The organism is Pontibacter russatus (assembly GCF_009931655.1).
GTDB classification, from domain to species: Bacteria; Bacteroidota; Bacteroidia; order Cytophagales; family Hymenobacteraceae; genus Pontibacter; species Pontibacter russatus.
Window position 1 is genome coordinate 3,874,998 of the sequence record NZ_CP047984.1, and the last position, 461,373, is coordinate 4,336,370.

357 protein-coding genes, 5 tRNA genes and 4 pseudogenes (2 of these 366 running past the window's edge) are annotated in these 461,373 nt (G+C 54.9%); 203 read left to right on the forward strand and 163 right to left on the reverse strand.

Going from position 1 to position 461,373, the window contains the following annotated elements; all coding sequences use genetic code 11:
* The 7 genes from GSQ62_RS16155 to GSQ62_RS16185 all read left to right on the forward strand — a co-directional run.
* Window positions 1-220 carry the 3' portion of a Gfo/Idh/MocA family oxidoreductase gene (locus GSQ62_RS16155; protein WP_161890465.1) on the forward strand. 905 nt of this gene lie to the left of the window's left edge, so only the last 220 of its 1,125 coding nucleotides appear in the window; its start codon lies beyond the left edge, outside the window; its stop codon occupies window positions 218-220.
* 302 nt (window positions 221-522) lie between these two features.
* Entirely contained in the window at window positions 523-2,388 is a 1,866-nt protein-coding gene (locus GSQ62_RS16160) for a glycoside hydrolase family 2 protein (RefSeq protein WP_161890466.1), read from the forward strand.
* Window positions 2,389-2,468: 80 nt separating this feature from the next.
* Window positions 2,469-3,575, forward strand: coding sequence for a glycoside hydrolase family 43 protein (locus GSQ62_RS16165; protein WP_161890467.1), 1,107 nt, complete (start codon window positions 2,469-2,471; stop codon window positions 3,573-3,575).
* 41 nt (window positions 3,576-3,616) lie between these two features.
* Window positions 3,617-4,699, forward strand: a complete 1,083-nt coding sequence (locus GSQ62_RS16170; protein ID WP_161890468.1) for a glycoside hydrolase family 43 protein — start codon at window positions 3,617-3,619, stop codon at window positions 4,697-4,699.
* A 40-nt stretch (window positions 4,700-4,739) separates the two neighbouring features.
* Entirely contained in the window at window positions 4,740-6,353 is a 1,614-nt protein-coding gene (locus GSQ62_RS16175; protein WP_237586697.1) for a family 43 glycosylhydrolase, read from the forward strand.
* An 82-nt stretch (window positions 6,354-6,435) separates the two neighbouring features.
* Window positions 6,436-7,653, forward strand: coding sequence for an aldose epimerase family protein (locus tag GSQ62_RS16180; protein ID WP_161890469.1), 1,218 nt, complete (start codon window positions 6,436-6,438; stop codon window positions 7,651-7,653).
* A gap of 325 nt (window positions 7,654-7,978) precedes the next feature.
* On the forward strand, window positions 7,979-8,653 hold the full coding sequence (locus tag GSQ62_RS16185) for an HAD family hydrolase (protein ID WP_161890470.1): 675 nt from the start codon (window positions 7,979-7,981) through the stop codon (window positions 8,651-8,653).
* Between the two features lie 82 nt (window positions 8,654-8,735).
* Here GSQ62_RS16185 and araA read toward each other — a convergent pair whose 3' ends face one another.
* From araA to GSQ62_RS16210, 5 genes are all read right to left on the reverse strand, one after another.
* A complete protein-coding gene (gene araA / locus GSQ62_RS16190) occupies window positions 8,736-10,241 on the reverse strand; it encodes an L-arabinose isomerase (RefSeq protein WP_161890471.1) in 1,506 nt (501 codons plus the stop codon).
* A gap of 83 nt (window positions 10,242-10,324) precedes the next feature.
* Window positions 10,325-12,199, reverse strand: a complete 1,875-nt coding sequence (locus tag GSQ62_RS16195; protein ID WP_161890472.1) for a sodium:solute symporter family transporter — start codon at window positions 12,197-12,199, stop codon at window positions 10,325-10,327.
* 123 nt (window positions 12,200-12,322) lie between these two features.
* A complete protein-coding gene (locus GSQ62_RS16200; protein ID WP_161890473.1) occupies window positions 12,323-13,024 on the reverse strand; it encodes an L-ribulose-5-phosphate 4-epimerase in 702 nt (233 codons plus the stop codon).
* Window positions 13,025-13,159: 135 nt separating this feature from the next.
* The gene (locus GSQ62_RS16205) at window positions 13,160-14,878 is read right to left on the reverse strand and encodes a ribulokinase (protein WP_161890474.1); all 1,719 of its coding nucleotides are present in this window, start codon (window positions 14,876-14,878) and stop codon (window positions 13,160-13,162) included.
* A gap of 92 nt (window positions 14,879-14,970) precedes the next feature.
* Window positions 14,971-15,681, reverse strand: coding sequence for an NUDIX hydrolase (locus tag GSQ62_RS16210; RefSeq protein WP_161890475.1), 711 nt, complete (start codon window positions 15,679-15,681; stop codon window positions 14,971-14,973).
* Window positions 15,682-16,162: 481 nt separating this feature from the next.
* Here GSQ62_RS16210 and GSQ62_RS16215 point away from each other — a divergent pair, with 481 nt between their 5' ends.
* The 3 genes from GSQ62_RS16215 (at window position 16,163) to GSQ62_RS16225 (ending at window position 22,193) form a co-directional block, all read left to right on the forward strand.
* Window positions 16,163-17,371, forward strand: a complete 1,209-nt coding sequence (locus tag GSQ62_RS16215; RefSeq protein ID WP_161890476.1) for a DUF4861 domain-containing protein — start codon at window positions 16,163-16,165, stop codon at window positions 17,369-17,371.
* Window positions 17,372-17,697: 326 nt separating this feature from the next.
* A complete protein-coding gene (locus tag GSQ62_RS16220; RefSeq protein ID WP_161890477.1) occupies window positions 17,698-18,648 on the forward strand; it encodes a UTP--glucose-1-phosphate uridylyltransferase in 951 nt (316 codons plus the stop codon).
* Window positions 18,649-18,857: 209 nt separating this feature from the next.
* Window positions 18,858-22,193, forward strand: a complete 3,336-nt coding sequence (locus GSQ62_RS16225; RefSeq protein ID WP_161890478.1) for a UTP--glucose-1-phosphate uridylyltransferase — start codon at window positions 18,858-18,860, stop codon at window positions 22,191-22,193.
* A 240-nt stretch (window positions 22,194-22,433) separates the two neighbouring features.
* On the opposite strand, the gene GSQ62_RS16230 is transcribed toward GSQ62_RS16225, so the two are convergent.
* A complete protein-coding gene (locus GSQ62_RS16230) occupies window positions 22,434-23,576 on the reverse strand; it encodes a DEAD/DEAH box helicase (protein WP_161890479.1) in 1,143 nt (380 codons plus the stop codon).
* A gap of 418 nt (window positions 23,577-23,994) precedes the next feature.
* Between GSQ62_RS16230 and GSQ62_RS16235 the strand changes: the two genes are divergently transcribed.
* The 4 genes from GSQ62_RS16235 (at window position 23,995) to GSQ62_RS16250 (ending at window position 29,927) form a co-directional block, all read left to right on the forward strand.
* Window positions 23,995-25,026: a quinone-dependent dihydroorotate dehydrogenase gene (locus GSQ62_RS16235; RefSeq protein ID WP_161890480.1), complete on the forward strand. Its 1,032-nt coding sequence runs from the start codon at window positions 23,995-23,997 to the stop codon at window positions 25,024-25,026.
* 338 nt (window positions 25,027-25,364) lie between these two features.
* The gene (locus tag GSQ62_RS16240; protein WP_161890481.1) at window positions 25,365-27,971 is read left to right on the forward strand and encodes an FtsK/SpoIIIE family DNA translocase; all 2,607 of its coding nucleotides are present in this window, start codon (window positions 25,365-25,367) and stop codon (window positions 27,969-27,971) included.
* Between the two features lie 24 nt (window positions 27,972-27,995).
* Entirely contained in the window at window positions 27,996-28,640 is a 645-nt protein-coding gene (locus GSQ62_RS16245) for a LolA family protein (protein WP_161890482.1), read from the forward strand.
* Between the two features lie 234 nt (window positions 28,641-28,874).
* Window positions 28,875-29,927: a J domain-containing protein gene (locus GSQ62_RS16250; protein WP_161890483.1), complete on the forward strand. Its 1,053-nt coding sequence runs from the start codon at window positions 28,875-28,877 to the stop codon at window positions 29,925-29,927.
* Window positions 29,928-29,945: 18 nt separating this feature from the next.
* On the opposite strand, the gene GSQ62_RS16255 is transcribed toward GSQ62_RS16250, so the two are convergent.
* A complete protein-coding gene (locus tag GSQ62_RS16255; protein ID WP_161890484.1) occupies window positions 29,946-30,344 on the reverse strand; it encodes a hypothetical protein in 399 nt (132 codons plus the stop codon).
* 123 nt (window positions 30,345-30,467) lie between these two features.
* Between GSQ62_RS16255 and pyrF the strand changes: the two genes are divergently transcribed.
* The 9 genes from pyrF (at window position 30,468) to GSQ62_RS16300 (ending at window position 38,790) form a co-directional block, all read left to right on the forward strand.
* A complete protein-coding gene (gene pyrF, locus GSQ62_RS16260; RefSeq protein ID WP_161890485.1) occupies window positions 30,468-31,295 on the forward strand; it encodes an orotidine-5'-phosphate decarboxylase in 828 nt (275 codons plus the stop codon).
* A gap of 746 nt (window positions 31,296-32,041) precedes the next feature.
* The gene (locus GSQ62_RS16265; protein WP_161890486.1) at window positions 32,042-32,269 is read left to right on the forward strand and encodes a hypothetical protein; all 228 of its coding nucleotides are present in this window, start codon (window positions 32,042-32,044) and stop codon (window positions 32,267-32,269) included.
* A complete protein-coding gene (locus tag GSQ62_RS16270; protein WP_161890487.1) occupies window positions 32,254-32,568 on the forward strand; it encodes a type II toxin-antitoxin system RelE/ParE family toxin in 315 nt (104 codons plus the stop codon). The genes GSQ62_RS16265 and GSQ62_RS16270 overlap by 16 nt, the downstream gene beginning before the upstream one ends.
* Window positions 32,569-32,632: 64 nt before the next feature.
* Window positions 32,633-33,094, forward strand: a complete 462-nt coding sequence (locus GSQ62_RS16275; RefSeq protein ID WP_161890488.1) for a YehS family protein — start codon at window positions 32,633-32,635, stop codon at window positions 33,092-33,094.
* A gap of 38 nt (window positions 33,095-33,132) precedes the next feature.
* Entirely contained in the window at window positions 33,133-34,416 is a 1,284-nt protein-coding gene (locus GSQ62_RS16280; protein WP_161890489.1) for a DUF2851 family protein, read from the forward strand.
* Window positions 34,413-35,699, forward strand: a complete 1,287-nt coding sequence (locus GSQ62_RS16285) for a hypothetical protein (protein ID WP_161890490.1) — start codon at window positions 34,413-34,415, stop codon at window positions 35,697-35,699. Before GSQ62_RS16280 ends, GSQ62_RS16285 begins: the two co-directional genes overlap by 4 nt.
* Before the next feature lie 59 nt (window positions 35,700-35,758).
* On the forward strand, window positions 35,759-36,394 hold the full coding sequence (locus GSQ62_RS16290; RefSeq protein WP_161890491.1) for a NeuD/PglB/VioB family sugar acetyltransferase: 636 nt from the start codon (window positions 35,759-35,761) through the stop codon (window positions 36,392-36,394).
* A gap of 244 nt (window positions 36,395-36,638) precedes the next feature.
* Entirely contained in the window at window positions 36,639-37,607 is a 969-nt protein-coding gene (gene trhO, locus GSQ62_RS16295) for an oxygen-dependent tRNA uridine(34) hydroxylase TrhO (protein WP_161890492.1), read from the forward strand.
* A gap of 325 nt (window positions 37,608-37,932) precedes the next feature.
* On the forward strand, window positions 37,933-38,790 hold the full coding sequence (locus GSQ62_RS16300) for a nucleoside phosphorylase (protein ID WP_161890493.1): 858 nt from the start codon (window positions 37,933-37,935) through the stop codon (window positions 38,788-38,790).
* Window positions 38,791-38,942: 152 nt separating this feature from the next.
* Here GSQ62_RS16300 and GSQ62_RS16305 read toward each other — a convergent pair whose 3' ends face one another.
* Window positions 38,943-39,242 carry a hypothetical protein gene (locus tag GSQ62_RS16305; RefSeq protein WP_161890494.1) on the reverse strand — a complete coding sequence of 100 codons (300 nt, stop codon included), beginning with the start codon at window positions 39,240-39,242 and terminating at the stop codon, window positions 38,943-38,945.
* An 86-nt stretch (window positions 39,243-39,328) separates the two neighbouring features.
* On the reverse strand, window positions 39,329-40,339 hold the full coding sequence (locus GSQ62_RS16310; protein ID WP_161890495.1) for an acyl-CoA reductase: 1,011 nt from the start codon (window positions 40,337-40,339) through the stop codon (window positions 39,329-39,331).
* A gap of 113 nt (window positions 40,340-40,452) precedes the next feature.
* Between GSQ62_RS16310 and GSQ62_RS16315 the strand changes: the two genes are divergently transcribed.
* Window positions 40,453-40,803 carry a 4Fe-4S dicluster domain-containing protein gene (locus tag GSQ62_RS16315; RefSeq protein WP_161890496.1) on the forward strand — a complete coding sequence of 117 codons (351 nt, stop codon included), beginning with the start codon at window positions 40,453-40,455 and terminating at the stop codon, window positions 40,801-40,803.
* 280 nt (window positions 40,804-41,083) lie between these two features.
* Window positions 41,084-43,720, forward strand: coding sequence for a valine--tRNA ligase (locus GSQ62_RS16320; RefSeq protein ID WP_161890497.1), 2,637 nt, complete (start codon window positions 41,084-41,086; stop codon window positions 43,718-43,720).
* A gap of 107 nt (window positions 43,721-43,827) precedes the next feature.
* Here GSQ62_RS16320 and GSQ62_RS16325 read toward each other — a convergent pair whose 3' ends face one another.
* The 4 genes from GSQ62_RS16325 to GSQ62_RS16340 form a co-directional block, all read right to left on the reverse strand.
* Window positions 43,828-44,427 (reverse strand): hypothetical protein, encoded by a 600-nt coding sequence (locus GSQ62_RS16325; protein ID WP_161890498.1) that lies wholly within the window; start codon window positions 44,425-44,427, stop codon window positions 43,828-43,830.
* Between the two features lie 160 nt (window positions 44,428-44,587).
* The gene (locus tag GSQ62_RS16330) at window positions 44,588-45,103 is read right to left on the reverse strand and encodes a hypothetical protein (RefSeq protein WP_161890499.1); all 516 of its coding nucleotides are present in this window, start codon (window positions 45,101-45,103) and stop codon (window positions 44,588-44,590) included.
* 182 nt (window positions 45,104-45,285) lie between these two features.
* Complete coding sequence (locus GSQ62_RS16335) at window positions 45,286-46,632, reverse strand: dihydrolipoamide acetyltransferase family protein (RefSeq protein WP_161890500.1); 1,347 nt, start codon at window positions 46,630-46,632, stop codon at window positions 45,286-45,288.
* A 148-nt stretch (window positions 46,633-46,780) separates the two neighbouring features.
* Window positions 46,781-48,040, reverse strand: a complete 1,260-nt coding sequence (locus GSQ62_RS16340) for a competence/damage-inducible protein A (protein WP_161890501.1) — start codon at window positions 48,038-48,040, stop codon at window positions 46,781-46,783.
* A 66-nt stretch (window positions 48,041-48,106) separates the two neighbouring features.
* Between GSQ62_RS16340 and GSQ62_RS16345 the strand changes: the two genes are divergently transcribed.
* Both GSQ62_RS16345 and GSQ62_RS16350 read left to right on the forward strand, forming a co-directional pair.
* Complete coding sequence (locus GSQ62_RS16345) at window positions 48,107-48,841, forward strand: DUF4197 domain-containing protein (protein ID WP_161890502.1); 735 nt, start codon at window positions 48,107-48,109, stop codon at window positions 48,839-48,841.
* Window positions 48,842-48,999: 158 nt separating this feature from the next.
* Complete coding sequence (locus tag GSQ62_RS16350) at window positions 49,000-50,280, forward strand: erythromycin esterase family protein (protein ID WP_161890503.1); 1,281 nt, start codon at window positions 49,000-49,002, stop codon at window positions 50,278-50,280.
* Between the two features lie 175 nt (window positions 50,281-50,455).
* Here GSQ62_RS16350 and GSQ62_RS16355 read toward each other — a convergent pair whose 3' ends face one another.
* The 7 genes from GSQ62_RS16355 to GSQ62_RS16385 all read right to left on the reverse strand — a co-directional run bounded on the left by GSQ62_RS16355 (window position 50,456) and on the right by GSQ62_RS16385 (window position 57,959).
* Window positions 50,456-51,421, reverse strand: a complete 966-nt coding sequence (locus GSQ62_RS16355; protein ID WP_161890504.1) for a calcium/sodium antiporter — start codon at window positions 51,419-51,421, stop codon at window positions 50,456-50,458.
* Window positions 51,422-51,551: 130 nt separating this feature from the next.
* Window positions 51,552-52,259, reverse strand: a complete 708-nt coding sequence (locus tag GSQ62_RS16360; protein WP_161890505.1) for a YebC/PmpR family DNA-binding transcriptional regulator — start codon at window positions 52,257-52,259, stop codon at window positions 51,552-51,554.
* Window positions 52,260-52,476: 217 nt separating this feature from the next.
* Window positions 52,477-53,109, reverse strand: coding sequence for an ABC transporter ATP-binding protein (locus tag GSQ62_RS16365; RefSeq protein ID WP_161890506.1), 633 nt, complete (start codon window positions 53,107-53,109; stop codon window positions 52,477-52,479).
* A complete protein-coding gene (gene lpxA / locus GSQ62_RS16370; protein ID WP_161890507.1) occupies window positions 53,099-53,890 on the reverse strand; it encodes an acyl-ACP--UDP-N-acetylglucosamine O-acyltransferase in 792 nt (263 codons plus the stop codon). Before lpxA ends, GSQ62_RS16365 begins: the two co-directional genes overlap by 11 nt.
* On the reverse strand, window positions 53,887-55,281 hold the full coding sequence (locus GSQ62_RS16375; protein WP_161890508.1) for a bifunctional UDP-3-O-[3-hydroxymyristoyl] N-acetylglucosamine deacetylase/3-hydroxyacyl-ACP dehydratase: 1,395 nt from the start codon (window positions 55,279-55,281) through the stop codon (window positions 53,887-53,889). The genes lpxA and GSQ62_RS16375 overlap by 4 nt, the downstream gene beginning before the upstream one ends.
* Window positions 55,282-55,461: 180 nt before the next feature.
* A complete protein-coding gene (gene lpxD / locus GSQ62_RS16380) occupies window positions 55,462-56,490 on the reverse strand; it encodes a UDP-3-O-(3-hydroxymyristoyl)glucosamine N-acyltransferase (protein WP_161890509.1) in 1,029 nt (342 codons plus the stop codon).
* Window positions 56,491-56,726: 236 nt separating this feature from the next.
* Window positions 56,727-57,959: an HD domain-containing protein gene (locus tag GSQ62_RS16385; protein ID WP_161890510.1), complete on the reverse strand. Its 1,233-nt coding sequence runs from the start codon at window positions 57,957-57,959 to the stop codon at window positions 56,727-56,729.
* Window positions 57,960-58,150: 191 nt separating this feature from the next.
* On the opposite strand from GSQ62_RS16385, the gene porX reads away from it, so the two are divergent.
* The 3 genes from porX to GSQ62_RS16400 are packed head-to-tail and all read left to right on the forward strand — an operon-like array spanning window position 58,151 to window position 61,380.
* Complete coding sequence (porX, locus tag GSQ62_RS16390) at window positions 58,151-59,713, forward strand: T9SS response regulator signal transducer PorX (protein WP_161890511.1); 1,563 nt, start codon at window positions 58,151-58,153, stop codon at window positions 59,711-59,713.
* Entirely contained in the window at window positions 59,706-60,152 is a 447-nt protein-coding gene (gene tsaE / locus GSQ62_RS16395; protein WP_237586706.1) for a tRNA (adenosine(37)-N6)-threonylcarbamoyltransferase complex ATPase subunit type 1 TsaE, read from the forward strand. The genes porX and tsaE overlap by 8 nt, the downstream gene beginning before the upstream one ends.
* Window position 60,153: 1 nt before the next feature.
* A complete protein-coding gene (locus GSQ62_RS16400) occupies window positions 60,154-61,380 on the forward strand; it encodes an alanine dehydrogenase (protein WP_161890512.1) in 1,227 nt (408 codons plus the stop codon).
* Between the two features lie 192 nt (window positions 61,381-61,572).
* Here the strand turns inward: GSQ62_RS16400 and GSQ62_RS16405 are convergent, their stop codons facing one another.
* Window positions 61,573-62,472: a flavin reductase family protein gene (locus tag GSQ62_RS16405; protein WP_161890513.1), complete on the reverse strand. Its 900-nt coding sequence runs from the start codon at window positions 62,470-62,472 to the stop codon at window positions 61,573-61,575.
* Between the two features lie 566 nt (window positions 62,473-63,038).
* On the opposite strand from GSQ62_RS16405, the gene GSQ62_RS16410 reads away from it, so the two are divergent.
* From GSQ62_RS16410 to GSQ62_RS16515, 23 genes and pseudogenes are all read left to right on the forward strand, one after another.
* Window positions 63,039-63,821, forward strand: coding sequence for a polysaccharide biosynthesis/export family protein (locus tag GSQ62_RS16410; protein ID WP_161890514.1), 783 nt, complete (start codon window positions 63,039-63,041; stop codon window positions 63,819-63,821).
* Between the two features lie 11 nt (window positions 63,822-63,832).
* Window positions 63,833-66,169, forward strand: coding sequence for a GumC family protein (locus GSQ62_RS16415; protein ID WP_161890515.1), 2,337 nt, complete (start codon window positions 63,833-63,835; stop codon window positions 66,167-66,169).
* Window positions 66,170-66,335: 166 nt separating this feature from the next.
* Window positions 66,336-67,793, forward strand: coding sequence for a lipopolysaccharide biosynthesis protein (locus tag GSQ62_RS16420; protein ID WP_161890516.1), 1,458 nt, complete (start codon window positions 66,336-66,338; stop codon window positions 67,791-67,793).
* A gap of 149 nt (window positions 67,794-67,942) precedes the next feature.
* Window positions 67,943-68,950, forward strand: a complete 1,008-nt coding sequence (locus GSQ62_RS16425; RefSeq protein ID WP_161890517.1) for a glycosyltransferase family 2 protein — start codon at window positions 67,943-67,945, stop codon at window positions 68,948-68,950.
* Between the two features lie 189 nt (window positions 68,951-69,139).
* Window positions 69,140-69,970 carry an ATP-grasp fold amidoligase family protein gene (locus tag GSQ62_RS16430; protein WP_161890518.1) on the forward strand — a complete coding sequence of 277 codons (831 nt, stop codon included), beginning with the start codon at window positions 69,140-69,142 and terminating at the stop codon, window positions 69,968-69,970.
* A gap of 131 nt (window positions 69,971-70,101) precedes the next feature.
* Window positions 70,102-70,998: a glycosyltransferase gene (locus GSQ62_RS16435; RefSeq protein WP_161890519.1), complete on the forward strand. Its 897-nt coding sequence runs from the start codon at window positions 70,102-70,104 to the stop codon at window positions 70,996-70,998.
* Between the two features lie 17 nt (window positions 70,999-71,015).
* Entirely contained in the window at window positions 71,016-72,167 is a 1,152-nt protein-coding gene (locus GSQ62_RS16440) for a glycosyltransferase family 4 protein (RefSeq protein ID WP_161890520.1), read from the forward strand.
* A 56-nt stretch (window positions 72,168-72,223) separates the two neighbouring features.
* Entirely contained in the window at window positions 72,224-73,438 is a 1,215-nt protein-coding gene (locus GSQ62_RS16445) for an O-antigen ligase family protein (RefSeq protein ID WP_161890521.1), read from the forward strand.
* Between the two features lie 1,855 nt (window positions 73,439-75,293).
* Window positions 75,294-77,255 (forward strand): T9SS type A sorting domain-containing protein, encoded by a 1,962-nt coding sequence (locus GSQ62_RS16450; RefSeq protein ID WP_161890522.1) that lies wholly within the window; start codon window positions 75,294-75,296, stop codon window positions 77,253-77,255.
* Window positions 77,256-78,047: 792 nt separating this feature from the next.
* A complete protein-coding gene (locus tag GSQ62_RS16455) occupies window positions 78,048-80,867 on the forward strand; it encodes a Kelch repeat-containing protein (RefSeq protein ID WP_161890523.1) in 2,820 nt (939 codons plus the stop codon).
* Window positions 80,868-81,326: 459 nt separating this feature from the next.
* A pseudogene (locus GSQ62_RS21185) lies at window positions 81,327-82,595 on the forward strand (Kelch repeat-containing protein); the annotation flags it as partial.
* 39 nt (window positions 82,596-82,634) lie between these two features.
* A complete protein-coding gene (locus GSQ62_RS20895) occupies window positions 82,635-83,774 on the forward strand; it encodes a T9SS type A sorting domain-containing protein (protein WP_237586708.1) in 1,140 nt (379 codons plus the stop codon).
* Between the two features lie 367 nt (window positions 83,775-84,141).
* A complete protein-coding gene (locus GSQ62_RS16465; protein ID WP_202621794.1) occupies window positions 84,142-88,698 on the forward strand; it encodes a malectin domain-containing carbohydrate-binding protein in 4,557 nt (1,518 codons plus the stop codon).
* A gap of 601 nt (window positions 88,699-89,299) precedes the next feature.
* A complete protein-coding gene (locus GSQ62_RS16470) occupies window positions 89,300-94,762 on the forward strand; it encodes a malectin domain-containing carbohydrate-binding protein (RefSeq protein ID WP_161890526.1) in 5,463 nt (1,820 codons plus the stop codon).
* Window positions 94,763-95,065: 303 nt separating this feature from the next.
* Window positions 95,066-95,872 carry a hypothetical protein gene (locus GSQ62_RS16475; RefSeq protein ID WP_161890527.1) on the forward strand — a complete coding sequence of 269 codons (807 nt, stop codon included), beginning with the start codon at window positions 95,066-95,068 and terminating at the stop codon, window positions 95,870-95,872.
* Between the two features lie 387 nt (window positions 95,873-96,259).
* Window positions 96,260-97,342, forward strand: coding sequence for a glycosyltransferase family 4 protein (locus GSQ62_RS16480; protein WP_161890528.1), 1,083 nt, complete (start codon window positions 96,260-96,262; stop codon window positions 97,340-97,342).
* A gap of 155 nt (window positions 97,343-97,497) precedes the next feature.
* Window positions 97,498-98,610, forward strand: a complete 1,113-nt coding sequence (gene wecB / locus GSQ62_RS16485) for a non-hydrolyzing UDP-N-acetylglucosamine 2-epimerase (RefSeq protein ID WP_161890529.1) — start codon at window positions 97,498-97,500, stop codon at window positions 98,608-98,610.
* Between the two features lie 122 nt (window positions 98,611-98,732).
* Window positions 98,733-100,625, forward strand: a complete 1,893-nt coding sequence (locus GSQ62_RS16490) for an alginate lyase family protein (RefSeq protein ID WP_237586712.1) — start codon at window positions 98,733-98,735, stop codon at window positions 100,623-100,625.
* Window positions 100,626-100,629: 4 nt separating this feature from the next.
* Complete coding sequence (locus GSQ62_RS16495) at window positions 100,630-101,898, forward strand: glycosyltransferase family 4 protein (RefSeq protein ID WP_161890530.1); 1,269 nt, start codon at window positions 100,630-100,632, stop codon at window positions 101,896-101,898.
* Window positions 101,867-102,511 carry a sugar transferase gene (locus GSQ62_RS16500; protein WP_161890531.1) on the forward strand — a complete coding sequence of 215 codons (645 nt, stop codon included), beginning with the start codon at window positions 101,867-101,869 and terminating at the stop codon, window positions 102,509-102,511. The genes GSQ62_RS16495 and GSQ62_RS16500 overlap by 32 nt, the downstream gene beginning before the upstream one ends.
* A 118-nt stretch (window positions 102,512-102,629) precedes the next feature.
* Window positions 102,630-103,271 (forward strand): NeuD/PglB/VioB family sugar acetyltransferase, encoded by a 642-nt coding sequence (locus tag GSQ62_RS16505; RefSeq protein WP_161890532.1) that lies wholly within the window; start codon window positions 102,630-102,632, stop codon window positions 103,269-103,271.
* 10 nt (window positions 103,272-103,281) lie between these two features.
* Window positions 103,282-104,433, forward strand: coding sequence for a DegT/DnrJ/EryC1/StrS family aminotransferase (locus GSQ62_RS16510; RefSeq protein ID WP_161890533.1), 1,152 nt, complete (start codon window positions 103,282-103,284; stop codon window positions 104,431-104,433).
* 825 nt (window positions 104,434-105,258) lie between these two features.
* Window positions 105,259-106,956: a polysaccharide biosynthesis protein gene (locus GSQ62_RS16515; RefSeq protein ID WP_237586722.1), complete on the forward strand. Its 1,698-nt coding sequence runs from the start codon at window positions 105,259-105,261 to the stop codon at window positions 106,954-106,956.
* Window positions 106,957-107,069: 113 nt separating this feature from the next.
* On the opposite strand, the gene fahA is transcribed toward GSQ62_RS16515, so the two are convergent.
* The 3 genes from fahA to GSQ62_RS16530 form a co-directional block, all read right to left on the reverse strand.
* On the reverse strand, window positions 107,070-108,341 hold the full coding sequence (fahA, locus tag GSQ62_RS16520) for a fumarylacetoacetase (protein ID WP_161890535.1): 1,272 nt from the start codon (window positions 108,339-108,341) through the stop codon (window positions 107,070-107,072).
* A 183-nt stretch (window positions 108,342-108,524) separates the two neighbouring features.
* On the reverse strand, window positions 108,525-108,794 hold the full coding sequence (locus GSQ62_RS16525; protein ID WP_161890536.1) for a NifU family protein: 270 nt from the start codon (window positions 108,792-108,794) through the stop codon (window positions 108,525-108,527).
* A 5-nt stretch (window positions 108,795-108,799) separates the two neighbouring features.
* Entirely contained in the window at window positions 108,800-109,903 is a 1,104-nt protein-coding gene (locus tag GSQ62_RS16530) for an Mrp/NBP35 family ATP-binding protein (protein WP_161890537.1), read from the reverse strand.
* A gap of 221 nt (window positions 109,904-110,124) precedes the next feature.
* On the opposite strand from GSQ62_RS16530, the gene GSQ62_RS16535 reads away from it, so the two are divergent.
* From GSQ62_RS16535 to GSQ62_RS16555, 5 genes are all read left to right on the forward strand, one after another.
* On the forward strand, window positions 110,125-110,625 hold the full coding sequence (locus GSQ62_RS16535) for a hypothetical protein (RefSeq protein WP_161890538.1): 501 nt from the start codon (window positions 110,125-110,127) through the stop codon (window positions 110,623-110,625).
* Between the two features lie 94 nt (window positions 110,626-110,719).
* A complete protein-coding gene (locus tag GSQ62_RS16540) occupies window positions 110,720-111,247 on the forward strand; it encodes an O-acetyl-ADP-ribose deacetylase (RefSeq protein ID WP_161890539.1) in 528 nt (175 codons plus the stop codon).
* Window positions 111,248-111,460: 213 nt separating this feature from the next.
* Window positions 111,461-113,365, forward strand: coding sequence for a DNA primase (dnaG, locus tag GSQ62_RS16545; protein ID WP_161890540.1), 1,905 nt, complete (start codon window positions 111,461-111,463; stop codon window positions 113,363-113,365).
* Window positions 113,366-113,720: 355 nt separating this feature from the next.
* Entirely contained in the window at window positions 113,721-114,989 is a 1,269-nt protein-coding gene (locus tag GSQ62_RS16550; RefSeq protein WP_161890541.1) for a bifunctional 3,4-dihydroxy-2-butanone-4-phosphate synthase/GTP cyclohydrolase II, read from the forward strand.
* A 618-nt stretch (window positions 114,990-115,607) separates the two neighbouring features.
* The gene (locus GSQ62_RS16555; RefSeq protein WP_161890542.1) at window positions 115,608-116,267 is read left to right on the forward strand and encodes a hypothetical protein; all 660 of its coding nucleotides are present in this window, start codon (window positions 115,608-115,610) and stop codon (window positions 116,265-116,267) included.
* Window positions 116,268-116,277: 10 nt separating this feature from the next.
* Here GSQ62_RS16555 and GSQ62_RS16560 read toward each other — a convergent pair whose 3' ends face one another.
* Together GSQ62_RS16560 and GSQ62_RS16565 are read right to left on the reverse strand one after the other, a co-directional pair.
* The gene (locus tag GSQ62_RS16560; RefSeq protein ID WP_161890543.1) at window positions 116,278-117,048 is read right to left on the reverse strand and encodes an ABC transporter permease; all 771 of its coding nucleotides are present in this window, start codon (window positions 117,046-117,048) and stop codon (window positions 116,278-116,280) included.
* Window positions 117,048-117,944, reverse strand: coding sequence for an ABC transporter ATP-binding protein (locus tag GSQ62_RS16565; protein ID WP_161890544.1), 897 nt, complete (start codon window positions 117,942-117,944; stop codon window positions 117,048-117,050). The genes GSQ62_RS16560 and GSQ62_RS16565 overlap by 1 nt, the downstream gene beginning before the upstream one ends.
* Before the next feature lie 122 nt (window positions 117,945-118,066).
* Here GSQ62_RS16565 and GSQ62_RS16570 point away from each other — a divergent pair, with 122 nt between their 5' ends.
* The 5 genes from GSQ62_RS16570 (at window position 118,067) to GSQ62_RS16590 (ending at window position 122,041) form a co-directional block, all read left to right on the forward strand.
* Window positions 118,067-118,813, forward strand: coding sequence for a DUF72 domain-containing protein (locus GSQ62_RS16570; RefSeq protein ID WP_161890545.1), 747 nt, complete (start codon window positions 118,067-118,069; stop codon window positions 118,811-118,813).
* A 175-nt stretch (window positions 118,814-118,988) separates the two neighbouring features.
* On the forward strand, window positions 118,989-119,618 hold the full coding sequence (locus GSQ62_RS16575) for an HAD family hydrolase (protein ID WP_161890546.1): 630 nt from the start codon (window positions 118,989-118,991) through the stop codon (window positions 119,616-119,618).
* 40 nt (window positions 119,619-119,658) lie between these two features.
* Entirely contained in the window at window positions 119,659-120,243 is a 585-nt protein-coding gene (locus tag GSQ62_RS16580) for a DUF3267 domain-containing protein (protein WP_161890547.1), read from the forward strand.
* Window positions 120,244-120,656: 413 nt separating this feature from the next.
* Entirely contained in the window at window positions 120,657-121,448 is a 792-nt protein-coding gene (locus tag GSQ62_RS16585) for a YdcF family protein (protein ID WP_161890548.1), read from the forward strand.
* A gap of 179 nt (window positions 121,449-121,627) precedes the next feature.
* Window positions 121,628-122,041 (forward strand): Dabb family protein, encoded by a 414-nt coding sequence (locus GSQ62_RS16590; protein ID WP_161890549.1) that lies wholly within the window; start codon window positions 121,628-121,630, stop codon window positions 122,039-122,041.
* Between the two features lie 57 nt (window positions 122,042-122,098).
* On the opposite strand, the gene GSQ62_RS16595 is transcribed toward GSQ62_RS16590, so the two are convergent.
* A complete protein-coding gene (locus tag GSQ62_RS16595; RefSeq protein ID WP_161890550.1) occupies window positions 122,099-123,856 on the reverse strand; it encodes a M14 family zinc carboxypeptidase in 1,758 nt (585 codons plus the stop codon).
* 350 nt (window positions 123,857-124,206) lie between these two features.
* Between GSQ62_RS16595 and GSQ62_RS16600 the strand changes: the two genes are divergently transcribed.
* From GSQ62_RS16600 to GSQ62_RS16610, 3 genes are all read left to right on the forward strand, one after another.
* Window positions 124,207-124,920, forward strand: a complete 714-nt coding sequence (locus GSQ62_RS16600) for a carboxypeptidase regulatory-like domain-containing protein (RefSeq protein WP_161890551.1) — start codon at window positions 124,207-124,209, stop codon at window positions 124,918-124,920.
* Window positions 124,921-125,056: 136 nt separating this feature from the next.
* A complete protein-coding gene (locus GSQ62_RS16605) occupies window positions 125,057-125,269 on the forward strand; it encodes a hypothetical protein (protein ID WP_161890552.1) in 213 nt (70 codons plus the stop codon).
* 82 nt (window positions 125,270-125,351) lie between these two features.
* Window positions 125,352-125,576, forward strand: a complete 225-nt coding sequence (locus GSQ62_RS16610) for a hypothetical protein (RefSeq protein ID WP_161890553.1) — start codon at window positions 125,352-125,354, stop codon at window positions 125,574-125,576.
* Window positions 125,577-125,991: 415 nt separating this feature from the next.
* Here the strand turns inward: GSQ62_RS16610 and GSQ62_RS16615 are convergent, their stop codons facing one another.
* The 3 genes from GSQ62_RS16615 to GSQ62_RS16625 are packed head-to-tail and all read right to left on the reverse strand — an operon-like array spanning window position 125,992 to window position 128,302.
* Window positions 125,992-127,155, reverse strand: coding sequence for a glycoside hydrolase family 43 protein (locus GSQ62_RS16615; RefSeq protein WP_161890554.1), 1,164 nt, complete (start codon window positions 127,153-127,155; stop codon window positions 125,992-125,994).
* 42 nt (window positions 127,156-127,197) lie between these two features.
* Window positions 127,198-127,653, reverse strand: coding sequence for a DoxX family protein (locus GSQ62_RS16620; RefSeq protein ID WP_161890555.1), 456 nt, complete (start codon window positions 127,651-127,653; stop codon window positions 127,198-127,200).
* Between the two features lie 40 nt (window positions 127,654-127,693).
* Window positions 127,694-128,302 carry a mechanosensitive ion channel protein MscS gene (locus GSQ62_RS16625; RefSeq protein WP_161890556.1) on the reverse strand — a complete coding sequence of 203 codons (609 nt, stop codon included), beginning with the start codon at window positions 128,300-128,302 and terminating at the stop codon, window positions 127,694-127,696.
* Between the two features lie 118 nt (window positions 128,303-128,420).
* On the opposite strand from GSQ62_RS16625, the gene surE reads away from it, so the two are divergent.
* A complete protein-coding gene (surE, locus tag GSQ62_RS16630; protein ID WP_161890557.1) occupies window positions 128,421-129,197 on the forward strand; it encodes a 5'/3'-nucleotidase SurE in 777 nt (258 codons plus the stop codon).
* A 151-nt stretch (window positions 129,198-129,348) separates the two neighbouring features.
* Here surE and GSQ62_RS16635 read toward each other — a convergent pair whose 3' ends face one another.
* The 10 genes from GSQ62_RS16635 to GSQ62_RS16680 all read right to left on the reverse strand — a co-directional run bounded on the left by GSQ62_RS16635 (window position 129,349) and on the right by GSQ62_RS16680 (window position 140,695).
* The gene (locus GSQ62_RS16635; protein ID WP_317164381.1) at window positions 129,349-129,651 is read right to left on the reverse strand and encodes a GIY-YIG nuclease family protein; all 303 of its coding nucleotides are present in this window, start codon (window positions 129,649-129,651) and stop codon (window positions 129,349-129,351) included.
* A gap of 143 nt (window positions 129,652-129,794) precedes the next feature.
* A complete protein-coding gene (locus GSQ62_RS16640) occupies window positions 129,795-131,063 on the reverse strand; it encodes a TonB family protein (protein WP_161890558.1) in 1,269 nt (422 codons plus the stop codon).
* 192 nt (window positions 131,064-131,255) lie between these two features.
* Window positions 131,256-131,744 (reverse strand): energy transducer TonB, encoded by a 489-nt coding sequence (locus GSQ62_RS16645; RefSeq protein ID WP_161890559.1) that lies wholly within the window; start codon window positions 131,742-131,744, stop codon window positions 131,256-131,258.
* Window positions 131,745-131,860: 116 nt separating this feature from the next.
* Window positions 131,861-133,276, reverse strand: a complete 1,416-nt coding sequence (locus tag GSQ62_RS16650) for a TonB family protein (RefSeq protein ID WP_161890560.1) — start codon at window positions 133,274-133,276, stop codon at window positions 131,861-131,863.
* Complete coding sequence (locus tag GSQ62_RS16655; RefSeq protein WP_161890561.1) at window positions 133,260-133,658, reverse strand: BlaI/MecI/CopY family transcriptional regulator; 399 nt, start codon at window positions 133,656-133,658, stop codon at window positions 133,260-133,262. The genes GSQ62_RS16650 and GSQ62_RS16655 overlap by 17 nt, the downstream gene beginning before the upstream one ends.
* Before the next feature lie 143 nt (window positions 133,659-133,801).
* Window positions 133,802-135,223 carry a RagB/SusD family nutrient uptake outer membrane protein gene (locus GSQ62_RS16660; protein WP_161890562.1) on the reverse strand — a complete coding sequence of 474 codons (1,422 nt, stop codon included), beginning with the start codon at window positions 135,221-135,223 and terminating at the stop codon, window positions 133,802-133,804.
* Window positions 135,224-135,242: 19 nt separating this feature from the next.
* Window positions 135,243-138,374 (reverse strand): SusC/RagA family TonB-linked outer membrane protein, encoded by a 3,132-nt coding sequence (locus tag GSQ62_RS16665; protein ID WP_161890563.1) that lies wholly within the window; start codon window positions 138,372-138,374, stop codon window positions 135,243-135,245.
* 305 nt (window positions 138,375-138,679) lie between these two features.
* Window positions 138,680-139,285 (reverse strand): histidine phosphatase family protein, encoded by a 606-nt coding sequence (locus GSQ62_RS16670; RefSeq protein ID WP_237586724.1) that lies wholly within the window; start codon window positions 139,283-139,285, stop codon window positions 138,680-138,682.
* A 47-nt stretch (window positions 139,286-139,332) separates the two neighbouring features.
* Window positions 139,333-140,073, reverse strand: a complete 741-nt coding sequence (locus tag GSQ62_RS16675) for a hypothetical protein (protein ID WP_161890564.1) — start codon at window positions 140,071-140,073, stop codon at window positions 139,333-139,335.
* A 34-nt stretch (window positions 140,074-140,107) separates the two neighbouring features.
* Window positions 140,108-140,695, reverse strand: coding sequence for a GNAT family N-acetyltransferase (locus tag GSQ62_RS16680; protein ID WP_161890565.1), 588 nt, complete (start codon window positions 140,693-140,695; stop codon window positions 140,108-140,110).
* Window positions 140,696-140,937: 242 nt separating this feature from the next.
* Between GSQ62_RS16680 and GSQ62_RS16685 the strand changes: the two genes are divergently transcribed.
* From GSQ62_RS16685 to GSQ62_RS16740, 12 genes are all read left to right on the forward strand, one after another.
* Entirely contained in the window at window positions 140,938-141,642 is a 705-nt protein-coding gene (locus GSQ62_RS16685) for an SDR family oxidoreductase (RefSeq protein WP_161890566.1), read from the forward strand.
* A 46-nt stretch (window positions 141,643-141,688) separates the two neighbouring features.
* On the forward strand, window positions 141,689-142,807 hold the full coding sequence (locus tag GSQ62_RS16690) for an NAD-dependent epimerase/dehydratase family protein (RefSeq protein ID WP_161890567.1): 1,119 nt from the start codon (window positions 141,689-141,691) through the stop codon (window positions 142,805-142,807).
* A 74-nt stretch (window positions 142,808-142,881) separates the two neighbouring features.
* Entirely contained in the window at window positions 142,882-144,939 is a 2,058-nt protein-coding gene (locus GSQ62_RS16695) for an NAD-dependent epimerase/dehydratase family protein (RefSeq protein WP_161890568.1), read from the forward strand.
* 2 nt (window positions 144,940-144,941) lie between these two features.
* Window positions 144,942-145,952, forward strand: coding sequence for an MDR/zinc-dependent alcohol dehydrogenase-like family protein (locus tag GSQ62_RS16700; protein ID WP_237586726.1), 1,011 nt, complete (start codon window positions 144,942-144,944; stop codon window positions 145,950-145,952).
* Between the two features lie 2 nt (window positions 145,953-145,954).
* The gene (locus GSQ62_RS16705; protein ID WP_161890569.1) at window positions 145,955-146,998 is read left to right on the forward strand and encodes a Gfo/Idh/MocA family protein; all 1,044 of its coding nucleotides are present in this window, start codon (window positions 145,955-145,957) and stop codon (window positions 146,996-146,998) included.
* Window positions 146,999-147,035: 37 nt separating this feature from the next.
* Window positions 147,036-148,106, forward strand: coding sequence for a glycosyltransferase family 4 protein (locus GSQ62_RS16710; RefSeq protein ID WP_161890570.1), 1,071 nt, complete (start codon window positions 147,036-147,038; stop codon window positions 148,104-148,106).
* Window positions 148,107-148,194: 88 nt separating this feature from the next.
* Window positions 148,195-149,337: a CgeB family protein gene (locus tag GSQ62_RS16715; RefSeq protein ID WP_161890571.1), complete on the forward strand. Its 1,143-nt coding sequence runs from the start codon at window positions 148,195-148,197 to the stop codon at window positions 149,335-149,337.
* A complete protein-coding gene (locus tag GSQ62_RS16720) occupies window positions 149,327-150,433 on the forward strand; it encodes a CgeB family protein (protein WP_161890572.1) in 1,107 nt (368 codons plus the stop codon). The genes GSQ62_RS16715 and GSQ62_RS16720 overlap by 11 nt, the downstream gene beginning before the upstream one ends.
* The gene (locus GSQ62_RS16725; protein ID WP_161890573.1) at window positions 150,430-151,530 is read left to right on the forward strand and encodes a CgeB family protein; all 1,101 of its coding nucleotides are present in this window, start codon (window positions 150,430-150,432) and stop codon (window positions 151,528-151,530) included. Before GSQ62_RS16720 ends, GSQ62_RS16725 begins: the two co-directional genes overlap by 4 nt.
* Window positions 151,531-151,654: 124 nt before the next feature.
* Window positions 151,655-152,470 (forward strand): TIGR04290 family methyltransferase, encoded by an 816-nt coding sequence (locus GSQ62_RS16730; RefSeq protein WP_161890574.1) that lies wholly within the window; start codon window positions 151,655-151,657, stop codon window positions 152,468-152,470.
* Window positions 152,471-152,601: 131 nt separating this feature from the next.
* Window positions 152,602-153,165, forward strand: coding sequence for an NUDIX hydrolase (locus GSQ62_RS16735; protein ID WP_161890575.1), 564 nt, complete (start codon window positions 152,602-152,604; stop codon window positions 153,163-153,165).
* Window positions 153,166-153,447: 282 nt separating this feature from the next.
* Window positions 153,448-154,032 (forward strand): nitroreductase family protein, encoded by a 585-nt coding sequence (locus GSQ62_RS16740; protein WP_161890576.1) that lies wholly within the window; start codon window positions 153,448-153,450, stop codon window positions 154,030-154,032.
* A gap of 64 nt (window positions 154,033-154,096) precedes the next feature.
* On the opposite strand, the gene GSQ62_RS16745 is transcribed toward GSQ62_RS16740, so the two are convergent.
* On the reverse strand, window positions 154,097-154,792 hold the full coding sequence (locus tag GSQ62_RS16745) for a TIGR02117 family protein (protein WP_161890577.1): 696 nt from the start codon (window positions 154,790-154,792) through the stop codon (window positions 154,097-154,099).
* A gap of 160 nt (window positions 154,793-154,952) precedes the next feature.
* Here GSQ62_RS16745 and GSQ62_RS16750 point away from each other — a divergent pair, with 160 nt between their 5' ends.
* From GSQ62_RS16750 to GSQ62_RS16770, 5 genes are all read left to right on the forward strand, one after another.
* A complete protein-coding gene (locus GSQ62_RS16750; protein WP_161890578.1) occupies window positions 154,953-157,514 on the forward strand; it encodes a M14 family metallopeptidase in 2,562 nt (853 codons plus the stop codon).
* A 392-nt stretch (window positions 157,515-157,906) separates the two neighbouring features.
* Complete coding sequence (locus tag GSQ62_RS16755) at window positions 157,907-159,475, forward strand: outer membrane protein assembly factor BamB family protein (RefSeq protein ID WP_161890579.1); 1,569 nt, start codon at window positions 157,907-157,909, stop codon at window positions 159,473-159,475.
* A gap of 458 nt (window positions 159,476-159,933) precedes the next feature.
* Window positions 159,934-161,370 carry an SLC13 family permease gene (locus GSQ62_RS16760; RefSeq protein ID WP_161890580.1) on the forward strand — a complete coding sequence of 479 codons (1,437 nt, stop codon included), beginning with the start codon at window positions 159,934-159,936 and terminating at the stop codon, window positions 161,368-161,370.
* A gap of 95 nt (window positions 161,371-161,465) precedes the next feature.
* Entirely contained in the window at window positions 161,466-161,648 is a 183-nt protein-coding gene (locus GSQ62_RS16765; protein ID WP_161890581.1) for a hypothetical protein, read from the forward strand.
* A 488-nt stretch (window positions 161,649-162,136) separates the two neighbouring features.
* Window positions 162,137-162,907, forward strand: a complete 771-nt coding sequence (locus GSQ62_RS16770; RefSeq protein WP_161890582.1) for an ATP-grasp fold amidoligase family protein — start codon at window positions 162,137-162,139, stop codon at window positions 162,905-162,907.
* Between the two features lie 20 nt (window positions 162,908-162,927).
* Here the strand turns inward: GSQ62_RS16770 and priA are convergent, their stop codons facing one another.
* Complete coding sequence (priA, locus tag GSQ62_RS16775) at window positions 162,928-165,459, reverse strand: replication restart helicase PriA (RefSeq protein WP_161890583.1); 2,532 nt, start codon at window positions 165,457-165,459, stop codon at window positions 162,928-162,930.
* Window positions 165,460-165,932: 473 nt separating this feature from the next.
* Here priA and GSQ62_RS16780 point away from each other — a divergent pair, with 473 nt between their 5' ends.
* The 6 genes from GSQ62_RS16780 (at window position 165,933) to GSQ62_RS16805 (ending at window position 171,267) form a co-directional block, all read left to right on the forward strand.
* Entirely contained in the window at window positions 165,933-166,403 is a 471-nt protein-coding gene (locus tag GSQ62_RS16780; protein WP_237586729.1) for a thioredoxin family protein, read from the forward strand.
* Between the two features lie 29 nt (window positions 166,404-166,432).
* Complete coding sequence (locus GSQ62_RS16785; RefSeq protein WP_161890584.1) at window positions 166,433-167,482, forward strand: FAD:protein FMN transferase; 1,050 nt, start codon at window positions 166,433-166,435, stop codon at window positions 167,480-167,482.
* Between the two features lie 5 nt (window positions 167,483-167,487).
* Window positions 167,488-167,715 (forward strand): DUF4266 domain-containing protein, encoded by a 228-nt coding sequence (locus tag GSQ62_RS16790; RefSeq protein WP_161890585.1) that lies wholly within the window; start codon window positions 167,488-167,490, stop codon window positions 167,713-167,715.
* Window positions 167,706-168,917, forward strand: coding sequence for a DUF3570 domain-containing protein (locus GSQ62_RS16795; protein ID WP_161890586.1), 1,212 nt, complete (start codon window positions 167,706-167,708; stop codon window positions 168,915-168,917). Before GSQ62_RS16790 ends, GSQ62_RS16795 begins: the two co-directional genes overlap by 10 nt.
* Window positions 168,918-169,323: 406 nt before the next feature.
* Window positions 169,324-169,902 carry a phosphatase PAP2 family protein gene (locus GSQ62_RS16800; RefSeq protein ID WP_161890587.1) on the forward strand — a complete coding sequence of 193 codons (579 nt, stop codon included), beginning with the start codon at window positions 169,324-169,326 and terminating at the stop codon, window positions 169,900-169,902.
* A gap of 798 nt (window positions 169,903-170,700) precedes the next feature.
* Window positions 170,701-171,267: an HdeD family acid-resistance protein gene (locus tag GSQ62_RS16805; RefSeq protein ID WP_161890588.1), complete on the forward strand. Its 567-nt coding sequence runs from the start codon at window positions 170,701-170,703 to the stop codon at window positions 171,265-171,267.
* A 396-nt stretch (window positions 171,268-171,663) separates the two neighbouring features.
* Here the strand turns inward: GSQ62_RS16805 and GSQ62_RS16810 are convergent, their stop codons facing one another.
* From GSQ62_RS16810 to GSQ62_RS16845, 9 genes are all read right to left on the reverse strand, one after another.
* A complete protein-coding gene (locus tag GSQ62_RS16810) occupies window positions 171,664-174,327 on the reverse strand; it encodes a cation-translocating P-type ATPase (RefSeq protein WP_161890589.1) in 2,664 nt (887 codons plus the stop codon).
* A gap of 246 nt (window positions 174,328-174,573) precedes the next feature.
* Window positions 174,574-174,966: a VIT1/CCC1 transporter family protein gene (locus GSQ62_RS16815; protein WP_161890590.1), complete on the reverse strand. Its 393-nt coding sequence runs from the start codon at window positions 174,964-174,966 to the stop codon at window positions 174,574-174,576.
* Window positions 174,909-175,088 (reverse strand): VIT1/CCC1 transporter family protein, encoded by a 180-nt coding sequence (locus tag GSQ62_RS21190; RefSeq protein ID WP_394351357.1) that lies wholly within the window; start codon window positions 175,086-175,088, stop codon window positions 174,909-174,911. Before GSQ62_RS21190 ends, GSQ62_RS16815 begins: the two co-directional genes overlap by 58 nt.
* A gap of 121 nt (window positions 175,089-175,209) precedes the next feature.
* A complete protein-coding gene (locus GSQ62_RS16820) occupies window positions 175,210-176,352 on the reverse strand; it encodes an efflux RND transporter periplasmic adaptor subunit (protein ID WP_161890591.1) in 1,143 nt (380 codons plus the stop codon).
* 4 nt (window positions 176,353-176,356) lie between these two features.
* Complete coding sequence (locus tag GSQ62_RS16825) at window positions 176,357-180,727, reverse strand: CusA/CzcA family heavy metal efflux RND transporter (RefSeq protein ID WP_161890592.1); 4,371 nt, start codon at window positions 180,725-180,727, stop codon at window positions 176,357-176,359.
* A gap of 19 nt (window positions 180,728-180,746) precedes the next feature.
* Entirely contained in the window at window positions 180,747-181,226 is a 480-nt protein-coding gene (locus tag GSQ62_RS16830; protein ID WP_161890593.1) for a hypothetical protein, read from the reverse strand.
* A 411-nt stretch (window positions 181,227-181,637) separates the two neighbouring features.
* Complete coding sequence (locus GSQ62_RS16835) at window positions 181,638-182,936, reverse strand: M20/M25/M40 family metallo-hydrolase (protein ID WP_161890594.1); 1,299 nt, start codon at window positions 182,934-182,936, stop codon at window positions 181,638-181,640.
* Window positions 182,937-183,305: 369 nt separating this feature from the next.
* Window positions 183,306-183,869, reverse strand: coding sequence for a GNAT family N-acetyltransferase (locus tag GSQ62_RS16840; protein ID WP_161890595.1), 564 nt, complete (start codon window positions 183,867-183,869; stop codon window positions 183,306-183,308).
* Between the two features lie 123 nt (window positions 183,870-183,992).
* A complete protein-coding gene (locus GSQ62_RS16845; RefSeq protein ID WP_161890596.1) occupies window positions 183,993-185,723 on the reverse strand; it encodes a GMC oxidoreductase in 1,731 nt (576 codons plus the stop codon).
* Window positions 185,724-186,701: 978 nt separating this feature from the next.
* Here GSQ62_RS16845 and GSQ62_RS16850 point away from each other — a divergent pair.
* Entirely contained in the window at window positions 186,702-187,673 is a 972-nt protein-coding gene (locus GSQ62_RS16850; RefSeq protein WP_161890597.1) for a toxin-antitoxin system YwqK family antitoxin, read from the forward strand.
* A gap of 206 nt (window positions 187,674-187,879) precedes the next feature.
* Entirely contained in the window at window positions 187,880-188,788 is a 909-nt protein-coding gene (locus GSQ62_RS16855; protein ID WP_161890598.1) for an acetoacetate decarboxylase family protein, read from the forward strand.
* A gap of 320 nt (window positions 188,789-189,108) precedes the next feature.
* Here the strand turns inward: GSQ62_RS16855 and GSQ62_RS16860 are convergent, their stop codons facing one another.
* The 4 genes from GSQ62_RS16860 to fabG form a co-directional block, all read right to left on the reverse strand.
* Complete coding sequence (locus GSQ62_RS16860) at window positions 189,109-189,780, reverse strand: pseudouridine synthase (protein WP_161890599.1); 672 nt, start codon at window positions 189,778-189,780, stop codon at window positions 189,109-189,111.
* A gap of 25 nt (window positions 189,781-189,805) precedes the next feature.
* Window positions 189,806-190,405, reverse strand: coding sequence for a GNAT family N-acetyltransferase (locus GSQ62_RS16865; RefSeq protein ID WP_237586731.1), 600 nt, complete (start codon window positions 190,403-190,405; stop codon window positions 189,806-189,808).
* A gap of 389 nt (window positions 190,406-190,794) precedes the next feature.
* Window positions 190,795-192,873, reverse strand: a complete 2,079-nt coding sequence (locus GSQ62_RS16870) for a vWA domain-containing protein (RefSeq protein WP_161890600.1) — start codon at window positions 192,871-192,873, stop codon at window positions 190,795-190,797.
* Window positions 192,874-193,373: 500 nt separating this feature from the next.
* A complete protein-coding gene (fabG, locus tag GSQ62_RS16875; RefSeq protein ID WP_161890601.1) occupies window positions 193,374-194,120 on the reverse strand; it encodes a 3-oxoacyl-[acyl-carrier-protein] reductase in 747 nt (248 codons plus the stop codon).
* A 244-nt stretch (window positions 194,121-194,364) separates the two neighbouring features.
* Between fabG and GSQ62_RS16880 the strand changes: the two genes are divergently transcribed.
* The 8 genes from GSQ62_RS16880 to GSQ62_RS16915 all read left to right on the forward strand — a co-directional run bounded on the left by GSQ62_RS16880 (window position 194,365) and on the right by GSQ62_RS16915 (window position 204,971).
* Complete coding sequence (locus GSQ62_RS16880; protein WP_161890602.1) at window positions 194,365-195,702, forward strand: peptidoglycan DD-metalloendopeptidase family protein; 1,338 nt, start codon at window positions 194,365-194,367, stop codon at window positions 195,700-195,702.
* A 719-nt stretch (window positions 195,703-196,421) separates the two neighbouring features.
* The gene (gene lpdA / locus GSQ62_RS16885) at window positions 196,422-197,816 is read left to right on the forward strand and encodes a dihydrolipoyl dehydrogenase (protein WP_161890603.1); all 1,395 of its coding nucleotides are present in this window, start codon (window positions 196,422-196,424) and stop codon (window positions 197,814-197,816) included.
* Between the two features lie 342 nt (window positions 197,817-198,158).
* Window positions 198,159-199,277 (forward strand): fatty acid desaturase family protein, encoded by a 1,119-nt coding sequence (locus GSQ62_RS16890; RefSeq protein ID WP_161890604.1) that lies wholly within the window; start codon window positions 198,159-198,161, stop codon window positions 199,275-199,277.
* Window positions 199,278-199,522: 245 nt separating this feature from the next.
* A complete protein-coding gene (locus GSQ62_RS16895) occupies window positions 199,523-200,641 on the forward strand; it encodes a fatty acid desaturase family protein (protein ID WP_161890605.1) in 1,119 nt (372 codons plus the stop codon).
* Between the two features lie 211 nt (window positions 200,642-200,852).
* Window positions 200,853-201,383, forward strand: a complete 531-nt coding sequence (locus GSQ62_RS16900; protein ID WP_161890606.1) for a GNAT family N-acetyltransferase — start codon at window positions 200,853-200,855, stop codon at window positions 201,381-201,383.
* 72 nt (window positions 201,384-201,455) lie between these two features.
* Entirely contained in the window at window positions 201,456-202,442 is a 987-nt protein-coding gene (locus GSQ62_RS16905) for a YpdA family putative bacillithiol disulfide reductase (protein ID WP_161890607.1), read from the forward strand.
* 70 nt (window positions 202,443-202,512) lie between these two features.
* On the forward strand, window positions 202,513-203,163 hold the full coding sequence (locus GSQ62_RS16910; RefSeq protein ID WP_161890608.1) for an NAD(P)-dependent oxidoreductase: 651 nt from the start codon (window positions 202,513-202,515) through the stop codon (window positions 203,161-203,163).
* Between the two features lie 467 nt (window positions 203,164-203,630).
* Window positions 203,631-204,971 (forward strand): DEAD/DEAH box helicase, encoded by a 1,341-nt coding sequence (locus GSQ62_RS16915; RefSeq protein ID WP_161890609.1) that lies wholly within the window; start codon window positions 203,631-203,633, stop codon window positions 204,969-204,971.
* A 203-nt stretch (window positions 204,972-205,174) separates the two neighbouring features.
* On the opposite strand, the gene GSQ62_RS16920 is transcribed toward GSQ62_RS16915, so the two are convergent.
* Window positions 205,175-206,074 (reverse strand): DMT family transporter, encoded by a 900-nt coding sequence (locus GSQ62_RS16920; protein ID WP_161890610.1) that lies wholly within the window; start codon window positions 206,072-206,074, stop codon window positions 205,175-205,177.
* Between the two features lie 70 nt (window positions 206,075-206,144).
* On the opposite strand from GSQ62_RS16920, the gene GSQ62_RS16925 reads away from it, so the two are divergent.
* Both GSQ62_RS16925 and GSQ62_RS16930 read left to right on the forward strand, forming a co-directional pair.
* The gene (locus GSQ62_RS16925) at window positions 206,145-207,299 is read left to right on the forward strand and encodes an AI-2E family transporter (RefSeq protein ID WP_161890611.1); all 1,155 of its coding nucleotides are present in this window, start codon (window positions 206,145-206,147) and stop codon (window positions 207,297-207,299) included.
* Between the two features lie 86 nt (window positions 207,300-207,385).
* Window positions 207,386-207,907: a hypothetical protein gene (locus GSQ62_RS16930; RefSeq protein WP_161890612.1), complete on the forward strand. Its 522-nt coding sequence runs from the start codon at window positions 207,386-207,388 to the stop codon at window positions 207,905-207,907.
* A 93-nt stretch (window positions 207,908-208,000) separates the two neighbouring features.
* Here the strand turns inward: GSQ62_RS16930 and GSQ62_RS16935 are convergent, their stop codons facing one another.
* Window positions 208,001-209,299 carry a serine hydrolase domain-containing protein gene (locus GSQ62_RS16935; protein ID WP_161890613.1) on the reverse strand — a complete coding sequence of 433 codons (1,299 nt, stop codon included), beginning with the start codon at window positions 209,297-209,299 and terminating at the stop codon, window positions 208,001-208,003.
* A 224-nt stretch (window positions 209,300-209,523) separates the two neighbouring features.
* Here GSQ62_RS16935 and GSQ62_RS16940 point away from each other — a divergent pair, with 224 nt between their 5' ends.
* The 3 genes from GSQ62_RS16940 (at window position 209,524) to GSQ62_RS16950 (ending at window position 213,980) form a co-directional block, all read left to right on the forward strand.
* Window positions 209,524-210,792 carry a replication-associated recombination protein A gene (locus GSQ62_RS16940; protein ID WP_161890614.1) on the forward strand — a complete coding sequence of 423 codons (1,269 nt, stop codon included), beginning with the start codon at window positions 209,524-209,526 and terminating at the stop codon, window positions 210,790-210,792.
* A 291-nt stretch (window positions 210,793-211,083) separates the two neighbouring features.
* Window positions 211,084-212,847 carry a signal peptide peptidase SppA gene (sppA, locus tag GSQ62_RS16945; RefSeq protein WP_161890615.1) on the forward strand — a complete coding sequence of 588 codons (1,764 nt, stop codon included), beginning with the start codon at window positions 211,084-211,086 and terminating at the stop codon, window positions 212,845-212,847.
* A gap of 317 nt (window positions 212,848-213,164) precedes the next feature.
* The gene (locus tag GSQ62_RS16950) at window positions 213,165-213,980 is read left to right on the forward strand and encodes a purine-nucleoside phosphorylase (protein WP_161890616.1); all 816 of its coding nucleotides are present in this window, start codon (window positions 213,165-213,167) and stop codon (window positions 213,978-213,980) included.
* 161 nt (window positions 213,981-214,141) lie between these two features.
* Here GSQ62_RS16950 and GSQ62_RS16955 read toward each other — a convergent pair whose 3' ends face one another.
* From GSQ62_RS16955 to GSQ62_RS16990, 9 genes are all read right to left on the reverse strand, one after another.
* Window positions 214,142-214,963 (reverse strand): DUF4249 domain-containing protein, encoded by an 822-nt coding sequence (locus GSQ62_RS16955; RefSeq protein ID WP_161890617.1) that lies wholly within the window; start codon window positions 214,961-214,963, stop codon window positions 214,142-214,144.
* Window positions 214,963-217,074 carry a TonB-dependent receptor gene (locus tag GSQ62_RS16960; RefSeq protein ID WP_237586733.1) on the reverse strand — a complete coding sequence of 704 codons (2,112 nt, stop codon included), beginning with the start codon at window positions 217,072-217,074 and terminating at the stop codon, window positions 214,963-214,965. The genes GSQ62_RS16955 and GSQ62_RS16960 overlap by 1 nt, the downstream gene beginning before the upstream one ends.
* Window positions 217,023-217,286, reverse strand: coding sequence for a carboxypeptidase-like regulatory domain-containing protein (locus GSQ62_RS20905; protein ID WP_237586735.1), 264 nt, complete (start codon window positions 217,284-217,286; stop codon window positions 217,023-217,025). The genes GSQ62_RS16960 and GSQ62_RS20905 overlap by 52 nt, the downstream gene beginning before the upstream one ends.
* 708 nt (window positions 217,287-217,994) lie before the next feature.
* The gene (locus tag GSQ62_RS16965) at window positions 217,995-219,866 is read right to left on the reverse strand and encodes a M61 family metallopeptidase (protein WP_161890618.1); all 1,872 of its coding nucleotides are present in this window, start codon (window positions 219,864-219,866) and stop codon (window positions 217,995-217,997) included.
* Window positions 219,867-220,118: 252 nt separating this feature from the next.
* Window positions 220,119-220,625 (reverse strand): hypothetical protein, encoded by a 507-nt coding sequence (locus GSQ62_RS16970; RefSeq protein ID WP_161890619.1) that lies wholly within the window; start codon window positions 220,623-220,625, stop codon window positions 220,119-220,121.
* A gap of 189 nt (window positions 220,626-220,814) precedes the next feature.
* Window positions 220,815-221,570 carry a toast rack family protein gene (locus tag GSQ62_RS16975; protein ID WP_161890620.1) on the reverse strand — a complete coding sequence of 252 codons (756 nt, stop codon included), beginning with the start codon at window positions 221,568-221,570 and terminating at the stop codon, window positions 220,815-220,817.
* A gap of 39 nt (window positions 221,571-221,609) precedes the next feature.
* On the reverse strand, window positions 221,610-224,009 hold the full coding sequence (locus GSQ62_RS16980) for an ABC transporter permease (protein ID WP_161890621.1): 2,400 nt from the start codon (window positions 224,007-224,009) through the stop codon (window positions 221,610-221,612).
* Between the two features lie 99 nt (window positions 224,010-224,108).
* On the reverse strand, window positions 224,109-224,828 hold the full coding sequence (locus GSQ62_RS16985; protein WP_161890622.1) for an ABC transporter ATP-binding protein: 720 nt from the start codon (window positions 224,826-224,828) through the stop codon (window positions 224,109-224,111).
* A 238-nt stretch (window positions 224,829-225,066) separates the two neighbouring features.
* The gene (locus GSQ62_RS16990) at window positions 225,067-226,317 is read right to left on the reverse strand and encodes an efflux RND transporter periplasmic adaptor subunit (protein ID WP_161890623.1); all 1,251 of its coding nucleotides are present in this window, start codon (window positions 226,315-226,317) and stop codon (window positions 225,067-225,069) included.
* 304 nt (window positions 226,318-226,621) lie between these two features.
* Between GSQ62_RS16990 and GSQ62_RS16995 the strand changes: the two genes are divergently transcribed.
* Both GSQ62_RS16995 and GSQ62_RS17000 read left to right on the forward strand, forming a co-directional pair.
* Window positions 226,622-228,004 carry a sigma-54-dependent transcriptional regulator gene (locus GSQ62_RS16995; protein ID WP_161890624.1) on the forward strand — a complete coding sequence of 461 codons (1,383 nt, stop codon included), beginning with the start codon at window positions 226,622-226,624 and terminating at the stop codon, window positions 228,002-228,004.
* On the forward strand, window positions 227,994-229,376 hold the full coding sequence (locus GSQ62_RS17000) for a sensor histidine kinase (protein WP_237586737.1): 1,383 nt from the start codon (window positions 227,994-227,996) through the stop codon (window positions 229,374-229,376). The genes GSQ62_RS16995 and GSQ62_RS17000 overlap by 11 nt, the downstream gene beginning before the upstream one ends.
* A 114-nt stretch (window positions 229,377-229,490) precedes the next feature.
* Here GSQ62_RS17000 and trxA read toward each other — a convergent pair whose 3' ends face one another.
* Window positions 229,491-229,799: a thioredoxin gene (trxA, locus tag GSQ62_RS17005; protein ID WP_161890625.1), complete on the reverse strand. Its 309-nt coding sequence runs from the start codon at window positions 229,797-229,799 to the stop codon at window positions 229,491-229,493.
* 278 nt (window positions 229,800-230,077) lie between these two features.
* Between trxA and GSQ62_RS17010 the strand changes: the two genes are divergently transcribed.
* Genes GSQ62_RS17010 through GSQ62_RS17030 form a run of 5 tightly spaced genes read left to right on the forward strand, consistent with a single transcriptional unit; the run spans window position 230,078 to window position 232,299 of the window.
* Window positions 230,078-230,398 (forward strand): hypothetical protein, encoded by a 321-nt coding sequence (locus GSQ62_RS17010; RefSeq protein WP_161890626.1) that lies wholly within the window; start codon window positions 230,078-230,080, stop codon window positions 230,396-230,398.
* Entirely contained in the window at window positions 230,398-231,066 is a 669-nt protein-coding gene (locus tag GSQ62_RS17015; RefSeq protein ID WP_161890627.1) for a hypothetical protein, read from the forward strand. Before GSQ62_RS17010 ends, GSQ62_RS17015 begins: the two co-directional genes overlap by 1 nt.
* Complete coding sequence (locus tag GSQ62_RS17020) at window positions 231,063-231,377, forward strand: histidine kinase (protein ID WP_161890628.1); 315 nt, start codon at window positions 231,063-231,065, stop codon at window positions 231,375-231,377. The genes GSQ62_RS17015 and GSQ62_RS17020 overlap by 4 nt, the downstream gene beginning before the upstream one ends.
* A complete protein-coding gene (locus GSQ62_RS17025) occupies window positions 231,353-231,868 on the forward strand; it encodes a sensor histidine kinase (protein ID WP_161890629.1) in 516 nt (171 codons plus the stop codon). Before GSQ62_RS17020 ends, GSQ62_RS17025 begins: the two co-directional genes overlap by 25 nt.
* Before the next feature lie 11 nt (window positions 231,869-231,879).
* The gene (locus GSQ62_RS17030; RefSeq protein ID WP_161890630.1) at window positions 231,880-232,299 is read left to right on the forward strand and encodes a response regulator; all 420 of its coding nucleotides are present in this window, start codon (window positions 231,880-231,882) and stop codon (window positions 232,297-232,299) included.
* 60 nt (window positions 232,300-232,359) lie between these two features.
* Here the strand turns inward: GSQ62_RS17030 and GSQ62_RS17035 are convergent, their stop codons facing one another.
* Entirely contained in the window at window positions 232,360-233,607 is a 1,248-nt protein-coding gene (locus tag GSQ62_RS17035; RefSeq protein WP_161890631.1) for an MFS transporter, read from the reverse strand.
* Between the two features lie 131 nt (window positions 233,608-233,738).
* Here GSQ62_RS17035 and GSQ62_RS17040 point away from each other — a divergent pair, with 131 nt between their 5' ends.
* Window positions 233,739-234,044, forward strand: a complete 306-nt coding sequence (locus GSQ62_RS17040; RefSeq protein WP_237586739.1) for an HNH endonuclease — start codon at window positions 233,739-233,741, stop codon at window positions 234,042-234,044.
* Between the two features lie 164 nt (window positions 234,045-234,208).
* Here the strand turns inward: GSQ62_RS17040 and GSQ62_RS17045 are convergent.
* A pseudogene (locus tag GSQ62_RS17045) lies at window positions 234,209-235,668 on the reverse strand (nicotinate phosphoribosyltransferase).
* Between the two features lie 148 nt (window positions 235,669-235,816).
* Here GSQ62_RS17045 and GSQ62_RS17050 point away from each other — a divergent pair.
* Entirely contained in the window at window positions 235,817-236,887 is a 1,071-nt protein-coding gene (locus GSQ62_RS17050; RefSeq protein ID WP_161890632.1) for a DUF6687 family protein, read from the forward strand.
* 204 nt (window positions 236,888-237,091) lie between these two features.
* Window positions 237,092-237,955 (forward strand): universal stress protein, encoded by an 864-nt coding sequence (locus tag GSQ62_RS17055; protein WP_161890633.1) that lies wholly within the window; start codon window positions 237,092-237,094, stop codon window positions 237,953-237,955.
* 46 nt (window positions 237,956-238,001) lie between these two features.
* Here the strand turns inward: GSQ62_RS17055 and GSQ62_RS17060 are convergent, their stop codons facing one another.
* The 9 genes from GSQ62_RS17060 to GSQ62_RS17100 form a co-directional block, all read right to left on the reverse strand.
* A complete protein-coding gene (locus GSQ62_RS17060; RefSeq protein WP_161890634.1) occupies window positions 238,002-238,394 on the reverse strand; it encodes a hypothetical protein in 393 nt (130 codons plus the stop codon).
* Window positions 238,395-238,844: 450 nt separating this feature from the next.
* Window positions 238,845-239,690 carry a thermonuclease family protein gene (locus tag GSQ62_RS17065; protein ID WP_161890635.1) on the reverse strand — a complete coding sequence of 282 codons (846 nt, stop codon included), beginning with the start codon at window positions 239,688-239,690 and terminating at the stop codon, window positions 238,845-238,847.
* Window positions 239,691-239,759: 69 nt separating this feature from the next.
* Window positions 239,760-239,939: a hypothetical protein gene (locus tag GSQ62_RS17070; RefSeq protein WP_161890636.1), complete on the reverse strand. Its 180-nt coding sequence runs from the start codon at window positions 239,937-239,939 to the stop codon at window positions 239,760-239,762.
* A 123-nt stretch (window positions 239,940-240,062) separates the two neighbouring features.
* Window positions 240,063-243,710, reverse strand: a complete 3,648-nt coding sequence (locus tag GSQ62_RS17075) for an AAA family ATPase (protein WP_161890637.1) — start codon at window positions 243,708-243,710, stop codon at window positions 240,063-240,065.
* A gap of 139 nt (window positions 243,711-243,849) precedes the next feature.
* Entirely contained in the window at window positions 243,850-245,076 is a 1,227-nt protein-coding gene (locus tag GSQ62_RS17080; protein ID WP_161890638.1) for an exonuclease SbcCD subunit D C-terminal domain-containing protein, read from the reverse strand.
* Window positions 245,077-245,201: 125 nt separating this feature from the next.
* Entirely contained in the window at window positions 245,202-245,603 is a 402-nt protein-coding gene (locus GSQ62_RS17085) for a rhodanese-like domain-containing protein (protein ID WP_161890639.1), read from the reverse strand.
* A gap of 112 nt (window positions 245,604-245,715) precedes the next feature.
* Window positions 245,716-246,021, reverse strand: coding sequence for an ArsR/SmtB family transcription factor (locus GSQ62_RS17090; RefSeq protein ID WP_161890640.1), 306 nt, complete (start codon window positions 246,019-246,021; stop codon window positions 245,716-245,718).
* A gap of 372 nt (window positions 246,022-246,393) precedes the next feature.
* Window positions 246,394-247,425: an alkaline phosphatase D family protein gene (locus tag GSQ62_RS17095; RefSeq protein WP_161890641.1), complete on the reverse strand. Its 1,032-nt coding sequence runs from the start codon at window positions 247,423-247,425 to the stop codon at window positions 246,394-246,396.
* A 450-nt stretch (window positions 247,426-247,875) separates the two neighbouring features.
* Complete coding sequence (locus GSQ62_RS17100; protein ID WP_237587153.1) at window positions 247,876-249,480, reverse strand: catalase; 1,605 nt, start codon at window positions 249,478-249,480, stop codon at window positions 247,876-247,878.
* Between the two features lie 463 nt (window positions 249,481-249,943).
* On the opposite strand from GSQ62_RS17100, the gene GSQ62_RS17105 reads away from it, so the two are divergent.
* Window positions 249,944-250,798 (forward strand): hypothetical protein, encoded by an 855-nt coding sequence (locus tag GSQ62_RS17105; RefSeq protein WP_237586741.1) that lies wholly within the window; start codon window positions 249,944-249,946, stop codon window positions 250,796-250,798.
* A gap of 145 nt (window positions 250,799-250,943) precedes the next feature.
* On the forward strand, window positions 250,944-251,435 hold the full coding sequence (locus tag GSQ62_RS17110; protein WP_161890642.1) for an META domain-containing protein: 492 nt from the start codon (window positions 250,944-250,946) through the stop codon (window positions 251,433-251,435).
* A gap of 275 nt (window positions 251,436-251,710) precedes the next feature.
* On the opposite strand, the gene GSQ62_RS17115 is transcribed toward GSQ62_RS17110, so the two are convergent.
* Window positions 251,711-252,136 (reverse strand): helix-turn-helix domain-containing protein, encoded by a 426-nt coding sequence (locus GSQ62_RS17115; protein ID WP_161890643.1) that lies wholly within the window; start codon window positions 252,134-252,136, stop codon window positions 251,711-251,713.
* A 345-nt stretch (window positions 252,137-252,481) separates the two neighbouring features.
* On the opposite strand from GSQ62_RS17115, the gene GSQ62_RS17120 reads away from it, so the two are divergent.
* Complete coding sequence (locus tag GSQ62_RS17120; protein WP_161890644.1) at window positions 252,482-252,763, forward strand: hypothetical protein; 282 nt, start codon at window positions 252,482-252,484, stop codon at window positions 252,761-252,763.
* A 536-nt stretch (window positions 252,764-253,299) separates the two neighbouring features.
* Window positions 253,300-253,518, forward strand: a complete 219-nt coding sequence (locus GSQ62_RS17125; protein ID WP_161890645.1) for a hypothetical protein — start codon at window positions 253,300-253,302, stop codon at window positions 253,516-253,518.
* Window positions 253,519-253,721: 203 nt separating this feature from the next.
* On the opposite strand, the gene GSQ62_RS17130 is transcribed toward GSQ62_RS17125, so the two are convergent.
* Window positions 253,722-254,006, reverse strand: a complete 285-nt coding sequence (locus GSQ62_RS17130; protein WP_161890646.1) for a GNAT family N-acetyltransferase — start codon at window positions 254,004-254,006, stop codon at window positions 253,722-253,724.
* Window positions 254,007-254,201: 195 nt separating this feature from the next.
* Here GSQ62_RS17130 and GSQ62_RS17135 point away from each other — a divergent pair, with 195 nt between their 5' ends.
* The 6 genes from GSQ62_RS17135 to GSQ62_RS17160 all read left to right on the forward strand — a co-directional run bounded on the left by GSQ62_RS17135 (window position 254,202) and on the right by GSQ62_RS17160 (window position 261,865).
* Window positions 254,202-255,434 carry a Bcr/CflA family multidrug efflux MFS transporter gene (locus GSQ62_RS17135; RefSeq protein WP_161890647.1) on the forward strand — a complete coding sequence of 411 codons (1,233 nt, stop codon included), beginning with the start codon at window positions 254,202-254,204 and terminating at the stop codon, window positions 255,432-255,434.
* A 211-nt stretch (window positions 255,435-255,645) separates the two neighbouring features.
* Window positions 255,646-257,166 (forward strand): gluconokinase, encoded by a 1,521-nt coding sequence (locus GSQ62_RS17140; protein WP_161890648.1) that lies wholly within the window; start codon window positions 255,646-255,648, stop codon window positions 257,164-257,166.
* A 97-nt stretch (window positions 257,167-257,263) separates the two neighbouring features.
* Window positions 257,264-258,580 carry a gluconate:H+ symporter gene (locus GSQ62_RS17145; RefSeq protein ID WP_161890649.1) on the forward strand — a complete coding sequence of 439 codons (1,317 nt, stop codon included), beginning with the start codon at window positions 257,264-257,266 and terminating at the stop codon, window positions 258,578-258,580.
* 448 nt (window positions 258,581-259,028) lie between these two features.
* The gene (locus GSQ62_RS17150; RefSeq protein WP_237586743.1) at window positions 259,029-259,562 is read left to right on the forward strand and encodes a gluconate 2-dehydrogenase subunit 3 family protein; all 534 of its coding nucleotides are present in this window, start codon (window positions 259,029-259,031) and stop codon (window positions 259,560-259,562) included.
* A 7-nt stretch (window positions 259,563-259,569) separates the two neighbouring features.
* Window positions 259,570-261,282: a GMC oxidoreductase gene (locus tag GSQ62_RS17155; RefSeq protein ID WP_161890650.1), complete on the forward strand. Its 1,713-nt coding sequence runs from the start codon at window positions 259,570-259,572 to the stop codon at window positions 261,280-261,282.
* Between the two features lie 37 nt (window positions 261,283-261,319).
* On the forward strand, window positions 261,320-261,865 hold the full coding sequence (locus GSQ62_RS17160; RefSeq protein WP_161890651.1) for a toxin-antitoxin system YwqK family antitoxin: 546 nt from the start codon (window positions 261,320-261,322) through the stop codon (window positions 261,863-261,865).
* A 102-nt stretch (window positions 261,866-261,967) separates the two neighbouring features.
* On the opposite strand, the gene GSQ62_RS17165 is transcribed toward GSQ62_RS17160, so the two are convergent.
* Window positions 261,968-262,204 carry a DUF3820 family protein gene (locus tag GSQ62_RS17165; RefSeq protein WP_161890652.1) on the reverse strand — a complete coding sequence of 79 codons (237 nt, stop codon included), beginning with the start codon at window positions 262,202-262,204 and terminating at the stop codon, window positions 261,968-261,970.
* A 23-nt stretch (window positions 262,205-262,227) separates the two neighbouring features.
* Window positions 262,228-262,692: a GNAT family N-acetyltransferase gene (locus GSQ62_RS17170; RefSeq protein WP_161890653.1), complete on the reverse strand. Its 465-nt coding sequence runs from the start codon at window positions 262,690-262,692 to the stop codon at window positions 262,228-262,230.
* 234 nt (window positions 262,693-262,926) lie between these two features.
* Here GSQ62_RS17170 and GSQ62_RS17175 point away from each other — a divergent pair, with 234 nt between their 5' ends.
* Complete coding sequence (locus tag GSQ62_RS17175) at window positions 262,927-263,730, forward strand: NIPSNAP family protein (protein ID WP_161890654.1); 804 nt, start codon at window positions 262,927-262,929, stop codon at window positions 263,728-263,730.
* A gap of 187 nt (window positions 263,731-263,917) precedes the next feature.
* On the opposite strand, the gene GSQ62_RS17180 is transcribed toward GSQ62_RS17175, so the two are convergent.
* The 3 genes from GSQ62_RS17180 to GSQ62_RS17190 form a co-directional block, all read right to left on the reverse strand.
* The gene (locus GSQ62_RS17180) at window positions 263,918-264,766 is read right to left on the reverse strand and encodes a sugar phosphate isomerase/epimerase family protein (RefSeq protein ID WP_161890655.1); all 849 of its coding nucleotides are present in this window, start codon (window positions 264,764-264,766) and stop codon (window positions 263,918-263,920) included.
* Between the two features lie 72 nt (window positions 264,767-264,838).
* The gene (locus GSQ62_RS17185) at window positions 264,839-266,389 is read right to left on the reverse strand and encodes a PD40 domain-containing protein (protein WP_161890656.1); all 1,551 of its coding nucleotides are present in this window, start codon (window positions 266,387-266,389) and stop codon (window positions 264,839-264,841) included.
* A gap of 299 nt (window positions 266,390-266,688) precedes the next feature.
* On the reverse strand, window positions 266,689-269,145 hold the full coding sequence (locus GSQ62_RS17190) for an LEA type 2 family protein (RefSeq protein ID WP_161890657.1): 2,457 nt from the start codon (window positions 269,143-269,145) through the stop codon (window positions 266,689-266,691).
* 320 nt (window positions 269,146-269,465) lie between these two features.
* Here GSQ62_RS17190 and GSQ62_RS17195 point away from each other — a divergent pair, with 320 nt between their 5' ends.
* The gene (locus tag GSQ62_RS17195; protein WP_161890658.1) at window positions 269,466-271,658 is read left to right on the forward strand and encodes a M3 family metallopeptidase; all 2,193 of its coding nucleotides are present in this window, start codon (window positions 269,466-269,468) and stop codon (window positions 271,656-271,658) included.
* A gap of 207 nt (window positions 271,659-271,865) precedes the next feature.
* Here GSQ62_RS17195 and GSQ62_RS17200 read toward each other — a convergent pair whose 3' ends face one another.
* Window positions 271,866-272,351, reverse strand: a complete 486-nt coding sequence (locus tag GSQ62_RS17200; protein ID WP_161890659.1) for a GAF domain-containing protein — start codon at window positions 272,349-272,351, stop codon at window positions 271,866-271,868.
* Between the two features lie 466 nt (window positions 272,352-272,817).
* Between GSQ62_RS17200 and GSQ62_RS17205 the strand changes: the two genes are divergently transcribed.
* On the forward strand, window positions 272,818-273,312 hold the full coding sequence (locus GSQ62_RS17205; protein WP_161890660.1) for a DUF4168 domain-containing protein: 495 nt from the start codon (window positions 272,818-272,820) through the stop codon (window positions 273,310-273,312).
* A 134-nt stretch (window positions 273,313-273,446) separates the two neighbouring features.
* Here GSQ62_RS17205 and GSQ62_RS17210 read toward each other — a convergent pair whose 3' ends face one another.
* Both GSQ62_RS17210 and GSQ62_RS17215 read right to left on the reverse strand, forming a co-directional pair.
* Complete coding sequence (locus GSQ62_RS17210; RefSeq protein WP_161890661.1) at window positions 273,447-274,886, reverse strand: glycoside hydrolase family 30 protein; 1,440 nt, start codon at window positions 274,884-274,886, stop codon at window positions 273,447-273,449.
* A gap of 90 nt (window positions 274,887-274,976) precedes the next feature.
* Window positions 274,977-275,573, reverse strand: a complete 597-nt coding sequence (locus tag GSQ62_RS17215) for a pseudouridine synthase (RefSeq protein ID WP_161890662.1) — start codon at window positions 275,571-275,573, stop codon at window positions 274,977-274,979.
* Between the two features lie 199 nt (window positions 275,574-275,772).
* Here GSQ62_RS17215 and GSQ62_RS17220 point away from each other — a divergent pair, with 199 nt between their 5' ends.
* The 3 genes from GSQ62_RS17220 to GSQ62_RS17230 all read left to right on the forward strand — a co-directional run bounded on the left by GSQ62_RS17220 (window position 275,773) and on the right by GSQ62_RS17230 (window position 278,292).
* Window positions 275,773-276,498 carry a hypothetical protein gene (locus GSQ62_RS17220; RefSeq protein ID WP_161890663.1) on the forward strand — a complete coding sequence of 242 codons (726 nt, stop codon included), beginning with the start codon at window positions 275,773-275,775 and terminating at the stop codon, window positions 276,496-276,498.
* A 1-nt stretch (window position 276,499) separates the two neighbouring features.
* The gene (locus tag GSQ62_RS17225) at window positions 276,500-277,171 is read left to right on the forward strand and encodes a hypothetical protein (RefSeq protein ID WP_161890664.1); all 672 of its coding nucleotides are present in this window, start codon (window positions 276,500-276,502) and stop codon (window positions 277,169-277,171) included.
* A 149-nt stretch (window positions 277,172-277,320) separates the two neighbouring features.
* On the forward strand, window positions 277,321-278,292 hold the full coding sequence (locus GSQ62_RS17230) for an aldo/keto reductase (protein ID WP_161890665.1): 972 nt from the start codon (window positions 277,321-277,323) through the stop codon (window positions 278,290-278,292).
* Between the two features lie 145 nt (window positions 278,293-278,437).
* Here GSQ62_RS17230 and GSQ62_RS17235 read toward each other — a convergent pair whose 3' ends face one another.
* Window positions 278,438-281,356, reverse strand: coding sequence for a malectin domain-containing carbohydrate-binding protein (locus tag GSQ62_RS17235; RefSeq protein ID WP_202621795.1), 2,919 nt, complete (start codon window positions 281,354-281,356; stop codon window positions 278,438-278,440).
* 1,093 nt (window positions 281,357-282,449) lie between these two features.
* Here GSQ62_RS17235 and GSQ62_RS17240 point away from each other — a divergent pair.
* From GSQ62_RS17240 to GSQ62_RS17250, 3 genes are all read left to right on the forward strand, one after another.
* Window positions 282,450-282,938, forward strand: coding sequence for a hypothetical protein (locus GSQ62_RS17240; RefSeq protein ID WP_161890667.1), 489 nt, complete (start codon window positions 282,450-282,452; stop codon window positions 282,936-282,938).
* A 970-nt stretch (window positions 282,939-283,908) separates the two neighbouring features.
* Window positions 283,909-286,212, forward strand: coding sequence for a PAS domain-containing protein (locus GSQ62_RS17245; RefSeq protein WP_394351334.1), 2,304 nt, complete (start codon window positions 283,909-283,911; stop codon window positions 286,210-286,212).
* Between the two features lie 17 nt (window positions 286,213-286,229).
* Window positions 286,230-286,646 (forward strand): response regulator, encoded by a 417-nt coding sequence (locus GSQ62_RS17250; RefSeq protein WP_161890669.1) that lies wholly within the window; start codon window positions 286,230-286,232, stop codon window positions 286,644-286,646.
* Window positions 286,647-286,700: 54 nt separating this feature from the next.
* Here GSQ62_RS17250 and GSQ62_RS17255 read toward each other — a convergent pair.
* The 5 genes from GSQ62_RS17255 to GSQ62_RS20915 form a co-directional block, all read right to left on the reverse strand.
* A tRNA-Leu gene (locus GSQ62_RS17255) sits at window positions 286,701-286,784 on the reverse strand.
* Between the two features lie 13 nt (window positions 286,785-286,797).
* Window positions 286,798-287,331, reverse strand: a complete 534-nt coding sequence (locus GSQ62_RS17260) for an iron-sulfur cluster co-chaperone HscB C-terminal domain-containing protein (RefSeq protein WP_161890670.1) — start codon at window positions 287,329-287,331, stop codon at window positions 286,798-286,800.
* Between the two features lie 134 nt (window positions 287,332-287,465).
* Entirely contained in the window at window positions 287,466-287,756 is a 291-nt protein-coding gene (locus GSQ62_RS17265; RefSeq protein ID WP_161890671.1) for a putative quinol monooxygenase, read from the reverse strand.
* Window positions 287,757-287,897: 141 nt separating this feature from the next.
* On the reverse strand, window positions 287,898-288,260 hold the full coding sequence (locus GSQ62_RS20910) for an SAM hydroxide adenosyltransferase (protein ID WP_237586745.1): 363 nt from the start codon (window positions 288,258-288,260) through the stop codon (window positions 287,898-287,900).
* Window positions 288,215-288,673 (reverse strand): SAM hydrolase/SAM-dependent halogenase family protein, encoded by a 459-nt coding sequence (locus tag GSQ62_RS20915; protein ID WP_237586753.1) that lies wholly within the window; start codon window positions 288,671-288,673, stop codon window positions 288,215-288,217. Before GSQ62_RS20915 ends, GSQ62_RS20910 begins: the two co-directional genes overlap by 46 nt.
* 100 nt (window positions 288,674-288,773) lie before the next feature.
* Here GSQ62_RS20915 and GSQ62_RS17275 point away from each other — a divergent pair, with 100 nt between their 5' ends.
* From GSQ62_RS17275 to thiL, 4 genes are all read left to right on the forward strand, one after another.
* Window positions 288,774-289,814, forward strand: coding sequence for a PhoH family protein (locus GSQ62_RS17275; protein ID WP_161890672.1), 1,041 nt, complete (start codon window positions 288,774-288,776; stop codon window positions 289,812-289,814).
* Window positions 289,815-289,984: 170 nt separating this feature from the next.
* The gene (locus GSQ62_RS17280) at window positions 289,985-290,413 is read left to right on the forward strand and encodes a GNAT family N-acetyltransferase (RefSeq protein WP_161890673.1); all 429 of its coding nucleotides are present in this window, start codon (window positions 289,985-289,987) and stop codon (window positions 290,411-290,413) included.
* Window positions 290,413-292,533 carry a ComEC/Rec2 family competence protein gene (locus GSQ62_RS17285; RefSeq protein ID WP_161890674.1) on the forward strand — a complete coding sequence of 707 codons (2,121 nt, stop codon included), beginning with the start codon at window positions 290,413-290,415 and terminating at the stop codon, window positions 292,531-292,533. The genes GSQ62_RS17280 and GSQ62_RS17285 overlap by 1 nt, the downstream gene beginning before the upstream one ends.
* A 171-nt stretch (window positions 292,534-292,704) precedes the next feature.
* Window positions 292,705-293,757, forward strand: coding sequence for a thiamine-phosphate kinase (thiL, locus tag GSQ62_RS17290; protein ID WP_161891497.1), 1,053 nt, complete (start codon window positions 292,705-292,707; stop codon window positions 293,755-293,757).
* A gap of 264 nt (window positions 293,758-294,021) precedes the next feature.
* On the opposite strand, the gene GSQ62_RS17295 is transcribed toward thiL, so the two are convergent.
* From GSQ62_RS17295 to GSQ62_RS17330, 8 genes are all read right to left on the reverse strand, one after another.
* Window positions 294,022-294,573 (reverse strand): hypothetical protein, encoded by a 552-nt coding sequence (locus tag GSQ62_RS17295; RefSeq protein WP_161890675.1) that lies wholly within the window; start codon window positions 294,571-294,573, stop codon window positions 294,022-294,024.
* Window positions 294,574-294,866: 293 nt separating this feature from the next.
* On the reverse strand, window positions 294,867-296,111 hold the full coding sequence (locus tag GSQ62_RS17300; RefSeq protein ID WP_161890676.1) for a hypothetical protein: 1,245 nt from the start codon (window positions 296,109-296,111) through the stop codon (window positions 294,867-294,869).
* Between the two features lie 74 nt (window positions 296,112-296,185).
* Window positions 296,186-296,476 (reverse strand): hypothetical protein, encoded by a 291-nt coding sequence (locus tag GSQ62_RS17305; RefSeq protein ID WP_161890677.1) that lies wholly within the window; start codon window positions 296,474-296,476, stop codon window positions 296,186-296,188.
* A 71-nt stretch (window positions 296,477-296,547) separates the two neighbouring features.
* Window positions 296,548-296,838: a hypothetical protein gene (locus GSQ62_RS17310; protein WP_161890678.1), complete on the reverse strand. Its 291-nt coding sequence runs from the start codon at window positions 296,836-296,838 to the stop codon at window positions 296,548-296,550.
* Between the two features lie 52 nt (window positions 296,839-296,890).
* On the reverse strand, window positions 296,891-297,157 hold the full coding sequence (locus GSQ62_RS17315; RefSeq protein WP_161890679.1) for a hypothetical protein: 267 nt from the start codon (window positions 297,155-297,157) through the stop codon (window positions 296,891-296,893).
* A 117-nt stretch (window positions 297,158-297,274) separates the two neighbouring features.
* On the reverse strand, window positions 297,275-297,613 hold the full coding sequence (locus tag GSQ62_RS17320) for a YrzE family protein (protein WP_161890680.1): 339 nt from the start codon (window positions 297,611-297,613) through the stop codon (window positions 297,275-297,277).
* 82 nt (window positions 297,614-297,695) lie between these two features.
* On the reverse strand, window positions 297,696-298,004 hold the full coding sequence (locus tag GSQ62_RS17325) for a winged helix-turn-helix domain-containing protein (RefSeq protein ID WP_161890681.1): 309 nt from the start codon (window positions 298,002-298,004) through the stop codon (window positions 297,696-297,698).
* A gap of 7 nt (window positions 298,005-298,011) precedes the next feature.
* Window positions 298,012-298,635 carry a hypothetical protein gene (locus GSQ62_RS17330; RefSeq protein WP_161890682.1) on the reverse strand — a complete coding sequence of 208 codons (624 nt, stop codon included), beginning with the start codon at window positions 298,633-298,635 and terminating at the stop codon, window positions 298,012-298,014.
* A gap of 764 nt (window positions 298,636-299,399) precedes the next feature.
* Between GSQ62_RS17330 and GSQ62_RS17335 the strand changes: the two genes are divergently transcribed.
* From GSQ62_RS17335 to GSQ62_RS17345, 3 genes are all read left to right on the forward strand, one after another.
* A complete protein-coding gene (locus GSQ62_RS17335) occupies window positions 299,400-302,822 on the forward strand; it encodes a ThuA domain-containing protein (protein WP_161890683.1) in 3,423 nt (1,140 codons plus the stop codon).
* 317 nt (window positions 302,823-303,139) lie between these two features.
* Window positions 303,140-303,730 carry a DsbA family protein gene (locus tag GSQ62_RS17340; protein ID WP_161890684.1) on the forward strand — a complete coding sequence of 197 codons (591 nt, stop codon included), beginning with the start codon at window positions 303,140-303,142 and terminating at the stop codon, window positions 303,728-303,730.
* A gap of 200 nt (window positions 303,731-303,930) precedes the next feature.
* On the forward strand, window positions 303,931-304,290 hold the full coding sequence (locus tag GSQ62_RS17345) for a DUF1801 domain-containing protein (RefSeq protein ID WP_161890685.1): 360 nt from the start codon (window positions 303,931-303,933) through the stop codon (window positions 304,288-304,290).
* Window positions 304,291-304,349: 59 nt separating this feature from the next.
* On the opposite strand, the gene GSQ62_RS17350 is transcribed toward GSQ62_RS17345, so the two are convergent.
* Window positions 304,350-305,252 (reverse strand): cation diffusion facilitator family transporter, encoded by a 903-nt coding sequence (locus tag GSQ62_RS17350; protein WP_161890686.1) that lies wholly within the window; start codon window positions 305,250-305,252, stop codon window positions 304,350-304,352.
* Window positions 305,253-305,375: 123 nt separating this feature from the next.
* On the opposite strand from GSQ62_RS17350, the gene GSQ62_RS17355 reads away from it, so the two are divergent.
* The 4 genes from GSQ62_RS17355 to GSQ62_RS17370 all read left to right on the forward strand — a co-directional run bounded on the left by GSQ62_RS17355 (window position 305,376) and on the right by GSQ62_RS17370 (window position 309,855).
* Window positions 305,376-306,056: a response regulator transcription factor gene (locus GSQ62_RS17355; RefSeq protein ID WP_161890687.1), complete on the forward strand. Its 681-nt coding sequence runs from the start codon at window positions 305,376-305,378 to the stop codon at window positions 306,054-306,056.
* Complete coding sequence (locus GSQ62_RS17360) at window positions 306,056-307,450, forward strand: HAMP domain-containing sensor histidine kinase (RefSeq protein WP_161890688.1); 1,395 nt, start codon at window positions 306,056-306,058, stop codon at window positions 307,448-307,450. The genes GSQ62_RS17355 and GSQ62_RS17360 overlap by 1 nt, the downstream gene beginning before the upstream one ends.
* 135 nt (window positions 307,451-307,585) lie before the next feature.
* On the forward strand, window positions 307,586-309,157 hold the full coding sequence (locus GSQ62_RS17365) for a SulP family inorganic anion transporter (RefSeq protein ID WP_161890689.1): 1,572 nt from the start codon (window positions 307,586-307,588) through the stop codon (window positions 309,155-309,157).
* Window positions 309,158-309,201: 44 nt separating this feature from the next.
* A complete protein-coding gene (locus GSQ62_RS17370; RefSeq protein ID WP_161890690.1) occupies window positions 309,202-309,855 on the forward strand; it encodes a carbonic anhydrase in 654 nt (217 codons plus the stop codon).
* Window positions 309,856-310,048: 193 nt separating this feature from the next.
* Here the strand turns inward: GSQ62_RS17370 and GSQ62_RS17375 are convergent, their stop codons facing one another.
* Complete coding sequence (locus tag GSQ62_RS17375) at window positions 310,049-310,657, reverse strand: porin family protein (protein ID WP_161890691.1); 609 nt, start codon at window positions 310,655-310,657, stop codon at window positions 310,049-310,051.
* A gap of 220 nt (window positions 310,658-310,877) precedes the next feature.
* A complete protein-coding gene (locus GSQ62_RS17380; protein WP_161890692.1) occupies window positions 310,878-311,744 on the reverse strand; it encodes an SWFGD domain-containing protein in 867 nt (288 codons plus the stop codon).
* Window positions 311,745-312,252: 508 nt separating this feature from the next.
* On the opposite strand from GSQ62_RS17380, the gene GSQ62_RS17385 reads away from it, so the two are divergent.
* On the forward strand, window positions 312,253-312,654 hold the full coding sequence (locus GSQ62_RS17385) for a hypothetical protein (protein ID WP_237586754.1): 402 nt from the start codon (window positions 312,253-312,255) through the stop codon (window positions 312,652-312,654).
* A 261-nt stretch (window positions 312,655-312,915) separates the two neighbouring features.
* Here GSQ62_RS17385 and GSQ62_RS17390 read toward each other — a convergent pair whose 3' ends face one another.
* On the reverse strand, window positions 312,916-315,372 hold the full coding sequence (locus GSQ62_RS17390; protein ID WP_161890693.1) for a type IA DNA topoisomerase: 2,457 nt from the start codon (window positions 315,370-315,372) through the stop codon (window positions 312,916-312,918).
* 257 nt (window positions 315,373-315,629) lie between these two features.
* On the opposite strand from GSQ62_RS17390, the gene GSQ62_RS17395 reads away from it, so the two are divergent.
* From GSQ62_RS17395 to GSQ62_RS17410, 4 genes are all read left to right on the forward strand, one after another.
* Window positions 315,630-316,457, forward strand: a complete 828-nt coding sequence (locus tag GSQ62_RS17395; protein ID WP_161890694.1) for a metallophosphoesterase family protein — start codon at window positions 315,630-315,632, stop codon at window positions 316,455-316,457.
* A gap of 9 nt (window positions 316,458-316,466) precedes the next feature.
* Window positions 316,467-317,081, forward strand: coding sequence for a hypothetical protein (locus GSQ62_RS17400; RefSeq protein WP_161890695.1), 615 nt, complete (start codon window positions 316,467-316,469; stop codon window positions 317,079-317,081).
* A gap of 157 nt (window positions 317,082-317,238) precedes the next feature.
* Window positions 317,239-317,460, forward strand: coding sequence for a DUF2905 domain-containing protein (locus GSQ62_RS17405; protein WP_161890696.1), 222 nt, complete (start codon window positions 317,239-317,241; stop codon window positions 317,458-317,460).
* 158 nt (window positions 317,461-317,618) lie between these two features.
* Window positions 317,619-318,383 (forward strand): YdcF family protein, encoded by a 765-nt coding sequence (locus GSQ62_RS17410; RefSeq protein ID WP_161890697.1) that lies wholly within the window; start codon window positions 317,619-317,621, stop codon window positions 318,381-318,383.
* A 113-nt stretch (window positions 318,384-318,496) separates the two neighbouring features.
* On the opposite strand, the gene GSQ62_RS17415 is transcribed toward GSQ62_RS17410, so the two are convergent.
* From GSQ62_RS17415 to hemN, 4 genes are all read right to left on the reverse strand, one after another.
* Window positions 318,497-319,735: a TlpA disulfide reductase family protein gene (locus GSQ62_RS17415; RefSeq protein ID WP_161890698.1), complete on the reverse strand. Its 1,239-nt coding sequence runs from the start codon at window positions 319,733-319,735 to the stop codon at window positions 318,497-318,499.
* A gap of 497 nt (window positions 319,736-320,232) precedes the next feature.
* Window positions 320,233-321,264, reverse strand: coding sequence for an LLM class flavin-dependent oxidoreductase (locus GSQ62_RS17420; RefSeq protein WP_161890699.1), 1,032 nt, complete (start codon window positions 321,262-321,264; stop codon window positions 320,233-320,235).
* 249 nt (window positions 321,265-321,513) lie between these two features.
* Window positions 321,514-322,047, reverse strand: coding sequence for a CopD family protein (locus GSQ62_RS17425; protein ID WP_161890700.1), 534 nt, complete (start codon window positions 322,045-322,047; stop codon window positions 321,514-321,516).
* 158 nt (window positions 322,048-322,205) lie between these two features.
* Window positions 322,206-323,582 carry an oxygen-independent coproporphyrinogen III oxidase gene (hemN, locus tag GSQ62_RS17430; protein ID WP_161890701.1) on the reverse strand — a complete coding sequence of 459 codons (1,377 nt, stop codon included), beginning with the start codon at window positions 323,580-323,582 and terminating at the stop codon, window positions 322,206-322,208.
* 163 nt (window positions 323,583-323,745) lie between these two features.
* Here hemN and GSQ62_RS17435 point away from each other — a divergent pair, with 163 nt between their 5' ends.
* Both GSQ62_RS17435 and GSQ62_RS17440 read left to right on the forward strand, forming a co-directional pair.
* Complete coding sequence (locus tag GSQ62_RS17435) at window positions 323,746-324,867, forward strand: alanine racemase (RefSeq protein ID WP_161890702.1); 1,122 nt, start codon at window positions 323,746-323,748, stop codon at window positions 324,865-324,867.
* 2 nt (window positions 324,868-324,869) lie between these two features.
* Window positions 324,870-325,739, forward strand: coding sequence for a glycoside hydrolase family 25 protein (locus GSQ62_RS17440; protein ID WP_237586756.1), 870 nt, complete (start codon window positions 324,870-324,872; stop codon window positions 325,737-325,739).
* A gap of 174 nt (window positions 325,740-325,913) precedes the next feature.
* On the opposite strand, the gene topA is transcribed toward GSQ62_RS17440, so the two are convergent.
* Window positions 325,914-328,373 carry a type I DNA topoisomerase gene (gene topA / locus GSQ62_RS17445; RefSeq protein ID WP_161890703.1) on the reverse strand — a complete coding sequence of 820 codons (2,460 nt, stop codon included), beginning with the start codon at window positions 328,371-328,373 and terminating at the stop codon, window positions 325,914-325,916.
* A 164-nt stretch (window positions 328,374-328,537) separates the two neighbouring features.
* On the opposite strand from topA, the gene GSQ62_RS17450 reads away from it, so the two are divergent.
* The 10 genes from GSQ62_RS17450 to GSQ62_RS17495 all read left to right on the forward strand — a co-directional run bounded on the left by GSQ62_RS17450 (window position 328,538) and on the right by GSQ62_RS17495 (window position 340,718).
* Window positions 328,538-329,032, forward strand: a complete 495-nt coding sequence (locus GSQ62_RS17450) for a SixA phosphatase family protein (protein WP_161890704.1) — start codon at window positions 328,538-328,540, stop codon at window positions 329,030-329,032.
* 118 nt (window positions 329,033-329,150) lie between these two features.
* Window positions 329,151-329,897, forward strand: coding sequence for a ParA family protein (locus tag GSQ62_RS17455; RefSeq protein WP_161890705.1), 747 nt, complete (start codon window positions 329,151-329,153; stop codon window positions 329,895-329,897).
* Window positions 329,898-330,046: 149 nt separating this feature from the next.
* A complete protein-coding gene (locus GSQ62_RS17460; protein WP_237586759.1) occupies window positions 330,047-334,327 on the forward strand; it encodes a HAMP domain-containing protein in 4,281 nt (1,426 codons plus the stop codon).
* Complete coding sequence (locus GSQ62_RS17465; RefSeq protein ID WP_161890706.1) at window positions 334,327-334,926, forward strand: chemotaxis protein CheW; 600 nt, start codon at window positions 334,327-334,329, stop codon at window positions 334,924-334,926. Before GSQ62_RS17460 ends, GSQ62_RS17465 begins: the two co-directional genes overlap by 1 nt.
* Before the next feature lie 37 nt (window positions 334,927-334,963).
* Window positions 334,964-335,338 carry a response regulator gene (locus tag GSQ62_RS17470; protein ID WP_161890707.1) on the forward strand — a complete coding sequence of 125 codons (375 nt, stop codon included), beginning with the start codon at window positions 334,964-334,966 and terminating at the stop codon, window positions 335,336-335,338.
* Window positions 335,339-335,749: 411 nt separating this feature from the next.
* Window positions 335,750-337,390, forward strand: coding sequence for a chemotaxis protein CheA (locus GSQ62_RS17475; protein WP_161890708.1), 1,641 nt, complete (start codon window positions 335,750-335,752; stop codon window positions 337,388-337,390).
* A 34-nt stretch (window positions 337,391-337,424) separates the two neighbouring features.
* Window positions 337,425-338,081, forward strand: a complete 657-nt coding sequence (locus tag GSQ62_RS17480) for a chemotaxis protein CheC (protein WP_161890709.1) — start codon at window positions 337,425-337,427, stop codon at window positions 338,079-338,081.
* Between the two features lie 30 nt (window positions 338,082-338,111).
* The gene (locus tag GSQ62_RS17485) at window positions 338,112-338,927 is read left to right on the forward strand and encodes a putative phage abortive infection protein (RefSeq protein ID WP_161890710.1); all 816 of its coding nucleotides are present in this window, start codon (window positions 338,112-338,114) and stop codon (window positions 338,925-338,927) included.
* Window positions 338,928-339,119: 192 nt separating this feature from the next.
* Window positions 339,120-340,223, forward strand: coding sequence for an agmatinase family protein (locus GSQ62_RS17490; protein ID WP_317164382.1), 1,104 nt, complete (start codon window positions 339,120-339,122; stop codon window positions 340,221-340,223).
* A gap of 162 nt (window positions 340,224-340,385) precedes the next feature.
* The gene (locus GSQ62_RS17495; RefSeq protein WP_161890711.1) at window positions 340,386-340,718 is read left to right on the forward strand and encodes a phage holin family protein; all 333 of its coding nucleotides are present in this window, start codon (window positions 340,386-340,388) and stop codon (window positions 340,716-340,718) included.
* Window positions 340,719-340,812: 94 nt separating this feature from the next.
* Here GSQ62_RS17495 and GSQ62_RS17500 read toward each other — a convergent pair whose 3' ends face one another.
* Window positions 340,813-341,148, reverse strand: coding sequence for a four-helix bundle copper-binding protein (locus GSQ62_RS17500; RefSeq protein ID WP_161890712.1), 336 nt, complete (start codon window positions 341,146-341,148; stop codon window positions 340,813-340,815).
* Between the two features lie 169 nt (window positions 341,149-341,317).
* Here GSQ62_RS17500 and recQ point away from each other — a divergent pair, with 169 nt between their 5' ends.
* Window positions 341,318-343,456 (forward strand): DNA helicase RecQ, encoded by a 2,139-nt coding sequence (gene recQ, locus GSQ62_RS17505; RefSeq protein WP_161890713.1) that lies wholly within the window; start codon window positions 341,318-341,320, stop codon window positions 343,454-343,456.
* A 108-nt stretch (window positions 343,457-343,564) separates the two neighbouring features.
* Here the strand turns inward: recQ and GSQ62_RS17510 are convergent, their stop codons facing one another.
* Window positions 343,565-345,127, reverse strand: coding sequence for a S8 family serine peptidase (locus GSQ62_RS17510; RefSeq protein WP_161890714.1), 1,563 nt, complete (start codon window positions 345,125-345,127; stop codon window positions 343,565-343,567).
* Between the two features lie 523 nt (window positions 345,128-345,650).
* Here GSQ62_RS17510 and GSQ62_RS17515 point away from each other — a divergent pair.
* The 3 genes from GSQ62_RS17515 (at window position 345,651) to GSQ62_RS17525 (ending at window position 348,227) form a co-directional block, all read left to right on the forward strand.
* Entirely contained in the window at window positions 345,651-346,439 is a 789-nt protein-coding gene (locus tag GSQ62_RS17515; RefSeq protein WP_161890715.1) for an XRE family transcriptional regulator, read from the forward strand.
* Between the two features lie 184 nt (window positions 346,440-346,623).
* Window positions 346,624-347,343, forward strand: a complete 720-nt coding sequence (locus GSQ62_RS17520) for a pirin family protein (protein ID WP_161890716.1) — start codon at window positions 346,624-346,626, stop codon at window positions 347,341-347,343.
* Window positions 347,344-347,447: 104 nt separating this feature from the next.
* A complete protein-coding gene (locus GSQ62_RS17525) occupies window positions 347,448-348,227 on the forward strand; it encodes a TIGR02757 family protein (RefSeq protein WP_394351336.1) in 780 nt (259 codons plus the stop codon).
* 556 nt (window positions 348,228-348,783) lie between these two features.
* On the opposite strand, the gene GSQ62_RS17530 is transcribed toward GSQ62_RS17525, so the two are convergent.
* Together GSQ62_RS17530 and GSQ62_RS17535 are read right to left on the reverse strand one after the other, a co-directional pair.
* Window positions 348,784-349,368 carry a hypothetical protein gene (locus GSQ62_RS17530; protein WP_161890717.1) on the reverse strand — a complete coding sequence of 195 codons (585 nt, stop codon included), beginning with the start codon at window positions 349,366-349,368 and terminating at the stop codon, window positions 348,784-348,786.
* A gap of 281 nt (window positions 349,369-349,649) precedes the next feature.
* Window positions 349,650-350,117, reverse strand: coding sequence for a YhcH/YjgK/YiaL family protein (locus GSQ62_RS17535; protein WP_161890718.1), 468 nt, complete (start codon window positions 350,115-350,117; stop codon window positions 349,650-349,652).
* Window positions 350,118-350,305: 188 nt separating this feature from the next.
* Here GSQ62_RS17535 and GSQ62_RS17540 point away from each other — a divergent pair, with 188 nt between their 5' ends.
* From GSQ62_RS17540 to GSQ62_RS17555, 4 genes and pseudogenes are all read left to right on the forward strand, one after another.
* Entirely contained in the window at window positions 350,306-352,705 is a 2,400-nt protein-coding gene (locus GSQ62_RS17540) for an endonuclease MutS2 (protein ID WP_161890719.1), read from the forward strand.
* A gap of 345 nt (window positions 352,706-353,050) precedes the next feature.
* On the forward strand, window positions 353,051-353,401 hold the full coding sequence (locus GSQ62_RS17545) for a transposase (RefSeq protein ID WP_161890720.1): 351 nt from the start codon (window positions 353,051-353,053) through the stop codon (window positions 353,399-353,401).
* Window positions 353,402-353,598: 197 nt separating this feature from the next.
* Window positions 353,599-353,832 carry a hypothetical protein gene (locus tag GSQ62_RS17550; protein WP_161890721.1) on the forward strand — a complete coding sequence of 78 codons (234 nt, stop codon included), beginning with the start codon at window positions 353,599-353,601 and terminating at the stop codon, window positions 353,830-353,832.
* Between the two features lie 835 nt (window positions 353,833-354,667).
* Window positions 354,668-355,890, forward strand: a pseudogene (locus tag GSQ62_RS17555) (IS256 family transposase).
* Window positions 355,891-356,042: 152 nt separating this feature from the next.
* Here GSQ62_RS17555 and GSQ62_RS17560 read toward each other — a convergent pair.
* From GSQ62_RS17560 to rlmD, 3 genes are all read right to left on the reverse strand, one after another.
* Window positions 356,043-356,978: a glycoside hydrolase family 43 protein gene (locus GSQ62_RS17560; protein WP_161890722.1), complete on the reverse strand. Its 936-nt coding sequence runs from the start codon at window positions 356,976-356,978 to the stop codon at window positions 356,043-356,045.
* Between the two features lie 275 nt (window positions 356,979-357,253).
* Window positions 357,254-357,622 (reverse strand): hypothetical protein, encoded by a 369-nt coding sequence (locus GSQ62_RS17565; protein ID WP_161890723.1) that lies wholly within the window; start codon window positions 357,620-357,622, stop codon window positions 357,254-357,256.
* A 144-nt stretch (window positions 357,623-357,766) separates the two neighbouring features.
* Window positions 357,767-359,179: a 23S rRNA (uracil(1939)-C(5))-methyltransferase RlmD gene (gene rlmD / locus GSQ62_RS17570; protein WP_262886634.1), complete on the reverse strand. Its 1,413-nt coding sequence runs from the start codon at window positions 359,177-359,179 to the stop codon at window positions 357,767-357,769.
* A gap of 204 nt (window positions 359,180-359,383) precedes the next feature.
* Between rlmD and GSQ62_RS17575 the strand changes: the two genes are divergently transcribed.
* Window positions 359,384-360,190, forward strand: coding sequence for an SDR family oxidoreductase (locus tag GSQ62_RS17575; protein WP_161890724.1), 807 nt, complete (start codon window positions 359,384-359,386; stop codon window positions 360,188-360,190).
* A gap of 72 nt (window positions 360,191-360,262) precedes the next feature.
* On the opposite strand, the gene GSQ62_RS17580 is transcribed toward GSQ62_RS17575, so the two are convergent.
* Entirely contained in the window at window positions 360,263-361,000 is a 738-nt protein-coding gene (locus tag GSQ62_RS17580) for an SH3 domain-containing protein (protein WP_161890725.1), read from the reverse strand.
* Window positions 361,001-361,070: 70 nt separating this feature from the next.
* On the opposite strand from GSQ62_RS17580, the gene GSQ62_RS17585 reads away from it, so the two are divergent.
* Both GSQ62_RS17585 and GSQ62_RS17590 read left to right on the forward strand, forming a co-directional pair.
* Window positions 361,071-361,146, forward strand: a tRNA-Lys gene (locus GSQ62_RS17585).
* 141 nt (window positions 361,147-361,287) lie between these two features.
* Window positions 361,288-361,363 (forward strand) — tRNA-Lys (locus GSQ62_RS17590).
* A gap of 127 nt (window positions 361,364-361,490) precedes the next feature.
* On the opposite strand, the gene GSQ62_RS17595 is transcribed toward GSQ62_RS17590, so the two are convergent.
* Both GSQ62_RS17595 and GSQ62_RS17600 read right to left on the reverse strand, forming a co-directional pair.
* On the reverse strand, window positions 361,491-362,855 hold the full coding sequence (locus GSQ62_RS17595) for a hypothetical protein (protein ID WP_161890726.1): 1,365 nt from the start codon (window positions 362,853-362,855) through the stop codon (window positions 361,491-361,493).
* 82 nt (window positions 362,856-362,937) lie between these two features.
* Window positions 362,938-363,696, reverse strand: a complete 759-nt coding sequence (locus GSQ62_RS17600; RefSeq protein WP_161890727.1) for an ABC transporter ATP-binding protein — start codon at window positions 363,694-363,696, stop codon at window positions 362,938-362,940.
* Window positions 363,697-363,996: 300 nt separating this feature from the next.
* Here GSQ62_RS17600 and GSQ62_RS17605 point away from each other — a divergent pair.
* Window positions 363,997-364,078: transfer RNA gene (locus GSQ62_RS17605), tRNA-Leu, on the forward strand.
* Window positions 364,079-364,203: 125 nt separating this feature from the next.
* On the opposite strand, the gene GSQ62_RS17610 is transcribed toward GSQ62_RS17605, so the two are convergent.
* The 5 genes from GSQ62_RS17610 to GSQ62_RS17630 are packed head-to-tail and all read right to left on the reverse strand — an operon-like array spanning window position 364,204 to window position 372,455.
* Complete coding sequence (locus GSQ62_RS17610) at window positions 364,204-365,775, reverse strand: NFACT RNA binding domain-containing protein (protein ID WP_161890728.1); 1,572 nt, start codon at window positions 365,773-365,775, stop codon at window positions 364,204-364,206.
* Window positions 365,776-366,537, reverse strand: a complete 762-nt coding sequence (locus tag GSQ62_RS17615) for an MBL fold metallo-hydrolase (protein ID WP_161890729.1) — start codon at window positions 366,535-366,537, stop codon at window positions 365,776-365,778.
* Complete coding sequence (locus GSQ62_RS17620; RefSeq protein WP_161890730.1) at window positions 366,534-366,809, reverse strand: hypothetical protein; 276 nt, start codon at window positions 366,807-366,809, stop codon at window positions 366,534-366,536. Before GSQ62_RS17620 ends, GSQ62_RS17615 begins: the two co-directional genes overlap by 4 nt.
* Window positions 366,810-366,839: 30 nt before the next feature.
* Complete coding sequence (locus tag GSQ62_RS17625; protein WP_161890731.1) at window positions 366,840-367,217, reverse strand: response regulator; 378 nt, start codon at window positions 367,215-367,217, stop codon at window positions 366,840-366,842.
* Between the two features lie 3 nt (window positions 367,218-367,220).
* The gene (locus GSQ62_RS17630) at window positions 367,221-372,455 is read right to left on the reverse strand and encodes a PAS domain S-box protein (RefSeq protein ID WP_237586760.1); all 5,235 of its coding nucleotides are present in this window, start codon (window positions 372,453-372,455) and stop codon (window positions 367,221-367,223) included.
* Window positions 372,456-372,988: 533 nt separating this feature from the next.
* Between GSQ62_RS17630 and miaA the strand changes: the two genes are divergently transcribed.
* The gene (miaA, locus tag GSQ62_RS17635) at window positions 372,989-373,912 is read left to right on the forward strand and encodes a tRNA (adenosine(37)-N6)-dimethylallyltransferase MiaA (RefSeq protein ID WP_161890733.1); all 924 of its coding nucleotides are present in this window, start codon (window positions 372,989-372,991) and stop codon (window positions 373,910-373,912) included.
* A gap of 153 nt (window positions 373,913-374,065) precedes the next feature.
* Here the strand turns inward: miaA and tamL are convergent, their stop codons facing one another.
* The 3 genes from tamL to pfkA all read right to left on the reverse strand — a co-directional run bounded on the left by tamL (window position 374,066) and on the right by pfkA (window position 382,846).
* Complete coding sequence (tamL, locus tag GSQ62_RS17640) at window positions 374,066-376,441, reverse strand: translocation and assembly module lipoprotein TamL (RefSeq protein WP_237586761.1); 2,376 nt, start codon at window positions 376,439-376,441, stop codon at window positions 374,066-374,068.
* A gap of 24 nt (window positions 376,442-376,465) precedes the next feature.
* Entirely contained in the window at window positions 376,466-381,586 is a 5,121-nt protein-coding gene (locus GSQ62_RS17645; protein ID WP_317164404.1) for a translocation/assembly module TamB domain-containing protein, read from the reverse strand.
* A gap of 288 nt (window positions 381,587-381,874) precedes the next feature.
* On the reverse strand, window positions 381,875-382,846 hold the full coding sequence (gene pfkA / locus GSQ62_RS17650) for a 6-phosphofructokinase (RefSeq protein WP_161890735.1): 972 nt from the start codon (window positions 382,844-382,846) through the stop codon (window positions 381,875-381,877).
* A 305-nt stretch (window positions 382,847-383,151) separates the two neighbouring features.
* Here pfkA and GSQ62_RS17655 point away from each other — a divergent pair, with 305 nt between their 5' ends.
* Together GSQ62_RS17655 and GSQ62_RS17660 are read left to right on the forward strand one after the other, a co-directional pair.
* Window positions 383,152-383,580 (forward strand): TerB family tellurite resistance protein, encoded by a 429-nt coding sequence (locus tag GSQ62_RS17655; RefSeq protein ID WP_161890736.1) that lies wholly within the window; start codon window positions 383,152-383,154, stop codon window positions 383,578-383,580.
* 8 nt (window positions 383,581-383,588) lie between these two features.
* Window positions 383,589-383,927, forward strand: coding sequence for a hypothetical protein (locus tag GSQ62_RS17660; RefSeq protein ID WP_161890737.1), 339 nt, complete (start codon window positions 383,589-383,591; stop codon window positions 383,925-383,927).
* 57 nt (window positions 383,928-383,984) lie between these two features.
* On the opposite strand, the gene GSQ62_RS17665 is transcribed toward GSQ62_RS17660, so the two are convergent.
* The 6 genes from GSQ62_RS17665 to GSQ62_RS17685 all read right to left on the reverse strand — a co-directional run bounded on the left by GSQ62_RS17665 (window position 383,985) and on the right by GSQ62_RS17685 (window position 389,739).
* On the reverse strand, window positions 383,985-384,611 hold the full coding sequence (locus tag GSQ62_RS17665; RefSeq protein ID WP_161890738.1) for a hypothetical protein: 627 nt from the start codon (window positions 384,609-384,611) through the stop codon (window positions 383,985-383,987).
* 49 nt (window positions 384,612-384,660) lie between these two features.
* Complete coding sequence (locus GSQ62_RS17670; RefSeq protein WP_237586762.1) at window positions 384,661-385,848, reverse strand: SLC13 family permease; 1,188 nt, start codon at window positions 385,846-385,848, stop codon at window positions 384,661-384,663.
* On the reverse strand, window positions 385,845-386,417 hold the full coding sequence (locus tag GSQ62_RS20920) for an SLC13 family permease (RefSeq protein ID WP_237586763.1): 573 nt from the start codon (window positions 386,415-386,417) through the stop codon (window positions 385,845-385,847). The genes GSQ62_RS17670 and GSQ62_RS20920 overlap by 4 nt, the downstream gene beginning before the upstream one ends.
* A gap of 165 nt (window positions 386,418-386,582) precedes the next feature.
* Window positions 386,583-387,782: an aspartate aminotransferase family protein gene (locus GSQ62_RS17675; RefSeq protein ID WP_161891504.1), complete on the reverse strand. Its 1,200-nt coding sequence runs from the start codon at window positions 387,780-387,782 to the stop codon at window positions 386,583-386,585.
* 411 nt (window positions 387,783-388,193) lie between these two features.
* Entirely contained in the window at window positions 388,194-389,177 is a 984-nt protein-coding gene (locus GSQ62_RS17680) for an aldo/keto reductase (RefSeq protein ID WP_161890739.1), read from the reverse strand.
* 133 nt (window positions 389,178-389,310) lie between these two features.
* Entirely contained in the window at window positions 389,311-389,739 is a 429-nt protein-coding gene (locus GSQ62_RS17685; RefSeq protein ID WP_161890740.1) for a Dabb family protein, read from the reverse strand.
* Between the two features lie 305 nt (window positions 389,740-390,044).
* Here GSQ62_RS17685 and GSQ62_RS17690 point away from each other — a divergent pair, with 305 nt between their 5' ends.
* Window positions 390,045-390,233 (forward strand): hypothetical protein, encoded by a 189-nt coding sequence (locus GSQ62_RS17690; protein ID WP_161890741.1) that lies wholly within the window; start codon window positions 390,045-390,047, stop codon window positions 390,231-390,233.
* Between the two features lie 49 nt (window positions 390,234-390,282).
* On the opposite strand, the gene GSQ62_RS17695 is transcribed toward GSQ62_RS17690, so the two are convergent.
* Complete coding sequence (locus GSQ62_RS17695; RefSeq protein WP_237586764.1) at window positions 390,283-391,353, reverse strand: MBL fold metallo-hydrolase; 1,071 nt, start codon at window positions 391,351-391,353, stop codon at window positions 390,283-390,285.
* 278 nt (window positions 391,354-391,631) lie between these two features.
* On the opposite strand from GSQ62_RS17695, the gene GSQ62_RS17700 reads away from it, so the two are divergent.
* The 3 genes from GSQ62_RS17700 (at window position 391,632) to pepE (ending at window position 393,043) form a co-directional block, all read left to right on the forward strand.
* Window positions 391,632-391,862: a hypothetical protein gene (locus GSQ62_RS17700; protein WP_237586765.1), complete on the forward strand. Its 231-nt coding sequence runs from the start codon at window positions 391,632-391,634 to the stop codon at window positions 391,860-391,862.
* 84 nt (window positions 391,863-391,946) lie between these two features.
* Window positions 391,947-392,207 (forward strand): hypothetical protein, encoded by a 261-nt coding sequence (locus GSQ62_RS17705; RefSeq protein ID WP_161890743.1) that lies wholly within the window; start codon window positions 391,947-391,949, stop codon window positions 392,205-392,207.
* A 116-nt stretch (window positions 392,208-392,323) separates the two neighbouring features.
* Window positions 392,324-393,043 (forward strand): dipeptidase PepE, encoded by a 720-nt coding sequence (gene pepE, locus GSQ62_RS17710; RefSeq protein ID WP_161890744.1) that lies wholly within the window; start codon window positions 392,324-392,326, stop codon window positions 393,041-393,043.
* 73 nt (window positions 393,044-393,116) lie between these two features.
* On the opposite strand, the gene proB is transcribed toward pepE, so the two are convergent.
* From proB to GSQ62_RS17740, 6 genes are all read right to left on the reverse strand, one after another.
* Window positions 393,117-394,208, reverse strand: coding sequence for a glutamate 5-kinase (gene proB / locus GSQ62_RS17715; protein ID WP_161890745.1), 1,092 nt, complete (start codon window positions 394,206-394,208; stop codon window positions 393,117-393,119).
* 193 nt (window positions 394,209-394,401) lie between these two features.
* Window positions 394,402-395,262, reverse strand: a complete 861-nt coding sequence (gene proC, locus GSQ62_RS17720) for a pyrroline-5-carboxylate reductase (RefSeq protein ID WP_161890746.1) — start codon at window positions 395,260-395,262, stop codon at window positions 394,402-394,404.
* Window positions 395,263-395,929: 667 nt separating this feature from the next.
* Window positions 395,930-398,083 (reverse strand): xanthine dehydrogenase family protein molybdopterin-binding subunit, encoded by a 2,154-nt coding sequence (locus tag GSQ62_RS17725; RefSeq protein WP_161890747.1) that lies wholly within the window; start codon window positions 398,081-398,083, stop codon window positions 395,930-395,932.
* Between the two features lie 12 nt (window positions 398,084-398,095).
* Window positions 398,096-398,545, reverse strand: a complete 450-nt coding sequence (locus tag GSQ62_RS17730) for a (2Fe-2S)-binding protein (protein WP_161890748.1) — start codon at window positions 398,543-398,545, stop codon at window positions 398,096-398,098.
* A gap of 179 nt (window positions 398,546-398,724) precedes the next feature.
* Complete coding sequence (locus GSQ62_RS17735) at window positions 398,725-399,543, reverse strand: hypothetical protein (protein WP_161890749.1); 819 nt, start codon at window positions 399,541-399,543, stop codon at window positions 398,725-398,727.
* A gap of 55 nt (window positions 399,544-399,598) precedes the next feature.
* Window positions 399,599-402,028, reverse strand: coding sequence for a TonB-dependent receptor (locus GSQ62_RS17740; protein WP_161890750.1), 2,430 nt, complete (start codon window positions 402,026-402,028; stop codon window positions 399,599-399,601).
* Window positions 402,029-402,271: 243 nt separating this feature from the next.
* On the opposite strand from GSQ62_RS17740, the gene GSQ62_RS17745 reads away from it, so the two are divergent.
* Together GSQ62_RS17745 and GSQ62_RS17750 are read left to right on the forward strand one after the other, a co-directional pair.
* Complete coding sequence (locus GSQ62_RS17745) at window positions 402,272-403,060, forward strand: membrane or secreted protein (RefSeq protein WP_237586766.1); 789 nt, start codon at window positions 402,272-402,274, stop codon at window positions 403,058-403,060.
* 385 nt (window positions 403,061-403,445) lie between these two features.
* On the forward strand, window positions 403,446-404,438 hold the full coding sequence (locus GSQ62_RS17750) for a hypothetical protein (protein ID WP_161890751.1): 993 nt from the start codon (window positions 403,446-403,448) through the stop codon (window positions 404,436-404,438).
* Window positions 404,439-404,512: 74 nt separating this feature from the next.
* Here the strand turns inward: GSQ62_RS17750 and GSQ62_RS17755 are convergent, their stop codons facing one another.
* From GSQ62_RS17755 to GSQ62_RS17765, 3 genes are all read right to left on the reverse strand, one after another.
* A complete protein-coding gene (locus GSQ62_RS17755) occupies window positions 404,513-405,220 on the reverse strand; it encodes an SIMPL domain-containing protein (protein ID WP_161890752.1) in 708 nt (235 codons plus the stop codon).
* Window positions 405,221-405,381: 161 nt separating this feature from the next.
* Window positions 405,382-405,744 carry a hypothetical protein gene (locus GSQ62_RS17760; protein ID WP_161890753.1) on the reverse strand — a complete coding sequence of 121 codons (363 nt, stop codon included), beginning with the start codon at window positions 405,742-405,744 and terminating at the stop codon, window positions 405,382-405,384.
* Between the two features lie 66 nt (window positions 405,745-405,810).
* On the reverse strand, window positions 405,811-406,089 hold the full coding sequence (locus tag GSQ62_RS17765) for a hypothetical protein (RefSeq protein ID WP_161890754.1): 279 nt from the start codon (window positions 406,087-406,089) through the stop codon (window positions 405,811-405,813).
* Window positions 406,090-406,285: 196 nt separating this feature from the next.
* On the opposite strand from GSQ62_RS17765, the gene GSQ62_RS17770 reads away from it, so the two are divergent.
* Window positions 406,286-406,357: transfer RNA gene (locus GSQ62_RS17770), tRNA-Glu, on the forward strand.
* A 169-nt stretch (window positions 406,358-406,526) separates the two neighbouring features.
* On the opposite strand, the gene GSQ62_RS17775 is transcribed toward GSQ62_RS17770, so the two are convergent.
* The gene (locus tag GSQ62_RS17775) at window positions 406,527-407,537 is read right to left on the reverse strand and encodes a transposase (protein ID WP_161890755.1); all 1,011 of its coding nucleotides are present in this window, start codon (window positions 407,535-407,537) and stop codon (window positions 406,527-406,529) included.
* A 33-nt stretch (window positions 407,538-407,570) separates the two neighbouring features.
* Between GSQ62_RS17775 and GSQ62_RS17780 the strand changes: the two are divergent.
* A pseudogene (locus tag GSQ62_RS17780) lies at window positions 407,571-408,793 on the forward strand (IS256 family transposase).
* A gap of 600 nt (window positions 408,794-409,393) precedes the next feature.
* On the opposite strand, the gene GSQ62_RS17785 reads toward GSQ62_RS17780, so the two are convergent.
* The 3 genes from GSQ62_RS17785 to GSQ62_RS17795 all read right to left on the reverse strand — a co-directional run bounded on the left by GSQ62_RS17785 (window position 409,394) and on the right by GSQ62_RS17795 (window position 412,695).
* Window positions 409,394-409,987 carry a class I SAM-dependent methyltransferase gene (locus GSQ62_RS17785; protein WP_237586767.1) on the reverse strand — a complete coding sequence of 198 codons (594 nt, stop codon included), beginning with the start codon at window positions 409,985-409,987 and terminating at the stop codon, window positions 409,394-409,396.
* A gap of 437 nt (window positions 409,988-410,424) precedes the next feature.
* Window positions 410,425-410,970: an SAM-dependent methyltransferase gene (locus GSQ62_RS17790; protein ID WP_161890757.1), complete on the reverse strand. Its 546-nt coding sequence runs from the start codon at window positions 410,968-410,970 to the stop codon at window positions 410,425-410,427.
* A gap of 300 nt (window positions 410,971-411,270) precedes the next feature.
* The gene (locus GSQ62_RS17795) at window positions 411,271-412,695 is read right to left on the reverse strand and encodes an APC family permease (RefSeq protein ID WP_161890758.1); all 1,425 of its coding nucleotides are present in this window, start codon (window positions 412,693-412,695) and stop codon (window positions 411,271-411,273) included.
* Between the two features lie 366 nt (window positions 412,696-413,061).
* Between GSQ62_RS17795 and GSQ62_RS17800 the strand changes: the two genes are divergently transcribed.
* Window positions 413,062-413,277, forward strand: coding sequence for a hypothetical protein (locus GSQ62_RS17800; RefSeq protein WP_161890759.1), 216 nt, complete (start codon window positions 413,062-413,064; stop codon window positions 413,275-413,277).
* A gap of 953 nt (window positions 413,278-414,230) precedes the next feature.
* Here GSQ62_RS17800 and GSQ62_RS17805 read toward each other — a convergent pair.
* Entirely contained in the window at window positions 414,231-416,855 is a 2,625-nt protein-coding gene (locus GSQ62_RS17805) for a T9SS type A sorting domain-containing protein (RefSeq protein WP_202621796.1), read from the reverse strand.
* 1,011 nt (window positions 416,856-417,866) lie between these two features.
* On the opposite strand from GSQ62_RS17805, the gene GSQ62_RS17810 reads away from it, so the two are divergent.
* A complete protein-coding gene (locus GSQ62_RS17810) occupies window positions 417,867-418,856 on the forward strand; it encodes an IS110 family RNA-guided transposase (RefSeq protein ID WP_161890761.1) in 990 nt (329 codons plus the stop codon).
* A 19-nt stretch (window positions 418,857-418,875) separates the two neighbouring features.
* On the opposite strand, the gene GSQ62_RS21195 is transcribed toward GSQ62_RS17810, so the two are convergent.
* Window positions 418,876-419,094 (reverse strand): ATP-binding protein, encoded by a 219-nt coding sequence (locus GSQ62_RS21195; protein ID WP_394351358.1) that lies wholly within the window; start codon window positions 419,092-419,094, stop codon window positions 418,876-418,878.
* Window positions 419,095-419,477: 383 nt separating this feature from the next.
* Here GSQ62_RS21195 and GSQ62_RS17820 point away from each other — a divergent pair, with 383 nt between their 5' ends.
* From GSQ62_RS17820 to GSQ62_RS17835, 4 genes are all read left to right on the forward strand, one after another.
* Window positions 419,478-420,416, forward strand: coding sequence for a hypothetical protein (locus GSQ62_RS17820; RefSeq protein ID WP_161890763.1), 939 nt, complete (start codon window positions 419,478-419,480; stop codon window positions 420,414-420,416).
* Window positions 420,417-420,420: 4 nt separating this feature from the next.
* On the forward strand, window positions 420,421-421,965 hold the full coding sequence (locus GSQ62_RS17825) for a phosphatase PAP2 family protein (protein ID WP_161890764.1): 1,545 nt from the start codon (window positions 420,421-420,423) through the stop codon (window positions 421,963-421,965).
* A gap of 360 nt (window positions 421,966-422,325) precedes the next feature.
* Complete coding sequence (locus GSQ62_RS17830) at window positions 422,326-422,520, forward strand: hypothetical protein (protein WP_161890765.1); 195 nt, start codon at window positions 422,326-422,328, stop codon at window positions 422,518-422,520.
* Between the two features lie 266 nt (window positions 422,521-422,786).
* Complete coding sequence (locus GSQ62_RS17835) at window positions 422,787-426,272, forward strand: PAS domain-containing protein (RefSeq protein ID WP_161890766.1); 3,486 nt, start codon at window positions 422,787-422,789, stop codon at window positions 426,270-426,272.
* Between the two features lie 777 nt (window positions 426,273-427,049).
* Here the strand turns inward: GSQ62_RS17835 and GSQ62_RS17840 are convergent.
* The 9 genes from GSQ62_RS17840 to GSQ62_RS17880 form a co-directional block, all read right to left on the reverse strand.
* A complete protein-coding gene (locus tag GSQ62_RS17840; protein ID WP_161890767.1) occupies window positions 427,050-428,000 on the reverse strand; it encodes an alpha/beta hydrolase in 951 nt (316 codons plus the stop codon).
* 1,051 nt (window positions 428,001-429,051) lie between these two features.
* Window positions 429,052-429,273: a hypothetical protein gene (locus tag GSQ62_RS20700; RefSeq protein ID WP_202621797.1), complete on the reverse strand. Its 222-nt coding sequence runs from the start codon at window positions 429,271-429,273 to the stop codon at window positions 429,052-429,054.
* Between the two features lie 333 nt (window positions 429,274-429,606).
* Entirely contained in the window at window positions 429,607-431,040 is a 1,434-nt protein-coding gene (locus tag GSQ62_RS17850; protein ID WP_161891507.1) for a TolC family protein, read from the reverse strand.
* Window positions 431,033-434,239: an efflux RND transporter permease subunit gene (locus GSQ62_RS17855; RefSeq protein WP_161890768.1), complete on the reverse strand. Its 3,207-nt coding sequence runs from the start codon at window positions 434,237-434,239 to the stop codon at window positions 431,033-431,035. The genes GSQ62_RS17850 and GSQ62_RS17855 overlap by 8 nt, the downstream gene beginning before the upstream one ends.
* A gap of 26 nt (window positions 434,240-434,265) precedes the next feature.
* A complete protein-coding gene (locus GSQ62_RS17860) occupies window positions 434,266-435,354 on the reverse strand; it encodes an efflux RND transporter periplasmic adaptor subunit (protein WP_161890769.1) in 1,089 nt (362 codons plus the stop codon).
* A gap of 355 nt (window positions 435,355-435,709) precedes the next feature.
* A complete protein-coding gene (locus tag GSQ62_RS17865; protein ID WP_161890770.1) occupies window positions 435,710-436,072 on the reverse strand; it encodes a hypothetical protein in 363 nt (120 codons plus the stop codon).
* A gap of 137 nt (window positions 436,073-436,209) precedes the next feature.
* The gene (locus tag GSQ62_RS17870; protein WP_161890771.1) at window positions 436,210-437,439 is read right to left on the reverse strand and encodes a PepSY-associated TM helix domain-containing protein; all 1,230 of its coding nucleotides are present in this window, start codon (window positions 437,437-437,439) and stop codon (window positions 436,210-436,212) included.
* Window positions 437,440-437,646: 207 nt separating this feature from the next.
* Window positions 437,647-438,873, reverse strand: a complete 1,227-nt coding sequence (locus GSQ62_RS17875) for a DUF4374 domain-containing protein (RefSeq protein WP_161890772.1) — start codon at window positions 438,871-438,873, stop codon at window positions 437,647-437,649.
* A gap of 52 nt (window positions 438,874-438,925) precedes the next feature.
* Window positions 438,926-441,331 (reverse strand): TonB-dependent receptor, encoded by a 2,406-nt coding sequence (locus GSQ62_RS17880; protein WP_161890773.1) that lies wholly within the window; start codon window positions 441,329-441,331, stop codon window positions 438,926-438,928.
* Window positions 441,332-441,813: 482 nt separating this feature from the next.
* On the opposite strand from GSQ62_RS17880, the gene GSQ62_RS17885 reads away from it, so the two are divergent.
* The gene (locus GSQ62_RS17885; protein WP_161890774.1) at window positions 441,814-442,251 is read left to right on the forward strand and encodes a hypothetical protein; all 438 of its coding nucleotides are present in this window, start codon (window positions 441,814-441,816) and stop codon (window positions 442,249-442,251) included.
* Window positions 442,252-442,721: 470 nt separating this feature from the next.
* Here GSQ62_RS17885 and GSQ62_RS17890 read toward each other — a convergent pair whose 3' ends face one another.
* Window positions 442,722-445,040 (reverse strand): FdhF/YdeP family oxidoreductase, encoded by a 2,319-nt coding sequence (locus tag GSQ62_RS17890; protein WP_202621798.1) that lies wholly within the window; start codon window positions 445,038-445,040, stop codon window positions 442,722-442,724.
* Between the two features lie 62 nt (window positions 445,041-445,102).
* Complete coding sequence (gene fdhD, locus GSQ62_RS17895) at window positions 445,103-445,960, reverse strand: formate dehydrogenase accessory sulfurtransferase FdhD (protein ID WP_161890775.1); 858 nt, start codon at window positions 445,958-445,960, stop codon at window positions 445,103-445,105.
* 817 nt (window positions 445,961-446,777) lie between these two features.
* Here fdhD and GSQ62_RS17900 point away from each other — a divergent pair.
* The 4 genes from GSQ62_RS17900 (at window position 446,778) to GSQ62_RS17915 (ending at window position 454,258) form a co-directional block, all read left to right on the forward strand.
* Window positions 446,778-448,166, forward strand: coding sequence for a c-type cytochrome domain-containing protein (locus GSQ62_RS17900; RefSeq protein WP_161890776.1), 1,389 nt, complete (start codon window positions 446,778-446,780; stop codon window positions 448,164-448,166).
* Window positions 448,141-451,413: a DUF1553 domain-containing protein gene (locus GSQ62_RS17905; protein ID WP_161890777.1), complete on the forward strand. Its 3,273-nt coding sequence runs from the start codon at window positions 448,141-448,143 to the stop codon at window positions 451,411-451,413. Before GSQ62_RS17900 ends, GSQ62_RS17905 begins: the two co-directional genes overlap by 26 nt.
* A 13-nt stretch (window positions 451,414-451,426) precedes the next feature.
* A complete protein-coding gene (locus GSQ62_RS17910) occupies window positions 451,427-452,869 on the forward strand; it encodes a DUF1501 domain-containing protein (protein WP_161890778.1) in 1,443 nt (480 codons plus the stop codon).
* Window positions 452,870-453,310: 441 nt separating this feature from the next.
* Window positions 453,311-454,258, forward strand: a complete 948-nt coding sequence (locus GSQ62_RS17915; RefSeq protein WP_161890779.1) for a sugar phosphate isomerase/epimerase family protein — start codon at window positions 453,311-453,313, stop codon at window positions 454,256-454,258.
* Between the two features lie 714 nt (window positions 454,259-454,972).
* On the opposite strand, the gene GSQ62_RS17920 is transcribed toward GSQ62_RS17915, so the two are convergent.
* A complete protein-coding gene (locus GSQ62_RS17920; protein ID WP_161890780.1) occupies window positions 454,973-456,337 on the reverse strand; it encodes an NAD-dependent succinate-semialdehyde dehydrogenase in 1,365 nt (454 codons plus the stop codon).
* Between the two features lie 181 nt (window positions 456,338-456,518).
* On the opposite strand from GSQ62_RS17920, the gene GSQ62_RS17925 reads away from it, so the two are divergent.
* The 7 genes from GSQ62_RS17925 to GSQ62_RS17955 form a co-directional block, all read left to right on the forward strand.
* Entirely contained in the window at window positions 456,519-457,073 is a 555-nt protein-coding gene (locus tag GSQ62_RS17925) for an RNA polymerase sigma factor (RefSeq protein WP_237586768.1), read from the forward strand.
* Window positions 457,066-457,896, forward strand: coding sequence for an anti-sigma factor (locus tag GSQ62_RS17930; protein ID WP_161890781.1), 831 nt, complete (start codon window positions 457,066-457,068; stop codon window positions 457,894-457,896). The genes GSQ62_RS17925 and GSQ62_RS17930 overlap by 8 nt, the downstream gene beginning before the upstream one ends.
* Before the next feature lie 139 nt (window positions 457,897-458,035).
* Complete coding sequence (locus GSQ62_RS17935; protein ID WP_161890782.1) at window positions 458,036-458,758, forward strand: DUF2064 domain-containing protein; 723 nt, start codon at window positions 458,036-458,038, stop codon at window positions 458,756-458,758.
* A 180-nt stretch (window positions 458,759-458,938) separates the two neighbouring features.
* Window positions 458,939-459,274, forward strand: a complete 336-nt coding sequence (locus GSQ62_RS17940) for an arsenosugar biosynthesis-associated peroxidase-like protein (protein ID WP_161890783.1) — start codon at window positions 458,939-458,941, stop codon at window positions 459,272-459,274.
* A 15-nt stretch (window positions 459,275-459,289) separates the two neighbouring features.
* Window positions 459,290-460,345, forward strand: coding sequence for an arsenosugar biosynthesis radical SAM (seleno)protein ArsS (gene arsS, locus GSQ62_RS17945; protein WP_161891510.1), 1,056 nt, complete (start codon window positions 459,290-459,292; stop codon window positions 460,343-460,345).
* Between the two features lie 110 nt (window positions 460,346-460,455).
* Window positions 460,456-460,971, forward strand: coding sequence for a rhodanese-like domain-containing protein (locus GSQ62_RS17950; protein WP_161890784.1), 516 nt, complete (start codon window positions 460,456-460,458; stop codon window positions 460,969-460,971).
* Window positions 460,964-461,373, forward strand: the 5' portion of a protein-coding gene (locus GSQ62_RS17955; RefSeq protein ID WP_161890785.1) for a TIGR04282 family arsenosugar biosynthesis glycosyltransferase. Its footprint extends 187 nt past the window's final position; the window shows 410 of its 597 coding nt (coding positions 1-410); the start codon lies at window positions 460,964-460,966; the stop codon falls past the right edge of the window. Before GSQ62_RS17950 ends, GSQ62_RS17955 begins: the two co-directional genes overlap by 8 nt.

Below are 461,373 nucleotides of genomic sequence, written 5' to 3' on the forward strand. Positions count from 1 at the left end.
CCAGCACCTGTCGTTCATCCAGGGGGCCGGGCACGGGGGCTCGCACCCGCACCTGGTGCATGAGTTCGTGAGCGCTTTAGTGGAGGGGCGGGAGCCCTATCCCAACGCGCGGCAGTCGGCCAACATCACCTGCGTGGGCATCCTGGCCCACGAGTCGGCCATGCAGGGCGGCAAAATCATGCAGATGCCCGACTTCACGCTGGAAAGGGGCCGCGCGTAGCGGAACTCCAAAGTAAACAGTCTTCAGGAATTAGATTAGGGCCGGATCAATTCTACGCCTCATCGTGTATGGGGCCTATATATGCTGCATTTGCCTGCAGGCACATATGTTAATCCTGCTTATACTTACCCCAGCTTTGCTGCCTATATGGCAATGAAGCTGGGGTAAACAATTTTATAAGGCTCTGTCTGTAGCTGTTAACCCATGCCGCAGGAGAGAAGCAAAGCCGGTACATACTGCATTATCTGGAACTGCCACTGGTAAGCGCTGGACTAAGCAAAAAAGAATGTTTATATTTCGATATGAGAAAAAGCTATATATGCTTTCTGATTTTCCTGTTGCTGCAAACAGCCGCAGCACAGGCACAAAACACAGCTGGCTGGAGCATGGTGGAGGGCAAAATCGCCTCGCCATGGGCAGAAGAGGTAAACCCGGCCAAGCCCCTGCCCGAATACCCGCGCCCGCAGATGGTGCGCGAGAACTGGCAGAACCTGAACGGACTCTGGAACTTTGCCATTGTGCCGAAAGCGCAGCAGGAAAGCATGCCCCGCACCTTCCAGGGAAAAATACTGGTGCCCTATGCCATTGAGTCGGCCCTGTCCGGGGTAGGCAGAACGGTGGGCAAAGACAGCGTGCTCTGGTACAGCACCAGCATCAGCGTGCCCGCCAAACTGCGCCGGCACAACGTGCTCCTGCACTTCGGCGCCGTGGACTGGCAGGCGGAAGTATATATAAACGGCAAAAAGGCGGGCACCCACGAGGGCGGCTACGATCCCTTTTCTTTCGACATCACCCCGCACCTGAAAAAGGGCAGCAAGCAGGAGATCGCCGTGCGCGTGTGGGACCCCACCGACGACGGTCCGCAGCCGCGCGGCAAGCAGGTAAAAAAGCCGGAGGCCATCTGGTACACGCCCGTAACCGGCATCTGGCAGACGGTGTGGCTGGAGGCGGTGCCCAAGACCTATATAAACGCCACCCGGCAAACACCCGACATCGATAAGGGAACGCTGACGGTGGCGGCAGAGGTGGAGAACCTGCAGGCAAACGACAAACTGCGGGTATCGGCCTGGGACGGGAAAAAGAAAGTGGCTGAGCAGGAGGTAAGCGCCACCGCACCAGCCGTGCTTTCGGTAAAAGAGGCAAAACTGTGGTCGCCGGAGACCCCCTTCCTATATGACTTGCAAGTGGCCGTGGTACGGAACGGCAAAGTGCTGGACGAGGTGGACAGCTATTTCGCCATGCGCAAGATCAGCATGGCACCCGACGCAGACGGCGTGCAGCGCATGCTGCTCAACAACAAGTTCGTTTTTCAGTACGGCCCGCTGGACCAAGGCTGGTGGCCAGATGGCTTGTATACGGCGCCCACCGAGGAGGCCCTTGTCTTCGACATCGACAAAACAAAGGAGATGGGCTTCAACATGATACGCAAGCACGTGAAGGTGGAGCCCGCCCGCTGGTACTACCACTGCGACAAAAACGGCATGCTGGTGTGGCAGGACATGCCGAGCGGCGACCTGGGGGCCCGCTGGGGCAACCATCCCGGCATAGAAGGAGAAGGCCACGACATGGACCGGACGGCGGAGTCGGAGAAGATTTTCCGCACCGAGTGGGCTGAGATAATGGAGGATCTGCACAACTTCCCGAGCATCGTGGTATGGGTGCCGTTCAACGAGGCCTGGGGGCAGTTCAAGACAGCGGAAATCACCAACTGGACAATGGAGAAAGACCCCTCGCGGCTGGTGAACAGCGCCAGCGGCGGCAATTTTCATTTTGTCGGCCACATCATCGACCTGCACAACTACCCCGAGCCCGTGATGCCGCGCGCCAACCTGTTCGGGGAAAAGCAGGTGATTGTGCTGGGCGAGTTCGGCGGTCTGGGCCTGCCGGTGGAGGGGCACACGTGGCAGCAGAAAGACAACTGGGGCTACCAGAGTTTCAAGAACGCAGACGAGTTGTTTGAGCGCTACGATTCCTTCACCGAAAAGCTAGAGGACCTGATCAAAAAGGGCCTGTCGGCGGCGGTATACACCCAGACCACTGACGTGGAGATAGAGACAAACGGCCTGATGACCTACGACCGGGAAGTGATAAAAATACCGGCTGAGAAGCTGCGGGAAGCAAACAGCAAGTTATATAACCCGAATCTGGTGCAACTGAAGCAGGAGTAAGGCCCGCGATTGTGCACCCATATACCAATGCCTCACTATTTAGACTGGTATATATGGCTCCCCTGAAAATATACTGTTAAATGAAATTTGCGAATAAAAAATCAACCTGTATAAACAAAGCGTTCGCGGCACTGCTGCTCTGCCCGCTCCTGCTGGCTGGCTGTACCACAGCCGTCACGCCGGTAAAAGAGCAGGAGGCCAGCCAGCCAACAGCGGAGGAACAGTACTTCACCAACCCCATCGCCGATGGCGCCGACCCGTGGGTGTTCAGGAAAGACGGTGCGTATTATTTCTGCAGCGCGGGCAATGGGGGCATCTATGTTTCGAAATCTGAGAAGCTGACGGAGCCGGGGGAGAAAGTAAAGGTCTGGGAAACGCCCGATACCGGCTGGAACCAGAGCAACGTGTGGGCACCTGAAATGCACTTCCTCGGCGGCAAGTGGTACATCTATTACGCCGCCGCTAAAAAACCCGGAGGCCCTTTCATATACCAACGGTCCGGTGTGCTGGAGTCAGAGTCGGACAATCCATTCGGCCCCTATATAGACAAAGGCATGCTCTACACCGGCGACAGCATCCAATATGAGAACTCTGAAGCGAATTGGGCCATCGACCTGACGCCGATGCAGCTCAATGGGCAGCTCTACGCTATCTGGTCGGGCTGGGAAAAAAATGCGGACACAGACAAAACGAAGCAGCATTTATATATAGCCTCCATGCGCAACCCCTGGACGATCAGCAGCAACAGGGTGCACCTCTCCTCGCCGGTGGAGCCCTGGGAGACGGGTGGACCGCTGGATTTGAACGAAGGGCCGCAGGTGCTGAAACACAAAGGCAAGGTGTTCATCATCTACTCCACGCGCGAGTCGTGGCTGAAGGAGTACCGGCTCGGGCAACTGGCGCTTTCCGACACCCTGCTCAACCCGATGGAAGCGGCGCGCTGGCAGAAATCAGGCCCTATCATGCTGGGGACAGAAGAGGTGCTGGGCGTGGGGCACTGCAGCTTCACCACCTCGCCGGACGGTACCGAGCATTGGGTCCTCTATCATTCCAAAAAAACCGAAAAACCGGGCTGGGACCGCAACATCCGGGCGCAGCAGTTCTTCTGGACCACGGACGGCTTCCCTTACTTTGGGGAGCCCGTACCGGCCGGGGTGCTTTTGCCGGTGCCGTCGGGAGAGGAGTAGGCAGGAGATTGTGCCTTAACTGCTTACAGCATATCAAACCTATGAAAAAGCTATACGCCCGCTACAGCTTCCTGCTCCTTCTCGGCTTCGGTGCTGCTGCCTGCCAGCCCAGACAGCAGACAGCTACTGCTCCGGAGGCTGCGGCCAGCACTGTAGAAACCGCTGTTGCCGGTACCTATACAAACCCTATATATGCCGCTGACTTTGCCGATCCGACTGTTGTCAGGGCGGCGGATGGCTTCTATTATGTCTATGGCACCAACACCGAGGTGAACGGCGAAACGGTGAACATCCAGGTAGCCAGGTCGGAGGATTTGGTGGAGTGGGAGCATGTGGGAGACGCACTTCCCGTCAAGCCAAGCTGGGCTGACAGGGATTTCTGGGCGCCGCACGTATTCTATGATTCCACTAAGCAGTCCTATTATTTATATTACTCCGGCGAATCAGCCAGTGAGACTGTGGGTAAGTGCTTGGGAGTGGCCACGTCCAAAAGTCCGGCAGGCCCGTTTACGGATAAGGGTGAACCTTTGCTCTGCGGGGAAAGCTTTGAGAGCATCGATCCCATGGCCTTCGACGATCCGGCCACGGGCAAAAAGCTTTTATACTGGGGTTCAGCCCATTTACCCATTAAGGTGCAGGAACTGACAGACGACAGGCTGAGCTTTAAACCGGGTACCAAGCCGACAGAAGTTGTACAGGCCATTCATAACAACGACCCGGCTAATTACCAAAACCTGGTGGAAGGTGCCTGGGTCACCTTCAGGGACGGTGACTACTACCTCTTTTACTCCGGCGACAACTGCTGCGGCGACAAAGCCCATTATGCCGTGATGGTGGCCCGCTCCCGGAATGCCACTGGCCCCTTCGAAACGCTGGCGGAGGCGACCGGAAAGGAGAACAGCGTGATACTGGAACTGAACGACGAGTGGATAGCCCCCGGACACAATTCCATCGTGACAGATGATGCCGGCCAGGACTGGATCGTATACCACGCCATCGACGCGGACAAACGGAACGGCGGGCGGGTGATGCTGATGGACAAGATTGTTTACAGGGACGGCTGGCCATATATAGAAACCGGCACGCCGTCCGTAACAGCACAGCAGGCACCTGTGATAGAGTAACCTGATTTTATATATGCAGATGATACAAAACTCCATACGAATGAAAAAACAATCCCTGCTCTTGTGCCTGGTCGGGCTGCTGGCTTTCTCCTGCAGCAGCAGCGACACCACCAGCCAACCGGATGCTGTAGCCACTGCAGACACCACTGCTACGCAAACCATCACCTACACCAACCCCGTGCTGCCCGGCGATTACGCCGATCCGTCCGTGGTGCGCGTGGGGGATGATTACTGGGCAACGGCCACTTCCTCGGAATGGGCGCCCCTGTACCCAATCCTGCACTCCAAAAACTTGGTGGACTGGGAAATCGTGGGGCACGTATTCCCCGACAAGCTGCCGGACTGGGCGGACGCGCATTTCTGGGCGCCGGAGATTGCCTATGAGAACGGGAAATACTATATCTACTACACCGCCAATAAGAAAGGCGGCAACCTCTGCGTAGGCGTGGCCAGCTCCACGAGCCCCACAGGTCCCTACACCGACCACGGGCCGCTGGTTTGCCAGGAGGCGGGCTCGATCGACGGTTTCGAGGTGCGGGACAAGGACGGAACACTGTATTTAGTCTGGAAAGAGGACGGCAATAGCCGCAACCTGCCTACGCCTCTATGGGCCCAGCGCATGAACGAGGAGCGCACCGAACTGCTTGGCGAGAAGTTTGAGATGTTCCGCAACGAGCCCGGCACCTGGGAGGGAGGCCTGGTGGAAGGTCCCGCCATTGTGCGCCACGGCGATTATTTCTATACCTTTTATGCCGGAGACAAGTGCTGCGGGCGCGAGTGTACATACGGCGTGGGCGTGGCGCGGGCTGAAAGCATCAAAGGGCCGTGGGAGAAATACGGGCAGAACCCCATCATGAAGCAGAACGAGGCGTGGAAATGCCCTGGCCACGGCACGGTGGTGTCTGACGGAAACGGCAACGATTATTTCCTGTATCACGCCTACAACACCGACAGTTTTGTATATGCCGGACGGCAAGGTTTGCTGGACCAGATCCAGTGGGGCGAAGACGGCTGGCCGCATTTCGAGAACAATGCTCCGAGCATTACGGCAACGATACCGGCCCCGGGAGCAGCGACAGCCATAACGGAACAGGACCTGGACATCAGCGAGGAGTTTAATGCCGATGGCCTTTCCGACACCTGGCAATGGCCCGTCACGCAGGACCCGCAGTATACTTTCAACAATGGACTGCTGGTGCTGAATGCCTCTCCCGATAAAATAGGAACGGTGCTGGGCAAACGCACCATCGACGGCGACTACACGGCAACCGCTGCCCTGAAAAGCAGTGATTTGCAGGGCGGTACCATGGCGGGCCTCACGGCCATCGGCGACAGCGACAACGCGGTGGGTATTGCCCTCAGCGATGAGCAGATTGTGCTTTGGGGCATGAAAGGAGGCTCCCTTTCAACCATCGCCCGGGCAGATGCCCCCTCAGAGGAGGAAATGGTGCAACTGCGGCTCACGGCAGAGGAGGGCGACCAGTTGCAGTTTGCCTGGAGCGCCGACGGCACCACCTGGCACCCCCTGAACGAGGGCAAGGCCGTGGATGCCTCGTACCTGCCGCCCTGGGACCGCGCCGTGCGCGTAGGCCTCACCGCCAAAGGCCCCGCTGCCGCCACTGCCGCCTTCGACTGGTTCCGCGTGGATAATTAGGGAACCGGGTATTGGCAGGCTTTACCGGATTAATGCTTACCTTGAAGTGAAAATCATCTATTCCACAACGCCCAGAATCTATATGAAAAAAAGAAACCTTAGTAAAAAGCTTTTACTGTTAACTTTGGCGGGAAGTATCGGGGCCTCCGGCCTGAGCAGCTGCTCGAGCCAGGAAACGAACGAGGCCGAAACCGAAACCACAACGGCATCAAACGAACAAGATAGCATGGAAATCAAATCAGAGCCTTTCGGCAAAACAAAGGAAGGAGAAGAAACGACCCTGTACACGCTGACGAACGAGAACGGCATGCAGGTGCAAATCACCGACTACGGCGCTACCATCACCTCGGTGCTCACCCCGGACAAAGATGGGAAAATGGGCAACGTGGTGCTCGGGTTTGATAGCCTGGCAGGTTATATGAGCCCGGAGTACCTGAAGAGCGGGCCTTATTTCGGTGCCATTGTAGGCCGCTACGGCAACCGCATCGCCAAAGGCAAATTCACGATTGACGGCCAGGAGTATACGCTGGCCAAGAACAACGGCGAAAACCACCTGCACGGCGGCATCAAAGGGTTTGACAAAGTAGTGTGGGAGGCGGAGCCACTGCCGGAGCAGAACGCCCTGAAACTAACTTATGTGAGCCCTGACGGCGAGGAAGGCTACCCAGGCAAGCTCACCACCACCGTTACCTACACCCTCACCGACGACAATGAGATAAAAATTGACTACGAGGCAACGACAGACAAAGCCACGCCTGTCAACCTGACGAACCACAGCTACTTTAACCTGGCGGCTGGCCAGGCCGGGGACGCGCTGGACCATGTGGTGACGCTGAATGCGGACAAATACACGGTAGTGGATGAGTCGCTGATTCCGACGGGCGAGCTGCGCGATGTGAAAGGCACTGTGATGGATTTCACTTCCCCGCATGCCATTGGCGAGCGCGTGAACGAGGTGGAAGGCGGTGGCTACGACCACAACTACGTGCTGAACGGCGAGGATGGCAATCTGAAAAAAGCCGCCACCGTATATGAGCCTACGAGCGGACGCGTGATGGAAGTGTTCACCACCGAGCCCGGCATCCAGTTCTACTCCGGCAACTTCCTGGACGGCACCATTACCGGCAGCGGCGGCAACACCTACAAGAAGCACTACGGCTTTGCCTTGGAGACGCAGCACTTCCCGGACTCTCCGAACCAGAAGGATTTCCCGTCAACCATACTGGAGCCGGGCGAAACCTACGAATCAACTACTGTATATAAATTCTCGGTAAGAGACGACGCACAGGCCGCGCAATAGCAGGCAAGTTGAACATCAGCTATATATAAAAAGCCGCTCAAGCAGACAGCCTGAGCGGCTTTTTATATATAAGGGCAGCGAGTCGGGCCATCTGATAACAAAGCAGAACCGGCACCTGTTAAAAAGCAATAACTCTGGGGTGCAGCAGCCCCGACATATGATAAACGCAATCGCCTGCTGCCGGACTTTTGGCTTATATCGCTGATACAAACTTAAAGGTATAGGGTATATGTAATTGACTTTGTCCCACTTTGAAGAGCGATAAAGTCAGAGATGTAAAAGCATAGTAGAGTTTTGCAGGCATATATAAATCAAGAATAACAACATGAAGCATACGAAAACCGCGTTCCTGTTCGACCTGAACGGAACGGTGATAGATGATATGGAGTACCACGCGGAGGCCTGGCACGAGATACTGACAAACGACCTGGGCGCCGACCTGACCTGGGGCGAGGTGAAGAAGGAAATGTACGGCAAGAACAGCGAGGTGCTGGCCCGCATCTTCGGCGAAAACCATTTCTCAGACAAGGAAGTCCAGCAGTTGTCTTTCAAGAAGGAACAATATTACCAGCAAGCCTATAAGCCGCACCTGAAGCTCATCAACGGGCTGCATGATTTTCTGAAAAAGGCTGCCGCGCACGATGTGAAAATGGCCATTGCCTCGGCTGCCATCACCGACAACATCAATTTTGTGGTGGACAACCTGGATGTGCGGCAGTATTTTGACGCTTTCGTGAGCGCAGACGATGTGACAACGAGCAAGCCGGACCCGGAGACATTCTTGGAAGCGGCCAAAAAGCTACACGCAGATCCGGCGGATTGCATTGTATTTGAGGATGCCCCGAAAGGCGTGGAGGCGGCGCAGAATGCCGGCATGAAGTGCGTGGTCATCACCACGGCCCACCCCAAAGAAGACTTTAAACAATACGAAAACGTGATTGCCTATATAGGCGATTACACAGATCCCTATATAACCAATTTCTTCTCAGTGCAGGAGTAGAGGTATATATGGCTTGAAGTAAAACAGCAGCAGCGGACTTTAGAGCCCGCTGCTGCTGTTTTATATATAATTGCCGCCTATCTCAGAACGTGCAGTTCACCTGGTAATATACCTCGCTCCAGCGCAGCTCGTTCTGCAGTTGGCGCAGACGGGTGTCTTTGTCGATGACCACGGATTCAATGCCAGCCATGTCAGCGAAATCCTGCAACTGCTCGGAAGTCAGGTTTTGGCTGTAGCAGGTGTGGTGTGCGCCTCCGGCCAGTATCCAGGCGGCGCAGCCTGTTTTCATGTCCGGGTACGGCTTCCAGAGCACGCGGGCTACAGGCAGATTTGGCAGGTCGTGCTGCGGCTCCACCGCCTCCACCTCATTCACCAGCAGCCTGAAGCGATTGCCCATGTCAATGATGGAGGCGTTCAGCGCCGGGCCACCGGCCACGTTAAACACCAGGCGCACCGGGTCGGCTTTGCCGCCGATGCCCAGTGGGTGTACCTCGCACGAGGGCCTGCCGCTGGCGATAGACTCGTCAATCTCGAGCATATGGGAGCCCAGCACCAGCGCGTTGTTCGGGTCGAAGTGGTAGGTATAGTCCTCCATGAAAGCGTTTCCGCCCGGAAGGCCGCTGCCCATCACTTTCATGGCGCGCACCAGCGCAGCCGTTTTCCAGTCGCCTTCCCCGGCAAAGCCATAGCCCTGGCCCATCAGGCGCTGCGCCGCAATGCCCGGCAACTGCACCATGCCGTGCAAATCCTCGAAGGTGTCAGAAAAGCCTTTGAAGTTGCCATCCTCCAGGAAAGTGCGCAGCCCGAGTTCTATCCTGGCCGCATCGCGGAGTGCATTATATTGGCCGCCACCCTTGCGCAGCGCTTCCACCACGGCATAGCGTTCCTCATACTCCTGCGTCAGCGTGTCCACTTCTCCGTCGCTGATTTGGTTGATGAACTGGACCAAATCGCCGATGCCGTAGGTGTTGACGGAGAAGCCAAACTTCATTTCGGCCTCTACTTTGTCGCCCTCGGTTACGGCCACGTAGCGCATGTTGTCGCCGAAGCGGGCGAACTTGGCGCCCTGCCAGTCGTGCCAGCCGCAGGCCACGCGCGCCCAGGAGCCGATTTGCTCCAGCACCTCGGCCTCCTGCCAGTGGCCCACCACCACCTTGCGGTTCATGCGCAGCCGCGACACGATGAAACCGAACTCGCGGTCGCCGTGCGCGCTCTGGTTCAGGTTCATGAAATCCATGTCGATGGAGTTCCACGGAATGTCGCGGTTGAACTGGGTGTGCAGGTGCAGGAGCGGCTTCTTCAATATCTTCAATCCGCCAATCCACATTTTGGCGGGGGAGAAGGTGTGCATCCAGGCCACCACGCCCACGCAGTTTTCGGCCACGTTCGCATCCTGGCAGATGCGGAAAATCTCCTCTGTCGTCTTCACCACGGGCTTAAACACCACCCGTACCGGCACCTGCCCGGCCTGGTCGAGGCCCTGCGCGATTTGCTGTGAGTGTTCTGCTACCTGGCGCAGCGTCTCCTCCCCATATAGATGCTGGCTGCCCGTCACAAACCAGATTTCGAATTGCTTTAAGTCTACCATATATAAAGTGTATTTTTAACAATAATTGGTAAAGGCAAAAAGAAGGCGCTGCAGCAATTAAGCTACAGCGCCCTCTCTTAAAATTAATACCACAGGAAGTAGTAAATCAAACCGATGATAAGTATTACGCCCGCTGCACCGATGTTGAACGGTGTGCCGGTGTTAAAGAGCACCGGGTCCGACACAATGGCTTTCGGGTCGGAGAGCGGCATCTTGGCGTTGGTGTACAGGATGATGCCAATCATCGCGAACAGCGCCGCCAGGAAGAAGAGCGACTCAATGCCGTAATAACTGTACTCCGGCGTGTAAACGATAGCGGCAATCAGTGTAATTATAGCCAGCACGAAGAACACATAGGAATAACCCGCAATTTTGCGCTGCCTGCTCTCTGGCGGAAGCGGCGACTTCACTTTAACGCCCTTCTCGGCAAAGCTGATGACGGAGGCGATGAGGCATAGGATGATGAACACATAGCCCATGCGCAGCAGGAAAGGCATATCGGGGCTGATAATCTTGAAGACGATACCGGCCGGGATGGTGGCGATGGCCGTCCAGAGGGCGGCGTTGGCGGTAATCTGTCGCCAGAAGAGCCCCATGCCGAACACGGCTACCACACCCGGGTATATATAGCCCGTGTACTCCTGTATATACTGGAACACCTGGTCGAGCGAGCTGAGCTGTGGCGCCACAATGGCGGCAATGGCCAGGGAAACAATCGCCACTATCCTGCCCACGCGCACCAACTGGCGGCTCGAGGCATTGGGCTTAAAGTAAGGGTTATATATGTCCATCGTGAAGATGGTGGCGGTGCTGTTTACCATCGAGGCGAGTGAAGACACAATGGCGGCGGCCAGGGCGGCAAAAGCAAGTCCACGGATACCGGACGGCACAAAGTTTTTCAACAGCCAGGGGTACGCCTCATCCGACTTGTCGATGGTGCCGATTTCTGCCACGGTTTTTCCTAAGATAGCGGCAAGTTCCTCCGGGGTGTGGGCGTTCAGCAGCACGTAGGCGGCTATGCCCGGGATTACCACGATAAGCGGCATCAGAATTTTCAGGAAAGCGGCGAACAAAAGCCCGCGCTTGGCCTCGTTGATGCTCTTGGCAGCCAGCCCTTTCTGGATGATGTACTGGTTGAAGCCCCAGTAGCCCAGGTTGGTGGCCCACATGGCACCGGCAATCACTGCAATTCCGGGTAAATCAATGAAAGCGTCTTTTTGTCCTCCCGAGCCATCCGGCACATAAATCCTGCCTTCGGGTATCACCATGGTAAAGTGGTCGCGCGCCCGGTCGTAGAGGTTGAAGAGACCGGCCATTACACCGTCCCCGGCACCCACGGCATCCAGAGCAAGGAAGGTGGTTACCAGACCACCGCCTACCATAAACACCACCTGCACCACATCCGTCCAAGCTACGGCTTCCAGGCCGCCATAGATGGAGTAGATGGCGGAGAAAACCAGCAGGCCGATGATGCCATACTGGAGCGGAATGCCCATGATGCTCTCCATGGCAAGCGCCCCCAGGTAACTCACCGAGGTCAGGTTCACGAACACGTACACCAGCAGCCAGAAAACGGCGAACGCCGTGCTCACACCCCGGTTAAAACGCTGGTTCAGAAACTGCGGCATGGTGTAGATGCCCTTGTCGATGAACACGGGCAGGAAGAATTTAGCTACCACAAGCAGCGCGATGGCCGCCATCCACTCATAAGCCGAGATAGCCAGGCCAATGGCAAAGCCCGACCCCGAGGTGCCGATAAAGTGCTCGGCAGAGATGTTGGCCGCAATAAGGGAGGCGCCCACCGCCCACCAGGTCAGGGACTTGTCGGCCAGGAAGTACTCTTCAGATGTTTTCTCCACACCACCCTTGGTTCTGGAGACCCAAAGCCCCATGAACAGGATGGTAACAGCATACAGGATAAAGACTATGTAGTCTAACGTTGAGAATCCGGAGGTCATGTAGAAGTAGCGTTATAGTTTAGTTCTTTAAATTTTTTTAAGATATGAGAAAATATTCATTTCTCGCAATTTTCCTTTTCAAACCTTTTTTCTTCCCTTTTCAACAGCGGAACAGGGTGGCCCTTACTGCTGCCCGTAGTAGGAGTCGGGGCCGTGCTTGCGCTCGTAGTGTTTTTTAATGAGGGAGTCCTGCAGGCGCGGGGCGTCCGGCCTGATTTGCTCGGTTAGAAATGCCATGCGGGCCACCTCTTCCAGCACGGCGCTGTTATATACCGCCTTTGCCGCCGTCTTGCCCCAGGTAAACGGCGCGTGGTTGCCCACCAGCACCATCTCTACCTCCTCATGACGCATGCCTTTCTCCCGGAGGCAGTCCATTATCTGGAAGCCCGTCTGGTATTCGTAGTCCCCCTGTATCATCTCATCGCGCATGGGCGGCGCGCAGGGAATGTCCACGGTGTTGTGGTCGGCGTGCGTGGTGCCATATAGGGGGATATCGCGCTGCGCCTGTGCCCAGGCGGTGGCGTAGGTGGAGTGGGTGTGCACGATGCCCCCGATGTTCTCCCAATGCTTGTACAGCACGGCGTGCGTTTTGGTGTCGGAGGAGGGTCGGAGGCTGCCTTCCACGGTGTTGCCGTCAAAATCCACAATCACCATTTGCTCCGGAGAGAGAGCCTCGTACGGCACACCGCTTGGCTTGATGGCGAACACGCCCAGGCTGCGGTCGGCGGCGCTCACGTTGCCGAAGGTGAACAGCACCAGGCCCAGTTTGGGCAGCTGCATGTTCGCTTCGTAGGCTTCCTGTTTGATATGTTGGTATTGGCTCATATATAAAAGGACACAAGTATCAGGTATCAAGACACAAGACTCTTTGTATTGCGTCTAACTTATTCTAAATGATTTATGATGTGTGATGCTTCTATGGCGCGTGCAGTTCGATGCTGTCAGGGGTTTATATATGTTTTATCGCACCACTTTTTCCTGCACATCTGTTACCTGCGCCGTGGCCGGAGGAATCAGGTTTTCGATGGCCGCGCCGTGTGCTTTGTATTGCTCGTAGCGCTTGGCATATATGGCGGCGCGGGATGCGTCGGGGAAATACTCGGCATCAAAGCCCTGGCCCATGGCCTCCATGGCGTCTTCCACTCTACTATATATACCCGCAGCCGTGGCGGCAAACATGGCGGCCCCAATGGCGCAGGTCTGTTCTGATTTATGGATGCGGATCGGCATGTTCATCACATCGGCCATCATCTGCATGATAAAAGGCGACTTCTTCGCCACGCCTCCCAGTCCTATCAGCCCTTTTACCTGCACGCCCTGCTCGTTAAACCTGTCCACGATTTTCTTAGCGCCGAAACAGGTGGCCTCCACCAAGGCCCGGAACACGCGCGGTGCGTCACTGCCCAGGCCCAGGCCGAGGATGGCGCCCTTCAGCACCTGGTTGGCGTCCGGTGTCCGGCGACCGTTGAACCAGTCGATGGCAAAGGCGTCTTGCTCCGTGAGTGGCAACTGGGCCGCCTGCCGGGTAAGTTCCGGTATGATGCTGTCTGAGATTTCCCGGTAGAGCGCGTCTGCCGTTTCTTTGGATATAAGCTGCGACTGCGACAGCAGCTGCTGCAGCGGCCAGAGCAAAAGCTTTCTGAACCAGGCGTAGGTATCGCCGAAGGCCGACTGGCCCGCTTCGAGGCCCATCATGCCCGGTATCACGGAGCCGGGCACCTGGCCGCAGATGCCGCGCACCAGTTTGTCCTCCACCTCCGCGACAGGAGCAACCAGCATGTCGCAGGTCGAGGTACCCATAACCTTGCTCAGGTGGTAAGGCTCCACCTGACCACCCACGGCACCCATATGGGCATCAAACGCGCCCACGCCAACTATTACTTCTGTACTCAAACCCAGACGGTCGGCCCATTCCTGGCTCAGGTGTCCGGCGGCTTTGTCTGAGGCATAGGCATCTTTGAACAGGCGATCGGTGAAACCCTGCAGCAGCGGGTCGAGGGAGGCGAAGAATTCATCCGGCGGCAGGCCCCCGAACTCAGCGGCCCAAAGCGACTTGTGGCCGGCGGCGCACACGCTGCGCTTCATCTGCCTCACGTCGTTTCCGCCTGTCAGCAGGAACGGAACCCAATCGCAGTGCTCCACCCAGGAGTATATGGCCTCCCGCACCTGCGCGTCCTCGCGCAGCACATGCAGCAGCTTGGCCCAGAACCATTCCGAAGAATAGATGCCGCCCACGTACTGCAGGTAGTTGGTGTCGAATTTGGTGGCGTGCTCGTTTATCTCGGCGGCCTCCCGCACCGAAGTGTGATCTTTCCAGAGCACGAACATGGCGTTGGGGTTTTCCTCGAAACCCGGGAGCAGGGCCAGCGGCGTGCCGGTTCTGTCCACGGCCACGGGTGTGGAGCCGGTGGTGTCCACAGAGATGCCTTTTACGGCGGCAGCCACGCTTGCCCCGTCTTTGCTGACGCACTCCCTGATGGTCTGCTCCAGGCCCTCCATATAGTCCAGCGGGTGCTGCCTGAACTGATTGGTGCCGGCATTGCAGAAGCGCCCCTGCTGCCACCTTGGGTAGTAATAGACCGAAGAGGCGACTTCTTCGCCGTTTTGTGCGTTTACCAGCACGGAGCGGACAGAGTCTGTTCCGTAGTCCACGCCAATCACATACGATGTATCTTTCACAGGCAGGTTGTAATTAATAGGGTGTCAAATTAACACTTATCGTGAACTATAAAAAATTCCGGCCTAGATTTTCTGGCGGATTCCCGGAATATTCATGGCATCAGAAATTTTTCGGGGTTGGGGATGAATTTAAGGAAAGCCTGAAAGTTGTTGAGGTACTTGCCCTGGTCGAGTTTGAAGAAGAAAGCGCCCTTCTTCGAGCTGTCTTTGTCCTTGTCTTTCTGCTTCACAAAAAGGCCGGTGGACAGCAACTTCCGGTTGAAGTTCCGCTTGTCGAAGGTGGTGTCATACAGACCCTCGTACAGCGCCTGCAGTTGCGGCAGCGTGAATTTTTCGGGGAGCAGCTCAAACAGGATGGGGTGCAGCGCCGCTTTGTAGCGGAGCCGGTTCTTGGCCATCTCCACCATCTTTGAGTGGTCGAAGATAAGCTCGGGCATTTCCTTCAGCGGGAACCACTCCGCATGGTACTCCTTGCTCAGCTGTTTCTCATATTTCTGGATATCAAGCAGGGCGAAGTACGCGACAGCAATCGTTCTTTCCACCGGGTCACGGTCCGGGTCGCCGAAGGTGTGGAGCTGCTCCAGGTACACATTCTTCAGGCCCGTGAGGTCCGCCAGAATGCGGCTTGCGGCGTCGTCCACGCTCTCCTTCGGCTGCACAAAGCCGCCCATCAGGCTCCACTTCTTCTTCTCGGGCGCAAAGCCCCTTTGGATGAGCAACAGTTTGTAGCCCTCGCCGTCGAAGCCGAGAATGATACAGTCTACAGCGACGAGGAGCCGGATTTGTCCGGAGTATTTCAACATATAGGGTTTTAAAATTTTAGCAAAAACTGTAAGCCATGGCCAAAACTAAATGATAATCGGGTTTCAACCAGCTTTCAGAACAGTTTATATATGCCTGGGCCGTCAACGGGCGGCACCAGGAATATCATCCGTTATTTGTGTTAATTTAACACGTATATCCAATATATAAAATACCAGGGCGAAATTCAGGAGAAATAAAACAGCCGGGGCATATATAGCCGCGGCCAATTTCCTGAATCAACGGGGATATGTGAAGGTAGAATTAAAGTTATATATAGGTTAGCAGACAGAGGCATCAGCTATCGCGGCACAAATTTTCAAGTAATATTTTGCTGACATACAACGGCTTGTGGCGGATGTGTTTTTGTTGATGGTGTTAGTTATGTTTGCCCGGGCGCCTGGATTAAAATACAAGCTGAGACGGCGTTTTAAAGCAACCGCCGGAAAATTACTTAACTTCACCTTGAAGACTAGACACTGCATGAGCAAAAAGATAAGAAACTGGGTCGGCATATGCTTCGCCGTTGCCGTGATTGCCGCCTGCCAGCAGCACGACAGCGCCGCCACCGTCACCGTAAAAAACCACCTCGACATGCCGTGCACCGCTGAAACGATCAGCATTCCGGTGCAGAAGATAGGGGCGCTCGTGCAGGCGTTCGGGGCGGAGAACATCTTGATCAGGGACGGCGCGACAGACAGCGTGCTGGTGAGCCAGGCGCTGGATGCTGATGCGGACGGCACCGTGGACGAAATCCTTTTCCAGGCGGATATAGCGGCCAACGCTGAGAAGGCATATCGCGTGACAGGCGCAGCAGATGCGGCGGCGCAAAGGCCGCAAAGTGACAGAACCACGTACTCCCGCTTTGTGCCGGAGCGCACCGACGACTATACCTGGGAGAATGACCGGGTGGCCTTCCGGACATATGGCCCTGTGGCGCAGCAACTGGTGGAGCAGGGCAAGCCCGGCGGCACCCTCACCAGCGGCATCGACGCCTGGCTCAAGCGCGTGCCATATCCTATCATCAACAAATGGTATAAAGGGAATCAGGAGGAAAGCGGCTACTACCATATAGACCACGGCGAGGGCTACGACCCTTACCACGTGGGCAAAAGCAGGGGCATCGGCGGCATTGGTGTGCTGGAAGATGACTCGCTTCACGTCTCCAAGAACTTCACGGGGTATAAAACTATCGCCGAGGGACCCATCCGCACCGTGTTTGAACTGACGTACGCGCCGTGGCAGGCAAACGGCCGAACGATTACCGAGACGAAGCGTATCAGCCTGGACCTGGGCAGCAACCTGAGCTGTTTTGAGGAACACCTACAGAGCGAAGGGCCGGTGCCCGATTACACTGTTGGCATCACGCTACACGACAAAAAGGGTGAGGTAAGCGCTAACCCAGCGCAGGGCTGGTTCCGCTATTGGGAGCCGATGGACAGCGCGATGCTGGGAACCGGCATTGTGCTGGCACCCGCTGACGTGCAGGCCTACAATGACCACCGCGTGGACGCGCAGGACCAGAGCCATTTATATGTGCTCACCAAGCCAAGAGACGGGAAGCTGACGTATTACGCGGGTTTCGGATGGTCCAAAAGCGGGCAGTTCGGCACAAAAGAGGAGTGGGACGCATATCTGGCTGACTTCGCCAGGCGCCTGGCCTCGCCGCTGGAGGTGACGTTCGGGAAATAAATACAATCCATATATGCTTTTTCTATAACTCAAGTTGCGATATATAAACTCCCAGAATTCTGATAACCGGAGACCTCCCCCTCCCAAGAGGGAAATAATGTACCCGTTTCTGATAAGATTCCCCTCCTCGGAGGGGTAGGGGCATATCTCAACGGCAATAGTAAATCGCAACTTGGGTTATAGTAATCATATCGCGTCAGAAAAACCGGAGATAACTTGAAGCTAACGAGGAAGCGGGGGCTGTGCCGTTCTTATTTCCTCATATATGTCCTATCTTCGAACGCTGAACTTCACATATATATCATCTGACACATCCTATATATACCATGAGAATAAAAAAGGCTGTCATTACCGCGGCTGCCCGTGGCGAGAGACTGTACCCGGTGGCGGACACCATTCAGAAGGCCATGCTCCCCATCATCGACATCGACGGGTTGCACAAGCCGGTTATCCAGATAATTGCGGAGGAGGCGTTTGCCAGCGGCATTGAGGAACTTTGCGTGGTGTGCGCCCCCGGCGACGGGCAGCGCTATATAAGCGCCTTCGCCTCGCTGCGCGATAACCTCCTGAAATCCTACAAGGGCGTGGACTGGGCCAGAGAGGAAGCCGGGAAAATAGACCAGTTGCTGAGCCGCGTCCGGTTTGCGGAGCAGCAGGAGGCGCTAGGGTATGGTCATGCCGTGTACTGCGCCCGCGAGTTTGTGAACAACGAGCCTTTCCTGCTGCTGCTGGGCGATTATCTTTATATATCCAACGTGCTGCAGAAGCGCTGCGCCGCCCAACTGCTGGAGCTTGCCGCGCAGGAAAACTGTTCTGTGTCGGCAGTAAACCCGACCATCGAACACCAAATAGGCCGCTACGGCACGCTCACCGGCAAGCAACTGCCTGGCAGTGCCGGCGTGTACCAGATTGAGAAAATTATCGAGAAGCCTTCTTTGAGCGTGGCGGAGCTGGAGTTGCAGACGCCTGGGCTGCGGGTGGGCTACTACCTGTGCTTCTTCGGGATGCACGTTTTCACACCCGCTGTCTTTGAGATACTGGAGAAGTACGTGGCCCGCGATGGCGGGAACATCCTGCTGACGCCGGCGCTGCAGGAGCTTGCCGAAACTGACAAATACCTGGCGCTGGAGGTGAAGGGAAACCGCTACGACCTGAGCAAGAAACTGGGCTGGCTGCAGGCGCAGATAGCTCTGGGGCTGGCTGGCCAGGCGCACGACGAGACGCTGACTTCTATGGTGGACCTGCTTGCCGAAGCCAACAGCCGGAAATCTTTTTAAGCATTTTCAGAAATAAAATGCGGAGGAAATGACCCACCCCCAACCCCTCCTTGTAGGGGTATAAAATTACACGTGCAAAATTCCTCTCCTTGGAGGGGAAGGGGTGGGTAAAAGGCTTGTATCAACGGCTGATAGCACCTGAAATAAATCATTAGAGAATGCTGCCCTAAATCAATGGGCTATATATAGTGCTGCAAGGAAAAAGCAACATGAACATCTTTATCCAAACCATTACCGCTACGGACGCCGCCTCGCGCAACCGTTCCTTTTTCGAAATCAGCCGGAAACTGACGGCGAAAGAGATGCTGCTGGCCCTGCGCGAACTGGACACGTTCCGGAAAGCAACGCCTAACCTATATGAGAAGGTGAGAGCCATTCTCTTTTTATATGCCGGTTACCGGTTTTTCCTGATGGAGGCGAAAGAAACGCCCACAGTCGGGAAAATCGCCTACGCCGGTTTCGAGGACCTGCTGGCCCGCCGCTTCGAGCATGCCATCGCCACCTTTCTGCACGAGCTGGATAAAAATGGGCCGAATGCGGCGCTGTTCAGCGCCCTGGCCGACAGCTACCACCAGTTATCGTTCCAGATTCTGGCCAACCAGGTTCGGAAGAGTGTGCGCTCCAGCAAGGGCAACCAGTGGATGTTCCGGGTGGGGCACCAGGAGGAGCACCCCATTCGCATCCACCCAAAGCTGCTGGAGCGACAGGACAACTCACTTTTTTACCCCATCCTGCACGAGCACACTTCCGTGCGCATGGACCTGACCCACAGCGGCTGGTCTGACATTTTTTTCCTGGGGATGGATTACCCGGAGGGCGCGCGCGTCGTGAACGTGTCGATCGATTTGGGTGTTTTTGGCCGCGACAAGGACATCCGGCCGCCGCTGCACAGTTATGTGCGGGTCATTCCGGAGCCGGTGCTGCGCCTGACGAGCATTGATCTGAACACCTCCAAAGACGTGCATGACCTGGCGGATCTCTTCAACTTCGGAAACGACTATCTGAGTCTGGTGAAGGCGGGTATCATCGCCTCGGGGCTTATCCCGCCATCGTTTGAAGGAACGAACCAGTCCTTGCCGGAGATACTGGCGCGCATCGTGGCCCCCGGCATGGGCATCGAACTGGTGACCAAAGTAAATGATATCCCGAAAGGCTCCCGCTTTGCTGTTTCTACCAATTTGCTGGGCTCCATTATCAGCCTGCTCATGCGTGCCACCGGCCAGACGCAGAAGCTGGAAGGCGGTTTGGAAGAAAGTGAAAGGCGTTTGGTGGCCTCGCGCGCCATTTTGGGCGAGTGGATCGGAGGGTCCGGCGGCGGCTGGCAGGACTCCGGGGGCGTGTGGCCGGGCATCAAAGCCATACAGGGCACGTTTGCGCAGGAAGGCGATCCAGAATATGGCATCAGCCGGGGCACGCTGCTGCCGCGCCACCGCGTGCTGCAGGACGAGGAAGTACACCTGGAGATAGGCGAGAAGATCATGCACTCGTTGGTGCTGATGCACGGGGGCATGGCCTCCAACGTGGGTCCGATTCTGGAGATGGTCACCGAAAAATACCTGCTGCGGGGGGAGAGGGAGTGGGCCGCCCGGCAGCAGACCAACCAGATATTCGACAACATCCTGGGCGCTATCCGGGAAGGCGACGTGCAGAAACTGGGTGCCAACACAGCCCGGAACTGGGAGCAGCCTATCAAAACGATCATCCCGTGGGCATCGACCTATTTTACCGAGCAGATCATCTCTAAGGCTAAAAAAGCGTTTGGGGAGGATTATTACGGTTTCCTGATGCTGGGTGGTATGTCCGGTGGCGGCATGGGCATGTTTGTGAACCCGGAGCGCTACGAGGCCTATAAAACAGGCGTGCTGGAGATACTCCGCCAGACCAAAAACGAACTCTCTGACGCGCTGCCCTTTGCGATGGAGCCGGTGGTCTATAACTGGAGCATCAACCCGAAAGGCACCTGGGCCACGCTGCACACCGGGAACGAGGCGCTGATGCCGGAGCAGTACTATGCCATCCACGTGTCGGAACTGGTAAAAAAGGATGCGGCCGCCATCTCCTATATACGCCGGGCCGAGATCGATTACTTCACCACGTACTGCGAGCAAAACAACTTGGCCTACCCGCTGCTCCGCACCATCGTCAGCAACCTGTTTAAAGTGTCGGACCCAACCTCGCAGGGCAACCGCAGCGCAGAGAACGAGAAAGCGGGCCGTATCAAAAAAGAGAATGGGTTCGACTATATACAGCACGAGGACATCCGGGAGGAACTGCAGAAAGGCCGTATTGGTTTGTCGCGCAACCGGCTGGCCGCGGAGACAACAATAGAGGATGTGCGCCCGCAGGATATGGTGCAATTGGATGAGTTAGCGGCCTCCGGAAAGACGGGTGAAGAAGCCATCAGGGCAGGGAAAGTGGCCGTAATGAGCCTGGCGGCAGGCGTCGGCAGCCGCTGGACCAAAGGGGCTGGGGTGATAAAGGCACTGAACCCGTTTGTGGAGATAGAGGGGGAGCACCGCAGCTTTCTTGAAATACACCTGGCCAAGACCCGGAAAGTGGCGCAGATATATGGCGCGAACATTCCGCATATCGTGGCCACCAGCTACCTGACGCAGGCGCCCATCCGGAAGCAACTGGAGAAGAGCGGCAACTTCGGCTACGAAGGCAGCATATACCTGTCAGAAGGTCGCTCGATTGGGCAGCGCTTTGTGCCGATGGAACGCGATCTGCGGTTTATGTGGGAGGAGATGCCGCAGGAAACGCTGGATGAGAACAAGCAGAAAGTGCGCGACGCTGTGCGCCAGAGCATGATCAACTGGGCCAAATCCAAAGGCGAAGGCACCGATTATGTCGACAACATCGCGGCGCAGCGTTTCTCGCCGCTCGGCCACTGGTACGAGGTGTCGAACCTGCTGCGCAACGGCACCCTGGCCCGGCTCCTGCAGGAGCAGCCGCAGCTGCAAACCATCATGCTGCACAACATCGACACGCTGGGGGCCGACATCAATCCGGCGGCGCTGGGCTATCACCTGGAGTCGGGGAACGCGCTGACCTTTGAGGTGGTGCCGCGTCGCATCGAGGACAGGGGAGGCGGACTGGCCCGCGTGAACGGCAACGTGCGCCTGCTGGAGGGCCTGGCGCAGCCCCGCGAGGAGGACGAACTGAACCTGAGCTATTACAACTCCATGACCACCTGGATCCAGATCGATCCGCTGCTGAAACTTTTCGGACTGACAAGGGAGGCGCTGCAGAAAGGAGATGAGGCGCAACTGGCGAAGGCTGTCCGGAGCGTGGCGCACCGCATCCCGACCTATGTCACCATCAAAGACGTGAAGTACCGCTGGGGCCACGGCCAGGAAGACATATATCCGGTAGCGCAGATCGAAAAGCTGTGGAGCGACATGTCGGCGCTGGCTGATGTGAAGTGCGGCTATATCGCCGTGCCACGGCACCGGGGCCAGCAAATGAAAGACCCTGCCCAACTGGATGCGTGGGTGACCGACGGCAGTAAGGATTATGTTGCCTCACTGGGTGTCTTTGCGTGAGGGCGGTTGTAGGTTGCTGATTGTTAAATGGTTGATTCTTTGCCCTGATTCATAGTGATATATTGAATATAATATATGGCGCGAGCGTCCTCCAGGTTTCTGGTCAGGCGAGGATTTTATATATGGCCTTTTGCTGGCGCAAGCTTGTAGTTCGTGCATCACATATAGTGACACGAGCTACAAGCTCGCGCCAGCAAGATGGCAGCTAATTTCACGGCTTAAGCCAGCTTCCGGCCCATTTCAGGAGCCCTGCAAATCCAGATCGTTTGTTTCCAGTATTTCGACCTGCCGGCCCATCTTCTTTTGAATGATGCGGAAGTGGTGTCTGTCGTCAGGAGTTAGCAGGGATATGGCTTCGCCGGTGGCTTCGGCGCGCCCAGTGCGACCAATGCGGTGTATATAATCCTTCGGAGAGCGGGGCAGGTCGTAGTTAATTACGTATGGCAGCTGCTGGATGTCGATGCCCCTGGACACCAGGTCGGTGGCCACTAGCACGGGCAGCTTCCCCGACTTGAACCTGTTCAGCGCCTCTGTCCGGGCTCCCTGGCTTTTCTTGCTGTGCATGGCCGCCGCCTCTATGCCGTTTTTGGTAAGCTTCGCCACCAGGTTGTCGGCGGTGCGGGTTGCGGACACGAATACCAGCACCTGCGGCATGTTGCCCTGCCGGATGAGGTAGCGCAGCAGCGGGCCCTTCCGTTCCGGTGTCACCAGGTAGGCCAGTTGCTTTATCTGCTCCAGGGGCTGTGCTTCTTCTTGAATCTCAATCCGGACCGGCTCGTGCAGCTGGCCTTTTATGAGCTGCTCAATTTCATTTCCCAGCGTGGCAGAGAACAGGATGTTCTGGCGTTTCGCGGGCAGGAGACTGAGAATCTTGTTCACTTCCTCCTCAAATCCCAGGTTCAGCATTTTATCCGCCTCGTCCAGCACCAGCGTCTCCACCTCCGATAAATGCACCGCCTTCGAGGAAAGCAAATCCAGCAGCCTTCCCGGCGTCGCCACCAGCACCTCGGTGCCTGAGAGCACCATCATCTGCGGGTTGATGGACACGCCGCCATATATGGCCAGGGTCTTTATTCTTCGGGGGAGGTGGGAGCTGAGTCCTTTAAACACCTCCGCCACCTGCACAGCCAGTTCGCGCGTGGGTACCAGCACCAGCGTGTTGATATACCTGTTCCGGGATTGTGGCGTATTCTGAAGCTTTTCCAGGAGCGGCAGCACGAAACCGGCTGTTTTGCCGGAGCCAGTTTTGGCGATTCCCAGCACATCCTTCCCTTTCAGAATGGCGGGAATGGCCTCCTGCTGAATAGGATATGGCTGCGTATACTGCTGTTCGGCGACAGCCTTTAAAAGTGGGGCGGATAAACCTAGGGATGAAAACGACATGCGATGCTATTGAGGATACACGTATATGACTGCTGCGGTGCAAAGATACCACAATTACAGGCAGCAGCGGCATGGGTGATAAATGGTGGCGTGCGATATGTATTGCTACTTATATATGATATTCGTGAGCTCAGCTGCAGTTGCCTGTCAAAGCCGTCAATGAACTGTCTGTGTGTCCTGACGCACTTGAATTTCTCAGAAGCAGCAATCATTGAGTACGACGATGCTGTGCTTCCTTGTAGAGAGCTGAGTCGCAGGGATGTATTGACTGTCTCAAAAGCAAGGGTGGAGTGGGGAGTATAGGTGAATCAAACTAAAACAAGGCCTAAAACTGCACTTATATAATTTCTCATTTCCCGGGCGCACTTTGGCCGAGGTTTCTATCTTTGCAGGCAACATCTAACCAAAGCCCACGACCGTGTACAAAAGCCTCCTGCGCCCGCTCCTGTTCCAGCTCGACCCCGAGAAAGTCCACTACCTGACCACCGATGCGTTGCGCGCCTCTATGAAACTGCCTTTTGCCCGGAGCATCAGCCAAAACCTGTTTCAGGTGCAGGACCCGAGGCTGGAGCGCGACTTGTTCGGCCTGAGGTTTCCGAACCCCGTGGGGCTGGCCGCCGGCTTCGACAAAGACGCGATGCTGGTGGATGAGATGGGGGAACTGGGCTTCGGGTTCGTGGAGATAGGCACGCTGACGCCCAAAGCGCAGCCAGGCAACGAAAAGCCGCGCCTGTTCCGGCTGCCGCAGGACCAGGCCATCATCAACCGCATGGGCTTCAACAACAAAGGCGTGGACGCCGCCGTGGAGCGTCTGCGCAGGCGGAAGAGCAACATCATCGTGGGCGGTAACATCGGCAAGAACAAAATCACACCCAACGAAGAGGCCCTGAACGATTACCTCTACTGTTTTAAGGCGCTCTATGACGTGGTGGATTATTTTGTGGTGAACGTGAGCTCGCCCAACACCCCGGACCTGCGGGCGCTGCAGGACAAAGAGCCGCTGAAAAGGCTGCTGCTGGCGGTGCAGGAGCAGAACAGCAAAATGCCAAAACCGAAGCCGCTGCTGCTCAAGATAGCACCGGACCTGAACATGGCCCAACTCAACGACATCATCGAGATTGCCACTGAAACAAAGCTGAGCGGCGTCATTGCCACCAACACCACCGTGAGCCGGAAGGGCCTGCTAACACCGGAACAACGGGTGACGGAGATAGGAATGGGCGGCCTGAGCGGGAAGCCGCTAACACAGCACGCCACCCAGATCATCCGGCACCTGCGCACCTTCCTGCCCCCCGAGATCCGCATCATCGGGGTGGGCGGCATCATGACGGCGGAGGATGCGGTGGAGAAACTGCAGGCGGGCGCCGACCTGGTGCAACTCTACACTGGGTTTATATATGAAGGCCCCGCGCTGATAGGCAAAATCAACAGGAAGTTGCTGAATGGGTAAATGGTTGAATGGCTGAATTGTTGAATAATGGATTAGCTTCCTCAGCAACTAAGCAAAGCGACAAATTCTGCATGATTTTTCATAGCTTGATATTGTGTGTGTTAGTACCTTGTCAGCGGGACAGCGTCATCCAAATGAGGCTAACGCTGTCCCGCTGTATCAACCCAACTAAAAACCACACAACCATTTAACCATCCAGCCATTCAACTATTTGGCCATATAGCCCTCCAACGATTAAGCAGCCAGGCCATCCCCAAATTAGCCTTCTAACTATTTATCCATTCCCGCCGATTCTACCCAAAAAAATGTAAATTTGGGTCTTAACTTTAGTCAGGGGTATGGCCAAGAACACTTACAGAGACGAAGCGCTGCACACAGCGCGCAAGAACGAGGTGCGGGGTAAGAATGAGCCACGCAAAGCGAATTTGCCAAAGGGGGAGAAGCCGAAAAAGCCGAAGCGGAGCTGGAAACTCAAGATGCCGAAGATGCCCAGTTTCCGGATCGGGTTCCTGCACGACCGCCGCTTCAAACTGGCCATCGGCTTTACCTTCCTGCTGCTCTCCTTCTTCCTGACCATCGCGTTTGTCTCCTACCTGTTTACCGGCAACGCCGACCAGAGCGTCGTGGAGTCGGTGAGCGGCACCGGCCTGAAGCAGTCGGGGCAGGAGGCGGAAAACTGGCTGGGCCTGGTGGGGGCCTGGGTTTCGCATGTGTTTATATATGACTGGGTGGGCATTGGCGCTTTTTTCTTCATCCCGGTCCTGTTCTTCGCCGGTCTCGGCATTGTGTTCAAGCGCGTGAACATCTCCATGACCTACATCATCGGGCTTTGCAGCTTCTCCATGCTGTGGACAAGCCTCACCCTCGGCTATATCGTTTTCGCGTCGGCCACCATTGATCGGCTCGGCTTTCTGGGTGGCGGCATCGGCGTGGAAACGGCCATTTGGCTCGACAGCCTGATTGGCTGGGGCTCGTGGCTGCTGCTGGGCTTCCTGCTGCTCGTTTTCCTGGTCGGCTTCTTTAACATCACCAGCATCAACTGGGGATTCAAAACCGCTGCGGCAGACGAAGACGCCAATGGGGAAGCTACTTCAAACAAATACGCAGATTCTTTGGGTGACGTGATGGGCACCAATGCCCGGGGCATCAACCACAACGCAGACCCGACGGCCTCCCTGGAAGCAGAGAATGAAGAAGAGGAAGATGAGTTTTTTGATGAAGAGGACGACGAGATAAACCGGGCGCTGGAAATGGAGCTGAACTCTATTCCACCCAAAAATGAGACCACGCCCGCCAAACCGGCTGCCCCAACCCTGGAGCTGGATATAGAAACCACTGATGAGGTAGAGTTAGAGGACAGCTTCGAGGAAGAGTACGAGGAGGAAATGGAACTGGAGATTGCCGAAGTGCCGGAGGAAGCCGAGGCTGTTGCGGGCGAGAACTACGACCCCACCCTGGACCTGGCCCGTTACCAGTACCCGCACATCGACCTGCTGACCGACTACGGCGCCAACAAGATACAGGTGAGCAAAGAGGAACTGGAGGCGAACAAAGACAAAATTGTGGAGACGCTCGGCCACTACAACATCAGCATCGCCAGCATCAAAGCCACTATCGGACCGACGGTTACGCTCTACGAGATTGTGCCGGACGCCGGCGTGCGCATCTCCAAGATCAAGAACCTGGAGGATGACATCGCCCTGAGCCTCGCGGCGCTCGGTATCCGCATCATCGCCCCGATTCCGGGCAAGGGCACCATTGGTATCGAGGTGCCGAACACGAAAAAGGAGATGGTGTCCATCAAGTCGATTCTGGCGACGGAGAAGTTCATGAAGAGCGAGATGGACCTGCCGATCGCCTTCGGGAAGACCATCACCAACGAGGTGTTCATCACCGACCTGGCGAAGATGCCGCACCTGCTGATGGCGGGTGCCACCGGCCAGGGGAAGTCTGTTGGCCTCAACGCCATCCTTACCTCGCTGCTCTACAAGCGGCACCCCTCGCAGCTCAAGTTCGTGCTCGTGGACCCGAAGAAGGTGGAACTGTCGCTGTTCAACAAAATAGAGCGCCACTTCCTGGCCAAGCTGCCCGACAGCGAGGAGGCCATCATCACCGACACCAAAAAAGTGGTGAACACACTGAACTCGCTGTGTATGGAGATGGACATGCGCTACGACCTTTTGAAAGACGCCGGTTGCCGCAACCTGAAGGAGTACAACCGCAAGTTTGTGGAGCGCAAGCTGAACCCGAAGAAAGGCCACCGCTTCATGCCGTTCATCGTGCTGGTGATAGACGAGCTGGCCGACCTCATGATGACGGCGGGCAAAGAGGTGGAAACGCCGATTGCCCGTCTGGCGCAGCTGGCCCGCGCCATCGGCATTCACCTGGTGGTGGCCACGCAGCGCCCGTCCGTGAACGTGATCACGGGTATCATCAAGGCGAACTTCCCGGCCCGTATCTCCTTCAAAGTGACATCAAAAATAGACTCCCGCACCATCCTGGATGCCGGTGGCGCTGACCAACTGATAGGCCAGGGCGATATGCTCTTCTCCATCGGCTCTGACATGATCCGCATTCAGTGCGCTTTTGTGGATACGCCGGAGGTAGACCGCATCTGCGATTATATAGGAGACCAGCAGGGATATGACGATGCTTACCTGCTGCCGGAGTTTGTGGGCGACGAGAGCGGCAATGAGAAAGCCGATTTCGACCCGTCGAACCGCGACCCGATGTTTGAGGAAGCCGCCCGTATTATTGTGCAGCACCAGCAGGGAAGCACCTCGCTGCTGCAGCGCCGCCTGAAGCTTGGCTACAACCGCGCCGGCCGCCTGATTGACCAGTTGGAGTCTGCCGGGGTGGTGGGCGCGTTTGAGGGAAGCAAGGCCCGCGAAGTTTTAATTCCGGATGAATACAGTTTGGAACAGTTATTGAATACGCTGGGGTAGAACTGTAACCAAGTACCTTTACACATGAAAAAGCTATTCTCACTACTGCTGGCCGCCCTCCTTTTCGTGAACCTGGCGCAGGCGCAGCAAGACCCGAAGGCAGGCAAGATTCTGGATGCGATGAGTCAGAAATACGCGGCGATGAAGGCTTTTAAAGCCGATTTTGCCCAGACGATGGAAAACCCCTCCGCCAAAGTGAAAGAAACCATGACCGGAAACATCCTGGTGAGCGGCGAGAAATACCGCCTCGGCGTGAGCGGGCAGGAGATCATCAGCAACGGGAACCTGATGTGGACATTCCTGAAAGACGCCAACGAGGTAACCATCACCGAGAGCGACGACGAGGCTGAGGCGATGGCGCCGAGCAAAATTTTCGACATGTACAAGAAGGGCTACAAGTACGCCTACGCCGGAACGGAGACGATGGACGGTGCCAAATACGATGTGATCGAACTGGCCCCGGAAGACCGCAAAAACCCGATTTACAAGGTGCGTTTATATATAAACCAGAAAGACAAAGCCCTGAAAAGCTGGGAGATGTTCCGCAACAACGGCAGCCGCTATATCTACACCATCCAGAACTTTGAGGCGAACCCGACGCTTGCCGCTGACGCCTTCACCTTCAACAAAGCAAAGCACAAAGGCGTGAACGTGGTGGATCTGCGTTAGATTGATCGTTCAGCCATATATAAAAGGAGGGCTGCCCATATATGGGCAGCCCTCCTTTTATATATGGCAAGTATGCACTTTATATAGGAGGCACATGGCGCAGGTGCTTGAAAAGCATATCGTTATAATAAGGTTTCTGTAAAATTTTCAGACCTGCCCTGCCCTATATAAATCTGGGGCAGTTTTATTGCTAAATAGAAAATGCCAGACAAAGACAAACATACGGAAAGGCTTGTGCCGCAAATAACAATTCAGGAGAAAAGCCCAGTTTCGAAGCTGCAGCGGCAGTTTAACAGCAAGATTAAGAAAATCAACTCCCTGAAAAAGAACCTGGTGGAGCGGGAGGCGCTGGTGGTGCAGGCGCGTGCGCGGGTAGAGACGGAGCTTCGGCCCCTGGTGGAGCAGCTGGTGGAGAAGCGGATAGAGCTGGTGAAACTGCTGGACAGGTCATATGGGCTCTCTGTTTTCAGAAAGCGGGAAAAGGATAAGATCGCCTTCCTGATCGAAGACATCTCCTATAGCCTGATTGAAACTCACGGGGTGGAGGAACTGATCCAGTTGTACGACAAATACGCCGCCATACCGCATGCCGACGCGGTGAGGCAGGCCGAGGAAGACGCCAGGGAGCTGACGCAGGATATGTTCCGGGGCGTATTCGGGCTGGAGGTGGAGCTAGACGATCTCAATAATTTAAATCAAATAGAGGACAAGATTCTGCAGCAACTGGATGCGCAGGAAAGGGAGCGGGCGGAGAAGAAATCGGCGCGGAAGAAGACGAAGGCGCAGCTGGCGAAAGAGGAAAAACGGAAGGCCGAGTTGCACAACATCAGCAAGGCCAGCCGCCGCGTATATACCGACCTCGTGAAACTGCTGCACCCGGACAAAGAGCAGGACGCAGCGGCCAAAGCCTGGAAAGAAGAGGCCATGAAGCAGATAACGCGCGCCTATGAGCAGGATGATTTTTTCGAGCTGCTCCGGCTGCGGATGGAGCATATACCGGAGCAGGACAAAAACCCGGACAAGCTTCCGGAAGACCAGCTGAAATATTACCTGAAGCTGCTGAACGAGCAGGTGCAAGACCTGGAAGATCAGCAATATGCCTTTTTTAATGGTCCTGACGCGAGCCTATACCACCAGTACTGCGGCCACCCGAAGCAGATGGATCAGAAGTTCGGTACGGCTAAAAACGACCTGAAAAAGGAGCTGAAGCAGCTGAAGCAGGACCTGCAAAACCTGGAAGAGCCTGCTTACCTCCGGGCCTTTCTAAAGGAGCTGCGTTTTAGCTGAGGCGGCTTTATATATAACCTATTGCACTATGAGTGTTTTGGTGATGTAGGAATTGTCGTCTTGCCAAAACTTCAGGGTATAGTTTCCGGGACTTTCTGGCTTGAAAGTATAGATGACCTCCCTTGTGAAGATGGCGTCGGCGCACACTTCCCCACGGTATTGCGGATAAACTTTTACCAGAAGCGATTGGCTATCCTTGGTCACGTCAAAGCTTCCGAATTCGCCACAGCCGTTGTTCACTAAAAAGTGAATAGTTATCCCGGTGTTTTCCCCGGCTTCAATCGTGTCGGTGGGCACAACTACCTGTACGATGGGGGCAGGGGCTGTTGTCCGCAGAGCCTGCACATCTTCCTCCTCTTTGGAGCAACCAAAGCAAAGCGTGGCGAAAAGGGCGAAAAGTAGTGTGAGGAGTTTCATATAGAAGGCTTTGTTAGATAGACCCGCATCCGGCAGATTTAGTTGCAGGCCCACGAAACTCGACTTATCTTTTCGCGGGCCGCCCCAAATGTATATTTTTGTACGAACCTTAGCCCCGAACCCATGACACGAGCGCAGCTTTTCGAGCAGATACTACAGAAGAAATCCTACCTGTGCGTCGGCCTCGACACCGACCCCCGCAAGTTGCCGCAGCACCTGCTCGACGCGGAAGACCCGGTGTTTGAGTTCAACCGCCAGATCATTGAAGCCACCGCTGACCTGTGTGTGGCCTACAAACCGAACATCGCCTTTTATGAGGCGCAGGGACCGCAGGGCTGGGTGAGCCTGGAAAAATCACTCAAAGTCATACCCGACAACATCTTCACCATTGCCGATGCCAAGCGCGGCGATATTGGCAACACTTCGGAGCTATATGCCCGCGCTTTCTTTGAGACGATGCAGTTTGATTCTATTACCGTGGCTCCCTATATGGGCGCCGATTCGGTGAAGCCGTTTCTGGTGCAGGACGGCAAGTGGGTGATTCTGCTGGCGCTCACCTCCAACACCGGCAGCCAGGACTTCCAGATGCTGCGGCTCGGGGACGGCAACGAAGAGTACCTGTTCGAGCAGGTGCTGCGTATCAGCGCAGGTTGGGCCACCGCCGACCAGATGATGTACGTGGTGGGCGCCACGCAGGCAGAATACGTGCAGCGGGTTCGGCAACTGGTGCCGGAGCATTTCCTGCTGGTGCCGGGTGTGGGCGCGCAGGGCGGCAGCCTCGCAGAAATATCGCGGCTGGGCATGAACCAACAATGCGGCCTGCTGGTGAATGCCACCCGCAGCATCATCTACGCCTCCTCCGGCCCCGACTTTGCCGAGAAAGCCCGCGCGGAAGCCCTGGCGATGCAGCAGGAGATGGAGGCGCTGTTGGAGGAACTGGTAGTGAAGTAGGGGTTTGTTAGTGTTTGAATGAGGAGATAAAACCGTAGTGGATTTTTCCGTTGGTCATACAGTCTAAATCACCACTCTTTATTATATTGTTATGAATATATACTGTGGGTTGGAAGGTAGACGAACTTCAAGATGTAAATGAAAAAGAAGCTATATAAAGAAAACGTTGCAGTAAGATATAGGCAACAGTTAACAGTAACACTGAAAATTAATGATGCTTTTTTTAGCTTTATTTTTCGTATGGATACCAACCTTTATAGTACCACCGGCTCATAAATATTTAAGAAATAAGATTGTCTATATCTGTTGCATTGTAGTAGCAATCTTAATCTTCAGTTTATCCGTGGCGAATTATAGCCAAAATATTTCACCTATCGAGAAGTCACACATTCCATTATACATAAGCCCATTAGTCTTTTTAATTTTGTACAAAATATTTGATATGATAGTGCAAAGAAGACTTAATAGGCATATGTATTTTTGGATGAAGTACATGAGAAACAAAGAATCCTTGGAGCAAACTAGGTTTGAGTGGTTACTTCAAATGGTACTTGTATTTGTTCCTATGATTTGTGGTGCCATCTGGCTATTATTTTTTGAGTAAGATTGTTAAAAGAAGCGATACTGCTAACAAGGTGCAAAGTTCAGGTTCGGCTACGCCCCCCTTCATTACAGTACGGACACGTTGTGGCACAAAGCGAATAAAGAACAGCTTTGTTAACGTATATATAGATAAAAACAAAAGGATGAACCAGCTAAAGAATAACATAATTGATAAGATTAATGGGCTTGATGATATTAATGTGATCAATGCATTGAATAGTATCTTAGACAACATCAAGGCCCCTGCGGTTCAGAAGCTGCAAACAGGAGAAAAAGAGTTAGTGCTGCTGGGGTTGGAAGATTATAAGAAAGGAAATCTTATTGATGATGCTGAGTTAAGAAAAGAAGAGGATAAATGGCTAAACGAGTAGTCTGGGCAGAATCAGCCAAAATTGGGAGAAGATTAATTCTGGAATATTGGGCTAAAAAGACAGGAAACAAGAGGTATAGCCAAAAACTTGCGGAAGATTTCAACGAACGAATCGATTACCTTAAAGAATACCCAGAGATCGGAAAGCAAACCGACATGTCAGACATCAGAACTACGGCCTGCTGGCACCATTCGATCTTCTACTTAAATGCTTCCGATAAAATTGTGATTATAGGCATTTACGACACCAGAAGAAATCCTGTAGAAATAGTGGAAGATATAAAAAAGCACATATCCTAACCTCAACTTTAAAGTATTCACTTTTCCTCAACTTCCTTGCCTCTTCCTCATAACAAAACTTACAATGAACAATAACGATATACTCCGCCGCGTCCGGTACACCTTCAACTTCAACGACTCCAAAATGATAGAGCTTTTCGGTTCGGGTGGGCGTGAGGTAACGCGGGCCCAGGTCAGCGACTGGCTTAAAAAGGAGGACGACCCGGAGTGCCAGGAACTGGATGATGAACACCTGGCGGCTTTCCTGAACGGGCTGATAAACGACAGGCGGGGTAAAAAGGAGGGGCCACAACCGGAGCCGGAGAAGAAGCTGAACAACAACATCATCCTACGCAAGCTGAAGATAGCCCTCAACCTGAAGGACGAAGATATCATCAGCATATTGGAATTGGTGCGGTTCCGGCTGGGCAAGGCTGAGCTGAGCGCCTTTTTCCGCAACCCGGGCCATCCCCACTACCGCGCGTGCCAGGACCAGATCCTGCGGAACTTCCTGCACGGCATGCAGCTGAAATACAGCGAAAGCTAGAGTTAATCAGCCCCGATAATCCATTCCACAACACCCAAGTGAAAGAGGACTTCCTGCACTACATCTGGCAGCACCAGTACTACCATAAAGCGGCCCTGGCTACTACCGCCGGGGAGCCGTTGCAGGTGCTGCGCGTCGGGTTTTACAATACCGACGCCGGGCCAGACTTTCAGGAGGCGCTGCTGCGGATAGGGGAGGTGGAGTGGTCGGGGAGTGTGGAGGTGCATCTGAAAGCCTCGGATTGGCATCGCCACCAGCACCAGCACGACCCGACATACGACCAGGTGGTGCTGCATGTGGTATGGGAGGCGGACGCCCCAGTCCGCCGGATGGACGGTACCCTGGTGCCTGTGCTCAGCCTGCAGGGCCGCGTGGACCTCTCGCTGGGACACACCTACCAGCGCTTGCTGCAGGCCAAAAGCGCCGTGCCCTGCGCCGCCTTCTGGCCCACGGTGCCGGAAGTGACGAAGGCGCTGATGCTGGAACGGGCCCTGGTGGAGCGGCTGGAGGCCAAAGGGCAGGAGGTGCTGCAAACCTTCCGCAGCTACAGCAACGATTGGGAACAAACCGCTTACCACACCCTGCTGCGCGGCTTCGGCTTCAAAACAAACCAGCAGGGCTTTGAACAGCTGGCGAAGGCTTTGCCGCTGCCGGTGGTGCGGCGGCACCAGCACAATCTCCCGCAACTGGAAGCATTGCTGTTTGGGCAGGCAGGTTTTTTAGATGAATCAGCGGACATATATAAAGCGCAGCTACAGAAGGAGTATGCCTTCCTGCGCCACAAATACACGCTGCAGCCGGTGCCGCGCCCTATATGGAAATTCCTGCGCATGCGCCCCGCCAATTTCCCAACGGTGCGGCTGGCCCAACTGGCGGCTGTGTTGCACGGGCAACAGGCTTTCTTCTCAAAGCTCCTCGCAGCAGATACTGTAAAACAGTTTGAGATGCTGTTCAAAGCCCCTGTCTCCGCTTACTGGCGGCAACACTACCACTTCGGCAAATCCGCCAAAGCCTTGCAGCAAGGCATTGGGAAGAGCAGCGTACACAACCTCATCATCAACGTGGCGGCGCCCTTACTGACTGCTTATGGCTTATATACCGATGATCGGGCCTATATAGAAAAGGCTATCGCCTTACTGGGACAACTCCGCGAGGGGAGCAACAAAATCACGCGCCTGTACGAGGAACTGGGCTGGCAGGCCAAATCCGCCGCCGACAACCAGGCGGCGCTGGGGCTATATAAGCATTATTGCGCACCGGTGAACTGCCTGCGCTGCGCCATCGGCCACAAGATTATGAAACAAAACAGCTCCGCCGCGTGAGTCTGCTGGTGTATATGCTGAACCTGCTGCTGCTCGGGGCGCTGGTGTGGGGAATGCGGCGGCAGCAGTGGGCACAGGCAATCAAACCCTTCTTTTTTCCCGCGCTCCTTTTCAAGATGGTGTGCGGGGTGCTGCTGGGGTGGTTGTATACCTATTATTACCAGAGCGGCGACACCACAACCTACCATTATGCCTCGATCACCCTCTCAGACTATGCAGTGGGCAACCCTGCGGCTTACCTCCGGCTCCTGTTCCTGAACGAGTTCGAGAGCGAGGCTTTCAGGGCTACCATACCGTTTAGCAGCTTTCCCGGGTTCTCTAACTCTTTTTACTTTATCAAACTGCTGAGTGTGCTTAACTTTCTGACGTTCAGTTCTTATTATCTCAACGCTTTTTATATATCCCTTTTCAGCTTCTGGGGCGTAGGCCGGTTGGCTGCCGTGCTGATGCAGGCACCGGGCAAAGTGCCGAATGCAGGCGTGGTGGCTTTTCTTTTCTTCCCGTCAGTAGTGTTTTGGAGCGCCGGTTTGTCGAAAGACGCGCTGATGTTTGGAAGCATGTGCTGGGTAATCGCTTTTGCGTTGGATGTCGCGCATGGGTATCGCGTCTCCTTCTGGCAAATACTCCTGCTGCCCGTTCTATTGTATATCTTCGTCAAAATCAAACTGTTCTTTGCCGCCGTCACGCTGCCGCTGCTGCTTTTATATATCCTCGTTAAAAGAGGGGCAACCGTTATTCCGGCGCTGCGGCGGCCATCGGCACAGCTGGCTATATATGGCTTTACTTGTGCAAGCGGTCTGGTGCTGGTATATATGCTGCAGAAATTCCTGCCCGTGGCCTTTCTCCTGGAGCAGAGCGCACACAACTATAATGCTTTGCTGGAGCGCTCGCTGCACGGCCCGCATATGGTGCTGGAGAATCTGGAGCCAACCATCAAAAGCATGGTGGTGCATTTTCCGGAGGCTTTGCTGAGTGCCATATACCGGCCATTTATAGGCGAGGCCTGGGAGCCATTATATATACTGATTGGGCTGGAGAACCTGCTGCTGTTGCTTTTAACGGGGATGGCGGCTGCCTCTTTATTTAAAAATACGGGTATCAAAATCGAGGTGCTGCATGTGCTGCTGCTCCTGCTGGTGCTGCTGCTTGGCGGCATAGTGGGGTTGACCACCCCCAACTTCGGCTCACTCAGCCGTTACCGAATCGTGTTCCTGCCCTTCCTGGTGTATTTGCTGCTCCAGAACCGGTTCGCACAGCGCCTGCTGCGGCGGGTGGGGCTGTAGCAGGCGCTTTCAATCTCCCTTACAAATGTGTACCTTTGCGGGCTAATGAAGCTGTAGCTATGCAAAATCCCGTTATCATATTAGGTGCCCAGCAACTGGGCACTGCCGCGTTAGATGCCTTTAACAGCAACAGTGTGATGGTGTACTGCTTCCTCGACGACAACAGCAAACTCCGGCAGGAGGAGGTGAACAACGTGTCGGTGATGAGCAGCACGGAAGACAACGAGTTCCTGAAACTGATAGGCAACAAGTGCGACGTGTTTGTGGCCGTGGAGGACACAGCCGCCCGCAAAGGCATCATCAAAATGCTGAAAGAGGAGTACAAGGTAGTGCCGGTGAATGCCATCCACCGCTTCAGCGCAGTGTCGGAGCATGCCTGGCTGGGGCACGGCAACCTGATTGGCGCCGGGGCGATCGTGAACAACAACGCTAAAATCGGCAACTACTGCCTGATTCAGTCGAGGGCTCTAGTCGATGCGAAAGCGGAAATCGGCGATTATGCCCAGATCGGGGCTGGCGCCATCATCAATTCCGAAGTGGTGGTGGAAGAAGGCGCTTTCATCGGCTCTGGTGCCGTGGTCGTGTCTGGCGTGAAGATTGGCAAGAATGCCCGGGTGGGGGCTGGTTCGGTGGTAGTGGCTGACGTCCCGGCCAAAGCCACGGTATTCGGTAACCCGGCTGCGCCTGTAAAGTAAACTTTTCTGTCGGCAAAAGCTGTTGCGTTGTAAAACTGATGAACGTCATTTTGAAGCCGAAGCGCATCAGCTAAATTTGTTGTAAAATTGTGTATTGCTGGTTGTTAGTTGTTGAACGATATGAATTTGAAGTTCAATACAGCAATTTAACCATATAGGCATTTAACAATCAACAATAGACAATCAACATCCAACTACAAACAACCAACAATCAAAACTAACACTTAGCTGAAACTAAGCCGTTATGAGCAAACCCTATCACATCCTGCTTTACTACTGCTACTCGCCAATAGCAGACCCGGAGACATACCGGGAGGAACACCACCTGCTGTGCCTGGAGCTGAACATGCTCGGCCGCATTATCGTCTCCAACGAGGGCTTGAACGGCACCGTGTCGGGGCTGAAGGAAAACTGCGAGCAGTATATGCAGGCCATGAGAGCCGACCCGCGCTTCGCCAAAACCGATTTCAAGGTAGACGAGTCGGAGACGCACGCGTTCACGAAATTGCATGTGCGCACCAAAGCCGAGATTGTACACTCCGGCCTGCTGCACGTGGACCCGAACGTGCGCACGGGCGTACACCTGTCGCCGAAAGAGTTCAGGGATATGAAAGACCGCGAGGATGTGGTGGTGCTGGATGTGCGCTCGGATTATGAGCACAGCGTGGGCCGTTTCAAAAATGCCGTGACGCTGGACATCGAGAACTTCCGCGAGTTTCCGGAGAAGGTGGGAGAACTGAAGGAGAAATACAAAGACAAGAAGATACTGACCTACTGCACTGGCGGCATCAAGTGCGAGAAAGCGAGCGCTTTCCTGCTGGAGCAGGGCTTCGAGAACGTGTACCAGCTGCACGGCGGCATCATCAAGTACGGCATGGAGGCGGGCGGCGAGGATTTCGAGGGCAAGTGCTACGTGTTCGACAACCGGGTGGCCGTGGAGGTGAACAAGGTAAACCCGACTGTCGTGTCAGAGTGCCACGTGTGCGGCACCAAAAGCGACCGCATGGTGAACTGCGCCAACCCGGTCTGCAACCTGCACGTGCCCATCTGCGAAAAGTGCGGCTGGGAACTGGACGGCGCCTGCTCCCCGGAGTGCAAGGAGCACCCGCAGAAACGCCCCTACGACGGCACCGGTTACTACCAGAAGGAGACGAACGGCTATAATCCGTTGAAAGGATTTAACCGCCGCAAGAAATCCGACGTACAGGTTTAAGCACTCCAGAAGAATATAGGAAAAGCGTGTGCCTGTGGGTGTACGCTTTTCGTTTATATAGACGTTAGCGTTTCCAACCACCCCTGCCCCCTTGTCTAAGGAGGGGAGTCTGTTTTTAGTTCAGAAGAAGCATACGTTCTATGGCTATTTCCTTCTCTTTCTATATAGGATGCATGTTTCAAAAATTGAAGCAGTGCCTTCAGTATATATGAGCTCCCTCTCCTGTTTTGGGGGTAGGGGCCTTGATAAAAGGAGAGGGTTGGGGTGAGGTATAAGGAGGGGTAGGGGTGGTAGATAACCATCAATATTTTTAGCAACAAAAACCATGGCTGTCATTCCGGAATCAGAACTGATCATCAACCCGAACGGGACCATCTACCACCTCAACCTGCTGCCGGAGCACATCTCGGACACCATCATCACAGTAGGGGATCCAGACCGGGTAGCGAGGGTAAGCAGGTACTTTGGTGAGATAGAAGTGGCGGTGGAGAAGCGGGAGTTTATCACCCACACCGGCTACTACAAAGGCAAGCGCCTGACGGTGATCTCCACCGGCATGGGCACCGACAACATCGACATCCTGATGAACGAACTGGATGCCCTCGTGAATATCGATTTCCAGTCGCGGGAACCGAACGAGGACAAAATCAGGCTGCGGATTATACGCGTGGGCACTTCCGGCGCGCTGCAGGACACGGTGCCGCTGGGCAGCCACCTGGCCTCACACACCGCCGTCGGACTGGATTCGCTGATGGAGTTTTACCCGCTGGAGCAGCGCGAGGACGAGCTATATATAGGCAGCGCGTTGCAGGAGGCGCTGGGGCTCAGCTTCAGGCCCTACTGCGTTTCGGGGTCCGACAGCCTCATTAAAAAGGTGGCCTACGATATGATTCCGGGGAACACGCTCACCTGCCCCGGCTTTTACGCCCCGCAGGGCCGCGTGCTGCGGGCAGGGCTGCGCCACCCGGATTTACTGCAAACCTACCGCAACTTCCGCCTGAACGACTACAAATTTACCAACTTCGAGATGGAGACGGCCGGTTATTACAGCCTGGGCCGCCTGCTGGACCATGAGGTGCTATCCCTGAATGCCATTGTGGCCAACCGTATCTCCAAGACCTTTGCCGCCAATGCCGACGAAGTGATTGACGACCTGATTTTAAAGGTGCTGGAGCGGGTGTAAGTGTCGCCGGTTTGGCGCTGAGGTATATCGATATATAAATAGCCACAGCTTACCGGAAAAGAAGCGTCCGGTAAGCTGTGGCTATTTATATATCGATGGCAAACAGCTTAAAATCTGAAAAAAATACAGAAGCTATTTACCGCTGCTTCCGGCTAAAAGAACTCAATCCCGATGATGGAGGTGATCGGAATGGAGCATCCCGCCTTCAGCGTCATGTATTTTTCGTCCACGGCCCACACCGTGGTATCCACGCGCTTGCGTTCGCCCTCTGCCGTCTGAAACGTTATCTCTACTTTCCCGTGGTAGACATTTCCGAGGGAGGTGGCGCGGTTCAGGTCCCACATGCGCTTCTTCCGCGCCTCGGGGTCCGTTAATATGTCATGCTTGCTGAAGTGGAAAGACGGGATTTCTTCTTTCTCCACCAGGGGGACGGGGTTTGTTGTTGTTATCATGTAAACCTTATGCTGAGTGTTCAAACACTGTTTCAATATAGTAAACGTAAAATACATTTACTAAAGGTATGCTTGAATAATCTTTTTTACAGCTTCTGCAGGAAGTTCAGCGTATCCACGCCATCAGCGTAATCCCACACCATCGGGCGCTGCGCCTCACCAAGCGGAATGCTCCCCTCCAGCCAGCCGTGCGCCGACACCACCACCTGCGTTTTGTCTTTGATGGCGTTCAACTTGTGCCGCAGGTCGGTTAGCGAGGCAAAGGTGTCGTAGAACAGCACGGAGATGGGCGACACCAGCCCCTGGCTCTGCTGCACCAGCATAAACCCGTTGTCGAAGTGCGGCACGCGGTTCACGAGCAGGATGGATTTATTGTAGTCGTAGTTGTTCTGGTATTTGTGGTGGTCCAGCAGGTTCTTGCGGTGGGCGTTCGCCTCGAAAAACTTGTCAAACGTATAACCCTCCGGCACCAGCACCTTCGACACGTTGCGGCAGCCAAGGCCATAATAGCGGAATGTATCCTCCCCGAGTGCCTGCAGGTCATCCTTTTCCTCGTGGCCCGTCAGGATGCCGACGCTGCTGCGGTTCTTGCGGATGATGTGCGGCCGTTTGGCGAAGTAGTACTCAAAATAGCGGGCGGTGTTGTCGGAGCCGGTGGCGATGATGGCATCGGCCTCTTTCAGCAGATGTACAAACTCAAACTGGTTGGCGAAGGCGGGCTCAATGCCCACCAGCATGTCTGCAAGGCGCTTCATTAGCGGTTCGTCGGCTGTGCTGGGCTTCGCCAGCAGGTAGTGCCCGCTCAGCAGCACCGCCAGAAAATCGTGGAAACCCACCATCGGGATGTTGCCCGCCATTACCACGCCAACCTTTTTAGGTGTAACCTGTTTGAGGTGATAGGGGTAAAGCCACTCACGGAGGTAGCGCTCGTCCAGCATCAGGATAATGCCGTCCAGGGCCTTGGAAACGTTTTCCTCTGTAAACCAGGTGTTGCGCGACATGGCCGCCTGCGCCCACTCCTGCCGTTCTTCCGGGGTTAGTCTCTGCAGTTGCTTTCCGAGTTTTGCAAAAGCTTCAATCCTGTTTTCTAAAGTCATGGCAAGCGCGTGGGTTAAAAAATTATTTGATAAGGAGGCGTAATGTTCCTAATTTTGTGGATAAATAAAAGAAGATATACAAAAGTAAAAAAATATATACAGGAGATACGACTATGGCTATAATGATAACCGATGAGTGCATAAACTGCGGTGCCTGCGAGCCGGAATGCCCTAACACTGCCATATACGAGGGTGGCATGGAATGGACGTGGGGCGGGGGCACTGAACTGAAGGAAGTGGAAATCGACGGGGGCGAGATTATCCCAGGCGATGCGCCGCAGCCGCCCATCTCAGACGAGTTTTACTACATCGTGTCAGATAAATGCACCGAGTGCATGGGCTTCCACGAGGAGCCGCAGTGTGCCGCCGTTTGCCCCGTGGACTGCTGCGTGGACGACCCCGACTACCGCGAGACAGAGGAAGAACTGCTGGCAAAGAAAGACTGGCTGCACCAGGCCAGCTAAGCTGTTGCCCTATTGAGTTGAAAAGCCTGCCTCACCGCAGGCTTTTTTGTTGTCCGAATCAGGACTTCTAGGATTAACAGATGAGCAGGATTTTCAGGTATATAACTGCCGGGAGCGCCCTGTTTGATTTACAATTAGCTTAGCTGACTAAGCGCTGTAGGCTCATGAAGAGGTTAGTGGATATATAATCCTGAATCCTGAAAATCCTGATGCAGACAACAACCAGCCCCTGACAATCCACAATAAATTGCTAATTTTACCATCCAAATAGCCTTGTACGATGTCGATCTCAACCAAATATAACCCCCGAGAAGTAGAGCAGAAGTGGTATGACAGCTGGATGCAGCGCGGCTTCTTCCGCTCCGAGCCGAATCCCAACAAAGAACCCTATTCCATCGTGATTCCGCCGCCCAACGTGACGGGCGTGCTGCACATGGGCCATATGCTCAACAACACCATCCAGGACGTGCTGATCCGGCGCGCGCGCATGCAGGGCAAGGAAGCCTGCTGGGTGCCCGGCACCGACCACGCCTCCATCGCCACCGAGGCCAAGGTGGTGGCGATGCTGAAAGAGCGTGGCATCAGCAAGAAAGACCTGACGCGCGAGGAGTTTCTGGCCTACGCCTGGGAGTGGAAAGAAAAGTACGGCGGCATTATTCTGGATCAGCTGAAGAAACTCGGAGCCTCCTGCGACTGGGACCGCACCCGCTTCACGATGGAGGACGATATGAGCGCCGCTGTGATCGAGGTGTTCGTGGACCTGTACCGCAAGGGGCTTATATATAGAGGCGTGCGCATGGTGAACTGGGACCCGCAGGGTGGCACGGCGCTGTCTGACGAGGAAGTGCTGCCGAAGGAGACGATGGCCAAGATGTACCACCTGCAGTACGAGGTGGTGGACGGCGCAGCCTCAGAGCCGACCTATATAACTGTGGCCACCTCCCGCCCCGAGACCATCATGGCCGACGTGGCCGTGGCCGTGAACCCGAACGACAGCCGCTACACATACCTGCACGGCAAAAGTGTGCGCATCCCCCTGCTGGGCAGGGAGATCCCGGTTATCCTGGACGAATACGTTTCCATCGACTTCGGAACCGGGGCCCTGAAGGTAACGCCCGCCCACGACCTGAACGACTACGAACTGGGGCAGAAGCACCGGCTGCCCACCATTGATATTCTCAACAACGACGGCACCCTGAACGAGCACGCCAGGCTATATGTGGGGCAGGACCGTTTCGCCGCCCGCCGCAACATTGTGAAAGATTTGCAGGAAGCGGATCTGCTGGTGAAGGTGGAGGAGTACCAGAGCGTGCTGCAGACGTCGGAGCGCACCGGCGCCGTGATTGAGCCGCGCCTGTCGATGCAGTGGTTCTGCAAGATGGATGCCATGGCGGCGCCTGCCCTGGAGGCCGTGCTGAACGACGACATCCGCCTGTACCCGCCGAAGTTCAAGAACATGTACCGCGCCTGGATGGAGAACATCCGCGACTGGTGCATCTCGCGGCAGCTGTGGTGGGGGCAGCGCATTCCGGCGTTCTACCTGCCCGATGGGGCCTTTGTAGTGGCCACCACGGCTGAGGAGGCATTGGAACTGGCGCGCAGCGAAAGCGGGAATGACCAGTTGCAACTGGCAGACCTGCGCCAGGACGAGGACGTGCTCGACACGTGGTTTTCGTCGTGGCTGTGGCCTATCTCGGTGTTCGACGGGTTCAAAGACCCGGACAACAAGGACATCCTCTATTACTACCCCACCAACGACCTGGTGACGGCACCGGAGATTCTTTTCTTCTGGGTGGCGCGCATGATCATGGCGGGGTATGAGTTCCGGAAGGAGATGCCGTTCAAGAACGTGTACCTGACAGGCATTGTGCGCGACGCGCAGGGCCGCAAAATGTCGAAGTCGCTGGGCAACTCGCCGGACCCGCTGGACCTGATCGAGCAGTTTGGCGCGGACGGCGTGCGCGCGGGTATGCTGTTCAGCTCACCGGCCGGAAACGACCTGCTCTATGACGAGAAGCTGGTGGAGCAGGGCCGTAACTTCACCAACAAGATATGGAACGCCTTCCGTTTGATAAAAGGCTGGGAGATAGACGAGCGCCTGCCGTGCCCGAACGAAACCGCCATCAGCTGGTTCGAGTCGCGCTTCAACGAGGCCTTTGTGCAGATCGAGGACCATTTCAGCAAGTTCCGCATCTCGGATGCGCTGCTGGCCATATATAAACTGGTGTGGGACGATTTCTGCTCCAACTACCTCGAGATGATAAAGCCAGCCTACCAACAGCCGATCGACAAGCGCACAGTGGAGGAGACCGTGCGGCTGCTGGAAGACGTGCTGAAAGTGCTGCACCCGTTCATGCCTTTTATCACAGAGGAGATATGGCACGAGCTGAAAAAACGCTCGCAGAAAGAGTACCTGATTGTGGCGGCCTGGCCGAAGAAGGACAAGTTTGACAAGGACATCATCCAGAAAATGGAGCACGTGCTGCAGGTGGTGGGCGCTGTGCGCAACATCCGCAACTCCAAGAACATCCCGAACAACAAGCCGCTCGATTTATATATGAAAGTGGCCAGCCAGGAGAATTATATGGCTTTCCTGCCCATCCTGCGGAAACTGGCGAACCTGCACGAGGTGCAGTTTGTGGAGGAGAACCTGGAAGGCGGTGCGATAAGCTTTATCGTGGGCAGCGACGAGTTCTTCATCCCGATGGAGGGCAGCATTGACGTGGCCGCCGAGCGCGAGCGCCTGACAAAGGAGCTGGAGTACACCAGGGGTTTCCTGGCCTCCGTGGATAAAAAGCTGAGCAACGAGCGCTTTGTGAACGGCGCGCCGGAAGCAGTCATCACCGCCGAGCGCAAGAAGAAAGCCGACGCCGAGGCCCGCATCAGCGCCATCGAGCAAACGCTGGCCGCGCTGTAACTGATTTCTGTATTCTCAAAACATCCGTGGCCGCTCTCATTCAGGGGGAGGCCCCGGATGTTCTATATATAAAAGGAGCCTGAAGCGGCGGGATTTATATATGCCGGTTATTTTACCGTCCCGTTTTCGCCTATAAGGCGCTGCACCTCGTTCATATATCCCGGCAGCACATCGGTCAGGCCTTCTTTCTTTTCAGCATAATTTATCGCTACCTCTTTCTCGCCCAGCCGGTACGCCAGCAGGCCCTGCGCCGCCTCCGTCAGGTAAAAAAGTTTGGCTGGTTCCGCGTCCGTGGAAACGATATAGGTCCGGAAGGTGAAGTCGTTGGTGATGCGTTGCTGCGTGGGCGTGCGGTTGTCGAGGTAGCGCTGCGTGATGACGGTGTCCAGCTGGATGTTGCTTTCGATCTGATAGATGGCGCGGATGTCTCCCTGCTCAAACTGCCATATATCCACCCGGTGTTCTCCGATAATTTCGCTGCTGTGGGTGGCATTAGACAAATCGAGGCTGGCGGCCAGCTGAAAGAGTTGCAGGTCGCTGGCCACTGTCTGCACCGAGGGCGTCTGCGTGCTGTTGTCGCTGATAAAGTAGCGGCTGTCTTTGGTGAGCAGGGCGATGTCTTTTTCGAGGTCCTGCTGCAGGTGCAGCGCAGTAGCCAGCAGGTAGGGGAGCAGCAGCGGAAGCAAGGCAGAAAGGGAAGTCAGCATAAGCTATATATAGTTTCCTTTCTGTTACTCAAATGTTGTGCCTGTTGTTCCGGTAGCCCTTCACCCGTGTGGTAGCGGTCAGATGCGGAAAATGTTTGTCAGCGGTTAATCTGTATACAACTTACCTAGCCATATATAATTCAGCCGCCTTATATATCCTTTACAGGCGCGAGTTGTCTACCACGGTCCAGTTGATGTTGCCGTTGTTGACAGTGTACTTCAGCAGCATATAGCCACCGTTGTGGCCGTCTTCGTAGTAGGCCATGGCGTAGCGGTCGTTCAGGATGCGGCTGTCGCGGATGGTCATGGTGCCGCCCATGGTGCCCTCCACCGGAATCAGCCTGCTTTGCTTGCGGTTCAGGTCGTTCAGCAGGTCCGTTTCCGGGTTCTGCAGCCCCTCGCGCTTCAGGCGCTGTATATCCGACTCGCTCAGCGAGCCCAGCTCGTCCACGAAGGCGGCACCGCCCGGTGGCACCAGCTCCATCGTGTCGGGCGGCGGCACCATTTCCTCCAGCGAATCCACAGACTCTGCTTTCTGAGACAGTTCCTCGTTCATTTCTTCGATTTGCCTGTCGGCAATGGCCAGGCGGCTTTCTGCCTCATTCTGCTGCCAGTAAAAATACAGGGCCAGGAAAAGGAAAAGGCCCGCCAGTATCCAGGGGAATAAGTTTTTCATAGGTTCGTGATGATTGGTGCTACGGGTTACATATAGTTCCGGGGAGTGAAGATAGGCAATGAGCAGGTTTGCGGAGGGGGAGGCGCCAAAATAAATTTTACGCTGGCCTATATATGAATCGCCTGCCCCGTTTCGGAGGCAGGCGATTCATATATAGCAAGACACCTTTATCATTATCCTGGTTATACCGTCCGGCTCATGTCGAAGTTCTCGAGGTAATCGGCCACGCGGCGCACGAACATGCCGCCCAGCGAACCGTCCACCACGCGGTGGTCGTAGGAGTGCGACAGGAACATGAAGTGGCGTATGCCGATTAAATCACCTTGCGGCGTCTCAATCACGGCGGGCTTTTTCTTGATGGTGCCTACCGCCATGATCGCCACCTGCGGCTGCATGATGATGGGTGTGCCCATCACGTTGCCGAACGAGCCCACATTCGAAACCGTGTAAGTGCCGCCAGACAGGTCATCCGGCGTCAGTTTGTTGGTGCGGGCGCGGTTCGCCAGGTCGTTCACCTTCTTGGCCAGGCCGTTCAGGTTCAGCTGGTCCGCGTTTTTGATGTTCGGCACTATCAGGTTGCCGCTTGGCAGGGCCACGGCCATGCCAATGTTGATGTCCCTGTGGCGGATGATGTTGCCCCCGTCCACCGAAATGTTTATCATCGGGAAATCCTTGATGGCTTTGGCGATGGCATCGATGAAAATCGGCGTGAAAGTCAGGCTCTCGCCCTCCCGCCTTTTATATTCGTCTTTCCACTTGTTGCGCCAGTTCACAAGGTTGGTCACATCGGCCTCCACAAACGAGGTGACGTGCGGCGCCACGCGCTTGCTCTCCACCATGCGGTCGGCAATCATCCGGCGCATGCGGTCCATCTCGATGATTTCGGAGTTGCCGCTATGCGAGGCCGCTGGCTTCACAGCTGCTGGCTGAGGAGCAGGTTGCGGCGCTGGTGCCGCTGCCTCTGCTGGCATTGAAGGAGAGCTTTGCACAGGCGCTGTGGCCTGCTGAGGTGCCTCAGCGCGGCTTTCTACATAGGCCAGGATGTCTTTCTTCGACACGCGCCCCTCCTGGCCGGTACCCGGTATATACTCCAGCTCCTGCATCGAAATGCCCTCTTCGCGGGCGATGTTGAGCACCAGCGGCGAGTAGAACCTGCCCGTGGCAGGCTGATCCAGCCGGGCTACAGGTTCAGGGCGTGCAGTGCTTTCGGCTGGCGCGGGGGCGGCATCGGTAGCGGATGGCGTTGTTTCGGCGGCAGGAGAGGCGGAAGCATCCGTATCCTCGCTGTTATCAGTAGCGATGATGGCGATGGGCGCGCCCACGGCCACCACGTCGCCCTCCTTCACGAGTATCTCCTTCAGCACGCCTCCCTCCAGGGCGGGCACTTCGGTGTCTACTTTGTCTGTGGCTACCTCCAGCACCGATTCGTCCTGCTCAATGGTGTCGCCTACGCGCTTGAGCCATTTTAGAACGGTCCCTTCCATGATACTCTCGCCCATTCTGGGCATTACCATTTCTACAAGTGCCATATATGTTGTTGTTCGTTAATCAGTTAGCGCTTCCAGGGCGGGGAAAAAACGGACAAAGCACTCCAGCTTTAGACCGCTGTATAAAGTGAGTGTTCACTTATTTTATATGCTCCCGCCCCAAAACCTGAGCAAAGTTAGGAATTTTAGCCTATTCCTCAACGGCGGCCGTCAAACTTTGGCGCACCAGGTTCAGCACTGCCATTGCGGTGTATTGTATGTTCAGCAGGCGGTCCTTGTTTAAGTGGAGTAGCTTTGCCACGGTCCTGTCTTTGTCGGCATACGCAATCCAAACGGTGCCGACGGGCTTCTCTGCCGTGCCGCCGCCGGGTCCGGCAATGCCGCTGGTGGCCACGCCGATGTGGGTGCCGAACTTTTTCCGCACATTCTCGGCCATCTCCCGCACGGTGGCCTCGCTCACGGCGCCATGCTGCTGCAGGGTTTCCGGCATCACGCCAAGTTCCCGTGTCTTCACCTCATTGTGGTACGCAACTACGCTGCCCTGGTAATAGGCCGAACTGCCGCTGACGCTGGTGATCAGGTGCGCCAGGTAACCGCCCGTGCAACTCTCGGCGGTGGCAATGGTCAGGCTCCGCTCTTTCAGCAGCTGTCCGACGGCTTCTTCCAGGCTCACCTCCCCATAGGCGTATATATAACCGGGGATGATCTGGGCCAGCTTCGCTACCTCGGTCCGCAGTTCCTGCTCCAGCGCTGCCGCCTCAGCGCCCGTACCGGTCAGGCGGAGGCGCACGCCGCCCAGGTGCGGCAGGTAAGCCAGCTTTAGATGGGGCGGCAGGCCGTTTTCCCAATCTTCCAGCCTGGCCGCCAGCGTCGATTCGCCAATGCCTGCCGTCTGCACTACCTTATGGATGATGTGCGGTGTCTTGAAGTACGCTTTCAGTTGCGGCAGCACGGTGTCCGTCATCATGCGCTTCATCTCAAACGGCACCCCCGGCATCGAGACAAACACTTTCCCCTCCCGCTCAAACCACATGCCCGGCGCGGTACCCAGCACATTCCGGACGGGGGTGCAGGCCTCCGGCAGAAAGGCCTGCTGCCGGTTCAGCTCCATCACCTCGCGGCCACGGTGTTTGAAGATCTCCGTCACATCGGCCAGCGAGGGTTCGTGCAGTTTGAGGGTGGTCTGGAAGTAATCGGCCAGCACGTGCTTGGTCAGGTCGTCTTTGGTGGGGCCGAGGCCGCCCGTTAGCAGCATAATGTCCGCTCTGGTGCGGGCGGCATCCAGGGCCTGCACAATGTGGTCGGCGCTGTCGGAAACGGAGGTGATCTGCTTCACCCGGACGCCGATCTTCGTTAATTCTGTGCCCAGCCAGGCAGAGTTGGTGTCCACGATCTGGCCGAAGAGGATCTCGTCTCCGATGGTGATGATTTCGGCGGTAACGGCTTTCATGTTTATTTTGGTCTGATTTATGCGTAGGTTTGAAAAACTGCTTCAAGCTAAAGATGTTCCGCTGATATGAAAAAATTACTTTACACTTCTTTTGTCGCCCTCACCCTTGCCGCCTCTGCCTGCACCGTGGCCGAGGTGCAACGCACTATGGATGAGGTGCTGGCCGGCACCGCCACCGGCGCCCCCCTTACCCGCGACGAGGTGGCCTCCGGCCTGAAGCAGGCGCTGGAGGTGGGCATCCGGAACGGCGCTTCCCAGGCTTCCCAGACAGACGGCTACTATGGCAACTCCCTTATCCGCATTCCTTTCCCGGAGGATGTGCAGCGCGTGGAGAACACATTGCGGAAGGTGGGGCTCGGCAACGAGGTCGATAAATTTATCCTGACGCTGAACCGTGGTGCCGAAGACGCCGCCCAGAGCGCCGTGCCGATTTTCGTGAGCGCGATCAAGCAACTGACCATCGCGGATGCCTGGGCTATTCTGCGCGGCGACAAGGACGCGGCCACGCAGTACCTGAAGCGCACCACCTCGCAGCAGCTCTATGAGGCCTTTAACCCGGTGATGGTCAAGTCGCTGGAGAAAACAAACGCCACCCGCTACTACACCGACATCGTGAACCAGTACAACAAGATTCCGCTGACGCAGAAGGTGAACCCGGACCTGGACGACTACGCCACGCAGAAAGCCATTGACGGTCTTTTTGTGCTGGTGGCGCAGGAAGAAGCCAACATCCGCGAGAACCCTTTTGCCCGCACCACCGAACTGCTGCGCCGCGTGTTTGCGAAAGAAAACCAGTCGTAAGCCAAATTCATATAGAGCCTGTCTTAGATAGGCTGTAGTCCCGCTTTGCTCTAACGGAGCAGAGCGGGGCTTTTTTTATGGAACATAAAGTGCACATTAAAAGTACAATACAGCAAATTGCGTAACACAGCCCCAGCGCAAAACTAGCGGATACTACTATGGAAAACAGACACTTTAACTACACCCGGCTTACGAAGGAGAGGGACCTGGACGTGTTGCTGGAGGAGATCGGCGACGCCCGGGTGGTGATGCTGGGGGAGGCATCGCATGGCACCTCGGAGTATTATACCTGGCGCACGGCCATCTCTAAAAGGCTTATCCAAGACAAAGGCTTCAACTTTATTGCGGTGGAGGGCGACTGGCCCGAGTGCTATGCGGTGAACCGCCTCGTGAAGGGCTACCAGAACGCCGGTAACAGGATTGCGGATGTGCTGCAGGTGTACAAGCGCTGGCCCACCTGGATGTGGGCAAACTGGGAGGTGGCGGCGCTGGTGGAGTGGCTGCGCGACTTCAACCACCTGAAGAATGTGCCGGAGAAAGCCGGCTTCTATGGGCTGGATGTGTACAGCCTTTGGGAGTCGCTGGACCAGATACTGAGCTACCTCGAAAGAAACGACGGGAAAGCCGCCGAGGCTGCCCGCACCGCCGTCAACTGTTTCGAACCTTTTAACCGCGACCCGCAGGTATATGCCCAGGCCACTGCTTTTGTGCCCACCGATTGCGAGAAGGAGGTAATTGAGATGCTGCAGCGGGTGCAGTCGCAGCGCACCTATAGCGATGACCCGGAAAACGATTTCAACACGAAGCAGAATGCGCTGGTGGCCGTGAACGCAGAGAAATACTACCGGGCCATGGTGCGGGGCGGGGGCAGCTCCTGGAACGTGCGCGACAGCCATATGATGGAGACCCTGGACCGGCTGCTGGAGTTTCACGGGCCGGAGTCGAAGGCGATCGTGTGGGAGCACAACACCCACATCGGGGATGCCCGCTACACCGACATGGCCGACGACGGCATGCACAACATCGGCCAGCTGGCCCGCGAGAAATACGGGCGGGCGCGTGTGAAGCTGGTCGGTTGCGGCACTTACCAGGGAACCGTTATTGCTGGCAAATCGTGGGGGGCGCCTATGCAGAAGATGGACGTGCCGCCCGCTGTAAAGGGCAGCTGGGAAGAGATGCTGCACCGCATGGGCACCGACGACAAAATCATCCTTTCCAGAGACCTGCGCGATGCGCCGGAACTGCATCGGCGCATTGGTCACCGGGCCATCGGGGTGGTATATGACCCCAAGTTCGAGGCTTTCGGCAACTACGTGCCCACCGTTATTCCGGAGCGGTACGACGCGTTCCTCTATTTCGATGAGACGGAGGCGGTGCATCCGCTCCGCATGAAAACGAGCAGTGGCAAAGAGCCAGACCTTTATCCCTGGAACTATTGACTTAGAGCGGCTCGGCCGCCTTAAATCGATTACGAGTTACGAATTCCGAATTGGGGAAAAAGTATGGGTTTGATATACAGCAATTCCGCAGCTATACGAACACATGAACCACTAAAGGGTAAATATGGGCTTTATCAAAAATTCTTAATTCAGAACTCGTAATCCGGAATTAAACTTATCCTCTCATCACCAGGTAGGCGATATAACCCATGTAGACAAGCAGGAAGGCGACACCGTTCTGGCGGTCAATCGTGTTTTTCCGGCCGATCGGCATGACAAGGATGAGCAGGGTGCTCGCAACTATCATCATCACAATGTCCGAATTGCTCATCACGTTAAAAGGCAGCGGGCTGATGAGGGCACTGACTCCCAGAATGAGCAGCAGATTAAAGATATTGGAGCCAACCACGTTACCCACCGCAATGTCGATGTTGCGCCGGTAAGCAGCCGTGGCAGAGGTAACAAGCTCCGGCAGCGAGGTGCCGATGGCGACTACCGTGAGTCCGATGAACGATTCGCTCAACCCTAGCGACTGCGCCATATATACAGCGCCATCCACCACCCACTTCCCGCCCAGAAATAAACCAAGAACTCCTAATAGTATCAATAGCACCGACTTGCCGATGGATATTACCGGGGGCTCCGTTGTATGCGCCAGCACCTCCTCTTTGTTTGTTTTGGCGACATGGTATATATAAGCCATGAACAGCACGAAAAAGAAAAGCAGTATCCCCCCGTCCAGGCGGCTTATATATAACTCCTCACGGTTATGCAGGAGGGTGGCGTTGGCCAGAAAACCCACCAACAGCGTCGCGATCAGGGAAAAGGGGAGTTCATTCAGAATGGTGGCTTTGCGGATGGGCAGCGGGCAGATGATGGCGCTAACCCCGAGGATGAGCAGCAGGTTGGCTACATTGCTGCCGAAGACATTGCCGATGGCCAGTTCCGGCTGCCCCTGTACGCTTGAGAGCACACTAACGATAAGTTCGGGCATGGACGTGCCGAGGGAGACGATTGTCAGCCCCACCACCATGTCGGAGGTGCCGAATCGCCTGGCAATGTTCGTGGCACCTGTCACCAGCACCCCAGCCCCTTTTATCAACAGGACAAAACCAAGTACAAAAAGGAAGGATAGGAGCATAGCAGGCGATCAGTGAATCCGGCATGTTTTATTTGGGTATGCCAGGTGAGTGAAAGCTTAAAAAAAATGGCTGCCCTAGCCTGAGCACCGGGCAGCCATATATGCCGCAAGTTGTCGGTAGCCTGCGGGACTACTGCATGTTGTGGTAAACCGCCTGCACGTCGTCGTCTTCCTCAAAACGCTCGATCAGGTTCATCACTTCCTCTTCCTGCTCCTCCGTCAGCTCGGTTCTGGTGGTGGGGATGCGCTGCACATCGGCGCTGATGACCTCCAGGCCTTTCTCCTCCAGTCCTTTCTGCATGTTGCCGAACTCCGTGAAAGGCGTCTCGATGATGATTTCGCCCTCGTGCTCATATATCTCCTCCGCTCCGAAGTCAATCAACTCCAGTTCCAGTTCCTCCAGGTTAACGCCCTCCGCCGGAATCTTAAAGATACCCTTGCGCTCAAACAAGAAATCCAGCGAGCCGGTTTTGCCCAGCGTGCCGTGGCCTTTGGAGAAATGCATGCGCACATTGGCAACGGTGCGGTTCAGGTTGTCGGTGGCGCACTCTACCACTACCGCAATGCCGTGCGGGGCATAGCCCTCATATACCACCTCTTCATAGTCTTTCTCTTCCTTGGACGACGCTCTTTTGATGGCCGCCTCAATGCGGTCTTTCGGCATGTTCACGCCTTTGGCGTTCTGGATGGCCGTACGCAGGCGGGAGTTGGTGTCGGGGCTCGGGCCGCTCTCCTTCACCGCCATCGCTATCTCTTTGCCGAGGCGCGTGAACGCCTTCGACATTTTGTCCCAACGTTTAAACTTCCGGGCCTTTCTGAATTCAAATGCTCTTCCCATGGTATGCGTTACGTGTATAGTACAAAGTTAGGCAGCCTCCGCGAAAATTGGTAGTTTTTGGTTGTTGATTGCTGGTTGTTGATTGTCAAATAGCGGAACTGTTTGATGGCTATATGATTGAATGGCTAGATCACTCCTTCTAACAATTTATCCATGGAGCAATTTAGCAATCATCAATCAGTAATTTATCAATCTACAACTAACAATCAGCAACCGTCTACTTTCTGGCTGGCGGGTGATAGTCTGTAATGAGCAGGCGCTGCTGGCAGAAGCTGTACTCGTGCTGGATGTTGGAGCCCACGATAATGAGGCGGTTCTCCTGGTTCTGCGCCACGTGCTCCTGATACCAGGCCACGCCTTCCTGGTCCAGGTTGGTGGTGGGCTCGTCGAGCAGCAGCAGCGTTGTGTCGGAGTATATGGCCAGGCCCAGTTTCAGGCGCTGCTTCATGCCGGAGGAGAAATCCTTCACAAACTTGTTGCGGGACTTCTGCAGGCCCATGCGGTCTACCAGGTCAGCGTGGGAGAGGGCGTGGCGCAGCGGCTTGAAGCGGGTGTGAAAGTCAATGAGCTCCAGCAGGGTGAATTCCTCGACCAGCTCCAGATAGGGGGCCGTGAGCGAGAGGTGGCGGTACACGTGGTCCGGTTCGATGGCCCTGCCGCCCGCTTTATATATAAGCTCGCCCTCGCTGTGCAGGTTATGCCCGGCAATGGTGGTGAGCAGTGTGGATTTCCCGGACCCGTTATGCCCCAGGATGGCATAAGAGGTGCCTGCCTCAAAGGTGTAGGTCAGGTTGCGGAAAATCCACTCGTAATTATAGCGTTTACCTAAATTACTTAGGCTAATTTGCATCTTTGGCGAAATAGCTCTTGATGATGCCGCGGCCGGAGTTGCGCACAAAGTTCAGTATCTCGTCGCGTTCGTTGCTTGGCGCCAGTTCCAGCTCAATTTTGTCCAGGGCCTCGGTATAGTTCATGCCGCTCATAAACAGGAGGCGGTACACGTGCTGGATGTCGTTTATCTGCTCGCTGGTGAAGCCCCTGCGGCGCAGGCCGATGGAGTTGATGCCAGCGTACGTAAGCGGCTCGCGCGCGGCCTTCACATACGGCGGCACGTCCTTTCGGATAAGCGACCCGCCGGACACCATGGCGTGCGCCCCGATTTTTACGAACTGGTGGGCGGCGCTGGAACCGCCGATGATGGCGTAATCGCCCATCTCCACGTGGCCGCCCAATTGCACGGCGTTCACCAGTATGCAGTTGTTGCCGATGATGCAGTCGTGCGCGATGTGGGCGTACGACATCACGAGGCAGTTGCTGCCCACCACGGTCTTCATCTTGTCGATGGTGCCGCGGCTGATGGTCACGCACTCCCGGATAACGGTGTTGTCGCCGAGCACGGCGGTGGTGTCCTCGCCGGCGAACTTCAGGTCCTGGGGTACCGAGGAGATAACCGCGCCGGGGAATATCTTGCAGTTCTTGCCGATGCGGGCGCCCTCCATGATGGTCACGTTGGGCCCGATCCAGGTGCCCTCTCCAATCTCCACGTTCTTGTAAATCGTGGAAAAAGGCTCCACAACAACGTTATGCGCGATCTTAGCTTCTGGGTGGATGTATGCTAATGGCTGGTTCATGCGTCTTTTTTTACTATGCTTGCCGACATTTCAGCTTCCATCACCAGTTGGCCCGCCACAAAGGCCTGACCGCTCATTTTGGCAATGCCGCGCTTTATGGGCGCCAGCAGCTCACATTTAAAGATGATTGTATCGCCCGGGATAACCTTGCGCTTGAAGCGGCATTTGTCAATCCCCAGGAAGTAGGGCCAGTAATCCTCCGGGTTATCCACAGTGCTCAGCACCAGGATACCGCCCGTCTGGGCCATGGCCTCTATCTGAATCACGCCGGGCAGCACCGGGTTGCCCGGAAAGTGCCCCTGAAAGAACGGTTCGTTCAGGGTTATGTTCTTAACGCCGGTGACGGTCGTTTCGTCTAAATGGATGATTTTATCGATCAGCAGGAAAGGGTAGCGGTGGGGCAGCGTGGCCGCGATCTGGTTGATGTCCATCACCGGCTTTTTCTTCGGATCGTAGGTCGGCACGCTCTTGATGCTGGCCTCCCGTATCATCTTCTTCACTTTTTTGGCGAAGGCGATGTTGGCGGCATGGCCCGGGCGCGCCGCCAGAATCTGGCCTTTTATCGGTCGGCCGATCAGGGCCAGGTCGCCCATCAAGTCGAGGAGCTTGTGGCGGGCGGGCTCGTTCTTGAAGCGCAGGTCGGTGTTGTTCAGCACGCCCTCCTTCTTCACCTGCACCTTCGGCTTCTTGAGCAGATCCGACAGGTAGGACAGTTCCTCGTCCTTCACCACGCGGTCTACAATCACGATGGCATTGTCCAGGTCGCCGCCCTTGATCAGGTTCTGCTTGTACAGTGCCTCCAGCTCGTGCAGGAACACGAAAGTACGGCACGGGGCTATCTCGCCCGCAAACTGATCCATATTGGTGATGGACGCGTGTTGGCTGCCCAGCACCGGCGAGTTGTAGTCTACCATGGCCGTGAGGCGATAATCGTCCAGCGGCAGGGCCACAATCTCCACCCCGCGGCTCTCGTCTTTGTAGGTGATGCCGGAGGTGATCTCGAAGTAATTGCGCAGCGCGTTCTGCTCCTGCATCCCGGCTTGCTGCAGCGCTTTCACAAACTCAATGGAGGAGCCGTCCATGATGGGGGGCTCCGGGCCGTCCAGCTCTATCAGCACGTTGTCGAGCTGCAGGCCCACCAGCGCGGCAAGGGTATGCTCCACGGTGTTCACGCGCGCGCCGTTCTGCTCAATGGTGGTTCCCCGCGACAAGTCCACCACGAAGTCTGCGTCGGCGGCCACAACCGGCTGGCCGGGCAAGTCGATGCGCTGGAACTTGAAGCCGTGGTTTACGGGGGCAGGCCTGAAAGTCATGTTTGACACTACGCCTGTGTGCAACCCAATGCCCGATACGGTGACCGGGGCCTGAATGGTATGCTGTTTATCGTTCATGCACGTATCTTAGTCGTGTTAAGTGCCTGCCTCAGAATAACAAGAGCGGCAGCCCAAGTGCTGCCGTCAGTAAAAAGCAGGGAAGGAGCTGTTATCCCCTTTGCCGTTGCAAACTTAAGATTTTATATAAGCTATTGCCACTTTTTATTTTGAAAGTAGCGTTGCCAAGAGGCTCGCCGCTTACCTGTCGCTTTTCCCTTTCAGGAGGTCGAGTTCGCGCTGCAGCTCAGGGAGTTTGCGGAACACCGTCATGGCGCGCAGGTTCTGCTTGTAGTCGAAGGCCGGGGAGCCCTGGATGATGGTGCCCGTCTCTTTCACGGATTTGGAAACGCCCGACTGCGCCCCCACGGTTGTTTTATCGGCAATGGCTATATGGCCGACGATGCCCACCTGACCCGCTATCACGCAGTTGTTGCCGATTTTGGTGGAGCCGGAGATGCCAGCCTGCGAGGCGATAACGGTATTGCGGCCGATTTCCACGTTGTGGGCTATCTGCACGAGGTTGTCTATTTTGGTGCCCTTGCGGATGAACGTGGAGCCCATCGTGGCGCAGTCGATGGTGGTGTTGGCGCCAATGGATATATCATCTTCCAGCACCACGTTGCCGATCTGTGGAATGGCCTGGTAGGTGCCGTCGGGCTGCGGGGCAAAGCCGAAGCCGTCGCTGCCCAGCACAGCGCCGGCGTGGATGGTGCAGTTGCTGCCCACCACGGTGTTGGCATATAGCTTCACTCCGGCAAAGAGCGTGGTGTTGTCGCCTACCTGCACGTTATCGCCTATATATACCTGCGGGAAAATACGCACGTTCCGGCCTATTTTACAGTTATGGCCTATATAGGAGAAGGCGCCGCGGTAGTGGTTCTCGCCTATCTGGCTGCCCTCGCCCATATAGCAAGGCTGCTCCACCCCTGTTTTGGAGGCGATGAGCGCCGTCTGGTAATACTGCAGCAGCGTAGAGAAGCTGGAGTAGGGGTCGGTAACACGGATAAGCGCGGCACGAACAGATTTCTTCACTTCCAGCTTATCCGAAACGATCACGGCGCTGGCGTGGGTGGAATACAGGAAAGGCTCGTACTTGGGGTTCGACAGGAAAGCAAGCGCCCCCGGCTGGGCCTCCTCTATTTTGGCTAAGGTGCTGACCTTTGCGGTGTTGTCTCCTTCTATCGTGCCCTGCAGCAGGTCGGCTATCTGTTGAACAGTAAATTCCATTTTGTAAAATTAGGGCAAAAACTTAAAAGGCGAACGCCTTGGGGGTGCAAACTTAACAAAAAACTCCACCGCTCCGGCAGGAAGACCACCGTTAGCCATATATGGTTGCAAAGGCAGGGGCAGTAAATTTTATGTAATGGATCAGCTGGTATGCAGCAACAGCTAAGGCCCAATTAAGGGCCAGCGTATATAAGCGGGGTATATATATAAAGACGTATATGATTCAGGCTGCCGATCTACAGCGCGGCCACCTCTTTCGGGTAACACACGTAAAATTTCTCCACCTTTGTGCTCAGGGCCCGGATGCTGGGCAGGTCCGAGGCCTCGGCCACATCCACCACATAGCCTGTTTTGGTGAGCATGTTTATCGTCTGGCCCTCCACGTCATAGGCGTTGTTGCCAATTTTGCCGGATATCATCAGGTACTTCACTTCCTCCTCGCTTACCCCGAACCGCTCCTGCACCAGTTCGCTGATGCCCAGCAGCATATCCTGTTCAATAGGCTTGCTGGATATAATCACTTTGAAGAGCCTCCGGTTCAGGATGCTGTTTGCCAGGAAGGACAGCACCTTGTCGGGGTGCGCGGCCCACAGTTTGATGCCGCCCCATATATCGTGGTCGTCCAGGCTCACGAAACGCTCCAGGATGGTGCCGTCGCGCTCAAAGTCATACATGGTGAGGTCGGAGGCCAGGAAGAAGCGGAGGCAGGGGCTGGCGGGCACCTCCACGCCCTGCTGCAGCAGCTCCCGCGCCCGCTGCACCGCGCGCAGCACCATGTTCTCAGCGCTGATCACGGTTTTGTGCAGATACACCTGCCAGTACATCAGGCGGCGGCTCACCAGAAAATTCTCGATGCTGTAGATGGCTTTCTCCTCCACCACCAGCTGGTCGTTGGCCACGTCCAGCATTTTGATAATACGGTCTGCGCCAATTTTGCCCTCATATACGCCGGTGTAAAAGCTGTCGCGGTTCAGGTAGTCGAGGCGGTCCACGTCCAGCTGGCTCGACACTAGCTGGTGAAAGAAACGGCGCTCGTAGGTGTCGGTGAAGATGGATATGGCCAGGCCCAGTCTGCCGCCGAACGCCTCATTGAGCATGTGCATGATGTGCAGCGAGAGGTCCTCGTGGTGTACGTTTTTGAAGATGGCCGTCTCCAGGGCGTGCGAGAAGGGGCCGTGGCCGATGTCGTGCAGCAGGATGGCAATCAGCGAGGCCTCGAATTCTTTCTCGTTTATTTCGTTATTTTTGCTTTTCAGCGTGTGCAGGGCCGTGTCCATCAGGTGCATGGCGCCCAGCGCGTGGTGAAAACGCGTGTGGAGCGCCCCCGGGTACACCATCTCCGTGAGCCCCAGCTGCTTGATGCGGCGCAGGCGCTGGAAGTAGGGGTGGTTGATGATGTCGAAGATAAGGTCGGAGGGCACGGTGATGAAGCCGTAGACGGGGTCGTTGAGTATCTTTTTTTTGTTCACCTATTTTAAGGGTTGATTGTTAAGTGGCTGGATTGTTGATTGTTCTATATCTATTGCTGATTTGAATTTGCCTTTTGCCACGCCTTAATTAAAGCATATACCGTACTTTAAAGTATGGCTGATGCCTTTTCGCAAATCCGGATTATGACCATTTAACAATTAAGCCATATAACAATCTATTACATAATGCTATGCAAAGATACGATATTTTATGGGCCGATGATGAGATCGACTTGCTCAAGCCGCACATTCTGTTCCTGGAGGAACGCGGCTACAACATCACCCCGGTGAACAGCGGCACCGACGCCATTGAGGTGTTTCAGGAGCGCACCTTCGACCTGGTGTTTCTGGACGAGAACATGCCCGGCATCAGTGGCCTCGAGACCCTGACGGAGCTGAAGAACATACGGCCGATGGTGCCGGTGATCATGATCACCAAGAGCGAGGAGGAGCACATCATGGAGGAGGCCATCGGCTCGCGCATCACCGATTACCTCATCAAGCCGCTGAACCCGAACCAGATCCTGCTCTCGGTGAAAAAGGTGCTGGACAACAAGCGGCTGGTGTCGGAGAAGACGAACATGAGCTACCAGCGCGACTTCCGGCAGCTGGGCATGGCCTTTGGCGAGCGCCTGAGCCCGCAGGAGTGGGCGGATATATATAAAAAGCTGGTGTACTGGGAACTGGAGATCGACGAGACGGAGAACAAGAGCATGGCCGATGTCATCAACATGCAGAAGGACGAGGCCAACTCCAACTTCGCCAAGTTCATCATGGAGAACTACGAGGACTGGATAAACCAGGACTCGGACGACGCCCCGCTCATGTCGCACCAGCTCTTCCGGGAGCGCGTGTTCCCGCTGATGAAGGAATCAGACCGGCCGGTATACTTCCTGCTGATCGACAACCTGCGCTACGACCAGTGGAAGGTGCTGGAGCCGCTTATATCAGATTACTTTTCGGTGGACCAAGAGGAGATGTTCTATTCCATTCTGCCTACCACCACCGCCTATGCCCGCAACGCCATCTTCTCGGGCATGCTGCCCACCGAAATCGCCAAGAAATACCCGAACATGTGGGTGGGCGACGACGAGGAGGAGGGCAAGAACCTGCACGAGTCCGATTTCCTGGATATACAGATGCAGCAGAACCGCATGACGGAGAAGCACAGCTACCACAAGATCACCAACCCGGCCGCCGGAAAGGACCTGCTCTCCAAGTTCAGCAACCTCGACAACAACAAGCTGAACGTGATCGTCTACAACTTCGTGGACATGCTCTCGCACGCCCGCACCGACAGCAACATGGTGCGCGAACTGGCCCCCGACGAGTCGGCTTACCGCTCCATCACCCGGTCCTGGTTCCTGCACTCGCCGCTCTTCGAGACGCTGAAGCTGATATCTGAGAAAAAAGGCCGCCTCGTCATCACCACCGACCACGGCACCATCCGGGTAAAGCGCCCCTTCAAGATCATCGGCGACCGCAACACCAACACCAACCTGCGCTACAAACACGGCAAAAACCTGGGCTATACCGACAAAGACGTGTTCACGGTGCGCAAGCCTGAGCGATTTTTCTTGCCAAAGGCCAACGTTTCCACTACGTTTGTGTTTGCGATAGAAGACTACTTCTTCGCCTACCCGAACAACTACAACTACTACGTGAACTTCTACAAGGATACTTTCCAGCATGGGGGCGTGTCGCTGGAGGAGGTTATTATACCGTTTGTCACGCTTTCGCCTAAAAATGGATAACACCGGAACGCATAGCGTAGTTTTTCAGATGTCGTCGTTGGCTGATGTGCCGGCGGCGGCTTCTGTGCTTATAGCGGAGGCCGGGCAGGAAACCATCATCCTGTTTGAGGGGCCGATGGGCGCTGGCAAGACTACTCTGATAAAGGAGATTTGTCTGCAGCTGGGTGTACAGGAGAACGTGAGCAGCCCTACCTTTGCGCTGGTGAACGAGTACGAAGCCGCCGCCGGGAAACTAATTTACCATTTTGATTTTTATAGGATAAATGAGGAACGGGAGGCGCTCGGCATCGGCGCGACCGAATACTTTGAGTCGGGCAGGCTGTGCCTAATTGAGTGGCCCTCGATGATACCCCATTTGTTGCCGGAGCATTACCTGCTCGTGAAGCTGCAACCTGCTCTTGATGGCGAGGTGCGCACCATGACCCTAAACAAAGTATAGTATGACGGAGAAGTTAGCCGTGGATCTGGCGAAGTTGGCGACAAGCCGCGCCCTTTACCCGAAGGAGTCGATGCTGGCCGTGGAAGAGAGGCGCCGCAGCTTGTTTATCGGCATCCCCAAGGAGTCTTCGTTCCAGGAGAACCGCATCGGGCTGACGCCTGACGCGGTAAAGCAGCTCACCGACCATGGGCACCGCATACTGCTGGAGGCGGGGGCGGGCAGCCCCTCCAAATACTCCGACCACGAATACTCCGAGGCAGGCGCCAGAATCGTATACTCCACGCTGGAAGTGTACGAGGCAAGCATCATCCTGAAAATTGCGCCGCCCACCTACGACGAGATAGAGTACCTGCGGCCGGGGCAAACACTGATCTCTGCCCTGCAGTTCGGTAACCTGACCGCAGACTATATCAACGCGCTGCTCCGGAAGAAAATCAACGCCATTTCGTTTGAACTGATCCGCGACAAGTCTGGTGCCAAGCCGGTGGTGCGCGCCATGAGCGAGATCGCGGGCAGCACCGTGATGCTGGTGGCGGCGGAGTACCTGAGCAGCAGCAGCGATGGCAAGGGCGTCATACTGGGCGGTATAACAGGGGTGCCCCCAAGCAAAGTGGTGATACTGGGTGCCGGTACGGTGGCAGAGCACGCCGCGCGCGCCGCCTTTGGCCTGGGCGCCGAGGTGAAGGTGTTCGACAACCATATATATAAACTGCGCCGCCTGAAGCAGAACGTGGGCACACAGCTGTTTACCTCCACGCTAGACAAGGCGGTGCTGTACCACGAGATAAAGCAGGCCGATGTGGTGATTGGTGCGCTGGTGGCCGAGGAGGGGCAGATTACGTGCATGGTGGAGGAGAGCATCATCTCCCAGATGAGCCCCGGGTCCATCATCATCGATGTGTGCATCGACCAGGGAGGCTGTTTCGAGACATCAGAGGTGACCTCCCACTCGCGCCCCGTCTACCGCAAGTACGACATCATCCATTACTGCGTGCCCAATATCCCGTCGCGGGTGCCGCGCACGGCTTCGCAGGCGCTCAGCAACATTTTCACGCCTATCTTTTCAGAGTTCTCCAAGTACGGGGGCATCAACGAGGTGCTGTTCACAAACGAGCATTACCGCAGCGGCGTCTATATATACAAAGGCAGCCTCACCAATGGCCATATCGCCAAAAGGTTCGGGATGCGTTACAAAGAGCTGGGGCTGATGATTGCGGTGAGGAATTAAACGGACGCAGGACATAAGACGTTAGACTTTTTGCAGCACCCGCCACGGCGGGTGCTGCTGTTTATATGCCTATGTACTATTTCGTTGTAATTAACTGGTAAAGGGTCAGTCGGCGATGGCAGAAGAAAACTTAAGGTATATGGCAGGCAGATAAGCGCGATGCTCGCACAGCCATATATAGCCTGGCAGGTTCTATATATGGTTACTTAGCAGCAGTACCTTCCAGGCGTCCTGCACCTGGTTGTCATCCAGCAGTTTCTTGCCCAGTTTTTCCAACTCACCCCGTTGTATGTCGGGGTTGTCGCGGTGCTTTGTCAGGATGTATGCCACGAGTGGATTCGATTTGAAAGCGGCTACTTCTTCCGGGGAGGGCATTTTTTCGGTGTTGCCGAGGCGGCCCAGGTTGTTGCCGGTAAGCAGGCTGCTGTTGCGGATAAATTCCGGGAGCTGGTCTACGCCCATGCCCTTGCTGCGGAGCGGTTTGGGCAGCTCGAAAATGTTTTCCTTTGTGGCGCGCAGGTAATAATCGCCTCCCATGCGGGCCACGGCGTCCAGTTTGTAGGGATCCACCCTGCCCTGCTCGTCCAGAATATCCTCGCTGATGTGCAGCAGCAGCACCTCGCAGAGCACCAGGTGGCCCGCGCCGCCCTCTTCGCCCAGCGTAATTACGTCCCTTACTTTGCACTCGAAGGCGGCGGGCGCCTCCTTTACCCGGGGCGGCTTCACCCGCTCCGACTTTACAGGAGTAAGGCCGGATTTTAGAAACTCATTTATGCCCCTGTCGTATTCTGTGCTGGCCAGCGACATCTGCTCGACCAAGCCGTAGTTGCCGATGTTGATGACGACCTCCTTTGTGGCCTGTATGTTTTGGAGCGTGTGCTTGCTGCTGTTGTCGCGCATGCGGCTCAGGGGGGAGAAAACCAGCATGGGTGGTTTGGAACTGAACAGGTTGAAAAAGCTGAAGGGGCTGAGGTTCACGTTTCCCTCCTCATCAACGGTGCTGGCAAAGGCGATGGGGCGGGGCGCGACAACGCCTGCCATGAGGGCATATAACACAGATGCCTGCGTCTGTTGCGGATCTAAACTTTTCATCTGTGAGCGGAATGCGTTTATCGGAGCGGCTACAGGCAGCCCCTTGCCCATAAAGGTAAGAAAACAAAGCCTGGTATATAGGCTGCTACTGCTGTCATCGTCCGCAGGCACAGGCGTACAGCACTCTTAGGAGCAGCGATAAACCGCCCCGGCTTGCCTGTGCCAGGTCAGTAACAGCAGATGGAGGATACTTTCAGGGGAAATGCAACGACTACCTTCCTTATGTCGTAAGGGGCATTACACCGGCCGCCGTTTGCACTGTTTGTGCCCGCCTGTCACACCAAACGGTCCGGGAATTTGGCCGGATTTTGGCTCTTGCGGCCTTAGCAGGAAGTCTTGGTCCGCAATTATTTTAAAGGTTTATAAATTATAAACAGTTACCTTTCAGATTCATAAACATCCCATTGGTTTTTCTTTACCCTTATTTAATATTGCATATATACTTTTTTGGATGTATTCCGTAAGATTGGTTATCTCGAGGCATTTCTTGATTTAATAAACACCTTCTATATACGGAAAACTATGGGAACACAGTTAACAACAATACATTGCTTCTAAACTTAACCATGAAAAAGAATTTATTCTACCTTCTCACCCTATTCACACTATTTTCTTGCAGCAAGAGGGATTTAGCCTATTTCAGTGACATACCAGAGCAGAGAGTCTACAAAGAGAAAATCACGAACTCCATTGAGCCCACCATCCAGGCGGATGATATATTGGGCATTACCGTAAGCAGCTCGAACCCAGAGTCCAACATGCTGTTTAACAATGCAGGCGGTGGCAGGTCCGTAGCGCAAACTGCGGGCGGAGCCACGACTTACGAGGTGAACGCCGTGAACGCCGGTTACCTGGTGGACCAGAACGGTTATATAGACTTCCCGGTGCTGGGGAGGATAAAGCTGGGCGGGATGACAAAACCGGAGGCAAAGGAAAAGCTGAACAGGGAACTGAGCAAATTGGTGCTGGACCCCTCCGTTAACATACGGTTCCTGAACTTCCGGGTGACGGTAATTGGCGAGGTGAAGAACCCCAGCACGTTTACCATCCCCTCCGAGAAAATAAATATACTGGAGGCGCTTGGCCTGGCCGGGGACATGACACCCTACGGCATGCGCAGCAACGTGCTGCTGATACGGGAAGAGGAGGGCGTCAGAACCCTGTCCAGAATTAATCTGAACTCAAAGGAAGTGCTCAACTCTCCGAACTTTTACCTGCGGCAGAACGACGTCATATATGTTGAGCCAAATAAAACCAAAGAGGCGCAGGCTACCACCAACACCAGGATTCTGACTTACCTGCTGGCAGCTACGTCTGTAATCACTCTTGTAATATCAAGGCTATTTTAAATTCTGTGGGCATGGATAAAAGAGACATATCTACTTTCGAGTCAGAGCAAATCGATTTAAAAAGTATCTTATCCAGGTATCTGAAGTACTGGTACCTGTTTTTGGCTGCTATATTGTTGTGTGTTGGCGGTGCATACGTGTACCTGCTTCACGCCACACCCCAATACTATGTCAGCAGCACGCTGTTGCTGAAAGACGACGAGAGCGGGCGCGCCTCGTTTGACTTGTCGGGCCTCACTGGTGCCGATATTCTCCAACCTAACAAAAAAGTAGAGAACGAGATTGTGGTGCTGAAGGCGAAAAGCCTGATGCAGCGCACGCTCGAAGACCTGGAGCTATACACCAGCTACTTTGTGGAGGATGAGGTAAAGCTCGTGGAGATATACGGGGAGGACCTGCCGGCGAAGGTACTGGTAGGCCAGATGAACGACAGCGCCTACGGCAAAACGGTGACCATGCACATCCGGGACAACAGCCAGTTTGATTTGATAGAGGAAGATGGGAGCAAAAGCTCGCATAAGTTCGGGCAGGAGATAAAGAAGCCGTACGGCACATTCACCGTTGTCATGGCGGCTGGGGCCATCACACCCGATTCACCAAAGGACATCCTGGTGAAATTCAACGATATGCGGGAGATGGCCATCTCATACAGCGACAGGCTCGACATTGCCCCCGTTAACAAAGACGCCAACGTTATCCGCATCGCCCTGATCGACCCTGTGCCCCAGAAAGGAAAGGACATCGTGAACAAGCTGATTGAGATGTATAATGTTGAGGATGACGAAGAAAAGAACCTGATCGCCGCCAATGCCATCGATTTTATAGATGAGCGCCTCAAGTTGCTCACCGCCGAACTGACGGACGTGGAGAAGAATGTGGAGCAGTACAAGCGCAAGAATGAGGTGACAGACATCGGCTCGCAGGCGAAGATGTACATGGAGAAGGCCAGTGATTATAACCAGCAGCTCACAGACTGGAGCATCCAGATTGATGTGCTCGAATCGATAGAAAGATACCTGAGCAACAGAGAGACCGAGAACGAGCTGGTGCCAAGCACCCTGAACATACAGGACCCCACGCTCCTGGGCCTGATAGGTAAATTTAATGAGCTGCAACTGGAGCGCCAGCGGATGCTGAGGACAACGCAGCCCAGCAACCCCATCGTGCAGGGGATGACAGACCAACTTACAAACCTGCGCACCAACATCCTTGAGAACCTGCGGAACATCAAGAACAGCCTTATCATCACCCGGGATCAACTGCAGGCAAACTACGCGCAGTTCGAGACGAGGGTGCAGGAAGTGCCTTCCATTGAACGCGATCTGCTGGAGATAAACCGGCAGCAGGGCACCAAGCAGGAACTGTACCTCTACCTGCTGCAGAAGCGGGAGGAGTCGGCGCTGTCGCTGGTAGCCAACGTCTCTAACTCCAGGGTGATTGATGCTGCCACCGCTGAGGAAGAGCCAGTGCTGCCTAAAACGAACCTCATATATGTGCTGGCTGTATTGCTGGGCCTGGGCCTGCCGTTTGCCGGTATCTACCTGAAGGACGCGCTGAATGACAAGATACAGGGCCTCCGGGATGTGGAAGTGGCGACAACCGCCCCAATTCTTGGGGAGGTTACCTACAAGAAGGCCCGCTACCCGCTTGTGGTGACACAGGATAGCAGAACAACTGTGGCAGAGCAATTCCGGCAGATCCGGGCAAATCTTCAGTTCGCGTTCATCGGCAAGGAGAACAAAGTGATTCTCGTCACCTCAAGCATGAGCGGCGAGGGCAAAACATTCTTCAGCCTGAACCTGGGAGCCAGCCTCGTGTTGACAGGCAAGCGCGTAGTAGTTCTCAGCTTCGACCTGCGAAAGCCAGCGTTGCTGCAGAGTCTGAATCTGCCGAACGAGGAAGGCATCACCAATTACCTGATGGCTGATGATGTGAACGTGGAAGACATCGTGTGTCCGTCCGGCACCTTACCGGACCTGTTCGTGGTAGGATCGGGCCCAGTACCGCTTAACCCCTCTGAACTAATGCTGCTGCCAAAGGTAGGAAAGATGATTGACGAGTTAAAGGAGGTGTTTGACCACATCATCATCGATACCGCCCCTGTTGGGCAGGTGGCGGATGCGCTTGCGCTGGCACCGTACATCAACTCGAGCATATATGTGGTTAGAAACAATTATACTTACAAGAAGCAGATAAAAATCATTGATGACATATACAAGAACCAGAAGTTCAAGCATGCGATGATTGTAGTGAACGGCGCCAAGGTTGAAGCCGGTTACGGTTATGGTTATGGATACAAAGAGACAGCATCAGCCAGCAAGAACCGTAGCAGGAAAGTTGAAGCTTAAGCAAGAGCCGGTACGGTGAGGGATTTATAACTTCTTCGGATAGCCGGCCGATTAAAAGCCAATGCGAAATCCAGGGCGGTGCGGTGTGGTTCCGGTAGGGGGATAGAAGCATGCCCTATCCGAATCGCAGCAACTTAACAGGATTATCTTCAATCGTTTGAATCGGATGCAACTTAAAGATACTAGAGGCAAAATAGTTAGTGGCGTATTCTGGAACGTGCTGCAACTGGTTGTAAATAAAACTTTTTCCTTCGTAATAAAACTGGTTCTGGCAAAGCTGCTTTTCCCCGAGCAGTTCGGGCTGGTGGGGATGGCCACCGTGTTCACAAGCTTTGTGCAGGTTTTCAATGAATTGGGCATCGGGGCAGCCCTTGTGCAGCGCAAAGACGAAGAGTTAAGGGATGCACATTTCCACACAGCCTTCTGGACAGGTGTGGTATGGTCGGTGGGCATATTCCTGATCATTGCTTTTGTGGTGGCTCCCCTGGCGGCCCAGTTTTACAATGAGCCGCTTCTCTCAAGCCTGATCCCGGTCCTAAGCATCGGAGTGCTGTCGAGTCCGGTGAACTTGGTGCACAGGGCCCAACTCACCAAGCAGATGGATTTTAAGAAGCTGGCCTTTATCGGTAATGCCTCTACAATATTTGCCGGTGCCGTTGCCCTCATGCTCGCGTTCCTGGGTGCCGGGGTCTGGTCACTGGTGTTTAACTCGGTAGCGACCTTCGTTATCGCCATGCCGCTCTATTTCAGGGCGACGAAGTGGGTGCCAAAGCTGGTGTGGGAGAAGCAGGCCTTCAACGATGTTTTCGGGTTCGGGATATACACCACCGGCACAAGCGTCCTCAATAACCTGTTGACCAACCTGGATTACCTGCTGATCGGGAAGCTGCTCAGTGCCAGCGCACTGGGTGTCTATACCTTCGCTTTTGTGCTGACCGATACCTTCAGGAACCAGTTCACGGTTATGATGAACAAGGTAATGTACCCGGTATATGGCCAGCACCAGGACGACCCGGCGCTGCTGAAGAAATATTACCTGAAAGTGGTGACCTACAACAGCCTGGTTATATACCCGGCCATGGTACTGCTGATTGTACTGGGAGAACCGCTGATTCTTAACCTCTTCGGCAGTAAATGGCAGGAGTCTATCCTTCCTATGAAGATACTGGCCCTTTCTGTTATGATCCATATGCTCGTGAGTGGACACTCTTCGCTCTTGCGCGGACAGGGGCGGCCAAGGTTGGAACTAAAGCTTCAGTTTTTTAAAGCTGCCTTCCTGTATGCCCCGCTTATTGTTATAGGTATATATAAATATGGCATTGTAGGGGCATCGTGGGCTTGTGTGATATACAAGGTGTTGGAGGTGATTTTGATACAATACTATCTGAAAAAGGTAGTTGACATATCTTTTGGAGACCTCCTTGCGCACATGAAAGTCCCTTTTATCGCCAGTACGGTATCGTTCGTGCTTACATATGCGCTTTTTGTGGCGGGTGCGCACTACATTCTCTGCGTCATGGCGCTGTCACTTGCATATGGGGGCATCGTTTTTCTGCTGATGCGCAAGGAACTTTCAGGCCAACTCAGGGAATGGAGGAGCGCCAGGGTAAAACAGGTGGCCTGACCCTGGCGTGGCAGAAAAATGGCAGATATTCGTTCACGATGCGGGGCTGAACGGACAGGGGGAATCGGGAGACGCACATTTAAGTTAATTTAATTATATATTTTTGCGTAAAGTACACCTTCATATATGGAAGGGAGTAACAACTTTAGATGATGATGAACGTGCAGGACAGCAGTACACTTTTGGTTTCAGTAATTATTCCCTGTTATAATTGCGAGGCATTTATCCACAGGGCCGTCACCAGTGTGCTGCACCAGACTTACCCGAACATCGAGCTGCTTCTCGTAGACAATAACTCGACAGATACTACTTACACCATCCTACAGGACCTGGAGAGAGAGCACCCTGGCGTAATACGCGTTTATTCTGAGAAGAGTAAGGGGGCCTGTGCCGCACGCAACCACGGCCTGTATAAAGCCAATGGTGATTGGGTACAGTTCTTAGATGCCGATGATGAGTTGCTGCCAGAAAAAGTCGAGTCGCAGCTGCAAGTTGCTGTAACTTCCGACACGGATGTTGTGGTAGGTGATTACACCAGGGTCGGGGTTAGAAAAAATACCCCATACCAAAAAGAAATAGCAGCAGAAGATGATCCGTGGCTGGGTGTAATCAACTCTACGCTTGGGGTAACAAGCGCTCTCCTCTGGAAGAGGCAGATGTTGTTAGCGGTTAACGGCTGGAATGCTGCCCTCAGCTCGTCGCAGGAGTATGACTTGTTGTTCAGGTTGCTGAAGCATGGAGCTTCGGTAAGCGTAAACCACCAGATGCATACGCTTGTGTATGCGCGCCAGGAGTCCGTTTCGAGGACAGCAGACGCGGCAAAGCTGCTCCAGATATTCCAGAACAGGTATGATCTGCGGTGCAGGATATATGATTTTCTCTCCGACAACGGCCTCCTAAGTCCGGAGTATAAGCAGCAACTGGACGCCTACTTATATTATCATCTGTTACTGATCAGCGAGCTGAACATGTCTTTCTTTAAAGAGCAGGTCAGGATTAACGGGTTTGAGGATCTGGGGCTTGTTGATAGAATAAAAGCTTTTTCGAATTTTATCAGGCATAGCTCCAAGCGGAAGTACGGTTACTCGAACATGCTTCTGAAGTTGGCGGAATGGCAGTACTTCTTTTGCAAGAACCTGTACCTGTTGAAATTTTAGCGCTTAGCCTCAGTATCTAAGCGAAGACTTTACCATAGCTTAACAGCACTGGTGAGGGAGCAGCGGCCTGTATTAGAGTAGAGAAGGAAACTCCCCGGTGGAAGATTATCCCGATATGCATTTACAGGCTATACTGCGGCAACCATGATACAGCTACTGAAGGAATGGGCTAGTTCGGCAATTGTTTATATGAAAGGTTATGGCGAGTTCTCCCGGCGCATCAAACGCAGGCACAGAACATTCTGGGACGCGCCGGACGCCGAAATTGTCCGGAATACAAAGATGAGTGCCAGCGACCCGATCGAGAAATGGAGGGATGCGTTGTATTGGCAAAGAAAACTCAGCAACAAGTATAACGCCAGGGAATTTGCACAGCTGCACGGTTGCAAAGTGCCGGCATTATATTGGAATGGCAGAGACCTCGATAGCCTGAACTTCGATGCGCTGCCTCCTCAGTATGTGATCAGGCCAACCATCGGGCACTCATGCGACAAGGTATTCCTGATGAACCAGGGTGTCAACCTGATGGACAGACAGATATATCCGAAGAGAGCCCTCCGAGAACTCATGGGCAACGCGCTGATGCAGAACCCCTACCAGGAGTTTCTGGTAGAAGAGTTTTTACGGACAGAGGAGGGAGAATACAGAATACCGAAGGACTATAAGTTTTATATGTTCAACGGCGACATAGCCAGAATAGAAATAATCGACAGACTGGGCCCCTCCGAAGGTTATACCAGCTATTACACCGAAAACTGGGAGCAGATGGACAACATTGGGATAAAGTATGGCAAAGCAGCCTACCAGCCACCACCATTGTGCCTGAACGACCTGATTCGCCATGCGAAGTCCCTGAGCAAATCATATGAATTGTTTGTCAGGATAGATTTCTACGCTACAGACCAAGGCGCCTTTTTCGGAGAGTTCACGCCTACGCCGGGCTCGGGAAAATGCTTCACCCCCGACGCTGACAGAATGTTTACCGACTACTGGAACAAGTCGTGCAGGGGGATGCTATGAGAGGGGAAAGAAACAAACAGCGCAGTGCTTAAGATTTAACGAAAGAGCAACACAAGCAGGAATTACTTTATATATGGATTATGGAAAAGGAGCATTATACAGCGCGGCAGCATAATCCCAACTTCAACCGTATGACGAATCACCCTTTTGTCTCGATTTTAATACCGACGTACCACGATTGGGCGAGGATGGCGCTTTGTGTAAAGGCGCTCCATAGCCAGACTTATCCTGTCGATTCTTACGAAGTGATTATCATTAACAACGATCCCGCGGATCCAGCCCCTGATAATTTCGAACTCCCGCCTAATTTTACGCTGATTGCGGAGGGTAAGCCGGGTTCATATGCTGCCCGGAACGCCGGGCTGGCGCTTGCTAAAGGCGAGCTAATAGGCTTCACAGATTCTGACTGCATCCCTCACCCAACCTGGATTGAGAGTGCTGTAGAAATGTTCAGCACAGGCCGGGTCGACAGGATAGCCGGGAAAATTGAGCTGATATATGCGAATGACCAGAAGAAATCGTGGGTTGAACTATATGAAAGCATCTACAGCTTTAACCAGAAGAAAAATGTAGAGGTGCTGAAGGCGTCCGTTACCGCTAACCTGTTCACCAGAAAAGAACTGTTCGATAAAGTCGGCGGGTTCGATGCTACAAAGAAATCCGGGGAGGATATCGGCTGGAACAGGAGGGCCAACACCCATGGCTTTAATCTGGTATACGGCGATAAAGTGAAGATAAGCCACCCGGCCCGGAGCACCTTCCGCGAGTTCCGGAACCAGAAACTGAGGGAGTTTGGGGGGAAAAAAGAATTCAAATTAAACACCCTGAAGGGGATTGTCAAAAACATACTTTTCCTTCCTTTCTTGTTCTATAAGATCGTTATCGGCAAAACATTTCAGCTCTTCTCACATGCCAAGCAACTTTCTGTTGTGGAGAAAGCCAAGGTGGCGGGCGTAAACCTTTATTTATATCTTATTCTCATGACAGAGTTTTTTAGACTGCTGTTCGGGGGTAAAAGAGTAAGGTGAAATTCAATAAAAGCGACATGAAAATACTAAAGATATTGTTTAGCAGCGACAGAGGCGGTGTGCTGGCATATGAAGTCCAGTTTATCCAGGAGTTCAAGAGAAGAGGCATTCAGGTGGACGCCGTCATACTTGGCGAAGAGAGCCAGGCGAAGGTGTACAAAAGCCTGTGCGATACATCCTACACGATCCCTTCCCTTGATGCTCAACTGGCCGGTTCTCCCTTAAATATCCTTAACTCTCTGCTGAAGTCATATACTTTTGGAGCAAAATATTCGAAGTATCTGAGGCAACAAATCGGTGCTGGCAAGCAATACGATGCCATTATGTACTGCAGGCCTAACCTGATACACCTGGCGGGCATGCTGTCACAAACTTATGGGTGCAAAGCCCTGTGGCATCTGCCCAACACCGTAAACCGGGATATGGCCAGGAAGTACTATAAACTGTTTTGCGACAAATACGGCATCATCTCGATCGGGAACAGCGCCTATACCAGAGACACATTGGGCGAGCAGTGCAAGCACATCGTATATATGGGCTACGACGAAAGGCGCGTACAGGCAAGCAATCTCAGCTTTAGAACTGAACTAGGCATAGAAGCAGGGGCACCCGTATATGGCATTGCAGCGAGGCTGCACGTAGACAAAGCACAGGACATAGTGGTGGAGGCCTTCGCCAACTCTGACATACCGGCCAAAGGAGGGCACCTGCTGGTTGCCGGCGGCCCTGTTGGCTCTGAATTTTACGCGAAGATTCACAAAGCCGCGAAGGGGCTGGCAGGCAAGCAGGTGCATTTTCTGGGGGAAGTGAGCGACCTTCCAAAATTTTATTCCAGCATTGATGTCGCTATCAACGGGCGGAGAAACGTAGAGCCTTTCGGGATAAGCGTGGCCGAGGCGCTTGGAGCCGGCAAGCCTGTAATTGCGTATTACCTGGGCGGCCCTTCCGAGATGATTGAGCATGGAAAGAACGGGTGGCTTGTGAACGCGCCCGCTGTGGAGGATTTCAAGGCTGCTTTCAACAACTCCCTGGAGAACAGGGGCAGGTGGGGCGAGATGGGAGCTTATGCCAGGTCATGCGCCAAAACATTCAGCGTGGAGGATAACACCGACAGGCTACTGGAAATAATAGAGGGATCCAGAAGCAGGCAAACCGTTTTAGCTCATTAGATGCGGGTATCCTTATGTATATAAGCAAGTACAAAATATATGCGACAGCTTTTTTTATGGCTGTCTTTTTCTCTTTCTCGGGATACTATGCTGTGCTGTTGCTCTCCAACAATTTGCTTGGACTTAGCTTCTCACAGTACTTTACCATTCCGGTCAGGATACTGATTGTGCTGTTGCTGTTCATCTGCTTTATTTTGATAGGAAGAAAGGAGCAGATCAAGCAGCCGGTGTTCATCGCATTCATTCTGTTCTCACTGGCTTATCTATTCCGGATAGCTGCTGAAATCCTGAGCGGTGTACAGAACCATATGAGCAACAGCACTTTTCTCCTTTATTTCCTGTCATTCTGCTTTTTGCCTTTCCTGTGCCTATTTCTAAAGAAGGAACTATTCGCAGACCTGAAATTTTACAAATGGGCAATCCTGCTGTCAGGAGCTATATTAGCTGTATTGTCATTTTTTTTCTACAGAGATATTATCGGTACCGTAGGCAGAATCTCGCTGGCAGTTTCTAAAGATGAGAATTATATATCTCCTTTAGCCCTGTCTTATTCCGGCTCTCTTACGATGGGAGTGGCTTTGCTCGTGCTGCTTACAAACACTAATTCAAAGTTTGTTAAGCTGATGCTATGGATTATTGCGGGAGTGTCCTGTGTTCCGTTCTTTCTAGGAGCCTCACGGGGCTCTGTCATAGCCCTGGCCTTTCCTTTCATCCTCTTTATATTAAACCATCGGAGCAAGCTGATGAGCATATACCTGCTGATCGCATTTGTTTTGTTCTCTGCCGGTGTAATAGTCCTCAGTGAGCAGTTCGGCAGTACTGTTATCGACAGGTTTATGGGCATCAACGAGGACGTTGATTCGGGAAGTTCTTCGGCCTCAAGACTTTATATATGGTCCTATGCGCTCGGCCATTTTGCTGACAATCCTTTGTTGGGCCACAGCTTAGAAGTGCCGGAGACAGGGCACTATCCTCACAATATTTTCATTGAGGTGCTCATGGCTACCGGCATCGTTGGTTTCCTCCCCTTTATGTTCGTGATAGTTAAATCTGTGAAGCAAACCCTTTATATATTCAAAAACAGACCTGAGCTTTCATGGGTGGCCGCAATTTTTCTGCAGAGTCTGATTCAGAATTGTTTCAGCGGCGCAATTTATACTGCCAGTTGGCTGTTTTTCTCTATGGCATTCATTTTATCCATGAATCTGGCTCCTGAGACAATTGCTAGCCCAACGCTGCACATACTTGGTCAAAGGAAGGTGCGCGCCTAATCCAAGGTTCAAACAGCGCTATATTACTATAAAATACATTATGATTCAACACGGCTTTGCCCTTTGCGGGATTCCTATAGAAAGTAAGCCGATCAGATTTTAGAACCTATGCATAAAGAGGGCTTTCACGCTATTTAGTCGTCTTTGTGCTATTCCATATAATCAGGCTGCATGATTCCTATGCTTGTGCTTTGGCTTGTTAATATGTAGCCAATTGTTTCTTTTCTGTTCAGTGCTGCTACTTTATAGCATGTCGCAATTATCCATACTGTTCTCCCACGCAAGGTACCTGATATAACAGTATGGCGATACGGCGAAGGTGCCTACGTTCATGGCTCGCGCCTGGCAGCTAAACCTTCCAAAGATCAGATTCTGACACTTAGCCCCTCCTGCTTGCAATTCCAGGCTTTGCTGCCACCCTAATTCGGAACTGGGCTTGCCATACTATTCCTTCTCCATCTGTCCCGTAGTTAGAGTTCAATAGACGTGCGTAATTATCTCCCCTTTAAACCATGTCACTTCATCGGGGAATTAAGTGGCACGTTTATCGATACAAAGGTGGGCTTTATACATATGCCTGCATTTTTTAGCACCTTTAAAAAAGTTACGCAATTATCTGTGAATTTATTGCGGATATCTAATTAAAATCGGAACACTATGTGTGGTAAATCTACAAAGTGTGGAATATTTCCACAGTACCGATTTGGCCTGCACAATTATTTTTATCAGTATTTATTCGTATTTGGCTGATAAACAGCGCTTTGTAATCTATTAGATATTTTTGGTATGGTTCTGACATAGGTGGGGTAGTTATCTATCACATTTTAGTTAGACTGTATGAGAGAGAATCTTACGCTGATTTCCTGCCACCTTTTCGGATGTTTTAAATACGAACCCAAGTATTTAGCCACTCCTTCACTTTGGCAACACTTCTCAATACAATAGTCTCTGTGTTTGCATGAAGAGGATAATTTTTGTGTATGCATTTATCGGCAATGATACCTTTTTATCTCTTGATTTAAAAGACGATTCCTTCTCTGACTCTGATAGCTGTGGGAAAATGTTAGTGGTTCATATATAAAAGGCCTTCAAAAGTATCTAAAGCATAAGCATGGTGAAGCTGATTTAAAAGGAGTTTTTTCGTGTGTTAAAAATATTACTTTACAGTGATGTAGATTTTTTGTATTGTTTCGCTTATTGTATTTTTATAATAATATAGGCTCTTAAATTTTGCTTATCAGCTATAAAATAGAATAGCCTGAGTGCATAGATAAATATACCCATACACATCGCAATGTGCTTCCTTCTCAGTGGATGGTATTAGCGATAATGTTGTCTTAGGTACAACATTTTTCTTCTTTTAGATTTCCATTTTTACTGATTATTCCTTCCACACATGTGTTTTTCACATAATAGATGCTGTTTTTTATGTACAGCACTTATCTTCTTGGCCATGTATTTCACTGATTGCTGAAGAAGGTGATATAGTGGCAACTCAACCCTTTATCTTGAAGCAGGAACTATTGTTTGATTGTGAAATATTGTTAGGTTATATAAACTTTTAAAGAAATTTTCAATAAATGTTTGAGACAAATATTTTTGTATACTTTTGATGTGAAAGAAATTTATTAAAAATTAAAAATTGAACCTTTATGAGAAATCAACTTTTAGCCGAGGATTTTTCTTTACCCTTCTGCCTGTATCTGGGCAGCAGAAGAAACAATTTTCGCGAAACTGTTCAAAGTAGTTTACCTGCCATAAAGGGTATTTTGTTTGATGAGCCCTTCTATATGTAACAAGTTTTAAAATATTTAGAAAAATCCTTAAAAAATTATAAAAAATGTTCTTCCCAGATATGAAAAGAATTCTATTCTTCCTCGTAGCCACCCTTTCCTTTTCTACACTGAGTTTCGCCCAAGTAGCCCCTAATTTTGATATTTATGCCTTTCCGTCACGCTTCGACGAGAAATCAGAGGCGTATTTTGATGCCAATGGCTTTGATATCAGGAACGTTGAAGTAATGACAGAAGGAACCATTGTTTCCACTTATGATCACAATGACATTGATCCGCAGAGCATCAAGCGCTGGCTGGATAAGTTTTTCCCGGGTTCCACCAGTTCAGGTAAAGTGGTGCTGGACTGGGAGAGCGGCCCTTACATGGACATGAGGAACTACCCTAAGTCCCACAGCCGCTTCAAAGCTGCAGAGGCCAAAATAATTGAACTCATCACACTTGTTAAAAGATATAGGCCGAACATAGATGTTAGCCTATATAGCTTTCCCTTCCGCACCTGGAATGATTGGCAGCAAGATAACTATAACACTCCCGGCAAGCTTGACAACGTGATCTCCAAGCTTGATTTCATCACGCCCTCTTTGTATATCTTATATACTGACGAAGAGGTAGGACGTGAGCGTAACCTGAAGTACCTGCGCGACAATATGGATCCAGCCTTGATATATGGCAAGAAGTACAACAAGCCAGTGATTCCGTTTGTCTGGCACAGGGTGCACTTCAACAGCCCGCTCTATGGAAAGCAGATTATGCGCAAAGAGACGCTGGCGCGATACATCAAGTACGTGATGAATTACTCTTATAACAACTACGAGCCTGAAGGTATAACCTGGTGGGATGGCGTAGGCGGCCGACTGGATAACCTTGGCGGAATGGATGGGTTTTTGAACGGCACTGTATACAACGCAGAAACCTATGACGCCATGATCGTAAGCTTTGCAAAGTATATCAAGCAAGAGCTCAATGAGGGCGCAGTAGCTGCCCCTGCTCCTTCGTCCGATGCTCAGAAAGTGGTAAGCTACACGCTTTTCAACGCCGACACCAAGCAGGAAATAAAGACGCTGTCGAACGGTGCTGTGTTAGACCTATCCACCCTGCCAACCAAGAACCTGGACATCCGCGCCAACACAAGCCCCGCCACCGTGGGAAGTGTGGTGTTCTCCCTGAGCGGAGCGGCTAGCAAATCCGTGATTGAAAATATCTCTACCTATGATATGATGGGCGACCAAGGCGCGTGGGTGCCTGCAGAAGGAAGCTACACGCTTAAAGCCACGCCTTATACTGCCTACGGTGGATCTGGAACCGCCGGTACCTCCCTGAGCATCAGCTTCAAAGTAGTGAAAGATGCCTCCAGTTCCAGTTCATCGGATATCACGCTGACGCTGGTAAACGCAAGCAATGAAAGCGACATCATGGCCTTGACCGACGGCGCTACCTTAGACCTTTCCAAGCTGCCTACCAAGAGCCTCAATGTCCGCGCCAACACGGTTTCCTCTTCTGTGGAAAGTGTAGTGTTGCAGCTGTCAGGCGAAGAGACGTATAAGCGCACCGAGTCAGGGGCCCCTTACACGCTGAGAGGAGATGAGAATGGAGACTACTACGGCTGGACGCCGGCAAGCGGCAGCTACACGCTGAAAGTCATCTCCTACTCCGGGGCTAAAGGCACCGGCACCGTGCTGAACACCGTTTCCGTGTCCTTCAAGGTGGTGACTGGCCTGAGCACCTCGTCTTCAAGCAGCGCAACCGCAGGCTCGGAAGTGGCCCCACTCGCAGATGGCCTGTCAGCTTACCCGAACCCTGCCTCTGCCATGCTGAACGTGGAATTTGGCGACACGGGAGAGGGCGTGGCGAAAATCAACCTGCTGGACTTCAACGGAAACGTCGTGCTGACACAGGAGGAGCAGACTTCCGCCAGTGGCTTTAGAACGGCGCTTGATGTAAGCAGCCTGAAAAGCGGCCTCTACGTGCTGCAGGTGGTGACTCCGAAGGGACGCACCTCACAGCGTGTTGTTATAGAGTAAAGCACCAACTTATACAAAACGAAGAGAGGGCTGCCCAACAGGGCAGCCCTCTCTTCGTTTTGTATAAGTTGGTGCAACGGAAGGGAAGAAAGGTTGCTATTGCAGCACTAACGTTTCTTCCTTTCCGCTTTTGGGAGTAAGATTAAGTGCTGCCATTTCCCGGTGCCGCAACCTTAATTGTACATGCCCTTATACTTATATATCTCTTAATAAGTATAATAGGAGTGTAATAGCGCATCAGAAAGAATATTTTTAAATATTTCACGAAACAATTGATGTATTTTGCGTATAGGTTTCTTATGGTGTTAATACATCAATGTGTAAATCGCCTGCTTACTATTTACTGCAGGCATGAGTCGGCCAAAAATTTTGGGAATTTGATCTGAGATTATTCCAGCATATGATTCTGGTCAAGGATTCGAGCTATAGGAAAATTGTCATTAGTCAAAAAGACCTATAAGCTATAACATTAAAGTTTATTCCGGGATTATGCATCAGTAGGGGGCCCTAATAAGTCTGGGCTTGTCTATCAGCAGGAGAAGGTGGGGTTCGTGGTTATAGAGAAATAGTATATTCAATATTACAGCTTAAGCACATATGAAAATTACTTCTACTGCTGGTCTTGAGGCCATTGTCTCATCATGCCCAAAGGGAATAGCCTTGTCCCTGCTCAGCTTTTTTATCTGCCTGAGCGCATTTGCCTACAGTCCTGCGGCGCCTACGCCTGTTAGAACACATATAAAATCTGAACGGGCACCTGCCATGCCTGCAGGTGAAACACGGGAGCTATATATGGCTGCCAGTGCGCCTGCATTTACGGCTGCACGTTATGCATTCAGTATATCGGATGCGGCTACGCTGGGTGCTGCTGCCGGAAGGGTAGAGGCCACAGACGCTGACGGCGGAGCGCCGGTTTATGCCATTACGGCGGGCAACACCAATGGCGCTTTTGCTATGAACACGGCTACAGGCACCGTTACGGTGGCGAAGTATCTCAATTATCATACGCAGGACACTTACAACCTCACCGTCAGGGCTACGGACGGCAGCGGCCTGTACAGCGAAGCTGCTGTTGTCGTAAAGGTTACCGCCGGAAACTCTCCCTCTGACTTCGCGGACATTACCTGGGGCACCACAGCTGGCCTCCCCTATGGCACACACGAGGTGCATGGGACGGTTGTAAACGGAAAGCTTTACATTTTTGGCGGCTATGATGTACAGAAGCAACCAAGCTGGACACCGACAAAGCGCTCCTATGTATACGACCCGGCCACCAATAAGTGGAGTGCCATTGCAGATCTGCCTCACACGCCCAAAGGAACGAACTTCGGCGGCATCACGCACGTGGGCCTTGATACAGATGGAACGGACATTTACTTCGCAGGGGGCTATACATCAAACTCGTCTGGCACAGGTCAGATATTCGGCACAAGGCAGGCCTGGAAATACAATGTGGCAACTAATACATACACTGCCCTTCCAAGCCTTCCTGTTGAACTGGCTGCGGGACAGTTGAGGTATTTGCAGGGTAAACTGCATTATATTGGCGGGGCTAACAAGTTGCGCCAGGACATCGCAGACCATTATGTGCTGGATTTAGACAACCTAAGTGCCGGATGGAAAGCATCCGTGCCTCTTTCCAATCCTCGGAACCACCCCGGATCCATTGTGTGCGAAGGGAAGTTATACTTTATCGGAGGCGCCCACCACCAAGACGAACAAACGGTCACCCAAAAAAGCGTGGAGGTCTATAATCCCGGCACCAATAGCTGGTCTTTTGTGGCTGATCTGCCTACTGCAGTTGATCATATCTCCTCTTCTGTTGTAGTAATGGGCAGGCGCATTCTGGTGCTAGGCGGCGAGACCTCCCATAACAACAAGACGAACAAGATTCAGGCTTACTCACCAGCTACCAACAGTTGGACAACCATATCTCCATTAGCAGTAAGCAAGGCTGCCGGGGTGGCCGCAGTGCTGGACGGGAATCTGTACTACTCAGGCGGAAACTTTGCGCGGACCACCTATAAAGGTGTGCCAGGTGTCACAGAGGCCCAGCAGCAGGTTTCCAGCCTCACGCTGTATGACGCGAACACCAAGCAGGCGATACAAACGCTCACCGGCGGCGCAACCCTGAACCTGGCTACGCTGCCCTCCAGGAAACTGAACATCCGCGCCAACACCAGCCCCTCCAAGGTAGGCAGCGTGGTGTTTGCCCTGAGCGGGGCCCAGAGCAGGAATGCGACAGAATCCATAGCCCCATATGACCTGATGGGCGATGACGGCGCCTGGACTCCGTCCGTCGGCAGCTACTCCCTGAAGGCTACGCCCTATACGAGTTCAGGCGGCGGCGGAACGGCGGGGACGGCGCTGACGGTTGCATTTACCGTTGTTGACCAAGAGCCAGATACAAATAACCCATTGATCAGTAACATAAAGGCCACATCCGGCCGCAGCTATGTGCTCGCCGATCTGGCGGTGGGGGTGCGCGCCTACACCGACCGCACCTACGAGGTGACCAGCGTGCCTGCCTCTCTTGCCGGGGCGGCGCTGGTGCGCACGGCCAACGACGACAAGCACAGCAGCGCGAGCGCGCTGCTCTCGTTCGAGCTGAGCGAGAGCGCGACGGTGTACGTAGCCTACGACCCGCGGGCCACGGCGCTTCCCTCCTGGCTCTCGGGCTGGCAGAAGCTCACGGACAGAATCGGCGTGGACGACTCGAAGATCAGCCATATGGACCTCTACAGCAAGACCTTCGCGGCGGGCGCGGTGAGCCTGGGCGGCAACAAGCAGAGCCCGGCCGCGGGGGCCGAGAACAACTACTTCGTGGTGGGTAAGGCAGCACAGGCATCATCCACAAACTTGATTAGCAATGTTTCTGCCTCTAGTGGGAGGAATTACGTTCTGGGAGAATTGGCTACAGGAGTTACACACTACACCGATAGAACGTATAAGGTCACTTCTGCCCCTGCTTTTTTAGGTGGAGCACCCTTCATCAGAACAGCCAACGACGACAAGTACAGCACCGCGAGCACGCTGCTCTCGTTTGAGCTGAGCGAGGGCGCGACGGTGTACGTAGCCTACGACCCGCGGGCCACGGCCCTGCCCTCCTGGCTCTCGGGCTGGCAGAAGCTCACGGACAGAATAGGAATCAACGACTCGAAGATCAGCCACATGGACCTCTACAGCAAGACCTTCGCGGCGGGCGCGGTGAGCCTGGGCGGCAACAAGCAGAGCCCGGCCGCAGGGGCAGAGAATAACTACTTTGTGATAGCTAGAGCGGCACAAGCGACACTGCTCTCTGACGCCAGCAGCAATGAGGCAACAACTCTATTAAAAACGGAAAGCAATGGTTTGGCTTTAACAGTTTACCCGAACCCAACTTCTGGGGGGCAGGTGTTTGTGAAAGCAGCCAACTTCGGCAGTCAGGAAACTGTCACGCTTAGCCTGCACGACGTGCTGGGGCGTATTATTGCCTCTGTAGATGCAGTGACAGACCAGCAGGGCTTCGTTCGGGTGGAGGTGCCGGGGCACACGCAGCTAAAGCGGGGCATGTACATCATCCGGGCAAGCGCCGCAGGCGGGAAGGCGCAGTCAAAGCTGCTGGTGCGGTAGGATGCCATGGTGCGACACTTCTGACTGCATGCGTGCCGTATCGTTTTGATCCGTCATCTCAGTAACGGCATGCCGTTCTATACCAACACCTTACTAAGTGGGGCAGAGGAACGTTAACCCACATATTTGGTATTTTTTAAATATTTGACGAAACAATTGATGTATTTCACGTATAGGTACTTTATCGCGTTAATGCATCTGTTTAATTACAAATTTTTTAAACGTTTGCTTCTGTCCAGCGCGTATCTGAGATAAGAAGAATTGAATCCTATTTTAATCTAGTATGTTACTCCGGGCCAGGGCACCGGGGAGTCGCGAATTTTCCCGCCAGCAGGCAGATGACACGAGTGTTAGGTCTTCTTCTGGGTTGTTCGGTAACATGGATTGTTTTCCTGTCAGCAGGGGAAGTAGGGGCGTGGCTAAATAGGAACCATATTAAAAATTACAGCTTAAGCACATATGGAGATTACTTCTACTGCTGGTTTTAAGACCATTGTCTCATTAAATCCAAGGGGGGTAACCCTGTCCCTGCTGAGCTTTTTTATCTGCCTGAGCGCATTTGCCTACAGTCCTGTAGCGCCTGCGCCTGTTAGAACACATATAAAATCTGAACGGTCACCTACAGTACCGGTTCTTGCTGCAGGTGAAACCGATCGGCTATATGTGGCTGCTAACGCGTGCGCGTCTACGGCTGCACATTATGCGTATGCCTCATCAGATGCGTTTACCCGGGGTGCTGTGGCGGGAGATGTAGAAGCATCAGATGTGAATGGCCAGGATAGCAAGTCGCATGTATCAGTTCCGGTAGCACCACAGGCAACTGTGTCTGCTTTTAGCAGTATAAACTGGGGAACTGCCGCTAGACAGCCCTATACAGTCTCCGAAGGCCAGGGTAAAGTGGTAAACGGAAAGCTCTACACCTTCGGGGGATTCGATAGCCGTAAATCCACTTACACTCCCACAAGCCGTGCCTACCGCTACGATCCAGTGGCCAATACCTGGTCAGCAATTGCGCCCATGCCACCCATGAATGGCACCAACTATGGAGGTGTTACCCACGCAGGTTTTGCAACCGATGGCACTGACATTTACTTCGCAGGGGGCTATACATCGAACTCGTCTGGCACCGGCCAGATTTTTGGCACAAAGGAAGTATGGAAATATATTGTTGCCGAGAACCGGTATGTTCGGTTGCCTAATCTGCCAATCACAGTAGCCGCGGGCCAGCTAGAATTTTTGAATGGCAGACTTCATCACATTGGAGGAACAAACGCCGCACGCACATCTGATTTGGGAAACCATTATGTGCTGCAACTAGATGACCTAGCGGCGGGCTGGAAATCTCTGGCGAATCTTCCTTCTCCCCGGCACCACGCAGGGTCAGCAGTCTATGGGGGTAAGATTTACCTTATTGGCGGACAGACGGGACATGACAGCAACTTAAGCACATCAAAGCTAGTACACCAGTATAATCCGGTAACAAACATTTGGACGCGGGTTGCAGACCTGCCTGTGCCTTCGGGCGCAAGTGGCAGAGGGCATATATCGTCTGCTGTTATTGTGGTTGATGACCGTATACTGGTGCTCGGTGGAGAGACAGAGCATATTTCGGGTGTAACCAATATGGTATCTGCTTACACACCTGCTACAAACACATGGGAGAGCCTCACGCCACTGCCCGCGCCACGATACTCCGGAGTGGCAGCATGGTTGAACGGCAATATTTACTATACGGGTGGTTCCTCTTCAAGCACCACCTATAAAGGTGTGCCAGGTGTCACAGAGGCCCAGCAGCAGGTTTCCAGCCTCACGCTGTATGACGCGAACACCAAGCAGGCGATACAAACGCTCACCGGCGGCGCAACCCTGAACCTGGCTACGCTGCCCTCCAGGAAACTGAACATCCGCGCCAACACCAGCCCCTCCAAGGTAGGCAGCGTGGTGTTTGCCCTGAGCGGGGCCCAGAGCAGGAATGCGACAGAATCCATAGCCCCATATGACCTGATGGGCGATGACGGCGCCTGGACTCCGTCCGTCGGCAGCTACTCCCTGAAGGCTACGCCCTATACGAGTTCAGGCGGCGGCGGAACGGCGGGGACGGCGCTGACGGTTGCATTTACCGTTGTTGACCAAGAGCCAGATACAAATAACCCATTGATCAGTAACATAAAGGCCACATCCGGCCGCAGCTATGTGCTCGCCGATCTGGCGGTGGGGGTGCGCGCCTACACCGACCGCACCTACGAGGTGACCAGCGCGCCTGCCTCTCTTGCCGGGGCGGCGCTGGTGCGCACGGCCAACGACGACAAGCACAGCAGCGCGAGCGCGCTGCTCTCGTTCGAGCTGAGCGAGGGCGCGACGGTGTACGTAGCCTATGACCCGCGGGCCACGGCCCTGCCCTCCTGGCTCTCGGGCTGGCAGCAGCTCACGGACAGAATAGGAATCAACGACTCGAAGATCAGCTATATGAACATCTACAGCAAGAGCTTCCCGGCGGGCGCGGTGAGCCTGGGCGGCAACAAGCAGAGCCCGGCCGCGGGGGCCGAGAACAACTACTTCGTGGTGGCAAAGGCGGCACAGGCCGTCCTGTCCTCTGAGGCCAGCAGTAGTGGAGGAAACACTTTGTCGAAGGCAGATAACAGGGGCTTAGGCCTGAAGGTTTACCCGAACCCAAGCTCTGGCGGGCAGGTGTATGCGGAGATAAGCAACTTCGGCGGGCGGGAAGCCCTCACGGTCACCCTGCACGACGTGCTGGGGCGGGCCGTCGCCTCCGTGGATGCAGTGACTGACCAGCAGGGCTACCTTTGGGTGGAGGTGCCGGGGCACACGCAGCTAAAGCAGGGCATGTACATCATCCGGGCAAGCGCCGCAGGCGGGAAAGCCCAAGCCAGGCTGCTGGTGCGGTAGGATGCCATGGTGTGACAAGCAAGACTGCATACTTACAGTCTTGCTTGTCACACCACTTGTAAAACAGGGCTATAAACACAAGTTTAAAGTATTGGAATTTATCAGGGAAAGTACATAACATCAACAAACCAGAAGTTACTGACAAGACCTAAGCTCGGTTAAATATAGAATCAGAGGTTTTCATATAAAGTAGCCTTAACAACAGGGGTATTTAATAGCTCCTGGCTGCTGGTAGGGTGCCTATCTGAAAACCATTGATTGTACTTGGCATTTAATTAAAATTATATATTCAACACACCAGTCACAAATGAAACAGAAATTTACCACCCTTCTCCATTGTCCGCCACTACTAAATATCAGGTGGCTAGTGCTCCTGCTAATCGGATTTAACATCGGCAGCACAGCCCATGCTGTTGAGCGGCAGATACAGGATGCCAGTCTGATATCCAATATAGCCTCAAGTAGCGGCCGCAGTTATGTGCTCGCTGATTTGGCGGTGGGGGTGCAGCCTTATACCGACCGCACCTATAAGGTAACCAGCGTTCCTGCCTCTCTTGCCGGGGCGGCGCTGGTGCGCACGGCCAACGACGACAAGCACAGCACCAGCACCTCATTACTGTCCTTCAATCTGAGCGAGAGCGCGACGGTGTACGTAGCCTATGACCCGCGCGCCACGGCGCTGCCCTCCTGGCTCTCGGGCTGGCAGAAGCTCACAGACAGAATCGGCGTGGACGACTCGAAGATCAGCTATATGAACATCTACAGCAAGAGCTTCCCGGCGGGCGCGGTGAGCCTGGGCGGCAACAAGCAGAGCCCGGCAACTGGGGCTGAGAACAATTACTTCGTTTTGGGCAAGGCAGCGGAGGCACCTGCGGCAGGTTTGATATCCAATATATCGGCCAGCAGCGGGCGAAGCTATATATTGGGAAATCTGGCAGCAGGCGCGCCCTTCTACACCGACAGGGACTACACCGTCACCTCCGTTCCTTCCACTCTTGATGGCATGGCCTTCATCCGGACAGCCAACGACGACAAGAACAGCACGGCCTCCTCGCTGCTCTCCTTCAACCTGAGCGAGAGCGCGACGGTATATGTAGCCTACGACCCGCGCGCCACGGCCCTGCCCTCCTGGCTCTCGGGCTGGCAGAAGCTCACGGACAGAATCGGCGTGGACGACTCGCAGATCAGCAGCATGGACCTCTACAGCAAGAGCTTCCCGGCGGGCGCGGTGAGCCTGGGCGGTAACAAGCAGAGTCCGGCCGCGGGGGCGCAGACAAACTATTTTGTGGTTGCAAAGGCCGCAGAGGCGGAACAGTATACGCTGTCAGTCTCCACCACAGGCAGCGGTACAGTAACCAAAAGCCCGAACCAGGCTACCTACGCCTCTGGCACCAGCGTTAGCCTTACTGCGACGCCAGCTTCCGGATATGCGTTCAGCGGGTGGAGCGGCGATGCCACCGGCACGTCCAACCCGCTGTCGGTGACCATGGGCGGTAACAAGACCATCACCGCCAACTTCACGCAGTCGCAGCCCTCAACAGGCCTGATCAGCAACATATCGGCCAGCAGCGGGCGGAGCTATATATTGGGAAGTTTGGCAGTAGGCGCACAGCACTACACAGATCGCACTTATAAAATAACCAGCGTTCCGGCTTCTCTAAGCGGAGCCTCCCTGATAAGGACAGCCAACGACGACAAGAAGAGCACCAGCTCCTCGCTGCTCTCCTTCAACCTGAGCGAGAGCGCGACGGTATATATAGCCTACGACCCGCGCGCCACGGCGCTGCCCTCCTGGCTGAGCGGCTGGCAGAAGCTTACCGACAAAATCGGTGTGGACGACTCGCAGATCAGCAGCATGGACCTCTACAGCAAGACCTTCCCGGCGGGTGCGGTGAGCCTGGGCGGCAACCTGCAGAGCCCGGCCGCGGGGGCGCAGACAAACTATTTTGTGGTTGCAAAGGCCGCCACTGTTAATACAGAGCAGGAAGTAAAAATCAATTTCCAGCTGGCTACCTCCACTACACCTTCGGGCTATATCAAAGATTCGGGGCTGCCTTTCGACGCTGGCAGAGGCTATGGCTGGGTCGATCCTGCCACGAAGCAGCCACGGGACCTTTCTGCAAACATGCGTGAACGCTCTGGCTCTGTGGAAGCGCGCCTGCGGACGCTGTCACAGATGCAGGCAACTACTAACGGACAGGTGCCAGGCACCTGGGAATACGTAGTGCCAAACGGGTCCTATAACGTTTCGGTGAGCGTGGGAGACCCTAGCTATACCGATAGCAGACACCAGATAAACGTAGAGGGCAAGGCAGCTATCAATGGCTTTGTTCCTTCTTCGCAGGCATTGTTCCAATCGGCAACGGTTTCCGTGAACGTGAGTGACGGCAGGCTTACCGTGGATGCTGCGGGGGGTACTAACACGAAGCTCAATTACATCATCATTAGCCCGGCAACGGCTGGGGAAGATATAATTCCACCGGTGGCTACCGTTAGGTTTACGGGCACCGAACAGTCGGCGGGCGTATACAAGAACGAGGTATATGTATCTGTAGCAGCCTCAGATGAAGGAGGCTCCGGACTCGCATCGGTACAGTACAGCCTGAATAATGCAGCCTATACCGCCTACACGGAGCCCCTCAGGATTGGGAACCCCGGTAATTATACCATCAGGGCGAGAGCAACAGACAATGCGGGGAACGAGACCGTCACCGATGTCCAGAACTTTAGCGTTGTCTCCGCAACAGCGAGCAATGCCTATATGGTTCTGGAGAACCAGAATTTCTTCCCTGCTCCCGACGAGCTAAGCTTCTCGTTGATCCAGAATCCCTGGAGGCGTGAGAATAGCGATGGCACCTTCACGCCCTACAACGAGAACCACAACAAGGTGAAACTGCGCATCCATAACAAGGGAACGGGGGCGCTCGTCATCAGCAACTTTGCCTTATCGAACCCCAGTGCCTGGAAGATCTCTAAATTGAACGGCGCGGCCTACACGGCTTCGGCATTGCCGCTGTCGGTAGCCTCTAAATCAAATGTCGAGCTAGAGGTAGAGTTTATTGCGGCAAACCAGGCAACCCGGGTGAAAGTGCTGCAGGATGCGCTTTATATATCATCCAACGATGATCTGGCGCCTTACAAGGAAGTAAAACTGCGGGGGCTGTGGCAAAAGTATGGGGAAGGCAATTCAGAGCCTTATGCACAGGAGATAATCAACGCACTTGGCTTTAAGACCAGAATCGGTTTTGGTGCGAGCGACGGCGCATCTGATGGATCGTACGTAATGCCTAACTCTGATGAAATCATCTCTGCTTATTTTCAGAGGGTGGATCCGAGCAAGGACGTGCAGGTTATCCAGGTGGCCGCGTACCATGGCTGCTGCAATGATGTAGAAAACTTTGAGTGGCATGCGAAGGGCAGTTCTTATAATACATCCCTGTTCACACACGAGAACCTGGACGGCCAGTCCCTTCTGCCAAGGAAGAATGGTTCTACTTCGCTTGCTAGTGGAAAAATAGCCGTCCCTACGGCGACTACAGCTAACCCAAATGCCGCCTTTGGCTTCAGAGTACACAAGTCTTATTCTGACAGGACTAAGAATGATGGGGGTAAGATTGGCATGCGCATCTGGAAAGCGGTGGATGGCAATGGCAACGTTATTCCAAACGCTTACCTGATAGGTGCAGATTACCTGGGCACTTCGTACACGAACTACGACTATCAGGATAATATATACTATATATCTAACGTGAAGCCAGAGGCAGGCCCTGTGCATTATTCAGAGCTTGGTGCGACTCCGACCACGGATTTTGATTTTGGGGCTGTGATGACAGGGGCAAGTAAATCCCTCACAATAAATCTCAAGAACCTGGGCGGTAACTACGCTGGTGGCAGCGACCCGGACATTCAGATACAGAAGGTGGAGATTGTGGGGCCGAACATGGCTGATTTCACCACCACAGCGCCTGCCACCACCACACTGGCTGCACAAGCTTCTACCAGTGTAACCGTTAATTTTAGCCCCGGGAGCCTCGGTATCAAAAATGCGGCGCTATTGGTGTATTACAACAATGCAACATCGCCGTTACGTGTGCCGTTATATGGCATCGCAAACAGCAACAGCGCCACTATCACTGCTGTTAAGCGTATTAAGGGCGCTGCTGATAGCAATGTTACCATCGGTGGCAAAGTGTGGGAAGCAGATGCCAGCTACCGGCAGGGCAGTATAAAGCTGGATAAGCAAATTGTGTCTACAGCCATCGCGGCCACGGATGACGATGTGCTGTACCAGACGTACCTGTCGGCAGGCGCCAACTTGGCTGAAACTCGCTACGAGATACCGCTTGCCAATGGCAGTTATATGGTCAGAATGCACTTCGTGGAGAATTACTGGTCGGCAACAGGATCGAGGGTGTTTAACATAACCGCTGAAAATCAGCTTCGGCTTCCAAACTTCGATATCTACAGTGAAGTTGGGTACAGAAGCGCAATGGTCAAGGATTTCGACATCAACGTGTCGGATGGTGTTCTCAGCCTGAAGTTTAACCCGACGGCAGACCGTCTGGCCATAGCAGCTGTCGAGATATACAGAGCAACGGCAAGTGGCGCACTCGCCGCTACGTCTGTTGAAGCCAATGTCATGCAATTGGCAGAGGGCAGCAAGGCAGCACTGCGCGTTTACCCCAACCCGACTTCTGGAGGGCAGGTATATGCGGAGATAAGCAACTTTGGCGCGCGGGAAGCCGTCACGGTTACCCTGCACGACGTGCTGGGGCGGGCCATCGCCTCCGTGGATGCAGTGACTGACCAGCAGGGCTACGCCCGCGTGGAAGTACCCGGGCACACGCAGCTAAAGCGGGGCATGTACATCATCCGGGCAAGCGCCGCAGGTGGGAAAGCCCAAGCCAGGCTGCTGATACAGTAGATTCACAACACAGGCTATAGGGAAGGCGCGGCAACTTTGCCGCGCCTTCCCTATTTATTGCGCATGGATTTAGAGTGAGTTTAACCATTAAATTAGGTGTTTAGCCATTATTTCAGAAAATAGGTAGAATAAATGCAAAAAGTTAAGACCTAAAATCTATTTTTGCGTATATGATTCTCATATAAAATTATACATTCCTTATAAAGGCTGAAAACCAATTGTATACCCCTTGTCTATCCTCCTGTGTTTTGCTACTAAGGATCCTGCTTAGGACTTACCAAACTGATAGTAGCTGAATAGAGGCACCACATAGTTCCGCATTTTTATATCCACTTGATACAGCGGCTTATCGTGTAGTTTCAGTTAGTGCTGTAACAACAGATATGAACCCAAGTATTGAAAGCAGTTAATTCAACCAATCCAGATGAAAGAAAATTACAACGACACCAATCACCCGGTCGTAGTGCCTAAGCCCCAATTCATTATATTAATACTTATACTGCTGGCTTCTTTTACGGTATTCCCGCCCACGGTTTCCCGTGCGCATGCAACCAGTACTGCGATATCCTCAAGAACTGATGCTGGAGAACCCCGCCTGAAAGTGGCGCATACAAGCAGTGCGAAGGCTGCGCGCCTGGCCGAAGGCACTCCCTGTTCCCCACTCAGCATGCTCCCCTGCGACCAGCTTCCTGTGGCAGTGCCCTTTAGGCTGGATTTTGAGGCGAGCGAAGTCGGTATTCCGGATATAAATGGTTTGGGTACCGGCTTTACCCTGGTAGACGCCTATTCCGGCACCAGGCTGACTGCAGACGGGTCACCCAGCGATCCCTCTGTTCCGGGGTATGAGTCGTCTAAGCTGAAGGTGGAGGCGGGGAAGCTTGAAATCCTGACAAACAAAGGAATTGCCTACCAGGAGAACAACAACCAACTGAACTCCTTGGGTGTGCGGGTAGACAGCCGCGGCAAGTTGCAGGTGGAGACCGTGCTCATAAGCCCTTATGCCGGTGCCAACGCTGAACAGGCCGGCCTATGGTTCGGCCTGAATGACAAGACGTTTGTAAAACTTGCCGTGACTGCAAACAGGGTGGAACTGCGACGGGAGATAAATGATGTATCGGCAGGCACAGGCTCCGCTGATCATCGCATCACTGGCACCATCAGCGGCCTGAATACCAGTGCGGTGCGACTGAGGCTGCTGATAGATCCTGCCAATGCCACCGTACAGGGTTTTTATTCTACCGATGGAACCACCTTTATAAATGTAGGGGAGGCATACAGCATATCGTGGCTGAGCATTGCCGGAGCGGGCCTGACCAGCAGCACCGCCCACGCCGGAATTTACGCTACACACCGCAATGGCTCAAAGCCAGTAGCGTATACCTTCGACAACTTCTCTATTACTGCCCCAGGCACTTCGGCCAATCCTAGCACGTCGTCGCCACTGGTGAGTAACCTTACATCCAGTACCGGAAAGAGTTATACTGTAACCGCACTGGCAGTAGGTGCCAGAACATATACAGACCGCACGAACCAAGTGACAAGCGTTCCTGCTGTACTATCCGGTTCAGAGCTCGTACAGACGGCCAATGATGATAAATGGAATACCAGCACCTCATTACTGTCCTTCAATCTGAGCGAGAGCGCGACGGTATATATAGCCTACGACCCGCGGGCCACGGCGCTGCCCTCCTGGCTCTCGGGCTGGCAGAAGCTCACCGACCGGGTGGGTGTCAACGACTCGAAGATCAGCTATATGAACATCTACAGCAAGAGCTTCCCGGCGGGCACGGTGAGCCTGGGCGGCAACCTGCAGAGCCCGGCCGCGGGGGCGCAGAATAACTACTTTGTGATGGCTAAGGCCACCGGATCAGAGCAATATACGCTGTCAGTATCCACCACAGGAAGCGGTGCAGTAACCAAAAACCCGAACCAGGCAACCTATTCCTCTGGTGCCAGCGTTATCCTGGAGGCGACGCCAGCTTCCGGATATGCGTTCAGCGGGTGGAGCGGCGACGCCACCGGCACGTCCAACCCGCTGTCGGTGACCATGAGCGGCAACAAGGCCATCACCGCCAACTTCACGCAGTCGCAGCCCTCTACAGGCCTGATATCTAACATATCGGCCAGCAGCGGGCGGAGCTACATGTTGGAAAATTTGGCAGTAGGCGCTGTTCATTACACGGACCGCACCTATAAAATAACCAGTGTGCCTGCTTCCTTAAGCGGAGCGCCCTTCATCCGGACAGCCAACGACGACAAGAACAGCACGGCCTCCTCGCTGCTCTCCTTCAACCTGAGCGAGAGCGCGACGGTGTACGTAGCCTATGACCCGCGCGCCACGGCGCTGCCCTCCTGGCTCTCGGGCTGGCAGAAGCTCACTGACCGGGTGGGTGTCAACGACTCGAAGATCAGCTATATGAACATCTACAGCAAGAGCTTCCCGGCGGGCGCGGTGAGCCTGGGCGGTAACAAGCAGAGTCCGGCCGCAGGGGCAGAGAATAATTACTTTGTGATAGCAAAAGCCGCCACAACCAATCAAAATCAGGCCCCTGTAGCCAATGCAGGCCAGGACAAGACAATCACACTCCCCCAGGATAATGTAACACTGGATGGTTCAGGCACGGATACAGACGGTACAGTCGTCAACTACAACTGGAGCCAGGAAAGTGGGCCTAATGCGGCTAACTTTAGCAGCACTACTGTTGCGAGGCCTACTGTGAGCGGCCTTGTGGCGGGCAGTTATACCTTCAGTTTAGTAGTGAGGGATGACAAGGATGCAGTCAGTGCCCCTGATCTGGTTAACGTTACCGTTCAGAGTGCTGACACACAGCCTGACGCCTGTTATCCCATCAGTATGCTTGCTTGTTCACAGGTGCAGCTTAGCCTGCCGGTCAACCTTACCTTTGGGGGAAGCATTAGCAATACTGTTCCAGATAAAAACGGCTCAGGCACAGGCTTCACCATGGTGGATGCTTACTCAGGCACGCGCAATACAGCTGACGGAGCACCGAGCAACACCAACATACCTGGCTATGAGCCATCAAAGCTGACAGTAGCCTCCGGGAAGCTGCAACTGGTCACCAACAAGGGAATCGCCTTTCTGTCCAGCAACAACCAACTCAATGCGCTGGGGGTAAAGGTAAACAGCAGGGGGCAACTGCAGGTCGAGACGACGTTGATTAACCCTTACTACGGCACCGCTTCCCAGCAGGCGGGGGTATGGTTTGGGCTAAACGACAAAACCTACCTTAAACTAGCTGTTACGGGCAACAAGGTAGAAATGCGGCGCGAGTTTAACGATGATTCCGGCACTGCGGAGACCGACCAGCGCATTACCAGTACCATCAGCGGCCTGAATAACCAGGTGGTGCATCTGCGGCTGGAGGTGGACCCTACCTCGGGTACCGCCGAGGGCTTTTATTCCACCGATGGGGTGACGTATGTGAACGTGGGACAAAACTACTCCACGCCGGGGCTGAGCATCTCAGGCATGGGCCTGACCGGCAGCACCGTCTTTACCGGAATCTTCGCCACACACCGCAACGGCTCCAGCCCCGTCACCTACACCTTCGACGACTTCAGTGTGAAAACATCGCTGCGGCCCTATGTTACCGCGGTACGTCCGGCTCCCGGAGCCACTAATGTGCCTCTAGACAAGTCTGTCTCGGTTGATTTAGCATTCCCGAGCGGCAAATCGATAAACGGCAATACTGTGAACACAAACACTGTAAAGCTATATACCGTTGCTCTCGGAGGAGGGGAACAGGTGACAGGAACCGCGGTGAATGCGACGGCCGCAGGCGATGCCATAACGCTTTCAGCGTCACTCAAGCCAAACACCACATATGAGTTTATAATTACGGACCAGGTCAAGGACGGCAACGGGTACGCGATGATACCTTTTTCTTCCCGCTTTACCACAACCGGCTCCGTCCCCGAAACCCCGACCGAATTAGTGGGGGTGTCTTTTACGGAGCAGATTCTGATCGATAATTCCTTTGGCACCAACGGGTTCACGAGCCTGGCAATTGGGCCGGACCACCGGCTGTATGCAGCAACCTCGGAGGGGAAAGTCGTGCGTTGGGACATCGCCGCAGACGGAACGCTCACCAACCAGGTTACCATTACCCTGTTCGGGACCACCCCGCGTCTGCTGATCGGGTTCAGGTTTGACCCCGCAGCTACCCGAGGAAATCTGGTAGCCTGGGTCAGCCACTCCTCAGGGTCTTTCAACAACGCGGAAGAATGGTCCAGCAAAATATCTAAAATCGATCTGAACGATCCGGCCAACCCGCAGGTGAAAGATTATGTCATCAACCTGCCGCGCTCCTACAAAGATCACTCTGTCAACTCCATCGATTTTGGACCGGATGGCGCCTTGTATGTCGTGCAGGGCAGTAATACGGCCATGGGAGAACCTGACTTAGCCTGGGGAGAGCGGCCGGAAAGGCTGCTTTCAGGCGCCGTGCTGCGCCTGGATATAGCGAAGGCAGAGCAGCAGGCACTGCCGCTGAATGTGAAAACCGCAGAGGGAGGCACCTACAACCCTTATGCGGCGGGCGCTCCCCTGACCATATATGCGTCGGGCGTGCGCAACGCTTATGACCTTGTGTGGCATACGAACGGGGAGTTGTATGTGCCCACCAACGGATCTGCCGCTGGAGGAAATACCCCGGCGCTTGCGTCTGGAACTACCTGGTCTAACGGGCAGGTGTATAGTGGTGCGGATATCGCGGCCATGAATGATGTCCGCATCTCGCAGAACGACTACCTTTACAGGGTTGCCAAAGGCGGGTATTACGGACACCCCAATACGCTGCGCCACGAGTATATACTGAATGGAGGCAACCCGACAGAGCGGAAGGACCCGGGAGAGGTGGTTTGGAACATAGACGGCGTGGCGTACGGCTACCCTGTGGGCACGCCTATTGAACCGAACTTCAGGGGATGGGCCTACGACTTTGGCATGAACATCTCCCCGAATGGCGTGATAGAATACAAGAGCAGCGCATTCGGTGGAAAGCTAAAGGGCAAATTACTCGTATGCCGCTTCAGCGGCGGAGACGACTTGATTGTGCTGGAGCCCGGCGTAACGAATAAGGATATCATCAAGGCCACAGAGGGCATCAAAATTCCAGGTCTGCGCCGCCCGTTCGCAAACCCACTGGACGTGGTCGAGGATGTGCTTACCGGGAACCTCTATATATCAGAGTACTTTGACGGGAATGGCAAGGGCCAGCCGCGCATTACCCTGCTCAGAGCGGACCAGACAGCCGTGGCAGACAGGATAAACGCTGGCGGCGATGAGTATACAGACTCGCAGAACCGCACTTGGGGAGCAGACGGCTACTCTACTGGCGGCGTTACAGCATCAAAATCATTTGATGTGGCGGGTACAGTGGATGATCAGCTTTATCTCCACTACCGGTATGCCTCCTCCGGAGTTCCTTTCAGCTATCAGATACCTGTCAGCACTTCCGGCTCCTACACTGTAAAGCTCCATTTCCTGGAGCCGTACTTTGGGGCGCCCGGTGGGAAAACAACAGGACTGACTGGTGCCCGCGTGTTCCATGTGGATGTTGAAGGGCAAAGGGTACTCAGCAACTTCGATATTTATGCCCAGGAAGGAGCCGGTAAGGCAATTGTCAAAACGTACAGCAATGTGTCAGTGACAGACGGAAAACTCTCCATTGACTTCACCTCGGTGAAGGACAACGCCATTATCTCAGCGATAGAAGTGATACCAAACACGCTTGCGACAGCGCAGGTCAGCGCCGAGCAGCAGGATTTCGAAAGCAATGCTTCCGGTCTGCAGATATATCCGAACCCGACCTCTGGTGGGAAAGTGTTCGTGAACATCGAGAATTTCGGTCAAAACGAGCCGGTCACTGTGACCGTCATGGATATGGCAGGCCGCCTGATTCAATCGCAGGACCTTGTGACAGATGCCACCGGAGCCGGAAAGATAGAACTTACGTTAGACGGAGGCACTGTCCGCGGACTTTACTTCATTAGGGCGGCCTCTCCGTCTGCCAGCAAGGTAGGGAAGCTCCTGGTTCAGTAACAGGCAGAGATGCGCCACATATAGCGCCCGCTACTATACTTAGCGGGCGCTATATGTGGCGCATCTGCTTTGTTGCCTGGGCGGGATTGGCATATATAGCAGTCGCAGCCACTAAAATTTATTCACAGGAAAGAATTCTCCAGTGCTGGCAGAGGCTTGCATATGGTAACCTGTACGGTATGTGAGGTGTTGCTAAGGTAATGATTACCAATATATTAAGAGGTTTTGTAATACAAAAATTTATTTTATAAAACATATATATTATTTTGACGTTCTTGATATAAATTATAATAATAGTCCGCTTTGAGTAAAATAGTAACCCTTATCATCCAGCTGTTTCTCTGCCAGTTGATAGTTTTTACCTGCTTTGGCCAGGCCAGCAAGCCATTCACTATCTATGCTTACCCGAGCAGGTTCGATGCAAAGGCGGAGGCCTACTTCGCCGCAAACGGGTTTATAACAGAGGATATAGACATCATGACCCAGGGGAGCATCGTTTACGCGAACGACCCCGCCAACTTTGACCTGGCCCGTATCAAGCGTTTTCTGGATAAGAAGTTCCCGGACATGCAGAGCGAGGGCATGCTGGTGCTCGACTGGGAGGCGGGCCCATACAAGGCCCTGCGTGACCTCCCGGCCACAGACAGCGGCTTTAAAGCAGCCGAGGAGAAACTGATAGCCCTGCTGGAGGAGGTGAGGAAACTCAGGCCGAACCTGAAACTCTCCTACTACGGGATTCCTTACCGGACCTGGAGCAAATGGCAGATCGATAATTACAATCCCGCCGGGAAGTTCGACAATCTTCTGTCCAAAGTCGACTTTATAGCCCCCTCTATCTATATGGTGCATGCAGATGAAACCGTGGGGCATGAGCGAAACCTGCAGTATCTGAAAAATAACCTGGATGCTGCGCTGGTATATGGCAAAAAGTTTAACATCCCGGTCACGCCTTTCATCTGGCACCGCATACACACCGGCGATAAAATGTACGGGGGGAGATTATCCAGAAAGAAGTGCTCGCAAGCTATATCCGATTCATCTCATCATATGCACTGGATGGCTATAAGACAGCGGGTGCCTACTGGTGGGACAATGCCAGCAACCGGCTGAGTAACCTGAACGGGATAGATAACCACCTGAACGGTACTGTACACGATGCCGCCACATATGACCTGATGCTTGTGGAGTATGCGAAAGAGATAAAGCAGGCGTTGAACAAATAAGCTTCTTCTAGTAGAATGTGGGTTAAGGCCAGGACAACCAGTATCGGCTAAACCGACACCCGGACGGCGGTTAAGTCAAAAACACGTAAATTTGAAACTTCATGCAGACGCAGGATGAAGGGATGTATATAGATTTAACAATCGCCTGAAGAAAAGCAGGTTGTGAAAGCGGGCTGCAGCTTTTCCATTCCTCCTGCACTCTTGTAAGTGTATCCTCCACTTTGAGAGGCAACTGAAGGAAGCCGTTCTGCTTAGAGCGAACTAGCAAACATATATGAAAGTATTATTTGTATTTGAATTAGGGCTGTTACATTACCGTGTTCCGATACTGGAAAAGATAGCTAAGGATGAGCGTGTGCAGAGATGCGATGTGATCCATACCGAGCAGCACACTAAAGGCAGCTATTATTTTACCGAACTGAAGGCCAAGGTCAGGAAATTTGGCATGTTCAAGCTTTTGCCGGAAGTAAGCCACCTGAAGGATGATTATGATGTGGTTGTATTCTCTTTCAACCTCTGGAGGCCGAGCTGGTTTTACAGCCTGTTTTCCCCCAGAAAGGCCAAGTACATCTTATGGGGCCAGGGTTTCGGAAGAACCAATAATTACTGGGTAGCCAGGCTGGCCAAAATTTACTTCGCCAAATGGGCAGACGCCGTAATCTTCTATACGCAGAGCGGGTGCTTGGACTTTCAGCAGCATGGTATTCCAGCGGAGAAAATGTTTGTAGCCAGAAACACGTTGCACATAGCTAACGCTGGGAGATCCGAGGAGGTGGAGAAAACTGATCTGCTTTATGTCGGCAGAATCCAGGAGCGAAAAGGGGTGGATGTGCTCATCAGGGCCTTTGCCACTATTGTAAAGGACGTTCCGCAGAGCGTGATGATCCGAATAATTGGAGACGGGGATACCTTGATATTGCGGGAGGCCGCGGAAAAGTATGGCCTGCAGGACAAGGTAATTTTCGAGCCCGGCGTATTCAATGAGGCAGATCTGAAAGAAAAATTCTCCAGGGCTATTGCATATGTTTCTCCCAATCATGTCGGGCTTGGGGTGGTGCACAGTTTCGCATATGGCGTTCCGGTCATCACGAATAAAAACAGGAAGCATGCCCCGGAGTTTGAGTACTGTGATAACTCCAACAGCCTGCTGTATGAGGATGAGGAAGAGGAACTGCCCGCGTTGTTGAAGGAAATCTGCAATAATGCAAGTTTACAGCGCGAGCTTTCTGCGGGAGGCTTCAACTATTATGATCGTAACTTACGGTCAGATGTGATGGTAAAAGGTTTTCTGGATGCATTTGATTATGTGCTGCGGGAGAATAGGGAGCCAGCCTTACAAACTCAGGATCGTCGTTAAGATTACCCAATGAGCCTGGGGCTATTATGCAGGCAGGCTCTTTTGAGTTAGTTTCTTAACCTGCTAGCCAACCGTGCCCTCTTGACAGGCCCGACCTGTCAACCATTCTGAACCTCATAGCCGAAACAGAATTACGTTTACTTATATTTAAGAATATGCTTATAACTATTATTGCCGGAGCCAGACCTAACTTTATGAAAATTGCCCCTATCATCGAGGCGATTAAAAAGTCTGCGCTTGAAGGACATACCATCTCCTACAGACTGATTCATACGGGCCAGCATTATGATAAAAAAATGTCTGGTGACTTCTTCGAGCAACTGGGCATCCCGGAGCCGGACGCCAACCTGGAGGCGGGCGGCGGAACCCAGGCAGAGCAGACCGCAGCCATCATGGTGCGGTTTGAGAAAGAACTGATGAACCACCGGCCAGACCTGGTGGTGGTAGTGGGCGATGTGACCTCTACCATGGCCTGTGCCATTACTGCACAAAAGCTTCGTGTGCCAGTGGCGCACGTCGAGGCGGGCATCCGCTCCGGAGACTGGGGCATGCCGGAAGAGATAAACCGCATGGTGACGGACAGCATCAGCAACTACTTTTTCACTACCTCCGAGGCGGCCAACCAGAACCTGCTAAGCACCGGCGTGAGCCGCGACAGGATTTTCTTTGTGGGCAACACCATGATAGACACCCTCCTGAAGCAGCAGCCCAAATTCCGGGCACCCCAGTTCTGGGATGAACTAGGCCTGAAGAAAAAGGAGTACCTGGTGATGACGCTGCACCGCCCTTCGAATGTGGATGACCCAGAGCAACTGGCAAGGCTGCTGAATGTGCTGGAGGAAGGCACGGAGCAACTGCCGGTTATTTTCCCGGTTCACCCCCGCACCCGCAACAACATGCAGAAGTTTGGCATCAGCACCAACCACGTGAAGACGGTGGAGCCGCTTGGTTACTTGGAGTTCAACTTCCTGGTGCAGCATGCCAAAGGCGTTATCACCGACTCCGGCGGCATAACTGAGGAGACCACTGTGATGGGCGTGCCCTGCATGACGCTGCGAACCTCTACTGAAAGACCTGAAACCTGTACCATTGGCACCAACGAGTTGCTTGGCACCGACAGCGAAGCGCTGAGAGAGGCTCTGGAGGTGCTTTTCGCGGGTGGCTGGAAAGAAGGAGGCATCCCGGAGCTATGGGATGGGAAGACGGCAGAACGCATTGTGCAGGCACTCCTGCACCTGCACCAGCCCGAAACCGCAGACCTGCCTTAACTGCATGAGCGCAGTTACAACGTAGCCAACAGATACAGCGTCCGTATACCTCATCAGCAACTACTGCCTATATAAGGCATACATGCAGCAGCTGCGCGCGCGAGGATTTTGAATAACATTAAATGATAAACATAGGGACAGGCGTAGTGCACCTTTTGAAGAACATGGGGCCGCGTTACGTGGCTTACCGGGTTCGGCACGAACTGGAGAAAAAAGCGGGTGTCCTGAAGCGGCGGTTCCCCGATAACCAGCCGCACAAAAGCTTTATCCCGCTGGAGCAGTGGCGCGCTGACGCCGGCACCTTTCTTTTTGAAGACAGGCGCGATATAAAGCTGGAGAAGAACCCCGCATCGGCACTGAAGGAGAAAGCGGAGCAGATTCTCGAAGGTAAAATGACCTTTTTCAGCTCCCAATTATATGACCTCGGGAAAAGCTATGACTGGCTGACGAACCCGGATTCAGGCTTCCGCTACGACAACACCAAGCACTGGTCCCAGATCAGCGACCTGAACCCAGCCGCAGGGGATATCAAGTATGTGTGGGAAAAGTCGAGGTTCAGCTACCTGCATACCATTCTGCGCTACGACTACCACTTTGAGCAGGACAGCGCCGAGTGGGTTTTCTCGGAGATTGACAGCTGGATAAAGGCTAACCCGGTCAACTGCGGCCCGAACTTCAGGTGCAGCCAGGAAATATCGCTGCGCCTGTTTAACTGGTGCTTTGCCTTGCATTTCTACAAAGGCTCACCAGCCCTGACGGACGAAAGATGGCACAGCTACCAGCATTATATCTACTGGCAGCTGCACCACGTGTACCATCATATCGATTTTTCACGTATAGCGGTCCGGAACAACCACGCCATCACAGAAACCGCCCTGCTTTGCCTTTCTGAGTTTTTGTTTCCGTTCATCCCGGAGACAAAGCAATGGTCGGCGCGGGGGAGGAAATGGCTGGAGGAAGAAGTAGCGTACCAAGTATATGACGACGGCACCTTTCTGCAGCACAGCATGAACTACCACCGGGTAGTGGTGCAGGTGCTCACGTTGGTGCTCTCGCTTGCTGAGAAAAACGGCAGGCCTCTGTCCGGGAAAATGTATGAGGGCGCCTACAAATCGGTGAACTTCCTGCTGCAGTGCCAGCAGCTGACCACGGGCAGGCTTCCGAACACAGGAGCAAACGACGGGGCACTTTTCTTTCAGTTCTCAGGCAGCGACTACACCGACTACAGGCCGCAGCTCAACGCGCTGCATGTGCTGCTGACGGGGGAGAATTTATATAGTGGTGCGGGAGCATGGGAAGAGGAGGCAGCTTGGTTCGGCATCGGCAGGCAGGCAGGCAAGAGATTCTCTGCATTGCAACAGGAGCAGGGCATCATATCCTTCCCGATAGGAGGGTATTACCTGATAAGAGACGGGGACACGCTGAGCCTGATCAGGTGCGCCAGGTACAGGGACAGGCCCGGCCAGGCCGACAACCTGCATCTTGATATATGGGTGGGGGAGCAGAACATGCTGCACGACGCCGGCAGCTACAAATACAACACCGCGCAGGAGCTAAAGCGGTACTTCAACGGTACGCAGTCGCATAACACCGTGATGGTGGATGACCTTGACCAGATGCTGAAGGGGGAAAGGTTTATCTGGTATTACTGGTCTGAGGCCACGAACGTGAGGTTGTCTGAAGACACAGCATATTATGTTTTTGAGGGCACCATTAAAGCGTTCGGGCATCTTTCAAAATATATAACGCACACCCGCACGGTAAAGAAGAAGAAAGGAAGCAACACCTGGTTCGTGCAGGACGAGGTGCAGGGCTTGCCGGGGGGGCATATACTGAAACAGATGTGGCACACGGCTTTTTCCGATGAGGTTGCCGTACGGCCGCTGTCTGCAGAAGCGGTTCCTTCGGAAAAGCAGGGCTGGCAATCAGTGTATTACGGCACCAAAGAAGCCTGCACAGAGATGGTGGTCTCGAGCGAGAGCCGGCAAATTCAAACCCTGATTCAAATTACTTAGTCATATGAAAATTTTATTGCTACATCAGTACTTTCTGGAAGAAGATGATCCGGGAGGGTCCCGCTTTAATGAGATGACCAGGCAGTGGGCAGACCAGGGGCATGAGATAACCGTTATCGCCGGCATGATGCACTACAATGGCCTGCAGAAGCGGGAGGAATACCGGGGCCGGTGGGTGAAGAAGAAAAAGCAGGGTAAGGTCACGGTGTGGCGCACCCACGTCTCGGAAAACTATAACTCCGGCTTTGTCGGGCGGCTCTGGGGGTATCTTTCCTTTATGTTTTCTTCCCTGTGGGCGGGCTTGTTTAAGGTGGAGGGGAAACACGATGTCATTCTGGTGACATCGCCTCCCCTGACGATCGGCATATCGGCCTACATCATGGCAAAAGCAAAGCGCGTCCCCTTTATTTTTGAAGTGCGCGATCTCTGGCCGGAGTCCGCGATTGACACAGGGGTTGTCACCAACAAGCTGTTTATCAGAGCGGCCTACTGGCTGGAGGCGTTCATCTATGAGAAAGCCGCGCTCATCAATGTACTCACGCCCGCCTTCCGGCAGGCCCTGATTGAGAAAAAGAGCATACACCCCGGCAAAGTCATTTTTATCCCGAATGCGGCAGACTTCAGCCTGTCCGACAGTTTATTGGGCAGCTTCGACGCCGCGGCCTTCAGGAGGGAGCACAACTGGGAGAACAGGTTTGTTATTACATACGTAGGGGCACATGGCGTCGCAAACCACCTGGAGCAGATACTCGAAACAGCGGACCTGTTGCGCCATACCCCTGCTTTGTTCGTGCTGATTGGGGACGGTATGCAGAAAGCTAAGCTTGTGGCGCAGTCCAAAGCCATGGGGCTGGACAATGTGCTCTTCCTTGCTCCGGTCGCAAAGGCCGATGTGTTCAAGTATATATCCGCCTCAGATATGGGCGCGTCGGTGCTGAAGAAGGCCGACACCTTCAAAACGGTGTATTCAAATAAAACCTTCGACTATATGGCCTGCCAGAAACCGATTCTGATGGCGATAGACGGCGTGTCGAGGGAACTGGTGGAAAAAGCGGAGGCCGGCGTGTTTGTGGAGCCTGAGAACCCAGCTGATTTTGCGGCGAAGATCTCAGAGTACATGGCAGACCCCGAGCGAATCCGGCGGGAAGGCATGAACGGCTACACGTTTGCAAAGCAAAACTTTGACCGCGAGGTGCTCGCCAACAAATATTTATCGTCTTTAAAACTGTTTAGTGCAGCGTATGTACCCAAACCTGTTGAAGCGTATTCTTGATGTTGCCTTGGCCGTGGTGGCCATCATCTTATTGCTTCCGGTATTTCTGCTGGTTGCCGCCGGGCTTGCTGTGGCCAACAGGGGGAAGGTTTTCTTTCGCCAGACCCGGCCTGGCAAAGGGGGGAGGCTTTTCCGAATCTTTAAATTCAAGACAATGAACGATCTGACGGACGAGCACGGCAAGCTGCTGCCTGATGAACTGCGGCTCACGCCTATGGGCAGTTTCGTGCGGAAGACTTCCCTGGACGAGATTCCGCAGATCATCAATGTATTAAAGGGAGATATGAGCTTTGTGGGGCCGCGCCCTTTGCTGGTGGAATACCTGCCGCTGTACAACAGCACTCAACTGCGCAGGCACGAGGTGCGGCCCGGCATTACCGGCTGGGCACAGGTAAACGGCAGAAATGCGATAAGTTGGGAACAGAAATTTACCTATGACGTTTGGTATGTGGACCACCAATCCTTTGCGCTTGACCTGAAGATACTCTATAAAACACTCTTGAAGGTGATGAAAAGAGAGGGGATAAGCGCACAAGAGCATGTCACGATGCCGCCGTTCAGAGGCACGGCACCTGAAGAACAAATGCATCTGGCTGCCAGTAGCACCAGCTGAAAACTAACGAAAAAGTAAGCCTCCTTCGTTTATATATACAGGCGCACGCTGAGGTAAGAAACGGCAGGCGGAGACAGTATTTAAGCCACATAACACAGACTTGCCTTCGGGTATCACTATGAAGAAATTGCTCATTATCGGGTGTGGGGGAGTGGGCGGCTCTGTCGCAAACAACCTGCAGGAGTTCGTGGGAGATCAGTATACGCTGGAGGGGTTTCTCGATGACAACCCGCAGAAAGCCGGGAAAGAGTGCTACGGCCACCGGGTTATCGGGGGGATTGATAAGTTGCGCGATTATTCGTCAGAGGTTGCTGTGGCAATATGCGTAGCCAAGCCTGCCACCCGGAGAAGCATAGTTGAGAGGCTTCGTTCATATCCAAACGTCACATTCCCGCCGCTCATTTCCAAACATGCGTACCTCTCCCACAATATTACGTTAGGTAAGGGCGTAATTATATATGCGGGGGCGGCCATCGACTACAACACCAGCATCGCGGACTTTTCGATCATTAACATGAACTGCTCCGTTGGGCATGACTGTACGCTGGCAAAGTGCTCCACGCTGGCGCCTGGGGTATCTTTGGCGGGCTTCAGTTATATAGCGGAGTGCGCGGAGATGTGCATCAACTCGGCCACCGTGCAGGGCACGCGGGTGGGGGAAAACAGCATCGTGGGCGGCATGGGCATGGTAATCTGCGACATTCCGGCCAACTGCACGGCAGTGGGCGTGCCCGCAAAACCAATTAAGTATCATGAGTAACACAGGAAATATGGATCAGAAAATTTGGCTGTCGTCCCCGCATATGGGCGAGAGCGAGTTCAACTTCGTAAAAGAGGCTTTCGACACCAACTGGATTGCCCCGCTCGGCCCCAACGTGGACGGCTTCGAGAAAGACATTGCCGGCTTTTTAGGCAACGGGGTGCATGTGGCGGCGCTGAGCTCCGGCACGGCGGCGCTCCACCTGGCCCTGATACTGCTGGGCGTGAAGCAGGGCGATGAAGTGCTGTGCCAATCCATGACATTCTCCGCGTCGGCCAACCCCATCGTGTACCAGGGGGCCACGCCTGTGTTTGTGGACAGCGAAGAGGAAACCTGGAACATGTCTCCGGTGTTCCTGGAGGCCGCCATACAGGACCGCATAAAAAAAGGCAGCAAGCCAAAGGCCATCATCGTGGTGCATCTGTATGGCATGCCCGCCGATATGGACAGCATCATGGAGGTGGCAGACAGATATGAGATACCTGTAATAGAAGATGCGGCTGAGGCGTTGGGTTCTACCTACAAAGGGAGGCCTGCGGGCACCTTCGGGGCCATGAGTATCCTGTCCTTCAACGGCAACAAAATTATCACCACTTCGGGCGGGGGAGCGCTGGTTTCTGCCAACGAGGACTGGATCAAGCAGGCACGCTTTCTGGCGACGCAGGCACGGGATGCGGCTCCCCACTACCAACACTCCCATATAGGCTACAATTACCGCATGAGCAATGTCTGTGCAGGAATCGGGCGTGGGCAGATGGAAGTGCTGCCGCTGCGGGTGCAGCAACGGCGCAGAAACTTCGAGTTATACGGCGAGGCCTTCCGCTTCCTGCCGGAGGTGCGGCTGCAGGAAGAACCGAACCAGGATTACTTCTCCAACAGATGGCTCAGCACCCTGCTGATAGACGATTTGAAGGACGCGAACGTGAGCCGCGAGACGATCAGGCTGGCGCTGGAAAGCCGGAACATCGAGTCGAGGCCGCTATGGAAACCTATGCACCTGCAACCCGTTTTTGCGGGCGCCCCCTTCTACGGCGACGGGACCTGCGAGCGACTTTTCGAAAAAGGCCTTTGCCTTCCGTCTGGCTCCAACCTGCCAGAGACAGATATCAGCAAGGTGATTCACATCCTTAAAGATTGTCTCAGCCTTCCGGTAACGGCTTAAGCAAACATCGCCACACTGGTCAGGTGGGCTATGGCGCATCTTGTCTGGAGGGTATGCTATGTGCGGGTGGTTGATGGTGAAGAGCAACTTGCCGTTTGCCGCAATATGTGCTGCATGCGTTAGCTGCTCTCTGCTCCATCCGCGGGGTACTGCCTTGCCACCCGTTAGTTCAGTCGCTGCACAGGCTGGCCTGCGGCACATTCACAGGAGAGACCATGTTTTAAGAGGTTCTGTAGGAAACCTGAAATTGAACTTTGTCATCAGGTATCCTACTTGCCCATAAAGCGTATAGCAGTTACCTGATATTTTTGAGTTTATATATAGAGAAAGATCTAAGGTGATTTTCCGCTGCCGGCGGGAATATTTTTGACGTGATAGTTCAGAAAAAACTCTTTCCATTTGCTTTAAACAGGCTTTTTGAGGGGTATATATAATTTGAGCATTTTATGCCTGAAAATATATGACGTTTTTTGAATTTAAGCGTATACAGAGTTCCGATTCGGAATAATACCAAGCATTATAATATGGTTTATGTCCATCGGAGACTTATAATATGATTAAAATTAAAATAGCATGAAAGTATTTCTACTCAAAAACTCCCTTCCTAACTGGATAATCCTGCTGATAGATCAGGTAATAGCGAGTTGGTCATTTGCCCTTTCTTATTTTCTAATCTGGCAGTTTGAGTTTACCCACATTCTAAGAGGGCACTTCCTAATTTACATAGGAGTGTACTGCCTCGTATCCCTTAGCGTATTTTATAACCTGCGTCTTCACACGGGCCTTATCCGGTACTCAAGCACAGTAGACATCTACAGAATTTTCTTGGCAGTACTAACAACAAGCGTCGTATATGGCGCGATCGTGGCGCTGGTGATTTCCTCCATGTACCACATCGAGTCAAACAACATATACCTTGTACTGCTGGTAAACTTCTTCATCTCTTCCAGCCTGCTCGTTATGCTGCGAATCGGCACCAAAAGCGTGTTTTTTTTTGTGAAGAGAAGTAGTAAAGAGAAGAAAGAGAATGTACTCATATATGGCGCCAACAGCAGTTCCATTCTGGTAAAAGAAGCCTTGGAGACCAGCGGACTCGGTAAGTTTGTGGTAGTGGGTTTTATTGACGAGGACCAGACAAAGGCTAACAAGAGCATCCACCATATAAGAATCTACCATACCAGCGAGATCGGAAGGTTACACCGCAAGGCCCAGATCGACAAGCTGATTATGATGAACGAAGACCTGCGGGAAGGGCTCCGGAAGCAGCTGATAGACAAGTGCCTGGAGCTGAACATCAAGGTGCTGACCGTTCCGCCAACTGCGCAGTGGATGTCGGGGCACCTGCAGATGAACCAGCTGAAAGACCTCCGCATCGAGGACCTGCTGCAGCGGCCCATGATTAACCTGGAGAGCGAGATGGTGGCAAGCGACCTGAGAGGGAAGCGGATACTGGTAACCGGCGGTGCTGGTTCCATCGGATCCGAAATCGTAAGGCAGGTGCTGCATTACAACCCTGAAATGGTGGTGGTGTGCGACCAGGCCGAGACTCCCCTGCACCAGCTGCAGCTCGAAATGGAAGAGAAGTTCCCGAATGCGGATGTTCGCATCTGTGTCGGTGACATCAAGAACTTCGACAGGATGTACACGCTTTTCAAAGCCTACAGCCCCGAGATAGTGTACCATGCCGCTGCCTATAAGCATGTGCCTATGATGGAGAACAACCCGTCAGAGGCCATACTGACCAATATCCTGGGTACAAAGAACCTGGCAGACCTGGCCGTGAGCTGTGATGTGGAGAAGTTCGTTATGCTCTCGACAGACAAAGCCGTGAACCCAACCAACGTGATGGGGGCCTCCAAGCGCATTGCCGAAATCTACACGCAGTCGCTGAACGGGGTTGATCTGCTCGAGACGAATACGGCAGGCCTTGGCATCAGCACAACACCGAGGACCAAATTTATCACTACCCGGTTTGGCAACGTGCTCGGCTCCAACGGCTCTGTGATTCCCCACTTCCGTTCTCAGATTGAGAAGGGAGGCCCTGTCACGGTGACGCATCCCGACATCACGCGGTACTTTATGACGATTCCGGAGGCGGTGCAGTTGGTGCTGGAGGCAGGCACCATGGGCAATGGCGGCGAGATTTTCGTTTTTGACATGGGGCAGCCGGTGAAAATCGTTGACCTTGCGCACAAGATGATCCGACTGGCGGGGCTCGTACCCGGCGTGGATATAGATGTTGTTTTCTCCGGGCTGCGGCCGGGTGAAAAGCTTTACGAGGAACTCCTGAACAAAGAGGAACTGACAATACCCACACACCACGACAAAATAAAAATATCGCGGGTAAGAAAATACAAGTATGCCAAGGTAGAGGGCGATATACGAGAGCTGCTGAGCCTGAACAAAAGCAACGACGACTACAGGTTCGTGAGCAAGATGAAGGAGATGGTGCCGGAGTATATCAGCAAGAACTCTAAGTATGAGGAACTGGACGCCTCTGCCAGATATAAAAGCCAGCTTTAAGTCGAAAGCTGAACATATAAACTTTTAAGCGCCCCGGCGCCAGGTTATATATAGCCTGGTGCCGGGGCGCTTCTTTGTGCTTGCAGATGCAATAGTCATTTGCTTCGCGCTTGCTATATGGCGGGAAGCACCTGTGTTTTCAGCTCCCCAAAGCCAATCCGGATGCCGTTCCGCTCCCCGAAGCCGCGCATAATCACTGTGTCATAATCCTCCAGAAACCGGCGCTCCGAGCCATCGGGCAGTTGCAGCGGCTGCGTGCCTTGCCAGGTCAATTCCAGCATTGAGCCATAGGAGCCGTTGCCGGGGCCGCTGATGGTGCCGGATGCATACAGGTCGCCTACCTGCAGGTTGCAGCCGTTGCTGCTTTGGTGCGCCAGTTGCTGGCCCATGCTCCAGTACAGGTGTTTGGTATTGGTACGGCTGATGCTGACAGGCCCACTGCCCTGTGGCTGCAGCAGCACTTCCAGATTAATATCGTAGTGGCGACTGCCCAGAAACTCGAGGTAGGGCAGCGGCCTGGGGTCCTGCTCCGGCCCCTTCACCCGGAACGGCTCCAGCGCATCCAGCGTCACCACCCACGGCGACGTGGAAGAGGCGAAACTCTTTGCCAGGAACGGCCCGAGTGGCTGATACTCCCACGCCTGCATGTCGCGCGCCGACCAGTCGTTGAACAGCACCAGACCGAAGATATAATCCTCTGCCTCATATGGTGTGATGCTCTGCCCCAGCGCTGTTTCCCTGCCCGCGATAAAGGCTACTTCCAATTCAAAATCCAGTTGTCGGGTGGGGCCGAAGGTGGGTGCCGCCGCATCGGGGGCCCTGGTTTGCCCTTTGGGGCGGTGAATAGCGGTGCCAGACACTACGATAGAGGAGGCGCGGCCGTGATAGCCGACCGGCAGGTGTCTCCAGTTGGGCAGCAGCGCGTTTTCAGGGCCGCGGAACATGGACCCGACGTTGGTGGCATGCTGCAGGCTGCTGTAAAAGTCGGTGTAGTTGGGCACATGCACGGGCATCAGCAACTCGGCATCGCTCTGCTTTACCAGACAATCGCGAATGAGGTCGCTGTTGCCGCTTATCTCGTCGTTGTCGTTGCGCAGCAGCTCCGACACCCGGTTGCGCACCGCCCGCCATATAGGCTTGCCCAGGGCGATAAAATCATTCAGGGAAGGGCGGTGAAACACGGTTGGGTCCAGGTCAGTCAGCACGAAGAAGTCACGGCGGCCGAGCACGCACAGGTCCAGGATGTACTCGCCAATGGCCACACCCACGCGCGGGTCCCGTTCGGGTGTGCTGAATATGCCGAAGGGCAGGTTCTGGATGGGGAATTCGCTGTCAGCGGCTATCTCTATCCAGGAGTGGAGGGCTGGGTCGTTGGCTCGTATCATATCGTGCTTGCATCAGTTTATAGAGTAAATATAGCTTATTTGCCCTGGATGGGAAAGCAAACCACGCGGCAGATGTGAGCGGAAGATGCAAAGGAAAGGATTGGCGGGCGCAACGCAAAAAACGCGGGGATGGCCTGAACCACACCCGCGTCTCACATGCTGTTTATATATAAATGAAAGGTTTTACACCGACAACGGCAGTACGTTTATGGCCTCCACGGCCCTTATCTCCGGCACAGCCTTCAGCACCGACTGCTCCACACCGGCTTTCAGCGTCATGGTAGACATGGGGCAGGAGCCGCAGGCGCCCAGCAGTTCCAGTTTCAGCACCATCTCGTCTGTTACCTCCAGCACCTTTACATTGCCCCCGTCAGCTTCAAGGTAGGGCCTTATCTGGTCGAGGGCGCCTTCGATGCGGAGCATGAAATCTTGATCTACGTTTATGGCTGCCATTGTCTTTAAGTTTTGATTTCTACTGGTTTTGTTTTGGACAGGGTAGCGTTGCGGACAGACACCTGCTGCGCCACGGCCTGGGCCAACTCTCTGAAAACACCCGAAGCCGCAGAATCGTTCTGTAAAACCGCAGGAGTTCCGGCATCGCCGCTCTCGCGGATGCTTTGCACCAGCGGCACCTGGCCCAGAAGTGCCACGTCGTACTTCTCGGCAAGCGCTTTTCCGCCACCCGTTCCGAATATATAATACTTGTTATCCGGCAGCTCGGCAGGTGTAAAATAAGCCATATTCTCCACAACGCCAAGCACTGGCACGTTTATCTGCGGCTGCCGGAACATCTGCAGGCCCCTTACCGCATCGGCCAGCGCCACCTTTTGCGGCGTGGTCACAATCACGGCGCCTGTAACGGGCAGCGCCTGCACCATGGTCAGGTGGATGTCTGAAGTGCCCGGAGGCATGTCCAGCAGCAGGTAGTCCAGTTCTCCCCAGTCCACATCAGAAATGAACTGGCGCAGCGCAGAACTGGCCATCGGGCCGCGCCACACCACCGCGCCATCGGCGGGCGTCAGGAAGCCGATCGACATCATCTTCACGCCATACTGCTGTACCGGCACGATGTAGTTCTTGCCGTGGTCGCCCTGGATCATCTGGGGGCGCTCCTGCTCCACACCGAACATCGTCGGGATGGACGGGCCGGAGATATCCGCGTCGATCAGGCCTACCCGCGCACCGGACTGCGCCAGCGCAATAGCCAGGTTGGTGGTAACCGTAGACTTGCCGACACCGCCTTTGCCGGACGCCACCGCAATGATATTCTTCACGCCTCTGAGCACTTCGGAGGTATCGCCGCGGCCCGAAGTCACGCGCGAGGTCATGTTCACGGTCACGTTGGCCTCTTTGTCCACCATCGTGTGGATGGCGGTCACGCAGGCGTTGCGGATCAGGTCTTTCAGGGGGCAGGCGGGCGTGGTGAGGATAACGGTGAAACTTACTTCCTTTCCATTCACCTGCACGTTCTCCACCATGTTCAGCGTCACGAGGTCTTTGCCCAGGTCGGGCTCCTCCACGTAGCTGAGGGCTTTTAGTATATCTTCTTTCGAAATAGCCATATATAAATGCTTTGGGATTCGCCCTGCAAAGATACTGAACAAAAACCGCTATTCATAAGCCAAGGCCTTTAGAGTGTAACAGGCCATCGCCTGTATAAGTTTGGCCCTGGCGCCATCTAAAATTATATAGGTGCCAATGCAACGCCAGGCAGGCCGGGCTGGTCATAAGGTCAGCTGCGCTCGCTATATGTAATTTTCCTCGGTCATATATGTCACGCCCAATGAAAAGCAGTATATTACTCTCCGTCTTCTTTTTTGCATCCATCACGAATGCGTTCTCCCAGGAAGCAAAGACATTCTATATGACGATCAACATGAATGACAAGGCCTGCACCCATATAGTGGACGGCTTGATTTCACCCGCGACTGTTGAGATACCCGGCAGGCAGCTTGCGCATTTTGAGCAGGCCGCCAGCAACGAGAAGCTGGAGAAATTTGGGGTGGCGGGCAGCCCCTGCGTGATGGTCAGATCATCTGCTGACCTTGCCATCGAGAACTATATATACCGGCAGGTACACGAGGAGGTGCAGCAGATTGGCATCCAATATAAAATACCCATCGCCGTAAACGGAAAACTGGTGCATTCTTTCTCAGAAAGGCGCAGCCAGCTCAGCAGGCTTCGGGAAGATCAAATAAAAGCCGTCCGGTTCCTGGACAAAGCGGCAGCGCAGGCTATATATGGGGACAAGGTGGTTTTCGGGCTGGTTGAGATTACGATGTGAGGGGAGTGATACGCTGGATGAACTCGGCACGATTATAGCAATTTCTCCGCCCCTGGCAGTTTTTTGCCGTAATTGAAAGAAAAAGCGACAGGCCATGGCAGAGACAATAATAGAAGTACAACAGGGTGATATTACTAAAATAAAAGTGGACGCGGTGGTGAACGCCGCAAACAGCAGCCTGCTGGGCGGCGGCGGTGTGGACGGCGCCATCCACAGGGCGGGCGGCCCCGATATTCTGGAGGAGTGCAGGCAGATTAGGGCGCGGCAGGGCGGCTGTGATACAGGGGAGGCCGTTATCACAACAGGCGGCAACCTGCCGGCACAGTACGTGATCCACACCGTGGGCGCCGTGTGGTCTGGCGGCCGCAACGGGGAACCGGAGCTGCTGGCCAATTGCTACCATAACAGCCTCCGCATTGCCTCCGAAAAGCAGTTGCGGAGCATCTCCTTCCCCAACATCAGCACCGGCATATACGGCTACCCCAAACCCCAAGCCGCGCAGGTGGCGGTGCAGGCAGTGAAGGATTTTTTAAAAGACAATGATACGAGCCTGCAGCGGATTGTTTTTGTTTGCTTCGACGCCGAGAACCTGAAGCTGTATGAGGGAATTTTGAATAACTGAATAGTAAACAAGGAGGTGAGGCCTATATAGTTTGCCACCAGGTTCCCCCGAATCAAGTTCTGGATGTGCCACTTTCAGGATGGCAAAATGGGTTAAAGATCAATAGGTGCTTGATTATTTTTGAATTCCTGATCAGGTATTCAGTCACTCAAAATTCAGTTATTCAAAATTCCCCGCAAGCCTTATCTTTGTCTTCCGCTTATCCCTTTGCCCATGTCCCTGATCCCGAAAGAAGTTGTTGACCAAGTGCTGGCGCAGGCCGATATTACGGAGGTGGTGGGCGATTTTGTGTCGCTGAAGAAGAAGGGCCAGAACCTGTGGGCCTGCTGCCCTTTCCACCACGAGAAGTCGCCTTCTTTTTCTGTTTCGCCGGCAAAAGGTATATATAAATGCTTCGGCTGCGGCAAGGCAGGTAACTCGGTGCAGTTTATCATGGACGTGGAGGGCACCAGCTTCCCGGAGGCGATCAAGTACCTGGCCAAGAAGTACAGCATCGAGATACCGGAGGAGCACCCGAACCCGGAGTACGCCAAAGAGCAGAGCGAGCGCGACAGCCTTTTCATCGTTTCTGAATTCGCCAACAAGCATTTCCAGCACAACCTGCATCAGCACGAGCAGGGCGGTATCGGGATGTCGTACCTGAAGCACCGCGGCATGAGCGCCAGCACCATCAATAAGTTTGAGCTCGGCTACAGCGTGGATGAGTGGACGGACCTGACAGATGCCGCCGTGAAAGCAGGGTATCAGCAAAAATACCTGGAAGCCACCGGCCTCACCATCGTGAAGGAAGACGGCAAAAAGTACGACCGTTTCCGGGGCCGCGTCATGTTCCCGATCCACAACGTGTCGGGGCGTGTGGTGGGCTTCGGCGCCCGTACCCTGAAGACGAACGACAAGAAAAGCCCAAAGTACCTCAACTCCCCGGAGTCCGATATATACCACAAGAGCAATGTGCTGTACGGCCTGTTCCAGGCGAAGCAGGCCATCCGGATGCAGGACGTGTGCTATATGGTGGAGGGCTACCTCGATGTGCTGTCGCTGCACCAGGGCGGCATCGAGAACGTGGTGGCCTCCTCGGGCACCTCGCTCACCGAAGGCCAGATCAAGCTCATCGGGCGCTATACCCAGAACATCACGGTGCTGTACGACGGCGACGCCGCCGGTATCAAAGCCTCGCTGCGCGGCATCGACCTGATCCTGGAGAGCGGCCTGAACGTGGAGGTGGTGACGTTCCCGGAAGGGGAGGACCCGGATTCTTATATCCAGAAAGTGGGCGACACGGCTTTCAAAGGCTATATAAAAGAGCACGCGCAGGATTTTATATCCTTCAAAACCAGCCTATATGCCGCCGAGACCAAAGGCAGCCCGGTAAAGAAGGCTGAGGCAATCCGGGAGATAGTGGCCTCCATCGCCAAAGTCCCGGACGCGATCAAGCGCTCTGTGTTCTTCCGGAGCTGCAGCCTTATCTTCGATATAGATGAGCAGGTGCTGATCTCGGAGTACAACAAAATGCAGCTGCAGCAGCCGCAGCAGAGCCTTCCGGATGAGATTATTTCTCCTCCGCCCGCCGAAATAGTGCCCGAGAAGCCGGTGTCGGATGTGGATTTGCTGCGGCGCTACGAGCGCGAGATTGTGCGGATGCTGCTCAACTACCCCGACCGTGTGCTGGAGGACGGCCTGAACACCTGCCAGTATATGCTGGAGCAGTTGGAGGACGTGGAGTTCCGGACGCCGCTGTACGCCCGCCTGATGGAGCTGATAAAAGACAAGCTGTGCGACGGCAACCTGGCTACAATCGAGGATTTTATCAACCACCCCGACCAGGAAATACGAAGCGAGGCCACCAACCTGCTCTCAGACCCGCACGAGCTGAGCCACAACTGGCAAACGCACCAGATTTTCGTGCCCACTGAAACCGACCTTCTGCCATATGGTGCGGAGCGGGCGGTGCTGCGCCTGAAGTGGCGCAACGTGGAACTGATGATAAAAGGGGAGATGGAGAAACTGCGCCTCGTCACAGACCCGCAGGAGCAGGTCCAGCAGCTCATGTTTATCCGCAACCTCAAAACCCTCCACTGCCAGTTGGGCGATATGCTCGGCATTGTGGTGAACAGGTAAATTACCTCTCCCCGGCCCTCTCCTAAAAACAGGAGAGGGGGTAAGAAAGCCGATTTCAAAGACCTCGCGGTGTCCAAAGGTCCCGCGAGCGTCTGACATCAGAAGCTTTGCTATATATAGCAGACGCTCGCATCTGCCCTGAAATGCTTCAGGGCAGATGCGCACGCTGCGAGGTCAGGGCTAATCTCCTATATAAGCTTCATCATCCTCAACTAAATCCGGCTCAAAACTGTTGTTCAAATAAAAAAGGGAAAGCGGCGTAAACTTCCTAATTTTGCGCTGCTTTACGGAAATACAACAAGCTTCGCTGCTGCCACCTATATAGAAGAGGCAGCACAGGCACAACAGAAACAGCATGGATTCCAATATAAATACCGATCTCAGGCCGCTGGATGCCATCGAGTCCGCTATCGAGGATATACGCCAGGGCAAAGTGGTGATAGTGGTGGACGACGACGACCGCGAGAACGAAGGCGACTTTATATGCGCCGCCGAGAAAATCACCCCCGAAATCGTCAACTTCATGGCCACCCACGGCCGCGGCCTCATCTGCGCGCCGCTCACCGAAGAGCGCTGCGAGGAACTGGGGCTGGAACTGATGGTGGGGCGCAACACGGCCCTGCACGCCACGCCCTTCACCGTGTCCGTCGACCTGATCGGGCACGGCTGCACCACCGGCATCTCCGCCTCTGACCGCGCCAAAACCATTAAGGCGCTGGTAGACCCTGAGACAGACCCGCACTCCCTGGGTAAGCCCGGGCATATCTTCCCCCTGAAGGCCAAGAAAGAGGGGGTTATTCGCCGTGCCGGCCACACCGAGGCAGCCGTGGATCTGGCGCGCCTGGCCGGACTGGCCCCGGCCGGTGTGCTGGTGGAGATCATGAACGAGGACGGCTCGATGGCCCGCCTCCCGGATCTCTTCCAGGTGGCAGACCGCTTCGACCTGAAGCTCATCTCGATTAAAGACCTGATAAAGTACCGCCTGAAGAAAGAGAGCCTGATAGACCGTGAAATTGCGGTGCAGATGCCGACGGACTACGGCAACTTCGACCTGTATGCCTTTACGCAGCGCAGCAACGGGGCCAAGCACCTGGCGCTGGTAAAGGGCACCTGGGAGGAAGGCGAGCCGATTCTGGTGCGGGTGCATTCTTCATGCGTGACCGGCGATATTTTCGGCTCGTGCCGCTGCGACTGCGGCCCGCAACTGCACGAGGCCATGCGGATGATTGAGCGGGAAGGCAAAGGGGTAGTGGTGTATATGAACCAGGAAGGCCGCGGCATCGGACTGATAAACAAGCTGAAAGCCTACAAACTGCAGGAGCAGGGCCGCGACACGGTAGAGGCGAACCTGGAACTGGGCTTCGGCATGGACGAGCGCGACTACGGCGTAGGGGCCCAGATTCTGCGCGACCTCGGCGTGACGAAGATGCGGCTGATTTCCAACAACCCCAAGAAGCGCTCCGGCCTGATGGGCTATGGCCTGGAGATTGTGGACCGGGTGCCCATTGAAATATCGCCGAACCAGCACAACCAGCGCTACCTCACCACCAAGCGCGACAAGTTGGGACACGAAATCCTGAAGGACGTCACCATCAAGCACCAGACCAACACGAATTATAAATAACGAAATCCTGAGTAAACGCGAGAACCCGCCGCTACTCAGGATTTTTCTTTTCAGGTGAGCGCTGTTGGCATAATATCAAAATCAGCCATCTCTTTTGCATACCCGCTCTGCAAGTAAATCGAACCACCCTGCACTTCCTTGCCCTTGTAGAGGGTTCCTGTCTCCAGGAAGGGCGCTTTTTATCTGGCCTTTCCTCCCTTCCTCAGAGTAAGCGGCTGATTATGCATGGGCTGTATTTATTTAAATGGCTGTAACAAAAATCACCTCTCATACCCATATCAGCCGGTTCGTTCAAGCTCAATTTTAAACTCCTACTGGAAATTCCCCTCCTTGGAGTGGGTAGGGGTGGGTTTAAGTTTTACGCAAAACCTAATCAGCAAAACCTGTTTGATAATAGTACCAGCTCTGCTTTAGACTTTGTGAAAGGCTTCAATGTTTTTTCCTGTTTATACGTCGGCTATATGGCACTGTATAATAGCAGTAGGTTTATTTTTCTGTGTTTATATACTTAATGTCAATGCGTTAGCAACTTTTTAGGGCCAGCGCGCATACAAAAGAAAGGAGCCGGGGCAACCCGGATACCGGTTAATAAATTGTACCATTAAAACCATTTTTAACATGAAAACATATATAGCGATGATGGGCATGTTGGTTTTCGCGGTTGGTGTCTCGCTAAATGCGCGGGGGCAGCAGGTTTCCGGCCAGGAGGTGCAGCAGTGGCCTATCGGGAAAGTAGTGCTGACGGACGGCGACATCCTATATGGCCCGCTGGCTTTTTACCGATCGCAGGATGTGGTAAGCGTACAGCAAGAGGACGGCGGCATCCATTCTTTCACGCCGGTGAACGTGCAGTACTTTGTGGGGCAGGACCAGCCCAGCGGCCGTACTTACCTGTTCAGGTCTTTGCGCTGGGATATGGGGCGAAAAGGCTCCGACTTTAAGAAACCAACCTTTTTTGAGCAGCTGAACCAGGGGCCGTTCACGCTGCTGCGGCGGCAGTTTGCCCGGTACGAAGAGCCAGGCCACCCAACAAACCTTTACAGCCAGCGCGGCGCCTCTTTGCCAGTGACCTTTGCCGCTATGGGTGAGCCGTATGAGTTTTACTATATACTGCTGCCTGACGGGGAAATTGTGACGCTGCAGAAAGTGCGCAAAGACCTGCACAAACTGTTTGGCGACAAATCGAGGGAGGTGAAGGACTACGTGAAAGAGCACAGCCTGGACTATGACCGGCCCTACAAGCTCATCGCCATCGTGAATTACTTCAACTCGCTATAGGCGGCAGGGCCTATAAGTCGCGGAGCCTGAGGGTGTAGTAACTCAGCAGACAGAACAGAACGATATAGCCAATGGCCGGCAACACAGCCCAGGCGGGAGAGAGCAGCTCGGTGGGCGTCGTCAGCTGGTCCAGCATCTCCTGGCCGGGCATGGGCGTGAGGCTTCCCAACACCTTCATCGGCATGTACTTGTCCACTTCGTCAGGTAACCGGAAATGCAGGAGCGGCTCCACGATTTTGGCGTAGGCCATAAATGCGATAATGGCCAGCCCGCTTTTTTTGATGAGAAACCCGAACAGCATGGCCAGCGTCATATAGCCCACCGCCTGCACAAAGTAGTAGGAGAGCGCGTCTATCTGGCCGAAGATGGCGCTCCAGGAGCGGTCGGTGCTGTGGAGCAGCCCGAAGTACAGACCCAGCAGGAGCAGGAAAACCGTGCCGAAAACGCCCAGCGCTAGCACCACGTAGAATTTGGCCAGCACCAGGTCGGCCCGCGAGAGGCCGTCGATGACCTGTTGCCGCAGCGTCCGGAAGCTGTATTCATCCGACACCAGCACAATGACCAGAATGCCGAACAGCAGGTTGAAAAAGCTGGCGATATAGGTCAGGTAGCGCCAGAAGGCGGGCAGGCCGTACATCTCCTCCCCCAGCTCGCTGCCATTGACGGTGACTTTGCTGCTGGCATACAGAATCAGCAACAGCAGCAGGGCATATATGGCCAGTATCACCCACACTGTGCGGTAAGGCAGAATTTTATGCAACTCTATGCGGAGTAGGTTCATCAGGCTTGCTGTTTTATGATTTCCAGGAACTGCGCCTCCAGGCTCTTGCGGCGCACCGTGAGCTGCGAAAGCACAATGCCCGCCTCAAACATGGCTCTGTTCACATCCATGCTGCTGTAGCCGTCCTGCAGCGTCAGGTACACGAGGTCGCGCTCTGCCCAGTACGTGTCCACGAAAGGGAGTTGCTGCAGCACTTCCAGCACGCGGGCGGTGTCGGTCGCGCCCAGGATAATCTGGTCTTTGTCCGAGAGAATGGTGTTGACCGGGCCTTCCGCGCGCAGCACGCCTTGCTGCAGCACGGCCACATGCGTACACACTTTTTCCACCTCATCCAGCAGGTGGCTGGCCAGGATGATGGTCTTGCCTTCGGCGGCTATTTTCAGAATCAGTTCGCGCACCTCGGCAATGCCCTCGGGGTCCAGGCCGTTGGTGGGCTCGTCCAGCACCAGGACCTCCGGGTCGTTCAGCAAGGCGGCGGCAATGGCCAGCCGCTGCTTCATGCCCAGCGAAAAGCCTTTGAAAGGGCTGCGCTTCCGCTGCTCCAGCCCCACCAGTCGCAGCACCGGATCGATTTTGCCGTAGCCTGCGCCTTTTACATCGGCAACAAGCTGCAGGTTCTTTTGCGCGCTGAGATAGGGGTAGAAGTTGGGTGTTTCGAGCAGGGCGCCCACGCGGCGCTTCGTGTCGCGGCTGATGGGCTGCCCGAACCAGTAGAAACTGCCCGCGCTGGGCCAAATCACGTCCAGCACCATGCCCAGCGTGGTGGTTTTGCCGCTGCCGTTCGGCCCCAGCAGGCCATAGATGCTGCCCTGCCCCACGTGTATCGAAAGCCGGTCCACGGCCTGGAGGGAGCCGTAGCGTTTGGAGAGGGAGTTTATTTCCAGTATGTCTGCCACGCGTGCGTCGGTTTATATCTGCTGCTTTACAGCTTTACCTGCCTATATAAATCAGGTGATGCAAATAAAAGCATTCTGCCGGAATAAACACAAGGGCCGCCGGTTTGCGTACTGTCCTTACCATGGCACTACACGACAAGCTATATATAGGCACCTCGGGCTGGAGCTACCGCTGGCAGGGCGTTTTTTACCCGGAGGATTTGAAATCAGCGGAGCGGCTGGGCTACTACGCCACGCGCTTTAACACCACCGAACTCAACAGCAGCTTCTACCATTTCACGATGGCAAAGACCATTGAGAAGTGGCTGGCGGAGACACCACCCTCGTTTAAATTTGCGGCCAAAATGCACCAGGAAGTGACGCACAAGCGGCGCCTCGTGGACGCCGAGGAGCCGGTGGAGAAGTTTATGTCGCGCTTCCTGGCAATGGGGGAGCGGCTGGGGCCGGTGCTGGTGCAGTTGCCCGGCAGCCTGCACTTCGACTTTGGCGTGGCGGCGGATTTTTTCGGGATGCTCCGCGGGAAGTGCCCTAACGCCGTTTTTGCGCTGGAGGCGCGGCACAAGTCGTGGTTTACGGAGCAGGCGCAGGAACTGCTGCAGGAGCACGCCATCACGTGGGTGATCACGAGCGCTGGCAAGCGCTTCCCCGGCCTCGAAACAACCACCACCGATACCGTGTACCTGCGCCTCCACGGCGACGAAAAGCTATATGCCTCCGCCTACACCGACGAGCAACTGGAGCGCTACGCCTATATGGTACACGACTGGCTGCTGGACGGGAAGCAGGTATGGGTCTTCTTCAACAACACCATCCTCGGCAACGCCGTCTTCAATGCCGACAAGCTGCGGGAACTGGTGCTTCATATATAATGGTGGGCACTTTCGTCCCCCTTTGAAGGAGGTGAGGGGGATGATTTACCCCTTCTGATACACTAAAACCAGCGGCCGCCTTCTGAATTATACCTTATCTTTGCAGAACGAAACAGCATATTAAACCGGCAGGCACGCATCATATATAGAGAAAAGCCTGCCATATATAAAACACATGAACCAACAAACAGACGGAATCATATTCGACCTCGACGGCACGTTGTGGGACTCGACGCAGGCGGTGGCCGATGCCTGGCAGACCTCCATCAGCAAACTCGACTACATAGACCGCACCGTGACGCAGGAGGATGTCCGCGCCATCACAGGCATGCCCTACAATGCCATATACGACAAGCTGTTCCCGAACCTGAATGAAAACCAGCGGCAGGAGCTGATGGGCCTTTGCGCCGAAGAAGAGCTCCGGCACCTGAAAGCGGAGGGCGGGATTTTATACGAGGGGCTGGAGGAGACGCTGACTTACCTGCAACAGAAACACCAACTCTTTATTGTGAGCAACTGCCAGGTGGGCTACATCGATATTTTCCTGGAGTACCACAACATGCAGCGCTTCTTCACCGACCACGGCTGCTTCGGGGATTTCCACAAGCCCAAGGGCGAGAACATCAAAGACATCATCCGGCGCAACAATCTGAAATCAGCGGTATATGTGGGCGACACCAAAGGCGACTACGAAGCGAGCCAGCTGGCCGGGGTGCCGTTTGTATATGCCCGGTACGGTTTTGGCGAGGTAGCAGCAGATGTGCCCCATATAGACCAGTTCGCAGACCTCCGGAAGTTGTTTTAAGGCCGTTACAGGTCATTAAACCATATATAGCGAAAGAGGCATGGGCACAGATTCACATCAGCGCATCGAGCTTTCCGTGACAGCCGCCGAGGCGAATTGGAAGGCGCTGGCTTTTGCCTTTCCGGTGATGGTGCTGCTGCTCGTGCCCTATATATGGCTGTGGCCGGAGCAGTTCTCTTCCGAAACCATAGCAGGCCTGGCGAAGACGCATGGGGCCCGTATCCTGTTGCTGCCTTTCCTGATGATGCTGGTGTTTATACCGGGAGCGGTGGTGCACGAGTTGCTGCACGGCCTTACCTGGGCCGCCTTCTGCAGGCGCGGCATCAAGTCCATCAGGTACGGGGTGTACTGGAAAGCGCTCACGCCCTATTGCCATTGCGAGGAGGTGTTGCCGCTGCGGCCCTATGTGCTGGGTGGGATGATGCCGGGCCTCGTGATGGGCATACTGCCTGCCGTGGTGGGGGTTATCTGGGGCAATCCGTGGGTGTTTTCCTTCGGGCTGTTTTTCACGCTGGCCGCCGCCGGCGACATGCTGGTGCTCTGGATGCTGCGCCACTGCCACGCCACCGACCTCGTGCAGGACCACCCCGAGAAAGTCGGCTGCTACGTGCTGCGCGAAGTGTAAGACATAATTTTAATGCTACTTTACCCGAACCTCTAAAGAAGTTCATGATTTATGATGATGGGTAAATTACTCAAGCAAGCGACACTTCTAGTTCTGCCCGGAGTGAAAGCTCTTCCAGTTTTTCCGGGAGGCGCTGCTGGGGGTAGGGGCCCTCTGTTCCGAGAGTTCCCGGTGCCGCGGGAGCGGCAGCCGTCTTGACAAGGGGCCCCAACCCCTGGCAGGAAACGAAATAGAGGCCCCCTACCCCCGGCAGCTTCTGTTACAAGGTGCCGAAGGGGAAGTAGTTTACCCCGAAGCATTTCGGGGAGGCCACTCGGCCTGAGAGCACCAAAACAGGCTATAGAACTAAGAAGAAGTTATTCCAATAGGATGAACGACGGTTCTCAGCGTAGGCAAAATTATATCACTTTACCATGCAGCCAAATCAACACCACGTCTCCCTGTTCAACCTCCTCATCCCCTTCCTGGCGAAGCGCGACATCAGCAGCCTTACGGCGCAGGAACTGCAGGCTATATATAGCATCCCGCAGGCCGACCTGTTGATTTTGCTCGGCAACAGCAGTTTATATGTGGCGGAGCAGGCGGCCGTGGCCTACCGGGAGGGGCTGGCAAAGGAACTGATGATTTGTGGCGGCATCGGCCACTCCACGCATTTCCTGGAGCGCAACATCCGCCGGCACCCGGTTTACAACAATGTGGACGTGGGAGGCAGGCCCGAGGCAGATATGCTGCAGGATATTCTGGTAAAATACCTGGGGATGCAACCGGGCGAGATCATTCTGGAGAACCAGTCCACTAACTGCGGCGGCAACGCCACGGAGGCCCGCAAGGTGCTGGAGAGGCTGCAGAAGCATCCAAAAACCTTGCTGCTGCTGCAGGACCCGGTGCTGCAGCGCCGCACGCAGGCCTCTTTTGAGAATGTGTGGCAACAGGCGGAAGTGCAGTTTATCAGTTATGCGGCCTTTGTGCCGCTGCTGCAACTGAAGGAAGGAGCTTTCGCCTTCGCAAACGAGGCCCACAGCGAGTTCTGCGGGATAGACAGGTTCCTCTCTTTGGTGATGGGTGAAATACCACGGCTCCGGAACGACGCCAACGGCTACGGCCCCAGGGGCAGCGGCTTTATCACGGCCGTGGAGATTCCGGCGGAAGTAGAGGCGGCTTACGAAGAACTGGCCACTTTATATCCCTTTTTCGTGCGGAAATAGGCTGTTTGCAACTACCTTTGCACAGCATTTGCGGGCGCTACTGCCCCAGGCCGAATGCTGTTGAGCTGATTTCGGGATAAATGCTTACCTTCCGCGGCCATTCACGGGGAGGTAAAGCGAACAAAATTCAAACAGCGCATATACTCCTTTTCAACTCAGCTAAAACAAGGACCCCATATATGAAAAAACAATCCAGACGACTGTTCCTCGGTAACGCGACCGCCTTTTCGCTTGCCGGTTTCTTTGGCCTGATGCCTGCGTCAGCTAAAAGCAAAGCGAACAAGAAAGGTGATTTTGTGCATCACGTATACTTCTGGCTCAAAAACCCGGACTCTGCCGAAGACAAAGCCAAGCTGATAGAAGGCCTCACCACCCTGAAAAAAATCAAGCCCATCCGCCTGGCGCGCATCGGGGAGCCCGCCACCACCAACCGCGATGTCATCGAGCGCGGATACCAGGTGTCGTGGCTGCTGTTTTTCGACAACCTCGAAGACCAGGAAATCTACCAGACGCACCCCGTGCATCTGAAGTTTGTCGAGAATTATTCAAACCTTTGGGAAAAAGTGGTGGTGTACGATTCAGTGGACGTATAGCCTACTCAGAGCGCATATAAATTTAAAAGAGCCACCTATATGGGTGGCTCTTCTGCTTTACAGCGGCAGCTTTATATCCTGCATCAGCCTGCCCACCGGGTACATCAGGTGCGTGTACTCGTAGTGCGGCGTGTTTTTATATATAAAATCGAGCTGGGTGCGGGCGTCTTTGGCAAAGTCCGGGTCCTGCTTTTTGCGGGCCTCCAGTTGCTGGCGCAGCGCCGGGTCTTGCTTCAGGTACTCCGCCGCCAGGTCCTCGAACACATAGTTCGAAAAGTGCTCTTTCTGCATCAGGATGGAGTCGAAGAAGTTCCAGTTAAAGTAAGAGTCCACGGCCTGCGGCTCGAGGACCTCCACCAGAAAGCGGTTGGCAGGTTGGTTCATATACACCACGTAATCCCCTTTGAAGAACTTGCGCGGCATGCGCTTGGTCGCCACCTGCACATCCGTATGTAAATAATGACCCTCATACGGTCGCTGGCCTGTTTTGTAGTCGGTTATATAGTAGGTGTCCAAGGTGAAGGTGGTGTCTTTTTGCAGTTGCTGCAGCTTTACTTTATCCGTCTTCAGGCGCGCAATCACCTCGTGCCAGGCCTGCGGAATGATATAGGCGACAGGCTTTTCCACCGTCACGGTCGGCGTAAATTCATTGTAGTAGTTGATCATCCGGCTGTACGGCGACTTCCGGTCGTAATACAGGCGGTCGAGGCCGCTGACCTCGCTTGGCTTGTATTTGGCCTCATAGCCCAGAAACGGAATCTGGCTGACCTTCGTAGTGTCCAGCTTCCAGTCGAGCGGAAATTTTTGCTGCTGCAGGGTCTGCTGCTTTGCCTGCGCGCGCAGTTCGCCAATCTCTTTCGCGTCGCGGTGTACCGTTTCTATCATGTTCTCCATCAGCTTATAGGTTGCCTGCACGCGCTGGTAGAAGGGCTTCAGCATATGCGTTTCGGGCACAAAGCCGATGGTGTTATAGAGCGTGGTATAACCCGTGGCGTAGCGCGGCGATTCCATAAACCCAATAATGCCTTCGTCCGGCGTGTCGCCTGCGTGGTTCATATAGGGTACCATCGGGAACTTGTCCTGCTTCATGCCCGCATAGAGCGTAGGCAACATTTTGCCATTCAAATACTTGGCCAGTATAGGGTTGAGTTTGTTGTGCTGCGTCGCTATCAGCGTCATCACGTGCTGGTAATCGGCGCCGTTGGAGGTGTGGTTGTCCATGAACACATCCGGGTCCCACTCCCTGAAAATTTCGTGAAAGGTCTGGGCATTGCGGGAGTCGGTTTTGATATAGTCGCGGTTCAGGTCGAGGTTGCGGGCGTTGCCCCGGAAGCCGTAGCCCTCAGGGCCGTTCTGGTTGGTGCGGGTGTGGCTGTTGCGGTTCAGCGCCCCGCCGATGTTATATACCGGGATGATGGCCAGCACCACATTGTCCAGTTGTTTGCGTCGTTTCTTGTCCTGCAGGTAGTCGCGCACCAGCAGCATGGTGGCATCAATGCCCTCCGGCTCCCCCGCATGAATGCCGTTCTGGATAAGCAAAATGCGCTTGTTCTTCTCCCGGATAGAGGCCGGGTCAAAGTCCCTGTCCGTTGACACCACCACGAGGTGCAGCGGGCGGCCCGCATCGGTAGTGCCGTAGGGCATCATCTTCACTTCCTCGTAGGCGGCGTCCAGGCGCTGGTACCAGTCCATGGCTTCCGCATAGGTGGCGGTCTGGTTGCCGTTTCCTTTTTCGTAAGGTGTTTTTAAATCGGGTTTGTCTTGTGCGGGAGTGCCAGTGGCTAACAGGGCAGCTAAAAATAGGGTCGTGAGCATGTGTCGGGTTGATGATAGGACTGCAATGTTACCGATTTTTGCGCCAACATGGTAGCGGGCGGCTGTGAGAAGCAGGCGCTTTATATAGGACAGGAGAGGGTATGGCAGCAGTTTATTTACTGCCTATATAGGAGAAGAATATATAGCTGATTTGATTAGGAGCTTGAGCCGATGCTAGTTATATTGGTTAGGAGGCAATGCTCTACTTCTCTATCAATTCGCGAATAAGGTGTTTCGGTAGGGAAGCCTAGATATACGGTTTTTATATATAGTGCAGTTAAACGTCATAGCGGCTTATATAGGGTATATAGCCGCAAATTGATTCAAAATTTATCCTGAAAGGAATCAAAATGAAAACAATCAATTTTTTGATACTATTAATATCGCTATTGATAGTAATCAGTTCCTGCGAAAGGAAGGATGTTGATATTTTCATCATTGAAGGACAAATAACTGATGATATCTCGAATCAACCGATTGAAGGAGTTGAAATTAGAGTCGATGCTATCAAATCATCATCAGGTATGGGTATAATCTCTAATGGTAAACGTAAAACAGTTGGTAAGGCGACTACTGATAGAAATGGATATTATAAAGCCAAACTTAAGGTGTTTAATGGAGCTCAAAGGCTGGAAATATCTATAAATGAAAATAATAAGAAAGAAGGATATGCAGACGGTTATTTAGACGCCTCCCTTTCAACTCTTAACAAAGGTGCAAGTACTATCTTCAATCATGCTATTAGCCCAACAGCTATACTTAAAATCAAGTTTATAAATACAAGTCCACAGTCTAATGCCGATAAGTTTATACTTAATTGGTGTAACTGTGGACAAGGATTGACAAAAGGAATCATAAACAGAGAGAATTGTGGTACAGTGAAAGAAAGTGAAGGGGGGCAATGGATAGGGGAAGATGTTTGTGGTGTTTATACAATTGAAGCGGTCGCTGGAAGAAAATCAGACTTTTCCTGGTATGTGACCAAGAATAATGAAACTAGACTATTCTTAGATTCTGTTTTTGTAGCACGTGGTGTACTAAATGAATTTCTCATAAATTATTGAAGTAGCTTGGTTGAAAACCTTCTGCGAACACGGCACAGGCACCATACCTAATTCCGTCTCGTACAGCCTGTGCTAGTCAACCAAGAAAACGCCGCGGCAGACAAAGACGTTAATGTGAATGTAAAAACTAGAAGAAGTGCTCATTAAGAAAATCTCATCCACAATAGATGTGAGAATTCTTCAGGAGGTTACCAGACTTCTTGAAATAAGAGCAGATGAGGATATCTTTCAATTGGCGCCAGAGCAGGTGGCAGGGGTTGAAGAATCCAGGGAGCAAATAAGAAATGGAAAGTTTCTGACAAATGAAGAAGCTAAAACAGAGAATCAGGAGTTGCTAAACTTCAGGTAACTTACCCTGTAATGGCACAGCAGGACAGAGAACTGCGAAAGTAAATATGCGTAACTTTAAGCAGGAATCAAGGAATTTGAGAATGGCAACACCGATCCAATTTATAGTCGACCATGAGGGACGTAAGAAATCAGTCATTGTGCCCTTCAAGCAATGGGAGGAACTGAACCAGCGATACGAAAGGCTAAACAACAAATTCCAGATTCTTACAGGGATTAAAGAAGCGATGACTGAAGTCGAACACGCCCGCAAAGCAGGCAAGGAACTCCAAACCCTGACTGATTTTCTGGATGAAAGTAGAGATTAGAATTACCCAAAACTTCAGTAAGCGGGCAAAATACCTCATAAAGAAATATCCCTCCCTGATTAGCGAACTGGAGGCACTTGAAAAAGAACTTACCGAAAATCCGCACCTGGGATAAGCCTTAGGCAATGATTCCTATAAAATCAGACTGTCGATTAAAAGCAAAGGGAAGGGGAAAAGCGGCGGGGCAAGGGTCATTACTCATATAGACAGTGAAGTAATCGGTACTGTTGAGAAAGGAGCGGACGGAGAGATCACAGTTTAGCTCCTGACCATCTACGACAAATCAGAAACGGCATCCAGATCCAATAAAGAACTGAAAGCACTCATTAAGAACAACAAGAGCTGACTAACCCTACCTCAAATAGCGCTGCCATATATGCAGTGCATAGACAACACAACAGCATATATAGACACATCATTTCTTACTATCCGTCCTTACACCCGAAGGAAGCTTTTGCGGGGTGGTGGTAGGGCCGAAGACAGTTATTTTCCCGTTTTTCACCTCCATGCGGTCAATAAACACCACGCGTTCGTCTCCTGTTTCGGTTGTTCTGGCGTGGTAGACGATGAACATTTCCTTGCCGTCCGGGGAGTACGTGATGCTGTTGTGGCCCGTGCCTGTTACCGTGCCGCCTTTGGCCGTGTTTTTCTGCAGCACCGGGTTATTGGCCGCTTTCTGAAACGGGCCCAAAGGCGAATCGGAGGTGGCGTAGCCAACGGCATAATGCTGGCCACCGAAATAATTGGCCGAATACATGATGTAATACAGGCCGTCTTTCTTGAATGTAACCGACCCCTCCGTCCAGCGGCGGTTCACTTCGTTGGCTGTTACCGACCGGCTTTCCCACTCGGCCTGCTTGTCGTTGAGGCTAACGGGCGGGCGCAGCAACAGCACCGGTTCGCCGATAACGCCGGAGAAATCGGGTTTGAGCTCTACGCCATATACCCAGCTTTCTTCTATCTCTTTGAACCAGCCTTTATTCCGGGCCCAGTCTGCTATCTCGCTTTCCACGGGGTGCTTGTAGGCCGCGCGGGAGTAGTATAGATATACTTTGCCGTCGGTATCAAAAAACACGTTGGCATCGATGATGGGGTAGCCAGGGTCAAAAACCGGTTCCGGGGCCATATCCATAAAAGGCCCGGTAGGCTTGTCGGCCACCGCCACCCCGATGCGGAAGTTCTCCTCCTCGTTGGTTGGGTTCTCCTTCCACTGGGCGCTGTAAAACATGTAGAACTTTCCGTCCACCTCATATACCTCGGGTGCCCAGTAGGCCCCGCCCCAACCGGCATTGGGGTCGCTCCAGCCGTTTTTGTTGTCGTGGAAATACACCTGCCCCTCCGGCTTCCAGTTCACAAGGTCTTTGGAGGAGTAAGCAGCAAATCCCTTCTCTGCTCCGCCGCCCGTGCCATACATATAATACATATCCCCGGTGCGCAGCACGTAGGGATCCCCGAACTGCACGTCCAGGGGGTTCGTGTAGGTGGCTTGGGCTGTACGGGCTTGCTTCGCTGTCTGGGCCGTTGCAGGCTGCAAAAACAGGCCAGCCAGGAAGAGATAAAAGAGCAGGGAATATTTCATGGGAACGCTTGGAGGGCTATATATAAACTGCTTGCAAATTTCTCACACCACTATCCGTTTGAACCGGCTGCGGTACTTGTCGCTGGGGAAAAATTTGCTGTCGAGGCTGTACTTGCCGGGGCCGATGAAGAAAAGCGCAAGAAAGAGGATGGCGGCCTCCGCGGCGTGGGAATAGTCGTTGAATGCGTCGCCGGCCGAGAGATGCCGGGCTGTGGCCACCAGCATAACGGCCAGGAGCAGCAGGCAGGCGGGGCGCCAGAACAGACCCAGCACCAGCAGCAGGCCGCCCACCGTTTCGGCGGTGCCCGCCATAAAGCCCCAGAACGCGGGCGCGTGCGTGATGCCGACCACTTCCATCGCTTTCCCCACGGCTTCCCAGTAGGCCACACCGCCAGCCAGCTTCGGCCAGCCGTGCAGGATGAACATAGCGCCGATGCCGATGCGCAGCAGAAGCAGGCCAAAGGATCTGTAGGAATAGTCTGAGCGTAGGAATGCCATAGGAGCAATAATACGTATTCGTACTCAATATTGCAACGTGCTAATATAATAGCACGCGCGTCACCGGGGTATTATCCGGAATGTTTCCCGGATCGTACCGGCCCAGTTCCTTCCCGTCCTGCGGCAGCTTTGTATCGTCCAGCATAAAGCTCATGCCCGCAGAATCGGAAACCGCCACAAAATTGTCTTCTTCCACCGCCACCGTGGTGATGGGGTAGGCCGCTTTCACCTCGCCGTAGCTGGACCCGACGCCGATGCCCTCGGCTGTTTTGTAAATGGGGCTGAGGACGCTGATGCGCCACACCTGGCAGTCCGGTTCGCACTGCTGCTCAATCAGCAGGCCCTTTGCCTTGTCGGTGGCGTGCAGCACGTAAGCTGTGGCCTGCTGCCCTTCCTGCGTCAGCAGGGTGTCGTTTACCACGGTGCCTTCCACTACATTCTGCCGCACTTCCGCAATGGGCACGCCCAACCGGATGTTGCCCGCCCGCCCTTTCTCTATCACCAGATCGGCGGGCTCCGGTTCGGCTGGCGTGGTGGCGGTGGCCTCTACCTGTTCTTCGTTTTCAGTGGTGGTTTCGTCGTTTTGCGAGAGGCAGGCGGCCATGCTCACTCCCAGCAAAATGGCATATAGTATATTTCGGATGTTCATCGTACTTATCTGCTTTATGTTTCTTCAGTTAAACCTTGTCCTGCAGCGGGAGGTTGTAGTATATTAGCACGAATAACGAATTCGTTTATTTTATCATACGTTAACTAAAAATAATAAAATGGCAAAACCACTGATTCTGGTCTCGAACGACGACGGCATTACCGCCCCCGGCATACGCACCCTTGTGAAAATAGCCATGAAGGTGGGAGAGGTCGTGGTGGTGGCGCCTGACGGCCCGCAGTCAGGCATGGGGCATGCCATCACCATTGGTAACACCCTTCGCCTGGATAGATCCATCGCCTTTGCCGACTTGGGGTTGGAGGCGTATGAGTGCTCCGGCACCCCCGCCGACTGTGTGAAGCTGGCCAAGCACCACGTGTTGAGGGAGCGCAAGCCCGACCTGGTGGTGAGCGGCATCAACCACGGCTCCAACTCCAGCATCAGCGTGCTGTATTCCGGCACCATGTCGGCGGCCATCGAGGCGGCCATCGAAGGCCTGCCTTCCATCGGCTTCTCGCTGTGCGACTATGGGCATGAGGCTGATTTCTCCCATACCGAGGAGTTTGTGGAGCAGATCATCCGGCAGGCGCTGGAGCACCGCACCCCCGACAACACGGCCCTGAACGTGAACCTGCCCAAGAAAAGCGGGGAGAAGATAAAAGGCATCAAGGTTTGCCGGCAAGCGCAGGCCAGGTGGCAGGAGGAGTTTGACGAGCGCCTGGACCCGCGCAACCGAAAATATTTCTGGATGACGGGCAGCTTCGTGAACTACGATAAAGGGGAGGACACCGACGAGTGGGCGCTGGTAAATAACTATGTGTCGATTGTGCCCTGCCAGTTTGATATGACGGCTCACCACGCCATTGCCATGCTGAACGAAGACTGGCAGTTTTAGAGTGCTGTTAATAAATTCAGCAGATTCATATATAACAGACCGCCCCGGCCATTTATGGCCGGGGCGGTCTGTTATATATGAATCAAAAGGTGCCTTTTTAGGTTTGTAAATAAACTTTTGCGCTGTTTAGTACAATATGAATTAGCTTTCATCATCCTGAACTTGCAGGTTGAGGAATTCCCAAAATGGATTTGTACTGCATATCAGCGTTTCCATTTTTGGTTCTGCTCCACTTCTTGATCTCTTTCTCCCGCTCAATGGCATGGATTATTTGCGAATGCCGTTCAAAGTAGATCAGATTATAACAGAAATACCTGCCAGCGAATGTGGAAGGGTTGCCGCAGTTCATGAAGTGCTCCTGAAGCCGACGTGCCAAATAGTTTGTGACACCTATATATAATGTCGTTTTTCGCGGATTCGTCGTGATATAAACAAAGTAGTTATGAGAAACCATATTATACGGGAGTACAAATGGTTAATGCTGCTGCTCTGATTCTTTCTGTCATTTCGAACACAGTGAGAAATCTATCTGGAATTCTATAAAGATCTCTCACGTTGTTCGAGATGACAGTTGGATTTATGAGATGACAGAAAGATTTATTTACCCTTTATTACCACCACATCGGCGGGGGCAGCGCCCGGGGCGGTTGCTTGCTGCTTGCCCGCCTCCTTTACAAATTCAACTATCAGTTCCTGGGAGGCCGCAACGGGCTGTGTGTTTTTCTGCGCCGTAACCCATTTGCCTTCTGTCAGGGCGAAGACGCGTTTGATTTCAGCGGCAATTTCCGGTTCTTCCTCCTTGTGTTCTATTATCGGGCCGATGATGCTCCCGTTGAGCTGTACGATGTAGAACACCCTCATGCGGCCGGTGAAATCAGAACCCGCCGGGTAGCGGAGGTGCTCTGCCAGGAACTTGTAAACAGGCCCGTCTTGCAGGGCTGCGCTTACATCCACCTCATGCTCCTCATATATGGCTTTTTTGTCGTAAGCATCCGACTGGTACGCCAGCTGCATGGTCTCTAACTGCTGGCTTATGTCGGGTTTCCCTGCGCCTGAAACCAGCACGGGCAGGGTCACTTCCGCCACCACAGGCTTGCCGCCATGCAGGCTGGGTTCCCACATGCCGCTGGTGCGCTTGACGGCGCCAATGGCTGCCTCGGTGAGCTGGGCAAGCACAGACATGTCCTGCAGCTTGAAAGTGGAGGCGTCCATATAATCCATATCGGCTCCGGCCCCCACGGAGCGCTTCAGTCTGGTGCCGGCAATGGCCACGTTCGAGACGCTGCCGTCCTTTTCTATGTTAAACTTCACATCCACCCGGGCATTCACGTTCTCCTTCCGGGCAGCGGCTGGCACCTGCAACTGCTTATAGATGGTGCGCATCATTGCTTCCTGGCCTCCCTTGAACTGTGGCATTTTACTCATTACTGCCGGGCTGCCGTCAGTGGCCAGACTGAACCTGACCGGTAGCGTGTACTTAACCCGGATGGGCTTCCCGTTTTGCCGGCCTGTGCTCCATTTGCCGGCTGTCAGGGCTGCCAGTCGCTTTGCCTCCGCATCCGTGCTCTCCGACAAGCCTTTCACGGTATCAATGCTTGTGATGGAGCCATTGGTCTCTATGATCATCGAGATAACAACGATGCCCTCCACGCCTGCGGCCCTGGCATCCTGCGGGTATTGCATATTGCCGTACAGGAAATTCATCAGTTCAGCGTCGCCTCCTGTAAATTCTGGCATCTGCTCCACAAAGCTATATACAGGTGCGTCTGGGGCTGAGGTCTGTGCCGATGCCTCTGGAGCGAAGAAAATGGCTGAAGATAACACCACTGTAGTTGCCAGGCTGGTAAACAGGTTCTTGTTTTTCATGATGGAAGGAGTGAGGTGACATATAAAGATAACAGGATTATATTCAGGTCATACAACTTTATTTTAAACTTCGTTGTCTTTATATACTCGTACTCACCATGTTGGATTCCAGTTCTGTCTCAGGCCTAGGTCTATATTGCGGGCGAAGAGGGAGGTGCTTTGATGATTGAAGCGATCAAAGCACCCTTTAAATTATTTCATAGCGAACCGCACAGGTAAGGTATAGCGAAACCTGACTGGTTCACCGGCTTGCTTTCCGGGCAACCAGTTGCCGCTCGTTTTCTCTATCACCCGGATGACTTCCTCGTCGGTGCCCATTCCCAGGTCTTTAATGATCTGGATGTCGCTGACCGTGCCGTCCTTCTCTACAACAAAGCTGGCTACCACCATACCCTCCATACCCGCCTTTTGTGCCTCCTCCGGGTAACGGACTTTTTCGCCCAGAAACTTCATCATTTCGGCCTCGCCGCCTTCAAACTGCGGCATCTGCTCTGCAAAAGTATAGACTGTAGTATCCTCCTGTGATGCAATAACAGCTTGTTTCAGGGTCTGCGCCTCTTTTTCTTCTACTTGTTTAATTTGTGCCGCAGGCTCTTCATCAGCAGAACAGGATATGATGATAAAAAGCAGAGCCAGCAAAGGTGTCAGTTTAATAATGCGGAATAATCTAAGCTTTTTCATGACGTATTTATATAGGATTGACAAATAAGGAAAATTCAGGCAATGAGATTTCTGTCCCAGCTTTTCAGCTGGTTTAAATAGGATGCTGCAGGAATAAATTTGGATGCTGTGCCTAGTTATTTGATAGTGAACCGCACGGGCAACGTGTAGCGCACAGGCACGGCGTCGCCATTTTGCCTGCCGGGCAGCCACTGGCCGCTCATTTTCTCTATCACGCGTATCACTTCTTCGCTGGTGCCCATTCCCAGGTCTTTAATGATCTGGATGTCGCTGAGCGTACCGTCTTTCTCAACAACGAAGCTGGCCACAACGATGCCCTCCACACCCGCCTCCTGTGCCTCTTTCGGATAGCGGACATTCATGCCTAGGAACTTCATCATTTCAGCCTCGCCGCCCTTAAACTGAGGCATCTGCTCCACATAAGTGTATGGTTTTATATAATGGAGGTTATGTATATTATCAGTGGGTTTATCTTCCTGAACAGGCGTGTCTTCTGTTGTGTCACCCCTCATGATAGGCATTTTAGCATCAGCCTTTGCTTGAGTCTCAGGAAGCTCAATCATATCTTCACCAGGATTTAACGATTCAGAAGTTGCCTCATTTGATTGTGCTGCCTGTGCCGTAGAGGTAAGTTGCGAGGCTATATCGGCGGTTACCTGCTGGGAAGAAAGGGAGAGTAGCAGCACGAGTAGCAGGGGCAAGGTAAGCAGGGGCCTCAACCAGCCGGCCTGCTTGCCCCGCTGCAGCATATATAACCGGCGCAGCACCTGCGGCTTCTGGAAATAGCTGCCCACGGGCACGCCCATGTTAAAGAGCACTTCCTTTGACAACAGGGCGCGGTATTCCTGCGGCTGGTGCTGCTCCAGCACGCGGGCATCGGCCTGAAACTCATGCACGTTCCGCAGCTCCTGTTTCAGCAGCCAGACGAGCGGGTTAAACCACAGCACGACGGAGAGCAGTTCGTAGTAGAGCACATCGTAAGTATGGCCGAGCTGCACGTGCGCCAGCTCGTGGGCCAGCACCTGCCGCCGTTCGCGCGGGCTCAGCTGCTCCTGGTTGCTCAGGTATATATGGTTCAGGAAGGCGAAGGAGGCATGGGGCTGCTTTAACCGCAGTATATGGACCCTTCCCGCTGCCTGCTCTACGGGTATGGCGTCCGATTTCAGGCGGCGGATATGCCAGAGCTGGCGGAAAAGCCGGAGCAGGAGGACCGCAGCCACCAGTCCATATATGGCCAGCGCCATACGGGCAGGTGTCAAGTAATCCGCCAGAATGCTGCCGGATGGCCTGTAGGCAACGACCACCACTTCGTTCAGCTGAATGGCCTGCAACGCCTTTGCCACGGCGGGAGCGGGGGCAAGCAGGGCGGGCCATGTGACCAGCGGGAGCGTTAGCGCCACCAGCGGGGCCAGCAGCAGGTAAGCCCTGTTGAACCGGAAAGAGGTCTGGTTACGTAGCAGCGTGTAATAGAACAGGTACAGCATCAGCAGCCCTATCCCTGATTTGAGTGCGAAGTTAAGTGTTGCTTCCATCTTGCTGGTCCTCCTGGTTTGTGTCTATGTCCTGTTTTACCTGCTGCAGCAGCTGGTCCAGTTCCTGCACGTTCAGGTTGTTGTCTTTGGCGAAAAAGGAGACCAGTTTCTCGAACGATCCCCCGAAGTAGCCGCTCATGAAGTTTTTCAGGAAGTAGCTTTTGTACTTGTCCTGCGCCACCAGCGGGTGGTACTGGTGTGATTTGCCGAAGGCCTCGTGCCCCACAAAGCCCTTGCTCTCCAGGATGCGCACTATCGTGGACACGGTGTTGTAGGCGGGTTTCGGCTCCGGCAACTCCTCCAGTATGTCGCGGACGAAGGCCCGCTCCAGCTTCCAGAGTACCTGCATAATCTCTTCCTCGGCTTTCGTCAGCTCTTTCATATATAGGCTATATCTGATAATGGTGAACCAATATATAACTAATTACTTAGTTTATAAACTAAAGGTTTAGTTTTATATGTAAAAATAAAAAAAGGCGGCTCCCATATATACGGGAGCCGCCTTTTCAGGAAGGTTTACAGGCTTTAGTAGCCGGGGTTTTGCGTCAGGCTGGGGTTCACCTCGATCTGCTGCAGCGGGATGGGCCACAGGTTGCGGAAGGCTTCGCCGTCCTCCTCACAGAACCCGAGCAAGTCGCAGGTCAGGTTGTAGCGCTTCAGGTCCATCAAGCGCAGTCCCTCGCCGACGAACTCCAGGCGGCGCTGCTCCAGTATTTCCTCCAGCGCCTCTGCGTTGGTAAGCGCCTCTACAGGAAGCAGGCCGGCTCTCTCACGCACCAGGTTGATGTCTGAAATCACTTCGGGGCTTGCCGCCGCAGCCGCGTCGGCCATGCGCGCGCGCGCCTCTGCCCGAATCAGGTACACCTCGGCCAGCCGCAGCACGATCACGTTGTCGGCGTTGTTGGTGACATCATCATATTTGATGAGCCGGCGGCTGTTCCGCTCAAAGCGCGTGGTGGCCTCGAAACGCTCGTCTGTGTAGACGGTCGTGTCCGTCACCGTTGTTCCATCTGCCGTCACCCGCTCGGTCACGACAGTGTCGGCCTGCGCCGCAAAGGCTTCGTAAACATCCTCGCTCACATAGAACCGCTGGCCCGAAGAGGTAGGGTCGGAGGCGGTGCCCAGGGCGTTCGGGTCGTTCAGCGTGAAGTTCAGCTCGAAAATCGCCTCCGGGCCTCCTTCCTGTGTAAACAAGGCGCCGAAATCCTCCACCACCTCATAGGCGCCGCTGTTAATTACCTCTGAGGCTTCGGCCTCCGCTGCCGCATAGTCACCCTGCTGCAGGTACACGCGCGCCAGCAGGGCCGCGGCCGCCAGGCCGGTGGCCCGCTCGTTTCCCCCGGTGCCCTCCAGGGCGGCTTTTGCGTCCTGCAGGTCCGCGATGATGGCCGCATATACCGCTTCCTCTGTCGCCCTTGGCAGGCTCTGGATTTCTGCTATCGTCGTGGTCGGGCTGGTCACCACCGGCACGCCGCCAAAGACTTTCAGCAGGTCGAAATGGGCCAGGGCGCGGATAAACTTCATCTCGCCCACAATTCCGGCACGCTCCGCTTCAGTTATCTCGGAGTTCCCCGCCAGGCGCTCCGCGTCCCGAATCACGATGTTGGCCCGGTTGATGGCGGTGTAGATGGCGGCCCATGTGCTGGCAATCTGGAGGTTAGAGGCGTTGATGCGCTGGCTGGCCACCTCCCTGTCTGTGGTGAATGTGCCGGAAAACGTCAGGTTATCGGCGTACAGGCCCTGGTACAGCAGGTAACGGAAGCCATAGTAATCCTGGTCCTGCAGGGCACTGTAGGTCCCGAGTGCGGAGCGGTCCAGCGTGGTGAAATCAACAACGGCCCCTTCGGCCTCTATGGCCGTGGTGGGCTCCACCTCCAGCACCTCCTCGCAGCCTGCGAAGGAGAAAAGGCCGAGCGCGGCTATCAGTATGGTTGAATATTTTTTCATGGTTGTCTTTCTTTATCTCTTATAAACCAAGGTTGATACCGAATGTGATTGTCCTGGTCTGCGGGAAGGTGTAGAAGTCCACGCCGAGGGTGGTGTTGGATGTGCCGGCGTAGTTCACCTCCGGGTCAAAGCCCGGGTAATCGGTGAAGGTGAGCAGGTTCTGCGCCTGGGCATAGAGGCGCAGGCTTCTCAGTTTAACGCGCTCTGTTAAAGCGGAGGGCACCGTGTAGCCCAGCACCAGGTTCTTGACGCGGGTGTAGGAGCCGTCATATATAAAGCGCGAAGAGTTGCTGCGGTTGTTGTCGTTGAAGTCGTCCACAGTGGCTCGCGGCACGTCGGTTATATCCCCCTCTTTCTGCCAGCGGTCGCCCACCAGCGAGAGCATGTTGTCGTCGAGGTAGTCGTTGCCCAGGTGCTGCTGGTACTGGTGCGCGGGGTTGGCAATCTGGCCGCCCACGGAGAACTGCAGAAACACGCTCATGTCAAGGCCTTTATACCGGAAGGTGTTCGTGAAGCCGCCCACATAGTCGGGCTGCGCATCGCCGATTATGGTCAGGTCATCGTCGGTGAGGATGCCGTCCGGCTCGCCGTTGGGGCCGCTGATGTCGCGGAAGTTCACGTCACCGGCCTGGGCACCCTGCTCCTGACGGGAAACGGGCACTTCATCGGCTGTGCTGTATATGCCGTCCGTCAGGAAGCCGTAGAACGTGCCGATCGGCTCGCCCTCGCGCAGCACAAGGGAGTTACCGCCGAAGCCGTAGAAGATATCCTGGCCCTCGTACAGTTCCGTCACCAGGTTCCTGTTGAACGCGATGTTGAAATCCGAAGACCAGTTGATGCCGTCTGCGCCGCCGTCCACGTTTACGGTGTTCAGGGCCAGCTCAAAGCCTTTGTTCTCGGTGGCGCCGATGTTCGACTGGTAGCTGGCGAAGCCGTTCTGGGTGGCTATCGGGCGTGAGAACAGCAGGTCGTCCGTTTTCTTGATATAGTAGTCTACCGCCAGGTTGATGCGGCTGTTGAGGAAGCCGATGTCGGCGCCCACGTTCAGTTGCCTGGTCGTTTCCCACTTCAGGTCCGGGTTCGGGATTTGGGTGAGGGTGATGCCCGGCAGGTCCTGGTAATTGGCACCCGTCACCAGGGCCTGGTAGCTGAAGTTCCCGATTTCCTGGTTGCCCGTGATGCCGTAGGAGGCGCGCAGCTTCAGTTCGCTCAGCAGGTCTATATCCGCCATAAACGCCTCCTCAATCAGCCGCCAGCCGGCAGACACCGACGGGAAATAACCGAAGCGGGTGTTCTCGCCGAAGCGGGAGGAGCCGTCGGCGCGGAAGTTGAGGCCCAGCAGATACCTGTCGCGGAAGCTGTAGTTCAGGCGGCCGAAGTAGGACAGCAGCACGCTCTCGGTCAGGGAGCTCGAGCCGTCGTCGATGCGGGCGGCACTTTCGAGGTAGCGGAAGCGCTCTCCGGGGAAGCCCTTTCCGGTCACATAAGAGGCCGTCAGGTCATTTTTCTCCACGCTGGTTCCGATTACCGCAGATACGTTGTGGACCTCGCCATATACCTTGTCGTAGCTGAGCGTGGACTCCAGCAGCAGCTTGGTGGCGGTGGTGGTGGCGTTGGTGCCCTCGCCGCCGGTGGCGGTGGAGAAAGAGCCGGGGTAGTTGGTCGGGGTGTAGCGGCGCTCGTCTATGTTCAGGGCGTCGTAACCGCCCTTTACCTGCAGGGCGAGGCCTGGCGTCAGGGTGTAGCGGGCGAAGACGTTGCCCAGGGCGCGCAGGCTCGTGGTGGCGTCGTCGTTCTCTGTGCCCTCCGCCACCGGGTTGGTGTAGAAGTAGTTCGGCCGGGTGTAGCCGCCGTCCGGGTAGTAAACAGGGAAGATGGGAGAGGCCGCCAGGGAGTTCGCGAACGGGCCATACAGGGTGTTGTCGCTCACGATGCGGTTGTTTTCGGAGCGGCTCAGCTGAATGCTGGCGCCGAAGGTCAGCCTGTCGTTCACGTTGTGGTCCAGGTTCAGGCGGGTGGAGTAGCGCTTGTACTCACTGCCGATGACGATGCCATCCTGGTCGAAGTAGTTGCCGGATATATAGTAGCGCGTTTTCGCGTCGCCCCCGCTCAGGGAGAGCTCGTAGTTCTGGATGGCGGCGGTTCGTGTTACCTCATCCACCCAGTCGGTGTTGGTGAGCTCGAAGTCCCGCTGGTCTCTCAACACGTTTCCCTCTTCGTCCAGCCCGAAATAATTGTCGTAATAATACCACTCCAGGAAGTCATCGAAGGTGGCGCCTGCGTCCAGGATGCCATCGTTCACGTACGCTTCCACCATTATCTCCTTGTACTCGTCGGCCTCCAGGAAGTCCGGCTTCTTCCACATGTTCTGTGTGCCGCCGTAGGCGTTGAAGTTGATCTGCGTCTTGCTGTTGGACCCGCGCTTGGTCGTGATCAGCACCACGCCGTTGGCGGCCCTGGAGCCATATATGGCGGCGGCCGAGGCGTCCTTCAGAATGTCGATGGAGGCAATGTCGTTGGGGTTGAGGTCGGCGATGGCATTCACGCTCTGGCCGCCATAGTCCAGTTGCGAGTAGTCGCCTGTGGTCAGCGGCACACCGTCCACCACGTAGAGCGGCTGGTTGTCGGCAGAGATGGAAGTGGCCCCGCGCACGCGCACGCTGATGCCCGCCCCCGGCGTACCCGAGTTCTGGGAAATCTGCACACCGGCGGCGCGGCCCTGCAGCGCCTGGTCTACGCTCACCACCGGAACGCTGGCGAGCTCTTCGGCGGTCACTTTGGCGGTGGCACCGGTTACCTCGCGGCGCTCCTGGGTGCCGTAGCCGACCACCACCACTTCCTGCAGTTGCTCGTTATCAACCGGCAGGGCCACATTCACAATGCCCGACTGGCTTATCGCCTGCTCTACCGTTTCGTAGCCTATAAACCGGAACACCAGGACGGCCCCCTCAGCGGGAACATTCAGCATATAAGAGCCGTCTGCGCCGGTGGTGGTGCCCACGGTGGTTCCTTTCACAATCACTGCCACGCCGGGCAGCCCCTGCGACGTGCTCTGGTCGGTCACCGTACCAGACACAGTCCGGCCCTGCGCATAAGCCTGCTGCAGCAGGACGAGCACCAGCGCAAAACTCAAGAGTAGAATTCTCTTCATGTAAGTTGTTTTTTAGAGTAAAATAGAATGGTTAAAAACCTGGGTATATAAAGCGTACTGTTAAATCGAAAATAAAACACCCGGAGCAAAGCGGGGTGCAAATTAGCGAACGGCACACGAATAAAAAAACTAATGTAGCTACAGTAACCTTTGTGCTTTGCAGGTGTTGGACAAGGAAGCATCCCTGAGATCCGGCGGGGTGATACGAGCCATATGGCGCTGCGCTCACGACGATCGGATGACGGGCCAAAAGGCTCCCAGCAATTGCCCGTGTGCGTTCTTTACAGGTGTTCCTTCCGCTGAAGCTATTCCTGCCCACGCCGGACAAGCGCATGCACCGCCAGATAGCTGTTGCCGCCGTGGATGCTGGAGCGCCACCCCATCCGTTTTAACTCCCTCCGGATGAAATTGTTCAGTAGACCGTGCGCCACCAGCACGGTAGTGCCTTTCTTGTCAGCATCCTCCGCCAGCGTTTCCGCGCATTTGCGGGCCCGCCGCCTCGCCTCCCGGAAGGTCTCGATGCCCTTGTGGTTGAGACCCAGGAACCACAGGACGCGTGCGGTTACCAGCCACAGCCTGATGGGCAGGCGCAGCAGCGGCAGCGAGAAAATCTTCCGCTCAAATTCCCGGAAATCGGGGCTCACCTTCAGCAGCACCTGCTCCCCGAAAATGCCTCTGGCCGTCAGCTGAGACCGGATCAGGGTGCTGCAGTAGACCTCCCTGATCTCTTTGTAGGGAATGGCCTCGTGCTGCAGCACAAACTCCTCCACCTGGGCGGCATCGTAATCTGTTATATACTGGCGGGCGGCTGCGGCATCCGCAAAGCCTTTCCGGGCCACCATAGGGCGGGCGTGGCGGATCAGGAAAATCCTTGGCTGTGGATAGCTTTTTTGAGGCGCGCGCTTTTCCAATCGGTATGGGCTTGGTTATATATGGATAGGGTGTCTAACGATTGAACTCATATATGAACCTTGTCTTGTTTTATATTTTCGAGGTGAAGACTGACTTTTCTATATTTTAAGCTCACGCCATAAATAGAAATAAGAATAACTGAGAATAACAGCCAATAACTCAAGCTAATCTTGAAGTCCTTCTGATATAGATGATGTAGAATTAGAAAAGTTATAAAAGTAATAAGAGCAAATCCGAGCTTTAAGCTCAGAATAATGTCCTCAGCCTGACTTATGTCAAATAATCTACTCCTCTGCACTTCAAATCGCCTTTGCTGCTTTGAAAGTGGTCTCCAACTATCTGCAGACCTTAAGTCAAAGACTCTGTGAATGACCCTCTCCATATCTCTAAAGTTTCTTACTTCGAAATCTGTAAATTGGTAGACTCTTCCTTCAGTAGATTTTAATTTTATCGATTTATAGTAAATTCTCGCATTTACAGCTAACCACCTGAATCCTATTATATCACTAAAATTATAAACTCTCCTTTTGAGAAGAAGCGGGTGCAGCACAATTACTTTTTGTTTCTCTTCGTCGATTGTTATAACCTTAGCATACTTCACTATAGCCACAAGCCCGCCCACGAAAAGTAGCAGCATGAAGAGGGCTGCCAACGAACTTAGGTTTGTTTCAATAACTCCTGACTCTTTAATATCTAAATAAGTGAAATAGGGTACACAGCCAAATGCACACAATAATGTAATGCTAAAAAAAACCGTTAGCAACCTGATTCTCGTCTTCGTTCTCATATTGTAAAACAATATACGCAAACTGGCTGCACCCTCATACCGCAAAGTCCCCGAATACCGTCTGCCTGATGTGTGGCCACTCGGTGCGCAGGATGCTATAATACACAGTGTCGCGGCGGCGGCCGTCGTGCATCAGGGTGTGGCTGCGCAGGATGCCCTCTTCCGTGGCCCCAATCTTCAGCATGGCTCTGCGCGACCGGGTGTTCAGCGCGTCGCCTTTCAGCTCCACCCGCTCCATCTGCAGCTCCCCGAAGGCGTGGCGCAGCAGCAGGAACTTGCAATGGCGGTTCAGGCCGCTGCCCCGGTACTCCCGGCTCAGCCAGGTCCAGCCGATTTCAAGGCGTTTGTCTGGCTCTGAGATGTTGCCGTAACTGGTGCTCCCGGCCAGTCGCCCCGTCGCTTTGTCCTCAATCATGAAGGTGTAGCGTGAGCCGAGGCGGTAGCCCTCGGTCACCGTCTGCACCCAGGCCTCCAGTTCCTGTGCGTTGCTGATGCGGGTCGGCATATAGCGCCAGATCTCCTCCTCCAGGGCAATGGCGGCAAGCGCCGGTATATCCTCCTGGCGGAAGGGACGGAGCAGCACGCGCGCGTCCTGCAGCAGGGGTATGTGCTCAAAGCTCATCCGGTTTATCGGTGTGATTTAGGATTTTCTCTATCAGGGCCGAAGGAGCCGCTGCGGCCTTCAAAATACTTAAATTTTTGTGGCAGCTGCAAATGGTTCATAATAGGAGGATTACAGTAAAATTAGGCAGTTTTTATATAGCGCTATAAAAGCATCTACAACCCTCCCCGCTAGTCCTACGTTTTAGCTACCAGACAAGGATTTAACTATTTATATATAGAGTCTCGAATTAAACAGGCATAGTGCAGCACATAAAAGGCAAAAAGGCAGTGGTAAGCGGTGGTGGTTCCGGTATTGGTCGGGCCATAGTGGACAAGTTGTCTGCCGCCGGTGCCCTTACAGCCGTTGCCGACCTGCATATCCCCGCCAGTCTGCCCACCAGCGCCCATCCCTTTACCTGCGATGTTGCCTCCGCAACTGCTATAGACTCCCTCTTCGCGGGTGTGCAGGAGCGGCTCGGAGCGCCCGATATACTTATTTGCAGCGCGGGGCGCGGCATCCACGAAAAGCTGACAGAGGGCGACCCGGAGAAGTGGCGGCAAATCATCGACACCAACCTGCTGGGCGCGCTCCGGATGATACGGGCCTTTGTGCCCGGCATGCTGGCGGCGGGCCACGGCGATGTGGTGCTGGTGTCGTCTGTGTCGGCGGGGCAGGCCTATCCCTACGGCGGTATATATGCCGCCACCAAATCAGCCCTGGAGGTGGTGGCCGAAACGCTGCGCCAGGAGGTGTTGCCCCACGTGCGGGTAACGGTAGTGGCGCCTGGCGTTACGGACACCGCTTTTTTTCAGAACACCATTTCCGGATTTCACACGGCGGAGGACATCGGCTACGGCACCATCGCGGCGGATGACGTGGCGGACGCCGTGCTATATGCCCTGAGCAAGCCGCCGGGCGTTTCCGTCAACCACATCACGCTCAGGCCCACGGCCCAGCCTTTCTGAGATTTATTTAGACCGAATTGAACATATACCGAACGAAGCATAAACTATGAAAAACAAAATTCTGATAACGGGAGGCGCCGGCTTTATCGGGTCGCACCTGGCGGATGAACTGCTGAAACAGGGATACGCGGTAAGGGCGCTGGACAACCTGAGCGAGCAGGTGCATGGCAAAGGCTGTGAGCGGCCGGAGTACCTGCACGAGGAGGTGGAACTGCTGGTGGGCGACGTGCGCAACCCGGAGGACGTGGCGCGGGCCCTGGAGGGCGTGGACTACGTGTTCCATTTCGCGGCCATGGTGGGCGTGGGCCAGAGCATGTACGAAATCAAGGAGTACACCGACGTGAACAACATGGGCACCGCCGTGCTGCTGGAGGCCCTCATCAAGAAGCCCGTGAAGAAACTGGTGGTGGCCAGCAGCATGAGCATCTACGGCGAGGGGCTGTATAAAAATGAGACCGGCGAACTGGTGACGGTGCAGGAGCGCCCGCTGGAGCAACTGAAGGCCTCGGATTGGGAACTGTACGGCACAGAGGGGGAGCCACTGCAGCCTGTTCCGACTTCAGAGTCTAAAACGCCGTCGCTGTCGTCGGTATACGCCCTCTCCAAATACGACCAGGAGCGCCTCTGCCTGATGGTGGGCCGCGCCTACAACATCCCGACGGTGGCCATGCGCTTCTTCAACGTGTACGGCACCCGCCAGGCGTTATCGAACCCATATACCGGCGTGCTGGCCATTTTCGCCTCCCGCCTCCTGAACAACAATTCCCCCATGATCTTCGAGGACGGGTACCAGCAGCGCGACTTTGTGCATGTGCGCGACGTGGCGCTGGCCTGCCGCCTGGCGATGGAGAGCGAGGCAGCAGCCGGGAAAGTATTCAATGTGGGCAGCGGCAACAACTACACCATTCAGGAGATAGCCGAAAGGCTGGCCAACGTGATGGACAGGCCGCACCTGACGCCGGAGGTAACCGGCAAGTACCGCGTAGGCGACATCCGCCACTGCTACGCCGATATATCGCTGGCGAAGGAGGTGCTGGGCTTTTACCCGCAGGTGGAGTTCAACGCCGGGCTGGAAGAGCTGGCCAACTGGCTCGAGGGGCAGATCGCGTACGACAGGGTGAACGAGGCAAGCGCCGAACTGGCAGCCCGCGGCCTGACGGTATAATTGGAATAAAATAGAATATAGAATATAAAATAAGAAGCACCCCATCTTATGATATATAAAAAACGAATCACATCATGATGGATATAAAAAGCGCTGAAAATGAAAAGTCACTTCCCGTAGTCGGACTCGTGGAATGGTTCCGGGTGGGGGAGTATGAGCGGGTGCGGCAGGTGCTCGCCGACTTAAAAGCATTGGGCGTGACAGAACTCAGAACAGGGGTGTCGTGGGCAGACTACTATACACCGGAGGGCAAGGGCTGGTACGACTGGCTCATCCCGACACTGGCCAGGGAAGTGAGCGTGCTGCCTTGTTTCCTCTACACCCCGCCCTCTTTGGGCGAAAAACCGCGCACTTCATCCCCGCCAAGAGACCGCAAGGCCTACGCCGATTTCCTCGACGTGTTCATCACCGACATGGGCGAGCACTTTGAGTGGGTGGAGCTGTGGAACGAGCCCAACAACCAGGTGGAGTATGACTTCACGCTGGACTACGGCTGGAACAAGTTTGCAGAGATGGTGGGTGGCGCGGCCTACTGGTGCAAACAGCGCGGCAAGAAAACCCTGCTGGGCGGCATGAGCCCGATAGACCCGAACTGGTTGCACACCATGTTTGAGCACGGCGTGATGCAGTATATCGATGCGGTGGGCATCCACGGCTTCCCGTTTGTGTTCGACCAGATGTGGGACGGCTGGCAGGACAATATAAAAACCATCCGGCAGGTGCTCGACCACCACGGCTGCAAAGCCGAGCTTTGGATTACGGAGGCGGGCTTCTCTACCTGGCAGCACGACGAATACAAACAGGTGCAGGAGTTTAAGGAGGCCCTGCAGGCCGATGCTTCGCGCGTCTACTGGTACGGTATATATGACCTGGATGCAAAGCTGCCCACGGTGGCGGGTTTCCACCTGGATGACCGGGAATATCACTTCGGCCTGAAACACTCCAGCGGTGCCACCAAGCTGCTGTACCGCCTGTGGGCCAAGCACGGCATCGACGGGCTATATCACCTGGATTACATCAAACGCACCATCCACGAAAACGCGGCGCCCTATACACTGATAACGGGCGGGGCGGGCTTTGTGGGCACCAACCTGGCCAAGCGCCTGCTGCAGGAGGGCAAGCGGGTGCTGGTGTTCGACAGCCTTTCGCGCGACGGGGTGGAGCAGAACCTGCAGTGGCTGCACGAAACTTACCCCGACCAACTGGAGGTATATGTAGGCGATATCCGCGACCTGCAGACCGTGCGCTTCGTGATGCGGCGCGCCGAGGCCGTCTATCATTTCGCGGCCCAGGTGGCCGTCACCACCTCGCTGGACTTTCCCATCAACGACTTTGAGATAAACGCCCGCGGCATCATCAACGTGCTGGAGGCGATCCGGGAGCAGGAAAACCCGCCGCCGCTGGTGTTCACCTCCACCAACAAAGTATATGGCAGCCTCGAGGATTTGGAGTTCATCTCCAACGGCTCCCGCTACTACCCGGCCACCAAGGCCATCAAAGAGCACGGCATCAGCGAGGCGCGGCCACTCGATTTCCACAGCCCTTACGGCTGCTCCAAAGGCGCCGCCGACCAGTACGTCATCGACTACGCCCGCACCTACAACCTGCCGATGGCGGTGTTCCGGATGAGCTGTATATATGGCCCGCACCAGTACGGCAACGAAGACCAGGGCTGGGTGGCGCACTTCGCCATCAGGGCCATTGAGGATAAGCCGGTGAACATATATGGCGACGGCAAGCAGGTGCGCGACATCCTGTTTGTGGAGGATTTGGTGGATGCCTTCCTGCTGGCCAACAAGCATATAGCCCGCATCTCGGGGCAGGCCTTCAACATCGGGGGCGGACCGGAGAACACCGTGAGCCTGCTGGAACTGCTGCAAACCATCGGCCGGTACCGCGGCGAGGAGATTCCACTGAAGTTCGGCGACTGGCGCCCCGGCGACCAGCATTATTATGTGTCGGACACGCGCAAGTTCCAGCAAGCCACCGGCTGGTACCCGCGGCACGACGTGCAGGAGGGCGTGGCCAAGCTGTACCGGTGGCTCTGCGAAAACCGGGGCTATAAAGTGCCGCGTATCCTGACATCGAAATTATATAAAGAAGAGCCTGCCATAAAAGCAGCAGTAGCCTGAGTATGCACGAGACACTGACAACTGAAGACAAAGCTGTGGCCGACACCCCGGCCACAACCATGAAAGCCGCTGTGGTGACAGCGCCGAAACAGGTAGCAGTACAGGAAGTAAATCTGCCGGAGCCGGGGGCAGGGCAGGTGCGTTTGCGCCTCGAGGGCTGCGGCCTTTGCGCCTCCAACATTCCGGTGTGGGAGGGGCGGGAGTGGTTCTCTTACCCCGTTGCGGCCGGAAACCCGGGCCACGAAGGATGGGGATTAGTAGATGCCCTGGGAGAAGGCGTGACGGATATACGGGTGGGCGACCGCGTGGCCGCGCTTTCCTATAACTCCTATGCCGAGTTTGATATAGCGGATGCCGACAAGGTGGTGAAACTGCCGGAGGCTTTGGCCGGAAAGCCTTTCCCCGGCGAGCCGCTGGGCTGCGCCATGAACATCTTCCGGCGCAGCGATATCTCCGCAGGCCAGACAGTTGCGATTCTGGGCGTTGGTTTTTTGGGGGGCCTGCTGGTGCAACTGGCTAAAAACGCGGGGGCGCGGGTGATTGCCATATCCCAACGGGATTTCTCGCTAAAGGTGGCGCAAGAGTGCGGTGCGGATGAAATCATCCCGATGGACGACCACTACCAGATCATCGAGAAAGTAAAAGGGCTCACCAACGGCAACTTCTGCGAACGGGTGATCGAATGCACCGGAAAAGAGTGGCCCCTGAACCTGGCGGGCGAACTGACTGCAGAGCGCGGAAAACTCATCATCGCTGGTTTTCACCAGGACGGCATGCGGCAGGTGAACATCCAACTCTGGAACTGGCGCGGCATCGACGTCATCAACGCGCACGAGCGCGACCCGCAGGAGTATATAAAAGGAATGAAGGAAGCGGTGGCCGCCGTGGCCGAGGGCACCCTGAACCCGGACAAGCTTTATACCCATTCCTTCACACTGGATAATATAGCGCAGGCGTTCCATAGCCTCACCAACCGCCCCGACGGTTTTGTAAAAGCCCTCATCAGCTACTAATCATGCAGAAAACGACACTTGAAAAGCAACAGGATTCTATAGCATCTTCTTCTTCCGCTGTTATACCCAAACTTGGTTTTCTGGGCGTGGGCTGGATTGGCCGCAACCGCATGGAGATGATAGCAAAAAATGGCGTGGGCGAGGTAAGCTGTATAGCCGACACCGCCCCTCAGAATGCCCAGGAAGCCCTGAAAAGCGCGCCGGAGGCAAAGCAGGTGTCCTCGCTGGAGGCCATGCTGCAGAAGCCGGAGGTAGACGCTGTCGTCATCGCCACGCCGAGCGCTTTTCATGCCGAGCAGAGCGAGCTGGCGCTGGAGGCGGGCAAAGCCGTTTTCTGCCAAAAGCCGCTGGGCCGCAACGTAGAGGAGACAAAACGCGTAGTGGAAGCCGCCCGCCGCAATAACAAACTGCTGGGCGTGGACTTATCCTACCGCCATACCAGGGCCATGCAGGAGGTATATAAAGTGGTGCAAAGCGGAGATTTGGGCCATATATATGCCATTGAGCTGGTGTTCCACAACGCCTATGGCCCGGACAAGGCCTGGTTCTACGAACCGAAGCTGTCGGGGGGCGGCTGCGTCATCGACCTGGGCGTTCACCTCGTGGACCTGGCCCTGTGGTCGATGAACTTCCCGAAGGTGCGGCAGGTGCAGAGCCAGCTCTATGCCAAAGGAAAGCCCATCGGCATGGCTGAGGGGAAAGTGGAGGATTATGCCACCGCCAGCATCGAACTCGACGGGAACACCCATGTACAGCTCAGCTGCTCCTGGAACCTGCCGGCGGGGCAGGAAGCCATCATCAGCGCCACCTTCTATGGCACGGCGGGCGGCGTGGCGCTGAAAAACGTGAACGGCTCGTTCTACGATTTCGTGGCGGAGCGCTATTACGGCACAAAGACGGAAACGCTAAGCTCTCCGCCGGACGAATGGTCGGGCAGGGCGGGCGTGGCCTGGGCCGCGCGGCTGGCCAAAGGCGAGGGCTTCCACGAAGAGGCGGAGGAGTTTGTGAAGGTGGCGCAGGTACTAGACAAAATTTACGGCAGATAAGAATAATATGGAAGCACAGCATCCTTCAAAAATTTTAATGACGGCAGACACCGTGGGCGGCGTCTGGAATTATGCCATCGAACTGGTGGGCGCCCTGGCCCCGTTCGGCACGCAAGTCACCCTGGCCACCATGGGCGCGCCCCTGAGCGAGGACCAGCGCAGGCAGGCGGAAGAACTGAACAACCTGACGGTGCATGAGAGCACCTACAAGCTGGAGTGGATGGAGAACCCCTGGGAGGACGTCCGGGAGGCGGGGCAGTGGCTGCTGAAGTTGAAAGACGAGGTGCAGCCTGACCTGGTGCATCTGAACGGCTTGGTACACGGAGCGTTGGAGTGGGGTGTGCCGGTGGTGGTGGTGGTGCATTCCTGCGTGCGGTCGTGGTGGGGCGCCGTGAAGGGCGGCGAGGCCCCGAAAGAATGGGACACTTACAAAGAAATGGTGACACGCGGGCTGCAGGCCGCCGACATGGTGATTGCGCCCACACAGGCCATGATGAACCAGGCAGAGTCGCTTTACGGCCCGTTCAGGGCGCGCTCGGTGATATATAACGGCCGCGGGCAGGACAGCTTCCGGTTTGGGAAGAAGGAGCCGTTCGTGTTCAGCATGGGCCGCGTGTGGGACGAGGCCAAGAACATCTCGATGCTGGCCCACATCGCTTCCGACCTGGACTGGCCGGTATATATAGCCGGCGATGACAGGCACCCCGCCACCGGCCAGTCTGTCGACCTCGAGAACGTACACTTCCTCGGGCAGCTGTCGGAGAAAGAGGTGGCGGACTGGCTTTCACGTGCCTCTATATATGCCCTGCCGGCACGGTATGAGCCTTTTGGCCTCACCATGCTGGAGGCCGCCATGTCAGGTTGCGCGCTGGTGGTGGGCAAAACCGAGAGCCAGGCAGAGATATGGGGTAATGCCGCCCGCTATGTAGACCCGAACAGCGCTGATGAGCTCCGCGACACCATCAACCTGCTGATAAAGGACGAATTTGTGCGCAACATCATGGGATGCCGTGCCGTCAAGCGCTCCCACGGCTACACCGCCGACCCGATGGGCCAGGACTACGACCACGCCTACCGGCAGCTGCTGCGACAAACCGCTGCGGTTTGAATTTCAAATAATTGGATTTTGAATAACTGAATAGAAAAACAAATCCAATTATTCTAAATTCAATCATTCAAAATTCAAAATTAAAAAAATGAAGATAACCCTTTTCTACCACTCGATTCTCTCTGACTGGAACCACGGCAACGCCCATTTTCTGCGCGGCGTGGTGCGTGAACTGGAGGAGCGGGGCCATCGGGTGGAGGTATATGAACCGGAGAATGGATGGAGCCTGCAGAACCTGGTGGAGGGCTATGGGGAGGAGAAACTGGAAGAACTGCAGCAGTACTACCCCGGCATCCGCACCAATTTTTACACCCTTGAATCCCTTGACTTAGATGCTGTGCTGGAAGGCACCGACCTGGTGCTGGTACACGAGTGGAACGAGCACGAACTGGTGAAGCGCATCGGCGGGCACCACGCGAAGAACAGCCATTACAAACTGCTGTTCCACGACACCCACCACCGGGCCGTAACCGAGCGCGAGGCCATGGCCAACTACGACCTGACGCATTACGACGGCGTACTGGCCTTCGGGCAGGTGATTCGTGATTTGTACCTGCAGCAGAACTGGACGCGCAAAGCCTGGACCTGGCACGAGGCCGCCGACACCTCTGTCTTCTATCCGCACGAGCGCAAGGAGTATAGAGGCGACCTGGTCTGGATTGGGAACTGGGGCGATGAGGAGCGCACGGCCGAATTGCACGAGTTCCTGATAAACCCGGTGAAGGAACTGGGGCTGAAGGCGAAGATATATGGCGTGCGCTACCCCGACCATGCGCTGAAAGCCCTGGCCGATGCGGGCATCGAATACGGCGGCTGGCTGCCCAACTATAAAGCGGCCGAGGAGTTTGCCAAGTACAAAGTAACGGTACACGTGCCGCGAAGGCCTTACGTAGAGGCGCTGCCGGGCATCCCGACCATCCGGCCGTTCGAGGCGATGGCCAGCGGCATTCCGCTCATCTCCTCGCCCTGGGATGATGCCGAGCGCCTGTTCACTCCCGGAGAGGATTTTCTCGTGGCCCGTACAGGGGATGAAATGAAGGAGCAGCTGAAAGCTGTACTGAACAGTCCATTCAAGGCGAAGGAAGTAGCCGAGCATGGCCTCCAGACCATCCTTAGCCGCCACACCTGCGCCCACCGCGTGGATGAGTTAGAGCGGATAAGCGAAGAGCTGGGCATAGCCGCCTCCAAAATATATCTCACCCCAAAAGAGCAAGTGCTGCATGAACGATAAAAAACTTCGGATAGCCTTCTTCGGCTCCAGCCTCGTGTCGGCGTATTGGAACGGGGCCGCCACCTACTACCGGGGCATCGTGCGCGCCCTGAGCGAACGCGGCCACCACGTAACCTTCTACGAGCCTGATGCTTACGACCGCCAGCAAAACCGTGATATGGACGACCCGGACTGGGCGAAGGTGGTGGTATATGAGGCGACCGAGGCGGCGGTATATAGCTGCCTGGAGCAGGCGGCCGGGGCCGACATGGTGGTAAAAGCCAGCGGCGTGGGCGTGTTTGACGAACTGCTGGAGCGCGAAGTGCTGAAACTGCAGACGCCGGAGCGGCTGGTGGTGTTCTGGGATGTGGACGCGCCCGCCACGCTGGACCGCGTACACCACAACCCGCATGATCAGTTTCACCGACTGATTCCACAATACGACATGATCCTGACCTACGGCGGCGGCGACCCGGTGGTAAACGCCTATGAGGCGCTGGGCGCTAAACAATGCGTGCCGATATATAACGCGCTCGACACGTCCACCCACTTCCCGGTGGCGCCCGATCCAAAGTTTGCCTGCGACCTGGCTTTTCTGGGCAACCGCCTGCCGGACCGCGAGGCGCGCGTGGATGAGTTTTTCCTGAAGCCGGCGGCGCTGGAACTGAACAGGAAATTCATCATCGGGGGCAGCGGCTGGGGCGACAGGCAGATGCCCGATAACGTGCGCTACATTGGACATGTGTACACCAACGACCACAACGCCTTCAACTGCACGCCCAAGGCAGTGCTCAACATCAGCCGCGAGAGCATGGCCCGCTACGGTTTCTCACCGGCCACGCGGGTGTTCGAGGCCGCCGGAGCCGGTGCCTGCATCATCACCGACTACTGGGAAGGCATCGATTTTTTCTTTGTGCCGGGCCAAGAAATACTCGTAGCCAGAAACGGGGCAGAAGTGGCGGAAATTCTGGCTGATTTAACGGCAGAAAAGGCAAAGAAAATAGGAGAATCTGCGTATGCAAAAGTACTGTCGGCACACACTTACAGCCACCGCGCAGCGCAACTGGAAGTGCTGCTGTACAACTATATACGAAAATCTAACGCAGCATGGGCATGAACATCGTTATACTCGGTTTATCGATTACCTCAAGTTGGGGAAACGGCCACGCCACCACCTACCGCGGACTGGTGCGCGAGCTGAACAAGCTGGGGCACCACGTGCTTTTCCTGGAGCGCGACGTGCCCTGGTACGCCGGCCACCGCGACCTGCCCGAGCCGGAGTATTGCGAAACGGAACTGTATGTCTCCCTCAAGGACCTGAAGCATTTTACCGCGCAGGTGCGGGAGGCGGATCTGGTGATCGTGGGGTCTTATGTGCCGGAAGGCGTGCAGGTGGGCGAGTGGGTGATGGAGACCGCGCACGGCATCAAGGCCTTCTACGACATCGACACACCCGTCACGCTGGCCAAGCTCAAGCGCGGAGACTATGAGTACCTGCACCCCAGCCTGATCCCGAAGTACGATCTTTACCTCTCTTTTACCGGTGGGCCTACACTGAATTTGCTGGAGCGGCAGCACGGCTCCCCGATGGCGCGGGCGCTGTATTGCTCCGTCGACCCTTCGCTGTATTATCCCGAATTAAGGGAGGCCATCTGGGACCTGGGTTACCTCGGCACCTACTCCGATGACCGTCAGCCGCCCCTGGAGCAGCTCATGCTGGACGCGGCGCGCGCCTGGCCGGGCGGCCGCTTTGTGGTGGCGGGCCCGCAGTACCCGGAGAGCATCGCGTGGCCTGCCAATACCCGGTACATCCACCATTTGCCGCCCGCCGAGCACCGGAAGTTCTACAACAGCCAGCGCTTCACCATGAACATCACCCGGGCCGACATGATACAGGCGGGGTACGCGCCCAGTGTGCGCCTCTTCGAGGCGGCAGCCTGCGGCACCCCCATTATATCGGACTACTGGGAGGGGCTGGACTCCATCTTTGATTTTGAGTCCGAGATACTGGTGTCGCATACAGCCAAAGACACCCTCCGGTATTTGCGAGAAATCTGTAAGTCGGAGCGCAAGATGATAGGCGAGCGGGCCCGTAAAAAGGTGCTGGCCCACCACACGGCGGCGCACCGGGCAAAAGAACTCATCAGCTACGCCGAGGAACTCATGACGCTGGACGGCGACCACGAGGCATATGGCTACGAGGTGGTGATATAAGCGAAGGGCGAGGCTATATAAAATTTCTCTAACCTGTTATATAGGTGTTAGCCCCCGCTTTCCTCATTCGTAATTTTAAATTCACTCATTCAGTTATTCAAAATTCAGTTATTCAAAATTATATATGCAGGAGATAGAGCAGCTAGGGCCATGGTTTCACAATTTGCATTTACCCACCGGGGCGCAGACGGCGCCCAACCATACCTTAGGCGATTTTCCGGCATTTAAGTGGCAGCAAATAGAGCCATATATACCGGCAGACCTGTCGGGGTGGGAGGTGCTGGACATTGGCTGCAACGCCGGTTTTTACTCTATTGAGCTGGCGAAGCGCGGCGCCCATGTGCTGGGCATCGACGTGGACCCGCACTACCTGCGCCAGGCGGAGTGGGCGGCAAAGCAATTCGGCCTGGAGGACAAAATCGAGCTGAAGCAGCTGCAGGTATACGATGTGGCGCGCCTCGACCGGCAGTTCGACCTGGTGTGGTACATGGGCGTGCTCTACCACCTGCGCTACCCGTTGCTCTCCCTCGATATCCTGTCGCAGAAAACACGCCGCATGATGGTGTTCCAGACGCTGACCATGCCCGGCGAAAACGCGGTTGAAGCGCCGGATGATTTCGGCATAAACGACCGGGCGCGCATGCTGGACGAGGGCTGGCCCAAGATGGCGTTTATAGAGAAGAAGATGGCTGGCGACCTCACCAACTGGTGGGCACCTAACCATGCCGCCATCGAAGCCATGCTGCGCTCCTGCGGCCTGCGCGTAACCGAGCGTCCCGGCCACGAGCTATATATCCTGCAGGTAGACGAGGAACTGCGAAAAAACCAGCAGTGGAACCAGTCGGAGCTGCTTTCGGCTACCGGGCAGCAGTGGCAGCAGGCAGTAGGAGAGAAAGTGGCCGGCAAAAATAAGTACATGGTAGGCCAGAACGGAAAATGAAGCGGCCAACCGGAATCTGTCTTTGATAATCATCAACACTCCCATATAAACAGCACGGCCCGCTAAGCAAAGCGGGCCGTGCTGTTTATATGGGATGAGATATATAACTTGCGAGGAGCAAAGCATCGGATATGGAAAACAAAACCTATACCCCCGTCCCCTGGAAAGTGCTGAAATCGGAGATGGTGGTGGACGAGAAGTGGTACAAACTGCGCCGCGACCACGTGGCGCTGCCCAGCGGCCTGGAGATGGACGACTATTATGTGAGCGTGCGGCCGAATGTGGTGCTCACTTTTCCGCTTACCGAAGACAACCACGTGATCTTTGTGCGCCAGTACAAGCACGCGGCCGCCGATATTTTTGTTGAACTGCCCGGCGGGGTGATTGATGCGCACGAGACAGAGCCCTCTGAAGCCGCCAGGCGGGAGATGCTGGAGGAAACCGGCTTCACTTCTGATGATGTGGAACTGCTTCTGGAGGCCACCGACAACCCGACCAAAGACACCAACCGGATGTATTACTTCCTGGCCCGCAACGCGCGCAAGGTAGCCAAGCAGGACCTGGACGCGTCGGAGGCGATAGAGGTGCTGAAGGTGCCGCTGCGCGAGGTGGAGCAAATGATCCTGAGCGGGCAAGTGCGTGTGGCGGGCACCGTGGCCCTCTGCCTGCTGGCCCTGCGGAAACTGGGGATATAGATTTCTGCCGCCCAGGCCAGTTCAGGCTTTTAATTTTCTATCCCATTTAAACATTTCGGGCCTCACCAGCTTCTTTAGGAGAGCGAAAAGAGTCTATATGTCCTCTGCTGTTCCTTCAGCGGCGTACAACAGGATATATGAATGTGCAGGGAACATCGGGAAATCATCCATTGTTATGTTTGTACATTAAGTGTATATACATTTAATTTATATCACAGAAGTATGTAAACCAGAAGCATCCGCAACTTTTTTAAAGCGGAGGCGAGAGATCAATTTGAAGAAATGACGACATTGACAGAAAACAGGCTAGAAATAAACACACTGATTGAGGCCCGCCGAAGCCCCCGTGCTTTTGAGGACAGGGAAGTAACGGAGGAGCAACTGGAGACGCTTTTTGAGGCGGCCCGCTGGGCGCCATCCGCCATGAACGAGCAGCCCTGGCGCTTTATATATGCCACCAAACAAGACAAAGAAAATTTCGACCGGCTGTTCAGCTGCCTGCTGGAGGGCAATAGCTGGGCAAAAAAAGCGTCTGCCTTGTTCATCACCGTGGCAAAGAAAAGCTACGACTACGACGGCAGCCCGAACAGCCACGCGTGGCACGACGTGGGGCTGGCCACAGGCAATCTGCTGCTGCAGGCCACCGACCTGGGGCTGCATGTACATATGATGGGCGGTTTTAAGGCAGCCAAAGCACGCGAGGTGCTGGGTATTCCGGAAGGGTACGAGCCGGTGGCGATGGGGGCAATCGGCTATGCCGGTGATCCGGACACGTTGCCGGAGGCACTGAAAAAACGCGAACTGGCCCCGCGCACGCGCAAGCCGCTGGAGGAACTGGTTTTCAGGGGCACCTGGGAGCAGCAGTAATAGTAGAAGTTTAGTGTTTAGTTGAGTGAGCGCCCTGGGCTATATATAGCCGGGGCGCTTTGTTTTAACGCAGGTGCCGCATCACCGCAAAAGGGAGCGGGGCCCATAGTGCCGCCTTCACGCCTGCGGCCTTCAGTCCCCCGTTTACCCAGTTGTTGCAGTTTTTGAGGATATAGAATTTGCCGTGCGCCTCGTAAAACGTGTCCTGACCGGTGTAGCCGGAGCCAGTGATGTGGCGGTAGCCGCCGTTCTCCTTCTGAAAGGAAGCATCTATATATAGCACCAGCTGCCTGTACTGCTCCGGCGTGAGCAACACCGGCAGCTGCCTTTTGGTGGGCGTCAGGCGGGAGGCTATATATTCCACGTGCATGGCTGTCGGGGTGGGCCAAAGGGCGGCGCGAAGCGCCACGCCCGGTGTCAGGTCGCTCCAGGAAGGCGTCTTCATATAAAACTCGCGGTCACCCCAGCCAAAGGAAAGGTGGGTGTAGCTGCTGTCGGCGTTGGCGAAGTGGTGCAGCGGCACCTTCTCCCGCCAGTCTGTATAGGGCGTGGCCACCGGCACCACAATATCGGTATGCACGCCGTTGGAGGTAACGAAAATCTCCACCGGCTCCTCCGCGTGAGGGGCCTGCGCGAAACTGCTTCTCACAGGGAAGCTGCTCAACAGGAAGGCAGAAAGGAGAAATAGCACCACCGCTCCGGCCACAGTACCCACCGCCAACAGGAAGAAAGTGATGATTTTATATAGCATGCGCCGCATATCCTATGCATACGGAAAGTCCGGCTATAGATAGATTCCGGTGCAAAAATTGCCTGCGGAGCGACAGGCGCGGGAGCGGTTTACTTGCCGGTTTCAGCATTTATGTGGAGATTGTCTTTTATTTCAAACCTTAGGCAACCATTCCTCAACGAAAGAGCATATGAAAAACACGCTAAAGCGAGACCTCGCTTTGCTATGGATGCTGCTGTGCGCGCAGGTGGCGGTGGCGCAGGGGCAATTACAGTCTCCCGCGCAGTTTCTGGGATACCCGCTCGGCGGGCAGTTTACCACCCACAGCCGCATACTGGATTACGTAGATTATCTGGCGGCGCAGGCCCCAAACCGCATGAAGGTGCAGCCTTACGGAGAGACCTATGAGGGCCGCCCGCTGGTGCTGGCCTACATCGCCTCTGAGGGAAATCTGCCGCGCCTGGAGCAAATCCGGGAGAACAACCTGCGCCAGGCGGGCCTGCAGCCCGGGCAGGTGCAGGGAGACCAGCCCGCTGTGGTATGGCTGAGCTACAACATCCACGGGAATGAGGCGGTGAGCTCTGAGGCGGTGATGCAGGTATTGTACGATTTGCTGGACCCGGACAACGCGCAGTCGAAGGAGTGGCTGCAGAACACGGTGGTGATATTGGACCCGGTGGTGAACCCCGACGGCCGGGAGCGCTACGTGCAGTGGTACAAGCAGGCCTCGAACCGGGGCGGAAACGCCTCGCCCTATGCCTGGGAGCACTACGAGCCGTGGCCGGGCGGCAGGCCGAACCACTATTACTTCGACCTGAACCGCGACTGGGCCTGGCAAACGCAGCTTGAGTCGAGGCAGCGCCTGCAGGTATATAACAATTGGCTGCCCCAGGTGCATGCCGATTTCCACGAAATGGGCGCCGAGGCGCCGTATTACTTCTCCCCGGCGGCCAGGCCCTTCCACGAGAGCATCACGCCCTGGCAGCGCCAGTTCCAGAACACCATCGGGGAGTATAACCGCGAGGCCTTCGACAAGAACAACTGGCTGTACTTCACCCGCGAGAGCTTCGACCTGTTTTACCCCAGCTACGGCGACACCTACCCCACTTACAACGGCGCCATCGGGATGACGTACGAGCAGGGCGGCTCCGGCAGGGCGGGGCTGGCTTACCAGAAAGAGGACGGCGACACGCTGACGCTGACAGAGCGCATCGCGCACCACGTGGCAGCCAGCCGCGCCACGATTCAGGCTACGTCCGAAAAAGCAGACCAATTGAAGCAGGAGTTCCGCAAGTATTACGAAAATAACCTGAACAACCCCGGCGGTGAGTACAAAACCTTTGTGCTGAGAGCGGAAAACGGAACCGCTGGCAACCTGAAGGCGCTGACGGAGTACCTCGACCGGCAAGGTATCCGATATGGCTATGCCAGCAAAAGCAACACCGTGAAGGGATACAACTACAGCAACGGCAAAACGGAGAACGTGCGGCTGGCCCCGCAGGATGTGGTCATCAGCATGTACCAGCCCAAGTCTACGCTGGTGAAGGTGCTGTTCGAGCCGAACGCCCGCCTCGAGGATTCCCTGACCTACGACATCACCTCCTGGGCCCTGCCCTATGCCTACGGCGTGCAGACCTACGCCCTGAAGAACCGCCTTGAGGTGAACACCCCTAAGCCTGCCGCTCCCGCAGCAGCCGCCATCAGCATCAACAAACCCTATGCATACCTGGCCCGCTGGACGAACCTGCAGGATTTAAAATTCCTGACGGCGCTGATGCAGGCGGACGTGAAGGTGCGGCAAGCCGAGAAACCTTTTGCAACAGACGGACAGCAGTACGGCCCCGGCACGCTCATCATCACCCGCACCGGGAACGAGGCGATGGGCGATAAACTGGATGCGACGGTTCGGCAACTGGCGCAGGAGTACGGCATCAGCCTGAGCGCCACCGGTACCGGTTTTGTGAGCAGCGGTTCCGACTTCGGCTCCGGTAACGTGCGGTACCTGAGGCAGCCGAAAGTGGCCCTTCTTTCAGGCGAGGGCGTATCTGCCTATGGCTTTGGGGAGGTGTGGCACTTCTTCGAACAGCAAATCAGCTACCCGGTCACGGTGCTCAACACGTCTTACTTCAGTACCGTGCCGCTCCACGAGTTTGACGTGCTCATTCTGCCCACCGGCTCCTATACCCGCGTGCTGGACGAAGAGACGCTCGGGAAAGTGAAGGACTGGGTCAGCGCCGGGGGCAAACTGATTGCCATGGAAAGCGCCGCCGGTTTCCTGGCCGGCAAAACAGGGTTCAACCTGAAAAAGAAAAGCAAGGAGGAGGACAGCAGCAAGGACAAAGTTAAGAAAGCCGAGGATGAAGACCCTTATGAAAACCTGCGCACCTGGGGCGACCGTGCGCGCGAGGCGCTGCAGGACGAGGTGCAGGGAAGCATCTTCCGGGTAGATCTGGACAAAACGCACCCGCTGGCTTTCGGCTACGGCGATACATACTTCGCCCTGATTCGCTCTACGGACACCTTCAGCTTCCTCGAAGACGGCTGGAATGTGGGCGTGCTCAAAAAGGATAATTACACGACCGGCTTCGTGGGGGCTGATACTAAGTCCAAACTGCAGGATGCCCTGATATTGGGCACGCAGGAATTGGGCCACGGCCAGGTGGTGTATCTGGCTGACAATCCCTTGTTCCGCGGGTTCTGGCATAGCGGCAAACTGCTGTTCGGCAACGCCGTGTTCCTGGTGGGGCAGTAAGGGATTAAATCATGTAAGTATAGAGTCTAAATTAGTTTGACCTATTTTATTGTCAAAGGATTTTGGTTGCGAGCGGTAAATGCGCTCCATTAATGCTATCATTGTTCGCCCACAATGTCCTTTCAGGATGACAACATAATATATGTCTCTATATTTATAAAAGAGGCTTTTGGTCTACATCAAGGGCCTTCTTATATATGGTTGGGCTGCAAAATCTGTAGTGGCAGCCATAGGTTTTGAAACAGCCCTGTATGGCACCAAAGCGTGGGAGCGGCGTTATATATGGGTGTAGTGTTTTTCTTCATATAATCACTCGGCTCTCATACTGTTTATAGGCATTAAGTAGCGTATTTTTAAACTGCCTCCCGCAAACCATTTGAAGTTCCCAACCCATGCCTCCCACCACCCCCCTCATCCAAAAGACAATGCGGCAGCGTTACCTGCTGATAGGCTTAGGTTTACTTGTGCTTGCGGCTGTGGGAATAGCCGTTTACCTCACCTTTGTCAACCGTAGTCCCGACAATTGGATGACGCATTTCGAGGGAGTGGGCACAGGCTCTTCACCACGAATGGCCGACCTGAACCAAGATGGTGTGCTGGATGTGGTGATGGGGGCGGGAGGGGCAGAGAATCAGCCCAGTGATACGGCTGTCATCGCCATGGACGGTGCTACCGGCAAACTGCTCTGGCACGTTTCGGGCCGTAACCAGGTGGTGGGATCCCCGCTGTTTTATGACGTGACAGATGACGGCGTGCCGGACGTGTTCATAGGCGGGCGCACGGCGGAGTTGATGGCAGTTAACGGGGAAAGCGGAGCGGTGCTGTGGCGGTTTTTCCCTTACGACAATTCCATCAACCCCGCCGACTCCGGCATCTACAACTTCTACAACCCGCAGCTCATCCCCGACCAGGACGGAGACGGAAAGGAAGACCTGCTGATATCCAACGGCGGCGATTATACCGTGAAAGCCCACGACCCCAGAAGGCCCGCCGGGAAACTGCTGGTGGTTAGCAGCGGTAACGGCAGCATCATCGCAGAAGCGGAGGTGCCGGACGGCAGGGAAACCTATATGTCGGTGGTGAAAGCGAGCCTGCGGAACAACGGAACCGAGGATGTGATTTTCGGAACGGGGGGAGAGACCATCGGCGGCAGCCTGTACCGGACAACTCTGGCGGACATACTCGAAGGCGACATTTCGGATGCGGTGCTGCTGGCCACCGGCAAAAATAAAGGTTTTGTTGCTCCGCCTGCCCTGGCCGACCTCACCGGGGACGGTATATATGACATCATCGTGAATGCAGTGAACGGCCGCACCCTGGCCATCAACGGGGCAACTGACTCGCTGCTGTGGAGCGTGGCGTTGCCAGGCACCGAGATATACTCCACGCCAGCCGTAGGTTATTTTAATGGGGACGAGGTGCCGGATGTTTTCACCAACTACAGCATCGGGGTGTGGCCCATGATCAAGCGCTCCACGCAGCGGATGATAGACGGCAAAACAGGGGAAGTGCTGGCGACGGACACAGCCGGGATTTTCTCCTACGCTTCGCCGGTGGTGGCTGATTTCAACGACGACGGTTACGATGATGTGCTGCTGAGCGTGAACAGCCTGCTCCGCCTGAACCTGTACGACCACAGCAAGAGCCACATCAGCCAGCTGATGGTTTTTGATTTTAAAGAGGATATAACCTATCAGCTAGGCGACACCCTGCTCGGCAGCAACGTGGCCAGCACGCCGTGGCTCGGAGACATGGACGGAGACGGCAAACTGGATATCATCTCCAGCACCATCGAGCTGAACGGGCAGCGCAACGAAATCGACCTGCCCACCAACCTGCGGGTGTTTCACATCAAAACGCCTTTCCCTGCGAAAAACATAACGTGGGGAGGTTATATGGGCAGCCACTACGACGGGGTTTTCCGTGTGGAAAGAAGAGTGGCCAAGGTATCTGCTAAGTAAGGATCAAGCCAAGCGTTATATGGATATGTAGCTGCTGGAGTTATGTTGTAGTCAGTTTAAAACTAGCGCATTATCGCTGCGCAAGCATGTTCCAACCACCCCTGCCCCTCCTTATCCAAGGAGGGGAGTTTTTCTTACTATTTCTTTTTCCTTCCTCTTGGCAAAGGCCTAATTATATATGGCTATATATGGAGCGCTTATTTTGACGGCTATATCTTTAACTATAGTCTTTAAAGCTAGAGAAAGTAGCATCAGACGCCCCTCCTTAGCCAAAGAAGGGCAGGGGTGGTTGGATATATATGCTAAAATTATTTGACACTGAGCAAGTAAATTGAACAGGTGTACATATGGCTTATCGCTTTCTCATTATTTAATACTTTTGAGATTGGCGCAGCAGGACTATGCCATTTTAACGGATGTATCCCTATATTGTCTATCTCATATAGAACCAATTGAAAATGCCCCTGACGCGTAGAAACATAGGCCTGTTGCTGGCGCCGGTGCTGGCGTTGCTGGTGTGGTGGCTGACACCGGTTTTGCCGTATGAGGCGCGCGCGGTGGCCACCATCATGGCCTTCTGCCTCGTTTTCTGGATGACGGAGGTCATTCCCCTTTCCATGACGGCTTTTCTGGGGGTGCTGCTGGCGGTGCTGCTGGGCATCGCTGATATAAACACGGCTTTTCAGAACCTGGGCCACCCCATCATCCTGCTCTTCATCGGCAGTTTCCTGTTGGCCCGCTCCATGACGCGCCACGGCCTCGACAAGCGCATCGCTTTATATATCCTTTCACGCCCCTTTTTCCAGAAGAGCCTGTTCAGGCTGTTCCTGGGCTTCTCCTCCATTTCTTTCCTGCTCTCGATGTGGGTGAGCAACTCCGTGACGGTGGCCATGCTGCTGCCGCTGATGCTGGGCGTGACGCAACTGGTGTGCCAACCCGAGCAGGGGAGGAGCCCGGCCGTGTACTTCCTGCTAGGCATCGCCTACAGCGCCTCCATCGGGGGCATCAGCACCATCATCGGCTCACCGCCCAATTTGATAGGCGTCAATTATCTGGAGCAGCAGGGCATCACCATTGATTTTCTGGAGTGGATGCTGCTGGCGCTGCCCATCGCGCTGACCATGTACGGACTGATGGTGCTATACATGCACTTTTTTCTGAGGAAGTGCAGCTACAACCAAAGCACGGTGCAGGCCTATGTGGCCGAGCACCAGCAGCAGCAGCACAAACTGAAGCAGGGCGAAAAAGTGACGATGAGCGTGTTTTTGGTGGCAGTGGTGCTGTGGCTGTCGCCGGGTGTGTTTAACCTGTTGGGGCTGCAGGAGGCCTACGCGTTTATGAGCACCTACTTTGCCGAGAGCACCGTGGCCATCCTGGCAGCGCTGCTGCTTTTCCTGATTCCGCCGGGGCGGGAGAACAACGGCGAGGGAACCCTGACGGCACCCGACTTGGTGAAGATTGACTGGGACACGATTCTGCTCTTCGGCGGTGGCATGGCGCTGGGGCAACTGGTGGTTACCGCCGGCCTGGCCGACGTGATTGGCCGCAGCATCACCACCTTCGTGGACCCTGCGCAGCAAATGCTGCTGGTTTTTGGGCTGGTGACAATGGTCTTGCTGCTGACGGAGGTGAGTTCGAACACGGCGATCGCCATCACGTTTGTGCCCATTATCATCGGCGTGCTGCAGGGGCTGCATTTACCGTTGCTTTACCCGGTGCTTGGCGTGGTGGTGGCCTGCAGTTTTGCCTTTATGCTGCCTATCGCCACGCCTCCGAACGCCATCATATATGGGAGCAAGCAGGTGCCTGTCGGTGAGATGGTCCGGGCGGGCGTGTTCCTGAACGCTATCGGGAGCGTGGTGATTACCTTTTTTGTATTGCTCTATATAGGCTGAGGTAAGCGGCGGCCGGTTTTATAGCTGGCTGCAGTGCTTCCGGGCCGGGAATTTTCAGCTTCTCAAACAACCTTCAAAACACACTGATATTTTTTATGCAAAACCGCAAGACTTACCGCATTGCCGTGACGGCCGCCTGCTTTCTTTTTGCCGGGCTCAATGCTTACCAGATTATAAAGGGAGATTACAACGCACTGGATGTTTTCCTGTTGGTTATGTTCCTGATCTTCGGCTTCACCTATACCTACCTGCTGCTGCGGAAAGACCAGCGAAACTGAGGGGATATGGATGGGGAGGTATATAAAAGAAAAACCTGAGAGCCTATACTGTTCCTTCTGAACAATCAGACCCTCAGGTTCTCAACTTTTAGCCAAAGGTATCCATATATACGCAGGTGGATGAAGGTGGTTTGGCTTGCACTGTAAAATAAAAATCTTTTTGGCCTGTTCTACTGACGGAGTCTGCTTCCCTCCATGTACGGACTATCCAGAATTTTTACTAAATATATTAAGTTTTCTAAATCTTCGGGACGTGAATTACGTTATTTAGGTGGTTTACTTATACTTTTAACACATCCTATATAAAATTAAAGGCAATCTTTGCTGAGCCTTAGGCCTTATCCCATACCTCAACTTTTATGATTGATTTTTCTATTACCTCTTTAAAAGACAGATTTCGATCGCGTTATTATGCGCTGAGGGGCAAAGCCGATGCCTATGGCCCCTTTCACCAGCGTATTAGGCGCAGGCATACCTCTTTTTGGAATATGGCTGACGCAGAGGCTGTTCGCAATTCGCAGATGTCTGCCAGTGATGCGCTGGAGAAGTGGCAGGACGTGAAGAACTGGCAGCGCAAGCTGAGCAACAAGCACAACTCGCGGGAGTTCGCCAAGATGCACGGCTGTCGGGTGCCGGAGCTGTACTGGCGGGGGAGGGAGCCTAAAACGACAGACTTTGGCGCCCTGCCCGAGACATATGTCATCCGGCCCACCATCGGGCACTCCTCCGGCCTGGTGTTCCTGATGGACGGGCCGCTGAACCTGATGGACCAGAAAACCTACACCCCCGAGAGCATCCGGAGCACATTGCAGGAGGCCCTTGACCAAAACCCGGATCTGGAGTTTCTGGTGGAGGAGTTCCTGCGGGACGAGAAGGGAGAGCACCGCATCCCAGACGATTATAAGTTCTACATGTTTAACGGGGAGGTGGCCAGCATCCAGGTCATCAACAGGCTGGGGCCCTCGAGCGGGTACACCAGCTGCTACGACGAGAACTGGAACCTTATGCCGAGCGTGAATACCTACTACCCACAGGCCGATTACCAGCAGCCACCGCAATGCCTGCAGGATATGATAGCGCAGGCGAGGCTGCTGAGCAAATCGTATGGTATATTTGCCAGAATTGACTTTTATGCCACAGACAAGGGTGCTGTGTTCGGAGAGTTCACGCCGACACCATTCAAAGGCAAATTCTTCACGCCTGAAGCCGAGAAGATGTTTGTAGACTACTGGGACAAATATTGCGCAGGATTGGTATAAGATAGCCATATATAGCTAAACTACACCGGGTCCACATCCGCCACTACCCGGATGCCCTTAAAATCTGGGAGGAGCCGGAGGTTGAAGATCGCCTGCGCGATCTGGCCTTTGGCTGCTTTCAGGTTGGTGTTCTCGCGCGGCAGCTTAATGTGGATCTCCTGCAGGAACAGGTTCCGGATTTTGAAGATATAGGGTACCTCCGGCCCCAGCACCTGCTGCTTGCCCATGCGGTCCGCCAGGTCCTTGGCCAGCACGATGGCGGCGTTCTCCGTTATATGCTCCTCGGCATGCTTCACCGTGATCTTGATCATGCGCACAAACGGCGGGTAACCGAAGCGCAGGCGCTCCTCAATCTCGTGCTCGTACAGGCTCAGGTAATCGTTGTTGCGCACCTTCCGGAAGATCGGCTGCATGGGGTCGCGGGTCTGGATGATCACAGCGCCGGGCTTGCTCTTGCGACCGGCACGCCCGCTTACCTGCACAAACAGCTGGTACGCCCGCTCGTGCGCCCTGTAATCCGGGAAGTTGATGATGGTGTCTGCGTTTAGAATACCTACCAGGCTCACGTTCTCAAAGTCAAGGCCTTTGGTTACCATCTGCGTGCCCACCAGCACGTTGGTACGGCCAGTTTCAAAATCCGCGATAATCTGCTGGTAGCTGTTCTTTTTCTTGGTAGTGTCCAGGTCCATGCGCTGCACCTCGGCGTTGGGAAGCAGCAGCTTCAGTTCGTCCTCTACCTTTTCTGTGCCGAAGCCCATGCTTTTGAGGGTGGTGGCACCGCAGGCGGGGCAGTCGTGGGGCATGCGCTCGTGGTAGCCGCAGTAGTGGCAGCGCAGTTCGCTGTTGTACTTGTGGTAGGAGAGGCTCACGGCGCAGAACTTGCACTTAGGAATCCAGGAGCACTCGTCGCAGGAGATAAAAGGGGCATAGCCGCGTCGGTTCTGGAACAGGATCACCTGCTCCTGGCGCTGCAGCCGCTCTTCGATGGCTGTGAGCAGCTTACTTGAGAAGTGACTGTGCATGGTTTTGCGCTGCTGTTCTTCCCGTACGTTCACCAGCTCGATCTCCGGCATTTGCGCCTGCCCGAAGCGCTTGCTCATGGTCACCAGGCCCCAGCGGCCGGTCTTGCAGTTGTAGTAACTCTCGATGGCAGGCGTGGCCGAGCCCAGCAGCGTTTTCGCACCCTGGAGGTTGGCCATCACCAGCGAGGTTTCGCGGGCATTGTAGCGCGGCGCCGGGTCATATTGCTTGTAGCTGGCCTCATGCTCCTCATCCACGATCACCAGCGACAGGCTGTGGAAAGGCAGGAAGATGGACGACCGCACGCCCACCACCACCTGGAAGCGCCCCGACAGAATGCCCTGCCACACCTCGGCCCGCTCGTTGTCAGAGAACTTAGAATGGTATACCCCCAGCTTCTCGCCGAACACCTTCATCAGGCGCGTCACGATCTGGGCGGTGAGGGCGATTTCCGGCAGCAGGTACAGCACCTGCCCTCCGCCTTCCAGCGCGTGCTTGATCAGATCTATATATACCTCGGTTTTGCCGCTGCCCGTCACGCCGTGCAGCAGCACCGTGTCTTTCTCCTTGAACAGCCCCAGTATCTCGTCCTTCGCCTGCAACTGGTGCTCCGACAGCGCCATGGGCAGTTGCTGCGGCTCGTTGTCCATCGGGAAGCGCGACACGATCTGGTCGAACTGCTCCAGCACACCTTTCTTGATCAGGGTGTTGATGGAGGAGGCGGAGAGGTGTGGGTTGCCGGTGAGCGCGCTTTTCTCAATGCCCTTGTAGTTCAGGTGGATGTCCTGGTGCACGGGCACCTTCTGCAGGTAGTTCAGGAGGATGTCGAGTTGCTTGGGCTGCGGTGTGAGCTGGTTGAAGAGCTCTTCCAGCATGCCTTCTTCCTGCACAAAATGCTCGGTCAGGCGCACCTTCTTCACCACCTTCGGCGCGAACTTGTCGCTCACCTGCTCATATATGATAATCGCCTCTTTCTGGATGAGCGACTTGATGAACTTGTGGTAGTTGCGGAGCTGCAGCAGGTTACCGACTTCGGTAAACGTAAGTGCCTGGTTTTGCTGCAGCGCAAAGATGATTTTCTCCTCCTGCGGGGCAAAGATGATCTCGTCCTCCTCGGGGTTGTAGTGGGGGTGCAATTGTATCCGCGACTCGCTGCTCAGCTTCAGGGCCGACGGCAGCGCCGCGTTGATCACCTCGCCCAGCGTGCACATATAGTAGTCGGCCATCCACTTGAACAGCTTCAACTGTGGACCGGTCACGATGGGCGTGTCGTCGAGCACGTCCAGTATGTACTTGGCCTGGTAGTCGGCGGGGGCGTTTTCGTGTATGTCGGCCACAATGCAGCTCAGCACCTTTTTCGCCCCGAACTGCACAATCACGCGCGCGCCCACCAGCACCTCGTCGTTCATCTCGAACGGGATGCGGTAGGTATATAGCTTGGGCAACGGCAGCGGCAGGATCACATCGGCAAACAACGTGACGCGGTCCGTGGCCGGCTCAGGGGGGAAGTTGAAGTTCAGTAGCTCTGACAAGGGTGAATCGGTTTTGCCTTCCTGTGCAAAGGTCGTAAAAATTCGGGGATAGTATAGCATCGGTCCTTGCAAGTAAGCAGGCCCCGGGTATATGCGGAGAAGTCCTGCATATAACGTGAATCCAGGATTATAATGCCTAGGCTGCAAGGCGGTCCTGTTGCTGTTTGCCTGTTCTTGACAGGCGGCGATGCCTGCAGTTTGGGTTAATTGGTTCCGGCTGGATGTCTGGGTCTACCAGTCATAAACCTGAGAAGCTAAAAAGCCGGTTACAGGTAGCGCAGTTGCCATTTGGGCGAGATGAATAATCTTAAAAAAGAAAATGGTCCGGATAGAACTACAACTGTTGCTGCTGCGTTAAATCTACGTGAACCTTTAAGCACAACCCCGTATAGCACGAACTCTACACCTTATTCTGAAATCGGCCCACTCTTGAAATGGCCGCCCGGAAGTGTCCAACAACTAAAATGGTGATAATGAAACGTGCATTCTCTTTTACCCTGCTGTGGGTTTGCTTCTTACTGGCTTATCGCGCCAATGCCCAGTCCGGTCCTGATCAGCAAAAATGGCAACACAATTATGAGGAAGCAACCAAGCAGGCTGCGGCGGAACACAAGCCCATCCTGATGGTGTTTGCCGGCTCAGACTGGTGCAAGCCCTGCATCATGCTACGCAGAGAGGTTTGGGACACGCCCGAGTTCCGCGACTATGCCAAAGAGCACTTCGTGCTCCTGGAACTTGACTTTCCGCGCTTTAAGAAAAACCAGCTTCCGGCGGAACAGAAGAAAGATAATGAGCAATTGGCCGAACGGTACAACCAGGAAGGCGTCTTTCCGCTCGTTGTATTGACGGATGCGCAGGGGCAGGTGCTGGGGAAAACTGGTTACCAGCCGGGCGGCCCCGAAAAGTACATCTCGCACCTGGAGCAGCTCCTGCAGCACAATTAGCAAAACTTCTTCCAAGAGCGCATACATATATGCACAAGTTCATGAAAATAGGGTGCCTGCTGCTGGCAGTCATGGGCAGCGTGCAGGCGCAACAGGCAAAACCGGAGCTGAAGACGCAGAAAGAGGTGCTCTTGCTGATGGGCACTCGTTTTGAACTGGTGGCTGTGTCAGAGGATGAGCAGCTGGCGAAAGAGGCCATTGCGGCAGGTATAAAGGAGATACGGCGCATCGAGGCCCTCATTTCGGAGTGGCAGCCCACCTCCCAGACAAGCGCCATCAATCGGAGCGCGGGTGCCATGCCCGTGCCGGTGGACGAGGAACTGTATGAGCTCATCCGGCGCAGCATCCGCATTTCGGAGCTGACGGGCGGTGCCTTCGACATCACCTGGGCAGCAGCTGACAAGATATGGAAATTCGATGGCTCCATGACAGAAATGCCTTCACGGGCGGATGTCGAAAATTCAGTCCGGCACATTGGCTACCAGAAGATACGGCTGATACCGGAAACGCACAGCGTGTTCCTGAAAGAGGGAGGCATGAAGATTGGGTTCGGGGCTATTGGCAAAGGCTATGCCGCTAACCGCGCCCGCGACCTGATGCGGGGCATGGGCATTAAAAGCGGGGTGGTGAATGCGGCCGGAGACATGGTCACCTGGGGCAGGCAGGCCGATGGCCAGCCCTGGTTTGTAGGCATAGCCGACCCTGCCGAGAAAGACAAGGTTTTCTCCTGGCTCACCGCCGACGAGACAGCGGTGGTGACTTCCGGCAGCTATGAAAAATTCGCCGTGATAAACGGCAAGCGCTACGGGCACATCATCGACCCCCGTACCGGCTATCCCGTTACTGGTCTCAAGAGCGTCACCATCATTTGCCCGGACGCGGAACTGGCCGACGCGCTGGCTACTTCAGTTTTTGTGCTGGGCCGGGAAGAGGGTTTATACCTGATCAACCAGCTGAAAGGTGTGGAGTGCCTGCTGATTACGGACAAGGACGAAATAGTCACCTCCGACAACCTGCACCTGCACTACTACAAGAGCAAGCCACTACCCGGCAAAGCTGCCAAGGCCTCTAAAACTTAATCTATATGAAGTATATAAAAAGTGCTGTCGCGCTGGTCTTTGGCGTCATTTTGTTTGGCTCGCTCAGCGGCTGCGAGGTGGTCAGGCCTTATCAGAAAACATACCTGAATGAGGAGGAGATGAAACTGAGCGCCCGGAAGCTGGAATCCTTTGAGACGAATTTTCAATCGTACCGCGAAGGCGCCTCCGGCGCTAACGGCGGCAAAGTGGGAGGGGGGTGCGGATGCAACTGAGGTATATAGGGCTGCTGATGGCCTGCACGCTGACAACATCGGCCTTTGCCCAAAGCACGCCCGCACCAGCTCCGGCACGCCGCGTAAGGAAGCTTGATCCGGCAGAGGTAAACATCCTGGGCAGTTATTACAGCCAGGACGGCAACCATTCGCCCGTAACCGGAGGGACAGGCACCGAACAACTCACCGATGTGACGCCCGCCGTCATCGTGAACGTGCCGCTGGATACGGTGACCAACCTGAACGTGAACTTCGGGATGGATTTTTACTCTTCGGCTTCCTCCGATAAAATTGACTTCAATGTGTCGTCGGCCTCCAGTTCCGATCTGCGCACCCATCTCAATGTGGGCATCAGCCGCCGCAACAGCGCCACTCGTATCACCAGAAGCCTGACGCTTGGCGGCTCCACGGAGTACGATTACCAGTCGCTGTCGGTCGGTGCCGGCTGGGCGAAAGAGTCACGGGACGGGAACAGGGAACTCAGCCTGAACGCCACGGTCTATTATGATATATGGACACGCATATACCCCGCGGAACTGCGCAACAATGGGGAGGAACTCGTCAGCACAGACAAGCGGCAATCCTATAACCTGTCGGCCACGCTGGCGCAGGTGATCAACCAGAAAATGCAGGCCTCCCTCTCTACCGACCTGGTGTACCAGTCGGGATTGCTTTCCACGCCTTTCCACCGGGTATATTTCCGGGAGCAGGAAATGCCGCGCGTGGAGCAGCTGCCGGACCAGCGGCTGAAATACCCTGTGGGGCTGCGGGTGAATTACTACCTGAACGACTATGTGACCACGCGTTTCTTTTACCGGTTTTATGGCGATAGCTGGGGTGTGACGGCCCATACATTCGAGCTGGAGACACCGGTCAAGTTCGGGCCGTTCTTTTCCTTTTACCCTTTTTACCGCTTTCATACCCAGTCCGCCGCTGATTATTTTGACCCTTACAAAGAGCACAGCCTGAGCGAGGAATTTTACACCTCCGACTATGATCTCTCGGGCTTCAGCAGCCAAAAGGCAGGTATAGGGCTGCGCTATTCCCCGCTGTTTGGGATCAGGAGCCTGGGCTTGCCCTTTACCAAAAACAAGACCCTGTTCAAAGGGATAGAAGTGCGGTTCGGGAACTACTGGCGCAGCGACGGGCTCAAAGCCTTCATTATCAGCACAGACCTTAGCTTTACCATGCCGCACAAGTAGGAGCCATGTTGAGAAAAGGGAATGAAAGTGCTTGCATTTTGGGACACTGAAACGATGTCAACAGCTATATCCCCCTCAAACCTCCTTTGCGATGGCAAGAGCATCATTTTCTTTCAGGAGCACTAGCGTAAGGCTATGGTCTCTGCTGCTGCTGCTGTTACTGAACTGCCAGGCGCTGCAGGCCCAGACAAGCCCCATCTTAACGGATTCTTTAAACACTCACGTTCTTCTGCAGCATTGGTCCGGCGAGGAGGGGTATGCCTCTGCTGGTTTACTTAAAAAGACCCGGCAGTCCCCTGTTTTTATCGGAACTGCGCTCGTTGTAGTCGGGTCAGGAGTCTGGACGGCCACTTTTGCCCTGGCTGATGAGCCACTGCAGCAGTATGTCCAAAGCCACCGCTCCAATATGGCCGATAAAATGGCGTATATGGTGCAGCCGCTTGGTCGGCAGCAATACATGGCGCCCCTTGCCGGTGCAGCCTTTGCGGGTGGTCTGCTGTTGAACGATTCCAAATTGCAGAAGGCGGGGCTGGTGTCACTCGGAAGTATACTTGTCAGCGCCGGGATAACGGACATACTAAAAAATCAGTTTCACCGGCACAGGCCCAACGCCACCACCGAAAACCATATCTTCGACGGGCCCGTTCGCCAGACGGACAATACGTCCCTTCCCTCTGCCCATACCGCCACCGCATTTGCAGTGGCTACCTCTGTGGCGTCCGTGTATGGGTATGAGTACAAATATGTGCCCCCGATAGCCTATGGCATTGCCACGCTGGTAGGCGCTTCCCGCATAAACGACAACGTACATTGGGCCACTGATGTGATAGCAGGCGCCCTGGTGGGCTACCTTTCTGCGAAGGGAACTATATACCTGTATGAAATGGCCGATCAGAAATTGAAAATAAGAAGGCAGCGGCGGCTCCTGATTATGCCCCAGCCGGGTATTGGATCAGGGGGGCTAAGCGCGACGCTGGTATTTTAGGCATCATATCCATATCCTTCGGAACATGCGCGTTGAATTTTGCCCGCCCGCAGGCTCCCCTCCTTCGAGGAGTTGGGTGCAGCATATATAGAATACCTTCATGCGCTGTTTTCGGGTCATATTGGTATTATCCGTGCATCTGGATATCCAAAGTAATACCTGATCATATATACAGCCTTCCATAGCAACATTGCTTAGGCCATTCCCCTTTGGTTTAAAAAGAGAAAGCTATATATGGTAAAATCCTCAGGCGACATGGTATAACAGACACCTTGCCTCTGATCAGAGTCATCAGACGCATTTATGAACAACAGCCCTCAAAGCAATCGCCTAGTAAGCAATTACTCCCACGCCTTTACCCGCCGTCGCTAATGTGGACATGAAGGCGGCATTTTCCGGTCGCCGGGGGGCGCGGTAGGCGCTTTTAAGGTAATGGTGGCGTCTTCGGGGAAGGGAAGGGACTCGCCGGTCAAGGCAGACTCCTCTATCTGCGGGCTGGCCGGTTTAAGCAAGCGTGGATCGGCGGCAACATGCCTGCTAACCCTACCACTTGCCAGTTCCAGGGTAACTTTTTTATTACCCGGACCCATTCAGTAAAGCTACCATAACAAGGTTCTGATGTTTTATTAAACGCTTGATTGTTATTCTGTTATCATTTAAAAACGTATAAAGGAGAAAAGATTTTACTGGATAAAATAAATTCAGCAAATAAAATTTTTGGAAAGTGGGCGGCTCCCGGCTGAGGATGCAGCATGATTGAGTTAGTAGCGCAAATAACTGGTGTTAAATGTAAAAGCCATGAATGAAACTCTTAATATTTCGCATGCAGGAAGATCCACTTACTGGTATCTTCCATTGCTACTGGGCATTTTGTTTGTTGCCTTAGGGGTATGGGTCATTTTCACTCCCCTTGAATCTTATATAGCCTTGGCCATAATATTTGCAGTTACCTTTTTGATCTCGGGCATACTGGAGATCATGTATGCGATTTCTAACCGGCATGGGATACACAACTGGGGTTGGTCACTGGCGGTCGGTATAGTCGATTTAATCATAGGCGTCATGCTGGTTACAAAACCTGTGATTTCTATGGCTGTCCTTCCGATCTATGTAGGCTTTGGCATCCTTTTCCGCTCCGTTATGGCGATTGGCTGGGCATTTGAATTAAAACGGCGGGAGGTGCCTAACTGGGGATATTTGTTAGCTTTAGGTGTTTTAGGATTATTCTTTGCCTTTATAATGATTTTGAATCCTGTATTTGGCAGCCTAACCATTGTATTCTACACTGCGCTGGCTTTGATCTCCATTGGTGTGTTTCAGATCTCCCTGTCGCTTCGGCTCAAAAAGCTTCAGCGTAGTTTATAAACGACATATTATGGAAATGAGGCTGGGTTAAATAGACCAATGGCATCATTATATACTCATCCTGATAGGGCAAAAGGTATAGCATTCTCATATACGCTTGCGGAAAAGGGATTTGAAGCCAGCGCCAGGTATAGCATCACACCCTATATGACAGCCCCGGAAGCGTAAAGGTAGCGGCAGCGCCATGCAGTTGCCGTGTCAGGAATAACAAAATTCGGACGGCCTTTCTCTATGGACAAAATCCCGCTGAAAGGGAGAGAACTGCGGGGTGCCAACTATTGGCGCAGCGACGGTCTCAGGGCTTTTATTATCAGCACGGCCCTCAACTTCACGCCGCCTTCCAGAAAGTGACTTAAGACCCGGATCGCCAGGGAAGCAGGTGAGAGGCATGCCTGGTTAAAATGATTGCTGCTTTCTGCGAGCCCGCAGGTATATTTTGCCCAGTTCATTTACCAGCAGCGGTACCAATCCTAAGGTAAGGACCACTAACCAACCGGGGGTATCGAGCTTGGTCAGGTTGAAAGCTTTCCGCATAAAAGGCACGGCTATCACCACTAATTGCAGTGCCAGCCCCAGCATGATGGCGCCTATCAGGTACCTGTTCGAGAAAACGCCAAGCTGGAAAATGGATTTAGTCTGATGCCGCATGGCCAGGGCGTAAAAGAGCTGGCAGGCCACCAGCGTCATAAAGGCCAGGGTTCTGGCGTTCTCCAGCGTGGCGGCAGGGGCGGCATCATCAAAAGGGGTGTATCCGTGCTCGTAGTAGCCGAACCAGAAGGCAAAAATGGTGATCGCACCGATCAGAATGCCGCCCCCCAACACACGCCAGCCCGCAATGCCGGTAAAGAAGCTTTCGTTCGGGTTGCGGGGCTTTTCCTGCATCACATCCGGGTCGCCGGGGTCCATGCCCAGCGCGATGGCTGGCATGGTGTCCGTGAGCAGGTTGATCCAAAGGAGCTGGGTTGCGATCAGAGGCGCTTCCCAGCCAATCATCAGCGTAATGAACATGACCACCACCTCGCCCAGGTTACAGGTCAGCAGAAAGAGGACGGCTTTCCGGATGTTGTTGTAGATGTTTCTGCCCTGTTCGATGGCCGATACAATAGTGGCAAAATTATCATCGGTCAGAATCATGTCCGAAGCGTTTTTGGCCACGTCGGTGCCCGTAATGCCCATGGCCACCCCGATGTCAGCGGCGTTGAGCGAGGGCGCATCGTTCACGCCGTCTCCGGTCATCGAGACCACATTGCCATGCGCCTTGAGGGCACGCACAATTTTAACTTTATGTTCCGGCGAAACACGTGCGAAGATGCGGTAGTCGTTGACCTTTTCGCTGAATTCGTGCTCGCTTAGCCTGTCTATCTCCTGACCCGTAATGGCCTGGTCCAGGTTGTCGGCTATACCTAGTTCATGGGCGATGGCGAAGGCGGTGATCTTGTGGTCGCCCGTGATCATGATGGTCTTGATGCCCGCCTCTTTTGCCTTACGCACGGAGTCCTTCACCTCGGTTCTCGGAGGGTCCATCATCCCGACAAGCCCCAGCAAGATCAGGTCTTGCTCCATCTCATCGGGGCCAACCACTGTATCCACTGGCTTGTAGGCGACTCCCAGCGTGCGAAGGGCCTGCTCCGACATGCGGGCAGTCGCTTCCTGCACCTGCTGTTTGTGTTTCTCAGAAATCGGGACCACCTGCCCTTTTTCGTGTACATGCGTGGTCAGCTGCAGGAGGTTGTCGATAGCGCCTTTAGTGTACACCGTATATCTGCCGTTTTCCTCGTTCAGGGTCGACATCAGCTTCCGGCCCGAATCAAACGAAAACTCTTCAATGCGTTTGCTCTGCCTGCCCAGTGCTCGGCGGTCTAAACCTAAGTCGTCTCCCAGAATCAACAGGGCGATTTCGGTCGGGTCGCCGGTTCCTTCGCCGTTTTCGTAGGTGGCGTCGGAGCAGAGCACCATGGCTTTGGCGAGCAGGATGGCATCGTCGGTAGAGGGGTTTGCCTTTTCACGCTCCACGGCCACTTCCCCCTCGGAGTTAAAGTACCTCAGAACCGTCATCTTGTTCTGGGTGAGCGTGCCTGTTTTGTCGGAACAGATGATGTTGACAGAGCCTAGTGTCTCCACCGCTGGCAAACGCCTGATAATGGCGTTGTGTTTGGACATGCTCGTAACGCCGATCGAAAGCACAATGGCCACGATGGCGGCCAACCCCTCGGGTATGGAGGCCACGGCCAGCGAAACCGAAATGAGAAACATCTCCGCCAGGTCTCTCCCTTGCAGCAGGGCCACCGCAAAGATCAGCACGCAGATGCCGATCGCGAATTTGCCGAGCGATTTGCCGAGCTTGTTCAGCCGGATTTCCAGCGGGGTTTTAACATCCTCCTCGGTGTCGATGATGGTGGCGATCTTGCCCACCTCGGTTTGCATGCCTGTACCCACGACCACGCCCACGCCCCTGCCCGCCGTCACCAATGTGGACATGAAGGCGGCATTATCGCGGTCGCCGAGGGGCGTGTTGGGCGCTTTTAAGGTGATGGTGGCATCTTTGGGGGAGGGAACGGACTCGCCGGTCAGGGCAGACTCCTCTATCTGCAGATTGGCCGATTCAAGCAGGCGGAGGTCGGCGGCAATATACCTGCCAGCGTCCAGTATCAGTACATCGCCCGGTACTACGGTTTCAGAGTCAACCTCTTTCACGATGCCCTCACGGCGCACGAGGGCTTTGGGGGAGGCTATTTTTTGCAGCGCCTCGATGGCATTGCCCGCCTTCACTTCCTGCACCACACCCAATACCGCATTCAATATGATCACAGCCAGGATGATGATGGCGTCGATGTATTCGCCCATGAACACAGTGATGACCACCGCTGCGAGCAGCACATAGATGAGCCAGTCCTGAAGCTGCGCCAGGAATAGCTGCAAGATGCTCTTTTTCTTTTTTGCCGTCAGCTTGTTAGGGCCATACTTTTCCAGACGGACTTTCACTTCCGCTTCGGAAAGTCCCTGAGCAGGGTCTACTGCCAGATCTTTCAGAACAGCCTCTATTGATTTGGAGAACCACATGTCGTGCTATCGATTCGTGACGCCAATAAAATAAAGTTAGCGATAAGCAGTGACAGTTCGTTTACATCGGCTTCGGTTTCAACTTAAAAATCCGCAAGTGTTCCCAAAGCCCTGCGGCAGATTTCGCGGCCCAGTCCGATCTGGTTTTTGGTTTTATAAAATTCGAAATTGAAGCAGGAATTCACCGGTTTTTCCACCGGTGCATCGGGGGCATCTGCAGCAGTAAGCTGGTCCGGTGATCTTGCGTCATTTGGTAGGCCAGCAACAGAATGAGCGTGGTGAAAAATCACCGGAAGCGCTCTCGGCGTCTTGCCCGGTCAGTTGCAGCCACTTCCGAAGGGCCGCTTCCCACGCAGAGCCCTTCCATTCCTCGGTATTTGTACCAGGTTCTTCCTTCATCAGTATTTTATGGGGGTGTTCCGTGTCCTGTATGGTTGCGGCCGCCACGTGGTGCGCCTGTGCCCCGGGTATACCTTGGGCCATGTAAATGAGAGCCAGTCCGCGCATTTCGCCTTCCGGGGTGGTCTCGATTTCCAGCATTTCGAGCGCCCTCAGCCTTTTGTATTGCTCTTGCGAACTCTTCACCGAAATCCACTCGCCCAGGGCCATCGGCAAAGCAACGACCAGCAAACCGGCCATACCTCCAGCAACACGCCGCATTGACCATCGCTGGCACCCGCCACTCCCATCACCAGGCTCCTGCTGGTTACCAGTCCGTCGTTAGTGCCCAGTACGACAGCCCGCAGCGCGTTACCACCAATGGTGCCTTAGCCTTCTAAGCGGGAGATGTACTCGCCGGAGACCTTGCTTTTGTTGTTGAGCAGTGACTGCAAAGTTTTCACTTGTGTTGTGACAATCGGTAGTTGTTGTGTACCCGTATTTTTACTCTTTCTCTTTGTTTTTCAGCTTCATCAGCAGGGCATAGGCTCCCCTGGTCACGTAGGCCTGGCTTTCGGGGTGAAGCGTGGCGCTGGGCAGCAAAGCCGTATAGCCGTGTTCGGAGTTGCCGGTCTGTGCTTCCAGCATCTCAAAGATGCTGCTGTCCCGCGCCGCGAAAACGTATTGCTTGTTGCCGTAGCGCACAACGGCATCTTCGGGCAGGGTGTATGCTTGCTTGCTTTGCACCTCGATCTCCGCATTCATGAACATGCCGGGCACCAGCGAGAGATCTCCCTTCTCGAGGTGGCAGTGTACTTCCACGGCACGGTCGCCTGCTACATCCTTGCCTATATATATGACACTTGCAGGGTATTCTTTCTCTGGCTGGTTGGCCCGATGCGCCAGCACTTGCTGGCCAATCTCCAGCTTATCCAAATCCTTCTCAAAGACAGTGAGCATGAGGTGCAGATCGCGCGGGTCCACCAGTTCGAATAGCACATCCGTCGGCACGACGTACTTGCCAATGTTCACGTTCACTTTCGTCACATAGCCATCGATGGGGGAGTAGAGGCGCATGGTGCGGGTGAGCGTGCTCTCTGCGAGCCGGTCGGGGTTAACCCCGACCATGCGCAGTTTCTCTCCCAGCGCCTTCAGGAGCACCTGCTGGCTTTTGTAGTCGGCCTGTGTCTGCTGGTATACCTTGTCGCTGCTGGCCTTGCTCAGGTTCAGGTCGCGCTGGCGGTTATGTTCCTGCTCCAGGTATAACAGTCGGGCTTTGGCGGTGAGGTAATCCTGCTGCAACTCAATATAGGCCTGGTCTTCCAGCTCAGCCATCAACTGGCCTTTTTTCAGGTGCATGCCGGGCAGCAGGTCGGTTCTCTTGAGGTAGCCGCCCAGCGGCACGCTGACCGATACCAGGTTTTGCGGCGGCGCTTCCATCACGCCATTCACCTGCAGCACCGTGGCAATGGTTTTGCGTTTGGGTTTGGCTATTTCTACGTTTGCGTTCCTGAGTTGCGCTGGCGTGAGTTGCACCAGATTGGTCTCCTGCGGCGCTTCTGTAACGGTGGATTCAGACGGTTGCTCGCTACTGCAGCCGGTGAGCAGGGCAGCCGCAATAGAGTATATATAAAGTAGCTTTTTCATGGGGTTATCTTTTTCCGGTCAGGGCGTTGATCTCAAGGATGCTCTGGTTGTAGCTTCTGATAGCATCGAGGTAGCCAGTCTGGAGGGTAATGGCCTGGTTGGTGAGCAGCACCCACTCCAGGTAGTCGATCTCCCCGCCCCGGAACTGCTCGTCGGCTGTCTGGATGATGGACATGGCAGTGGGCAGGGCCGTCTGTTCGAAGTAGTCGAGGCTTTCGGTTGCCAGCTGGAACTGCTCCAGCGCCTTGCGCAGTTGCGTTTGCAGTGTCAGCTCTCCTGCGCTGTAGCTGTTGCGGGCGGTCTGCTCCCGTATCCTGGCGGCCTGTATCCGGGACTTCTGCGCACCAAAGAACAGCGGCACGCCCACTCCAAACTGCACGGCAGAAAAGCGATCGGAGCCAGTGAAATTCTTTTCCACGCCGTTCACATTCTGCAGGCCTCTGATGCTTTGGTTGTTGTAGCCCACCTGCAGGTCGGGGAGGAGTCTGGACTGTTCCACCCTGGTCTTCGCCCGGCTTACTTCCTGTTGCTGCTGCAGCAGTTCCAGGTAAGGGTGCTCGTCCACCGTTGCTGTATCGCCGGTTGCAGGCGGCGTCATTTTTAAGGGACGTGCAGCGGGAACATATACGGTATCCGTGCTGAGCAGCAACTGGAACTGTTGCTGCAGCCTGGCTATCTCCTGCTGCAGTTGCTTCAGCTGCAGGCTCACCTGCCCGCGCTGCGTCAGGGCCGTGTTTCTCTCGAGGATGTTGCTGGCGCCTTTTTCGAAGCGCAGTTCCGCGTTGCGCAGAAAGGTGGCGTACAGGCTGTCGGTGCGGAGCAGCAGCTTCTGCTTTTCGTGGGCATACAGCATGTCATAGTATACCTGCGTCACCTGCCATTGCAGTTCAAAAGCCGTCAATTCCGACTGCAGCATGCCCTGTTGCCACTCGCGCTGCAGCAGTTGCTTTTGCCGCATATACACCGTCGGGAAACTGATGCTTTGGGACACGCTGAAGCGGGTATCGCTGGATGTCGTGTTGATCTGTCCATACTCGCCGGACACCACAGTCTGTGGTACATCCCAGCCTGTTCCCTGCAGTTTCTGCAGCGAAGCTGCCTGCAGGCGCTCGTTCTGCAGCGGGAGGTTTTGGTGAAGTGTCTTTGCAACAGCTTTTTCCAGCGTGATGGGCTGCTGTGCGGAGGCCAGGTTCGGGAGGAGGAGCAGGAGGATGATGCCGACAGTAGTGGCAACCGGTTTGTCTACTTCCTTGTCGTGGTGCGCGGCTTTCTCAAAAAGGATGTAAAGCGAGGGGAGCACAAACAGGGTCAGAAAGGTGGCTACGATCAAACCACCGATCACCACCGTTGCCAGCGGTCGCTGCACTTCGGCCCCGGCGCCCATACTCAGGGCCATGGGGAGAAAGCCCATGCTGGCCACCGATGCTGTCATCAGCACCGGGCGCAGGCGTGTTTTAGTGCCTTCCAGCACGATTTCCTGCAGGGTGAGTCCTCCGGCGAGCCGGAGCCTGTTAAACTCAGCGATCATCACAATCCCGTTGAGCACGGCCACCCCGAACAAGGCGATAAAACCAACGCCAGCCGAAATACTAAAGGGCATGTCCCGTAGCCAGAGGGCAAATATCCCGCCGATGGCTGACAGAGGTATAGCGGAGTATATGAGCAGGCCGTAGCGCACCGAACGGAAGGCAAAGTAGAGCAGCAGGAAAATAAGTGCCAGTGATATGGGCACGGCCACCGTCAGGCGCTTACGGGCGGCTTCCAGGTTCTCGAATTCACCGCCATACACCACGTAGTAGCCGGGCGGCAGGGCCAGTTGCTGCGCTACTTTTTGCTGCAGCTCGTCCACGATGCTTTGCACATCGCGGCCACGCACGTTAAAGCCCACCATGATGCGGCGCTTGGCATCCTCGCGCTGTATCTGGTAAGGGCCTTCCTGTAGTTGCACATCAGCCAGTAGGTAGAGGGGCACCTGTTGCCCGGAAGGCGTCGGGACGAGCAGATTCTGCACGTCGTTCAGGTTCTGGCGCAGTTCTCCCTGCAGGCGTACCACCAGGTCAAAACGCCGCTCCCCTTCAAACACCAGCCCGCTGCTCACACCGGCAAAAGCGGCATTTACGGTCCGGTTGATATCGGCGATATTGGAGCCGTGTTGGGCAATGGCGGCATGGTTATACCGGATCACGATCTGCGGCATACCTGTCACCGTCTCCACGTACAGGTCGGTAGCGCCTTCTACGGTGGTGGCCAGCTCGCCTAAGCGGCTGGCGTAGCGGGCGAGCGTGTCCAGGTCCTCCCCGAAAATCTTACAGACCACATCCTGGCGGGCGCCCGTCATCAGTTCGTTAAAGCGCATCTGCACCGGGTACTGGAAACCAGCAGTTATACCAGGCACCTCCTGTATGGCATCGCCCATTTTCTCTGCCAGCTCATCAAAAGACGTGGCAGAAGTCCATTCGGCTTTGGGCTTCAGGATCACCATCATGTCGCTGGCTTCGATCGGCATCGGGTCGGTCGGTATTTCGCCGGAGCCGATCTTGGTCACCACTTTCTCTACTTCCGGAAAACGATCGAGCAGTATACCCGATGCCTGTTGCGTGGCTTTGATCGTAGTGTTCAGGTTGCTGCCTGTCAGTACACGGGTATCCACGGCAAAGTCGCCTTCCTCCAGCGCAGGTATAAACTCACCGCCCAGCGACATCAGCACCAGCACCGCCCCGGCAAACAGCAGCACCGCCCCGGTTATCACCATTTTGGGAAACTCGATCACGCGGCGCAGGCGCTTCTGGTAAAAATTCTCTATCCGGGCCATCATTTTGTCAGAGAACGTGTCCTTGTGGCTGATCTTCTTGCTCAGGAACAGCGCGCTCATCATCGGCACGTAAGTCAGCGACAGGATGGCAGCACCGATCAGGGCGAAGGATACGGTTTGCGCCATAGGCCGGAACATTTTGCCTTCTATACCTACCAGCGCCATGATCGGCAGGTATACGATCAGGATGATGATCTGCCCGAAGATGGCGCTGTTCATCATGCGGCTGGCCGATTGCTGCACCGTGTCATCCATTTCGGGCTGAGACAGACGGGTGGTGGTGGCAAAGCGCTTGTTAAAGTGAAAGGTATGGAGCACCGCCTCCACAATGATCACGGCACCGTCCACGATCAGGCCAAAGTCCAGCGCACCCAGGCTCATCAGGTTGCCGCTCACGCCAAAGGTGTTCATCATGGTAACGGCAAAGAGCATGGAGAGGGGAATAACAGAAGCCACGATCAGGCCTGCCCGCAGGTTGCCCAAAAACAGGACCAGCACAAACACCACGATCAGGGCACCTTCCAGCAGGTTTTTTTCCACGGTGCTGATGGCATTGTTCACCATCTTGGTCCGGTCCAGGAACGGCTCGATCACGACGCCTTCCGGCAGCGACTCGCGTATCTGATCAATGCGCGCCTTCACGTTCTGGATGACTTCATTGCTGTTGGCGCCCTTCAGCATCATCACCACGGCACCCGCCACTTCGCCCTGATCGTTGTAGGTCATGGCCCCGAAGCGGTTGGCATGGCCATAGCCTACTTCCGCCACATCGCGCAGGTATAGGGGCGTGCCGCTTTCTGTGTTCTTAACGGCAATGCCCCGGATGTCCTCCAGGCTGCCCAGCAGGCCCTCGCTGCGGATGAAGAGCACGGCGTCGCCTTTGTCGATGTAGGAGCCGCCGGTGTTCTGGTTGTTATTCTCCAGCGCCGTGAACACGTCTGAGATTGTCAGGCCGTAGGATTTGAGCCGGGCGGGGTCGATGGCAATTTCATATTGCTTCAAATAACCGCCAAAGCTGCTCACATCGGCCACACCGGGCACACCCAGGAGTTGCCGCCGCACGATCCAGTCCTGTATCGTGCGGAGTTCCATGGCATCGTACTTGCCCTCGTAGCCCTTTTCGGGACGCACCACGTACTGGTAAATCTCACCGAGGCCGGTGGTGACAGGCCCCAGTTCCGGCGTACCTACGCCTGCCGGAATCTGCTGCTGCACCGTTTGCAGCCGCTCCGCCACCTGCTGCCGGGCCCAGTACACATCCACCCCGTCCTCAAACACAATGGTGACCAGCGAAAGGCCGAAGCGGGAGAAACTGCGGATTTCTTTGATGCCGGGGATGTTGCTGTTGGCCTGCTCGACCGGAAAGGTGACTAGGCGCTCGATGTCGGGTGCGCCCAGTGAGGGCGCCACTGTGATGACCTGCACCTGGTTGTTGGTGATATCAGGTACTGCATCGATGGGCAACCGCATGAGGTTATATATACCCATCACGATTAACCCGATCACGAGTAAACCGATGATGAGCTTGTTCTGTATCGAAAAGGATATGATCCTGTTCAGCATGGCTTCTATAGCTTCACCGTCATCTTTCGCTGGCGTCGCTGTGCGCCTGCTGGCTTATCTGCTGGTCCGACTGCAACTCCGTATGCCTGATTTGTCCGCCCAGGTAGCCGACGCGCGCCATGGCCGCGAACGCCAGCAGCGTGAGGAGAGTGGCTATACTGAAAGGTACTTTGGAGGAATTACGGTACTGCAGCAGCAAGGCGGCCAGGGAGGCAATGCCTGCAGCGGCCATCACCCAAATAGCCAGTTCTGCGGCCTCTTCGTGTTCCTCCAAGGCGCTCTCTGATATGCCCGGCACATTTTCCACCCGCTCTTCGGCAGGTTCCCCGGTCAGGTACACCGGCACTGCCATGACTGTCATGGCCATGACGATGACGGCCGCTACCGCCTGTATGGTTTTCTGATTTCGCGCCATGCCCCAGAGCATGACGCCGCCGCCGATCAGGGTCCCGATGATCGGGAAATGATTCAGCAGCAGGTGAAGGTGTGTTAAGTCCATTGCTGTAGGTTAGAGATGTTGTTATATGGGTACGGCCGCTAAGTCGCGCTCACTTTTCTTAGGCATTTGTTCCCGGCTTTTTGGCAGCGTCTGCCAGCAGCAGTAAAGTTCATGTGCTTTTTTAATGCCCGGTTCTCATTTTCATGTCCATCTGCTTTTGATGAACATGGTAAATATACTATGGCATGGATTAATTTTATATGATTAAAATCATATCCATAAATGACCTTTAAACATTCTTTTGGGGATAATCCGGAACTTCAGGATTTTTCGGGATACTTTCTGTCCTTCTTTTTAGAACTTCCAAAAGGAATTCTCCTGATGCATGGGTTCCATGCTATTCACAGAAAAGTTAGAATGGAGTTCGAACATATGCTAGCCTGCACTGTCTGCGTATTCTCAGCACGCCTTTTACTTCACCTGCGATTTATCCACCCGTGCGGGCGTGTCTTCTCCGTTTACCACACCCACTGAGGCGAGGGCGATGGCTTTGATCATGTTGGTGAGGTGCGCCAGGTCCAGTTGCTCCAGTTCGTCGTTTACGGTGTGGTAGGTGGTGTCCTGGTCTATCTGCACCGAGGAGATGGTGTGCGCCGGAACGCCTAGGCGGGCGAGGGTGGCGTTGTCGGAGCGGTAGAAGAGGTTCTGCTCGGGGTAAGGGTCGGGGTGGATGTCGTAGGCGGTGCCTTCCAGCCTCTTCTGCATCAGCGGGCCCAGGTCAGAGCGCTCGAAGCCGGTGAGATAGGCAGTGTTGGGCCCGAACTTGGAAGGCTTGCCCACCATCTCGATGTTGAACATGGCCACGATCTGGTCCGGGTTCAGCTGCTCCGAGAAGTACCGGGAGCCGAGGCCGCCCATCTCTTCGGCCGCAAAGGCCACAAACAGCAGAGTGCGCTCGGGCTGTGGCTGCTGCTTGTAGTAGTCGGCCAGCATGATCATGGCGGTGGTGCCGGCGGCATCGTCGTCGGCGCCGTTGGCAATGCTGTCGCCCGCCTCCGGCTCCTGTATGCCGATATGGTCATAATGGGCCGAGAACACGACGTACTCGTTCTTGCGCCTGCCCTCTATCAAGCCGCCCACATTGGTGAGTTGCAGTTGCTCCACTTTGTTCTCTACTTCTATCTGGTAGCCGGAGGCAGCTTGCTCGTCCGTCAGGACAAACACTTTGCTGCCGCTCTGGCCGAGCTGCTGCTTTACCGTGCCGCTGCCCATATAGTGCCGGTAGCGGCCGAAGAGTTCCGCTTGCTTCGGATGCACCAGCACCAGCACGTCCTCCGGCGCCTCATTCAACTCACTGACCACGGCCCTTAAATCGTCCTTCTCGCTTACGACCAGCACCTTCCGTTTTTCTTTCCCGGTCCACTCCAGCTCCGCTTTATCCGTGATGGCAAACACGTGCTCCGGCTTTATCATTTTCCCGTTCAGTGTTGCCTCCTGCTGCTGGGGCAGCACGCGGTACATGGAGAAGGTTTGCCTCAGGTCATCTTCCCCGGGCAAAGGCTTCAGGCCAATGCGCTGAAACTCGTTCACTATAAAATCGGCGGCCTTCTCGATGCCCGGTGTGAAGGACGCGCGGCCCTGCATGTCATCGGCGCTCAGGGTCTGCACGATGCGGGAGGTTTCGGCCTGGGTGATAGGGGCCAGATTCTGGGCGGCTACCGTGTTGAGGCCGCAGGCAAGGGCAAGCAGGTTATATATGAATTTGTTCATTGTTATGATTATAGGAAAGATAGATAGCTTTACTTGGCGTCGCGCAGCAGTTTATATATGGACAGAAGTAAGAGCCCAATCAATAGTTACCGTTGGCTAATGAAGCCAGGCTGCAATTTACTTACAAAATATGACTCACCTAGCCCTCCTCGGAGGGGTTAGGGGTGCGTTTCCAGATCTTGAAATCCGCCAGTTTTACATAGCGCTACCTGCTGTTTATATAGGTCTGAGACAAAGTTTGCGCCTGACAAAGACAACCCATATATGGCGCTGCCACCGCGGAGGCTGCCGGCTCTATATGACCAGCTATATATGAATTGTGTCCATCGCTTCTGGTGCAGCCATATAGCCTATATGAAACCGCGGCTACTACTCCTGCTGCAGCCACTCGCGCTGCAGCAGGCTATATACCTCCAGGTCGTGGAAGCGCCCGTTCAGGTACTCGCCGTCGCGCTGCACACCCTCTAAGGTGAATCCTAATTTTTTGGGGATATTGCTGCTCCGGATGTTGCCGACGCCCGTCTTTATCTGTATCCGGTTCAGGCCCATCTCCCCGAACGCGTACTGCAGCAGGGCACTGCAGGAGCGGCGCATGATGCCCTGGCCCTGCAAATCGCCGGAGAGCCAGTAGCCTATTTCTGCCCTGCGGTTTACGTGGTCGATTTCCTTGAAGCCGATAATGCCCGCGATGCTTTTCTGATACAGGATGACATATACCTGCTCAGCGGTGTTTTTGCTGTCTGTCACGGCGCGCAGGTAGGCCTTCGTGTCCAGCACCGACTGGCTGAAGTCAATGAAGGGGAGCCACTCCCGCAAATATGCGCGGTGCGCGTCGATGAGGCGGTATAAAAAAGGCGCGTCCTCCACTGTGGCCAGCCGCAGGTAAAGGTCTGTGTCTACGGTAATGTAGTTGGTGTAGGAGCTTATTTTCATAGGTTGGGCTTTGAATGAGGTTCTGATAAAGAGGCTGAGCAGCTTCTCAGCAGCAGAGTGTGCTGCTGCATACCAATATTGGGGCAGGCATTCCTGCTTATATATGATTGTATATATATATGGCTACAGGTTTTGCTTTTTGAGCTCGGAGACAGCATAGTCGGCGGCTCTGGCCGTCAGGGCCATATATAAGATGGACGGGCTCTGGTTGCCGGTGCTGGTCATGCAGGCGCCGTCGGTCACGAACACGTTTTTAGCGTGGTGCAGCTGGTTCCATTCGTTCAGCAAGGAGGTTTTAGCGTCTCTTCCCATCCGCACGCCGCCCATCTCGTGGATGTCGAGGCCGGGCGCCTGCTTGTTGTCGTGGGTGTGGATGTCGGTGCAGCCCGCCTTTTCCAGCATCTCGCGGCTCTGCGTCAGGAAGTCCTGTATCATCTTCTCGTCGTTGTCGTCGTAGCCCACCGAGGTGACGAGCAAAGGAATTCCCCACTGGTCTTTCTTGTCTTTGCTCAGCCTGACATGGTTGCTTTCCTTCATGATGGTCTCGCCCTGCATGTACATATAGACCCCCCAGTTCGGGGCGGGCTGCGTCAGCATTTCCTTGTAGTCCGCGCCGATGCCCACCTCGTCCGGCACCTGGTTCGTTCGGGACCGGTAGCCGCTCATAAACGTGGTGAAGCCCCCGACATAATCGGTGTCCTGCTGGTGCAGGTTGCGGTAGTTGGCGATGATAGGCTCTGTGGGGTTGCGGCCAAAATAGTACTTGTCTTCAAAGCCCTCGACGGTGGCACCCGCCGAGCCCCTGTACAGATGGAAGCCGATGTGCTTGCCCAGCAGCCCGTTGTCGTTGCCGAGGCCATTGGGGAAACGGTTGCTGGTGGAGTGGAGCAGGATGAGGTTGCTGTTCAGCGCGGAGGCATTCAGGAAAATGACCTTGGCGAAATATTCGGTGGCCTCTTTGGTGTTGGTATCAATCACCCGCACGCCGGTGGCTTTGCCTTTGGCCTCGTCATATATAAGCGAATGCACCACCGAAAACGGGCGGATGGTGAGGTTGCCGGTTTTGGCCGCCCACGGCAGCGTAGACGACACCGAACTGAAGTAGCCGCCGTAGGGGCAGCCGCGCATGCACAGGTTGCGGGCCTGGCACTTTCCGCGGCCCTGCTGCAGGTGGATGTCCTGAGGCTGCGAGAGGTGCGCCCACCGGCCCTGCACGAGGTAGCGGTTGCCGTAATGCTCCAGAAAACTTTTCTGCAACGCTTTCTCCACGCAGTTCAGCTCGAACGGAGGCAGGAACTCGCCGTCGGGCATGGCTTCCACACCATCGTTGTTGCCGCAAACCCCGATGAATTTTTCGACATGGGAGTACCAGGAGGCTACATCCTTATACCGGATGGGCCAGTCGAGGCCGTAGCCGAAGCGGGCGGGGCTGCTGAACTCAAAATCGCTCCACCGCTGGCAGGCGCGGCCCCAGGTCAGGGATTTCCCGCCCACCTGGTAGCCCCGTATCCAGTCGAAGGGCTTCTCCTGCACATAGGGGTGGTCTTTGTCTTTGATGAAAAAGTGAGCGGTGTCTTCCCCGAACCCGGCGGCCTTGCTGATCAGCGGGTTCTCCTCCAGAAACTCCCGCGTCATCCGGCCCCGGTGCTCAAACTCCCAGGGGTTCATGGTGGCGGTGGGGTAGTCTTTGTTGTGCTCGACGTTCCTGCCGCGCTCCAGCACCAGTGTTTTGAGGCCCTTTTCACAAAGCTCCTTGGCAGCCCACCCGCCGCTGATGCCCGACCCGATGACAATGGCGTCGTACGTATGCTGCGCGGTTCCCGGGCCGTTGATGTTATGCGTTGCTTGCTGCATTTACAGTTCCTGTTTCTGTTTTTTATGGCTTTTTCTTCAGGAGAAAGTATAAAGTAAGAATTTTCAGAAGATTTTACATGCTTTGCTTTCTGAATTGTTGTGGAAGGTGCCTGGATATATATGGAATGTTTATTTTATGGATTGAATTAGGAGCCTTAGCGGATGCCCTTTATCTTAGTTAGCAGGAAAGTTTACTGCATAAATGGTTCTAAACATAGAGCGGAAGTATTTAAAAGTTGCTATATAATAGGTAGTACCACTTCCGCACATAGTGCAGATAACCGTAGATTCACATATATCTGAGAGTTGGCCGTGATTGTGGATTTACAGTTTTAAAAGTGGCGTGTCTTTCGGGCTTTTAAGGGGCTGGATGGCATCAAAGGCCATTAAAGCTAAGGCAACTTGCTCGGGAAAGAACCAAAGGCATAAATGGAATTTGGGCCGGAGAAGTCTTGCTTCGGCGATGCCGGGAGAAAGCGCGTGCTTTCGGACGGAAGCGTCCAGGCAAGACTGTGGTGGGCGAAGTTATACCTGCCAAATGACAAAGTCAAGTATAGAACTTCGCCCGAGTGGTTCTTTCCCGAGCAAGTTGCCGGCAATAGAGAGGCCAATGATTAGTTCGTCATTCTTTTTATTGCAGGCCAGCCCGGCGCCTGCGGCAACGTCGCTAATACCCCGCTATTAACGGCATTGCCTCCGGCTAAAGCGCCACTTAGAAAGTGATTTTAAATTGGTGTAAATTCCCACAACCATCCGGGTTGTTTTCCCTTATTAAAAACACGCAGAGCCGGGAGAAAAAAGGGAAAAACAACCCCGACCAACACTGCCCATAAGACATTGAATCAAGTCAGACAAGCTTCACCGTCTTATGGCCGGTTCCGTTGGGCAATACATAAAGCAAATAAAATATAGAATTCCGTTACCATTCTACTCAACATTACAAACTATGCTGCAGTGCAGGCATCGAAAATTTAAGCAATGAGAAAAAAGAGAAGCTACAGAAAATTTATTCCTGTTATATTCATTGCAGTAGCGGTTCTCTTTTTCCTGAGTAAGGTATATGAGAAGGACAAAAGGACTGAATACTACTCGTCAGGAGAAATCAAACAAGAGTACTATGTGAATAGTGAGGGTGGAGCAGACGGTAGATTAACCGAGTACTTTGAAGGAGGAAGCATTTCTTCTCTGGTTGACTTCAAAGACGGAAAGCAGCATGGTTGGTCACAGTTCTTCCACAAGAATGGGACAATGCGTAAGAAAACTTATTTTGAAAATGGTGTGCAGCAGGACACGCTTGTGACTTTCTATAGTGACGGTGTCGTAGAGACAGCCTTTTCAATCAGAGACGGTAAAAAACATGGTCATTATGTTTATTACTTTGGAAACAGTAAGAAGAAGGAAGAAGGAATCTACCAAAATGACAAGTTGGAAGGTGAAGTCGTTTCCTACAATAACAGTGGGCAAGTAGCGGCAAGGGGTTATTATGACTCAGGCGCACGCTACGCATTAATAAGGGATGCAAACGGTACGCAGGAGTATATTAGTTTCCCAGCAGGTTTCAACGTGACCATGCCCTCAAGCTTTAAGCTGGACTCGGTCAGCTCGAATACATTTGCTTTATTCAAGAATAAGGAGGAAGGTATTAGTCTGATGATGGGTGCAAATGCAAGCTCTCAGCCATTAAGCATTGAAGTTAGCAAGCAAACAAAAGAGGCACAAGGCGCAAACAATCTAAAAGAAGTTAGCATGGAAGAAATGGTGATTGGTGATGTGAAGGCCCAGTCTGTTGTGCTGTTAAATAATGATTCAAATGAGTATTTAAACTTGTTCTTTCTTAAAAAGGATGACACCTTGATTAACATCTACTTCTTTGTGCCAGCCTCAAAAATGGCAGAGCATGAAAGCAGTATGCATGAAATACTAAAAAGCTTCTCATTTGAGGCAGCATGATTGAGCACTCTGATTCCTTGGTTTAAGAATTGCAATGCCCAACCACGTGTAGACTCTATGCTTCGGCTACGCCTTGCACATCGTCTACACAAGCACGTTAGTGGTCATTCCTCAAATTAGAAATTCTAATTAATTTCCCGAGTTAACACCAGCCATTTCTATATAAATTTTTGTAATTTCTGGTATGATAACTAATTCACCAAATTGTGTTTGGAAGAAAAGACATAAAGCATGACCTTTTTGAAGGTACTCGACCTGCTTCGAAAGGAAAAAACGGCGAATTAGATTTACCGATATTATATTTCAGGAATGATTATGCTTATGCCTGTTTTACGGCCGATGCCGAAAAAGTGAAGCATTTTCTGCCATCGGATAAATTGCACCTGATTAAAATATCCCAAAAACGTTGCGTAATTTCTATAGCTGTTTCAAATTTCATTCATACAACAATAGGTTCCTATGGGGAGATAGCTATTGGCATTCCGGTAACATTTAATAAGAAACAGAAGGGCTTGTTGTCGCTTATCCGTCAATCACAGGACCCGGCTTTTGGTATACTTATACAGCATTTACCGGTAACATCCCAAGCGGCTTTAATTGCTGGAAGGTCAGAATGGGGATACCCAAAGTTTATTGCTGACATGAATTTTCAATGCAACACAAACACCTATGGGTGTAATCTTTCATCTGACGGGAAAAAGATTTTTGATATACAGATGGATAAGCGTGGGTTTTTAATGCGTGACGACAGACCCCTTGTATGTTTTGGTGTACAAAACGGCAATTTGATTAAAGAAATTAATCCGGCTTCTGGCATATCAGCGGTTAACTTCAATATTTCCGGTATATCTACATTAAATGTTTATTCCGGTCATCCCATGTCTGATGATTGGCTAAGTATAAATCCTTCTAAAAAGCCCTTTATGGTTGTGTTCAATCATTCACATCAGGTTTATCTCCCGGAAGGAACTATCATTGAGACCGGCGTTCGTCCAAATGACGGAAATGTTTTCTTAAATGGCGGGAAAGATGGAATACATACCGTATGTTACAATGGTACTATTTATGAGCTCACAAACGCAAGTAAAGATACCATGATATGTAATATAAAATAATAACGAACCACTAACCACACCTAAAAAGCACTAAAGCACTTTTTAGCCTTGTCCGTTAAATAAATTTTGATTCAACAATCATATCCATTAATCCAGTCCCTAAACTAAGTTAATGTATTGCAACTTGCTGATATATAAATAAAAGCACAAGCATAATTGTGATGTATAGCAACATTCACTGATGAAGTCTCCTGCCGCCGATGCCTCTCAGATAAAACTGGAAAAGCTATCATGCTGTGCGAAGAGTACAATATAGTTGCAATTCACAGATTATATAGATTGCAGCTTTATGCATGCATAGCAAACTGCCATCGTGCTTCTCAGTTTATCTGCTTCCGGAAACCGCTTTGCCCGCCGCGCTTTCCTTTGCCGCTGCCGAGGTTTTTGCTTCGGATGCCGCCACTGCTTTTCGGACTTCCTTTCCCGGCGATGGCTTTTAGCTGCGTTACTTCCTCCGGTGTCAGTTCGCAGTACTCGCCGGGCTGCAGGTTGCCGAGGCTGAGCGATCCGATAGCCGGGCGTATGAGACGCAGCGTGGGATAGCCCACGGCGGCCGTCATGCGGCGCACCTGCCGGTTCATGCCCTGCGCAATCTTGATTTCCAGCCAGGTGGTCGGGATGTTCGCCCGGAAGCGGATGGGAGTGGAGCGCTCCCATACCTGCGGCTCCTCCTCCAAGAGCCGCACTTTGGCCGGGGCTGTTTTCGTCTCTTTGATGCGCACACCCAACCGAAGCCTTGTCAGGGCTTCATCCGTCGGAGTGCCTTCTACCTGCACCCAGTAGGTTTTCTCTACCTTAAACTGCGGGTCGGAGAGGCGGTGCTGCAGCGTTTTGTCGTCGGTGAGCAGCACGAGGCCCTCGCTGTCGTAGTCGAGGCGGCCGACGGGATATATGCCAGGTACTTCCACGTAATCTTTCAGCGTGGCGCGGCCGGCCTCATCGGTAAACTGCGTGAGCACTTCGTAAGGCTTGTTCAGGAGGTAGTATTTCAAGGAATTAGAAATTAAAAATTAGAAATTATGAATTAGGGTTAGCCTGCGCTTGCGCCCAGGTTGCTTTCAAATCTTCAAATTCGGGGCGCAGCAGCGAGAACAGCACCGAGTCTTCCAGCACCTCGTTCACCATATAATGGTTGCGGAGGAGGCCTTCCTTTTTGAAGCCGTAGCGCTTAAGCAGTTGCAGCGAGGGCACGTTGCGCGGCGAGGCCAGCGCCTCCACCCGGTACAGGCCCATCTGCTCGAACCCATACGCCAGCACGGCCCGCAGAGCCTCCGTCATCAGTCCTTTGTTTTTATGGGCTTCGCTCGTGAGGATATAACCAATCTCTGCCCGCCGGTGCGTCGGTACCCAGGTATGGAAATCGCAGCGGCCAATCACCTGTCTGTCCTGCTTATCCAGCAGGTGGAAGTTTTGGAAGGAAGTAAAGTAAGTGGTCATCCCTTCGTCAAACCGCCGTTTCGCCTCTTCATATTCCGCTGGGGTGGACAAGCCAAGGTACGCTTTTATCTCCCGTTCGCTGCACGACCTGAAAAGCCTGCCATATAGGTCCGGCGTCAGCTCCCGCAGGAGCAGCCGCTCTGTTTCAAGCAGCGTGGGAGCAGGAAGCATTGCCAGCATATAATTTAAAAGGGAAACAGGTATCAGGACAAAAGACGTAAGACTTTAAACGCTGGTAAGGCTCCTATATATAGAAGCCTTACGCAAGACATACTTTGTCCCCCTTTGAAGGGGGTGAGGGGGATAACACCACTTGTAGGCAATCATATCACGAGATAGTGTTCGGAACTATTCCTATATTAAGCCAGAGCAGTTTGGGTACTCCCAGCCGCCTCTCATCCACCTGCCCACTTCAAAGAGGGGCTTTCTCACATTGCTTAAACTTTTTGTGTAAGTCCTATATATTTTACAAGTCTGAAAAGTTGATACGAAGATAATGGCAGTATCGCGTCTGATGGAACATGAACACCACAACAATTTAACCATCAAGCCATTCAACAATTCAGCAATCAATAGCTGCCGTTGTACTTCCGCACGAACCACTCCACGCACATAAGCCCCAGAATCAGGAAAAACAGCCATTTCAGGTCCACCAGTTCCTGGAGTTCTTCCGCGCTGTAGATAACGTCTTTGTGGTCGGCGCCGAGCAGGTCCTGCTCCAGTTGCTGCAGCTGCGCCGGGTAATATAACTTTGAGTTGGTGTTGCTGGCCAGTTGGAAGAGCAGGTTGTGGTCGGCCACGGCGTTAAGGGCCTCCAGTTGCAGTTCCTCCACCACAAACTCGCCCTTGTCCTGCTGCTGTTGCCCGTTTATGCTGGCTGAGGCCGTGTAAGTGTAGCGCCCGCCGGGCAGGGTGCCGATGTTCACCCCCGACTGGTTCTCGCCGTTGGCAAAATTGAAGCGCTTTGTCTCTTCGTCTTCGCCCGTTACGCTCAGGGTGATGTTCTGGCCATATATGGGTTCCAGCGCCTCGTTGTAAGCCTCGGCGTTAAACCGGATTTCGTCGGAGCTGGTGTATTCTTCCTGCGTCGGGTACACGTTCAGGCGCTTTTTGTTGCGGGGAGCGCTCAGCAGTTGGATGAGGTTGGTGATGAGCTCATTATATACGGCTGGCTGCTCGTTGTTGGCCGCCTCCGTGATGCGCCATTGCCAGGTGCCGGACGCGAGGAGGGTGGCGTTGCGCTTGTCGCCGGCAGTTTGCACGGCCAGCAGCGGTTTGGTGGTGCGCACCTGCCCCACCTGCTGGTACAGCACCACCTCGGTGTTGGGGGCGATGCGTACCTCGCCGTAAGGCACCCGCGCGGGCGGGTACTGCTCCAGCTGTTCGGATGCGGCCTCCGGAAGCTTAAACGTTGTGAAATTTCCGCTTGCCACGGCGGTCACTTCGTCTGTCTGGCCGCTTGCGTTGATGTTGAGCCCCACATTCAGGCGGTTGTAGGCGTCGAGGTCGCTCTGCGGGCCGAGAATATAAAGCGCAGGCAGGTTTTTCTGGCGCACCAGGTTCAGCGCGTCCTCACCTCCCGCCCCGCGCCTTGGCAACTGGTGCAGCACCGCCACATCATAGTCCTGCTTTTTGAGGGTGTTGAGGCCGGGTATATATAGCTCGGTTTCGTAGTTCTCGTTGGTCTCGATGGCGGTGCGCAGCGCGCTGATGTCGGGATGCGGGGCGGCCGCGGCTATCAGCACCTTTATCTTGCCTTTCACCACGTCTATATAGGCGTGCTTGGTGTTGTTGAGGGTGGTGAACTCGCCCTGCAGCGGCTGCACCTGCACCTCGTAATGGCGCTTGCCTAGTCCTCCGGCCAGCACCTGGAACGGCACCTGCTGCACCGGCTGGTCAGGGTTCAGCGTCACGGTTTTGCGGTCGATGGTTTTGCCGTTTTCCTGCAGGGCGACGGTGGCCTGCGTACCGCCGAAGCCCTCCTGCTGCAGTTCCACCTCCAGCGGGAAGCGGCTGCCGCTGTAATTCACTTTGTTGTAGCGCAGCGAGGCCACCAGCACGTCTTTCTTCGGCACAGTGTCGCCCACAGCCACGGGGTATATGGTGAAGTTGTAGTTGGCGTAAGTAGGGGAGATGCCCTGGTTCACGATGCCGTCCGACAGCAGCACCACGCCCGCCAGGTTCTGCCCGGTATAGTCGTCCTGCACCTCCGATAGCAGCTGGCTCAGGTTGCTCGTCTCGGCGGCATATTGAATTGCTGTGACATCTTGCGGGCTCTGTTCTGCAAGCGTGCGCACCTCGGTTTTATATCCTTCGCTCTGGAGTTTCTCGCGCAGCGCCTGCAGGCCCTGCTCCGCCTGCTGCAACTGTACCGAGTCAGAGAAAAGCGAAACGGATCGGGAGTTGTCTACCGCGAAAACGATAGTGGGCTCCACGGTGGTGTTGGCCACGTAGCGCACCAGCGGCCCCAGCAGCAGAAAGCACAGGAAGCTCACCACCACAAAGCGCAGCCCGGCCAGCATATAGTTGACGGACTTCGGCCAGGGCGTGCGCTTGCTGTACAGCAGCCACGCATAAAGCAGGCCCGCGGCCAGGCAAACCAGCAGCAGCCAGGGCGAGTACGTGGTGATGAGTCTGAAGGAATCCAAATTTTATGAATTACGAATTACGAGTTCCGGATTACGAATGAGCTTTGCTTTGCCCGTAAAATGGCCGGGCCATATATAACGTGAAAGCAAGGCTTCTATTTCTATGCCTATAATTTTCGGGTTATATATAACAAGCGGGCAGGACGTTTATATACGGGTACTAAAGATAAAAGAAAAAGACCAATGCTGCTAACGCAAAAGCCAGCGCATTGGTCTCTATATACCCCTAATCGGTTGAAAAGATAAGTTACACCATTATCAATCAGATTTTACACATGTTCGTTTTGAAACTATATCCAACCACCCCTGCCCCTCCTTGTCCTTTTCGAGGGCCCTTACCCCCAGGAGGGGAGTTCTTCTTACTACTTATTCATTCTTCCTCAAGACAAGCGGCTGATTATATATGGATATATGATGTGCTCATTTTGATAGCTATATCTTCAACTATAGTCTTATGACAACTGATTCATATACCCTAATTCGTAATTCGGAACTCGTAATTAAGTCAGCATGCCACCGTCTACCTGCAGCACCTGCCCGCTGATATAAGCAGACTGGTCGGAGGCCAGGAACACCGCCGCGTTGGCCACATCCTCGGGCGTGCCGCCGCGCTTCAGCGGAATGGCCTTGCGCCACTCGTCCACCACCTTCTGGTCCAGTTCGGCGGTCATCTCCGTTTCGATGAAGCCCGGCGCGATGGCGTTGCAGCGGATGTTGCGGGAGCCCAGCTCCAGCGCCACTGACTTGGTGAAGCCGATGATGCCCGCCTTGGAGGCCGCGTAGTTGGCCTGACCCGCATTGCCCTTGATGCCCACCACCGAGGTGATGTTGATGAGGGAGCCGCTCTTGGCGCGCATCATGTGCTTGGTGGCCGCCTTGGTCACGTTGAACACGGACTTCAGGTTGGTGTTGATCACCGCGTCCCACTGCTCCTCGTTCATGCGCATCAGCAGCCCGTCGCGCGTAATGCCCGCGTTGTTCACCACGATGTCCAGCCTGCCAAACTCCTTCACGACGTCCTCCACCAGTTGCTCTGCCTGGGCGGTGTTTGCGGCGTCGGAGCGGTAGCCTTTCGCTTTGCCGCCCCCGGCGGAGAGTTCCTGCTCCAGTTGCTGGCCTTTCTCCACGCTTGACAGGTACGTGAACGCCACCTGAGCGCCCGCCTCCACAAATTTCTGCGCGATGGCGCGGCCTATTCCTTTGGATGCCCCGGTTACCAGGGCCACTTTTCCTTCTAATGCTTTCATAGAGGCCAAAGATATAAAAGATTTTAATATTTGGCGGAACAGGGGCGGATTAGCCCTAAACCGCTGGTTATTTGTAGTTTATATGCTTGCAGGCGCAGGTGTATATATCGGAGAGATGCTATCCTTTACGCCGGAAGATACAGGGTAACATATTTGTAGTCTGAATATTGTCTTCGGCTATACTTTTATTTGTAATGGTTAAAGCCTATTTTCGTGACGATTATTCAACCAAAGGTATTACGAGATGTTCAAAAGCAGCAAAGGGCTTGCCACCCTCTTCGCTTTGTTGGTGCTGGTTTTCTTTACCGCAGAGTACACCCTCCAGTTCAGCGCCGAGCGCCTGATGGCTCAGCCAAAGGAAACCGCCCCCGCGCCTGATGCCGTGGAGGCAGAGGCGGAGGAAGAAAAAATGCCGGCCCCCGTCGTCTACGGCATCCCCACCGACTCGCTGGTGCTCGTGGAGGACGAGATTGCGCGCGGCGAGAGCCTGTCGGAGATTCTTTCCGGCTATAATATCTCTCCCGCCCAGATAGACGAGCTGGCCAAAAAATCGAAGGACGTGTTTAACCTGCGCCGCATTGCCGCCAACCGCAGCTACACGCTGCTGCACGCCCCCGACTCTGCCCAGACGGCGCAGTATTTTATATATGAGCCGAACCAACTGGAGTACATCATATATGATTTGCGCGGCGACATGTGCGTGACGAAGGTGAAACGGGAGATGGAAGTGCTGGAGCGCACTCTGGCGGGCACTATCGAAAGCTCGCTGTTCGAGTCTATTGTGGCGGCGGGCGGCTCGCCGCAACTGGTGAACAAGTTTGCCGACATCTACGCCTGGCGCCTCAACCTGAACCGCATCCAGCCCGGCGACAAGTTCAAGCTTATATATGACGAGAAGGTGGTGAACGGCACCTCCATCGGTTTCAGCAACTTGAAGGCCGCTTTTTTTGAGCACCAGGGCGAGCCGCTCTACGCCATCGCCTTCGACCAGGGCGACGGCGCCAGCTACTATGACGAGCAGGGGAAGAGCATGAAGAAAGCTTTCCTGAAGGAGCCGCTGGAGTACACCCGCATCAGCTCGCGCTACACCAAACGGCGCTTCCACCCGGTGCAGAAGCGCTACAAGGCACACCTGGGCACCGACTTCGCCGCCCCCACCGGCACGCCTATCCGCACCGTGGGCGATGGCGTGGTGCTGGAGGCCCGCTACACCCGGGGCAACGGCTATTACGTCAAAATCAGGCACAACAAGACCTACACCACGCAGTACCTGCACATGTCGCGGTTCGCTAAGGGCATGAAGCCTGGCAGGCGCGTGAAGCAGGGCCAGACGATCGGCTACGTGGGCAGCACTGGCCTGGCCACCGGCCCGCACCTCTGCTACCGCTTCTGGAAAAACGGCCGCCAGGTGGACGCCCTCAACGTGAAGCTGCCGTCGGCCAACCCGATCAGCAAGCAGTTTGAGGAGGAGTTTGAGACTGTGAAAGAGGAGACCGTGAAGCGGATGGAGGCAATTGATATAGCCGATGCAAGACCGGACCTGCTGGCAACCGGCAAATCAGGACAGACTAGCGGCGTTTAAGCGCTTATATAGCAAAACATACTGATATTGAGAAAGGCGCCCTTACGGTGCCTTTCTCTGTTTATATATGAGCAGCCTATATATAAGCTTCTCCTAATTCCGGTGATCATCGCTGGTGCGAGCTTGTAGGTCGTACCGTTAATACTCCACACCAGAAAGTCTTATTATATCCGGCGAAAAATAATGTTTCAGAAGCAGTGCTGCCGTGTCCATTGAGCAAACGCATGCCTGCGTTAAACAGGGCTATATATCTTTTTTAACGTGAACTCGGGAATTATTCTGCCTGAGCTTGTAGCCGCGGTCCATGCCTCGGGCTTCACTACTTTTAAGTTCTATAGCTGGTTTTGGTGCTCTCAGGCCGAGAGGCCTCGTTTCCCCCTTCAGCACTGTGTAGCTGAAGCGGCCTTCGCTCTGCTCAGGCTGCCTTACTGCGTGTGGCACAGCAACATCTACAAGGTGCCTCAGGTGAAAACTGGAAACGGTTTCGCTCTGAGCCAGTGAGTTTGATATTGTAATTGGTTTAATATCATAATATTGCATTTAATTGATTCCCGAGTTCACGTTTTTTACCTGAATTAGCGCTTGACCATCATCCTATATGCTTTCTTTCAGGGAATTGCGCCACATGGCGTTAAAAGGAGAAGCCGGTGCGGCGGCGGGTTTTGCAGTGTTGGGATTTAAGGCTATTTTTGCTCATCAACTATATATAAAGAGAGACTATGGCATCAAAATACGATCTGGTAGTGCTTGGTAGTGGTCCGGGAGGTTACGTGGCGGCTATCCGCGCCTCGCAGCTGGGCCTGAAGGTGGGTGTTGTCGAGCGCGAGTCGCTGGGCGGTATCTGCCTGAACTGGGGCTGTATCCCGACCAAGGCACTGCTAAAGAGCGCAAACGTTTTTGAATATATCAACCATGCCGCTGATTACGGCATTACAGTGGGCGACGCGTCAGTGGACTTCGGGGCGGTGATAAAGCGCAGCCGGGGCGTGGCCGACGGCATGAGCAAGGGCATCCAGTTCCTGTTCCGCAAAAACAAGATCGACGCCATCATGGGCACCGGCAAACTGACGGGCAAAGGCAAGGTAGAGGTGACCAGCGCCGACGGCAAAAAGGAGACGATAGAGGCGACCAGCATCATCCTGGCAACGGGCGCCCGCTCCCGCGAGCTGCCCAGCCTGCCCATCGACGGCAAGAAGATCATCGGCTACCGCCAGGCAATGGCCCTGGACAAGCTGCCTGAGTCGATGGTGGTGGTGGGCTCCGGGGCCATCGGGGTGGAGTTTGCCTACTTCTACAACGCCATGGGCACTAAAGTGACGGTGGTGGAGTATCTGCCGAACATTGTGCCGGTGGAGGACGAGGAAGTGTCCCGCCAACTTGCCAAGTCTTTCAAGAAGGCTGGCATCGACATCATGACCGATTCGGAGGTGGCCTCTGTAGACACCAGCGGCAAGCTTTGCAAAGTGAAGGTGAAATCGGCCAATGGCGAGCAGACGCTGGAGGCGGAGATCGTGCTTTCGGCGGTAGGCATCCAGACGAACCTCGAGAACATCGGCCTGGAGGAGCTTGGCGTAAAAGTGGACCGGGGCCGTGTGGTGGTGGACGAGTTCTACAAAACCAATGTGGATGGCATCTACGCCATCGGTGACATCGTGCCGGGTCCGGCGCTGGCGCACGTGGCCTCTGCGGAAGGCATTATCTGCGTGGAGAAAATTGCTGGCCATCACCCAGAGCCTTTGAACTACGGCAACATACCGGGCTGTACGTACTGCAGCCCGGAGATCGCGTCGGTTGGCCTGACAGAGAAAGCGGCCCGCGAGCAGGGGCTGGATATAAAGGTGGGCAAGTTCCCTTTCTCAGCCTCGGGCAAAGCCAGCGCAGGCGGCGTGAAAGACGGCTTTGTGAAAGTGATTTTTGATGCGAAGTACGGCGAGTTTCTGGGCGCGCACATGATAGGCGCCAACGTGACCGAGATGATTGCCGAGGTGGTGGTTGCCCGCAAGCTGGAGACAACCGGACACGAGATCATCAAGGCCGTACACCCGCACCCCACCATGAGCGAGGCGATTATGGAAGCCGCCGCCGCCGCATACGACGAAGTGATTCACCTGTAGCAGGGTATATATAAAAGAGGCAAGTGAGGCTGGTCGAGATTTCGGTCAGCCTCTTTTGTTGGTTCAGCCGCTGGCACAGGCGGGTGGCATACTGCGGGCGGGGCTTTTATTCAGGGTGCCGTACTTTTCACAATATTTATATATAACTTGTACGGATTCATCCCTTTTGTACGTATTTATTTAGAGCTTTAGCATAGCTTGTCAGTATTTATTACTACTCCCGGCGGCTTTATCTGAACTTAAAGTCACAGGGATACCTTTAGAGGTTAGAGGTACCCGCCCATCACCCCATGCACTTTCAGCATTTCGTGAGTGTGTATATTTACCACACAAATCCCCTATATGAGTCTTAAAGGCAAAGTTAAATTCGTACCCAAAGATAAAAATCTCTTCTTCGCCACCCTGCGCAAGCGCGTAGACAAGCACTTCTTAGAGAACAATATCCCCAAAACCGCTACCACGGCAATGGTCGTGAAAAGCGTCGTGCTGCTGAGCTGTTATTTGTTGCCTTTTGTCGCACTTCTGGCTTTTCAGCCGGCATGGCCGTTGAGCCTGCTGCTTTGGTTTGTAATGGGCCTGGGCGTGGCCGGTATCGGGATGAGCGTGATGCACGACGCCAACCACGGGGCCTTTTCGAGCAGCAAGCGCGTCAATACCCTGATGGGACACACCCTGAACCTGGTGGGCGGCTCCGCCTTTAACTGGAAACTGCAGCACAACATCCTGCACCACACCTACACCAACGTGGTGGAGATGGACGAGGACATACAGGACAGGCTGGTGCTGCGCTTCTCACCACATACCAAGGTTAAGTTTTTTCATCAGTTGCAGTGGGTGTATGCCTTCGTTTTTTACGGGCTGCTCACGCTATACTGGGTGGTGGCGAAGGATTTTGTGCAGTATGGCCTGTTTATCAAAAACGGGGTGAACGCCAACTCTGCTGCTGAAAACAGAAACTGGCTCCTGAAGCTCATCGCCATGAAGGTGCTTTACTTTTCGGTGATGCTCGCGGCGCCTACGCTGCTGTTCGGAATCCCGTTCCTGCAGGTGCTGCTGGGCTTCCTGCTGATGCACTTCGTGGCGGGCATCATTCTGACGGTGGTGTTCCAACTGGCCCACACCGTGGAGGGCACGAGCCACCCGAGGCCGGATGCGAACGGCAACATCGAGAACGACTGGGCCATCCACCAGATGAACACGACCGTCAACTTCTCGCGCAACAGCAGGCTGCTCTCGTGGTACGTGGGCGGGCTGAATTTCCAGATAGAGCACCACCTGTTTCCGCGCGTATGCCACGTACACTACCCCGCCATCGCTTGCATCGTGAAAGAAACGGCCGCCGAGTTCAATATACCTTACCTGGAGAATGAGACGTTCGGGCAGGCTGTCCGCTCCCATATCGCCACCCTGCACCGCTTCGGGAGGTTTCGGCTACCCGACATGAACGACGCCATTGGCTAGCCGGAAAACAACGAAGCGGCTTCAGTCGCTTAGAAACAACCAAGCTCCCGGATGCCGGGGTCGTATCAGGGGTCGCGTAACGGCGTTCGCCGCAAGGCCTTGCTTCTGAAGCTTCTGCCGTTGCCAGCACCCCGGAAGTTTCGCCTGAACATATACCGGCTTTGCCGGTTCCGTCACCGTACATTCCTGACTGAGCGATTTTTCTGCTGAAGGATCGTTCTCTTTTTTAACATCAAGCCTACTAAATGAAGCTTAAAGGCAAAGTAAAATTCGTCAGCAAAGACAAAAGCCTGTTTTTCCCGACGCTGCGCAAGCGCGTGGACACCTACTTCACAGAAAACAGCCTGCCCAAGACGGGCAGCAACCAGATACTGGCCAAGAGCATCATCCTGCTGCTTTTATATATAGTGCCTTTTGCGCTGCTGCTTGCTTTCACGCCTGCGCTGCGAGCCAGCCTGGTGCTGTGGCTTGTGATGGGCATCGGGGTTTCGGGCGTTGCCATGAGCGTGATGCACGACGCCAACCACGGCGCCTTCTCCAAAAGCAAAACCCTGAACTACCTGATGGCGCACTCTGTGAACCTGCTGGGGGCTTCCGCCTTTAACTGGAAACTGCAGCACAATATCCTGCACCACACCTATACCAACGTGGCGGAGATGGACGAGGACATAGACGACATGGTGTTCATGCGCTTCTCGCCGCACACCCACGTTCGGTTCTACCACAAGCTGCAGTGGGCGTATGCCTTCCTGTTTTACGGCCTGCTCACGCTTTACTGGGTGCTGCTGAAAGACTTTGTGCAGTTTTACCGGTATGTCAGGATTGGCGTCAACGCAAATTCAAAGGCACAGAACAGGGTAGCCTTCGCGAAGATACTGGCGTTTAAGGCGCTGTATTTCTTCTCCATCCTGGTGGCCCCGACGCTTTTGTTCGGCATCCCCTTCTGGGAGGTGCTGCTGGGCTTCCTGCTGATGCACTTCGTGAGCGGCATCATCCTCTCCACCATATTTCAACTGGCGCACACGGTGGAGGGCACAAGCCACCCGCTGCCCGGCACAAGCGGCGTTATTGAGAACGACTGGGCGATCCACCAGATGAACACGACGGCGAATTTCTCCCGAAAGAGCAGGTGGCTCTCGTGGTACGTGGGCGGGTTGAATTTCCAGATCGAGCACCACCTTTTCCCGCGCATCTGCCACGTGCATTACCCGGCCATCGCCGGCATTGTGAAAGAAACGGCCGCCGAGCACGGCATTCCTTACCTGGAGAGCGAGACGCTGGCGCAGGCCATACGCTCGCACCTGAGCACCCTGCACCGCTTCGGAAGGCTGCAGTTGCCCAACCTGAACGAGGTAATGGCATAAGCCAGTTTATAAATGATTTGGATGCGGCGGATGGTTTTACTCCCCGCCGCCGCTTTTATATATGGCTCAGGTATATATGGCCCAAGACCTCGCGGTGTCCGAAGGTCCCGTGAGCGTCTGCGCTACGAAGCTGCGGCATTTCCATCCAGACCTCACAGGACTTTCGGACACTGTGGGGTCTTTTGCGTAAATTGCAATCAGAAAAGCATATATGGCCAACATCCGAATCACGCCCTGCACCACCGCCGATTTATATACCCTCCAGGACATCGCCATCAACGCCTACGGCGACCATTACCTGTACCTCTGGTACGACGGCGGCAGGTGGTATATAGACAAGTGCTTCAGCGAAGCGGCGCTCAAAAAAGAACTGGAAGACCCGAACGCCGCCTTTTTCCTGCTATACCTGGGGGAGGAACTGGCAGGCTTCCTGAAGCTGAACATAGACAAAGCCTTAGAGGGCGGCGGCGCGGAGGAGAGCCTGGAACTGGAGCGGATCTACCTCACCAAAAGCGCCTCAGGCAAAGGCGTGGGCAGGCAGGCGGTGGCGTTTACGGTGGATTTTGCGCGGCAGCGGAACAAGCGCCTCATCTGGCTGAAGGCAATGGACAGCAGCAAATCCGTGGACTTTTACGAGCAGAACGGCTTTGAGAAATGTGGAACACACCACCTCGATTTTGAGGCGATGAAGCCGGAGTACCGCGGCATGTACGTGATGCAGCGCCTGCTGGAAGAAAATTAAAACCTTGGGCAGCCGTTACGTGTTGTAACAGTTATATATAAAAACACCGCAATAGCCTGAACTTTAGCAGCATTGGACAAACCACTCGACATACTCATCATCGGCGCGGGCCCCATCGGGCTGGCTTGCGGGCTGGAGGCGCAGCGCACGGGCCTCGATTACCTCATCATCGACAAGGGCACACTGGTCAACTCCATCTACAACTACCCCCTGAACATGACCTTTTTCTCCACCTCCGACAGGCTGGAGATCGGCGGCATCCCGTTTGTCTCCATCCACCCGAAGCCAAATAGAATGGAGGCGATGGAGTACTACCGCCGCGTAGCCGACTCCCAGCACCTGAAGGTACACCTGTTTGAGGAGGTGCAACAAATGGAGCCGGAGGGAGGCATATACCGCATCAGCACCAGCAAGGGGGAGTACCGGGCGCGGCACGTCATCATTGCCGTGGGATTTTACGGCATCCCGAACATGCTGCACATCCCTGGCGAGGATCTCCCAAAAGTACGGCACTACTACTTCGACCCGCACTATTACTTCCGCCAGAAAGTGGTGGTGGTGGGTGCCAACAACTCCTCGGCGGACGCCGCCCTGGAAACCTGGCGCAAGGGGGCGGACGTGACGATGGTGGTGCGCGAGCCAACGCTGGGCCGCATCAAGTACTGGACCAAGCCTGACCTGGAGAACCGCATCAAGGAAGGCTCCATCAAGTGCTATTTCTCCTCCAGGCTCACCGAAATCCGGGAAGGGGAGGTGGATATACAGACGCCGGAAGGCAACATCACCCTTGAAAATGATTTTGTGCTGGCCATGACGGGCTACCAGCCTGACTTCAGCTTCCTTGAGAAGATAGGAGTAATGTTATCGGATGACAACAAACGCTACCCGCAGCATGACCCGGAGACAATGGAAACCAACCTGCCCGGCGTATACCTGGCGGGCGTCATCTGCGGCGGCATGGACACGCACGTCTGGTTTATCGAGAACTCGCGGGAGCATGCTGTTAAGATTGTGAAGCACATCAGCGAAGCTGGAAAAGCGCAGCCACCACAGGTTTAAATGATTGCTGTAACCAAATGCAGCCGAAACCATATATAACCGGAGCAAACACAACCGAACCTTATATAACATGAGAATAGCCATTATAGGTGCCAGCGGAAACATCGGCTCCAGAATTACCCAGGAGGCCCTGAGCAGGGGGCATGACGTCACGGCCATTGTCCGCAACCCGGAGAAGGTGACGGAGGAAAGCGTGAGCCTGACCGTGAAGGAGGGCGATGTGCTGGATGTGGCCGAAATGGCCAGCCTGCTGAAGGGCCACGATGCCGTGGTGGTGTCGTACAGTCCGGGCTGGGAGCCGGGCACCGACTTCAGCCAGCACGTGGAGGTGGCCCAGAAGGTGCTGCAGGCCACGAAAGAGGCCGGCGTAAAGCGTATACTGAACGTGGGCGGCGCAGGCAGTCTGTACGCTGACCCCGAGCACGGCATTCAACTGGTGGACACGGAGGAGTTTCCGGAGGCCTGGAGAGGCGGCGCGGCCGCCCAGCGCGACTCGCTGGAGGTATATAAGCAAGAGCAGGAACTGGACTGGACCTTCCTGAGCCCCGCCATTGTCATTGAGCCGGGCGAGCGCACCGGCAAGTTCCGCTACAACACCGACAGCCCCGTGTTTGACGAGCGGGGTGAAAGCAGGATATCGCGGCAGGACTTTGCCGTGGCTGTGCTGAACGAGTTGGAAGAGCCGCACTACATCCGGCAGCGCTTCACGGTGGGGTACTAAGCACCCCGTAACCATATATAGCTACCGGCGCAACCTGCCGGAAGGCACCACCCCGGCCTTGTCATCCAGACGAGGCCGGGGTGGTGCCTTTATGTCTTACGCAGCTCATGCACGCCCGCGCCCTATATGATTCCCCATCAGGCGCGGGATATGCTTCTGCAGCAAATAAAATTGCACTCGGAGTATATATGATACAGCACAAAGCAGACGCGAAACAGCCTTTTGCGCCTATAATGCATTCCTGCCGCCGAAATGAGCTGTAGGATATGAAGAGGCATTCGCGTACCTTCGTGTTCTTCAACAGCAAAATAGAACTATATCTCCGTTTTATGAGTTGAGGTTGAAACACAGGTCGGGAATGGCCCTTGTGCCTATATAAACCTATCAGAGGCACTCTTCAGATTCCGGCCAATTCACCGCAAAGGCAGCGCACAAAGCGTTGCGCGGTTTCTTTCAAAAACCAATTAATGACATTCGAGCATCTTAACCTCATTGAGCCAATCCTAAAAGCTCTTAAAACAGAAGGATACACGACCCCCACCCCCATCCAGGAAAAGTCCATACCGCTCATACTCCAGAAAAGAGACATCCTGGGTTGTGCCCAGACGGGAACCGGTAAAACGGCCGCCTTCTCTATTCCAATCCTGCAACTGCTGTCTGAGAGCAGCGCGCAGCAGGAGCGGGGACCACGCAAAATCAAAGCGCTCATCCTGACGCCGACACGCGAGCTTGCCCTGCAGATTGCCGACAGCCTGACAGCCTACGGAAAGCACACTAACCTGAAGCACACGGTCATTTTTGGAGGTGTTTCGCAGCACCCGCAAACCACTGCCTTGCGTGCCGGCATTGATATACTGGTGGCCACGCCGGGCCGTTTGCTCGACCTGATGGCACAGAAATATGTACACCTGAGCCAGATCGAGATGTTCGTGCTGGACGAGGCCGACCGCATGCTGGACATGGGCTTTATAAACGATGTGAAGAAGGTGCTGAAAGTGTTGCCGGAGAAAAAGCAGACGCTGTTCTTCTCGGCCACCATGGCCCCTGAAATCAAGAAACTGGCCGACACCATACTGGTGAACCCGGCGCAGGTGGAGGTGACACCGGTTTCTTCTACCGCCCACACCATCAAGCAGGCGGTGTATTATGTGAAGAAGGGGGATAAAAAGAACCTGCTCATTCACCTGCTGAAGGACGGCGCTATTGACCGCGCCCTGGTATTTACCCGCACCAAGCACGGCGCCGACCGCGTGGCCCGCGATGTGAGCAAGGCCGGTGTGCAGGCGGAGGCCATCCACGGTAACAAATCGCAGAATGCGCGTGTGCGTGCGCTCAACAACTTCAAGAACAGCCAGACGCGTGTGCTGGTGGCAACAGATATCGCCGCCCGCGGCATTGATGTGGACGACCTTTCGCACGTGATTAACTACGAGCTGCCGAACGAGCCGGAAACCTACGTTCACCGCATCGGGCGCACAGGCCGGGCGGGAGCCAGCGGCGTGGCCCTGTCGTTCTGCGACGGCGAAGAGACTTCTTACCTGGTGAGCATCCAGAAGCTGATCTCCAAATCAGTGCCTGTGATTGACAACCACCCGTACCCGATGACGGCCAAAGACTTCGCCGAGGCGGCCAGCACCGCAAAGCAGCAGAAAAAAGGCGGCGGCGGTGGAGGCAGGCGTCCTTCCGGTGGCGGTGGCAGACCAGCAGGCGGCCCGCGCAATGGTGGCGGCAACAGCCAGGGCAACCGCAACGCCGCGCCCCGAAGCGAGAACCGCAACCGAAACAGCTTCGCCAAGTCGAACTACTAAAACTGCTTATAGCAGATACTATAAAGTCCTGTCGGTGCTAAACCGGCAGGACTTTTTTTGTCTGAATCAGGATTTGCAGGATTTCAGGACGATACAGACCTCGCAGCGTGCGCAGCTCCTGCGAGCGTCTGGCTATATATAGCTGTGGCCTTTGGCGCAGACACTCGCGGGACCTTCGGACACCGCGAGGTCTTTGGGTGAGCCTAAACTCCTTTGCCCAGGTTCTGCCGGGTCCGGCTCACCATATATACCCCGGCAAAAATCAGCAGCGCATACAGGCCTTTTTGCAGTGTGAACATGTCTTTCCCGAAAGTTATCGCAATGAGGATGGCGAGCACGGGCTGCAGGTATATATAGGCGCCCACCAGCGACGGGTTGGCATAGCGCAGCGCCCATGTGTTGAGCAGGTACGCCAGGATAGTGACCGCCAGCACCATGAACGCAATGGCCAGCCAGATGGAGATGGGAAATGTTTCGTAGTTGGGCGTGAGCAACTGCTGCCAGCCAAAGGGCACCACGATGGCAGCGCCTACCGCAAATATGCGGCTGACGACAGTGATGGCTTTGTATCTCTGCATCAGCGGTTTTACCAGCACCAGGTACATCCCGAAAGAGACGGCATTCAGGACAATCAGCAAATCGCCCAGCATGTTGCCGGTGGCGCTCTCACCGCCCGATTGGCTGATGAGGAGCAGGGCGCCCAGGCAGGCCACCGCGATACCGGCTGCCTTGCGCCAGCCCACGCTTTCCCGCAGCAGTAGCGCCGAGAACAAGAGCACCGCCACCGGGCTGATGACCATTAGCAGCGCCGCGTTGATGGGCGCCGTTAAGTTGAGTCCCCCGAAAAAGCAGAGCTGGTTGATGGCAATGCCCGTCACGCCGCAGGCAACGGAGCGCAGGTTGTCTGCCCGCCCCACGATCTTCTCCTTCACCACCAGCCTCGAAAAAACGCCAAAAAACAGCGCCGCCGACACCACCCGGATTACAATCAGCCCGAACGGGCCCACATAAAACGGCATCACCTCTTTGGCGATGCTGTAGTTGCTCCCATATATCAGCGCCACCAGAAACAACGCCCCATGCACCTGCACTTGCTTATTCATGGCGCAAAGGTAAGTGCTTTTGCGCTGGGGCCGTATATAGGGGCATTATGAAAGCTATGCTGATAAAATTATGATAGATAAATTACCGCTGACAGTAAGGAGATCGATTGAGCTGATGGGCCTTTTCTTCCTGGGCTGGCTCATTGTGCTGGGGAAGGGGATACTGGCCCCGTTGCTCATGGCTTTTTTCCTGGGCATCATGCTGCTGCCCATTTTTCGTTTTTTCAGGTCGAAGCGATTGCCGGAGTCGCTGGCGATTGGCATCAGCCTGCTGGCCCTTATCCTCGTGTTGGGACTCATTATCTGGTTTTTCTCCTATCAAATCAGCAACCTGGTGTCTGATTTCCCGGTTATCCAGAAAAACGTGACGCAGCACCTCAAGGCCCTCAGCGCCTGGATTGAAGACATCTCCCCGATATCCACCGAGGAGCAGACAAGCTTCATAAGCGAGCAAAGCAGCAAGATACTAAGCTATGCCGGCAACATGCTCAGCGGGGCGGCCCTGTCCATCACGGGCATATTTGTTTTCCTGGGTCTGGTGCCCATCTATATCTTTCTGCTGCTCTTCTACAAAAACCTCCTGCTGCGCTTTGTCTTTTTCTGGTTCCCACCCGAAAACCACGAGAAGGTGGAGGGAGCCATGCGCGAGATGGAAGTCATCATCAAAAGCTACCTCTTCGGCCTCCTGATCCAGATCAGCTATATCACCGTGCTGCTCGGCGGCATCCTGATGATTGTCGGCATCAAGCACGCGCTGCTGATCGGGGTGATATTCGCCTTTCTGAACCTGATCCCATACGTGGGCGCACTGATCGGCAACATCATCGGGGTGCTGATCACGCTGGCTTCCTCGTCGGAGCTTTGGCCCATCGTCACGGTGCTGGGCGTGATAGCGGCGGTGCAGTTCCTGGACAACAACATCCTCATGCCGCGCATTGTCGGTTCTAAAGTGAAGATAAATGCGCTGGCCTCCATTGTCGGGGTGATTGTGGCCGGGGAGATTGCGGGCGTGGTGGGAATGTTCCTGTCGCTGCCGATCATCGCCGTCCTCAAAATCATATTCGACCGGACGGAGCGGTTCAGGCAGTGGGGCGTCCTGTTCGGCGACGAGCGCCCTTCCCGCAGCCCGATGGAAGTGCCCGCCCTGCGGCAGGACGATGAACGGGTGGACCGGCAATTGGAGCAGGAAAACAAAATTGAACCAACAGACAGAACCAAAGGCTGATGTTATGATGGGGGTGGGTGGCAGAGAGGCTTGTTATATATGGGAACAGAAGTTATGTTTATATGCCGGTTATGCCAGAGCCAAGTATGAAGAAAGCCTTTACTGTATTACTTCTACTTCTTTTCCCTTTGCTCCACTATGGGCAATCAGCTACAGGTAAAAAGTATGATGAAGAACAAATTTGTCAGCAGTTCGAAGCTGCAACTTCATACTTATCTGAAACAAAGAAATTCAAAGAGAATAAAATTAGAGTAGACACTTTAATCAGAGACGGGTGGGGCTATGGGTATTTTGCAAATGCATACGTGGCTAAGAAACTCAATGTAGCGGTTAAAGATGTTTACAACCAAGACAGTAATGAGATAGGAAAAGTCTATGCATCGTTCGATGGAAAAGCATACTTGTCTGGAAGTAATATGAATGCCAATTGCTTCTCAAACACCCGTAAGCCTAACACCTTGATTTCAAAATTAGACAGTGATACAATACTCTTGCGCATTACAACCAGCAGGCTCGGGAAAGAAGGTGCGGCAGGAAGTATGTACCTATTCTTTTTTGATGAGAAGAACAATGTGGAGTCTGTTCATGAAACCCCTTGGATAGAATGAAAAATCTCTTGGTACAACGCGGCTCAGGCTTCAGCCTCGGTTCAGCCTCATTCATAGCCTGTACTAAATGTTCTACATAGCCAAAGGCAAAAGCTACTCCTCAGCAAGCTTTGAGTCTGTAATCGCCTGGTATACCAGCACCCGGAATTTATCGCTCAGGTCGCCGTAGCTGTTCGGGAATTTGTTGGTGTAAAGCAGGGCCACCACGTTTTCTTCCGGGTCTACCCAGTAGGTGGTGCCGAAAATGCCGCCCCAATCGTAGGTGCCCTCTGAAACCGGTAATTTGGCCGCGCCTTTTTCGGTGGTAATGCTGAAGCCCAGCCCGAACTTATTATCCCCCATGTTCACGTCTCCGATCTGGTTAGTCGTCATCAGGCGCACTGTTGTCGGGCTCAGCAGGCGGCGGCCATTGTACTCCCCGTTGTTCAGCAGCATCTGCAGGAACACGGCATAATCATATACGGTGGAAGACAGCCCTGCCCCTCCGGAGAAATAGGAGCCGTTCACTTTCGGGAAATCAGGTGCTTGCCTGCCCTGCGCAGGCACAGCCTGCAGACTCTTGTTCTGCCCCTCGGTATATAGCTTCACCAGGCGGTTCTCCTTTTCGTCGGGCAGGTAAAACCAAGTGTCCTTCATGCCGAGCGGCTCGAAAATACGCGCCCTGAAAAACTCATTCAGCGGCTGCCCCGAAACAACTTCAATCAGGTGCCCCAGCACATCGGTGTTCAGACCGTAGGTAAAACGCTCGCCCGGCTGGTGTACGAGCGGCAACTTCCCAAGCGCCGTGATAGTCTCGGACAGCTTGCCCATGGGTGTGCCGATGCCGCTCGATATCTTGCCCTTGGCATATATGGCTACCGCCTCAGGGCCCCCGATGCCGGGGTACCCGATGCCGGAGGTGTGGGTGAGCAGGTCGCGGATGGTGATTTCCCGGTTCGCCGGCACCGTGGTATAAGTCGTGTCCTGCTTGTTGAAGGTGTCCAGCACCTGCGGCTTCCGGAAGGCGGGAATGTATTTCGAGATGGGATCGTCCAGCAGGAATTTTCCCTCCTCATACAGCATCATCACGCCTACGCTGGTGATGGCTTTGGTTTGGGAGGCAATCCGGAAAATGTCGTCGCGGTCCAGTTTTGTTTTTGCCTCCGCATCATCAAACCCTACACTTTTATAGTAAACTATTTTCCCGTCGCGGGCAATCAGCGCCACGGCACCGGGTATGTAGTTTTTGTCCACATACTCCTGCAGCACCCGGTCCAGGCGTTGCAGCCTGTCGGCGCTCATGCCCGCTTTCTCGGGTTTCGCCTCCTGCAAAACACTCGGGTTCGGTTTCTGGGCAAACGTGGTGCTGAGGCACAGGCAAAGCGCCAGCGTGAAGGTAAATTTATATAGCATGCAGCTTTTATGGAGTTGAGGATTGCGTAGTAAGTTAAGCAGAATCAGCAGATATAAAATAGAAATTTGATGATGCTGTACACCGACCATTTAAGCAGGCTTCTGCTTTGCTGCCATACCCGGTTTGAGTTCCTTCCGGGGAGAAGAAGGGGATATAGATTCTACCTCTTTGCCGCCAAATCCGTAGCTTTGTCTTACACCGAACCCGGAGTTTTAGATAGCCGATGAACCACCCGAACATACCCCTTGCCGAGCGCATGCGCCCCCACAACCTGGACCAGTACTACGGCCAGAAGCACCTCGTTGGCCCCAACGGCATCCTGCGCCGCTATATAGAGGGGGGCGTGATACCGAGCATGATTCTGTGGGGACCGCCGGGTGTGGGCAAAACCACGCTGGCCAACATCATTGCCAACCAGATGAAGGTGCCGTTTGTGGCCCTCAGCGCCATTAACTCCGGCGTGAAGGACATACGCGAGGTGATTGAGCAGGCCCGGAAGCGGCAGGGCACGGTGCTGTTTATCGACGAGATCCACCGCTTCAACAAGTCGCAGCAGGACGCGCTGCTGGGCGCTGTGGAGAAAGGCACCGTGACGCTGGTGGGCGCCACCACCGAAAACCCCTCGTTTGAGGTGATCTCGGCTTTGCTGTCGCGCTGCCAGGTATATATCCTCAAGCACCTGACGAAGGACGAACTGATAGAACTGGTAGACAAGGCCCTGGAGCAGGACGAGTGGATCCGGCACCGCAACGTGCGGATAGAAGAGTACGAGGCGCTGCTGACCATATCGGGCGGCGACGCGCGCAAACTGCTGAACCTGCTGGAGATTGTGGCCGAAGCCGTGACAGGCGACGAGGTGGTGCTGACCAATGACCTGGTGAAGCAGGTGGCGCAGCAGAACATCGTGATGTACGACAAGTCGGGCGAGATGCATTATGACCTGGTGTCGGCCTATATAAAGTCTATCCGTGGCTCCGACCCGAACGCGGCCGTGTACTGGCTGGCCCGCATGATAGAGGGCGGCGAAGACCCCAAGTTCATCGCCCGCCGGTTGCTCATCGCCGCCTCCGAAGACATCGGGCTGGCCAACTCCAACGCGCTGCTGATGGCCACGTCCTGCTTCCAGGCGGTGCAGATGATTGGCTATCCCGAGGCGGAGATCATCCTGTCGCAGTGTACGGTATACCTGGCCACCTCGCCCAAGAGCAATGCCTCCTACAAGGCCATCAAGCAGGCGCGGGCGCTGGTGCAGCAAACGGGCAACCTGCCGGTGCCGCTGCACATCCGCAACGCGCCCACCAAACTGATGAAGGAAATCGGCTACGGCAACAACTACAAATACGCCCACGACTACGAAGGGAATTTCGTGCCCCAGGAGTTTATGCCGCAGGAGCTCAGCAGCACCGCCTTCTACCAGCCCGGCCAGAACGGACGCGAAAACGAGATGCGCAAGCAACTGCAGGCGCAGTGGGGAAAAAAATATAATTATTAGTTATGAGTTAGAGAGTTAAACAGTTAGAAAGTTTAGGAGTTAGAAAGCGGAATTGCTTTCAATTTTTGATGAAGCAATATCAACAGGTTATATATAGCAATACGAGCCTGAGAACAAAACTTAACTTAGTTCTACTTTTAACTTTCTAACTTCCAAAGTTGGTCTATAAAAAGGCGTGGTTGGTCGAGAAGGTGGGGCCGGGCGGAACAAATTGCCTTATTTTTGTATATTGCTTAGAGGGTGCGTATATATCCTCCTTAAAATCCGTACAATTACTAATATAGATAGAACATGCTGAGTTTTCTGAAATATGTGCTGGGCACCATTGTGGGCCTGTTCATATTCTTCTTTATCGGGTTCCTGATCCTGTTGGGTATTGCCGCCAGCACCGCCTCCTCCGACGAGATAACCCTCACGGAAAGCTCCGTGCTGGAACTGAAGCTGGACAAGCCCATTTCGGAGCGCGACCCGGATAACCCGCTGGCGGAGCTGGGCTTCGCGTTCGGCTCGCTGTCCAGCACCGACGGGCTGGACCAGATAAAAGCAGCCATCCGCCGCGCCAAAACCGACGACAACATCGAGGGTATTTTCCTGAACATGACCTTTGTGGATGGCGGCATGGCGAAACTGGAGGAGATCCGCAACGAGCTGATTGCGTTCAAAAAGTCGGGCAAGTTTTTGGTGTCCTATACTGACCTGTCGACGGAAAAAGCCTATTACCTGGCCTCTGTGGCTGACAAAATCTACCTGAACCCGATGGGCACGATAGAGTTTAACGGCATGAGCTCGGAGCTGTACTTCTTCAAGCGCATGCTCGACAAACTGGGCATCGAGGCGCAGATATTCAAGGTGGGAACCTACAAAAGCGCCGTGGAGCCGTTCTTTCTGGAGCAGGCCAGCGAGGCCAGCAAAGAGCAGCTGAACTCCTTCCTCAACTCCATCAACGATTTCCAGCTAAAGCAGATTGCCGAAGCGCGCGGCGTGGAGGTGGCAGAGTTGAAGAATGTGCAGGACAGCCTGCTGGTGCGCGACCCGGAAGACGCCAAAAAGTATGGGCTGATAACGGACATCGGTTATTACGACGAGGCCATCGGCTTTATGAAAGAGAAAACCGGCATTGAAGAAGCCGAGGAGATAGAACTGGTGCCGCTCGACACCTACAAAAAGGTAAAAGGCAACGAAGCGATAAGCACGTCTAAAAACCGCATCGCCGTTATATATGCCGAGGGCGACATCGTGGACGGGGAAGGCGATCAGGATAACATCGGCAGCAGCCGCTTTGCCGAGGCGCTGCGCGACGCCCGCCTCGACGAGGACGTGAAGGCGGTGGTGCTGCGCATCAGCTCACCGGGTGGCAGCGCCCTGGCCTCCGACGTGATCTGGCGCGAGGTGCAGCTCACTAAGGCGAAGAAGCCGGTGATTGCCTCCATGTCGGATGTGGCTGCCTCCGGCGGCTACTATATCGCCATGGGCTGCGATACGATTGTGGCCCACCCCAACACCATCACGGGCAGCATCGGGGTGTTCGGAATCATTCCCAACATGCAGGGCTTCCTGAACGATAAGCTGGGCATCACCGTGGACCACGTCAGCACCGGCCAGTTTTCAGACATGCCCACCGTCACCCGCCCCATGACGCCGCAGGAGGAGGAGATTGTGCAGACGCAGATAGACCAGATATATGACACCTTCACCAGCAAAGCCGCCCAGGGGCGTGATATGAGCCAGGACCAGTTGAAGGAGTATGCCTCCGGCCGGGTGTGGTCGGGGATAGAGGCGAAGCAGCGCAACCTCGTGGATGCATATGGCGGCCTGGAGGAAGCCATCGCCATTGCGGCTGAAAAAGCCAACGTGGAGGACGATTACCGCCTGAAGGCGCTGCCTGCCCGCAAATCCTTTTTCGAAGAGATGTTCAGCGGCTTCGGTGCGCAGGCCAAAGAAGAGTCCATCAAAGCGGAACTTGGCGAACTGTACCCATATTACAAGCTGTACAAAAAAGTAAGCAACCTGCATGGCGTGCAAGCCCGCCTGCCGTACGACCTGCGCCTGGAGTAATTTTGAATGAGTGAATGAGTGAATGAGTGAATTTTGAATAACTGAATTTTGAATAAATTAATCTGGGAGATGCTTTGATGGTGTAAAATCTGTTGAAGCATATATAGAACCCATATATAAACCATAGAACCGCCTCCGGATATTTTATCCTGAGGCGGTTTTTGTTTTACGGCAATGCTATTTTTCGCAATTTTGCCCACTGAAATGAATTGCAGCAATTCACTCCTGCGCAACAGGAACACTCCTTCATTCAACACTCAGTTATTCAAAATTCACTCATTCAAAATTCACTCAATCACTCATTCAAAATTAAAGATATGATGCAGCTCTTGGAGGCCTCCACTCAATATATACAAGAAAAGACAAACGGCTTTGTGCCGGAGTTCGGCATCATACTGGGCACGGGCCTGGGGGCGCTGGTGAAGGATGTAGAAGTACAATATACATTGTCATACACTGATATCCCCAACTTCCCGGTGTCCACGGTGGAGAGCCACTCGGGCAAGCTGATACTGGGCCTGCTGGCTGGCCGGAAAGTGGTGGTGATGCAGGGGCGATTTCATTATTACGAAGGCTATTCCATGGAGCAGGTGGTGTTCCCGGTGCGGGTGATGAAGCTGCTGGGCGTGCAGCAACTGTTCGTGTCGAATGCCGGTGGTGGCCTGAACCCGCAGTTCAAGACCAGCGACCTGATGGTGCTGACCGACCACATCAACCTGCTGCCCGCCAACCCGCTGATAGGCAAGAATCTGGATGAACTGGGGCCGCGCTTCCCGGACATGAGCGAGGTATATGACGAGCGCCTGGTGCGCGAGGCCATGTTAGTGGCAGAGGACAAGGGCATCGTGCTGCAGGAGGGTGTTTACGTGAGCGTGCCGGGCCCGATGCTGGAGACAAAAGCGGAGTACCGTTACCTACGCACCATCGGCGCCGACGCGGTGGGCATGTCCACGGTGCCGGAGGTGATTGCGGCGCGGCATATGGACATGCCTGTGTTTGCTATATCGGTGATAACTGACATGTGTACCCCCGACAGAATCAGGAAAGTGGTGCTGGCCGATATTTTAGAGGCCGCTGCCCTGGCCGAGCCACAGATGACGATGCTCATCCGCGAAATGATAAGGAGAAGTTAGGGAGTTTGAGCGCCCAGACCTCGCGGTGTCTTTCAGACCCGCGAGCGTCTTGCCTGCTACAGGTAAAGACGGTTCAGGCAGGGCTTCGCTATCCCTCTGGAGTAGTTTTATATATAGCACGCCAAAAGCAAAGAGGGCGACTGATGGTGCCTGTTGCGCCGCTATTCAATGACCACCACTTTTCTATCGTAGGCGAGGTTCGTGAAGATGCCCAGCCCGCCCTGCACCGAGGAATGGATTTTGGAGGGCTGCGCAAACGGGTTTTTGTTCGCGTCCCGGGCATTCGAGGTGGAGGTTAAGAAATCGTAATACTGCTTCTCCATGTTGTAAAGTGTCACGATCACCGTGTCGCCGCTGTCGTACATGTACCCGGACCCGAAGGTGACGCGCTTGCCGTTGGTCAGGTTGTCGATGTTGCTTATATCCTGTTCTGATCCGTTGGTCAGGCTGTCGCGGTGGACCATATAGCGGTAATAGTTGTCGGTGCTGGCGTCGTCCTGGAAAGAGGTGAGCAGCAGTGCCTCTTCTTCCTCCCCCTCCGCCTTGTTAAAGCGCCATTCGATGGTGTCGATGGGCACCGCTGGCAGCAGGGTGGTGGAGCCCGTAATCATGCGGCCCCTGTCATCAGACACCTCTATGGTATACACGTCCCCGGGCACTCCCTCCACCTCCTCCGAGGAACTGTGGGTATATATGAAGCGGGTCAGCTCATCCATTTTAGGCTTGTACTCCAGCTCAATCCGGCGCCCGTTGTGGGTGATAAACACCTTGGAGTCCGGCACCAGCGGCGATATGGCCGGGTCGAAATAGCCGGAGCTCTCGTGTACGGCGACGCGGATCGGCTCGCCGGGCCGGAGGTAACCCTCCACCACCAACTGCGACTCATGGGCTGGCAGATCAATGTCTATGTCTTTGTCCAGGTCGCAGCCGGAGAGAGAGGCGGCAAGCGGCAGCAGGGCGTAGAAAAGGTGCTTGATATTCATCAGAACTTAAAATTGTAGGTAACAGACGGGATGATGGGAAACAGCGACACCTGCTTTGCCTGAAAGCCGACGACCTGTCTGGTCTCCTCATCCTTCAACTGGTCGAAATACACAAAGTACGGGTTGCGGCGGTTATATACGTTGTAAACGCTGAAGGTAAGGTCGGCCTCGCCGCGCCGCGGCCTCAGCTTCAGCACAGCGCTCAGGTCCAGGCGGTGGTAGGAGCTGAGCCGGTAGCCATTCCGGTCCTCATATATGGGCACAATGGAGGTGCCTTTCCCCTCCACATCCTGAAAGGCCATCCGGGCAGCCGGAATGGAGTAGGGGTTGCCGGAGCTGAACGTGAAAGCACCTGTCAGGCTCAGGCGTTTGCTCAGCTGGTGCAGCACCACCAGGCTCAGGTCGTGGCGCCGGTCGTAGCGCGTCGGGAACCAGCGCCCGTCGTTGATGTCGTCGAGGGTGTTGGCACCGTCGAACTTGCGGTAGGTCCAGGAGAGGGTGTAGCCCAACCACCCCGTGGTCTTGCCCTTTATCTTCTCCAGGTATATCTCGTTGCCATAGCTCCTCCCGATGCCGAACAGGAACTCCTTCTGCAGGCTGTCGTTCACAAACAGGTTGGCGCCTTCCCGGAAATCGAGCTGGTTGCGCATCCACTTGTAATAGACCTCATTGGTGAGCAGGTAGCGGCCCCGGCCAAACAGCTGGCTGAAGCCGAGGGCCACCTGTTGCGAACGCTGGGGTGCCACGTTCGCGGTGGAGGGGTACCAGACATCGGTGGGCAGGGAGGCGCCCGAATAAGCCACCAGGTGGATGTACTGCTTCATACTGGCAAAACTCGCCTTCAGCGAGGCATTCTCGGTGAGGTTGAACTTGGCGGCCACGCGCGGCTCCAGGGCCAGGTAAGTGGTGTCGCTGTGGAAGCCCGAGAGGCGCAGACCGTAATTAACCGACAGCCGCGCGTTTACCTCGTAATCGTCGGAGGCGTAGGCGCCGAACTCCACCCCGCCAAACGTGCTGCCTGCCCCAATGTCGAGGGTGCTGTCGGTGGCCTGGAAGTTGAGGCGGCCCACGGTGAAATGGTGGTGTGTGGCCTTGGCCCCGAACTTAATGCTGTGCCCGCCATCTACAAAAAGGTCGAAGTCCGTTTTAAAGGTATAGTCCCGGATGGCGGAGGTGAGGCTCAGCGCGAACACGTCTATCTCGTTCCGGATGCTGTACTGGTAGCGGCTGGTCTGGAGCGAGGTGGTGGCATATAGGCTGTTGTTGAACCTGTGGCGCCAGCGCAGGTTGCCCATGGTGTTGCCCCAGTCAAACCCGAATTTGAAGTCCTCGTCGTTGAACCCGAAAAAGTCGCGCCCGTAGTAGCCGCTCAGGGCCAGCTCGTCGTTCTCGCCGATTTTATAAGTCAGCTTGGCGTTGAGGTCGTAAAAGTAATAGTCGGGGATGGGGCTGAAGTCATCCCTGCCCTCGCTGAGGCGGTTTATCTGGCGCGTGAAAATGTCGGCATAGGTGCGGCGGCCGGATATTGCAAAGTGGAGCTTGTCTTTGAGAATGGGACCATCCACGGTCAGGCGCGAGGAGATAAGGCCAAGCCCGCCGGTTGCCCGGATGCCTTCGTTGTTGCCGTCGTTCAGCTTCACCTCCATCACCGACGACAGCCGGCCGCCGTACTGCGCAGGGAAGCCGCCTTTGAAGAGTTCCACGCTCTTCACGGCATCGGGGTTAAACACGCTGAAAAAGCCAAAAAGGTGCGAAGGGTTGTAGAGAACCGCATCATCCAGCAGCACCAGGTTCTGGTCGGGGCCGCCGCCGCGCACATACAGCCCCGAGGTGCCCTCCCCCCCGGACTGGACGCCCGGCTTTAGCTGCAGCACCTTCACCAGGTCCACCTCCCCGAACAGGGCGGGCAGCAGCTTCGCCTCGCGCGAGGTGAGCCGCTCCACGCTCATGCGGGTATCGTTCAGTTTCTGGCGCAGCGTGTTTGTCTCTACCTGCACCTCCCGCAACTCGGTGTTGGCGGGCTCCAGCGAGAAGTTGAGGCGCTGCTGCTCCTCGCCTGTTATGCGCACCTGCCGGGTGTAGGGGGTAAAGCCGAGGTAAGAGGCCTGCACCTTGTGTTCGCCTGGGGCAGCATCAGGGTGTAAAAGCCGTCTTCGTCTGTAACGGTGCCCAGGTTCAGCGCCGGGACCGCCACCGTGGCCCCTGCCAGCACCTCCCCGTCGTTGGTGGCCCTCACAATTCCGCGCACCACGGCCCTCTGGGCAAAGGCAGGCAGCGTAAGAGACAAAAACAGAAGCAGAAGCAGAAGGTGAGGAACGCGCATTGGGGCCGGGTGGTTTTAAAGGTGCTTGGCAGTGTAAAAGGGGTAACTTGTAATTTAACTATATATCTTTGTTAAAGTACACTTCTACATATATAAGTTGCAAATGGTTTTCATATGTGCTAAAATATGAAGCGCCGCAAACCAAGGAAGCCGCACCAGGGGCACGGCTTCTGAAATTAACACTCTAAAAATAAAATTGTTTAATCCTGGTCAGGCCATTGGATGCACAGCATGAAGAAGTATTCGCACTTGCGCTGCAGTAGCGCAGCTGTGGCCAAAGACCGGCCCTCCAAGCTTTTTCACAGCTGGCCTTTAAGTTTTTCACGGAGTTATTTATACTTAGCGGCGGTTTGTTTTCTGTCGCTGGTTGTTAGTTGTTGATTGCTGATTGTTAGATGGTTTAATGGTTAAATCAGCGATATCGGATTTATGTAGGACTTATGCACAGCCGCCCTTGCAGTGTCTTTTGACCAGCAGGCTGTTGGTGAGAACACGCAACAGCGGCGAGATAAAGCTAAGACATTGTGGGTTTGCTGACGTTTGCGTAAGTCCTGTCATATATGGCAGGGGCCGTAGCGGCCCGGTTTTTGTTGTTTTTATTCGCTGTAGGGTATTCTCTACCACAAGTTACCGCTGCGCTCAAGCTTGCTGTATAAATTAGCCACCCAACCATTCAACCATATAGCCATTTAACAATCAGCAATCAACCTATTCCTCGTTCAGCCAGGCGGCGCGGAGGGCTTTCTGCTCCGGCGTGGCATTCGGGTCCGGCTCCAGCACGTGCAGCTGGCGGCGCTCCACGGCAGTCACTTTCCCTTTCAGCTTCTTCTTTTTCAACTTGCCCCTGGCATTCGTGCGCCCCACCGTGATGGTGATTTTCCCGCCCGGTTTCATCTCCTGCAACTGCTCTCCAATCACTTCCCGCACGTTCAGCGGCGTGATGTCGGTGCCGTTCAGTTGCAGCAGCTGGTCGCCGGTTTTAAAGCCCATCTTCTTCCCGAACTCGTCCATATCAGCGGTTTCTGCCACGGTTATCTTGCCAGCCTCCTGGTCATAGCCCGGCACGAAACCGCCGTAGGAGATGACCTGCTCCGTGGCCTGCGGCTCGTAGCGGATGCCCACTTTCCGGAAAATTTCTTCCAGCGGCAGCGGCTCAGGGCCTTCCACATAGCGGGCGAAAAACTCCCGCACCTCCGGGTAGGTAAGCTCCGCGATTTTGTCAAACAGCTCCTCATCCCGGAAGGCATTGTCCTTGCCATAGGTTTTGGAGAGATCCAGCATCAGGTTGCGCAGGCCGTATTCCCCACCCGACAGGTCGCGCAGCGTCACGTCCAGCGCCAGGCCTATCAGGGCGCCCTTCTGGTACACGTTGCCATACTCCTCCTCGTGCTCGTCCAGCACCCCGGCGCTCATCTCCGTGAAGGGCAGCGTGTCGTTGTAGTAGGCTTTGGAGGTGATGATGTATTCCTGCAGCTTGTCAAGGTAGGTTTCCAGGTCGTACAGGTCTTCGTAGGCCTGCACATGCGAAGCGAAATACTCCGTCACGCCCTCGTACAGCCACAGGTGGTCCGACATTTTCGGATCGATGTAGTCGAAGTTGCCGATCTCCTCGGAGTGGATGCTCAGCGGCGTGACGATATGGAAAAACTCGTGCGCGGCCACGTCGCGGATGGTGCTGCTGAACTGCTCCTCCGGCATCTCCGGCAGGAAATACACGGAGGAGTAGGAGTGTTCCAGCGCGCCGTAAGAGCCGGACTTGCCCACGCGCTCCGGTACGTAGATGATGAAGGCATATTTCACCACGGGAAGCGTGCCACCCAGGTAGCTGCGCTGCGCCTCCAGGATGCTTTTCACGGTGGCGGCAACCGGCTCCGAGGTAACCCGGCCCGAGGGGGAGTAAACCGACACCAGCACCTCCGTGTTTCCCATGTCGATGATGGTGGTGTCGGGGCGGTTGTACATCAGCGGCGAGTCCGTCAGGTCCATATAGTCCGGCACAAGGAAGGTGTCGGAGGAGTCGGTGGAGGCGACGGCCTGCAGGGCGGTGGAGCCATAGAAGCCCGTGGGTTTGGTGATGTTCAGCTCGTAGGGCACCTGCTTCATGCCCTCAAAATAACCGACAAAGCCGAAGGTGTTCAGCAGGAAGTTCTTGTTGGCCTCGATGTTGGTGCCGCCGGGTTCAAACAGCACGTCCTCCCGTTTGGCCGCGTCAAAGGTGTCGTCCACCCAGTACGTAATCCTGTCAAGCTTCCGCGCGTTGCTGATCTGCCAGCGGTTGGTGTCCAGTTGCTGCACAGCCAGTTTGTTGCCCCTGGTGTCGTAAGCGGTGAAACCGGATATGAACTTGCCGAAGTCAGACACGGAGTAGGTGCCCGGCACAATTTTGGGCATGATGTATATAATCTCGTTCCGGGTGATGGCGGGGGCTTCCAGCGTCACGGGCACCCTGTCGTCTTTCACCTGCGTCAGGTCGATGGTGAAAGCGTAGCGGTCGGCGGCGCGTTCCTGCTGCCCGGCATAGCCGGAGACAGCAAGGCCCAGGCCCAAGGCAAGCAGCAAAAGTGTCTTTTTCAAGGTCATGTGTCAGGTTTAACGAATGGCGGCGGGCGCATGAACGGGCAGACTGCTGAGTTGTGAAAAGCATATACGCGCTTTACACGCATTCATGCGCTGTTCTTTCAGGCTCCGGGAGTGGCTGTCTTTGCAATTGCTGCGGCACGGCAACCTCCTTTCCTGCTAATATAGCTTTTCGGGCCATCAACGACACAGTTTTCCGACCAACCGACAGTTTTTATAGACGAAGGCGGCAATGCGCGCCTCCGGCACTTCGCCTTACCTGTGCAGGATTGCTGCTATTTCACTGGCTCCTGCCTGGCGGCACCGCTCCCCAATGCGCCGCGCCAGGCGCTTATATGAACTGGCGAACCGGTCCGATAGCTCGTTCACGTAACTGGCGTCGGGGTTGGATGCCTGCTCATTTATATATAAGCGGCGGGTGAGGCGGCTATATACCGCGTGTTTCTGTTCGGGGCTGCTGACCTGCAGCGGCTGGGTAACGTTGGGCGTGATGCGCTCTCTATATACCGTGCTCCGGGTGAGGGGAGCGCCGCCTGTCTGCGTCGCTTTATCGTGTCGATGGTGGTTTGTGCTGGTGCAGGAAGATGTTGCATCGTCTGCTTCGTGCTCGCATACATCTCCTTCAGCATAGGCTGTCTCCTGTGCGGTTAAATCCTCTCCTATAAAAAGATTGAGCACAGTAGTAGCCTCTGGCAAAGGAATGGTGAGGCTAATGGCGCTGACGGCGAGCGAGGTCAGGAAAACGGCTGGTGTACTTTTCATAGGTTTTATCTTTATTTTTAAAGATGTGGAAACAGCGGACTAGGTTGCTTCGGCAGCGTTTTAAATCTCTTTATTTACAGAAGGCTCCTCTTACAAGGGCAAATCTCTTGGCTTCTGAAAACTGCGCTGCCCGCATGGCACCACATAGCGGGCTGTTTATATATAGCCGTGTGCTTATCACTGCCGGGGTTACTTGTCCGGCAGCACACTGATGCTGCCCAGACCTCCGGCCACCGTAATGTCGATGACGTGCTTGCTTTTGCCTAGCGCCGCGTTCACGTAGGCGTTGCCCTCTTTCTGCAGGCCGTCCATGTTTCTGCTGCCCATGCCGCTGCTCTTCACGCGCACACCGGTTTCTTTGGGCACCCGGATGCGCACGTCCCCAATGCCCCCGGACACGTCCACATCCACGTCGTGGTCCCAGTTGCCCCGCAGGTCCAGGTTCACCTCGCCCACACCGGCATTCACGGTCACGTCACTTACCTTGCTGCCGCGCAAATCAATGTCGGAGCCCACGGCACCGGCGTCCAGGGTGAGTTTTCTGATATGGCTGTTCCGCAGGTTCAGCGTCGACTGGCCCGCACCCATTTTTATATATAAGTCGATGGGGGTGGTTTTGCTCAGGTTTATGTTCCACGCGTTCTTCGCGTTTTTGCCGTTGTTGTCAGCCTTCTCCTTTTGCCGGATGCTTACCTCCGGCTCGGTCTTGCTGTTGTTGCTGGTGAACACGGGCAGCCACGCCGCCATGGTGTACTGCACCTGCGCCTCCACCAGCGATGCCCCGTCGGCCTTCACCTGCAGTTCGCCCGCCGGTATCTCCAGCGTGACAGTGCCTTTTTTTGCGCCGCCCGCCGCCGCAGTTTTTTTAAACTCGTACTCCTGCTGCGCCAGCAGTGCCTGTAGTGGTAAGAAGAGGAGGAGTCCGAAAACCGTGATCTTTTTCATATGCCTTGTATAAGTGTGAAATCAGCCGTTTATATACAGCTACTGTGTCCGAAGCGACTTTACCGGGTCGGTGAGTGCTGCCTTCATCGCCTGCAGGCTTACCGTGAGCAGCGCAATGGCCATGGCGGCGGCCCCTGCCACCACAAATATCCACCAGCTCAGCTCGGTGCGGTAGGCGAAGTCCTGCAGCCAGGTGCGCATGCCGTACCAGGCCACCGGGCTTGCCAGTACGATGGCCACCAGCACCAGCAGGGCGAAGTCTTTGGACAGCAGCAGGACGATGCCGCCGGTGGAGGAGCCCAGCACCTTGCGGATGCCGATTTCCTTGGTGCGCTGCTCCGCGGTGAAGGAGGCCAGGCCAAAAAGCCCGAGGCAGGCAATCAGGATGGTGAGCCCCGCGAAATAGCCGAACACCGTCAGCATTTTCTCCTCGGCCCGGTACTGCTCATCGAAGTGCTCGTCCAGGAAGAAATACTCCATGGGGTGTTTGGAGTCGAAATTGCGCCACTGGCTCTCCACAAAGCTGATGGTGGCTGGCATTTCCTGCGCCTTGATGCGGGCCAGCAGGTAGCCGGCGGAGGAAGGCCGGAGCGCCAGTATCAGCGGCTCCACCTCGGTGTGCAGCGACTTCACGTGGAAGTCGTTCACCACCCCAATGACTCTGGCGTCCCAGTCGGCCATCTGCATGCGCTTGCCAACCGGCTCCGACCAGCCCAGCCACTTGGCGGCGGCTTCGTTTATGATCAGCCCCCCCTTCAGGTCTGTTTTCATGTCGCGGCTGTAGTTGCGGCCCTCTTTCATTTCGATGCCCAGGGCGTCCAGGAAATCGTAGTCCACGAACATCACATTCAGGGCCCGCTCCACCATTTTACCGTCCACCTCCGACAGTGTCATCAGCTTCGACAACGACTCTGCCGGTATGTCGTTGGTGTTTGAAACCATTTCTACGTTCGGGTTGCGCAGGAGCTGGTGCTTTAAAGTCGGCAGGCGCTGCACCAGCGTGGAGTCGCTGTTCGGGATGTCGATGACCATCACCTGCTCTTTGTTAAAGCCCAAATCCCGGCTGCGCAGATAATGCATCTGCGTGAACACCACGATGGTGCCGATGATGAGGATGAGCGAAATGGTGAACTGCGCCACCACCAGCACCCTCCGCAGCGACACGCTGCCGCTCTTCGGGGCTTTCTCTGATTTCAGCACATCGATGGGCTTGAAACCGGACAGGAAGAAGGCCGGGTAGCTGCCTGCCACCCCTCCCACAAACACCACAATCGCCAGCACCACCAGCAGAAACTCCCACTGAAAAATAAAGCCGGAGGAGAAATTTTTGTCTGTCAGGGCATTAAATGTCGGGATCATCATCTGCACGATGCCCAGCGCCAGCACCACGGCAATCAGCGTTATCAGCACCGACTCGCCGATGAACTGGCGGATGATCTGGCTGCGGTAGGCGCCCACCACCTTACGCAGGCCCACCTCTTTGGCGCGCCTGGCCGAGCGGGCGGTGGCCAGGTTCATATAGTTGATGCAGGCGATGAGCAGGATAAAGACGGCCACGGCCGCAAAAATGTATACGTAGGAAATGTTCCCGGCAGGGCTGATGTCTGCGCCATACTCGGTGTCGAAGTGGATGGATTTGAGCGGCTGCAGCACGAACGTCATGGTGGCGTTCAGGTCGTTTTCCTTTATCCAGGGGGTAACGGTGCTGGCGGTGAAGGCGTCCAGTTTCTCCTTGAAGGCGGGTAGCTGCTCCGGGTTTTGCAGCAGGGCGTAGGTATACCGGTTCAGGGCAAACCACTGGTTGGTGCGGGTGTCCTCATCCAGCGAGGCATCGTAGGCGCTGCGCGACAGAAAAGCGCTGGCCTCGATGTGGGAGTGCTTCGGGTCGCGGTATACGCCGGTTATATTGTAAGATACATTGCCCACTTTCAGCAACTCGCCCGGCGCGTTCTCCACCGCCCCGAAATACTTTTCGGCCATATCCTCGCTTACCACCATCGTCAGCGGTTCATCCAGCACGGTGTTAGGGTCACCAGCCAGCAATTCATAATCAAACACCTGGAAGAAGGAGCTGTCGGCGAACACCATGTCTTTCTCGTTGAAGCTTTTGTCCTTGTACCAGACCGTCTGGGTGCGGGCGGGCAGCAGCTGCGTCACATTGTCTATCTCCGGGAACTCCCGGCGCAGGGCAGGCTCCAGGGCCGCAGGCGAGAGCGCAAATTTGTTCGTCTCCTGGCTCTCGAACTTCACCTCGCCGGCAAGTCGGACAATGCGGTCTGCTTTTGAAAAATGGCTTTCATAGCTCAGCTCATCCTGCACATACAGAAAGATCAGCACACAGGATGCCACCCCAATCGCCAGCCCAACGATGTTGATGGCCGAGTAGACTTTGTTGCGGATGAGGTTGCGGATGGCGATTTTAAAGTAGTTCTGCAGCATGGTTTTGAGGTTTGAGGTGCGGTTGGTGCTCCGGTATAGGCAAAAGCTGGTAATGGCAGGCTTGTAGAGACGCAAGATTTTGCGTCTCTACGGTGTGGCTTACAGCAGTTCCGCCGCGTGGCGCTTCACGTTCAGGTTTTCCGTCACGATCTGGCCGTCGAACAGGTTCACGATGCGGTGGGCGTACTCCGCGTCAGAAGGGGAGTGCGTTACCATCACCACCGTAGTGCCTGCCTCGTTCAGTTCTGACAACAAAGCCATCACCTCGCGGCCATGCACCGAGTCGAGGTTACCGGTCGGTTCGTCGGCGAGTATCAGGCTGGGGTTAGAGACCGTGGCGCGGGCAATGGCCACCCGCTGCTGCTGGCCGCCCGACAGTTGCTGCGGGAAGTGGTTGCGGCGGTGCGCGATGCCCATGCGCTCCATGGCCGCCTGCACGCGCTTTTTCGTCTCGTCCTTCGACACGCCCAGGTAAGCCAGCGGCAGCCCAATATTTTCCGACACGGTCAGCTCGTCAATCAGGTTGAAGCTCTGGAACACGAAACCCAGGTTCTCCTTGCGCAGCTTGGCGCGCTGGCGCTCCGTGGCGTTGCTGATGTCCTGGCCCAGGAAGTGGAAGCTGCCGGAAGAGGGGCTATCGAGCATGCCCAGGATGTTGAGCAGCGTGGACTTGCCGCAGCCAGACGGACCCATGATGGCCACAAACTCGCCCTTTGCAATTTTCAGATCAACGCCCGCGAGCGCAGTGGTCTCCACGGTGTCGGTCACGTATTTTTTCTGCAGGTTCTGTGTTTCGATAATCAGATCTTCCTTGTTCATGGTTTTGTCTTTATGATGTTGAGAGGTCTTGATAGTTTTATTTTGTACTAATGGGTGGCTGTTTGCTAATTGTTGATTGCTGGTTGTTGAATGGTTAAATGGCTTGATTGTTAAATGGTTGTTTATCAGTTTCATTATTAAGATTTGGTGTAAGTCGATGGAGTAGTTTATATATGATTTCGCATAAATATATTTCACCCATTAGACCATTCAACAACCGGCAACTAACAACCAGCAATCACTTCAACTCCAGCCTGTCGATGTCGCCGTAGCTGTCGTAGGACGAGAGCACTACTTTTTCGCCGGGCTGCAGGCCGTCCAGCACTTCGTAGTGGTTCGGGTTCTGGCGGCCCAGCTTGATGTTGCGCTTGGTGGCAAAGTCGCCGGACTCGTCCACCACGAACACCCAGTTGCCGCCTGTGCTCTGGTAGAAGCCGCCGCGCGGCACCAGCACCGCCTTGCCGCCGTCGTTCAGGTTCAGCTTCAGCTGCAGCGTCTGGCCGCGGCGGATGCCCTCCGGGGCTTCACCCACGAACTCCATATCCACTTTGAAGGTGTTGTTCTGCACCTCCGGGAACACCTTGGTTATCTTCACCTCATGTGTCTTCCCGTTGAAGTCGAAGGAGCCGGTGAGGCCCTCGTACACGCGGGATATATAATGCTGGTCGATGTTGGCCGAAACCTTGTAGCCGCTCAGGTTGTCGATCTGGCCGATGTTCTCCCCGGCTCCCTTCGACTCGCCCACTTCAGCCTTGAGTGTGGAAAGCTGCCCGGAGATCGGGGCGGTTATATATAAATTGTCGAGGGTGTGGCGGGCCATGTCGATGTTGGCGCTCATGCGGGAGATGGACAGGTCGAGCTGGCGCAGGCGGTCGTTCATCAGCTGGGCGTCCTGCTTTACGGAGCGTTCGGCCAGAGTCTTGCGCTTGGTCAGGTAGTTGTACTCATCCTGCGAGGCCTGGAACTCCTCCTGCGGGATCACCTTCTCGGCTATCAGCATCTTGTTGCGCTCGTACGTCCGTTTGGCCTGCGCCAGGTTGTATTCGATCTCGGCCAGTTCGTTTTCTTTCCGGATCAGGTCCTGCTTCATCGTTATCTCAGAGTTCTGGCGCTCGTTCATCAGGTCGTACAGTTGCGACTCGCGCGTCATGAAGTCGATTTGCAGCGTGGTGTTCGAGAGCTTCAGAATGGTGTCGCCGACCTCCACGGTCTGTCCGTCCTCCGTATATATCTGCTCCACACGCCCGCCCTCTGCGATGTCGAGGTAAAAGGTCTTGAGCGGCTCCACCGAACCGTCAATGGCGATAAACTCCTGAAACACGCCTTCTTTCACGCTTCCCAGCGTCACACGCTCGCTGTCTACGTTCAGCCTGGAGGTATGCTCCGCAAAGAGCAGGTTATATAGGATGAGCACCAGTACAGCCGCAACGCCCACTAAAATGGCAATGCGTTTGGGGGTGTTCGTTTTCTTTTCGATTACTCGGTCCATTGCGAAGGTTTGTGTTTGTTCGTGTAGATGTTGAACTGTCTGATTTGCTTTTGCCAATAAGTATGCCATTTTATATATGTATCTGATAAACAGCGCTATACATATAAAAATGGCAAATCAGAAAGGGAAAGGTGTCCGCTTCCGAACACCTTGGTGTCTGCATCCGAACAGCAGCCACAACATGGGGCTTCGCCTGTAAAGAAGATTTCACTCCGCCCCTATATAGCAGGCAAGAAAAGTGGCATAATTTCCTATATAAAACGTATTTTTACGCTATACACTCCTACACAAGCCGCCCTGCACCATGAGCAAAATTCCCTGCAACATCCTGGTAGTTGACGACGAGGAAGATATCCTGACAGCTGGCAGGTTGCTGCTCAAGCAGCACTTCACCGCCGTCCAGACCACCTCCGATCCTTATCAGGTTCCGGCACTGCTGCAGGAGCGGGCAGTGGATGTGGTGCTGCTGGACATGAACTACAGCACCGGGGCCACCTCCAGCAAGGAAGGGCTGCACTGGCTGAAGCAGATCCGGCAGATTTCCCCCGCCACCAGCGTTATCCTGATGACAGCCTATGGCGATATAGAGCTGGCCGTGCGCGCCCTGAAAGAAGGGGCCACCGATTTTGTGCTGAAGCCCTGGCAAAACGAAAAGCTGGTTGCGATTCTGAAGTCGGCGTGCCAGAAGAGAAGCGGGGAGGAGGTACGGACAGCCGAGACGGCTGTGCAGCAGAACACGGCTTATCATTACGGGGAGTTCATTGGCGTATCGCCGGCCATGCAGCGGGTGTACCAGACGATAGAGAAAGTGGCCGGAACAGACGCCAACGTGCTGATACTGGGCGAGAACGGCACCGGAAAGGAAGTGGCCGCCCGGGCGCTCCACCAAAAGTCAAAACGCGCGAAGGAAGCCTTTGAGAAAGTAGACCTGGGGGCCGTAAGCGCCACGCTTTTTGAGAGCGAGCTCTTCGGCCACGCCAAAGGCGCCTTCACCGATGCCAAGGAAGACCGCGCTGGCCGTTTTGAGGCGGCCACAGGCGGCACGCTTTTCCTCGACGAGATCGGGAACCTGTCGCTGGCGTTGCAGGCCAAGCTGCTGACGGTGCTGCAAAGCCGCCAGGTGATCCGGCTGGGCACCAACAAGCCCCGGCCTATCAACATCCGCCTGGTCTGCGCCACCAACATGCCGCTCTACGAGATGGTGCGCGAAGGCGGCTTCCGGCAGGACCTGCTCTACCGCATCAACACGGTGGAGATACACCTGCCGCCGCTGCGGGAACGCCGCGAGGATATAAAGTTGTTGGCCGAACATTTCCTGGAAGTCTACGGCCGGAAATACGACCGCCCGCACCTGCGCCTGAACCCGGGCACGCTGCGCCTCCTGAGCGAATACCACTGGCCCGGCAACATTCGTGAGCTGGATCATGCCCTGGAGCGCGCCGTGATCCTCTGCGACGGAGCCGAACTGCAGGCGGAGGACTTTTATTTTGCCCCCGGCGGGGCAAGCCCGGAGCAGCGGCAGCCGTCGGGAGGCATTGCCGACAACGACTACACCCTGGAGGCCCTGGAGAAGATGATGGTGCAGAAGGCGCTGGTGAAGCATGGGGGCAACATTACGCACGCGGCAAAAGAATTGGGCATTACCCGCACGGCCCTTTACCGAAGAATCGAGAAACATGGTCTTTAAGGGCTTCAGGGCTCGGCTGCTGCTGCGCCTGCTGTTGCTGGTGGCCGTTATCGTGGTGGCCATCTATGTGGTGTACCGCACCGACTGGTATATAACGGCCGGCTGCCTGCTCCTGCTGGCGTTGTTCCAGCTATATGACATGCTTTACTTTGTGGAGCGCACCAACCGCGACATCAGTAGCTTTCTGGAGTCGATTAAGCAATCGGATTTTACGCAGCGCTTTGCCGTGGAAGGGGCGAGCTCTTCTTTCCGGGACCTGTACGGCGGTTTTAACGAGATATCGGAGTCCTTTCAGCGGGTGAAGGCCGAGAAGCAGGCACATTACCATTACCTGCAGACCATTGTGGAGCAGGTGGGCATCGGCATCCTCACCTTCGATGCGCATGGGGAGGTGCAACTGGTGAACCAAGTGGCGAAAGACCTGTTGCGCGTGCCGCACCTGCGGAAGGTACAGGCCCTGGAGCGGGTGAGCCCGGAATTGGTGCTGGCCCTGTGGCAGACGCCGCACAACCAGAAGGCGCTGGTAACGGTGGCGCTGGGGCAGGAGCAACTGCAGCTGAACCTGCACGTGACGGAACTGCTTTCGCAGGGACAACTGCTCCGCATCGTGACTTTGCAGAACATCCGGCCTGAGTTGGAGGAGCAGGAACTGCAGACGTGGCAAAAAGTAATCCGGGTGCTGACGCACGAAATCATGAATTCCGTGACTCCCGTTATTTCGCTCACCGCTACGGTTGCCGGCCTGCTGGAGACAGAGGTGATTTCGAAGCAGGCGATGGGGGAAGCCATTGACCAGGAGGTGCTGGAGGACATGCAGGCGGGGCTGCAAACCATTGAGAAGCGCAGCGCCGGGATGCTCCATTTTGTAAAGAACTACCGCCGCCTGATGCGCCTGCCCGCTTCGGAACTGCGTCCGGTAAAGGTGCGGGAGTTGCTGCAGAACGTGCGCCTGCTGCTGCAACCTGCCACGCAGACTCAGCACATCAGCCTGAAGTTCTATATGCCCGATGAGAAACTGGTGATACTGGGCGATGCCGAGCAACTGGAGCAGGTACTGATCAACCTCATCAAGAATGGCATGGAGGCCTGTGAGACGATAGAAAGGCCCTGCGTGGAAGTGCTGGCCTATATACCGGATCAGGAAAAGAGCCATGTCCGGATTGACGTGACGGACAACGGCCCCGGTATACCGGCAGAGGAACTGGATAAAATCTTCATCCCCTTCTACACCACCAAAAAGCAGGGGTCCGGCATCGGCCTCAGTTTGTCGAAACAGATTCTGCGGCAGCACGGGGGCAGTATCCGTGTCAGCTCTCCGCCCGGCGGCCCCACTATTTTCAGCCTGCAACTGAAAGGAATTTCGAATTACTGAATTCTGAATTACTGAATATGAGATGTGTACTCCTCTCCCTGTATAGCAATTGCAACAAGCCTTTCCTTTTACATTGCTGCTTTATTCAATTATTCAATATTCAGTTATTCAAAATTAACTAATCGCCTGCTGCACAGCCTGCGCCAGCACGTTGGCGGGCATGGCACCGGATTGCCGCCATACCTGCTGGCCCTGCTTGAAGAGGATGAAGGTGGGCACGCCCTGCACCCGGAACTGCTGCGCCGCCGCCTGATTGTTGTCCACGTTTACCTTTATCACTTTCAACTTGCCGTTGTACTGGCTCGCCACCTGCTCCACAATTGGCGACATCGTCTTGCACGGCCCGCACCAGTCCGCGTAAAAGTCTACCAGCACCGGCATGCCTGGGCTGTTGATGAGTTCCTGGAAAGATTTCTTAGGCATAGCTCCAATAATTTATATATAACCTGAATACGGGTGTGGCCTCAGGAGAGGTTACACCTGCCGGGCCTTAGCAACGCGTATCACACAGGCTTACAGCAGGCGTGGACATGGTGCAGCGCGCCATTCCTAACGCCCTTGGCTCATTTTAACCTATCCCGGCCACAGCAGTGTGCCCCGGTGGGGCTTAAACCCTGTGTGCAAGATATATATGTGAAAAAATAGTTGTTATATCAATTAATATATATATTTGGAAAAGGAAAACAAAAATTGAAATGGTCATGTCTTACTACAACGGATCAGAAGGCGAAGCGATCACCCTGGAGGAAGCGGCGGCTTTCACCGCGAACTACAGGAGCCAGAACCAGGGAGTGGCAGAAACAGTGAAAGCACACTTCTTCGGACGTGAGATTCTGCAGCGGATGCTGGACCAGGAGGGCTGCGTCGGTATCCGGATGTACTACGGGCTGGATGACAAAGGAGGCAAGCAACTGGTGCTGATCGGGGTGGATGCCGCCGGGCAGGATATGGAAGACGGCACCATCGCCGACAGGTCGAGGGTCTGCCCGCCTGATTGTGCCACAGGTGCGCTTAACGGCTGATGCAGGTATTTTTTGAAAAATACTACTACTTGTTATCCTACGCGTCTTCTTACAGCGTTCTGGTCCCCCTGTTGGCCGGTCTGTTCCTGATGGTGAAGTTCGGGTATAAAAGCGAAGTGTTCAGGGGCGTGTTGCTGTATGTGGCCTTTATCGCCGCAGTGGAGGCCAGCGGCATCTTAAGCATTGTGCTGGGCACTGACAACAACATCTGGATATCGCATGTGTACGTGCCCCTGGAGTATGTCCTTGTCACCGCCATATATTACAGAAGCTTTGCGCAAAAGAAGATCAGGGCAGGGATGATCGGGGTGGGCATTCTCTTTTTGCTGTTTTGCCTGGCCGAGTCGCTGTGGGGCGCTGGTGTGCAGAGCCTGAATTCCTATTCCAGGGTCATGGAGAGCACCCTGCTTATCGCTTTGGCGCTGCTGTACCTGTTTGTGCTGTACAAGGACCTGAACTATATATACCTGGCGCAAGATCCGCTGTTTGTGCTGAGCTGTGGCGTGATGGTTTATTTTGCCGGTACTGCCATGGCGTACGGCATGTTTAACAAGGCGCTGGCCATATCTGATAACATGGCGCGTGTCTGCCTGAGCATCACTTATATTTTGAATATCTCGTTTAACTGCTTGTTGGTGGTCGTGCAACGGAAAGCGGTAAGCGCATGAACGTACTCCAGCCCTTGCTCATCATCACGCCCATCCTCCTGTTGCTGGTGCTTGGCATCATCGTGTTTGTGGTGCTGTACCAGAAGCGGCTACTGCAGCACCAGGAGCAGATGCAGCGGCTGCAGATCAGCAAGCAGGAACAGCTGCTGAACGCCACCATGCGCGCCCAGGAGGAGGAGCGCCGCCGGGTGGCCCGCGACCTGCACGACGAGGTGGGATCGATGCTGTCGCTGGTGCGGCTGAACCTGCACCAACTGGTGGCAGGTGTGGAGGGGGCGGAGCAGAAGTGCGCGAGGCCGAACAGAGGATAAAAGAGCTGCTGGACGAGGCAATCGGTAGCGTGCGCCGCATCTCGCAGGACCTGATGCCGGTGGTGCTGGATAAAATGGGCCTTGTGCAGGCGGTGGGGGCGCTGTGCCGGTCTGTGCCTGCCACGGCGGGCGTTACGGCGACCTACGCGTGCAACGACAAAAGCAGGCGGCTGGATCCGAGGCTGGAGCTTGTCCTGTACCGGATGGTGCAGGAGTTGCTGAACAACGCCCTCAAACATGCCCGCGCCACCACCATCCATGTAGAACTGCTCTTTGCAGACGACGAGGTGACACTGCATTTTGAAGACAACGGCGTTGGGTTTGATGCCACCGCCTCCGGACAGGCGGTAGCCCAGGGGGTAGGCATGGTGAGCATCGAAAGCCGCGTGCGCGTGCTGAACGGAAAAATAGACATACAATCTGCGGCCGGGCTGGGGACCCGTGTCAGAATAACAGTGCCAACTAAACAACACGATCAACAAACTTTATAGATGCTGTATTTATGGCCTATCAATCACTTACACTCGCCATTGCCGACGATCACATTCTATTCCGGAAGGGGGTTCTGGAATTACTGAAGGCGTTTCCGGAGATAACTTTAGTGGCCGACGCCAGCAACGGTGCCGAGCTGCTGGATAAAATCGAGGGAAACCTGCCCGATGTGATCGTCCTGGACCTGGAGATGCCCGAAATGGACGGTGTTCAGACGGCGCGCTACCTGCTGTCGAAGTACACGGGTGTCAACATCCTGATCATGTCCACTTACGGGGATGAATCGTTGGTGGAGCACCTGCTGGAAGAAGGGGTGAAGGGCTATCTGCTCAAAAACGCCGAGCCAGCCGAACTGCGGGGTGCCCTGCAGACCCTGAAGGGCGGTAACCGCTACTTCCCGGAGGCGATTAGCAACGGCGCCAGCCACTGACTTTGAATTGCCGCATGTGGGTGTAGCTCGTATATTGCACGCGCCGGGGCCCTGTTGCGCCTAGCTCACCTGTTTCAGGTGTGGCACCACCCACACCGCCGCCAGCGTGATGGCACAGGCCACCAGGCCCACCCAACTGAAGTGCAGCAGCCTGCCTGAAGCCGACTCCTGCACAATCAGCCCTGCTCCGAAAGAGGCCAGGCCCGCGCTCAGTTGCTGCACCGAGGAGTTGATGCTCATGAAGCTGCCGCGCAGCTTTGGCTCTACGGTGGAGGTGATAAGGGCCATGGCGGGCACAAAGCGAGCACCGAAAAGAATAAAGAAAAAAGTGGTGACGATCAGGGCCACATAGTGCGGCACAGGCGGCAGGTTCGTAATCGCCAGTATCGGCAACAGCGACAGGACCGCGCTGCTGGCGAACACCCGCTTTTTGCCGTGCCTGTCGGCCAGGCGGCCCGCCCACTGCGAGGTGAACACGGTGGCCAGCCCCCCGAACAGGTAGATGTAGCTGAGTTCCGCCTCCTCGAAGCCCACATTGGCAACCATATAGGGGCTGATGAAGGGCACCACGAAGAAGCCGGCCATGGTGAGGGTAACGGTGAGGGCCATCGCCCACCGCAGGTTCTGCCTGCGCAGGATGTCACCTATCACCAGGAAAGGGCTTTCGCGGGTGGCGCTGCTCAGGTGCCCCCGCATGACAGGCAGAAAGAAGGTGCCCACCAGCAGCACGACAAAGCTCAGCGCCGCCAGCAGGTAGAACGGGGCGTGCCAGCTCGTGACGCTCGCCAGGTACAGCCCCACCGGTATACCCGCAATAGAGGCCACCGAGAAAGCGGCCATCACCTGTCCCGTGGCGGCCCCCCGCCGCTGCTCCGGAATCGCATCCCCGATCACGGCCAGTATCAGGGCACCCAGCACGCCTCCGAATGCCCCCGCCACTACGCGCGCCGCCAGCAGCAGCCCGAAGGAAGGCGCCATGGCGCAGGCCAGGGTGCCCAGCGCAAAGCCCAGGTACAGCCCCAGCAGCGCATGCTTCCTGTCGAACCGGTCGATGACGAGCGCGCTGAGAAAACCTGCCACGGCCGCGCTGAAGGTGTATGCCGACACCAGCAGGCCGAATTCCTGCGGCGTGATGTTGAAAACGCGCATCAGTTGCGGCCCCAGCGGCATCATGATCACGAAGTCCATCATGTGGGTAAACTGGATGGCCGCCAGCAAAAAGATCAGCAGGCCCTCACGGATAACGGTTTTCGGAACAGCTGCGTCAGCGGATGTGGCAGGTGTGGGTTCTTCTGGGGAGGTGTTCATTTATATATAATTCAGGGTATAGGTGTGTACAGGCTATGTTCTGGCCAGCCAGAATTGCTTTTTTATGTCTGCCGACAAGCTCTTTAAACCATCAGCTTTCCTGATTTGTTCTCTATATATAAAAATCAAGTGTGAGGGCAGCAGCAATGGCGAAGCAGCAGGGCGAGGCGGTATGCGAACTTTGCGGCCGGGAGGTGCAAATCCTGTCGCGCCACCACCTGGTGCCGCGGGAGGAGGGCGGCCGCTACGGGGCCACCGCCGAACTCTGCCAGCCCTGCCACAGCACCGTTCACCTCACGTTCTCTAACCGCGACCTGGCCAGCGCATATAACAGCATCCCGGCTCTGCAGCAGGCGGAGGGCCTGCAGAAATACCTGAAGTGGGTCCGCACCAAACGCATCCAGCACATCTCCAACAGCAGGGGCAAACGGCGGTGAGGCGGGGGAAAGGCTCCTGAAGAAAACGATAGCCTACCGCACCTGTCATCCTGAAAGGATGGCAGAGATTGATCAATGCATCATCAGGAAAGCATTCTCAGCGGGTTCGGTTATATAGGTCTCGCTCAACTTACCTTCATTTATATATAGCCCCCTGCTCTGGTTTACTCGCCCCGCAGCTGCAGAATCAGATCTATTTTATACTGGTGCAGGCTGCCTTCCAGACCGGCGGGGTAGCTGTGCGGGTTCAGGTAGCGTCGGATGCTCTCGTGCAGCTTGTCGAGCTGGGCTTTGGTGCGGGCTTTGATGGCAGGCAGGTCCGGCAAATCATATATAAGCTCACCTGCTTCGAAAACCGGCACCAGCAGCTCTTCGGAGGCGGTGCCCGGCGCGATGGTCTTGCGGCGGGTACTGTCGAGCGGGTCCACTATCTGGATATGATCCGGCAGGCTTTCCAGCTCATTATAAATCATATCGGCAATAAACACCCCGTCCCGGAAGCGGCGCACCTGCAGCATACCGGGCGTGGAGGTCTTCGCCCTTTGTTCCGACAGCTTCACTTTGTATTCCCACTCGCCGCCCTGCCGCCGGAGCGCCGCCATTTTATACACCCCCCCAGGGCAGGCTGGTCGTAGGCAGTGATCATGCGGGTGCCCACGCCCCACACGTTTATTTGCGCGCCCTCCTGCTTCAGGCTGGTGATGATGTGCTCGTCCAGGTCGTTGCTGGCCACAATGCTGGTGTCGGTGAAGCCTGCGGCATCCAGCAGCTTGCGCGCCTCTTTGCTGAGGTAGGTCAGGTCGCCGGAGTCGAGGCGGATGCCCCCGAAGGTAAAGCCCGACGGCTGCAGTTGCTGCGCCACTTTTATTGCGGTCCGCACGCCCTCCAGCGTGTCGAAGGTATCCACCAGAAAAACGGAGTCGTGCGGGAAAGTTTTCCCGTAAGCCAGGAACGCCTCTTCCTCAGTGGCGAAGGCCTGCACCCAGCTGTGCGCATGCGTGCCTTTTACAGGGATGTTGTACAGTTGCCCGGCCAGCAGGTTGGAGGTGGCCGAGGCACCGCCTATATAGGCCGCCCGGGCCGCCGACAAAGAGCCGTCGATGCCCTGCGCGCGGCGCATCCCGAACTCTATCACCGGGTCGCCTTTGGCGGCGTCGGCAATGCGGGCCGCTTTGGTGGCAATCAGGGTTTCGAAGTTGATGATGGTGAGCAGCGGGGTTTCTACCAGTTGCGCCTGCAGCAGTGGCCCGCGCACCCGTACCAGCGGCTCACCCGGAAACACCGCCGTGCCCTCCGGAATGGCGTCCACACTGCAGGAAAATTCCATATGACGCAGGTAGTTCACAAATTCCGCCTCAAACAGCGGCTGCCCCTGGCTTCCTTTCAGGCCGGCTATATAGGCCAAGTCCTCCTCCCCGAACCGCAGCTCCTGCAGGTACTGCACGGCGTGCTCCAGGCCAGCGGCAATGGTATACCCCCCGTTGAAAGGGTTTTTCCGGAAGTAAAGGTGAAAAACCGCCTCCTGCTCTGCCATGCCGTTTTTCCAGTAGCCATAGGCCATCGTCAGCTGGTACAGGTCGGTGAGCAGCGAGAGCGAGGTTGCGTATATATCTTTCAGAGCCATGCCCGTAAATTAAGCATTAAGCGTCAGAAAACGCAAAGGAACAAAAAAACCAGTGAAAGCCGCCCCCTTTTACAAGCCGACAATCAACCATAACGCAATTTGAAATTAAAGTCTTGCATCTTGATCTGCTCGTCTGCAATTTTAAGCCATGCACAACCGACAGTTCATTCCCTTCGCCGAAGTTAAAAATCAGCGTGCCATTGTAGTAGACAGCACCCACCCCAACGGGGTGATGCTGTCGCACTGGCGCGGCGCGCCCACGCCGCCCGAGATACGCGTCGATACCAGCGCCGCCATTGTATTGCATGCCCTGCGGCTGCGCCTGCCCCAACTGGACCTCCCTTGCGTGTCGGCGAATCATTTCAACATAGATGGCTTTGTGGGCGTGTGGGCGCTGCTGAACCCGGAAGTCGCGCTGGAGAACGAGGAACTGCTGCGGCAAATGGCCCTGATCGGCGATTTCCGGGAGCTGGACCTGAACCACCCGCTGGCGGGGGAGGCGCTGAAACTGGTTTGCTGGATAAACGCGAAAGAGCGGGAGCTTTTTTACAAGCCTTTTGCTGCCGACGAGACGGAGGAGAAGGAAGCGGCGCAGTGCGTGCAGAAGTTCCGGTACTTCCTGCGGGAGTTCGGGCGGGTGCTGCAGGACCCGGACTGGGAGCGGGGCGCCTGGGAAGACGAGGTGGGCAGCGTGCTGCTGGGCTACCGCGACATGTACAAGCCGCAGACCAAACTCACGCGCCACCCGGAGATCGGGCTCATCATCGTCGAAATTGAGCATCCCGTCCACTATTACGCACTCTTCAGCCGCACGCAGGGGTTTGATATGGTGCTGGCCTGCTACGGGCAGAACCGCTATGAGCTGGAGTACAAATACACCACCTGGGTCGACATCGCCTCGCGGCCCACGCTGCCCCGGCTCCCGCTGGCACCGCTGGCGGCCCACCTGAACCAGCTCGAAACCTCCGGCCGCCGCTGGACTTACGACTCTGTGACCGACACCGGCCCGCTGCTGCGCCTGGACGGCGACCAGCTTACCCGCACCGAGGCCTTCGACAACCCCACCGACCGGGCCATATATAGCTCCTCCATCCCCGTGCCGCAGCTGAAAGAGGAGGTGGTGACTTACTTTAGAAAGGCCTGCAGCGGCATCAAGCCAAAGTATAACTGGACCTGGAAGGAAGTGAATGCACTCGGTGAAGGACAGGTAGGAAAATAGTATAAAACAGTATAATAGCGGCCTTGCTTATGATTTAATCATCCGCCTTTTTCTGCCATTAGGGGGCCCGAAGGCGGTAAATATGGCGCATGCTGCCCGTAGGGCAATATTCATATATTAACTTTCTATTAATTTTGAAACTTTGCGTATACAGCGAAAAAAGAGTCACCATCCCATGCTAAACCAAACAACACAACGCTATATATGGAAAAGATTCTATGTCCGACCGACTTCTCGAGCACATCGGCGAAGGCGGTAGACTATGCCGTCTATATTGCACAGCACGCGGGGGCGCATCTGTCGTTGATGCACGTGCTGCACCTACCCATAATTGACACCTCTGATACGGCTTTAGTGGCGAGCGAACTGCTGGGGGAGCAGATGCGCGAGGCCGCGGTGAAGCTGAAGGCCATGTGCCGGGATATGGAAGAGAAGCACGGGGCAAACCGCAACGGGGGCTTCTCCTGCGATTACATTCTGAGAGAGGCGCTTTTGACGGACCTCGCGTCCGAGTTAACCTCGGGTGGTGGCTACGACCTGATTGTGATGGGAACAACAGGGCTGGACAACACCATGGAGGAACTGCTGATTGGCAGCAACACCGAGTCGGTGATAGAGGAGGTGAAGTGTCCGGTGATGTCGATACCCGCCTCAGCGCCGCCGCCATCGCTTGATAAAATCGTGTATGCCACCGACTACAGCCTAGAAGACCGGCATGCCCTGCAGCAGGTCATCCATCTGGGGAGTTTCTTCGGGTCCCATATAGACGTGGTGCACGTGGTGAAACCGAGGGTGAAGAACAACAGTGAGGAGGCACAGCATTTCTGGAGAGAGCTGCAGGAGCAGTTCCCGGGCGTGCCGCTCAGTTTCCAGGAGATACCCAGCAGGCACCGAGACGAGGGGCTGAAGAAATACCTGAAAGACGCAGGCGGCGATGTGCTGGCGGTGGTGCGCAGGAAAAAGGGCTTTCTGAAGGAGCTGTTCTCGCAGAGCCTGACGGAGCGGCTGACGTACCAGGCGGAGGTGCCGCTGCTGGTGCTGCAGGGCGAGATGCCCGCCACTACCTGAAATTCATTGAAAGGAAGGCTCCGCTGCTGCAGCGGAGCCTTCCTTTTTAGCGCACCAGGTCCTCGTCGAAAATATGGTCCAGGGCCCCGCTGCACTCCTGGCAATTGTAGCGCCCGAAGTCATCGATGGCCCGGTATAGCGTCATGTTGCGGAATGAGCCCTGGCACGCTCCCAGCACCGGGCAGTCATGCTTGGTATGGAAAACATCCGCCGACTCATCCACGCATATCCACACGCGGTTTTGCGCCATATGTGGCGGGATGACAAAAAACTCTGGGGCTGGTCTGCCTGTTGTGCGGGCTTCTGCCACAGCAACGGTTGCGGCGGGAGAGGCCTGGGAGGCTTCAGTCTTTTCGTCGGTCTGCCGGCACCCGATGAAGCTGCAGGTGATGGCCAGCAATAGGGCCAGGCGGAGTCGTGCGGGTATGGTGCGTGTCATGGGTGGAGGTTAGGATGGCTATATGGGAAGGTGAATATAACCATATATAGTTAAAATAGCAGCCTGCAGCGCGACGAACCAAAAATTATATAACCCAAGCCGCGGTTTACTCCCGCCGTTGAGATATAACCTACCCCTCCAGGGGATGGGGCCTCCGGTTATCAGAATTCGGGCAAGTATATATAGCGCAGCCTGATTTATATACCTGTTTAGCCTGGTCATTTAACAGCTGCGCGGCAAGAGGCTATATATCAATGCCGTCATCTTCAGGAAAAGAGCGAAGCTGTTCCCGGTTTCTTACTTCGGAACCTTGTCTGAAGCAGATTTCTTCATCCGCACAAATCCTTACAGGGGATTAGGAAATCCCAACGGCCACCTTCCGGATTAGGAAATCCGGAAGAGCATATACTTATAGAGCATTTTCTTAGGTTGGCGGCACTGGGGAATCTGTCAGGGCTGGCTGCAGGCCTTGTCCAGGCGGCGGTCATATACCTGAATGGCCGCCTCCTCCGTTATAGCCAATATTTCCTGTTTGCAGCGCTTCAGCACATGGCAGTCTCTGGTGAGGTGATAAACGCCGGAGCTGGTGCTGTTGCAGATATAAACGGTACGTTTGGCGGCACCTGCAGGCAGCGGCGCCGGCGTCTCTTTTGCCGTGCCGCCGCTGCGTTTTTCCTTCCTGTAATCCCAGGGAGCCACTGGGTTGGCGTCCTGCCACAGCCCCCTTTTGTAGCGGCGGGCGTCGGTTTCCAGGTTCGCCAGCTTCAGGTCGTTGGAGTAGGCTTTGTAGTGCCAGGCGTAGCCGTTGCGCACCAGTTCCTCGTTAAGGCTGCGGCCATCGGGCAGTATGATGGTGCCCACCGTGCGGCCGTAGCGGTCGGTGTTGTTGACAATCAGGCGCACATTTTTGCCGAAGGCCAGGTCGGAGGTGAACTGCCTGGCCCGCTGCCCATATGCCTGCGCTTTCTCAGGGGCATCCACGCCGAAGAGGCGCACTGTCTCCGTCTTCCCGTTCCGGAGCAGTTCAACGGTATCGCCGTCTTTTATGCCGACTACTTTGTCTCCGGCGGTAGTCGCCGGTTTCGAGGGGTTTCCTTCAGCGGCTGCCGTTTCGGGAGTGGCCGCGGAAGGGCCTGCCTCGGGCGAATTGGATGTCTGTTGTTCCGCGTCCCGCTCCAGTACCGCTTGCTGCCGTTGCCTGAACTGCTCCTGGGCCTCCTCGCGGCTGCTCTGCTTACAGGCCAAGGCAGTACACAGCGTGAGGAAGAGCAGCAGGTGGTAGGTAAGTTTTCTCATCTGTATTATATATGATGCAAATGAAGGGCAGAGGTCTATATAGAAGCAAGGCCGCCCCTGTGCCAGGCCCTAATGCTGCTGCAGCGATGCTGGCACTTCATTGCTCGCGGAGGAGGTGTCTTCGGTGCCGGATGCATCTGGCGTAGCGGTTTCTTCTGTGGTCTCCACTTCCTCCTGACTGCTCTGGCCACAGGAGGCACCGGTCAGGAGGCAAAAAGCAAAAAGCAGCTTGTATAGATTATTTTTCATAGAGGCTCATATATGGTTTTAAGGTATATACGCATGCAGCGGGTTTAAAGTAGGCTGCTTACAGATAGGGGCAGCAAATGCCTGAAGTTAAGCTTATATATAGCGCAACTGCCAAGTGTCGGGTCACCACCCTGTCACCTCCACGGTACTCACGCCACCGGCTTTTTTCTGCACGCGTATCTGCGTGCCGATGCGCTCTTTCAGCGCCTCCACGTGTGAGATGATGCCGATCATTTTGCCGCTGGCCTGCAGGTTCTCCAGGGTGGAGATGGCCGCATCCAGCGTCTCCGCGTCCAGGGTGCCGAAGCCTTCGTCGATGAACAGCGAGTTGATTTGGGTGCGGCGGCCGGCAAGGTCGGAGAGGCCGAGCGCCAGCGCCAGGCTCACCAGAAAGCTTTCTCCCCCCGACAAAGTGTTCATCGGCCGCACAGCCTCTGCCTGGTACGTGTCTATGATCAGCAGCTCCAGATCTTCTTCTGTGGATTTGAGGATACGGTAGCGGTCGTTGAGCTTGAGCAGGTGGCGGTTTGCCAGTTCCACCAGCCTGGCCAGCGTAAGCCCCTGCGCAAAGCGGCTGAACTTGTTGCCGTCGGCGGAGCCAATCAGGTCTGCCAGTTGGTTCCAGCGGTTGCACACTAGTTGCTGCGTTTGCAGTTTTTGGGCCAGTTCCCTGTTTTTGTCGCGCTGCTCGGCGTCCTGCTCCAGCAACTGCTGAATGCGCGCGCGTCGGGCAATCAGCTCCCGCTGCGCCTGTGTCTTTCCGGCATATAGTTGCTGCAGGCTGTCTTGGCTTTCGGAGGTCAGCTGCCTTGCCTGCGTCGTTTCCAGCTCGTGGCGCACGTCGCTGAGGCTTTTGCGCAGTTCGGTCAGGTGTTTCTCGGTTTGCGCCTTCAGGTTTGCCAGCCGGTCGGCCTCGTCCCGGTCGAGCAGCATCTGGCTGAGCGCTTCGATGGTGGCGATGCCTTTCTGCCGCAGCACCTGCAGCAGGCCGTCGCGCAGCGCATCCAGCAGCGACTTGCTTTTCTGGTGCGTAGCGGCGCATTCCGACTGGCGCCGACGTGCTTCCCGCAGTTCCTGCTGTTTTTGCAGATGGCTGGCCCGGGCTTCCTCAGCTTGTTGGGCGCGGCTGCGGAGCTCCTGCCGGGCCAGCTGCCGTTCCTGCTGCGGCTGCTTCTCTCCGAAAAGCTGTTCCCGCGCTTCTTTCACCTCTGTCAGTTTTATATGCTCCCGCCTCAGGTTTTCCTGCCGCTCCTGCCGCTCTTTCTGCTTCTCCTGCACCCGCGCGTTCAGGTGTTTCAATTCTGTGTCCGACTGAAGATACGCTTCTCGCTTCTGTACCAGGTCCTGCTGCTTCTGCTGATATATAGCCGCCTGCTGCTCTAAGGTTTGCAAGAGTTGCTGCCGCTCTGTCGGCTTATATAGCTGGCCATATGCCGCCGCAAACGATTCGGCCGTTTCGGTATGGGCCTGCTGCTGTTCCTGCTCGTCCTGCAGGTTAAGCTGCAATTTCTCCAATTGCTCCTGTCGGTGCTGCGCCGCCTGCTGCAGCCTTTCCAACTGCGCCTGTACCCGCAACTGCGCCTCTCTGTTTTGTTGCGCCTGCTGGTTTATCTGCTCCAGTGCCCGACCCAGGACGCGGACCTGCGTAAGCGCCTCCTGCACCTGGCCCAGCGCCTGCCGCTGCGCCTGCAGGTTTTGCGCCAACTGCTCCGTCTGTTCAATGCCAACAGCTATACCTGCTGCAGTGCCCGAAAAAGCATGCTGCAGTCGGGCCAGTTCCTGCTCAGTTTCAGTTATAGCGGCAGTTGCCGCCTGTTGTTTTTGCTGCAGCGTGTTCAGTTGCAGTTGCAGCGCCTGCGCAGCTTGCTGCAGCTCCTTTACCAGCGCCTGCTGCCTGTCCCGTTTCTGTACTTCCTCTGAAAGATTGACCCTGTAATATCCTTCCACAAAAGGATGGTGTTCCGACCCACACAGCGGGCAGGGCTGCTCCGGCTGCAGTGTGAGCCGTGCCTCTTCGTACTTCTGTATCTGCTGCTGCAACTGCACCAGCTTTTGCATGTCCTCCAGGCGTTCCGTGGCGGCGTTGTGTTTTTGCTGTGTAGTGGTTAGCTGCGTCTGCTGCGCTTTTATATCCTGTTCCTGCTGGCTGAGCAGTTGCAGGAGTTCCTGTTTCTTCTGTGTTTGCTGCCGATGCTGTCTGGACAGTTCGAGCAGTTTCTCGTAGCGCGCCAGTTGCAGCGGCTGCTCCTGCGCCGATTGCTCCAGTTCATCTACCGTTTTATCTGAGAGCAAGGCCTGTAATCGGGCCAGTTTTTCCTGTTTCTGTGTATGGAGTGCCTGCTGCTGCGCCTCGTGAAGCTGTAGTTTGCCCTGCAACTCTTCCTGCTGGGCGACTTCCTGCTGTTGTTGCGCCATCAAGTCCTGCTGCTCCTGCTGGCAACGCCGGATGCGCTGCTCCACTTCCTCCAGGGCCTTTACCGTACTTTTTAGCTCATACAGGTTCTCGGGCAGGTCCTGCAAGCGTTGCTGTGCGGCCAGCCAGTTCTTGATGCCGTCTGCCTCCTGCTTCAGTTCAGCTAAGTGCTGTTGCTCCGTTTGCTGCTGGTCTTGCTCCTTTTTCAGGGCCTCCTCCAACTGCACATAGGCCGCCTTGTCCTTTTGGTAACTCTCCCGGATGGTATACAAGTGGTGATCCAGCTGCGTGACCTGCTCCAGCAGGGGCTCCAATTGGTGGAGCGCCTCTTCCTGCTGCTGGTGCGCCTTGCCTGCCGCTGTGGCTATTTGACCTGCCTGCTCCAGCTCCGCTTCCAGCGCAGGCACCTGCTTTTCCAGCGTCAGGAGCTGCTCCTGCGCTTCCACTACCTTGCTGCTGGCGCTGCGTATCTCGGCCAGCTCACCCACAAACTGGTGTGCCTGCTCGTGCTGCTGCAGCTTCCGGAATTCCGGCTGTAACTGTGCCAGCTTTTGCTCCTGCGCCTGCAGCGCCTCCTCGTGCTGCTGTTTTTTGAGCTTGAGTTGCTGCAACTGCTGTAGCCACTGCAACTGCTCCTGTACCGAGGTGATGTCTTTCTGCAGCAGTGTTTCCTGCTCCTGCAGCTCCGCTACGCTTTGCGCATATGCCTCGCGCTGCTCCTCCGGCAGCAATTGGCTGTCCTGCAGGCGGCGTTCCAGTTCCTCCTTTTTCAGACGCTCGATTTTTGACTTTTCGTAAGCTGATTTAGAGATATCGGAGTAGATGCCGGTGTCGGTGATTTTCTCCAGCAGGCTGCTGCGCTCGTTGGGGCTTGCCTTCAGGAAACGGGCAAAGTCGCCCTGCGACAGCATGACCGAGCGCAGGAACTGGCTGTAGTCGAGCCCGCACAGCTCCGCTACTTTATCAGGCACCTGGCTTGGCTTCAGGTCAAAAGGTTTATCGTCGGCGAGGTCGCAAAGTTCCATGATAACCGGCTGCATGTTGCCCTCTGCCTTGCCCCGGCTGCGGCGGATGTGCCACCGGGAGCGGTAGCGCCTGCCCTCCGCCTCAAACTCCACCTCCGAAAAGGCCTCGGCCGTGTAGCGCGTCATCAGCTCCAGCGGCTTGTCGTTGCTGTGGCGGTGTACCAGCCCGTAGAGTCCCACCGTGATGGCATCCAGAATGGTGGTCTTGCCTGCGCCCGTCTGCCCCGTGATCGCGAAAAGCCCTGCATCCGCCAGTGGGCTCCGGTCGAAGCGGATCTCATGCTCGCCTTTCAGCGAGTTCAGGTTGAGGAAACGGACGGAGAGGATTTTCATTTATATATATGTACTGAAAATGAGATACACTAGATGGTGAAGACCTCGCGGTGCCCGGGGGCTCTGCGAGCGTCTGATTTATATATAGCAGTTGCTTCGTAGCCCAGACGCTCGCGGGACCTTCGGACACCGCGAGGTCTCAATCTTCCTCCTCCTGCCCCATCAACTCCAGCAGTTCTGAGAAAGTAGTGAGCAGTTCGGTGTGGTCGCTGTCGGGGAAGGCGCTTTCGCAGCGTTTCCGGAACACGTCCTTTTCGCCCAGGGAGTGCAGATCGGCTTCTTCCCGCACCTGCTGCTCCAGCGTTTGCCGCGCTGTGCTGATGATGGGCGGACGGTGGATGAGCAACTGCAGCTCCAGTTTCAGCCGAAGCACTTCCTCGAGTTGCTGGTTCAGGTCGGGGAGGGGCGATTCCAGCTCCACCTGCAGTTCGGCCCAGGCTGTTAGCGTGTAGCCGCTGTTATCATATATAGCCAGCTGTTGCTTCACTTTCTCCAGCGGCCCTTTAAAGCGCAGCAGCTTGCGGCAGCAGGGTATCTCCAGCTCGCGCAGCTCAGCCAGCTTACCGCCTTCAAAGTCAAGTATATAGTTTACTTTTTTGTCTGTCACTTCGCTGAAACTAAGTGGAATGGGAGAGCCGGAATAGCGGATATGATGCTGGTTGTTCACCTTTTGCGGGCGGTGCAGGTGGCCGAGCGCCACGTAGTCAAACTCCCTTGGGAACTGCTCCGCGCCGATCTGCCCCAGGTTGCCGACGTGTATTTCCTTTTCGCTGTCGGAGGCGGTGGACCCGGCGGCAAACAGGTGGCCGGTGGCGACGATGGGTATATGCTGCTCTTTGTACTGCTGCAGGTGCGGCACAAAGGCCGCATAATGCGCGGCAATGCCTTGTTTGATGCGCTGCTCCCGTTCCTCATAACGCTCGCCCGCCACCGAAAGCCGTACGTCGCGGTCGCGGAGGAAGGGCACGGCGCACACCACCAGCTCTATATCCCCCTGCTCATTTTTGAGCTCAAGCAGCTCATCCAGCGGGTCCTCTGTGGCTCCCCCAATCACATAAATATTGAAGCACTCCAGCAGTTCGCGTGGGGCGTTGAGGGTGGCGACGGAATCGTGGTTGCCGCCCGTGATGATGACATGGCGGCAGCAGGTGGCGCAGACCCTGCGCAGGAAATCGTAGTAGAGCTTGAGGGCGGTGTTGGAGGGGGCGCCGTTGTCGAACACGTCGCCAGCCATGATGAGCGCCTCTACCTGCTCCTGGGCAATGGTTTGCAGCAGCCAGTCCAGGAAGCGCTGGTGCTCTTCCGTCCGTTCGAGGTTGACGAGGCGCTGGCCAAGGTGCCAGTCCGAAGTGTGTAGTACGCGCATTATATCCCAGTCCTTTCTTCCAATCCTGCTTCTAAGATACAGGAAGATATGGCCAAGCTACAAGCCGATGGGGAAGGTTTTATCAACAGGTTATGCACAATCAGCGGTGTGGCAGCGCTTTGGGTTTACTCTGCGCTGCCCTGCTCGGTCGGAAACCCGGCTTCTTTCAAATCCTGGAAACCGCCCACGTTGTAGATGTGCCGGAAGCCCGCCTCCTTCAGCAGCTCCGCCGCTTTTCCGCTCCGGTTGCCGCTGGCGCAATAGAGGTAGTACACCTTGTCCTTGTCCCAGTTTTCTATTTCCCGGGCAAACGCTCCGCCGCGGTAGTCGGAGTTGACGGCGCCGTCAAGGTGGCCTTCGGCAAACTCCTCCGGCGTGCGCACGTCTACCAGAATCGTCTTGCGGCCCAGGCGCTCGCCTTTAAACTGCTGTGGCGTCAGGTTCTGCACCTGTGCCGGCGTGCTCTGCTGCGGCCCGGCGCAGCTCAGGAAGGCGAGAAATGAAACAGAAAGGAGGATGGCTCTCATATCTATAAACCGATTTTATGTTGAGGCAATGAAATGTGTAAATGTAAGCATTTGCGCTGTCCGGTCTTCCGCATCCTCCATATAAAATTTATACAGGGCGCGGCGGTGAGCTTCAGTGAGGTTTGAAGTTGTGGATGCACGCGATGATGCTGGTGATGTTGGTGTCGGCCAGAAAGTAATAGATGTTTTTCCCTTCGCGGTGCGTGCCCAGGATGCCTTTGTCGCGCATGTTGGTGAGGTGGTGCGACAGCAGAGACTGTTCTATCTGCAGCACTTCCTGCAGCTGGCTCACGGTCAGCCGGTCGCGCTGCTCCAGCAGATCGATGATGCCGAGGCGCATGGGGTGCGCCATGCACCTGAGTACGTAGGCGGCCTGTTCCAGTTTCTTCTGCTCCACCCTTACTTTTAAGTTGCTCATGCTCTGGTTTGGTTTGTTCACCTGTTATATATGGAGAAGTGTTCATATATAAATAATGATACAATTATCGGGCGGTGTGAGTTCCTGCAACCACAGTAAGGCCGTGTCTCCGGGTTCCTTTACGGCAAGCCTGCTGCTGTGCCCGTGTGCCGCTCTGCTTCTCCGCGCGCCATCTGCTTTCCCTGGTTCAATATACCAGGCTGTGTGATATAGGACGGAATGACTCCTGATATCAAATCTGCCTCTCATTCGTCCCCAGAGTGGCTGGTCAGGTTTCAGCGGATGCTTGTATCTCAAAGGCTAGCTATATAGCTTACCCTCAAATAGAAAGGAGGCGGATGAAGGCAGGGCGCGGCGAACCAGGCATGCAACTCAATGGATTAGCTTCTCTTCGAGCAGCACCCGGTTGCCCTCGCCCCGGATTTGGAGAATGATAGCGGTGTAGGCGCTTTCCCAGTAGATGTCGAGGAGGCCGAAGTTCAGCGCGCCCACCTGCTCCCCGACCCGGTATATGTTGCCGCCCTTCCGGGCCCTGCGGTGGTGCGTCATGCCGCTGGCGGTAATCTCGTAGAGCGGGGCGTCATATCCCTTTAGTTTGATTTTGCCCAACTCGCCCACGTGCCGGTCGCCGGAGAGGAGGATGGGGATGGCGGGTTGGGTTTGCTCCAGGAGGCGGAACAGCCGCTCGCGCGCCTGCGGAAAGGCTGACCAGTTGGTGTAAGCATGGCCCGTGGGCAGCACCTGGATGCCGCTGGCGATGAGGTGTACGCTGGCGTCGCTGTCGGTAAGTTCCCGCTCCAGCCACCGCCACTGCTCCTCGCCCAGCACGTCGCCGGTTTCGTTTGGCATATAGAAACCGAAGATGGAGTTCAGCCTGTCGCGGTGGTAGCGTACGTCCAGCAGCAGAATTTTTATTTTGCGGTTGCCCTCGCCCACGGTGTAGCTGCGGTATATGCCTTCCTGCTCCCGCACGGGGGCATTTTCAGGCACACCAATGAAGTCGAGGAAGAGCTGCTGGCTCTGCGCCTTCTTCTCAAACTCCTTGCCTGCGCCGTCATAGGCATAGTCGTGGTCGTCCCATATGCCGGTGATGGGCGTGGTTTGGAGCAACTGGCGGTAGCCGGGGTGCTGTTGCTGCAGGCGGTAGTGCCGGGCCATCACAGCCATATCTCTGGTGTCGGCGTAGATATTGTCCCCCAGCCACACCCACAGGTCCGGTTTGGTGGCTACAATGCTTTGCCAGAGCGGCTGCTGTTGCAGTTGGTTGTTGCAGGAGCCGAAGGCAATGCGGGTGCGGGTACTGTCAGTTGCGGCGTCATGCTGCGCGGCGGAGGGCAAGGCAGCGCACAACAGACACAGCAGCAGCAGGGTGCCGCGCAGAGAATCGAGGAGTTTCAGGAGCATATGGCCCGTATACCCGATTGGTGGTGCAGGAGTTTTAAGGCAGGCTGACAGGAAAAGTACTTCCTGCACGCAGGAAGTACTAGGGCTTAGAGGAGCAGGGGCCCCCTGAAAGGCCTCCAGAGAGACAGATGGTAGTTTTCAGTAGCTTGGAAAAGGCAGCAGCAATCGCTAAAACTATGAAAGCATCCGGTCTTCGCCTAATGAAATAGATGAACGCCCGGATTTTACCGACCAGCCGGCCCCATATAACCCTGATTTCCCAAAACTGCCGCTATATAAAAAGGGAGGCCACACAGCAGGCGACCTCCCTTTTTACAGCTTCAATACCTGTATCCGGATAAAATCAACCTAAACCTGCATGGGAGAAGTGGCGCTTCTCCCATGCAGGTTTAGGTTGATTAGACACGACACAAAAAGGCTTGTGTTCTGGTATGTGTCGTGTGCCTTTTCTTAATATGGCTTCGCAGAATGAGAGTCGGTCCGGGACTGCTCCAGGCCCTCCTTGGAAGAAGTGTTCGCCTGCGGCCCGTCCGTGCCCACCGTTTTCATCTTCTTCATCATCTCAGCCGCATTCCTGATTCCCTCAGACACACGCCGTCCGTAGTCTTCATCGGCCTGGGTAAAGTATTCCAGCATCTTCTTTTGGATGCGCTCGTCGCAGCCAGCCAAAGTGTTCGACAGGTTCATGATCAGCTCGTCTCGCTCCCAGTCCTCAAAGTTGCGGTAGGTCTCACCCGCCTGTTTGAACGGGTTTGGCCGGTCAATTGGCTGGCGCACCAGGTTGGCTTCGTAGCGCGGGGTGTATTCTTTGCCTGTCTTTGGCGCCTCCTGCAACCCGCCCAAAATAGACGGCTCGTAGTTTACGTGCTTGTTCTGGCCCGGGGCGAAGTCGGTTTTAAAGGCCATCTGGCCGCCGCGCTGGTTGGTGGCCACCTGTTTCTTCGGGGCGTTAATCGGCAACTGCAGGTAGTTTGCCCCTACGCGGTAGCGCTGGGTGTCGGAATAGGAGAAGGTGCGGCCCTGCAGCATTTTATCGTCCGAGAAATCAAGCCCGTCCACCAGCACGCCGGTTCCGAAGGCCGAGAGCTCCACCTCGTTGAAGTAGTCCTCTGGGTTTCTGTTCAGCGTCATCTTGCCGACAGGGTGCCACGGGAACTGCTCCTTTGGCCAGATTTTGGTGTCATCCAGCGGGTCGAAGTCCAGTTCCGGATGCTCGTCGTCGCTCATGATCTGCACGTTCAGTTCCCACTCGGGGTAGTCGCCGTTCTCGATGGCCTCGTACAGGTCCTGGGTGGCGTGGTTAAAATTCTTTCCCTGGATTTCTTCCGCCTCTTTCTGCGTCAGGTTACGGATGCCCTGCTTCAGCGGCTCCCAGTGGTATTTCACCAGCACGGCCTCCCCGTCAGCATTCACCCACTTGTAGGTGTTCACGCCGGAGCCCTGCATCTGGCGGTAGTTGGCCGGTATGCCCCACGGCGAGTACAGGAAGGTGACCATATGGGTGGCTTCCGGGGTGCCGGAGAAAAAGTCGAAGATGCGGTGCCCGCTCTGGATGTTGGTGATGGGGTCTGGTTTCTGGGAGTGAATCAGGTCCGGGAACTTCATGGCATCCCGGATGAAGAATATCTTCAGGTTGTTGCCCACCAAATCCCAGTTGCCGTCTTCGGTATAGAACTTCACCGCGAATCCGCGCGGGTCGCGTAGCGTTTCGGGCGAGCCAGCCGGATGGCCTACCGTGGAAAAGCGCACAAACACCGGCGTCTGCTTTCCTTTTTCCTGAAACAGTTTGGCGCGGGTGTATTTGGCAATCGGCTGGTCGCCCACCTTACCATAGGCTTCGAACACGCCGTGGGCGCCGGCGCCACGGGCATGCACCACGCGCTCCGGCACGCGCTCGCGGTCGAAGTGCGATATCTTCTCAATGAAATGGTAGTTCTCCATGGTGGCAGGGCCTCTGTTGCCAACGGTACGGGTGTTCTGATTGTCCCTCACCGGATGGCCTTGCCGGGTGGTCAGGATGTTGCCCTGCCCGCTCTGGCCGTTGCCGGAGTGCATGGCGCCTCCGCTTTTGCTTTGGTTGCCGTTTTCGCTGTTTTCTTTCATGTTCATGCTATATATAGTTAGATTGATGGCCCGCTTGATCTACAATATACTCTATAAAGTCATTAGTTGGTTATAGATATTTCCTATAAAGCATCTGCATGCTTTATATAGGCTGCCAGGCACAAAGCAGGGGAGGTCTTCATGCGCTGAGGGACTTGCGCCGGAGAGGCTTGGTATATGGTATACGCAGAGAAAGAATCGGGTGGCGGAAATTCCGGGTATATGACGGCAGCATTTTAGAGAAGGGCTTTCGGCAAATCGGTTTAGTGAAGCCATGCTATGTAAATGCCATATAGCTGCACCGGCCGGATAGGTAAATCGCTGTGGCAGGAAGGGGCAGAACCTGATTAGAAAAACGTTGGCCGCTCAGGTTCGTTTATAGGGGTAGGAAATACTAAATAAAACTCACACAACTATGGAAAGAGACAACGAATATCATAACCGCCACAACAGCGACCGGCAGCGACGCCAGGACAACGAGAAGTTTGAGAACTACAGAGACCGCTACACCAGCCGCGGCAACTACTACGGCATGCGCGACACGGACGCAGAATACCGCAACATGCGCAGCACCGGCAGCACCAACTACGGGTCAGGGCCGGTAGGCGGATACGACGCCAGCAGCTACAGGGGGGGCGGCGATCGGCATAACCAGAACCACTACCATTACGGCGACCCCAACCCCTATATGGGCAACGACCGGAACGGGGGCTACGAGCGGACCAGGGGCACCGGCTGGCGCGACAACAACGACAGGTACAGCCACTACGGCAGCAACCGCACCGACGACCGGGAGCGTTACGACCGCCAGGATAACAGCTACCAGTACGGCGACCAGGGCCAGGGCAGGCGCTACAGCGACTTCGGCCGCGACGAGGGCCGCACTTACAACCAGCACACGAACCGGGGCTATAACGCCGCAACCGAGGACAGCTACTATGACCGCTCTGACTTTGACCACGACAGGTCAGACAACGACTACCGTGGCAGCAGCCGCAACCCGCAGCGCAACCTCAGCCAGTGGCAGGACCGCTACAACGACAGCGACGACTTCCGCTACAGCGGCCGCATCCAGTCTTCCGGCAGCGACCGCGGTGATACCTATGCCACCGGGCTTTACGCCTCAAACCGTGCCTATAACAGCGACAATCCCTCTGACAGCGACGGAGATCGCAGCAGCAGCCGACAGCGCCGCAGCGGCCGTTCCGGCCCCGACTACTCCAGCCGCTCCTCTATCAGCGATTACGGGGCAAGGGAATACCGCGGGTAAAGCAATGTATCTTGTATAAGAAAAGCCCACCGAAACGGTGGGCTTTTTGCTGCGCTGCACCCGGGCACCCGCTCCCGTGCATCGGCAGGCATCAGTTTTTGCGTATATCCAAGGCAGAAATCGTATATACCCTAACAAAACACCTATGAGTAAACTGAATACCTTATTGCCTGCTATCCTGCTGCTGCTCCTGGCCGGCGGCTCGTCATGCACGATTCAGCCCCACGACCTCCCGCTCGAAAAAGACGTTGTCCAAGATGCCTATTGGGTGCTGATGTCGGTAGGGGGGCAGGATGTGGAGGTGCTGAACAACACGCAGACCGCCTATATCCGGCTCGAGGAAAACGAGAATGACGTGAACGGCTTCACGGGCTGCAACAAAATATCCGGTAGTTACACCCTGGATGGGGAGCGGCTGCAGTTCTCCAAACTCAGCAGCACCCGCATGGCCTGCCCCGACATGGAGGCAGAAAGCAAAATGATGGAGGCGCTGCGCCGCGTAGACAACTACAAACTGTCCGGCGACTTGCTGACGCTTTTTGATGGCAAAGAGGCCGTGGCCACCTTCATGACCGGAAACCCGGAAATTATGCGGAAGCAGGTGGAGGACCGGCTGCACATCGAGATTACGGATTGATTGGCAACGGGCAACACATCTGTGTAGTGTCCGGCCATATATGTTACCGGCTGCCTGCACATGGGGGCGACCTAAGGGCAGAAGTATCATATATGGCTGTACTCCTATACGCTGTGCAGAAGTGGTGCAGCGTATAGGTTTATAAATAAGTTACCTGCGCCTTGGCTCCGAACCTGCGCCCACGTGAAAGTCAGCTGCCGCGGGAGTGTTTCTTTTCTTCCCCCTGACGCAGCGGAGGGCCATGTTCTGATACCGCCCGAAGCCAGTGCCCGGGCTTACTTCCCCTGCGATGTTTTCATGAGCAGCTCGTTGAAGTTCTCGAGCAGCGCGATGTATTTGCGCTGCAGTTTCACAAGTTCCTGCTCACACTCCCGCATGTTGCCGGGCCTGTAGGGCTCCTGCGGCTCCCCGTCGAACGGCAGCAGCAGGCTGTTGGGGGCGGGGGCCTGCGGCTTGGGCGCCTCTTTCTTTACAGTTTTACCCAGATGCGGGAATTCCTGAGAGAAATCGTGGTGAATCACCTCGCCCAACTTCAGAATAAAGCTGTACGGGATGCTCGCCTCTTTGAACTTATTGTAAAGCGTTTTGCGGCTGATGCCCATCTTCTCGGCCACCACACCCACTGCCACCCCGCTCGCCTTGATGGCCTCTTTTATCATTTCGCCTCTGTGGAGGCCTGCTTTTGTCTCTGTCTGCTGCATCTATCCTGTCTGTAAAGGGTTTGCACATTCACAAATATAGGTAAGCGGATGGTCCGTTTTGTGAATGTGGACAAATTTTACACGATTACACACGCGTGGTTTTGGTCAGTGTTTTATATATAGCTTATATATAGGAACTTGTGAAACAGCGTTCCGGCTACAGCGGCTGTGAATGCGGCTTTTGTACACACTTTATCCACAGCGCCGACGCTTGCGCAAGTTGGTCCGGCCTGCGCATCGTGCCCCGGCCGGACCGTAGATACGGAACATTTTGAAAGATTATGCAAACAATGGCAGCCAAAACCGTACTTCTTAGTGTTTGTTTTCCTCTAACTGAGTCGGGTTATGTTAAAAAACTGTGCGAAGAAGGCGGTAGAAGATGTACTGAGCATCGAGTTGGGCGAGCAGGAGTCGCAGGAGTTGTATTACAGCATCTGCAACTACCTGATAGATCATGACGATACCTGCTATATTGGCGTCATCAGGTTTAAGTACACACTGCTCTGCGATGGCATCGATAGCAAAGTGAGCGACTACTTCATTATGGAGTATATGCTGGAGAAAATGAGGAAGAAACACCCGCTGATGCTGATGGCGCTCACCAACATCGTTATCAGTAAGTCCTGAGGCCGCACAGAAACACGCCTGATGGCAGTGTCTTACAGTCGCAGTGGTTTCGGCCTATACGCCGGAAGCAGTATGCTGGCCGGGTAACCCGATATACTTCGTAACCTTTCGGAGAAAAAACAGTAATATCATAAATTTATCAAGAACAGATGCTGTATCTGCCGCCCGTTTGAAGCTACTGAGGCTAGCGCTGAGTTACATATATAAATATAGAGCGATTTATATAGCCTTAGCTAGGCAGATTGGTGAGTACGCATGGTAATAAAACTTACTACAGGATGATGTGGCAAGGTTCCTGGGTATTTGTACGTATATCAGTAAGTATTTGTAACAAAAGTTCAGAGATTTAAGTTTTAATAAATGCATGTGCCTGTCCTGCATCAATTTGATCATGAATAACTGGATTTGCAGTAGAAAAGAAGGCCATGTATTTAGCCACAGAAGTATTGGGTAGCGTAATGGATGAGTTAGTTAATTTTTCGGAGAAGTTGTGCACCTGTGATTTTATTGCGATTACTCCGGTAAGCCAGCACCGCATGTACTGTCGTTTTTATGCAGGCGGCCTGTACGTCGACAGGATGTTCATATCGCACCTGAGCCTGCTGGAGGACCTGATACTGCTGTGTAAGGATGATGAGGTGATTGAGGAGACGGCTGTCGAACGTCTTCGAGACAAATACGCAGCATTTTCCAAAGCAAGCGCAAACGGTGAGGAGAGCTGCACCGGGCCGGATGAGTTAGAAGAGCCTAAGTAAAAGGATACAAGCATCAGGTAGCGAGACACAAAACTAATTGGCGCCATATATAGCTTTATTTCAGCAACTTGTGATCTACGATGCTTCAAGGAATAGTGCAAATTATTTTTATCCGGGTACTCCGCATTGAGTGATGTAGCTTTGGCGCGGCACTGGTTTGTGCGACTGCCTTGGTTCCTTCCTGTTCCAAACTGTAGCCGGTATTACCGCAACAGCTGCTGGTACTCGGTGTGCTGCCTCAAAAACTTTGCGACGACAGGGCAGGAGGCCGTAACCTTAAAGCCATGCGCCTCTGCGTAGCGCAACCCCTCTTTTATAAGCTGATTGGCAATACCGCGCCCCCGCGCATCTTCCGGCACATAAGTGTGTGTGAAATCCAGCACGCCAGGCTCCGGGGTGGCATAGGCCAGCTCAGCCTCGTCCTCCCCAAGCGTTAACGTAAACTGCTGGTACTTTTCCTCGTGCCGGATGTCTGCCTTACTGTTCATGTCCCCTTTTCTAATTTTGTTTTCTATACACCCAAGGCAGGTGTCTGCCTGCTCCATTGCTATATCGTATCTAGTAGCGGCTGGTCTATGGCAAGAGAATCCCTCCGGCGGCCAGAAATAAGTCGCCCGGATTGTAAACTATATAGTAGGGAAGTTGTTTAAAGATGTTGCAACTTCAAATTTGACAGAGATTGAATGACGCGTAAACAGCATTTTATTATCATACTGCTACTCGGCTCCCTGGCCACTATCAGCCCTTTTTCCATCGACATGTACCTGCCGGGTTTCCCGGCAATCGCAGAAGACTTGAATACTTCCATTGAGCAGGTGCAGCTTTCGCTTACCAGCTACCTGGTCGGCATATCGGTCGGGCAGTTGCTCTACGGCCCGCTGCTCGACCGGTATGGCCGGAAAACGCCACTCTATGCCGGGCTGGTGGTGTACCTGCTGGCCTCGCTGGCGTGTGCGTTCACGATGTCGGCGGAGTCGCTGATTGCGATGCGCTTTGTGCAGGCCATCGGCGGGTGCGCGGGCATGGTGGCGGCGCAGGCGCTGGTGCGCGACCTGTTCCCGGTGAACAAGACGGCCCAGGTGTTCTCCCTCATCACGCTGGTGATTGCGGTGTCGCCGATGATAGCCCCGACCGTGGGTGGTTACGTGACGGCGGCCTTCGGCTGGCATGCCGTGTTCCTCATCCTGGCTGGTATCACGGCCCTCATCCTGGTGGCCATCCATTTTGCCCTGCCCGAGGGGAAGCAGCCGGACCACACGATGTCGCTCCGCCCGAAGCCGGTGCTGCAGAACTTCCTGGCCGTGCTGCGGCAGCCGCAGTTTCTGGTGTATGCGCTGGTGGGCGGCGTCGCCACGGCAGCGCCCTTCGCCTATATAGCGGGCTCCGCGAACGTGTTCATGAACATATACCACGTGAGCGAGCAGGCATACGGGTGGATTTTCGCATTCCTGGCCTTCGCCATGATCGGGACCACACAGCTGAACCATATCCTGCTGCGGCGGTTCACGAGCCAGCAGATCATCAACTTCACGCTCTTTTACCAGACGGCCGTGGGCCTGTTGCTGGTGGTGGGGTCGTGGTACGGCTGGTTCGGCATGTACAGCCTTATCCTGCTGATGTTCGTTTTCCTGACCGGGCAGGGCCTGACCAACCCGAACGCCACGGCGCTCTCACTGGCTCCCTTCTCAAAACATGCGGGCAGCGCCTCCGCCCTCATGGGGAGTTTCCGGATGGCGATGGGGGGGCTGGTGTCTGCCGCCGTCAGCATTTTCCATAACAGCACCGCCCTGCCCATGCTGAGCGTGATGATGGCCTGTGCGCTGGCCGGGCTGGTTATCCTGCTCATCAGCAAAAGGGACGCACGCTACCGCGCCAGCCAGCTGCAGGTGGAGGAGGACACCTCCGTGGTGATGTAAATTGCCGTAGCCATATATAAACAAGAAAAGCCCCTGCCCAAAGCATGGGCTTTCTTGTTCAGGGGGATTTTCAGCAGGTTTTATGTTTTAATATTTGCGATACACCGTATAAACCGGCTACTTTAGGAATAGCGGAAGGCGGAGGTGTGCCCGGGCATATATAAACCGCTGCGCCCGCGCCCCTTGTTTTAACCAGAATCGTAACCCCCACATGAAGCAGCAGGCTATAATCGGCATGGATATCGGTACGACCAGTACCAAGGCGGTGGCTTTCGACAGCGCCGGGAATGTGCTTTTCCAGGCTGCCGTGGAGTATCCCATTATCAGCACGCAGCCATCCTATGCTGAGCAGGACCCGGAGGTGGTGCTGCAGGCGGTGCTGGACGCCTTCCGGACGGTGGTCCGCCGGATGCGCGATGCGGGCCTTGCCCCGGAGGGCGTCTGCTTCAGCAGTGCCATGCACAGCCTGATTGCGGTGGATGCGAAGGGGCAGGCGCTCACCAACTGCATCATCTGGGCCGATACGCGCAGCATTGCGGAGACTGCCGGCCTGAAGGAAAGCGCCGCCGGGTTCGATATATACCTGCACACCGGCACGCCGCTGCACCCCATGTCGCCGCTGCCGAAGCTGTGCTGGCTGCGGGAGCACGAGCCGGATGTCTTCCACAGCGCCTCAAAGTTCATCGGCATTAAAGAGTACGTTTTCTTCATGCTTTTCGGAGAGTATAAGGTAGATTACTCCATCGCCTCGGCCACCGGGCTGTTCAATATCTTTTCGTTTGAGTGGCATCAGGAGGCCCTGGAGGTGGCAGGCATTACGGCGGAAAGGCTGTCGGAGCCCGTGCCGCCCACCTACGTGTTCCGGAACATGCTGCCCGCCTACGCCACTCTGCTGGGCATTCCGGCCTCGCTCCCTTTCGTGATTGGCGCCAGCGACGGCTGCCTGGCCAACCTGGGCTCCAACGCTGTCAGGACGGGCGGTGCAGTGGTGACAATTGGCACCAGCGGTGCCATCCGGGTGATGGCGAAAAAACCGGCCACCGACAAGAAGGAGCGCATTTTCAGCTATATCCTCACGGAGCAGCACTTTGTGCTGGGCGGGGCCGTGAACAACGGGGGCGTGGTGCTGCGCTGGTGCCGCGATAACTTTTATACCCTGGAGGCCGCTGCCGCCCGGCTGAAGCACACAGATCCCTACGACCTGCTGAACGAGAAGGCCGCTGCCGTGCCGGCCGGGTCTGATGGCCTGGTGTTCCTGCCCTACCTGCTGGGCGAGCGGGCCCCTATATGGGACCCCCTGGCGAGAGCCTGCTTCTTCGGCGTGCATTACAACCACACCCGCGAGCACTTCCTGCGGGCGATGATGGAGGGCGTGATCTTCGGGATGTACAGCGTAGGGCTGGCGCTGGAGCAAACGGTGGGGCCGGTGGAGGTGATATATGCCAACGGCGGCTTTTCGCGCTCCAGCCTGTGGGTGCAGATGCTGGCCGATGTGTTCAACAAGAAAGTGCACCTCACCGACACCGTGGAGGGCTCTGCCTTTGGCGCGGCCATTATGGGCATGTACGCCCTGGGCCATATCCCCAGCCTCGAAGATGCCGCAGACATGATCCAGGTGAAGCAGACCTTTGTGCCCGACCCGCAGCTGCACACACGCTATATGCAAAACTACGCACAGTTCGAAGCGCTTTACCCCGTCCTGAAAGACGACTTCCGGAATGCCGGACAGTAAAATGGGGCAGGGGAGGTATCATATATAAATAAATTCTATATATTATGATGCGGCATGCCGCTTTCACGGATTCTAAACACTACCTAACCGCTACACCATGTCGCTCCTCATCGTCTTACTGGGCGTTATCGCACTGCTTGTCCTGACCATTGTTTTGCGGCTGAACGCCTTTATTGCGCTGGTGCTGGTGGCGCTGGGCGTAGGCGTGGCCGAAGGCATGGCCGTGCGGGAAGCACTGGCGTCGCTGCAGAAGGGAATGGGAGACACGCTGGGCTCGATAGTCCTGATACTGGGTTTTGGGGCGATGCTGGGCAACCTGCTGTCGGAGAGCGGCGCGGCGCAGCGCATCACGTATGGCCTGATAAAGCGCTTCGGCAAGCGCCATATACAGTGGGCCATGGTGCTGACAGGCTTTATCGTGGGCCTGCCGATGTTCTACAACGCCGGTTTTGTGGTGATCATCCCGCTGGTGTTTGCCGTGGCCGTGTCTGCCGAACTGCCGTTGTTGTACGTGGGCATTCCGGCGGCGGCCGCCCTTTCCGTGACGCATGGCTTTCTGCCGCCGCACCCGGGGCCAACAGCCATCGCGGTCATCTTCGGGGCCGATATTACCCTCACGCTGTTATATGGCCTGTTGCTGGCGGTGCCCACCATCATCATAGCCGGACCAATTTTCTCGCGCTTCCTGACGAGGGTCAAGGTCGATCCGCCCCAGAACCTCTTTATCCTGAAGCCGCTGGCGGAGGACGAGATGCCGGGCTACGGCATCAGCATTTTTACGGCGCTTGTGCCGATAGGGCTGATGGCCACCTCGGCGGTGCTGTCCATCGTGCTGCCTCCTGAGTCGCCGGTGCGGCAGCTGTTCGAGTTCATCGGCGATCCGGTGATGGCGCTGCTGATCTCGGTGCTGGTGGCTATCGTAACGCTGGGGCTGGCCAGGGGAAAGGCCATGCCTGCCATCATGAAGATTTGCACGGACTCCATCGCCAGCATCGCCATGATTCTGCTGATCATCGGCGGCGGCGGCGCCCTGAAGCAGGTGCTGGTGGACAGCGGCGTCGGGAATGAGGTGACGGCCCTGCTCAGCGGCACGGATTTCTCGCCCCTGCTGCTGGCCTGGCTCATCACGGCGCTCCTGCGGGTGTGCCTCGGCTCGGCTACGGTGGCGGCCATCACGGGAGCCGGCATCGTGCTGCCGCTGGTGACCAGTGCGGGCGTGAGCCCCGAGCTGATGGTGCTGTCCATCGGTGCGGGCAGCCTTATGTTCTCGCACGTAAACGACCCCGGCTTCTGGATGTTCAAAGAGTACTTCAACCTGACAATCCCGCAGACCCTGGCCACCTGGTCTATCATGGAGACGCTTGTCTCAGTCATGGGCCTGATAGGCGTGCTCTTGCTGGAGCCCTATGTGTAGCAACGCCTCCACCTGCCGCACAGGTTTCCGGGACAGAATTTATATATAAAACAGGGGCAGGGTTGTGTAAAACCAACTTTAGCCACCCGGCGCGGCGGTTTGAGCGGCTTCGGGATATACTCCGGATATTTGCGCGCCTTGTAAAAAATTACTAATATGTTCCCCCAATGCGCCAGGAACTTTTCAGGATGAAGTAATCTTAAACAGCTTTCAGGCAGTTTGCCACCAAAACCAGAGCAAGTTTCTTAGCATATATGGCGTCAGTAGCTGATTCCGTTCCAGACAGGCTGCTACCGATGCCTGGACGCGCAAGTGGTTGTTAAGCGACGATTTTCTGGCAGTTGGTCACAAGCTGCATAAGTTGAAGCATTTTCCTGTTAGCGGCTCAGGCTGGCATATTTTACGCATAAAAAAGACACACCTTATATATAGCATACACATTACCCGCATGAACAGACGCGTAGTAATCAAACACATGGCGCTGGCCGTCACCGGCCTGGTGCTGCTGCCGGGCTGCGACCTGGGCAGCAAAAAAGCGGCGGCCCAGGAGATGCAGCCATTTCTCTCCCCAGACCAGGAAGGGCTGCTGGCGCAGGTGGTCGATACCATCATCCCGGCCACTGACACGCCCGGCGCCAAAGAGTTGAATGTACACCTCTTCGTCCAGAAAATGGTGACGGACTGCTATGAAAAAGAGGCACAGGAAAACCTGGTAAACGGCCTGGATGCTTTAGAGGCGAAAGCGAAGAAAGCACACGACAAAGCCTTTGACGCCTGCAGCGCCGAAGAGCGCATCGCGCTGCTGCGGGCGATGGAGCAGTCGGGCGACACAGGTGAGCAGGAATTTTACAAACTGGTGAAGGGGCTGACCGTGCGGGGCTATATGAACTCGGAGTACGTGATGATGAACCTCACCCATTACGAAGCAGTGCCCGGCCATTACTACGGCTGCGTGCCTGTCGATTCCAAAACCCTTTCTTAAGACAATAATGGCGAACATAGCGGGAGACGCAGCAAAAAACAGGACCTACGATGCCATCGTGATTGGGTCTGGCATCAGCGGTGGCTGGGCAGCGAAGGAACTGACCGGCCACGGCCTCAAAACCCTTGTGCTGGAGCGTGGCAAAGACGTAAAGCATATAAAGGATTATCCCACCACCTCCAAAAACCCGTGGGAGTTTGAGCACCGCGGGCAACTGCCGGTCGAGGTGAAAAAACAGAACCCGATTGTCAGCAAGTGCTATGCTTTTTATGAGGGCACAGAGCATTTCTTCGTGAAGGACGCCGAGCATCCCTATGTGCAGGAGAAGCCTTTCGACTGGATACGGGGCTACCAGGTGGGCGGAAAATCATTGCTTTGGGCGCGGCAGACGCAGCGCTGGAGCGATTTCGACTTTGAGGGACCTGCCCGCGACGGCTTTGCCGTGGACTGGCCGATCCGCTACGCCGACATCGCGCCCTGGTACAGCTACGTGGAGAAATTCGCGGGCATCTCCGGTAACAGAGACGGCGTGCCCCAACTGCCGGACGGGGAGTTTCTGCCGCCGCACGAGATGAACTGCGTGGAGAGCTTTTTTCAGAAGCAGGTGGCCAGCAAGTACAAAGACCGCCAGGTGATTATGGGCCGCGCCGCGCATATAACCGCGCCGCAGCCCATACACCTGGAGCAGGGCAGGGCCAAGTGCCAGCACCGCACTATCTGCGAGCGCGGCTGTCCGTTTGGCGGCTACTTCAGCAGCAACGCCTCCACCATTCCGTGGGCAGCCAGAACGGGCCTCATGACCCTGCGCCCCGACTCGGTGGTGCATTCCATTATATATGACGAGCAGAAAGGAAAAGCCACCGGGGTGCGCGTGATCGACGCCAACACCAAGGAGGAGATGGAGTTTTATGCCAACATCATTTTTGTGAATGCCGCCGCGCTGAACACGAACCTGATTCTGCTGAACTCCACCTCCAGCCGCTTCCCGAACGGCTTTGGCAACGACAACGGGCTGATGGGCAAGTACGTGGCCTTCCACAATTACAAGGCCCGCATTTCGGCCGAGTATGACGGCCACCTCGACTCGACCACCGACGGACGCCGGCCGAACAGCCCCTATATCCCCCGCTTCCGGAATGTGTACAAGCAGGAGACAGACTTCCTGAGAGGCTACGCGGCCGGTTTCAGTGCCAACCGCAGAAGCGTCACCAACCAGGATGGCCTGGGCGCAGACCTGAAGCAGAGCCTGCTGAACCCGTCGCTGGGCGGCTGGTCGGTTGGCTCGCACATGATGGGCGAAACCATCCCGAAGGAAACCAATTACGTGGCCCTCGACAAGTCTCTGAAAGATCCTTACGGCATGCCGCAGCTCAAAATCTCTGTTGTTTATGACGAGAACGATGAGAAAATGACGAAGGATTACCTGGAGCAGATGACCGAAATGTTCACGCATGCCGGCTTCACAAACATTCAGGCCACCAACACGGACCGGGCACCCGGCCTGGATATACACGAAATGGGCGGCGTGCGCATGGGCAAAGACCCCAAGACATCGCTGCTGAACAAGTGGAACCAACTGCACGCCTGCAGCAACGTGTTCGTTACAGACGGCGCCTCCATGACGTCCACCTCCACGCAGAACCCGTCCCTGACCTATATGGCCCTCACCGCCCGCGCCGCAGACCACGCCGTGCAGGAACTGAAGAAGAGGAATATCTAAGCCAGGAAAAGGTATATAGTTCCTAAACCCATATGTTATGCTTGATCGAAATTATGGAATGGGTTATCGAACAATACTGAAATCCAGCATTAGACTTTGTAGAAATAGTTTGGGAAACGTTCTCATTATAACTTCATTTCTGCTGGCTTCATGCAACTCGAAAGGTATAGAGCGGGAGCAGTATGAAAACGGGCGGGACTGGATTGTTGCTGAAACCTTGAATGGTGAGCTTGACGGCAAAATGACAGTGTACTATGAAAATGGCGTTGTTAAGAATATCAGCCATTACAAAAATGATGTGCTGCATGGTGAGTCTAAGTGGTTTGATGAGAATGGTAATATTATCAGTATAGAGAATATGGTTGATGGTAAGGTAACAGGCGAGGCTATTGTATATTACCCCAATGGTAACACTAAGTCTGTGATACAGAAATGGGATAATAAGTTCCATGGCGCTTTCGTCAAGTTTTTCAGCAACGGGAAGAAGAAAATAGAAGGAACGATGCAACTTGGAAAACCAATAGGTGAAATAACTTCTTATGATAGCCTTGGCAATGTTATCAGTGTATGCTTTTATATATGATAGGTTCAGTACTTATATCTTAACATGATGGCGGGCTGCAAACCATGAGCGGGGCCGCTCGCGCCATATATCAAGTTTACTTCCAGAGGTTCAGCTACCACTTCAGAAGCGGCGTTTTTTCAGGGGCTCCAGCAGGTAAGAAAGGCCGTTGATCTTGATTTCGTAGAGGGTGGCCAGTTGCATGCCCAGCTTGCCCGCCGGGAAGCCCTCCCGCCGGAACCACTCGAGGTATGAAACGGGCAGGTCGCAGAGGAGCGTGTCTTTGTACTTGCCGAAAGGCATCCGGTGCTTCACCAGTTCCAGCAGAATTCCCGAGTCAGGTTGTGCGTGTTCAGCCATGGGAGAGAAGTTATATATAGTTGCTACAGCGATGCTGGTGCCGCCTTGGTCATTTCGATGTGGTCGATGCCGTCTTCGTCATATACCTCCCCGGACTGCACAAAGCCGAAGGACTCGTAAAACTTCCGGGCATACAGCTGCGCGCCAATCTTGATGGGGCCGTTGCCATATAGCTGGTAGCAGGCGTCAATGGAGAAATCCAGCAGTTGCCTGCCCACGCCTGTCCCCCGTACCTGCATGCTGGTGATGATGCGCCCAATCGACATATGGGAAGGGTAGGAGACGCCGGGGGGCACGAGCCGTGCATAGGCCACCAGGGTTTCTGCCTTGTAGAGCAGCACGTGGTGGCATTGCTGGTCTTTGTTGTCCGGGTCCAGGAACACGCAGTTCTGCTCCACCACAAACACCTCGCTCCGCAGCCGAAGCAACACATACAGTTCCTGCAGCGTAAGCGCATCAAACTCTTTGCAAACTGTTGTAAGCGTCATGCTACATTATATATAGACCTGCTGCGTCGGGCAGGCACCCGCGAGGTTTTCCCCGGTGCAAATATACAGCCGCCGCTTTGCAGATGCTGCGTATCGGCTGGAAAGAAGCGGCAAAAGGGAAAAAATAAATTCGGCACGGCGATGGCTATATTTTTTCCCGGATACACGCATATAAATTATGTTTTTTCGGACATTTACGTAATTTCATGTTATCACACACAATTAGACACTTTTATGAACTTTAAGAAAATGAATCTCTTTGCCCTCTGCTTGCTGGTGCTGTGGGGGTTGAATGTTTTACCGGCCTATAGCCAGGCGAAAAAGGCCAGCTACCATCTCTTGAAAGTATATCACCTGGAAGATGAGAGCCAGGAAGCCGGTTTGGACAAATACCTGGAGCAGGCCTACCTGCCAGCGCTGCACCGTGCCGGTGTCAAGAATGTTGGCGTATTCAAGCCGGCCGAAAACTCACCTGCCAACGCCAGTGATACCACCCAACTGGTGTACGTATTCATTCCGCTCACTTCTCAGAGCCAGTTTTTTAACCTGGATGAGACGCTCGCGAAAGACAAACAGTATCTTGCAGCCGGGAAAGAGTATATAAACGCAACACAGGACAAACCCCTTTATAGCCGCTTCGAGAATATCCTGATAGAAGGCTTTACCGGTATGCCGGGCACCAGCGTGCCCAAACTGAAAGGGCCAAAGAAGGACAGAATATATGAATTGCGCAGCTATGAGTCGGCCAGCGAAAAACTGCACCTGAACAAGGTGGACATGTTTAACAATGGTGAGGTCGAAATTTTTGACAACCTCGGGTTCAACGCTGTTTTCTACGGACGTGTGCTGGCCGGTAGCAAAATGCCGAACCTGATGTACATGACTACCTTCGAAAACAAGGAAGAACGTGATAAGCATTGGAAAGCGTTCAGCGCGGACCCTACCTGGAAAAAGATGAGCTCTGATCCGAAATACGCTAAAAATGTGTCTAAAAATGACACCTATTTTCTGTACCCTACAGATTATTCAGATTTCTAAGCAAAGAAGCTACTGCTATTTTATATATAAAATTATATAAGTTGATTTTATATGTTAATTAGAAAGAGCTGGATCAGGTAAGCTATATATACCAGGATTGCATTTTGTGTAATTTGATACTATGTAAAAGCCCGGGCTCCGTTGTAGAGACCGGGCTTTCTCTTTATAGATGAAGTTTTGCCTGCGCCTATATACTCAGTTTCTGCAGGTAGTTGTAGTTGTGCTTCACACTCTCCATCGGGGCGCCGGCATATTCTTCCTGCTCCACAAAGAAGTACTTCATACCTGATTTGTCGGCCACCTGCAGCATTTTTTTGATGTCGATGGCGCCTTTGCCGAACTCCGTGCTCTCCTGTTTCGCCTTGTCCATGTCCTTCAGGTGCCACAGCGGGAAGCGGCCGGGGTAGCGGTTGAAATAATCCACTGGGTCGTTGCCTGTCAGGATGGCCCAGCCCAGGTCCATTTCCATTTTCACCAGCTCGGGGTCGGTGTTGTCCAGCAGCACATCATAAAGCACCTGCCCGTTCTCTTTCTCAAACTCATACTCATGGTTGTGGTAGCCGAACACCATGCCCGCCTTTTTGCAGTCCTCAGCCGCCTTGGTAAACATATCCGCCACATGCTTGTAATTGGACACGGTCTGTCCGTTTGACGGCAGCGAGGAGCATATCAGGTAGTCCTGGCCTGTTTCGGCGGCGGCGGCCACGGTGCGGTCCCAGTCTTTGTCGATGTGTACGTGGCCGCTGCGCAGCGTCATGCCCAGGTCCTCGGTTATCTTTTTGATTTCCTTCGGCTGCAGGCCATAGTACAGCCCCTTCTCGCTGCGCGCCGACTCCAGCTCCTTATATCCGATTTTGGCAAGCTGCCTCAGGGTGCCGGTGGCGTCGGCCAGCATCTCGTTCCGGACGGTGTACAGCTGGATGCCCACGTTTTTTATTTTGGTTTTCTCTGCTGCCACGGCCGCCAGGTTCGGGGCGAGGAGTGCGCCAAGGGCCAGGGCGCCTGAGCTTTTAAGAAAGTTGCGTCTTGTATTCATGGTTTCGGTTTTTGATTAGCTGCTATCGTTTTGGTTCTGTTATATAGGGGGGCGGTGCGGCGGCGGCCCCGGTTATTTGCTCTTTGCGGGAGATGTGTTCAAGGCTGCTTTGGTAAAGTCTGAGTTGCTGATGAAGGCCACCTTCTTGCTGTCAGGCGACCAGGAGGGCGTGTTGATGGTACCCTGGCCGCCATATACATAGGCAATCACTTTCGGCTCGCCGCCGCTCACGGGCATCATGCGCAGGTACACGTGCTTGTAAAACGGGTGGTCGCCCGGCTCCACCTCCTCTTTCAGGAACGACAGGAACACCAGCCACTTGCCATCCGGCGACACATGCGGAAACCAGTCGTGGAAGTCGCCGTTGGTGATGGCCTCCTGCTCGCTGCCGTCCGCTTTCATGCGCCAGATCTGCATCGGGCCATTGCGGTTGGAGTTGAAATAAATGTACTTGCCGTCCGGGGTGTACTCCGAGCCATCGTCCAGGCCTTTGGCTGTTGTCAGGCGCACTTCCTTGCCGCCTTTGGAGGGTATGCCATATATGTCGAACTCTCCGTTGCGCTCTGCAGTATAGGTGAGCCATTTGCCGTCCGGCGACCAGCCGTGCAGGTAGGAGGGACCCTTCGGGGTGATTTGCTTGGGTGTTCCGCCTGTCACGGGCACGGTATATATAATGGAGCCGCCTAATTCCTCCACTCCGCTGCTCAGGCCCAGCATCTTGCCGTCGAAGGACAGCACATGGTCGTTGTTGTTGTTCTTCACGGTGCCGGTGTTCAGTACTTTCGGTTGGCGGGTGGCAAGGTCGAAGGTGTACATCAGGCCGTCGCTGTTATATATAAGGGTCTTGCCGTCCGGTGTCCAGTTGGGGGCCTGCAGTGATTTGGGCGAGGTATAGACAATCTCGCGGTCGCCGGTGCTTATGTCCAGGATCTCGAGGTTGCTGCCCAGGTACTGCCGGTACGGCACCAGATCGTCCGGGGCGGGCACCGTGATGCGCACGTCCTCAAAAATGCCTTTTTCCAGCACATCCTTGTTATGCGAGCCCACAAACAGGCCCACATATACCTCGTCGCCGAGTTCCAGGTTTTGCACTTCCTCCGTCACGTACGGCTGCCCAAACTTCGCGACGCGCATGGTGTAGGTGTTGCCCTTCCGCTCCAGCTCAATCACATCCGCGCCTGTCAGGTCAGAACGCATCTCTTTGGTGCTGTCGCCTTTGGCCTCGCGGTACTGCAGCGAGGTAAGCCCGTCGCCATGCACCACGGCGTTTACATGCGGCGAGTTACCCGACAGGTCAGATCGCACCATCCAGCCCACTTTCCGGTGCGGGTCCACGCCCTCGCCCACCAACCTGGCGCGGGTGTAGAGGATAAAATCGCCGGGCATCTTTTTCCAGAGGTAGTGGAACTCGTCTTTGTCGAACCAGACGTTGTAGCCCGACCCGGCCACTTCGTAGGTGTCTGTTCCGGGTTTGTGGGTGGCGGAGCCCTTTTTCAGGACGGCGCCTATATCGGTGCTGCGGTCAAACGCGCCGATTTGCTTCTGCTGGGAGAAGGCCGGGGAACTTAGCAGGGCCAGCAAGGCCGCGCAGAGCAGGAATATACTGTAAGCGTTCTTTTTCATACGGAGGCGACTCGTTTATATACGCAATCAGGTAGAAGCGCAATTTTATTTAAGATAGACTATTTTTCCAGGATTCTATATATCAGACGACAAAATAGATGCATTACGCAAATGCCACGTTTCCGGCCTTGCATCCAACAATTTATATATCGCTTATATAGGACGGAACATGAGTACTGTTCTGAAGCAAGCCAGTCGAAATGCGAAAATATAAACTCCGGCCATTTTGCTGCCAGTTCAGCGCTGCGAGTCGACTGCGTGGCAAACCTGAATAAACTAGCTGCAGTTTCCCAGGGATTTTAGCGGGACTTCCTGGCCTTTTTCTGAAAGAGCACGGCCTTTTGCCATATTTCTGCCCTCACAAATGTACCCGTAATGGTGGGATTGCCGGTATCAACCGTGGCTTCCGCATGCACCAGAATGTTCCGGGGCCTGCTGTTTCCCGTCAGCTTCGCGAACAGCGCCCGAAACGCTTCACCCACACCCAGGCTGATCGGCACGCGCACCGTGTTGTCGCCCTGCGGCATACGGTAGGTCCGGTTGACGGTGGCGCTGGCGTCGAGAATGTTCTCCACACAGGCATCGTACGTCAGGTCGCGCACGGCAAGCTCCTGCACGTTCGCGTTTTGTACCTCTACCAGCGCCTCCAGCAGGAGGCCCCTGGTAAAACTGAAGCCCCGCAGCTTTACCTGCTGCAGCGCCACGACGGGTGTATCGGGCGTGGCTACCTGCAGCGTGGTATGGAACGTGCTGCGCTGCCGGGGCAGGTCCTCCACCTGGTACACCAGCGTCACGCTTTGTTTCAGGCGCAGGCTGTCGTGCTGCTGCTGTTGGTGCAGGTACTGTTGCCAGCGCGCAGCGTTAACCCCCAGCCTGAGCCAGGCCGATTGGGAACTATCCGCAGGAAGCACCTTTCCGACGCTCTCCCGGCTTATGGCGAAGGTGTCATTGGCGTGGCTCAGCGTCAGCAGCAGGCTGTCTATTTTAAAATTTACCGGCAGGGGGTTCTTCACGTGGAGGTTGAGCTCAACCCAGGCCGTGTCGTGGTGGAGGTTGACATATAATGAATCGATACTTGTGATGCGCGGGGTGAGTTTTTTACCGCCCATGCCATTCCCCATTTCCAATACTCCGCTAAACTCAAAGTCAAGGGTGGGAGAGCCGATCATGTCGTTGCTGCTCACCAGTTCTGCCGTGGCCTGCAGATCGTATTTCCAGTTTGGATCTCCCCTGAGCGCTTTGTCGACAAGCTGGTTCACAGCCTTGGCAGAAAGCTGGACAGGCACCTCCACCAGCGAATCCCCCCTGCCTATATGGATGGGCTCCCGGGTATGCCCCGTCAGCACCAGGTTTTCCCCCAGGTCCAGGGTATAGTCAAGGTTGCGGAGGCGCAGGTCGGGCAGGTTGGAGTGTTGCACTTTCAGGGACAGGGTGAGGGAGGCGCCCTTCTGGGGGCTGAGTTCCTGAAGCGAAAGATCGGCTACCTGTATGCTTGCCTGCCCCTGCACCGGCACCTGTACCTGCCGCTTCAGCTGTATGCGCTGCCGCTCTGCCCCGGGCAGGTCGTAGAGCAGGTTCAGCGCAATTTCTATATTTGCCGTATCCTGCCCCTGCATGTTCTTCATAAATTGGTCATAGGCGCTCTCGTCCACCAGCAGCCCGAGGTGCAGCGTCTGGTTTGCTGATTTCTTCAGGACCGTCTCAAAGTCTTTTTTACCGCTGGCGATGACGTTGCCGTTGTGGCGGATAAAATAGGAGGCGCTGTCGATATAGAAAGGAATGGGAGCAGGGTTGTGTACCACCACTTCCGCCTGCAGCAGCGTCTGCTCCTCGCCCGAGTCGATTTCGAGGCGCTTCACCTGGCTGAGGGAGGGCATATAACCGGTCCCGGAGCCCATTTTGCCCACATCCAGGGCGCCTGCTTTTTCTACTGTCAGCTTAAAGCTGTCGAGCAGCCGGTGGCTGCTTTCGATCTGTGCCGTAACGCGTGCGTCGTAATCCCACTTGCCGCCTCCCGTCAGCATTTTTTTGATCAGGGCGACCGCGTCAGAAGTCTTTAGTTGCAGGGGTATCTCCAGCAGTCTGCTTCCACCCTGCTGCACGCGGAAAGTGGTATCCACCCGCCCGGAAATCGTCAGCGTGTCGCCTACCTGTATGCTGTATGCAAAGTCTTTTATCCGGAGCTCGGGCAGGTTTTGGTTGGTGGCGTCAATCTTGAGCAGAAAAGAGTACCCTTCGTTCACGCTGAAGCTCCGCACCGTCACATCCTTCAGTTGCATCGAGGGGGCTTTGGGCACAGGCACGGTGAGGTGCCGGTTCAGGGTGACGGACCGGGGGCTGATCAGGGGCAAATCGAAGAAGACATCGGCTTTTACAGCCAGTTGGATGCTGTCCTTCTCCTGCTGATCCTGCAGGTGCCGCCGGTATTTGTCGAAGTGGAGCATCAGCCGGAAGTCCAGCACTTTGTCTGCCAGGGGCGGCAGGGTCTGGGCCTCCGTCATCTGGCCCCACCCCAGTAGCGTCCCCTTGTCGCTGATGGTATAATGGATGCTGTCGAAGGTGATGGGCAGCGGCAGCCTGTTCTGCACCTGCACGCCTGCCCTCACCAGTGCCGTGTCGTTTGTCAGCTCGAGCCTGAGGGAAGAGACATTCTCCACCTTTGGGTGGTATATTTTTTTCAGGAAGTAATACAGCCCGCCCCCGACAAGTGCCAGCAGCACTACCGCGAGAATCGCCCACTTGACTTTGTTATGCATGAAGCCTGTTTATATGCCTCTTTGCTTACGTAAACCACAGAAAGGGCGTTAGTATTGCACCTTTTTCATATAGAAAGGATTGTCCCTCAAACAGAAAGATGCCTGGCGCTGAACGGGCGCAGGTGTTTCACTGATCAAGGCCCCGGCATGTTTTTGGTCCGCAGTTTGCACAGCTGAAGAGGAAATTAAAGCATTTGGCTCAGGCTATATACCAGACATTGGCGTGGCGCGGCAAACCGGCGGCTTTTTAGTAACTTGCGGGTATATCAGTAGCCACAAGGGCCGGATGCGACCCTTTTCAGAAACTATATATATCCTACATGACAAATAAGTTTTTAGCGACCGGCAGGAAATCAAGCCTGTTCTTTTTCCTGGCCCTGGCGGGTTGCACTTCTACCCAGACGCAGCAGAACACCCAGACACAAACGACTATGGAGCAGGAAAAGGATATAACGAACCCATTGCTCGCCGAGTGGACCGGCCCTTACGGCGGCGTTCCCGCCTTCGACAAGATGAACCTCGCGGACCTGCAGCCTGCCATTGAAAAAGGCATGGAGCTGCACCTGGCAGAGATAGAGGCCATCGCAAATAATCCGGAGCCGGCGACGTTCGAAAACACCATTGTGCCGATGGAAGCCGCGGGCGACGAACTGAACAGAGCCCTGACCTACTACGGCATTTGGAGCAGCAATGTATCCTCGCCGGAGTTCAGGGCGATCCAGGCGGACCTGGCGCCGAAACTATCGGAGTTCAGCTCGAAGATTTCGCAGAATGAGCAACTGTTCCAGCGCGTGAAAACGGTATATGAGCAATCTCTGAAGAACCCGCTGCCTGCGGACCAGCAGCGCGTGGTGGAACTGGTATATGAAGACTTTGCGATGCAGGGTGCCGATCTGGACGCTGCCGCCAAGGAGCGCTATGCCGTTATCAACAAAGAATTATCATCTTTATATACCGCCTTCTCCAACAACGTGCTGGCCGACGAGGAGAACTACGTGGTGTACCTGACGAAAGACCAGCTCAGCGGCCTGCCGGAGTCGTTTGTTTCAGCGGCCGCCAAAGCCGCCGCCGACCGCGGCCAGGAGGGCAAATACGCCGTCACCAACACCCGCTCGTCCATGGACCAGTTCCTGACTTACTCTGATGAAAGAGAGCTGCGGGAGAAAGTGTGGAGAACCTACTACAGCCGCGGAGACAACGGCGATGAATACGACAACAACGAGAACATTGCCAAAATACTGAAGCTGCGCGACGAGCGTGTGGCCCTGCTGGGGTACGACAACTATGCCCAGTGGCGCCTGCAGAACCGCATGGCCAAAACGCCGGAGCGCGCCATGGAACTGATGAACGCCGTGTGGCCCGCTGCCCTGGCCAGGGTGGAGGAGGAAGTGGCCGACATGCAGGCTGTGGCCGACGCCAGCGGAGATAAAATCACCATCGCTCCCTGGGATTACCGCTACTACGCCGAAAAGGTGCGACAGCAAAAATACGACCTCGACTCGAACGAAGTGAAGCAGTACCTGCAGCTCGATAACCTGACCCAGGCGCTATTCTTTACGGCGGGAGAGCTGTTCAACTTCGCTTTCACGCCGGTGCCGGAGGGCTCGGTGCCGGTTTTCCATGAGGATGTGAAGGTGTGGGAAGTGACGGACAAAACTACCGGGGAGCATATCGGCCTGTGGTACCTCGATCCCTTCGCGCGGCAGGGCAAACGCTCGGGCGCCTGGGCCACCACCTACCGCAGCCACACCACGTTTGACGGGAAGGAAACAGTGCTGGCGTCCAATAACTCCAACTTCGTGAAGCCCGCACCTGGCGAGCCAACGCTTGTTTCCTGGGACGATGCCACCACGTTTTTCCACGAGTTCGGGCACGCGCTGCACTTCTTTGCCTCCAACGTGAAATACCCAACCCTGAACAGCGGCGTGCGGGACTATACCGAGTTTCAGTCGCAGTTGCTGGAGCGCTGGCTGTCTACTGACAAGGTCATCAACCAGTTCCTGAAGCACCACGAGACAGGCGAAGTCATTCCGGCTTCGCTGGTGGAAAAAATCAAGAAGGCCGCCACCTTCAACCAGGGGTTTGAGACAACAGAATACCTGGCCTCCGCCCTGGTGGACATGAAGTACCACACTGTGGACCCGGAAGGCATTGACCCGGATAAGTTTGAGCGGGAAACCCTGGAGGCGCTGAACATGCCGGAGGAAATCGTGATGCGTCACCGGTCGCCGCACTTTGGCCACGTGTTCTCGGGCGAGGGCTACGCCACCGGCTACTACGGGTACCTGTGGGCTGATGTGCTCACCTCGGATGCGGCTGAGGCATTTGAGGAGGCGCCTGGCGGCTTCTACGACAAAGAAGTGGCGGCACGGCTGGTGAAATACCTGTTTGCGCCGCGCAATTCCATGGACCCGGCCGAGGCCTACAGACTGTTCCGGGGCCGCGACGCGAAAATAGACGCCCTTATGCGCGACCGGGGCTTCCCGGTGCCTTCAGAGCAGTCGAAGAAGTAAGCGGGTTATATATACCCCCGGCGTAAAAGGCCGGAACAACAAAAAAGGAGCAGCTATAGATAGCTGCTCCTTTTTTGTTGTGGTATTTGACAATCGACAGGGGCTTAATATAATATTCCTTGTAGGGACAAGTCGCGACCTGTCCGCGCGACAGCAGATGAATACTGCGAGGAAGTGCTGTTACTTTATATAGCTGATATAGCCAACCTACATCGACTGCCTGCTGTCGCGGATATAGCGGCTCATTTCCTCCCCGATCTGCATCAGGCTTTGTGTTTCCTCCTCTGTGAAATCATACGGCACGGGCTTCGCAATGCCCACCACGCCATACAGTTCCCCGTCCAGCAGCAGCGGCGCGGCGATAGAGCCCTCTACCTTCGTCTCTTTGGCGGCAGGGCGCGCCACGCCCGACTCGTCAGTCTGCAGGTTGCACATTTCCACGGGCTCCCGGCGTTCGGCGGCGATGCCGGCCATGCCCTTCCCGATGGGGATGGACGTCATCTTCGGAAGCAGAAATTCGGGGATGCCCTGCTGCGCCTGCAGCTTCAGCAGGTTAGTCTGCGGGTCGAGGGTATGGATGGTGCCGGTGGAGCAGCCGAACGCAGCAATGATATCGGTCAGGAGTTGCTGCCAGTCAACGGTTGCCTGCTTGTTCTGCAGGTTGGAGAGAATGGATGAAACAGTAGAAGCCATAGCTTTATATATAGATGGTTTAAGTTCCCGGACAAAAATTAATGTATATGATACATAAACGCATTATACGTCTCAAGTTATAGAAAATAAGAAGGATATATAATACATAAGATCTTGCGTCTTAATACTCACCTCCTTTTACTTACATAGCGTTAATTGAGGGTACTGCAGAAACTGAAATCAAGGATGCGCCTTCTCCTGAAAAAAATGCCCCTCCAGGCTCTCAGAGCCTGATTTCTACTGTTGCGTATTGCACTTTTTCGGCTTTTTAAGCAGTGGTTTTACCGTTTAATTACTATTTATGCTTGACTTTGGCACTTTAATTGGCTAAATTAAGCTACGAACGAGTGCGCGAAGTATCTTCTTCGGACGATTTTCGCAGCTTTTTCTTTGGTGATTCCGTTAGATGGGAAGCACTTTTTTAAATAAATTTTTAACCCAATCCACAAAACCACCTATGGTACTAATGAAGAAAGGGAGTATTGCAGCCGCGTTTGTTGCGGCGTCTTTGTGCTTCGGCCCTGCGGCATTTTCTCAGCAGGCAACTGCTTCCTCGGCCACCACGGCACAGCAGCAAGCAGGACAGAAGTTCACCGATGATGAACTGAAGAGCTTTTTGGCGGCTAACACCAAAGCCACTGAAATACAGAAAGAGGCCCGCGAGGCAGTGATCGCCGCTATTGAAAACGAGAGCCTGACCATGGACCGCTTTAACGAGCTCGTGAAAGCGCACCAGCAGGATAAACTGAAAGAGGTAGCCGAAGGCCCGGAAGAGATCTCCTCATTCAGCAAAGCAGCGCAGGCAGTCGCACTGATACAGCCTGACAAAAGGGGTAAAATAGAGAAGGCCATCAAAGACGAAGGCCTGACCCAGGAGAAGTATGACGCCTTGCTGCAGGCCTATGAGAAGGACAAGGCCGTGCAGGAGCGCATCAGCAGAATTGTTCACGCAAACAAGTAAGCGCTGAATCATACCAGCGTTACCCATATATAAAACCGGCGGCCAGACTTAGAAAAGTCTGGCCGCCGGTTTTATATATGGCTCGTAAAAAAACAGCATCAGGGGAGGTTGAACCGCTCCGCGGATCCATATCCTCACCAGACATAAGTGCCGACCGCGCCGCTGCCCAGCGTAGACGTAGCCTGCTGGTTGTTGTAACTGATGTTGAAGGTCTGGGGCATCTCGCTGTCGTTCAGCACGATGAGCACCCGCTGTCCGTTGGGCGTTCTGTAGGCCACGTTGGGCAGGCCGCCGGGCATGTTGCTGCCGATGCGGACAGAGCCGGGGCGCACAAACTTGGAGGCGTGGGCGATGATATAGTAGGCAGGGTTGCGGGTCACAGTGTTGTCGTCGAGGGTGAGGGCCCCGAGGCACTGGGTGCAGCCGCCTTCGGTGTGGGGGTTCTGGTTCGGGTCGGCGGCCAGGTTCCACTCCAGCACCGTTTTAGCCCAGTTGCGGGGTGCCTTTATCACGAGGTTCTTAATATGCCAGGCCAGGTCTCCGGCGAAGTTGCCTGGCGCGCCAATCCACTGCTCCGTAAAGTACAGGTTCTTGTCGGGGTAAGCGGCATGCACCTGCGACAGCGCCTCGATCTCACCGCCATATAAATGGAAGGCTGCACCGTCTATATACTTTCTTGCCTCCGGGTCGTTCAGCACCGTGATCGGGTAATCGGGGCGGTCGGCGTTGTGGTCGTAGATGATGATTTTCGTATCGATGCCCGCCTCCTCAAACGCCGGGCCCAGGCTTTGTCTGATAAAGGCGGCCTGCTCTTCCGGCAGCATCAGCAGGCTGGGGTTGTTGCCGGGGTGCAGCGGCTCGTTCTGGATGGTGATGGCATCGATACGGATACCTTCTGCCGCCATGCCCTGTATATACTTTACGAAATACTTCGCGTAGGCATCGTAATATTCCGGCTTCAGGCTGCCGCCCTTGGAGTTGTTGTTTGTTTTCATCCAGGTGGGCGGCGACCACGGCGAACCCATGATTTTTATATCCGGATTAATGGCGAGTATTGCCTGCAGCATCGGGATGAGGTGCGTGCGGTCAGGAGCGAGGCTGAATTTCTCCATTTCCGTATCGGTCTGCCCGGCAGGCAGGTTGCTGTAGGAGAAAACGCTGTCGTCCAGGTCGGAGGCCCCGATGCTGACGCGCAGGTAGCTCACCCCGATGTTGTCGCCGCTGGTGCCGAACAACTCCTGCAGCAGGGCTTTCCGCGCCGGAGCGTCCATCCGGTGCAGCAACATGGCGCTGCCCCCGGTCAGGGTGTAGCCAAACCCGTCCATCTCCTGGAAAGTCTCGGTCTCCTTTACGGTGATGGTGGGGTGCTCTCCGGGATTGTCGCCGAAGGGCAGCGGCGTGGGCTGGAGTTCAAACAGCGCAGACTTGTCCGGGTTGGTCAGCCAAAGCTCTGCTGATGGCGCGGCGGAGAACGTGTCGACGGTGCTGGCAGGGGTTTTCCGGCAACCGGTAAAGAGGCCCAAAAGCAGCAGCAACGCTGCAATGCCAGGCAGTATTCGGAATGATTTTCTCATATTTGTCACCGGAGGATATATGCTAAACATCCTCTAATAAGCAGAAACCGCCGCAGTATTTCAAATTTCATCGGCTATAAAGGTTGTGGCTTATCCCCCGGAGGCGATATCCCCGACAGGAGCGACTAGAGCAAAGCTTTCCACCTCCAGCACCTCCCCGGCAGCCATACCGGCAACCGTCATGCTCCCGATGCGGGCGCGCACCAGGCGCAGCGTCGGGAAACCGACGGTGGCGGTCATTTTGCGCACCTGCCGGAACTTGCCTTCAGTGAGCGTGAGGGATATCCAACTGGTGGGGCCGTGGCGCGCATCGCGGATGTTGCGGGCGCGCTCGGGCAGCGCAGGAGCCTCTTCCAGTTTCCGCACCTGGCAAGGCCTGGTCTGGTGCAGTTCCTTCTCCGTGCGTATCTCAATTCCCTCCCGCAGTTGCCGCAAGGCCTCTTCCGGAATCAGGCCGTCCACCTGCGCATAATATTCCTTCTCCACGCTGCTGCTGCGTACCTGCTCGCTGATTTTGCCGTCGGTGGTCAGAAGCAGCAGCCCCTCGCTCGCCTCGTCCAACCGGCCAATGGCCATCGTCCCTTCCGGAAAATCATACAGCTCGCCCAGCACCTTTTTCTTCTTCGTCTCGCTCACAAACTGGCTGACGTACCCATAGGGCTTAAAGAGAATAAAGTGTCGGTGCATGTGTGGGGTATGTAAGAACGTAGCAAAGGTACCGGTAAAGGTGGTTTGCTCCAAAGGGAAGGCAACTGTGGCTTGGGTTTGAGGCGGAGGGTACATGCAAAGGCTATTTCATATAGGGCTTTCATTATATACGGCTTCCCAAGAAAAATGCTTGCTAATGATATATAGATTAATTAATATTAATGAGACCTGCATTTCTATGAAGACAAAACTCCTGCTGCCCCTGCTGCTCCTGCTGTTGCTTGGCGGCTGTATTTCCGAGGAGGACGATTTTATCAGCAAATACTGCCCCGGCTCCTGCACGGTTGTCAAAGGCAGGCTCACCACCGGCGATGGTTCCGAGCCCATGGCGGGCGTAAAGCTGAACGTGTACTGGCACAGCTACGAGAGTTACTTTAAACTTGGCTATTCCCAGCGCCGCAAGGCCGTCGCCATCACTGACCAGATCGGCAACTATGAGCTGCGTTTCCTGCTCCGCGACGACGAACTAAACCTAAAAGGACGTTATGAAAACGGGTATATAGTGGTAGCGCCAGTGCTGGAAGAAGGCCGGTATATTACCTGCCGCGGGGAGACAACCATATATGAGGAGTTTGGACTGAGGCGCGACACAACGATTACGCTTGACTACACCCTTCCAAAAGCCGCTTACCTCGACCTGACGCCTAAAAACACAGAGGCCATGCAGCCGGGCGACAGCTTTCGCGCCGAAGTGGATATAAGTGCGGGCCGTAGCAACACCGAACGATGCAACACAGGTGTTATCTGGCACCAGGGCTACTCAAGCGCCACCACTTTAAACATTCCTGCAAACAGGCCGCTGACGCTGCGCATCACCAGCATAAAGAACGGCACCGCCACCGAAACAGTAAAGACTATCCAACTGAAGCCCGGCGAGCGCCTCCCCTACGAACCTGCTTTCTAAGATGAATAAACTTTTCCAGCTACTCACTCTGCTTTGCTTCAGCGTCGTCGCCACAGCGCAGGACGCCCCGCCATGGCCAGCCACGCTTACACTCAGTGTAGGCCCTGCCTTTGCGATGGGCAGCTTTTCTAGCACCAGTTTCGACAGGGAATATCCGGCCTTCGCCGGCACCGGCACTTTATTTCAACTGAATTACAGCTATCCTGTTAGACCGTACATTGGTCTGGGTGCCACCGCAGGCTACCGCCAAAACCCGTTTCTGGAAGATAAGTTTGCCAAACCGGATGACGCACTGGTGCAGGAGATGGAGAGCAGCCCCTGGCAAACAGCATACGTGCTGGCAGACGTGCAGTACCAGGTGCCGCTGCTCAACAGGGGAGGGCATGCTTACGTGCGCGGCTCGGTGGGCGGGGCCTTTAACCGCTCGGCTTTCCTGCAGGTGCAGACGCCCTTCGGCACCATCACCCGCAGCAGCGACAGCAGCTTTGCCCTGGCCTACGGAGCCAGCGCTGGCATCACGGAGGCATATAACCGGCTGTTGATTGGCGTGGAGACTAATTTGCGCTATATGCGTCCGGCGTTTGAGGTGGCGAGCCAGCAGGGGGATATAAAGCGCTACAGGCAGCAGATGAACAGCTTCAGTTTCGGCGTCAGCGTGGGATATAAGCTGTAGCGTTTCAGATTCAGACCACCGGCCAAAGTTGCGGGTTTGTAATTCCAGCCCCGGATTAACCGTCTCTGCCTCTAAATGCGTATGTTTTGTGCAGGGCCTATATATACAAACGGCTTTCACTATTTTACTTCTACAATTTAACGACAACTATGGAATACAGAAGATTTGGCCGCACGGGCTGGAACGTAAGCGAAATCGGGTATGGCATGTGGGGCATGGCCGGGTGGACGGAGTCGGACGACAGGCAATCGGACCGCTCGCTGGACATTGCCGTGGACGGCGGCTGCAACTTTTTTGACACGGCCTGGGGCTACGGCGCCGGCAAGAGCGAGCAGATACTGGGCCGCCTGCTGAAACGCCACCCGGACAAGCGGCTGTACGTGGCCACCAAAATCCCGCCAAAGAACATGAAGTGGCCCTCGAAGCCGGAGTACAGACTGGAGGATTGCTTCCCCGCCGACCATATCATCGAGTACACCGAAAAGAGCCTGAAGAACCTGGGGGTGGAGACCATCGACCTGCAGCAGTTTCATGTGTGGGAAGACGCCTGGGCCGGGAACGAGGAATGGCAGCGGGCCGTGGAGCAACTGAAGGCCGACGGCAAGATACAGCATATGGGCGTGAGCGTGAACCGCTGGGAGCCGGACAACGTGCTGAACACCCTGCGCACCGGCCATATCAGCAGCGTGCAGGTGATCTACAACATTTTTGACCAGGCGCCGGAAGACACGCTGTTCCCGCTTTGCCGGGAGCTGGACGTGGCCACCATTGCCCGCGTACCGTTCGACGAAGGCACCCTGACCGGAACCTTCACCAAAGAAACCACTTTTCCGGAAGACGACTGGCGCAGCACCTACTTTGTGCCCGAGAACCTGAACGCCAGCGTGGACCACGCCGACCGCCTGAAACCGCTGGTGCCGCAGGGCATGACGCTGCCGGAAATGGCGCTGCGGTTTATCCTCAGCAACCCTGACGTGGGCACCACCATCCCGGGCATGCGCAAAGAGCACCACGTGAAAGCCAACCTGAGCGCCAGCGACGGCAAAGGGCTACCAAAGGACCTGCTGGAGGAACTGAAGCAGCACCGCTGGGACCGGGAGCCAACCTCCTGGTCGCAGTAGCGGGTTCTTCACCCCACTTCAAAGGCATATGGCTGCGGGCGGCGCTAACGCTAAACCCATATATAGTCACAAAGGCCTCCGGTTTTAACCGGAGGCCTTTGTGACTATATACGATACAGGTACCACAGCCTGACGTCAGGCTGTATTACTCCACTACCAGCTTTGATTGCTTACTACTTCCTGATGCGGTACTGGCTTTGATAATATAGACGCCCTTGCTCAGTCCAGTGGCTATATTCATATCTGCCTCGCCTGTGTCCTGCCCGTTGGTGACCAGCAGTATGGTTTTCAGCATACGCCCAACACCGTCATGCAAAGTAACTGTGACAGCCTCGTTTGTGCCTGCGGTTTTGACCGCTATATATACTTTGTCGCCCGTGTTCGGGTTGGGATATACCTTCAGTTCCAGGCCATGCCCTTCATTTTCTTCAAAAGCCTTGATAGAAAGAGCGGATGAATCGCTGGCTACTAATGGCTTCGTTTCTTCCGACACTTTCTCCACTTCGATAGCTGCAAGAAGCGCATAGTTAACCACGGAGGTTAAGTCGATGTTGAGGGTGTCATCGTTTACCACAACCTGCCCGAACTCTTTTACCACGGCTTTGCCCGCTCCCGCTTCGCTGTAGAGATCGTAGTTGCTGAGCACCCGGTTTCCCTCCAGGTCCACATGGAAAACGCGGTCGCCTGATGCGCCTGATACTTCCCCGCCTGCAATGCCGAAGTAGGGTTCTATGAAATGGAGCCGCACCTGGTATGAGCCGTCATTCTCAACCGGAATGGCGTAGCGGAGTGGTTCTTGCGGAGAGGCATACCGGTACCGCAGGTACAGGCTGTCGTCGGTGGTGCCCGCCACATCGAAAGACTTGGAGGAGGAAATGCCGCCGGAGAAATAGTTGTCTGCGCTCCAGGTGCGTGCCTGGCTATCTGTGAAAGCAGGGCCCCCGACATTGATGCGCGTTACTTTCTGCTGCTGGGGATATATGGCTATGGGTTTGTAAGCCTCAAACTGAACGGTTTGTCCCTGTATAGTTGCTGTGACATTTCTGTCTGTCTCTGCCATGGTGACGATGCCATTGCTTAGCTGCAGCACAAAGCCGCAGTTGGCACTGAAGGTCGCGTCGGCGGAGCCGTCGCCGTCCAGGTCGATGGAATCTCCCTCACCCCCAGCCGCCGTTCTGCCTATATAGGTGTTGCCTGTTACTCTTCCTACTAAGGTTGAGAAGTCATTCCCCGAACTGCTGTAACTGTCCCGTACAGCCCCGGCACTGGGGTCCTCCGGCCCGCGCGGATATATAAAAGTGGTGTTGGTGGCAGCGCCGGAAACCATTCTCACGGGAAGGAGGTCGCCATAAGCGCTTCTCCTGACAACGTCTGTGGCCGTAATGGCTGGTGCGGGATGTAGGGCGATAAAGTTCTGCTCATCGGCTTCACCGGGGAAGGATACGCTGGCAGTGTGAGAGGTTAATTCGTTGCGGAGACTGGTGGCTCCATCAGAGGTTAGTACAGGCCAAGTAACGCCAAAGTCGGTTGCAGTCGCGCTGGAGGTAAGCGTGGAGCGAATGCCGTCTGGGGTAATTACGAAATCATTGGTGAAGGTGGGACCCTCCCGGCCGTTTTTGGGTTTATAAACTATGCGGCAGCGCACCAGCAATGGGTGCGTAAACTGAGTGGAGAATACCGCTTCGTAGCGATCCGGCAGGCTCGACAGCCGCACCCATTTATCGCCCTCCAGGAAAGTAGGCGCAAATGAAACTCCCAGTCCATATTTCGTTTCTCTTACCCCATCTGACGGTCCTAACCGGGAGTCCCATCCTGTTTTGCCGAATCGCACAACACCCAAGGTAGTCCAGTAGATGCCATAGGCGGGCTTGGTTGCCCCCCGCAGGTTTACCTGCATGTGCATTCCGCCCGCGTTTGCGACGGCAGTCGCCAGGTTTCCGCCACTCACCAGCGTATAGCCTCCTATTTCGTTCGGGGCGGGTTGCTCGGGTATAGGAGAAATGTGGCGGAGGTAGTTCTCGGCCATATGGTACATCATATAGCCGTTGTAGTTGGTGAAGTGGCTGTAGATAGCGAATCCTACCCTGTCGGCGGGGTCGAAGTGGTTTTTGGTGACGGAGTAGGTGCCATCTTCCCTTCTCCACCGCTGCACGCTCTGGAAACCCAGCGCGGCGGCCCTGCGATACTGCCCTGCCAGGCGGGTCTCTCCGGCCTTATAGGCCATTTCAGCCATTGTCTCATAGCCGTTGGCCAGCACGATGTCGTTCCAGGTGTGGTTGCCGCTGCGCCCCCCGGCAACGCCCTGGCCCGAAGGGTCCTGCAGGAGCAGGCTGGACTGGCTTGCTCTTTCCAGGGTGTGCAGTATCTCGTCTCTGGAGGTGCCATCGTAGCCGTCTGCAATCATGGCCAGCAGGTTCCCCCTCGCCGCCGACTCGTACGGCCAGGTGTCCGGATCGCTGGTTTGGTCGTGGTAAAAATTCCAGGGGTTGTTGGTGAAGCGGGACTTTTGGGTGTTTATCCAGCTATCCTCCAGCCAATCAACAGCGCGGGCCTTGTCTATATACCCGTTCTTCGCCCGGTACCATTCGCCCTTCATCGCATACGTTCTCCAGTTGTGGGTGCGGCCCCTGAGGATAAGCTCCACCGGTTTTTCCATGCGGGTTTTCCAGGTTTCCAGCACCTCCACCGGCACATGCGGTGCGTAAAAGGGAACAGCGTTAGCCAGCGGCGCCAGAAAAAACTCGCCGTGGTTATCAGGTATGGCACCTGCCCCCCTGGCTATTTTGCCGGTGGCGCTGTTCATGGCCGCCACCCCCTCGTCCAGCAGGTCCATGGCGCGGCCCGAGGAGATCAGGGTTCCAACTGCAAAGGCGAAATAGGGTGTGCTGTACTGCACCTCGCCCCGCCGGTACGGATCTATGATAGCCCCGCGCTGATTCTGAAAGGTAACGACCTCGCGCACAATTCCCTCCACCCGGTCCAGGTAGGCTTCACGCGGGATATTCAGGGGATGCCAGGGCTTTGCCGTCAGGTGGTATTCTACATCGGGTAGATGGGAGGGCAACGAAACCTCCTGGGCGTGGACTTGAAGAATGACAGCAGCAAGCAATGCTGCCGTTGCAACCAGCACTCTCCCGGATCGAATTTTTCCAGTAATCAGGAGTGCAGCAAGGCGAGGTTTTCCCATTTAGGAACGTGTGAAAAGTAGTAGTGGATTGAAAGATAGAGGGTTACTATATACCTTAATCTTAATACGATTATTTTTTATTGTTGTTGTTAACTGTAAAAATATCCATTGATAAGCTCATGGACAAAATGGTTGACTCTATTATGCCATCCTGCAGGTTAGGAATTCAGAATTTCCAGGAAGATAAGTTCTCTTTACACACCAGATTAATTCTGTCCCGTTGCTCCTGATACAATGTTGTGGAAGAAGGCGCCGTTAACTATAATGCTGTGTGAGGATAGATGTTTATATGAGTGGCGGATGATAGTATGAAGTACAGGCGATGATAAGCTGCAGAGTTACATGGGGATAAAATGGCGCTGAATGTTGTTGTGTAGGGCTTGGACCACCTATGCCACGCAAAAGGGAATCGTCCTGCTGAAAAGGAGCGGCAGGGAAGTTTCCCGTCGGGCCAATTATATACCGCACTTTCTACACCGCTGGAATGGAGAAAGGCAATGGCACAGGCTATAACTTCGTTTGTAGTCTAAGGAATATATAGCTGTGGAAGAAAAAGAAAAAATGGTTTATAAGTAAAAGGACATAGGCACCAAGACCCAAGGCATTTTGTGTTATACTTATCTTGCTTTCAATAACTTGAGGTGTGTAATTCTTTACTGGATAGTGCAATTTATCCGGGCACCTATATGCTAACTATGATGTCCACGTCTGAATTGGCCTGGGATTCCTCTTCATCCCTTTTTACAAAGCGATTGGGGCATAATAAAAAAAACAGCAACATCTATGGCTTAAATTGAGCCAAACAACGTATCAGGCTTCGGGCTGCCGGAGCGCTCTTACAAGCTTAAAGTTATATAATCATATGTAACTATATAAACAAAAAACCGTATTGAGTCATGCTATGGTTTAGCAGCCATTCTACCTAATTTTATAACCCTTACCCGATTATCTTTAAACTAATTATTTATCCATGAAAAAGTTTTTATTGTTTCCCCTGTTCCTGTGTCTGTTCCTGACTTCCTGTAAAGACGAAGAGATACCAGAGCCTGAGCAAAAGCCCGGTTTCGTTGACGCTGATATAAAGAAGCAAGTAAAATATTCGTCAGGCTTCATCGGTGAAAAGGCCGCGACAGCCATCATCCATATATGGGACGCTGACAGTGCAGATTTCGATGTGGAGGCCTCTGGTTCTGACCTGCGTATAGGTTATGCTTACGACAAGGTGTCAGGAGAATATAAAACGTCGAAATACGGATCCATCGGCAGCCGCATGAGTGAGCCCGTGGTGCCCGGCAAGTATTTTATATATGTCGTTTTGATGAAATCATCCGACAGCGGCAGCATGGCTTATTCCTACACTTACTTCGACGTGGCGGAAGGGAAGGAACTGGAACTTAAAAAGACCTTTAGCCACGATGTTCCCTCAGAAGCCTACGAGCCGTGGGAGAAGAATAAATAAGGCTATATATAGCCTTATGTCGGCCAGGGCAATACATAAAAGCATCTGCCCTTCGCCGCACTGACGAGCTATAGAATAAACCAACCAATGCAGCCAGCCACAGCGATGTGGCTGGCTGCATTGGTTAGAAGGAGCTTACCTATTGCCTTAGCCAGACGGCAAAGCCAGCTGTCTGTAAAGGTATCCGAAGAGTGGAACGAGCTGAGCCGGAAACAAAACGCTGAAATATAATGAGCTGAGATTCAATAAAAAGTACTTTCTGAATTACATGGTACCATAGGAATTAAATTTGAATTAGTGATATAAACTTCTAAAATCTGTTCCTTAAGCCATCCCCGGAAAACAAAAAAGGATCGTAAATTCCCATCTGCGAGCCTTTTTATATTTTATGTACCTTGGGTCGAACTTATTAAGGTTTTTAATAAATTTTTGCGCTTCAAAGCATGTGTTAGCTGTCTCTAAGAGCACTTGTTTACACGTTTTAATTAATGTAAACAATGTTCATCTGATATTTTGCCACCTAATCTGCCACCACGTATTCTTGACAGAGCGTATTTCGTTTCCAGGGAAGCAATAAAGTTGATCTTCATGGTTCATAGCAAAAGCCCTATTTTGCATAACATATGTTATAGCGCTTATAGAGCTGATCTAAGTGAATCTTTAAGGAACAACAATCCCAGAAGCGAGAGTTTAGCAACAACAGCTGTATGGCTTATCCTGTATAGCTTCAAAACCTGCTGGTAGTTCTTTGTTGCTTCATTTAGGCTATACACAGGTTTTTCAAACTATATCTCAGCTAACTTGCATACCCATTGACAGTACTATAAACAGTTTCATCATACGCCTTTTAATACCTGCCATCAGTTAAAACCTATTCTGCTGAGAGTAGTGTAGAGGTAGTTTATTAGGTATTTTAACCAACCCATATATTTTTTAAGCTACCTTTGATTACCCTCTAAGGCTTTAAACAATGCACCCGGAACTACCACTTGATTTTGAGCTAATATTTAACAGAATACCTGGTAGCTTCCTGGTCCTGCAGCCAAACGCACCTCACTACACGATACTAGCCATCAGTGATGAACTCTTAGAGAACACCCGGAGGCAAAGAGAGGATGTGGTGGGCAGAGGCGTGTTTGAGGTATTCCCTGAAAACCCGGATGCTATCACCGCCACCGGCCCCTCCAGCTTAAGAGCTTCGCTTCAGAACGCAACGGAGAATAGGGTGCCGGACCAGATGCCCGTGGTGCGTTATGATGTGCCGGTTGCTTCCGGAGGGTTTGAGGTGCGGTATTGGTCAGCCAACAGCCGGCCTATAACAGACAAAAATGGCAGCCTGCTTTACATTCTGCATACTACCCAGGACATCACTGATAAAGTAATAGAAGAGAGAAGGGAGACTGAACTTAGAACAATCGAGAGGAAGTACAGCCTTTTCCTGCAGGCTCCTCTGGCAGTCTGTATCCTGACAGGGCCAGAGAACATGATTGAGTTGAGCAATGATGACATGCTCCGGTTCTATAACAAAACGAAAGACATCATCGGGCAGCCCCTTTTTGAAGCCATACCGGAAGCAAAAGAACAGGGCTTTGCCGAAATGCTGGATCTGGTGCGCAAAACCGGCCAGACGTATACTGTTTCCGAGCATCCCACAAAACGAATGGTCGAGGGAAAAGAGTCGGTATACTACTATAACATCGTTTGCCAACCTTACTACGAGAACCCTTATGACAGCGAGCCATCCGGTGTATTTAGCGTAGCGCATGACGTGACCGAGCTGGTTGTGGCAAAAAAACGCGTGGAGGAAAGCGAGGCCCGGCTGCAGGCCATCATAGAAGCTACGCCAGAGTGTATCAAAATTGTGTCACCCGAAGGCAAGCTCCAGTACATGAATCCCTCCGGACTCACCATGATAGAGGGTGATGAGCAATTGCTGGGCAAGGCCAGCGTGCTGGACGTAATTGCCCCGGAACACAGAACCACTTGGAAAAAGAATCATCGAAGTGTGTGCGAGGGCCATAGCCTGAGTTGGGAGTTTGATATCATTGGCCTCAAAGGCACGCGCCGCAGGATGGAAACCCATGCGGTTCCACTTCCTGGCGCAACAGGCAGATCGCATCTGGCCGTAACCCGGGACATTACCAGGCGCAGGGAATCCGAGTCAGCCCTTCGGGAAAGTGAGGAGCAGTTCCGGGTTTTTGCCAACAACATTGAAAACCTGGCCTGGATGGCAGACCCTGAAGGCAGTATCTTCTGGTATAATGAGCGTTGGTACGATTATACCGGCACTACGCAGGATGAAATGATAGGATGGGGCTGGGAGAAAGTGCATCACCCGGACCACGTTAAAAGCGTAGTAGCGTTTGTGCAGCAAGCCTGGCAGGCTGGGGAGACCTGGGAACTGACTTTCCCGCTTCGGGGAGCCAATGGAGAGTACCAGTGGTTCCTGACGAGGGCTTACGCGGTAAAAGATGAACAGGGCATGGTCTTGCGTTGGATCGGAACCAATACCAATATCAACAACCAAAAGAAGGCGGAGGCTTCGCTTGAAGCCAAGAATATGGAGCTCATCCGGATCAATAACGATTTGGACAACTTCATATATACGGCTTCCCATGACCTGAAAGCACCTATTTCCAATATTGAGGGCCTGATTGGGCTCCTGACGGCAGAGCTCGCAGGGTTAGAATGCCAGCAATCTGATGTCAAGGATATCATCAGAATGATGGAGAGCTCTGCGGAGCGTTTTAAGCGTACCATCACCAGCCTGACTGACCTGGTGAAGCTACAGCAGGAAAATGCCAGTCCGGCTACCACAATTAACCTGCGTGAGCTAATAGAAGAAGTACTGCTGGATCTGCAGCCCCACCTAAAGGCTTCCGCTGCTATATTGGAAATAGAGGTAGACGATTGCATGCTTATCTATTTTTCAGAGAAAAACCTGCGAAGTGTGGTGCTGAATCTTATCTCCAATGCCGTGAAGTATGCTTCACAGGAGCGGGTTCCGTTTATAAAAGTAAGTTGCCATGATCACCCGGACTACCATGTGCTCACTGTCACAGACAACGGCTTAGGTATTTCGCCCAATAACCTGGAGCACTTGTTTACTATGTTCAAGCGCTTCCATGATCATGTGGAAGGTACAGGCATAGGTCTTTACATGGTGAAGAAAATGGTGGAAGGGTCCGGGGGCTACATTTCCGTATCCAGTGAGGAAGGGCGTGGCACTGAATTCAGGGTCTTTATCAGGAAAACACACTTTAATTTAAATTAACGATAACCCCATTCAAATTGAAAAGACTCGCTAATATTCTCCTGATAGATGACGATCCGGTTGCCAACTTCGTGAACAAAAAGCTGATGGAGAAAATGGCTGTCGTTGATAAAGTCCTGATGGCCAACAACGGGAAAGTGGCGATTCAACTTTTGGAGGAGCAATCAGACACCGGACTACGCTTGGATTTCATCCTTTTGGATATCAATATGCCGGTGATGAACGGAATTGAGTTTATGAAGGCATATCATGAACTTGAACTGAAGCAAAAAGATTCTATTACGGTCATTATTCTGACAACGTCAAACCACCCTCGTGATCTGGAAAGTTTTGCTCAGTTGCCTGTTGCCGGCTTTCTGAACAAGCCCTTAACAATACCAAATATAACAGCCTTGCTGGAGGAGCATTTCACTGTTCCCTGTGCTGTCCCCTGAAAATAAAAAATCCTTGTAAGTTGTTAGCTTACAAGGATTTGTATAATGAATTTGTACCTTGGGCCGGAGTCGAACCGGCACGAGTGTAACCTCATTGGTGTTTGAGACCAACGCGTCTACCAATTCCGCCACCAAGGCAAGTGTTCCTCTGTCAGGAACGGGATGCAAACTTAGATAATGTTTCCTGAATTCGCAACAGGTATTTTTTCTTCAGGTAGTAGGTTTTCACCTGCTGCAGGGCCTCTTCTTTGGTAATGCCGTGCAGCTCGGGGTAGCGCTGCAGCGTGGGCAGAATGTCGTTGTCGAGCTGCGATGTCAGGCCGCTGCTCCGCTCGCCCAACGCATGAAACCTGTCGGCGTCGAATTCGAACTCCAGCTCCATCAGCTTCTCGTTCAGGTCCATCATGTCCATCAGGAAGTCGGAGGGGAGCTCGTTGTTCTTGCCTTCCTCCAGCAGCCCGTGCTGTTTCAGGATGTACTGCATGCGCAGGTCCGGGTCGGAGAGGGTGCGGTAGGCGTTGGTGTTCTGTGTGGAGAGTTGCAGCACCTCCTGCTGTTTCTCCTGAGGCTCGTTGGCGTGAAAGTCGGGGTGATACTCCCGGCTGCGTTTGTAGAAGGTGTTTTTCAGCGCCTTCTCGTCCAGCAGAAAGCTTTCCGGTAAATCGTAAATCTTGAAGTAATTCATTTATCAACTATCATTTAGCATTTATCAGGAACTGCTATATAAGCAGTTCCTGCATAGCAAAGGTACAGCAAAAGGGATTGAAATGTTCAAGACACCGGCGTAAACCCTTTGCTCTCACTGGTAATTGATAAATGTTAAATGCTTACTGCTATATAGGACCAGGCCTGGGGCTTGTCCGCAAAGTGGGCATTGGTGGCGGGCCACACCTGCCCGAACAGCGCCGAGCCGCGATAGGCATTCAGGTGCTCCTCCGACTCCCATAAGCTGTAGGTGCTATATATGTTGGGGTGGTGCAAGTCCTGCAACAGCTCCACATGCTGGCAACCATCAAACGCACGAATATGTGGTCTGGACCTCCGGAAAATCTCCAGAAATTCCCCCGTCTTCTCTAGCCGGAACGTCATCCGGACAATGCGAATAAGCATAATTTTGAATGAGTGGTTGAGTGAATGAGCGAATTTTAATTTTCGGATAACTGAATGAGCCATATAGGATCGGAACAACAACGGTTGGCAAATCATATATGGCCCATTCACTCAACCACTCATTCGCTCATTCAAAATGAACTAGCTTCCCGGGTAAAAGCGCACGTCTACATGCGAGTCGAAGCCGAGACCGAGGAGCTCGGCGGCGTGGCCCTTGTTGATGCCGATGCAAAGCTGTCCCTGGCTGTTGTAGATGCAGCAGCAGTCGCCGTCGTCCACCTGGGTATAGTTTGGGAAAATGCGGCCCACCGTCTCGCGCCCGAAGTGGACGGTGAAGGTGCGGCCGTGCGCGATGGTGTCGATGCTGTCGTGGGTGATGTTGGTGATCAGGTTGCCGAAACGGTCCACATGAATCACATGGCCCGTGATGGAGTGGTCGTTCAGGCGCAACTGGCGGTTCAGCAGCTGCCGGAAATTCTGGGTACGCTCGCCCAGCACCTCCATGTCGCCCCCCCGGCCAGGTACACCGCCGCCTGCGCCAGCAGGTCCTTCGCCGGGAAGGGCATCAGCGGCCTGTCCGTCTTCAACTCCACCACCAACTCCGGCTGCCCCTCGGTCAGGAGCGAGAGCAGGCCGTTGTCGGCCAGCAGAAAGTAGTGCCCCCGGTACAGGGCCGCCAGAAACCGGCCCTGCTTGCTGCCGTGCGTGTCCACGGCCACCAGGTGTACCGTGCCTTTGGGGAACTCGCCATATACTGCGCCCAGCACGTACTCGGCGTGCGCGATGTTGTAAGGCTCGATGGCGTGCGACACATCCACGATAGTGGCCTGCGCGTCCTGCGACAGGATTCGGGCCTTGACGGCAGCCACATAATGGTCGGTATACCCAAAGTCTGATGTAAACGTAATAAGAGCCATAACACGAACTAAAAACAGAGTGAGTTTGTATTAAATGTAATCATAATTTGCTTAATTTATAAAAGCATTACCCATATACTATATATAGAGGAGCAATAATTTGGTAGAGAAAGTAATAACCTTGGAGAACATCTCTCTGATTGATTTTCTGGGGACAGAGAATCAGAACATCAAACAACTGGCCGCCGCTTTCCCAAGCAGCAAGATCATCTCCAGGGGCAACGAGATCAAGATTCAGGGCCAGACGCCCGAAATCACCAAGATCCACGAAATACTCGGCTCCCTGATTGACCATTACCACAAGTTCGGAAAGATTACGCACAGCAGCGTAAATAGATACCTGTCGGCCGACTCTTTTACGGACGAGGAAGTGATTGTGACGTCCCCGGATGTGATTGTCTACGGCAGCAAGGGCGGCGTGATCAAAGCCAAAACCCCGAACCAGCAGAAGTTGGTGGACGCGGTGGAGAAAAACGACCTGGTGTTTGCGCTGGGGCCCGCCGGTACCGGTAAAACCTACGTTTCGGTGGCGATGGCGGTGCGCGCCCTCAAAAACAAGGAGGTGAAGAAGATCATCATCTCCCGGCCCGTGGTGGAGGCAGGCGAGAGCCTCGGTTTCCTGCCCGGCGACATGAAGGAGAAAGTGGACCCTTACCTGCGCCCGATCTACGACGCACTCGAGGACATGATTCCGGTGGAGAAGCTGAAATATTACCAGGAGAACAAGATTATCGAGATAGCGCCACTGGCCTATATGCGCGGCCGCACGCTGAACAACGCGTTTGTGCTGCTGGACGAGGCGCAGAACACCACGCCGGCCCAGATGAAGATGTTCCTGACGCGCATGGGCCCCAACGCCAAAGTGATGGTGAACGGTGACTGGTCGCAGGTGGATTTGCCGCGCAACCAGCGCTCCGGCCTGATGGAGGTGCTGAACATCCTGCGCGGTGTCAAGGGCATTGGGTTTGTGGAGATGAGCGCCGAGGACGTGGTGCGCCACCGCCTGGTGCGCGACATCGTGAACGCCTACACCAAACTGGAGGAAGAGCGCCGCGCCGCCCGCGAGGAGACCAAGGCCCTGGAAAATGGCGATGGCAGACCCACGTACGACAGGCGCAACAGCACAAGGCTGGTGGAGTAGTCAGCAGAGATCACGAAGGAGAGGCGCAATATTTTGCGCCTCTTTTTTGCGTCAATACGGAGTCGTGGGTATATATGGCAAGGGCGCTCGCGCCATAGAGTAGGGGATACGGGTATAAGCAGAAGCGCCGGGGCATATATAAACTACATCAGAAAAGGTCTTACAGAAACATGATTGAGCTGAAGCGGGTAAAAGAGGGGCAGGATTTGAAGGCGGCCTTCCGGATACGCGAACAGGTGTTTGTGGAGGAGCAGCTGGTGCCGCGCGAGGCGGAGTACGACCAGTATGAAAGTACAGCCCGTCACTACTTGGCTATATATAACGGCGTGCCCTGCGGCGCGGCGCGCTGGCGCGTCACCGACAAAGGCGTAAAGCTGGAGCGGTTTGCCGTGCTGCCCGCATACCGCAACAAAAAGGTGGGGGCGGAGGTGCTGGCCGCGGTGCTTCAGGATGTGCAGCGGGAGCGCCCGGACGATTTGATTTACCTGCACGCCCAGTTGCCCGCCGTCAATTTCTACAAGCGCCACGGCTTCGCAACCGAGGGCGGCCTATTCAGCGAGTGCGACATCCAGCATTATAAAATGATATACAGGGGCTGATGCTGCAGTGGGCGCCATATCCGTTTATCCGAATCGCGCTTAGCCTGATAACGGGCATTCTGCTGTATTTTATCCTGGGCAAAGACTTCCATTACAGCACGGAGGTCTTTGCTTTTTTAGTGCTGTTCTATATAGCTGCCGTAGTTTTCGCCCGCAAGGTGAAGACGGCCACCGCCACGGATGCCGCCGGTTTGCTCGGGCTGCTCTGCTTTCTGGGCTTGGGCTACCTGGCCACGCAGTGGCACACTGCCCCCAACAACCCGAAACACCTGCTGCATCTCTCCGAACCTCCGGCTTACTATATGGGGGTGGTGGAGGATTATATCCTCCAGAAGCCCGGCTACCAGAGCACCGTGCTGCAGGTGCAGCAGGTGCGGGTGAACGGCCAGTGGCAGCAGGCGGAAGGGGAGGTGCAGATATCCGTGCCGCACGACTCCGACAAGCCATATGAGCTGAACTACGGCGATGTGCTGTTGGTGAAAGGCGCGCCGCAGCGGGTAGAGGCCCCAGTAAATCCCAACCAGTTCGATTACCGGCAATACCTCGCCAACAAGGGCATCTACTTCCGTCATTACCTACAGCCATTTCAGTTTCAAAAAATAGCGACGGCACCGCCAAACCCGCTGTTGGCCGCCAGCATCCATCTCCGGCGCAACCTCGACCAGCTGCTGCGGGAGCGGGTGGGAGGCAAAAACGAGTACGCCATTTCCTCGGCCCTTATTCTGGGCGTGAAAGACGAGCTCGACAACGCCATCCGGAATGCCTATATCAACACCGGCACCATGCACGTGCTGGCGGTGTCGGGGCTGCACGTGGGCCTTCTATATGTGGTGCTGCTGTGGTTCCTGAATTTGTTTGGACCCATGAGGCGGCAACGGGTGCTGCAGGCGGTGCTGGTGCTGGCTTTTCTGTGGACCTACGCTTTCCTGACGGGGCTGTCGCCGTCGGTGCTGCGGGCGGTGGTGATGTTCAGCATGGTAGCCACTGCCGCAGCCATCCAACGGCAGACGAACATCTACAACACCATTGCCATTGCCGCCACCGTACTGCTGGTCTGCAACCCCTACACCCTGAAAGACGTTGGCTTCCAGCTGTCGTTCCTGGCGGTGCTCGGCATCGTGTACCTGCAGCCGAGGTTATATAGGCTGCTGGAAATTGATAACTGGCTGCTGGACAAGGTCTGGATTTACTTCACCGTGTCGGTGGCGGCGCAACTGGCCACGCTCCCTATCGGGCTGTTCTACTTTCACCAGTTCCCGGTCTATTTCTGGTTCGCCAACCTGGTGGTGGTGCCCATTGCCACGGGCGCGTTATATACCGGGCTGGCGGCCATCGCGCTGAGCTGGGTGCCGGGGCTGGGCTGGCTGCTGTTCAAGGGCCACATCCTGATTATATCGGGCATGAATGCCTTCAACCTGTGGGTGCAGGACCTGCCCTTTGCGCTGATAAACGGCATCGACATTACGCTGCTGCAAACGTGGCTGCTCTATATATGCTTCTTCCTCCTGCTTCTGTTTTTGGCGCTCCGGAAGCTGCGCTACTTTGCCCTGGCCACTGCCGTCGTGAGCGTGCTCTCGGTGCAGGCTATATGGGAGACGCTGCAACAGCAGGAACAGCAACTGCTCACCATATATAGCCTGCGCGGCGCGACGGGTGTGGCGCTGGTGCAGGGGCAGCAGGCCACCGTGCTGGCAGACTCGGTTCTGCGACAGGACGAGAGTGATTATACCTACAACGTGCAGCCGCACCTCTGGCAACTGGGCGTGCAGCAACCGCAGTTCGCCGCCATCACCGCTGATTCGGCAGTTCTGCCTATGGCTGCCTATACCATATTGCCGGACAGCAACAGCCTGCTGGTATGGCGGGGGCAGCGCATGCTCCTGGTGTCGCACCCTCCCAAGCTGCAGGCCAAAACGCCGCTGCCAGTGGATTACCTGCTGCTGCGCCACAACGTCCGCCTCTGGCCGGATGATTTGAAAGCTTACGCCGCCGAAAAGGTGATTTTAGACGCCTCCAACAGCCGCTGGTACCGCCAGCGCCTGCGCCAGCAACTCGACACGCTCGGCATTTCTTATTATGATGTGGCAGACTCGGGTGCGTTTGTGGTGAAGATGAAGTGAGAGGTTTGTATATAGATCGGGTTTATATAGCATCTGCCTTGCTCGGTTCCGCCCGATTAATCCAACCACCCCTGCCCCTCCTTGTCCAAGGAGGGGCAGGGGTGGTTGGACCCGGTGCAGCTATCAAACCTTCCCAAGCTGACCCTAAAGACTTCTTCCTTCAATTTCCGTATCTTTGCACATCAAAAAAGAGAACATAATGAGCGACTATACCCCCTGAGTGAGTTGGGCGAGTTTGGCCTGATAAAGCGGATAAGCCAGAAGATTGTATTGCGGAACACCTCCACCATCAAAGGCATCGGCGACGACGCGGCGGTGCTGGAGCCGCAGGAGAAGCAGATTGTCGTGTCTACGGACATGCTGCTGGAGGGCGTGCACTTTGACCTCACCTTCTGCCCGCTGAAGCACCTGGGCTATAAGGCGGTGGCTGTGAACGTGTCGGATATAGCGGCTATGAACGCGAAGCCGACGCAGATAACCGTGAACGTTGCCCTGGGCGCGCGCTATACCGTCGAAGCCGTGGAAGAGCTGTATGAAGGCATCCGGCTGGCCTGCGAGAGCTACAACGTGGACCTGGTGGGCGGTGATACTACTTCTTCGAGGGCAGGTTTGGTTATCAGCGTGACGGCTATCGGGGAGGTGGCCAAAGGAGAGGCGGTGCTGCGAAGCGGGGCGAAGGTGAATGACCTCGTTTGCGTGACCGGCGACCTGGGCGCTGCCTACCTCGGTTTGCAGGTGCTGGAGCGGGAGAAGCAGGCGTTTCTGGCGAACCCCGAGATGCAGCCTGAACTGGAGGAAAAGCAGTACATCGTAGGTAGACAGCTGCGCCCGGAGGCACGCATGGACGTGGTATATGAGCTAAAGGAACTGGGCATCAAACCCACCGCCATGATTGACATTTCGGATGGGCTGGCCTCGGAACTGCTGCACATCTGCAGCCAGTCGGGGGTGGGCGCCACCATCTACAAAGACAACCTGCCTGCCGATGCGCAGATGCTGGAGACAGCCGTAGAGTTTAACCTCGACCCAATTACGTGTATCATGAATGGCGGCGAAGATTATGAGCTGCTTTTCACCATCCCGCTCACCGACTACGACAAAGTGAAGAACCACCCCGACATCACTGTCATCGGCAAGATAACGGAAGCCAGCGAAGGCGTGAACCTGGCCAACAAGCACGGCCAGTCGTTCCCGCTCAACGCGCAGGGCTGGAAGCATTTTTAAAGAAAGGAGTGATCTATATATAACTTGGAAGCTGTTTTAGAACTTATTAAACTTGCTTTTTCATAACAGGCATAGAGATAAAAGAGGCCGTTTCCTTACTGCTAGAGGCAGTTTAAGTAACGTTTTAATTTTATATTTCCCTGCTTGTATAGGGTTTAAAACAGCTTCTGATGGAATATAACGAAAAATCTGCTCAGTTGTGACTTATGGGGCTGGGCAGTTTATATATAAAATTACGCTTCCCTGCAGCTTTGGCTATATAGGCTAGGTCGGCCACTCCCTGGGCAGTTTGGCTTTTTGCGCCTGTATGGGAGCCACCTTGTGGTGAAGCGTCTGCAGGATGTAGTTCACATCGGCCTCATACTCGATATATAAATCTTCGTGCAGCTTGCCCAGTTTCTGCAGCACAAACAGGGTGCGCTTTACCAGGTAGTCCTGCAGCGTGTCGGCACGGTAGAGGTGGGCCACAATAAAGGCAAGGTGCTCTTCGAGGTAGCGGCGCAGCAGGAGCAGGGTCAGCTGAATCTCGCCCTCTTTGTCTTTGGTGTATTTCACGTGCCGGGTGATGTCGCCGTTGAGCGCGCGCATGTCCATCATCAGGTAGCCCGGCGAGTAGGGCTCGTATTTCACCTGCTTCCCGACGGCGGCGGCCACGGCCTCTCGCCGCTCCTGCAGGGTGTCGCCCTGCTCCACCAACTCAAACTGCAGGCGCTGGCACAGGTCCGGGTCTTTCTTGAGCAGGCGGAACAGCAGCTTGTCTTTCTCTGCAGAGGGCAGATGGGAAATGGCTTCCTTGAACTCAGAAGTTAGTTGCATAAGGCATTCCAGTTGGCTTTACTGCATCTACGGGTTTGCAAAGGAAAGCTTTGTATGGAAGTGAAATTGATTTGAAAACCAGACCTCGCGGTGTACGAAGGTCCCGCGAGCGTTTGAACCAAGAGCCCAGACGCTCGCAGAAGCTGCGCATGCTGCGAGGTCTTTGCCATTTCTCCATATATAGATAGAGGCATTGCGAAGCGGGGCTTGCTGTTTCTCCTCCAGTCAACCAAATAGCATGGATAAGATTACTTTTTTATGGTCATTACCCTATATGGCTTCTCTGCCTTAGATTATCTAAACCCAAAAAGCAACGGAAACAAGAAGAGGACAACCACGGCCCACAGGCCGTAAAAGGGCAGGAAAAGTGCTATTGTTTTCCCGACTTCGGCCAGGTCTGACTTCCGGGTGAGCGACCTGAAAAGCTGTACGGTGATGAAAAGCAAATTTAGCAGGATCAGCAAATTACTGCCCAGCACAGCCAGCCTGTTGGGCGTAACGCCCCATTCCACGATCCGGAACAGAATGGCCGACAGCGCAATCCCATTAACCACTACCGTTACCGCTGATAACAGGAAGAGCACCCAGGTGGCCGTTATATTCCCGGTTGTTTTGGAGCTTTCTGCCACCGAAAAGAAAATGATGGCCATCACTCCGATCAGCAGCAGGTTGAAGATGATCAGGAACTCCCGGTCGTTGTATGGGTCTTTACCGGAATAGATGATGGCAAGCAGGTAGATGACGAGCATGAGCAACACCAGCGGGCTGAAGATGCGGGCTATCACCGGCGAGACTTTGTTTACCAACTGTGGGTTGGCCTGGGTGAGGTAGGTGCCGACGATGGGTGCCGCGGCCAGCCCGAAAATACCGACATACTGAAAGTACAGCTCCTCGATCTGAAACCCGATCAGCGAGAAGAGCCCGATCGTGAGCCCCGTCATGATTGCCCCGGAAATCAGGATAAGCGTTGTCATGACCACCAGCTCGCCGTTGTACCTTAAATAATCGAGCCGCCTGTTATAATCATTCAGGTTGTTACCCGAAAACGCAGTGCCTAAAAGTACCCACAGCAGCAAGGGCAAATGGATGCAGGCCAGTATCAGCGTGTCGCTGGTGGTGGATATGGGCAGGGCGTTTACATAGAGGAGCGAGACCAGCATCACACCGAAGACGACAGCAATCCGTTTGAGCTGCAAGTTGTTTTTCCAGGCGAAGTAGGCCGTCAGGAGCGGCAGAAAGATGAAGCCAATGTTTCTGGGGTAAAAAAAATCTTCGTCAATCTGGAAGACCGCCGGTATTTTCGCAATAAAACCGGCGAATAGCGCAGCGATTGCGACATATAACAGCTCCCGGCCGGTGCCCCAGTTAATGTCTTCGCTTTCATAATGCAGCCTCTCGTTCCAGCAATCGGCGAGCAAGTTGCCCCTCAGCTCGGGGTAAAGCGCGCTGAACTCCCGCTTGAAGGGCGCCTTGTTGTTCCGGTATAATTTTTCGAGGTAACCGGGGTCGTTCAGATGGGAAAGTATTTCATTTTTCATGGCTTGCTTGTTTCGCCTGTGGGAAATTCAGTTCTGATTTTGCTCAACATGGGTTATATATACTCACCTGGATCTTACAGCTTGTCAATCATATCCCCCAGGTCACTCACGCCCAACGTGAACATGATAATGACTATGCCCAGCAAGAGTTTTACCACAAGCGGAATCGGGAAACCTGCCTTTTTTCTGAAAATGGCATTCGCCGGAGGAAGATAAACCAGGGAAAGCAGCAGGTAAACGATACCGGGAACAGGATGCACCAGGAGAATATTCAGGACACCGATTGTCAACACAACCAGGCCGAAAGCCCAGCCGCTGATGCTCCAAACAGTTGGCTTGTTGTGCGTCAACATTTTATTTTCCATGCCTATATAAATTATATATGGATTAAACTTCTTCGTAGTTCTCGTCTTTTCGTCAAGGGTGGCTTCCCCCGCTAACTCCCGGCAAACGGTGACCCAAAGATGCCGACTGCCAATTCTGCCCAAATGAGGAAGAGCGCCACCAGCATAACTGCGATGATGCCGATGCGGTAATTCATGTTTCGCACCTTCCGCAATACAAACTCGCATAGGAGGCCGGTACCGAGCAGCAGGGTGCCCATGACCACGAAATCAGGCAGGTCCCAATTCACTTCGTCTGTAAACAGCATCGCTACCAGCGGAATGAGCAACAGAAGTGCTACGCCGAGCACAATACCAGTTAGTCTTTTGTTTTGCATTACCATGATTTCTGATTTTTTAGATGGGTTTGTATATAAATGAGAGGTTATTGGGAGATTATAAGTCATTCACCATGAGTTCTATCTTGTCGAACAGCTCGCCCACGCCCATGGCTGCCCAGATGATGAAAATGCCCAGCAGGACCTTCAGGATTCCTATGCGGGGAATTGAAAAGCCGGCCCTTTTCCTTAGAATGGTGTTAACCGGAAGAAAGTAAATTAAGGAAAGCAGTAGTATAAAGACACCGAAGCCGGGGTCGTTCCCCCAGAACGTGTTCACTACTCCAATAGCAAAAAATACCGTTCCAAATAGCCAGCTGATCATGTTCAGCGCTGTAGATCCGTCGTTGCGCGCTGTTTCTTCCTGGGTTTAATTTTCGTCTTTCATCGTTTTGTATTTAAGTTTTCTAACTATATTCTCAATTCATTTTAGTTGGCTTGATCAATCCCACATCGTGCCGTGCAGCCCTAAAACAGTACCGAGCCACAGCACCAGCAGGAACACCAGCAGGCTCAGTAGATAAGCGAATGCCGTTCTCCAACCACCCTGGTGGCGCAGAGGATCCATGTTGTAGTAAAACACGCCGCCCAGCGCGCCGGCTGCCGGAACAAGCAGCAGCGGTTTGATGATCCAGAGCTTTGGCCAGCCTGGGTCCGGCTCTCCGGCTCCAACCAGAAAAAATAAGATAAGGATTAAACCGACCGCTGCGCCCTGCAGCATCCGCTTGCCCACGGGAGCCGGGTGAACCGGGTGGTTGGGTGATTCTTTTCTTTGCGCCATGATAATTCTGTCTCAGTTATATAAAGTTTATAGTAGTCTTGTAAAGTACTTTGAATTACAAAGTTCATGTGTAAAAAAATATTCAGGTGTCTTTCCTGTTGTTCAGAATAAGTTGCTCCAGCGCATCCAGGTGGCTGTTGAAGGCTTCGCGGCCAGCCTCGGTGGCATGGTAAGTGGTGTTGGGCTTGCGGCCCACAAACTGCTTTTCCACCTGCAGGTACTCGCCTTCCTCCAGCGCGCGCAGGTGGCTGGCCAGGTTCCCATCCGTCAGTTGCAGCGTGTCCTTCAGCGTGTTGAAATCGACCCGGTCTTCCACCATCAGCACCGACATAATGCCCAGCCGCGCCCTGCTCTCGAAGGCCTTGTTTATATTTTCAAGATAGTCTTTCACGTGCCCGCTAGCGTTCGTATTTAAAATACACCAGCGCCCCATACACAATGTGCAGCACCCCGAAGCCCACCGTCCAGGCCAGCAGCCCGTAGCCCGCAAAAAAGCTGGCGAGCAGGCCGAGCGCTATCTCGCAAAGGCCCAGATACCGGATATCGCCCAAGGTATACTTGCTGGCGTTCAGCAAAGCACAGCCATAAAAAATGAGCATGACCGGCGCGACCAGGAAGAACTGGCCATGGTAAATCAGTGCCGCACAAAAGATGCCCCCTGCCCCCAGCGGTATGAACAGGTTCACCAGCATCCGCTCCGTTTTGCTGTCCCAGACCCTGTGGTTGGATTTGCGGGCGTTGCGGGCGGTGAAATAAGTGGCTGAGCAAAGCGCCAGGATAAACACAAGCGCCGCCACCGCCAACATAAACATGATAGCCTCCCTGGTCAGGTGGCGGCCTGCGTGCTGGCTGTAGCTTATATGGTGCGTAACCAGGTACCACTTTACGGCAACGGCACCTATGAGCGCCGAAACGCCGGCCGCCACCCCCGACAGGCCGCTGAGCGAAATGAACCGGGAGGAGCGGTCCATGATGTTCCGGATCTCGTGCAGGGTGGCTAACTGGTCTTGCTGCTGGCTCATATATAAAGTACTTTGTGTTTCAAAGTTAATCAGGCTATACGGAAAAGCAAGAGGCAGGGATTAATATATTTTTGCTGTCTTCAGCAGCGGCAAAGGCGTGCAGGCGCTTCCGAGCGCAAATGCTCTATATAACCTGCGTTGCGATTTATTTATGTTGTTGGGGCAGGACCCACCCTAATCCCTCCAAGGCTCATCCTGTAGGGAAGAAATGCAGCCATTCAGATTGAAGCAGCGGCTATATATAAGACAGCAAGTTTATAAATGCGAAAATAGCCTTTGATAACGTCCTGACAAACTGGCCTCATATATAACCACATTGGCGCTGTCGCTAAACTTGCGGCATGAACGCAATATTTTTCCTTACAAGATGAGTTTGGGAGGGGCAGGTTTCCGATTATCAGAATTTGGGCCAGTTTATATATCGCGACTTGAGACATATAAACTGGCCATGGGCGATTGCCTGCCGCCAGACAGGCGCTCCATTTTTTAAGAAAATATTCTATCGCTCCTCCTGCAGGCGCACTATTCTAGTTTGCACTTTAAAATAAATTACTTAAACTTATAGCTTGGTTCGGAATGGAACAAATGCAGCATAACTGTTCGTTTCTGGAAGTGAGCACTCAGGCAAGACATTGCCTGCTTTAGCGCTTCCGGCCGCTGCCATGTCCTAAAAGTGAAACAGCTGCGTCAACCATCAGAAAAAAGTATAAGCTATTCATTATCAAATTCATATATCCACCTAAATCAGTCCATATCCTTATCACATGCTAACTAAGGTTTCACTTAAAAGCGCCTTCTACCTCTGCGTGGTAGGCGTGTTCACGCTACTCTCTTGCAGCGACAAGCGCTCCGGCGATCCGAGGGTGCTCGTCTTCAGCAAGACCAGCGGCTTCCACCACCAATCTATTGACGCGGGCAACGCAGCGCTGCAGAAACTGGCGCAGGAGAATGGCTTCCAGATAGACACCACCACCAACGCGGCCTATTTCAATGAGGACTCGCTGGCGAAGTATTCTGCCGTGGTGTTCCTCAATACGACCGGCGATGTGCTGAACAACTTCCAGGAGGCGGATTTTGAGCGCTATATACAGGCGGGTGGCGGCTACGTGGGCATCCACGCCGCTGCCGACACCGAGTACGACTGGGGCTGGTATGGCCGGCTGGCGGGGGCTTATTTCGCAAGCCATCCGGAGCAGCAGGAAGCGGTGGTACACGTCGTAGATGCGGATCACCCGGCCACCAAGCACCTGCCCAAGGACTGGAAGCGCAAGGACGAGTGGTACAACTACAAGAACATCAGCGATAAGACCCATGTGCTGCTTAAGCTGGACGAGAGCACGTACAAGGGAGGCACGAACGGCGACAACCACCCCATCTCCTGGTACCATGAGTTTGACGGCGGGCGCGCCTTCTACACCGGGCTGGGCCACACCGACGAGTCTTACCAGGACCCCTTGTACCTGCAGCACATACTGGGCGGCATACAGTATGCCATCGGCGACAACAAGCAGCTCGACTATGACAAGGCCGTTTCGCAGCGGGTGCCGGAGAGCAACCGCTTTGTACACACCGTGCTCACGAAAGGCGCTTTCTTTGAGCCGACAGAGATGGCTATTCTGCCAAACCTGGACATCCTGGTGGCGCAGCGGCGCGGCGAGCTGATGCTCTATAACCACGAAACAGGCGATGTGAAGCAGGTGGGTGCCCTGGACGTGTACCACAAAACATCGGTGCCGGACGTGAATGCGGAGGAGGGGCTGATGGGCCTGGCCGCAGACCCTAACTTCAGCAAGAACAACTACATTTACCTCTTCTACAGCCCGATTGACACCTCCGTGAACCGTCTGTCGCGGTTTGTGTACAAGAACGGCAAGCTCGACGTGGGTTCCGAAAAAATGATCCTGCAGTTTTACTCTCAGCGCGAGATTTGCTGTCACACCGGGGGCTCCATCGCCTTCGGGCCGGGTAACATGCTGTACCTGTCCACCGGCGATAACAGCACACCGTTCAACGAGAAGGGGCAGCCTTACGTGAACAACGGATTCGCGCCGCTGGACGGCCGCCCGGGCCACGAGCAATACGATGCCCGCCGGTCCTCGTCAAACAGCAATGACCTCCGGGGAAAGGTGCTCCGCATCAAGATAAACGAAGACGGCAGCTACACCATTCCGGAAGGTAACCTGTTCCCGGGCGAGAACCCGAAGACACGCCCTGAGATATACACCATGGGCCACCGCAACCCGTACCGCATCTCGGTTGACCAGAAAACCGGCACCCTGTACTGGGGCGAGGTAGGCCCGGATGCCGGGGCAGACAGCCTGGAGGTGCGCGGCCCGAGAGGATATGACGAGGTGAACCGTGCGGCCAAAGCGGGTTACTTCGGCTGGCCGCTGTTTATCGGCGATAATTACGCCTATCACCGGTACAATTATGCGACAGGTGAAACCGGACCCACCTACGATCCTAAAAAACCGGTAAACGACTCGCCTAACAACACCGGCTTAAAGGAACTGCCGCCTACAACGCCAGCCTTTATATGGTACCCGTACGCAGAGTCGCCTGACTTCCCGCAGGTAGGCACCGGCGGGCGCAACGCCATGGCGGGTCCCGTATATTATTCCGATCTGTACCCCGAGGAGACGCGCTACTCGTCTTACTACGATGGCAAGCTGTTTATATATGAGTGGATGCGCGGCTGGATAAAAGCCGTGACCATGACACCGGAGGGCGCGTACTCCAAAATGGAGCCCTTTATGCCGGATATGAAACTGGCCGGGGCCATCGACATGGAAGTGGGCCCGGACGGCAGGCTCTATATATTGGAGTACGGCTCGGGCTGGTTTGCCAAGAACGACGACTCCGGCCTGCTGCGCATCGATTACCTGGCGGGCAACCGTCCTCCGAAAATAGTGAATATCACCGTGAACCGCACCAGTGGCAAAGAGCCGCTCACGGTTACGGCCAAGGTAGAGGCGACAGACCCTGAGAACGACTCGCTGCGTTACGTTTGGAAAGTAGGCAATGAGTCGAAAGCAACCACGGAGCCTACCATCACCCATACCTTTACGCAGAAAGGCGACCATACCATCAGCGTGGAGGTGTTCGACACGAAAGACGCCTCCTCCAAGAGCAGGGATCTGGCGCTGTATGCGGGAAACGAGCAGCCGCAAGTGGACGTGACCCTGCAGGGCAACCGCAGTTTCTACTTCGAGGGGCAGCCAGTCAAATACCAGGTGAAGATCACTGACAAGGACGGCGAGGTGAACATGGATAACCTGTTCGTTTCCGTGGATTACGTGGAGGGCACCGACATGGCCGGGTCATCCATGGGCCACCAGATAGTATCGGCGGAGATGCTGGGCAAGAACCTGATGCTGAGCCTGGACTGCAAGGCCTGCCATGCCATCAACGAGAAATCCATCGGGCCGTCGTACACGCAGGTGGCCGAGCGCTATCAGAAAGAACGGGGCGCTATGGACCACCTTACCAATAAAATCATCAAAGGCGGAAGCGGCGTATGGGGCGAGGCAGCGATGCCCGCGCACCCAAGCCTGTCGGCATCGGATGCAAAGCAGATTGTGCAGTGGATTATGTCGCTGAACAACAGCGGGAACGCGAGGCAGTCGTTGCCTGCCAGCGGACAAATCGTTCCGAAGCCGGATCCGAAGCAGGCAGACAACACTGTGCTGCGGCTCTCCGCCACCTACACCGACCAGGGGGGCGCAGGCATCAAGCCATTGGCGGGTTACGATGCGGCTTACCTGCGAAGCAATGCCGTGGATGCGGCGGATGTAGCGGGCCTGCAAGGCTTCAACGCCGTTGAGTTTGGCGGGGCTTCCTACCTGATATTCCCGGGAACGCAGGGATGGGTTAAAACAGAGGAGATTGACCTGACCAACATTGGTGCGATTGAACTGGCTGGTATCGGAAACGGTGAGACAAGCCAGTACCAGGTGGAGGTAAGGCTGGATCAGCCGGACGGCCGCAAGATTGGCGAGGGCCAGCTGAGCCTCGGCGGTGAGCGGAAGCCTGGCACGGGCCAGGTGACGCTGCAGAACGTGGCTGACAACAAGCTGCATGACGTATACCTCGTGGTGAAGCATGCCGGCGGTGCAACTGGCCAGAACCACGTCCTGAAAACGGTGCGTTTCGTTCCGGCGGCCGGGGCATCGGCAAGCAGCAAATAAGCAGCGCACCTTACAAGCATATAAAAGAGAGGCTTCCCCAACCAGGGAAGCCTCTCTTTTATATATAGCTACCCGGTCCATATGTGGTTGCCGATGCTATATCTAGCTTGCCGCTGCTTTGCCCGATTAACCTGCTTCTAAAGAAAAGGCCGCAGGGCGTGGGCAATGCCTCCCGACTGACATAGCCGGAGAACGGTTTGCCGCCTCTGCCCGCTCCTTCAAAACCATAACCCGGCAACGGCGGTAAAACAGAAGCTAACTGTCTTGCTTATGGTATATGCTCCCCAACCCCCACGCTCCTGTACGTCACCAACCCCATGTGCGCCTGGTGCTACGGATTCACGCCGGTGGTGCGCCGCCTGCGCGCGCTCTGGCACAGGCGCCTGCAGGTGCAGGTATTGTTCGGCGACCTGCATGCACACGCCTCCGAGCCCCTGAAGCGGGAAGACAAGAACAACCTGGCCGGCACCTGGCACCGGGTGCAGGAACAGGTGAACCTGCCCTTCGATTACCGGTTTTTTACGCAGCAGCACTTTATATATAACACCGAGCCCGCCTGCCGTGCGCTGCTGTGCGTGCGCCTGTTGCGGCCCGTGCTCACGCTGGAGGTGCTGCGGGCTTTTCACTCCGCCTTTTACGCCGACGGCCTCGACCTAACGGAAACGGCTGTGCTGGTGCGGCTCGTCGGCATGTTCGGTATCCGCGAAAACCTCTTCCTGGCCCTCTTCGAGTCGGAGGAGATAATGCGGCAACTGGAGGAGGAGTTCAGCTACGTCGACAGCATCGGGGCCACCACCTTCCCGAGTGTGTTTATGCAGACCGGGGAGGGGCCGGATAAAATAGTTCAGGGCTATGTGCCGTTAGACATATTGGAGCAGCGTCTGTTACGGATGCTCGAGAGCAGGTGAGCAGTACCAGAACCGTCGGTAACCAGAGGAGCCATTAAAGGCTAAACAGACCGGATTGCTTGGTAGATGGCAGGATTTCTTTAGCAAAGGACAAAAAAATCTTTGAAAAAGGAAACCTAAAGGGGAGATTTCCTGTATATATTAAGGTATTTGTATATATGCAGAATTTTATACCAGCCCCGGACACAAACCTCACCCTTATGAGAAGCAAGACATCAACCAACCAAGTTAACAAGTACATTGCATCGCTGGCGCCCGAGAAACAGAAACTGGCTGTGGAGGTTCGCTCCATCGTTCATGCCGCGGTGGCGCACCTGGAGGAGAGCGTGCGCTGGGAGTGCGCCTGCTATTTTTTCTACGGCCCGGTTTGCTACATCGCCTCCTCGCGCAGCGGCGTTCACTTCGGCTTCTTCCGGGGTAAGGAGCTGTCAGACCCGAAGCGCCGGCTGGTGAGCCGGAACGGGCAATACCCGCATATTAAAGTGCGCTCGCTGGCGGATATAGACGAGGAGTACTTCGGGGACCTGATACGCGAGGCTGTACACCTGAACCAGAATTAGGTGGGTGGCGGCATATATAAACCGCAGGGATATATAACCCACTCATAGCGGGAGCGGGCTTATAGCTGGCCCTGGTGGCTGCAAACTTCTTCTGGTGTCTCCATCTCCACGGTCACGTGCTGTATGTCCATGTCGGCCATGGCCTGGCGCAGGTGTTTTTTAATAGCCTCGGTCTGTTGCACCTGCAGCCCGGGGGCCACCACCGCGTGCAGCGTCAGCACGTTGTAGGTGCCGTCCAGCGTCCATATATGCAAATCGTGGATGGACTGTATGCCGGGCAACTGCACCAGCTTTTCCTCCACCTCCCTGGGGTTCATGTTCGGCGGCGTGGCCTGCAGCAGTATTTTCATGCTCTGGCGCAGGTTGCGCACCACGTTGTAGAGCACATACAGGGTGATGGCCACCGACAGGAGCGGATCGATGACCGGAATGTCGAAAAAATAAAGCACGGTGCCGCCGACCAGCACGGCTACCCAGCCCAGCACGTCCTCCATCAGGTGCAGCCGCACCACCTTCTCGTTCAGCGACTCACCCTTCTTCAGGCGCAGCACAGCCGCGCCGTTCACCACAATCCCCAGCAACGCAAAGCCCATCATGCCAGCCGCATTTACCGGCTCCGGGTCCAGGATGCGCGGAATGGCCTCCGAAAGCACGATAAAAGAGCCGACGAGCAGCACCACCGAGTTGATGACGGCGGCCAGCAGCGAGAAACGCTTGTATCCAAAGGTGAACTGCTGATCGCGGCCGCGCTTCGCCACCTTCTCGAAGTACCAGGCCAGCCCCAGCGAGAGCGAGTCGCCCAGGTCGTGCAGCGCATCCGAGAGAATGGCCACACTGTTGATCCAGAGCCCCCCGATGATCTCCAGGATGGTGAAGCCCAAGTTCAGGAAAAATGCTACCTTGATGTTACCGCTGGCCCCATGGTGGTGGTGGCCGGTGTGGTCGTGCTTTGCGTGTGCCATATATATTGAACGAAAAGCAGCCCCGCAGGATATTAGCGGGCTGTTGTTTTGCGGCGGCCTGCTACCTTTGCGCCCAGGCAGCGGTAAGCGGGCAGCCTCCACGCCACTTATATATGAACCTATATGAAAATACTGCTAGTAGAAGACGAACCCAAAGTGGCCTCCTTCATTAAAAAGGGGCTCGAGGAGCAAGCCTACGAGGTGGACCAGGCTTATGATGGCACCTTTGGGGTAAAACTGGCGCTGCAGCACGAGTATGACCTGGTGATCCTCGACATCATTCTGCCCAACATCAGCGGGCTCGACGTATGCCGCCAGATCCGGCAGCAGAACAAGTCAGTCTCCATCCTGATGCTGACGGCGCTGGGCAGCACCGACGACAAGATTACGGGGCTGGACGCCGGTGCGGACGATTACCTCACCAAGCCCTTCGAGTTTAAAGAGCTGCTGGCGCGCATCCGCGCCCTTTCACGGCGCGGCTCCGAGGCGCCGGCGAACGAGGTGCTGCGGATAGCGGACCTGGAACTGGACCTGACGAAGAAAACGGTGAGCCGCGCCGGGAAGCCCGTGAACCTGACGGCACGCGAGTTTTCGCTGCTGCACTACCTCCTGCGCAACAGGGGGCGGGTGGTCTCCAGGGTGGATATAACGGAGCAGGTGTGGGAAACTTCCTTCGACACCGGCAGCAACGTGATAGACGTATATGTGAATTTCCTCCGTAAGAAGATTGACAAGGGCCACACCGTCAAATTGATTCACACCCTGGTGGGGATGGGCTACGTGTTGAAAGAACAGGACGACTAATGAAAATCAGGACCAAGCTTACCCTGCAGTTCGCCAGCATCTTCGCGTTTATCCTCATTCTGTTCTCGCTGGTGGTGTACTTCTTCACCTCGCTTTACCGGCAGGATGATTTCTTCCAGGGCATTGAGGAGCGCGCCCAGGCAGTGGCCCGCCACGTGCTGGAGGCCGATGAAGTGGATGCCGCCACGCGCCAGGAAAACGAGATAAGGTATTACCACGAGCTCCCGCACGAGGGGGTGCGCGTGTTCCGCAGCAACGGCGACCTTGTTTTCTCGAACGGCAAGGGCAACCTGGGTGTCAACAGTGCGGTACTGCGGCAGCTGGAGGAAAAGCGGTACGTTCAGTATGCGCGGGGGGTAAGGCAGGTAGTGGGTATCCGCTACCCCGACAATCAGGGCGACTTTCTGGTGTTCGCCTCTTCGGTGGATGCCTATACCCTGACCAAACTGCAGCACCTGAAGGTGATCCTGATCGTCGGGTTTTTCGGGTCGCTGGTAGTGGTGGTGCTGGCCGGCTGGGGGTTTGCGAAACAGGCGATGCGGCCAATCACCAAGATTGTGAACGAGGTGGAAAAAATCAGCGCCACTGATCTGGACATGCGCCTGAGCGGCTCCGGCGGCAAGGACGAGGTGTCGCACCTGGCGCAGACTTTTAACAAAATGCTGGACCGGCTGGAGCTGGCCTTCGAGATGCAGAGCACATTTGTGTCCAACGCCTCGCATGAGCTGCGCACGCCCCTCACGGCCATTATAGGGGAGTTGGAGGTGGCCCTGATGAAGCCGAGGGAACCGGAAGAGTACCAGCGCGTGCTGCAATCCACGCTGGAGGATGCCCGGCTGCTGGCGGAACTGTCGAACGGGCTGCTGCAGATTGCGCAGGCAAGCATCGACTCCTCTAAAATAAAGCTGGCGAATCTGCGCTTCGACGAACTGGTGTGGACGGCCCGGGAGCAGGCCCTGAAACGGCAGCCCAGCGCGCGCATCAACATAGACTTTGAGAATTTCCCGGAGGATGAGGATCGTCTGGTGGTGAAGGGGAACGAGGCGCTGTTGCTGGTGGCGGTGGTGAACGTACTGGAAAATGCCATCAAGTTCTCCCCCGACGGGCAAAGCGTGTCTGGCGCTATCCTGGTGAAAAAACAGGAAGTAGTGCTGAAGGTAAAGGATCAGGGGCTGGGCATAGCCGAAGAAGACCTGAAGCACGTGTTCGTCCCGTTCTTCCGTGCGGAGAACGTGCGCAACATCACCGGCCACGGCATTGGTCTGCCGCTGGCAGAGCGCATCCTCAAAATTCACCACGGCACCATCAGCGTCCACTCCAAGATAAACCAGGGAACAGAGGTTTTGATAAGCCTGCCGCAGGCTTATCTATATATACCGCGCCGGCAGCCGTGATTTTAATTTGTTTTTAATGTCGTTTTAATTTCAGCTTAATGTCGCCGCCATAGTTTTGTGGCATTGCAGAGAGGAAGGCGCCTGTATCCGGGCCAAACTTCAACCTGCACGCATCAGATGAAATCTAAACGATATATGAAGCAAACTTCAAACAGCACCAACTACCTGGCCCACCTCGGGAAGGACATCCCATCGGGTCTGGTTGTTTTCTTTGTGGCCCTGCCGCTCTGTCTGGGCATCTCGCTGGCCTCCGGGGCCCCGCTCTTTTCAGGGGTCATCACGGGGATAGTGGGCGGCCTGCTGGTGGCCTGGCTCAGCGGCTCGCAGCTGAGCGTGAGCGGCCCGGCCGCCGGTCTCACCGTCATCGTGCTCAACGGCATCGAATCGCTGGGGTCTTTCGAGGCTTTCCTGCTGGCGGTGGTGCTGGCCGGGGCCATACAGTTGGTGCTGGGCTTCCTGAAGGCCGGCGTCATCGGGCTCTATTTCCCCTCGTCTGTTATCAAGGGAATGCTGGCGGCGATTGGCCTCATCCTCATCCTGAAGCAGATTCCGCATTTCATGGGTGCCGACGAAGACTTTTTCGGGGAGATGAACTTCCTGCAGGCGGACGGGCGCAACACCTTCTCTGAGATTGGCTACGCTTTCACCAGCATTGAACTGGGGGCCCTGCTCATCGGCATCATATCCCTGACCATCCTGCTGGTGTGGGACAATCCGAGAATTAAGAACAGCAAACTCCTGAAGCTGGTGCCGGGTGCGCTGGTGGCGGTGCTGCTCTCCATCCTCATCAATGTTCTGTTCATCAATTTTGTTCCTGCGCTGGCCGTGGGCCCCAGCCACCTGGTAAACCTGCCCGTGCTGGACGGTTTCAGCGGGCTGGCGAGTGAGCTTCGCTTCCTGGATTTTACTGCGGTCACCAACCCCACACTTTATATAGTTGCCTTCACCATCGCCATTGTGGCCAGCCTGGAGACACTGCTGAGCGTGGAGGCCGTAGACAAACTGGACCCGCACAAGCGCCGCACCAACACCAACCGTGAGCTGAAGGCGCAGGGCGTGGGCAATATGGTGGCGGGCCTGCTGGGCGGCCTGCCGATGACGGCGGTAATCGTGCGCAGCTCCACTAACGTGGCAGCGGGCGGGCAGACAAAAGTTTCTGCCTTTGTACACGGAATTTTCCTGGTGCTGTCGGTTTTCCTGCTGGCGGGCTTCATGAACCAGATTCCGCTTTCGGCGCTGGCCGCCGTGCTGCTGGTGGTGGGATATAAACTCACCAAGCCCGCTCTGTACAGGACACAGCTTAAACTGGGGCACGAGCAGTTTATTCCTTTTATCGTTACGGTGCTCGCCATTCTGTTCACCGACCTGCTGGTGGGCATCTGTGTGGGGCTGGCTGTGGGTGTGTTCTATATCCTGAAGGCAAATTACCGGTCGCCGTATTTCTACCACAAGGAGGAGCATAAAGACAAGGCGCTTATCCGCATCAGGCTAAGCGAGCACGTGTCGTTCCTGAACAAGGCCAGCATCATCCTGACCCTGGACCACCTGCCCGCCAACAGCCACGTGATCATCGACGGCGAGAACTCCGAGCATATAGATTATGATGTGCTGGAGGCTATCCAGGAATTCAAAAGAACGGCGCACGAGCGCAACATCACGGTGGAGGTGCTGAATGTGAAGGAAGTGTCCGTCCTGGAAATGCATTAAGCAAACATACAAATCAGGTATTAGCCCTATATAAAACGCAGCAAATGGAAAAGATCTTTGAGAACAACAAAAAGTGGGTGGCGCAGCGCTTGAGCGAGGACAGTGAGTACTTCGCGAAGCTGGCGAAAGGGCAGGAGCCCCGCTACCTCTTCATCGGGTGCGCCGACAGCCGCGTGCCCGCCGGGGAGATAACGGGCACCGGCCCGGGCGAGATGTTCGTACACCGCAACATCGCCAACATGGTGGTACACTCCGACATGAACCTGCTGTCGGTGCTGCAGTATGCCGTGGAGGTGCTGAAGGTGAAAGACGTGATCGTGTGCGGCCACTACGGCTGCGGTGGTGTGGCGGCCGCCGCCGGCAACAGGCAGTTCGGGCTGATAGACAACTGGCTGCGCAACATCAAGGACGTGATGCGCCTGCACGAGCGCGAGTTCCTGAGCATATATGACGAGGAGCAGCGCCTCCGCCGCCTGGTGGAGCTGAACGTGATTGAGCAGGTACACAACCTGTCCAAGACCTCCATCATCCAGAACGCCATGCTGACCGACAACCCGCCGAAGCTCCATGGCCTGGTATACGACATAAAGGAGGGGCTGCTGCGCGACCTGAAGGTGAACGTGACCACATTCAAGCGCTACGAGCATATATACGCCGTGGAGCAGGAGCCGGTAAGTGAAACGGACACGGCGGTGTAACCCTGTACTGCAGTTATATATAATACAGATAAATACAATGATAACAGCGAAGCCCCTGTTCCGGCAGGGGCTTCGCTATTGGGGGTGCTTTCAAAATGGGTTGCCTCAGGCAGGGCAGGAGGGATGCAGCAAAAGAAAGACCCGATGGCGCACCTGCTTCAGTTGCTCCTTTTATATAAACTGCCCCAGTAGCCTAGTGGCCCATTATATAGCTCAGCATCAAGTTGAAGCCGGAGTTGCGGCGCTCAATTCCCACGGACAGGCCTTCGTCGTCCACTTTCTTCAGGCCGCCGTTGTAGCGCAACTCCAGGCCTATCCCGGAACTGGCGCGGTAGCCCAGGCCCGCCACGTAGCCAAAGTCGATGGAGTAGGGCTGATCCGTGATATCGGATTTGGTGGTGGTAGTGGTGGTGCCAGAGGTTACCTCCCGCACGTGCCGGCCTTTGGTGATAAATGATACCTGGGGTCCCAAATCAAAGAACAGGCCGCTGGAAGACAGGTGCAGCAGCAGCGGCACGTCCAGGTAGTTGAGCCGGTGAGAGCCCTGCACTTCATCGTTGCCGGAGCTGTATTCTATCTTGCCACCTTTGGAGGTATACAGCGCCTCCACCTGCACGCCAACCAGGTCGTTAATGTGCTGCTGCACCATGATACCCGCTGTGTAGCCCAGGCGGTGTTCGTAGTCTCTGGCGCCGCTGCCACTGAAGGTGTAGTAAGTGGCGCCGCCTTTGATGCCCAGGGTTTGGGAAAAGCCGGTGGTGGTCATGAGCGCCAGGAGCGCAAGCAGGAATGTCTTCTTCATTGGTTTTACTTAGTTGAAAATAAGGTGATGCAATGTCTGGCCGGTGTGATGCACACTGCCGCCGCCGGACGGAGTGCAAATATAGGAAGAAGGATAGGATCAGTAAAATAAAAAGCCCCGCTGCAATTTGCAGCGGGGCTTTTGTTGTGGCGCTTTGGCCACGGGTATTCTATGGTTTTACCAACGGCCGCCACGGGTATATGGCCGCCAGAAAGTGTTTCTACCACTCATAATCTCTGCGCGAAGACGATCCGTAAGAGTAGGGAGGTCCGCTATAGGTGTTTCCGGTGCTACTCCCATACCGGTCGCTGTCGCGGTCGTGGCGGCGGTCGCGCATCTCATCCTGCCTTCTTCTGCGCTCTGCGTCGTCATCTCCGAACCAGGATTTTACTTCATCGCCCGCCTTATCGAAGAACCCGCGGTCATGATCGCTGTGCCGGTCGTGGCTATGGCGGTTTCTGTCGTAGTCGGAGGAATAGCTGTCTCTGTCGGAGCTGGACCTATACGGCGTGCCGTAGTTAGAGGTAGTATACCCTGTACCGTAAGATGCGCCGTAGCCAGTTGAGCCGGAGCCGTAGTTTCTGTGAGAGCCGGAACCGTAATTGCTATCAGCGCCGTAGCGGCCTGTGTAGCCCGAACCGGAATCATACGTGCCATAGCTGCGGTTTCTGTAATTACGGTCGTTGTCGTCGTCTCCGGTTGCCCTGTCCCAGGCGTTGCTCACTTTGTTTTTGGTGTTGTCCCACCAACTGTCATCGTCATGGCGGTTTCTGTCGCTGCTGTAGCGGTTGCCGGACGAGCCATAGTTAGAACTGCCGTAGCGGTCGTTGTCGTAACGGTTGCCGGACGACGAGCCGTAAACGCCTGCACCGGCATTGTGGCCGTAGGTGGAAGTGCCGCCGTAGCCGGATGTGGCATACGAGTCGCGGCCGGAGCCGAACTCGCCGCCCCGGTTTGAGCCATAGGCGCCGCGGTCACGGCCTGTTATATCAAATTCATCTGAGTAGTAGTTCCGCGCAGATCCTTTTGTCTGAGACCTGTCGTTGTCGTTGTACGGGTTGTATCCCGAATTTTCATAGCTTCTCATGGTTCGGTGGTTTTAGTTAAAAATCTATTCAAAGCGGTGTTGCCAAAGGCGCACCGGGTTGTTTTTTTTACGGCTGCGGGTACTATAAGTTATCGTTTGCGAGTTATTTAGGGTAGTACCATCCCTGTTTCCGCCCGTCTTCGCAGGTTTCTCCGCCTGCGTGTTTGCTCCCTTGCTTTTGTTCAAAATAATGCCCTGCACGCGTGTAAATGCAATACAATAGAAATTGCACTATTATTTACCCATTAGATGATTGGATAGCTCAAATTTATAATATAATAAAATCCATATGATTAGGCTACAGTGCAATAAGAAGCATTTAGAAGGAACTAAAGCAGTTTTAGGTGGGTTTGTGGATTGTAAACTATTTCGGAGGATTGCTTGGAATGCCGGGATTATTATTAATTTTGCCATACAATACATCAGGTTGGTGTGGCAGATGGATCAACCCAAAGAGTGCAAAATTCAGGCGTCGCCGCTATTGTATCAAAAACTTTTAGCCAGATTTATGAAAATCAAACCAATGCTAGCCGCTGTGGCTGCCGTGTGCCTGCTCACATCCTGTGAAGATTTGTTTGAGGACGGAAGCCTGCAGCCGGACGGATCGCTGCCGAGCCTGACGATTAACAACCCCACTAAAAACCAGACCATCACTTCCGTGCAGGGGCTGCCGGTATACATCACCGTGGTAGACAAGGACAAAGTGGAAAACATTAACTTCAGCGTGCTGAGCCCAGGCGCAGAAAGCCCCGTGGTTGACTTCAATGTGATGCCGCATAAGACGGTGGTGGAGTTCGACACCCTGATGGCGCTGGAAGGCGTTGCGCCCGGCACGTACACCCTTAAAATCACGGCCCAGGACAAGCGCACCAACCTGTCTGTAAAGCAGACCTCGTTTACAGTTAAGTAAATAACGTCCAATATATAACAGGAGCGGCAGCCATACCATATGGCTGCCGCTCTTTTGTTTTAGTAATCAGTCAAAATAGGTTCAGGCTGTTTTGTCCTTTATGGTGCAGTTTTCAATCCATGCTGCCGGGTTGCAAGTCGCGAGTAGGGACGCTCATGTCCTATACAGCTATATATGGTTCCCCTCCCCGGAGGGGTAGGGGTGGGGCAGGTTCCAGCAGCGGGTGTAATTCGCAACCTAAGTGAATCAGGCCATCCAGAATCAGAATTTATAGACCACCTGCCACTGCTCGTTCAGAGTCAGGGCGGCATCAAACGGTTCTCCGGTCTTCTCCGACACAAAGCCTTTAATTTTCGGTGTTTTGCCTTTGAGCAGGAGCGCGGCTATATGCTTTTCAGTCAGCGGTTTGCCGCCCATCTCGAAGGGCACCAGGAAACGGCAGCCTTCCCGGAAGCGGCTGCAGCCGTAGGCGGCTTTACCTTTCAACAGGCTGCCCTGTTTGCAGCGCGGGCAAAGCGCGAACGGGTCTGCCTCCGGCACTTTCTCCACTTTCTCCAGCACCAGCTGGTGCGCGCCATCCAGTTTATATATGCCGTCAAAGCTCTCGCCCTGCGCATCTTTGAAGCCTTTGATGGTAGGTGTTTTGCCTTTGCTGAGCAGCGCCTGCACCTGCTTTTCTGTCAACTCCCTGCCGTGCTGCTCCATCGGGAGGAGGAAGCGGCAGCCGTCTTTGTAGCGGATGCAGCCGTAGGCTTTCGAGCCTTTCAGGATATAGCCGGCTTTGCAGGCAGGGCAGGAGCCGAGTCCCTGCGCCGGAGCGGCTGCCTCTTTTGTAGCAGCGGTTGCTTTCTTTTTAGAAGAGCTTTTGGGTGCGGCTTTCTTTACTTCTTCCTGATGCGGCTCCAGCGTGACGGTGGCGGCGTGGTCGTACTTCACTTCCTGCACCAGGCTGATGACGAACTCCTGCAACTCCTGCAAAAAGGCCTCTGCCTTGAACTCCCCGCCCTCTATCTGGCGCAGCTTGCGCTCCCACTGCCCCGTCATCTCCGCCGATTTCAGCGTCTGGTTCCGTATCACGCCAATCAAATCAATGCCCGTTTGCGTGGGCACAATCTTCTTTTTCTCCTTCCGGATGTACTGGCGCTTGAACAGTGTCTCAATAATGGCGGCCCGCGTAGAAGGTCGTCCGATGCCGTTTTCCTTCAGCGCCTCCTTCAACTCGTCGTCCTCTACCTGCCTGCCGGCTGTTTCCATGGCGCGCAGCAGCGTGGCCTCGGTGTACTCCTTCGGCGGGCTGGTCATTTTCCTGTCCAGCAGCGGCTCGTGCGGGCCGTGCTCCCCTTTTTCGAAGTGCGGCAACACCCCGGTGGCCTCCTCTTCCTCCCTGTTCTCGCCGTCTTTGCCAGCCGGTGCATCCGGCGATTTTATATCCTCCGCGCCATATATGACGCGCCAGCCCGGCTCCAGAATCTGCTTGCCCCGCACCCGGAACGTATAGCCCGCTGACTCAGCCAGCACCGTGGTGTTGCTCACGATACAGTCTGGGTAAAAGGCGGCGATGAAGCGGCGCGTGATGATGTCGTACACATCCGCCTCGCGGCCATATATACTGCCAGCCGCCGCCCCGGTTGGGATGATAGCGTGGTGGTCGGTGACTTTGTTGTTGTTAAAAACTTTTTTCGTTTTCCTAATTTTGTTTTGCAGCAACGGCGACACTTCCTGGCTGTAGTTGCTCAGGCCCTGCAGGATGCCCGGTATCTTCGGGTATATATCATCAGGCAGAAACGTGGTGTCCACACGGGGGTAGGAGACTACCTTCTTCTCGTACAGGCTCTGCACCGTTTTCAGTGTCTCATCCGCCGACAGGCTCAGTTTGTTATTGCACTCAATTTGCAGCGAGGTCAGGTCGAAGAGCCGGGGCGGCGATTCGGTCCCTTTCTTGATCTCTACGTCCGTGATCGTGAGTTCCTCTTGCCGGATGGCGTCCATGATTTTCTGCGCCTCCTCCTCTTGCTGGAATCGGCCGTTGGTGCTGGAGAAGGTGGTTTCCCGATAGATGGTTTTGAGCTCCCAGTAAGGCTGCGGCACAAAATTGGCGATTTCGTGGTGGCGGTTCACCAGCATGGCCAGCGTGGGCGTCTGCACCCGGCCCACCGACAGCGTCTGCTTGCCGTTGGCGTACTTCAGCGTGAAGAGGCGGGTGGCGTTGAGGCCCAGCAGCCAGTCGCCGATGGCCCGGCTCTTGCCCGCCTGGTACAGCGAGTCGAACTCGGAGCCGTCGCGCAGCCTGGCGAAACCCTGCCGGATGGCGTCCTCGGTGAGCGACGAAATCCAGAGCCGCTTGAAGGGCTTGCGGTAATTGGCCTCCGTCAGCACCCACCGCTGAATCACTTCCCCCTCTTGCCCCGCGTCCCCGCAGTTGATCACCTCCTCGGCCTTCTCCAGCAGCTTTTTGATGACGTTGAACTGCTGCTCCACGCCTTTGTTCTGGATGAGCTTGATGCCGTAGCGCTCGGGCAGCATGGGCAGGTCGTACATGCTCCAGCGCTTCCACTCGGGGCGGTAGTCGTCGGGCTCGCGCAGGGTGCAGAAGTGGCCGAAGGTCCAGGTCACCTGATAGCCGTTGCCCTCAAAGTAGCCGTCTTTCCGGGTCTTGGCGCCTATCACCAGGGCAATCTCGCGGGCCACGCTCGGTTTCTCAGCGATGCAGACTTTCAAGCAGTTCAGAATTTAGTGATAAAACAGAAATCAAATTTACGCTTTTCGCAGCTTATATACGAGCCGGTTTTGCCATTAGCTCCCTTTTGCAAACGGGCCTCCGCCTTGCGCCATATAGGGGGTGGAGTGGTGTATAGCCTTATATAGCCGATTGTAAGAACCTGCTGTAAAAGCAGATAGCATCTTTCCGCGGCGCGGCCGAAACTTTCGTATACGGGAGGTGGTATTAGCAGGGGAGAAGATCTTACATAAGCTATATGCTGAAAAAACTATCACCTCGCAGCCGACCTGCCACGGTTCCGGTTCTATGCCTGTTCCTGGCCCTCCTCATACAGGCCTGCGACGAGTTTGAGTACAGCCCCTACGAAGTACGGCTGGAGGAGGACGAGAAGGCAATCAACACGCGCAACATCGCCCGCATTGAGGCGCTGGGCATCTCGCCGGAAGACACGCTCCGGTTTGTGCTGACCGCCGACCTGCAGGGCTTTTACGAGGAGAACGAGGCGATGGCAAAACACATCCGGGAGAACCAGGACAGCGACTTTGTGCTGGTGGGCGGCGACCTGACCGACTTCGGACTGGCCAAGGAGTTTAAGCTCATTCACGAAGACTTCAAAACCATCGGCGTCCCCTATGTGGCCGTAATCGGCAACCACGACGCCGTGAATAACGGCCATGAGGCTTTCCTGGCCATGTACGGCGTTTTTGATACCAGCTTTGCCGTGGGCAACAGCAAATTTATTCTGCTCAACACGAACTATATAGAGTTCGACAAGCGGGTGCCTGACCTGGACTGGCTGGAAAAAGAACTGAAAGCCGCCGCCGGTTACGAAAACGTGTTTGTGCTGTCGCACATACCGCCCCAGAACTATGAGTTCGGGGAGGAGAAATCGGGGCGTTATTACCAACTGATAAGCGACTACGACGTTACCTACTCCCTGCATGGCCACAACCACAACTTCGACCTGTATTTTCCCTACGACGGGAAGGTGCCCTATATGCAGACAGGCGCCGCCGAAGACCGCGAGTACATCGTGTTCACGGTGATAGGAGACGAAGTGAGTTTTGAACGCGTCATGTTTTAGCCCAAACGAATGAACTTAAAAACAATAGCGCTGCTGCTTTGCCTCACCGCGGTTCCGGCGCTCGCAAGCGCCCAAACCACCGACATCAGCAGCGCCACGGCCCGCAAGTGGTACGCCCCCGATGCGGTGACGCTGCAATTTGCGGGAAACATCGGCATGCTCTCCATCGCCCCGAGCTACAGCTTTGCGCAGGACAGGCTAAACGCGGAACTTTTCTATGGCTATGTACCCAGATTCGACGCGGAAGAGGCGCTGCACTTGTTCACGCTGAAGGGGATATATAAACCGTTCCGGCCAGTGACCCTGAAAGGCAACTTTTCGCTGACGCCGCTGCGCTTCGGGCTGGGGCTGAGTTACTATTTCAGGAGCCAGTTCTCCACCAACTGGTCGAACGCCTACCCCACCAGCGACTACTACTGGTGGACCAGCAGCCTGCGCCTGACCGGCAGTCTTGGCCCGGCACTGAACTACAGCCTGCCCGGGAGCCAAAGCTTCAGCGGACTGAGCCTCTACGGTGAGATGAACACCTACGACCTGATCGTGACCTCCGCTTTCAAAGACGAAAGCCTCACCACCTGGGAAATTCTGAGCTTCAGCCTCGGGCTGCGGGCCAGCTTCAGGTAGGGGTATATGTAAAGTCAGAACCGTTTTAATATAATTTCATGTATAATATGACTTACGCAAAAGTATAAGCCGTGTGAGAAAGTCCCGCTTCGAAGGGGGGACAAAATTGACTTGCATAAGCGCTATACAATTCGCTTCACTTGCCATATATAAACAGATGCAACCGATAGGGAAATCCATTGTGGTTTTAGGCGTGGTGCTGGTGGTAATCGGGCTGGTGGTCTGGCTGGCTGGCGACAAGTTCAGCTGGTTTGGCCACCTGCCTGGCGACATTCGGGTGGAGCGGAAGAATATGCGCTTTTATGCCCCCATCACCAGCATGATTCTGCTCAGCATCGTGCTCTCGCTTCTGCTGTGGCTGTTCCGGAAGCTCTTTTAGCCTGTAAAGGGTTCGCGTTTCAGCCTTTCTTTCTTAACTTTCCGGGGCCAAAGCATCCTGCCGCTGTAAAAGCTGCCAGTTTATATAGGGGTTATATATGATTCCCGGACGCGGATGTCTGCTTCCTGTTGCCTTGGCCGTTCATCAAACCAAAGGCAATGTTCTTTATCCTTTCCAAAACGCTGGATTTCCTGCTGATGCCCCTGCTGTGGGTGCTGCTGCTGCTCTGTCTGGCCGTGTTTCTCAAATCACCCAAATGGCGGCGCGTGAGTCTGTTGGCCGCGCTGGCCCTGCTGTTGCTCTTCTCCAACCCGTTTCTGGCCAACGAGGCGTGGCGGGCGTGGGAACTAGACGCTACGCCAATAAGTGAAGTGAAGCACCACGACGTGGCGGTGATTCTTACCGGCGTTACCTCTTACCGGGAGGACATCTCGGACAGGATACACACCTCGAAGGGAGCCGACCGCTTTCTGCACCCGCTGCAACTCTACTGGCTGGGTAAAATTGACAAGTTCCTGATTTCGGGCGGGAGCGGGCAGGTGCTGACAGTCCGTGTGCCGGAAGCCGAGCAGATTGAGAAGGTGCTGCTGATGGCAGGCGTGCCGGAGGAGGATATCATAACGGAAGGCAACAGCCGCAACACCCACGAGAACGCCGTGAACACCGCCCGCGTGCTGGCGCGGCACCCGGAGTGGCAGCACGTGCTGCTGGTTACCTCGGCCTTCCACATGCGCCGGTCGGCGGGGTGCTTCCGGAAAGCGGGTGTAGACGCCGACGCCTTCAGCACCGACTTTTACGCCTCCGAGCGCCGTTACACCCCGGACGAACTCATCATCCCGAGCGCGGTGGCGTTCAGCAACTGGCACCTGCTCATCCACGAGATGGCGGGCTATATTATATATAAGCTGTTAGGCTATTGTTGAGGATTGAAATTTTCAATCGCTGATGTGGCGGAAATTATCCGGCGTTATGAAGCCTGCAACTAGTTAGTTAGGGGAGCGCAACTTGTTGTCGCCTTCAGTTCGAAGGATGCCGTTTACAACAGGCTCTCCTTCAGCTTGTTTCTTAGGTCAATTCTGGATATGTCCACGGCTATGATTTTGCCGGTGGCGTCGACGAGCATGTTGGCCGGGATGCCCTTGATCTCGAAGCGCCTCATGTCGTCGCCGTTCGGTCCTTTGAGTTCGGAGATGTGGTGCACGTCCAGCCCGTCCTGCTCAATGGCTTTCAGCCACATGTCGCGCTTGTTGTCCATTGATATGGCTATAAAACCGAAGCCCTTGTCTTTGTATTGCTCGTAGAGGATGTAATACTTGGGCATCTCCATGCGGCAGGGCCCGCACCAGCTGGCCCAGAACTCCATTAAGGTCAATTTGTTAGCTTTGAATAAACTGTCTTCGTCTACCTCCAGACCCTGCGGGGTGCTGCCCAGCAGGTCCAGGTTTCGGATGCGGCTGCCCACGAAGCGCTGGTTGTTCTTGTTGCGTTCCTCGTTCTCCCGTAGCGCCTTGTCCAAATATTTGCCTTCGTGGCTGTTGCGCGCAGTGGCGGGCAGGGCGTTGAAATATGCCCTAAAACGCTCGGTGGCGATGCGGTCGTTCCTGTTGTCTAGCATGGCGAAGAGGGCTGCCTCGGGGCTTTCCCCCTGTCTGATGAACAGGTCCGTGGCATAGGAAATGTAGTTGGCGAAGCGGTAACGCATGCTTTCCACTGAGTCAGCCCACTGCTGCACCAGCGCCGAATCCCCTGAGTCATAGGTCTGTCTGAACTTGGCCACTACCAGTTCCTTATCCTCGTAGAACTTGGCCCAGAGGCTGTCCCGCATCAGCAGGTACTTCTCCATCCCCGCCTGTACCGGCGAGGAGGAGACAACGGAAACATGTGCGAGCGGAGCAGGCATTTTCTCGTTGGCAGTAGCATAGAACTTGTTTGTTCTGATTCTATTCTCGGCGTCTATGGCCAGGTGAACACTGTCGGCGGGCAGGAACACTTTCACAGGAATGAATGCTTTAGGTGTCTTTAAAGTGACATCATAGAATCCTGTGTCTGGCAACTCACCTGTAAAAGAGAAGCTGCCGTCTTTCACGAAAGTGGAGTCTATCTCATCGAAGCCACTCGCCAGGGGAGACCACAGCTCGACCTCGCATCCCTCACAATTCCTGACGGTGCCAGTGATGTGGTAGGGGTATTTCACCTGTTCTTTATCCTGCTGATTGCAAGAAAGGAGAAGGAACAGACCGGCTATAATCGGGAAGGCGTGGCGGAAATGTGTCATATGCTTCTGTTTTATGGCACAATAAGATAAGAAGCCTTGGCGCGGGCTCCTAATGATTTCTATAGACGTTGTTGCAAGGGTAGCAGCTAAACAATAGCTGCTGATTTTAACATATGATAAGTTAAAATGCGTTATCTTTATTAATTTGTTGAATCACTTCCGGACATATGGTCTCGACTTTCCCCTCTACCTATTAAAGAATGGTATAATTACTCCAACAAGAGTGCTTAAAGCCAAATTTGCCCTTGCAAAAATGTTCTTGTAAAGCGTTAGACATCATAAACATGAGAGCTCTATATATTTGCAAGTCATATATCCCGACACATAGGGCAGCTTCCCTAATGAGTGAGGTTATGATTATGACCATGTGGTAATGGGAGAGAGTTTAGCAAGTAAAAATCATTACGCAGCATATATGCTCAATCTTCACTAACGCTTCAGGCTCTGCATACATACGGCTGTTATGTACACCTACCTGTAAGCATATATAACTGCCTCTACTTCACCGCCTTTTTCACGGCGGGAGCCACCACGGTGCCCAGTAACTCAATGGCGCGCATCACTTTTGCATGGGGCAGGGTGCCAACGCTGATGTGTAGCAGGAAGCGGGTGTTTCCAAATAGCTCATACTCATATAAAATCTTGTCTATTACCTGCTGGGGGCTGCCCACCAGCAGAGAACCTTCCGGTGTGCGCATCGCTTCATAGTGCTCCCGCGTCATAGGAGACCATCCCCGCTCGCGCCCCAGTTTGCTCATCACGTAAGCGTAGGGGCCGTAAAACTCGTCGGCCGCCTGCTGCGAATCATCCGCTATATACCCGTGCGAGTTGATGGCCAGTTGCTGCTTTGCCGGATCGTGCCCCGCCTTCTTATATGTTTGGTTGTAAAGTTCTGTGAAGGGAACGAACCGATCCGGCATCCCCCCGATAATTGCCAGCGCCATGGGCAGGCCCAGGCTGGCGGCCCGCACCACGGATGCGGGCGTGCCGCCCACCGCCACCCAAACCGGCAGTTGCTGCTGGTAAGGCCTCGGGTAAATTCCCAGATTGTCGATGGCTGGCCTGTGCTTGCCCTCCCAGGTCACTTTTTCACTTTTATTCAGTTGAATCAGCAGCTCCAGTTTCTCGGCAAAGAGGGCATCGTAGTCTTTCAGGTCGTTTCCGAAAAGCGGGAAGGACTCGATGAAGGAGCCGCGCCCGGCCATGATCTCCGCCCTTCCTTTGGAGAGCAGGTCGACGTGGGCGAAATCCTGGAAAACCCGGACGGGATCGTCAGAACTCAGCACCGTTACCCCGCTGGCAAGCTTGATTTGCTTTGTTTTCACGGCTGCCGCCGCGAGCACTACCGCCGGGGACGAAACGATGAAATCAGGCCGGTGGTGCTCTCCTACGGCAAACACATCCAGCCCCACCTGGTCGGCCAGTTCTATCTCCTCCATCAGGTGCATCATCCTCTCGTGCGGGCTCAGCAATTTGCCGGTAGCAGGATCCGGGGTGTTTTCTGCGAATGTGGTGATTCCGATTTCCATGGTATATGTCTGTGCGATTGCCTGTATAACAGCGGAACGGCTACTAAATGTTTTAACGGAAGCAAGGGATGGTAGTTAGATAGTTTGAGAATGAGAAAGTGAAAGAGTCCAAGAGTGTGAAGGTCAGAAAAAGCAGAGGGATTAGTTTGAAACTGCTGACTGACATAACTCACTTAGAGGGGTATATGAGCTACATATAAACTCACTCCCGAACGCCCCTACTTCTCAACTTTCTAACTTCCTAACTTTCTAACTTCCCGCCTCTCTGACTTTTTTATAGATGCGGATGGCCAGCAGGAGCATGGCAGAGAAAAGAATGAGACCGAGAATGCCCCAGAGCATGCTCAGGGAACTCTTCAGCACCACCAGGAACACGATGCTGATGAGGAACAGGGTCGCCACCTCGTTCCAGATGCGGAGCTGGGTGGAGTTGTATTTCAGGATGCCCTGCTGCTGCTGTTTGTAGATGCGGTGGCAGAGGAAGTGGTAGATATAAAGCCCCCCTACAAAAGCCAGCTTCCAGACAAGCCAGCCGGGAATGGAGCCGTAGAGGTGCAGGATGGTCAGGCCGAAGATAAGCGTAAGCACCGCGGAAGGCCAGGTGATGCCGTACCACAGCCGCTTCTGCATCAGGGCCAGTTGCCGCTGCAGGATCGATTTCTCCGGCTCCGGCTTTTCAGCGGCCTCAGCATAATATATAAACAGCCGCACGATGTAGAACAGCCCGGCAAACCAGGTGACCACAAAAATGATGTGCAGCGCCTTCACATAGAAAAAGCCCATGGCAATGATGCTTGTTTCCGCAAAGGTAAGTCTAAATGTTTAATTGCAGCGGCCGTTGAAGAGCGCGCATAACAACTGCAACCACAAAAGAAAAGAGACGCAAAATCTTGCGTCTCTTCGTGCTCAGAGCTATATATGATTTTGACTTGAACCAGCCTTTACACCGAGCGGCTGAAAACCGGCGTAGTGGGTTTATCGGCCCAGAGCCGGGCATCGAAGCACATAGCGATGTTGCGCAGGAACGGGCGGCCCGCCTCCAGCACCTGCACATGGTTAGTGCTGTAATCCAAAAGGCCGTCTTCTTCCAGCGGCTGCAGCCGGATGAGCGCATCCACAAAATAGGGCAGCTCCTCCTCCGTCCAGCTGGTGTGGAGGCGGCACATCAGGTGAAGGATGTGTTTGCGGATCAGCAAGTCTTCCTCCGTCAGCTCGTGGCCCTTCAGCAGCGGGAGGTGGCCCGTGGCCACGGCTGCCTTATATGCCTCCACCTCCTTCACGTTCTGCAGAAAGGCGGTGCCGGTGTCGGAGATGCTGGAAGCGCCCAGGCCAATCAGCAGCTCGGTGTGGCGGGCGGTATAACCCATAAAATTGCGGTGCAGCGTGCCGTTCTGCGCGGCTATATATAAACTGTCCTCCGGCAGGGCAAAGTGATCCAGGCCGATTTCGAAATAGCCAGCCTCCTCCAGCAGGTTTCGGCCCAATTCATATAGCGCGCGTTTCCCGGCAGGCGCGGGCAGGTCGGCTTCGGAGTATCGGCGCTGGCCCTTGCTCTTCCAGGGCACGTGGGCATAGCTGTAGAAGGCGATGCGCTCGGGGCGCAGTTCCTTCACTTTTTCGATGGTGTGGCGGATGCTTTTCTCGGTCTGGTGGGGCAGGCCATATATGATATCGCCGTTGATGGAGGTGTAGCCGATGGCGCGGGCGTCGTCGAACGTCTGTTTTGTCTGCTCAAACGTCTGGATGCGGTTGATGACCAGCTGCACGTAAGGGTCGAAGTCCTGGATGCCCACGCTCAGCCTCCGGAAGCCCAGGTCATACAGCACCTGCAACTGATGCGCATTGGTGGCGTTCGGGTGCATCTCCACGCTGAACTCAGCATCGGGCGTAACCTCCGCTTTCTCCAGAATGGCCTCCAGCAGCTGCTTCAGGTTCTCGGCGCTGAAGAAAGTCGGGGTGCCGCCGCCCAGGTGCATCTCCGCAATGCGGGGCTTCTCCTCGAACGTGGCCACATATTGTTCCCACTCGTCCAGCAGCGCCTTCATATAGGGCTCCTCCACGGCGTGGTTTTTCGTGATGCGCTTGTTGCAGCCGCAGTAGGTACACAGCTTCTCGCAGAAGGGCAGGTGCAGGTACAGGCTGATGCCGTTCGCGCTGTTGGTTTTGCGGAAAGCCTGCTGCACATGAAGCAGCCAGCGCTCCTCGCTGATCGGGGCCTCGCTCCAGTACGGCACGGTGGGGTAACTGGTGTAGCGGGGCGAAGGCACATCGTACTTGGCAAGCAGGGCGGCGGGGGTGTGGTTCACAGATGCGATCATGGCTTTGTTCCTCTCGTAAATCAATCTTTTACTGCCACAAAGGTCGTGTGTATTCACGGCCACAGAAATGACATTCATCACCTTAAAGTCCTGACGGGCGTGACTTTTTGCATATTCCTGTGTAACTTCACAGGATTTGCTACAAAAGTCGTGTTAGAGCATTATGAGATTAACCACACCAACACTACTACTGGATAAGAGGAAGTGCCTGTGCAACATTGAGCGGATGGTGCAGAAGGCGAGGGAGAACGGGGTAAGGCTGCGTCCGCATTTCAAGACGCACCAGTCGGCGCAGGTGGGGGCGTGGTTCCGTGACTATAACATCGAGGCCATCACGGTCTCGTCCTTAAAAATGGCCCGCTATTTTGCCAACCAGGGCTGGCGAGACATTCTGGTGGCTTTCCCGGCCAACGTGCTGGAGATGGACACGATCAACGAGCTGGCCTCCCGCATCCGGCTGCACCTGCTTGTCGTGAACGTGGAGACGGCCGAGATCCTGTCGCGCAACCTGCGCCACCCGGTGCAACTGTGGGTGAAGATAGACACCGGCTACCGCCGCACGGGCATCCTGGCCAACAACCACAAAGAGCTGGACAGGGTGATGCAGAAAATAAAGGAGAGCGACAAGCTGCAGTTTCAGGGTTTCCTGGTGCATGACGGCCACACCTACAAACAGACCGACACGTATGCCATCCAGACCATCCACAATACCTCGGTATACCTGCTGCAACTGCTGCGGGCGCGCTACAGCGGCCAGTTTCCGGGCCTGCAGCTCTCCATCGGCGACACCCCCTCGTGCAGCATCCTCGGCGACCTGAGCGGCATTGACGAGATACGGCCCGGCAACTTTGTGTTTTACGACCTTACGCAGCAGCGCATCGGTTCCTGCGGCTTCAGCGATATAGCCGTGTGCGTGGCCTGCCCCGTGGTGGCCCGGCACCCCCGGCGCAGGGAGCTGATTATATATGGCGGCGGCGTTCACTTCTCGAAAGACGCGCTGGCGCAGGAAGACAGCTCGCTTATATATGGCCGGGTGGTGGAGTTCACCGACAACGGCTGGACAAACCCGGTAAACGGCATTGACCTGGTGTCGCTCTCGCAGGAGCACGGCATCGTCAAAGCCAACGCGGAGCAGTTCGCCAAATACAGCATCGGAGATATGATCGGCATCCTGCCCGTACACTCCTGCCTCACCGCCGACCTGATGAAAGGATATATGACCACGGATGGCGAAATACTGGAGCACCTGTCAGGGGTTCCGCAGCGGGAACTGGTATCTTTGTAAAGTTGAGCCGGAAGGGAAAATCTGCAGAAGACGATGCCTGGGACGCTATCACCAAAAAGCAGCCCCCCAGGCGTGTGCCCCGCCCAAAGCCAGCGGCGAAGTCTGTTGTAAAGCCAGCCGCCAAAGCTGCCAAGCCCAGAAAGAAAGCATCCAGGCCATCTCCTTACAAGTTCTGGCTGGGGCTGGCTGCGCTGGCCACACTCGCGCTGGTGGTGCTGTACGTGGAGCTTTTTGTGGAGAAGCGCAAATCGGCTTGGCCCGAGGGCCACAGTGTGTACGGCGTGGATGTGTCGCATTACCAGAAGGAGATAGACTGGCAGCAGGTGCGGCAGAACGAGGTGAGCTTTGCTTTTGTGAAGGCCACGGAGGGCAGGACAATCCAGGACAAGCAGTTTCAACGCAACTGGGAGAAGGCGCGGGAGGTCGACATTATACGGGGCGCTTACCATTTTTATATCCCCCACGTGAAGCCCGAGTTGCAGGCCGCAAATTTTATCGCCACAGTACAACTCTCCTCCGGCGACCTGCCGCCCGTGCTGGACGTGGAGGTGCGGGGGCGCAAGCCGGTGGGGCAGCTGCGCGCGGACCTGAAGGTGTGGCTGCGGCAGGTGGAGGACGCCTACGGCGCGAAGCCTATCTTATATACCAGCTACGCTTTCTACAAAGATTACCTGGACGGCCACTTCGACGATTACCACCTCTGGATAGCGCACTACAACGTGCCCGAGCTGCGGCTCGAAAAAAGCAGCAGGCGCAAACTGGCGTTCTGGCAGCACACCGATGGCGGCACCATCAAAGGCATTGACGGGATGGTGGACTGCAACGTGTTTTACGGCAGCATGCGCGAGTTGCGCAGCGTTTGCCTGCCCTGATTTTCTTGGCAGAATCAACAAAAGCCATATATAAGCCTATATATGATTTAGCCCTGAAATGATGCTGCGCCTTCGGAACACTGGAAAAGCAACAGGAGGCTGCCCGAAAGGGAATCGCTCCATCTTGTTTCCTGTTAACCCGAAGGCGCAGCATGCACTGGCCATATATGTTGCTTACTTCTTTTTTGCCGCGGCCTTTGCTGCTGTGGCTTTGGCGGGAGCTTTTTTGGCCGGGGCCTTCTTTTTAGCGGGAGCCGCCTTTGCTTTGGCTGCCGGTTTTTTGGCCGGGGCGTCAGCGTCCGCTTTTTTCTTGAAGCCGCCGCGGCCCTTCTTCTCCGGCGTGGCCTCCGCCAGGTCCAGGCACTCCTGCAGCGTCAGTTCGCTCGGTTCTTTTCCCTTCGGGATTTTTACGTTCTTGTTGCCCGCCACTATATAGGGGCCGAAGCGGCCGTTCAGCACCTGCACATCCGGGTTCTCCTCGAAGGATTTGATCAGTTTCTCGGCATCCGCTTTGCGCTTGGCTTGGATCAGGTCGATGGCTTCCTCGGCAGTCACCTGCATCGGGTCCAGCGTTTTAGGCAGGGAGTAGAACTTGCCCTCGTGGCGGATATAGGGTCCGAACCGGCCAACGGCGGCGGTCATTTCCTTGTTCTCGAAGGTGCCGATGATGCGCGGCAGCTTAAACAGATCCAGCGCGTCTTCAAGCGCAAGGCTCTCCACAAACTGACCTTTTCGAAGGCTGGCATACACGGGCTTCTCGCCTGTCTCCTCGTTCTCCTCGCCCAACTGCACGTAAGGTCCGTAGCGGCCAAGTTTCGCCACGATGGTCTTGCCAGTGGCAGGGTCTGTGCCCAGTTCCCTTGCCCCGGACACATCGGCCCGGTTGATGCTCTCACTCGACTCGATGCGCTCGTGGAACTTCTGGTAGAACTGGTCCAGCATGTTTTCCCACTCTTTCTGACCCTGGGCAATCTCATCAAACTCCGCCTCCACGCGCGCTGTGAAAGAATAATCGATCACGTTTGGGAAGTGCTCCACCAGGAAGTCGTTGACCACCATGGCCGTGTCCGTCGGGAAAAGTTTTGCCTTCTCCGCACCCGTTATCTCAGTTTTGGTCTGGGCAGTGATGCTTTCATTTTTCAGGGTGAGCACCTGGTAAGGGCGCTCTTTGCCCTCGCGGCTGTCTTTTTCCACATAGCCGCGCTTCTGGATGGTGGAGATGGTAGGCGCGTAGGTAGACGGGCGGCCGATGCCCATTTCCTCCAGCTTTTTCACCAGGCTGGCCTCGGTGTAGCGGGGCGCGGGGCGGGTGTAGCGCTGGGTTGCCAGCATCTGGCGCAGCTGAATCAACTGCCCGATGCTCAGGGGCGGCAGCATGCCTTTCACATCCTCGTCCTCCCCGTCCAGGTCATCGTCGTCCTTCGATTCTATATATACCTTCAGAAAGCCTTCGAATTTAATCACCTCGCCGGTGGCCTGCAGTTTCTGCTGCTCCTGGGTGGAGATGCCGATGGTGACGGTGGTTTTCTCTATCTGGGCGTCCGCCATCTGGGAGGCAATGGCGCGCTTCCATATCAGCTCGTACAGGCGCTGCTCGTTGCGGTCGCTGCTGGCCACCATCTGCGAGAAATCGGTGGGGCGGATGGCCTCGTGCGCCTCCTGCGCCCCGGCAGACTTGGTTTTGAAATGGCGCACCTTCACAAACTGCTCCCCGAACGAGCGGTTGATTTCCCTGGTCGCACCCTGTATCGCCTCTTCTGAAAGGTTCAGCGAGTCGGTACGCATATAGGAAATCTTACCTGCCTCGTACAGGCGCTGCGCAACGGTCATGGTCTGGGCGACGGAAAAGTACAGTTTGCGGCTGGCTTCCTGCTGCAGGGTGGAGGTGGTGAACGGCGGGGCCGGACTGCGCTTCAGCGGCTTTTTCTCCAGGTTTTCGATGGTATAGTCAGCGCCCACGCAGGCCTGCAGGAAAGCCTGCGCCTCCTGCTCCGTCTTGAATTTGGTGGGCAACTCCGCCTCCAGCGTCTTGCCCTGCACGTCGAAGTTGGCGGTGATGCGGAAGGAAGCCTCGGCACGGTGGCGCTCAATCTCGCGCTCGCGCTCCACCACCAGGCGCACCGCCACCGACTGTACACGCCCAGCCGAAAGCCCCGTCTTGATTTTTTTCCAGAGCACCGGCGACAGCTCAAAACCCACCAGCCTGTCCAGGATACGGCGGGCCTGCTGGGCGTTCACCAAATCCATGTCGATGCCGCGTGGGGTGCTGATGGCGTTGAGGATGGCGCTCTTGGTGATTTCGCGGAACACGATACGGCGCGTCTTGGCGTCGGTCAGGTTCAGCGCCTCAGTCAGGTGCCACGAGATAGCCTCTCCCTCACGGTCGTCGTCCGACGCCAGCCATACCGTCTCCGCCTCTTTGGCCAGTTTGCGCAGTTGCGCCACCACCTCCCGCTTGTCGCTGGACACGACATAGGTCGGCCGGAAGCCATGGGCTATATCGATGGCGTTGTTGTCTTTGGGCAGGTCCCGCACGTGGCCGAAACTCGACTTCACTACGTAATCCTTTCCCAGGTACCCTTCTATTGTTTTTGCCTTGGCAGGCGACTCTACTATAACTAAGTTTTTTATCATGCTTTAAGTTTGCAGGCAGGCATTGGCCAGATTCGCCCAAAGTTCAGTCTTTTTTTCTAACAAATACAACCTGATTTGTGTAACATAGGTTTAACCGAGAGCAAAAAACCCGAAGATTCGTTATATTCCGGCTTCTTAATCCCTGGGTTGCGTTATATACTTATATGCAAAAAACTTTACTCATTTGCCGCCATGCGGAGGCCTTTGAACCCTATCCGCTACAGCCGGACTTCGAACGGGAGCTAACGCCGAACGGCCTGCACCAGGCTAACCAGACGGGGAAGTGGCTGCGCGAGAATTTTGTGAAAGTAGACCACCTGCTGTCCAGCCCCGCCAGGCGCTGTAACCTGACGGCGCGCACCATCGCGGGCCGCCTGTACTTTGGGGAAGAGAAAATCTCCTACCTGCCCGATCTCTACAATGCCCGCGAGTCGCAACTGCTGCAAATGCTGAGCGGGTTGCCTGACCAGGCCAGGCAGGTGCTGCTGGTGGGCCATAACCCGGGCATCACTAAACTGGCCCGCGACCTGGCAGGGCAGCACTTTAATTACCTGGAGCCGGCCAACGTGGTGGCCATCGCCCTGCCCCTGGAAAAGTGGGAGGACATACACCTTGCCGTCGGTGTGCTGCTGAGCCATAACATGGCACAGGCGCTGTAACAGCTTGGGCGGTTCACCCGCTTATTCTATGCCTGTATTTCCGGTTTATATATAAATTCGATAGTTTAGGGGATGGTATGTGCCGCGCCAGCGGCCCTGGCCCCAAAGAAATCATTTCATGGCAAAAACAAAGGTAGTGGCCGTCATCAACCAGAAAGGCGGCACCGGCAAAACAACGACAACCATAAACCTGGGCAGTGCGCTGAGCAAACTGGGCAAGAAAGTGCTGCTGCTCGACCTGGACCCGCAAAGCAACCTGTCTTACTCGCTGGCTGTGGCAAATCCGGAGGCGACGCTCGCGGACGTGCTTCTGGGCAATAAAAAGCTGAGTGACGTAATAGTGGACAAGGACGACCTCTGGATTGTGCCCGGCTCGAACGAACTGGTGGATGTGGAGATATCGCTGGTGACGCAGCCGGAGCGGGAAAGATTCCTGGAGAACATTCTAGTGGAGGCCAAAGGCTTCGACTATATATTGATTGACTGCCCGCCTTCCCTCTCGGTGCTCACCCTGAACGCGCTGACGGCGGCGCAGGAGGTGCTGATACCGCTGCAGATGGAAGTGCTGACCCTGCAGGGGCTCGACCAGATCATGAATACCGTGGAGAAAGTACGGAAGACCCTCAACCCCAAGCTGAAGATAAAGGGCATTGTGGTGGTGATGTACGACGTGCGCCGGAAACTGAGCCAGGAGGTGCTGGAATACCTGCGGGAGAATGTGAAGGAGAAGATATTCGACAGCCATATACGCCTGAACGTGAAGTTGGCCGAGGCACCCTCTTTCGGCAGGAGCGTGCTGGACTACGATGCCTCCTCCAACGGCGCGAAGGACTACAAAGCGCTGGCCGCAGAATACATCGGATAAAAAGCAATCCCGGACGAGGGAGGCTGATTTTATTCATCATCTTTTTTCGCTAAATTGCACCGCTTAAAACCTGTAGTGTGTCCGGATATTGGCAAGCGCCTTTTTAGCATAGGATAGGCTCAGATACCACTCCATCCAACCAAAGAAATATGGCCTTAGGTAAAAACTTGAAGTTGAGCAAAGACAAGCTCATCAGTGACGTAGAAGCCAGAGAAGAAAACAAGCCTGCTTCAAAAGCTAAGGCAGACGCCGGTATGGCGACTGTGCCGGTGGAAGATACACCTGCTAAGCCAGCCGCTGCACCTGACAGGGCAAAGGGTGCCGGCAAACCGGCGGCCACTGTGCCGCAGGATGCTATCAAGCCCAACGGCGTTAAAAAAGATAACGCAAAACCGGCGAAGCTGGAGAAACTGGCCAGTAACCCGGAGTACATCAGCGAGCAGCTGAACAAAGTGCTCTACGCCCTTGATGCCTTCAAGAAAGGGGACATTTCGGTGCGCCTCACCAAGCAGAACGATGACCTTTTTGCCGAGATAGCCGAAGCCTATAACTCCATGGTGGAGATGATAGGTGGGGTGGGCGGCGAGGTGTCGCGCATCTCGAAAGTGGCTGGGGTGGAGGGAAACCTGAAGGCCCGCGCCTCCGCCGAAAACGCCTCCGGCTTCTGGAAGGATATGATCAACAACATCAACGGCCTGGTTGATTCCATTGCGGTGCCGGTGTTGGAAGTGGGGAAAGTGCTGAAGAACATCTCGCGGGGAAACCTGGACGAGACGTTCCAGATTCCTGTTTCCGGCGACTTCAAGGTGATGGCCGAAACAATCAACCGCACCATCGACAACCTGAACCTCTTTGCCGGGGAGGTAACGCGCGTGGCGCTGGAGGTGGGTACGGAAGGAAAACTGGGTGGCCAGGCCTCTGTGCCAAACGTGGCCGGTGTCTGGAAAGACCTGACCGACAACGTGAACACAATGGCCAGCAACCTGACTTTGCAAATCCGGGACATCTCGAACGTGGCCACCGCCGTGGCCAAGGGTAACCTGGCCCAGAAAGTATCGGTGGATGTGCGCGGGGAATTTGCCCAACTGAAGGACAATGTGAATCAGATGGTGGACTCGCTCAACGTGTTTGCCGATGAAGTAACACGCGTGGCACGCGAGGTGGGTACGGAAGGAAGGCTGGGCGGCCAGGCCAAAGTGCCGAATGTGGGTGGCGTTTGGAAAGACCTGACTGACAACGTGAACACGATGGCCAGCAACCTGACTTCGCAGGTGCGGGATATCGCCAACGTGGCCACCGCGGTGGCCAAAGGCGACCTGACGCAGAAAGTAACCGTGAACGTACGCGGCGAGATAGCCGACCTGAAAGACATCATCAACCAGATGGTGGACTCGCTCAATGTGTTTGCCGGGGAGGTGACGCGCGTGGCGCGCGAGGTGGGCACCGAAGGAAAACTCGGCGGCCAGGCCAATGTGCCAAAAGTAGAGGGAACCTGGAAAGACCTGACCGAGAACGTGAACCTGATGGCTGGTAACCTGACAGCGCAGGTGCGCGATATTGCCAACGTAGCGACGGCCGTGGCCAAAGGTGACCTGACCCAGAAAGTGTCAGTGGACGTAAAGGGCGAACTCGGGGAACTGAAGGATATCCTGAACGAGATGGTGGACCGCCTCAACGTATTCGGTGCTGAGGTAACACGTGTTGCCCGCGAAGTTGGTACGGAGGGTATTCTGGGCGGCCAGGCCAACGTGCCGAACGTGGCGGGTATATGGAAAGACCTGACGGAGAACGTAAACTCGATGGCCTCCAACCTGACCTCGCAGGTGCGGGATATCGCCAATGTGTCCACAGCAGTAGCAAAGGGTGACCTAAGCCAGAAGATAACCGTGAATGTGAAAGGTGAGCTTGCAGAACTGAAGGTGAACCTGAACCAGATGGTGGACTCGCTCAATGTGTTTGCCGGGGAGGTGACACGGGTGGCGCGCGAGGTGGGCACCGAAGGAAAACTGGGCGGCCAGGCCAACGTGCCGAACGTGGCCGGGGTTTGGAAAGACCTGACCGAGAACGTAAACACCATGGCCAGCAACCTGACCTCTCAGGTGCGGGACATCGCCAACGTGGCGACCGCGGTGGCCAAAGGCGACCTGACCCAGAAAGTGTCGGTAGACGTGAAAGGAGAGCTTGGTGAACTGAAGGAGAACATCAACCAGATGGTGGACTCGCTGAATATATTTGGTGATGAAGTAACAAGAGTGGCCCGCGAGGTGGGCACCGAAGGCAAGCTGGGCGGCCAGGCCAACGTGCCAAACGTGGGCGGCACCTGGAAAGACCTCACCGACAACGTGAACCTGATGGCGAACAACCTGACCTCGCAGGTACGAGACATTGCTAAGGTAGCGACCGCGGTGGCCAAAGGCGACCTGACCCAGAAAGTATCGGTGGAGGCGCGGGGCGAGATACTGGACCTGAAAGAGAACCTGAACCAGATGGTGGACTCGCTGAACGTGTTTGCCGATGAAGTAACGCGCGTGGCGCGCGAGGTGGGCACCGAAGGCAAGCTCGGCGGCCAGGCCAACGTGCCGAAAGTGCGCGGCACCTGGAAAGAACTCACCGACAACGTGAACACGATGGCCTCCAACCTGACCTCGCAAGTGCGGGATATTGCCAAAGTGTCCACGGCCGTGGCGAAGGGCGACCTGACCCAGAAGGTGTCGGTAGACGTGAAAGGGGAGATGGCGGAACTGAAGGAGAACATCAACCGCATGGTGGACTCGCTCAACATCTTCGCCGGGGAAGTAACGCGCGTGGCGCTGGAAGTGGGCACCGAAGGAAAGCTGGGTGGCCAGGCCAACGTGCCCAACGTGGCCGGGGTTTGGAAAGACCTGACCGACAATGTAAACACCATGGCCAGCAACCTGACAACCCAGGTGCGGGGCATCGTGAAAGTAGTGACGGCTGTGTCGAAAGGTGACCTGACCCAGAAGCTGACCTTGGAAGCGAAAGGCGAGGTGGCGGAGCTGGCAGACACAATCAACTCGATGGTGGTGGACCTGAACCGACTGGCGGGCGAGGTAAGCCGCGTGGCGCGCGTAGCCGGTGTGGAAGGGAAACTGACAGAACGTGCTACCCTGCAGGGCGTGGGCGGCAGCTGGAAAGAACTGGTAGACACAGTGAACGACCTGCTGGAGTCAATTGTAACCCCGATGTTGGACGTGTCCCGCGTGGTGCGTGCCATCTCGGAGGGAGACCTGACACAGAAGGTAGACGTGCAGACGGCCGGAGATATCATGGATATGGCCAACGCACTTAACCTCGCAGTGGAAAACCTGAACACGCTCCTGGGGGAAATCAACGACTCATCGCTTGTGGTGGGCAGTTCTTCGGAGGAAATGGCTGGCAAAGGCCTGGAGATGAACAAGGTGACGCTGGATGTGGCCCTTGCCATGCAACAAATGGCGGAAGGTGCCCAGAACCAGGCCCTCAAGACAGACCAGGCGTTCAAGCTCATCGAAGAGATCATGAAAACGACCAAAGACACGGCCAACCGTGCAGAGGTAGTGAATAAATCGGCCTTGCTGGGAGAGGAGAGCTCCCAGACAGGTCTGAAGACAGTGGCGGAAGTGGTGAAGAACATGGAGGAAATCTCCAGTTCGGCGGCTCTCACAGCCAAAACCATTGAAGTACTGAGCACCCGCTCTCAGGAGATATCCAAATCGCTTGGCGTTATCACGGACATTGCGGCCCAGACAAACCTGCTTGCCCTGAACGCGGCCATCGAGGCGGCGCGCGCCGGTGATGCAGGCCGCGGCTTCGCGGTGGTGGCCGAGGAAATCAGGAAACTGGCTGAAGGCTCCCGTAAATCTGCCAGCGAGATTGCCACCCTGGTGGAAGATGTGAAGAAAGACACCGCCTCAGCCGCCACGGCCATCTCCACCATGGAGGGACGGGTACTGAAAGGAAAGAATGCCACTTTCGAGGCATCCGGCGCCTTCAAGAACATCGCCGCCTCCAGTGGCGAGACCCTGCGCACCTCGCAGGACATCCTCACGGCAACGGAAATCCAGAAGTCGTCTATCGGGGATGTGGTGAAATACGTGGAAGAAGTGGTGGCCATTGCCGAGCAGACGGCCTCCGGCACGCAGCAGGTGGCCAGCACGGCCAAGCAACTTTCGGCTTCGATGCAGGAACTGACGTCTTCTTCCCAGAACCTGAACGACATTGCCGCAGACCTCCAGATCAGCATATCCGCCTTCAAACTGGTGGACGGCAACCTGGTGTTCAGCAATGGCAAGAGCCGCCGCCTGACTTCCATACCTGTACAAAAGCAACAGCAGGAGAAAGTAAGAAAGGGCAGCATGGGCAATAACCGCCTGGCGACCAGTTCCAAAAAGCACAGTTCCGGGAACAGTTCTGAAAGCAGATCAAGGTAATGGCGAAACAAGCAAGTACAGAGAAGGGGGCAGCTTTGCCTGCTGAGGAAGGAAAAGTATCGGAGGCAAAGGGCGCAGACAGGGCAAGCCCTGAGGAGGGAAGAAAAGGCGTCGACGAGAAGCCTGCCAGCGAGGCAATGATGCACCTCATCGTGTTCAAGCTTGGTGCTGAGAGCTATGCCATCAAGATCGAGCAGGTGAAGGAGGTAACCATCACCCCCGTGATAACCCGTATGCCGCGCACACCGCACTTCGTGAAGGGGGTGGCGAACATCCGGGGTGACATCATCGCGATCATGGACCTGGAGGAGCGCTTCCACATCAGGCCGGAGCCGCTGCCGGAAGGGCTGAATCCTAACGTGAGCTATACCCTGGTGCTGGAGGCAAAGGATTACAGCATCGGTGTGGTGGTGAAGGAGGTGCCGCAGTCCCTGAACCTGCCCACCTCTAAAATAGACAGGGCGCCCTCTTTCCTGCAGGACACGAACATCAGCGAGAATTTTATTGAGGGGCTGGCCCGGATCAACGACCGCCTCATCATCGTGCTGGACATGAACAAGATACTCACACAGGAAGAGATAAATGAGATCTCCGCCTAACGGTGTCATATAATTTAAAAACACTACTTTAAACAGTATGAGCAGAATATTGATAGTAGATGATTCTTTCTACATGCGCACCATGTTGAAGAACATGCTGGCAGACGCCGGTTACGAAGTAGTAGGGGAGGCACCAAACGGACAGACGGCGCTAGAACTGGCCAAGGAGACGAAGCCCGACCTGATCACCCTGGATGTGATACTGCCGGACAACACCGGCCTGGACGTGCTGAAAGGCATCAAGGCGGAGCAACCCGATATGAAGGTGATTATCGTGAGCGCCGTGGGGCAGGAGGTCATCGTGAACGAAGCCATGGAATATGGGGCAAAGGCCTATATCGTGAAGCCGTTCTCGGAGGAGAAGGTGCTGGAGGTGGTAAGCCAGGTGCTGGCGGAAGAGCCAAAGCAGTAACATTCCTTCCCCGCATATATACATATACCTTTGAAGCCTGAAGTGGGTGCATTTGTTGTTGTGTCCCGTGATAGCTGCAGTTGAGCCTGCGCGGATTTCCAAAAAGCAAGATGTGACCGGTGAGCAGCGGCCGTTGACCTGAAAGTGTGGTTGGGCAAAGCGTGTGTGGGATGGGAGTTCTACTGGCCAAGGGCAGGGGACGCAGCTGCAGGTTATGCTATATATAGCACCAGAATGAGGTAGCACCCTATATGGCGGTATATGTGAGCAATCCATTGTATTCAGTAGCGGCAGGTCAGCTATAAAAATGCGGAAAAAAATAAAAGGTGTCGACAACGGCGGGGAGATTCCGCAAATCCTGCACACGTATATGGCAGGGCAGTACCGGGTCAGTGCAACTGACAGCGCAGCATGAAATCGAGAGAACAGGAGTACAAAGAAATATTTATAGCCGAGGCCCTGGAGTACTTTGATGCTCTGAACAGGCACATCAGCACCCTGGAGAAGCAGCCGGGCGACGAGCAGACGCTGGCGGAGGTGTTCCGTTTGCTGCACAACCTGAAGGCCAACTCGAAGGCGATCGGCTACCTCCATATCTCGGACGTGTCGCATAAACTGGAGACGGCCTTCAGCCTGATACGCAGCAAGGAGCTCGCCTTCAGCGACGAGGTGGTGACCGTGCTGTTCGACGGCATCGACATGCTGGGCGAACTGATCACGAACATCGACAGCAACCAGGAAACGGAGCCGGACCCGCTGCTCCTGCGCAACCTCGACATCATTGTGGAGAACCTCTCCGACAGCACCATTGAACTGGCGAAGGTGCAGAAGTACAACACCTCCAAAAACCTGTCGCTGTCCGAACTGGTATATATCCAGATCAGGAAGCTGGACCACATGATGAACCTGGTGGGCGAGCTCATGATCGACCGCGACCGGATCCTCTCCATCAGTAAGGGCGTGGACAACGACGAGCTGAAGGCAGTCAGTTCGCACCTGTACCGCATCACCGAAGACCTGCAGTACAGCGTGATGGACGCCAGGCTCGTAAACATCGGGTCGCTCTTCAACAAGTTTCCGCGCATCGTGCGCGACATTGCCGCCGCTGAAAAAAAAGAGGTGGATTTAAAAGTTTCCGGGCAGGATATCCAGATTGACCGTAATATCCTGCAGATCATGACGGACTCGCTGCTGCACCTGGTGCGCAACGCCGTGACCCATGGCCTGGAGTTGCCGGCCGAGCGGGAGAAAAAGGGCAAACCACGGACAGGACTCCTGCGGCTGAGCGCCCAGAGCGACCGGGAGAACGTGCTGATTGAGCTTTCGGACGATGGCAACGGCATGGACTATAAACAGATCAAGCGCACCGCTGTGGAGCGCCAGCTCGTGACGCCCGAGGCGGCGAAGGCGATGGCTGATACGGAGGCGCTCTCGTTCCTGTTTGAGCCGGGTTTCTCCACGGCAAAGGAGGTGACGGAGTATTCGGGGCGCGGCGTGGGGCTGGATGTGGTGAAGAACGCAGTCGACTCGATAGGCGGGCGCCTGTCAGTGAGATCGGAGAAAGGCGCAGGCACCACCTTCACCATGCTGCTGCCGACCTCCATTGCGGTAAAGGGGGCGCTGCTGTTTGAGGTGGATGAGATATTTTATGCCATTCCGCTTATTCATACAGAGCAGGTGGTGGCCCTCGACAAGGACGAGATACATGAGGTGGGCGACGTGATGGTGGCCAGCCTGAAAGGCGAAACCGTAACGGTTGTGTACCTGCACGAACTGCTGAACGCCGACGAGGCCAACATGCGCCTCGGAGACAAGACACGGCTGAAGGGGCAGGTGCAGAACATCGTGGTGGTCTCTTACAACAACCGGAAGCTGGGCCTGATAGTGGACAAGCTGTACCGGCAGCAGGACATTGTGGTGAAACCCCTGAACAAGCCGCTCGACCAGATTGACCTGTACGGCGGCGTGACGCTTCTGGGCACCGGCAAAGTGTGCATGGTGCTGGACGTGCCAGCCACCACACGCTATTTTATATATAAAAGGCAGGGGTGAGAAGATGGATGGGAACTTTACAAACACGACTACTATGACGACTGAACCGCATATAACGGAGTTAGAGCGAGACATAATCAAAGAAATCTTGAACATCGGGCTGGCCCGGGCTGCGGACTCCTTTGCCGCCATTGCCCGCGACAAAGTGCTGATGAAAGTGCCCGACATCACCCTGATAGAAGTCAAGGAACTCCTGAGCCTGGTGGCCAAGTATGAGGATTCGCACGTCATCATTCAGTCGGATATCAAAGGCGAGCTGAACGGCGCCACGCTCATGATCTTCTCCGACAACCACATCGTACGCCTGTCAGAAATCTGCCTGAGCATGGTGGATGTGCAGAAGGGGGAACTGTCTGTGATGCAGGAGTCGCTGCTGCTGGAGATCAGCAACATCATCACGGGCGCCCTGGTCACGCAGCTCGCCAATATCCTCAAGTCCAACATATATGGCTCGCCGCCCAAGGCCCCGAAAAGCCATATAGCCGATTCCCTCAAGAGCATCCTGGTGCAACACCCGCTTTTCCAGCCGCTCGTTTTCACCGTCATCACCCAGTTCTCGCACAATTCCAAAAGCGTGGAGTTGCCGCTGCTGCTGTTCTTCGACACCAACACGCTGCTGAAGATTCTGGACATCATCCGCTCCTTCGAGCTCGGCAAAAACAACCTGACCGAAAACGACCAAGCGTTATAGCCCGCACCCATCGCGCTATATCCCCACCGCATGTCAAAACCGAAGTCGAAACTGAGCCGCTACGAGCTGACAGGGTATATACTGATAATGGCCGGGGCCGCCGTGCTGGTTTGGGGAACCGTAAAGTTTGACATTTGGCATGAGCTGTACCTCGACCCGGCCGACCGGGAAGGGGGCGTGTTTGGCGAGTACGGGGAGTTTATCGGCGGCATTGTCGGCTCGCTTTGGGCGCTGGCGGGCGTATTCCTCTTTTTCGCCACGCTCACCTATCAGAAACGAGAGTTCGAGTTGCAGCGCCACGAGCTGCACAAGACCCAGAAAATATACCAGCAGCAGAATTTCTCCACGCTCTACATCAGCTTCATCAGCAAGCACAACGACATCATCGACTCCCTCACCGCCTACGACATCAACAAGAGCGCCTGGAAGGGAACCAACTTCTTTGTGTTCTTCCAGGAGAAGGTGCTGACATCCTTTGTGCAGAAGGTGCGCAGCCTCGGGCCTGCAGAGCGGACGGGCGAAAACCTGCGCAGCATTTTCGAGGATTACTTCACCTACCACTTCACCTTTTACCAGAACAGCCTGGGCCCTTACCTGAAGAACCTGAGCGTGCTGTTCAAACTCATCCAGCGCTACCGCTCCGAGACGGAGGACGAGGGCGAGTACTACAGCTTCATCACCAAGGCCAGTTTTACGCAGTCGGAGCTTTTCCTGATCTACCATGTGGCGCAGTTCAGCCTCATCAGGGAGTTCAGCGCGTTCGATGATGCCTTTGCTGTGTTTGAGGACCTGGCGGAGGAATATAAAGCAGAGACCATTATCCGAAGGGAGCTGCCGCAGCAGTAGCGTCGCGGCCGCCTATATATAAATGCCCAACACATTCGCATGCAAAATAGTATAAATGCTTGTGCAGCTGTTTTTGGCGCCAGGTGTATATGATTCCCCAAAAGGCTTGTGCCTTACCACCAGATACTTGTAATTTATATATAACCGGGCAGTGGCGCCTCAGGCAGCCAACACCCGGAAACTGAACTGAAAATGCCATCAACGATTATGTTGCAGAACCAACAGATGAACAGCAAAGAGCAAAAGATTGAAAGCTTCGACCCGAACGGGGTAGGGGACATCGGCGGCGGCCTGTTTGGCCTGCCTTTCACCATCGAAGAGTCGGAGGTGGTGATCATCCCGACACCCTGGGAAGTGACGGTTTCGTACAGCGGCGGCACGGCACTGGGGCCGCAGGCCGTAAAGGAAGCATCGCCCCAACTGGACCTGTTCGAGCCCAACATCAAAGACGCTTGGAAGCTCGGTATCGCGATGGAGGAAATATCGGAGGAGTGGGCGGCCACCGGCGAGGTGCTGCGCGAAAAGGCGGAGGCCTATATAAACTGGCTGGAGGCCGGAAGCCCCGAGATTGGAAGAGCGGAATTTGAGAACCTGCCGGCCGAGGTGACGGCGAAAGGGACGGAGTTTCTGCTTTGGCTGAAGCAAAAGGCACTCGGATACCTGGACCAGGGCAAGATGGTAGCGGTGCTGGGCGGCGACCACAGCACGCCCCTGGGCCTGATGCACGCGCTGGCCGAAAAGCACGAAGAGTACGGTATTCTGCAGATAGATGCCCATGCCGACTTGCGCGAGGCCTACGAGGGCTTCGAGTACTCGCACGCCTCCATCATGTACAATGCCCTGAAGCTGCCGCAGGTAAAGAAACTGGTGCAGGTGGGCATCCGGGATATATGCCAGGCCGAGGCAGAGCTGGCGCAGCAGTCGAACGGGCGCGTGGCCATCTTCTACGACGCGGTGCTGAAGGAAAACCTGTACGGCGGCGACAGCTGGAAGAAGGAGTGCAAGAAGATTATCGCCCAGCTTCCGCAGAAGGTATATATAAGCTTCGACATCGACGGGCTGGACCCGAAGCTCTGCCCGGGCACCGGCACCCCGGTGCCCGGCGGGCTGGAGTTTGAGCAGGCCATATTTCTGGTGAGGCAGCTGGTGAAGTCGGGCCGCGAGATCATCGGGTTCGATTTATGCGAGGTAGCGCCCGGCGAAAGCGAGTGGAACGGCAACGTGGGTGCCCGCGTGCTGCTGAAACTGTGCAACCTGATGGCGGTTTCGCAGCAAAAGCTCGAAGCCCAGTTTTAGCTGGCTCTGCCCGGGTCGCGGCTCCCGTATCACACCTAAGCAAGGCATCTATAAACTCGGCCCGCCAGCTGCAAAATGGTCTATCTTTATCTGCCGGTTTGCGTATGAATAGCCACCTGGAAAAATACGTAAAAGCTATATAATAAAAAGCAGCGTTAGAATATGGGATTCATCTTAAAACTTCTCCTGACGGGCGCGGCAGCCATGCTGGCGGCTTATATACTGCCCGGTGTTTCCATTGATGGCTATATGACGGCCATTATCCTGGCCCTGGTGCTGGCAGTGCTGAACGCCATCGTGCGGCCCATCCTGGTGCTCCTCACCATACCTGTGACGATTCTGACGCTGGGGCTTTTCCTGCTCGTCATCAACGCGCTGATTATACTGCTGGCCGACTCGCTGATTGCGGGCTTCGACACAGCCGGATTTCTGACTGCCCTGCTTTTCAGCCTGGTGCTTTCCGTTATCACCGCCATACTGGATATGATTTTCTAACACGAGCCACAGCACCTACATAAAAGAGGCGGGGCCGACAATCATGTCGGCCCCGCCTCTTTTATATCGGAGAATGATTTTGAAACCGCTTATACTATTTCTTCTGCATCCACTCCTCACAGGCCTGGGCGCATTCCTCACAGGCGTCCGCGCACTTCTGGCAGTGGTCGTGCTTGTGCTTGCGGCACTCTTCCGCGCAGAGTCGGCAAATCTCGATGCACTCGCGCATCACGTGCTTGGCGTGCGCCGAGTTACGCGCCACAAAGCGGGAGGTCAGCGCGCAGATGTCGGCGCAGTCGCGGTCCAGCATGATGCAGCGCACCATCATCTTCACGTCGTCTTCCTGCAGGCACATGGTGGCGCAGGTTTCGCAGGCAGTCACACATTTGATCAGTACGTGCTCTAAATTGTTGGTTATCTCGGATTTCATAGCTTGTGGTTTAAAAAGTTTATATATCAGATGCTCTTAAACTACGCGTACGGGAGAGCATTGTTATCATGGCGAAGCCATATCCTGCAAGCGGCCGCCCTGCAGATGCAGAAAATATTGGCTAACTTTGTGCAAGGAGGCCGGAGAAATAAACATAGGAGAATAAGAAATGGCAACGATGCGGGAGGCGAGGGAAGCCCTGAAACTATACTTCGGATACGAGCAGTTCCGCCCGATGCAGGAGCAGATCATCAGCGGGCTGCTGCAGCAGAAAGACGCGGTGGTGCTGATGCCGACGGGCGGCGGCAAGTCGGTGTGCTACCAGGTGCCCGCCGTGGTGCTGCCGGGTATCTGCGTGGTGGTGTCGCCGCTGATAGCCCTGATGAAGGACCAGGTGGAGGCGCTGCTGGCCAACGGCATACCGGCTGCCTATATAAACAGCTCGCAGAGCGCCGAGCAGCAGTATGCCATCGAGAACGAGTGCCTCGAGGGGAAGCTGAAACTGCTGTACGTGTCCCCGGAGAAGCTGCTCTCCTCTGGTTTCCTGTCGTTCCTGGGCCGGGTCAGGGTATCGCTGTTTGCGGTGGACGAAGCCCACTGTATCTCGTCCTGGGGCCATGATTTCCGGCCGGAGTACACGCAGCTCAAAGCCCTGAAGCACCACTTCCCCCAGATACCCGTTGTGGCCCTCACGGCCACCGCCGACAAACTCACCCAGAAAGACATCCAGGAGCAACTGCACCTGCAAAGCCCCGAGGTATATATCGCCTCCTTCGACCGGCCCAACATCAACCTGACGGTGAAACCGGGCCGCGACAGGTTCAACAAAATCACGGACTTTATCAGCAGCAGGCCCAGGCAGCCGGGCATTATCTACTGCCTCAGCCGGAAAGCCACGGAGTCGCTGGCAAACAAGCTGAAGCAGAACGGCTTTAACGCCACCTTTTACCATGCGGGCATGTCGGCGCCGCTGCGGGCCAAGGCACAGGAGGCTTTCCTGAAAGACGACGTGCAGATGGTGTGCGCCACCGTCGCCTTTGGCATGGGCATCGACAAGTCGAATGTGCGCTGGGTGATCCATTATAACCTGCCGAAAAACATCGAGGGCTATTACCAGGAGATTGGCCGGGCCGGACGTGACGGGGCCAAAGCGGATGCGCTGCTCTTTTACTCGTTCGCGGACGTAATGAACATGCGCAGCATGCTGCAGGAAAACGAAAGCGACAAAAAGCAGACGGAACTCCAATTGGTGAAGCTGGAGCGGATGCAGCAGTTCGCGGAGGCCGCCGCCTGCCGCCGCCGCATCCTGCTGCAGTACTTCGGCGAGACCATGCAGAAAGACTGCGGCAACTGCGACATCTGCCGCAACCCGCCCACCACGTTTGATGGGACACAACTGGTGCAGAAAGCCCTTTCGGCCATTGCCCGCACGCAGGAGCAGGCCACTATGACGCTGCTGGTGGACGTGCTGCGGGGCGCCCGCAACAGCCAGGTGCTGCAATCCGGCTTCGATAAAATCAAGACCTATGGCGCTGGCCGCGACGTGAGCACCCTCGACTGGAACCGCTACCTGCACCAGATGCTGAACAGCGGCCTGGTGGAGATAGCCTACGACCAGGGCTACACCCTGAAGCTGACCGAGCAAAGCCGCGAGGTGCTGTTCGAGGGCAGGCGGGTGCAACTGGTGAAGTTTGAGGAGGTAAGGCAGCCGGAGGAGGCAACTGTAAGGGCGCGGCCGAAGCGGGAGTTGATCAAAGACGCGCTGTTTGAGCGGCTGCGCGCCCTGCGGAAGCGGCTGGCGGATGAGGCGGGGGTGCCGCCCTATGTTGTTTTCACGGACAGCTCGCTGCAGGAGATGGCAGCCGAAAGGCCGACCAACCGGATAGCCATGCTGGCTATATCCGGGGTAGGGGCGCAGAAGTTGGAGCGGTTCGGCGACACGTTCATCACCGAGATCATCGATTTCATCAACGAGGAGCAGGCAAAGGGCAGCAAACTGAAGGGAGCCACCCACCTGGCCACCTACGAGATGCTGCAGCAGGGATATGGGATTGAGCAGATTGCCCGGCAGCGCAGCCTCAACCCCGTCACCATATACTCCCACCTCGCAACTTTATACGAACAGGGCTATGACATTGACCTGCATCAATTTGTGACAAAGGCGGAGTATAAAGCGATTGCCGTTGCCATCCAAAAGCTGGGCACCGAGGCAAAATTGAAGGACTTGTTCGAGGCGCTGGGGGAGCAGTATGAGTATTATAAAATCAGGCTTGCCGTCTCTATCTACAAGAAAGGAGACACGTGGTAGGGGAGCAGAAGCGGCTCTCCATATAGGCGGCGCCTGTGCCACCCTATCATAAAAAGAGCGGCTGCTCCATCCGGGGCAGCCGCTCTTTTTATGATAGGGATTGAGCTTTTACTCAACAGAGGCGATGGGATCCGGCGTAGTGTCTTTGTCGCCGGTCACGGTGCCTTGCGCATATACTGTTCCGTGCAGCGCCAGGATGCCGGCCACGTGCGGTGCCGCCATGGAGGTGCCGAAAGCGCCGCCGCCAATGCCGCCGCCCTTTGTCGTCACGGTCACGTTCACGCCGGGTGCCGCGAAGTCTACCGCCGCACCGTAGTTGGATCTGTCCCACAGCCTGTTGTACGTGTCCATGGCAGACACAGTGTATACGCCCGGTGCGTCTACGCGGGCCGGGGAAGACTCATAGCAGTCTACGGCGCTGTTGCCGGCCGCGATGGCAAACAGGATGCCTTTCGCCGCCGCCGTTTTCACGGCATTGTCAAGCGTAGAAGACATGCCGCTGCCAAGGCTCATGTTCACCACGTCGCCGGGCTGTGCATATTTGCCAACGTGCAGCACCGCATTAATGGCCCTGGAAAGGGTACCGGCTCCGGCATCGTCGAACACGCGCAGGGCAACGATGGTGGCGTTTGCAGCCACTCCCACCATGCCGGAGCCGTTGTTCTTAGCGGCGATGATGCCGGCAACAGAGGTGCCGTGGCCGTAGCCGTCTTCAATAGAGGCGTTGCCATATATAAACGACGCGCTCCTGGTGACATCCACGTTCAGGTCCGGGTGGTCGGTGTCTATGCCTGAGTCGATCACCCAGACGGTTTTTCCGGTGCCGTCGCCGTAGCCAACGCGGGCAATGTTCCAGGGCAGGTTCTCCCCTTCCATAGGGGTGATGATGTTGTATCTGGGGTTCGGGGCAGGCTCTTCTTGGGCGGGCTCCTCTGGGGCAGGCTCAGTTGGCGCGGGCTCAGCGGGAGCGGGTTCTTCCGGTGCAGGCTCAGTTGGCGCGGGCTCAGCCGGGGCTGGTTCCTCCGGCGCAGTCTCAACGGGAGCAGGCTCTGTAGGTGCCGGTTCTTCCGGGGTAGGGGCAGGCTGTACCGGAGCCGGTTCTTCGGGCGCAGGCTCAGTAGGAGCAGGTTCGGTAGGAGTCGGTTCGGACGGTGCCGGTTCTTCTGGCGCTGGCTCTGTTTTGATTGGTTTGCCTTTGCCGCCGCCCTTTGTGCCTGGATCAGCGCCAGCTTTTGTCGTGCTTGTCTTCGACAGGGTGCCGAGCGATATATAGCGGTCCTGCTCGATATACGCAACCTCCGGGTTGGCGCGCAGCGTCGCCAGCTGTGCGTCTGTGAGTCGTGCGGCGAAGCCATTCACCACACCTTCATACACCTGGCTCACGGCAGCGTTTTCTACGCCTGCCGCCTCATACACCTGCCGGCGCACTTTAGCGGCCGCTGTGATGGTGGCCGAAAGCCCTTGGCCCGCCACTGTTCCCGTTTTCCCGCTCTTGAATACCACGATGTACTGCCCCTGGATTAAATTTCCGTAAGGACTGTTGTCTGTGGCGGCCGGAGAGGTGAACTGCTCTTCCATCAGGTCTTCTTTCTGGCAACCCGATGTCAGTGCGATGACAGAGGCCAGGGCAACGCAGGACATTGATTTTCTGAAGGTGCTTGTTAACAACATAGCTCGTAATAATATAAAAGTGTAATTTTTAGTAATCGTACCGCTGCATCAATTCTCAAGGACATCCACCTGCCTGTGCCCGCTTCTGCACCCCCCGCGAAACTCCGCCTGAGGCTCCTGGCGCTATCTTTCCTTTAGAGACCAGAAGTCAAAACCCTTCCACGGCAAAGAATAAATTTCTTTGCATATATAACTATATCAAGTCTGGTTGTAAAAGGAGGTTAAGCGCTGTTATTGCATCTATCCAATGAATGTTCTATTTGATTTTGTAAATGTATGGCATCAGAATGCTTCAAACCAAATGTTTAGCTGGTGTAGTTACAATATAATGTTGTATCTTTTGAAGAATATTTAAATAACTTTGTAGAGTGAAACAGGAATATTGATATAATTCCATTTTAATTTCGGCGCAGGATGATAAAAACTGCTAAAATAATTAGTATACCCGCAAATACTTTAGTATTTTTACAAGCGTGTGGTGGAGTAGCCACAGGTATTTACAAAAACCATAGCTTTGGCTGTTATGCAATTGGTGACATCAAACATTAGGCATCTGCGCAAAGGCGCCGGATATACCCAGGCCCAGCTGGCAGAGAAATTAGATATAAAGCGCTCGCTGGTGGGCGCATACGAGGAGGGACGGGCGGAACCCAAACTGAGCACGCTCATAAATGTGGCCAGGCTCTTTGATGTCTCGCTGGACGAACTCATCACGAACGACCTCACGAAGGAAGGGGCGAAGCTAAAAGTAGCGGGAGGCACCCCGAAAACATCCGGGGACAACCTGCGGGTGCTCGCCATCACGGTGAACGACGAGGAAAAGGAGAATATTGAGCTGGTGCCTTACAAGGCCAGCGCCGGTTACCTGAACGGCTACGCCGATGCGGAGTTTATGGAGGAGCTGCCCCGCTTCCGCTTGCCGATGCTGGGCGTGGGCGGCACGTACAGGGCCTTCGAGATTAGCGGCGACTCCATGCTGCCCATCGCCTCCGGCACTGTGATTGTGGGGCGCTACGTGGAAGACTGGAACCAGATTAAAGACGGCACGCCCTGCATTGTCGTGAGCCAGAAAGAGGGAATCGTGTTCAAGCGCATCTTCAACAAGATAAAAGACACCGCCGTGCTGCACCTGCACTCCGACAACCCGGTGTACTCGCCGTACGAGGTGCATGTGGAGGATGTGGTGGAGATCTGGGAGGCGAAATCCTATATCAGCTCCACTTTCCCGATTGCGGACCTGTCGCTGAACAAGCTCTCCTCCATTGTGCTGGACCTGCAGAAGGAGGTGCAAAAGCTGAAGAAAGTAGAGTAGCGGACATATATAAATCCTATTGAAGCCTGGCATTGCTTTCCTGCGCGTTGCCAGGCTTTTTTGCGCGCCGGGCCGCCTGCCTTGCTTTTGTTAACAAGAAAGAACAATATGCGTAAAGCCTTAGCAGGGTTGCAGGCTATTGTCGCTCCTGTTTATATACAATGTTCCATCAGACACACGCACTATGATAAAATTAATGACCGCGGCCGAGCGCCATCATGCTGAAGTGGGGGACTGGCTACAGTCGCACTACCTTTTCTCGTTTGCCGATTATTACGACCCCAGCAATGTACAGTTCGGTCCGTTGCGCGTGTTCAACCATGATATCATCAAGCCGCACACCGGCTTCCCGTCGCACCCCCACGCCGAGATGGAGATCATCCAGATTGTGATGGAGGGCGAACTCACGCACAAGGACAGCCTCGGGAACGAAGTGACGCTGCAGGCCGGATGCGTGCAGCGCGTTACGGCCGGAACGGGCATCACCGTTACCGAAACGAATGAAAATGACATCCCGCTGCACGTCTTCCAGTTGTGGTTTTTGCCGAACAAGCGGGGGCTGGCACCATCCTACGAGCAAATGCATGTCGATTTTCTGGGCGAGAAGAACAAGTTGGTGCCGCTGGTGACGGGGCAGAAGGTGCTGGAGAATGTTGCCTACTTCAACTCCAACTCCACCATCTATTACGCGAGCCTGTCGCAGGGAGAGGAGATCGATTTCAAGACCTTTAAGATCCGCAAGACGCTTATATATGTGCTGGAGGGCAGCCTGCTCATTAACAACATGGAGGTAGACACCCACGATCAGGTGCGGCTGGAAGAACAGACGGCAATCAGCCTGCATGGCACCGGCGATGCTCGCATTATTCTGGTAGATGTTCCGGCCACCGAGGTGAACTATTAAGAAGTATATTTCTGTGGATGTTGATTTCCGGTAAAGTGGGAGGGACTATCTTTACACCTAAGCAAAACCTTTAGAGCAGCCTGTGCAAACAAGCTGCTTTTTTTATGATGTACAGCAACCTACAGAAAATCAAAGCCCTGCTCGACGACAGGGTGGCGCTATATAACCGCCCGGCTTTCATTCCCAACGACCCGGTCTCCATTCCGCACCGCTTCAGCAAAAAGCAGGACATCGAGATCAGCGGCTTCTTTGCGGCCATCCTGGCGTGGGGGCAGCGCAAAACCATCATCAACAATTGCCTGAAACTGATGGACCTGATGGACAACGCGCCGCACGACTTCGTGCTGCACCACCAGGACCACGACCTGCGCCGCTTCCTGGGCTTTAAACACCGCACCTTCAACGACACCGACCTGCTATACCTGCTTCACTTTTTCCAGCAGTACTACCGGCAGCACGACAGTTTAGAAACAGCTTTTGTTGGGGAGGGGCATATATATAGAACGCAGAAGGAGCGGTTGGTACACTTCCATCACCTTGTCTTCAGCCTGGAGGAGGCACCGCAGCGCACCCGCAAGCACATTGCCACCCCGGCACGCAAATCGGCCTGCAAGCGGCTGAACATGTACCTGCGCTGGATGGTGCGAAAAGACAGCAACGGCGTGGACTTCGGCCTGTGGAACACCATGCAGATGGCCGACCTGATCTGCCCCTGCGACGTGCACGTGGAGCGGGTGGCCCGCCGCCTCTGCCTCATCACCCGCAAGGGCATGGACTGGGAAACCGCCGAGGAACTGACAGCCCACCTGCGAGACTTTGACCCCAATGACCCGGTGAAGTACGACTATGCCCTGTTCGGGCTGGGGATAGAGGAGAAGTTTTAGGTATAGCCGGTGACATATAAACCGATATAAAATAGGTATTCTGCAGGTGTGCTCGAACCACCCCTGCCCCTCCTTGTCCATGTAAGGAAGGCTGATCATGCCTCTTCAGGCCTTTAAACTGTAACTGACGGTTAAGTGTGGCTATATATAACGCTACCCATGCTATATACTTGCTGTACAAAACTTCTCCGCTTTCAAGATCTTAATTCCACGATTACTAGGTTCAAAAGCATCCTTGCTCAATTTATTAACCCAGTCTGCTGTAGGGGCATTAGAATCTTTGATAGACTTGATTTTATGGGCAAATGACTGTCATTGTTTTTGGTAATACATTTAATGATTTTGTATTTGAGCGTCTAAATATTTATTACACTCTTCTTTTTAGCCATGATAAGGATATGGATGTCTGGAAGGGTAGATAAATATGGAATGGGTAATTTTATGGGTTAAACTTAGCAGTGTTCGTTTAGCGGGGTGAAGCGTTAGTAACTTCACTGCTACGCCGTATCGTGTGTTCGTAATTTTGCCAATTCACCTTTTGCTGCAACAATTCATTTTAAAGCTTCTTCTCTCGCCACTCAAGAGACTGTGGTAGAAATCTATCAACAACTTGGGCATTACCAGTACTTGCTTCTAATTTTGAAGGGACAACAACTGTATCACTTACTGCCAAAATCTCTTTTAAAGCATTATTAGCAAAATTTTTTCTATTGAACCTATACTCCAATCTCCCTTTCGTCAAGACAGCATTAATCTCCTCAAATGATTCAAAATGCCCTCTACCGTAGATAAAGTAACCAAAGCCTAAAAAAGAAGTACTGGTATGTGGGTTAAAAATTAAGAATTCCTTTTTGGTCCTAACTCCAAGAAGAAAAGTGTCTGGGTTAGCCGTTACAAACATATTTCTTACCTGGTCTTTATATTCGTTAGAGATAGTATCAAAGACGAGAACTACCTTTTTATTGGTATTATTAGTTAATTTGAGGCGCATTGGAAACGCTGCCAATTCTGGCAAACCAACACTATCTAACTCTATCATCACTTCTCCTTCTTCAGCAGGCAACATGATACCAAGTGTAGGCTTATTGCAGGAAGTGATTGTTAAAACAAGTAAAAATAAAGACAGGTTTCGTAGGTTCATTTGTCTTAATTAAGCCAGTTCACACCAAAGCTTTCCCCTTTCTTCTAATTAAGATATACTTCTTAACTCTTATAATACAAGTATATAGACATAATTATCTTATACTATATTGTCATCCTGAAAGGATCTTGGTTGCGAGCGGTAACTGCGCTCGCAACCAAGATCCTTTCAGGATGACAACAAAAAATAGGTCTAACTAATTTTGTCTCCTTACTTATCACCTATATCTAAACATGAACCTACGCTTATCTGCACTTTATCTCACCTAAACCCCAGCCTCATTACTGACCTCCACCAGTCGGCTCCACCGCAATCTTCAGCACTACCTTTCGTACTGTTTGCTCCGTCACCATGGCGGCGTGGGCATCGTCGGGGAAGAAGATGGTGAAGTAGCCGGCGGGCACATCAAACCAGTTGCTTGTTTTGTCGGGGAAGAAGGCGGCCTCACGCTCGGCGGTGTAAGGCTCGCTGGGCTCTGCGCAGAGGGCAAGGCTTTTCCAGCCCATATGGTCGGTGCCGGAAATCACGTACTGGATGTCGATGTACTGGCGGTGCGCCTCCAGTTTTGCTTCCTTCTCGGTGGTGCCGGAGCCTTCGGAGATAATGGCAAACAAATCGCGGCCCACGATGGCCTGCTGCCCCAGCGGGAGCGTTGCTAAATCTGCTTCCTGCAAAAACCGGAAGGCCTGCTGAAACAGCGGGTGCAGGCTATTATAGCGGCGGGCGTTCTGTAAACTGTCTAAAACCATTTTTTTAATTACGAATTACGAATTGTGAGTGGAGCCGGAAAGTTGTAAGGATAGTCTGGTTCCAGCTATATATAAAGGACAAAAATAAGTGCCGTGCTGCCTGATTCTTGTGAAGCGAAATCGAACAAAACAGCCCCCTGCACTTGTTATAGATATTGCTAATTTTGCAGTAAATTAAGAGATATCACTTGATCTATCCAGATAACTTTGAAATAAAAATAGGCTTTGCGCAGGTGCGAGACATGCTGTCCGAGCTTTGCCTGAGCCCGCTGGGCCGCCAGTTTGTGCAGCGCATGACTTTCCTGAACCGGCACGACCTGGTGCAGCGGCTGCTCGAGCAAACAAACGAATTCAAGCAACTGCTGGAGTCGGATGCGGAGATTCCGCTGCAGTATTACTTCGACGTCACCGCTTACCTCGACCGCGCCGCCATTCTGGGCACTTACCTCGATGTGCAGGATTTCTTCGAAATCAAGATGTCGCTGCGCACTATCCGCGACTCGCTGCGTTTCATCGCGTCTGCGGAAGAAGGCAAGTACGAGTCGCTGAAGGCGCTGGGGGCCAATGTTACCGTAGAGCGCTCCCTGATTGCCGCGCTGGACAAAGTGGTGGACGATGCCGGGGCCGTGCGCGACGATGCTACCCCGGAATTGCAGCGCCTCAAGCGCGACCTTATCTCACAGCAGGCTATCCTGCGCAAGCAGATACAGTCCATCATCCGGCACGCCAAAAACGAAGGCTGGACGCCCGCCGATGTGGAGCCGACCATTCGCGGCGGACGCTTGGTGATACCCGTTCTGGCCGAGCACAAGCGCCGCATCAAGGGCCTTATCCACGATGAGTCGAACACGGGGCAGACGGTATATATAGAGCCGGAGTCCATTTTTGAGCTCAACAACGACATAAAGGACCTGCAGAACGCCTACCACCGCGAGCTGATCCGCATTTTGATGGGGCTGACGAACACGCTGCGCAACCATATACCGGAACTGCGCAAAGCCTACCAGTACCTGGGCCTGCTGGATTTTATCCGGGCGAAGGCTGCTTTTGCGCGCCGCGTGGAGTCATCGATGCCCAAACTGCACCGATACCCATATATAAAATGGACGCAGGCGGTACACCCGCTGCTGTACCTGGCGCACCGGCAGGTGGGCAAACCCATCGTCCCCATGGACCTGGAACTGACGCAGGAGCAGCGCATCCTGCTTATTTCGGGCCCTAACGCGGGCGGTAAATCTGTGAGTTTGAAGACGGTGGGGCTGGTGCAGTATATGCTGCAGTGCGGCATGCTGATTCCGGTGGCCGACAACTCGGAGGCGGGCATCTTCCATGATATTTTCATCGATATCGGGGATGAGCAGTCCATCGAGAATGACCTGAGTACGTACAGCTCGCACCTCACCAACATGAAGAAATTCGTGACGGTGGCCGATAAAAAAAGCCTGGTGCTGATAGATGAGTTTGGTACGGGTACGGAGCCGGTGCTGGGAGGGGCCATTGCCGAGGCGGTGTTGCAGAACCTGAACGACAGCAAGGTATATGGCGTGATAACGACGCACTACACCAACCTGAAGAACTTCGCCGAGCGAACGCCGGGCATCGTGAACGGGGCCATGCGCTACGACCACAAAAACCTGCAGCCGCTCTACCAACTGGAGATCGGAAAGCCGGGCTCCTCTTTCGCCATCGAGATTGCCCGCAAAATCGGGTTGCCAAAGCACATCGTGGACAAGGCCAGCAGCCTGGTGGGCAAAGACAAAATCCGGTACGACCGCCTGCTGGAAGAACTGGAGACGGAAAAGCAGGAACTGGAGCAAAAGCTGCGCGAGGCGACCAAGCAGGAGGAGAAACTAAAGCGCAACGTGAAGGAGTACCAGGACCTGAAGAACTACCTCGAAGACAGCAAGCAGGACATCATGCGCGAGGCCAAAGGAAAAGCGAAACTGCTATTGAAGGACGCGAATCAGAAGATAGAGTCTACCATCCAGCAGATAAAGCAGAGCCAGGCCGGGAAGGAGCAGACCAAGCAGGCGCGCCAGGAACTGGAGAGCTTTGCCGCCGAGGTGCGCAAAGAAGAGCCGCGCGCGGTGCAGAAGCGTATTGCCAACGGCGCCATCAAAGAAGGCGACAACGTGGCGCTGATAGGGCAGGATTCGGTGGGGCAGGTGGTGAGCATCAAAGGTAAAACGGCGGAAGTGCTTTTCGGAGGCCTCAAGACCATCGTAAAGGTGAGCAACCTTGAGAAAGTAGAGGGCCAGATAGCTACCAAAAAGAAGAAAGCCAGCGTACCGGAGGCCGCCGAAGGTTACTCCCGCGGCATGAACATCACGCAGCGCATGGCCGATTTCACCACCACCCTCGACATCAGGGGCGAATACGCAGAAGAGGCACTGACCAAGGTGATGAACTTCACCGACGAGGCGATCATGCTGGGTATACCGGAGATCAAGATCATCCATGGGCGGGGCAACGGCGTGCTGCGCCAGGTGGTGCGCGATTACCTGCACTCGGTGCGGGAGGTGGCCAGCCTCGGCAACGAAGCCACCGAGCGCGGCGGCGACGGGGCCACCATGGCAGTGCTGAAGTAAGCGTTTAGCTATATAAAACAGCGGGGGCAGCCAATATAGGCTGCCCCCGCTGTTTTATATATAAGCTGTCATTTTAATCACTATCGAAACTGCTAATAGGAGGGAGAACGTTCCATACCGATTATGGAATTTTTCGATGGCGCGAGGTACTGTCAGAAGAAGCAAGCCTTTTGTTAGATTTTTTTTGTTAACTTCACCTCACCAAAAAGAGAATACCAAGCCGCAAGGTGGAGGATGTTCATCGTGTAGCCCGAGGCTGTAAAACAAAATGTGTGCCTGTTGCACAACAACTGGTTGAATGTTGAATATAGCCGTAAAAAGAGCTAGTGCCAAACCCATGAAGAAATGCAGGGCAGGAAAACAGACGAGCGGGAACTGCGCTTCTCGCTCTCGGCGCACGTGCCGGGGCACAACTTCTACCGGCGGCTCAAGGACAGGCTGGATCTGGAGTTTCTCTACGAGCTGACGGCTCCCTATTACGGCCACTGCGGCCAGCAGTCCATCGACCCGGTGGTCTGCTTCAAGCTCTGCCTGGTGGCTCGCCTGGAGAACATCGACTCTGACCGCCGTCTCTTCGAGCACTGCAGCCTGCGGCTGGACCTGCACTACTTCCTCGATTACCAGCTGTACGAGCCCCTTTCCTGGCACTCGACCCTCTCCCGCACCAGGCAACTTTTAGCCCACGGCCCTGTTTGAGGAGGTCTTCACGCGCGTGCTCTCGATGTGCGCGGAGGCCGGCATGGTTTCGGGCCATACCCAAGTAATCGATTCGGCCCCATCAAGGCCAATGCCTCGATGGGCTCGCTGGAGCTGAAAGTCCCCAAGAGCAGCTCGATGGCCGCCTCCGGCAGGTGAAAACCTTCAGCAGCGCTGACTGCCGGGCCCGTCAAGACATGGTCCCGCAGGGACAACGCACCCTCACGGCCAGGCAGGAGGAGCTGAACAGGCTCCAGGCCCTTCACTACAAGTGGCGTGCAGAGCAAAACCTGCGCCCGGTCGGTTTCAACAAGGGAGCCAAGTACACTTCCAATATAACGCACTACTCACCCGTGGACCCGGACGCCCGCATCGCCGTCAAGCCGGGCAAGGCCCGCCGGCTCTGCTACCACCTGCAACTGGCGGTCTAAGCTTCCCGCCAAGTAATCACCCATGTGCTGGCCAACCACGCCGACCGCAAGGACAGCTGTTGCCTGCCACACCTGCTCGAGGGGCTCACCCTGCGGCTGCAGGGGCTCAGCTTGAGGTGCACCTCGCTCTTGGCCGACTCGGGCTACTCCTCGGCCAGAACTACGCCCAGTTGGAGTGGGAGGGCATCGCCGCCTTCATCCCGCCCTACGGCAAGTACAGGGGTGCCCCCGAGGGCTTTACCTATGAGAGGAAACGGTATTTCTTCCGGTGCCAGGAGGGCAAGAAGGCTGTTTTTGCCAGCAAATCAGCAAGGCCAAGGGCGGTCAGGCCCAATACAGGCTGTACCGGACCTCGCGCCAGGACTGCAGGGACTGCCCCTTGAAAGTGAGCTGCGGCAAACTGCCCGAAAAGAGAATTGCCATCACCTCCTACCGCGCCGAGTACGAGCGCATGATCACCCGGATCTAGGCCGCTGGGGGCAGCGCATGAAGCGCCTGCGGCAGGCCACTGTCGAGCCGGTGCTGGGCACGCTATAAAACCACATGGGCATGCGAACGGTCAATACCCACGGGCTGGAACTGGCCCATAAAGGGATGCTGGTGGCCTGCCGCGGCTTATAACCTACAGAAATTGCTGCACTTCACCCCCAGAAAGAGTCAGTACAGCCGTCGTGACCTTGCCCAGGCCAGAGCAGGCGGTCTTTTTTTGCTTCTATTTTTTTGCCCGATCAGGAGGTAGTCGTGGAAGTAGGAATAGAAGTCAGAAGGTAATAGTGGGTTGTGCAACATGCACCTGTGTTAAAGGTTATCGAGTAACACCTTTAACGCAGATAAAATGGAAAATCAAGCCAGCCTGGATCTGGAGAAGATCAAGCGCCAGTTCCTGGAGGAGTTCAGGAGCGGCAAACCCACCTTCGGCAAGGACGGAGCACTGGCCCCTCTTCTGAAACACTTTCTCGAGGCCGCCCTGGAGGCGGAGATGGACCTTTACCTGGACTCAGAGGAGCGGGAGAAGGGCAACCGGCGCAACGGCAAGGTGAGCAAGCGGGTCCGCACCTCGGACGGGACCATCGAGGTGGAGAGCTCCCGTGACCGCTCCGCTAATTTTGAACCGCAGATTATCAGAAAGCGGGAGACGGTGCTGGCAGAGAACCTGGAGCCGCGCATCCTGAGCATGTACGGGCTGGGGATGAGCCTGCGCGATATCTCGGCTCATCTCAAGGAGATGTACGACATGGACATCTCCCACGACACCCTGGCGGCCCTCACCGAGAAGATCGTTCCCCAGGTCAAGGAGTGGCAGGCAAGGCCGCTGGAGGCGCTCTACTGCATCGTCTGGCTCGACGCCATGCACTACAAGGTACGGCAAGGGGGGCGCGTTGTCAGCAGGGCCGTCTACAACATCCTGGGCATCGACCGCCACGGCCACAAGGAACTGCTGGGCGTGTACGTCTCGGAGAGCGAGGGGGCCACCTTCTGGCTCTCGGTGCTGACGGACCTGCAGCAGCGGGGCGTGCGGGACGTGCTCATCGCCTGCATCGACAACCTCAGGGGCTTTGCCGAGGCGATAAACAGCGTCTTCCCGCAGACCGAGGTGCAGAGCTGCATCGTGCACCAGATCCGCAACAGTCTCAAGTACGTGGCCTCCAAAGACCAGAAGGAGTTCCTCAAGGACCTCAAGCCGGTATACCGGGCAGAGAGCCTTGAGCTGGCCGAGCTACGGCTGCTGGAGTTGGAGGAGAAGTGGGGCAGCAAGTACCCCAAGGTGCTGGAGAGCTGGCAGCGGAACTGGGAGAAGCTGAGCACGTACTTTAAGTACTCCGAGCAGATACGGAAGCTCATCTATACCACCAATGCCATAGAGGGCTTTCACCGCCAGGTCAGGAAGGTGACCAAGACAAAGGGGGCTTTCCCTCGGACATGGCCCTGCTGAAGCTGATTTATCTATCCCACCAGAACATCAGCAAGAAATGGGGCATGCCGCTAAGCAACTGGAGCCAGACGGCCCAGCAGCTCGCTATCTGGTTTGGGGAAAGAATGCAGCTGGACTTGAAGTGAAACTTGCCTCGAAGGTTTGGCCCTTTTTCCGTTAGGCTAAAGCCGTAACAGCAAAAGGGCCAGTAAATTGAAATAGTGAAGTGACACAGTTTAAATTACACTCCCACTGGCATACCTCGGAACCAAGGAAGACTTACTTACTCCCATACCAGCTACTGCAGCTTCTCAAACTCAGATTTAGTTACCTTAAAAATAGTGCCGTGCCGCATGCCCTCCGGGAAAGAGATTTTATCTGATATATCCTCCCAGTTCTTCAGGTCCGTGGATTGCACGGCGCCCATGCTGTGGTCGATGTATTTGTCGAAGTAGACGATCCATTTATCCCCGAGTTTCAGGGTAGTGGGGCCTTCCGCCCAGTAGTCGCCGGTGATGGGCGGGCCGGCGGCGCTGTAGGGGCCGGTGAGATGTTTGCTGTAGGCAACTTTGATGTTCTTCTCCGCCGGCTCGCGGGTCTCGTCTTTCAGAAACATTACGTAGCGGTTGCCGTCTCTCACAATAGTGGCGTCTATGACGTTAAAGCCCGGCTCATAGAGCAGCTTGGTGTCGCTGAAATTTTTGAAGTCTTTGGTGGTCACGTAGTACATGCGGTGGTTGTAGGCATTCTCCTCCTCCGACTGCGTTTCAGGGTAGAGCCCCGTAATCGTCGTGGCCCAGTAAATCATATATTCCTTTTTCTTCGGGTCATAAGTGATTTCCGGTGCCCAGGTGTTGCGGGCGTTCGGCTCATGCGCCATCACGGGTATAAACTGCTGCGCCGACCAATGGATTAAATCCCCGGAGCTGGCGTAACCCAGGCCTTTCTCGTTCCAGCTTACCGTCCACACCATATGAAATTTGCCGTCTGCGCCCCGGATGATGCAGGGGTCGCGCATCAGCTTGTCGTTGCCAGCGGTTGGCTTCAGAAAGATGGAGTCGTTCTTCAGCGCCTGCCAGTTGTAGCCGTCGGTGCTGTAGGCCAGGTGCAGGCCGTCCCCGTTTCCTTTGAAGAAGGAGAACAGGTACACCAAGTCCTGCGCAGCCTGCTTTTGCGCCACGGCACAAGAACCTAAAAATAAGAGAAGAAAGACAAAGCACTGTAGTTTTCTCATGGCGATTCTGTTAGGGTGACGCTTGGAGTGTTATGATATGAATTTACTGTTTCCAGCAGCTGGCGGCAACGTTGCTCCCAAACAAAGGGTAAAGAGGAGCTAACAGGCTTCGGACGCGCCAGCCATATATAAGCCATCTATAGAACGGCCATATATAAATCAGGCGCACAACTGACAAAGCAGTTTCGGAAACATATATAGGCAATGCTGCAACCCCTTTTTAAAACTTTGCACCTGAAAGGGCTTGCATGGCAGGTGCCGTTCCGTTAAAAAATTCAGTCCTCGGGGAATGGGATGAACACAAAATTCTGGAAATCTTCGTCCACCACGAAGAGACAGCAAAACTCGTCGGGGTCTTTGTAGGCGGCCTTGAAATCATCCACCTTTTCCTCCAGCACCAGCTGCCGCTGCACAAAATCCTCCAGGTAAGAGGCGTTGATGTTCCACTCCAGCGCGACTTCCTCCTTCGCCAGAAAGTTAGAGCCCACCGGCACTTGTGTGCGGCTGAACACGAAGATCGGGTAATCAGAAATCTTGCGTTTGCGCACCTGGTACGATGCCTCGCGCAGGGTCTCGGCCACCACCACAAAATCTTTGGAGATGGTGCCAAGGTACTTGCCGTTCAGTTCCGGATCGTTTTCCATATAATTCTTTACCGTATCATGTAGCACGTAGCAGGTATCACGACAAAAAGCTATTCCAAAAACTATTCGTGAAAAGACCGGGCCGGCTATACTACGTTATATACGAAGCCTTGCTACCTGATACGTGCTACGCGATATGTTTATCTATTTAGCGGATAGCAAAACAATATTCTCGACGTGGTGCGTCTGCGGGAACATGTCCACGGGCTGCACGCGGGCCACATCATATTTTACGGAGAGCAGCTCCAGGTCGCGGGCCTGTGTGGCTGGGTTACAGCTTACGTACACGATGCGCCCCGGGTGTACCTGCAACAGCTTCTCCACCACGTCTTCGTGCATGCCGGCGCGGGGCGGGTCGGTGATCACGACGTCGGGGCGGCCGTGACGGGCCACCAGCTCATCCGACAGGATGTCCTTCATATCCCCGGCATAAAACGTGGTGTTGGTGATGTTGTTGATGGCGGAGTTGATTTTGGCGTCCTCGATGGCGCTGGGCACGTACTCAATGCCGATTACCTCGCGGCACTGCCGGGCCACAAAATTGGCGATGGTGCCCGCGCCGGTATATAGGTCATATACCAGTTCGTTTCCCGTCAGCCCCGCAAATTCCCTCGCCAGCCTATATAGCTCGTAGGCCTGGTCGGCGTTGGTCTGGTAAAATGACTTTGGCCCCACCCGGAACCGGATGCCCTCCATCTCCTCGTGTATATAGGGCAGACCGTGGTAGCACACCACCTCCAGGTCGTGGTAGGTTTCGTTTCCTTTGGAGTTGACCACATATTGTAGCGACGTGATCTCAGGAAAGGTAGCCTGCAGGTGGCGCATGATGCCTTCTATCGCCTCCTCGTCGTGGCGGAACACCTGCAGAATCACCATCAGCTCGCCGGTGTTGGCGGTCCGGATGATGAGGTTGCGGAGAAAGCCCTGCTGCTTCACCACGTCAAAGAACTCCAGCCCGTGCTCCCGCGCATACGCCCGCACCGCCAGCCGGATGGTATTGGACGGATCGGGTTGCAGGTAGCAGTGCCGGATATCCAGTATCTTGTCGAACCGGCCGGGTATGTGGAAGCCCAGCGCGTTGCGGTCAAACTCCTCCGCAGACTTGATCTGCTCATTCGTGAGCCAGCCGTTGTTCGAGAACGTGAACTCCAGCTTGTTGCGGTAATAGCGCGTTTTGGCTGAACCCAGAATCGGGTCAAACGCGGGAAGCGCCACTTTACCGATGCGCTCCAGGTTGTCCTTCACCTGCTTCTGCTTGTAGTGCAGCTGCGTGTCGTAGCCGATGTGCTGCCACTTGCAGCCGCCGCACACCCCGAAATGCTCGCAGAAAGGCTCCACGCGCAGCGCAGAATATTCCCGGAAGGCAACAGGCTGGGCCTTCAGAAAGCTTTTCTTCTTGCGTGTCACGCGCAGGTCCACCACGTCGCCGGGGGCCACCCCAGCCACGAAAATCACCATGTTGTTGTGGCGCGCCAGGCATTTCCCCTCGGCCACCATCTCCTCGATTTTAACGTTCTCGAGTACCTCGAACTGCTTTTTCTTATGCTTGTTTCTCACGATGGTGCAAAATTAGTCAAAATTGAGGAGAAACGGCAGCTGGGCAATTGAATGTGCAGATGGGATGAGGGAATTTGGAGATTTGAAAATGTTCTGAAAGGAGTGTCAGCCTCACAAGCAGACCATGGCCTAACAATCAACAACCAACCATCACCAATCAACAATTAAATTAACTTTGCAGCACGCATATATGGCTTCAGCATTATGAAAGATAAAGTAGTACTGATTACAGGCGGAACATCGGGCATAGGCAAGGCGCTGGCTATTTCGTTTGGCAGGGCAGGGGCGAAGGTGGCTTTCTCGGGGCGCAATCCGCAAGGCCTCGCCCAGACGTCGCAGGAGTTGGCTGCGGCGGGCATCGACAACCTAGCCATTCAGGCGGATGTGAGCGTGGAGGAGCAGTGCGCGCAGATGGTGCAGCAGGTTATTGACCGATATGGTGGATTGGATGTGCTCATCAACAATGCCGGCATCTCGATGCGCGCGCTGTTCGAGGAGGTGGACCTGGATGTGATCCGCAAAGTGATGGACATTAACTTCTGGGGCACCGTGTACAGCACCAAATTCGCGCTGCCTTATATACTGGAACGCAGAGGTTCCATCATCGGCATATCCTCCATTGCGGGTTACCGGGGCCTGCCCGCCCGCACGGGCTACTCGGCCTCCAAATTTGCCATGCACGGTTTTCTGGAGACGCTTCGCACCGAACTGCTGCACAAGGGCGTACATGTGATGGTTGCCTGCCCGGGCTTTACGGCCTCCAACATCCGCAACACCGCGTTGGCTGCCAACGGGCAGCAGCAGGGCGAGTCGCCGCGCGAGGAAGGGAATATGATGACCGCCGAGGAAGTGGCTGAGAGGATACTGAAAGCGACGCAGCAACGCAAGCGCGACCTGGTGATGACCTTTCAGGGCAAGCTCACGGTATTCCTGAACAAATGGCTCCCCGGCCTGACGGACAAACTGGTCTATAATGTGATGGCAAAAGAGAAAGACTCGCCGTTGAAGTGATCGTTGCTTGTTTTTCGTATCACGTAGCACGAAATGAATATATATGTCGTGCTACGTGCTACGAAATACGTTCTAAGGAAGCTCCAGCACATTGTTTTTGCGGATATAGGCTTTCTCGCCTCTCCACTCTATTTCGTACCAGATGTCCTGCTCCCCGCGGATGGGCACTTTGTGTCCCTCGGTGGCGGTGGCCAGCCAGGAACTGCCCGCAGAGGGTGCCGACATAATGGCCACCTGGTTGCTCCGGATGATGCCCGCGTCATCCAGATCAAGGAAGTTTATATAGTAGAAGATAAACAGTAGGTACAGCGTAAAACCGATTTTGAAGGTGCTGGTGAACTTGTGGCCCTTGCGCCAACTGAAGAACATGACAGTGGCCGTGACGACAGCCGCCAGCAGCATAAGCTCGAGGATACGCATATAATGCTTGCTGAGCTGCGTCTTGAAAAACTGCAGGTCGTTGTACTCGTAGCCCTGCAGGCGGTGGGCCTGCGCCAGTTCCTCCATTTTCCGCAGCACCGACCGGCTGGGTTCTTTCGTATAGAACAGGTGGAGGTAATACATGGCGCCTGTGTAGTCGTGCTGCCCTTCTTTGATGTAGGCCATTTTCAGGAGCATCCGGGGCGAGTAAAGCTGTTGCCCGTTCAGGATCTGCTCGTAGGCAGCGAGCGCCTCGGTGTAGTGCTGGGCCAGGAACAGAGAATCAGCGGTGGCGAGGGGTGTTTTATCTGCCTGAGCACAAGCCGGTTTTGCGAAGAGAGCCGAAATAATGACTAAAAAGGCGCATATTTTGAACCAAAGATTTTGCATTTAAAAACTTAGCTGTTAGTTTTGCATCGCAATTCAGGGAAATCACTCCGGAAATGCAAGTTATAAAAAAGATTCTGTAGCTCAGCTGGTAGAGCAATACACTTTTAATGTATGGGTCCTGGGTTCGAATCCCAGCGGGATCACCAAAAAACAAGAAAGCCTTTTCAGCGCGAGAAGGCTTTTTCGTTCTAAGGCTGCCATGCCTATATATAAGGCAGCGCGAGTTTAATTTTGAAAATACGGATTTAGCTCGTATTTTTGCACTCCCAACAATGGGAATGAGTACTGATTCTGTAGCTCAGCTGGTAGAGCAATACACTTTTAATGTATGGGTCCTGGGTTCGAATCCCAGCGGGATCACCAAAAACGCACACAGTACAAGCACAAAGCCCTCTTTACTTGCAGTAGAGAGGGCTTTGTGCTTCTCAGGAATGAGCCCCTGAAGGGTCGCCCCGCAAGACTTTTATATATGGCATGCAGGAACAGGTAGTCAGTCCTCTGTCTTATACAGCGTCTCGAACAGTCGGTGTTTGTATTGCGGATACTCCCGCAGCACCGCCACCAGGGCGAACAGCACGCCGCCGATCAGCACCGGGTAAACCAGATACAGCAGTGGGTGGAGGAGGGGCAGGAACAGCATCCCGAACAGGATAATCGTTATAAAATTGTACAGGTACGAAGACCTGGCGCTGAAGCTGAAGATACCGCCCTTCACCGCCTTCGGGCTGACGATGGAGGCGATGATGCCAAAAGGAGTCAGCAGCAGCACCGAGGCGATGTACATGAGCACGATGAACAGGGCTTGCTCGTGGTTAAAAAACGTGACGTACAGAAAAGTGAGCACTGCATCCATGAGCAGCGGCACCCGCAACGGCATCAGGCTGGCCTTGATGAAGTCCATATAGCCGCCGCTGCTGCGCTCGATGGTGAGCCAGAGGTTGCGGTAAAAGCCCCACACGTTGTTGAACACGTAGGAATATATAACCAGCGGCCCCACAAACAGCCACAGCGACACAATCTCGTCAAACACGTGCACATCCTTCTGCAGGTAAGAGGTGGCATCCAGGGCCAGAATGATGGCCTTGAACACCAGTCCGAAAATCAGCATCTGCTTGGCCAGCCTGTGGTTCTTGAAGAGTCGCCAACTCAGGCTGCGGCGGGCATTGTTGCTGTAATTGACCACCTTGCGGCGCTGCTCAGCGGCCGCCTGCTCCAGCAGATAATTGGCCGCGATAAAAAAGCCCAGCGCAGCCATGTGTACTATCAGCATCAGCCAATACGAAGTGGGCCGGAACATGGGCACGCGCACCTGCAGCGCCACGAAGGCCGCTGCCATTACGGCGCCCATGTAAAAATAGCTGTGCGTCCAGCGCATTCTCCGCTCCACAAACACCTGCAGCGTCCGGAGGGTGACATGCGCCGTCAGCAGCACCAGCACACTCTGCAGCAGGTGCCCGACTGCATAGTCAGGTGACATCAGAAAGAGCAGGAGCAGGAAGTTTGCCACGATGAAGTAAAACGGCGACACCAGTTCCACCGTCAACTCTGCCCAGAACTTTTTTAGAGGGCTGACGGGATATATGCGCTGTATGACTTCGGCCTTCGGCACATAAGCCGGGAAAAACCCCTTGAGGATGATGATGGCCAGCAGGAACAGGTTGGCGTATTCCAGTATCTGCTCCGGGCTTTGGGACACGCTGTCTCCAATCCGGGCCTGGTGCAGCAGGTAAGTGAAGATGTAACTGTAAACGCCCGCCAGCACGATGCCGAGAGAGAGCAGCAAGGCCCGCAGCTGCTTCTTCTGGCGGAAAAAACCTGCTACGCGCGCACGGCAGGAGAAAAGTATCAAATCCATTTCATTCAGTTTAAAGTTTGAGTTGAGAGTTAAGAGTGAACCTGTAGTAATGAGGTTTTAACTCTTAACTTTAAACTCTTAACTAATTGAGCATCCAGTCCATGTTGGTGCCGGAGGTGTAGTGGGGGAGCAGCAGTTGGAACAGGGCCTGGTCTATCAGGTTTTTGCCGTTCATGGTAAACTCCTGCACCGAGCCGTTGTACATCAGCCGGCTGTCGTTCAGCACGCCTATATGGGTGGCCACTTTCTCCACATAGTTCAGGTCGTGCGACGAGATGAGGATAACGCGGTTGGCGTTGCGGTAGCTGCGGATAAGGTTGACCAGCAACTGGGCAGCGATCGGGTCGAGGCCGGTGAAGGGCTCGTCGAGGATAAGCACCTGCGGCTTGTGCAGGATGGCGGCGGCAATGCCGACCTTCTTCTTCATGCCTGTGGAGTAGCCGGCGATGTTTTTATAGAGTACTTCCTGGTCGGTGAAGAAGTAGTTGGTCAGGCTGGTGATGCGCTCCGCCGCCTCTTTGGGGTCTAGGCGGTACAGCTTCGCGACGAAATTGAGGTACTCCAGACCCGTGAACTCGTCTATCAGGGGATTGTCTTCGCACAGCGCGCCCAGATTTTGCTTCACTGCCAGCGCGTCCTGCATATAATTCTTGCCGAAAAGGGAGACAGTGCCGGCATCGGGCTGTATCAGGTCCAGAATGCAATTGAGGAAGGTGCTCTTGCCCACCCCGTTCTTGCCCAGCAGGCAATAACACTGGCCCCTGCCTATGGTTACATCAAGGTCTTTTAGTACATGTTTTTTTCCAAATGATTTCGATAAGCCGCTTATTTCTATGCTCATATAGGTTACGCTACGAATTGAGTGCTCATGTTCCGGGTGCCAGCCGCTCCAGGCTGTTTGCGGATAAAATTAAGCATTAAGCCATTATGGTCCTACAACAGCGGGGGCAGGCTCTTGTAATGTTTATACTTGTTGCTATACTCCGACGGAAAACTTTCTTTATAGACTAAAACACGGTTAGGGCCATAAAGTTCGCGAGCGGCACTATTTCGCTGCAGGAGGGAATAATAAGCCAAAATTCGGGGCAGGGGCGTTGCAAATGTCAGGAGGGCTCTTTACTTTTGCCATCACATTTTACCTGCGCACGTGGTGAAACTGGTAGACACGCCATCTTGAGGGGGTGGTGCCTTCGGGTGTGGGAGTTCGAATCTCCCCGCGCGCACTTCTAAAAACTTATTTCCTCATCACACAGAAAGCAGCGCGAGCTGCTTTCTGCTTTTATATCCTATCTTATAACCAAGTTGCCGCATATACGAAACCAAATACCACGGTTTTGCCATATATACGTCAGCGGTTTTTCTCAAACGGATTCTCCGGTTTCACCAGCAGCACTTTCTCCTTTTCTACTGCCACGGCGCCGGGTGCGGAACCTTTGGGTTTGCGCACCCATTTCTTGGGGGTATATATCACCGGGCAGAGGGAGTCGGTTTTGCGCTTGCTGTAGTAGGCGGCCAGCTGCGCCGCTTTCTCCAGCACGGTGCCGGGCACGGTTTTGCCTGCCTGGTGTTTGATGACGACGTGTGAGCCGGAGACATCTTTGGCGTGCAGCCATATATCCTCTTTGTAGGTGTGGCGCTGCGTCAGCTCGTCGTTGTTCTTCGCGCTTTTGCCCACCAGTATCCGGAAGCCCTCCGTCTCAAACAGCCGGAAGGGAATCTCCTGCTGCTCCTGCTGCCTGGTGGCAAGCAGGTGGCTGTAGTCGCGCAGGAAAATTTTAAGCTGCCTGTAGTCCTGCACTTCTGCCAGCGCCTGCAGGGCATCCTCCAGCACAATCAATTCCTCCAGTTTCCGCTCCGTCTTTTCCTCCAACTGCTTCACCTCCACGTGCTGGTTTTTGGCTTTGCGGTAGAGCCGCTCGGCCGCCTTCTGCGGCGTCTCGTTTTGCTTGAGTTTATATAGGCGGGGCTGGTCGGTGTAAAAATCATACAGCTCCACTTCGGTGGCGCGGGGCGGGATGTTTGTCAGGTTGGCCATGAGCACGTTGGCCGTCTGCGCGTAAGATTTGTCGTAGCGCAATTCCTGCAGCTTTTGCTCCGCCTGCTCCAGCACCGTCTGGGTGATGTGCCGCCTGCGCTCCAGTTGCTGCCTGGCCTGCGCATATTGCCGCTCGTAGCCCGTCTCAGACAGGTAGAGGCGGGTGTAGGCGTTCAGCGCTTCCACGGGGCTGGAATAGGTATATAGCACCTCGCCTATTGGGAGCAAAGACAGGCGCAGCTTCCCTTCGAACCGGATGATGTAATACTGTTCCGGCGCCTCCAGCAGCTCCAGCATTTCCTGCACCATTTCCCATTGCTGCGCAAGGGGCTGCTGACTGTAGTGGCGTTCGTTCAGGTAAGCCGCCGGCAAATCGCCGAAGGTGGGGTATAGCTTGCGCAGGTTTCCCTGGGCGGCGGAGAAAGCGGCAAAATTCTGTGCCAGCGGGCGGTCCATCTGCAGCGGGGCAAGGTCTGCGTCTGCACTGAACTTGTTGTGAAACAGTTCCACTGGAAGGCCATCCCTATATAAAACGATGTTGGATCTGTTGCCGAACAGTTTGAAGAGCAGGATATAGCCGCCCGTGAACTTCAGGTAAAAGCTGCGTTCGTTCAGGTGCTGCACCACTTCCTCCACCGTCTGGCCCCGCAGGGGCTGCAGCAGTTCCACGGTGTTGGCGCGCGCCCTCCGGAAGCCAGTTGGGAAGGAGAGGGAGGAGAAGTGAGACGTCAGCAGCGCCCGTATGTAGAGCTCCCTGTTTTCCCATGCAAAGCCCAGAATCAGCTCGTCCTTGTTTTGGCTGAAGGCCGTGACCGCCCGCATGCCCTGCAGTTCGGGGCGCAGCGCCTGTGTCAGTTGCTTTAAAAAGTAGTAGTTCTGATGCACCTAGAGTTCAAGCTGCAGGCCGTCGTAGCCTAATCGAATAAAGCCCGGGAGTTGGGGCTCCACCTCGCGGTGCTGCCCCAGCAGATGGCTGATGTGTGTGAGGTACGCCTGCTCCGGCTGCAGTTCCTCCAACAGGTTAATGGCCTCCTGAAGCGAGAAGTGGGAGATGTGCGGTTCCTGGCGCAGCGCGTTCAGCACCACCACCTTCGAGCCTTTCACCTTCTCTTTCTCCTCCTCGGATATATAATTGGCGTCGGTGATGTAGGTAAAGTCGCCGATGCGGTAGCCGAACACGGGCAGTTTGTAGTGCATTACCCGGATGGGCGTAAACGGCACGCCCTCCACCTCGAAAGGCTGGTTGGTGACGGTGTGCAGCTGCACCCTCGGAATGCCGGGGTATTTGTAGTCCGCGAAGATATAGGAGAATTCTTTCTTCAGCTGCCCCAGCACGCGCTCTTCGGCATATACCGGCATGTCTTTGTGCTGCGCGAAGTTGTAGGCGCGGATGTCGTCGAGGCCGGCTGTGTGGTCCTTGTGCTCGTGCGTGAACACCAGCGCGTCCAGCGTCCTGATTCGCTCGCGCAGCACCTGCTGCCGGAAGTCGGGGCCGGTGTCGATGATGATGCTCTTGCCGCCCACCTGCAGGTGTACCGACACGCGCAGGCGCTTGTCGCGGTAGTCCACAGAGCGGCAAACCTCGCAGGTGCACCCGATAACGGGTACGCCCTGCGAGGTGCCGGTGCCTAGTAAGGTTATTCTCAAGGGGTTTTCTCCTGGTTGCGAATCTCGAGGTAAAGGCGCAGGTTCTTGTCGCTCAGCCTGCTCTCGTCCACCGCGATCGTCCGCAGGATGTCGTAGAGGCAGTTTATCTTGCCCTCCAGGCTGTAGTACTTGTTCACCACCGCCACTTTCATATCCTTCAGCAGGCAGTACCCGGCTTTAAAATTCCCTTTTTCGTAGCGCAGCACAAAGTCAGACTCCGCAAAAATATCCTCCAGCTTGCTTAAGAATGGCCGTGTGTACTTTAATTCCATTTACTTTCGCGTAAAGGTTGGCTCCATATATCAGGCCGTATATTTTTTCACGGTGAGCACCAGCGCGTCGAAGTCCAGCGGCTTGGGCAGGTAGTCGTTGATGCCAGCCTCCTTGAAGTCCTGCATGCTGTAGTTGTTGGCGTTGCCCGTCACCGCGATAATCGGAATGCTGGCAATTTCCTTGTTCTCGTGCGCTCGGATCTCCCGGGTGCAGTCCATCCCGTTCTTCACGGGGATGTTCAGGTCCATCAGGATGGCATCGATCTTGTTGTTCTCCACCTGCTTGATCACCTCTCCGCCGTTCTTGGCAGTCAGTATCCGGTATTTCTGGAGTTCCAGAATCTTCTTCGTCAGGTTCAGGATAACGGAGCTATCCTCCGCGATCAAAATAGTTTTGCTTTCAGCCATATGTTAACAGAGTATAATTTCTTTATATGATTTCCTGTAGTTCTCGTACTGATACTGCAATTTGGAAAAGTTCTCATCTAAATGTTCCAGATGATCGGCTTTAATATCATGCTCCAGTTGCTTGGCAAGCTCTGCCACTGAAACGATGCCGAGCGTGAAGCCGGTCCCTTTCAACTGATGCAATGTACTCAATATAGAGTTGTAATGTTGTGACTGCAAATCTTTTTTGACTTCCTCAAGCAACAGGGCCGCCTCTTCCTCAAACTCGACATAAAGCTGTAGCACAAACTCGGAACCGCCGATCTGCATGAGCTGGCCCACTACCTCCATGTCAATGATGGGGCTGGTTTGCAACGCTCCTTCTGCCGGGGCGCCGCCTTCCGGCTCGGCCGCGGGCAGCTCCCGCCTGAGCCAGTGCTGCCGCTCCCACTTCACGATCATGGTGTGCAGGTCCAGGCTCTTCACCGGCTTCGACACGTAGTCGTCGAGCCCCTGGCTCATAAACTTTTCGGCATCGTCCTTCATCGAGTACGCTGTCATGGCCACGATGGGGGGGCAGTTCTCCCCAAGCTTTTCCTTGATGATGTTGGTTGCCGTCACGCCATCCATTTCGGGCATCTGGATGTCCATAAAGATGATGTTGTAGTCATTGGAGGTGGCCCGCTCAATGGCTTCAAAGCCATTGGAGGCAATATCGGTGGTGCAGCCGAGCCGCTCGAGCAGCTTCTGTGCCACTTTCTGGTTTATCTGGTTGTCGTCCACGAGCAGCACGTATGGGTGGTACTGCAGGGTCTCCATCTCCACATTCTGCTGCTGCAGCCGCTGCTGCTGTTCCGACATCTCGGCCTCGGTGGCCTCGCGCGTGCGTATATGGAACCAGAACACGCTGCCCGCGCCGCCCTCCGACTCTACCCCGATGTCGCCGCCCAGCAGGTGGGTCAGTTGCCGCGAGATAGCCAGCCCCAGGCCCGTTCCCCCGAATGTCTTGGTAGATGAGTTGTCGAGTTGCATGAAATCATTGAAGAGCAGCTCCTGGTCTTCGGGGGCAATGCCAATGCCGGAGTCTTTCACCCGCACGTGCAGCCGTATATCCTCCCCATCTCCGATCCGTTCGGCGTCCACATGGATGCTTACCTTGCCCGCATTCGTGAACTTGATGGCATTGGAGGTGAGGTTGGAAAGCACCTGCAGCAGGCGCGTCTCGTCGGTGAAGATATAGCGCGGCGTGCGGGGCGTAACATGGTAGGTAAAGGCCAGATCCTTCTGCTGTGCCCTGTTCGAGAACAGCGAGTAAATCTTGTTCAGCGACTCGTGCAGGTCCACGCCCGCTTCGCTCAGCACCAGCTTGCCCGCCTGTATCTTGCTCAGGTCCAGGATGTCGTTCAGGATGGCCAGCAGGGCGTCGGACGATTTGCGCAGCGTGTCGATATACTCGCTCTGCTCGGGGTCGGTAGTGATTTGGTTGAGCAGGTCGATCATGCCGATAATGCCGTTCATGGGGGTGCGCAGCTCGTGGCTCATGTTAGCCAGGAACTGTGTTTTCACCTTCAGCAGGCTTTCGGCCTCTTCCTTGGCTTTCAGCAGGGCTTTCTGCGTCCGCTTCAGCTCCGACACGTCGCGTGCCACTCCCTCCATGGCTACCGGCTGGCCCTCTTCGTCTAAAACGAGGCGCGAATCGATGATTACGGTTTTGTGCGCGCCGTTCTTGGTCACCATCTCCACCTCAATGTCGCGCACGCTTTTCTCCTGCAGCACCCGCCTGCCCAGCATCTCCACAACCTCCGGCTGGGTATGGAAACGGGCTATGTTCTGCCCGAGCACCTCCTCCTCGCTGTACCCGATCAGCTGCGACACCGACGGGCTCACCAGTTTCAGGGTGCCGTCCATGGTGATGCGGTAATACACATCCTGGAAGGACTCAAAGATGCTTCGGAACTTCTCCTCGCTGTGCGCCAGTTCCAGTTGCGAGGTCTTCTTGTCGGTGATGTCGAGGGCCATGCCCGAGACTTCCTCAAAGGTGCCGTCTTCGAGGTAAATAGGGCTTAGGTACACCTCGCGCCAGATGCCGCTACGCTCCAGGTATATCTCGAAATGCTGCGGCTGCCCGCTGAAGGCCTGTTTATATTTATCCTCCCAGAAGGCATACGAGTTCTCGTGCATCGCCACGATGTTGCTGTCGTTAATGCGCATAAAATGCTTCAGCGTCTGCCCACTGCGCTCCTCAAAGCTGGCCGCGAAGTTGCGGTTAAAGGAGGTGAGCTCGTAGTTGCGGTTAAGCGACCACATATGGTGCGTGCCGCTCTCGAAGATGGCGTTCAGCCGGGCGTTTTGGTTGTTTATCTGCTCTTCGTTCCGCTTCCGCTCAATCGCCAGGGCCACCTGGTTTGATATGAAGTGCAGGATCTCGATATCTGTGTGTACATAGGCATCCGGGTTCTGGTAGTCCTGCAGGGTAATCACGCCTATAATGCGGTCGCCGATGGCCAGCGGGGAACTGAGCATCACTTCCGGGACGGCCCCGAATGGGCTGATCCCTTCCCGCTCTGCCAGCTCCAGCAGGGCTTCTTTCTGCATGTACAGCGGCTTTCCCGTATCTATGATATACTCCGACAGGCCCACCGAGAACGGCCGGCGCATGTTTGTTTTGTTGGCCTTGTCGATGAACTGATCCACCAGGTAAACGAAATTCAGGAACTTGCGGTCCCCGTCCACCAGCGCTATATAGATGTTGCGCGTCTCGATGATCTTGCTCAGCTCCCGGTGTATGGCGGAGTAGAGCGAGTTGAGGTCTTTGCTGCTGATGGCCAGGTTGGCGATGCTGTAGTACACCTTCTGAAGCCGCTCCGCCTTGATGCGGTCGGTGATGTCGTGCAGGATGGCGCGCGTGGCCACGGGCTGCCCGTCCTGCCAGCTGCAGATGATGCTGCCGATGAGGTGGACCGGCTTTCCGGACTTGGTCAGGAACACCGTCTCTATCTTGTTCACGTTCTCGCCCTTGTACAGGTTGCGCAGCTGGTAGATGAGCTTAGCCTTGTAGTAAGGGTGTACGATGTCGTTCAGCGTAAGCGTCTCAATGTCCTGGTCGGTATAGCCGAGGCGGTCTTTCCAGGCCTTGTTCACGAAGATGAACTTGTTGTCCACAGAGATGTTCTGGATCAGGTCGTGGGCATTGTCGAACAGGTCCTGCAGGCGGATTTTGTTGTCCTTCAGCGCTTCCATCGCGATGCGCTTGTCCGTCATGTCCTTGCCCACGCTGGTAATGCCCGTTATCTCCCCTGCGGCATCGTAGTCAAACATTGCGTTCCAGCGCAGGGTCTTCAGCTGGCCTGTTTTTGTGACGACGTTGCGCTCGTAGTAGGTGTTGAGGTGTATCGCCTGGAAGGATTTCCTGAATTCCTGCAGCCGCTGGGCCCGCTCCTGCTCCGGCACCAGCAGCTCGAAATAGTTCTGCCCGATAAGTTCCTCGCGCGAGTACTCCATGTACTTCAGAAAATAGTTGTTGGAGTGCGTGATAGTGCCCTGCGTGTCGAGGCTGTAATAGATGAGGTTTACCTTGTCCAGGAAGTTCCGGAACTGATGAACCGACTCGCGGAGCACCTCTTTCTGCCGTTTCGCCAGCTGGGCCTGCTTGCGCTGCGTGATATCCCGCTTGAATACCTGTATATAGGGCTCGCCGTCAATGTTGAGCCGGTTTATGTTGAGTTCTACATCGAAAAGGGAACCGTCTTTCCGGCGGTTCTTCCACTCAATCGTCATGGAGCGTCCTGTTTCCAGCACCTCCCGCATCAGCCGCTCCGCCTTCTGGGCGGAGCTGGCACCATCCGGCTGCAGTTCGGGAGAGAAGTCGGTGGGGCTGTGGCCGATAAGCTCTTCGCGGGTGCAGCGGAAAAATTCGGTGGCTTTCTCGTTGCACTCCACCACCTTCCCGTCTTTGAGAAGCAGGATGGCATCGTAGGAGGACTCGAACAAAAGCCTGTATTTATCTTCCGAGAGGCTGAGCTGCAACTGCAGCCGGTGCCGTACGATATAGCTGCCGATGGTGTTGCCGATAAAGTCGAGCAGCGCCAGAAAAGACCGGTTGGGGTGGTTGTGCCCGTTCTGCCAGAGCAGCAGCAGGGCGAGCACCTCGTCCTCCGTTGCGACCGGCACCAGGGTTAGCTTGCGGCGCAGCAGCGACTGCAGCTTTTCCTGGAGCTGCCCAAGCGCCTTGGGCCTGTCTGCTGTGAGTAGTTTTGCCAACAGCCCCTGTTCCATATACAGCTCGTCCGGCGGGTGCTGCTCCAACGGGTCTCCGGTCGTGTACGTAAGCTTGGCTTTGCCTTCGGCAGGCAGGCAGGTATATACGCTGCCGCCGGCCATGTCGCTTTTTTTCAGCAGCTCGTCCAGCGTGAACTGCAGCACCTCGTGCTGGCGGTCAGAGGTGGAGATATGGGTGATCAGGTGGTTGATGAACTCCAGTTGGTGGTTGCGGAAGCGCACGTCCTGCTCTGCCCCGATCAGCTCATTCAGGTTCCTGGCGGAGCCATAAAGCACATCCTGGCCCGAGAAGGTGCCTTTCTGAAGGATGATTTCCACGGGCACCACCTCCTCCTGCCCGTTTCCGTGGAGCCACCACTCGAATTTCTGTTTTTTCCCCTGAAGGGCCTTTTTTATTTGTTTTTTCAGCGACACGCGCTCAAAGAGGTTCAGGCCGAGGCCCCTGAAGATGGAGTGCCCCACCAGCTCCGCTTTCTGCTGCCCCACCAGCCGCAGGGCGCTCTGGTTTATATCCAGGAAACACCCCTCGCTGTCGAGCAGGAAGAGGGGCTCGGTGCTGCCGTCGAACACATGGTGGTAACTGGCGTCCCGCTCCGGCGCAAGCGCGGTGGGTTTGTCCGCCTCCGACAGCTCTATTGCTATGAACTCCTCTCCCTGGTAATCTAGCAGGCGGCAACAGTAGGCGTAGGGTTTGGCAGCTGCCGCATCAGGCTGCAGCTCTCCCGTAACAAAGCGCCGCTGGTGCAGGGTGTCTGCCAAGGCTGCAAACTCCGCCTCCGATAAGTGTAACAACTCCTGGGCAGTGCCTGGAATCTGCCGTGGGGCGCCCCCGAAACTGGCTAGCTGGGCATTGGTTGCCAGCAGCCTGCCGCCGGGGTGCGCGATAGCCACACCGTGGAGTGGCCTGGAGAGTTGTGCCAGCACCTGCAGCAGGGCATCGGCGTGATGGGTAAGCGGGGCGTTTGTTTCCCGGAGGGGCATAAAAGGCATCGTAATATGAAAGCTATGTGAACTATGCTGCACTGCTGTACAGCGGCAACGGCTTCTGTTCTCAGTTTATAAATTTAGCATTAAATTAGCAAATAAAAATCTCTCCGGCTATCCTTGCACCATATAAACCTGCTGCCTGCCCAGATGCCTGTACTATGCCATTATTTTATTGGCTAAACCTGATGCAGGGCTGCTTTGCCCCTTTAGGCAGTTGCATTGGACGGCGGGCTGCACGGCTTCGGAGCTTTCTGCAAGCAGGTTTATATATACGTACAGGAATGAAACTTTACCGTTTTCCGGTGCTGCGCTTCTGAGGCAATGGCCTGCTGCGCTGCCTGTATGGATACCGTTGAATAGGCCGGGGAAACCAAAATAGGTTTGACGCTGTCAGCTATAAATAAGCCGCAGGGCCATATATGGGGCAGAATCAGCAGTAAGAAATCAGGTACGTGCCGGCGGATTGCGCAGCTTGAGTTTATATATACCAGAAGGACAGCCGCAACCCGGGGAGCAGCAGAAAAACGATGGCGACAAACAAGCAGAAACACCTGGTGGTGGTGGCAGGGCCAACGGCCGTGGGCAAAACAGAACTGAGCGTGCAACTGGCGAAGCATTACAGCACCGCCATCCTCTCCGCCGACTCGCGGCAGCTTTACAGGGAAATGACCATCGGGACGGCCAAGCCGACCGAGCAGGAGCAGCGGGGCGTGCCGCACTACTTCATCAACTCGCACAGCATTACAGAAGAATACAATGCAGGGGCATATGAGCAGGATGTGCTGGCGCTGCTGCAAAAACTCTTCGAGGAGAAGGATGTGGTGGTGCTGACAGGAGGCTCCGGTTTATACATACGCGCCGTGTGCGAGGGCATGGATGCGATGCCGGAGGCGGACACGGCGCTGCGCGAAAGCCTCACGCTGCAGTACGAGGAGGAGGGGCTGCAACCGCTGCTGGACAAGCTACGGCAACTCGACCCGCTATATTTTGCCCAGGTAGACCGGGCCAATCCGCAGCGCGTGATCCGGGCGGTGGAGGTGAGCCTGTCCGGCGGCATGCCCTACTCATCGTTCCGGAAGAGCGAGCGGCGGGAGCGCCCTTTCCATATCACCAAACTGGGCCTGACACGCGACCGCAGCGAACTCTACCAGCGCATCGACCAGCGCCTGGACCTGATGCTGCAACAGGGGCTGCTGGAGGAGGCCAGGGCGTTGTACCCTTACCGCACGCACAACGCGCTGCAGACGGTTGGCTACAAAGAGATTTTCGGCTATATGGAAGGGGCGTACGACTGGGCAGAGACGGTGCGCCTGCTGAAGCGCAACAGCCGCCGCTACGCCAAGCGCCAGCTCACGTGGTTCAACAAAAACCCCGGGGAATATACCTGGTTCCACCCGCAGCAGTGGCAGGAGATAGTGGGCTATATAGATGAGCGAAGGAGTGAGTTCTAATTTTGAATGAGCGATTAAGTGGATGAATGAATGTTTAATTTTGAATAAATGACTTCTGATTAAGTGAATGGGCCATATATGCAGCAAGATGCGGTCAGTATATATGCCATTCACCAAAATCATTCACTCATCCACTTAATCGCTCATTCAAAATTAAAAAGGATAGCCTACGGCGATGTTGAGCACCATGCTGTTCTCGCCTCTGAAAGTTCCGTTGAAGTCGCCCAGCACGAACCTATCCCCTTCTGGAAGAGACGGGTTCCGCACCGGAATGCCCAGGTCGAGGCGTATGACGAAGAACTCCACATCCACGCGCAGGCCAAACCCGGTGCCCACCGCCAGCTCGTTCAATACGTTTTTTGGGTCGAACACGGCCCCCTCGCGCAGCGGATTCCCGGCTGCGTCAAGTTCCTCCCGAAGCGTCCATATATTACCCGCGTCCACAAACACAGCCCCCTTGAAGAACCCGAAAATCGGGAAGCGGTACTCCACGTTGCTCACCAGCCTGATATCGCCGACCTGGTCGAAATAGGAGAGCGCGTCCGTTTCAGACCTGTCTTTCTTGAAGTCGTACGTTCCCGGCCCCACGCTGCGGGCCCTGAAGGCGCGTATGCTGTTGGGCCCGCCTACCGCGAACTGCTTTACATAGGGCAGGGTAGTGGAGTTGCCGTAGGCAAAACCGACGCCGGTCACCAGCCGCGTCACCAACTGGCTTTCCTCCCCCAGGTTCAGGTAATAGCGGAAGTCATTGTCGAGAAGGGCGTACTGCGAGAACCGGCTGCCGATAATTTGCCGGGGCTCCTCGTCGGTGGGGGGAGGGAAGCCGGTGACAGACTGAATGCCATTCAGGAGGTTGCCGGACAGGTCGAGGGTCACTTTGTCGAAAAACTGGCTTGTGCGGTCCTCATATACCTGGTCGCTGTACGTGAGCTGGTAGATGGAGCCGATGATGAACTGGTTATCGAAGCTGCGGCGCAGGTAGGGCCTTTCTTCCAGGTAATCGCCGAACACCCCTGTGGTATCCGCCAGGCGCACATACTGTAGGTTGATGGGCGTCACGTCCAGTGTTAGCGTCTGGGTAGGGCGCCAGTTGTAGCCGTAGGTGGCGCTGTAGGAGTTCATCCGGAAGAAGCCCACCCGGTTCAGGAGGCTGAAGCCGGCTCCGATGCGGGTCTGCGGGGCGAACTCCGTGCGGAGGTTGCGCAGCCGGAAGGGGGAGACGATGCGCGGGATGGCGAGCGATGCCTGGACGCTGAGCTCATAGGAGGTCAGGTTCTGGCTTTTTGAATCAATCTGGGGCTGGGCCGTTTCTGCGGTGCTCTGGCCCCCTCCCACATAAGACTCAATGGACGCGGAGCCTTCTATCGTGAGCAGCTCGGAGCCCTTGAAGGCATTCCTGTTCCGGAACGCGATGTTTAGGCCCGGACCGGCAAAGCCGTTGGATTTGTTCACCATCTGCGCCTCGGCACGCAGCGACTTCTTCAGGGCCGGTGTCAGGTATATAAAGGCATCCAGCGCGTTATTGTTCACAGTGTCTACCTTGTATTCGATGTTCACGAATTTGTAGGCAGAGAATGCCGAGAGGCGCTTGGTGGTGAGCAGGTGCTCTTCGCGGGTATAGAGGCTGTCCTTTTCCAGAAAGACCCCGCGCAGCAGGTGCTTTGCCTTCACGTAGTTCTCGTTCGGGATATAGTGATAGCCCTTGTAGTCAATCGTATCGTTTACGGCCAGGCTGTCGCCCACGGAGTAATTGGCGAATATATAGACGTCGTCAATGGTGAACGGCTGCAGCGCCTGATGCGGAGCCGTGCTTTTCACGCGCAGCACCACATCCACCTGCCGATCGCCGTTGGTGGTGTCGGCGCTGTAAATGAGCTGCTCGGGGCTAAAGAAATAATATCCCTCATTTTTGAGAATGCCGTCTATCCGCACACGCTCCGCCGACATAACCGAAAGGTCGTACGGCTCCCCTGTCTGCAGCAGCGACTCGGTCCGGGTCCGCTCAATGTCGCGGAGCACAGGCAGTGAGTCCTGCAGGGTGTATTCTATTTTGTTGTAGCGGTAGGGCTCGCCTATCCGGGCGGTCCAGCTAACGGAGGCCTTCTTATTTTTAGAGGTGGTGGTGCTGCTTACCGTGTTATTGAAATAGCCCCTGTTATGCAGGCGGTTGCTCATCACCTGGCTCACGCTTCCGGTGTCCAGCTCCGAGACCAGGACGGGCGGCTCCCCGAGTTTGGTCATTATCCAGTGCTTCAGGCCTTTTTCCTTCTCGGTATGGAACGCGTTATATATGGCCAGCTTGGGGCGAAGGCCCAGCACAGAGGCGTTGGGCTGGGGCCGCACCGCGGCGCTTAGCTCTGCCTGCATTTCTTTGGAGCGCTTGCTGCTGTCGTTCTCGCCCTCTACCGCCACTTCATACTCCCAGAAAAGGGCCTCGCCCTCGGGCACCACCTTCGTGACGCTGCAAGCGGAGGAGAGCGTGAGGAGTAGCAGCAGTGGCAATGCATATATGCATCTAAATCTTGTCAAAGTTTTTGTGTTCAACATAAATTATTACTCTATACCCTCTTCCTGTAGTTTTTCTTCTTCCTCTTTTATTTTCTGCTGCTCTTCCCTCGTTACCCGGGCTTCCTCCAGCTTGCGCGCTTTCTGCCTTCGCTGCACCTCCTCCAGGCTGCGGAAAAGGTCTGCGAAGTCGTTGTACTCCCGCACGTAGATTACCGACATACCGGTGGCGCGCACGTCGCCCCCCTCCAGCACGCCCTCATACTGATTGCGCTGAAAGCCCCGCACCCGCAGCCGGCCATCCTCTGTCAGGGAGTACTCCACTGATATGTCGCCGCCAAAGCCGCTCATGGTCTGGTTAGACCGGTTGCCGCCCTCCAGGCCGATGTCAGTGCCCACGCTCACAGTGAGCCTGTCGTCGAGGAACTGCTGTTTCAGGGCCACGTTCAGGTCGGTGCGCCCCTCTGCCGACCCGGAGGAGTAATCCTGGTAGGAATCAACGCCGAACTCAAGGCCGAGGCCCCCGGCATACTGGTTGGTGAGCTGGTTGAGCTGGTCTGTCAGGGCGCCGCTTAGGCTGTTGCGCACCGTTGACTCTATGCCCCCGCCCGAACTGGCCAGGGGGTTGGGCGCCAGGAAGCGGTTGAGCACCAGGAGGGCGAACACCTGTTTGTTCAGCTCCGACTCGTCCTGCCGCAGGTTCTCGAGGCTCGATATCACTTCCTCCGGCACATCTCCCTGTTCTCCTTCCGCTAACTCTATGTCAAAGCTGATTTCCGGTGTCAGCAGTTCGCCCTCCACATTAACCAGCACCCGGAACTCCGCCTGGTTTTGCAGGGCGGGGTCATCTACACCGGCCAGCTGCGAGGCCACCAGTTCCCGTGGGGCCGTTTCTACGTTATATATAGCCGTGATGTCCATGATTCCCTGGAGCGGGTCGCCGGACCAGTCGATGTAGCTGCCATCCGCTATATCCAGCTCGCGGGAGGCCAGGTCGTAAAACTCCATACTGTAGCGGCCGTCGGTAATGGTGTAGCGGCCACTCATGTTTATCTCGCCGGTTGGCCGCATGCCAATGAACAACGGGTCAGCGGTTCCCCGCACCGTCAGCTGGTCGCCGGTGGTGGGGTCTATGACGATGGTGATGGGTGTTTCGTCGGTTACGAAGATATCTGCCTCCACCTCTGCGCCCACAAAGCCCGTGACAAGCTCCACCGAGTCCTGCCCCGGCTGCCGGATGATCCTGTCCAGCTCAGGCCCCAGCTCCACAAACTCCACGATGCCTTCGCGCTCGGCGGCTCCCACCGACTCGGCCGGAATAACCGTGGTGAAATCCGAGCCTTCCAGCACATGTACATCTACCTGCACCACAGGCACCTCCATATTGCCGGTAATGGTAGCGTCAGCCGCCACGAACAGGGTGCCGTAAAAAAGGTCGTTGTTGGCGGCGGTGGAGTTCAGCGCCAGGAACCTTTCAGTCTCTACCCCCAGGTCGAATTGAAAATCGGTATAGGTGTCGGTCGCGATGAGGCCATTCACCACCAGATCATTCTCCAAAGAATCCGTGACCGTGAAATCGGGGAAGCGGATGCCCTGGTCATCAAACACCAACCGCTCATTTTCTAATGTAAACAGGGAGCCGAACATGGTGAGGTTAAACTGTGCCCGGTTGAAGTTCAGCTCACCGAGAATAGTGGGCTCCGCCACGGTCCCAGAAATGCGAAAATTGCCATTGGCTGTGCCATCCAGCTGCTCCACCATGCCAGCCGTAAATCCTGCGAGGGAGGCCATGTTCAGGTTGGCCACGTTGGCATCCAGGTTCAGGAGCGTGGCATTCGGCTGTGTCTCCATAAAGCCATTCACCAGCACCTGGTTCCCGTTGTCGGTCAGCTTCGCGTCGATGTTGTAGCGGTTTCCGCCTGCGTTGCTGGCATTCAGGGCCAGGTCTCCTACGGGCACGCCCTCAAATGTAAAATCGGTCACGGTCAGGTCCGAGGTGAAGGAGAGGTTATCACCCATGATGTCATTCAGGGTGGCTTCCCCGTTAATGATTCCCGCTATCAGACTGTCCTGCTCCTCCTGCACAGTGCGCATCAGGTAACCGATGCTCAGGTTCTCGAAAGCCACGTTCAGGGGGGCACCCGGGGCAACCGGGCCGGTGCTGTTCAGCGCTATCGCCTGGTTGTTGTGCTGCAGCCTTATATTATTGGCATAGAGCAGGTTGGTGCCGAACTGCAGGAAATTGTCCTGCGGCACATCCCAGTCATCCCCGTTTACAACCAGTTGGTCAGGGTTGAAGGAGAAGCGGTAGCCAGTGCCCAGGCTGTTGAGCACGCCCCCGAGCACAAACTTTTCTGCCCCGGTGGTGTCGCCGGCAATCGCTACCTTCACGGCCAGTTCATCGTCCATCGCGGCGCCATCTATGCTTATGTTTTTGGCGTTCAGGGAAGGGGACAGCAACTGCTGCAAATTAAGGCTATATGCCAGCTGCTCCTGGCTTCCGTCTACCTGCAGGCTGAGGTTCTGCAGAGTGTAATCCATATATACAATCTTGCTGATTTCGCCATCCAGCTTTAGTTGCTGGGTATCGCTGTCGTAGGTGGCCGTGATAGGTGTGGCTGGCTGCAACTGCTGCAGGTCGGGCACAAACGAGGTGATAATCCCTGTCTGTTTCAGGTCGATTGTCGCTGTAAAGTCCTTCAGGTTGATGCTGGCAGGGTAGGGCGGGTCGGGCTGCAGGTCGATGTAGTATGAGAAGTATTTTTGCAGGGCCGTGGGCAGGGTCGCCAGCGAGTTCCGGAACTTCATGTCCGCATCCACTATATCAGACTGCAGCGCGATCTCCGCTACTTCCCCCTGCTGCTCCAGCTCCATCATCAGCGTGTCGATCGGGAAGCTCTCGCCGTTGTGGCGCACAAGCAGTTCGCTGCCGGCCAAGCGGCCGCTGATGGTGGCGGCGTCGGCCCCGGTGAAGCTGCCTTCCAGATTGCCCTGTACCGCCAGTGGTTCAGTATATAACTTCAGGGCCTGCAGGTCTGCTTTTTCCAATGACAGGGTAAAATCGTAGGCCGGGTTCAGCGTGTCGCGCAGGTTAAAGTCACCATTCAGGTCAAATGCCAGGTTCTCGTCTTCGGCGGTGGCCTCTACTGCATATAGATTGCGGTCTATGTCCGCGTCGATATCGATGTCGTTGTAGGAGTAGCCACTGTAGTCGAAGCGCTGCACCGACGCCTGCACGCTGGCCCGCATGTTTTCAGGCGTCAGGCCGGTGCCTTTAGCCTCCGCCACCAGGGCCACAGTGCCCAGCCCCAGGCTGTCGTCCGTGAACAGTTGGCCCAAATCGAAGCCATCGGTTTTGACTGTGGCGTTAAAAGCTTCATTTGCCCCCATATCCACCACGGCCGCCACATTGCCAAAGGAGCTGTGCAGATCCATCTTCGTGTCGAACTCCGTGAATGTTCCCTGGAAACTGCCATCCAGGCTTAGCTGGCCCGGCAGCCTGAAGTCGGGGGGGATGGTGCCGGCCGGGGTGAGCGCGAGTATATCGGCGCGGGTGGTGGTAAAACGGTCGATGTTGAGGTCGAGGTAGAGGTTATCGGGGTCCATGGCGTTGCGCACCACCCCGCTCACGTCCACGTTGGTATTGTTCAGGCCTTGCAGTTGCAGACTGCCGATGCGCAGGTTGTCCAACTGGCCTTCCGCCTCAGCCTCCAGTTTAATGGTGGAGTTGGCGATGCTTCTAAAGGCAGGGTTCAGGGCCATGTCCGGCATCAGGTACTGCACGTCCTGCAACCCGATGTAGCTGTTATTGATGTCCAGATTCAGGTTTACCTGCGAGGGGTTCTCCGTTATCGCGTCCAATGATGGATACGTCATCTTGAGGTCGTTCTGCAGGTGGCTGCTTCCTGTTTTCAGGTCCAGGTTGGCCAGGCTGGCGCTGGTGGAGTCCACGACGATGTTGGCGTTGAAGTTCTGGATCTGAAAGCCGCTTTGCTCCTGCAGGGTGAACTGGTTCAGGTCCATCCGGATGCGGTTCGTGCTGAAGAGGATGTCGTCGGCGTCCAGTACCACATCCGTCACCAGCAGATGGTCGTAATCGATACCCTGCGGCTGCTCCGGCGCGTTGGCATTGTCGAAAAGCAGGTTCAGATCCGCCACATCCAGCTCGCCCAGCGTCACCACCCAATTCATGGGCTGCCCAGCCGTCTCCTCCACCGACTCGTCCAATTCCTCCACGGTCTCTGCCGGGTTCACCGCCAGCGAGTCAACGGGCTTGTACTTCTCCTGCACGTATTTTACCTCAGTGTCGCGGAGCATGAAGCTCTCCAGGTCCACGTGGGCTCCCTTCAGGTCAATGTTGTCTGCCACCAGCTCCGACTCCCCCAGGGCCAGCTCAATGCGCTGCTCGGCGGGGCGGCTGAGGTAGCTGACGCGGATATCCTCCAGGGCCACGCGGTTCAGGCCGAAGTCCAGCTCAAGCGGCTCGGTGGCGGCGGTGTCGGGTGGCGGCAGTTTCGTCTGCTCAAAATCAACCCAGGTATGGGCCAGATCAATCTCGTCCACCAGGTAGCGCTGCTCGTCCAGGTTCACTTCCTCCATGGTGGTGGTCAGGTCGCCGATGCGGGTCCTGATGAAGTTGCCGCCCGCCTCATCCCGGAAAACAACATACACATTGTTCAGGTTGATGATGCCGAGCGAGATGGCCATGGCTGATGCGGTGTCGGCGGGCTGTGCGGCCACTGCGGAGGTGTCGGTGGCGAAGGCCTCCGTGATATAGCCGAAGTTGGTGGTGCTGTCTTCGCGGATGTGCAGCTTGAGCGTGGCGTTGTCGAGGTCTACCTTGCTGATGTTCAGTTCCCCGCTCAGGAGCGAAAACACGGCCATGTCCACGCCCAGTCGCTCAGAATACCAGAGCGTGTCCTGCTGCTGGTCCTCCACATACACCTCCGTCAGCACGAGGGTATTGCGCCAGTCGGTGGTAAAGCCGCCGATATCCACCCGGGTGCCCAGGGTCTTTTCCAGGTAGTTCTCCCCCTGCGTGGCCAGGTAGCTCTGCACGGCCTGAAACTGCAGCGCGATGATGATGAGTATAAGCAGCCCTACTACAATGGCGATTGGCCAGAGTATGATCTTGAGGGCGATTTTCCCGAGATGTTTGGCAGAAGCGATAGAAGTGCAATATTAGTGTGCTCTGCTTTTACGGAAAAGCCTGAAGATGGATAGGTGAAATGAAAACTTAAATAGAGGGGGAAGATAGGGGAGGGGCCATTCCTGCAGGAATTTGCAGCCGAATGGGGCGGATTTGTATTTTATACTCCAGGGCGTTACGCCGCAGGAGTATAAAATGAGGGATGGGAAGCTGCTTTATTTCGTTATATATTGGTTATATATATAGCAACCATATATGGCCGAATAAAGCCAGTATATATGGCAGGCTATATAAGCTATATAGGCAAATCAGCTCGACAGGATGTTCACCATGTTGATGAACTCCGGGTTGATGGGCTTGTCCTTGGTGATGGTGTCGATGAACGGGGTGAAGGTCAGCTCGGAGTTGATGATGCCGGCCATCTCGTTCTTGCGGCCGGCCAGCAGCCCTTCCACGCAGGCGATGCCGAGCTGGCTGGCCAGCATGCGGTCTGCTGCAGTAGGGGAGCCGCCGCGCTGCACGTGGCCCAGTATGGTAACGCGGGCGTCCATGTGCGGCAGGGCCCGCTGCACCTTCTCGGCTACCTCGGTGGCGCTTCCCTCTTCGCCGCCCTCTGCTATAATCACGATAAAGGAAGTCTTGGAGCGGCTCCAGCCCGTGCGGAGGGTGTCCACCACGTAGTCGATGCTGGTGTCGGTCTCCGGGATCATCACAATCTCGGCGCCGCCGCCGATGGCACAGGGTATGGCGATATAGCCGGAGTCGCGGCCCATCACCTCGATGAAGAACACGCGGTCGTGGCTGTCGGCCGTGTCGCGGATCTTGTCGATGGCGTCGAGGGCGGTGTTCACGGCGGTGTCGTAGCCAATGGTGTAGTCGGTGCCGTAGAGGTCGTTGTCGATGGTGCCGGGCGCGCCCATGGTCGGGATGCCGTACTCCTCGAAGAAGATGTTGGCCCCCGTAAAGGTGCCGTCGCCGCCTATGGCCACCAGCCCCTCGATGCCGAGCTTCTGCAGTTGCTCATAGGCTATCCTGCGGCCCTCTTTGGTGGTAAACTCCTTGCTGCGGGCCGAGCGCAGGATGGTGCCGCCCTTCTGTATGATGTTGCTGACAGAGTAAGACTCCAGTTTGGATATCTCCCCCTTTATCATGCCGTTGTAACCGCGTCTAATTCCGTATACTTCTATACCATGATATACAGCGGCCCTTACAATTGCTCTTATGCAGGCATTCATGCCCGGAGCATCACCGCCGGAAGTAAATACGCCAATTTTTTTCATGGAAGAGTGATGTGTTAGTTTAAAGTTATTCAGTTGTTTTTCAAGCGTGACCCTGTTATTTTACGCTTAGTGAGGGAGGGGCAATTTTCGTAGGAGAGGTGCCTCGGTGCAGCCATTAAAAAAAGGCCCGAAAGCACGACTTTATAAATATGAAAATCGTATGCAATAGCGAAACACCACACTTTACTTTCGCGGCGCGTGCTGCATTGTCCTTACACGGTGTGCGTAAGAACGCAAATTTAGCAGAAAGTAAAGTTATAGCACAATAGCAGACCAATTAATTAATCTAAATTTAGAGGCAACCTATGTTCGGTTTTTTTGAAAGCGAAGAAACAAAGAGATTGAAGAGCCATATCACCAACCTGGGTGCGCTGGCCAAAATTGACGGACACCTTGACCCGACGGAGATGAACTACATTGTCTCTATCGGCCAGAAGCACGGCATAAAGGCGGAAGAGGTGCGGCACCTTGTCTCGAACGTGGCCAACATAGAGCCACAACTCCCCGCCAACGACTCCGACCGGTTCGACCAGATATATGATTTGGTGGAGATGATGCTGGCCGACGGGATTGTGGATGAGAACGAAATGGACTTCTGCATCAACATGGCGGCCCGGCTCGGCTTCAAGAAAACCATTGTGGGGGTGCTGGTGCGTAAAATCTCGATGGGCGTGAAAGACGGGCTGAGCCGGGCCAACATCAAGCGCGATGCGCAGTCTTTCCTGAACTACTGATTGGCTGCATGATGCAAAACACACGGTACTACAGCTTCTGCCTGCTGATGCTGCATGCCGCCCTTCTCCTCTTCCTGAGCTTCTACTTCCTGGTCCGTGAAGACTACCTGCTGCAGTTCCTGCAGCAAGAGCTGCCCCTGCAGTTCCTGCTGCGCTTCTGCGCCTTCTGGTTCGCCAGCTTTGTCTTTACATTCTCTGTTTTCCTGTTGTACGTGCAGCGCTACCAGTTGCAGATGCCGGCGGTGGAGCGCAGCTATGCCTTGCAGGCCGGCAGGTTTGCCTTCAGCATCGGGTCGGGGGCGGCAGCCCTGTGCTTTCTGCTGCTCTATGTGCTTTTCCTGCGTTAAGGTGTTGCCACCGTGCCGCCGCGGCCACATATAGTCCGGCTTCCTGGTTCAGGGCATCTAATTGCTGACGCCGTAGGAGATAAAGGTGCCGCCCTCAAACAGGTAAACTACGTCTTCTCCCTCAATGCCGAGGGCCACAGCATCGTGTTCAGCTTCCATTTCATCCCTTTCCGCACCGATGCGCAGCGGCTCCCCCTGTTCCATCAGGTAAAGGTAATAAGGGCTCTTGAGGGCGCCCCGCTCATTGAACAATATGTCGCGCTTCAGCTCGTACAGCTCGTAAACGCCTTCCTGCTCCTGCAGCGCCGCCACAACCACCAGGTCGTCGCCTTGCTGCAACTGCAGTGCCAGGTCCTGCCGGGTGTCGCCGTTGAAATCGCCGCGCACCACCATAGGAGCCTGCAGGTACCCCTCCGACTGTTCCAGGGCTTCCTCCGTCAGCGCGGGCTCTTTCCAGTTTGCATACTCCTCCGTCAGCCGCCGCAGTACAGGTGGCGGCAGGGGCATGGTGGGGCTTATATCGTTCTTATCCGTCTTGAGGGCGTCTTTCCGGGTGTTTGCTACTGAGTCAAGTGCCTGGGCGGGGGGTGCCACCTCTACCTGTCCGTCCCGGACTTCCTCGTTTTTTGGGCCACACGCGACGGCTACACCCAACAGGCCCAGCAGGTACAGCTTTTTTTTCATGGTGTATGGTGTCTTCACATATATGCTTACTGTTGCGGGGGCCAGGCAGTTACATTGGCCAGAACACCGGCACCAGCAGCAGGATTACTGTTATCAGCAGCAGCGTGAGCGGGCTGCCTATCCGGATGAAGTCCCAGAACCGGTACTTGCCCGGGCTGTAGACCAGGATGCAGGCAGGCTCGAAAGGCGTGACGAGCGACACCGAGGCTGCCAGCATGATGGCAATAGCGAAAGCCCTGGGGTCCGCCCCCATCTCCACCGCAGCTCGCAGCGCCACCGGCACCACCACCAGTGCCGCCGCCGCATTCGACATGGGTTGGGTGAGTATCACGGTCAGAACCACAAAGCCAGCCAGCACCGCCATTTTGCCCATTGGGCCCATCATATCCACAATGCCCTGCGCCAGAAAGTCGGCGGCACCGGAGTTTTCCATGGCCGTGCCAAAGGCCGTCATGCCCCCAATCAGGACGAGCAGGCGGAAATCGATGGCGGCGTAGGCTCTGTCGGTGCTGATGCAGCGGAAGAGGATGCTGCAGATGGCGGCCAGCAGGAAGGCGATGGAGAGCGGCAGCAGTTGTGAGGTGCCCAGCAGGATGGCCACTGCAAAGCAGGTGATGGCAATCACGCCCTTGCGCTTCTTATACAGCACCGGCTCAAACTCATCCAGCAGGGCCACATCGTTGGAACTGCGCATCTGGTTCAGCCGCTGGGAGGAGCCCTGCACCAGCAGCAGGTCCCCGAGCTGCAGCTCAATGCTTCCGATCTTGCTGCGCAGCGTCTCGCCGTGGCGCGAGATGGCGATAACCACCAGGCCGTAGCGCTGCAGGAAATTGACCTCTTTCACCGTCTTCCCAATCAGGCTCGACTGCCGCACCACGAGCAACTCGGCCAGCCGTATCACATCTGTCTGCAGGTCCTTCTCCAGAATGACATCGGCCATGATCTGGATGCCTTTCGTCTCCTTCACCTTCATCAGGTTGTCAAGGTCGCCCTCCACCAGCAGCACGTCGTCCGCCTGTATGCGGGTGCGGAAATCGGGGAGAAAGTTGTCCTTGCCCCGGATGATGTTCAGGATGCGGAAGTTGAGCGAGGTGAGGTCGGAGGCGAATACCAGTTGGCCCACCAGCGGCGAGTCTGGCAGCACCACAATCTCGGTCAGGTATTTCTGTAGTTTGTATTCCTCGGCCAGTTCCTGGTCGTCGTGGTCGGGCAGCATGCGTTTCCCGACAGTCATCATATACACCACCCCCACCAGAAAAATGGCGACACCGATGCCCGTAATTTCAAAGAGGCCGATGGGGGTAGGCCGGTTTTGGCAATGTAGCCGCTCACGGCCACGTTGGTGGAGGTGCCGATGAGCGTGCAGGTGCCCCCCAGTATCGCCGCATAGGCCAGTGGCATCAACAGCTTGGACGGGCTTTCGTTAATGCGCCGCGACAAACCCACAAGCGGTGTCACAAACATGGCCGTTACGGTGGTGTTGTTCATAAACGCCGACACAATGCCCGTGACGACCATCACGACGAACAGCATCAGGTGCGAGCTCCTGTGCGCCAGCCGCGCCAGCCTGACCACGGCAAAATCGAGGATGCCTGTTTCCTGCAGCGCCGCGCTGAGTATGAAGATGGCGGCGATGATGATGATGAAGTCGCTGCTGAAGCCGTCGAAAGCCTCTTCGGGGGTGATGATGCGCGCGCTTGCCAGGATGATGAGCATGATGAGCGTCACAATCTCAACAGGGAGTTTCTCTGTCGCGAAAAGCACTACTGCAATCACCAGCAGCGTTAGCACAAGGGCTATTTCCATAAAAGTCCTGATTTGGCGACCTTTGGCTTAAGGCGCGGCTTCGGGCTTTTACGTGCAAGTGGTGTGGGAGGGTGGTGTTTGCGAAGGAAAATTTGCGGGCGAATTGCTGCGCCGTTCAGAATTGTGAATTATATATAGAAAGAAAAGCCTCTGAAATTCAGTTGATTATATATGTTCAGCGCCGACAGCCTCATCGATCGAGCGCAGGATAAGGGCGCAGGCCTCCCTGATCTGCTCTTCAGTGATGACAAGGGGCGGCGCGATGCGCATGGAGTTGTCGCAGAACAGGAACCAGTCGGTGAGCACGCCGTTGAGGATGGCCCGGTCTATCACGGCTTTCAGCACCTCAAACGACTCAAACTCCGCCGCCATCATGAGGCCGCAGTTCCGGATTTCCCTGATGCGCGGATGCACCAGCAACTGGCGGAAAAGTTCGGCTTTCCGGGCCACGCCTGCCGTCAGGCGCTCCTCCTGAATCACCTGCAGGGTGGCCAGCGAGGCGGCGCAGCTCACGGGGTGCCCGCCGAAGGTGGTGCAGTGGCCGAGGATGGGGTCGGTTTTGAAGGCGGCCATCATCTCCTGCGGGGCGATGAAAGCCCCGATCGGCATGCCGCCTCCCATCCCTTTGGCACAGACCAGGATGTCGGGCTCGATGCCGAACTGCTCAAACGCCCAGAAGGTGCCGGTGCGGCCGAAGCCACACTGTATCTCATCCAGTATCAGCAGGGTGCCGGTTTGGGTGCAGCGCGCGCGCAACTGCTGGAGGTAATTATTTTCGGGCACCCGCACACCGCCCTCGCCCTGCACCGTTTCGATGAGCACGGCCGCCGTGCGCTCCGTTATATATAGCAGATCCTCCACCTTGTTGTAGCGGATGTGGCGCACATCGGGCAGCAGCGGGCGGAACGCGTTTTTGAAGCTCTCGCTGCCGTTTAGGGAGAGGGCACCCTGCGTGGAGCCGTGGTAGGCGTTGTAGCAGGAGATAAGCTCGGTGCGGCCCGTATGGCGCTTGGCCAGCTTCAGGGCGCCTTCCACGGCCTCGGCCCCGGAGTTGAGAAAATAGGTGTTGTTGAGGCGCGGCGGCAGCGTCTGGCTCAGGGCAAAGGCCAGTTGTGCCTGCGGGGCCTGCACAAACTCGCCGTACACCATCAGGTGCATGTACTTGTCCAGTTGGTCATATATGGCCTGCAGCACCCGCGGATGGCGGTGGCCCACGTTGCTCACGCCGATGCCCGAAATCAGGTCGAGGTAGCGCTGGCCTTCCCGGCCGTACATATATACGCCCTCCGCCTTCTCCACCTCTAACATCAACGGAAAGTCCGATGTCTGCGCCACGTGCTGCAGAAACAATTGCCTCTGTGAAATCATGGGGCAAAGGTAAGAAGAATGGCCGAAAGAGGTTGTGCGAGTTTGTGCTTCTGCTCTTCCGGCTGCTTACCCCGCCGTTTAGGCATAGCTTTCAGAAGTATAGACGACCGTGCCTTCATGCCTTTGGCTGTCCGGAAACAAATCTGCGGCAGGCACCGCTATGCGTTTGGTTTCAGCGGGTATCGGAAAAAGCGAAAGTGCCCTAAAACGGAAGGAACCAGTGCCTATACACCCTGGCAAAATGAACCTGCGCTCTCCCGGAGGGCGCCCACATTTCAATGCAGGGATAATCTGTCAATCGCGATGCAAAAGCCTTGTATCCTGACACCTGCTACCCGTGTCCCCTGAACTATATATACCGGCTTCGGAGCCATATCATATATAAACCCCGAAGCCGGTATATATAGCTCAGGCATTTACGAGGCGCATGCCTTTCTCGTCGTAGCGGGTGCCGTGGATGTTTCTCATGATACTGCCGATTTCCTGCAGGTCTTCTTCGGTAAGGGCTACGTTCACGGCTTCGATGTTGGTGAGCAGGTGCTTTACCTTCGTGGTGCCCGGTATAGGGATGATGTCCTCGCCCTGGTACAGGAGCCAGGCCAGCGCCAGCTGCGCGGGCGCGCATTCCTTTGCCTCGGCTATCTGCTCCACCTTCTTCACCAGGTCCAGGTTCTTCTGGAAGTTGTCGCCCATAAAGCGCGGCGAGCTGCGGCGGTAGTCGTCGGCATCCAGGTCATCGAAGCTTTTGATGCTGCCCGTCAGGAAGCCGCGGCCCAGCGGGCTGTAGGCCACAAAGCCAACGCCCAGCTCGCGGCAGGCGGGCAGCGTCGTTTCCTCCACATCCTGGCTCCAGAGCGAATACTCGCTTTGGATGGCCGTGATCGGGTGGATAGCATGGGCGCGTCTGAGGGTCTCGCCGGAGGCCTCGGAGATGCCGATATAGCGCACCTTCCCTTCCTGCACCAGTTCGGCCATGGCCTGCACGGTTTCCTCGATGGGCGTTTCGGGGTCCACGCGGTGCAGGTAGTACAGGTCGATGCTGTCGCGGCCCAGGCGCTTGAGGCTGGCCTCGCAGGCTTTCTTTACATAATCCGGCTTGCCGCTGATGCCGCTGGAGCGTTTGGAGCCGGGCTCCCGCACTATCCCGAATTTGGTGGCCAGCACCACCTGGTCCCAGCGGTCGTGCAGCGCCTTTTTCAGCAGTTCTTCGTTCCGGCCCACCCCGTACATATCGGCCGTGTCGATTAAGTTCACGCCCCGCGCCAGGGCCGTGTGCAGGGTGCGGATGGATTCCTGTTCGTCCGGCTGCCCGTAAAAGTCTGACATGCCCATGGCGCCCAGCCCAATCGGGAACACATACAAGTCGCTCTGGCCGATTCTTCTTTGTTTCATGCTTGGTTCATTTAGGTTTGAAAACAGATGTGATGCCCTGTGGTGTACGCTTTCTGCGGCAGGAGGATAAAAGGCATTTCACAAAATACAGCGGGGATATATAGCGCAGCGCGTGAGTGCCGGTGGCTGGCAATCAAGGCCGCACCCGCGAGTTTATCACCAGCACTTTGTCCCAGATGGCCTTGTTCTGTGCTATAAAGCGCTGATGCACCGGATGCACCGAGTAGCGCTTTATCTCTTCTTCGTTGCGGTAGGTGGTATAATGCATCACATCATACTCCGGCTGCTCGGTCAGGTCTCCCAGCACGGTGGGGCCCGCGTGGTAAGACAAGATATAGGAGATGCTGTCCTTCAGGCCTGCGAAGCCCCGCATGTGCTGCGCGATAGCCTCGGGGGTGGTGCCGGGCTTAAACTTAAAGCAGACAATCCGCTGGATATTGGCTTCAGCCGGCAGGCTTGCGGCAACCGGTGCCTCCTGTGCTGTGGTGGCTGCGGAGGGAGCCCGTTGGTCGCAGGCCGAAAGGAGCAAGCAGCCAAATCCGAATAGTAATAGATTTCTCATGATACAAAAGATAAAAGGTGCAGATAAAATTGTTTTAGGTTGATGATATATAAAAGAGGTGCGGCAGATGCTTATATGTGTCATACAGAAAGGGCATTCCCGGTATCAAGTCAGGCTTAGCGGAAGAAGGCACTGCCGTGAATTTAAGAATTTAGCGGTAACTGCCTTGGGCCTTCTGCCGCCTCCGTTGCAGGGGGCAGCGTTGCATAATCTGCCGCTATATAGCCTTAAATACGCCCCGCCTCGTAAAAAGAGCTGGGGCCGATGGCTCTTTATATATGTTTCACTAAAACAAAGGAGGGGATATGCCACAGGGAGATAAGTCGGCTTACACCGATAAGCAGAAGCGCAAGGCGCAGCATATAGAAGAAGGCTACGAAGAACGGGGCGTGAGCCACGAGGAGGCCGAGAAAAGAGCCTGGGCCACCGTGAACAAGCAGGACGGCGGCGGCAAAAAGAGCGGCTCCGGCAGGGCCAACCACAAAAATAAGTAGTCCTGTATTAAAACGGGCCAGCTGTTTTTAGCAGCTGGCCCGTTTGTTTTCACGGATAATTGTTGGTGTGCCCGGTCGGGTCGTCGCTTTTCGGTTCTACAGTTGGCGGCAGGCCCGAGGCCACGCGGTTGTGGGAGTAAGGCCTCTTGCCCTTCCGGCCAAATTTTTCGGCGCGGCGCCTGCCCATCACCGACAGCGCCAGCCCCGCCAGCGCCACGGCCCCGGCAATGGCCACAATTTTTGGCACCGGATTGCCCACCGGCGGCGGCACCGACACCACCCCGCGCTCGTCTGTGATGGCTGGCTCGTGTATATAGCGCCCTGTGCTGGGCACGGCCTTCACCCAGAAGTTCTTCACCAGGTCGTCTAGCTGCCGGCGGAGTTCCTCACCCGCCATGGGCATACCGTGGCCCGAGGCCGCCACTTCAGGGCTAAGCTCAGAGAGTATCTCCACAGAGTGGTGGGCGGCGGCCCAGTCGGGGGTGAAGTAGGCGGGCGGGCCATGCACTTCGCGCTTCTCCGTCATCACCGCCAGCGCAGACTCCGCGTCGCGTGTCGTGAAGGCGTCGCCAAGCACCAGCACGCGGTCCTCCTCCCTGAAAAAAGACACATGCCCGGCGGTGTGGCCGGGGGTATGCAGCCAGCGCCAGCCTTCCAGCCCGGGCACCGAGCCGTCTTCGGGCAGCAGCTCAATATAGTTTTTGATGTTGATGGGCTTTTTGGGGTAGGCAAACGCCATATAGGCCATGCCGCCTCCGCCCACACTCGAATCGGGGGGCGGGTAGCTGGACAGGCCGGTGAGGTAGGGCAGCTCCATCGGGTGGGCGTACACCGGCACATCCCACTCGTGCGCCAGGTCTTTCACGGCGCCTATATGGTCGAAGTGCCCGTGGGTGAGCAGGATGGCCCTGGGCCGCGATTCGTCTCCAAACAGTTCGCCAGCCGCCCGCCGAATTTTGGCGGTGCAGCCCGGCACGCCCGCGTCTACGAGCACCCACGAGCCATCGGGGTTCGCGATAAAATACAGGTTCACAAAGATTGTTTTCAGGCCCCACACGCGGGGTGCCACGGCAAAGGTTTCCCTTCTGCCGGCGTAATATTTATTTTTAGGAGCTTCCATAGGCAGTGGTTGTTTGATTGGCAACAGACTCAGCTTTTTACGTACGAGGGGCGCGCCAAAGAGGCTGTCTGAATCATTGCAAACCAAAATTTTAATGTTTTTTAGCGGTTGTTGTTTTTTGTCTGCCGAAATTTGCCGTTATTTAGCTAAGGCATGGGATTAAAGCACTTCGTGCGGGCGCTGCAATTTTAACGCCGTGATTTCCTGGAGTACAGGAATTATTTATCTTACCGGAAAGTTGTTATACTATGGTTAATCTGTTTATACCCCCCAGCTATATGGCCGTTTACGCCAAATGTGTGGACGCGACCATGCCTGCCTTTGACCCGGAAGAGTGGATTGAGGAAGGGAAAGTGTACGCTGTGAAGCACTTCACGGAGCCCCTGAACCAGGGCGAAGGCTTTGCCGTCACCATCATAGACGAGGACGGCGTAGAGATTCACCCGTCGCCATCGCACTGGAGCTTTGCCTCCACGCGCTTCGAGCTGTACACCCTGCACCTCAATTAGACCAAAATCAGGGAACTGTCGTTAAACATACAAGGCTGCCGCGCGCAGCCTTTTTTTTGATAAGCTGTGCAAGTGCCTGATGATATGATACGTGCTGAAGAGTTTAACCAATTGCCGCCGCACCTGCAAGCGGAACTTGTACTGGGGCAGGGCCACTACCTGCACCACCGCATCCGGGGCTGGTGCAAGATAGACCTGTACTGGCTGCATGATTTCTACGTGGAGCTGTGGTTCCTCTACGACCTGAAAAGCATCGGCCTTGTGCGCGCCCTCACCGACTATGCCCACCTCGAGCCCTACCTCGATACCATTAAACTGAAACTGGCCCTGATTAAGAATGAATAGTTTGTAGAATTACGGATTTTAGCGCCTGGCAGACCAGCTTCTATATAGAAGCTGGTGAGCAAGTTGAGTTATCTAATATAAACTCATTCACTCATTCAAAATTCATATTTTCGTGCATGAGCAGAAATTTATTGTTAATCAGTACCTCCACCACCCATGGCACCGGCTACCTGGAGCATGCCGGGGAGGAAGTGAAGGCCCTTCTTGAAGGCAAAACCAGCCTGTTGTTCATTCCCTATGCCCGCCCGGGCGGCATCTCCCACAGCGATTACACCGCCACTGCCCGTGAGGCTTTCGCAAAGTGGGGCATCCGCGTGGCCGGGGCCCACGAATACGACGAACCGGTGAAGGCGGTGAACGAGGCGGAGGCCGTGTTTATCGGGGGCGGCAACACCTTTGTGCTGCTGCGCAACCTCTATGCGAATAAACTGGTGCAGCCGTTGCAGCAGCGCGTGCAACAGGGGGTGCCCTATATAGGAACCAGCGCGGGCACTAATGTGGCGGGCAAAACCATCGGCACCACCAACGACATGCCCATCGTACACGTCAAAACCTTCGATGCGTTGCAACTGGTGCCGTTCAACATCAACCCGCACTACCAGGACCCGGTACAGGGTTCCACGCATATGGGCGAGACCCGTGAAACCCGTATCGCAGAATTCCACTACCACAACCGCCAGCCCGTGGTGGGCCTGCGCGAAGGCAGCATGCTGCGCGTGATAAAGGATACCATCACCCTGAAAGGAAACCTCACAGCCCGTATTTTCCTGCAGGGCGAGAAACCCATGGAGTTTGCCCCCGGCGATGATATCAATTTCCTGCTGGATGCGAATTAATGAAACGGGCGCCCCGAAGTAAAACCTGCACATGTGGTATGCTGTGCATTGTTTCAGGGTGCCCGCTATTTTCTCAGATGCTGTGGTACTCAAACAGGTACAGGTAGTTGTAGTGGACCATGGGCCTTTGCTTGCTCTTGCCCACGTTGCCGGCGGCCTTTTTAGAGCCATACTCCGCCTTGCCCAGCCCGATCTCCTCGCCCTTCTCATCCTTTATCCGGACGATGTCCCCTTTCGAGAAATCGCCTGACACGGAAACCACCCCGATGGGCAGCAGGCTGTTTGCCTCCGCCGCGTGTAGGGCCTCGCGGGCACCTTCGTTCACGATCACCTCGCCTTTTGCGTAGTTGTCGCTGTGGGCCACCCATTTTTTGAGGCTCGGCTTGGCAGAATCGGGCTCGAAGTAGGTGGCGGAAAGCGTTTTGTTGTAAAAGTCGAGCAGCACGTTGTCGCGGTTGCCGTTGGCGATGAACACATGGATGCCCAGGTAAGCTGATTTCTTCGCCATCTTCAGTTTGCTTTGCATGCCTCCACGGCCCATAGACGATTTCGAGGCGGTTATATAGCGGCCCATGCCGGTGCTCCTGCGCCGCACCCGCTCGATTACTTTCGCCCTCGGATCGTCCGGGTGACCGTTGTAGATGCCGTCCACATTGGTGAGCAGAAGCAGGGTGTCGGCGTCTATCATGGCGGCGGTCATGCTGGCCAGCTCGTCGTTGTCCGTGAACATGAGTTCCGTCACTGCCACCGCGTCGTTCTCGTTTATGATCGGGATGATGCCGTGGCTGAGCAGGCCCGAAAGGCAGCCCTTGATGTTCAGGAAATGCCTGCGCGAAAGGAAATCCTGGGGCGTGACCACGATTTGCGCCACCTGGTGCCCCGCTGCATGAAAAAGGTCTTTGTAGGCATATATGATGTCGATCTGGCCCACGGAGGCAAGGATCTGTTTCCGGACCACCGACTCTGTTTTATCATCGAAGCAGATGCTGTTGCGGGCGAAGGCCACCGCCCCCGACGACACAAGCACCACCTGCAGCCCCTGCTCTTTCAGAAAGACGATTTGCTTGACAAGTTCCGCCATCCGCTCCCTGTCCGGGGTGCCGTCGTCTTTGGTCAGAACGTTGGAGCCTACTTTCACGACAACTCGCTGTGGCTGGTAATTCATATTGATTGAAGCTATTTTGATGGTGATTAAACTGAAATGGGAAAAGGCGGCTCGCATCGGGCGAGCCGCTCTTATATATGCCATAGGCCATAGGTGTGCTGCCCTTACATACTGCCTGAAATCGGGAGAAAGGGAAAAGGAGGTTGCAGTTTATATATAAATGAGGGCTATATATAAATCCGCCGCTAACGGCTTACTGCAGCAGCTCCTGCAGCGCACTGATCGAGATCTTGCTGTTGTCCCTGTCGCGCTGCTCTTTCAGGGCGAGAATGCGCTGGTGCGAACCCACCAGACCTTTGATGACGGCAGAACTCAGGCCCTGGTGCTCCATCTCGTTGAGGCCCGTGATGGTGCACCCCTCCGGCGTGGTTACCTTGTCTATCTCCTGCTCTGGGTGCGACCTGTTGATGGTGAGGAGCGTGGAGGCCCCCTTGCTGACCTGCACGGCTATTTTCTGGGCGTCTTCCGCATCCAGGCCGAGCTGGATGCCGCCCTGCGTAACGGCTCTGATAAAGCGCATGTTGAAGGCGATGCCGCTGGAGCACAGCACGGTGGCCCCAGCCATCAGTTCCTCCTCAATCACCAGTGTCTCGCCGAGGCAGTTGAAGATCTCTTTCACGTCCTCTTCCACGTTCGCCGCCTTGGCGTTAAAAGCGAGGCTCGTCATGGATTCCTGCACGGCAATGGCCGTGTTCGGCATGCACCGCACGACCGGGTAATCGCCGACTACGCTGGTGATGTCATCGATGGTGACGCCTGCTATGACGCTTAACAACACATGCTGCTCAGGATCAAGGACCGGCTTTATCTCGTTCAGCACGTGCTCGAGGTGCGCGGGCTGCACGCAGAGCAGAATATAGCGGCAGTTCTTAACGGCAAAGCTGTTGTCGTTGGTAACTTGCAGGCCTTTGTCTTTCAGGCGCTGCAATGACTTCGTGTTTCTCCTGGTTACATATATGTTTTCCGGTCCATATTTCCCATTGCTCAAGAGTCCTTCTGCAATGGCGTTTCCGAGATTTCCTGTACCCAAGATGGCGACGTTATCAATATGCATGTTACTGTTTTTTATGATGAGGATGAATGTTAAAAATTAATGTTTACAAATCTTTCAGACTGCAAAAGTACAAAATTTACAAGGGGAATAAAAATCATGGCCAGATTCACGCACTCTTAGACAGGCACTCAGCACCAGACAGACACTGCAAGAGCACGCATGATGGCGCACCCTATAGAAGGCATAAAGAAGGGGACTGTAAAACGGAGCAGCAGGCCGCAGTAGAATGTTCTTTATGTTATATATATGACTGATTGTTAGCAGTATGTATAATAAAGATCATTTTAAATGACTGTAGATTGCTTGCCAAAGAATACTGCGCTGCTATTCGTCCGTGGCAACCGGATGAACAGTGGGAGGCGGGCGCACAGGAAAAAGATAATATTTTTTGAATTTCGGGATCTGGCTCCCGTAGGTTTCCGCTGGTAGCCACAGCTACAGGTGCTGCCAGGCAGGATTATGAGGTAACGGAAATTTGCAATTATATAGGATATATGGAGGCCTGCCCCTGACATACCGGTTTACATACAGTCGCAGATGCCTTGAGGGGATAGGAGCGTTTCTTGCCGGGGCCAACTGAAGGCATATGGACGAGGATGAAGGATGCAGGTTTATAGATGGCTGCCGGTACAATCATATAAAACTTTAAATGTCGCAGCGGAGCAAGTCAGCGGCTGCCAAGCAGCCCTTTCATGCCTTTTGGCACGAGCGGCAGCGTCTTGAGCCGGACACCCGTAGCCTGCGCGATGGCATTCCGGATGGCGGGCGCGATGCCCACGATGGGCGCTTCGCCGGCCCCGGAGGAGGGCAGGTCTTTCCTGTTGAGCTGGATTAGCTGCATGGCGGGCATGTCCCTAAAGCGCGGCACCCGGTACTGCGCGAAGTGCGGGTTCTGTATTCTGCCGTTCTCAAAGTCGACGGCTTCGAACAAGGCGCCCCCAAGCCCCTGCACCACCGCGCCCATAATCTGGTTGTCGAGATGCGCCGGGTTCACCACGGCGCCACATTCAAAAGCGGTGGTGGCCCGAATGACCTTTACCTCCCCGGATACCGGATCAACTGCCACCTCGGCGCAGGTAGCCGTAAAGCCGCCCTTCTCGGTGCCGCCGCCAATGCCATAGCCGTGGTTTGGGGCGGGGGTTGTTTTGCCCCAGCCGAAGCCTTTTGCCGCCGCCTCGAAAACGTTGCGCAGCCGGGATTCCTGCAGGTTCTTCAGCCGGAACGCCAGCGGATCCATGTTCACGAGGTGCGCCAGGTCATCCATCTGCGACTCTATCACAAAAATGTTCGCGGTGGAGGCAAGCCCCCGGTAGGAGCCCTGGTACAGCGGGGAATCCACGGGATGGTACTGCACCAGCTGGTTGGCCACCATATAGGGCATTTTAATGCCGGATGTCCCGGAGTTATAGTTATGGAATTCCCAGGAGGTGATGGTGCCATCGTCTGTGACGCCGCTGCTTACCTCTATCAGCCCGCCCGGCCTGAAATAGGCCCAGGTGAATTCCTCCTCCCTTGTCCAGACAAGCTTCACCGGTTTTTGGGCGGCTTTGGCCAGCCGTGCGGCCTCCAGGGCTGCCTCGCCGGAGTGTTTGCCACCGTATGCCGATCCTGTGTCGGGCATAATTACCCGCACCTTTTCTTTGGGCATACTGAAGAGTTCTGAGAGCTCTTCCTGCACCCCGAAGGGCCGTTGCGTCCCCGTCCAGACAGTGAGCTTATCCTTGTCCCACTGCGCCAGGGCGGCACGCGGCTCCATGGGGGCGTGGGCTATATAATCAACCGTGTATTTCCCGTGCAGTGTTTTGCTGGCGGCGGCCATGCCTTCGGTTATGTTTCCTTCCTCGGTACTTCCCCTGCCACCGCCATCCGAAGCATTTTCTTTGAAATAAGAGAATATCTCCGAACGGGAAGGCTGTTTGGTGGTGTTCCATTTCACTTTGATGGCGGCCAGGGCTTTTTCTGCGGTGGAGCGGTCTGGAGCGGCCACCCCGATAAAATTATTCTCATGCACTGCCACCACGCCCGGCATGGCCTTGGCGGCAGAAAGATCGGCGCTTTCCACGGTAGCTTTGAAAGCGGGTGCGCGCAGCACTTTCCCATACAACATGCCCGGGAGTTTCATATCAGAAACAAACTTATGCGCCCCGGTCAGCAGCTCCGTCGCACCGACTTTTGGCACAGAGGTTCCGGCTATTTTCCAGGCTTCCGCAGGAATAAGCGGGATATCATCTGAAACAGTCTTCAGGATCTCCTTTCCTTTGGTAAGCTGTCCGAGAGTTAGGGATTTGTTTGTCTTGGGGTTGATGACGTTTCCGCCGGACACCCGCAAATCTTTTTTAGGCACGCCCCACGCTTTGGCGGCCAGTTCCAGTACGGTTTCGCGGGCTGCCGCGGCGGCCCGGCGCAATTGCGGACTCATCCGTGGTGTGGTGAGGCTGCCATAGGTGCCGGAATCATAGGGCGTGCGGGCAGTGTCGCCCATTATCAGGGTGATGGAAGCTACGGGCATATATAGTTCCTCCGCCACCGCCTGGGCAAGCGAGGTGCGGATGTTCTGGCCCACTTCCACCTTGCCGGTATATACCGTCACCGCATTGTCCTCGCCTATATGCAGCCAGGCTTCCACGGCATCCGCCGTAGCTTTACCTGTCGCGCCTGCTTCTTCTGAATCGGCCACCAGCGCAAAAGCATCCTGCAGCACAAACGTAACGGCTATCCCGCCACCCAATAGTTTAAAGAACCGGCGCCTGCTTTTACTGAACTGGCTGATTTCCTCCTCGTCCGGCTGACGTCGTTCGTCGGTTGCTGTTGCTCGCTCCATAGTCCTTTCTGTTTATGCGTTGGCGGCTTCCTGTATAGCCGTTATGATTTTGGGATAGGTGCCGCAGCGGCAAATGTTCCCGTTCATGAACTGGATAATTTCCGCCTCGGTCGGGTTTGGGTTTTCGCGCAGCAGCGCCACGGTAGACATCACCATGCCCGGCGCACAATAGCCACACTGGAAAACGTCGACGTTCTGGTAGGCCTGCTGCACAGGGTGCAGCTTCCCGTTGGTGGCAAGCCCTTCAATGGTCATGATTTCCTTGCCCTGCACGGCGCTCAGGGGCGTTCTGCAGGAGCGGACGGCTTTGTTGTCCAACAGCACCGTGCAGGCACCACACTGGCCTTCGCCGCATCCGTACTTGGTGCCGGTCAGGTCGAGCTCATCACGCAGCACGTGCAGCAGCAGCTGATCAGCGCTGGCTTTTACGGCATGCTTTTTCCCGTTTATCAGTAGTTCCATGGTCATTCAGGTTTATCAGGAGGATAAACTAAACTTAGAAAAATATACTGGTAAATGCAAGATTGTCCGGGAGTTACAGCAAGGATATAACTTAGTGCAAGCCATAAATACCACAACCTTCGCCAGTGCATGAACCTCATCCAAATACTAAATTTAAATATAGGCTGTGAATCAGGGTACTAATAAGGGGTCGCCTCCTGCGTTTGTCTGACAACCTGCGAGTTCCTGTATAACTGGAAAAGTACCGCAAGCGCCACCAGCACGATGCCAGTCCACGCGGTGGCGCTGATGTCGGGGCTGGAGGCCATATCTAACTGCCGATGCTTGAGGATGATGCCGTAAAACGCCCACACCGTTACCAGGCCCACAAAAATATTCCGCCGGTGCAGCACTATATAAAGTGTTAATACCACGGCGACTGCCAGCATAAAGAGGGTCCAGAACTCCGGCGTCAACCCGAAGCCGTCCCATCCTAAACCCACCAGCGCAGCACTGACGTTGGCAATAGTGGCAATGCAAATCCAGCCGAAGTAAATGCTGAGCGGGAACTGCGTAAACCAGCGGGAGGCAATCGAGCTCGACGGGTCATATATCCCCACCCGCATCTGAATCCAGAGTAAGGTGAGCAGTTGCACCAGCATCAAAACCACGGAGACCACGAGCCACTCATATACCCACGCGATGGTCCAGGCGCCGGTGGCCAGGTTGTTGAGGATGAACAGGTAGTTGATGCGCAGCAAATCTTTGTTGGCTTCATGGTCTGCACCCGCCTTGTAGGCTTTTACCAGGTGATAGATACAAAAGGCAGTTAAGGCTATATAGATGACGCCCCAGATGGCGAACGTAATGCCCGCCGGCGTGAACAGCGTGGGGTATTGATCCGACACTTCGCCAATGGTCTGCGAGTTGAGGACCTCGAACTGCGTGAGCTGCGACGGCACCAGGTGCACCAGGAAAAACAGCCCATTCAGGACGGCTAACAGTCTCACTTTGCTCATGGGCCTTATTTTATATAGGGTTTATATATACCAGATGCTTTACAAATGCCCCGGTTTAAAACTCTACGATAAAGCCGAGCGTTGGCACCAGGTTTCCGTCATCGTTATTCAGGATGAGCGGGATGGCGTTGCTGCCGTCGTCGCGCAGAGGAGCCGCATCGGTGGTGGCAAAGCCGGTGTTATCGGCGTTGCGCTCGAAGGTGTAGCGGTCGTAGCCCGGTGTTTTGCTGGCCAGCACGTTGGCTATATCCAGGAACAGGTCCAGCGTGATGCGGTTGAAGTTCCATTTTTTGTCTATCCGCACATCCAGCTGGCTGAAAGGGCGCAGCCGCTCTGAGTTCAGCCTGGAATAGTCGAGTATGCCCACCCCCAGCGTCGCATAGTTGCGCTGCGAGGCGGCCAGGTCGAAGGGGGTGGTGGGTGCGCCGCCGGCAAAGCGGTATTTGGCGCCCAACTCCCAGTTGCGGGGCAGTTTCTTGCCGACCAACCCCGAAACCAGATGCCGGTAATCCCAGGCGCTGGATATATAGCGGCCATCGGTGCCCGCAAACTCGCTGATGACATAGGTATAGGAGAGCACGGAGAAGACGGTGCCCGTCAGCTTTTTCTGGAGGTAAAACTCCATCCCGTAAGCGCGCCCTTTGCCTGACGTGGTGACCGCCTCGTTGCCGATGGATCCAAAGTCGCCGCCCTGGTTAGCCAGCGATATCCCGTCGCGCAGCGACACGGGGTAATTGTCGTAGTCCTTGTAAAAGCCCTCAAGCGTAAACCGCAGGTCCAGGCGCGGCAGAAACTCGGTGCCCAGCACGTAGTGGACGGACCTGGTATAATCCGCCGCCTTGTTCAGGTATTCACCATTTTCCTGGTAGCCCAGCACGGTATAGATCGGCAACTTGTAGTAAATGCCCGAGGAGGCGTTCAGGGTCCATTTTTCTGAAAGGAAATAGGAGAGGGCAAGGCGGGGCGAAAGCGTGTTCAGCGGGTTTCGGCCCTCTTCTGTGAAGGTGTTCATATCGGTGCGAACCCCGAAAGACAGCCCCAGCCGGTTGTCCAGCACCGACCGCGACACCTGGCCAAACGCGCCGTAACGGAAGAAATCCAGCTCGGTGTCGTAGTTCACGGTTTGTGCGGGCTGCACCAACTGGTCATTTTCATCGCGCACTTCCTGCCTGATGACGCTGAAGATGTCGTTGCTGAACTGCACGTACTGCCCCGAAACGCCATAGGCGTACTTCCATCCGTTCGTATACTTGTTCACGTCCAGGCGCAGCTTGTTTTCTGTTTCCCGCGAGTTGGACTCCAAGGCGAGCCGCGACGCCTCCCCGGTTTGCACCGCCTCCGGTTTTTCCAGGTCGATGTTGAAGGCGTTGCGGCTCAGCGCCAGGTTGATATATCCGTCCGTCACCAGCCTTTTCACGGCAAGCCCGGTGGTATAATTCCATTGGTTGTTGAGCGGGATAGAGCGCAGGATGTATTCGTTCTCGGGGGTACTGTTGCGCGGCACGCCAAAAGAGAATTCATCGATGGCCCCGACACCCAAAAAGGAAAGGGAAGTTTTGCTGTCGATTCTGTGGTCAATCTTATATTGGAAGTCCCAGTAATTGGGCCGGATAGGCAGGTCGAGGAGCTTGAACAAAAACTGCAGGTACGACCGCCTGGCCGAGACCAGATAAGTAGTTTTTGAGGAGATCGGTCCCTCCAGGGTGGTGGCGAACTCCGAACCGCTCAGGCGCACGTTCCCCGAAAAGCGCTCGGGGTTGCCATAGCGCTGCCTGAACTCGAACACCGAAGACAACGCGTTGTTGTAGCGCGCATCAAAAGCCGAAGAACTCACTTTCAGGTCCTCGATAAACGACACATTCAGGATGCCCGTGGCCCCGCCCGCGCTCCCCTGCGTGGTGAAATGGTTGATGAGCGGAATCTCGATGCCGTCGAGGTAGTAGACGTTCTCGTTCGGGGCCCCGCCCCGGATGATGAGGTCGTTGCGGCTGCCGCCGCCCGTGCCGCTGGTGGCCACGCCGGGCAGCACCTGCACTACTTTCGAGATGTCGAAATTGCCGCCCGGGTTGCTGCGTATCTCCTCCGTGCTGAGGCTTTGCACCGAGAGCGGCGTCACGAGGTCGGCTACGGCGGCACTCTGGGCGCGGTTAGCCACCACCTCCACCTGCTGCAGCTCGCTTGCCGCCGGGGCCATCTCAAAATTGAGGATCTGCACGTTGCCCGCCGTCACGTTGATGTTGAACTTGCTTTGGGGCTGGTACCCGAGGTAAGTGGCCTGCACCGTGTAGCTGCCGAGCGGCACACCGTCCAGCCGGTATCTTCCGGTTTCGTCACTCACCGTACCCAACTGCGTGTCGGCCAGCAGCACAGAAACCCCGATCAGCGGCTCCTGGGTGTTCACGTCCCGAACAGTGCCGGTAATAACGCCCTGCTGCGCCAACGCCAGCGTCGGGAGCAGGAAAAAGAACAAAAGCAAACGTCTCATATATAGATAGCATCAACTCAGAATAGTAGTATGACACATGACTACAGATATTGTTTTTGGTTTATGCGACAAACTTGCAGCAGCCCAGGCCACGGCAGCCGGTGTGTTATCTATTTTAACATGCGCGGGGCGTGCCGGAGGCCATCCATATATAACCTGTCAGATTTTACAAAATCATATATAGCTATGAGCCAACCAGTAAGCTGGAAGATCGTTTAACAGCTTGAACCAAACACCAAGAATATGAGCGTTGCATTTACAAACATTTCGGCGGCACTGATTTTTATGTTGTGCGCCCTGTTCCCGCAGAGCATTTTCCTGCAGACAGACCAGAACCCGGCTGCCGGGCAGGTGCAGCAGACGGAGCTGGTCGGGGCCTGGAAGTTGGCTGCCGGCAATGCAGAATTCGCCAATCTGCCGGAAGGGGCCACGGCGGTTGCCTTGCTGGAGGACGGTTACTTCACGGTCACTTATTACAGCCCGGCAGCTAAAAACTTCATCGGCACCTACGGGGGCACTTACGATGCATCCAATGGAAACATGAACCTGACATTTGAGTACAACACCCTGGACGATGCCACCGTCGGTAACACATACTCCCTGTCGTATACCCTGAAAGACGGACAGCTGCAGATAAACGGCAACGGGCAGCAGAACTGGACCAGAATTGCCCCGGAAAACACCACGTCGCCTTTAGAGGGAACCTGGCGCATAACCGGTCGTGCCGGAGAGGATGGGGAAATCAGCCCGATGCAGCGCGGCCCGCGCAAGACACTCAAGGTTTTGTCTGACGGGCGGTTCCAGTGGATAGCCTTCAACACGGCAACGAAAGAATTCTCCGGCACCGGAGGAGGCACCTATACCGCCGAGAACGGGAAATACACCGAGACCATTGACTTCTTCTCGCGCGACTCCAGCCGCGTGGGCGCCAACCTGGGCTTCAACTACGAGGTAAAAGACGGCAAGTGGCACCACAGCGGGAAAAGCAGCACCGGCAAGGACATATATGAGATATGGGGTCGGGAGCATTAAGGCTATATATAGGCTGGCAGGAGGGGAAAAAGGGGAGGGGCGAGGTTTCTTCGGCCCGGCATATATCGCCTATCAGCAAAGCTTTTCTTCTTATCCGGCAGGATGGCGAACGACAATATTTTATATATAACCTGCGCTCGGAAGGCTGTAATTCATGGTTCTCGCTGGCGCAGGTTTGCAGCAGGAGGCCCGTTTCGTGGCAGGCTTATATATACCTGGCCGGCCTTTTCCATTGCTTTCAGTGAGGCCAGGATGAAGTTATATATGGAACCCTGTGCGGACACCCATTCCGCACAGGGTTCTCCTATGCACATCCATCACTCTATATACCCTATTCGGAACTCGCGCGCAGGCTTTCTATCTTTGCAGCCTGATGAGCCCCTATATGACTGACCTGACTTTGTACGACCCGTTCGAGAAGATGCAGTTCTCGGATACAAACTGCTTTTTGTGCGGCACCGCCATCACACCGGAGCAGCGCACGCCTGTTTTTGGGGAGTGGCTGCAGCAAAAGTACAGCCTCCGGGAAAAGGAACTGCTGCTGCTGGACAAGAGCGTCACCACTTTCGGAGAGCTGACTATTCCCTGCTGCCACCGTTGCCACACGCAGCACCTGCTGCCCCTCGAGGCCGAGGTGGAAGGCGCCGCAGCAAAGGGCATTGACGGGCTCAGGGCGCTGGATGAGCAAAAGCTTTTTCAGTGGATAGGGAAGATGTATTACGGCACACTTGTGACAGAGCTTATCAAGGAGATGAACCCGCTCATGGAGCCGCAGTATGCTGTGAGTGAAGACTCGAAAATGCTCGGCAGATTTGCTTCTTTTTACCAGGTGCTGCAGTCGCTTCGGGTGCCGATGGTGTTCTCTGATTTTATACCGTGCTCGCTGTTTCTGCTGGAGGTGAACCCGCTGGAGGACGCCCTGCCGTTTGAGTACCAGGATGAACTCACCAGTATGGCCTTCAGCATCAAACTAGACCGGGTGGCGGTGGTCTGTACGCTCCTGGACAATGGCATCATCAGGAGAGCGATGGGCAGGCTATATGGCCTCACGCAGGGGCAGCAGTTGCACCCTGTTCAGGTGGCGGAGTTCAAGGCGCGGGTGTTTTACGCGGCCTATATCTTCAACGTGATTCCTGAATATTTCTTACGCCCCCCCAAGCCCGGCGACAGCCACCTGGTGCTTGACACGCTGATAGACGATATCCGAAACGAAGTGTTTAACCCATGGGATATGATGGCCTATGCGCACATGCTGGAAGAAATGCTGAAGCCCTGGGACATAAGGGAGCAGCAGATCATGGCAAACCCGAAACAGCCCCTCAGCTTTTTGCTGGATGCTGACAACCGCCTGAAAGTGTTGGAAAGGTATGAGGGCTAGTTCCTGCCGGTCTATATAGCAGAAAAGGCACCCGGATTTATCCGGGTGCCTTTTCTGCTATATAGACTTTTCTGCTAATGCTCCAGAATGAAGCTGACGCTCACATTGGAAGTCACCACCACTTCGCCACCTGCTATGGATGGGCCGGCATCGTACGCGGCGGACTCCAGCATGGCGGTTTTGTACATCGGCCTCGGCCCGCCGCCGCTCTCCACCTCATTGATCTGGTAGGGGCGCCCTACTTTTGCGTCCAGTTCTTTGGCGAGCGTCGTGGCTATCTGCTTTGCATTGGCAACGGCGCGCTTCCGGGCCTCCATCTTCAGCTTGTCAATGTCGCCTGCCTGGAAGTTGATGCCGTTCACCTGGTTCACGCCTACCTTATACAGGCCAGCCATCAGTTCATCAAACCTGTCAAGCTTTATTATCTTTATGGTCATGTTTTTTTGCGCGAGGTAAAGATCAGGGTTTGTTCGGCCGTACTCGGCCCCGTTATAGATGGGTTGAAGCGTAACATAGGATGTCTGGATATTTTTCTCCTCCACGCCTTGTTTCTTCAGGTAGCTGATAATGGCTGCCGCTTTTTTGTCTGTTTCGGTTCGGGCGGCCTCCAGTGTCTTTTCGCGGGTCTCCACCCCCAGGCTCACCACCACCTCCGTGGGCTGTACGCGCACTTCCCCCACACCCGACACGTTTACAAGCGGAGGCAGCGGCTGCTGCTGCGCCTGCACGCGGTTAACAGACAAGGCCCCTAGAAGTCCGGCTATCAGAAATAGTTTTTTCATGGTTTCACTTTTTATGGAGTTAACGGTGGCTATATAGTTGCCACCTATATAGCAGCTGCTTAATCAAAACCTGTGCCAAGCCTGTGGGGACAGCAGCATTGGAAGCATAAAGCCCCGGCACAATACGCGCCCGGGGCTTTCAAAGAGTATGTGCGGCAGGCCTAAGCTTCTTCGTACTCGTCGTGTACGTGGCTGTACCTGGCCAGCAGGATAGCGCCAAACGTTAACGCTCCGGCTGCCAGTATCAATTGTGTTGTCGTGAAGCGGCGGGAGGCTTTCAATATAATATGGCCCACATCCTGCATCAGTTCAGGCAGTTTATCATGGTTGCCCTGGAAGACATGCAGCGCCGACTCCACCGTTTTGGACATGTCGTGCGGATGCAGCATGGCCAGCATACTGCCATCCTGCTGGTTCTTATTGCCTTGTGGTGCGTTTTTAGGGTTTTTGTTGCTGTTGTTGCCGGAATTGCCCGCGTTATTTGAATTGCTGTTGCTCTGATTTTGCGATGTGTTGTTTTCCATAGTGTGAAGAGTTGTTTAGCTGTTAAAATCACTTTGTATACGGCCAGTATATAAAAAAAGCTTTGCTTATGCCTGCCGTGGCCTGCCGCCATGCTGCACCACCGCTTCTGCCATCCGCCTTTCCAGGCTGTCCAGGTTCAGCATCATGCTCGCCGGGAAACCAACGTCCAGATCATCCAGTTCCAGCACTTCGCTCTCCGGATTATAGCTGTACCTGCCCGACACGCCTTTTTCCTTGAAACTGCCGCTGTTATGCTGCAAATTCAGCCCCAGGCCCTGCAGTTTGTTTTTCAGTTGATCGAAGGCTTCCGGTTTGAGGCCTTCATATCGTAATCTCCTTGCCATATACGAATCTTTGCACTGTCTGACTTACCGGTTATTTCTAACGGAAGCCACTCGTATTGGTTAGGCTTTTAGGGATGCATGGGTGCGGCGTTCTGGTGCTTAAGAACTTTTTCCTACATGTTATAGAATTTATTTTCCTAAACTGTTTGCAGGATTTGAGACATCGTCTATATTTGCACTCGCAATTGCCCCACAAGGCCCGTTCGTCTAGGGGTTAGGACGCCAGATTTTCATTCTGGTAACAGGGGTTCGATTCCCCTACGGGCTACACGAAAGGCCCTCAGCTGCTGTTGAGGGCCTTTTTCCATTTACTTCGTACACTATTCGGACACTAAATTCACGTTCTACCTCTTACTCTCTTAACTTTTCCTCTTCAGTGACTGTTTTAGAAAGCTAAAGTAACTGTAAAAGGTACTGTTTTAAAAATCAAGTAAACATCAGGAAAATCTTTCGTATAATTTACTGACGAAGGAGGGCTTCACCCGAGAGAGATCGTACGGAAGCTCATCCAGTGTAGGCAGGTCTGTGGATCTGCCTACTTTGTTTTCAAAGGCTTCGTCTTTGTTACGAAGGAGAGGCCTTCTCTCCTGATCTCCGGAAGCTAAGGGTTTGTCTTGAAATACCGTATCGCTTATCCACATAGAGCAGTTGAGCAGCAGCAGTTTGCGCTGCAGGCTCACCACCCCCACCATCTTGCTCTCTTTCCCGGCGTTGATGCGCTGGTAGACAGCCGGCAGGGCAGCGTTGTGCCTGCTGGCCACCAGGGCCGGGAAGTAAAGGGCCGCCCTTATCCTGCCGTTGCCCTTCTTGGAGATCCTGGTCTTGCCCCTGACCCTGGTGCCGGACTCTCTTTCCACCACATCGAAGCCGGCGTAGCTGGTGAGCTGTTTGGAGTTGTTCATCAGGGCAAAGCCCTGGGTCTCCGCCAGCACAATGGCCAGGCTCATCAGCCCCACTCCTTTGATGGAGAGGAGCCTTTCTGCTTTCTCCTGCAGCCATTCCTCCTTTTTGAGCACTGCCTTTATCCGGGCCTCGCATTTGGCTATCTCGGTGTCAAACTTCTTTATCACCTCCTTGTGAGATTTGAGGACGAATGCCTGCGGCTCATGTGCAGAGAGCAGGGCGATGATCCTGGCGTCAATGCGGTCTGTTTTGCTTTTGACGCTGAGGCTCTTGCCGAAGTGCCTGACCTTGTTGGGGAGTAGGACCGAAACGGCCTGCTTAAGCTTGTGCAGATGATAGGCTAGGGGCTCATAGTAAACACCCGTGGCCTCCATGACAAAGCTTACCGGCAAGGCAGGCGTGGTCTGCTTGCGCGACCACTTGAGCAGCTGGTTGAAGCCCCTGGTGCTGTTGTCAAAGGTTTCCACCTGGGAGAAGCACAGGCCGGAGTTGGGGGAGAGTTTGCAGCCGCAGGCGGGTAGAGGCTGTAAAACAAACTGTGTCAAAGGGTTTTGAGTAACACCTTTAACGCAGATAAAATGGAAAATCAAGCCAGCCTGGATCTGGAGAAGATCAAGCGCCAGTTCCTGGAGGAGTTCAGGAGCGGCAAACCCACCTTCGGCAAGGACGGAGCACTGGCCCCTCTTCTGAAACACTTTCTCGAGGCCGCCCTGGAGGCGGAGATGGACCTTTACCTGGACTCAGAGGAGCGGGAGAAGGGCAACCGGCGCAACGGCAAGGTGAGCAAGCGGGTCCGCACCTCGGACGGGACCATCGAGGTGGAGAGCTCCCGTGACCGCTCCGCTAATTTTGAACCGCAGATTATCAGAAAGCGGGAGACGGTGCTGGCAGAGAACCTGGAGCCGCGCATCCTGAGCATGTACGGGCTGGGGATGAGCCTGCGCGATATCTCGGCTCATCTCAAGGAGATGTACGACATGGACATCTCCCACGACACCCTGGCGGCCCTCACCGAGAAGATCGTTCCCCAGGTCAAGGAGTGGCAGGCAAGGCCGCTGGAGGCGCTCTACTGCATCGTCTGGCTCGACGCCATGCACTACAAGGTACGGCAAGGGGGGCGCGTTGTCAGCAGGGCCGTCTACAACATCCTGGGCATCGACCGCCACGGCCACAAGGAACTGCTGGGCGTGTACGTCTCGGAGAGCGAGGGGGCCACCTTCTGGCTCTCGGTGCTGACGGACCTGCAGCAGCGGGGCGTGCGGGACGTGCTCATCGCCTGCATCGACAACCTCAGGGGCTTTGCCGAGGCGATAAACAGCGTCTTCCCGCAGACCGAGGTGCAGAGCTGCATCGTGCACCAGATCCGCAACAGTCTCAAGTACGTGGCCTCCAAAGACCAGAAGGAGTTCCTCAAGGACCTCAAGCCGGTATACCGGGCAGAGAGCCTTGAGCTGGCCGAGCTACGGCTGCTGGAGTTGGAGGAGAAGTGGGGCAGCAAGTACCCCAAGGTGCTGGAGAGCTGGCAGCGGAACTGGGAGAAGCTGAGCACGTACTTTAAGTACTCCGAGCAGATACGGAAGCTCATCTATACCACCAATGCCATAGAGGGCTTTCACCGCCAGGTCAGGAAGGTGACCAAGACAAAGGGGGCTTTCCCTCGGACATGGCCCTGCTGAAGCTGATTTATCTATCCCACCAGAACATCAGCAAGAAATGGGGCATGCCGCTAAGCAACTGGAGCCAGACGGCCCAGCAGCTCGCTATCTGGTTTGGGGAAAGAATGCAGCTGGACCTGAAGTGAAAACGGACAAAAGGGAAAAGATGACACAGTTTGAATTACACTCCCGGCGGTGAAGCTCTTTTTGGCGATGTCGATGCCCACGCACTGTCTTGTGATCTGTTCCATAGCATGAGTGGTTAAAGTGAGCGACCTTCTTTCTCCCTCGTCTTGCCTTTTGTCTTACACTTGCTTATCCAAGGTGATAGCATTAAGTACTGTCCAGACTCTCGGAGAAAAGGTAAGGGGGGAATGGAGCTTCCTTTTTTCCGGTATAGTACGGCTGACTTACCTGCCCCTCAGTCTCTCATTCCCCTTGGTCAAGGCACCTAGTCTAACTACGATGAAGTGACCATTTAAAAACCTACTATAAAAGTAAAAGACCCTCAGCAGCAGCTGAGGGTCTTTCGTGTAGACCGAAGGAGTGAATTATCAAACCGTATCCACAAAGATTTGGTGGCTTTAGTAGCATATTACAGTATTGTGTAGAAAGCATTAGACAGAACCATTGTTTCTTTGTAAAGAGATGCAAAGGTGGCGGATGGGGAGGTGACCATAATTCCTCTCTTAGGACAGAGATTCTCTCTAGATACTGATGAGGTTGCCCTGCATTGTATGGGGTCATCACCGGCCCTCCGTCTTTTCAAACATCAGGAAATGCTGAATCGGCAGAGAATCCTCGCGCTTGAAAAGCTTGAACCCATTCGCCTCCAGCTCCTCCTTTACCTGCTGCGCAGTCATTTTGTGCAGCTCTCGGATAGGCACCTTTGGGTCCTCAGCGCGGTACTCCAGCAGCAGCAGCTTACCGTCCGGCTTCAATGCCCTGTGTATAGCTTGCAGCATTTCCCGGGGGTATTCCAGCTCGTGGTAAACATCCACCATAAAAGCAAGGTCAAGTGAGGTATCGGGCACATTTATGCTTTTCGCACCTCCTTTCACCACTTTCACATTGCTTAGCCCAAGTTCCTGACTGCGCTCTTTCAGTTCAGCAACAAACGCATCCTGCAACTCTACAGCGTATATTTTCCCCTTTGGTACTTTCTCCGCTACCTTAAAGGTATAAAAGCCAGTGCCTGCGCCAATGTCAGCTACCACACTCTGAGGGTTTAGCGTCATGCCGTCAATGGCCCGTAACGAGTTCTCCTCTTCCTGTCTGGTGCTCCTGTCAAGCCAGCCGCCTCCGCCCGTACCGATAACCTTGGCAATTTCGCGGCCCATATACACTTTGCCAGTACCACCCGGACTGGGTGGTTTCGTAGTATAAACTGCTGTCGCTTTTTGCTCTACCTGTGCCTGACAGGTACTCCCTGCACCCAGTAATAACCACAGGAACAGCACGAAAAGCTGCCTTATGCCTCGGCAGTAGGATGGTTTCATACAAGCAGGTTATTGATTTTAAACTCTCATTACGCTTTGTTACGGCATCAATCAGTTCTTTAGTCTATTTTTAGTATATAGTTTCATACTTGACTGCCTCCCAGCGCAGCTTAAGCCCCTGACACATTAATTTCTGTAAATTTAATGTGTCAGGGGCTTAAGCTGCGCTGGGAGTGTCTAAAAACTGAAATCCGCTATGACACCTGTATCCTTTGGGAGTAAGTAGATGATTTCTCTACTGCAATTCTTCTGCCATATTCAATGAAGAGGCTGTGTAATCAACGCTGCGGGACAGTCCAGAGGAAAATGGTGGAGCCACCTACCTGTACGGTCTGATCCGGTTTCCAGTCGCCCATGTCGAAAGCGTGCGAAACAATGCGGGTACCGGGCTTTAGCTGCTGCAGTTTCGGGCGAAGCTTCAGGTTGACGCTGGGCAGAAGATAAAGCGTGACGACGGTGGCATCACTGAGATCCACGTCAAACAGATTGCCTTCCACGAATTTAACCTTATCGGCAACGTTGGCTTCTCTCGCATTGGCGTTCGCTTCCTCGATACGCTCCGGGTCTATATCCACACCTGTGCCCGTTGTGCCGTACTGCCTGGCAGCCGTGACCACAATGCGCCCGTCGCCGCAGCCCAAATCATACAGGACATCATCTTTTGTAACCTTGCCCAATTCAAGCATGGCGTCCACTACCTCCTGGCTTGTGGGTACATAGGGCACATCCAGGTCCTGTGCCACAGCCCCCTGGGGCTGCACAAAGGCGGCCGCACAAAAGGCAATTAGGAGAAACGCAAAGCGGGAATACATAGATACTCTCATGCTTTCGGTATTAAAGTGAATAGAATTTATAGACAACAAGTAAGTACCGCCTTCTGCAACACGCTTTTAGGCACGGCCTGTGTCGCAGGCCGCTTTCAGTTGTTAATTAAGCCACAAGGTGCATCCGCACTCGCCTCTTCTCAGGCTAAAACTCATTTAGTTACGAATCCATTGGTTTTCAGTTGTATGCTGCTGATAATGAATACGAATTAACGAGAATAACCATCTAACCGGGACTTGTTGCAGCGGGAAGCAACGGAGGAGTTGTTTTAGTGAATTGTCCGTTGCGGTAAGATATGTTCAGTTGCCGCTGCCAGGCGCAACCTCTGCAGGCAGCGCTTTATCGATCATGGGCAGGGTCAGAAGAAGAAGGATGCCCAACAGCAGCACTATCACTCCCACCAAAGCCCCAAGCCCGGTATAGGCTAAGCTTGAATAAAAGAGGTAGGCGCTCGTAAGACAAAAAATTAAAGGCGTGACAGGGTAGAAAGGCACGGGAAAGGGGCGTTCCCGTAGGGGGTTCTTCCTGCGCAGCACAAACAGGGAAATGCCCACCATCATCAGGAAAAACCAGAAGACTGGTGCTGTGTATTCCACGATTGTCTCGAAGCCGTTCCTTGTGAACAGGCCCAAGCCTATAAGCGCCAGTGATATGGCGCCCTGCACCACGAAGGCATTCACAGGGGTGGACGTCTGGGGGTTCCACTTGCCAAGCGCCCCGAAAATCTTAAAGTCCCTGCCCAGGGCATAATTGGTGCGGGCACCCGTGAATATGGTGGCATTGACGGAGGTCAGTGCCGAAACGGTTACGATGAGCCCGATCAGCACTACGCCCCCCTCTCCGAATGTACGCCGCATCAGGTCTCCTGCCACAGCCTCTGACTGCGCGATGCCGCTGAGCCCGAGTACATGTAGATACGCTACATTGATGAGGGCATATATGGCTGTGATTATCAAGATGCTTGAAACCAGCACCTTTGCCATGCCTCTTCGCCCCGTCTTCAGTTCTGCGGAAATATAGGCCGCCTCGTTCCAACCCCCGAATGTCAGCAGCACAAACACCATGGCTAAACCTAAGGAGTTACCCTGCTCTGGGGTGGGTTCTGTGGCAAGGGGGGATGACGCGGCCGGAGCGAAGAAGAACCCGGCTCCCAAGATGATCAGGATTCCGAGCAACTCCAGCGTCACTAGGATATTTTGGGCGGATGTTCCCACTCTCACCCCGATGATGTTGATGCCTGTTAAGGCCACCACCACCAGAACAGCGTACAGGGCAGAAGTGAACTCGCCCATGCTGTGAATCTGTGCCAGGTAATCCCCGATGATAAAGGACAGCAGGGCGATGGAGCCCGTCTGGATGACGCTCATCCGTGCCCAGGCAAACAGAAAGGAGAGCCGTCTGCCGAAGGCCTGCCTCAGGAAATGGTAATCGCCGCCGGTGTGGGGATAGGTGGTGGTGAGCTCGGCATAGCATAGTGCCCCGACCAGGGACACAGCCCCGCCCAATATCCAGGTCAACAGAAACGAGGTGCTGCTTTCGGAGTTGGCCGCCACGAGCGAAGGCGTGCGAAATATGCCCGCGCCTACGACGATGCCTATGATAACTGCCACCGCATCGGCGAAACTTAGGGCAGGCTTCGGCTCACCGCTTTTGCCTTCTACATGTTTGTGTCCGACGCTGCCTTGCGGACTTCCGGGTTTTGACAGCCATGGTTTCTCATGCATCGGGATGAGATAAGAGGTGGTGTTTCAGATACGTGAGCCATAGCCTATTGGTTGAATGGCAGCAAGAAGCCCTGTATAGGAGGCATGTGTTGCAAAACCCATTTGATATCGTCGGCGGGTGCGGCTCAATCATATGGGCGTATCGCCTTACAGGAAGCCAGCCAAGTCAGGCCTCTCTTTCCTTTGCTCATCGGTGACCATCCACTCCAAGACACCCGAGGCGTTCAACGAGGCTGCGTCCCGCATCCCCCGCCTTTACGCACCGTACCCCTTAGCCGTTCAAGCTGGAAAACAGCCTCACGTTCCCGCCCGGGAGCACTAGGCACCGCTCCCGGGACAGGTTGCCCCTGCAGCCAGCGGCTATCCTTGCAGGAAGCACATGCATGGGGCGTGGGGGTGTCCGGTAGCTTTCACGGACACCCCCACGCCCGTGACTATGAGGAGATAGCGGGCGAGCCGCTGTACGACCCTAACCGCCACACTCGTGCCAGGGTGATGAGATGGACCCAGGACGGCATGCCTGATTTCGACCAGGAGCTGGGCGACAACGAAGCGGCGATAAAGAAGGCAGAGAAACAATAATGCACCACCCCCGCAGCTGCTTTAGGAGTATTCGGTAATGGCCGTGAGTGAGCCTAAGCCCTCCCATGGCTTTTGCTGCCATTTGCGGGCATCCGCTTCCATTTACTGTCCCAAGGCTGGAGTAGATGTAAAGATACCCAATGGCTCTGCTCCTCTTGGCGTTTTGGGATAGAGGTCGCCATAACAAACGGCGGTAAGGTAACAGCAACAGCGGCGCTATGAACAGACAGGGCCTTAGATATTCATTCTCAGGGCAAAGCACAGAACTGCGGGTAGAATGGAAAGGTGGCGTAGTTCTTGACCCTTCTAGGGTCCGCCACCTAAATATAGAAAGGGAAAACACTGAAAGAAGATAAAGAAGATATTATAGGTGGCCATAGCCTTGGGTGCGGCGTCCTGCTCTGCAGGGAACGGCCTGCAGAGAGATTTCGAGGATGTTGTTGGAGCAGGCACTGGTATGGCGCTGGATACTTTGCAGAACATGTCCGATAAGGAGCTGCAAAGACATACCGGAGCCGATTCATTGGCGGCAAGGATACATTCGGCAGATACTGTTGATGTAGAGCGGGGGGTAAGGCGGGAGCTATTGATACAGCTCTCAGAGTAGTCGATAAAGCATGCCGCCGCACTGACAGCTGGGTTAACCGAAGGGGAAACCGGCGATTCTATCGAACCAAAAAACCGCTCCATTTGACAAGGAGCGGTTTTTTTGCTATAGTAGACCGGAGGTGTGAATTATCGAACCATGTCCACAAAGATTTAGAGGATGCGGAAAAATATCTGCAGGTGGGAGAGAGGCAGTAAACGTCCATTGAACGGCAGTATAGAGGAGTCTGCTTTACACAAGAAGTGTCATAGGCTACAAAAAAGAAGGCTCCCCGTGATGAGGAGCCTTCCTTGCTCTATAACGCCAGAGAAACTGTAGAAGGAGAAGAGCTGTTTAGTTTGATCAGTTACTCTTTCACAAACTTTAATCCCTTGCCTTCTGCTTTAAGCAGATAAATTCCGGGCTTGAGCGACTCTATATTGATCACAGGCCGGTCTGGTGACAGCTTTGTTTTGTTTAAAACTGTTTTCCCGTAAAGGTCGTAGACCGCCACTTCGGTGTTTGCCTCCAAACCGGTTATAGCCAACTCATCGCTGGCGGGGTTCGGGTATATGGAAAGTTCCTCTTCTTTCGTTGTCGCCCTGAGCTCGCTGGCGGCACTTACGCCTGCCGCTGAAGTTCTCCCATACAACTCAATCTCGGCCAGCTGAAGAAATGTCCCGCTGTTATTAGAGAAGTTGAACCGGTAATATATATAGCTCAGATTGTTATTGAAGTGGAAGGTCCTGGTTTGGGATCGGTTAGGGAAGTCTTCGTTATATCGGTTGTCGATTGTAGTCCAGCTGCTTCCGTCGTTGGAACCCTGCAATGTCCAGGCAAGAGGATCCCGCTCAGGGTCGTTGTTTGCCGATGTGATGGTGTAGTTTGTCACTACATGACTTGTAGGTGCCTTATACTGCACCCAGACAGAAGGATAGGAGACCAAATACTTGGTGTTGATGTTGTTGTCAATCAGTTTCGTATGTTTTTCACCCGCCGAAGAGCCTGTTTGATATTGAGCGCTTACCGTTCCCCCGAGGTTGGTGATGTCTTCACCCAAAGGGCCGCTTCCGGGGTCAACAGGAAGCCCGTTTGCCTCACGGATAAGCTGGAAGATATGATCCGGACGTACCACCACATAGTCACTGCCCAGGGAGTTAGCCACATTCTTGAAATCCGTGGGCTTCACATCCTGCCACGGCTGTGCCTGTATGATCACGAAGCGTGGCGAGGCTCCATCCCACTCGGAAGAGGCGGTGGCAATGTGATCCTTCATAGCCTGCTCGTTCGTGCAATAGTTACAGGAAAGCGCCATTCCCGGCAGGCTCTGCTTATATATGCTCAACCCTCCCCCTGTGTTCTGGGCGGTCAGGCCAAGCCGTGAGGGTGCGTTGGCGGCGAAGCTTTCTCCCACATTCTGGTCAATGCCCCCTGTGATGGTGTTCCAGACGGTGACAACCCGGAAACCAGCACGGCGGTTGTAGTCTTCGGTTTTAGCGACAAACTGATCCAGCGAACTTTGGTCTGGGAAGCTGTTGGGGTAGGCGTAGCCGTATCCTGAAGGGCCTGATATCAAGTTATCATTGGCAGTGGAGCTCTGCCAGTAGTAGTTCAGTGCACCCGGCATCGCATCAAGCATGGCAGGCGACAGGGTCCATCCGATCGGAACAGCGCCGCGGTCGGGATTATTCCAGAGCTTGCGCATCAGGTGCTCGACGTACTGCAGATTATCCCCGTCACTTAATATGAAAGCGACGTAGATTTTGTTTTGCAGTGCCGGTTTGGGAGGTATCGGTTTGGTATTCACTGTCCTTGGCATACCGCTATGAACCGTCAGGTTGGTGGCCCAGTCGCTAGCGATGGTTGAGATACCGTACGAGGACGCTCTTGATACGCCTGGCTCCTCCTCCGGCCACCACCCCATATAGTTTGAACCGGCCGGCATGGAGGACAAAAAGCTGTTAAGCAGCTCACTCTCAGCGGCCACTTTAGGGTCAAGCCATATAACCGGTGCACCCAGCGCGGTTGCATATTCACGCAAGGCCGCCTTGTGCGCATCCGGGTTCAGCCCGATTAGCAAACGGTGGTCAAGCTTTGGCCAGTAAGTGTCATAAATTGTCTGGTACACCTGCAGCTTGCTGCTAAACTGGCCGCGCAGATCAAGCAGCACTGGTAGATTATAGGGGGCAGCGCTTAGCCGAGATAACAACAGTGGCGAGGCAATGAGCGCTTTCTGGTCTTTCGCCAGCATCGTTGCCAGGTTCACCGTGTGGGTTTGTGCAGGGTCGTAAACGATCAGACCGGAGATTTCCTGACGGTATTTAGCGATAAGGTCCCATTTGTTGGCGGGCTCAGACCAGCCCAGGCCCAGAGACTGCAACCAGGTGTGAGGCCCTTCCGCAAACGCATCACCTTCATAGGAGAAGATACGTGGCTGTGTCCGGTTTACGATGCCCTTCAGAGAGGCAAACAGGTACATCTCGGCAGAGGAGTTGTTTTGCTGAACGCCAACCCAGTCCACTTTGGTATAGGAAGTGCCATGCCAGTATATGCGCAGTTCGACTGACTGATTATCGGCTGGCAAGGTGAACGGCAAGGTAAAATTAGTGTAGTCTCCGGCTATGGGAAACTGCAGGCGCGTAAGGGTCTGTGAGGCGAGGGTCTCGCCGGTGGTGGCGTTTCGGACATCAATATCCACTATCGGATCGTTGTTGGCAGTGTTATTGTCCACTTTCATCCGAAACTCGGCAGTGTTAGGCCCTGCCGGCAGGCTCCTCTCGTAAGGCCCGTAAACCATATGCTGATTGGGGGCATCGATTCCGGTTTGGCAGAGCCACCCGTCGGTCTCCAGGCGACCGGTGTTGTGGCCTATGGACGGCCCTTCAGCTTCCCAGCGTGACGGCGTTTCACGGAGAATAATCAGGTCCTGTATCTGTGCTGAAGGGGGAAAGGAAGGGAGAAGCTGCCCGGACGGCCATACTATTTGGGCCATGGATGGTATGAAGGCCAGTTGAAGCAGGGACAAGAGCAATAGTCTAATCCTTAAAAATGAATTAGTAGATGAATTTGGCATAATATTAAATTTAGGTTAATAAAAAAGACCGCTTTCTATGTTTCCAAATCGATTATGGGCATTAAAAGAATGGATCAATCATGCTGTTGTATGATATCGCCGAATCCTGAGCCATCCAAAAGTTGCTATTTCATTTTGTTGCTCTCCCGGTAAATCAGCCGGGGCTCTGCAGCTAAGGACCCGGTGCCGACGGGGACAGTTATAATTCTGCCTCCATTCCTCCGCCTCCCGGCGCACCTCTGTATGATTCTGACTTGCAAGAGTAAAAGCCCGCCAAAAGCCGGTAGAAGGGTTTTTCACTACCGGTGACTGAGTTGTTGCGCGTTATAAGTAGCATCATTAGCCTGGGCTGGCTCACTGCCTTACAGGTGTGAGGATGGCTTACCCCATGCCCCTCTACCATAAACGCCACCAGCACCTTTTTCTCATCAGGCCCTTAGGCTCAAATTTTTACAAAAGCTAAGAGGATGCAGTTTTTGCTTTCAAAAAGCCTGCTACCTGAAGGAAACTGGAATCAAGCGAGGTTGTCTTGTCCTGGAGCAGTCTGAGGTAACGCTGACTGAAATCAAGCAAATCGAAATAACTGTTCGGCCGCCTGGCGACGTGTCATGATTCACCGGTATTGTTAGATGAAAAAAGAAAGGATTAAACTGCCAGGCTCTTCATTACGGGGAGCCTTCCTTATTCTATAACGTCTGTTATCCTATGTTTGTCATTGTGTATTAACTTGTATACAAAGAGCAGAAAGGAAGGATAAAGATTTTGACTGTTATTTGGTCTCAAGAACCTGTTTAACATGAGAATCCCCTTCCTTTTCTATGGTTACTTTGGACAGTTCCATAAAGCGTTGAAGCTTGCATCAGGATAGAGAATGCTACCATAGTCTCCTCTTTAAGCTTACCCTGTTACACTTACTAACCTCTTGAAACTATGGACACACAAGCAAGACCAAAAGTAGTGGGTATTGATGTAAGTAAAGACTCGCTGGCCGGTTGTCACATGAGAGATGGCAAGACACAGCACCTGGAGACAGAAAACAACAAGACCGGCTTCAAACAGCTGATCAAGTGCTGCGGAGCAGACAGCCTGTATGTCATGGAGGCGACTGGCATCTATTACCTGCAGCTGGCTTACTACCTGGTCGAGCAGGGGGCGCGGGTGGTCGTGGTGAATCCGGTCATCATCAGGCGCTACATCCAGATGCACCTGGGCAAAGGCAAGAGCGACCGGAAAGATGCCCAGTGGATCATGCGCTATGGCCAGCAAAGTGAAGTAAAACAGTGGCAGCCGGAGGAGCGGGTCATCGTGGAGTGCAGGCAACTGGAGCAGGTGATTGAGCAGCTCATCAAGCAAAAGATCATGGTCACCAATTCTTTAGAAGCTTTACAAGGGCAGCCAGTGACGAGTGGATTGGCTGTCAAAAGCCTGAAGCAGACGCTGAAGATGCTCGAAAGACAGGTTAGGCGAATGGAGGATGAACTGGTGGCTTCTTTGGAAAAGGCCTTTAGCAAGGAGATGAAGCTGCTGAGTTCTATCCCAGGCATTGGCAGAAAGACAGCCGCTATGCTGCTTTTGTTTGCCGGCGGCTTTAAAGATATGAACAACTACCGGCAGCTCATTGCCAAGGCCGGTCTCTCGCCCAGGGAGTACACCTCCGGCACCAGTATCAGAGGTAAGGTGCGCATCACCAAGATGGGCGGAGGCCTGATCAGAGGCAAGTTATTTATGTGCAGCTTCTCTGCAAAGAAATCAAACGCGGCCTGTAAAGCACTCTACGACCGGCTCGTGGCCAAAGGTAAGAACGGTAAACTAGCGCTGATCGCGGTCTGCAACAAGCTCCTGAAGCAGGCTTTTGCCATTGTTAAATCAGGCACACCTTATCAGGCTGATTTTGCAAATATTATGGCCGCCAGAGCTTGACTTTTTACACAGTTCATGTTTACCAAGCAGGAAAGAGAGTATCTAATGTGGCTGCTCCGTAAGGGCGGCTTCGCCTCGGCCTTTTGGGGATACCCAAGAAATTAGATGTGCCCTTGTTCTCCTCGCCCTCTATCCAAATCCTGCCGCCGTGCAGCTCGATGATTCGCTTGGCGATGGACATGCCCAAACCGGTGGAGTGTTTTCCTTCCAGCCTCTCTCCTGGCTTCAGTGAGCCGATCGAACAAAGAGCGTAGGGGTATGCCTATAGTTCCGTTTCCTGATGCAGATAAAAATGACCAGAGAAAGCTTCAGGTGGCATTTCCTCAAAAGCAGAAGCATTCTCACCTTCTAAATGCCATCCCATTAACTCATATTTGTTCTTGACGAATAAATATTTTCTTTTCTAGTGTTGCTGATAAAGTAGAAAGATTTTATATTTCATCGTGGTAAAAGCAGCATATGAAACACAGCACCTTCCCTGACTATTTTGAGTTCATTGGACGCTCATAGCCGTGCTCTTTCATCTTGCACCACCCACAGTCAAACACCTCTCACGTAGGCAGGGGCTGAAAGCCTGCTTTTTCCTGGCGCCCTCTTCCTTTCACCTTCAACCGACCACTTATGAAAAGCGTTTTTTACCCGCTCCTCCTGGGATTCACGACCCTCTGTATGGGCTTTCTCCCTGTTCTCTCCTATGCCCAGACCGAGCAGGATGCCCTGATGATGGGCGAGCGGAGACTGTGCGTGGCGGGCACCGTGAGCTACAGCAGCTGGACTGACTACTGGGAGGGCACCTTCAAGCGGGACAACGGGAACATGGGCCAGGTTTCGGCCAAGTCCGCTGCGCTCATGCTCAACTACGGGCTGAGGAAGAACCTGAACCTGATGGCCACCCTGCCCTACGTCAGCACGCAGGCCAGCCAGGGCACTTTAGCTGGCCTGAGCGGTTTTCAGGACTTGGGGCTAGCCGTCAAGTGGAGGGCCCTGCAATGGCAGGGCAACAGGCAGAAAGTGTCCCTTCTTGCCGTCGGCGGCTTCTCCACCCCCACCAACGACTACAACATCGAGTTCCTGCCAATGAGCATTGGCCTGGGCAGCCAGGTCCTCAGCGGCAGGCTGATCTCCGACCTGCAGGTGGGCAGAGTCAGCCTGACACTCTCGGGCGCTTACCTGCGCCGGGGCAATGTAGAGATAGACCGTTCGGCCTACTACACGGACCGTCTCATCAACTCCAGCGAGGTGGACATGCCGGATGCCGGGAACTTCCAGCTGCGCACCGGCTACCTCAGCAGCCGGACCGTTGCAGAGGCCTTTGTCGACAAGATGACCACATTTGGTGGGTTTGACATCCGCAAGAACGACATGCCATTCGTGAGCAACCGGATGAACAGCACGAGAGTGGGCCTTGAGGCGAAACACTACCTGGTCCGCCTCCCTGCCCTGGGCCTCCACGCCGCCGCCTGGCACACGCTGGCGGGCCGCAACGTTGGCCAGTCTACCGGCTTCTTGGCTGGGGTAGACTACATCCTTGACTTTACCCCAAACACCGCAAAAAATTAACCCTATGAAGAAGCCCTTCGCTATCCTATTGTCCTGCCTTTGCCTCCTGCACCTGGCGTCTTGTGACGAAGACATTGTGGAGGCCAATGCCAGCTACCAGGCCCTGCAGCCAGCCCAGACGGACGCAGACGCCGGCACCTGGACCCCGCTCATCGTAGCCTCTGCGGCTGACTTTCCGCTTCCTGCCCCGGAGGCCACTGCCTCGGCTGCCTACCAGCAGGAACTGACGGAACTCAAGGCGCTGACGGCCAGCTTGACTTCAGACCAGCAACGGATCATTGACTACTGGAAAGTGGGCAGCGTGTTGCGGTGGAATGAAATCATGCGGGAGCTGGTGGCCAAACACAATCTGCCCCCCTACCAAAACCCCGACAACACCTACCCGGCACCAAGTGCCGCCAATCCCTTTGCTTACCCCGTGTTTCCCTTCTCCAACCCGCCCTATGCAGCCAGGGCCTACGCCTACGTGAGCGCGGCGCAGTATGATGCGCTTGTGATGGCGCATCACTTTAAGAACGAGCACAGGCGGGCGGCTCCTTACCAGGTGGATACCTCCATCAAAACGGCCGTACCTAAAAGTGAGTTAGCGGCCTATCCCTCGGAGGATGCCGTGGTTGCCGGAGCCTCCCTGGAAATGATGAAGCTCCTGTTCCCGGCTGATATCGCCTACCTCACCAGGATGGCCGAAGAGGAGAAAAACTACCGCCTGTGGAGCGGGGCCAATGTGCGCAGTGATGTGACGGCTGGGGACTCCCTGGGCAGGTGGGTGGCCAGGAAAGTCATCCAGCGGGCGAAGGCGGATGGCATGGGCGCAGCAGGCGGCACGCCGGAGCTGTGGACGAAGCTGGAGGACGATTGCAAAGCAAGAGGCGAAACGCCCTGGTTGTCTTTGGAAACGCCAAAGCGCCCGCCCATGCTGCCGGTTTTCGGCGATGTGAAGCCTTTGCTGTTCGACAGGGCAGATGTGCCTTCCTTACGCCCTGGCCCTCCGCCATCCGCTACTTCTGAGCAAATGCACAAAGAGCTGGATGAGGTGCTGGGCTACACCACAAACCCCACGCGGGAGCGGATGCGCATTGTAAACTTCTGGGCTGACGGAGTGGGCACCTCAACACCACCAGGCCATTGGAATGCCATTGCCACTGAGGAGTTCGTAAAGAAGCACTACAGTGAGGTTCGGTGGGCGCGCAACTATGCACTTTTAAATGCTGCCTTAATGGATGCAGCCATTCTATGCTGGAATACCAAGTTCTATTACTTCAATGCCAGACCTTGCCAGTTAAACCCAAAAATCAAAACACTCACCGGAGTACCTAACTTCCCTGCTTATGTATCCGGTCATTCTACTTTCAGTGGAGCGGCGGCAGCTGTATTGGGTCATCTTATCCCGGAACGAGCCAATGCTTTTCAGGCCATGGCACAGGAAGCTTCTGATTCTCGCATGTACGGGGGCATCCACTACCGCGCTGACTGCCAGGAAGGCCTGGATGCCGGTAAAAAAGTGGGCGATTACGCTATTGCCCGAGCCAGAACAGACGGGGCAGATTGATGGCTTGATAGCCGGTAAGCACACAGAATATATAGACAGCGACAAAGCCTCTCCATATGGGAGAGGCTTTGTTTTTCCCCATCAGCCCTTCCAGCTCTATCATCTCCAGGTATGGCCCCAGGCACTTCTTGCTTTGAAGCCCATGGGTCATGAGGGGAAGCTATCGTTAGGTGAGTACCGTACTTCCTCAAAGCATTCTTCCAGGTGGTGGTATGAAGGCAGAGAGGTTTATCAGCTGGTGTGTCTCCTACGGGAGCGGCCAGTAATCCTGTCTGTGCCATTGTGCGCATTGTAGGCTAGCTGCTCAACTGCTTATGAAGCTGGATTGACCGCCACTTTGTATCAAAATACCCCAGATTCTTGGGACGTAGGAAGAAAGATGAGGCCTGGCAGGAAAACGAGTACCTGGGGCGGGAGACAGACCCAAAGGAAGCCATCTTTAGCCTGGAGGCTTCAGGCGTCTGCGGAGCAGACGAAAGCAAAGTAGCCCCGCAAAGCAGGGCTACGCAAGATGAACATCCCGCACCTCTCGGCCAGGAGCTCTCTTTCAGGTAAGGGTAAGATAAGAAAAATTCAACTGAAATCCTTGACTTTCAAAACAGTACCTTTATCCACAGAGACTTAGGGGCTGTAAATGAGTTTCTGTAAGTGTGAGAATGGAATATCTTTATTTATCCTGTCGATTTGCTTTGCATAGTAGCTGCTATACAGTAGTTTAGTCAAAGAAACTTAATATTTATTTCACTGAACGTCATAATGTTATTTTAATGCCTACCACCTTTATATCGGCAATCTGAATTCAGTAATTCATAATCACAGCAATGGAATTTACCCCAACTTTAGCCCGCTTAGCTTTTGAGAAATCTTCTGACGCTATTTCGCAGTGGGATAAAGATTTAGTTTTGACTTTTGCTAATCAGGCTTTTGCCGATAGAATAGGCATAAGAAAGGATTTGCTGATAGGTAAAACCATTCGAGAGCTTGGACAGCCGGAGTGGGTTACCGCCCTCTGGATTGAGAAGCTGAAAGCCGTTTTTGAAACGGGCCAGCCCCTTGAGCACGAGTTTACCTTTGCTACGGCAACAGGAGAATACATTTTGCAATCGTGCCTTATACCTGATTTAGCCGCCGATGGCTCGGTACAATGTGTTTTAGCCATAGGCCGGGATACTGCCCACCAGAAAAAGAGCGAACAGGCTTTCAGAAAGGGCGAGAAAAATAGCCGAAGACTCGCTGATGTAATTGAGAAAGTCCCCGACCCTTGTGTCGTCCTGAACCGAGACTACACCATTCACCTTATAAGCGATGCTTACCTGAAGGCTACGCTTACCGAGCGGAAGCACATTGAGGGCAGGTATATGTTTGACGTATTCCCCGACAACCCGGCTGCTCCTGATGCCCATGCAGTAAAGAATCTTCGTGCTTCCTTAGACCAGGTAAGGCAGACAAAGAAGCCGCACCACATGGCCATTCAGCATTATGATGTGCCGCAACCGGCTAATTTGGGAGGTGGCTTCGAGGAAAAGTACTGGAGCCCCATCAACATACCGGTATTAGATGAAAAAGGTGAAATTGAATTCATCATCCACCGGGTCTTGGAGGTAACCAAGGCTGTTCAGAAACAGGGGGAGATATATGACATAGCCCAGCAAACAGAGACTTTTGCCGTCACACTGGAAGAAGCAAGAGAAAAGTCGGAGGCATTAGAAGAAAGTAAAGACCTGTTGCGAGCGGTTCTGGACAGCTCTTTATACACCGTTCAGGTATTTAAAGCCGAAAGAGACGAAACCGGTAAAATAATCGACTTTACCTGGTTGATGGTCAACAAGAGGTGGAAGGAGCTGTACGGTGATGCGGTGGTCGGCAAAAGCCTTTTGAAGGAAAACCCAGGGGTTCTTGAAACGGGGCTGTTCGACCAGTTTGTGCAGGTGACGGAAACCGGCACCCCTGTTGACTATGAGCAGCATTACAACCACGAGCAGTTTAACGGCTGGCTCCATCAAACCCTCGTCAAAATGGGGGACGGCTTTGTGATGAATACAGAAGACATCACTGAAGAGAAAAAGATTGAGCAGGCTTTACAGGAGTACCGTGAGCTGTTGCAAATAACGACCGATAACTTAGTGGACATGACACAAGTGTTCAAAGCGGTACGAAACGAAGAGGGAGAAATCATAGACTTCATATGGATTTTAAACAACCGTGCATCGGAGAAATTCTTTGGCGGTGTGATCGGCAAAAGCCTGCTGACCTTGAATCCGGGGGTAGTAAAAGAAGGCATCTTCGAGACATTTAAACAGGTAGTTGAAACCGGCGTTCCCGACCTAAGCGAAAGGCATTATGTGCATGAGCAGTTTGAAGGCTGGTTCTATCAGTCAACAGTTAAGTTGCATGATGGTGTTGCGACAATCACAACAGACATCACAGAACGCAAAGAAGCCGAGCGGGAAATTCTCCACCTGAAGGATGAAGTAGCACAGCGTGCCACCGACCGGTATTATACACTTTTCAACTCCATCGATGAAGGCTTCTGCATCATTGAGATGCTTTACAACGAAGCAGGCAAGGCATACGACTTCCGTTATGTTGAAGTAAACCCAAGCTTTGAGCGGCAAACAGGGCTTAAAAGTGCAGCCGGAAAAACTGTCGGTGAGCTTACAGCCACCGAGCCGTATTGGATTGAGCAGTATGATAAGGTGGCGCAGACGGGAGAAGCACTTCGGTTTGAGAACTTTCACAAGGGGACCCAACACTGGTATGAGGTCTTTGCTTCTCGTGTGGGAAATACTGAAAACCGGCAGGTTGCCATCGTGTTCAACGACATCACCGAACGCAAAAAAGCAGAAGAAGCCCTGCGGGAAAGCGAACAGCGCTTCCGCAACCTCGTCGAGTCTTATGCCCAGGTTACCTGGGAGACCAATCCCCTTGGCGAAGTAGAAGTGGATAGCCCTTCCTGGCGGATCTATACCGGCCAAACCTTCGAGGAGTGGATTGGCTATGGTTGGGTGAATGCTGTCCACCCGGAGGACCGGGTGCATGCCGAAGAACAATGGCGGGAGTTTGTAGCTTCCAGAAGCATTGCTGATATACAGTTCAGACTGAAGCACGCAGCCAGTGGAACCTATCGGTGGATTCAAGTAAGGGCCACCCCCATCCTGGATGCGGCAGGCCATGTTGTTAAGTGGGTTGGCATGAATAGCGACATACAGCTTCAGAAAGAGGCTGAGGAGCATTTACGGAACTTTGCACAGATTCTGGAGCAGGAGGTAGTCTTTCGTACCGATGAGCTGATAGAAAGCAAACACTTATTACAGACTGTATTTGATATAACGCTTATGGGTATGGCCATCATGAAAGCCGTACGGGATGAAGACGGCAACATCCTTGATTTCAGGATTGAGCTGATCAACAAGGAACTGGAAAGAGAGACCGGTCGAAAGGACCTGGTCGGGAAGCTTTACGCCGCTGAATATCCGGGTATCAAAAGGACTGCATTGTATGATACAATGCTCCAGGTAATGGAAACGGGACAACCGAGAGAATTAGAGTATTTTTACTCCCATGATGGCTTTCAAAAGTGGTTTTCCAGCACGTTCGTCCGGTTACACGACGGGCTGGTGGCTACTAACCTGGATATTACGAAGCGAAAGGAAGCCGAAGCAGAAAACTTGAACCTAAAGTTAAGGCAGCAAAAAATATTGCTGATGGCTGTTCTTGAAGCCCAGGAAGAAGAGCGCCGCCGTATATCCGTATCCCTGCACAATGGAGTGGCGCAGACACTATATGCTACTAAAATGATTGTGGATGAGTTAGCCGAGAAAGTACCGGCGGTATATGTTCACAAACTAAACAATCTGCTGAAAGATGCCATCAACGAAACCAGAAACGTGTCCCATGAACTGGTGCCTTCTATCCTAAACGATTTTGGTTTGGAGCAGGCCATCATGGAAATGTGCGGGAGATTTAAAGGTGGAAGCTTACGCCTGGAATGCGAAGTAGAAAAGTTTGAGTCAGATTTAGAAGCTTATCAGGAGCTTGCCCTGTACCGGATCAGCCAAGAGCTGATCAACAACATCATAAATCACTCAAAAGCTACTGACGCGAAGATTTTAATCTATCAGGAGGATGAGCTGATTTACTTAAAAGTGCGGGACAATGGTATCGGCATTCAGGAAAAGTCGTCGGCACATAAGGGAATCGGCCTGCGCAGCATTAAAGACACGGTGAAGTTACTGAACGGAACCTATGATGTTTCAATTCCCCCATCAGGCTCAGGTACGCAGGTAATTATTGCTATACCAGTTTAAAGAGTCAATGCAAAGTCAATGTAAAATCAAGCTAGACGCTTCACAATGTTAGCAAACGTATCTTACAATCAGTTGATGAAGTAAAATTTTTGAAAGATAAATCAGGAAGTTTAATTCAGGGAGCCTATTTGTTCGGCATTATACTGCTGCTGAGCATAGACTACCTTTTCTTACGGACAATAAGGGAGAATGAGAAGAACCTCATGGGTAATCAGGAGGGACTTTGCTACCTGTTAACTCCCCGTCTATGACTAATGAGGTGATCCTGCCAAAAAATGTTTAAGGCTTCCCCTGCTTTGCGGTCGGGATAGTCACACCTACTCATCTCTTGAAACAAACATTAAATTTTATTTGTGAGATGCTATAAGGTACGAACCTGTTTAGAGTTTTCAAAAAATCGATACATGATGCCCTTGCTGTGTGTTTTCACCAGCAAGAACTTGTTAGTGAAAGTATAGTTGTCGGTGAAAACACCAACAACGGCAGGTTTTGACACTAAAATCGGAAACGCTAAACAGCTTCCACGTAATAATGACTGTTTAACCTGCCTGCTTTCCTTTATCGCTGAAACGTTGGAATTTCGAGACAGAGCCAGAGGAGAACGGGAGGCCTCGTCACCCAGCCGCCTCTAACGGGACGCGAGTGCTTTCCCGCACCAGCGCCTCCTTGAGTTCGTAGTTATCAAAGGAGTGGCCCGTGTCGCTGCCGGCGGCGAAGGCCAGGGTGGAGTAGACCTGCAGCCTGGCCTTCATACACGACTTTCAAGCGACCTTCTCATTACTTCCCGGACCTGGCCGTGAGAAAGGCATTGACATCCAACCAGTGAATGAAGGCATCGAACCAGCGGTTACTGGTTCGATCGGGATTGCCGAGGCCGAAACCATGGCCGCCATTCTGGTAGAGGTGGAACTCGACAGGAATGCCCGCCTTGTACCAGGAATCAATCACACCGAACTGGCCGCGGAATAGAAAATCGTCGGTGGCGATGACATTGAACATGGGCGGAGCATTCTTCGGCACCTCCACCGGTCCCATCCCGCCATAGATCGGACCGATGAAGGCCAGTTTCATGGTTTTGGAGTTGAGTGTGGAGTGCATCGTGAGGCCTGCGCCAGCCGAGAAGCCGATCATGCCTATTCTGCTGGTATCGACACCCCACTCCTTGGCCCGCTTGAGAATCATGGCGTAGGCGGCCTCAGCGTCCTCGAGTTGGTTAGACAGGTCCTGCTGCGGCGGGCTCGGCGCCGTTGTACCCTGCGATGCGTTGGAGGAAGCGGAGGCGGCCGGGCGGGGGCGGTTCATCCATGCCGTGAAATCGTCGAGCGACTCCGGGGTCGGGTGGAGCCGGTACTTGAGCACAAAGGCGGCGATTCCTTTATCAGCAAGTGCCTGTGCGACTTCCCATCCCTCGTTTCCCATTGAAAGCCACCTGAAACCGCCGCCGGGTGCCACAATCACGGCTGCGCCATTGGCCTTGCCAGGTTTAGGTAGGAAGGGGGTGAGGGTCGCAGTGGAGATGTTGCGCGCCATTGGGTCGCCCCACTGGCGGAACCAAGTCTCTGACGCGGGCTGTCCTTCGACACCGCCCGTACCGAGCGGAATGGCCTTGGGCTCTGCAGGGGTTTCCAGTGGGTAGATCGTGCCGTCCTGTGCCATTGCTGATGCAGCAGAGACAAGCGAGGCGGCCATAATGCATGTCTTGGCCAGCTTCATAAGTTTGTAAGCCATAGAGAGATGATTGATAGGTGGAAGTTTAAGAATATCTATATCAGTTGCATCGTTTCAAAGATTTAGGTTCCTCTCCATGAGTGTTAATCAATAACCAAAGGCAAGGCTTTACCTGATGTCTGTGCATTTTCTGGCTCCAAAGTGCTGTCCCACATCCGTTCCCTCCACTTCGTTCATATACTCAGGTTGGCATTTGACTGCTCCGCTAATGCACCTGCGGGTATTGCATTGAGGAAGGGAGCGTCAATCTCATGAAGCAGTAGTTTTACCTCGTTGATAAATGTATGAAGTACACTTCTAAACATAAGAATAATAATTCATATGTCAAAAAAATGAATCTTAAAATTTTAGCATATGCCTTCAAAGGCTCATGCGTAGTTAAGCGTTTGCCTTCGTCATCGTTAACTATAAAACTATTTCCATGCTGCTGGTAGTGGAATTTGCTGCTTTAGGCTTTTCGCTGTGGGCAAGGCTACTAAGGGAGGAGGCAAATATCTCACCGCGAGTACATCTTAACGCTTAAGATTTGACCTTAATATATACAGACAAACATTCAGCATTATAGGAGAAGGTGTTTTTTACTAATCCCCCACCTGCAAATTCTACTACATGCCATTGGGATAGGATTAATAGGGAGGTACCACGGTGGAGAAGAGGTGAACAATAGGAGCAAAGCAAAAATTGGCAACTGCCGTCAGCAGGTACCTGGTTCTTTTTTACTATATAAATCACGCCGCGATTTACTTTCGCAGCTGAAAAATGGCCCGCCCAGGAGGGGTAGGGGGTGGGTATACAGTCATCAAAAATCAATCAGTTTTATATTTCGCAACTCGAGTTATATACTGTCTCCTGGATCCAGTGGCAGCGCCGCCTTCGGTACTTATATATCCTGCCACTTCGAGATGCAGCATCGAATATAAAGGGTATTCTAAACTAAGAAAGGCTCCCCGTGATGGGGAGTCTTTCTTAGTCAGTTGCCTGAAGCTGTATATGGAATGATTTGGGTATAGCTGCAGTATTCAGTGTTAGCCCATGTTGTGGCTATATATCGTTAGCGGCTGGTGTTTTTTAGCCTTCCAACCGCTCCTTTTTTTGCCGCAGGTATTTCCAGAGCCCTTTTATCCGAAAGTTCTGTCAGTAATTTTTCAGAACTTTCGATTCTCGGTGTTCCTGACAGCTCTGAAAACTCTTTCGCGGTAAGGGAGTGATATTTAGAAAACAAGTCTTCCCAATATTTACTGCAATAGTTCTTGGTTTCAGATTCTTCGCTCATGACTGGCTACCCCGCGGCCTCCGATCGCCTAAATGTAATTCAGGCTGCCATTCCGGAGACCCATCCCATTCAGCCTGCAACTTACCCACTGCACAGGCTATATATGAACGCATCATATATATGGATGTGTGCTGGAAGCCCTGTGACAGCAGACATGAGCGGAGACGCTCACGCCTATTACACTGCTTTTAAAGGCAATAAAATGAAGCTTGGCTAGCAGCAGTATGCATAGACCGGCAGAAAAGGGAAAAGCCATTTTACACGTTGTGAAATGGCTTTTCCCTTTGGTATACCAGCCTCCTAATAAGTGACTGTTAACTTCTTAGCTGGTAGCTAATTCCAGCCGCCGCCCAGTGCCTGGTACATCGCGACATGGGCATTCAGTTGCTGCATCTTGGTTTCAATAAGCTCAAACTTTGATTCCAGCGCCTCACGTTGGGTCAATAATACCTCCATATAGTCTGCCCTTGCAGATTTAAAAAGGTCATTTGAGATAGTGATCGATTCCGTGAGTGCCTGTACCTGCTGCGCTTTCAGGTGGTAGCTTTTCTCCAGGTTGCTTATGTTAGAAAGCTGATTCGCCACCTCGATGTAAGCATTTAAAACAGTGCGGTCGTAGTTGTAAACGGCCTGAAGCTGCTTTGCATTCGCACTAATATACGTTGCCTTGATGGCGTTCCTGTTGATAAGCGGGGCCGTCAGATCCCCGGCCAGCGAGTAGAGCAGGGATTCAGGTGATTTCAGCAAGTAAGACGGATCAAACGCCTGAAACCCGACTCCTGCGGTAATACCCAGCGAAGGGAAAAAATTGGCTTTGGCCACCTGCACGTCGAGCTTGGCTGCTGCCAGATCCAGCTCGGCCTGCTTGATATCGGGCCGGTTCTCTAAAAGTTGCGCCGGAACGCCCGCTTTTATACCTCCCGGCACCAAATCATTGAAAGCCTGGGAACTCCTCGCAACCGGCTGTGGGAACCTGCCTAACAGGAAGTTGATCCTGTTCTCGGTTTCCGTGATTCTCTGCTGAATGCCGTACTGCAGACTTTTGGTGCTGAGAACCTGCGCCTCAAACCTGCGCACTGCCAGTTCGTTCACCTTGGCCGCTTCTTTCTGGGCCTTTACTATTTCCAGTACATTGGCCTGTATATCAATGTTCTGCTTCACGATATCCAGTTGGTTATCCAGTGCCAGCAATTCGTAATAAGAAGTAGCTATCTCGGCAACCAGGTTCGTCACCATGAAATTCTTGCCTTCAACAGAAGAAAGGTACCGGAGAACCGCCGCTTTTTTGGCGTTACGCAGTTTATGCCATATATCTACTTCCCATTTGGCATAGGCTCCCACCAGAAAGTCTGGTAGCGGCTCCGGCATTTCCCTGTCCCCCTCCATGTTGGTGGTAGCCTCCATGGCACCTATGTTGGTGTACCTGGCTACCTTGTCGAGGCCAGCGCCAGCTTTAATTCCAACAGTAGGCAAGTACTCTCCCTTTCTGGTTCTTACCTCACTCTGGGCAATCTGAATTTCCTGTAAAGTAATGTTCAGTTCCTGGTTGTGCTGCAGGGCCGTGTCGATCAGCGCGCTCAGGTTCGGGTCCGTGAAATAGTCCTGCCAGCTGCCTTTTGCTGTGTTGGTGGAATCCTGCGCGTTGTTATAACGCGCAGGGACCACCGTGCTGACTGATTTCTGAACCAAAGTTGGCAAACTGCATGCCGTAAAGGACAAGGAAACAAAGGCAACCCCCACCCATTTTGATATTCTTTTCTTATACACGCGCATGGTTTTCGGTTTCTTCAATGAGTGGAAAATTATTACCGGCATAGACATAATCCTCCGTTAAAGGAGTTTCATGTTCATCCCTGATCAGGTGACGGCCGTCTGCCATTTTAGCAAAGATGTAGTACAACCCGGGGATGATGACGACGCCGAAAATGGTGCCGAACAACATGCCACCAAGGGCAGAGGCACCAATTGTCCGGTTACCGATAGCGCCTGCGCCGGCGGCCATAATCAACGGAATCAATCCGGCGACAAATGCAAACGAGGTCATCAGGATCGGGCGGAAACGGACCTTGGCCCCTTCAATGGCGGCCTCCAGAATGGTGGCTCCCTGCAGGCGCTTCTGAACGGCAAACTCCACGATCAGCACAGCGTTTTTACCCAGCAGACCGACCAGCATGATCATCCCTACCTGAGCATAAATGTTGTTCTCCAGGCCCATCAGTTCCAGCAACAAAAAAGACCCAAAAATCCCGACCGGCAGCGACAGCACCACCGCAAAAGGAATGATAAAGCTTTCGTACTGGGCTGCCAGCACAAAGTATACAAACAACAGTACAACCATGAACACATATAGCGACTCATTGCCCCTGGTTGACTCGTCATAGGAAAGACCTTCCCAGGCAATGTCGTAGCCTTTAGGCAGTGTTGTGGCGGCAACTTCCTGTATAGCCTGTATCGCGTCTGCTGTGGTATATCCCTTCGCCGGAAGGCCCTGGATGGCGGCTGAGTTGTACAGGTTAAAACGGGTTACCTCATTTGGCCCCTGCGTCTTTTTCAGCTTCATAAAGGCTGAGTAAGGCACCATTTCACCCTCCTCGTTTTTGACAGCAAGGTTCAGGACGTCAGACGGCAGCCTTCTGAATTTAGGGTCGGACTGCACGTATACCTTGAAGAACTGGTTAAACTTGATAAAACCCTGTTCATAGGTGCTGCCTATCATGATATTCAGGTTCTCCATGGCCTTACCGATAGACACCCCTTTCTGCATGGCCAGATCGTTGTCGATCTCCAACTCGTACTGCGGATAATTGGCAGCGAAAAAAGTGAATAAGCCGGTCAGCTCCTTCCGCTTGGCCAGGTTATCCATAAACTCCTTGTTGACCTTATCAAACTCGTGGTAGTCGGTGTCTGAGTTTTTATCCAGCAAACGCATCGAGAAACCACCGGAAGAACCAAAGCCCGGGATAGCCGGTGGCTCAAAGAACTCTACCACGGCTCCCAATCCTTTTGATTTCTCTTCCAACTCTTCCATGATCTCCTTCACGGTATGCTCGCGATCAGACCATGGTTTCAGGTTGATCAAGCAGGTACCCGCATTCGAGCCCCGTCCCTCGGTCATGATCTCGTAACCGGCCAGAGAAGACACCGATTCAACGCCTTCAATTTTCTCACAGATCTTCTGAAGTTTTTGAGAGACCTGGTTGGTTGTCTCCAGGGTAGAGCCAGGAGGTGTCTGGACAATGGCATATATAGTCCCCTGGTCTTCGTTCGGAATAAAGCCTGCCGGAAGCACTTGGTTTTCGAAGAAGATACCAACACAGAAAGCCGCAAGTATTCCCCAGGTGAGCGTTCTCCTGCTCACAATGGCTCTTAACAGGCCTACGTATCTTCCGGTAAGCTTTTCAAATCCGCTGTTAAAGCTGTCAAGCGCCTTCGTTAACGGGTTTTTCTTCTTCGGTTTGCCATGATTATTCTTCAACAACATGGCGCACAGCACGGGGGTCAGCGTCAGGGCAATCACGGCCGAAATCACGATGGAGCTGGCCATGGTAATGGAGAACTGCCGATAGAAAATACCCACCGGACCCGACATAAATAACAGAGGAATGAATACCGCCGTCATCACCAGCGTGATGGCGATGATGGCCCCGCCTATCTCGCGAAGCACTTCGATGGTCGCCCTATATGGCGAAAGGTTTGTTTCTTCCATCTTGGCATGCACCGCCTCCACCACCACAATCGCATTATCCACCACAATACCGATGGCCAATACAAGCGCAAACAATGTGATCAGGTTAATCGAGAGCCCGAAGAGCTGAATCACAAAAAAAGCCCCTATCAGCGAAACCGGGACAGCCAGAATCGGAATCAGAGTAGAGCGCCAGTCGCCCAGGAATATGAAAACGACCAGGGCCACCAGGATGAACGCGTCTCTTAAGGTGTGCAGCACCTGGTCGATGGAGGCATCCAGGAACTGTGAAACGTCATAGCTGATTTTATAGTCCATCCCCGGAGGGAAAGATGCTTTCATTTCCTCCAACTGAGCTTTCACATCGGCTATCACATCGCTGGCATTGCTGCCATAGTTCTGCTTCAACACAATGGCCGCTGCAGGCTTTCCGTCCAGGTTGGAGTAGATGTCAAAGAATTCGCTGCCCAACTCTACGGTGGCGATGTCTTTCAGGCGGATGCTTTCTCCCTCAGCATTGGCCCGAATGATGATGCCTTCGTATTCTACCGGTTTGTTGTAGCGGCCTTTGTAGGTGAGCACATATTCCAGCGACTGCGCGGCTATACCGGAGCTTTGCCCTATCCTGCCAGGGCGGCCAATTATACTTTGCTCGGCCAACGCCTCCATCACCTCTTCTACCGATATGTTATAGGCCCGCATGCGGTCCGGGTTTAGCCAGACACGCATCGCGTACCTGCGGCTACCCAATATCTGTGCCCTCGCCACCCCTTTGATTCGCTGTATTTCCGGGATCATTTTGACGGTGGCATAGTTGAACAGGAATTTCTCGTCCATGCTCTTTTCGTTTGAGTAGAGGTTGACGTACATCAACATACTCGGCTGGATGGGGGTGATAACGACGCCTTCCCGCTGTACCAGCTCGGGCAGGAGCGGCATCACCTGGTCCACCCTCGTTTTAACCCTGATTACCGCATCGTTGGGGTCCGTTCCCGGCTCAAAAATAATTCGGAGGGTTGCCTCCCCGGCACTTGTGGCATCAGACGCTATATAGCGCATCCCCTCCACGCCGTTTATGGCCTGTTCGAGGGTGATGAGGGTGGAGTTGACCAGCACATCGGCGCTGGAGCCCGGGTAAGCGATAAAAATATTGACCGTGGTGGGGGCAATGTCCGGGAACTGGGATATAGGCAGCTTCTTGATTGCCAGGCCACCTATAAAAACAATCACGACCGATATGACAATGGCAAATACGGGTCGGTGTATAAATTTACTGAACATGTTTTTTTCTCTTTAGGGATATTGGGTTACTCCGCATACAATTCTAACTGAGACATAACTTTTCCGGGCTCAACGAATGTGGTGTGTATCTTCTCGTTTTCGCGTACCAGGCGCAGACCTTCCAAAAGAATCTTGTCATCCTCTTCTAAACCTTTTTCCACCGCATAGATGTGTGGCATTTCTGCGGCGATGGTTATTTCCCTCGATCTCAACATATTGTCTTTGTCCACCACGTACACATACTTTTTCTCGAGCACCTCAAAAGTTGTTTTTTGCGGAATCAGCAGCGCATTTTTCAGCGGAATGTTCATGCGCACGTTCCCGGTTTCCCCATGCCTCAACAGGCCCTCCGGATTAGGGAAAGTAGCCCTGAAAGAGATGTTACCCGTCTCATGGTTAAAATCGGCTACGATGGTTTCGACTACTCCCGGGTATTTGAAGAGATGGTTATTTGCCATCAGCAGGTTCACCTTCACATCATCGTCCTTCTTCTCAAGTGCCTGATAATTCAGGTATTCAGCTTCGGGCACGTTGTAGTAGACCCACATCTTGCTATTGTCCGATAGCTCGGTGAGTAATTCGCCTTCGTCTACAAGGCTGCCCAGCCTTACATGGAAGCGGTCGATGATGCCATCGAAAGGAGCCCTGATTTCCGTGAACTGCAGGTGAACGTTGGCCAGGGATACGTCAGCTTTCGCCTTGTCAAGCTTTGCTTTTGCCATCGCCAGCTCATTCGGGGACACTATGTTTCTATCGGTGAGTGATTTCGTGTTCTGGTATTCGATAGTTGCGAAACTGGCCTCAGCCTGTGCTTTCTTTAGTTCGGCCTCATACAGGTTGGGCATAATCTGGAACAACAGCTGCCCCTTTTTCACGAACTGCCCTTCATCCACAAATATTTTCTGCAGGTAGCCTTTCTCCTGCGCCCTTAGCTCTATATGCCGTATCGAATGGACCTGGCTCACATAATCCTTCGTAAGGGTTGTGTCCATTTTCACCGGACTGCTCACCAGAAACGTGGCTTCGTGCTCTTTTTTCTCTTCTCCGTTTGATGATGTACAACTTGTGTGGCACACCAGGGCGCACATGCCCATAAGCATGAGAATTCTCTTCATGATGTTAAAATTTAAACAAGGTTTGTGAATGAATATTGAAGGGTATGTATAAGACAGTACACTTTGTTAAAGAAGTGAAGGCTAATAGGGATATATGACTTCTTCCAGGGCAGGCAACAGAACAATAGGGGCAGCAGGCCACAGTACGACATAGGAATGCCTATATGGCAACAGTTTGCCTAAGGCAACTGTACGCAGGCACAGAATGCCAACGCAGCCTAAACTACCGGCAACAGCAGTTTATCCGAACCCGGAAATTGATTTTTTGAATCTGGTGCTTAGGAAAGCGGGAATTTATAGTTGCAGCTGGCCTAGGGCAGGCCTGCGGATATATAAGCAACTGAAAAAGAGGATACTATAGTCTGAAATTCTGATGCAGGATGTAGGCGGCAAGCTCTTTATCCTTTATGGAGGTGCCATAATGCAGCAAAAAGTGCTTGTTAAGTAGCTTAAAGTCGGGGATGTAGCTATAGTCTGCAGATGATGCGAGCAGTGCCATATCAGGCAAAAGCATATCGTCTTCCGAGTCTTCTTTATTGACCTGCACTAACCGAAGGTCTATCGTCGCCTTCTTTAGGATATGCTGATGCGGGCTTTGGGGGAGGGAAGGCACGCCTTCGGTGCCAGCTTGCGAGATAACTGATGCTGCAATAGCATAACCGCCTGCCAGGTTAAAGCAGGTAATCAGCACGATCAGAAAGAATATTGTTCGCTTCACTAAGCTATATATGACTGCACAAAAATAGATGTTAATCTAAAAGTTGCACCAGTTTTCCGATAATTTATTTTTTATCAGAAAAATTTACTGTGCCAATACTCGCAAAACAATAATACATTTCTGTCTAAAACTGCTGCCTAAACTGTGGCTATGCCGGTTTCTGTTGGTTTCTTCTTTTCGCGGCCTGCGGTGGGGGCCGCTCTTTTCCTGGGCTTCTTCCTTTTGTTCCACCACACCAGAAAACCCGTGATGGGCAGGCTGGCAGATATAAGGCTGATGCAGAAGGCGAGAATTTTGCCCGGCAAACCGAACACCGCCCCAACGTGGATGTCATAATTGAGCATCACCAGTTGGTCCGCCAAACCGGCCTCTTCGTACCTGTCTCCTTTTACCCGGAAGTGCTCCAGCGTATATTGGTCATAGAAGTACTCGTTCCGGTTATACCACGAGCCATGGTCCTGGTAGGCGATGATTTCGATGGCGTCCTCCTTGTCATGGAGTACGGGTGTCATATACATGCCCTGTGCGCCGGGCTCCTGCGCCAGCGTTTTGTACCAGGCCCGGTCAAGCACCGAAACCGTGTCGCTGGCGGCCGCACCGGCCTGCGCTACATCGGAGTGCGGGTGGTGGTGCCCCGGCCTTTCCTCCCCGCCGGAGGTTGCGTAGTATACCGAATCGGCAAACCACTCAAAGCTCCAGACAAGGCCCGTAACCGCCAGCACAAAAGCCAGCACAAGGCTGTAAAAACCCAGGATGTTGTGCAGGTCGTAGTTTACCCGTTTCAAACTGCCGTTCCACTTAATCCTGAAGCTCTTCTGAAAGCTAGGCTTGTTCCATTTCCTGGGCCACCACATGACAAGGCCTGTGACGAGCAGCACCACAAAAACGAGCGTACCCACCCCCACCACAGGGCGCCCAATCTCATAGGGCAGCCAGAGTGCGCGGTGGCCGTCTAAGATAAAACGGAAAAAGTCAAATTCGCCATCTCCTGCTGCCTGCTGCTTCTTCAGAAATTCACCGGTGTAGGGGTTCAGGAACACAGCCGTAAAGTTGTGCTCCCCGTTTTGGTCTACCTGATATCCCACTGCAGCCGCGCCTTCCCTGTTGCTGTAGGTAAGGCCGGTGGGTGTGGCGCCGGGCATATATACCCGGGCCGTGTCCAGCAACTGGCTGGGGGGCACGAAGGCTTTGTCCTGTGCCTCCACAAAGCGCCAGGGCTCCAGGGCGTCCTTTATCTCCTGTTGAAAAGCGTAGAAACACCCCGTGATGCTGACAATAAACACTACGGCACCTGACGTCAGGCCCAGCCAGAGGTGCAGCCAGTCATTGATTCTCCTTAAGATACGCTTGCTGTTTTTGCTTTTCATCCTTTAACTGAAACAGAACCATGGAAGTGATACAGGATTACGCTGCTGCAATATGGCCCAACCCCTGAAGGATAACTATATCATCCTTTGGCCCTGAGCGGATTGTCTGCTCAGGGCCAGCGTTAGGGGCGGGTTTTCAAGATAAACGGGGCTTGCCGGCTATATATAGTGCTGCCTCCAGCAGCCGGTGCTGGCTGCCTTCAGCCGCTAAAGCTTGAAAAACCCTGCCACAAAGTTAGCCTCAACTTCAGCCCCTTTGGTTGCGGTATGGTTCGCAACATCTATTTTATATACATAAATGCCGCTTGCCTCCGGTACGCTCATATAGAGGTAGTCCTCGTCGTGCAGCACAGCCAGCCTTCGGCCATTGCCCGCGTGCTCCGGCAGCCCGTCTATATAGGTTACCGTTTTCTGGTACAGGTCGATGATAGCCGACTTCAACGGACCGTCTGACCACCTCTCTTGCTCGCCTGTGCTGGCCATGTTTATTTCAGCAAATGCCTTTCCGTTGCCCAGATACTTTAAATGCGCAATGTTTTTGCCTCCGGTGATTTCCGCCACGTCGAAGAAATAGTCCGCGTCGAAGGCTGTCTCGCCGCTCGTGATGCGCAGGATGCCTCCTTGCTTGGTTGACTGGCTGTAGCCGTTCGCCGGGTTGGAGTGTGAAAGCGCGTAGATGTCGCCTTTCTCGTCTTTGGTGAGGCCCGACTTGACGTTGAACCCGCCGACAGGCCCGGTGCGGGTGTCTTCGATGACCTTCAGGAACTCCAGCCCGGGGTAAGAGTAGACCGCCACCTGCGCCTCATCGGTATAAAGGGTTTCGTAGGTGTTTGGGTCGCGGACGTAATAGCTCAGAAACAGGTGGTCGCCGCTGATGCGCATGCCGGAGTAAGCAGGCCCTTCCAACTCCGTTATATCTGAGACCGGGTGCTGTTTAGTGTTTTTTACAGCCAGGGTGTTGGCATCGAGGGTATGGAACTTCACCATGTCCGAAGTAGGGTCAAGTTCGAGCGCCACCAGGGTGTTGTCATCCGCCTTCACCATGTCGGACAGGCTGCTGGCAAAAGAAACATTGCCGATCTGCGTCAGGTCCCCGTTTTTGGCCCTGCTGATTCCCACCACGTTCACGTCGTCCAGGCCGCCCAAGCTGTAGATGGTATTTTCTATCTGCGTAAAGTCGTAGTATCCCGGCTGCTCAATGCCCTGCCCTACGGCGGAGAGCGTGCCGCTCATCACATCGTCGAACGGTACGGTATAGTAGGTAAAGGTCTTGTCGCTGCCCTGTACGGCAAGCGACATGATGTACTGGGGCTCTCCTTCGACAACAACAGGATTCGGGGCATCTTTCTCGTCCCCGCAGGATGTGAACAGAACAGCCGCAAAAAGGCTCAGAACTGGCAGTGACAGTAGTCTTGTGAATTTAGGGAAGGTCATATAGGTTGCTTTGGTTTTAAATTGTCTTGGTTATAGGGTAGGAGAGGAGGGGCTACAGGACGTACCTCAGTTTCAGGTAAAAAGCGCGCCCGGGCTTCTGCAGGTAGTATTTGTCGTATAGCCGCGCGTCCGTCAGGTTGCGGCACTCGGCCGAGATGTTGTATTTGCCATCGCGCAGGCTACAGGAAACTTCCAGACTGTGCGAAGACTGCTGCGGGATCACTTTCTTGTTGTCTCTGGAGCCCAGCTCTGCCCAGCTCAGGAAATACTGCTCCACAAAATTATAGTAGTAGTTAACGCCCCAGGCAGACTCCTCGAACAGGACATTTTTGAAGGCAAGGCCGGCAGTGGCGTTCCCGAACAGGTAAGGGGTGTTGGGCAGGCGGTAGCCTTTCTGATAGTTCCGCTGGTAGCCGGTGTTGGTGTAAGACTCGTTGTACACCAAGTCGGCCTGGTCGGTGATATCCTGGAAAGTGATGCTCCCGCCCAGGCGCAGGATTTCTTTCCAGCGGTACTTCAGGCTTCCTTCCACACCCAGTGTGCGTGTCTCGCTCAGGTTATCATAGTAGGTCTCGGGGCTGGCTACTTTTACAACCTGGTAGATGAGGTCCTTTGAGTCGCGGTAAATAAAGTTGCTCTCAAGGTTAAACTCGTGGTCCTGCCCAAGCGTGAAGCCATATGCCGCGCCGACGTTCAGGTTGTCGCTCTGCTCGGGACCAAGGTCCGGGTTTGGCTGGATTAACAGGCCGTCGCCGAAAATCTCGGCGGCCCAGGGCATGCGGTAGGTGTGCTCGTAGGAGGCTTTGAGCTGCAGGTCGGGAAGCAGGAAATAAGAGGTTGCCAAACCGTAGCCGAAGCTTTCCTTGCTTGCCTCCAGCGCCTCCACGCGCTGTGTCTCGAGGGCAAAGTCATATAGCTTGCTCGTCTCCGACTTCAGGGTGTAGAACTTGCCGAAGAGGGTGGCATTCCATTTACTGCTGGGGTCTATTTTATAGGCGAGGCCCAGCACCTGCTTGTTCAGTGATTTCGGAAACTGGTTTTCAATCCTGTCGGGGTTCTCCGAGTCAAAGATCTCCCGCCGGAAATAGGACAGTGCGTAATTCAGGGCAAGCGAATGCCTGGGGTTGATCACGTAGCCCACGTTCAACTGGCTGTTAAAATCGCTGTCATCCAGGGTGGTGTGCGTTCTGGACAGTTCCCCATCCTCCGAGCCGGGGGTATGGGTGGCCTCTCCCAGCCAGTTATAGGTAACTCCGCGGAGCGTGTCAATCACTTCGCTCTTTGTGTAGTTGTAGGCGCCATAGAGGCTCACGTTCAGACCGTCCACGAACAGGTTGTCTTTGCTGTACCTGAGCGTGGGGACAAGAGACTGGCTGTGCCGGGTAATGCCGCCATATACGCTGCTCATGGTGGCACCCGTCTGCACCTGCTGATCGTTGCCGGAAGCGATGACTCCGAAAAGGAGGTTGTCGGCATATGGCCGGTTGGTCCAGCCCGCCTCCAGTTTGGCGGTGCCGGAGCGGTAGCGGTCGTGGAAGCGCTCCACTTCAGCGGTGTCTATGATGTTGTTTCCCTCGCCGATAGGCACCCAGACTTTGTAGTTGTTATCCGAGTAGTTGTAGTTGATGTTCCCTCTGAAGGTAAGGCCGTTGCCGGGGTTTGTGTGTGCGCCGTTCACCGAGAGGCGGTGGGTATTAAAAGAGCCAAATGAGTAGGAGGCGTCCAGGAAGTTGTTTTTCTGGTTGGTGATGATGTTCACCGCCCCTCCCAGGGCATCCGTGCCCAGCCACACCGGCACCACGCCTTTATATACCTCTATCCGATCGATGGTGTTCACAGGGATATCGCTCAGGCTGAGCGATGAGGCGAAATTATCCATCGGAATCCCGTCCAGGAAGAACTTCACCTGGTCCCCCGAAAAACCATTCAGGGTAAAACTTGCGTTAGAGCCCAGGCCCCCTTCCTCCATCACCTTTACGCCGGCCACGCGGTTCAATACCTCTTTTGCGTCGGAGGTACTGTTCAGCAGCTCTTTTGTGGAAACAGCGGTAACAGCATACGCCTGTTCGTTTACTTGCGTGGCAGCAGATTTACCGACGATTTCGACCCGCTCCATTTCAAAAGCCCTGTCGCGGAGACTGAAGTTTACAACTGCTTTTTGTGCCGCCTTTAGCTGTACAGGCTTCTCCTGTGCCTCGAACCCGAGAAAGCTGGCTACCAGTACATAGTCTCCGGGTGCGATGCCTGGAATCTCAAACCGGCCTTCGGCATCTGTGGTGGCCCCGGTGGGGGTGCCTTTCAAAACCACTGTAACGCCAGCCAAAGCCTCTCCTGCAGAGGAACTCACGTTACCAGAGATGGATGCTCTGTCCAGGCTCTGGCTCCAGACAGTATTGAAGGAAAAGATCAATACCAGGAGACTGATAAACGTTGTGATGTTTTTGACAGGCTGATGCAAGGCTGCGTGCTATTTAGATTGTCTTTTTTGAGACACAAATATAAAGCAAAACCAAACCCGACAAAATTATTTAGACTAAATATAAATAAAGATTTGGATTGAACGATTAAGTAAACAGGCCTTTGTTCTTAGCTGTCAGTTGTAATTACTGCTGTGAAATCTTTGGGAGGGGCAAAGGCCGGAGCCACCCAGGCTTCCTTTTTCCGTCTTTTTAAAACTTACACGACGCCCACACCGACCTGTAGGTCGCCATCGGCCAGCAGAGCTAAAAACCCGATCCTTCACGCGGGGTTTACCCAGCATGATGCATCCTTTCAGGAACAAACCGCTGGAATTAGAAGATGGCCCAGCAGCCACAGGTACGGGTGCGTTTCACTGCAATCACGAAGACAAGCATCATTGTCGTGTTAAATCCGCACCGGAGGGGTCTCTGTCTATCTTTTAATGCCTATCTTTACAGCAGTCACAAATCAAATTATAACATGTATACAGGCATACAACACCTACACTCTTTTCTGAGCTACCTCGTGCTGTTAGGGCTGCTCATAAGTTTTATAGCTGCGCTGGCCGGATGGCTGGGCAACAAAGTGTATACCGATAAAGACAGAAAACTTGGCTTGCTTGGTCTTATTCCGGTACACCTGCAGTGGGTGATCGGGCTTGTCTTATACTTTGTCTCCCCGCTCGGTATGCAGAACTTCTCCGGCGAAGCGATGGGGGACTCTGTTTCCCGGCTTTACATCCTGGAGCACCCGCTCACCATGATCATTGCCGTCATCCTGATTACGGTGGGCTACTCCCGCGCCAAGCGTCAGATAGGTGCGGGCCATGGAGGCTTTAAGAGCATTGCCATTTTCTACGGCATCGGGCTAGTGCTTATTCTCAGCCGCATTCCGTGGAACGCCTGGCCAGGCAACTAGCCGGGTCTCCAATGAGTAGCAAGGTTTAACCCGGAGGCTGTTTTGATTTTAGCTACAAAAGTGCCTGGGTAGGTTTTATAAGAAACAGGGTTGCTCCCATAAGATCACCCGAGCGCTCCCTTATATATAACTTCAGCTCCTGCCAGGCAAGGCCATAAAATCGAAACAGCCTTCGAGGCTACTCCCGGTTCTTCGGAATATTTCCCTTATCCGCTATATGGCCCAAACGGAGAGGCGCTTCAATTGAAAATAGTTTCACCGCAGCTGCCCGTGTGTTTTCCTCTAATACACCTCGGCCCATATCACCCGGATATATCACCCGATGCTTCGGGATGCACGAAAAGCCTTGCCGCAGAAGCGGGAGGCGCGTGTTGAGACAATCCTAGCGCTACGCTTTCGCTTTCTGCTCATTTATATATAAATGCCGGCAGCGGTCGCAAAGAGGCTTCCGGTTAAGAACCACGACCGTTTTAATGCCTGCCATCTGGACTAGTAGCTTTCGTGATTTTTATGGCGACTGATTTGGAGGCGGGCGTGTTGCTCCCCGCCGCAACCTGCCCGATGGGCACCAGCACATTCGCCTCCGGGAAATAGGTGGCGACACAGCCCCGCGAAATGTCCATGGGCACGACGAGAAACCGGGGCGCGGCGCGCAGTTGTCCCTGGAAATGGCTTTGCAGGTCGACTACATCCCCCTGCTGCAGTCCGGCGCTTTCCATATCCTTCCGGTGCATCATCACGACCCTGCGCTCCTGAAAGATGCCCCGGTACCGGTCGTCTAAGCCATATATGGTGGTGTTGAACTGGTCGTGGCTGCGGATGGTCATCATCAGGTATTCGTCTGCCTCCAGTTTAGGCTTCGGCAAGGGCAGCACACTGAACAAAGCTTTTCCGGGGGCGGTGTTAAACTTGTTCGCGCGGTTGCAGTTGGGCAGGTAAAGGCCTCCGGGCTGGCGCACGCGGCGGTTATAATCCTCAAATCCGGGAATAACTTTCTCTATTTCGTCCCGCACCAGGTCATAGTTTTGCGATAGCCCCGCCCAATCTACTTTAGTGCGCCCGCCTAAAGTGGCCTGGGCCATCCGGCTTACGATGGCCACCTCGCTCAACAGCCTGTCAGAAGGCGGGGTGAGCACGCCTTTGGAGGACTGCACGACGCCCATGGAGTTTTCCACCGACACGAACTGCTCCTGCCCGCCTTGCACGTCTTTATCCGTGCGGCCCAGGCAAGGCAAGATGAGCGCTCGCCTGCCCGGTACCACGTGGCTGCGGTTCAGCTTTGTGGACACATGCACCGTCAGGTTGCACTGCCGCAGCCCGGCGGCGGTAAAAGCCGTGTCGGGCGTGGCCGAGAGAAAATTACCTCCCATAGCTACAAACACCCTGGCTTTCCCCTCGTTCATGGCCTTGATGGCATTGACCACGTCGAAGCCCTTGCGCCGGGGCGGCTCAAATTTATAAACCGCCTGCAGCATGTCGAGAAAAGCGGGCGGCGGCATCTCCCATATCCCCATCGTGCGGTCGCCCTGCACATTGCTGTGCCCCCGCACCGGGCAGGTGCCCGCACCGGGTTTGCCGATGCTGCCCTTCAGCAACAGCAGGTTCACCACTTCCTTGATGTTATCGACCGCGTTCTCGTGCTGCGTCAGTCCCATGGCCCAGCAAACGATGATGTTCTTCTTTTCTATCAGGAGCCTGGCCGCTTCCCGGATCAATTCTTTCTCCACGCCGCTCTGGCTGGCGCAGAGATCAAAATCCTGCTGACCCAGTTCATATATAAACTGCGCATAGCCCTGGGTCTGCCGCCCGATAAACGCGTGGTCGAAAACGGAGCCCGGGTTTGCCTTCTCCGCCTCCAGCATCACCAGCATCAGGGCCTTCAGCAGCGGAACATCCCCGTTTATGCGCACCTGCAGGAAGATATCGGCGAGCGGCGTGCCGCCCGACAGGATTTTGGACGGACTTTGCGGATTCACAAAGTGCAAAAGCCCCGGCTCAGGAATCGGGTTGACGGCGATGATCTTTCCGCCGTTCAGTTTGCACTTTTCCAGCGCCGACAACATACGGGGATGGTTGGTGCCCGGGTTCTGCCCCAGAATCATGACCACTTCGGCCTGGTAAAAATCCTCCAGCGTCACCGAGCCTTTCCCGATGCCCAGGGTGTCGGTAAGGGCCTTGCCGCTGCTCTCGTGGCACATATTGGAGCAGTCAGGCAGGTTGTTGGTCCCGAACTGCCGTACGAACAGCTGGTATAAAAAAGCGGCCTCGTTGCTGGTGCGGCCTGAGGTATAGAAGACAGCCTCGTCGGGGCTTGCCAGGGCATTCAGTTCGTCTGCCAGTATGCCGAATGCCTCGTCCCAGGAAACAGGCTCGTAATGTGAGGCACCTTCTTTCAGCAGAACAGGTTCGGTCAGGCGGCCTTTTTTACCTATCTCGAAATCACTCCAGGCCCCAATCTCGTTGATGCTGTGCCTGCGGAAAAAGTCAGCCCCTATTTTCTTGTCCTGCGCTTCTTCCGCAATGGCCTTGAGGCCGTTCTCACAGTATTCGCCCAGTGCGGAGCGCTCGTCGTCCGGGTCGGGCCAGGCACAGCCGGGGCAGAGGAAGCCGTCTTTCTGGTTCAGCTTAAGCGCAGCCTTAACCGCGGCGGACGGCGCCATATAGGTATAGGCCTGCTTCATGGCCGACCAGACGGCTGGCACCCCCGCAGCGCTTTTGCTGAGTTTGCCGGTCCTCAGCCCCGTGAACTTCTCCGGCGTCAGTTCGTTATTTGAATCTTGCTCTCTCAATTCCTTTGGTTTTAAGGCTGTTCGCCACCTGCAGGCAGCATCCGCTCTGTGGCAAAAAAGGCCTACATGATCCGCTCGCGCCCGGTATATATGTTAAACCTGTCCTTGCTCAGAAACCCCACGAGCGTCATGCCGCACTCTTCGGCCAGCTCGATAGCCAGGCTCGAGGGCGCGCCGATGGCACACAGCAGGGGAGCCCCCACCATCCTGGCTTTCTGCACCAGCTCAAAGCTGAGGCGGCCACTGAACAGCAGCATATAATCCCGCACAGGGATCAGGCCTCTCTTCAGCATCCCCCCGACTAATTTGTCCATGGCGTTGTGGCGCCCCACGTCTTCCTGCACCAGCAGTAGATGACCGCTTGTGTCAAACAGCCCGCACGCGTGGATGCCCCCCGTTCGCTGGTATGCTTCCTGAAGCTGCCTTAGCTTTTCCGGCAGGGTGACCAGCAGTTCGCCGCTCACCAGCGGCCGGTGCGGAATCACGAGAAAGGAGGGCAACTGCTGCACCTGGTCCAGCGCCGCTTTACCGCACAGGCCGCAGGCAGAAGTCATATATAGCCGCGGCTGCACCTGCGCTGCCCTGGCTGCCGCGCCGGGGGCGAGGTGTACGAGTAGCGCCTGCCCGGTTGTGTTTTCCTCCGTCTGGTTCCTGGCAAACCGCATGGCAACAATATCTTCCGGTTTATGGATGATGCCTTCGGTAAACAGAAACCCCCTTGCCAGGTCAAAGTCATCTCCTGGTGTGCGCATCGTTACGGCGAGGCTCTTCCAGTCGCGCCCAGGGTGCATCAGCACTATCTCCAGCGGCTCCTCCACCGCCACCACATCTTCGGCCTGCCGGCAGCCTTCCGGCCCAAACCGGTAGACGCTCCTCGCTGCAGATTTGGTAAAAGCGCTGTCATCGTTTGTATCAACCATTCCGGTATTTCAGCAAGTACTATATGGATGTTCTGCGGCACAGCATGATTGCTAACAGACCTTGCTTTGCGCCGTTTCTCCTGTATCCTGCCTTCCAGTAAAATAATCTTTACCGATGAAAGGTGCCTCCGATACCAGTGTTTTCCGTGCCGCCGCTCCGGATATATGCGCTATATAAGATGAATCGCCTCGCATATTTATTTAAAACGGATGATAGCGCCACCGGGGGCAGTCCGTGCCGCCAGCGTAAGATTCAAAAACATGCGGCACACAAGGGTACGGGTGGCAGCAAAAGCAGAACCTTAATATAGCAAGGTTTCGACAGTCCGGCAACAAGGCCCCCAATTTATATATGTCCTTGCGTGCAGCGCCCCGCTATATATGGTGTCAGCCTCCTTCTATATGGCAGCAGCGCCCCAGCTATATATAAGGGTATATTCCTGCGTCCGACGAGCCCGGGCTGCTGCTTCTTACCCGCAACCGCCGCCGGGCAGTATTCTTTCTGTCGTAGTTTTATGGGTAAATGCTTGTGTTGGTGCGCAATAAAAAATATATTTATAGATGTATAGGTAAAATACGGCAGTCTGATCCAAGCCTTAGTTAAAAGTAAAACCTCTTTCTTACAGGCAGTTTGCTTCAACCCGGCTGTTCAGGAGCCTTTCCTGTATATGATATAATCGGAAAAAAGCGAAGCCCCTTGGATGGGACGGCTTCCCTGCGCACCCGGACAAACTATTTATGGCTCCGGTAAAGCAAGGCAGGGCGCATGTAAGGGCTGCGTTACAGATTTTTTATATAGACCACTTTCACTGACACCTTGGAGCACCTCGTTCAATTCTTAGGCCGACTTCACCCCCTGGTAGTGCATCTCCCGATCGGCATCCTGTTTCTGGCCATCGGCTTAGAACTTCCTGCCCGGCGGAAGAAGTATGCTTTCCTGGCCCCGGCCTTGCCGCTGCTCTGGGGAGGCGGTTTTGTAAGTGCGGTGGTGGCCTGCGTGGCGGGTTTTTTATTGAAGCTGAGCGGCGACTATGAGTCGGAGGCTTTGGACACCCACCAGTATATGGGCATTGCGCTGGCCGTTACCGCCGGTATAGTTTTTTATCTCAAAAAATACAGGATCTATCTGCGGCTCCAGTTGCCGGTGGCAGTGCTGGCTGGGATGCTGCTGGTGGGCACCGGCCATTTGGGAGGGAACCTGACGCACGGCGAGGATTTCCTGACACAGCCGCTGCTGGCGTTCTTGGGAAAGGAGCCGGTAAAAGTGGTGCGGGAGCCGATTGCTGATATAAACAAGGCGGTGGTGTTCCTGGACCTGGTGCAGCCGGTGCTGGAAGAGAAATGCTACAAATGCCACAACAACTCCAAGCAGAAAGGAAAGCTGCGGCTCGACTCCCCGGAGCACATCCTGAAAGGAGGGAAGCATGGGGAGGTGCTGGTGGCGGGCAACGCGGCAAACAGCGAGCTCTACAAGCGCCTGCTGCTGCCGGAGGAAGATGACGAGCGGATGCCCCCCAAAGGAAAAACGCAGCTGACCGAGGAAGAGATTGAGCTGATCCGGTGGTGGATTGCGCAGGGGAAGGCCGATTTTAAAACCACCGTGGCCCAGGTGCCCCAGGACGATGAAATCAAGCCCATACTCGCGCAATATGGCAGCGGCGAAAGTGGGGAGGAGGAAGGGGCCGGGACAACCATGGACATACCCGCTGTAGAAGTGGCGAAAGCTGACCCGGCGGCTGTGGAGGGCATCCGCAAAGTGGGAGGGACTGTTGCCTACCTCACGCCGGAAAAAACATTTCTGGCGGTGAACATGGTCAATAACCCGGATTTTTCGGATGAGCAGATGAGCGCCCTGCTGCCGCTCGGGGAGCAGATCGTCTGGCTGGACCTGTCTGACACCAAAGTCACGGACAAGGGCCTGCAGCAGGTGGCGAAGCTGAAAAACCTGACGCGCCTGAGCCTGGACAACACCGCTATCAGCGACGCGGGGCTTGTGCATTTGAAGGATTCGGAAGGCCTGCTCTACCTCAATCTGTACCATACCGGCATATCAGACAACGGCCTGAAAAACCTGGAGGGCATAAAGAACCTGAAGGCCCTGTACCTGTGGCAGACGCAGGTGACGCCGCAGGGGGTGGCCCTCGTAAAGCAAGCAATTGGAGATCATATCAAGATAAACTATGGAAGTGAAACGGATATCCTCTGAAGCGTGGCGGCGGATTGGCCTGAGTTCCTGCATCGCCCTGTTTGGTGCGGTGGCGTGGAGCAGCTGCTCTGAGCCGGAGTTGCCCGCAGACGTGGCGCAGGCCATGGCTGCGCTCCCGGCCACCATTGATTACAACCAGCACGTGAAGCCGATTCTCTCGGACCGGTGCTATGTCTGCCACGGCCCCGACGAGAACAAGCAGAAGGCCGATCTGCGCCTGGACCTGCCGGAGGTAGCCTATAAAAAAGAGGCAGAGAGCGGCCGCCTGGCGCTCGTGCCCGGCAGCCTGGCCAAGAGCGAGGTTTTCCATAGGATAACCAGCTCTGACCCAGAGTATATGATGCCCACCCCAGAGTCGCACCTGAGCCTGACGGCGCAGGAGAAAGCCATACTCATCAGGTGGATTCGGGACGGTGCCGAATACAAGCCGCACTGGTCGCTGGTGGCGCCGGTGAAGCCCGAAGTGCCGGAGGTGAAAACTACTGCCTGGGTGAAGAACCCGATAGACCGTTTTGTGCTGGCGAAGCTGGAGGAGAATGGCCTGAAGCCAAACCCAGGGGCCAGCAAAGAGACGCTCATCCGCCGCCTGTCGCTTGACCTGACCGGCCTCCCACCCACCATCCAGGAAATAGACGCCTTCTTAGCGGATAAATCTCCAGCTGCCTACGAGAAGGTCGTGGACCGCCTCCTGCGGTCGCCGCACTATGGCGAACGGATGGCGGTGGACTGGCTGGACGTGGCGCGGTACGCCGATACGCACGGCTACCAGGACGACGGGCTGCGGAACGCCTATCCCTGGCGCGACTGGGTGATCTCGGCTTTCAACCGCAACCTGCCTTACGACAAGTTCATTACCTGGCAGCTGGCCGGCGACCTGCTGCCCAACGCCACCAAAGAGCAGATAATCGCCACCTGCTTTCTGCGCAACCATCCTCAGAGCCAGGAGGGGGGCATTGTGGAGGAAGAGTACAGGGTGGAGTATGTGGCGGACAGGGTAGATACCTTCGGAAAGGCCTTACTGGCAACCAGTACCGAGTGCGCCCGCTGCCACGACCACAAGTATGACCCCATCTCGCAGAAAAACTACTTCGAGCTCTTCGCTTTCTTTAACAACAACAACGAGAGCGGCCAGGTGCCTTATACCGGCGAGGCGAGTCCCTCACTCATCCTCACCACGCCAGAGGCGGAAAAGTTGCTGACGTTCATTCGTGCAAAAGCCAAGCCACTGGAAGAGCAGGCGCAACAGACGGATGCTTACCAGGAGAATTTCGGGAAATGGCTAAACAGGGCGGCACAGCAGCCGCAGCTATATAGCCAGTCCGAGCAGGGGCTGGTGGGGCATTTCACCTTTGATGAAAAGACGCTGAAGAACCTGGCAGACGATTCGCTGGCAGCCTGGCTTTCAGGTGGCGAAGAGGGCAAGGGACCTGCTCCGGTTGCGGGTAAATTCGGGCAGGGCGTTCGCTTGGACGGGGACATGTCGGTTGACTTTAACGGGCACTTCACCACCGACCGGAACCAGCCCATCAGCGTCAGCACCTGGGTGAATGTGCTGAAGCCCGGCGAGACGGGCCCGCTGTTCAGCAGAACCAACGGTGAGCTGGACGGCTGGCGCGGCTACATCGTTGACCTGAACAAGGACCAGACCCTCACCATCCGTTTCTCGCACGTCTTCCCGGACAATGCCATTCACCTGCAAACACGCCAGAAGCTGCCGCCAAAGCAGTGGAACCATGTGGCACTGACCTATGACGGGAGCAGCAAGGCCAAAGGCATTCATTTATATATAAACGGCGAAGAGATCCCGCTCCTTGTCATCAACGACAACCTGAAGCAGAGCATGAAGTTCGCCATCAACAAAACCAACTGGGGCATACAGAGCTTCAAACTGGGCAGGGCGGGGAACAAGTCTATCTCCAATGTCGCGTACGATGAGTTCAGGGCCTATAACCGGCAACTCTCCAAGCTGGAGATAGCGCAGTTTGCTGGAAAGGCCGGGTTCATCGAAAAGCTGCTGCGCACCCCCACCGCCCAGCTAACGGCGGCGCAGAAAGACCAGTTGTTTACATATTACCTGCTGGGCTTCGACAAGCAATATGCCGCTGTGCAGCAGCAACTGATAAAGCTCCGGGGGGAGGAAAATGACCTGCTGACGGATCAGGAAGAGGTGATGGTTTACCGGGAGCGGAAAGAGCCGCGGGCTACTTTTTTGCTGGACCGGGGGGTATATGACGCCCCGACCGAGCGCGTGCATGCCAATACGCCGGAGAGCATTTTGCCCTTTGATAAAGACCTGCCGAAAAACAGGCTGGGGCTGGCGAAGTGGCTCCTGAGCGAAGAGCAGCCGCTGTTCGCGCGGGTGATGGTGAACCGCTTCTGGCAGCAGCTGTTTGGGCAGGGCATCGTGAAAACCTCCGATGACTTTGGAAACCAAGGGGATATGCCCACACATCCGGAGTTGCTGGACTGGCTTGCCGTTACTTTCCGTGAGAACGGATGGGACGTGAAAGACCTGCTCAAAACCATCGTCATGTCCTCCACCTACCGGCAGGGCTCCATACCCACCGAACAGAACTTGGCGAAAGATCCTGACAACCTGCTGCTCTCGCGGGCGCCTTCTTACCGGATGACGTCCGAGATGATCCGCGACAATGCCCTGACTGCCAGTGGGATGCTGGTGCAGGATGTAGGCGGAGAAAGCGTGTACCCCTATCAGCCGGCTGGCGTGTGGGAGGCGCTGGCTGTGCGCAATGCGGTGAAATATGAGCAAGGGTATGGGGATGATCTGTACCGCCGGAGCCTGTATACCATCTGGAAGCGAAGCTCGCCCCATCCGGCCATGAGCAATTTTGATGTGCCCGACCGCTATATGTGTACGGTGCGCCGGCAAAACACCAGCACGCCGCTGCAGGCGCTGGTCCTGATGAACGATGTGCAGTTCGTGGAGGCCGCCCGTGTGCTCGGCGGGCGCATGATGCGGGAGGGAGGGGACACCCCGGAGAAACGGATTATATATGCTTTCCGGGCCCTCACCAGCAGGTATCCGAGAAAAGAGGAAATGGAGATTCTCTTAAACCTCTACCAATTGGAGCGTGCGGACCTGGAGCAAAACCCCGAACGCGCGGCGCAGTTGCTGCAGGAAGGGGAGCATCCTATGGATAAAACGCTGAAGGCGACCGAGCTGGCTACCTGCGCCGTGGTGGCCAGCACCCTGATGAACTTTGATGAATTTGTGACGAAACGATAAGGAGGAACAAGCCATGCATAACCATGAGAACGAAATAGCCTATCAGATGAGCCGCCGCGACTTTCTGACGCGCGCCAGCCTGGCGGGCGTTGGCCTGGCTGCCTTGTCTTCCCTGCTGCCCTCGGAACTTTTCGCCGACGAGAACCCCAAGCCGGTGCTGCCGCATTTTGCCCCGAAGGCCAAGCGCATCATCTATCTTTTCCAGAGCGGTGGCCCTTCCCAGTTAGAGCTCTTCGATTATAAGCCAAAACTGAAAGAGATGTTCGGGAAAGAGCTGCCGGATTCTATACGCGGAGAGCAGCGGCTGACCGGCATGACCTCCAACCAGAAGTCGTTCCCGCTGGCGATGGGCAACTTCAACTTCCAGCAGCACGGCAAGAGCCGGGCCTGGGTGTCGGAGCTGCTGCCCCACACGGCCGGGATTGTGGACGACCTCTGCTTTATCAAGTCCATGCACACCGACGCCATCAATCACGACCCGGCCATCACGTTCTTCCAGACCGGAAGCCAGCTGGCGGGCAGGCCAAGCATGGGCTCGTGGCTGAGCTACGGTTTGGGAAGCGAAAACAAAAACCTGCCGGGCTTCGTGGTGCTGCTCTCCCGGGGCCGCGAAGGCGACCAGCCCTTGTACGCCAAGCTTTGGGGAAACGGCTTTTTACCGTCGGAGCACCAGGGGGTTATCTTCCGCTCCGGCGAGAACCCGGTGTACTACCTCAACAACCCGAAGGGCATGGACAAGCAGAGCCGCCGCCGCATGCTGGACCATCTGGCGCAGCTGCACCAGGTGCAGTACGAGCATGTGCTCGACGAGGAGATAAATTCCCGCGTGGCGCAGTACGAGATGGCCTATCGCATGCAGTCCTCTGTTCCGTCTACGCTGGACGTGAGCCAGGAGCCGGAGTATATATATGACATGTATGGGGAGGAGTCCAGAAAGCCGGGCACGTTTGCCGCGAACTGCCTGCTCGCCCGTCGCCTGATAGAGAAAGACGTGCGGTTTGTGCAGCTTTACCACCAGGGCTGGGATCAGCACGGCAACCTGCCGAACGATATCCGGATGATGGCTAAATCGGTGGATCAGGCCTCTGCCGCGCTCATCAAAGATCTGAAGCAGCGCGGCCTGCTCGACGAAACGCTGGTGATCTGGGGAGGGGAGTTTGGCCGCACCAACTACTCCCAGGGCCAGCTCGCGGTGGACAACTATGGGCGCGACCACCACCCGCGCTGCTTCACGCTATATATGGCCGGGGCGGGTATCAAAAAAGGAATCTCCTACGGCGAAACAGACGACTTCGGGTACAACATTGCCAAAGACCCCGTGCATGTGCATGACTTTCAGGCCACCATCCTGCATCTGCTGGGGATTGACCACGAACAGCTGGTCTTCAAGCACCAGGGGCGCCGCTATCGGCTCACTGACGTCGCCGGGAAGGTGGTGAAGGACATCCTGGCATGATAAATTTTGTGCATATATCATGCATATATAAATAGCGCGGAATCAGGGTAGATAGTCTCCTCCCAAGGCCATGCGGATTGAAAGCACGAAAACCGAAAAATCTATATACCACGGTGGCCATATATAGGTTGGCTGTTTTGATGGCCTATCTAAGTACAAGCACAGCATCTAATCTACGTTGTACATCCCAGACTTGCATTGGGGGCTTGTGGCTGGGCCGCAACCGCTTATATATAGCTACAGCTTAATCTCCGGGGGAAGGGGCCCTCTATTTCTACCATGATCCTTCCAGGATGACAGAATTCATGTCAATAGTCGCGCCCGACACTGCTTCGACGACGCCTAAAGTTTTCGACAGGGAATAAATTTCCATGCCATTGAACAGAAAAAGCGTAAATTCAGGACACTGATAAGGATCATCAACCTTTGATTACCACCTCCATGAAAGAATCACCTTTAAGCCGCCGCAACGCTCTCAAAGCGTTAGGTGCATCCGCTGGAATGGCTTTGCTGCCGGCGGCGGTCGAAGCGGAGCCAGCTGAAAAGCGGCCTGCCAAATCGGACTTTATCTACTGCCTGAACATGAGCACGATCAAGGGCCACAAGCTGGGGTTCGAGAAGGAACTGGAGGTGGCTTCGAAGGCTGGTTTCCGATCTGTCGAAATATGGATGGACTCGCTGCAGGCTTTCCTGGACGGGGGCGGCACGCTGCCCGAGGCGCGGAAGCGCCTGGATGACCTGGGGCTCCAGGTGGAGAATGCCATTGGTTTCGCCCCATGGATTATAGACGATGACGCCGCCCGCAAAAAGGGCCTGGAGCTGCTCAGGCGCGAAATGGAAATGCTGGCGCAAATCGGGTGCCACCGCACGGCCGCGCCGCCTGTCGGGGCTACTAAGGGCCCGGACCTCGACCTGAACCGGGCTGCGGAGCGTTACCGCGCCATCCTGGAGCTGGGCGAGCAGACAGGCGTAGTGCCCCAACTGGAACTGTGGGGATTCTCTGAGAACTTAAGCCGCCTGAGCGAGGTGATGTATGTGGCGATTGAGAGCGGCCACCCCGCTGCCCGGCTGCTGCTCGACGTGTACCACCTCTACCGGGGCGGGTCCAGCCTCGACAGCCTGCCGCTGGTGGGCAAAAAGGCCATCGAGGTTTTTCATGTGAACGATTACCCGGCCAATATATCCGCCGCCGCCATTACCGACGCCGACCGGGTATATACCGGCGATGGCGTGGCCCCGCTTAGCCGCATCCTGCAAACCATATATAATCCTGATCGCCCTGTGGTACTCTCGCTGGAGGTATTCAACAAAGACTATTATGCGCAGGATGCACTGCAGGTGGCAAAAGCTGGTTTGGCCAAAATGAAATCCGCCGTACGGAATATATAGTCTAACCAAAACATAGCCATTGACAAGAAATTTATATGTCGCGTGTAGTGAGATAAAATTGAATATGGTTGAACGAAGGACGAATGGATTTAAGAAAAAATCGATGCTAATATTCGGTTGAAGGGATATAATAAGACATGTGTAAATAGCAAAGACTCTCCATCATTCTGCTATTCGACCGACATTTTCAAGAACTTTCATATTCCATAGGTTTTCATTCCGTCATTACCCCAGGACTATATTCGAAATTGATTGACAACAACGTGAATTAAGTAAAAGGACACTAGTGTCAAGACATAAGTGGACCATACCGAGCATCGGGGGTACAAGACTCTTAAGGATCTATATAATTGTTTATCAGATATCTTATGTATGTTGACTTTATGGATAGAGCAAGTTGATTTTGTCCGGGTACTTATATGGTATCAAATCCCCCTTTTGCCTATTAAAGAGTGGCATAATCACTCCAAAAAGCGTGCTTAGAGCCAAATTTACCTATGCAGCAAAGTCTTTTCTATACATAGATTTATATAAAATACTGTGCGGAAGCAAAACGGCATATATAGCACCGCTGTTTCCAATAACTCCGGTGTAGATAAGCCGAAGTCTCCCCAGCAGATGGGCCGGTTGGGAAACAAGCTGTATACCGCAAACCTCGGTTTCTGCCCTATATGGCTGCTCCTCTTTTGCGATTAGCACACGGCAACCACCTCATCACGCTACCCATATGCTTTTCTGGTTCACAAACTCGCGGATGCCGAGGTAGGAGAGCTCGCGGCCGTAGCCTGACTTTTTGATGCCGCCAAAAGGCATTTCGGGGGAGGAGTGGACAAGCTCGTTTACGAACATGGCCCCGGTTTCCACCTGCCGGGCCACGCGCAGGCCGCGCTCCTTGTCCTGTGTCCAGACGGACCCGCCCAGGCCGAAGCGGGAGTCGTTGGCTACTTTGACAGCCTCGGCCTCGTCTTTCACCACCATCACAGCGGCTACCGGGCCAAACAGCTCCTCCTCGTACGCGGCCATGCCGGGCGTCACATTCGTCAGGATCATCGGTTTGAAATAGGCGGTGTCATCGAACTCGCGGCCACCGTCCAGCACTACCTCCGCGCCTTGCTCCACCGATTGCTGCACCTGCTTTTCTAAATCCTCCGCCAGGTCTTTACGGGCGAGCGGACCGTAGTCGCAGTCGTCAGTGAGCGGGTCGCCGGTTTTCAGGGCGGCCATCCGGTGCTTCATCTTCTCCAGAAACGCGTCTGCCACGCTTGCCACCACGATAAAGCGCTTGGCGGCAATGCAGCTCTGGCCGGTGTTCACCATCCGCGACTTTACGGCTACCTCGGCGGCTCTGTCCAGGTCGGCATCTTCCAGCACGATAAACGCGTCGCTGCCGCCCAGTTCCAGCACCGTTTTTTTGATCTGCTGCCCGGCTTTCCCGCCCACCTTGGCGCCTGCCCCCTCGCTGCCCGTCAGCGTCACGGCCCGCACCAGCGGGTGCTCGATCACGGCGTCCACTTCTCCGGAGCCAATCAGCAGGGTCTGGAACACGTTGTCGGGGAAACCGGCCTTGCGCACGATCTCCTCGATGGACAGGGCGCACTGCGGTACGTTGGAGGCATGTTTGAGAACCCCTACGTTGCCCGCCATCAGCGCGGGCGCCAGAAACCGGTAGGCTTGCCAAAAGGGGAAGTTCCAGGGCATTACGGCCAGCACCACGCCAAGCGGCTCATAAGCGATGAGGCTGCGCGAGGCCTTGGTTTCAATCTCCTCGTCCTTCATAAACCCGGCGGCATTGTCGGCATAGTAACGGCAGGCCAGGGCGCACTTTTTCACTTCTGATATAGCCTCTTTCAGCGGCTTGCCCATCTCCAGCGAGATGATGCGGCCGTAGTGCTCCGCCTCGTTCTCCAGTATCTCTGCCTGTCGGGTCATGTGCTGGGCGCGCTCCCCGAAGCTGACGTGGCGCCAATACCGGAAAGCCTCACCGGCCGCTTCTATCTTCTGATTCACCTCTTCTGCGGTGTGCGGGTCAAATGCCTTCACCACTTCTCCCGTGGCCGAGTTAATCGATTCTATCGCCATAGCTGTTTCTTCAGGTTGTACTCAACTATACGGAAAGCCGCTGCCGGCGTATGAACAGCCTGTGCATGGCTCTTAATGCGCTAAAACCTTTTAAGCCAGGAATAGTTAAAAGATTAGTTTTTCGAAATATGGTATAAATCCAGGCGTCTGACTCCCCAGGCGGCACCCTACGTTCAAGACATTGCAAAACCAACCGATCAAGAATATCCCGGAGGAGGAACTGGTGGCCCGGCTCCGGGCGCAGGATGCATCAGCCATGTCGGTGCTGTACGACATGTACAGCCCTGCCCTGTTTGGCGTGGTGCTGCAGATTGTGAAAGAGGAGGAGACCGCCGAGGATGTGCTGCAGGAGGCTTTCGTGAAGATATGGGGCTCTTTCCAGAGCTACGACGCCGCCAAAGGCCGCCTTTTCACCTGGATGATCAACGTCTGCAGAAATCTCGCCATCGATAAAATCCGATCCAAACAGTACCGCGTAAATCAGAAAACAAGAGAGATTCCTGCCTCCCCCCGGGCCCTGTATGGCGCGGTCGGGTTTAAACCAGAGCATATTGGCGTACGGGAAGTAACCGAAACGCTAAGCCCGGAGCAGAAGCAGATCATCGACCTGATGTACTTCGAGGGGATGACGCAGAGCGAGATTGCCGAGGAGTACAACATTCCGCTGGGCACTGTGAAGACGAGGGCGCGGAGCGCGATCAAAGCATTGGGTAAACTGTTTAAAGGACGTGCATAACGAAGACTACATAGCGTCCGGAGTGCTGGAACTGTATGCCGCAGGAGCGCTTGACGCAGCGGAGCGGATGGAAGTGGAGCGCATGGCCGCCGAATCGCCGGAGGTGCGTGCCGCCCTGCTGGACGCCTGCGAGGTGATGGAGCAGTATGCGATGCTGCACGCCGCGCAGCCAAACCCTGCGCTCAAAGACAAGGTAATGGCCCGGATACAACAGGGGCAGAGAGTCTCTACCGAAGAGGGGCCTGAGGCTTGGGCGCTTTACCCGGAACCGGAGGAGCAGGGAAGCGGGCCTTACAAATGGATGTTTGCGGCCAGCATCGTCCTTTTTCTGCTGTCGGGCTTTATGAGCCTCCGCTTTTACCAGAACTGGCAGGACGCCGAGACAAGGCTGGCGCAGGCGCTGGCCTCGGAGCAGCAACTGGCGCAAACCTACCAGACTGCCGCCTACAGCCTCGACCAGCAGGAACAGATGCTGCGTGTGCTGCGGGACGAAAGCTACCAGCCGGTGCGGCTGCAGGGGGTGGAGGCTCACCCTGAAGCAAAGGTGCTGGTGTACTGGAACCCCGAGGAGGAGAAAGTATATATAGACGCGGTGCAACTGCCCGCTCCACCCGCCGGCAAACAGTACCAGTTATGGGCCCTGCTGGACGGCAAGCCCATTGATGCGGGCCTCATCAGCCTGGAACGCGGCCAGGAGACCGCCATGCAGCAGATGAAGGGCATCAAAAACGCACAGGCCTTTGCCGTTACGCTCGAGCCGGTTGGCGGAAGCGCGAACCCAACCCTGGAGCAACTCTACGTAATGGGGGAGGTGAAGTCCTGATTAGGCAGGATACGGGCATGAATTCCTGCTTTTGCTTGCCTGTGTATATAATAACTGCTATATTGAGAGGGTTAAGCAACCGCCTGCAGGCTGGCTGTAACTAAATGCGCCGCTGCGGGTAAACAGAGTTAGACCGATTTTGCGAACCGCACCCGCCGATACCGCCATTCTGCTGTTTGCACACGCAGCAGCGCATGAAGCAAAGGCCAAAACCTTTGCCTCGGGGCGCAGTGCGCGCACAAACGAAAAGATAGCCGACGTGCTGCTGGAGCATACCCTGGCAGTCGTGCGTAAGGCCCGCCTCCCGCTCATTCCGGTGTTTACGGCTGATCAGAAGGGAAACACCTTTGGCGAGCGGCTCGCGAATGCTTTTCAGGACGCGTTTGGGGCGGGCTACCAGCGGGTCATCTGCATCGGGAGCGACTGTCCCACACTGGCGGCAACGGACCTGCTGCAGGCGCAGGAGGTACTGCAACGGCAGAACATGGTGGTTGGGCCTGCAGAGGATGGCGGTGCTTACCTCATCGGGATGCACATCGACTGCTTTGACCCGGAGAGCTTCGCCATGCTGAACTGGCAGACCGGGCAGGTGCTGCACGAGCTTTTCATCTATTCTTTCAGGCAACAGGCGGTCCTCTACGGCTTTGAGCTGCTGCAGAAGCGGGCCGACGTGGACTCGAAAGAAGACCTGCGCCTCGTTTTGGAAGGGCTGCCGGTTTTCAACAGGTTCCGGGTTCTCGTACTGGGTATTCTTTACGGAAGGGCGGCTCGCGCTTTTGCTTTCCGCCACCTCCTGCGCAAGCCCCTGGGCTGGAGCCTGCGCGAACTTCAGCTGCGCGCACCTCCCCAGCAGGCGCAGTAAATATTCCTTCTCGCTTTCTCCGAACAAAGCAGCGGTACGCAGGTTGCTCTCTTTATATATACCTGGAGCACCAGGAGAGGGCGCATCGCTTTTCATCCAATCGTCCCGACGAAAAATCAGGCGCATCTGCATGCTGCCTGTAGCCTGTGCATTTATTTATAACTCAGAAATAACCTATTCATGGAAAATACTTATTACAACCCGGCCGACCTGGCGAAGTTTGGCAACATATCGGAGTTGCAGCCGGAGATGGGCCGCAAGTTTTTTGACTATTATGGCGAGGTGTTCAGGGAAGGCGCGCTGACTGAGAGGGAGAAAGCCCTGATTGCGCTGGCCGTGTCGCATGCGGTGCAGTGCCCTTACTGCATTGACGCCTACAGCACCGAGTGCCTGCAGAAAGGAGCCGACGAGAACCAGATGATGGAGGCGGTGCACGTGGCGGCGGCCATCAAGGGCGGCGCGGCGCTGGTACACGGCGTGCAGATGATGAACAAAATCAAAGAGCTGACGATGTAGCCGATGGGTTCTACTATAAAATCACTTCAGGGCCAGCACCACCAACTGGCCGATTCTTCTTTTCAACTGGAAGTGCTGCAGGCGCCCTCCCGGCAGGGAGACAGATTACCGGCTTTCGCTGACAGGCTGCAGGCGCACGGCCTGTACCCGCTGCGGCCGACGGGCACCACCATCCTGCAGGTGAACGTGGGCAAGATGTGCAACCAGACCTGCCGCCACTGCCACGTAGACGCTGGCCCCGACCGGAAGGAAATCATGACGCGCAGCACCATGCAGCTGTGCCTCGACGCGCTGGCGCATTCGCCCCAAATCACGACCGTGGACCTGACGGGAGGGGCACCGGAGATGAACCCGGACTTCCGCTGGTTTGTGGAGGAACTCTCGAAGCTGGGGCGGCAGGTGATGGTGCGCTGCAACCTCACCATTATCCTGGCCAACAAAAAGTACCACGACCTGCCCGATTTCTTCAGGAAGCATGGCGTGCACGTGGTGTCGTCGCTGCCTTACTTCCAGGCTTCGCGCACCGATGCGCAGCGCGGCGATGGCGTGTTTGAGAAATCCATCAAAGCCTTGCAACTGCTGAACGCGGTTGGGTATGGCCTGGAGGGCAGCGGCTTGCTGCTGGACCTGGTGTATAACCCGTCGGGGGCCTTTCTGCCGGGCAGCCAGGCCTCGCTGGAGGCGGAGTTCAAGCGAAGGCTGCGGAGCGGTTACCAAGTGGAGTTCAACAGCCTGTTCTGCATCACCAACCTGCCCGTGAGCCGTTACCTCGACTACCTGGTGCAGAGCGGCAACTACGACAGCTATATGGAGAAGCTCGTCAGCGCGTTTAACCCGGCGGCCGCCGCCGGTGTGATGTGCCGCAACACGGTTTCCGTTGGCTGGGACGGCTACCTCTACGACTGCGACTTCAACCAGATGCTGGAGCTGCAAGTGGCGCACGGCGCGCCACAGCACATCCGCGATTTTGACGCCGCCGTGTTAGACGAGCGCGACATCGTGCTGAACCAGCACTGCTACGGCTGCACCGCCGGGGCCGGCTCCAGCTGCGGCGGCGAAACGGTTAGTTAATTGTTAGCTGTTAAATGGTTAGACAGTAAATTGTTACCTCAAACAATTTAACCATATCGCCATTCAGCAACCAGCAACCAACAATCAACAACCAGCAAGAAACAGGAAAGATGAAGAAGCCTATATACCTCGCCACGGCAACGATATGGCTGCTGGTGCTGCAGGCCTGCGGGCAAACCACCGACGCTGCCTACGCGCTGATGCTGAAGGGCATATATAACAACACGGTGCCGCTGCTGCAGCCAAAGCAACTTTTTCAGGAGTTGCAAAAACCAGAAAACAAACCGCTGCTGCTCGACACCCGTAGCCCCGCAGAATACAAGGTGAGCCATATAGCAGGCGCCCGCTTCGTGGGGTTCGGGGATTTTAATGTGGCTGATTTGAAGGATGTGCCGAAAAACACGCCGCTGGTGGTGTACTGCTCTGTGGGCGCTCGCAGCGAAATGGTGGGGGAGCAACTGCAGCAGGCGGGCTACAAAAACGTGCGCAACCTCTATGGAGGCATCTTCGAGTGGGTGAACCAAGGCTATCCTGTCTGTAACAAGAAAGGCAAAACGGATAAAGTACACGCTTATTCCAAAACGTGGGGCATTTGGCTGCAGGAAGGGGAGAAGGTATATGACTGAGAAAAAGCTGCTGCTCCTGTTTGTGCGCAACCCCGAGTTGGGCAAAGTAAAAACGCGCCTCGCCGCCGCCCTCGGGCCGGAAAAGGCGCTGGATATATATAGCCGCCTGCTGCGCCACACCCGCCAAATCACCGGAAATTTGTCCGTGCAGAAGCGCGTGTATTATGCCGGCTGGGTGGCTGAAAACGATATATGGCCGAACGCGCAGTACGAAAAGCGGCTGCAACCCCCCGGCGATTTAGGGCAGAAGATGGAGGCTGCCTTTGCCGCCGCCTTTGCCGAAGGCTATACCTCCGTCGTCATCATCGGGAGCGACTGCCTGCAGCTCACGCCCGCCATATTGCGGCAGGCCTATATGGAGCTGGGGCGGCACGATGTGGTGATCGGTCCCGCGCTAGACGG

Excerpts from the sequence above, each read along its gene's own strand:
- GSQ62_RS16160 (WP_161890466.1), top strand. The coding sequence starts at position 523 with ATGAGAAAAAGCTATATATGCTTTCTGATTTTCCTGTTGCTGCAAACA.
- GSQ62_RS16165 (WP_161890467.1), top strand. The coding sequence starts at position 2,469 with ATGAAATTTGCGAATAAAAAATCAACCTGTATAAACAAAGCGTTCGCG.
- GSQ62_RS16170 (WP_161890468.1), top strand. The coding sequence starts at position 3,617 with ATGAAAAAGCTATACGCCCGCTACAGCTTCCTGCTCCTTCTCGGCTTC.
- GSQ62_RS16175 (WP_237586697.1), top strand. The coding sequence starts at position 4,740 with ATGAAAAAACAATCCCTGCTCTTGTGCCTGGTCGGGCTGCTGGCTTTC.
- GSQ62_RS16180 (WP_161890469.1), top strand. The coding sequence starts at position 6,436 with ATGAAAAAAAGAAACCTTAGTAAAAAGCTTTTACTGTTAACTTTGGCG.
- GSQ62_RS16185 (WP_161890470.1), top strand. The coding sequence starts at position 7,979 with ATGAAGCATACGAAAACCGCGTTCCTGTTCGACCTGAACGGAACGGTG.
- araA (WP_161890471.1), bottom strand. The coding sequence starts at position 10,241 with ATGGTAGACTTAAAGCAATTCGAAATCTGGTTTGTGACGGGCAGCCAG.
- GSQ62_RS16195 (WP_161890472.1), bottom strand. The coding sequence starts at position 12,199 with ATGACCTCCGGATTCTCAACGTTAGACTACATAGTCTTTATCCTGTAT.
- GSQ62_RS16200 (WP_161890473.1), bottom strand. The coding sequence starts at position 13,024 with ATGAGCCAATACCAACATATCAAACAGGAAGCCTACGAAGCGAACATG.
- GSQ62_RS16210 (WP_161890475.1), bottom strand. The coding sequence starts at position 15,681 with ATGTTGAAATACTCCGGACAAATCCGGCTCCTCGTCGCTGTAGACTGT.
- GSQ62_RS16215 (WP_161890476.1), top strand. The coding sequence starts at position 16,163 with ATGAGCAAAAAGATAAGAAACTGGGTCGGCATATGCTTCGCCGTTGCC.
- GSQ62_RS16220 (WP_161890477.1), top strand. The coding sequence starts at position 17,698 with ATGAGAATAAAAAAGGCTGTCATTACCGCGGCTGCCCGTGGCGAGAGA.
- GSQ62_RS16225 (WP_161890478.1), top strand. The coding sequence starts at position 18,858 with ATGAACATCTTTATCCAAACCATTACCGCTACGGACGCCGCCTCGCGC.
- GSQ62_RS16230 (WP_161890479.1), bottom strand. The coding sequence starts at position 23,576 with ATGTCGTTTTCATCCCTAGGTTTATCCGCCCCACTTTTAAAGGCTGTC.
- GSQ62_RS16240 (WP_161890481.1), top strand. The coding sequence starts at position 25,365 with ATGGCCAAGAACACTTACAGAGACGAAGCGCTGCACACAGCGCGCAAG.
- GSQ62_RS16245 (WP_161890482.1), top strand. The coding sequence starts at position 27,996 with ATGAAAAAGCTATTCTCACTACTGCTGGCCGCCCTCCTTTTCGTGAAC.
- GSQ62_RS16255 (WP_161890484.1), bottom strand. The coding sequence starts at position 30,344 with ATGAAACTCCTCACACTACTTTTCGCCCTTTTCGCCACGCTTTGCTTT.
- pyrF (WP_161890485.1), top strand. The coding sequence starts at position 30,468 with ATGACACGAGCGCAGCTTTTCGAGCAGATACTACAGAAGAAATCCTAC.
- GSQ62_RS16265 (WP_161890486.1), top strand. The coding sequence starts at position 32,042 with ATGAACCAGCTAAAGAATAACATAATTGATAAGATTAATGGGCTTGAT.
- GSQ62_RS16270 (WP_161890487.1), top strand. The coding sequence starts at position 32,254 with ATGGCTAAACGAGTAGTCTGGGCAGAATCAGCCAAAATTGGGAGAAGA.
- GSQ62_RS16275 (WP_161890488.1), top strand. The coding sequence starts at position 32,633 with ATGAACAATAACGATATACTCCGCCGCGTCCGGTACACCTTCAACTTC.
- GSQ62_RS16290 (WP_161890491.1), top strand. The coding sequence starts at position 35,759 with ATGCAAAATCCCGTTATCATATTAGGTGCCCAGCAACTGGGCACTGCC.
- trhO (WP_161890492.1), top strand. The coding sequence starts at position 36,639 with ATGAGCAAACCCTATCACATCCTGCTTTACTACTGCTACTCGCCAATA.
- GSQ62_RS16300 (WP_161890493.1), top strand. The coding sequence starts at position 37,933 with ATGGCTGTCATTCCGGAATCAGAACTGATCATCAACCCGAACGGGACC.
- GSQ62_RS16305 (WP_161890494.1), bottom strand. The coding sequence starts at position 39,242 with ATGATAACAACAACAAACCCCGTCCCCCTGGTGGAGAAAGAAGAAATC.
- GSQ62_RS16310 (WP_161890495.1), bottom strand. The coding sequence starts at position 40,339 with ATGACTTTAGAAAACAGGATTGAAGCTTTTGCAAAACTCGGAAAGCAA.
- GSQ62_RS16315 (WP_161890496.1), top strand. The coding sequence starts at position 40,453 with ATGGCTATAATGATAACCGATGAGTGCATAAACTGCGGTGCCTGCGAG.
- GSQ62_RS16320 (WP_161890497.1), top strand. The coding sequence starts at position 41,084 with ATGTCGATCTCAACCAAATATAACCCCCGAGAAGTAGAGCAGAAGTGG.
- GSQ62_RS16325 (WP_161890498.1), bottom strand. The coding sequence starts at position 44,427 with ATGCTGACTTCCCTTTCTGCCTTGCTTCCGCTGCTGCTCCCCTACCTG.
- GSQ62_RS16330 (WP_161890499.1), bottom strand. The coding sequence starts at position 45,103 with ATGAAAAACTTATTCCCCTGGATACTGGCGGGCCTTTTCCTTTTCCTG.
- GSQ62_RS16335 (WP_161890500.1), bottom strand. The coding sequence starts at position 46,632 with ATGGCACTTGTAGAAATGGTAATGCCCAGAATGGGCGAGAGTATCATG.
- GSQ62_RS16340 (WP_161890501.1), bottom strand. The coding sequence starts at position 48,040 with ATGAAAGCCGTTACCGCCGAAATCATCACCATCGGAGACGAGATCCTC.
- GSQ62_RS16345 (WP_161890502.1), top strand. The coding sequence starts at position 48,107 with ATGAAAAAATTACTTTACACTTCTTTTGTCGCCCTCACCCTTGCCGCC.
- GSQ62_RS16350 (WP_161890503.1), top strand. The coding sequence starts at position 49,000 with ATGGAAAACAGACACTTTAACTACACCCGGCTTACGAAGGAGAGGGAC.
- GSQ62_RS16355 (WP_161890504.1), bottom strand. The coding sequence starts at position 51,421 with ATGCTCCTATCCTTCCTTTTTGTACTTGGTTTTGTCCTGTTGATAAAA.
- GSQ62_RS16360 (WP_161890505.1), bottom strand. The coding sequence starts at position 52,259 with ATGGGAAGAGCATTTGAATTCAGAAAGGCCCGGAAGTTTAAACGTTGG.
- GSQ62_RS16365 (WP_161890506.1), bottom strand. The coding sequence starts at position 53,109 with ATGCAAATTAGCCTAAGTAATTTAGGTAAACGCTATAATTACGAGTGG.
- lpxA (WP_161890507.1), bottom strand. The coding sequence starts at position 53,890 with ATGAACCAGCCATTAGCATACATCCACCCAGAAGCTAAGATCGCGCAT.
- GSQ62_RS16375 (WP_161890508.1), bottom strand. The coding sequence starts at position 55,281 with ATGAACGATAAACAGCATACCATTCAGGCCCCGGTCACCGTATCGGGC.
- lpxD (WP_161890509.1), bottom strand. The coding sequence starts at position 56,490 with ATGGAATTTACTGTTCAACAGATAGCCGACCTGCTGCAGGGCACGATA.
- porX (WP_161890511.1), top strand. The coding sequence starts at position 58,151 with ATGCAAAGATACGATATTTTATGGGCCGATGATGAGATCGACTTGCTC.
- tsaE (WP_237586706.1), top strand. The coding sequence starts at position 59,706 with ATGGATAACACCGGAACGCATAGCGTAGTTTTTCAGATGTCGTCGTTG.
- GSQ62_RS16400 (WP_161890512.1), top strand. The coding sequence starts at position 60,154 with ATGACGGAGAAGTTAGCCGTGGATCTGGCGAAGTTGGCGACAAGCCGC.
- GSQ62_RS16405 (WP_161890513.1), bottom strand. The coding sequence starts at position 62,472 with ATGAAAAGTTTAGATCCGCAACAGACGCAGGCATCTGTGTTATATGCC.
- GSQ62_RS16410 (WP_161890514.1), top strand. The coding sequence starts at position 63,039 with ATGAAAAAGAATTTATTCTACCTTCTCACCCTATTCACACTATTTTCT.
- GSQ62_RS16415 (WP_161890515.1), top strand. The coding sequence starts at position 63,833 with ATGGATAAAAGAGACATATCTACTTTCGAGTCAGAGCAAATCGATTTA.
- GSQ62_RS16420 (WP_161890516.1), top strand. The coding sequence starts at position 66,336 with ATGCAACTTAAAGATACTAGAGGCAAAATAGTTAGTGGCGTATTCTGG.
- GSQ62_RS16425 (WP_161890517.1), top strand. The coding sequence starts at position 67,943 with ATGATGATGAACGTGCAGGACAGCAGTACACTTTTGGTTTCAGTAATT.
- GSQ62_RS16430 (WP_161890518.1), top strand. The coding sequence starts at position 69,140 with ATGAAAGGTTATGGCGAGTTCTCCCGGCGCATCAAACGCAGGCACAGA.
- GSQ62_RS16435 (WP_161890519.1), top strand. The coding sequence starts at position 70,102 with ATGACGAATCACCCTTTTGTCTCGATTTTAATACCGACGTACCACGAT.
- GSQ62_RS16440 (WP_161890520.1), top strand. The coding sequence starts at position 71,016 with ATGAAAATACTAAAGATATTGTTTAGCAGCGACAGAGGCGGTGTGCTG.
- GSQ62_RS16445 (WP_161890521.1), top strand. The coding sequence starts at position 72,224 with ATGGCTGTCTTTTTCTCTTTCTCGGGATACTATGCTGTGCTGTTGCTC.
- GSQ62_RS16450 (WP_161890522.1), top strand. The coding sequence starts at position 75,294 with ATGAAAAGAATTCTATTCTTCCTCGTAGCCACCCTTTCCTTTTCTACA.
- GSQ62_RS16455 (WP_161890523.1), top strand. The coding sequence starts at position 78,048 with ATGGCTGCCAGTGCGCCTGCATTTACGGCTGCACGTTATGCATTCAGT.
- GSQ62_RS16480 (WP_161890528.1), top strand. The coding sequence starts at position 96,260 with ATGAAAGTATTATTTGTATTTGAATTAGGGCTGTTACATTACCGTGTT.
- wecB (WP_161890529.1), top strand. The coding sequence starts at position 97,498 with ATGCTTATAACTATTATTGCCGGAGCCAGACCTAACTTTATGAAAATT.
- GSQ62_RS16490 (WP_237586712.1), top strand. The coding sequence starts at position 98,733 with ATGATAAACATAGGGACAGGCGTAGTGCACCTTTTGAAGAACATGGGG.
- GSQ62_RS16495 (WP_161890530.1), top strand. The coding sequence starts at position 100,630 with ATGAAAATTTTATTGCTACATCAGTACTTTCTGGAAGAAGATGATCCG.
- GSQ62_RS16500 (WP_161890531.1), top strand. The coding sequence starts at position 101,867 with ATGTACCCAAACCTGTTGAAGCGTATTCTTGATGTTGCCTTGGCCGTG.
- GSQ62_RS16505 (WP_161890532.1), top strand. The coding sequence starts at position 102,630 with ATGAAGAAATTGCTCATTATCGGGTGTGGGGGAGTGGGCGGCTCTGTC.
- GSQ62_RS16510 (WP_161890533.1), top strand. The coding sequence starts at position 103,282 with ATGGATCAGAAAATTTGGCTGTCGTCCCCGCATATGGGCGAGAGCGAG.
- fahA (WP_161890535.1), bottom strand. The coding sequence starts at position 108,341 with ATGATACGAGCCAACGACCCAGCCCTCCACTCCTGGATAGAGATAGCC.
- GSQ62_RS16525 (WP_161890536.1), bottom strand. The coding sequence starts at position 108,794 with ATGGCAGCCATAAACGTAGATCAAGATTTCATGCTCCGCATCGAAGGC.
- GSQ62_RS16530 (WP_161890537.1), bottom strand. The coding sequence starts at position 109,903 with ATGGCTATTTCGAAAGAAGATATACTAAAAGCCCTCAGCTACGTGGAG.
- GSQ62_RS16535 (WP_161890538.1), top strand. The coding sequence starts at position 110,125 with ATGAAAAGCAGTATATTACTCTCCGTCTTCTTTTTTGCATCCATCACG.
- GSQ62_RS16540 (WP_161890539.1), top strand. The coding sequence starts at position 110,720 with ATGGCAGAGACAATAATAGAAGTACAACAGGGTGATATTACTAAAATA.
- dnaG (WP_161890540.1), top strand. The coding sequence starts at position 111,461 with ATGTCCCTGATCCCGAAAGAAGTTGTTGACCAAGTGCTGGCGCAGGCC.
- GSQ62_RS16550 (WP_161890541.1), top strand. The coding sequence starts at position 113,721 with ATGGATTCCAATATAAATACCGATCTCAGGCCGCTGGATGCCATCGAG.
- GSQ62_RS16555 (WP_161890542.1), top strand. The coding sequence starts at position 115,608 with ATGAAAACATATATAGCGATGATGGGCATGTTGGTTTTCGCGGTTGGT.
- GSQ62_RS16560 (WP_161890543.1), bottom strand. The coding sequence starts at position 117,048 with ATGAACCTACTCCGCATAGAGTTGCATAAAATTCTGCCTTACCGCACA.
- GSQ62_RS16570 (WP_161890545.1), top strand. The coding sequence starts at position 118,067 with ATGGCACTACACGACAAGCTATATATAGGCACCTCGGGCTGGAGCTAC.
- GSQ62_RS16575 (WP_161890546.1), top strand. The coding sequence starts at position 118,989 with ATGAACCAACAAACAGACGGAATCATATTCGACCTCGACGGCACGTTG.
- GSQ62_RS16580 (WP_161890547.1), top strand. The coding sequence starts at position 119,659 with ATGGGCACAGATTCACATCAGCGCATCGAGCTTTCCGTGACAGCCGCC.
- GSQ62_RS16585 (WP_161890548.1), top strand. The coding sequence starts at position 120,657 with ATGCAGCCAAATCAACACCACGTCTCCCTGTTCAACCTCCTCATCCCC.
- GSQ62_RS16590 (WP_161890549.1), top strand. The coding sequence starts at position 121,628 with ATGAAAAAACAATCCAGACGACTGTTCCTCGGTAACGCGACCGCCTTT.
- GSQ62_RS16595 (WP_161890550.1), bottom strand. The coding sequence starts at position 123,856 with ATGCTCACGACCCTATTTTTAGCTGCCCTGTTAGCCACTGGCACTCCC.
- GSQ62_RS16600 (WP_161890551.1), top strand. The coding sequence starts at position 124,207 with ATGAAAACAATCAATTTTTTGATACTATTAATATCGCTATTGATAGTA.
- GSQ62_RS16610 (WP_161890553.1), top strand. The coding sequence starts at position 125,352 with ATGGCAACACCGATCCAATTTATAGTCGACCATGAGGGACGTAAGAAA.
- GSQ62_RS16615 (WP_161890554.1), bottom strand. The coding sequence starts at position 127,155 with ATGAAATATTCCCTGCTCTTTTATCTCTTCCTGGCTGGCCTGTTTTTG.
- GSQ62_RS16620 (WP_161890555.1), bottom strand. The coding sequence starts at position 127,653 with ATGGCATTCCTACGCTCAGACTATTCCTACAGATCCTTTGGCCTGCTT.
- GSQ62_RS16625 (WP_161890556.1), bottom strand. The coding sequence starts at position 128,302 with ATGAACATCCGAAATATACTATATGCCATTTTGCTGGGAGTGAGCATG.
- surE (WP_161890557.1), top strand. The coding sequence starts at position 128,421 with ATGGCAAAACCACTGATTCTGGTCTCGAACGACGACGGCATTACCGCC.
- GSQ62_RS16635 (WP_317164381.1), bottom strand. The coding sequence starts at position 129,651 with ATGGTTTCTCATAACTACTTTGTTTATATCACGACGAATCCGCGAAAA.
- GSQ62_RS16640 (WP_161890558.1), bottom strand. The coding sequence starts at position 131,063 with ATGAAAAACAAGAACCTGTTTACCAGCCTGGCAACTACAGTGGTGTTA.
- GSQ62_RS16645 (WP_161890559.1), bottom strand. The coding sequence starts at position 131,744 with ATGAAAAAGCTTAGATTATTCCGCATTATTAAACTGACACCTTTGCTG.
- GSQ62_RS16650 (WP_161890560.1), bottom strand. The coding sequence starts at position 133,276 with ATGGAAGCAACACTTAACTTCGCACTCAAATCAGGGATAGGGCTGCTG.
- GSQ62_RS16655 (WP_161890561.1), bottom strand. The coding sequence starts at position 133,658 with ATGAAAGAGCTGACGAAAGCCGAGGAAGAGATTATGCAGGTACTCTGG.
- GSQ62_RS16660 (WP_161890562.1), bottom strand. The coding sequence starts at position 135,223 with ATGAAAAAATATTCAACCATACTGATAGCCGCGCTCGGCCTTTTCTCC.
- GSQ62_RS16665 (WP_161890563.1), bottom strand. The coding sequence starts at position 138,374 with ATGAAGAGAATTCTACTCTTGAGTTTTGCGCTGGTGCTCGTCCTGCTG.
- GSQ62_RS16675 (WP_161890564.1), bottom strand. The coding sequence starts at position 140,073 with ATGAGAACGAAGACGAGAATCAGGTTGCTAACGGTTTTTTTTAGCATT.
- GSQ62_RS16680 (WP_161890565.1), bottom strand. The coding sequence starts at position 140,695 with ATGAGCTTTGAGCACATACCCCTGCTGCAGGACGCGCGCGTGCTGCTC.
- GSQ62_RS16690 (WP_161890567.1), top strand. The coding sequence starts at position 141,689 with ATGAAAAACAAAATTCTGATAACGGGAGGCGCCGGCTTTATCGGGTCG.
- GSQ62_RS16695 (WP_161890568.1), top strand. The coding sequence starts at position 142,882 with ATGATGGATATAAAAAGCGCTGAAAATGAAAAGTCACTTCCCGTAGTC.
- GSQ62_RS16700 (WP_237586726.1), top strand. The coding sequence starts at position 144,942 with ATGCACGAGACACTGACAACTGAAGACAAAGCTGTGGCCGACACCCCG.
- GSQ62_RS16705 (WP_161890569.1), top strand. The coding sequence starts at position 145,955 with ATGCAGAAAACGACACTTGAAAAGCAACAGGATTCTATAGCATCTTCT.
- GSQ62_RS16710 (WP_161890570.1), top strand. The coding sequence starts at position 147,036 with ATGACGGCAGACACCGTGGGCGGCGTCTGGAATTATGCCATCGAACTG.
- GSQ62_RS16715 (WP_161890571.1), top strand. The coding sequence starts at position 148,195 with ATGAAGATAACCCTTTTCTACCACTCGATTCTCTCTGACTGGAACCAC.
- GSQ62_RS16720 (WP_161890572.1), top strand. The coding sequence starts at position 149,327 with ATGAACGATAAAAAACTTCGGATAGCCTTCTTCGGCTCCAGCCTCGTG.
- GSQ62_RS16725 (WP_161890573.1), top strand. The coding sequence starts at position 150,430 with ATGAACATCGTTATACTCGGTTTATCGATTACCTCAAGTTGGGGAAAC.
- GSQ62_RS16730 (WP_161890574.1), top strand. The coding sequence starts at position 151,655 with ATGCAGGAGATAGAGCAGCTAGGGCCATGGTTTCACAATTTGCATTTA.
- GSQ62_RS16735 (WP_161890575.1), top strand. The coding sequence starts at position 152,602 with ATGGAAAACAAAACCTATACCCCCGTCCCCTGGAAAGTGCTGAAATCG.
- GSQ62_RS16740 (WP_161890576.1), top strand. The coding sequence starts at position 153,448 with ATGACGACATTGACAGAAAACAGGCTAGAAATAAACACACTGATTGAG.
- GSQ62_RS16745 (WP_161890577.1), bottom strand. The coding sequence starts at position 154,792 with ATGCGGCGCATGCTATATAAAATCATCACTTTCTTCCTGTTGGCGGTG.
- GSQ62_RS16750 (WP_161890578.1), top strand. The coding sequence starts at position 154,953 with ATGAAAAACACGCTAAAGCGAGACCTCGCTTTGCTATGGATGCTGCTG.
- GSQ62_RS16755 (WP_161890579.1), top strand. The coding sequence starts at position 157,907 with ATGCCTCCCACCACCCCCCTCATCCAAAAGACAATGCGGCAGCGTTAC.
- GSQ62_RS16760 (WP_161890580.1), top strand. The coding sequence starts at position 159,934 with ATGCCCCTGACGCGTAGAAACATAGGCCTGTTGCTGGCGCCGGTGCTG.
- GSQ62_RS16765 (WP_161890581.1), top strand. The coding sequence starts at position 161,466 with ATGCAAAACCGCAAGACTTACCGCATTGCCGTGACGGCCGCCTGCTTT.
- GSQ62_RS16770 (WP_161890582.1), top strand. The coding sequence starts at position 162,137 with ATGGCTGACGCAGAGGCTGTTCGCAATTCGCAGATGTCTGCCAGTGAT.
- GSQ62_RS16780 (WP_237586729.1), top strand. The coding sequence starts at position 165,933 with ATGAAACGTGCATTCTCTTTTACCCTGCTGTGGGTTTGCTTCTTACTG.
- GSQ62_RS16785 (WP_161890584.1), top strand. The coding sequence starts at position 166,433 with ATGCACAAGTTCATGAAAATAGGGTGCCTGCTGCTGGCAGTCATGGGC.
- GSQ62_RS16790 (WP_161890585.1), top strand. The coding sequence starts at position 167,488 with ATGAAGTATATAAAAAGTGCTGTCGCGCTGGTCTTTGGCGTCATTTTG.
- GSQ62_RS16795 (WP_161890586.1), top strand. The coding sequence starts at position 167,706 with ATGCAACTGAGGTATATAGGGCTGCTGATGGCCTGCACGCTGACAACA.
- GSQ62_RS16800 (WP_161890587.1), top strand. The coding sequence starts at position 169,324 with ATGGCCGATAAAATGGCGTATATGGTGCAGCCGCTTGGTCGGCAGCAA.
- GSQ62_RS16805 (WP_161890588.1), top strand. The coding sequence starts at position 170,701 with ATGAATGAAACTCTTAATATTTCGCATGCAGGAAGATCCACTTACTGG.
- GSQ62_RS16810 (WP_161890589.1), bottom strand. The coding sequence starts at position 174,327 with ATGTGGTTCTCCAAATCAATAGAGGCTGTTCTGAAAGATCTGGCAGTA.
- GSQ62_RS16815 (WP_161890590.1), bottom strand. The coding sequence starts at position 174,966 with ATGGCCGGTTTGCTGGTCGTTGCTTTGCCGATGGCCCTGGGCGAGTGG.
- GSQ62_RS16820 (WP_161890591.1), bottom strand. The coding sequence starts at position 176,352 with ATGAAAAAGCTACTTTATATATACTCTATTGCGGCTGCCCTGCTCACC.
- GSQ62_RS16825 (WP_161890592.1), bottom strand. The coding sequence starts at position 180,727 with ATGCTGAACAGGATCATATCCTTTTCGATACAGAACAAGCTCATCATC.
- GSQ62_RS16830 (WP_161890593.1), bottom strand. The coding sequence starts at position 181,226 with ATGGACTTAACACACCTTCACCTGCTGCTGAATCATTTCCCGATCATC.
- GSQ62_RS16835 (WP_161890594.1), bottom strand. The coding sequence starts at position 182,936 with ATGAACAAATTCATATATAACCTGCTTGCCCTTGCCTGCGGCCTCAAC.
- GSQ62_RS16840 (WP_161890595.1), bottom strand. The coding sequence starts at position 183,869 with ATGAAAATAAGCTCCTACACCAACTACATTACCGTAGACACAGACCTT.
- GSQ62_RS16845 (WP_161890596.1), bottom strand. The coding sequence starts at position 185,723 with ATGCAGCAAGCAACGCATAACATCAACGGCCCGGGAACCGCGCAGCAT.
- GSQ62_RS16850 (WP_161890597.1), top strand. The coding sequence starts at position 186,702 with ATGAGAAAAAAGAGAAGCTACAGAAAATTTATTCCTGTTATATTCATT.
- GSQ62_RS16865 (WP_237586731.1), bottom strand. The coding sequence starts at position 190,405 with ATGCTGGCAATGCTTCCTGCTCCCACGCTGCTTGAAACAGAGCGGCTG.
- fabG (WP_161890601.1), bottom strand. The coding sequence starts at position 194,120 with ATGAAAGCATTAGAAGGAAAAGTGGCCCTGGTAACCGGGGCATCCAAA.
- GSQ62_RS16880 (WP_161890602.1), top strand. The coding sequence starts at position 194,365 with ATGTTCAAAAGCAGCAAAGGGCTTGCCACCCTCTTCGCTTTGTTGGTG.
- lpdA (WP_161890603.1), top strand. The coding sequence starts at position 196,422 with ATGGCATCAAAATACGATCTGGTAGTGCTTGGTAGTGGTCCGGGAGGT.
- GSQ62_RS16890 (WP_161890604.1), top strand. The coding sequence starts at position 198,159 with ATGAGTCTTAAAGGCAAAGTTAAATTCGTACCCAAAGATAAAAATCTC.
- GSQ62_RS16895 (WP_161890605.1), top strand. The coding sequence starts at position 199,523 with ATGAAGCTTAAAGGCAAAGTAAAATTCGTCAGCAAAGACAAAAGCCTG.
- GSQ62_RS16900 (WP_161890606.1), top strand. The coding sequence starts at position 200,853 with ATGGCCAACATCCGAATCACGCCCTGCACCACCGCCGATTTATATACC.
- GSQ62_RS16910 (WP_161890608.1), top strand. The coding sequence starts at position 202,513 with ATGAGAATAGCCATTATAGGTGCCAGCGGAAACATCGGCTCCAGAATT.
- GSQ62_RS16915 (WP_161890609.1), top strand. The coding sequence starts at position 203,631 with ATGACATTCGAGCATCTTAACCTCATTGAGCCAATCCTAAAAGCTCTT.
- GSQ62_RS16920 (WP_161890610.1), bottom strand. The coding sequence starts at position 206,074 with ATGAATAAGCAAGTGCAGGTGCATGGGGCGTTGTTTCTGGTGGCGCTG.
- GSQ62_RS16925 (WP_161890611.1), top strand. The coding sequence starts at position 206,145 with ATGATAGATAAATTACCGCTGACAGTAAGGAGATCGATTGAGCTGATG.
- GSQ62_RS16930 (WP_161890612.1), top strand. The coding sequence starts at position 207,386 with ATGAAGAAAGCCTTTACTGTATTACTTCTACTTCTTTTCCCTTTGCTC.
- GSQ62_RS16935 (WP_161890613.1), bottom strand. The coding sequence starts at position 209,299 with ATGCTATATAAATTTACCTTCACGCTGGCGCTTTGCCTGTGCCTCAGC.
- GSQ62_RS16940 (WP_161890614.1), top strand. The coding sequence starts at position 209,524 with ATGAACCACCCGAACATACCCCTTGCCGAGCGCATGCGCCCCCACAAC.
- sppA (WP_161890615.1), top strand. The coding sequence starts at position 211,084 with ATGCTGAGTTTTCTGAAATATGTGCTGGGCACCATTGTGGGCCTGTTC.
- GSQ62_RS16950 (WP_161890616.1), top strand. The coding sequence starts at position 213,165 with ATGATGCAGCTCTTGGAGGCCTCCACTCAATATATACAAGAAAAGACA.
- GSQ62_RS16955 (WP_161890617.1), bottom strand. The coding sequence starts at position 214,963 with ATGAATATCAAGCACCTTTTCTACGCCCTGCTGCCGCTTGCCGCCTCT.
- GSQ62_RS20905 (WP_237586735.1), bottom strand. The coding sequence starts at position 217,286 with ATGCGCGTTCCTCACCTTCTGCTTCTGCTTCTGTTTTTGTCTCTTACG.
- GSQ62_RS16965 (WP_161890618.1), bottom strand. The coding sequence starts at position 219,866 with ATGACCTTGAAAAAGACACTTTTGCTGCTTGCCTTGGGCCTGGGCCTT.
- GSQ62_RS16970 (WP_161890619.1), bottom strand. The coding sequence starts at position 220,625 with ATGAAAAGTACACCAGCCGTTTTCCTGACCTCGCTCGCCGTCAGCGCC.
- GSQ62_RS16975 (WP_161890620.1), bottom strand. The coding sequence starts at position 221,570 with ATGAAAAAGATCACGGTTTTCGGACTCCTCCTCTTCTTACCACTACAG.
- GSQ62_RS16980 (WP_161890621.1), bottom strand. The coding sequence starts at position 224,009 with ATGCTGCAGAACTACTTTAAAATCGCCATCCGCAACCTCATCCGCAAC.
- GSQ62_RS16985 (WP_161890622.1), bottom strand. The coding sequence starts at position 224,828 with ATGAACAAGGAAGATCTGATTATCGAAACACAGAACCTGCAGAAAAAA.
- GSQ62_RS16990 (WP_161890623.1), bottom strand. The coding sequence starts at position 226,317 with ATGGACCGAGTAATCGAAAAGAAAACGAACACCCCCAAACGCATTGCC.
- GSQ62_RS16995 (WP_161890624.1), top strand. The coding sequence starts at position 226,622 with ATGAGCAAAATTCCCTGCAACATCCTGGTAGTTGACGACGAGGAAGAT.
- GSQ62_RS17000 (WP_237586737.1), top strand. The coding sequence starts at position 227,994 with ATGGTCTTTAAGGGCTTCAGGGCTCGGCTGCTGCTGCGCCTGCTGTTG.
- trxA (WP_161890625.1), bottom strand. The coding sequence starts at position 229,799 with ATGCCTAAGAAATCTTTCCAGGAACTCATCAACAGCCCAGGCATGCCG.
- GSQ62_RS17010 (WP_161890626.1), top strand. The coding sequence starts at position 230,078 with ATGTCTTACTACAACGGATCAGAAGGCGAAGCGATCACCCTGGAGGAA.
- GSQ62_RS17015 (WP_161890627.1), top strand. The coding sequence starts at position 230,398 with ATGCAGGTATTTTTTGAAAAATACTACTACTTGTTATCCTACGCGTCT.
- GSQ62_RS17020 (WP_161890628.1), top strand. The coding sequence starts at position 231,063 with ATGAACGTACTCCAGCCCTTGCTCATCATCACGCCCATCCTCCTGTTG.
- GSQ62_RS17030 (WP_161890630.1), top strand. The coding sequence starts at position 231,880 with ATGGCCTATCAATCACTTACACTCGCCATTGCCGACGATCACATTCTA.
- GSQ62_RS17035 (WP_161890631.1), bottom strand. The coding sequence starts at position 233,607 with ATGAACACCTCCCCAGAAGAACCCACACCTGCCACATCCGCTGACGCA.
- GSQ62_RS17050 (WP_161890632.1), top strand. The coding sequence starts at position 235,817 with ATGCACAACCGACAGTTCATTCCCTTCGCCGAAGTTAAAAATCAGCGT.
- GSQ62_RS17055 (WP_161890633.1), top strand. The coding sequence starts at position 237,092 with ATGGAAAAGATTCTATGTCCGACCGACTTCTCGAGCACATCGGCGAAG.
- GSQ62_RS17060 (WP_161890634.1), bottom strand. The coding sequence starts at position 238,394 with ATGACACGCACCATACCCGCACGACTCCGCCTGGCCCTATTGCTGGCC.
- GSQ62_RS17065 (WP_161890635.1), bottom strand. The coding sequence starts at position 239,690 with ATGAGAAAACTTACCTACCACCTGCTGCTCTTCCTCACGCTGTGTACT.
- GSQ62_RS17070 (WP_161890636.1), bottom strand. The coding sequence starts at position 239,939 with ATGAAAAATAATCTATACAAGCTGCTTTTTGCTTTTTGCCTCCTGACC.
- GSQ62_RS17075 (WP_161890637.1), bottom strand. The coding sequence starts at position 243,710 with ATGAAAATCCTCTCCGTCCGTTTCCTCAACCTGAACTCGCTGAAAGGC.
- GSQ62_RS17080 (WP_161890638.1), bottom strand. The coding sequence starts at position 245,076 with ATGCGCGTACTACACACTTCGGACTGGCACCTTGGCCAGCGCCTCGTC.
- GSQ62_RS17085 (WP_161890639.1), bottom strand. The coding sequence starts at position 245,603 with ATGAGAGCCATCCTCCTTTCTGTTTCATTTCTCGCCTTCCTGAGCTGC.
- GSQ62_RS17090 (WP_161890640.1), bottom strand. The coding sequence starts at position 246,021 with ATGAGCAACTTAAAAGTAAGGGTGGAGCAGAAGAAACTGGAACAGGCC.
- GSQ62_RS17095 (WP_161890641.1), bottom strand. The coding sequence starts at position 247,425 with ATGCTCCTGAAACTCCTCGATTCTCTGCGCGGCACCCTGCTGCTGCTG.
- GSQ62_RS17100 (WP_237587153.1), bottom strand. The coding sequence starts at position 249,480 with ATGCACTCCGGCAACGGCCAGAGCGGGCAGGGCAACATCCTGACCACC.
- GSQ62_RS17105 (WP_237586741.1), top strand. The coding sequence starts at position 249,944 with ATGGAAAGAGACAACGAATATCATAACCGCCACAACAGCGACCGGCAG.
- GSQ62_RS17110 (WP_161890642.1), top strand. The coding sequence starts at position 250,944 with ATGAGTAAACTGAATACCTTATTGCCTGCTATCCTGCTGCTGCTCCTG.
- GSQ62_RS17115 (WP_161890643.1), bottom strand. The coding sequence starts at position 252,136 with ATGCAGCAGACAGAGACAAAAGCAGGCCTCCACAGAGGCGAAATGATA.
- GSQ62_RS17120 (WP_161890644.1), top strand. The coding sequence starts at position 252,482 with ATGTTAAAAAACTGTGCGAAGAAGGCGGTAGAAGATGTACTGAGCATC.
- GSQ62_RS17125 (WP_161890645.1), top strand. The coding sequence starts at position 253,300 with ATGTACTGTCGTTTTTATGCAGGCGGCCTGTACGTCGACAGGATGTTC.
- GSQ62_RS17130 (WP_161890646.1), bottom strand. The coding sequence starts at position 254,006 with ATGAACAGTAAGGCAGACATCCGGCACGAGGAAAAGTACCAGCAGTTT.
- GSQ62_RS17135 (WP_161890647.1), top strand. The coding sequence starts at position 254,202 with ATGACGCGTAAACAGCATTTTATTATCATACTGCTACTCGGCTCCCTG.
- GSQ62_RS17140 (WP_161890648.1), top strand. The coding sequence starts at position 255,646 with ATGAAGCAGCAGGCTATAATCGGCATGGATATCGGTACGACCAGTACC.
- GSQ62_RS17145 (WP_161890649.1), top strand. The coding sequence starts at position 257,264 with ATGTCGCTCCTCATCGTCTTACTGGGCGTTATCGCACTGCTTGTCCTG.
- GSQ62_RS17150 (WP_237586743.1), top strand. The coding sequence starts at position 259,029 with ATGAACAGACGCGTAGTAATCAAACACATGGCGCTGGCCGTCACCGGC.
- GSQ62_RS17155 (WP_161890650.1), top strand. The coding sequence starts at position 259,570 with ATGGCGAACATAGCGGGAGACGCAGCAAAAAACAGGACCTACGATGCC.
- GSQ62_RS17160 (WP_161890651.1), top strand. The coding sequence starts at position 261,320 with ATGCTTGATCGAAATTATGGAATGGGTTATCGAACAATACTGAAATCC.
- GSQ62_RS17165 (WP_161890652.1), bottom strand. The coding sequence starts at position 262,204 with ATGGCTGAACACGCACAACCTGACTCGGGAATTCTGCTGGAACTGGTG.
- GSQ62_RS17170 (WP_161890653.1), bottom strand. The coding sequence starts at position 262,692 with ATGACGCTTACAACAGTTTGCAAAGAGTTTGATGCGCTTACGCTGCAG.
- GSQ62_RS17175 (WP_161890654.1), top strand. The coding sequence starts at position 262,927 with ATGAACTTTAAGAAAATGAATCTCTTTGCCCTCTGCTTGCTGGTGCTG.
- GSQ62_RS17180 (WP_161890655.1), bottom strand. The coding sequence starts at position 264,766 with ATGAATACAAGACGCAACTTTCTTAAAAGCTCAGGCGCCCTGGCCCTT.
- GSQ62_RS17185 (WP_161890656.1), bottom strand. The coding sequence starts at position 266,389 with ATGAAAAAGAACGCTTACAGTATATTCCTGCTCTGCGCGGCCTTGCTG.
- GSQ62_RS17190 (WP_161890657.1), bottom strand. The coding sequence starts at position 269,145 with ATGCATAACAAAGTCAAGTGGGCGATTCTCGCGGTAGTGCTGCTGGCA.
- GSQ62_RS17195 (WP_161890658.1), top strand. The coding sequence starts at position 269,466 with ATGACAAATAAGTTTTTAGCGACCGGCAGGAAATCAAGCCTGTTCTTT.
- GSQ62_RS17200 (WP_161890659.1), bottom strand. The coding sequence starts at position 272,351 with ATGGCTTCTACTGTTTCATCCATTCTCTCCAACCTGCAGAACAAGCAG.
- GSQ62_RS17205 (WP_161890660.1), top strand. The coding sequence starts at position 272,818 with ATGAAGAAAGGGAGTATTGCAGCCGCGTTTGTTGCGGCGTCTTTGTGC.
- GSQ62_RS17210 (WP_161890661.1), bottom strand. The coding sequence starts at position 274,886 with ATGAGAAAATCATTCCGAATACTGCCTGGCATTGCAGCGTTGCTGCTG.
- GSQ62_RS17215 (WP_161890662.1), bottom strand. The coding sequence starts at position 275,573 with ATGCACCGACACTTTATTCTCTTTAAGCCCTATGGGTACGTCAGCCAG.
- GSQ62_RS17220 (WP_161890663.1), top strand. The coding sequence starts at position 275,773 with ATGAAGACAAAACTCCTGCTGCCCCTGCTGCTCCTGCTGTTGCTTGGC.
- GSQ62_RS17225 (WP_161890664.1), top strand. The coding sequence starts at position 276,500 with ATGAATAAACTTTTCCAGCTACTCACTCTGCTTTGCTTCAGCGTCGTC.
- GSQ62_RS17230 (WP_161890665.1), top strand. The coding sequence starts at position 277,321 with ATGGAATACAGAAGATTTGGCCGCACGGGCTGGAACGTAAGCGAAATC.
- GSQ62_RS17240 (WP_161890667.1), top strand. The coding sequence starts at position 282,450 with ATGAAAAAGTTTTTATTGTTTCCCCTGTTCCTGTGTCTGTTCCTGACT.
- GSQ62_RS17245 (WP_394351334.1), top strand. The coding sequence starts at position 283,909 with ATGCACCCGGAACTACCACTTGATTTTGAGCTAATATTTAACAGAATA.
- GSQ62_RS17260 (WP_161890670.1), bottom strand. The coding sequence starts at position 287,331 with ATGAATTACTTCAAGATTTACGATTTACCGGAAAGCTTTCTGCTGGAC.
- GSQ62_RS17265 (WP_161890671.1), bottom strand. The coding sequence starts at position 287,756 with ATGCTTATTCGCATTGTCCGGATGACGTTCCGGCTAGAGAAGACGGGG.
- GSQ62_RS20910 (WP_237586745.1), bottom strand. The coding sequence starts at position 288,260 with ATGGAGGTGCTGGGCGAGCGTACCCAGAATTTCCGGCAGCTGCTGAAC.
- GSQ62_RS20915 (WP_237586753.1), bottom strand. The coding sequence starts at position 288,673 with ATGGCTCTTATTACGTTTACATCAGACTTTGGGTATACCGACCATTAT.
- GSQ62_RS17280 (WP_161890673.1), top strand. The coding sequence starts at position 289,985 with ATGATTGAGCTGAAGCGGGTAAAAGAGGGGCAGGATTTGAAGGCGGCC.
- GSQ62_RS17285 (WP_161890674.1), top strand. The coding sequence starts at position 290,413 with ATGCTGCAGTGGGCGCCATATCCGTTTATCCGAATCGCGCTTAGCCTG.
- GSQ62_RS17295 (WP_161890675.1), bottom strand. The coding sequence starts at position 294,573 with ATGCAACTAACTTCTGAGTTCAAGGAAGCCATTTCCCATCTGCCCTCT.
- GSQ62_RS17300 (WP_161890676.1), bottom strand. The coding sequence starts at position 296,111 with ATGAAAAATGAAATACTTTCCCATCTGAACGACCCCGGTTACCTCGAA.
- GSQ62_RS17305 (WP_161890677.1), bottom strand. The coding sequence starts at position 296,476 with ATGGAAAATAAAATGTTGACGCACAACAAGCCAACTGTTTGGAGCATC.
- GSQ62_RS17310 (WP_161890678.1), bottom strand. The coding sequence starts at position 296,838 with ATGGTAATGCAAAACAAAAGACTAACTGGTATTGTGCTCGGCGTAGCA.
- GSQ62_RS17315 (WP_161890679.1), bottom strand. The coding sequence starts at position 297,157 with ATGATCAGCTGGCTATTTGGAACGGTATTTTTTGCTATTGGAGTAGTG.
- GSQ62_RS17320 (WP_161890680.1), bottom strand. The coding sequence starts at position 297,613 with ATGGCGCAAAGAAAAGAATCACCCAACCACCCGGTTCACCCGGCTCCC.
- GSQ62_RS17330 (WP_161890682.1), bottom strand. The coding sequence starts at position 298,635 with ATGAGCCAGCAGCAAGACCAGTTAGCCACCCTGCACGAGATCCGGAAC.
- GSQ62_RS17335 (WP_161890683.1), top strand. The coding sequence starts at position 299,400 with ATGCTAACTAAGGTTTCACTTAAAAGCGCCTTCTACCTCTGCGTGGTA.
- GSQ62_RS17340 (WP_161890684.1), top strand. The coding sequence starts at position 303,140 with ATGTGCGCCTGGTGCTACGGATTCACGCCGGTGGTGCGCCGCCTGCGC.
- GSQ62_RS17345 (WP_161890685.1), top strand. The coding sequence starts at position 303,931 with ATGAGAAGCAAGACATCAACCAACCAAGTTAACAAGTACATTGCATCG.
- GSQ62_RS17350 (WP_161890686.1), bottom strand. The coding sequence starts at position 305,252 with ATGGCACACGCAAAGCACGACCACACCGGCCACCACCACCATGGGGCC.
- GSQ62_RS17355 (WP_161890687.1), top strand. The coding sequence starts at position 305,376 with ATGAAAATACTGCTAGTAGAAGACGAACCCAAAGTGGCCTCCTTCATT.
- GSQ62_RS17360 (WP_161890688.1), top strand. The coding sequence starts at position 306,056 with ATGAAAATCAGGACCAAGCTTACCCTGCAGTTCGCCAGCATCTTCGCG.
- GSQ62_RS17365 (WP_161890689.1), top strand. The coding sequence starts at position 307,586 with ATGAAGCAAACTTCAAACAGCACCAACTACCTGGCCCACCTCGGGAAG.
- GSQ62_RS17370 (WP_161890690.1), top strand. The coding sequence starts at position 309,202 with ATGGAAAAGATCTTTGAGAACAACAAAAAGTGGGTGGCGCAGCGCTTG.
- GSQ62_RS17375 (WP_161890691.1), bottom strand. The coding sequence starts at position 310,657 with ATGAAGAAGACATTCCTGCTTGCGCTCCTGGCGCTCATGACCACCACC.
- GSQ62_RS17380 (WP_161890692.1), bottom strand. The coding sequence starts at position 311,744 with ATGAGAAGCTATGAAAATTCGGGATACAACCCGTACAACGACAACGAC.
- GSQ62_RS17385 (WP_237586754.1), top strand. The coding sequence starts at position 312,253 with ATGAAAATCAAACCAATGCTAGCCGCTGTGGCTGCCGTGTGCCTGCTC.
- GSQ62_RS17395 (WP_161890694.1), top strand. The coding sequence starts at position 315,630 with ATGCTGAAAAAACTATCACCTCGCAGCCGACCTGCCACGGTTCCGGTT.
- GSQ62_RS17400 (WP_161890695.1), top strand. The coding sequence starts at position 316,467 with ATGAACTTAAAAACAATAGCGCTGCTGCTTTGCCTCACCGCGGTTCCG.
- GSQ62_RS17405 (WP_161890696.1), top strand. The coding sequence starts at position 317,239 with ATGCAACCGATAGGGAAATCCATTGTGGTTTTAGGCGTGGTGCTGGTG.
- GSQ62_RS17410 (WP_161890697.1), top strand. The coding sequence starts at position 317,619 with ATGTTCTTTATCCTTTCCAAAACGCTGGATTTCCTGCTGATGCCCCTG.
- GSQ62_RS17415 (WP_161890698.1), bottom strand. The coding sequence starts at position 319,735 with ATGACACATTTCCGCCACGCCTTCCCGATTATAGCCGGTCTGTTCCTT.
- GSQ62_RS17420 (WP_161890699.1), bottom strand. The coding sequence starts at position 321,264 with ATGGAAATCGGAATCACCACATTCGCAGAAAACACCCCGGATCCTGCT.
- GSQ62_RS17425 (WP_161890700.1), bottom strand. The coding sequence starts at position 322,047 with ATGGGCTTTTTCTATGTGAAGGCGCTGCACATCATTTTTGTGGTCACC.
- hemN (WP_161890701.1), bottom strand. The coding sequence starts at position 323,582 with ATGATCGCATCTGTGAACCACACCCCCGCCGCCCTGCTTGCCAAGTAC.
- GSQ62_RS17435 (WP_161890702.1), top strand. The coding sequence starts at position 323,746 with ATGAGATTAACCACACCAACACTACTACTGGATAAGAGGAAGTGCCTG.
- topA (WP_161890703.1), bottom strand. The coding sequence starts at position 328,373 with ATGATAAAAAACTTAGTTATAGTAGAGTCGCCTGCCAAGGCAAAAACA.
- GSQ62_RS17450 (WP_161890704.1), top strand. The coding sequence starts at position 328,538 with ATGCAAAAAACTTTACTCATTTGCCGCCATGCGGAGGCCTTTGAACCC.
- GSQ62_RS17455 (WP_161890705.1), top strand. The coding sequence starts at position 329,151 with ATGGCAAAAACAAAGGTAGTGGCCGTCATCAACCAGAAAGGCGGCACC.
- GSQ62_RS17460 (WP_237586759.1), top strand. The coding sequence starts at position 330,047 with ATGGCCTTAGGTAAAAACTTGAAGTTGAGCAAAGACAAGCTCATCAGT.
- GSQ62_RS17465 (WP_161890706.1), top strand. The coding sequence starts at position 334,327 with ATGGCGAAACAAGCAAGTACAGAGAAGGGGGCAGCTTTGCCTGCTGAG.
- GSQ62_RS17470 (WP_161890707.1), top strand. The coding sequence starts at position 334,964 with ATGAGCAGAATATTGATAGTAGATGATTCTTTCTACATGCGCACCATG.
- GSQ62_RS17475 (WP_161890708.1), top strand. The coding sequence starts at position 335,750 with ATGAAATCGAGAGAACAGGAGTACAAAGAAATATTTATAGCCGAGGCC.
- GSQ62_RS17480 (WP_161890709.1), top strand. The coding sequence starts at position 337,425 with ATGACGACTGAACCGCATATAACGGAGTTAGAGCGAGACATAATCAAA.
- GSQ62_RS17485 (WP_161890710.1), top strand. The coding sequence starts at position 338,112 with ATGTCAAAACCGAAGTCGAAACTGAGCCGCTACGAGCTGACAGGGTAT.
- GSQ62_RS17490 (WP_317164382.1), top strand. The coding sequence starts at position 339,120 with ATGCCATCAACGATTATGTTGCAGAACCAACAGATGAACAGCAAAGAG.
- GSQ62_RS17495 (WP_161890711.1), top strand. The coding sequence starts at position 340,386 with ATGGGATTCATCTTAAAACTTCTCCTGACGGGCGCGGCAGCCATGCTG.
- GSQ62_RS17500 (WP_161890712.1), bottom strand. The coding sequence starts at position 341,148 with ATGAAATCCGAGATAACCAACAATTTAGAGCACGTACTGATCAAATGT.
- recQ (WP_161890713.1), top strand. The coding sequence starts at position 341,318 with ATGGCAACGATGCGGGAGGCGAGGGAAGCCCTGAAACTATACTTCGGA.
- GSQ62_RS17510 (WP_161890714.1), bottom strand. The coding sequence starts at position 345,127 with ATGTTGTTAACAAGCACCTTCAGAAAATCAATGTCCTGCGTTGCCCTG.
- GSQ62_RS17515 (WP_161890715.1), top strand. The coding sequence starts at position 345,651 with ATGCAATTGGTGACATCAAACATTAGGCATCTGCGCAAAGGCGCCGGA.
- GSQ62_RS17520 (WP_161890716.1), top strand. The coding sequence starts at position 346,624 with ATGATAAAATTAATGACCGCGGCCGAGCGCCATCATGCTGAAGTGGGG.
- GSQ62_RS17525 (WP_394351336.1), top strand. The coding sequence starts at position 347,448 with ATGATGTACAGCAACCTACAGAAAATCAAAGCCCTGCTCGACGACAGG.
- GSQ62_RS17530 (WP_161890717.1), bottom strand. The coding sequence starts at position 349,368 with ATGAACCTACGAAACCTGTCTTTATTTTTACTTGTTTTAACAATCACT.
- GSQ62_RS17535 (WP_161890718.1), bottom strand. The coding sequence starts at position 350,117 with ATGGTTTTAGACAGTTTACAGAACGCCCGCCGCTATAATAGCCTGCAC.
- GSQ62_RS17545 (WP_161890720.1), top strand. The coding sequence starts at position 353,051 with ATGCAGGGCAGGAAAACAGACGAGCGGGAACTGCGCTTCTCGCTCTCG.
- GSQ62_RS17550 (WP_161890721.1), top strand. The coding sequence starts at position 353,599 with ATGGTCCCGCAGGGACAACGCACCCTCACGGCCAGGCAGGAGGAGCTG.
- GSQ62_RS17560 (WP_161890722.1), bottom strand. The coding sequence starts at position 356,978 with ATGAGAAAACTACAGTGCTTTGTCTTTCTTCTCTTATTTTTAGGTTCT.
- GSQ62_RS17565 (WP_161890723.1), bottom strand. The coding sequence starts at position 357,622 with ATGGAAAACGATCCGGAACTGAACGGCAAGTACCTTGGCACCATCTCC.
- GSQ62_RS17575 (WP_161890724.1), top strand. The coding sequence starts at position 359,384 with ATGAAAGATAAAGTAGTACTGATTACAGGCGGAACATCGGGCATAGGC.
- GSQ62_RS17580 (WP_161890725.1), bottom strand. The coding sequence starts at position 361,000 with ATGCAAAATCTTTGGTTCAAAATATGCGCCTTTTTAGTCATTATTTCG.
- GSQ62_RS17595 (WP_161890726.1), bottom strand. The coding sequence starts at position 362,855 with ATGGATTTGATACTTTTCTCCTGCCGTGCGCGCGTAGCAGGTTTTTTC.
- GSQ62_RS17600 (WP_161890727.1), bottom strand. The coding sequence starts at position 363,696 with ATGAGCATAGAAATAAGCGGCTTATCGAAATCATTTGGAAAAAAACAT.
- GSQ62_RS17620 (WP_161890730.1), bottom strand. The coding sequence starts at position 366,809 with ATGGAATTAAAGTACACACGGCCATTCTTAAGCAAGCTGGAGGATATT.
- GSQ62_RS17625 (WP_161890731.1), bottom strand. The coding sequence starts at position 367,217 with ATGGCTGAAAGCAAAACTATTTTGATCGCGGAGGATAGCTCCGTTATC.
- GSQ62_RS17630 (WP_237586760.1), bottom strand. The coding sequence starts at position 372,455 with ATGCCCCTCCGGGAAACAAACGCCCCGCTTACCCATCACGCCGATGCC.
- miaA (WP_161890733.1), top strand. The coding sequence starts at position 372,989 with ATGGCGACAAACAAGCAGAAACACCTGGTGGTGGTGGCAGGGCCAACG.
- pfkA (WP_161890735.1), bottom strand. The coding sequence starts at position 382,846 with ATGAAAAAAATTGGCGTATTTACTTCCGGCGGTGATGCTCCGGGCATG.
- GSQ62_RS17655 (WP_161890736.1), top strand. The coding sequence starts at position 383,152 with ATGTTCGGTTTTTTTGAAAGCGAAGAAACAAAGAGATTGAAGAGCCAT.
- GSQ62_RS17660 (WP_161890737.1), top strand. The coding sequence starts at position 383,589 with ATGATGCAAAACACACGGTACTACAGCTTCTGCCTGCTGATGCTGCAT.
- GSQ62_RS17665 (WP_161890738.1), bottom strand. The coding sequence starts at position 384,611 with ATGAAAAAAAAGCTGTACCTGCTGGGCCTGTTGGGTGTAGCCGTCGCG.
- GSQ62_RS17670 (WP_237586762.1), bottom strand. The coding sequence starts at position 385,848 with ATGATGACTGTCGGGAAACGCATGCTGCCCGACCACGACGACCAGGAA.
- GSQ62_RS20920 (WP_237586763.1), bottom strand. The coding sequence starts at position 386,417 with ATGGAAATAGCCCTTGTGCTAACGCTGCTGGTGATTGCAGTAGTGCTT.
- GSQ62_RS17680 (WP_161890739.1), bottom strand. The coding sequence starts at position 389,177 with ATGAAACAAAGAAGAATCGGCCAGAGCGACTTGTATGTGTTCCCGATT.
- GSQ62_RS17685 (WP_161890740.1), bottom strand. The coding sequence starts at position 389,739 with ATGAGAAATCTATTACTATTCGGATTTGGCTGCTTGCTCCTTTCGGCC.
- GSQ62_RS17690 (WP_161890741.1), top strand. The coding sequence starts at position 390,045 with ATGCCACAGGGAGATAAGTCGGCTTACACCGATAAGCAGAAGCGCAAG.
- GSQ62_RS17695 (WP_237586764.1), bottom strand. The coding sequence starts at position 391,353 with ATGGAAGCTCCTAAAAATAAATATTACGCCGGCAGAAGGGAAACCTTT.
- GSQ62_RS17700 (WP_237586765.1), top strand. The coding sequence starts at position 391,632 with ATGGCCGTTTACGCCAAATGTGTGGACGCGACCATGCCTGCCTTTGAC.
- GSQ62_RS17705 (WP_161890743.1), top strand. The coding sequence starts at position 391,947 with ATGATACGTGCTGAAGAGTTTAACCAATTGCCGCCGCACCTGCAAGCG.
- pepE (WP_161890744.1), top strand. The coding sequence starts at position 392,324 with ATGAGCAGAAATTTATTGTTAATCAGTACCTCCACCACCCATGGCACC.
- proB (WP_161890745.1), bottom strand. The coding sequence starts at position 394,208 with ATGAATTACCAGCCACAGCGAGTTGTCGTGAAAGTAGGCTCCAACGTT.
- proC (WP_161890746.1), bottom strand. The coding sequence starts at position 395,262 with ATGCATATTGATAACGTCGCCATCTTGGGTACAGGAAATCTCGGAAAC.
- GSQ62_RS17725 (WP_161890747.1), bottom strand. The coding sequence starts at position 398,083 with ATGGAGCGAGCAACAGCAACCGACGAACGACGTCAGCCGGACGAGGAG.
- GSQ62_RS17730 (WP_161890748.1), bottom strand. The coding sequence starts at position 398,545 with ATGGAACTACTGATAAACGGGAAAAAGCATGCCGTAAAAGCCAGCGCT.
- GSQ62_RS17735 (WP_161890749.1), bottom strand. The coding sequence starts at position 399,543 with ATGAGCAAAGTGAGACTGTTAGCCGTCCTGAATGGGCTGTTTTTCCTG.
- GSQ62_RS17740 (WP_161890750.1), bottom strand. The coding sequence starts at position 402,028 with ATGAGACGTTTGCTTTTGTTCTTTTTCCTGCTCCCGACGCTGGCGTTG.
- GSQ62_RS17745 (WP_237586766.1), top strand. The coding sequence starts at position 402,272 with ATGAGCGTTGCATTTACAAACATTTCGGCGGCACTGATTTTTATGTTG.
- GSQ62_RS17750 (WP_161890751.1), top strand. The coding sequence starts at position 403,446 with ATGACTGACCTGACTTTGTACGACCCGTTCGAGAAGATGCAGTTCTCG.
- GSQ62_RS17755 (WP_161890752.1), bottom strand. The coding sequence starts at position 405,220 with ATGAAAAAACTATTTCTGATAGCCGGACTTCTAGGGGCCTTGTCTGTT.
- GSQ62_RS17760 (WP_161890753.1), bottom strand. The coding sequence starts at position 405,744 with ATGGAAAACAACACATCGCAAAATCAGAGCAACAGCAATTCAAATAAC.
- GSQ62_RS17765 (WP_161890754.1), bottom strand. The coding sequence starts at position 406,089 with ATGGCAAGGAGATTACGATATGAAGGCCTCAAACCGGAAGCCTTCGAT.
- GSQ62_RS17785 (WP_237586767.1), bottom strand. The coding sequence starts at position 409,987 with ATGGGCCGCGAAATTGCCAAGGTTATCGGTACGGGCGGAGGCGGCTGG.
- GSQ62_RS17790 (WP_161890757.1), bottom strand. The coding sequence starts at position 410,970 with ATGAGAGTATCTATGTATTCCCGCTTTGCGTTTCTCCTAATTGCCTTT.
- GSQ62_RS17795 (WP_161890758.1), bottom strand. The coding sequence starts at position 412,695 with ATGCATGAGAAACCATGGCTGTCAAAACCCGGAAGTCCGCAAGGCAGC.
- GSQ62_RS17805 (WP_202621796.1), bottom strand. The coding sequence starts at position 416,855 with ATGGCCCAAATAGTATGGCCGTCCGGGCAGCTTCTCCCTTCCTTTCCC.
- GSQ62_RS17810 (WP_161890761.1), top strand. The coding sequence starts at position 417,867 with ATGGACACACAAGCAAGACCAAAAGTAGTGGGTATTGATGTAAGTAAA.
- GSQ62_RS17820 (WP_161890763.1), top strand. The coding sequence starts at position 419,478 with ATGAAAAGCGTTTTTTACCCGCTCCTCCTGGGATTCACGACCCTCTGT.
- GSQ62_RS17825 (WP_161890764.1), top strand. The coding sequence starts at position 420,421 with ATGAAGAAGCCCTTCGCTATCCTATTGTCCTGCCTTTGCCTCCTGCAC.
- GSQ62_RS17835 (WP_161890766.1), top strand. The coding sequence starts at position 422,787 with ATGGAATTTACCCCAACTTTAGCCCGCTTAGCTTTTGAGAAATCTTCT.
- GSQ62_RS17840 (WP_161890767.1), bottom strand. The coding sequence starts at position 428,000 with ATGGCTTACAAACTTATGAAGCTGGCCAAGACATGCATTATGGCCGCC.
- GSQ62_RS20700 (WP_202621797.1), bottom strand. The coding sequence starts at position 429,273 with ATGAGCGAAGAATCTGAAACCAAGAACTATTGCAGTAAATATTGGGAA.
- GSQ62_RS17855 (WP_161890768.1), bottom strand. The coding sequence starts at position 434,239 with ATGTTCAGTAAATTTATACACCGACCCGTATTTGCCATTGTCATATCG.
- GSQ62_RS17860 (WP_161890769.1), bottom strand. The coding sequence starts at position 435,354 with ATGAAGAGAATTCTCATGCTTATGGGCATGTGCGCCCTGGTGTGCCAC.
- GSQ62_RS17870 (WP_161890771.1), bottom strand. The coding sequence starts at position 437,439 with ATGAAAAGCAAAAACAGCAAGCGTATCTTAAGGAGAATCAATGACTGG.
- GSQ62_RS17875 (WP_161890772.1), bottom strand. The coding sequence starts at position 438,873 with ATGACCTTCCCTAAATTCACAAGACTACTGTCACTGCCAGTTCTGAGC.
- GSQ62_RS17885 (WP_161890774.1), top strand. The coding sequence starts at position 441,814 with ATGTATACAGGCATACAACACCTACACTCTTTTCTGAGCTACCTCGTG.
- fdhD (WP_161890775.1), bottom strand. The coding sequence starts at position 445,960 with ATGGTTGATACAAACGATGACAGCGCTTTTACCAAATCTGCAGCGAGG.
- GSQ62_RS17905 (WP_161890777.1), top strand. The coding sequence starts at position 448,141 with ATGGAAGTGAAACGGATATCCTCTGAAGCGTGGCGGCGGATTGGCCTG.
- GSQ62_RS17910 (WP_161890778.1), top strand. The coding sequence starts at position 451,427 with ATGCATAACCATGAGAACGAAATAGCCTATCAGATGAGCCGCCGCGAC.
- GSQ62_RS17915 (WP_161890779.1), top strand. The coding sequence starts at position 453,311 with ATGAAAGAATCACCTTTAAGCCGCCGCAACGCTCTCAAAGCGTTAGGT.
- GSQ62_RS17920 (WP_161890780.1), bottom strand. The coding sequence starts at position 456,337 with ATGGCGATAGAATCGATTAACTCGGCCACGGGAGAAGTGGTGAAGGCA.
- GSQ62_RS17940 (WP_161890783.1), top strand. The coding sequence starts at position 458,939 with ATGGAAAATACTTATTACAACCCGGCCGACCTGGCGAAGTTTGGCAAC.
- GSQ62_RS17950 (WP_161890784.1), top strand. The coding sequence starts at position 460,456 with ATGAAGAAGCCTATATACCTCGCCACGGCAACGATATGGCTGCTGGTG.